The sequence below is a fragment of the Undibacterium sp. Jales W-56 genome, from assembly GCF_025548535.1.
Lineage (GTDB): Bacteria > Pseudomonadota > Gammaproteobacteria > Burkholderiales > Burkholderiaceae_D > Undibacterium.
The window spans coordinates 55878-517250 of sequence record NZ_JAJLQW010000001.1 but is presented as its reverse complement, the minus strand read 5'-3'; the positions used below and the strand labels follow the sequence as shown (position 1 = coordinate 517250).

Here is a 461373-nt window from a genome sequence, read left to right as displayed (position 1 = left end):
CGTAGTCCTCGCGAAAGGATTGCACCTTGTGCTCGCTGCCAGCGCCTCGGGATAGCGGACTTATGCTGCCACATTGCGCATACCGGTAAGAGGGCGTAAAAAGGTTTCTGTTCGACTCGCACTTGAAATGGCGTCTCTGTCACAAAACGGTGGTGCCAAACGTCTGGATAGACATGAACGACACAACAAACACATTCAACCGTCTCCGCCCTCGCTTGCAGGGTATTGCCTACCGCATGCTGGGCTCCTCGGCCGAGGCCGAAGAAGTCGTCCAGGATGCGTGGCTGCGCTGGCACGAAGCCGACCCCGCGAGCCTCGATAGTACCGAGGCATGGCTGGTTTCCATCACCACGCGGCTCGCCATCGACAGATTGCGGACGGCCAAGGTCCAGCGTGCGCACTATGTCGGCACATGGCTGCCAGAGCCCCTGCTCTCCGATTCTCCAGCCTCGCCGGAGCAGATGCTGGAGCGGGCCGACGACGTCTCGGTTGCCTTCCTCATGCTGCTGGAGCGTCTGGCTCCGGAGGCCCGTGCGGCCTATTTGCTGCACGAAGTGTTCGACGCCGACTATGGCGAAGTGGCCGAGGCACTCGGCAAGACCGAAGTCGCGTGCCGGCAGTTGGTTCATCGCGCCAAAGGTCAATTGAAAGACGAGCGCCCGCGCTATACCATCGCCCACGAAACCCAGTTGCGGCTGCTGCAGGGGTTCGCTGATGCCGCCGTGCGCGGCGAGTTCGCCGCGTTCAAAACCATGCTCGCTGACGACGCGCAGCTAATCAGCGATGGCGGCGGCAAGGTGCCCAGCTTTAGGGTGCCGCTGGTGGGCGGGCAGCGCATCGCACAGTTATATCTCGCCACCCGCCTTCGCTACCCCAACCTGATGCGCTTCGAAGTGGTTATGCTCAACGGTCAGTGGGGCCTGCTGCGCTTCATTAATGGCGCCCTGGAGTCGGCGCAGACACTCGAAACAAATGGGGAGCGCATCGTGCGCATTCACGTGCAGCGCAACCCGGACAAGCTCGCCCGCATTACCAAAGCGTTGGGACGTCTTGAATCTGTGTATCCCAACCATGACTCAAAGGTAAAACCATGAACAAACCCTGCCTCCACTGGACCGACATCTCTCCCAAGACCTAAGCAGATTTCACTCCGCGCTGTCACAAGCCATCATCGTCAAACGTCTTGTGTTGTATGGATGGTTGCAGGGTGTCGCCGTCTTTAATTCTCTCCACGTAATGAAGGACTCAATATGAAAATCGTAATCATCGGAGGCAGCGGCCTCATCGGCAAGAAACTTGCGGCCTTGCTTCAGCAAGCCGGGCATGAGGTAGCTGCGACATCGCCGTCGTCGGGTGTCAACGCGGTGACCGGAGAAGGACTCCCCCAGGTGCTGGCCGGCGCTGATGTCGTGGTTGACGTGACGAACTCGCCGTCATTCGAAGACGAGGCAGTGATGAGTTTCTTCAAGGCGTCGACGCAGAACCTGCTCGCCGCCGAACTAGCCGCGGGCGTGCGCCATCATGTGGCGCTGTCGGTGGTGGGGTCAGAGCGCGTGCCCGAAAGCGGCTACTTCCGTGCCAAGGTGGCTCAGGAGTCAATCATCAAGGGCTCCACGGTGCCGTACACGATTGTCCGGGCCACTCAATTCTTCGAGTTCCTGACATCCATTGCCTATGCCAGCACTCAGAGCCAGACGGTGCGTGCGTCGTCGGCGCGGTTGCAGCCGGTTGCGGCTGACGACGTCGCTGCCGCGCTGGCGAAGGTTGCCACCGAGGCACCGCTGAACGATACCTGCGAAGTCGCAGGGCCCCAGTCATTTCGTCTCAACGAACTGCTGCGACGCACGTTGCAAGCCAGCCAGGATCCGCGAGAAGTCGTCAAGGATGACGAGGCGCTGTATTTTGGAACACGCCTCGATGACGAGTCCTTGACGCCAGGCGCCCATGCACGGATCGGCACGACCTCGCTGGAAAGCTGGCTGGCAAACACGAAGATACCCTCAGAACTATGAGGCAATCAAAAAGTTAGTCCCCATTGTCAGAAAATCTTACATTACCTTTGAATAGCAGAATTTGAAACAACATAATTTCATGTAACTCATTGTTTAATAATGTTTAATTTTCCACTTCACTGTTTGGTGCGTTAATTGCTTGTTTTCTTGTGCGAACAAATTCAAGTGGTCAGATTGATTTATGCGCAGAATGCTAAATCCCAATTTGTTCAGATTTGCTTTTTTTCGAAGGGAATGTTGTTTGTCGATGGAGTGGAAAATGAAAAAGATATTTCTCGCCATAATACTTGCCTTTAGTGCATTGCTTCCTCTAATGGCAAATGCTTCTTTTATTGTCTATGTTGGTTATGCAGACAGCCTGCGTCCCAGCCCATTTTTTCCAAACCCTTATGGTGGTGCCGATATCTTCCAAGGCAACTTGGGAAGCCTCGATACTGGTGCCGTGCGTATTCAAAATACCGGCGCAACCAATTTGTCGCTGCAAGGACTGACGGTCACTTTAAACGCTGGAGCATACGTTTATAATCTATGGACTTTCGGTTCGGGATTGACTCTCCTGCCAGGTCAAAATGCCGTATTCGCCTCTACAGCCAACTACAATTTTGATACCAGTGACCTCGGCGTATTGGGTGCATTTGCCCCTAATAACGACAATTGCAGTGTTGGGCCGACTTCATTAACACCGCTTTGCATTTTGAATGCACCTGTTGTCAAATTTACTGTGGACGGTGTCATGACGAGTCTTGTTGACACGGGCCATGTGCTTGATACGGGGGGCTACGATTTTGTTAATTCAAATCCTTGTCCGGTCCCAGGCGACCGGCCGGGAGCGTGTAACGAGTCCCTACAATGGAGACTGATCGGTACCACTGGCATTCAAAATCCAGGTGGAAATGTTCCAGAACCTGCAACCTTGGCGCTGCTCGGTTTAGGTTTGGTTTTCCTTGCCTGGAAGCGAAAATATCTAGCCTGAACCTTGTTACATAATCTCTTCAATCAATCCTGCTTCGGCAGGATTTTCTTTTTCAAGTCCACGGAATTGACGTTACTCTTTCTGGGTCTGGCACTCTTCCGATGCTAGGTACCATGTAACGGCAACACTTGATATTGACCGTTCCATTTATTGCCGGGCTCATTCATTAATTTTTCATCATGCGTAACATCGTTAGTTTATTGTTGCTGGCTTTTTCAGCGTCCTGTTGTGCGGTGACATAGCAAATCATTACCCTTAATGCGAGGACTATGGCATGTCCGTGCTGTCCTATCATGCTCAAAAAATCCCTCAAAAAGCAAAATTCAGCCATGGCAAAACTAATTTTAAAAAAAACCATTATTATCAGTTACGGTCCAGAAGAAACAGAACCGCCAAATTTAATCGGAGTAGCAAGCAAGACAGACTACTCCTCAAACGCAGGGAAATAACTGGTATGAACCACATGATTCTGCAATCTGTGATTACCTGTCCGCATTGCGGATCCCAGTATTCTGAAACGATGCTGACTGATGCATGTCAGTTTTTTTATGAATGCGCAAACTGCAAAACCGTACTACGTCCTAAGCCAGGCGATTGCTGCGTTTACTGCTCGTATGGGTCAGTGAAGTGTCCGCCGGTTCAAGCGCAGGGAACATGCTGTGGATAATCTGACACTGTGTTCGATTGCGTTCGCGCTAAAGAAATCGGCTGAAAGCAGCGGCAGCCAATATCATCCGCCAAAAACAAATTGATCCAATTGGGTAAGCGATAGCTGATTTGTGTGCGGCAGCATTCAGGGGGGTGCGCGAAATTTGATCAGAATCAGGTCGATCGCTTTAGCGCTGATGAACTGGGCGTCGACAACTTATGAGCGTCATGATTCTCCAGAGAGCACACATCCGTGAAGCGCATTAAGTCAGCGGCATATTGATACTAAAAGTAGTTCCCTCGTTCGGAACACTGCGTACGGTGATCTCGCCATTGAGCAAAGTGGTCACGATATTGTAGTTAATACTTAAACCCAAACCGCTCCCGCCTTGACCGAGCTTGGTGGTAAAAAATGGATCGAATATGCGCGATAAATACTTATTTTCGATACCTTGTCCGTCATCGTTAAACTGAAAAAGTAATCGCCCACCTGGCATTTGTGTAGCGGAAAGCGACATATGTCCGCCCTTTCGATCGTCAAATGCATGGACCAGCGCATTACTAATAAAATTAGTCACGACCTGACCAAATGGTCCTGGATAACTATCCAGGATAATCCCGTTCGGAACGTCGATGGACACCGTATGTCCGGAAACTCTGATTTGGCTCATCATGGTTGCAACGATTTCCTGGCATACCTGTCGCAAGTCAAATACGCGCCGGTGCGCTGTGGTGCGGTCTACCGCGACTTGTTTGAAGCTATGGACCAGATTCGCCGAACTTTCCAGACCGCGGATGATCATTTCGGATGCTTCTTTGGTCTCCGCAACAAAGGCCAACAGCTCCGAACGACGGATGCCCTGCGTCCCGACCTGGCGTTCGAATTCCTCTGACTTGGCAAGCATCGTGCTGGCAAACATCAGGCTATTTCCGATGGGTGTGTTGAGTTCATGGGCGACACCGGCAACGAGCGATCCCAGGGCTGCCATTTTTTCCTGAGACACCAGTTGCTTCTGCGTCTCCTGCAATTGTCGATAGGCGTTGGCATTGTCTAATGCGATGGCACCGTAAGCACACAGCGTCCTGAAAATCAGTAATTCCCGCTCGCCATAAGCATTGGCATGCGGAGACTGCACAGTCATCGTCCCAAGTACGCGATCGCCAATTGCAAGAGGTGCAAAAAGCAGGCTTAACACAGGAAGCGTACCGGGCACCTGGCTCGGGCTGTCCACCGCGGTGGAACGATTGATCACAATTTCACAGCGCTCCCGCACGCAACGGGCGGTGTGGGCGGTAGGACTAGAAAGAGATATTTTGCGTTGGGGAAGTATTTTCCCTGCCTCAGCCCGAAATGCGGAAGTCAAGCCCTGGCCATCGGGATCCACCAGATAGATGATGAAAGATGTCGCGTCGAGCAAGCCATGAACATGTCGATCGAGTATTTGAAATATCGCGGATTCATTTAACTGGGTAGTGATCTCCTGGCCGATCGCACTCAAATGCTCTAAGGTCGTACTGGTCTGGTGTAAAGCTTTCGATCGTTGCACCTCGGAAGCCGCAAGTTGACGGTGATACTCACCTTCGGCTCTGGCACGCTCGGTGCTGTACATTACCTGCAGCGCGATGGAGCGGCTGGTGGCTTCTTTACTGTGGGTTTTTTCGCGGGCAGCGATGGCCTGTAGCGACATCGCATATGCTTGGTTAAAATCGCCTAGATTGGCATATTCCCTGCCGATGGCCTCGAGCATTTCTCCCGGCACCGTATAGCCATCAATGGTCTTTGCTATAGCAAGCGCTTGCAGCAAGAAAGCCAGTGTCGTGTTGGCTGGAGTCTGCTCCTGCGAGTGCACCTCGGGATGCAGTGAGTGAATGTCAGCCAGCACTCTCAACGCCTCGATCTGGCGCAAGGTATCTCCCCGTTGCTGTGCTAAGTTAAGTGCAGCATGCGCCGCATCCAGCGCCTCGCTCTTGCGCGCCATGTACAGCAGGGCATGCGCTTGCCCGCGCAGAGAATCAATTTGAAAATTGGCTTGTTTTGCTGCGTAGTCCTGTCTTTCCAGTTGCTGAAAGGTCTCGATGGCCAATAAAAAATCTGCAGAATCTAACGCCAGGTCGCCATAATATTTCAGCGCTATCGCAAAATCCCGCGAATTTTTGAGAAGACCTAAGCGATCAAGTGCCTCCTCCAATAGTTCACGCGCGACCTTCAATTGTCCTAGCCTACGTAAAGTTTCTGCTGTTTGGGTGAGACACAAACAGAGGCAAGTCGTCCAACATGTCTGGCGCGCTAAATTGAGCGCACGATGCATCCAGTCAAGCGCAACATGAAGATCATTGAGGCTGGTAAAACAGTCTCCGATATTGGTTGCAGCAGTAATCGCACGTTCAATTTGACCGGTCAGTATTGCCATCTCAAACATCTGCATGAAATGCGTTGCGGCCTGCCCATAGTCATTGGACTGATAGGCGACGACACCTTGGAAATCCGCAATCCAGACGGTAACCGATGCATCCTCACTGACCAGTTGCTCATTGCTCAACTGGGATTGTCCGTCCGAAAAAATAGAAGGCGCTTTTCTTAAAGCGGCTGCGCGGGCCAGGGCAACTTTGGCAATATGAACCCTGATCGCGTCACTGGCTTGATCTGCACTCTTGATCATGTTTTCCAATTCGGTCTCGCGGGAGGCTGCGTTTCCTCTGTCACCGAAAATCGACGCCAACAGCATATGCGCGTCAGCACGGCTAAGTGCATCTTGCGACGCATCTACATCATTCAAGACGCCTCGCGCTAATTCTTCTGCCGCATCCAAATCTGCGTCCAGCCATTTTGCTTCGCCATAGACCAGTTGCAGTCGCGCACGCATGGCAAGTAATTGCGGCTCCGGCTGTCTGGATGCGACCAGCAGCATCTGAGCCTCGTCGGAGAGTTCCAGTGCCCGGGCGGTATCTCTTTGCCGCAGAGCCCAACAAAGAGAAACTAAGATAGTTAAATGCGTGCCATCTCTCACTGGAGGCAATTCTGCCTCCAGTTGATTGACTTCGTCATCGCGCACAAACATCTTCATCTTTATCAATTCCTATACATCCGATCGATACCGCCTATCTATCGCAGACCATGCGCAATCCATTCGCAACTACCAGATGATAAGCTTAAGAATGGTGATTGCAAACTGTATGTTGGCCAGGACCTGTTAACAAGTAAATCGGGAGTGATTTAAATATTAACAAGCGCAGTATTGAAGGAGGATTATTCCTCACGCATGTATAGCACAAGGACCAGGGAAAAAGAATATGCAATTGATTTTACTGACGTGGGTCTGTTGCCACCATCTACGGTCGTAGTAAAGCTAGCATTTTTGACGGCATCAGTTGGCGGCAAAACCTCAAGTCATGTTCAATATTGCATCAGGATGTTTTGACGGCGATACATCCATACTCAGATTGAATAGGAGCGATGGTAATCATTTTTGCGCGAATCGGAATCCGATACCATTAGGACTTACGCAAAGGCCAAAACCTCTCACCACAGAGACCCCCGAGACACAGAGAAAAGGCAAGAGAGGGACTGGATACAAGGTGTTTGATATTAAAGGTAACTTCTGAAAACCTCATACTCGAACGCATCGCGTCGTTACAAAGCCTCGCAATACCGACGTATTGCTGCGTTTTGCGCCTAGCGCTGCATCTCGATTAAACGGTTTTTAGAAATTCCCTAAAATGAACCCGCAAGCTGGGTGCGCCTGTTGGCACGAAATGCCGCTGAAAGCCGCATCCAGCCTGCGGGTTCAATGTACGTTGTTGTTAGCAGCTTATCGTTTGGTGTAAGTCCTAACCTTTTACAATATTATTATTTCGCTAAATTATTTAACCTGAATAACTCAGGCAGCTACCGACTCAAGCGCTATGCACCCGCCGATGCATGCGGCGCAGGCCCAGCCAAACGCCTGCAGCGACGAACGGCACCAATAGTCCCACCACGGCATCGGTATTCAGCACCAGGCCAAATACTTTGGCGGCTTTGCCTGTGTAGCTGAACAAGCCAATCACGTAATACGAAATCGCTGCGACCGAAAGCCCTTCTACCGCTTGCTGCAAATGCAGTTGCTGGGCCGCGCGCGCGTTCATTGATTGCAATATCTGGCGGTTCTGCGCTTCTTGCACGATGCCGACCCGGGTACGCAGCAAGTCATTCGAATTCGCAATCCTTTGTGCCAAGGCTTCCTGACGGCTCGCCATCGCATCGCAGGTATTCATCGCCGGCGTCAGCCGTCTATCCATGAATTCCTCTACCGTGGGTATGCCTTCTATCCTGATTTCACGTAATTCTTCGATGCGTGCATGCACCAGTCGCACATAGGCCTTGGATGCAGAAAACCGGTAATTATTATCGAGCGATAATTTTTCGATTCGCGCTGCCAGCCGCGTGATCTGATCGAGCAAAGCCCGCTCGGACACCCCCGACTGCTCAGATAATTCAGCGCTGGCAGCCGCGTCGGTTTCGATCATCGCAGCAGCGAGTGCCACCAGTTCATTTTCGATCGCATTCAAGGCAGGCGCAGCTCGCTGCGCATACGGCAGACCCAGCAGCGCCATCATCCGGTAGGTTTCAATCTCCAGTACGCGCTGCACCAGACGCCCTGCCTGCAACGCACGCATACCGACATCGCGAATCACGAAGCGGCTGAAACCATCTGCCTGTATCACAAAGTCGGTCCATAACTCACCGCCCTGCATTACATGACTGCCCGCCAGTACATTGCCTTCAAATACACGCTGCAGACCTTGCGCAAACGCTTCTGTCCTGCCGCCGCTATCATCCAGGACCACATGCGCTGCAACAATGATTTTCCCTTTCAGGCTGAGCAACCATTCTTCGGGCAACTGCAATACCGGCATGGACGAAAAAGCCTCAGCCACTGGCAACGTCCGCTCCCGCCGTTCGGCAAACGTATAAGTCGCAAACTCGGTATGGCATTCCCATTTCAGGCGAAAGTGACCGAAGTCATAGTAAAAATATTTGGACTCAAGCATCGGTGGCGTGACGCCGAAGTGCGCACATAATGCGGCCAGCGTCGCATGCTGCTCGACCGCGATCGAGCCCGGCATCACTTCATCGCTATTACGATATACCGCAAAATGCGAAACCAGCTCGGGTGCTTCCAGTTTCAGAAACGGCCGGGAATGAATCTCTGCCGCCAGGGGAACGCGCAGGGCGTGATTAAGACTCGAGTAGATGATTGTCATAAGGCTAGTCCGTCGATGAGAAATCAGTTCGCAGTCGTTGATTCATTTTTACACTGAAAGCACCGCATCGTCTCTAAGAACAAATACCGAGACGCACGCTTTAGTAAAGTGCTTGCGCCTCAGTGCGGACGGCTCGCAGCAGCAGGTCCGCCCCTGGTGACAGTAGATGATCTTGCTGGCGAATAATCCCAAAAGCATCCATTTTGCAGGGCAATTCAATAGGCAAGATACTCAGCACATTCAGGGATGCGTAGTAACGGGCTACTTCAATTGGCATCACATGCAAGGAATCCGTCTGTTGCAACAGCGCAGTAATCAATAATAACGCCGTGGTATCGACCACATTCACAGGCGGCTCCAGACCGGCGCGGCGAAACATCATATCGAAACGGTGACGCAATACGCTGCCCTGCAAAGGCAAGATCCATGGATGGGCAGCGATATCCTGCAATTGCAGGTCGGGATTCTCCAGCAAAGGATGGCCGACACGGGCGACCGCACAGGCAGGTTCCTCGGTTAACTCCTCGTACACCAGGTTTGCACTATTTTCTTTTTCAAGAATGCGCCCTATCATGAAGTCCAGTGTACCGTGCTGCAATCTGTCCATCAGGATATTACTTTGATCCATGTGCACGCCGATTCTTAACAAAGGCGCTTGCTGCTTGATACGGGCAATCGCGCGCGGCAACAGCGACATCGCCGGTGTCATGATCACACCGACCTCGACCTGACCGACCAGTCCCGATTTGAGGGCCACAATATCATCATGCGCCAGCGATAGGCTGGTCAATGCCATACGCGCATGACGAATCATGGTTTCGCCATAAATGGTCGGTTCCATGCCGCGCGGCAAACGTTCAAACAAGCGCACATCCAGCATTTCTTCCAGATCCTTGAGCTGCTTCGAGGCCGCAGGCTGCGTCATATGTAAGGCATCGGAGGCTCGGTGAATATTACGATGATCGTCCAGAGCGATCAGCAATAGCAGTTGCCGCGTCTTTAGACGGGCGCGCAAAAACCAATTGGGATTAAGAGTATCCATACATGAACAATATCGTTTTTCATATCAAAGTTGCCTTGATATTGATTTTATCGATATTTCATCGTCCCCGTACACTTTGATTTTTATTTGCTGGGAATGGATATACGAAGAGAAGGCGCATGTTGGATTGATCTGCTGAGTACGTTTGGCATTTATGGTTGAACCCGCATCCCAATGATTCTTTGCACCAGGCAAAAAACAAACAACAAGGCACCGATCACAATCTTGGTCCACCAGGAACTCAGGCTGCCATCAAAAGCAATCAAGGTTTGTATGGTTCCCAACACCAGCACCCCAGAAAGTGCCCCGGCAATATACCCGATACCGCCGCTCAGTAAAGTACCGCCAATCACGACCGCCGCAATCGCATCAAGCTCAGCACCCTGCGCATGCAAGGCATAGCCCGACAGCATATAAAAAGAAAACAACACCCCCGCCAATGCCGCGCAAAATCCGCTCGCTGCATAAATCATGAGCTTGGCACGCCCTACCGGCAATCCCATCATCAAGGCGGATTGTTCATTGCCGCCTATCGCGTATACCGTGCGGCCAAATGCGGTGAAATGCGCAATGAAAATCGCCAGCGATAACACCGTCAAAGCGATCGCTACGCCCGGCGAAACAAAGGCATCAAACACCGGCAACTGCGTATGCGACATCGCTGCAAAGAACGGATTGTCGATGGTGATTGAATTAATGCTGATCAGGTAGCACAAACCGCGCGCCAGGAACATGCCCGCCAGCGTAACGATAAACGCCTGTAATTTAAAGTAATGAATCATGGCGCCCATCAACGCACCAAATGCAGTACCAAATACCAGTACACAGACAATCACCATGGAAGCTGGCCAATGCCACACCTGGAGTAGCCATGCCGCTAACATCGTCGTCAAGGCCATGACCGAACCGACCGATAAATCGATGCCGCCGGCAAGTATGACGAAACCCATGCCCACCGCGATCACCAGCAAATAGGCATTGTCAATCAAGAGATTGCACAACACTTGCAAAGACAGGAATCCGGGATAGGCAACTCCGCCCAGCGCCAGCATGAGAATCAACAATACTACCGTGACCAACGAGGTAAAGTAAGGTGCCTTCACCAAGCTGGATAAAGAAGAACTTGATTTCATGATGCGCTTTTTACGGTAGTTGATCGCTGCGAAAATATTTTCTGCGATAACTGTTTAAACTCGGGACTTTGAGACAGGCAAACCAAAAATACGACCAGCGATTTCACCACCATATTGACTTCAGGCGGTACGCCGAGGGAATAAATCGTATAAGTCAGCGTCTGGATAATCATTGCGCCGATGACGCTGCCAGGCAGGCTGAACTTACCGCCGGCCAAGGAGGTACCCCCTAAAGTCACGGCCAGAATCGCATCGAGTTCCAACAGCAATCCCGCATTATTGGCATCGGCACTTTTAATATTGGCGCTGATCATCAAACCGGCAATTCCAGCGCAGGCACTGCAAAATACATAAGCGAAAAAAATCAATGCCGTGGTCTTGATGCCAACCAGCCTGGCCGCGACCGGATTGATCCCTACCGTCTGGATAAACAAGCCCAGTGCGGTTTTACGCATTAACAGCAAAGTCACCAGCAAGACGCCGAATACCATAAATAAAGAAAATGGCAACCCTAGCAGGTAGCCGCTCCCAAAGAAAAAGAACGGCGGGTAATACACCGTCACGATCTGCCCGTCAGTGAGCAACTGTGCCAGGCCGCGACCTGCCACCATCAGTATCAAGGTCGCCACAATCGGCTGCAAGCCAAGTACAGCGACCAGCAAACCGTTCCAGGCACCGCATAAGATCGCTGCGCCGATCGCTGCCGCCAGCGCCCATGCCATAGGGATGCGACTCACATAGGCGGGCACACCATGTTGCATGATCATCGTGCCGCCGATCAGCATTGCCGCCACCGTGCCTGACAGCGCGACCACCGCACCAACCGAGATGTCGATACCTCGGGTAGCAATCACCAGCGTCATCCCGATTGCCGTCAGCATCAAAGGTGCTGCGCGATTCATGATATCGATCAGGCTGCCGTACAAATGTCCATTTTGTATCTCAAGACGAAAAAATCCCGGAATAAACAGGAAATCAATCAGCAGCAAAGCCAATAAAGCGGACAGAGGCCGGCATAAAGAATGATGCAAAACTGAACGCCACACTGAGGGAGCAGACAAGCTATGGATATTGCTCGCCTGGGCATCGATTGAATTAGACCAGCTGGTCATGCCACCTCCCCTGCAATTACTTGCAATACCGAGCTGTCATCAAGTTCTCCGCGGCGATACTCGCCGCAAGTCTTGCGGTCCCGCATGACCACAATGCGGTCACTGCAACGCAATACCTCAGGCAACTCAGATGAAATAAATAAAATCGACATGCCCTTGCGGCATAAAGCAGCCACATAATCCATGATTTCTTGTTTGGCGCGCACATCGATGCCGCGAGTAGGCTCATCCAGAATCAAGAGTTTAGGTGCGGTCGCCAACCAGCGTCCGAGCAAGACTTTTTGTTGATTGCCGCCGGATAAGGAGCCGATCGGCGTTTCTATGCTGTCGGTTTTAATCCCCAGCGATTGCACGTAATCACGTGCCAATGCTTGTTGCTGTTTGAAGGGAATCGCCCGCCACAAACCGGCACGCGCCTGCAAGGCCAGCAGGATATTTTCGCGTATCGACAAACTCAGAATCGCCCCCTCCTGTTTGCGATCCTCAGAACAAAATGCGATGCCTGCGGCGATCGCATCGCGCGGTGAATTCAAGACGATGTCTTGCTGGTCGATTCTGATGCTACCGTGATCGGCTTTGTCTGCACCAAACAGCAAGCGGGCCAGTTCGGTACGCCCCGATCCCAACAAGCCGCATAAACCGAGCAATTCTGCCTGATAAATATCGATATCGACAGGCAGCAATGCGCCTTTGCGGGCCAGCCCTCTGGCATGCAAATAAGGGCGCTGACCGGGCGCTACGGCATCGGCTGGACGGCTGATTGTCGACCCGCTATCGGCAGGGATCGCGTCGGCATGAATGTCCGGGGTTATACCTACCATTTTATTCACCAGATCAAAGCGCGACAACGCGTTACTGGCATATTCACCTTCACGCACGCCATTGCGCATGACCGTAATGCGATCAGAAATGGCATAAGTCTGATCGAGAAAATGCGTGACAAACAAAATCGCCATGCCCTGTTCGCGTAACTTGCGCAATACGCTGAAGAGCAGTTGTACTTCATTTTCATCAAGGCTGGAAGTCGGCTCATCGAGTATTAATACTCTGGCCGAGATATTCAAAGCACGTGAGATCGCGACCATTTGCCGTATCGCTAAGGGATAATGGGAAAGCGCCGCGCTCACATCGATATCGATATTTAATTGCGCCAGCAAAGTCGCTGCCTGCCGCTGCATGGACTGCCAGTCGATCATGCCGCGCCGCTTCGGATAGCGTCCGATAAAAATATTTTCCGCGACCGACAAGTTAGTACACAGGTTCACTTCCTGATACACGGTGCTGATTCCTAAACCTTGCGCCTCCAGTGTTGATGCCGGTTGTATCGCTACGCCGTCGAGCAGCATGCTGCCTTGATCCGGCGCGTATACACCTGTGAGCACTTTGATCAGGGTCGATTTACCGGCGCCATTCTGCCCCATCAATGTATGCACCTCGCCGGGATACAGGCGCAAACCCGCATCACTCAAGGCTTTGACGCCAGGGAATTGTTTATGAATACCGCTAAGCTCCAGCACCGGGGCTGCACCGCCCACAGACATGGTCCTTCCTGCCCCCGTGGCATGCGCAATTGTTGTCATTGGATAGAGTCTAAGAATTTATCTGAACCGTGCCGCAGGCTTGATCAAGCAGAGTTGAACAACCTGATTCAACCAGCGGCAACATTGACGGATAGAGGACCGAGCGATACATTTAGTATTTACGGTTCGGGAATTCTTTCGCGGCGACTTCGGCGGGAAACACGCCCTCTTCCGTGACGATGCGCTTAGGTACCGTTTTACCGGCCACCACATCGCGCGCCACTTGCATCAACTGCTTGCCGAGTAAGGGATTGCATTCCACCGTCACATTCAATTTGCCGGCGATCATCGCTTCGAAAGCGCCTTTGACACCGTCAATCGACACTACGATGATATCCACGCCTGGCTTCAATCCAGCCTCTTCTATCGCCTGTATCGCGCCTATCGCCATGTCGTCGTTATGCGCATACAGGACATTGATATTCTTACCCTGCGACTTCAAAAAAGCTTCCATGACTTCTTTGCCTTTGGCACGGGTAAAGTCACCGGTTTGGGAGCGTATGATTTTCAGTTTTGGATTGGCGGCAATCGCTTGTTCGAAGCCGAGCTTGCGATCAATCGCCGGCGCCGAACCTACCGTACCCTGCAACTCGACAATATTGACGCTCGCATTCGGCGTCTTTCTGGCGCGCTCCAGCAGCCAGCGTCCAGCGCGACGACCTTCTTCGACAAAATCGGAACCGATAAAAGTGGCATACAAAGAGGCGTCGGTCACATTCACGGCGCGGTCGGTCAGGATGACCGGAATTTTGGCCGCCCTGGCTTCGCGTAAAACAGTTTCCCAACCGGACTCGACTACTGGCGAGAAAGCGATGACATCGACTTTTTGCGCGATGAAAGAGCGGATTGCCTTGACTTGATTTTCTTGCTTTTGCTGGGCATCGGCAAACTTCAAGGTGACGCCATCTGATTTCGCAGCCTCTTTAATTGATAGCGTATTCGCGGTGCGCCATTCGCTTTCGGCACCGACTTGCGAGAAGCCCATGACCAGTGCCGGTGCAGCGAAAACCTGACTGCTCAATACGAAGCTTGCTACGAGCGCGCTTCCGAGAAGTGTTCTGCGTGTGACATTCATTTCTGTCTCCAATTTTTTTCGATCCGGCGGAGGTGCGCGGATCTGATTTTATGGAGTCATGGTAGAAGAAAGCGTCATAGCGATCCAATCACATTTTTTCAGTATTCGATATCGTTTTTCGTATCTGAACTGAAAGAGTCACCGTCGCTCCATCACTTATTTGAGCAAACGTAATCCATACAAGGCGCCCGCAATAGAGCCAGGCTGGGCGACGAATTTCACGTTGAGCTTGCCGCCAGATGCCTTGACCAAATCCTCTGGCAAGTCGAAGTCCTGGCTGTAGATCTCGGACGCCGCATGAGCCTCCAGCCGTATGCTGCGGATCAGGCGGCCGTTGATGATCAAATCAAAATGCCTGCCTGCATCCAGCGTAGAAAAATACAGGCGCAAGGTCTTGGCCTGTAATTGCGCATCGCTTAATTCATAACTAAACCAGCCAGTTGCATGCCGCCAATGCCATCCCTGATTGATACCGGCATCGGCACCGTCGCCTTTGAAAAAATGATCGGACTCCGGCTGCTGCTCGCCGGGTGCCAGCTGGTCGATGGTTTGCGCATCCAGCGCCAGTCTCTCAGCCCCGGACTGAGCCATGCCTTGTTGAATCCGGCCTAAATTCGCCGGCGTACTATAAGGCCAATAAATCGTATACCGCGCATCGTGCAAACGGAAAAACGGGATCAGCCTGAGCGCAGCAGCGCCCTGCCCGCGGATCAAACCCGGTGCAGTAAATGTCAGCGGCTGACCGGCTACCGGTTTGAATTTTTTAATGAAATTCAGACTATCACTGACCAGCATTGGCGCCGCCTCCAGCGGGCATACCTGGCCTTGCGCAATATGTCCCATGCGGGAATCATCTGCCATAAAATTCAAGCTTTCATTTGCAAAAACTTGCGTTTTGGCCGCCAGCACAATGGGACCATGCAATACCGCATAATAGTTTTTCATCCCCGGCATGGCTTCGAGACGGATAGTCATCGGCAAACCGATATCGATACGGTCACCTGCCCGCCAATGCCGCGACAGGCTCACATAGTCACCCGGACGGGCAAGGACTTTGATTTTGTGATTATTGATACGTATCTTCAATGCTCCGGCAACTACCCATTGCGGATAACGGATTTTTAAAGTGAAGGCCTGATCCGTATGGATGGTGATGGCACTGCTGGCCTGATCGGGAAAATTCGTACTCTGGCTTAATCGTACTTGCTTGTCGCGCCAGTACAGTGTCGATGGAATAAACAGGTTTACGTACAGTACATCGTCATAATGGGCATAAATGAATTCGCCATACTTGGCATGACTCTCAATTCCGGAGCCGACGCAGCACCACATGGCTTGATCGACTTGGGAATAGACGCGGTAATGATTCGGTCGCATCGGCGTGAAGTAGACCAAGCCGCCGCTCTCCGGGCGTTGCGAAGACAGGATATGGTTGTACAGCGCACGTTCGTAATAATCGCTGTATTTGACCTTGGTATCGCTTAAAAATAGCAGTTCTGTGAGCTTCAGCATATTGTAGGTATTACAGGTCTCTGGACCTTCTACCTCATTAATCATCGATGAAAAATCCCGGTCGTCATGAAAGTGTTCTTTCACGCTATTGCCGCCGATCGCGACCGTGCGATGATCGTGTACCGTTTGCCAGAAAAATTCTGCCGCCTGATGCCAGCTTGCTTGCCCGCTCAATTCTGCGATTCTTTGAAAACCGATGACTTTCGGGATTTGGGCATTCGCATGCAAGCCAGTCAGTTGGTCGCGTTGTGCCAGCAACGGATCGAGAATTGCCTGATGCGAAAATCTTTTCGCCAGTTCCAGATATCGATGATCGCCGGTCATTTGCGCCACATCGGCCAACACTTCGTTCATGCCGCCGTGCTCGCTTTTCAGCATCAGTTGCATTTGCTCCGGGCTGAGATTAGCGGTCAGGTTGAGCGCCCAGTCAGACAGGGCCAGCAACATGCCGCGCGCCTCCTGGTTGCCAGCATAGCGATACGCATCACGCAAACCGGCAAATAGTTTATGCAGGTTGTACCAGGGAACCCATTTACCATTGACAGAAAAATTATCGGCCTGGAGTTGTCCCTGACGGATGGCTTGCCATGCAGCTTTACCGTCCGGAATACCGCCGAGGTAGCCGTCAGCATTCTTCTGCTGGCATTTTTTTAATTCAGCGACAAAGTAATTCAGCCGTTCACTCACCTGAGCATCGCCGGTGGACGCCGCCATCAATGCGAGCGCCGACAAGTAATGGCCGCCCATGTGGCCGTCCAGTCCAGACGACTCCCAGTTGCCATAGCTCTCTTGTTTGGCGGGTAAACCGGCTTCACGCTGAAAAGGCGCCAGCAACCTATCCGGATCCAATGCCATTAAATAACGCAGATCGGTATTTTGCGCCTCCAGAAACGGGCCCGCAGTCAGACGCACATCGCTTAATGGAAATAAAGTCGCGGCTGCCTGATGTGCCAGGCTGACAGACTGAGCGGCGGCCTGGGTAATAAGAGAGCATCCCAAGTGCAGCACCAGACCAGCGATGACTTTTTTCATATCGCTATTTTTTTGCTGGCAGCAGCGTACTTTGATAGCGATCCAGATCCTTGGGGTCCAGCATCGGCCAATTATCTTGATCCCATTGGATTTCGAGAATTTTTAATTTCTGCAAATAATTGTCGGCAGTCTCATAAGCATGCAAGACCAGATAGTCTTTGCCATTCATGCTGTACGCACTGTTGTGACCTACCCCTTGCCAGGAGGCATTGCCTGCCAATACCAGACTACCGCCGCCTTGCAGCATGTCTTTACCTGATCGATCCAGATAGGGACCCGTCACATTAGCAGAGCGTCCTACCACCAGATGATAAGTGCTATTCGCGCCCTGGCAGCACAAACCCCATGAGGTAAACAAATAGTAGTAATGACCCTTCTTAAAAATGAAAGGCGCCTCGATTTCTGCCGGCCCCGCTGATTCGTCAGGTGTAAATGCGGGACGGGCGCGTTGCGCGATCGATCGCCACTCCTGGGGCTGCGCTAATTTCGTCCAGTTCTCATTTAGCCTGACCAATTTGATACCGCTCCAGAATGAGCCGAAAGACATCCAGGCAACGCCCTTCTCGTCGGTAATGATATTGGGATCGATCGCATTCCATAAATCCCGTCCCGGAATCGATTGCAATACCAGCCCCTGATCCTCCCAGCGATAATCAGGGGACCGCGGATTCAGCGTCTTGTTTGTGGTGACACCAATCCCCGACGCCAGCTTGCCAAAACCGGATACCGAATAGAACAAATAATACTTACCATCATGAAATTGCACATCCGGCGCCCAGATGTGGTCGTTGAAGGTCGGAGCAACGCCGCGCGCCCAGCCAGGTTCGCCGGCAAACACCCGGCCTTCTGCTTGCCAGTCCTTCATGTTGAGCGAGCTATAAAAAGTAATCCCCGGCCCGGTGCTGAACAGGTAATAGGTATTACCCTCTTTTGCCATGGCAGGATCATGGACGCTGACTTGCGTCGCTTGCACACAGATGCACGACAATAATCCCAGTAAGCTCATAGTTAAATGAATAAACCGATTTTTTAACAGACTCATGGCAATTCCGATGGAGAGGTGATTATTGCAGAGACAAGCCAATACAGCATGATCTAATTCAAGCGAAATGGGGGAAGAAGCCCCGCTTCTTCCCATGACGACTTATCTTATCAATTCCCGGTACGCGCACCCCAGATCGATACGCCATCGGCTGATTGTGCGGTAAAGGTCACCACAAAATTATTTGCATTGGTATTCCATTGGCGCGACAGCACACCGTTGAAAATACCGCCGTTATCCAGCGTGATTTGTATCAGCTTACCGGTTTTATATTTCCAGCTCCCGGTCGCTGCACCGGAAATACTGCCGTCCGCATTGAGTTTGATGTTTTGCGATGGCTTGATCGCGACAGAAATGTCCTTACCGTGATTGATCATTTTATAGCTGCCCTCCGCCTCCTTGCTGCTGACATCTGCAGTAATAACAGCAGTGCTTTTACTTAAAGGCGCATAACGGAATGGAGACACCACTAACCAAGCATCTTCGTTAATAAACATCTCGTGCACACGAACCTCATGCGCTTCACCCATATTTGGGAAACGGGTATGGAAGATGAGGAAATATTGATTCGTCGCCGCTTCGTAATAGGCAGAATTATGGCCGGCGGATACGTAACCCAATGGCGTTCCAGTCTCGCCTGGGGCCAATGCGAACTGATGATTACCCATCAGTTTCTGACCGTAAGGCGCAATACTTGCATCGTCAAACAAGGGGAGATTCGGGTTCGCTTTGACCGATGCCATGTCATTGCCCTTGGCATCCAGGTAAGGCCCATCAGGATTGGCTGAACGGGCAACCCGCATGTTGTAAGCGCCATTCGCATCGAGCCCGCCAAACGAGGTGAACAAGTAGTAGTAATGCGACTGCGGGCTGTACATCACATAGGCGCCCTCTATCCTCGCATGATTACCGCCCATCAAGTGTTTGCCATAGCCCTGATTCGGTTTCGGCATACCGGTAGTCTTGTCCATTGCTAGTATAAAAATCCCGCCGGAATACGAACCGTAGATCATCCACAGATTGCCATCCTTGTCGCGAAAAACGTTCGGATCGACGGTATTCGGATGTACTTTTGCATCATAGATAGTTACACCGTCTTCGCTGACCGCGCCCCACATGCCAGATTTCAAAAATATCTGTTTGTTGACATAAGGTCCTTCTATCTTGTCCGCAACGGCCACGCCCAGCGCCGAGCGCGGTGAATCGCCCTTGCAGGAGTTGTAGTAAAAATAGAATTTGCCGTCATCCAGCTGAATCACGTCGGGGGCCCATAGATCGACCACCTGCGACCAGCTAAACGTATCGGCGAGCGCCTTGGTGACATCGTTGAACAGGCTGTTACCGGGATTCACGCCATCGGCGAATTTGCTCCAGTTCATCAGGTCAGTCGATTTGGCTGCTGCCAGGTGGGAGCCAAAGACATAATAAGTGCCGCCGACCTTGACGATGGAAGGATCATGTACTGAGACATTGTTAAAGCTGATCGATGTTTGGGTAGTTGTTCCTGCAGTGCTGCTTGCGGTACCAGCGCCGGGTACAGTCGTGCCCGTTGTTGCCGTGCTGCCGGAACCGGCGACACTTGCGCTACCGCCGCCACCGCAGCCTGCCAGGCAGGCTGCAAACGTGAAGGCTGCCGCAACTGCGATCGCTCGCAGTATTTGTGTAGGTATCATGATATGTTCTCGCTAAAGAATAGGATGCATCGTGGTTTGCAACGGATTTATTCCGCCGCTACCACCACCACGGATTTCGCCGGGACTTTCACTGACACTTTGCCGCCGCTCGCGAGCGCATTGAATGCGACCGGCGTTACCGCTTGCGGATCGGCAAACGTATTGTGCGCATCCATCGCATTCGCGGTTAATACACGGCCTTTCAAGCCAGCGACTTTCTCACCTGCGACATCGATCGTGATATCGACCGCTTGATTCGGATCGGTATTGACCAGAGACAGGTACAGTTTGCCATCGAGCGCGCGTGCAGCAGAGGCACTGATGCTAGGAATGCTGGTCGCGCCCAGGCTGTATTTGCGGTTGTTTTTAATCGTCAAAGGCAGTGAAGTCGCATTCTGAAACGGCACATACATTTCAAATGCATGATAGGTCGGCGTCAGCAGCATCTTGTCCTTCTCGGTCAGGATCATGGCTTGCAGCACATTGACCATCTGGGCGATGTTCGTCATGCGGACGCGCTCTGCATGCGCATGAAAAATATTGAAATTCAATGCCGCAACCAGCGCATCGCGCAAGCTGTTTTGCTGGTATAGGAAGCCGGGATTGGTACCCGGTTCGACGTCATACCAGGTGCCCCATTCATCGACGTTAAACGCGATCTTTTTCTTGGGATCATTCTTGTCCATCTTGGCGACATTGTTCTTGATCAGGCTATCCATACGCAAAGTATTTTTCAACGTCGAGATCCACTGCTCCTCCGGAAAACCGAGCGCCAGCCCCTTCTTCTCCCATACGCCCGTCGGCACGGTGTAATAGTGGAAGCTGATGCCGTCAAAGCGCATATTCCATTGTTCATGGATGTGCTTGGTCAGGTGATCGGTCCAGGTCGTGTCGTCGTCATGGCCGCCGCTCGCGATGAATTGCGGCATGTAATCCTTCGGCGCTTTCAGGAAGCTCGCATACTGATTGTAAAGACTGGTGTAATGCTGCACCGTCATGTTGCCGCCGCAGCCCCAGGCTTCGTTACCGATACCGAAGAAAGCTACTTTGAACGGTTTATCACGGCCGTTTTTACGGCGCAGTTCCGCTAAAGAGGATTTACCGTCGCCCGTCAGATATTCCACCCACTCGGCCATCTCCTGCGGTGTACCGGATCCCAGATTGCCATTCACATAGGCATCCGCACCGAGCAAATCGACCAGATCAAAAAACTCATGAGTACCGACTGCATTGTTCTCTTCAACGTTGCCCCAATTCGTATTCATTTTGACCGGACGCTTATCGCGCGCACCGATGCCGTCTCGCCAATGGTATTCATCCGCGAAGCAACCGCCCGGCCAGCGCACCAGCGGAACATGCATATTCTTGAGCGCGCCGATCACGTCGTTGCGCCAGCCCTTGGTATTCGGGATGGGGGATTCGGGTCCGACCCACATACCCTCATATACGCCGGTACCCAGGTGTTCGGCAAACTGGCCGTAAATATTTTTGTTGATGACTGGTCCGGCTTTCTTGGCGTCGATCGTGATACTGACTTCGTTTGCAGCGTAGGCGCCAGGTGCTGCGTTCATTAATGTGGCGGCAGTGACTGCCAACAGACTGCTGGCGAAAATAGACTTCTTCAACATGATCATGCTTGTCTCCTGAAATGTTTTTTTGATTTTGGTTTGAATTAAATTTTGTTGTTCATCGGAATACCGCGACAAAGCCGCCATGCGCTTTGATCGTGATCTTTACCGGCTGTCGCGTCGTGATATCGGACCGAGCGAAAGTCCGTTCGCTTGCGCCATCAGTCATCAATGAGCCTTGCTTGTTGCCGATAAAAGATAAATCCAGTTGCAGTGGCTTATCCGTCTCTTCCGCATTGATACCCGCGACATACCATGCATCGCTGGATTGCCGGGCGATCACGACATATTTGCCCGGGAAGCCATCGATAAATTTACTGTCGTCCCAACTGCGGGGTAAGTTTTGCAGGAATTGTTTGACATATTCAGGTACGGTCGCCATGCCTTCCGGGATTTCGGCGAAATGCTGGATGCCGGATAAGAACAGGACAGACTCGGCTAACTCAAAACCGTTCTTAGTAGCGCGCCTGATATTCGGTATGTCGCCAAACACCATCGGGGTGAAATCCATGGGATCAAACAGATTGCGGGCAAACGGCAGCATCGCTGCGTGGGTGACCACCGCATCCTGATCCTGTTGGGTAAAGGTAGTAAACTCCAGCCCCTTGACCGCCTCCATGCTCATCAGGTTCGGATAAGTACGCGCCCAGCCCCTGGGCAAAGTCGCTCCATGGAAATTCACCAATAAGCCGCTGTCGGCTGCATCTTTTAAAATTGCCAGGTAATACTCGATCATCGATCTGCCGTCACCGGCAAAAAAATCGACCTTAATCCCTTTAACTCCCATTTGCTGTAAACGCGTGAACTCTTTTTTGCGCTGCTCATGCGTCAGCAATTGACCTTTGGGACTGTATTGCGTGGTATTCCATGCGCCTGATGAGTTGTACCAGAGCAGAATGCCGACGTTTTTCCTGGCGGCATAGTCGACCAGTTCCCTGACCTTGTCGACACCGATTTTCCGGTCCCAGTCGGCATCGATCAGCGTGTAGCGCCAATGCATATCCGCGGCATAATCGATGAATTTTTTCTGTACCTCATAGATGGTGCTGTCGTCTTTCAGCAAAGCCCAGCTCCATGAGGCGTGGCCGGGCTGTACCAGTTCTGGATTGAAGGCGATAGCAGGTGCGGCGAGATCGTTGCCAAGATTTGAATTCATCACAGAGTTCAAGGATCCAAGACCGATGATGCGCCACGGAGAAGTTAATACGCCGTCAGTTTCCGCCATCAGCGAGCCGCCGGTAAATACTTCGGCCGTCATGGGATTACCGATTTTGTAGACACCACCAGTCGAGTCGGCTTGCAGGCGCGAAGCCTGGTAACTACCGTCCATATTCGCCTCAGATAACACAACCCAGGTGTCGCCAGTTTTGAACAAGGCAGGAAAAACCCAACCTGCCTGCGACGGCGATGCCGTACCAACGGCTATCCCCATTTGATAGAGCTCTTCATACGAAGGATTGGTGTTACTCCAGCCAGTTTGCGCAACTGCAATCGGCTGCAACCAGGCTTGAGTATTCGCCGCAAAGGCGAAACTACTCGATTCCTGAATCAATTTCTTATGCGGAATCGCGCTATCCGCAACGATGTAGCGAAAGGCGACACCGTCATTCGACACGCGAAAGACAACATCCATTTTTTGTTGACTGGCGTTGACGACGGTATAGCTCTGCTCGTTGGCAAGATAACGATTATGGCGCCGCTTACCGACCGCCATCGAATAAGACTCCTCGATTTTTCTGACCTCGGAGGTCGCGACCAGGCTCAGTTGATTGCGCAGATCTACCTTGTCCAGTTCCAGTCCCAGCTCCGATTGCAAGATGACTGGCCGGGTATGGCGATAAACAGCATAAGTCAGATGATGTTGTTGATTGACGCGGAGCTGAACCTGAATCTGATGATCCGGGCTGAATAAGTCTTGCGCAGTAGCAGCACAGATAACGCCGGAAAATAGCGTCAGGACTATTGCGAGATTGCAGGTAAATTTCATCATCGCCTTCCTATTTTGAGGTGAGACTGCCCCGCCGTTTCTCAAAAACAGCGATGCGTTGCATGAAGAGGTGACTATTACATCGTTGGAAGAAGTGAGCAGTTCATCTGGCTATCGATCGCTGGTCACAGGTCGTCACACCCAGCCTGCATCGACGATAAATTCCTGCGCGGTGCACATCGCACCGTCATCGGCTGCCAGAAACAACACCATGGAGGCAATATGTGCAGGCATCAATTTATCCGGCAGGCACTGACTCTTTTTGATCTCCGCTTCAGCCGCCTCATCGACCCAGAGATCGATCTGGCGCTGCGTCATGACCCAACCGGGCGTTACCGTATTCACCCGTATGCCATGTGCGCCGACCTCGCGTGCGAGGCCGCGTGTCAGACCGACGACGGCGGCCTTGGCGGTTGCATATACGGGATAGCCCGCGCCTTTGATATGCCATGAAATCGAGCTGATATTGATGATAGAACCACTGCCTTTGCGCTTCATGCCCGGCAATACGGACTGGCAGGTAAAGAACATAGGACGCTGATTGATCGCAATACGCTCATTCCAATAATCCAGGGTGACTTCGTCGGTCTGATGGCGCTGGTCGTTGGCGGCATTGTTGACCAGCACATCAAAATCGCCGATCTCGGCGGCCAGTCCGCTCATGACTTTTTGCAAGGCGGGAATATCGGTAATATCGCAATATCTGAACAATGGCGCACGCAGGCCCGCTGCGGCCAGCCGATCACACAATGCCTGGCTCGCTTCACGCGCGATATCGACGAATGCAACGATGGCGCCTTGCGCCACAAACGCCGCGACCAGCTCTTCGCCAATGCCGCTGCCACCACCTGTAATAAATACCCGCTTATCTTGCAAGCTGCCGTATCTGGCTAATTGATTCATCATGTCTCCTACTTTTTTACTTGCTTATAGTGTACTAAGGTTTGCTGGCTGACGATTACTCTTTGCCCAATGTGCCATCGCGACGACGCCAGATTCCCAGCGGGTTAAGATCGCGCAGAGCGTCTGGCAATAAGGCTTGCGGCAGGTTCTGATACGACACCGGACGCAAGAAGCGATTGATCGCACCCGTGCCCACGGAGGTACTGCGGCCATCCGAAGTGGAAGGGAAAGGCCCGCCGTGCACCATCGCAGTGGCAACCTCAACGCCGGTCGGAAAACCGTTAGCGAGTATGCGACCGACGCGACGTTCCAGCACCGGCAGTAGTCGCGCTGCCATCGGTAGATCGGCATCGTCTAATTGCAAGGTCGCGGTTAACTGCCCTTCCAATTTTTCGGTAATTTCCAGCATCTGATTGAGATCACGGCATGCTACCAACAAGGATGCCGGGCCAAAAATTTCATCATGTAATGCGGCTTGCGCCAGAAACGCCGCACCGCTGGTGAGAAACAAGGCTGGGCCGCCTTTACCTTCTTCCTTCACCGCATTGGCAACCGGCGTCAGCGATGTCACCTCAGTCTGCGCAGCCAGACGCTGGACGCCTGACTGATAGCTGGAAGCGATGCCGGGCGTCAGCATGGTCGCGCAAGCAGCACCGGAGAGCGCTTGTGCAGCATGCTGAGCAAAACGCTCAAAATCTGCGCCTGCTAATGCCAGCACCAGGCCGGGATTGGTACAGAATTGCCCTGCCCCCAAAGTCAGCGAGGCGGCAAATCCCTGCGCAATCTCGGTGGTACGATTGGCCAAAGCCTGCGGTAATAAATACACCGGATTGATACTACTCATCTCGGCATACACAGGAATAGGCTGGGCACGCGCAGCAGCGACTGCCATCAAGGCCATGCCGCCCGAACGCGAGCCGGTAAAGCCCACCGCCTGAATAGCCGGATGACGCACCAGCTCCTGGCCGATACCATTGCCGGTACCCGTCAACAAGGAAAATACGCCTGCCGGCAATTCACATACCTGAATGGCACGTACGATCGCTCGCGCCATCAGTTCAGAGGTACCCGGATGTGCCGAATGCGCCTTCAGCACCACCGGGCAACCCGCCGCCAAGGCCGATGCCGTATCGCCGCCCGCGACCGAAAACGCCAGCGGAAAATTACTCGCCGCAAATACCGCGACCGGCCCCAAACCTATCATGCGCATGCGCAGATCCGGCCTTGGCGGTTGCCGCTCCGGCAGGGCGCTGTCTATACGGACGTCGCGCCAGGAGCCTTCGCGCAATAAATCGGCAAAGAGTTTTAACTGTCCGGCGGTTCGACCGCGCTCGCCTTCCAAACGAGCTCGCGGCAAACCGCTTTCAGCCATCGCCCGGACTATCAGCTCGTCGCCCAAAGCCATAATCTGCTGCGCAATTGTTTCCAGAAACACGGCACGCTGCTCATCCGTGGTCGAACGGAACGGATCAAACGCTGCTTGCGCCAGCCGGCAGGCCGTATCAATCTGTTGTGCATCGACCATATAAAACGCCGGCGCCATCGACTCCCTTTTGCTGGGATCGAATGCCAGAAATGCGCTGCCGTTTCCCTGCACATTATTGCCGCCGATGGAGGCTAGTCCGGTGATACTCATAATGAGGTTACTTTCGCGAAGCTGGTATTGGCGATCTCTAATTTGTTGCGCAGTGCCGGTCCGAAGCTCGGCGATGCGACTTCGAATGTCTCACCGGCTTTGACACTGATCCCGTCGGCAAAACTCAGCGTGGCGGTGCCAAAGAAATGGATATGGACATCGCCAGGACGATTGAATAGTGGATATTTGAAATGGTGGTATTCGAGATTGGCAATCGTATGCGACATATTCTGCTCGCCGCTGACGAAGGCTTTTTCCCAACGCAGGCGTCCTTCGGCATCGTAAATACGGGATGTGCCGACTACATGCGCAGGCAGCTCTCCCACCAGCAAGGCGGGGCCGACGCCACACATACGCAGCTTGGAATGTGCCAGATACAGATAATTCTGACGCTCGGTAATATGGTCCGAAAATTCATTGCCAATCGCAAAGCCAAGGCGATACGGCTGACCGTCATCACCGATCACATACAGACCGGCGATCTCCGGCTCCTCGCCGCCATCGAGGGCAAAATCAGGCATGCGCAAAGGCTGCTCGCTGGCGCTGACGACAGAGCCGTCCCCTTTATAAAACCATTCCGGCTGCACACCCGGCTGACCGGCGGCTGGTTTGCCGCCTTCGACACCGAGGCGGAACATTTTCATGCTATCGCTGAGAGTATCGACATCGCCGCCGATTTTTTTATGCATGGCATCGCGAGTATCGGCACTACCCAGATGCGTCAGGCCGGTTCCCGTTACGTAGCAATGCGCCGCATCGGCATGATCCAGCGGCGCCAGCAAGCGGCCGCCTTTGGCAACCGCTTCATAGGTATCGCTGACAGAACCGATTGCTGCGGTAGCCAATTTTTCCAAACTGATTTTCTGGCGAATTGCGGCTTGCGCCAGAGCATAGGTGGATTGATAGCCATCCAGCACGCGTATGCTTGTCTGCTCCAGCGCACCGACACAGCGCTGTCCGGCATCATTGATAAATTGTATGAGTAGCATAATGTCTCCGATCTTTTTTTAGTGTGAATGTCTTGGCACAGCCGAGCCGCGGCTACCCAGCAAGAAATCAAAATCGCACCCCTGATCCGCTTGCAAGACATGATCGATATACAGTTGCTGATAGCCGCTCTTCATACTCGGCTCTTGCGTCTCTGTACGCGTTGCCAGACGTTGCGTGATTTCTGCGTCGCTGAGGTCGAGATTCAGGCGACCGTTGTGGCAGTCGAGCGTGATCAGATCGCCGTCCCTGACGATACCGAGCGGACCGCCGGCCATCGCTTCCGGCGCAACATGCAACACCACCGTGCCGTAGGCGGTACCGCTCATGCGGGCATCGGAGATACGTACCATGTCCTTGACGCCTTGCGCCAGCAATTTTGGCGGCAAACCCATATTGCCTACCTCGGCCATACCCGGATAACCTTTGGGGCCGCAATTTTTCATGACCAGAATCGAATTCGCATCGACATCCAGATCAGGATCGACAATACGTTGTTTGTAATGATCGAAATTCTCGAACACGACTGCCCTGCCGGTATGCTGCATCAGATGCGGCGAAGCGGCCGATGGCTTCAGCACGGCGCCGCGTGGCGCCAGATTGCCGCGCAAAATGCAGATACCGCCATCCGGGATCAAAGGATTGTCGAGCTGGCGGATGACTTCATCGTCATACACTGGCGCCTCCTGGCAATTCACCCATAGCGACTTGCCATTGACCGTCAAGGCATCTTTATTCGGCAATAAATTGCCTTCACCCAGACGCCGTACCACGCCCGGCAAGCCGCCGGCATAATAAAATTCTTCCATCAAAAAGCGACCGGAGGGCATCAGATCGACGATCGTCGGTGTGCCGCGCCCTATCGTCGTCCAATCCTCCAGCTCCAGCGGCACACCGATACGTCCGGCAATCGCTTTTAAATGGATCACGGCATTGGTCGAGCCGCCGATCGCTGCATTGACCTTGATGGCGTTTTCAAACGCTGCCCGTGTCAATACCTTGGACAGGCGCAGATCTTCCCACACCATTTCAACGATGCGGATGCCGGACATGTGCGCCAATACATAGCGACGCGAATCGACCGCCGGAATCGCAGCATTGTGCGGCAACGAGGTGCCGAGCGCTTCTGCCATGCACGCCATGGTAGAGGCCGTACCCATGGTATTGCAGGTGCCGGCAGAGCGCGACATACCGGCTTCCGCAGACATGAATTGATGCATGGTGATATCGCCTGCCTTGACCGCCTCGTGCAATTGCCAGACCGCTGTGCCCGAACCGATGTTCTTGCCATCGAGCTTACCGTTTAACATCGGTCCGCCACTGACGACGATGGTCGGGATATCGCAGCTCGCTGCCCCCATCAGCAAGGCCGGCGTGGTCTTGTCGCAGCCGACCAGCAAGACAACGGCATCCATAGGATTGCCGCGTATCGATTCTTCCACGTCCATGCTGGCCAGATTACGGGTCAGCATGGCGGTCGGACGCAAATTCGATTCGCCATTCGAGAAAACCGGGAACTCCACCGGGAAGCCGCCAGCCTCCAGGATGCCGCGCTTTACATGCTCGGCCAATTGACGGAAATGCGCATTGCAGGGGGTCAGTTCAGACCAGGTATTGCAGATGCCGATGATAGGCTTACCCTGGAATTCGTGATCGGGAATACCCTGATTCTTCATCCAGCTACGATACATAAAACCGTTTTTATCTTGAGTGCCGAACCATTCAGCAGAGCGAAGGGCGACTTTCTTTTTTGTCTCGGACATGCATTCCTCCTTGTTTTTTTGTATTGTCCGGCCGTGCTTAGTCGTGCCGTACAGGGATGGAGGAATACTAAAGATTTCAGCGATGCCTTTCCAATCACTTTTTAATCAAGATTGATATTGGATTGGATATCACACTCTTCAAACAAAAAAAGCTTGCACTATGTATGCAAGCTAAACGGAAATTGATTACCGATTAAATACGCAGGACGATCAACTCAGCGCCATAAAACGCTGCTCCGGCAAACCTCGCACCGTATCAAGACGGCTATAAAAAACACCGCCGGCGTGCGGCTGTTTCCTCAGCTCCGGTCCGGATAGCCCGGTACGGGCACTGGTGATATACAGCGAAGCATGATCAGGGTCACCGAAAGTCAGGCAACTAGGCTGCGCCACCGGTAACGAGATCACCCGGTCAATCGATCCGTCAGGCGTATAACGGACTATCCGCCAGCCGCCCCATTGCGCGTTCCACAGATAACCATCCGCATCGATGGCTGAGCCGTCAGGCTCGCCGGGATCCTTGCTCAGATCAGCAAACAGGCGATCATTGGTGATCGGCCCGGAACCCGCATCGTAGCTGCAACAACGTATCGACTTACTCAAGGAATCACAGTAATACAAGGTGCCGCCATCTGGACTAAAGCAAATACTATTGGCGATGGCGATGTGCGGCAATTCCAGCCGCTGTAGCGTCAGGTCGGCATTCAGGCGATAAAAACTGGCGATAGGAGCACGATCTTGCGTTTCATTTAAAGTCCCGAAGACAAACCGTCCTTGCCGGTCACAACGACCATCATTGACACGAGTGGTCGGCATATCGGCTTCAATTTGACAGATAGGCGCAATGCTGCCGCTAGAAAAATTAAAATACGCAAGTTGCGATGCGAGTCCCAGTAGCAGGCGGTCGTTATCATCGGTCAACGCAAATGAGGCGAGTCGCTCCGGCATAGGCCAACTGACGATCTTACCGCTCACTGGCTGATAAGCCCATAGGCTCTCGCCGAGTATGTCCGTCCATAGCAAGCGTTGCAGGCGATCGCACCACAAGATGCATTCGCCCAAAGCATTTTTTGCGTCTATCTTTAATTCCATCTTAAATTTTTTTCGTGAATGAGATTATCGTTAAACGAAAAGCAGGCAATGATGCGCCAGACAAAGATTATCCTGTCTGTACAGAAAAACGGTACACAGATTGACTGCTATATTCGTCGCCCGGCCGCAATATCGTGGAAGGAAAATGAGGTCGATTCGGCGCATCGGGATAGTGTTGCGGCTCTATGCAAAACCCACTGTAAAGTCCATAATTCCAGCCCTTACCTGTCATAGTGCCGTCCAGGAAATTCCCGCTATAAAGTTGCAGTCCCGGTTCTTGCGTCCACAGTTCCAGCACTCTGCCCGAAAGCGGCTCATGCACCTTGACTGCCAGGCTCATTATTTTATGCTCAGATTTATTCAGCACATAGTTATGGTCATATCCGCCGCCTAGTTTTAACTGCGCATGCTCTGCATTGAGTCGCTCGCCTATCCTACGGGGCGCACGAAAATCAAACGGCGTTCCGGCGACCGCATCCAGACTTCCCAGAGGGATCAGACCGGCGTCCACCGGCGTATACCGGTCAGCATTGATTATCAACTCGTGATCGAGAATAGTCCCTTGACCCGCCAGATTGAAATACGCATGATGCGTCAAATTGACCGGCGTTGCCCGATCAGTGGTAGCGCGATAGCGGATGCTGAATTCATTCGCATTGTTCAGCTCATAGATCACGCTGACTTGCAGATTGCCAGGATAGCCCTGTTCGCCATCGCGACTGAGATAAGTCAGGCATACACCGACTGCCTGCTCAGTCTTATACGGGGATGCAGTCCATAGTACTTTATAAAATCCTGCGGGACCGCCATGCAGGTGATGCTGTCCATTATTGATCGGTAATTGATAAATCTTGCCATCCAACTCAAAACATCCGTGAGCAATCCGGTTGCCATAGCGTCCGATCAATGCGCCAAAGAATGCAGCGTCACCGCAATACGGCTCCAGACGATCAAACCCCAAAGTCACATCAGCCAGCTTGCCTTCTTTGTCCGGCGTATAGATCTCGGTAATGATGCCGCCGAAATCCGTCAGCTTGATCGCCATCCCCTGGGTATTGGTGAGGGTATACAAAGCCGCCTGACGGCCATCGGGCAAGAGTCCGAATAATGCGTTTGTCACGGCAAGTTTGGGCGAGTATTTGTCCGCTACTGCTGATTGATTCATATGATTGTCAGATGATATTCATCGCGTCCGATGGCAATGCTGTGCTTAGTCAATCAGCGATGGTCTGCCAAAGACTGGCATACCGTCCGCATCCCAGCGCAAGGGTTTAACGAAGGTATGACGGTCGGGATTCCAGAGCGGATCGCCGATGATTTCAGTATAAATCCGGGCGTGATACACCAGCATGACGCTATCCTCACCGTCACCTTGGGTAAAACTATTGTGACCCGGTCCATAGATGCCGTGTTCATAGCAAGTCTGCAGAACAGGTTTTTCTGACTTGTGCCACGAGGCAGGATCGAGCAGGTCAGCATTTTCATCGGCCCACAATAAACCCATTGCGTAATTTTCATCTGTCGCGCTGGCCGAATAACTGATGAAAATTTTTCCATTCCGCTTGAGCACCGATGGTCCTTCATTGACCCAGAATCCGCGGATTTCCCAATCAAACTCCGGCTTGCTCAGCATGGCAGGCTTGGCCGCCAATTGCCATGGGCTAGTCATCGGTGCGATATACAGATTCGAATTACCTTCAATTGCATTATCTTTTTGCGCCCATAAGTAATACAGCACACCGTTGTGGGTAAACGTGGTGGCATCCAGGCAGAACGTATCGATTCCTGTATCGACCTGCCCCATGAATTCCCACTCACCTTCCAGCGGATTGGCATTCGTATTGCGAATTGCGTACATCCGGTGCTGAAACAATTTGTGTTTAATTTCACGACTTGGTGCTGCTGCAAAATAGACATACCAGGCCGAATGATTAAAATGCAGCTCGGGCGCCCATATCAATTCGCTATAGGCGCCAGTATCTGGCTTATGCCAGACATCGACGGTTTGCGCCGTCGCCAGAGCATGAATACTTGATGCGCGGCGCAATTCTATCCGGTCGTATTGCGGCACCGATGCCGTGAAATAGTAATAGCCGTCAGTATGCTTATAGATGTAGGGATCAGCACGTTGTGTGATCAGTGGCTGCAATTTTTCTGACACGGTATTCTCCGGAAATTTGAATTGTTCGCGCGTGTTCATGCGGCTACATAACCCTTGGTCCGCATCTCCGCTTTGACTTCCGTGTAATAGTCATCGCTGATACGGTACTTAAACATCAGCATTCCCATGATGAAATGAAACACCCCTGGAATGATCGATAGCATCAGCGCGATACCGCCGAGAGCGAATTGCGTTTGCTGGTGATTTGGCTGGTAATCAAAATAACTCAACAAGACGCCGACCAAGCCTCCAGCTATGGCCATACCGGCTTTCTGGCAAACAGATATTCCGCCGAAGGCAAAGCCGGATACGCGTTTGCCGGTTTTCACCTGGCCGTAATCAATGGTCTCGGCAATCGCCGACCAGAATACCGGCGCATGCAAATCCACCACAAACGACAGAAGGAAATACAGTGCAAAACCCAATGCCGTATCACCGGGTTTCACCAAGAAATAGATCAGGGCACTGATCAGCGCAACGCCGATCTGGGTGTAACGAAATAATTTTACTTTGCAAAAAAATTTGGTTATCCAGGTCGATGCAATCATCGAGAGAATCGCCGCGATGACGCCGGTCGTCAAAAAAGCCGCGACCTGTTCCGTATCGCCGCCGAGATAATATTTGGCATAATAAATAGCCACTGAGCCACGTACGACATAACCGATGGTGCCGGTCACGCAGACACCGCACAGGATTAACCACTGATCATTACGCAATAGAATTTTTAGCTGTTCAGAGAGAGATTGCTTCTCCACGACATGCACTACACGCTCTGTCGTCGTGAAATAGCAGAACAAAAACAAGGCAACACCCATGATCGCCATCACGGCCATCGCGGCTTGATAGCCGACCGCGGGATTGCCGTTACCCCAGCGTTGCGACAGCAGCGGCACGATAATCGTGACCATAAAGGCGCCTATCTTGGCGAAGAACAAGCGATATCCATTTGCCGACAAACGCTCCTTAGGATCGTTGGTCAAGGCACTCACCAGAGAAATGTAGGGAATGCCGACACCGGCTGTCATCACCGTCATCAGGATATAGGTCGAATAAGCCCATACCAGTTTGGCGCTGTATTGCCACTCTGGCGTGGTAAACACAAAGAATACGCTGACGCCGTAAGGTACCGCCAGCCACAACAAATACGGACAATAGCGTCCTTGCCGGCTGGTAAGCCGATCCGTCATTTGTCCCATCGCCAGATCGGCAATTGCACCGACTACTTTGACCAGTACAAACAACAAGGCCAGATCGGTCGTTTTTAATCCGTAGATATCCGTATAAAAAAAAGTAATGATCAACATCATCGATGAGATCACGACATTCAATGCCATGTCTCCGGCACCGAAGCCGACTTTTTCTACTACGGATAATTGTTGAGTCTCCATTATTTTTTCCACTTAAGATTTCATTACTCAGTTGTGCAGACAATTGCCAACACACCGATCACTTGGACAAGATACTATCGACAACTCATCAACAGAAAAATACCTGAATAAATAAACCTGTCAATATCGATCATGACAAACAGGCGACTTCACATCGACTGGCGATGAGAACAAATCAGGGCGCTATGAAAAACAACCATAGTGCCCCAATCGAAACTCATCTATCCTGTGTAAAACTTAGTTTTTCCATCGCAGCGATACACCGACGACGCGATCATAGCGGCGCAAATCGCGAGGATTGGTTTCTATACCGTGATAATCGTGATAAGCCCGATCCAGGATATTCTCTACGTCCATCGTCACGCTAAGTTTTTCGTTGATCTTGTACGACAAGGATCCATCCAATGTTTTAATCGGTGCCACCATCAAATCAAAACCCAGACCGCGATAGTTGAAAGCGTCGACAAACTTGTCGCGCCAGCTATACGCCAGGCGAGCGGATAAGCCGTTCTTTTCATATAAGCCAACCAGGTTATAAGACATTTTCGACATCCCCACAAACGGATTGCTCACACCGTTGGCATCCGTCAGATCGCCCTGCATATAAGTGACGTTAGCCTGCATGCCAAAGCCGCTCATCCAGCCCGGTAATTTATCGTAGAACTGCTGATAAGACAGCTCAGCACCTTTCAACTGTCCATTGGCGACATTACGCGGGCGATACACGTCATACACGATACCGTTATAGGTTTCTTTCGATGAGGTGGTCAAAATATAATTTTTGAAATCATGACGGAAAACTGTCGCAGTCAATGAACCGGTCGGCGCGAAATACCATTCCAGAGCCGCATCGAAATTATGACCCTCAATCGGCTTCAAATCAGGATTGCCGCCATTGCCAACCGCCATCACTGTAGTGCTTGGTACGTTATACGAAACGCCCGGATTAAATTGACCAAAGTCTGGGCGTTGTATCGATTTACCGGCGGTGAAGCGACCGATCAGATCCGATTTCAGATGCGCCTTCAAAGTAAAGTTAGGCAAGACATCGGTCGATGTTGGCTCGCTGATGACTGGTTTGATAATGCCGTTAGTCTGAGAATTACCATGCAGTGATGAGCTAGTTCTGACGACACGCATACCGAGCGTGCCCTCAAACGGTATCGCTGCCAGATCGAAACCGTACTTTGCCTTGCCGTACACGGCGTAAGTATTTTCTTCGTTATTGAAGTAAGACAAAGGATCATCGGCTGTCGCAGCGCCTGTCCCGTTGACCAGCTTACGTACTGCCGTCAGATTATCGAGCAAATAACCGGCACATGGTGTAACCCAACGCTTCAGACCATAGTCGCCGGCCATCGGTGTGGATAAACAAGCCAGGCCGGGAACGGAGTTCGCCATGATACCGGCTGGCGCGGGAATATAGCCATTCAATTCATGCACATAAGAAGCGACACGCTTCGCAATGCGCACACCGGTACTCAGCTCTTTAAAGAAACCCTTATTCTCCGGGAAGTAATTGGCATCCGCACGCCAGTCGGTTGAACGGCCTTCGGAATGACTGTGATTGTCGAACAAAGTCGCTACACGGTAATTGCCCGCGTTCTCCATGTCATAGCCAGGATAGTAAAACTGCGCACCACCGTTGACATAGGTATTACCGATCACGCTGGGGGGCGAGGCAATGAAATCCATAATCGGGAAATCCTGCTTCCAGTTGCTGATAGTGCGCGCCAACTCAGTCGTAATCTGCAATTGCGGCGTCGCATCCCAGCGCGCCCCCACTGCGCCCTGGGTACCAATCGAATAGTCGCGCGGCGCTTGAGTCGACGACAGGCTGAACGGGTAAGAATTAGGGGAACTGATTGATGCCGCCTGATTCGTGCCGGGGATCAAGCTGACCGAAGTATTCTTATTCCAGCCCAAATTGGCAACGAAAAACTGTCTTTGCGCATCATGGCGAATTTCCGTCGATATCCCTTCGGCATACAATTCAAACTCAGAATTCGGACGCCATTGGGCCGCAAAATTACCGGCGAGACGTTTGCGATCACCGGAGTACAACACGTGACCGAGATCATTAGGACCGGATACGCCATTGGCTTGCTGCGCAGGAGGAGAATTCCAGGTCACCTCATCATGGTAGTGACCGTCTTGATAGGACAGGCCGACCAGGGCGCCGATTTCGCCATACGACGTCTTCCAGCGGTTGGATACCATGCCGCTCAGGTTAGGGTCGTTGGTTTTGGACTTGTCGCGATTCTCAACACGGGCGGTGACATTCGATGAAAAATCCTTGAAGTCAAAAGGACGGCTGGTGCGCACATCGATCACGCCGGCGGTACCGCCCTCAACCATTTCAGAACCCTGGGATTTATACGCATCAACGCGCTGCAGCATAGCTGTCGGAATATCCGCCAGATACAAACTGCGCCCTGACGAGGTATACATTTCGCGACCGTTCAACAGAGTCACCAGACCCGGCAGGCCGCGAATGATGACAGAATTTGCCTCACCGAATTCGCGACGGATTTGCACCCCAGGGACACGCCCCAGAATCTCTGCGACGTTTTTGTCCGGGAATTTACCGGCCTCTTCTGCGACGATGGAATCCAGCACTTCGTCAGACTTCATCTTGATCGCCTGCGCGCTTTGTGCCGCTTTACGCACGCCCGTCACCGTAACGACGGTAGGATTGCCGTCGGCTGGCGCTACTTCTTGCGCCCACACCGATGCACCGGTTAAAATCCCGGCACCAGTCAAAGCGGCAACAGTGAGCTTTAAAGCGAATGGATGGCGAGTCTTGGACGCGACTTGACCAGATATTGTCGATTTCATATGTCTCCAATGTATTTTTAGTTATGTGCATTCAGGTAAGGCATTTGAGTTACATGCTCTGAGAATCATCTTAAAGTCTGCACAAAAATCTCTCCAATCAATTTTTCGGCAATCTCGATATCGATTTAGATATCAACACGCCCTGATTTAATTATTTAAAAAGTAACTTTCACCAATAAATCGGTCTTTTTTACCTATTTATTTCCTGCAAGACACAGAAAATGCGATCTGAAATCAGCCGACCAATATCAATTTCGTGGCGTAGATACGACACGTGATATCGAAAAATCGTGATTGCTCGATGATTGCTTGAGGACGAGTTAGTCGAAGCGGGGGAAACGTGTAGTCGCGTAGTTATTCAGATTCAAACAGAGGGGAGCGAGTTTGATGCCTGAATAGCGATTTTTCAGGATTACGCAAAAAATACCTACAGAGCTATAGAGTATTTAGCGCAAGAGAAACGTGGGTTTGCGAGGCTTTGTAACAACGCGATGTGCTCGAGTAGGGGGTTTTTGGAAGTTACCTCAAATGAACCCGCAAGCGGGGTGGGCCTGCTGGCACGAAATACCTCTGAAAACCGCATCCAGCCTACGGGTTCAATCTGAATTGTGGCGAACATCTTATCGTTGTGCGTAAGCCTTAAATAAAATGAGAGATGAGGCCTGGCAAAACCGCATGCGCACGGACCGCCGCTGACAACATCGGCCCCAAGAAAAACAGCCGTAACTAAACGGCTGTTTTTAATAAAATTGCGACGGCAGAATTACGTGTGGTAACCGGGTTTAGTTACTAAGCGTCTTTCGCATCGTAATAACTTTGTACCCCATCAACCCAAGATTGATCTGCCATATCCGGCCAATTATTTGAATCAAAACCAGGCGCACTTTCAAATCGTTCTTTGCTCACATTCAGTCGGAATTGTTTATTCAGCGTATCCAGTTGTAGTGCACTCCACGGAACCGCAAGTAATTTTTCACCGATGCTGAATACACCGCCAAAGGAAAGAACCGCATAAGCGATTTTGCCGGAGCGCATGTCGAGCATAATCTCTTTGATATCGCCCAAATGTTCATCGGCCAAATTATGAACATGATCGCCAATCAAGGTGTCGGCGCCCATCAGTTCTGGACCTGGACCTTTTTTGCCGTTCTCTTTATAGATGCCGTAGGTATCGCGTTCAACATAAGTCATTTCGAATTCCTTTCATTAACAATCGGAATTCATCTTCGCTTGTCAATCGATGGGCGTCCGTTCGGTATCACACCAAAGGCGACACTATTGGCGTTTAATTCAGCGGCACTTTATTTTCTGCCAGAGAATGTTTTAAAAACTTTCGTTTTTATAGTGACGACAGTTTCAACACCGCGTTCGCCATGCATATCGGTATCCACCATACCTCGCTGAAGATCACTGTAGGCCTGTTTCATCTTCTGTTTGGGAGCAATAGGCTGGGCATCGGTTACCTCATCCCGTTCGTGCGGGAGGTGTAAGGTCGGTCTTTTGATTTTTGATTTCATCGCTGTCTTGCGCTGTCTTGCGCTGTCTTGATTACTTGCTGAGAAGGTCCGCATGATGGATATCGCGAATTGCCTGATGTAATCCTTTTTTTCGACAATAGCCAATCAATGACCGTAAATATGGTGCTGGTATATTTCCCGACCGCCAGCGCCGGTAGTCCAACATGACATTTTTTGGGCAAAAAAATTTCAGATTCTTTATTTTCAAAATAACCCGATTACATTTGCATCAAGCATATCAATAACCTGGATGTAAGCAAGATAACGACTAGTGCGTCGTCGCTCTGTACGTTATCAAACATAAAGATAAAAAATTCGCCAGGTTAACCCTGAGCCGCGGCGAAGAGGGCGCGATTAGGCAAACTCACCGTAATAGGAACAAAACCCCATTTAATAAATCAGGATTTCCGCAAAAACCAAAACCTCTCAGCACCGAAATACGCAGACACGGCAAGAGAGGAAAGGCAGCATGGCGTTTGATATTCAAATGAACCCGCAAGCTGGATGCGCCTGTTGGCACGAAATGTCTCGGAAAGCCGCATACAGCCTGCGGTTTCGATGTACATTGCGGTAAGCAGCTTGTCGTTTTGCGTCAGTCTTATAAATGCAACTGCATGCCCGCGCCATGCGATCAAAAATCGCATCGCAAACGCCGTTTTTCAATTTCGGTTAATCTCTCGCACACGTACGTTTTGCTGACCAAATTGGAATACCTAGGGGATATTTTTGCATACTCAATTGACACGCCGCCTGGCATTATTGACTCAAGAAGAGCATCGTCCGCTATTAAGCCAGGGCTTGCGCGGGATAGAGCGGGAAACTCTGCGCATTGATCCCACAGGCAAACTGGCAGCTAGCGCGCACCCGATCGCCCTTGGTTCTACGCTGACCCATGCACAAATCACGACTGACTATGCTGAAGCTCTGCTGGAATTCATCACGCCTACCGATAACGATATCGCTACCACCTTAGAAAAACTAAATACCATACACCGCGTCGCGTATAGCGCGCTGGGTAGCGAAATGCTGTGGAGCCAATCGATGCCCAGCATTTTGCCGGCTGAGGCGGACATTCAAATCGCCTGGTATGGCAAGTCGCACATCGGTATGCTGAAGCATGTATATCGTCGCGGCCTGGCCTTGCGCTACGGCAAAGCCATGCAATGTATCGCTGGTATTCACTACAATTATTCGCTGCCTGAGAAGCTATGGTCTTTGTTAAAACGAGAAGAGGATGTGTCCGGTACCGAGCAGGATTTTCAGTCCGAAAGCTATATTGCATTGATTCGCAATTTCCGCCGTTATAGCTGGCTGCTCATGTATTTGTTTGGTGCTTCACCGGCCTTGTCGCGTTGCTTCTTGCAAGGCCGCGACCATCAACTCGAACGCTTATCCGAAGACACGCTGTATCTTCCGTATGCAACCAGCTTGCGCATGAGCGATCTGGGCTACCAGAACGATGCGCAATCCGGTTTGCGTCCGCAAGAAAACAGTCTGGAAAACTATGTCAAAACGCTGTCGGATGCAGTCAGCAAACCCTATCCGCCGTATGCCAGATTTGGCATCAAGAATAGCGAAGGCGAATGGATACAACTCAGCACCAATATCCTGCAAATAGAAAATGAGTATTACTCGACGATCCGCCCTAAACGCGTGATCCGTAGCGGCGAGCGTCCGATACAAGCCCTGTGCGGTCGAGGTGTGCAATACATCGAAGTACGTTGCATGGACGTCGATCCTTTTGAACCGATCGGTATCAATCTGGAGACCTCGCGTTTCCTCGATGTGTTCCTGCTGTTTTGCGCCTTAGATGCCAGCCCTGCCATTTCGGCGGAGGAAAGCCGGGAACAAGCCGCGAACTTTGCGCTCACCGTCAAAGAAGGCCGGCGTCCCGGCTTATCCTTGCTGCGACAAGGCGAGGCCATTCATTTGCAGGAATGGGGGCAAGCCTTGCTCGCCAAAATGCAAGCGGTTGCGGAGTTACTGGATCAGGAGCACGGCACCGATAGCCACGCCCGCAGTATGCAAGCGCAATTACAAAAACTACAGGATGCAACGTTGACGCCATCGGCGCGCGTCTTGCAGGCGATGGGCGATCACGGTGATTCTTTCCATCGGTTTGGCCTGCATCAGAGCGAACAGCATGCCGCCTACTTTAAAGCGAATCCGCCGAATGCCGGGGAAAGCCGCTATTTCAAGGAACTGGCAGATAGCTCGCTGGCAGAAACGGCAAAACTGGAGCAAGAACAAACCGGGAACTTCGACGATTATGTCGCTGCGTATCTGGCAAGCAGTCTGTGCAAATCCCTGCCTTGAAATCAAATTCATCTGGCTGCGTAATGACTGCGAAACCCGTTGCAACAACATCTGAACGCCGCTCCGGCAACGGTAAACTGCACCCGCGCAACCGTCATCAAGGCCGCTATGACTTCGCAAAACTGACGTCTGCCGAGCCATCGCTGCTGGCATTTATTGAAGAACATAGTAACGGTGAAACCAGTATTGATTTCGCCAATCCGCAGGCTGTCAGAGCATTGAATCGCGCCTTGCTGAAACACGCTTACAACATAGCCGCATGGGATATTCCGCCGGATAATCTATGCCCGCCGATACCTGGTCGCGCCGATTATCTGCATTATCTCGCCGATCTTCTGGCCGGCAGCAACGGCGGCAAAATCCCCACAGGCAGCGCCGTACAAGTGCTGGATATCGGGGTTGGCGCTAATTGCATTTATCCCCTGATCGGTCATGCAGAATATCAATGGCAATTTGTCGGGACGGATATCAGTTCTGCTTCACTCACCCATGCGCAAAGCATACTCGATGCCAATCCAGGCTTGACTGCCGCGATACACCTACGGCAGCAAACATCGAAGAATGCGATTTTTAAAGAAGTAGTTGCAGACCATGAATGGTACGACCTGACCATGTGCAACCCACCGTTTCACAGTTCGGCCAAAGAAGCCGCTGAAGGCACGCAACGCAAGTGGCGCAACCTGGGGAAAGAAGACGATGGCCGGAACAGCACCCTGAACTTCGGCGGGCAAGATGCCGAGCTTTGGTGTCCCGGCGGTGAAGCGGCTTTTATACAGCGCATGATCAAAGAGAGTAAACAGATGCCGACCCGCTGCTTCTGGTTTACCACGCTGGTATCAAAATCAGCAAACCTGCCCAGCCTGCATGCCGCACTCAAACAGGCCGGCGTGCACGACAGCAAAACGATCTCCATGAATCAGGGACAAAAGCAAAGTCGTTTTCTGGCCTGGACATTTCTGAATCCCGCACAACAAAACGCATGGCACAAATTGCGCTGGTCTAGGGCGGCTATCTAGCAGATCTGGCAGATAAACCTAGCCGCCAGCCCCGCTTAAGCTCGTCTATGCGTTTTCAAATAAGCTGCGAAATACCAGTGGCGAATTCGGTATCAGAAATAAGGCGCAGCAATGCCTTCCATCTCAAAAGTCCGCTGCACACAAGGACGCTCTGCCAGCAGATTGAGGAATCTGCCCAGATGTTCACGCTTGCGCGCAGGCTTATGCATGTTGCGTGTCCAGCGACACAGCATGAACAGATAGGGATCGAGTAACGTGAATTGCTCGCCCAATAAATAAGCACCGCCGGATTGCGCCAGGCTGTTCTCCAATAAATCGATCATCTCGGCGACACGGGCTTCCGCATTGGCTTTTACCTGGGCGATCGCGGCCTCCTCCTGCGCGAGACGATGCGGATAAAAATACGTAATCAGCTCTGCCTGCAGGGTATTCGTCAGGTACATCAGCCACCGATATAATTGCGCGCGCTGCGGCGTTCCCAAAGCTGGCACCAGCTTGCCACCGGAATACTTATCCGCCAGATGCAGGCAGATCGCCGCCGTTTCGGTCAACACCAGGCCATCGTCCAGCAATGTAGGAATCTTGCCGGTCGGATTGAGCTTCATATAGGCCGCTTGTTGATGCTCTTTCTTCTCGGTATCGAGCAATACCAGCTCGTATGGAATGCCCATTTCCTCGAGAATCATATGCGGCGCCAGATTGGCATTGCCTGGATAGTAGTAAAGTTGAATCATGATTTTTGCTTTCTTTGAGTAGTTTTCAATGACAACAGTTGTCTGGCCGATAGATAAGATAGAGAAATCAGCCGGACATCGCTATACCGCTGAGTGAACCGAACACGCTTAAGGGTAAAATACTGGACTGGTCCGCAATTTTACCTTGCGGACATCATCTTGATTTCTGTTTTACCTGGAATACTGTAAATGCTACGCCTGACTGACATACAACTCCCTCTTGATCATCCCGAATCCGCTATCAAAACGGCGATTTTGCAGCGACTTGGCATTTCTGAAGACGATCTGATCAGTTTTATTATTTTCCGGCGCAGCTACGATGCGCGCAAAAAGACCGCCATCGTTTTAATTTACACCATCGATGTAACAACAAAGCAAGGCGATCAACTGCTGGCAAGTCTGAAGAACAAACCGCATATCGCTCTGACCCCGGATACCAGCTACCGCTTCGTTACCCAGGTTGACGCCGCGCCTGTACTGCGCCCTGTCATCATCGGCTTCGGCCCTTGCGGCCTGTTTGTCGCTTTGATTCTGGCGCAAATGGGATTTCGCCCTATCGTGCTGGAGCGCGGCAAAGAAGTACGTGAACGCACCAAAGACACCTGGGGCCTGTGGCGCAAACGCGAGTTGCAGCCAGAATCGAATGTGCAATTCGGCGAAGGCGGAGCGGGTACATTTTCCGATGGCAAATTATGGAGTCAGGTCAAGGATCCGAAACACTACGGTCGTAAAGTGCTCGCGGAATTCGTCAAGGCTGGCGCGCCGGAAGAAATTATGTATGTCAGCAAACCGCATATCGGGACTTTCCGCCTGGTCAAAATGATCGAGGAAATGCGTTCGAATATCGAAGCGCTCGGAGGTGAGATCCGCTTCCAGCAAAAGGTCACCGATATCGATATTGAAGACGGACAAGTCAAAGGCGTGCAGTTAGCGGATGGCTCGTATCTGGCTACCCGGCATGTGGTACTTGCCGTCGGCCATAGCGCGCGCGATACTTTCCAGATGGTGCATCAGCGCGGTATTTATGTCGAGGCGAAGCCATTCTCGGTTGGCTTCCGCATTGAGCATCCGCAATCGATTATTGACAAGGCGCGATTCGGGCCGAATGCCGGCAATAAAATTCTCGGCGCCGCTGATTACAAGTTAGTCCATCATGCAAGCAATGGACGTTCTGTGTATAGCTTCTGTATGTGCCCGGGCGGCACCGTGGTCGCCGCCGCCTCGGAACCCGGTCGTGTCGTTACCAATGGCATGAGCCAATATTCACGCAATGAACGCAACGCCAATAGCGCGATCGTGGTCGGCATCACACCGGCCGACTATCCTGAGCACCCATTGGCCGGCATTGATTTCCAGCGTAAATTGGAATCCTTGGCCTATCAATTGGGCGGTGAGAATTACAATGCGCCAGGTCAGCTGGTTGGTGATTTTTTAGCGAAAAAAACATCGACCGAATTAGGTACGGTCATCCCGTCGTACAAACCGGGGATTACGCTGGTGGATCTGGCGGAAGCCTTGCCTGCTTTCGCGATTGATGCGATTCGTGAAGCCTTGCCTGAGTTCGACAAGCAGATCAAAGGTTTCGCGATGAACGACGCCGTGATGACCGGTGTTGAAACCAGAACGTCATCACCGATTCGCATCAAACGCGACGATCATAGCCTGCAGAGTCTGAATACAAAAGGACTGTACCCGGCCGGCGAAGGCGCCGGTTATGCCGGGGGTATTTTATCTGCCGCGATTGACGGCATTCGGGTAGCAGAAGCACTTGCAATGGATATGCAACAGCAAGCCAAGTAATTTGATGCCATCTGTAAGATGACATCTATGGCGCCGGCTTAAGCGATCAACTCTTCCATACCCTGGCTCAATTGGGCGATTGGCGGCATATCGTTGAGTATCGCATTTGCTGAAATACCCAACTTTTTTGCGATATCTTCAGGGAAAGTTGCCTGCAACTCTTCGGCAGAATAATTATTTTCCAGCGAACGCGAGCGCCATGCGGCGAGATGAATCACGGCAGCCATAGGGTCAAACAAGGTTGCCGCTAACGGCTCCGGGAATGCCAGTATGACCGAGGAAAAATTATCCGGGAAACGCCAGCGTTTCGCCAACTCGGCTCCCACATCAGAAAAATTGTAGCCCAGAGAAGCGCGTTCAACATCCAGACGGCGCGAATCATAAGGACTCGCAATTTTATCAACTTGCAACATGTTTTCTGGCATGCCGGCATGCATTACAAGCTGGCCGATGGCGTGCATCATGCCGACGGTAAATGCAAAATCGGAATTATTGCGCAAGTGCTTCGCCAACCATTTGGCAATGATTGCCGTATGCAAACTGTAGCGCCAGAATTTTTTCAAATCCACGCCGGGCATCGCCTTAAAACTAGCGGTCAATCCGCTACTGACGACCAGAGTACGTACGGTCATAAATCCCAGCATCAGCACGGCATCTTCGACCGTGCCAACGCTACGGGAGGAGTGGTAATAAGAGGAATTCGCCAATCTCAACAACTTGGCGCTAAGTACCTGATCTGCGGAGAGTTTCTTTGCAATTTCATCGATTGACACGTCTTCATTGTTAAAACTGTCGATGACTTCCTGAACCACTTTAGGAATGATTGGCAGGGCATTTTGTTGCTGAAAAAGCGCATCGAAATTCATATTGCATCTCCTTTAAAGACAGCATGTAACAGTATGGACACTGTTACCGCCCTTAATTGGTTCGATATGCACGAAGAAGACCGTAACAAGCTTTCAAAGTCAATGAGTGATGAAGCTTGTTTGCACTCACTATTGAAAATCATACTCTGATACCTTGACCAAATAAAACAATTTTTTCCGGCATCCCACAGACAGCATGTTCTTTAGGATTGACGCAAAAACTCCAATCGCTCACCACAAAGACACGCAGACACAGAGAACAGGCAGGGGAAGGAACAGACTTCATCGGGTGTCGATACTCAAATGAACCCGCAAGCTGGATGCGCCTGTTGGCACGAAATGCTTCTGAAAGCCGCATCCAGCCTGCGGGTTCAATATACGTTGCGGTAAGCAGCTGATCGTTTTGCGCAAGTCCTATTATTCATGGCGCAAAGAAATTTAGCCTTAAAGCGTTTTTTGCCAATAAGCGACATCCACCCAACCATCTTTTTTAAACCCGATTTGCGAAAAATGGGCGACCTTGGAAAATCCTAATTTTTCGTGCAAAGCCACACTGGCGGCGTTCGGCAAAGCAATTCCACCGATCAAAGTATGCACACCCAACTTGCGCAACTGCTCGAATAAGCTCTCGTACAATAGCGTTCCCGCACCTTGTCCCAGCGCGTCATTCGACAGATAGACCGAGCACTCGACCGAAAATCGATACGCAGAGCGCGGCTTCCACTTACTGGCATAGGCATAACCGATCAGCATGCCGTCTCTTTCCAGCACTAACCATGGATAGTCATTGCTCACCTCCGAAATACGGCGCGTCATTTCAGTCACGCTGACTTCTTCCTCCTCAAAAGAAATCGTGGTATTCACTACGTAATAGTTATATATCCGGCAGATAGCTTCTGCATCGGCGAGATCAACCATGCGCAAACCAGGCAGCATAACAACTCCAGACAATAAAAAAGGTGCCGCTACTGTGGTTCAGGAGCGGCACCTTGAGAATCAATTTACCTCTAAAAATTCAACGGCAGGATCGCTGGATTATTCGTCTTTCGCGCCGTCAATACCGAGTTCCTGAATCTTTCTGGTAATCGTATTGCGGCCTATGCCCAACCGAATCGCTGCATCATTTTTCCTGCCGTGCGTATGCTTCAATGCGGCCTTGATGACGATAGACTCAAAACTCCTGCCCAGCTTATCGATGACTTCGGATTGTCCCTGGGCCAGCATGGCAGTAGCCTCTGCTTCCAATAAACTCATCCAGCTCTCGGCTTTATGTTGACTCTGCACATCGCTGATACTGCCGTTGGCAAAGCCGGTGCTATTACTCGTTGCCGCATGTCCCGTATTCACCTCGGCATGGCGGGACTGCATATCGCTGGCTTGATAAGGTGAACTCAGTGCAACAAGCTGACTGGCGGCAGGAACCAAATCCTGCGGCAGATCAGGGATCTCTACCGTTTGCCCCGGCGCCATGACAGTGATCCAGTTACACAGATTTTCCAATTGGCGCACATTGCCTGGAAACTCCAATCCCGACAAGAATTGTAAGGCAGGTTCTGACATGCGTTTGACTTCTACGCCCAATTGTTTGGCGCTTTGGGCCAGGAAAAATTTGGTCAGCAACGGAATATCTTCGCGACGTTCACGCAAACTAGGCAAACGCAGGCGGATCACATTCAGGCGATGATATAAGTCTTCGCGGAACAAGCCGTCTTTAACACGCGACTCCAGATTTTGATGCGTTGCTGCAATCACGCGCACATTCGCCTTCATAGGCTGATGTCCGCCTACCCGATAAAAATGTCCATCAGACAGCACCCGCAATAATCGCGTCTGCAAGTCAAAAGGCATATCGCCGATCTCATCGAGAAATAAAGTGCCGCCTTCAGCTTGCTCAAAACGCCCGCGCCGGGTCGCCTGCGCACCGGTAAATGCGCCGCGCTCGTGGCCGAATAATTCCGACTCCAGCAAATCTTTCGGAATAGCGGCGGTATTCAAGGCGATGAAAGGTTGTGCCGATCTGGGACTATGTTTATGTAAAGCACGCGCTACCAGTTCCTTACCGCTACCGGATTCACCCGTGATCAAGACGGTCACATGCGATTGCGATAAGCGCCCGATGGCACGAAATACATCCTGCATCGCCGGTGCTTGTCCTAAAATTTCCGGAGTCTCAGAAACGTTCTGCTCGACATTCGATTCGCGCAGGCTTTCATCGAGTGCGCGACGGATCAACTCAACCGCTTTATCTAAATCGAAAGGCTTCGCTAAATATTCAAACGCGCCGCCCTGAAATGCCGCTACTGCCGATTCCAGATCCGAAAAAGCGGTCATGATAATCACCGGCAATCCGGGATATTTTGCTTTAACGACTTGCAACAGTTCAAGGCCAGATGCGCCATGCATGCGGATGTCGGACACCAATACTTGCGGCGTATCGCTTTGCAACGCCGTCATCGCATCACGGGCATTCGTGAAGCTCTTGCTTGCGAGATTCTCACGCGCCAGCGCCTTCTCCAGCACCCAGCGAATGGAATCATCATCGTCAACTATCCAGATTGGTTTCATATAATCGTTTTACATCCTGCGTAAGAAAAATAAGCACATTAGATCGGGACACTTGTGATGTACCGGCTGCCAGTTCCCTGCTTTAAGGTAGTGGAATTAAAATGCGGAAATCCGTGCATCCCGGTCGACTTTCGCATTCAATTACCCCCATATGTTGCTCGATGAAGGTTTGCGCCAAAGTCAGTCCTAATCCGCTGCCGCCATCTCGCCCTGACACCAGAGGATAAAAAATGCGGTTGCGAATTTCGGCTGGGATACCTGGTCCGTTATCGATGATATGCAAATCTAATGCCAGCCTGTAGCGCACCTTGGCTAAAGTGATCTGACGTACTACGCGCGACTTGAAAGTCAGTTCAGCATCGCCTTGTTTAATCCGTTCACTCAAGGCCTGCGCTGCGTTATGTGCAATGTTTAATACGGTTTGAATCAACTGCTCTTTGTCGCCGCGAAATTCCGGTATCGATAAATCGTAATCGCGCCTGATGCTCAAACCCTGCGGGAATTCCGCAAAAATCAAGCTGCGCACGCGTTCGCACACTTCGTGAATATTCACATCGCCCACGATGTGCGGCAAACGATGCGGGGCTAACAAGCGATCAACCAATGTTTGCAGGCGGTCAGCCTCTTTGATGATGACCTGGGTATATTCGCGTAATTCTTTTAACTGGCGCTCCGGCAATTCCAGCTCCAGCAATTGCGCGGCGCCGCGTATGCCGCCAAGAGGATTCTTGATCTCATGGGCCAGATTGCGGATCAATTCTTTGTTCGCCTTGCTCTGATCGAGCATACGCTCCTCCCGGTCGAGCTTGAGCTGCTGCACGTTCTCGCGTAATTCGATCAGGACCGGGGTTGCCGGATTTTCCAGGGCCGTCACGATGCTATGCACATGCAAGGGGTCGCGGCCAGCGCGTTCCAGGGTGAGGTCCTGGCGCTTGTCGGCAAACTGATGTGCGACCGCCTGATCGAATACGGCTAATAATTCTTCGCCGTTCAGAAAAAGATCGGTCAATCTGAGTTGGGACAACGATTTTGCCGAGCTGTCCAGCATGTTTTCTGCAGCGGCATTCGCATACAAGATACAGCTATCCGCATCCAATACAATCACCGCAGATGTCAGCAAATCAAGTCCAGCAAACGAGGTCATAGAAGTAATCAAAATGATCCATAAAAAAAGGCCGCCTAGTGCGACCTTGTTACGCAAGCATCATGCCTGAAATGTCTATTTCTCAGATATTGAACATTTATTTCAAATTACTGAGTTCTCGTTTCAGTGCCTCGATGTTTTTTTCGGTGCGACTAATATCATCTTTCATCATTATGGTGCGTTCTTGATATTTGGCGTAGTTCTTTTCATCGCCGCGTCGTTCCGGTTCGCCGTTGTTATAGTCTTTTTTCAGATTCGCTAATTTTTGCTCCTCTGTTTTTAATTCATCCTGCAAAATCTGACGGCGGTCCGAATCGCGCGCTTTTTGCGTACCCTCATCTACTTTCGGGAAATCGCCAGGTGCCGAGGCCGGTTTGGCCGCCGTTTTTTTAGGGAGTGCGGGTGCCGGTATGACGGTAATGCCGGGCAGCTCGACGCGCTTACAGCCTTTGGTCTCGCCGGTATTTTTATATTCCTTTTTACCGTTCTCATCAACACATAGATAGACGTCGCCATCAGCAAATGCCAACGACGCCGTGGAGGCGAACGAACCGAGCGTCGCAGCAGAGAAAATTACAGCACGTAAAAGTTGATTCATTTTGTCAAGGTTTGGTCACTAACAACTTTAGTGTATTCCAAGCAGGCGCACAGCACAATTGCGGCGTTCGGTTAACGGGACATTCCGTGTGACAATCAGTAACAAACCAGGGGAAACCTCCGCTTTCGCGCATATTAAACAAAAAGACGAAAAAAAACGGGGTAATTACCCCGTTTTCGGTTTCTATCATTTCCTGAGAAATTACAGGGAGTAGTACATATCGAATTCTGCAGGATGTGTCGTCATGCGCATACGTTGTACATCTTGCATTTTCAGTTCGATGTAAGCATCGATCATGCTGTCGCTGAACACCCCGCCGCGGGTCAGGAATTCGCGATCCTTGTCCAGCGCTTCCAGGGCTTGCTCCAGGGAATGGCAGACTGTTGGGATCAATGCATCTTCTTCTGGCGGCAAGTGGTACAGATCTTTGGAAGCCGCTTCGCCAGGGTGAATCTTGTTCTGAACACCGTCCAGGCCAGCCATCATCAATGCGGAAAAGCACAGGTAGGGATTCGCCAGAGGGTCCGGGAAACGCGCTTCAACGCGACGGCCTTTTGGATTCGCCACATAAGGAATACGGATCGAGGCAGAACGGTTTTTAGCAGAATATGCCAGCTTGACCGGCGCTTCGTAACCTGGGACCAGACGCTTGTATGAGTTGGTACCTGGGTTAGTGATCGCATTCAAGGCGCGTGCATGCTTGATGATGCCGCCGATGTAGTACAGCGCGAATTCGGACAGACCGGCATAGCCGTCGCCTGCGAACAGGTTTTTGCCGTCTTTCCAGATCGACTGATGCACGTGCATGCCGGAGCCATTGTCGCCGACAATAGGCTTAGGCATGAAAGTCGCTGTCTTGCCGTAGGTATGCGCCACGTTCCAGACCACGTATTTCAGGTTCTGGGTCCAGTCGGCACGCTCGACCAGGGTGGAGAACTTGGTGCCGATTTCGTTCTGGCCGGCACCGGCGACTTCATGGTGGTGCACTTCGACCGGGATGCCCAGGGATTCCAGGATCAGGCACATTTCAGAACGCATGTCCTGGAAGCTGTCGACCGGCGGAACCGGGAAATAGCCGCCTTTGACTGTCGGACGGTGACCGGTGTTGCCGCCTTCGAGTTTTTCGCCTGTAGTCCATGATGCTTCTTCGGAATCGATCTTGACGAAGCAGCCGGACATATCGATTTTCCAGCGTACGCTGTCGAAAATGAAGAATTCCGGTTCTGGACCGAAGTAAGCTGTGTCGCCGATGCCGGAAGATTTCAGGTAAGCTTCTGCGCGCTTGGCGATAGAACGTGGGTCACGATCATAACCTTTGCCATCGGCTGGCTCGATCACGTCACATTGCATGAACAATGTGGTTTCTTCCATGAATGGATCGATGTTGGCGGTATTTGGATCAGGCATCAACAACATATCGGATGCTTCGATCCCTTTCCAGCCGGCGATAGACGAGCCGTCAAATGCGTGGCCAGATTCGAATTTATCCATACCGAACTGGGAAACTGGAACAGTCACGTGCTGTTCTTTGCCTCGGGTATCAGCAAAGCGGAAATCAACGAACTTAACTTCGTTGTCTTTCGCCATTTTCAAGACTTCTGCGGCTGTCATTGCCATGTGAAACTCCTCAAATAGAGCTAAAAATAAATTCGTAAGATGCTGAGCGGTCTGCTAATCAACCCAGCTCTGCAGCGGTGATCCAAGCTGATAATTTATCCTGACTGCATTTAAATAACGGCCAGGGTAAAAATCCGCCTAACTATAGTACACCAAGCTATTAGCAAAACTCACCGAGGATAATAGCAGAATCCATGCCATCTTCTGAGCAATCGTAAGGTTCGCAACAAAAGCGCTAAACCCCTGTTTTCTAGCCACTTTTCCGATGCCTTCGTCAAACCTGCTCAAAATCGTTTGCTACATATTTGCACCATTTAATTGCAAAATACAAATGCCGCACTTATTTAATGCACTTTAATGAAATTTAAAAAATATTGCTTTATTTTGGTGCGCATCGCTTTGCAGTTGATAGCTCGCAAGTTATAAGGATATGATTAAAAGATAATTATTGAGTGGGATTGCATGACTATGCTTACCGGTATGGGGCATAATTATTCCAACCACACTCAGCCAATAAAGTCCACTATGACAACCGAACTCATTGCCATCGCCCGTCAACGCGCTCAGGAATCAGGGCTTCCTTATGCCGGCGCCGTGACGCCGGAAGAAGCGTTTTCACTGTTGCAAAATGATGCCGGAGTGGTGCTGGTGGATGTGCGCACCAATGCGGAACGCGATTGGGTAGGTCGAGTGGCATTGCCGGAAGCGCAGCACAAAGCGGTGCAATGGAACCTCTATCCGGGCGGCGCACCTAACCCCGGCTTTTTATCTGAACTGCAAGCGGCAGCACCGGACACCGCAACGATCTTGTTGTTTTTGTGCCGTTCAGGGGTGCGCTCAAGGCATGCGGCCAAACTGGCTACAGAAAACGGCTATTCGGCTTGTTTTGATATCTTGGAGGGCTTTGAAGGCGATAGAGATGCGGCAGGTCATCGCAAATCGACCGGCGGCTGGTGTCAAAAAAACCTGCCGTGGATTGGCGCATAATTTCACCCGCTTATTTTTCAGATTGCAGCAAGCCCGTGGCAATCTCATTCGTATCCTTTAAGGTCTGCAGCACGATATTCGAGCGTATGTCCAGAACACCCGTGGTCTTGTACAAACGCTCCAGTACAAAGGACGAGTAATGTTTCAGATTGCGCGCCTTCACTCTGAGCAGATAATTGGCGTCGCCGGTAATAATGTAAGAGCCCACCACTTCCGGCCAGCTTTGCAGCGCCGCTGAAAAATTCTCATGCCACTGCTCGACATCGCGCCGCATCGTCACCTGCACAAACGCATCGACTTCCAGGCCCAAAGCCGTCGCATCGAGTACCGCACTATAGCGGCTGATGATGCCTGCCTCTTCCAGCATCCGGACCCGCCGCAAGCATGACGAGGGCGATAAAAATACCCTGTCTGCCAGATCCTGGTTGCTGATGCGCCCTTCGCTTTGCAGGAAGTGCAAAATCTTCATATCGGTTGCATCTAATTGCATTTCGCACATCCCATCGAATATTGAATAATTATTCGCAGTTTATTCTACAAAATCTCGATTATCCATAGCAATTTGCAAGAACTCATCGACATTTTCAGCATAAAATTATCTCTACAAATCGACTGAAGGAGACCGCTTATGCCCGCCGCTATCCCACGCATCTGGGACATTACACCCACCATGCAGCACGGCATGCCGGTCTGGCCCGGCGACACAGCCTATGCATCCGACACCACCTGGCAGATTGCCGACGGCTGCCCGGTCAAGGTCAGCAAAATCAGCATGTCCACGCATACCGGCGCGCATTGCGATGCGCCCTCGCATTACGATCCCTCCGGTTTAGCTATTGATCAGGTCGATCTGACTACGTACATCGGCGCCTGTCGGGTGATCCATTGCATAGGCAGGACGACGGTCGAGCCTGAGCATATTGCAGCGCAATTGGCGGGGACGCCGCCACGGGTTTTGCTCCGCACTTATTTCAAGGCGCCACAGGATCGGTGGGACGATCATTTCCCGCACATTGCACCTGCCACGATTGCCTTATTGGCGACGCATGGCGTGCGGCTGGTCGGCATCGACAGCCCTTCGCTGGATCCGCAGACATCCAAGACCATGGACTGTCATTGGGCAGTGCGACAGCACCAGATGGCGATACTCGAAGGTATCGTGCTCGATGACATCAGCGCAGGAGATTACGAATTAATCGCCCTGCCGCTCAAACTCGCCGGACTCGATGCCAGCCCGGTACGCGCCGTTCTCCGTTCACTTACTTTCTGAGTTGTTCACCATGACTACAATTGACCGCCAACACTGCCTGAAGCTCGATGCGCAAGATGCGCTGGCTGGGCTAAGACAAGAATTCGATTTGCCAGACGGCGTGATTTACCTCGATGGCAATTCGCTCGGCGCCATGCCGAAATCCTCAGCAAGCCGCGCCCAGCAAGTGATACGCCAGGAATGGGGAAACGACCTGATCAAGAGCTGGAATACGGCTGGCTGGTTTGAGCTGCCTTCGCGACTCGGCAATTTGCTCGCCCCGCTGATCGGTGCGAGACAAAACGAAGTCGTCGTCACCGACTCGACCTCGATTAATTTATTCAAGGCGATTGCCGCAGCCTTACAGATTCAGGCGAGCAATCCCGCCAACGCGGAACGCCACATCATCGTCACTGAGCGCAGCAATTTCCCGACAGATATCTACATCGCCGAAGGGCTGACGCGCTGGCTGGATCGCGGCTATCAATTGCGGCTGGTCGATACGCCGGAAGAGCTGCACAAAGCGATCGACAAGCACACTGCCCTGGTCATGCTGACCCATGTCAATTATCGTAGCGGCTATCTGCATGACATGACTGCGGTCACGGCGCACGCACATGCGCAAGGCGCATTAATGCTGTGGGATCTGGCACATTCTGCCGGCGCAGTACCGGTGCAATTGAATGAGGCAAAAGCCGATTTCGCCGTCGGCTGCACCTATAAATATCTGAACGGCGGTCCGGGATCGCCGGCCTTTATCTGGGTGCCGACCCGTCATCAGGAAGCCTTCTCCCACCCGCTCTCTGGTTGGTGGGGGCATGCCAAGCCGTTTGAAATGCAAACCAGCTTTAGCGCTACGCCAGGCATACGGCGCGCGCTCTGCGGCACCCAGCCTATCGTCTCGCTGGCGATGGTGGAATCGGGGCTGGAAATTTTTGGCAAAACCACGATGACGGCACTACGCGCCAAATCACTGGCGCTGACGGATTTATTCATTCATCTGGTCGAAAGCCGCTGTGCATCGCATCCCCTGAAATTAGTCACGCCGCGCGAGCACGCGCAACGCGGCAGCCAGGTCAGTTTTAGCCATCCGCATGGTTACGCCGTGATGCAGGCATTGATTGCACGCGGCATCATCGGCGACTATCGCGAACCCGCCATCATGCGCTTTGGCTTCACGCCTTTGTACACGCGCTTTAGCGATGTCTGGGATGCGGCAGAAGGTTTGCGCGACATCCTGGACCACAAAATTTACTCGCTGCAAGGCGAACGCAATGAAGTCACCTGAAGCACCGCACGAATACGAAACAACACCCGCCAGGCAATCACTCAGCAACCATTGAAGCGACCATCATGAGCACTCAAGACAAACCCAATAACAACAGCGACAGCAAAGCAACCTGCCCTATGTCCTGGCATGGCGCAAAGATGGATTTCAGTAGCGACATGAGCTACGGCGACTATCTCGGCCTGAATCAAATCCTCAATGCCCAGCATCCGCGTTCGCCGAATCACAATGAAATGCTGTTCATCATTCAGCATCAAACCAGCGAGCTCTGGATTAAATTGATGCTGCATGAACTGCATGCGGTGCGCGCGCTATTGCGCGCCGGCGATTTGCCGCCCGCCTTCAAAATGCTGTCGCGCGTGGCGCGCATCATGGACCAACTGGTGCATGCCTGGGATGTGCTGGCCACTATGACGCCCAGCGAATACACCGCCGTTCGCCCCTATCTCGGCAATTCGTCGGGCTTCCAGTCGCATCAGTATCGCGAGCTGGAATTTTTGCTCGGAAATAAAAATGCCCAGATGCTGAGCGTTCACGAAAGTAATCCCGATGCGCATGCCGCGCTCAGCGCGGCCCTGCATGCGCCATCGATTTATGATGAAGCAATCATGCTGATGGCGCGTCAGGGATTTACGATCGATGCAGCGCGCCTGAATCAGGACTGGACGCAAGGCGTTATCGCGAATGAGTCGGTCAAAGCCGCCTGGTTGCAGGTGTACCAGACCCCTGAGCAGCATTGGGTCCTGTACGAACTGGCGGAGAAGCTGGTCGATATGGAAACCGCCTTCCGCATCTGGCGCTTCCGCCACGTCACGACGGTGGAGCGCATCATCGGCTTTAAGGCCGGTACCGGCGGCACGGCGGGCGTCAGCTATCTGCGTAAAATGCTGGATGTGGTGTTATTCCCGGAACTGTTTTCTCTGCGTACGGCTTTATAAAGTGCTCAAGGAACGTTGAAGCATCCGTTGCAATGTAAAAAAATTGATACTCCCATGCAGTATTAATTCAACACCCCTATAAAACATGCGGAATAGTGCATGTTTTATAAAAATATTGGGGAGTATGTTAGTTTCCATATAAATAGGTGTGACATAGCTGCGAATATCTTCCATGCCAGCTATCTCCATTAAGAAAATTAATGAACTAAAAGACAACTAATTGCGCACATTCATCAAGATTTGATTTATTATTTGCCAACATACTTAATTTTGAATTCTTGCAAAACCAAAGTGACTTGACCCCCAGCAATTTCCCCCACAAGATCACGGATAAACAGGCTCTAATTAGTAGAAACAAGCAGCTCAATATCGATTCCTACCGCACCGCTATTTTGATGTAGCGGTCAGTGTTAGCAGGTGATGCCATGGCGACGCGCGATAGACAGCAAGAACCGGCCACACACAATGGGATGGTCAACGGCAGTCCATCGACTGTCATCGCAACCAACGGCGCCAACCCTGGCAATACAGACGCCGCAATCGCTCTGGCCCCTTTGCCCCCCCGCAGTTGGTTCGGCCTGCGCGAACAACTCATGATGCTGGTCATGGGCGTCGCTATCCTGTGCATGCTGGCCGCCGTTGCGACCTTCTTCTTTGTCAGTCAGCGCTCGATGGAAATCGCCATCGAATCTCATCTGGCCTCAGTTGCGCGACTGCATGCGCAAAGAATCGACGAGTTCAATCATTTTCTGCGGGCTGAATTACAGCTCATGAGCAACCGTACCCAACTCAGCAAATCCGTCAGCGCTTACATCGATCATCGCAGCGATGGCGCATTGGAACAGGCCAATGAACTGCTCAACGACGCCAAACGCAGCGCATCTTTCATCGACAATGTCCTGATCTATGGGATAGACGGCAAACTGATCACCTCGGTATCGGCGATCAGTCAGGAGTCGCAACAACTCGATGTCAGCACCCGGGATAGCTTGCTCACCAATCCGCTGATTACCGCCAGCATCGTCGGTGCCGATGGACGCAGGCTGATCCGCGCGGGCGGGCCGCTGATGGATGGGCGACGCGTGATCGGCATCCTGGTGATACTGACCAGTATGGAGCCGTTACGTGCGATCTCCGGCAGCAGCGCCGGCTGGGTTTCGGAAGAACTCATCATCACCGAGATCGATGCCAATGGCGCGCCGCGTCCCATCACGCCGCTGCGTTTTGCGATGCTGGAAGACGTGCCCGTTGTCAAATTGACCCGCATCCATGAGGCACGCTCGGGCACCTCCGAAGAACGTCACCTGCTGAGCGGCAAAGATTACCGCGGCACCCCGGTACTCGCCTATACCCACAATCTGGCGCAGCCGAACTGGACCATCATCGTCAAGATCGATCAGGAAGATGCCTACAAACCCTTGCGCGACCAGCGCAATCTCTGGCTGGCATTGATGCTGACTGTGTTTGTGGTGACCGCCGCGATTGCCGTCTGGCTCTCCAGTCATTTCACACTGCCTATCCTGCACATGGCCGAAGTCGCAGTGATGATTGCCAGCGGCGACCTGAAGCGTCGCATGCAACATGCGTCACGCGACGAGCTGGGTATGCTGTCCTACTCGGTCAATCGCATGGCGGACAAGCTGCTGGATGTCAGTTCCGAACTTGAGGTACAACTGCGTCTACAGCAAGACCGTGCAGAGCGCCTGAACGAACAACTGATACACGCCAATAATGAATTGCACTGGCTCTCACGTACCGATGCACTGACCCGCCTGTTCAATCGCCGCACCCTCGATGAAACCCTGGAAAGCGAATGGCTGCGCGCCACCCGCAGCAAACATTCGCTGGCGGCGATCATGATCGATATCGATTTTTTCAAACTGATCAATGATATTTCGGGGCATGCCAGCGGTGATGAATGTCTGCGTCGCGTCGGCGCATTGCTGAAAGAAACCGCGCAACGTAGCGGCGATTTTATTGCACGTTATGGCGGCGAAGAATTTGTCGTGCTGGTGGTCGATGCAGATCTGCCACACGCCATGGCATTCGCCGAACGCATCAAGACGCGCTTAGCCGAAGAAGCGATCCATCACCCCGCCTCGGAAATCGGTCCCTACGTGACGGTCAGCATGGGCATCGCCGCCCTGCATCCGAGCAAAGAAACCTCGCCGCAAGTCTTGCTGTCTCTCGCAGATCAAGCCTTATACCTGGCCAAATCGCGGGGCCGCAATCGAATCGAAACGCTGAGCGGTCATTAAAAAAGGGCGCGCACGCCCTTTTTTGCCTTAGCTCTTACTCTTAGGATTTACGCAAAACGACAAGCTGCTTACCACAACGCCCGATTGAACCCGCAGGCTGGCTGCGGCTTTCAGAGGCATTTCGTGCCAACAGGCTCATCCAGCCTGCGGGTTCGTTTTGAATATCATCATTCCGTGGCGCTGTTTACTCTTGCTTTCCTCTGCGTCTCTGTGTCTCGACAACAAGAGGTTTGTTTTTTTGCACAAGTTTTGACTCTACTTAAAACGCCGCAATGCCTGTCTGCGCACGTCCCAGGATCAAGGCATGAATATCATGCGTACCTTCATAGGTATTCACGACTTCCAGATTCACCAGATGACGCGCTACGCCGTATTCGTCCGAGATCCCGTTACCGCCCAACATATCGCGCGCCATGCGGGCGATATCGAGTGATTTACCGCAGGAATTACGCTTCATGATCGACGTAATTTCTACCGATGCGGTGCCCTCGTCCTTCATGCGCCCCAGGCGCAGGCAGCCTTGCAAGGCCATCGTAATTTCGGTCTGCATATCTGCGAGTTTTTTCTGGATCAGTTGATTCGCGGCCAGGGGACGGCCAAACTGCATACGGTCCATGGTGTACTGACGTGCCGTATGCCAGCAGAATTCTGCCGCACCGAGCGCGCCCCAGGCGATCCCGTAGCGTGCCGAGTTCAGGCAAGTGAAAGGGCCTTTCAGGCCTTCAACTTTGGGCAGCATATTTTCTTCCGGCACGAAGACTTCATCCATCACGATTTCACCCGTAATCGATGCGCGCAACCCGACCTTGCCATGAATAGCCGGTGCCGATAAACCTTTCCAGGCTTTTTCCAAAATGAAGCCGCGAATGCGCCCATCGTCGGTTTTCGCCCAGACCACAAACACATCGGCAATCGGGCTATTGGTAATCCACATTTTCGCGCCGCTTAATGAATAACCGCCTGGCACGGTTCTGGCGCGCGTCTCCATACTGCCGGGATCCGAGCCATGATTCGGCTCGGTCAGGCCAAAGCAACCGATCCACTCGCCGCTGGCCAGTTTCGGCAAATATTTTTGTTTTTGCGCCTCGCTACCGAACTCATTGATCGGCACCATCACCAGGGAACTCTGTACGCTCATCATCGAGCGATAACCGGAATCGACACGCTCAACTTCGCGCGCGATCAAGCCGTAAGAAACATAATTAAGACCGGCGCCACCGTATTCCGCCGGGATCGTCGGACCCAGCAAACCCAGCGCACCCATTTCAGGAAAAATCGACGCATCCGTTTTTTCATGGCGAAAAGCCTCTAATACCCGCGGCGCCAGTTTCTCTTCGCAATACACGCGCGCCGCTTCCTGCACCATGCGCTCTTCATCGCTCAACTGCGATGACAACAATAAAGGATCGTCCCACTGAAATGATGCTTTCGCCATTTGTCTCTCTCTTTTAATTGATATAAAAATGCTCGCTGTGTATTCTAAACCTTCTGCTTTGCAGGCGATCTAATTCCTGTGCGGATTGGTCGCGCATCACAGCCGATTCGTTAATTTAATTCGTCGATAATTTGATGCCAAACCCAATCAGCGTCACCCCGGCGACTTTATGCGCGACTCGGCCTATCCAGGCATTTTTCTTCAAACGCGTCGTGATGAGATTCACCAGCAACACGACGGAAAAACAAAACAACACCGTCAAGCAGCTCACCGTCACGCCCATTGCCAATAAAGTCCAGGCACCATGATGCTCAGCAGGATTAATAAACAAAGGGAAGAACGCCATATAAAACACGATCGCTTTGGGATTCATCAGGGTAATCAAAAACAAACGACGAAAATCCTGCGTACCGCCATTCGCCTCGAGTCCCGACGAAGAATTCGATTCAAGCGCTTTCACTCGCAATAAAGTCACGCCGATATAGATCAGGTAAGCCGCGCCCAGATATTGAATCGCCTTAAACACCAGCGGATTCGCCTGCAACAGCGCCGCCACCCCAATACCCGCCAGCGTCATATGCACCCAGTCACCGGCAACCACGCCGAGCGTACTGGCAAAGCCAGCCCGCCGGCCATGCTTGCCGGTCGCCGCAACGATCCCCAATAATCCGGGACCAGGTATCGCCAGGAACAATAGAACAGTGAATACAAAGGTGGGGTAATTGACGATGCCGAACATGACGCACTCCTGCGGATGAATACTTTTAGAGCAGAAAGACTAGCACAAAATGGACAATGCGATTTCAGAAGAAGTACAGGCAATTCCGGGCCAAGGGAATGCAATAGGCTATTGGTCCCTCCGACAAGAATCGAACTTGTATCCCACGCTTAGGAGGCATGTGCACTATCCATTGTGCTACGGAGAGACTCTATTCGAGCACCAGTACCGCCGTGCTCTTTGGAAGAGAGCAGCATCTTACCTGAGCGTAGCACAACAAGCAATTCGCAGCTTTTACGATAGATGACGCCGGCTCAAGTACAATACTGCCTTTATTCATCCAATTTCAGCAGATTTCGGTTGCTTTAAGCCTGATTTAACAGTTTATCGCCGATTAACCGACTCTCCCAGCTTTAGTTAAACACACCCTCGTTCACCAGGTATTTATGGCAGTCATTTCACTCAGCAATGCCCAGTTGGCATTCGGTCACGTCGCCCTGCTCGATCACGCAGAATTTTCTATCGAGGCCGCCGAGCGCGTCGGCTTGATTGGCCGCAATGGTACCGGCAAATCCTCGCTCCTTAAAATCATCGCCGGCACATCGAAGCTGGATGACGGCTTGCTGGTGATGCAACAAGGCATCAAAATTGCCTATGTCGAGCAGGAACCGCAATTCTCGCCGGATATCAGCGTATTTGATGCGGTTGCCTCCGGCATGGGCGAAATGGCAGCCTTGCTGGCAGAGTATGAAGCGCTGACCGGTCAGTTCGGCGGCGATGATGATGAAGCGTTGATGGAGCGCATGCATGACATTCAGGTCAAGCTCGATGCGGCTGATGCCTGGAGCCTGACTAACAAGGTTGAGACTACGCTGGATAAGCTGAACCTGAGCAAAGACGCCATCATGAGCACGCTGTCCGGCGGCATGAAAAAACGCGTGGCATTGGCCTGCGCCCTGGTCAGCGCACCGGACGTGCTGTTGCTTGATGAACCGACCAATCATCTGGATTTTTCTTCGATCAAATGGCTGGAAGGCCTGTTGCGCGACTTTAAAGGCAGCGTGCTGTTCATCACGCATGATCGTAGCTTCCTGGATAACGTGGCGACGCGCATCATTGAACTGGACCGCGGCAAGATTACCTCTTACCCGGGCAACTTCACGACCTACCAGACACGCAAAGAAGAACAACTCGAGAACGAGGAAGTGGAGAACGCCAAGTTCGACAAGTTCCTCGCACAAGAAGAAATCTGGATACGCAAAGGCGTCAAAGCCCGCCGGGTACGTGATGAAGGCCGCGTCAAGCGGCTAGAGAATCTGCGCCTGCAACGCAGTGCCCGCCGTGATCAGCAAGGTCAGGTCAAGCTTGATGTGACGACAGGCGAACGCTCAGGCAAGATCGTCGCGGAACTGGAAAACATCTGCAAGTCCTTTGGCGAAAAAGTCATCGTACGCGACTTCTCCAGCATCATTATGCGCGGCGACAAGATCGGCCTGATCGGCCAGAACGGTGCCGGCAAAACGACTTTACTGAAACTGATCCTGGGGCAAGACGACCCCGATAGCGGCACGATCAAACAAGGCAGCAAGTTGCAGATCGCCTACTTCGACCAAATGCGCGCGCAGTTAAACGACGAGATGAGTCTGGCCGATACGATTGCGCCAGGCAGTGATTTTGTCGAGATCAACGGCCAGCGCAAACACGTAATGTCGTATCTCGGCGACTTCCTGTTCGCACCGGAACGTGCGCGCTCTCCCGTCAAATCCCTGTCCGGCGGTGAGCGCAACCGCCTGCTGCTGGCCCGCTTGTTCGCCAAGCCGGCCAACGTCCTGGTACTCGATGAACCAACCAATGACCTGGATATCGATACGCTCGAATTGCTGGAAGAATTATTGGAAGATTACGACGGCACCGTATTCCTGGTCAGCCATGACAGAACCTTCCTCGACAATGTCGTCACGCAAGTAATCGTGGCCGAAGGCGACGGTCAGTGGGGCGAATTTATCGGCGGCTATTCGGATTGGGAACGTTATCGCAACTCGACTCCGCTGATCAAGACGAGCAGCAAACCAGAGACAAAATCCGACGCTAAAACCGATGCTAAAGCCAGCGCCTCTGCACCAGCCGCCAAGCAAAAGAAACTCAGCTATAAAGAGCAACGTGAGCTGGATGAATTGCCGAATCTGATCGCCGCAATGGAGGCGGAGCAAAAAGCCATTACCGAAAAACTCAACGACGTCCATCTCTACAAGAATGGCCCGGATGAAGCGAACAAGCTCAACGCACGCTATGCAGAACTCGACGAGTTATTAATCGAAGCGCTGGATAAATGGGAAAAAATCGCAGGCTGATCAAGGGCGATGCATAAAAAAACGGGGCAATCATCTGCCCCGTTTTTTATTGTACAAGCCATCAATTAACTGACCGCTTTACGAAAATCCTTTAAGCGAAATCCCATCACAAACAAGGCAGAGAAGTAGGTCAGCATGCAAGTGGCAATAACGGCTCCCAAGATGGCAATACGCGTAATCTTATGTGGCTTCAAGCCTATCCAATCAACTTGTGCGGACAAGAAAAACGCCACGATTCCCATCAAAATCAAAGCCAGCAGCAATTTGGCCACGAACTTCATCCAGCCAGGTTCCGGCGTGTAAATACCGCGCTTCCTGAGACCCGCATACAAAAAAGCAGCATTGATGCAAGCGCCCAATCCGACCGATAAGGCGAGGCCGACATGTCCCATTCCCATGACGCGCAAAAACAAAAGATTCATCAGTTGGGTGCACATCAGCACGCCAAGCGCGATTTTTACCGGTGTTCGTATATCTTGTTTCGCATAAAAGCCCGGTGCGAGGATTTTCACCAGAATCAACCCCATCAAACCCACGCCATACGCAGTGACCGCCTGCGATGTCATATGCACCGCCTCAGCACTGAATTTACCATTGTGAAATAAAGTCGCCGTCAATGCATCGGGCAAAGTCCCTAAAGCCACTGCGGCTGGCATCGCCAACAAACATGTCAAACGCAAACCCCAATCCAGGAGCGATGAATATTCTCTGGTATCAGCGTCAAAATTCGCCTTGGATAAACTCGGCAATAAAATCGTCCCTAACGCCACACCGAGTAAGGCACTCGGAAATTCCATCAAGCGGTCGGCCGATGCTAACCACGAGATGCTGCCGTCAGGCAAATACGACGCCCAGGTGGAATTGATCAGGATGCTGATTTGCGTGGCGGATACCGCCAAAACAGCCGGCCCCATTTGACGCAAAGCTCGTTTCACACCCGGATCGCGTAAAGCAAAAAACGGATTCATCCGGAAGCGCGGCAATACGCCTAATCGGACCAAGGCCGGCACCTGGATTGCCACCTGCAAAATACCTCCGACAAACACGGCAATCGCCAATGCGTAAATAGGTTGCGCAAGATGCGGCGCCAAAAAAATCGATGCGGCGATAGAAGAAAAATTCAATAAAACCGGAGTAAATGCCGGGATTTTAAATTCACGCCAGGTATTCAAAATCCCGCTGGATAGAGCGACCAGAGACATGAAACCAATGTAAGGAAACATGATCCGCGTCATCACAACTGTCGTTTCAAATTTAGCCGGATTTTGCGCAAAACCTGATGAGAACAGATACACCAGTACCGGTGCGCCGATCACGCCTAGTATGCAAGTAGCCAGTAATGTCCATGCCAACACAGTCGCGACATGATCGATCAATTCCTTAGTGACCACATCGCCTTTTTGATTTTTATATTCAGCCAGGATAGGAACGAATGCCTGAGAGAATGCGCCTTCGGCGAACAAGCGACGAAAAAAATTCGGAATACGAAAAGCGGCGTTATACGCATCGGTCAGTGCCGTCGCGCCAAAGTAATTGTTGATCAACACATCGCGGACAAGCCCGGTAATGCGCGACAACATCGTCATGCCACTGATCGTGGCGAGCGTTTTGAGTAGGTTCATGGAGCGGCATTATAACGTTAGCAAGCATGCCGGAGTAGATCGACAATCCCCAGTTTACAAAGAGCAGATCGTCCGTCATATAAAGCAGGCTTGCGCCCAGCTAAAACGAGAGATCGACTCCAAGGGGAATAAAACATTTGCCGCTAAATCTTTATCTGCTATAATTGCGAGCTTCGCAAATGGGCAAGACTGCGAAAAGGAGAGATGGATGAGTGGTTTAAGTCACACGCCTGGAAAGCGTGCGTAGGTTCATAGCCTACCGGGGGTTCGAATCCCCCTTTCTCCGCCAGAATAAGATAAGCCCTTGATTTTTCAAGGGCTTTTTTATTTGGCTTTTCTCTCAGGGGTCACAGAATGGGGTTCCATTTCATTATGGAGAAGCATTTTGAAACTACCTTCCAATCTTGCCAAATCACGTCACGGCGTTTTTTACTTTCGCCTCTTTGGGCCAGCGATTCAGGGCGTTCGGAAAGAAAGCCGTATCTCGCTTCAAACCAAAAATCCCACTATCGCCAAGGAAAAATCCCGGCTTATTTCCGCTATCATGGTCAAAAACAAAATAGCTGATTTTATGGACGACGAACAAGACATTCTCAAACGAATCCACACGCTCACACAGAAAGAGCTGGAAACAATAGCGTTAAAGACATATGAATTGAATTTCAGACCACGTAGCTCAGTACCTACTTTAGCGAGGATAACTTTACGCTGATGTGGATGGGATTTGTTTGGGTCTACTTTTTTGGATACAAGCAGAAGCCCTTCTTTCTGTGCCCCTGCTACACCAACCACGATAGGCGACCAATGTTTTCGGAGACGGCACGGTGAGAAATATTCTTTGGGAAAAACTGTTCGGCTACGTCCATTGCAGTAAAAAATCGCAAAGTGAAGTAAGGTTTGCCGCGCACTTTTGGTTCAAAAATGCGAACACGATTTTTTGACAAAATAGCTTTAAATAATAGTTCCCATGAATTTAGGAGGAGAATCACAAAGCATTCACTTCGATATTCGAACCGAGGTTTGTTGTAGATTTCAATTGCGCCGATCTTTCTGTTACTTTGGTCTCTACCATCACTCGGCCAAAGAAGCCACGCCACAAAGATTCCAACCCGCACTGCTCGTGGTCTCGTTAAAGTACCCTTTTCCATCACGTTTACAAAATAAAAATGGCGACAATTGGACTGGTCGAACTTCTTTCGCCATTGCAACCGCCTCACGTAATTCAATTGTCGTTGAAAAATCAGATGGTTGTGGCACTGGTGTGGTGCTACGCAGACTCATTTCCACGATTTAAAATTTAATCGGTCCAAGTGTCCAGCTGTCCAAACATATTTGCATTCTTCACGGGTGCAAATATGTTTAATTTATTGCAAATATATAAATATTGACTCTGTACATGAGTCTTAATTAAGACTAAAATTGGTCTTTATTCATTTGCAGCAGAGGTCTGATCATGAAATTTTCCACCCAGGTAAAGCCCATCAGTTACCTCAAGAGTCACGCTGCCGAAGTTATCAAAGACATCACGGAAAATCGTGAGCCGATGTTGATCACACAAAACGGCGAAGCCAAGCTGGTCGTAATCGACGTGAAGAGTTTTGAAGAACAAGAAGAAACGCTCGCACTGCTAAAAATTCTGGCACTCGGCAATCGTGAAATTGAGCAAGGCAAATTCCGCAGTGCAGAGGATGTGTTTGCCGAACTGGACAAGGCTGATCTCTGATGGATTTCAGAGTCGTCATTCTTGATGCGGCAGAGCAGGACCTGAAAGAGCTCAGAACCTATATTCTCAAAAACTTTTCGTTGGAAACTTGGCGCACTACTTATGGCAAGATAAAAGAAGCGATCCGCAACCTGCAAAATTTTCCGCAAGCGGGTGCAATTCCAGAAGAAATTGAAAAACTCAACCTAACGCAATACCGACAAGTCTTATCTGGAATGAATCGGGTCATTTACGAAGTGAGGCAGGATGTTATTTATATTCATATTGTTGTCGATGCCAGGCGCGATATGAATGCACTGCTGACACGGCGATTGTTGCGAATCTCTTAAAAACGAAAGAGCCTCAGACAATCAACATTGTCATTTTTACCCATACGGATGCAGAGAAACATCTGTAATCAAAAAATCAGAACGACAGGTAATTATTTTTGATGTCGCAAACGCCGCAATAAGGCGTCGGCACTACCGCTGAGCGGTACGTCATGCTGACGTAGCAACTGGATGTGGAGCACCAGATTTTCGAGTACCAATTTAGCGGAGACTGCCAGCAAGGTCAGATGGCGATCCTGCTCGCTGAAATTCTCGAGGCTCTGCGCCATGTCGCATAAATGATCGGCAACGAGGGAGCGCAAAACATTTTCCTCGATAGGGAGGTCGGCAAAGTCGATCGGATCCTCTTTTTCGACTTCGAGGATTAATTCTTGTAACTGCTCAGGCGTAATCGACATGACGGCATCCTCGCTGTGGCATTCTTTCATTATAGTTAGGACTAACGCAAAGACCAAAAACCTCTCACCATAGAGGCATAGAGAAATGGCAGGAGAGGAACTGGCTACACGGCCTTTTTAAATAAAAATGCACCCGCAAGCTGGATGCGCCTGTTGGCACGAAATGGCTCTGAAAGCCGCATCCAGCCTGCGGTTTCAATGTAGGTAACTTCTAAAAACCCCATACTCGAGCGCATCGCGTCGTTACAAAGCCTCGCAATACCGACGTATTGCTGCGTTTTGTGCCTAGCGTTGCACCTCGATTAAAGGGTTTTTAGAAGTTCCCTGTACATGGTGTTAAGCGGTTTGGCGCTTTGCGTAGGTCCAAATAGCGTGATGTTTGCCAGGACTGTAACAGTCCGCCGATAGGCCCTGGACATATCCTGGCAATCAGTGAAACGGCGTTTCGAGATTAAGCTGACTGTTGCGCAGGCCGGCTCTTATGAAACACCAAAGGGCTATACGCCACACTCGATGGCGGCGCCGATTGCAGGATGTTTTTTTCATCTTGCCGACCACGTGCATCTCGCATGGTTTGCAATCGAATCTGAGTGTCAACTTCTCATTGCCGTTCATTAAAGTCATCGGCTCGGCCTTGACCTGGCCTTGCACGCCCTGCACTCCTTTGGCTTGTTTCGGGCAGAGGTTAAATGAGAAGCGCAGGCAATGCTTGGTAATCATCAAAGAAACTTCACCGGCCTCCTCATGCGATTCGTACGCCGCATCAATTAACTTTACGCCGTGCTTTTCGTAGAAGGCCCTTGCCTTGTGGTTGTAGACGTTGGCCAGATACGAAAGTGAGGCGTCCGGATACGGGACTGGCGGCTCTATCGGGGCTTTACGTAACGGTCGCTGCCAGCTCGCCAGGCGGGAAAGCTCATGCCGAGCAACCGCATCGCGACGCAAGGCGTTGATGACGGAGCTTGGCACAAACCAGGCTTGGCGCAATTGCAGCTCAATCGCTTCGGCATAAAACATGGTGTTGCCCAGCTTGCCGAGATTGTCGCGCAAGGCCGCTTCTGCTTTATCTGCCTGCTGCGCTGGCTCTAATTTCAGTTCGACGTGCGCTGCACTGCTGACGCCGTCGGCATCGAACAACTCCAAGCTGAGGCCGTGCTCATGATCTTTTAAAGTCATCCACAGGCCAAGTTTGCGATCGGCTGTTTTTTTGTTTAAGGCGGATTCCCAGTGATGATCGCGATTGCGATTAATCGCCACGCCTGCTTTTAAACCGACCAGATCGGCCATCGGCTCATTTGGATAGATGCGCCATACATCGCCGATCTTTTCAACCGTATTTGCCTGTATGCCGGCGACTTCGCGCTTGTGCATATAGTTCAAGCCATCGCCGTTGGCGAGCGCATCGGCAGTTTCGATATCGAACCAGGTCGGCCCCAGTTGCGAGACATAGCCCAGATGCAGGCCAACATATTTGGGCGAATCAAACGCAGCGATGTCATCGAGTCTGCCATTCGCAAAATAATCGGTATGGCCGCGATGAAAAGTCTTATCGACATTCGGTGTAAAAGCGATCTGGCTATGCCCGCTGGAAGCACGCGAGAACTCGGTGCGACGGCTCATGATCTCGTCTAACAGCAAGCGGTAATGCGCGGTGATATTTTTGACATAGCCCATGTCCTTATAGCGCCCCTCGATTTTGAGCGAGCGTATCCCCGCGTCAATCAGGGCTTCGAGGTTGCTGCTTTGGTCGTTGTCCTTCATCGACAGCAAATGCTTGTCGTAAGCGACTACCCTGCCCTCACCGTCGGTCAACGTATAAGGCAAGCGGCAGGCTTGCGAGCAATCGCCGCGATTCGCGCTGCGTCCGTTGTGCGCATGCGAGATATAACATTGTCCGGAGTAAGCGACGCATAAGGCGCCATGAACGAAGTATTCAAGTGGCGTATCGACTTCTGCCTTGATCGCCTTGATCTGCTCTATCGTCAATTCGCGCGCCAACACTAATTGGGAGAAGCCGGAATCGCCGAGGAATCTGGCTTTGGCGACGCTGCGGATATCGCACTGCGTACTCGCGTGCAACTGAATCGGCGGCAAATCCAGTTCCAGCATCGCCATATCCTGCACGATCAGGGCATCAACCCCGATGTCGTACAGTTGATGAATTAATTGGCGTGCAGGCTCTAACTCCGAATCATGCAAAATCGTATTCATCGTCACAAAAATGCGTGCATGAAAACGATGGGCAAACTCAACTAACTGGGCGATCTCGCCAATGTCGTTACTGGCATTGTGGCGCGCGCCAAAAGACGGGCCGCCAATATACACTGCATCTGCGCCATGCAAGATCGCCTCGCGCCCAATCTCACTATTTTTGGCAGGGGCAAGAAGTTCCAATTGATGCGCGAGAAGTGTCATAGAAATGATTCGGTAGAGGTGAGGCGAAATTATAGCGAAATCGCTCGGTGATGTGTGCTGCAAGACGCATTATGAGATACGTCATCGCATTCAGAATGCAGGCACGGCAATCTCTCCCGCAATCCACCATATAACGCAACTTAGCATATTTCCTTAAGTCCGTTATCAAAATCATCTTTTAACTTATCAATTTATCTTTTTCTCTTATATATCAGTCACTTAGTTGAAAAATTAATTGAAACAAATCGTGAGATTGGATTGACACAAAGCGATGAATGGCTAAAGTGACGTCTAGGGCAAACTTATTGAAAAATAAGGACGCAAAACTTCCGGCCTAAGGTCTGTCACAGATCATGGTAGCGGGGTCGCCAATAAAGTGATCTGTGCAGCGCTGCCTCAGCGATCAATGCGATTCATTTATTGTCAGCGTATGCCCTTTGTTTAAATACTTAACAAAGGGATCAAAATGAAACACTCCACAAATGGCATTTCAGCCGCGCGCAAGATCTTAGCGCTGGCCGTCATCGTTGGACTCGGAGGACTTGCTGCCTATGCCGGAGTCAACCTGAGTAGCGATGACAAGACGCCCGTCGCCAGCGCAAACAAACCGCCATCGGCAGCCAAGCCAGTCACTGCTACCGCAACGACTGCATGGGGTAGCAGTCCCCTGCAATTAGTGCAGGCAAATGGCACCGCCCTGGCGGCTGCGTTACCGCTAGCAGTCAATGCTGTACCAGCGGTCAACACCGTCGCCGCCAATATCGAGATGCCGGACGACTTCGTGCCATCCAGCGCCGAAGGATCGACCGACCGCGCACCGTTTGCACGGATTAACCTGGATGAACTATCATCCGGTCAACGCGCAATTACTTTGCTGGCCAGCCATCTCGATGCCGTTGCGAACTGGTACGGCATGAGCTCCGACAGTTTGAAACAATTGCTGTTATCCGACAGCACCGTGCACGTCGATCGCAAAGGCCGCTTGCTGCATATCGATAGCGGCGTGACCGCAGCGGGCGATGTCATGCATGCGGCGACAGCGAGCGTCACGACCAAAACGACGATCGCTACGCCATTCCCTTTAGACCAAACCTTCAAGCTGCATACCAAGAGCAATTCCACCCGTCTCTTGTATCTGAACTTTACCGGTTTTGGAAAAAATCCTGCGTTTGATCTGGATAAAGCACCCGCCACATTCAGCGATGCCGAGCGACTCCTGATACAAAAAGTCTGGTTACGCGTGGCAGAAGACTATGCGCCTTTCGATGTCGATATCACGACTGAAGCGCCCACCGTGGTAACAGGCAAGGTCGGCGTCATGATCCTGATTACACCGCAGACAAATACCGCAGGCGGTTACGCCTACCTCAACGCGTTCAACACATACAATCCCAATTCATCGCCTGCTTTTTGTTTCCCGAATAATCTCGCCAATAGCGAAAAACCGATTGCCGAATGCATCTCGCATGAGCTAGGACATACCCTGGGCTTGCTGCATCAGGGCAGCAGCAGCACCGAATACTACACAGGTCAAGGTGACGGCGAGACAGGCTGGGCACCGATCATGGGCGTCGGCTATTACAAGAACCTGACCCAATGGGCCAAAGGCGAATACACCGGTGCCAATAACAAGCTAGACACCTATGCGATCATGCTCAGACAAGGCCTCAGGCCACGTAGCGATGATCACGGCGGCACCATTGCATCGGCGGATGCGATGACCAGCACGATTGCCAATGGCTTCAACAATGTCCATGCCACCGGCATTATCGAAGTGCCAGGCGATATTGATATGCTCAGTTTCAACGCCGGTGCCGGTCCGGTTATTTTAAAAGCTGTGCCAGCAGCTTTGGGAGGCAACCTCGATATTTCCCTGCAGTTGCTGGATGCTACCGGCAAAGTCATCGCCACATCGAACGATGCTGCAACACTGGGGACCGCCCTGACCGCGACCCTCACCGCATCAGGCACCTATTACCTGAGTGTGACTGGCGCAGGCAAAGGCTCCCCTTTACAAACCGGCTATAGCAATTACGGCAGTCTCGGCCAGTACAGTATCAGCGGCACCACGCCGATCACTACTGCGGCACCCGTAGCTAAACGGTAAAAACTCCCGGAGCATCACACTTGCGCCCAGCTAAATGCGCGACTGAATGCGCAACTGAATGAGCGCCTGAACATCCGGATCAAAGTACTTTTTCCATCACGCCAGGTCCCGCCGACCTGGCGTTTTTTTCTTGGACAGATAGATTCGTGGCGGACTCCCATACCGCCCGGACTTCATGATGAAGGCTGCTCATTTACACTACAATGTCCGTGTTTGAATAGCACGGAGTCGCTGCATGTCCACATCGGTTTTATCCTCATCGGCTTGGCGAGGGCGTTGCACGCGCCTGATCTCGCTCTGCTTGATGAGCGCGTTGAGCTTATCTGCTTTACCTGCGTTCAGCCAAACCACCCTGCCTGCCTCCGTAGAAACCGCGCTGAATAAAGCCGGCATCCCCGGCACGGCCATCAGCGTCATGGTAGTGCCGGTGGAAGGCAACATGCCAACGCTCGCCATCGCAGCGACCACTCCGATGAATCCGGCCTCGACCATGAAGCTGCTCACCACCTTGATCGCGCTGGAAGAACTCGGTCCGACCTTCCGCTGGAAAACCCAATTCCTGAGCGAGAGTCCGCGCCGCAAAGATAGCCTGAATGACGACCTGTACCTGCGCGGCGGCGGCGCACCGGATATCAGTTGGGACAAACTCAGCCTGATGCTGCGCGGCTTGCGGACCCAGGGCATACGCAAGATCAACGGCGACATCGTACTCGACCGGACATATTTTTCGCCGACCCGTCCTGATCTCGATACCCTGCCATTCGATGACGCGCCTTACGCCTACTACAACGTCATCCCCGATGCACTGATGGTGAACAGCAATATCCTGACTTTCGATATCGACACCACCGGCGGCGGCATCAAGGTCCAGACCACCCCGCCAACCGCCGGACTTCAGATCAGAAACGATTTAAGTTTCGACGACAGGTCCTGCGCCGAATGGGACAGCAAATCGCATGTGCCCGCAATCGAGACCAACAGCAAGCGCCAGACCACGATCACGTTGAGCGGGCATGTGCCGCGGCGTTGCAAACTGTCGATGTCGCTGAATATCCTCGACCGCAATCTTTACATCGAACATCTGATACGGCAACTATGGCAAGAAATGGATGGCGTCTGGAACGGCAATGTCAAAGAAGGCAAAACACCCGCCAGCGCCAGCGTCCTGTTCGAACGTCAATCGGATACGCTGGCCGACATCATCAAGCCGATCAATAAACGTTCCGACAATTCGATGGCGCGCAGCGTGTATCTCAGCCTCGGCGCAGAATTTAGCGATGCAAAAAATTACCTGGGCAGCGCGCAGGCCGCCGACGCCCGTATCCGCCTATGGCTCACGCGGCGCGGCATCAATCCCGATAACTTGGTGCTGGAAAACGGCTCAGGACTGTCGCGCAATGAGCGCATCAGCGCGCTGCAAATGGCGCAGCTATTAAAAATCGGCGCGACCAGCAACTGGTATGCCGAATTCGCCGCCAGCATGCCGATCGCCGCAATCGACGGCACCATGCGCAAGCGACTCAGGGACACGCCTTTAGAAGGCCGCGCCAGAATTAAAACTGGCACGCTGAAAGATGCCACCGCCATCGCCGGCTACGTGCGCGATGTGCAGAATAGAACCTGGATCGTGGTCGCCATGGTCAATCACAATGACGCCGGCAAAGCCAGACCCGCATTCGATGAACTCATCTATTGGGTCGCCACCGGGCAAAACAATAGCGGGATTACGGCGACACCCTGAAATGGATTCATCAACAGATTCATCACCGGCATAGTATCGGCCAGCGCACAGAGCGCTGGTTGATTCAGGGGGAATGCAGTAGCATCCTAGCTTTGGTAAATTACGGCAGTCCAAGGCATGACTTCTCAATCGCAGCACCGCATCACATCCCGCATCAGCAAAGCAAAACAATTCCTGGCAATAAGCTGCCTGAGCCTGCTCAGCGCCTGTGGCAATCAGAGTATTGCACCGACGGTCAGTTCAGCTGCTAACACCACAAGGCCGACCACACCGGCAACCACGGTAGCGTCAGCGACAAAAGCGCCATCGACACCAGATATAAAAATCGCCTCTCAACCCGCGCCATCGGTAACGTCGGCACCGGCAGCGCCGCGGGAATTCCGCGCCGCCTGGGTCGCGACCATAGGCAATGTCGATTGGCCAAGTCAAAAAAATCTCAGCGTCGCCCAACAGCAAGCCGAAATCATCCGCATCCTCAACACCGCACAGGATATGCATCTCAATGCGATCGTGCTGCAAGTCCGTCCGAGTGCCGATGCGATCTATCCATCGGAGCTAGAGCCATGGTCAGACTATCTGAGCGGCGAGCAAGGCAAGGCGCCATCGCCTTTTTATGACCCGCTGCGCTACTGGATAGACCAGGCCCATCAGCGTGGGCTGGAGCTGCATGCCTGGTTCAATCCGTATCGTGCCAGGAGCAACGCGAACAAATCACGACTCGCCAGCAAGCATATTTCACGCACCCATCCTGAGCTGGTCAAAGCCTACGGCGACATGCTATGGATAGATCCCGGCGAACCCGCAGCGATGCAACACACGCTGGCAGTGATCCAGGATGTGGTGCGGCGCTACGACATTGACGGCGTGCATATCGACGACTATTTTTATCCTTACCCGGTCAAGAATGCCGCTAAAACGGAAGTCGATTTTCCCGATCAAAATTCCTGGCGCAACTACCTCAGCAACGGCGGCAAGCTCGCCAAAGCAGACTGGCGGCGGCACAACGTCAATCAGTTGGTCGAGCAGATACACAATAGCATCCATCAAGACAAACCCTGGCTGCGCTTCGGCATCAGCCCCTTTGGCATAGGCAAGCGCGGCCAGCTACCGCCAGGCATCAGCGGCTTCAGCCAATACGACAAACTGTACGCCGATGTCGAACTATGGCTGGAGCGCGGCTGGCTCGACTATCTGGCACCGCAACTCTACTGGCCGCTGAACCAGAGCCAGCAATCATTCACCACCCTGCTGAAATACTGGCAACAACAAAACACCCAACACCGCCACATCTGGCCAGGCCTTTATACGAACCGCATTGATCAAGGTGACAAACCCTGGCCAGCCGAAGAAATCATCCGCCAGATCGACGCAACCAGGCAGAGCGCAGGCGATGCCAGAGCTGCCGGTCACCTGCATTTCAGCATCACCGCCCTGCTAAAAAACCGCAACGACATCCGTAGCCAATTACGTCAGCATGCATACACCAGCGCCGCACTGATCCCGGCCATGCCCTGGGCGCATTCCACTGCGCCCGGCGCACCGCAATTACGGATGATCGATGAGAAACAAGTGCAAGTCATTGCGAACCCGGCAGACAACGCGCACCAGATCGCCATCTGGCGACGCTTTGGCGCGACATGGACATTTTCTGTGCAAGCGATAACGCAGAACACCATCTCGCTGGCATTGGAAGGCCAATCAGGGCATGCCGATCAGCTTGTGGTGAGTCTGGTGAACCGGTTTGGTGTTGAGGGAGAGCGGGTTGCTTCTGTGATGCGTTAGCTGGCGGATTGCAGTGCTTGAGTTTTTTTAGGGAAGTTGCCCTGTCGGACTTCGCTTCGCTCTGCACCAGCCTGTTTACACTTGCTGTTGCTGATGCGCAGCGAACTTGGCGGCACACCACAAGCCAATAGGAACCGCAAGCAAACCTGGCCATGCATACCAGGCGAACATGAAGCCCAGCTTGACTGAGGACGATAGATCAGCAGTGAAATAATAATTCAGCTCGTCAATCACACGGTAAGCCAGCCACGGGGTTGAGCAGGCCAAAACGAGAGGCAGCGATGCATGTCTTAGTTCACGAAACAGAACCCAGCCTATGGCAACCGCGAGCAATATCGCCGGAATATGAATCAGAAGCGTGGTGTGGACGAGAAAGGCAAATGCCGGATGCCCCCGGAGTAATTCGAGAAGTAAACCAGAAATGGGAATGGCTGCCAGAATACCCATAAGCACAATGCTGAGCCAGGCGAGCGGGATGCCAACCAGGAATGCGATCACGATGCTGCGTCGATTGTTTATAGGCATGCGCTCTAACATAATGTAATCTCCGGTTTGCAAAAATAACCGCCTGAATTAAAAAGGCTATCAAGGTTAGTTTCTATTATAACAATGAAATTGACAAAATTGATATATTTTTTCAAGAACTGTTTTCCCATAAAGTAGAAATAAAAATCCAAACCTCAACCCGCACTATCCATGCGCATTTCAGGAACATTCTGCTTTGTGAGGTGCATAAATACAGCGCTCTTCTACTTTGCAGGACCTATGCAAAACCGAAAACTGTTTACCGCACTCATATTGAACCCGCAGGCTGGATGCGGCTTTCAGAGGCATTTCATGCCAGCAGGCGAAGCCGGATTGCGGGATCGTTTTTACTATCACCATTCCACGAAGCTGTTGACTCTTGCCTTTCCTCTGTGTCTCCGTGTCTCTGTGGTGAGAGGTTTTGTTTTTTGCGTAAGTCCTATTTTGAAATTCTCAATAAAAATAACCTGTATCCAATCATCATCAGCTTCACTCAATGCGCATCCACATCGAGGTAGCGCCAATTGGTGAACTCCACCGGATGCCGCTTGTAGTTCCGTAACCACGGCTGCCAGATGTCTGCCGACAGTGGATGAATCCGCACTACCCACGGCGCATAGCCATGTACCAGTTGCGCCATGTCGCGATAGATTTTTTGCTTCTGCGGCGACTCTGGCATCGACAGCGACTGTTCATACAACCGATTGAAGGCAGGCAGGTCGAAGCGCGCGTAATTGGCGCGACCGCGATTGGCACCGTACAGCAATTGATAGAAGTTCGATCCATCTGGGAAGTCGGCGATCCAGTTGGCTTCGGTCATCTGTACTTTGCCGAGTCGCGCGGCCTTGATGATCTCGGTATGCTTGTCGCTGACGAAGTTGATTCTGATGCCGATGGCTTCCAGATTTCTGCGCCAGTTTTCATCGCGCAGACGACCGGTGGTCGATGCCAGATTATGCATGGTCAATGACAGCGGCTGGCCGTCTGGCAAGCGCCGATACCCATCGACACCGCGTTGATAGCCGAACTTGTCGAGCAAGGCGTTCGCGAGCCGGATGTCATGCCTGACCGGGCTCTGATACTGCGCATCGTAGCCCAGCACGTTCGGCGGCAGCGGCGATTGCGCCGGCAATGCCAGGCCTTGCTCTGACACCGCGATGTCTTCTTTGCTGTTGTAGCTCAGCGCGATGGCACGTCGCAAGGCGATCTTCTGCGGCGTGTAGCCGCCGATCACCGGGTCTTCCATATTCATCCACATGTAGTAGGTTTGCAGCGGTGAAAACAAGCAGAGTTGTATGCCGCGTTTAACCAGTTCCGGCTTGAGTTGCAGTTGGTTCAGCACCATGTCGGCCAGGGGCGGCGGAACTTGTTCCAGGTAATCGAACTCTTTATTCAAAAAACCGAGTACCCGCGACTGATGTTCTTCGACAATCTTGATCTCGATACGATCGACCCGCGGCAAGCGCCGGCCTTGCAGGTTTTTTATAATTTGCACGTCTTCCGGGGCGGTAGACGATGCAGAAAAAACGACGCGGCGATAAGCCGGATTGGCGAGGAGTTCGATGCGATAACTGCGCTGCCATTGCCCTATCCGGAACGGCCCGGTGCCAACCGGATGATTGCCGATCTGGTTGCCATAGGCCTCTACCACTTCGCGCGCCACGGCGGCAGTGGCGGGCGTGGCCAGCTGAAACAGCAATTGATGGTCCGGCGCAGTGAGCCGTATCCTGAGCGTGTAGCGGTCGATCACTTGCAGGCCGTCGATCTCGCTATCGATATTGAATTTGGATGCGCTATCTTTGCTGCGCAAGAGTTTGTCATCGCCCAACAGTTTGTGTTCAAACAAAAATAGCCAGGGCGACTTGATCGCAGGGTCGTACAGGCGCTTGATGCTGTACACATAGTCCTGTGCGATCAGTTCACGCGGTTGTCCCTTGAATGCCGGATCGTCGGCAAAATAAATGCCGGGTTGCAGGCGCAGCAGATAGCTTTTGCCATCGTCGCTGATCTCGGGCATGGCTGCCAGTGTGTTCGGCTTGAGCTTAAGCGGCCTGGCGAGATAGTCGTAAGCCAGCATCGCGTCGAAGATATTCTCATTGATGCTGAGCGATTGCAGGTCGGAGGCGGCTGCCGGATCGAGCGCCGCCTCGGGATTGGTCAGCAAAACGTGCAGGGTTTTGAGCGACTGCGTTTGCGCAGGAAGCGCTGCAGCGGTCGTGACTGCGGCGATCGTTGAGACAACACCGGGAGCGGTGATGACAAATAAAGCCGATAAAATCAGCGCGGAGCGAGATTGAAGCCAACCCGAAAAGCGAGATTGCATGAAGATATCCGGATGAAGAGAGTGCGCCAGCTCGCAGAGCTGAGTGCAGCTCCGCGACTGTAAGATATCCTCAGTCTAAACGCTCTGACTGCTCACGGCAATTTTCACCGTTCCGGCTTGATTCAGATTCCTGCGAAAGCATCGGGATAAAACCCAGTCGCCTATAAAAATTTCCAGAACCTCTTTGCATTCTCTCCTGGCCTCAGCTCTCTGTATCGAGAAGTTTTAGCTTGTTTTTTGCTTGCCAAACCAGGTCAGGCCAAACAAATGCGCCGGATCGAGCATGTTCTGGATATTTCCCGCCACTTGCTGTGCAGCCTCGGACGTATAGCGATGATAGTAAGCCTGGTTATACGGACCGACGCCATGCTCGGCACTGAAGCTACCGTGATAATCGCGCACGACCATGTCGTAAATAGCGTCACGCAATTCGCTGACGACCGCGGCGTCATAAGCTGCATCCGCGGTGTGCGGCCATACCAGATTGAAATGACTGCCGCCATCCGCCCAATGGCCAAAATCCATCACCTGCAAATGCGGATAACGGGTCTCCACCAGGCTGATCGCACGTTGACGGAAAGCGACCAGCGATGAGCGCGGCATCGAGATATCGAACGCGATGATCCTGCCTTCGCTACGTAGCGACTCGCTGATCGCATGGCGGATACGCCATAGATCCTGGCCGCGACCGACCAGCGCATTCGTAATGAGCTCACCGAAATGCGCTTCCAGTAGTTGGTTCAGCAATGCCTCTAAATGCAATCCTGACTTTTGCGGCGACATGGTGCTGTCGAGTTCGATCAGGATGCAGTACTCCGGTAGCTGGTCAGGCGCAAACGGATTCGTCATGGCGGGAACATGGCGCAATACCGCTGCCATCGCCTGACCCGAGATGCCTTCAAAGGCGCTCAGGAACTCACCGCAATCTTGTTCGAAAATCTGCAACAGCGCCAATACCGCGGCCTGATCGCGCGGCACCACCAGCGCGGTGGCGGTTTGCTGCGGCAGGCGATGCACTTGCAATACGGCGCGGGTGATGATGCCGTAGGCACCGCTGGTGCCGACCAGTAATTGCTTGAGATCGGGACCGGTATTATTTTTTCGCAAGGCAGTGCGCAGATCCAGAATCGTACCGGGCGGATGCAGCAATACCGCTTCCAGACCGAGCAGATTGGCGCGCACATCGCCATATTTGATCAGCCGCGCTCCGCCGGTATTGGCAGCGATCATGCCACCGATACTCGGGTTGGCCCCGAGATCGACCGGAAAGCACAGGCCGTGCGCCTCCAGCGCCTGGTTCAAATCATGCAGCGTCACGCCGGCATCGACTTCGACGGATCGATTGACGACGTCGATCTCGATGCGGCGATTCAGGCGCTCGGTACTCAGCACGAGAAAGTGACCGCTGGCATCCGGCGTACTGGCGGCGACCAGGCCGGTATTCGCGCCTTGCACCACGAGCTTGATCTGTTGGCTGGCGCAATAGTGCGCGAGTTGCGCGACCTGCTCCGTGTCGGCGGGACGCACCACGGCCAGGGCCGATCCGGCGCCGTAACGTGCGCCGGTGAGATAGCGCGCGCAGTCAGCCGCATCGCTGATGACGGCGGCCGCGCCCAGCAGATTTTTTAATTCTGCCAGCACAGCAGCCGCATTGAGCGTCGGGTGCAGATCGTCAGGCATTGGCGGTCATCTTAAAAATTCCCTGGGCATTGCCAGTATCAAAACTCAGATCGAGTCGCTGCACGCCGTTGCCATCGGTCATCTGGTCGCGTGTGATGAATTCATAAAACGATCCTGGCACTTCACGCGTCATGATGCTGCCGCTCTCAGTACGGAATTCACGCACCACCGTTGCCGCTTTAAAGGCCGTCTGACGCACCCGGCCAGAACCCGAGACCTCGACCTGCGGCTTGACCGGGCGTCCGAGTTGACGCTGCTCCTCGGCGGTCTGGAACACATCAGTCACCCGGTCGGTCGCATGATTAAATACATTGCCTTCGGTCGCGATCCAGGCCATCTCGGCGGATTCGTTTTTCAGGATATCGTAATCGCGCAAGCTGGGGATGCCATGCTGACGATCAAAACAATTGACCAATACCGGCAGCAGCTCGGTCGCCTGTTGCAGGTTGAGATTGCCATCGCGGTCGAGTTCATTCAGCATGCTCACCGCCGCCGGCGTCAGCGGATCCACCGAGTCGCCCAGTACCCTTGTCACCGCTTCCTGAAATTCGCGGCTGAAGCGCTCCGGATGCAATTCGCTGACAAAAAATTGCGAGATATTGTCAGGATCGTCGATGTGCGCATACGAACGTCCGGTCATGCTCAAACGATCGAGCGGATATTTGCCCTGCAAGCGATATCCTAGCGGCTTCAGGATGCGGATCAAGGCCGCTTCGCCGGGCGGCAGGTCGCCGATACCAAACCAGCGCACGGTACGCAATGCGCCGTGATCGAGAGTCACTTTGCCGCCGCGTGCAATCACCTCATCGGTATAGGCCTTGCCGCTGGGGACGCGTTGTAAAATTCCGTCGAACAGCAGCATGTTCAGCGCCTGCGCCAATTCGGCGCGACTGATACGCCCCTCCTCCCATACACTGAATTTAGGCGATATATGCAATAAATTCATTAACTCATGTGCTTTAAGCTCACCGGCACAAGCTGAAATCAGGGAGTGGATATTGGTTTTCATAGCAAATTTACTCGTTTAGATACGCTTATTCTGACTCAAGCCCGCTTCAGCGACAAACGAGTTAAAATCACAAGTTAGTGAGGAAATGGAATAATGCGAAAAAAAATCCCCAGCTTGCACGCCCTGATGATCTTTGAAGCCGCGGCCCGCCTGCAAAGCTTTACCCGCGCCGCCGATGAACTGGCGTTGACCCAAAGCGCCGTCTGCAAACAGATCGCCGGCCTCGAAGAATGGCTGGGCCTGGCCTTGTTTGCGCGCGTCAAACAACGCATCATCCCGACTCCGGCGGGACGCAGTTATGCCGGGAAAATTCGCGCCCACCTGGGACGGATAGAACGCGACACGCTGGAGCTGATGGGCACTCAGGACGGCTCTGGCGTCTTAGAACTCGCCGTGGTTCCGACCTTTGCCACGCAATGGCTGATCCCCAGGCTGGCGGAGTTTCACGCCTTGCGTCCCGATATCACGATCAATCTGAGTACCCGCACCGATGCCTTCCTGTTTGCCGAGTCGCCGTTTCACGCAGCGATTCATTCGGGCGCCGCGCCGTGGCCCGGCACGAAAGGGGATTTCTTGATCGGCGAAGACGATACCACGCCGGTATGCAGCCCTGCGCTGCTGGCAAACTACCAGCGCACATCACGTAAGCCGACGATTGCCGATATCAGCAAGATGCCGCTGCTGCACCTGATGACGCGGCTGGATGACTGGCGGCGCTGGTTTGATCTGCATGATTGCAGCAATGATGTGTCTGCCGTCAAAGGCGCCCGCTACGAATTGTTCACGATGCTGATCAGTGCTGCGGCTGCGGGTCTGGGTGTGGCGCTGATTCCGCGCTTTATGGTGCAGGCCGAACTCGATGCAGGCACGCTGACGATACCCCTCCAGTTAAGCCTGCCGCGCTCTGCTGCGTATTACCTGGTCTATCCCGAAGAGAATGCGGCGCTCGGCCCTTTGCTCGCGTTTAAAACCTGGCTGCTCGATAACACGCAAGCCAAGCCAGGATAGAAAACGGTCTTGCTGGACGGAGAAGCGTCGTGACGATGGCATTTACCTTTTAAGCTTGGCATTTGGCAAGCATTCTGTAGTATTCTGCATATCAGAAATCATCCTATCGTATTGCGCTGACCAACCGGGACCTCCGTTACGATTCATGAATCCAAAACCAAGCGAGCATGGTATTCAATCAGCACTGCCGCTGCGCGCAGTCATTGCCCTCACGGTAGTCATCGGGATCGCCCTGGCGTCTGCGCTGGTGTATCTGGAAGAAGCGACGCGGATCCGGGAAGAACACACCGCAAACGTCCAGGTAGAGCTCGAACGACTGACCACACTGACCGCATTAGCATTGCGCGAATCGCTCTGGCAGTTTGTGCCGCAACAAGCCGATTCGATTATCGAAGCTGCCTTCGTCAATCCTGAAGTCACCAGCATTAAAGTCATAGAAGACGGCGGCAAGCCATTTGCCTCAAAAACGCGCAACGACTTCCGCGATGAAAAAACGCTCATCATGAAACAAGATATCGTGCGGGACGGCGTCAGACTCGGACAATTAACGATCAGCATGACGACTGCCGGCTATCGGCAAAAACTGCGGACGGTGACGATACGTTATGGACGCGCCGGCATTCTCATCATCATCGGGTCATTGCTGTTTATCCTGTTTGTCATGCATAGACGCTTTGTCCGCCCTATGGATCGACTGGTCGAGGCATCGCAGAACCTGGCCCAGGGTAAATTGGAAATACCGATTAAAGCCATACGCCATGATGAGCTCGGCATCCTGGCGCAGAGTCTGGAAGAAACCCGTAAATCCTTGCTCGACCTGTTCAGCAAAGTGGAACAGCGCAACGCCGAACTCAAGGATGTCAACGAGCATCTGGAACAAAGGGTAGAAGAGCGCACCCGGTCGCTGGAAGAAACCTTGCAGACGCTGAATCGTGCTCAGCACGACATGATACAAACCGAAAAGCTCGCGTCCCTGGGGCGCGTGGTCGCCGGTGTCGCACACGAACTCAATACGCCGATCGGCAATGCCCTGCTGGTGGCCTCCACCATCAATGGCGACCTGAGAGAATTACGCGCTGAAGTCGACTCCGGCAATATCCGCCGCAGCACACTGTCCAAGGTATTGAATCATTCTCAGGCGGGATTTGATATCTTCTTTAGCAATCTCGAACGCGCCGCCCGCATCGTCGGCGATTTCAAGCAAGTGGCGGTAGATCAGACCAGCGAGCAACGCAGAAAATTTGATTTAGGCAATGTCAGCGGCGAAATTCTCACCATGCTCAATCCGGCAATCCGCAAAACCGGCTGCACCGTCAATTTGCAGGCAGAGCCCGATCTGCTTTGCGATAGCTACCCTGGGCCGTACGGTCAGGTACTGAATAACCTGATCATGAATGCGATACTGCACGCATTCGACAATCGCGCCGATGGTGTGATTCAGGTGGTCGTTAAACGACTCAATGCAGATTATGTGCAACTGATAGTCAGTGACAATGGATCGGGCATGGAGGAGGACGTCAGAAAACAAATCTTCGATCCTTTTTTCACGACAAAAATGGGCAACGGTGGAACCGGGCTGGGCATGAATATTGTCCACGGCATCGTCGTCAGAATCCTGGGCGGTACGATCGCTGTCTCCAGCACGGTCAACCAGGGTACGCAAATTCTGGTGACCATCCCTACCGTATCGCCAGCAATGAAAGTTTAGGGTCTGTCAAGCTTGAAACCACTCTTGACGATGATCGCCGCCATAATGCCGGAGCCGGCATTATAACCAAGATCGACTCATACAAGACGCTCGCCACCCATCCTGTAAATCCGCTCGATTAAACCTGAGAATTTGCATTTCGTCGCAAGCAGTTGGCGCTCATCAGACGATATGACTACAGTACAGGAACTCCTAAGAACCCTTTAATCGAGATGCAGCGCCAGGCGCAAAGTATGGGGTTTTCAGAAGTTACCTACCGTCACATCAACCGCCCCTGAAAGGAAATCGTATGAAACTTGCAGAAAATATGGATGGCGTGGTTATCGCCTCTATCGCTCTGGTCATGATCAGCAGTCTGTTACACCAATTACTCGCATAATCAAGGCTACCTGATGATGAGCTTTTTACTCTGGATACTTTTATTTATCGTGTGCTGGCCACTGGCCTTGCTGGCGCTGCTGCTGTACCCGCTGGTCTGGCTGCTTTGTTTGCCATTCAGATTGCTCGGCATCGCAGTCGAAGGCGTCTTTGAATTGTTGCGTGCCATTGTCATGTTGCCAGCACGATTATTTGGCGGACGGCCATAAGGTATTATGGTCGTCTGACACATCGAGTGTCCTAGCCTGCCGTATTAAATATCTCGTTCAATTCATCGAACTTGTCGGCGGCCTCGTCCATCGACAGACCTAAAAAGCCGCAGGCCAGCGCACCGCCTTTTTCCCACTCCACCGACAACTCTTGTCCGTGATATTTCTGAATTCCGTATTCAGACATCAGGGCCAGCGCAATCAGAGAACGCACGATTTCCGGCGTTGCTGTGTCTTCGAGCACGGCATAATCGTGATGCAGCAAAATGCCCGTTGAGACATGTTCGGGCAAACCCCAGGTACGCGCCATCAGCGAACCAATGGCGGCATGATTGCAGGCATGTTTTTCGTCTTCTATATCGGTAAATCGCTGGACAAATTCATTATTCGCCAATGCCAGAGTGGTCGAATAATCGGGAAAACGCTCCAGCATCAAGGGGATGCCGATATCGCAAAACAAGCCAAAAGTATGCGCCAGATCAATCGGACATACACGGATACGGCTTGCCAGATACACCATCGCCTGCGCCCGCTTGCTGGAAAAATCCCAGAACTTGACCAGAGAGTGGCCCTGCACCACGACGGCCTGACGCGCGATGATGCCGGTCATCAGCAAACCGCACTGTCCAAGCCCCAGCAAATCCACGGCATGATCCACCGATGTCGCTTTCAAGCGCAAGCCGAAAAAAGACGAATTCGTTAATTTCATCAGGGAACCCGCCAGTGCGACATCGTTGGCAATAATTTTTGCCAGGCGCCGGGGGCTGGGATCCGGGCAGGCCATTTCTTGCTGTACATCGGCGAGCAGGCTGGGTCGCGGCGGAATACGTATGGTCTTTAGCAAAGCATCGACAGACTGTTCCGTGGTTTTACCCGGCGCAATGGATGTGTTCATTGAATTCTTCAAATTTATCACGCAATCCTCTATTCTAAGGCGCAATCATTTCCTTCATGCATTATTTGAGGTAATTACGCACGCCAAAGCCGATTTCACCTGAACGAGTGTATTTTTTCTTGTCACTCAAATCAAATCTCAGTGACAATTTGCACACATTGTATATATTTTGGATTGGCGCAAAATCAAGAAAATAGCTCTTCTATACCCTTTACGGTACTGCGGTTATTTTTTGTGCAAGTCTTAATATGCTTATCATCACTTAAAGATCCTATGCACATCAGCGTAATACTAGCGACTTTCGCAAAAATTCTTGTGTTACCGCCATTCAGTCTGTTTTTAATCTATCTGATCGGCATGCTGCTCAGTCAATGGCGTCCGCGTTTGGGGCAGATTTTGCGTATCAGCGCGGTATTTTTATTATTCTTTATCAGTACCGGATTCGGCTCCTGGCTGCTGGTGCGGCCATTGGAGTCGCTGGAGGCGGCGCTCTCATCGGGCAAAAATACACAGGCGGATGCCATTGTTATTTTGACCGCCGGCAGGGTAGCGCATAGCCCCGAGTATAACGGCCAGGATATTCCTGATCACATCGCACTGGCGCGTATCAGATACGGTGCGCACCTGTATCACGCTACTGGCTTGCCGATTCTGGTGACAGGGGGACTGGGTCAGGACAGCGGCAATACGGAAACACTCGCCGCCGGTATGCAGCGTGCGCTGGAACAGGATTTTTTGATCCCTGTGCAATGGGCGGAAAACCATGCGAGAAACACCGAAGAAAATGCCCGCTACTCGGCGGCAATCTTAAAGCCAGCAGGCGTAAAGCGGATCCTGCTCGTCACCGATGCGATGCATATGCGAAGAGCGCGCATCGCGTTTGAGCGAAGCGGCTTACAAGTGGTGCCGGCACCGACCATGTTTCTGGCGGATTCCGAAGGTGAATCCTGGAACCTGTTCGCTACAGCGGAAAATATGCGCCGCTCGCACTATGCTTTATATGAATGGCTGGGCTTACTCAGATATCGCATCGAGTCCTTACTCAGTTAAACAAATTCATCGAACCGATTAAATCATCCATCTTCATGATCTGGCAGTCACCATAGTCAACTCTTATGCGTAGCAAAATCCGTTCTTACCTTCGCTATGTGATTGCACTGGTCGTCTTGACGATGCTGGTGGGCGGCGCCGTCATTTATTATCTGCAAAAGTCGGGAGTAACGCCGCGCGCGCTGTCCCCCTATGTTGAGCGCAGGACCTCTGATCACAATCCTCTCATCATCAAAACCGGGGAGTGGGTAGGCAAGGCCTTGATGCTGTTAGATCGCGGTGCCAGCAAGCCGCATCAGAACAGCCCGACCATCATCGGCGCCCAGACAAGCCCACGGGATCAACGCCATGCTGCGCGGCATGAGGCAGATCGATCTGTAGATAACCGTAGCGATATTCTGGTGACATCCAGCGCGCAATTAGTCGCTGCGCTGAGCAAGGCCAATGCCGGCGACCTGATTACGATCATGCCCGGCACCTACCATGTGGTCGGGACACCTTTGATCGCCAATCGTCCAGGCACGGCGGGCAACCGCATCACGGTGCGGGCAATACAAGCTGGCACGGTATTTTTGGAATTTAATCTGGGGGAAGGATTTCAAGTCTCGGCACCTTATTGGACGTTTGAAAACCTGTCTATCCGCGGTGTCTGCCAGCACCATGAAAACTGCGAACATGCGTTTCATGTGACTGGCGGCGCCAACCATTTTACCGCCTCGAACAATACGATACGGGACTTCAACGCGCATTTTAAAATCAACGGCAGCGACGGCCGCATGCCGGATTTTGGCCTGATTGAGGGAAATACCCTGAGCAATACCAGCGCCAGAAAAACCAGCGCACCGGTGACCTTGATTGACCTGGTTGCAGCCAGCAACTGGGTGATACGGCGCAATCTGATTACCGACTTTATCAAGGATCAGGGCGACAGGATCAGCTATGGCGCGTTTGCCAAAGGTGCCGGCTCGGGGAATAAGTTTGAACAAAATATCGTCTTGTGCGAACACCTGTTACGAGGCGCTGCCGGACAACGTGTCGGCTTATCGCTCGGCGGCGGCGGCACGGGAAAAGACTATTGCCGCGACCGCAGGTGCATCACCGAACAAGATAAAAGTATCGTCCAGGCGAATCTGATTGCCTCATGCTCTGACGATGGGATTTATCTGAATCGCGCTGCAGCCAGTGTGATTTTGCACAATACCGTGATCGATACCGCCGGAGTGACGATACGGTTCCCCGAGAGCAGCGCAGACGTAGAAGGCAATCTGGTCGATGGGCCGATCCGTAGCCGGGACGACGGCTTGTTACGCAGCAAGGACAATAGGGAAACCCCGATTGCGCTGCTGTATCTCGGTTACCATCCGCTGCGCAGCCTGTTTCTGCAAGCCGAGGCAGCCAATTTCATGTCCAAAGATAAGCTGCCGCATCGCTCTGTCACTCTGGCAGATCTGCCGGACTTATGCGACAGTACACGCCCGCCAACACCGAGTTATGGCGCCTTTGAAGATTTCTCGACCTGCCTGCTGGCCAGACCAGGAACCACGCAGAGCGCCCCCCCAATTCCGTATAAATAACCACCGAAGCACAGAGAAAAAGCAAGAGAATAACTGGCGCGATGGCGTTTGATATTAAAATGAACCCGCAAGCTGGGTGCGTCTGTTGGCACGAAATGCCTCTGAAAGCCGCATCCGGCTTGCGGGTTCCTTTCTGCCGAAAGATCGCTCCCTATTTCAACGGAATCGCAATCGCCTTATCTATGGGAACCGCTGTCACGCTATTCTTTGGCGAGCCATCCACCAAACGATCGGAGTAAGTTAAATACACCAGCGCATTGCGCTTACTGTCCACCACCCTGACGATGCGTAATTTTTTGAACAGGACGGAGAGCCGTTCGCTGAACACTTCTTCCTGTTGCGCTAAGGGTTTGGGAAAACTGATAGGCCCGACCTGACGACAGGCGATCGATGCTTCCGCCTTGTCCTCCGCCAGACCGAATGCCCCTTTGATGCCGCCGGTCTTGGCGCGCGACACATAGCAGGTCACGCCATCTACCTTGGGGTCGTCATAGGCTTCGACCACGATCTTGTGATCCGGGCCGATCAGGATGAACGCCGTATCGACACTGCCGATCACTTCAGCATGCGCGACACTTGCCAGCAGCATTGCCGAACCTAGAGGTAATAAAAACCGCGCACATAGATTTTTCATCATCATGATATTCCCTTATATAAAATAGAAATTCCAGCCTCAGATGCAGCAAAGGCTCTTGCATTACAAGAGCCTTCTTCAATTTAAAACCAGATTATTTTCTGCGGTCGGGATGCAGTCGCGAATGACGCATCCCGTACAAAAAATAAATCGCTACCGCAATCGTCATCCAGATACAAAATACCCAGTACGTCGTTGGCGGCAAATCTTTGACGATGTACAGACAAGCCAGAATACTTAAACCGGGCAACAGGTAAGGACCGAGCGGCACCCGAAATCCGTTGCTGTCCGCGCCGATGCCTTTACTACGCATCACCGGCACCGCGACCGAAACCACCATGAAGGCGACCAGGGTTCCCATGCTGACCATGTCCCATAAGAAGGTGGCATCGACCAGTCCGGCCACAATACCGACGACCAGACAGACGATGACGGTATTGCTGACTGGCGTTTGGGTACGTGCACTGACTTTTTGGAAGGAGGGTGAAATCAAGCCATCTTTGCTGATCGCATACAGAATACGGGTCTGGCCGTAGATCGTCACCAGAGTCACGCTGAATACCGAGATCACCGCCCCCGCCGACAAGATCAGTGCCGGCCACGCCTTACCGGTGACGTTTTGCAAAATCACGGATAAACCCGCCTCCTGGCCTTCAAACATGCTAGCAGGCTGCGCCCCCAAGGCCGCCACTGCGACCAGTAAATAAAATACCGTCACGATCACCAGCGCGGCCAGGATCGCCAGCGGTACATTGCGCTTAGGGTTCTTCACTTCTTCGCCCGCCGTCGCGACGGTATCGAGACCGATGAACGAAAAGAACACGGTGCCGGCTGCCGCAGTCACGCCCGCCATGCCCGCCAGTCCCTTGCTGTTGTCCTGATTAAAGAAAGGCGTGAAATGTTCAGGATTAAAACCGGAGAAAGCGATAAACGCGAAGAAGCTCAGGATCACCAGTTTAATCATCACCATGATGGCGTTGACCGTCGCCGATTCTTTGGTACCGCGCAATAGCAGGAAGCCGCACACAATTACCAGGATAATCGGCGGCAGATTGATTTGCCCCGAATGAATCTCGACGCCTTTGGCGCCCGCCACGATCATCGGTGAACGCAGCATCTCGGGAATTTGCCAGCCGACCGCATTGCTCAGGAAGTTATTCAGGTAAGCCGACCAGCCGACCGCCGTGGCGCTGGCCGCCAGTCCGTATTCGAGCAGCAGGCATGCCGCCACGATATATGCAGCAAACTCACCGACAGTCGCATACGCATACGAATACGATGAACCCGATGCCGGAATCCGCGATGACAGTTCGGCGTAGCACAATGCCGTCAAACCCGCCGTCACAGCCGCCAGGATGAAAGACAGGATCACCGATGGTCCGGCCTTAGGCACCGCTTCCACCATTGTGAAAAAAATCCCGGTGCCGATGGTGGCGCCGACGCCGATCATGGTGAGCGAAAACAATCCCAGCGAACGATGCAAGCCGTTGCTGTTACGTTCCTCGCCTTCCTTGCTGCTGTCAACTGGCTTGGTGCGTATCAGTTGCTGCCCAAATGTTTGCTGTCTCAAAAGAATGTCCTTTTTTTTATAAATAAGGGATGTCCGGCAAAACCGCTGATCGCGGCCATGTTCTGCTACCTGGCCAGGATTATTGTGCCGCAGGTACTTTGACCATTTCGCCGCCCTTCATCACGAACTCCACCTTGGTCAAGGTGGTGACATCGCGCAAAGGATCGCCGAAAACCGCAATGATATCCGCAAACTTTCCGGCTTTTATACTGCCTATGGTTTTTTTCCATCCCAATAAATCGGCGGCATTGATGGTCGCAGCCTGGATGGCCTGCATCGGCGTCATGCCGTATTTGACCATGTAAAAGAATTGTCTGGCATTGTCGCCGTGCGGATACACGCCGGCATCGCTGCCGAAAGCCATTTTGTCGCCGTATTCAAACGCCTTGCGGAAATTATCGCGCTGTAACTGGCCGATCTCTTTTTCCTTGGCGAGCGATTCTGGCAGGAACCCGGCTTTTTCACCTTCACCGAGAATATAGTCATCGTTATAAATATCCATCACCAGCCAGGTGCCCTTCTCTTTGGCCAGGCGCATGCCTTCTGCGTCGATCAGACTGGCGTGTTCGATGGAATCGACACCGGCACGCAAAGCATCGTTAATGCCGCTGGCGCCGTGGGCATGCGCGGCGACTTTACGACCCAGCTTATGCGCTTCGGACACAATCGCCTGCATTTCTTCCAGCGTATATTGCTGCGCCCCGGCGGCATCGCCTTTGGACAACACACCGCCGGTGGCACAGATTTTGATCAGGTCGGCACCGAATTTCGCCATTTCGCGGACTTTGGCACGGGCCGCCCAGGGACCGTCGGCCACACCTTTGCCGACATCGTTGTAGTCGGCCGGCAATAAATTATTATCGCAATGACCACCCATGATACCGATGGCATAAGCCGAGACCAGCATGCGCGGACCGACGATGTCGCCGTCATTGATCGCGTCGCGCAAAGCCACGTCGCCATACCCATCGGCACCGACATTACGGACTGCGGTAAAGCCCGCATTCAGGGTATCGCGCGCAGCGCGCACACCGTACAAGGCGGCGCGGATATTCGAGGTGCCCATACCGGCATAACCATGCTCATGCGGATTGCTCGTCAGATGCGTGTGCGCATCGATCAAGCCCGGCAACACAGTGGCGTTGGACAAATCCACGATCTGCGCACCGGCAGGAATTGCCGTGCTCTTGATGGATCCAACCGCAATAATATGTTCGCCCTTGACGATGATGACCTGATCGCTCAGTACCTGTGCCGTTTCTACATCGATTAATCTGCCGGCCTTGATTGCCACCGTCTTCGTTGATTTTTCATCAACCGCGGCATTCGCTGCTTGCAGCGTGGTGAATGCAAGACTGGCGGCGAGAAGTGAGAGTAATGAGATTGATGGACGACGCTTGTGCATAAAAACCCTTGTGGCTAATCAAAAGAAATCGTAAGTAGTTCAGTACAAGCCGTTTTTTCTACCATCGCTTTGTGACCTGAAGATGAACTTATGCCACGCATTCTAGCTGCGCTGAAAAAAGCTGTCCGTTGTATTTTGTTTCAAGCGCTGCGGAATTGCATAAATTGACTGTTTTGCCGCTCATACTGTTGGTTTATCCGCGTTATTGCACCCACCCGGCTTACCGCCCCACGGACTTATCTGACTTTATGTGGCGCAATCCGTGTGCGATAGTCGCGCCCTATGATATTTCCATGTATCCCCCCGCCACAAAATATTGGGCCTTCCCTCCTTATTTGCAACGCAGCCTTGTCGGCGAATTGAAATTTGATTATTAAATTTGATTTTTAAGCGTGACAGAGCCACAGCCCTGAAGGGAACTTCTAAAAACCCTTTAATCGAGATGCAGCGCTAGGCACAAACGCAGCAATACGTCGGTATTGCGAGGCTTTGTAACTACGCGATGCGCTCGAGTATGAGGTTTTTAGAAGTTACCTGAATTGAACGCGCAAGATGGATGCGGCTTCCCGAGGCATTTGATGCCGGAAGGCGCATCCGCCGTGCGGATTGATTTTTAAATAGGCGTTTAAAAGTGACCATCCCTCTCGCCGGCACGCGAGAAAGAATACCCGCAATATCCATGCGCCTTTCCAGCCATTATCGGCCTGAAAGGCTTGATTTTATTGAATGCCTGTTTTTTCCTTTTTCCACTCCCCGACTTCAAAACACGCAAACTCGCCGCAAACCTCAATACAACTTTATAATCAGGCTCTCGGATTTTTCAGGAGCTGGCATGAGTATATCGATGATTATTTTCTTTAAGGCCTTGATCGTCGTGCCGATTACTTTGCTGCCTATCCTGAATCCGATTGCGATTGCGCCAATTTTTTTGTCGATGACAGGCCCGGTTGAATCAAGTGTAGCCGGGCGTCTGGCTAAGCGGATTGCGCTGAATTGCTTTTTCCTGTTGATGGGGGCGATTTTTATTGGCTCTTATGTACTCGACTTTTTTGGTATTTCCTTGCCGATCGTCCGGGTCGCTGGCGGTATCGTAGTAGCGATGGCGGGCTGGAAATTGCTGAACGATCAGGGCCAGGACAAATTACGGACTTCCGTCGCGCAATCGCATGGCGGCACCTGGAGCAAAGATGAATTACGCCGCCGCAGTTTTTATCCTTTTAGTTTTCCATTGACGGTGGGGCCCGGCACGATCGCTGCATCGGTGACGCTCGGCACGCAGATGCCGCATAAGCCGGTCGACTGGCTGATCACCAGCATTGCCTCGGCCTTAGGCGTCTTGTTGACGACCCTGGTGATCTATCTGTGCTACCGCTTTGCCCGCAATATGGAGCGCTTCTTAGGCGATGTCGGTGCAACGGTATTAATGCGATTGTCCGCCTTTATTTTGCTGTGTATCGGGATTGAAATTGGCTGGACCGGCCTTTCGGAATTAGTCGAAGGTTTAAAATTCCATTAAGTCATCCGGCCTTATGGATTGCAACATATAAACAGTAAATAAGCAGCAGATAAGCAGCTGACATCCGGCAAATAAAAAAGCGTCATTCAGGTAAATTGAATGACGCTTTTTTTATAAGGAAGATGTCAATCAGGCTTCTGTGGCCTCTTGTATTGGCGCTTCCATTAACATCAGGGCATGCTCAACCTGGGATGATTCATCGCCGATTTTACTTTGCCAGGCCCGCACAAAATAAGTTTTCTCTTTTTCGCTCGGCGCAACATACCAGATCACCATCAGCGTACCTTTATGGTCGTGAATTTTCGCCAGTTTGGTGATGCAGTCGACGTTGTTATCGGCATCCGCCAAACCTATCGCATAGCCATAGACACGGTATAGCCGATCCAGGCGATCCGGTTCAGTTTCACTATGGGTTGCAGAAATTTTTGGATGATCGAGGTACATCGTGCACACTCCGGCGGAATTGGTCAGGTGGAAAAAATCTGCTCATCAGGTCGCAACAGATGATCCTTGCTGCGGCGCACATTAAGTTAGATTGCTTTACTTATTCTATCCGATAGCCTTGCTCAGTACCGCGTTAATGAAGGTTTTTTTGCTGGATGCTGTGGTTTATCGCAACATGAAAAAAAATCGCCTAGCGGATACGGCTGCGTTTTTCCCATTTGCATTCCTGGGTATGCAGGATATTGTTGTGCTGATCGACCGTTTCCAGATAGACGTCGAATCCCCACAGCCGTGCGACATGCTTCAGGACTTCTTCTGTCTGCTTATTCAGCGGCCGGCGTAAATATTCGTTATGCCGCAGAGTCAGCGCCCTGTCCCCTTGCATATCGACCGACCAGATCTGGATATTCGGCTCACGATTACCGAGATTGTACTGGCCGGCCAATTGTTGGCGCAGATATTGATAGCCGCTTTCATCGTGGATCGCCGAGATACTCAGCTTGTCCTGCTGATCGTCATCCAGCACGGAAAAAAAGTGAAACTCGCGTATCAATCGCGGCGACAGGTATTGCGCAATAAAGCTCTCATCCTTGAAATTGCGCATAGCGAAGTTCAAGGTTTGCAGCCAGTCGCTACCCGCGATATCGGGGAACCATTTCCTGTCTTCATCATCGGGAGCTTCGCAGATCCGGCGGATATCGCGCATCATCGCGAATCCTAAAGCATAGGGATTGATCCCGTTAAAATAGCGGCTGGTGACCGGCGGCTGATACACCACGTTGGTATGACTCTGCAAAAATTCCATCATGAATCCGTCGCCGACAATTCCCTCATCAAATAGCTGATGCAAAATCGTGTAATGCCAGAAAGTAGCCCAGCCTTCGTTCATGACCTGGGTTTGTCGCTGCGGATAGAAATACTGGGAAATTTTCCGCGTAATGCGGACGATTTCTCTCTGCCATGGCTCTAACAAAGGCGAATATTTTTCGATGAAATACAGTAAATTTTCTTGCGGCTCATGGGGGAAGCGCAGAATCTCCTGATCCTCTACGGTTTCATCCCGGCGCGGCAAGGTACGCCATAAGTCATTGACTTGCGATTGTAAATAACGCTCGCGATCTTCCTGTTTTTCACGTTCTTCCGAGAGCGATAATTTAGCGGGACGCTTGTATCGGTCAACGCCATAATTTTGCAAGGCATGGCAGGAATCGAGTAATAATTCGACGGCCTCAATTCCATAGCGCCGCTCGCAATCGGTCACATAATTGCGCGCAAACACCATGTAATCAATGATGGCATCAGCATCGGTCCAGGTACGGAATAAATAATTTCCTTTAAAAAAAGAATTATGTCCGTAAGCCGCATGGGCGATCACCAGCGCTTGCATGGTCAGACTATTTTCTTCCATCAGGTAGGCAATGCAAGGATTGGAATTGATCACAATTTCATAGGCCAATCCCATCTGGCCGCGCCGGTAGCTTTTTTCAGTGGATAAAAAATGCTTACCGAATGACCAATGGTGGTACGAGACCGGCATCCCTACGGACGCATAGGCATCCATCATCTGTTCAGCGGTGATGACTTCCAATTGATTCGGGTAGGTATCCAGGCCGAAATTCTGCGCAACGCGACGAATCTCCTCATGCGCCTGCTCGATCAGCTCAAAGGTCCACTCGGATTGCTCCGGCAATCTGTTCGGATTTTTGGAAGTTGCAATCGGGCTGTTCATCTCGATACTCACTTCGCTTGTTTTTTAAACAGTTCACGGAACACAGGATAGATTTCTGCCGGCGTGCGGATTTTTTGCATCGCAAAGTGCGAGTGATGCTCGGGTACCTGGGTATATTCTTGCCACAGATTTTGCGGTTCGCCTTCAGTAATCTCGACGTAAGCATAGTATTGAACCAGCGGCATAATCGTATTAATCAGCAACTGGCGGCAAGTGACCGAATCATTGTCCCAGTTATCGCCGTCCGATGCCTGCGCTACGTAAGCGTTCCAGTCACCGCTGGGATAGCGCTCCTGTATGATCTGCGTGAGCAAATTCAATGCCGATGACACGATGGTGCCGCCCGATTCCCGCGAATGAAAAAATTCGTTTTCATCGACCTCAGATGCAGCGGTGTGATGACGAATGAAAATCACGTCGATCTTGTCATAGGCTCTGGTCAGGAATAAATACAAGAGAATGAAAAAGCGTTTGGCGATTTCTTTCTTTTGTTCATCCATAGAACCGGACACGTCAAGCAGGCAAAACATGACCGCCTGAGCCGAAGGTTTCGGTACCTTGATACGGTTGCTATAGCGCAGGTCAAACGGATCGATAAACGGGATCGCCAGCAGCCGGGTACGTAAATGATGGATCTCATGCTTGAGCATCGCGATGCGTTCGTCATGGGAGTCCGGATTCGAGTCGGATGCCGTGTGCAACAGCTCAGCCATCTCCAGCTCAGCCTGCTTCAAACGCCGCGCGGATTTGCCGCCGACCGCAATCCGTCGTCCCAGAGCGCCGCGCAAGGAGCGTAATACATGCAGGCTAGAGGTGGTGCCGGATGTTTTGTAACCCGCTCGCTGGCTTTTAAAATCGGTGGTCGAAGCGAGTTGTGTTTTAACCAAATTAGGTAATTCCAGGTCTTCAAAAAAATAATTCATGAATTCTTCGCGACTCAACTGAAAAATGAAATCGTCCTCACTCAGCTCATCGCTATTGCCGGCCTGCCCTTTGCCTGCTCCGGCACCTCCTTTGGGGCGCGCAACCTGATCGCCTTTCAGATATTCTTTATTACCCGGCTGCACGGTTTCCCAGATACCTCCCCGGTCGTGGCCAAACGTCGGCTCATTGACATCTTTGACAGGGATGCGGATACTCTCACCGCTCTCAAAATCGGTGATGGATCGCCCCTTGATTGCTCTGGCTACCGCCTCTTTAATCTGGCCTTTATAGCGTCGCAAAAATCGTTCACGATTTGGAGCTGATTTGTTCTTACCCTGAACACGTCGATCAATCAGATGAACCAAAGCGCTCTCCTGCAATATAAGTATCAACAAGCACTAATTACGCTGCGATGAGCTGGCATTGGATTATCCACGCCTTCATTCTTTGTCGGCCATCAGGAGGATTTCCTGACACGCAAATACCATTCGCACAGCAGGCGCACTTGTTTCGCGGTATAGCCTTTGGCAACCATGCGCGAAACAAATTCCTGATGCTTATTCGCGTCATCTGCACTTGCTTTGGCATTAAACGAAATCACAGGCAATAATTCCTCCGTATTAGAGAACATTTTTTTCTCAATCACCGTACGCAGTTTTTCATAGCTGGTCCATGCCGGATTTTTTCCGGCATTTTGTGCCCTGGCCCGCAAAACGAAATTGACGATCTCATTTCTGAAATCTTTAGGATTCGAGATGCCTGCGGGTTTTTCTATTTTCTCCAACTCATTATTCAGCGCATCGCGATCAAAGCTTTCTCCTGTATCGGGATCGCGGAACTCCTGGTCCTGTATCCAGAAATCGGCGAAGGTGACATAACGGTCAAAAATATTTTGACCGTATTCGGAATAACTTTCCAGATACGCCGTTTGAATTTCTTTACCGATAAATTCTGCATAGCGTTGCGCCAGATATTCTTTGATATACGAGAAATATTTTTGCTCGGTTTCTGGCGCAAATTGCTCACGCTCGATTTGCTGCTCAAGTACATACAATAGATGCACCGGATTCGCCGCCACTTCAGTGGTATCGAAGTTAAATACTTTGGATAAAATCTTGAACGCAAAACGTGTGGACAAACCATTCATGCCTTCATCCACACCGGCATAATCGATGTATTCCTGACGCGATTTTGCTTTGGGATCGGTGTCTTTCAGATTCTCGCCGTCATACACCAGCATCTTGCTGTAGATACTCGAATTTTCCGGTTCCTTGAGACGGGACAGAACCGAAAACTGCGCCATCATTTTTAGCGTACCGGGGGCACAGGGAGCCTGATCCAGAGACGAGGTCCGCACCAGTTTTTCATAAATTTTGATCTCATCGCTGACCCGCAGGCAATACGGTACTTTGACGATATAAATCCGGTCCAGAAAGGCTTCGTTATTTTTATTATTTTTAAAGGCTTTCCATTCCGATTCATTCGAGTGCGCCAGAATAATCCCTTCAAACGGAATTGCGCCAAAACCTTCGGTGCCTTTGAAATTACCTTCTTGTGTCGCGGTCAACAATGGATGCAGGACTTTGATTGGCGCCTTGAACATCTCAACGAATTCCATCAAGCCCTGATTTGCCAGGCACAGGCCGCCTGAGTAACTATAGGCATCGGGATCGTCCTGCGCATAGTCTTCCAGCTTACGGATATCGACTTTACCCACCAGCGAAGAAATATCCTGGTTGTTTTCATCACCCGGTTCGGTTTTAGAAATTGCGATCTGTTTCAATACCGATGGATAGCGTCTGACGATGCGGAACTGATTGATGTCGCCATTAAACTCATGCAGTCTTTTTACCGCCCAGGGGCTCGGAATATTGCGTAAGTAGCGTCGTGGGATACCAAAATCCTCTTCGAGGATAGTACCGTCTTCGTCTTCGTTAAATAGTCCGAGCGGCGACTCATTGATCGGCGATCCCTTGATGCAATAGAAAGGAATTTTCTCCATCAGGTATTTCAATTTCTCTGCAATCGACGATTTACCGCCGCCGACCGGTCCTAATAAATACAGGATTTGTTTGCGCTCTTCCAGGCCTTGCGCCCCATGCCTGAAGTAAGAAACAACTTGTTCTATGACTTCTTCCATGCCATAAAACTCACGGAATGCCGGATAGATTTTGATGACTTTATTCGAAAAAATCCGGGAACGCCGGGAGTCGTGACGGGTATCGATCAGCTCAGGTTCACCGATTGCAGCTAACATGCGTTCGGCAGCAGAAGCATAAGCGAGAGGTTCTTTTTTGCACAACTCCAAGAACTCTTGCATCGAATACTCTTCTTCTCGAGTCCGTTCATAACGCGCTGTATAGTTGTCAAAGATTTTCATCTTGATCTCCTTTGAAAGCGATTAACCGACCAACCGACCCGAAAGCACGACAAGAATAGAGTGAACGGCCACGTTGAATCTTGCTCTGCTGCACCTGACAACTTTAGTGTAGGTGAAATTGAAGAGAATGTTGAGAATTTCCGGTTTTATTTGTATCGAAAAAAGACATTGACCCGCAGAGATAAATGAATGATCTTTCCGGAAAGATAAATTCAGGCTAGAGTTTTGTCCGCTTCTGAAAAATTTGTATCCTCATAAAAAGAAGATATTTTTGGAAGCTGTTTTTTCTTCATGAGATGCGTTCAAGTTCCTTGACATCAAACCGGATTTTTGTGCGTCGCCAATAATGAAAAAAGCCGCCAGCGTATGAACTGGCGGCTTTCTGTTTTTGAGCAAGGATTACATCGCTTTACACTGACGTAATTCACACTTCGCAAGAAATGTCTTCCCGCTTTCACACAGCATACGATAGACCTCTACCGGTCCGCTTGAGGTAATGAGGCCGGCACCTTTGCCGCCCGCACAACCATATTCTTTTGCAATTCTTTCTACCGAAGTCGAAGATACGCCAGTAACGAATTCGATGGTCTGGACTTTATATGAGCCTGTTTCTGTTGTCTGGCTGACCGCTGGCGCTAATGCTGCAACTGGAGCTGGCTTACCAGAGCTTGCGCCGGTAATGGAGGCGCAGCCAGTCATTACGGCAAGAATGACGCAACAGGTAAAGGTCTTGAGGAAAGCGTTCATTTTTTAGCTGAATTAGAGAAAAAAACATTGTAGATTATCTGCGGACAAGATGATCTAAATAATGCGTTTTACTCTAATTTTGTGGTGTTTCTGTCAAAATCGAAACTGATTCATGAAAAACATTGAAGTGATGAATTATCTGTTTCGCGTTCAAAAATAATGCTCTTCGGAAATAAATTTAAATTCTCATCAACTGATCCCGCCTGACGCAGAGTCTGCTGGCAAATAAATCAGGTCATCGCAAAAACGGTATTTGTTTCCAGCAACTGGTTCATGGAAGCTATTTCCAAAGGCCGGTAATATAAATAGCCTTGAAAATAGTCGCACCCGATATCTTTGAGGAAAGTTTCTTGCGCCAGATTCTCAACCCCCTCAGCCACTGTCTTGCAGGACAAAATAGTGGCCAGCGAGACGATCGCTTTAATGATCATTTCACTCTTCTGGTTATGACCGATCTGGGCAACAAATGAGCGATCGATTTTGACGCTGCGCGCCGGGAAATGGCTGAGCTTGGATAAGGACGAATAACCCGTCCCAAAGTCGTCAATCGCGATCCCAAAACCGCGCTCTTTGAGTTGGTTCAGATAAGTGATGGCCTGCCCTTCGTTCGCAATCAGCCCAGTCTCCGTAATTTCAAATTCGAGGTATTCAGGCGCCACCCCATGTTGTGCGCAAATGCCGTCTATCAGCACCAGCAGATCATTGCGCGCCATATCGGATGCCGACAGATTCACCGCAACGACCGGACTGAAACCGAATTGATCCAGCCAGCTGCGAATTTGTGCACAGGCATTGTCGAGAACAAAATTGCTGATGTCGCGGATCAGGCCGGTGCGCTCCGCGATCTCAATGAACTCGACCGGACTTACATTGCCCAAGCTTGCCGAGCGCCAGCGCAGCAATGCCTCGACGCCTGCCAAGGTACCGTCCCGGGTCACTTTGGGCTGATATACGAGCCGGAATTCTTTTTGTTTGAGGCCGCTAACGATCCCCATTTCGATTTCCACGCTACGCCGTATTTCGGCCTCGTCCTCTTCATCGAATAAGGTCGCGCCGGGATCGCTGGAACGCCTTGCGGTGTCGAGCGCGACTTCACTGCGACGTATCAGGTCATCGGGCTCGCTCTCACCTGGCCGCACCAGGGCAATCCCTGCTGAAAACTGGATCAACAAGTTTTCGCCATCGATATCGATTTCTTTAGGCAAAGCATGGCGTACATGCTCGACCATTTTAATGATCTCGCCCGGAGTAGTGAATTGATCAACGACAAACGAGAAAACAATGCTGCGCAAGCGTGCGCAAAAACTATTTTGCGGCAAAGCCGCTGTCAATTCTTCGGCAAAACGACGCAACAATATATCGCCGATGTAGATGCCGAGTTTTTGGTTCGCATGGCGAATGCTATTCAGACGAAACGACACCAGGGCAGTTACCTTACCCTGATCTGTTTTTGCCAGGACGTCCTTGAGATGCTTACGCAGCATGTCGCGATCAGGCAAGCGAGTCAGCTTATCGTGATTGCTCAAATAGCTTTCGCGCTCCTGACTCAGTTCCAAGGCATTGTGAATCGAATACAGATTCGAGACATCGCGTAAAGCCACGATGTAATGTTCATTCTTGGTTTGCGCGATGTTTTCCATGGCGACCAGTTTGCCATCACGGGTACGATAGGCAGACATGCGGAGGTTTGCACCGTCTTCCGGATTGCCTCCTTTAAGACGAATGCTGTTATCCAGCGACAGCCAGTCAAATAATGCCGCTTCGCCAACGCTGGATGAGGCATCGTGTTGCATCGCGCGGCCTAACAGAGTATTTGCGAGATTATTCGCTTGCAGGATGATCCCGTGCGGGTCGGTTAACAATAAGGCGCTACCGGCATTTTGAAAGATCTCATAATACTGATCGCGACTGATTTCGAGCTCCGTCGTTGCTTTGCGCTGACGTAATGCGGACGCATCGAATACCTGCAAAACCCGGAACACGGCAAGCGGTATGCCGATATTAAAAAACAAAAACAACAATGTCGGGACATAGATATGGCTGTCCTGCAAACCGATATGTATGCCAGGGAAGTTGGAGATAGACTGAGTGCGTAACAGGAAAAAGAAAGGCAGCGTGTTAAATGCCATCAGGATCACCGCCAGTCTGCTAGTGAAGAACAATCTGGCAAGGAGCGGTGTGGTATAAATAAAGATAAACGCGAACCCGGTGATCTCAGGCTGATCTATAAAGCCAATCATAAAAAACGCGGCGGCATAAACGGTCGCGATCAGGATGCCCGCACTGAGACGCAGATGATGTGCAGAATAATACAAAGCCAAACTCAAAATCGCATAGAACAAGCCCACAATCGATAAGACGTAATAAGTCCCGACAGCAACCGCATTGCGCGAACTATCAATGGCGACAATTGTCTGAAGCAACAATCCCGACATCAAGACCATGCGCAAGGCGCTTATCTTCCAGGCGGCATCGTCAGACGGGTCGAATGCGCTTTCGCTAAGAGAAAACCAGCGAAACATCATGAATAAAGTTGTTTGCTTGTTGAGTGCAAGGCATGCCTGTTGATTTAATTTCCACAAAGAAACCATTATTATTCCACAGAATAGGGCAATCTCTATCGTCAACTTGACCCGATACTAGTTAGAGATTGGTGTCTGTCGCATATATGACCCAGAATTTGGTCAGAATGTTCAGGTCTAAGGTTGAATATTTGAGGTTATTACTTGACACTAGACGACTGGTCTAATATTATATGCTAATGGAAAAGATAGACCATCATCAAGATACCCGTGAACGCATCCTTGCAACAGGCGAGAGCTTGATACTTGGGCGCGGCTTCAGCGCGATTGGCTTGAATGAGATTTTGACCAAGGCCGAAGTCCCCAAAGGGTCGTTCTATCATTATTTCCAATCGAAAGAAGGTTTCGGCGTGGCCATGCTGGAGCGCTACTTCGATGCCTACCACCTGCGCACCCGACAACTATTCACCAACGAACAACTGAGTATCAGCGAGCGTTTGTTCGCCTATTTCAGCCATTGGCGCGAGGTGGCGGCCAGTAGCCAGTGTCAGAATATGTGCCTGGCGGTGAAGCTGGCCGCCGAAGTTGCCGACTTGTCCGAGCCCATGCGCGTTGCGCTGAGCCGGGGCATGGCCGGCATTACCGCCCAGATCGCCGCTGCCCTGCGCACCGCTCAGCAAAATGGCAGCTTGGCCAGCGACCTTGATCCCAATCAATTGGCTGAATCCTTATACAGCATGTGGGTAGGCGCCTCCCTGCTGACTAAGGTCAGTCACAGCATGACTGCTCTGGATCTGGCATATAAACAGACCGAACAGATGTTGAAACAACCAGGCTGAAACACTTTGCAAGACGGGCAAGCAATTGCCCTTTTTTTGAATCACGGACTAGACGACTGGTCTAATTTTTAAAAGGATGAACATGCTTAAGCACTTACTCTCGCCACTCCGTACCGGCAATATCCATTTGACCAATCGCGTTGTCATGGCGCCGCTGACACGCTCACGCGCAGGGCAGCCCGGTGATGTGCCGCGTGCACTGAATGTCGAATACTATGCACAGCGCGCAACTGCGGGCCTGATCGTCACCGAAGCCAGCCAGATTTCGCGCCAGGGTCAGGGTTATGCCTGGACGCCGGGCATCTACACCGATGCACAGGAAGCCGGCTGGAAACAAGTCGTCGACGCAGTCCATGAAAAAGGCGGCCGCATCGCGCTGCAACTCTGGCACGTCGGCCGTATCTCTCATTCGCTCCTGCAAGAAAATGGCGCAGCCCCGGTAGCACCATCGGCCATCATCGCAGCCAACAGCCAATGTTTCGTCGTGCAAAAAGACGGCACGCCGGCCAATGTCCCGACTGAAACACCACGCGCACTGGAGCTGGAAGAAATCCCCGGCATCGTCGCGCAATACCGCCACGCCGCCATCCGTGCAAAAAACGCCGGCTTCGATCTGGTCGAAGTCCACGCCGCCAATGGTTATCTGTTGCAGCAATTCATGTCCACTAACAGCAATGTGCGTACCGATATCTATGGCGGCTCACTCGAAAACCGTGCACGCCTGACGCTGGAAGCCGTCGATGCTGCGATTGCCGGACTCGGCGCTGACCGGGTCGGCGTCCGCATCTCGCCGAACTTCGTCGCGCATGGCATTGCCGACACTGAAGCCGAAGCCATGGCACTGTATCTGGCCAGCGCATTTAACCAACGCGGCATCGCGTATCTGCACATCGCCGAACCGGATTGGGCCGGCGGCCCGGTCTTGACCGACGAATTCCGCACACAATTACGCGCGGCTTTCAAAGGCACTTTGATTTGCTGCGGCGGCTATACCGCCGATGAAGCAGAAGCACTGATCGCCAGCGGCCTGGCGGATGCTGTTGCCTTTGGTCGCCCCTACATCGCCAACCCGGATCTGGTGGCCCGCTTCGCCGCAGGTGCAAGCCTCAACCAAGGCGATCGCACCACTTATTACGGCGGTGAAGAAAAAGGCTATACCGATTATCCAACACTGCAAGAGTCAAAAATCGCTGCATAATTGTCACGGACTGATTTGCTTTTAGTACGCTAGAGCGTGTTGACATATCATTTTAGCCATTCAAAAGAAGCAACAATAGCGAAGAATGAGGCGAAGCGAGAAGCCAACTTGTCATAGCGTGTTGCGATTCGTCTGAATTGTTTGATTCTCGCAAAAAAACGTTCGATTACATTACGGTTGCGATACTGAAAAGCATCAATTTCTCTTGGCTCTTTCCGGTTCGATTTTGACGGGATCACAACCTTCGCATTTCTCTCTTGAATGCGCGCAATCAAAGCATTTGCATCATAAGCTTTGTCTGCCAGTACTGCTCCTGGCTGTAGGTCTTTGAGTAATGCCTCTGCTTGCGTCACATCATGACAATGACCTCCAGTAAGCAGGAATCGGGTTGCCTGCCCCAAGCCTTCCACGCATACATGAATTTTAGTAGTCAATCCCCCGCGAGAACGGCCAAGAGCTTGCTCTCCTTTTTTTTTGCAGCACCCGCTGCATGTTGGTGTGCTCTCACCACCGTACTGTCGAGGTACACTTCTTCAAAATCAGATTCTTCTCGCAACACAGAAAAAATACTTTGCCAGCTATCTCGCTCAGACCAGCGTGCAAAGCGTGTATAGACCGTGTTCCAGTAGCCAAACTCCACCGGTAAATCTCGCCATGGACTACCTGTGCGGGCTATCCACAACACTGCTTCTATAAACAGTCTGTCATTTCCACCTGACCGGCCTCCGCCTCCTGTTCGTCCTGGCAACAGCCTCTCTATTCTTGCCCATTGATCTTCTCGCAACAACATTCTCGACATCCTTGATTCGCCCAAATTCAAGAATGTAAACACATTTTCGGAAAAGTTAACAGCCCTCATGCAAAATAGATATGTCAACACGCCCTAGAAAATCTGATGGCAGAAGGCGTTTTACGTCTTCTGCCATTTTTGTTATCTGCAATATACTCCTATTGAGTATTTTTAAATCACGCCGAAAAATATGCGGGATAAGCGCTATTTAAAGCAATACTCCCCCTATTCATCTCAAAATGACGATCGACTTATAAGCTGAGTCTAATCGTCTCAAGCTCCCTGCCCGCTGGTGGGAAAGGAGTCGGGCATGAGGGCGATTGCAATAACAACGCGCCCGATAAAAACTTTACATACTCAAAATATCAATAGGACTTACGCAAAACGGCAAGCTACTTACCACTATTCGTATGGAACACGCAGGCTGAATGCGGTTTTCAGAGACATTTCGTGCCAACAGGCTTACCCAGATTGCGGATTCATTTTTATACTCACATTCGATGGAGTCGGCTCCTCTTGCTTTTTCTCCGTGTCTCTGTGGTGAGAGGTTTTGGGTTTTGGGTAAGTCCTAATCAATTAGCCAGTCTGCCCCTACCGCGCATAGAAAACACAGCCATTTATCTTATCTATGGACAGTGTGAGCCTGGCTGTGGCGGTTGCGATGCTTGCGTAGCTCCCAGCGCGCTGATAATCGGACATTTGGCCTGCGCGGAGCTTGTTTCGCACTGATGGATCAGATGCGACAGCATGTGCTCCATCTTGTGCAGGTCGTTGAGCTTGGTCCGCACCTGCTCCAGCCTCTCGCTGGCGATATCGCGGATAGCCGCCCTGTCGTCGCTATCCTCCAATAGCAACAGATGCGCAATTTCATCGAGAGAAAACCCCAGCTCCTGCGCCCGCTTGATAAAACGGATGCGATCTGCCAAGACCACCGGATAAGTGCGGAATCCCGTATCGGTATGTGGGACAGGCAACAAAGCGCGGCGCTGGTAATAACGTATGGTCTCGACACCGACATTCGCGGCACGCGCCAGTTGCCCTATGGTGTAAGCGGTCTGCACATTATTTTTCATCTAGTCCTTGACTCCGTTCCTGGGTACAGCGTCTATGATAAATTGAAATAGCCATGGGAGAACTTACGATGCATCCAACTAATCCACAAAATCAGCAGCAACACGAGCATAGCGCCGGATCTTGCTGCGGATCGACGCCACAGGCCAGCCCCGTTGCAGCAACCGCTGAAGAGAAAGTGTATATCGATCCGGTCTGCGGCATGCAAGTGACAAAAAATCCCGACAAGATGGCGCGCTATCAGGGTGTCGCTTATTATTTTTGCAGCAGTTCCTGCCTTGCCAAATTCAACGCGGCACCTGGGAACTACGTTAAAGCGAAAAAACTCATCACACCCAAAGTCGTGATAGCAGCCGCAGCAACGACTGAAGCGGCAATGACCGTGGAATCAACCAATTCATGCTGTGGCGGCGGATCGCCCAAGGAAGGCAAGCAAGTCGATCCGGTCTGCGGTATGACGGTCGATGAGAATAGTCCGCATCAATTCAATCTTGATGGACAAACCTATTATTTTTGCTGCGCCGCTTGTCTGGAAAAGTTTCGCAATAATCCGCAGAGCTGGCTCAACCCGGCATTGCGGCCTGTGCCGAAACCGGTAGCCAAAGATGCGATGTATACCTGCCCCATGCATCTGGAAATTCAGCAAGTCGGGCCAGGCACCTGCCCTAAATGCGGCATGGCATTAGAACCGATGGAAGCCAGCGCCGAAGAAGATACCGGCGAACTCGATGACATGACGCGCCGCTTTAAGTTCAGCGTGGCGCTCAGCCTGCCTTTGCTCATGTTGAGTATGGGCGATATGTTACCCAGCCTGCGCCTGCACGATCGTCTCGGCATGAGCTTATTCAACTGGCTGCAATTCGCGCTGGCCACACCGGTCGTGCTGTGGGCTGGCATGCCGTTCTTTGAGCGCGCGCTAGCCTCGTTTAAAACACGTCATTTGAATATGTTCAGCCTGATCGGCGTCGGTACTGCGACGGCGTATGTATTCAGCCTGGTGGCACTGCTGTTGCCAGCCAGCTTGCCGCCGGCCTTCCTGATGGATGGCATGGCACCGCTGTATTTTGAGGCGGCGACTGTCATCATTACCCTGGTGCTGCTGGGGCAAGTGCTTGAATTGCGCGCCCGTTCGCGTACCAATGCAGCACTGAAATCCTTGCTGGCCTTGACCCCCGCAACTGCAATACGAATTGATGCTTCTGGTAAGGAAAGTGAGATTGAGCTCGACCAGGTCCAGCTCAAGGATCATTTGCGCGTCAAACCCGGCGCACATATTCCGGTGGATGGCGTGATTATCGATGGCCGCTCGAATGTCGATGAATCGATGATCACCGGTGAGGCTTTACCCGTGGTCAAACAAGTCAACGATCACGTCAGCGCCGGTACGATTAACCAGCAAGGCAGCTTTAGCATGCGTGCCGAGCGCATCGGTCGCGACACCTTGTTGTCGAAAATTATCCAGCTTGTCAACGAGGCCGGACGCTCCCGCGCACCGATACAGAGCCTGGCGGATCAGGTCTCGGGATGGTTTGTCCCGGGCGTGATTGCGGTTGCGGTATTGGCGTTCATCGTCTGGGCGCTGGTCGGCCCGACTCCGGCTCTGGCAAATGCCCTGATGGCCGGCGTCTCAGTACTGATCATTGCCTGTCCGTGCGCCCTGGGACTGGCGACACCGATATCGGTCACAGTCGGCATAGGACGCGGCGCGACGGAAGGCATCCTGATCAAAGACGCCCAGGCATTAGAGCAATTAGAAAAAGTCGATACGCTGCTGATCGATAAAACCGGCACGCTGACCGAAGGCAAACCCGCCTTACAGCAAATCGTCTGCGCAAATGCTTACACCGAACAACAGATCATGGAAATCGCCAGCGCGATTGAACAATCGAGTGAACATCCGCTGGCGCGCGCCATTTTGACGTATGCCGAACAGCACCGGATCGCAGCGACATCGGTGACCGACTTTACCTCGGTGACAGGCAAGGGCGTGAGTGCCAACGCCAATGGTAAAGCCGTCTTATTCGGCAACCGGCAACTGATGCAAGATCACCGGATTCAGACGACAGAGCTGGACCAGCGCTGCGCCGAATTGCAGGCCCTGGGTCATACCGTCATGTTCCTGGCGATTGATCAACAGCTTGCCGGACTGATCAGCGTTGCCGACAGTATCAAAACCACCAGTCTGCAAGCCATCCAGGAATTACAAAACTCAGGATTGCGGGTAATCGTACTCAGCGGCGATAACATCATTACCGCCAAAGCCGTTGCGGCCCAGCTCGGCTTGAATGAGGTGCATGCCGATGTACTGCCGGCCGATAAATACCGCTTTGTCCAGCAACTGCAAGCGCAGGGTCGTATCGTCGCGATGGCCGGTGACGGCATCAACGACGCACCCGCTTTGGCGCAAGCCGACGTGGGTATCGCGATGGGTAACGGTACCGATATCGCGATGAATAGCGCGCAAGTGATTCTGGTCAAAGGCGATTTACGCGGCATCGTCAAGGCACGCATCCTGAGTCAAAACACGATGAAAAATATCCGGCAAAATTTGTTTTTTGCGTTTGCGTACAACTTCATCGGCGTGCCGGTAGCGGCGGGCGTGTTATATCCCTGGTTCGGGATTGTATTAAGTCCGATGATAGGCAGCGCCGCGATGAGTCTGAGTTCAGTCTCGGTCATTGCAAATGCCTTACGCCTGCGTCGTGCCAGACTCTAGGGTCTGTCAATACCCGGAGTGGGGCAGATAGAAAATGCTGGAAGCGGTTAGAATACCGCTCCGGCACGCATCACTCTCATCCACCTATCCATGTCTATCATCCGTATTCCCGCGCCAGCTTGCGCCCTGCATTCATTCATTGCAACGCTGACCGCCTGCTCCGCGCTATCGCTCGCCTCCTTAGCACCGGCTGCGGAAACTGCACATCCGTCCAGAGCAAAATCGCCGGCACCTAAATCGGTCACCGTGTATGTCGCAGGCGACATCGCCGACTGCCGCAAGAAGCCCTACACCGAAAGCATGGCCGAGAAAACCGCTGAGCTGATTGAAGCGGGTCTGGCAAATGATCCTAAAGCAGTTGCCTTGACACTGGGCGACAATACCTACCCGATCGGCAAACCCGAAGAATTCAGCCAATGCTATGACCCGACCTGGGGCCGGTTTAAAGCGCGCACCCTGCCCTCACCCGGCAACCATGATTACGGCATGCCATCGGCGCATGGCTATTACAATTATTTTGGCGACCTGGCAGGCCCTGAGAGACGGGGTTACTACAGCAGAAAAGTCGGTCACTGGCAGGTACTCTCTTTGAACAGCAATATCGACGGTGCGCAGATGCAGGCGCAACTGCAATGGCTGAAAGAAGAACTCAGCAATAATCCCAGTCGCTGCACGCTGGCGTTTTGGCACCATCCGGTTTTCAGCACCGGCGGACACGGCAGCAATAACATCATGCAAGCCGCCTGGAAATTATTGGTCGATGCCAAAGCCGACATCGTATTGGCATCGCACGACCATGACTACGAGCGTTTTGTGCCGCTCGATGAGCACGGCAATATCGATCAAAAAAATGGCCTGCGCAGCTTTGTGGTAGGCACTGGCGGCGCCAGACTGACGCCGATGTTTTTCCCTAAAATCATCACCGAAATTCGTGATAACGCGACCTATGGCGTATTGAAACTCAGCTTGCATGAGAAAAGCTATGACTGGGAATTTTTACCGGTTGCCGGGCAGACTTTTACTGACAAGGGCAGCGCTACTTGTCATTAAGGGCGAAGCGCTTTTAGCTATGTGCAAACGTATAAGTTTAATCAAGTCAAACTCGATCCCCCTTCTCCTGCTCGCGGGAGAGGGGGCCTGCCGGCAAAATTTTCACGACATATCGCCGCGCTGATAGTCCCTATGTAAAAATAAGATCGGTATCCGCAAATAAATTAACTATACTCAATTACGGCTCAAAGCTTTCCCACCATCCAGGTCGCCCGCCAAGCGGCTACAGGAGTCGTAATGCACATAGAAGAACCGCTCAAACTCGATTTTAAGGACGTGCTGATCCGTCCTAAACGATCCACTCTCACCTCGCGTTCCCAGGTCGAATTGCAACGTGAATTCGTGTTTCATCATTCCCGCCAAACCTATCACGGCATTCCGATTATCGCGGCCAATATGGACTCAACCGGCACGCTGGAGATGGCGCACGCATTGGGTCAGCATGAATTATCCGTGGCCCTGCACAAGCATTATGATGAAGGCGCACTGGTAAATTATTTCACCGGCCTGCAAAAAAAATCGACGGCGTTTTATTCGATGGGCATCACGCAAGCCGATTTCGAAAAATTTTCCGCCGTCATGGCACGCGCGCAAAATGCGATTGAATATGTGTGCATCGATGTCGCCAATGGTTACACCGAAGGTTTTATCAATTTCGTCAAAAAAGTGCGTACTGCCTACCCGCATCTGACCATCATGGCAGGCAATGTGGTGACCGGCGACATCACCGAGGAGTTGATTTTAGCCGGTGCCGATATTGTAAAAGTCGGCATAGGACCAGGCTCAGTGTGTACCACACGCAAGATGACCGGAGTCGGCTATCCGCAACTCTCGGCCGTGATCGAATGCGCTGATGCGGCGCATGGACTCGGCGGACAAATTTGTGCGGACGGCGGTTGCGTGGTGCCCGGCGATTTAGCCAAGGCCTTTGGCGCCGGTGCCGACTTCATTATGCTGGGCGGCATGCTGGCAGGTCATGATGAATGCGCCGGCGATCTGATCGAGCGGGATGGCAGACAATACAAGCGTTTCTACGGCATGAGCAGTAAGGCCGCGATGGAAAAATATGCGGGCGGCGTCGCTAAATACCGCGCATCGGAAGGCAAAGAAGTCTTGATCCCGTATCGCGGTCCGGTCGAAGCGAGCTTGCTCGACATCCTGGGCGGCGTGCGGTCTGCGTGTACCTATGTCGGTGCGCACAAACTCAAGGAGCTCACCAAACGGACGACTTTCATCCGCGTGACGCAGCAGCTCAACGAAGTATTCGGAAAATCTTAATTGAGCTGAGATCGACATAAAATTTGCGCCAGTAGCAGCGCAAATTTTATGCGGGCTGCGCAGCTTGCAGCGCTAATTGCCGCAATACATGCGCTGCCGCCATCAAGCCAAATGAGGCTGTCACCACAATCGATGAACCGAACCCGGCGCAATTTAAACCGCTGATACCGGTAGCACCGCTATTGTTACTATCTCCGGCCACCTCGCATACTTCAGCAGTCTCCGGCATGCTCAACGCCTCCATCGAGAATACCGCATCGATACCGAATTTACTTTTTGCGCCGCGCGGGAAGCCGTGATTCTGGCGCAGACGTTTGCGTACCAGAGCCAGCAGAGGTTCTTGCTCGGTGCGCGACAAATCACGGATCTCAATCTTGCCCGGATCAGTTTGTCCACCCGCCGCGCCAATCGTAATCAACTTGATCGCATGTTCTCGACAATACGCGATCAAGGCAGTTTTTGCCTTCACATTATCAATGGCGTCGATCACATAATCAAACCGTTGGCGACCCAGCATCTGGTCGAGATTATCCGGCGCAATAAAGTCCTCGACTTCGGTGACTTGGCAAAACGGATTGATTTGCGCGATGCGCTCAGACAAAGCCGTTACCTTGGCTTTGCCGATGGTGTCGCTAGTCGCCTGAATCTGTCGGTTGATATTCGATTCGGCAACATTATCGAGATCAATCATCGTGATATGCCCAATCGCGCTGCGCGCCAGCGCTTCCACCACCCAGGAGCCGACTCCGCCGACGCCGATCACGCAAACGTTGGCGGCTTTAAAACGCTCCAGAGCCGCAGCGCCATATAAGCGCGCAATACCGCCGAAACGACGCTCAAAATCGATGTCTAATTCATCTTGCATAAGGTTTTACTCAGCATTTCTCGCTATTCATTTGGCGCTATTTTACAAGACCGGCCTCTCCGGCTGCCGATTGCCTGATATGGGTCAAGCAGCATTGCGATAAATCATCGATAATTTTAATTATTCAGGACTTATGCAAAAAACAAAAAATACGCGCAGAGATACAAAGCGACAGTAGTTTTTTTATTTTGCGTCCATCCTATTATTCTGAACCAGCGTTCAGTCACACTTCAGCCAAAGACCTTGAGGCATCATGACTACCTTATTCGACAGCGCACCAGGATTTGATCAGCCGATCGCCGTACTGAAGCATTGCCATGATCGCATTCGCAAACAGCTCGCCACCTTGGAAAAATTGCTGGCACATCTGCCGGTACACGGCGCAGACCAGGAAGCGCAACAGGCGGCGCAAGCGCTACTGAAGTATTTCACTCAGGCGGCGCCATTGCATCATGAAGATGAAGAGATGGATTTACTCCCGACTTTGGAAACGACCGCCAAGGCAGAAGATGCCGAGCTGCTGAACAAGCTGCTACCGGAAATTCTGAAGCAGCATCTGCAGATGACAGCGCAATGGACTCATCTGGAAAAACAATTAAAGCAGATTCAGGATGGTAGTTCTGCCCAACTCTCGCAACACGACGTCCGGCAATTCAGCGAAATATATCAACAGCATATGCAAACCGAAGAAACCCATATCGCCCCGATGGCGAAGCGGCTTTTCAGTGAGGCGCAGATGCAGAAACTAGGCGCTGCCATGCAAGCGCGCCGCGGCATTCCACCTTCCAGCCACTAAAGAAAATTAAAGAAATTTACTATGTCATTAGCCAATTTACGCAAAGATTATCTACAGGCGAGTTTGTCAGAATCCGACGTTGCCAGCGATCCCGTCCAGCAATTTGCGATCTGGTTTCAGCAGGCGATCAAAGCCGATGTGACGGAGCCCAATGCCATGAGTCTGGCAACGGTGAGCCCCGAGGGGCGCCCCAGCTCAAGGATAGTCTTGATCAAGGAGTTCGATCAGCGCGGATTTTGCTGGTTCACCAATTATGCGAGTAGCAAAGGACATGACCTGGAGAGCAATCCGTATGCTGCCTTGCTATTTCATTGGCTTGCGCTGGAGCGCCAGGTGAGGATAGAAGGTCGCGTAGAAAAGATGACGGAGCAGGAGAACGATCGTTATTTCAATAGCCGTCCACTGGGCAGTCGCCAGAGCGCGATCGCCTCGCAGCAAAGCGAAGTCATTGCAAATCGCCATTTATTGGAAACACGCTTATCCGAAGTAGTCGCAAAATACGGTGATCAACCGCTGCGACCGGCACATTGGGGCGGCTATCGTTTGATTCCTGAGCGGCTGGAATTCTGGCAGGGGCGCAGTTCACGCCTGCATGATCGTATCGTGTACACCAGGCAGGCAGACGGCACATGGTTAATTAGCCGCTTACAGCCTTAAATCTGAGCGCCATATTCAGGGCGTGGTTTTTGTCAGATGCGTGCTGGATCTTCATGATCGAACACCGTCTAAGCAGGCTGACCGGTCGAGAACAACTGCCTTACCTGAGCGACCTTCGGCGCCACGACCAGGGTGCAATAGCGCTGCCGGCTATTCATCTTGAAGTAATTGTGATGATAATCTTCCGCCGGATAAAACACCGGAGCCATTTCCAGCGCTGTCACAAGCGGTTTTTCCGATTTGGCAGCGAGTTCCGCCATGACCGTAGTAGCACAAGTCATTTGTTGTTCGGTCTGGCAAAAAATCACAGAACGATATTGCGTACCGACATCGCCACCCTGACGATTCAGCGTGGTCGGATCATGGATCGCAAAGAAAATTTCAACCAGCGCCTTATAACTCACCACGGCATTGTCAAAAATCAGACGCACCACCTCCGCATGTCCGGTACTGCCTTCACAAATCTGCTCGTAGCTGGGATTATCGACCTGCCCGCCTGAGTAACCCGGTTCTACACTTTTGATTCCACGGATTTGCTGAAATACTGCTTCGGTACACCAGAAGCAGCCGCCGCCAAATGTGGCAATTTCTAAAGCCATCGTATTTCTCCCTGTTTCGTCAGCAATCTGATCTGCCTGATTGACTGTATTTCGTCTGACATATCCGCAATGTCTGCGGCGGAATGGATTATCAAATCAAACAAAAATGTGATCAATCAACAAACAAAGAGTCGCATACCAGGTGGCTTAGTGTATTATTTTTTAATACTTTTTGACATTTTAGGATGGCTAATGCTGAAAGCAACTATTTTGATCGACGCCCTGAAGCGCGAATTGAAGGCGAGAAACATCACCTATGCCGATCTGGCGGTGCGGATCGGCATGTCCGAGGCCAGTGTCAAGCGCATGTTTTCACAAAAGAATTTCACGCTACAGCGACTGGATGAAATTCTGAATGCCACCGAGATCAGCCTGCGCGACCTGGCGCTGGCATCGAACGAAGACACCCTGATTTCCGAGCTGACTTTCGATCAGGAAAAAGAAATCATCAGCGACCCGAAAAAATTCATCGTTGCAGTCTCGGTACTGAATCTGCTGACGGTCGAGCAAATCATCCGCATCTACGACATCAGCGAAATCGAAGTCGTCAAACATTTGTTGCGACTGGATAAAATTGGTTTCCTGGAATTGTTGCCCAACAACCGGGTGAAACTGCTGGTGTCACGGACTTTCCGCTGGATACCGAACGGCCCTATCCAGAGCAGCTTCCGCGACCAGGCGTATGCCGAATATCTGGAATCGAATTTTGACGGCGAACATGAAATCATGCGCCTGGTGAACGTGATGCTGTCCCGACAATCGGTCGCGGCGCTGATTACCCGTCTCAAACAAGTCGCCCGCGAATTTTCCGAGCAGCATCAGGAAGATGCAAAACTGCCGTTTGAAGAAAAACACAGAATCAGCTTCATGCTGGCCGCCCGTCCCTGGCTACCCAAACAATTTAAATCGCTGGTGCGCAAAGACTATATCGAGCAGCATGAACAGAAAAAAAGCAAAAAAAAGTGACCCCGCCAGCTTCACTTTTAGCTGCACCACATTAAGAAATCCTAGCCCGCAAGCTTGCCGGCAAACAGTTTGCGCGCCTTGGCGACTTTCGGCGCTACCACGATAGAGCAGTAACCCTGATCCGGATGCTGCCGGAAATAATTCTGGTGATAGTCCTCGGCGATATAAAAGATCGGCGCCTGCGTCAGTTCGGTCACGATAGGACCGTCCCACACCAAGGCCATCGCCTTGATCACTTCCCTGGCAATCGTTTTTTGCTGCTCGTCATGGAAATAAATCACCGAGCGATATTGTGTGCCGGTGTCATTGCCCTGGCGGTTCAGGGTAGTCGGATCGTGGATCGTGAAAAAAATCTCCAGCAATTCGCGGTAACCGATGATCGTCGGATCAAAACTCAGCCTGACCACTTCTGCATGTCCGGTGCGTCCGGTGCAGATTTGCTCATAAGTAGGGTTAGGCACGCTGCCGCCGCTGTAACCGGACTCCACCTTCAGCACGCCGCGAATTTGTTGAAACACCGCCTCAGTACACCAGAAACAGCCTCCGCCCAACGTTGCAGTTTGTAATTGCGTCATATTGCCCCCCTGATTTGCCTGACGTCCGACTGTAGAGCAGCGATGATCCACCCTGATTAGTCGAACTTTAACGTATTTTCTTACAAATTCCAGATCGCCGTACTGGCCAGGCTGATTTATCCTGCCGCCATATTGCAGGGCAAGGATGAAACCAGATAATGAAGGGAGTATAGGTAAAAACAAGCTTGCTACCGCAATCTTTATGGCGATATATAAATTTACTCCACCCCAGTATATTTAATCCGTCAAAATTTCGCGAACAAGCGCAATCGCCGTTTTAGCGCCACGTCAAGAAACCAGGGGACGCTGGCAATATCACTCGATATCATGCCACATTAACTTCCCGACAATACTCAATCCCCTTGCAAGCAGGTAAAATGCCGCATGCAAAATTTTACTAACGAACTACCCAAAGCAATTGAGCAGAGTAACGAGGATGACGACGCACTACAGTCGTTTTTTCGTCCGGGCATCAGCCCTGACGATGTTGCACCTATCTTTCCTTTAAAACGTGCGCAGCCGCTGTTGCAGGCCTTCACCGCGCTATTCCACGGCGGCTTCAATAATGTCATGCTCCGCCTGCTGGTCTTGCGCGAACTGGCCGCCGATGTCGATACGCCGTCCCTGACCCGCGCCGATATCAATGCCAAGCTCGGCTACATTGATCCGGATCGGCTGGAAACTATCCTGACGCGTTTGCGCTCGAATAATTTGCTGGCATGGGATGCCGCCCAATCTGTGTATCGCATCACGCCGACCGCAAGGAATGTGCTGGCGGCGCTATCCTCCTTGTTGCAAGCCGAACATCAGGCCGAGCAGCAAGGTGACGAAGCCGAGATGAGCTACATGCTGACCCAGGTCGCGGGCGCACAAGCGGTCGGCGGCGTGTCGGTTGAACAGTTGCATCATCTGCTCGGCCGCCTGATTGAACTGACCGAAGAATTTTCCGATGCGATTGCGTCCGGCTCCGAATTCCAGCTGCGCACCGCCCAGCAAAAATGGCACACCGCTTGCGACTGGGTAGAAAAAGGTTCGCAGATCATTCACGCCATCACCAACGACAGCCGCGCCGATTCCGCGACGCACCGAGCGGCGCAAGCCATCGGCCGTGCCCAGAGTGCGCTGCTGAATATGCAAGGCATGTTCTCACGCGCGCTGAACCAGATCGAACGCCAGCGCGTGCATCTCGGGCAATCGGGCTTATCCACCACCGATATCAAGACCTGGCTGCTGCAATACGCCGATCTGGCGTCGCTGGCCGATGATGCGCTCGCATATCCGATGACGCCGCTGTTTATCACGCCGTCAGAAATGATCGACGTGGCAGAGAGCGAACTACTCAGCAATCGTCAGTCCGCCGTCGCGAATATTTTGCCAACCGGCGAAAACGCACCGGAGATCGCAAATGAAGACAGTGACGCCTTGCTGGAACTCGATCACTGGCTGGACCGCTTGACGAATATCGAACACCTGCAGGCCGACAAACCGATGCCGCTGCAGGATTTGTTGCTACCCTCGAGTTTCGCCATCGCCTCGTACCGCGCCTCCTTGCTGCCCCTGCTGGGCGACGTCAACGAATCCGCCTTGCAAGGCGCAACCGCCGCACTGGCGCGGCTGCCGCTTGAATTCAACTCGAAAGACAAAATGCAACGCGTGTCTGACCCGCACGTCTGCGCTATCTCGGTCGCCACCCTCACCGCATTGAGTAAAAAAGCATGACAGAAGACGCACAATTCCTGATCGCCCGCCTGCTCGCGCATCAAACCCTGCGCCGCGAAGACAAGCTCGTCAAACGCGCACTCTCCGACGAATTATTTCGCGCCGATGTCGATGCCCGACTGAAAGCCTGCGGCATGAAATTCATCGACAACGTGTATGCCGATCACGTCACGCTGGCACTGACCCGCGACAGCGAATCCAAAGTATTCGGTACCAGAGAGACCTGGCAGAACAATAATTTCAGCCTGGCGCGCGATGGCGTGGCACTGCTGGTCGTGTTGTGGTCGCTGATCATTTTGCCGAAACGCGAACGGCAAGAAGCGCACCAGCTGGCCGAAGAAAATCAGAACGATATGTTCGGTAAAGACAAACCTATGCCACGCGCCGAAGACACTTCGATCGGCATTTCTTACCGCGCCTTGCTCGCCGATTTTGGCGAGAAGCTGGGCAAAAAAACCCGTATGGACATGAATCTGGGCCAGCTTGTGCGTTACGGTTTTGTCGAGCGTAAAGCCGACCTGATCGTCGAAGGCCCCTTGCTCGACCTGATGATGGATACCGACACATTGAAAGACCGCATCATCAACGGCGCGCTGTCCGATATCTTCAAAATTCCCGTGCGGACACAGGCTATCATCGCGCCAGCAAGCACAGAACCTGAGGAACCGGTCGTCGACGCTGAAAGCGACACGGATAGCGACGCCAGAAGCCAAAACACCGTCGATAATAATCACCCCGCAGAAGAAGAATAAGCCACATGTTCCATATCAAATCACTAGAGCTGGTCCATTGGGACTACTGGCAACGTATCAAGAACATCCCGCTGGATGCCAAGATCATCACGATTGCGGGTCAAAACGGCTCGGGTAAAACCACGTTACTGGACGCCTTGCGCACCCTGTTCGGACTCGAATGCTCGATGGGGCGTTCGTACAAGCATTATGCGCGCCACTCCGGCCAGCAAACCGCCTGGATCCGCGCCGTGGTCGACAACAGCGCCGTCGGGCCGCAAATTTCGAACCGGCCTTTCCGCATGTCCGGCCTGTACGAAGATGAAGTCACCTTGTTTTGCCAGATCCAGAAAAACGGCGGCGACTGGAAACGTCAATACCTGATGCGCAGCGGTAAAGTCGAGATCGAAGATATCCAGGAAGCGAACGACTGGCTAGGCGTAGAAACCTACCGCAAACGCTTATCCCATGCGGGTTTATCGACTGCGATGGGTAAAGTACTGGCGCTGGAGCAAGGCGAGACCGACAAGCTGTGCGAATACGCACCGCGTCAATTACTGGACCTGGTCTTCCAGGTATTCGGCGACAAGGAAGTGCTCGATGCCTACGACGATGCCAAGCGTCATCAGCGCGATACTGAAACCGAATTACAGCGCTTCGAGACCGAACTCGAAGGCGCGAAAACCAATCTCGAAGGTCTGCGCCTGCGCGTCGCGAACTACCATCAATGGGAAAGCCTGAACAAGGAAAAGCGCGATTTGCAGGAAGAGATTTTACCGACCTTGCAATATCACGAAGCGCTGCAACACGCGTCCGCCACCAGCCAGAGTCTGCGTAACGGCAAGCGCCAATTAAAGATCCAGGAAGACGGTCTGTCCGAGCGGCGCGGCAATCTCGCCATGCAAGCGCAAAGCCATAGCGAAGCGCAGCAGCACGAGGCGGCATTGGAAGCGGAAGAATCGCAACTGCGCGAGAAACTGCAGCACATCAACGCCAAACTCAAGCCGCAAGAAAGTTTGCTCGAACAAAAAGCGCGCCTGCAAAAACTCGCCGCCGAAGCCGATGCCGATGTTGCCAATGTCGCTGACGATTTAGAGAAGAAAGAAGCTGAGCTTTCGCGCCACAAACAAGAGCGCGACACACTGTCCAGCCGCATCGCCGCTGAACTGGAAACCATCGCCGCATTGCAAGGCAAGGCCGCCCTGCCCGACCCGGAGAACGTGCGCAATATGCGCCGCGCCCTGAACGACGCGGGTATTGCGCACAGCATGCTGCCGGAGATCGTCGAAGTCAGCGATCCCAAATGGCAAGGCGCCGTCGAAGGTGTCCTGCGCGGTTATACCTCGGTGATTTTGCTGGATAAAGCCAGCGACGCCAGCGCCGCCTATCGGGTCGGTGAGAAGCAGCGCTATGGCCATTTCATCGTGCCGGACCGCATCCATGCACCGACCGTCAAAGATAAGAGTCTGCTGTCGGTAGTGAATTTTACTGCCGCTGCACCAGCTTGGCTGATCGAGCAATTGCAGCGCATCGAAATGGTCGACTCTGTTGAGGTAGGACTCAGCTTTAACAAATTGTCATCGAAGTCGCAAGAATGGATCACCCCCGATGCCTATCATGGCGAACGCCGCGGTGGCCGCTCGCTGTTTGTCGAAGCATCGCGCTATCGCTTCGGCAGCGCAGGCCGCACCCAAAGGCTGGAGGCGCTGCAACGCTCTTTACCGCGCCTGCAATCGCAAGAAGATCAGCTCACCATCACCATCAGCAAACTCGCCGGTGAAATCAGCGCCTTCAAAGCACGTCTGGCCGGTGTCGATGCGGCAAAAGAACTCAGCGCCCGCCATGCCGAATTTGAAGAAGCCAGCCGCCACATCCAGCCGCTCAGGCAGCAAAGAATCGAAGTCGGCAGCCGTCTCGGTGAGATTTCGCCTTTGCTTAAATCGGCCACCGAACAACGCACCGTCGCCCATCTGAAATGGGAACAGGCCAAAGCTGCGATTGCAGATGCAGAATCGCAATTACGCAGCGCGGAAAAACGTCTGGCGGAAGAGCGCAAAGACCATTTCGACACACTCACCGGCATGCGCCAGACCTGGCATCAATTACCGGTCAACTGGAAGCGCGCCAGGCACAGACAAGCGCTGGTCGCCGAACATGAAAATGTGCACCAGATCGAACTGCGCCTGCGCAGCCTGGGCAACAATCTGGCGCGCGAAGATTGGGAAACCGACTCAACCGTGGTCGATCAGTTCGTACGCCTGAACGCCTTGCTGCAAGGACGCCAGGCCGAGACCGACGAGCGCCGCTACCAGAATAACCGCGCTTCAGAAGCGACCGTCAATGCCCGCGCCGCCTACATGGACCGGCTGCGCTTCACGATCAAGACCTATAGCAAGAACATCAGGCAGCTCGGCGAACTGGCAGGCATCGAAGTCCACACCGATCCGGTCAAACTCGAGAACGACGACATCCAGTTATCGCAAGCGGGTCTGCACGTACGCTTCAAGTTCGACGGCAAGGGTCCGATCGGCATGAACGACGGCGAAGCCTCGGGCGGCCAGCAGGTCATGAAATCGCTGATCCTGCTGATCGGCTTGCTGAAATCCGAAGACGGTTCCGGCGGTTTCGTCTTCATCGACGAACCGTTTGCGCATCTGGATATCCGGAACATTCAGTTGGTTGGCGAGTTCCTGAAAAACACCGACGCGCAATACCTGATGACCACGCCGCTGACGCACAACACCGACGTCTACGATCCCTCGGAACTGACGCTGATTACCAGCAAGAAAAAGAAAGACACCGAATGGGCGCAGCCGATCTTTGTATTGCAGCGGCGGGTTGAGAAGGTGAAAGATCTGAGGGCTTGACGGACTAGGGTCGTGTTGGCTAAGTCACCTGTTGCCAACACGATTCATAGGGCAATTCAAAGATACTAACAATTCAGTTTAAATAATTTCTCTGCCATGACATCTTCCGGCAACGCAATTTGGAATACCTCCTGCAGCGTCCGGATGTAGTCATCGGCATCGGCTATCTGATGCGAACGTTTCACTCCATGTTCGGTAATAATCAATGCATCATTCGATAGCGATGTTCGGCCCGCCTTGGTCGCCATCGAGCAAATCGATTTCTTCGTAAAATGCGATGACTCAGAAGTTTGCTGATGGGTGCACATCTCTGCAAAATCGCCAATCTCATGTCCGGCCAAGGTGAATTGATATTGAGCTTGCCAATCCTGCATGGTGGATTTTCGCTCCAGCACATAAACAGCATCATCCGCGGTCGACACTCTATAAGTCACGCCTAATTCTTCCGTACCCTCCGCATTCAATCTCAAGGGTGTCCTGAAACAATCGCCGAAACCTACATCGGCAATCCATAGCGCCTCTTCACAACCCACCGAGAGCAGCAGATGATCAAATGGGAGTCCATAATCTGTGCCGTTGTATACGCGAGCGGACAGCAAACGGCATCCGAACCCCAGGCTTGTTAGTAAAAGGAAAAACGCATAATTCAATTCGTAACAAAAACCGCCGCGCCGCTTCGTGATCAATTTGCGAAACACGTCATCGGCATGCAGCGAGATTTTTTTTCCTAAGGCAATATCGAGATTTTCAAACGGAATGGTATGCAAATGCGCTAGATGCAAGGCGAAAAATAATTCTTTACTTGCCGTTCTTCCAAGACCTTGATCCAGAATATGGTTACTGCATCCCAGTCTTTGCAGATAGGCGCGTACTTGCGCTTCAGTCAGCATACAAGCCTATCGAGAATGTCTGAATGGCGGCACTGTTGGCCGGCAATTCAAAATGATCCTGGCAGCTCACATAAAGCATGTCTTTATCTACGGCGTGCGCCAGTTGATAGGTATTTCCCTGATTCTTTGAACTGCCAAAAACAATGCATGTAGTCAATTTGAAGTGCCTTATTTGTACATAAAAAAGAGGGCTTGCACTTGCACTATACCCATTTTGACCGGGGCGATAAAGAAATCCATATCGTTTTTTCAACGTACTGAATTCGGCTTGCCTTTTTAATAGTTTCAATGAGTTATAAATAAGGAAGTGTTGACCCCACACGTGTTTGAGAGAAAATTTTGCCAGATATGCGCTATGAACACCTCCCGGACAGGCGATTGCAAAAGAAGCTGCAAGGATAGTGCCTGCACTGATAGAATAAAGCGGTTTTCATCGCAATCTACCAACATGAATGTCCCCAATATTACTGTCAATATCCCGGTAGAACAACTCTGCATAGGCTTATACATCCATCTGGATATCCCCTGGCTGGATCATTCGTTTGCGCGTAATAGTTTTAAGATCAGCAATCAGGAGCAATTGCTGGCGCTCAAAAAATTGGGATTGAAAACCATACGGGTCAGCCCTTCCAAATCCGACTGCCGGCCTTTGCCGCCACCTAAAAATCCGGAAACACCTGCTCCGGCAGATGATTCTGGCGCAACAGAACCTATCTCGGCAGAAGAACAAGCGCGTATCGATGCTAAAAAAGCCCGTATCGACAGACTGGTAGCAGAACGCGCGGCGATTGCCGAATGCGAAAAACAATTCCTGAAAGCGGCCGGCGCGCTGAAAAATATCACGCGCAATCTGTTTTCGCGCCCGCAAGAGGTGTTCCGCGACGCCGATCAGCTGGTCGATCAAATGCTCGATTCGCTGCTGCGCGACAAAGATATCGCGATACATCTGATGAACGACAAGATAGGCGGCGAAGATGTTTATTACCATTCACTGAATGTCTCGGTGCTAGCGATGATGCTGGCCAAGGAGATGGGCTTGCCTCCAGCCGACATCAAACAACTCGGAATGGGTTGCCTGTTTCACGATATCGGTAAAGTCGAGATCCCGGACCGGGTGGTCAACAAGACCGAAGCCTTGACCCGTGCCGAGCAAAACCTGCTGCAGCAACATTGCCAGTACGGTGAACCGATTGCCAACAAAATTGGCCTGCCAAAAGCCGCGCTGGATATTTTGCTACAGCATCACGAGCATGTCGACGGTAGCGGCTATCCGAAACAACTCAAAGGCGAGCAAATTTCGCCGCTGGCGCGCATCGCCGCCATTGTCAACGCCTATGACAACCACTGTAACCGCCCCAATCCGGTCGATTCGCTGAGCCCTTACGAGGCGCTGTCATATATGTTTGCGCAGCAGCGCAAACTATTCGACCTGGGTCCGCTGAATTTGTTTATTCGCTGCCTTGGCATCTATCCGCCAGGTACCATCGTGCGTCTGTCGGACGGTACTTTGGGAATGGTGGTGTCGGTGAATTCAGGCCAGCCGCTACGTCCCGGGGTCTTGATTTATGATCCGAATATCCCCAAGACCGAGGCGATCATTCTGGACCTGAGCAGCGAACCGGAACTCGACATCAGCGAGAGCCTGAAGCCGAAACAGCTTGCTCCTGAAGTGTATGAATACCTGAGTCCGCGCAAGCGCATGTCTTACTTTATTGACGCACCGAAGAACAACGCCAGAAAATCCGTTTAGGATGATTTGCCTGCGGATTGCGATCAGATCGGGGTCGGTTGACCGCAATCCACAGCGTGGCCCAGGACATCCTGCACCATTCTGATCAACATCACTTGATGTGTATTTTCGCACCGCCCAAGATACCGTCTTTGGCTGAATAAATAATCGGGCAATTGACGACGATACTGGTCGGCGTGAGTTTGACTTCCTGTTGCTCAACCGCAGCCAGAACCTCTTCTTCCGAGCGCAGGGTGCGCGCTGCTGCACCGCCCTGCCAGGTCACCATGTAGACCACCCACAAAGGCGTATACGCCTCGCTGGCATTTTGGTAGCCGAGCCTGTGCGGCGCGGACGGAAACACGCTGCCTTGCTTGAAGTTGCTAAATTTATACACGCGATCCACCGCGGACGGTTGACCTGGAACCGGCGCGCGCAACACATGCGCCAGACGCGACACATAATTGGTGCCGGCTTTCTGCGCCATGGCCTGATCCGACATATCGGTCGAGATGTAGTGCACTAGTTGACCTTCGTACCAGCCTGCGTGTAAAGGCAACTCCACCGTCGCGACGGAAGTGTCGCTGAGCTTGTCGAGTTCTTTTGCAGTGGTGTCAGTTGCCCATACGTCGACGCTGGCACTGAGCAATAACATCGCAGAGCAGGTGATCGCCCACACCTGCACTTGGATCGATCTGAATTTGACGGCAAACGACATGGAAGTCTCCTGAGAGTAAATCGATGAATGATGTATGGATAAAAATTGGGTTTGAGTACAAGGTAACTTCTAAATACCCTTTAAGAATTTCTACCAACGCCATACTCGAGCGCAGCGCGTCGTTACAAGGCCTCGCAATACCGACGTATTGCACCATCGTGCGCCTGGCGCTGCATCTCGCTTAAGAGCTTTAGAAGCTTCTCCTTTAGCAGCACGCAGGTTTTATGCGCCTGTCAGCCTTATTTTGCCCTGCAAGGCGCGTGTAAGCTGCGGTCTCATTTATTGAAAATTTAAGGCACGCTACAATCGGCTTAACACCAGTTAGTCGAATAAGATAGCGATACCTTACAGGTCTTTTAAAGACAGAATCACTCAATCTTCCCAGATCACGCAGTTTCTGCCGCTGCGCTTGGCCTGGTACAGCGCTTTATCGGCACGCTCCAGCAGTTTGCCTAAGCGTTCATCGTCGGCGCGATTGGTCGATACGCCTATGCTGACCGTCAATGTGAACAGTTCACCCGCCGGGCCGTCGAAAACCAGCTCTTGCACCCGTTCGCGTATGCGCTCGGCGGCGATCAATGCATCCTCGCGGGTAGCCTGTTGCAACATGATGCAAAACTCTTCGCCTCCTATGCGTCCAAATAAATCGGATTCACGCAGCTCCTGTCCTACCGTTTGCGCAAATCTGACCAGGACTTTGTCGCCGCCCAAATGACCATACCGGTCATTGATCGCCTTGAAGAAATCCAGATCCAGCATCAGCAATGTAATGCTGGTGTCGTAGCGCTGGCTGCTTTTGAATAATTGCTCTGCGTTTTCCAGAAAAGCGCGCCGGTTCTGGATACAGGTCAGCGTGTCTATCGTTGCCAGACGCTGCAGTTCACGTTCCAGCATTTTGCGCTGGGTTACATCGCGGTAGATCCCTTCAACGCCGGCAAATATTCCGGCGTCGTCATAGATGGCCTGACTGCTGATCGAGATATCGATGACCCGCCCATCCTTGCGCACCATCTGTCCGCCAAAATCGGTGACCTTACCTTCGCGCGCAATGGTCTGCTTAAGGGCATCGCGATCGGCGACATTAGGATAATACGATTCGGCAGTTTTACCGACGATCTCCTCCGGTTCATAGCCGAGCACGGTACGCACGCCGGGGCCGACCATCAGCACCACACCTTTGGCATCGGTGCGGTAATACACGTCTTGCATATTGTCGAACAGACGCCGGAAATTTTGCTCGCTGATACGGAGTTGTTCCGAGATTTCGTTTTGCGCCGTCATATCCATGCCGACTAATAAAATAGCGCTTTTACCATCGAATTCGATGGTCAGACTGGCGACCAGCAGCATGCGTAAATTATGTTTGACGCTACGCAAACGAAATTGCTGCGGTGCATTAGACCATTCGCGGCCCTGACGGTTCAGACGATTATTCGAACGCGTAATGTCAAGCGGATGGACAAAATCGCTGACCGGACGACCTATCAATGCGCTAGTGTCCTCGACCTCCAACAAAATCGCAGCGGCGTTGTTGGCATAAGCAATCTGGTTATCAATCAAGATCGCCAACGACACTGGCATAATGTCAATCAGGTAACGCGAAAATGCATCTGTAAACATGCCAACCTCTGGTCGTTATTCTGATTCTGCTTAGAGGACAAATTTGATGCTGAACTTATTGCGGAGTCCATTATCTATATTGCTGCTTCCTAAAAAATCACTTGGGCAACATAAAATAAATTCTACCCGAATACGGTCAACAACTTGTGTTGAATTTGTGCAGTGTAAAAAATTCATAGGTACCGTCTGAGGCATCGCAGGACAAATCACCAAAATTGCCCATAATTTGGTATCGTGTTGCTCTCTGGATATCCTCCACACACCCCCAAGATTGACCTCCGTATCAGTCACATCATGAGTGTGACTGACGGCGATTTGGATTATTAAAAAACCCTGGGATTTTTATGCGAATTTTGTTGTTTACTCTACTAACCGCCATGTCACTTACTACTTCCGCAGAACGCCTCACCATAGACCGCATTTACGATAATGCCAATTTATCCGGCAGTGCGCCGCGCAACCTGCAAGTCTCGCCCGATGGCAGTCGCGTGACTTTTTTGCGCGGTCGCGAGCAGGATCAGTTCCAGTTGGATCTGTGGGAGTTCAATGTCAAAGATCAAAGCATGCGCCGTCTGGTCGATAGCAAAATTCTGCAAGCCGAAGAAAATATTTCGGATCAGGAAAAAGCCCGGCGCGAGCGCGAACGGATCGCCAATCTGCGCGGCATCGTCGACTACAGCTGGTCACCCGACGGCAAGCAACTGCTGGTGCCTCTGGCCGGCGAGCTGTATCTGATCGACATGGCCAATACCGCGAAGGCGCGCAAGATCGCATCCGGCCAGGTGATGTCGGCTCAAATCTCGCCCAAGGGGCGTTATGTCTCGTATGTACGCGACCAGAATTTATTCGTAGTTGAACTCAGTAGCGGCACTGAGCGTCAACTGACTAAAGATGGCGGCGGCACGATACATAATGCCGAAGCGGAATTTGTCGCTCAGGAAGAAATGGCGCAGACCAGCGGCTATTGGTGGGCGCCCGATGATTCCAGCATTGCGTTTAAACGTTTTGATGAAAGTCCGGTACCAGTCGCCCGTCGCTTTGAGATTTATGCGAATCGCACCGAAGTCGTCGAGCAACGCTACCCATATGCCGGTGCATCGAATGTGCTGGTTGGCCTGGCCCTGGTAAACCCGGATAATGGCAATGTCAAAACGATCGATCTCGGTAAAGAAAAAGATATTTACCTGGTCAGGGCCGATTGGAGCGCAGATGCCGGCACCCTGGTGTTTCAACGCCAAAGCCGCAATCAAAAACGACTCGACCTGGTCGCGGTCGATACGCAAAGCCTGGCGCAACGGACCTTGATCACAGAAACAGCGGATACCTGGGTCAGCATTCTGGGCAAGCCTTACTTCCTGAAACAAGCGCCGCAATTCTTGTGGATGTCCGAGCGTAGCGGTCGCAAGCATCTGTATCTGTACGACCTGCAAGGCACATTGATCCGCTCCGTGAGTCAGGGCGAATGGGGTATCGACGGCCTGCTCGCGGTCGATGAACAGTCGCAGACCGTATATGTCGCGTCCAATCGCGATGCGGTATCCGACAAGCAAGTGTATGCGCTCAAACTCGATGGCAGTAGCGCCGATCAGCCGCAACGGGTGACCGGGGACGATGGCTGGCACGAAGTCCATTTCTCTGACAAGGCAGAGATTTTTATCGATACCTGGTCCGACGACAATACGCCGCCGCAAGTCAGTTTGCGCAAACCCGATGGCGCTCTGATTGCCTGGATAGAACATAACGAACTCGATGCCAAACATCCGTATGCGCGCTATCGCGATGCGCATGTGCCGACCGAGTACGGCAGCTTGAAGGCGGAAGACGGTCAGACCTTGTACTACTCGATCAAGAAACCGCTGAATTTCGACGCCGCCAAGCGCTATCCGGTATTCCTGCAGGTGTATGGTGGTCCGGGCGCGCAAACCGTGCAAAGACACTGGGGCAGCCTGTTCGAACAATTCATGGCGCAACAAGGGTATATCGTCTTCAAGCTCGACAACCGCGGCTCGGCCCGCCGTGAACGCCAATTCACGAATACGATCTACAACACTCTGGGCAAACATGAAGTCGCGGATCAACTGGCCGGGATTCATTGGCTGAGCCAGCAAAGCTTCGTCGATGCCAGACGTATCGGCGTCTTCGGCTGGAGTTACGGCGGCTTCATGAGCCTGCGTTTATTGTCCGCCGCCTCCGACAAAATCGCGGCGGGCGTGTCGGTAGCGCCGGTCACCGATTGGGCGCTGTACGACACCCACTATGTTGAACAATTTATCAATCAGCCCAAAGACAATCCCGAAGGTTATCGCCAGAGCGGCGTGTTCGCGCACCTCGATGGCTTGAAATCGCCGCTGCTGTTGATGCACGGCATGGCCGATGACAATGTCTTGTTCACGAACACCACCAAACTGATCGATGATCTGACTACCCGCGGGGTCTTATTTGACCTGATGACTTATCCCGGCGGTAAGCACGGGATTGCTGGAGCGGCCAAACAGAAGCATGTATTCCATACGATAGAAGCCTTCTTTGCCAAGCATCTGAATCATCCCGTCGCCGGCAAACCTTAACAACTCAGCTGATCAATGCGCCGCGGCGAATTTCGATTATCTGTGGCGCATGATGAGAGTGCTCTGCGACTTGGCCCACAATATACTTGGTCCGTATTTTCTGCTTCACCCTTTCCGTCCTGTTTAACCAACTTCTCTTGGAGCGCCATGACCTATCCTTTTACGCCATCAAAATCCGCTGCGGCAATGCGTCGCCGCCTGTTATCAAGTCTTCTCATTAGCTGCATCGCCAGCAGTGCCGCATACTCTTTTTCTGCCGTCGCAGCTAATGCCTCTGTGAATGCGCCTGCGGCGGCACCGAAATTGGTCGTGGTGCTGGTGGTCGATGGCTTGCCGCAAGAACAGGTACAACGCTATCGCGATCAATTTGCTCAAGGCGGCTTCCGCCGCCTGCTGGATCAGGGTGCATGGTTTAGCGACGCGCATCAGGCGCATGGCGTCACGGTCACGGCGGTCGGTCATGCCGCGGTGTTGACTGGCGCTTATCCGTATCAACACGGTATCATCGGCAACGACTGGATCGATCGCAGCACGATGACATCAATGTACTGCACTCAGGACACCGCGCATACTTACCTCAATGAAAGCACCAAGCCGAGCGACGGCACCTCACCGGCGAATTTGCGGGTCAGCACGGTGGGCGATGAACTCCGCTATAGCAACGGCGGCCAGTCGAAAGTCGTCACCGTATCAGGCAAAGACCGCGGCGCGATCCTGCTGGCAGGCAAGTCAGGTACGGCGTACATGTACATGAATAAATCAGGTCATTTCGCCAGCAGCACTTACTACATGCAAGACTACCCGGCCTGGTATAAGAACTTTAATGCAGGCAAACCGGAGGACAAGTTTTACGGTAAAAAATGGGAATTGCTATTGCCTGAAACAGCCTACCAGAACGATGCGCCCGACGGCTCGCCTGGCATGGGCAAGCTCGACAATCAGGCCGGTTTTCCGTTCGTGTACGACAGCAAATCCGGCCAACCCGACGCAGAATATTACGGCAGAATTTTCACCGGGCCTTTCCTTGATGAACTGACTCTGGATTTCGCCCGGGCAGCGATTGATGGCGAACAACTCGGCCGCAACCCTGCCGGCGTGACCGATGTGATCGGTGTCAGCTTATCCAGTCACGATTACATCAATCATAGTTTTGGTCCTGAGAGCCGCATGTCGCATGACCATCTGCAACGCCTGGATCGCCTGCTGGCAAAGTTTTTTGACGATCTGGAAAAACGCATTGGCCTGGATAAAACGCTGGTCGTACTGACCGCCGATCATGGGTTTCCGAATGTGCCGGAATTTTCGCAAACCCGCAAAATCGATGCACAGCGCCTGAATACCAAAAAACTGATGGACGATGTCAATGCACACTTAGCGCAAAAATTCGGCGTCGCCAATCTGGCAGCCAAATGGTCGTCTCCCGCCGTCATGCTGAACTATCCGGCGATTGAACAAAAGGGCTTGAAACGCGATGAAGTTGAAAATAGCGTCGCCCGTTTCCTGTCCACTTATCCTGGCATCGCGCGCACTTATACCCGTACGCAATTCGAATCAGGTACGCTTCCCGATACCCGCCAGGGCAAGTTGATGCAGCGCGGCTGGAACCAGCAATTGTCCGGCGATATCATGGTAGTGAGCAAGCCTTTCTGGTATTTCGGCAGCGGCACCACAGGAACTTCACACGGTTCACCGTATGCGTATGACACCAATGTGCCGCTGATCGTGATGGGTAAAAACTGGATCAGGCCAGGTGCTTACGGACAATATGCAGAAGTGGTGGACATCGCGCCAACGCTGGCGCATCTGCTGCACGTACGCCCACCCAGCGCGAGTGAAGGACGGGTGTTGATGGAGATCATCAAAGCGGATTCAGTGCGCTGATTGCGCTCCTGATACGCGAATACGATTACCTCGTTGTATGTCCTTTTGTAACAAAAAAGCGCCTCCGGAAGCGATTTAGCATCAGTTTGTAAGTCCTCTTTAACAAATGGCGAATCTGGCTAAAATGATCATGTAGCCTATAGTTTGCTTAGATACGAATATTTGCAAACGCCCTCACCCCGACCTTCTTCCGCATGCGGGAGAAGGTGCATGAAATAACCTGGCATTGCGGCATGCATTGAATGGCGTTTATCAGTAATGAATCAAAAATTACTCCGGGTATTTATGTAGAAGCAAACCATACGCCACATAATCCCCTCTCCCGCATGTGGAAGAGGGTTAGGGTGAGGGTCTCGGCGAACTGAGATATCCAAGGACACTCACACTATGGCAAACCCATTCCCGTTTGCCAGAATCACTACAACACCTTCCTGCCGACGAAGGCGTGTCCACAAGTAAGGAGTCAATATGATGCGACGTTCACTGATCACTGCGCTTTTTTGCGCGATGACTATCCCCAATGCCTTCGCAGGCGAAGCCAGAACCGAGTTGATTCACCCTGAAAAATTCACCGACATCCGTAATGTCAACGAGAGCGCAGAAGATGCGCAGGCCAGGGTCGGCAAGGAATTCAGTTTTTATTTTTCAGACCTGGCAAAAAAACTGCCCAACGGTTACACCCTGGAAGTCCAGATAACGGACATCGACCTGGCAGGCAGCATACGCTATAACTTTGCCCGGACCATGCGAGATATACGGGTGCTGAAAGACATCGACTGGCCTAAAATGTCGCTGTCCTACACGCTGAAAAATCCGCAACAGGAAGTAATCGCTTCCGGCAAGGAAGAACTCCGGGATATGTATTATTTATCGAAAGCAAATTTAAGCACCAGCTCGTACAAATATGAAGAACAAATGCTCAAGGATTGGTTCAGGCATATGCAGCACAGTAAAGTATTCCCCTCCAGGGAACAATCGTAATTGTTGCTGGCAGGCGTGTATACGCCACTAAATTAAAAGCCGTTCAGAAAACCTGAACGGCTTTTTTATGCTGCTATGGAACCAACTCCATACGGCTAGACAGCGCGACGCCCACGTCCCAATGCAAACGCGCCTAAACGTAGCATGCGGCGATAAATAAAACGCAGCAAGGTCAAGGTCAGCAAGGCTTCCACAAAGGTCGTCACAAACGCAAACAAGGTATTCCAACGCGCATCACGCGCCTTGAACTTGGCAAACATGCGATCCCTCGCGATTTCTATGCTGTCATAGAAAGTCGGCACCACCAGCAAGGTCAGCAAAGTCGAGGTGATCGTGCCGCCGATGATCGCGACTGCCAGAGGGCGATAGAATTCACCGCCCTCACCCAGCCCGATCGCGACCGGCATCATGCCGGCGATCAGGGCAAACGTGGTCATCAGGATAGGGCGCAGCCGCATGCGGCCTGCATACATCAGGGACTCTTCCCGCTCAAAGCCTTCGGCCTCACGCTTGCGGGCACAGTCGAGCAACAGAATCGCATTTTTGGCGACCAGTCCCATCAGCATGATCACACCGATGAAGCTCATCAGGTTCAGCGTGCCGCGCGTCAGCAGCAACGCTAACACCACGCCGATCAGGCTCAGGGGCAAGGACAGCATCACCGCAATCGGTGCGGTGAAAGAGCCGAATTGCATCACCAGAATCAGGTACATCAAGCCGATCCCCATGATGAGCGCGATCCCCATTTCCGTGAACAATTCTTTCTGGTCACGCGCGGCGCCGCCGAGTTCAATCCCGTAACCGTTAGGGAAGTCAATTGCCTTCGCAATCTTCATGGCATCCGCAGTGACTTCACCCGGCGAACGTCCCTGCGCGTTGGCAGACACGGCAATCATGCGCTTACCGTCGGAGTGCTGAATTTGCGATGGACCTTTGCCCATGGTGATCTTCGCGATCTGGTCCAGCGGTACCATCTTGTCCGTACCGCTCACCGCAATCGGCAAATGCTCGATATTCTCGGCATTGACCCTGTCCTCAGGCTGCAGGCGCACCGCAACGTCGCGCGCTTCGCCGGTAGGATCAACCCAGTCGCCGACCTCGACGCCAGCAAATGCGACCCGCAGGGATTGCGCCGCATCCCCGACCGAAATACCCAGCGAATTGGCCAGGCCACGATCGAGTTCAATCTGCAATTCATCAATCGGATCCTGCTCGGACAAACCGACATCAACTGCCCCCGGCACGCTGCGCAACTTTTCCATAAACGCGGTGGTAATCGCCATCAACTTGCGCGAATCAGGGCCAGAGAATTGAATCTGCACCGGCTTGCGTGCGCCGTTATTCAGATCGTCCAGCACCACGTATTCGGCACCGATCACACCTGCCACTTTTTTCCGCAACTCCACCGCAATTTGCTCCGCCGAGCGCTTGCGTTTGGTGCTCTTGCCGAGATCGACGTATACCCGGCCGCCGCTCGCATTGACGTTGCTGTTGGTGGCTTCGGTCTCGGGCAAGGTTCGCGCAATTTCTGCGGCTTTTTCTACCTTGAGCCGCGCATAATCCAGGCTGGAACTCGATGGCGTGCGGATATCAATAATGATGGTGCCATAATCAGAGGCCGGCAAGAAACTGGAGCCGCCGTACACGACATGCAAAGTCAGCGCGCCGACCAGGCTGAGCACGGCAATGATCGCCATCCAGATCCGGTGATGCAGCGCCCAGGCGATGACTTTACCGTAGCGATCGGCCTGATGATCGAACCAGTAATTGAATCTGGAAAGCAACAGACTGATGCCGGTCTTCTTCTCTAAATGATGTCCAACCGGGTCGCCCCAATAAGCGGACAACATCGGGTCGAGCGTGAAGGAGATAAACAAGCTGACCAGCACCGAACTGGCAACAGTCAAGGCAAACGGACGGAACCATTCACCCGCGCCGCCCGGCATAAACGCCACCGGAATAAATACCGCAATAATCGAGAAGGTGGTGGCGGCAACTGCCAGGCCGATTTCCCTGGTACCGTTGCTGGCTGCGGTGCGGCGATCCGAGCCCATTTCCATATGCCGCACAATGTTTTCGCGCACCACGATGGCATCATCGATCAGCACACCGATCGCCAGCGACAGGCCGAGCAAGGTCATGAAGTTCAAGGTGAAGCCGCACAGCCATACCGCGATAAACGCAGCGATCACCGAGGTCGGCAAGCTCAGCGCCGTAATCAGGGTCGAGCGCCATGAATTGAGGAATACATACACTACAAAAATCGTCAACACGGCGCCGAACATCAGTGAATCAATCACGTTGTTCAGGCTGTTCTCGGCATCCTTGCCGCCGTCTTGCGTGATTTCGAGCTTAGTCCCGTCTGGCAGCGTTTTATTGATCTCATCGACCAGGCTGCGAATCTTGTTGGCAACCGATACCGTACTCGCATCACGGGAACGGGTGACTGAAATACCGACGTTAGGATTGCCGTTACGGATGCTAAAGCTATTCAGCTCGGCGAAACCATCGGCGATCTTGGCGACCTGTGCCAGACGGATGACTTCGGTACCGCGGCGCTTGATCACGATCTGCTCGAATTCGGCAGGCGATTCAATCCGCCCGACCAGGCGAATACTTTGCTGATCCAGGATGCCGCGCACCTTGCCGACAGGTGCGGTGGTATTTTGACTGCGCAAAGCAGTCACTACTTCGGTCACCGAGACATTGTATTCGCGCAGTTTTTGCGCGTTCAATAAGACGCTCAATTCGCGCCGCAAAGAGCCATTCACGCTGACTACCGCAACTCCATCGACTGCGCGGAATTTATCGGACAATTCGTCTTCGGCCTTGCGCGAGATTTCCGCATGCGACATGGTTCTGGACGACAGCGCCAGTTGCATGATCGGTTGCGCAGCAGGATCGATGCGCTGCAAAATCGGCTCACGCATTTCAGCCGGCAATTTATAGCGCACCGAGGCAATCGAATTACGGATCTCGTCCGAGGCTTCGATCATGTTCTTCTTAAAATTGAAGATGATCACGATGCTGGCATTGCCTTCGCTGGCGGTCGCCCGGATCTGGTAGACCCCGGTAATACTTTGCAGGGATTTTTCAACGCGATTGATAATCTCGCGCTCTACCGTATCGGGCGATGCCCCCGGATACGGGATATTGATCACCATCACGGGCTGCTCGACATCCGGAATCTGGTTGACGCGCAGTTTTTTGAGCGCCAGCAAACCCAGGCACATCATCGCAATGATGATGACGACCGTCGCAATCGGGCGTTTAATACTAAAGTCAGATAGGAACATGATTATTTTCCCGCTGCTGAAGTCGTTGCTGAAGTGACGACTGGTTTGCTGGCAGACGCGCTCACGACAGCCGCTTTCGCCGCACCGGCCGAGGCGACCAGACTGACTTTCTGGCCGTCCTTCAAAGTCGATACCGGATTGCGTACCACCCTATCGCCATCCATTAGACCGGCACTGACCACGAAATCGCCACGCCGCGGATCGCGCTCGCCCAAGACGATGCTGATTTTTTTCAAGAGGCCGTCCTTGACGCGCCATGCATAGGCCTTATCGCCGTCACGTACCAGGGCGCTGCTCTTGATCATCAGGTTTTGTGTGCTGCCTGCTTCAATCCGGCCTTCCGCATACAGACCGGACACGCGTGGCTGATTGCTGTCCACGAAATCGACTAATACTTCAACCTGACGCGTAGTCGCATTTGCCGCCGGATCGACGCGGCGCACCTTGCCAATAAAATCCTGCTCGCCATAGCCGTTCACACGGAAACTGACTGGCATGCCCGTCCTGACATCCTTGACGCGATCGGCCGAGACCAGACCTTGCAGGCGCATACTATTCGGGTCGATCACTTTGACCAGCTCTTTACCTATCTGCGCGGTATCGCCTGCGGACACTTTGCGCTCGCTGATGATGCCGTCGAACGGGGCGCGCACTTCGGTGCGCTGCAGGGTCTGGCGGGCTTGCGCAGAACGCGCTTTGGCGGCGACCAGATCGCTTTGGGAATTATTCCGGCGAATCTCGGCATCCTCTAATTGCTGGGTCGAAGCCATCCCGGAGGCGCGCAAAGTTTTTAAACGCTGGAATTGACGCTCGGCCTGGTCAAACGATTGCGCAGCGGCGCGCACGGCTTCCTCAGCCGAAGTCAGGCTATCGCGAATCGAGGTATCGTCCAGGCGCACCAGCAAATCGCCGCGCTTGACGACATCGCCGTTTTCTTTCAGGACTTGCAAAACGACAGAAGAAATTTCAGCGCGTAAATCGGCACGACGCTCCGGCTGCACCGAACCGGTAATCACCGGTCCCGATGCCAGAGAATTACTCTGCACCGTAATCAAATCCTCGGCGGTAATCTGCAAAGTCACTTCTTCTGAAGCACTCGCCTTGCTGCCGGCGGAGGCACTGTCTTTATCGGTCTTAGCGCCTTTGCTACAGGCAACAAGTGTGGTTGCAATGGCGATGACAAGTAAAGTACGACGCAACATAGACTATCTCCGGATATATTGAAAGAGGACAAAGCATTTGATCAATCATTTTGTAACGAGTTCTTACAATCTTCACGCGCCAGAGTATCGCCAGCTTGCTGCATGATGTCAATCGGATAATGTGAGTGAGATCCAGGCCGACTTGCTTTCACTCAGTAATCCCGCTGAATAAAAAAATCACGCTGTGCTGGAGAAGATTGAATCTGCTCAGCACCACGGCGACGGCATCATTTTTCAACCGCCTTTCAGGATTTACTTGAAGTTTGCGTGCAACTCCAGTAGTCTGCGCCCTCTTTCTGGTTTTACCGTGCAATTGACCGCTTGTCGTGTCTTGACGGGTCGAGGCTTTATCCATGCTTTATCTATGACAGTCATTATCGCCACCGATGTATTTGGAAATACTCCGGCGCTCGCCAGCCTGGTCCGCAGTTTGGGGCATGAATGTCTGATCGTCTCACCTTACGATGACGACGATAATGCGCGTAGCAACTACCGTTCTGAACAAATCGCGTATCAAGCCTTTATCGCTCAGGGTGGTCTGGCACGCTATATAGACACACTCGATCGTGCAATACGGGAACATGCGGAAAAACCTAGCCGCGAGCCTTGCATCGCGATCGGCTTCAGCGCTGGTGCCAGCGCACTCTGGATGCTGGCGGCGACCGAGACGGCGCACCGGATCCATCAGATGATCTTGTTCTATGGCTCGCGTATCCGCGACTACACGCATCTGCGGCCTGTATGCCCGGCCCGGCTGATCTTTGCGGCGCGTGAAGCGGCCTTCGATCCGTTCCAACTGGTGCAACAACTGCGCCGACAAGCGCAATCTGCCGAACTGGTCACCAACACCGCGCATGGATTTATGAATCCTTACTCAGGCGGCTTTTGCGTCAAGACCCAGGCCAGATTTTTGAAAGAACTCGCCCTACTGCTACAGCAGGCACATCATTGTGCGCTGGCTGCCTGAACTCGCGGTCAAGGCTTATTTTTCAGCGCCAGCCAGCGCCGATACGTCAGCAAGGCCACATGCGCATCATCTGCCGCATAGCGAATCTGCCGCTCGCTCAGTGGTGCCAGCGACCAATTCGAGGTCGAGGTCTTTTTGGATTTTTGCAAAGCCATCCCCAAAAACCGCGCCGCAGCGCCTTTTGCGCCCATATCGCTGCCCTTGCGTTCGCGCATGGCGCGCGCCAGATCCAGAATATTCGCAGGATGAATCGCCAGGCGGGTACGCAGGCGACTCTGGTCGTCGCCCAAACCAAAACCGACTTTGAGTATGTGCTGCGCCTCTAAGGCTGCTTTGGCAGTTGCCAGATACACAGGATCCATCACCGGAAAAAGAAACACCTGATCGTCGGTTGCCAGCTGGATCAAATGCGGCCCGCCCGAGCTCTGACCTTTCACAAAAGTCGGGCGCGATTCGGTATCGAAACCGAGCACATCGGCTGCCAGCAAGGCCTGTTGCGCCCGTTCAGCCGCTGCCTCATTGGTGACGATGTGAATGCGTGCCGCACTCACGCCCTGGTAAGCAGGCAAGGCCGCTACCAGCGTTGCGGGCACGGCCTCATCCAGTTCTGCATGGGCGGATTCTTGCTGGTCGGTAAATGTTGAGCTCATGCGTCCTATGATACAGGGCATATTGGCGACATAAGAGCGAATTTTTTGTGGCATTTAAAAAGCAAAAGGCCACATATAGTGGCCTTTTCATTTGGTGCATCTTTCAGCTTGTTAGCGTCCAAAGCACATATCCCAATCTGATAGTGCTTGAATAATAGCCTGATCTTATTGTAGAGTCAATTTGTTATAACAACAAAGGGACTGACATGCTCGGCAAAATGGCTTATCGATTGGCACTAGATTTAGGATCAACTTCTTTGGGTTGGGCAATGATCAGGCTGAATAATGAGACCCCGCCTTCTCCGATAGCTGTTATCAAAGCGGGCGTTCGTATTTTCTCAGATGGCCGCAGCCCCAAAGATGGATCATCGCTTGCAGTTACTCGCCGCGAGGCACGTGCCATGCGTCGTCGTCGCGATCGTTTATTGAAACGAAAAGCACGAATGACCAAATCACTCATTGAACATGGATTCTTTCCAACTGACGAACAATCACGTAAAGAATTAGAAACACTCAACCCTTATACACTGCGAGCCAAGGGCTTGGATGAAATGCTAAGACCAGAAGAATTTGCTCGCGCACTCTTTCATATCAATCAGCGACGTGGCTTTAAAAGTAATCGTAAGACCGATAAAAAAGATAATGACAGCGGATCTCTAAAAACTGCAATTAATAAATTGCGGTCAACGCTTATTGAAGAAAACTGTCGCACAGTAGGTGAATGGCTACATAAACGAGACAGCTTAGGCAAAACTGTGCGTGCCCGCTTACGTGAAAATAAAGTCACAAGGGATGACGGAAAAACTCGCATCGATAAAAGCTACGATCTATATATCGACAGAGCTATGATTGAGACTGAATTTGAAGCATTATGGCAAAAACAAACCATATTCAACCCGACACTTTTTAACGAAACAGCTAAAGTAGATTTGAAAGATGCGTTGTTATTTCAGCGTCCACTCAAACCTGTCAAACCTGGTCGCTGCACGCTGCTGCCAGACGAGATGCGCGCGCCACTCGCACTACCAAGTACACAGCGCTTCCGTATCTATCAAGAAGTAAATAACCTTAGAATATTGCGTGCAGGTCTCAAAGAAGAATCTTTAACTATTCAGCAACGAGACGTGATTGTGGCGGCTCTAGAAGAGAACAGCAAACGTTCATTCACCCAAATAACGAAATTGCTTGGCTTAGGCTCCATTATATTTAATATTGAAGATGCGAAACGCCAGGAACTTAAAGGCAATACTACAAGCGCGATTCTCAGCAAATCTGATCACTTTGGAAAAGTATGGTTTTCTCTCGACGAAAACAAACAAGACGCTATAGTGCATCAATTGGTGACGGAAGAAAATCTCGCAAAATTAATGCGCTGGCTTGTTGCTGAAACGGGTATAGACGAAGAACGTGCGGAAGTCATTGCCAACGTTGGTTTACCAGAGGGATATGGAAGTCTTAGTATACAAGCGCTGAACCGCATACTTCCAGAGTTAAGAAAAAACGTTATAACTTACGACAAAGCGGTATTGGCAGCAGGCTTCGCACACCATAGCAATATTAGTGCATCAGCCACAGGTGAGATTTTATTAGAGCTTCCTTATTACGGGCAGCCGCTACAACGCCATGTAGGATTCGGTACAGGCAATCCAAATGATACTGATGAAAAACGTTATGGACGTATAGCAAACCCAACTGTTCATATAGGACTGAACCAGGTCAGATTAGTCGTTAATGCACTAATTAAACGCTATGGGCACCCTAATGAAATTATCGTGGAAGTCGCACGCGATCTTAAGCAAAGTAGAGATCAGCGGGACGACGCCAACAAACGTCAAGCAGAAAATCAAAAACGTAATGCACGCTTGCGTACCGACGTCGCGAAAATTTTACAGATCAACGAAGAACAAGTAAAAGGTGCTGATTTACAAAAAATGCTTCTGTGGGAAGAGCTCAGTTTTGATCCAGCAGATCGTCGCTGTCCATACTCAGGCGTTCAAATCAGCGCTCACATGTTGCTCAGCAACGAAGTTGAAATTGAGCATATATTGCCATTCTCTATCACGCTAGATGACAGTCTCAACAATAAGACTGTGGCACTTCGCCAGGCTAACCGAGTTAAAGGCAACAATACTCCTTGGGATGCGTTTGGCAAACAAGAGATAGCAGGATTTTCTTATGCCGACATACTCGCCCGAGCAGAACAAATGCCTAAAGCGAAGCGATATCGCTTTGCAGAGGATGGTTATCAACGATGGCTAAAGGATGATGCGGGATTTTTGGCTAGGGCACTTAATGATACACGCTATCTCAGCAAAATAGCACGTGAATATGTTCAATTGATTTGCCCAAATACACGTGTTATACCTGGACAAATGACTGCCATGTTGCGTGCAAAATTTGGTTTGAATAATGTACTTGGGCTCAATGGCGAAAAAAATCGTAACGACCATCGACATCACGCAGTTGATGCTTGTGTTATCGGGGTTACAGATCAAAGTTTAATGCAACGGTTTGCGCAAGCAAGTGCCAGTGCAAGAGAAAAACAACTCAATCGGCTTGTCGAGAATATGCCTTTACCTTGGGATACTTATCGCGAACATGTTGAACGTGCGATACAACGAATTTGGGTGAGCCACAAACCGGATCATAGCCACGAGGGCGCGATGCATAATGATACTGCTTACAGTTTACTCGGCAATGGCAAAGTTCGAGTACATAAGATAGTTGATGGCAAACGCACTCGCATTGAAGATAAGCTCAAGGTCATTGAATTTACTGATATCAAGGTAAGTGATCGGCACGGAGTAAAACCTAATGGAGAACCTAAGCCTTACAAAGGATATAAAGGAGATAGTAACTATTGCATTGAGATAATTCGCAATGAAAAAGGTAAATGGGAAGGAGAGGTTGTATCAACATTTGACGCTTACCAACTTGTACGTAATTCAGGAATTAAGCGACTGCGTGATTTGACTCAAAGTCTTTCCGGAAAACCGTTGGTAATGCGATTAATGATAGATGACTTTGTTAGGTTAGAAATAGATGGCGTTCAACAATCGGCTAGAGTTGTAACCATTAGTACCAATGGGCAAATTTTTATGGCTGGTATTAATGAGGCTAATGTTGATGCTAGAAACAGGAGCAAAGAAGAGGCTTTTGGTTACATATCTAAGTATGCAGGCTCACTACAAAAAGCAAAAGGAAGAATGGTGAAAATATCTCCACTAGGTGAGCTTCGTGATCCCGGTTTTAAGGTATAAATACCATGATAGGCCGCATAGTAGAAATAGCTGATGACCGCCGACATTTATTTCTATCACGCGGCTTTATGGTGGTGCAGGATACTGAAGGCCAACGTAAAGAGCTAGGACAAGTGCCATTGGATGATATCGCTGCGGTCATTGCAAATGCACATGGCTTGAGTTATACCAATAATTTACTGATCGCCTTAGCGGAACGCTGCGCACCTTTTGTGCTGTGTGCAGCGAACCATAATGCCGCTGGTATGCTATTACCAATCGAAGGTAACTTCCAGCAAGCCAAACGTTTTGACGCACAACTTGCTGCATCTCAACCCACTATCAAACGATTATGGGCAGATATCGTTAAATCAAAACTACAGCAACAAGCAACAGCCTTAGAAGCGGCCAACGTTGCCAGCATCCCTTTATCGTCCTTGGTGCGCAAAGTGCGTTCGGGCGACCCAGACAATTTTGAAGCGCAAGGAGCACGTCGTTATTGGAGCCTTTTATTTGGTGACGACTTTAGGCGTGACCAGCAATCTACTGGTTTGAATTCCATGCTCAACTATGGCTACACCGTCTTGCGTGCGACAACAGCGCGTGCTGTTGTCGCTGCGGGTCTGCATCCGACGATGGGACTACATCATAGTAATCAAGGTAACGCAATGCGCCTAGTCGATGATTTGATGGAACCCTTTCGCCCAATGATTGATCTCAAAGTTTGGCAGTTGCATAAGCAAGGCGAGAGTTCTATCACACCGGAAAGTAAGCGCGCATTAGTTCGCACCATGTATGACGATATGCAAACTAATGTCGGTGTCACACCTGTTATTGTCTGCACACAAAAACTTGCAATATCGTTGGCTCAAATATTTATCGGTGAAAAAGATAAGCTGGATTTGCCTTTACCTGGCCTGCCCCTCAATTTGGCCTCAGCTCTGCAAGACGAGTAATGCGCCATGCTTACCGGATATCGCATCATGTGGATTGTGGTGATGTTTGATTTACCTGTGATAGAAAAATCTGAGCGTAAAGCAGCAAGCGAATTTCGCAACTCCTTACTCGACATGGGGTTTGAAATGTCGCAATTTTCTGTGTACATGCGCTTTTGTACCAGCCAAACTCAAGTAGATACGTATTGCAAACGGGTAGAGCAAAACTTACCTAGCGGCGGCAAAGTGAATATCCTACAATTTACGGACAAACAATACGAACGTATCATCACTTTTCGTGGAAAAGCGAAACAAGCCCCTAATAAATCCCCAGATCAATTCGACTTATTTTGATAAAAAAACGCATTTCCCCCGCCTCAAAAAAGCATAAACCCCTGAATAATCAGGGGCTTATGGTGTTACGAGTTTAGCAGATTGGGATATGTGCTCTGACCGGAACTGTTACCGCCTGTTGATATTGACGGATTGCAGTTTAGCAGATTGGGATATGTGCTCTGACCGGAACCTTTACTACCTGCCACAAAAACACGTATATAGTTTAGCAGATTGGGATATGTGCTCTGACCGGAACTGCAGGAAGTTGAATTGCCACGCACGATTAAGTTTAGCAGATTGGGATATGTGCTCTGACCGGAACTGTTCCAACATAGCTAAGTATTTCGAATTAAGTTTAGCAGATTGGGATATGTGCTCTGACCGGAACTTAACTGGTTCTATTGAACTTGGGGTGAATAGTTTAGCAGATTGGGATATGTGCTCTGACCGGAACGTAACCGCCGCCGTGAGGCGATCGAGGACGAGTTTAGCAGATTGGGATATGTGCTCTGACCGGAACTGAGGTCACGATCTTCCGTGGCTAGCATCAAGTTTAGCAGATTGGGATATGTGCTCTGACCGGAACATGTTTCCCTCTTTCGTGCATGCAGATGGAAGTTTAGCAGATTGGGATATGTGCTCTGACCGGAACGCAAATATTCGATACGTTGCATGGTAATGGAGTTTAGCAGATTGGGATATGTGCTCTGACCGGAACGGCGCAGATAAGGTAGTGGTTGGTACTGCAAGTTTAGCAGATTGGGATATGTGCTCTGACCGGAACGGATTCCGCCACGTGGAATTCCGCGACGAGAGTTTAGCAGATTGGGATATGTGCTCTGACCGGAACTCCTATCCATTGCTCTGCCGACGCGATCTGAGTTTAGCAGATTGGGATATGTGCTCTGACCGGAACTCTTCAACGATGCGGTCTAAGTCGCTGTAAGTTTAGCAGATTGGGATATGTGCTCTGACCGGAACGATAATTGATTTCATGATAATTCTCCTTTAAGTTTAGCAGATTGGGATATGTGCTCTGACCGGAACCTTTCGGGTGATAAAGGAAAAACAGAAATGAGTTTAGCAGATTGGGATATGTGCTCTGACCGGAACAGGATTGTGATATTTGATTATTTGTATCAAAGTTTAGCAGATTGGGATATGTGCTCTGACCGGAACTCGAAGGTTACTTGATCTTCTTCGCCGAGCAGTTTAGCAGATTGGGATATGTGCTCTGACCGGAACCATGCAACGCAGGTCATGTTTACGATGCGGAGTTTAGCAGATTGGGATATGTGCTCTGACCGGAACCATTAGATTGAAATATCGCCTGGATAACTTAGTTTAGCAGATTGGGATATGTGCTCTGACCGGAACCAATATATCGATACTGTGGGTATTGTGCAAAGTTTAGCAGATTGGGATATGTGCTCTGACCGGAACGGCGCCATCGACTGAGACAGTCCCTTTGAAAGTTTAGCAGATTGGGATATGTGCTCTGACCGGAACGGTCATGCCGAAGGTATCAATCTCCGTTCTAGTTTAGCAGATTGGGATATGTGCTCTGACCGGAACGTGAGCACGACGTTAGCAGCAGCGACAATAAGTTTAGCAGATTGGGATATGTGCTCTGACCGGAACCAATCGCGGCCACTGTCTACACAGAGGTACGGTTTAGCAGATTGGGATATGTGCTCTGACCGGAACAATGAGATCGATACATCGTTGACGGAATTGAGTTTAGCAGATTGGGATATGTGCTCTGACCGGAACTGCGACTGCATTTGCTGTATTGCTGACTTGAGTTTAGCAGATTGGGATATGTGCTCTGACCGGAACCAGCTTGGTGCGGACCTGAACACCAAGACAAGTTTAGCAGATTGGGATATGTGCTCTGACCGGAACCTGGTGACACCCTTGTTACTGCATAGCCGAAGTTTAGCAGATTGGGATATGTGCTCTGACCGGAACCCGCCAGCAGCAATCGCGCGCGCACCCTGTAGTTTAGCAGATTGGGATATGTGCTCTGACCGGAACTAGTCATTAGCAACCGAAAACATGTCGCGCAGTTTAGCAGATTGGGATATGTGCTCTGACCGGAACTATCGCTGGAGAAACTGCCTGATCGTTGAGAGTTTAGCAGATTGGGATATGTGCTCTGACCGGAACTTGGTGGGTTCTTTTGTACTGCGTAATTCAAGTTTAGCAGATTGGGATATGTGCTCTGACCGGAACGAGAATCGTGAAGCCTCACTCAAGCGATGAAGTTTAGCAGATTGGGATATGTGCTCTGACCGGAACTCGTCCACCACTTGCTTTATAACCGTGTGGAGTTTAGCAGATTGGGATATGTGCTCTGACCGGAACGGATTCAAGGAACTACTCTTAATCTGGGATAGTTTAGCAGATTGGGATATGTGCTCTGACCGGAACCTGCCCGCGATAAAGCCAATCGGTACAATGAGTTTAGCAGATTGGGATATGTGCTCTGACCGGAACCCTGCTGACTTTGTTGTTGCTGTAGTTTTTAGTTTAGCAGATTGGGATATGTGCTCTGACCGGAACTTTGACGAAGAAGCGCAGCAAGGAGAGAGTAGTTTAGCAGATTGGGATATGTGCTCTGACCGGAACTTGTCCGGCAAGCTGTAGGTGCGACCCCATAGTTTAGCAGATTGGGATATGTGCTCTGACCGGAACTCGATTTGTACAATGCGGCACGCGATTCAAAGTTTAGCAGATTGGGATATGTGCTCTGACCGGAACTGGGAGGTAGATGTGATTAAACAGCTTGATAGTTTAGCAGATTGGGATATGTGCTCTGACCGGAACATCGCCGCGATGCCGCCGCCCACGATCAGAAGTTTAGCAGATTGGGATATGTGCTCTGACCGGAACCAATGGGAATGTTTTCTCATAAACTCATTGAAGTTTAGCAGATTGGGATATGTGCTCTGACCGGAACTCTTCAGGCGAACGATAATTGGTGGAATAAAGTTTAGCAGATTGGGATATGTGCTCTGACCGGAACTACGTGGTGATCGTCCAAATATGAATAAAGAGTTTAGCAGATTGGGATATGTGCTCTGACCGGAACGAGGGGGTAGCATGGAAGAAGTAAAAGCAAAGTTTAGCAGATTGGGATATGTGCTCTGACCGGAACGTCATCGCTCAAACTCCGCCAAGACACTCTAGTTTAGCAGATTGGGATATGTGCTCTGACCGGAACGCATGCATGAAGCCATAGATCATGAGTTAAAGTTTAGCAGATTGGGATATGTGCTCTGACCGGAACCGATCGGCTTGCCGCTTGTTCTGACTGGATAGTTTAGCAGATTGGGATATGTGCTCTGACCGGAACTGAGGTCACGATCTTCCGTGGCGAGCATCAAGTTTAGCAGATTGGGATATGTGCTCTGACCGGAACCGACGCAGCATCGACACGGCAAAGAGCAAAAGTTTAGCAGATTGGGATATGTGCTCTGACCGGAACCTGAACCATCCGAGAACGGCGAACAAAAGAAGTTTAGCAGATTGGGATATGTGCTCTGACCGGAACTTCCGCTAAGATAATAACCATTATCATAATAATTTCGCCATTTGAGTTTCCGCCCCCTATCGCCTATACTCGCACCCGCGTGACACAATCACCGCCCGTTGTCGGCAGCACCACATCGCTGCCCATGACCAGCAAGACCTTGCTGTACTGACTGACCATTTTTTAACTCAACTTTTTTGCGGCACGTCATCATTCGCCTTATCGGGACACATGATCACCACCGCGCGGAGCCATAAGCATGACCGCTTTTGTATTTAACGAAATCAATTTTGACGACCACGAACAAGTCGTCTTTGCCTCAGAAGCCAAATCCGGCCTCAAAGCCATCATCGCCGTCCACAACACGAAACTCGGCCCGGCAATGGGTGGATGCCGCATGTGGAACTACGCCAGCGAAGCCGAAGCGGTACGCGACGTACTGCGCCTGTCGCGCGGCATGACCTATAAGAACGCCGTAGCCGGCCTGCCTATCGGCGGCGGCAAGAGCGTCATCATCGGCAACCCGAAAACCGGCAAAACACCGGCCCTGTTTGAAGCCCTGGGAGAAGCCCTGGAGCGCCTCGGCGGCCGTTATGTCACCGCAGAAGATGTCGGCACCAGCCCAGCCGACATGGCCAATGTCGCCAGCAAAACCAAATTCGTCGCCGGTCTCGGTGACCGTGGCGATCCGTCGCCGTACACCGCACTCGGCTGCTTCGTCGGCGCGCAGGCGGCGGTGAAGCACCAGCTCAAACGCGACAGCTTTGACGGCCTGACAGTCGCGCTGCAAGGTCTCGGTCATGTAGGCTACGACTACGCCCGCCGCCTGCATGAAGCCGGCGCTAAACTCGTGGTCGCGGACATCGATCAGGCCGCACTCAAACACGCGCAAGAAGAGTTCGGAGCGAGCGTCGTCGGTATCGATGCGATCTACGATGTGCAAGCCGACATCTACGCCCCCTGCGCGCTCGGCGCAACCCTGAACCCGGACACCCTATCGCGCCTGAAAGCCAGGATCGTCGCCGGTGCCGCCAACAACCAGCTAGCCACTGCCGACATCGGCGAAGCCTGCCGCCAAAAGGGCATCCTGTACGCACCGGATTTCGTCATCAACGCCGGCGGCATCATCAAAGTCTGCTACGAATATCTGAACACGCCGGAAGACGGCATGGACGCGCATGTACGTCGTATCGGCGACACCCTGGCAGAAGTATTTGCCCGTGCCGATGCAGAGGGCTTGCCAACCAGCGTTGTGGCGGACCGGATCGCCGAGGCGAAATTTAAGAGTTAGTAACGAGCATCGTTCGCCGCGAATTTGGACGAATGTAAGTCAGTGAAAACGAAAGTTTTGAAAAGCCATTTGTATTGATCGCAAGTGGCTTTTTTCGTTATGGCGCTGACTCGGTTTGATTCAGGTACTGGAGCACTCTCATTTGCCGTTCGCCTGACTGATCAAGTCCTCCACCAGCTCGGGCAAATATCCGGACGAGTCATAATTCGACAAGACAATAACGGTGTAAGCGCTATCTAAGTACATCGCCATGTTACCCGCAACGCCTCGCAAACTACCAGAGTGTCCGACCACTTTCCCTAAAGCGCTACTCCAGACCTGAAACCCAAGGCCATAAGGGCGACCGCCGGGATTTTGTCCATTGCTGTAGTCAGTCCAATGTAATTGAAGCGTATCATTTTTAATCAATTTCCCAGCAAGTAGTGCGGAGGTGAACCGCCACAAATCATGTACCGTCGAATAGCCTGCGCCAAAGGGAGTACCTCGGAGAGGAATATAAAAATTGTTTTCTTTTGAAAAATCCGGTGCCTTGGGTGTAGACATATAGCCTGTCGCGATATTGTCCACGGGCTCGTCCCTAAAATAGCTATCGGAATTCAGCATACCAAGAGGCTTATAGATATGCTCGCGAATATAGCTAAAGAAGTTTTCTCCAGAAACCTTCTCGATCACCAGCCCCAATAAAAAAGTCCCCGTATTACTGTAATTAAAATTACTATCTGGTTCGAATTTCAGTTTATCGCCCTGTAACAAAGACTTGTAATCTGACAGCTCCCGCAGGAAGATTAATTTAATGTAGGGCGCGTACACAATATGCTCTGAAAGCATATCGCCAAAGCCGGAGCGGTGCGATAACAACTGACGTATCGTGACTTTGTCAAGAATATCCTTCGGATACCAACTTGCATCCACATAGCGACTCAATTTATCGTCGTAAGAAAGCTTGCCTGCTTCCATCAATTGCGCGATAGCGACCGCCGTGAACATCTTCCCGATCGACGCAATATTAAATTTAGTCTCAATATTATTGGCGGCATGATAGCGTTTGCTTGCCTGGCCGCACACACCCTCGGTGACTAGCTGATCTCCTTTGGTAATTAATATTGCACCAGAAAATTTATCCTGCTCACACTTCTCTCGCAGCAGCAAATTAATTTTTTCTGCCAGCAGCACTTCCGATTGTGTCAGTTTATTTTGCGACTGCGGTGATTCGACCGGACTCGTCGTTTGCGCCAAGGATTGAGAAACCTCGCTGAAAAGTAAAGCGAGTCCGAAAAAAAGAACGATGCATTTTTTTATCTGCATGTACCTACCTCATTTTTCATTAATTAAATTTAATCCAGACTGGTTATTGTTGTCGTTCGCTTTCTACTTCAAATCATCACGCAATAATCGCACATCTCGCGTTCTGCAATACCACACGATATCCATCAGCATCAACAAAAGTTCTTCCCTTAAGATCCCAATAAGGATTGAATGCGGCGACTTGTTGAAATCCTGCTGTCAGCATTCTCGCGCAGCTCGTTATCCATTCGTGATTATCCGGCAGATAAAATACGATCAGATCTTCCGCTGTCGGCTGCGCGCGCACCGGCTGTGTTTTGCAATGGGTGAATTCAAAGTGATACTGCATTCCAGCGCGACCGAGCATGACGCCATCGAATCCCTGATGATCCTCAAACGCACCGATGACACTTAGCTGCAATCCTTGGCAATACATGGTTTTGGCAAATTGTAGGTCGCTGACCGGGCGGGCGATTCTGAGATGAGCTTGCATGTTCAGTTCCTTAAAAATATCAGAGGTCAATCCGACTTTTGTCTAAAAGTAGTCCGCCTCAATACCATAAGGCCATTATTTCATTGCGATGACCAGCAGCGTCCACACTTAAGCGGCCGCAATGCGTTCACAGAATTGATCGGCAATTTGACACGATTCAACTATGCCATCTACTCACTAGCAAACGCATTTCGGAGTAAATTGAATTTACAAAAAGCGCCGACTAATTTCAAGACTGCAATTGCAAGGTTTTGACAGTCCGCGACTCGCCCCTCTCACCGGCACCCGATCCGCTGCTCTTGCTTTCTCTGCGGGTCGTGACTAAACGTTCGCCGACTTGCGCATAGATTTGGTCATCATCGTTCGTCGATTCAAAGCTGATCACTACAAAAGCGCGACCGGATACGCTTTCATGCTGGCGACTGGCCAGCGGTGTGCCGTCGGCGGCGACCCAGATATCGAGTTTGCCTTCATATTTTTTGACGTATTTACGGTCTTTTTCGCTGATCTTGTCGATCGACAGATCAAAGCTCAACAGACGGGCTGGCTTGCCGTTGAAGGTATCGACTTTTTCGCTTTTGAAATTCGCTTTCTCGACTGCGCGCGACAAGCTGCCTGCGGCATAGATCAGCGGACGCAGCTCGCTGGAATTGATTTCCTTCAATGCAGACAGGGTCGGTGTCTTTACTTTGGGATCTTTTTCTTTGGCAAGTTCTTCGGTATCGAGTTTGGCCAGCAATTCTTTACTGTAATGAATGTGCAAGCCGCGTTGGCCTTCTTCGATGAAGACATTGGCGACGCCGTTTTTTTCTTCTGCATCTTTACCTTCGCCCTGTTTGCTCCAGGTCTTGGCCTCCAATACTGCCTTGACGGCGGCGGGGCCTTGCAATCTGGCGAGTGCCGCTTTCAGGTCGCTTAAGCCATCGGCATGTGCCAGCGTGGAGCTGGCGCACAGCGTAGTCCACAGGATAGCGAGGGACGATATTTTTGATATACGGTTGACAGCCATTTCTACCTCAATTCATTACACGGTTATTGACACGATCCAGTTGAATACTCATTGCACTCTCATTGATGGCAAAGCATTCATCGGACATTGATCGATATCACAAGTTCAACTTGTGATCCGATCATGCCGCAAAACGACAGTCCTGAATTCACCAGGCCCTGGCAGGCAAAATCATCAATTGACGAAAAAACACAGATATTTCCACCTGGCTGTTTCAATGTAACAAGTTCTCTCGTAGAATTGTTAGCGTAGAAAGATAAATTAGCAATACTAACCATGCTATCTGCTTTCTCTTTAAATGGACGTTGCAGGTTTTCCCTTTGCGTCTTTACCATTACCAATCGATCAGGAGAACAAATGAGCATGGTTTTTTGTCGCGGCTGCGGAAAAGAAATACACGAGACAGCGCTTAGCTGCCCCTATTGCGGCGCTCAACAAGGAACGCCACCAAACCAAAGCACGACAGACAAACGCATATTGCCTGCTGCCTTACTGTGCTTCTTTCTGGGTTTTCTGGGCATACACCGGTTCTATGTAGGAAAAATCGGGACCGGCATTCTGCAAATACTCACTCTCGGCGGTTTCGGGATTTGGGTATTAATTGATTTCGTTATCATCGTTACCGGCAGTTTTACCGATAGCGAAGGCAATAAAATCAATCTCTGGACCTGATATCAAAGATGCTGACGATTTCTGCAAAAAGCGCCAGCAAAAATAGTGCAGTCCACACATTCAGACATCTAATTTAAGGAAGAAAAAATGAGCATGGTATTTTGTCGAGCTTGCGGTAAAGAAATCCACGAAACCGCTGTCACCTGCCCGCACTGCGGTGCAGCGCAAGCAAAAACCGCAGCGGCCTCCGCCTCATCCACCTTGGCCGACGACACCGGCAATGCGTTTGACTGGTACGTCATGGCGCTAAAAAAATACGCGATCTTCGATGGCCGCTCGCGCCGCAAGGAATACTGGTTCTATTTGCTGTTCACTTTTTTGATTTCCATTGGGCTTGCCATCGTGGACAATATTACAGGCACATCCAGTTTTGGCAGTAGCACCGGACTGCTCGGCGGTTTGTATGCGTTGGGAACCTTGATTCCGGGATTGGCGGTAACTGGAAGACGATTGCACGATACCGGACGCAGTGCGCGGTGGATGCTGATTGCCCTGCTCCCTGTGGTCGGCTGGATCATCCTTATTGTGTTCCTGGCGTCCGACAGCCATCCCGCAGAAAACCAGTATGGTTCCTGTCCAAAAACGATGTAAAACCGATGTAACTACAGCAATATAAGCTTCACACAGCAATTGAGTTAAGAGGTGGCACCCAGATCGGCTGCTGCCTCTTCTATTTTGCGGGGTTTGATGACGCCGCCTCTACGCAAGCAAATTCGCCTCTCGGACCTAAAACCCGCTAAAATCTAAGGTTGTGCAAACTTTACTCTGCGTCGTCCAACGCCATCATCAAGAGCGGAACACCAACATGCTGACATTTCAACAAATCATCCTCACACTGCAAGAATACTGGGACGCCCAGGGTTGCGCCTTGCTGCAGCCTTATGACATGGAAGTCGGCGCTGGCACCTCGCATACCGGCACCTTCTTGCGGGCGATCGGACCGGAGCCCTGGCGCGCTGCGTATGTGCAACCGTCCCGCCGCCCTAAGGATGGTCGTTATGGCGAAAACCCTAACCGTCTGCAACACTATTACCAATACCAGGTCGTATTAAAGCCCGCGCCGGAAAACATTCTCGACCTCTACCTCGGCTCGCTGAAGGCACTGGGCCTGGACTTGCGGCAAAACGATATCCGCTTCGTCGAAGACGACTGGGAAAACCCGACCCTGGGCGCCTGGGGACTAGGCTGGGAAGTCTGGCTGAACGGCATGGAAGTCACGCAATTCACGTACTTCCAGCAAGTCGGCGGCCTCGATTGCAAACCGATCCTGGGTGAAATCACTTACGGTATCGAACGTCTGGCAATGTATTTGCAAGGTGTGGAAAACGTCTACGACCTGGTCTGGACCGAACGTGAAGAAAACGGCAAGACCGTGCGCCTGTCGTATGGCGATGTATTCCATCAAAACGAAGTCGAGCAATCGACCTTCAATTTTGAATATTCGAACACCGATTTCCTGTTCTCGCTGTTCACAAATTACGAAGCCGAAGCCAAGCGTCTGCTGGACATAACGGAAAAATCGCTGGCTTTGCCTGCCTATGAAATGATCCTGAAAGCCGCACACACCTTCAATCTGCTGGATGCACGCGGGGCGATCTCGGTGACTGAGCGCGCTGCATACATCGGCCGGATTCGGAATCTGTCGCGTGCAGTTGCGGCGGCATATTACGCCTCGCGCGAGAAACTGGGTTTTCCTATGTGTGCGGCTGATGACAGACATAAACCGGCGCCGATAGCAGCGCTGGTGGACTAAGTAACGAAATAGGTAGGGTGCGCCGTGCGCGCCACCGTTGATGGGCTCCATACATTGGTGCACACGGCACACCCTGCTGAGACATAAAGCCGGCTTAGATCAATAAAGAATCCATTGAGATAAAAATGAATCAAACACTATTAGTAGAACTATTCACGGAAGAATTACCGCCCAAGGCACTAGCCAAATTGGGTGCCAGTTTTGCGCAAAGTATTTTTGACACTCTAAAAAAACTAGACTTTGTAGATTCAGAGGGAATGTTAACTTGGTACGCAAGCCCGCGACGCCTTGCCGCTGTAATTACCCATGTCCGTCCTATTTCCTTGGAAAAGGAAGAAACGATCAAAATTATGCCGGTTTCCATTGGCCTTGATCAGGATGGCAAACCAACTACTGCATTGCTTAAAAAACTCCAGGGCTTAGGTATTCCGGAGGAAAAAATTGAAGAATTTGAACACCGTGACGATGGCAAGAGTAAGACCTTGTTTTACAGCCGAACTGTAAGCGGCGGACAACTCGGCATTGTTTTCCCAGGTGCGCTCGAAGTTGCAATCAACAACTTGCCAATTCCTAAAGTCATGAGCTATCAACGACCGGATGGCGAGACTGTGCATTTTGTGCGCCCTGTACACCGCATCATTGCACTACACGGTGCCGAGATTATCAATCTGTCGCTGTTAGGCTTAAATAGCAATCGCACGACACTGGGTCATCGCTTTTTATCCGAAGGTGAGATCAGCATTGCACACGCCGATGACTACGCAGCCAAGCTAGTAAGCCAAGGCAAAGTCATTGCCAACGTCACCGAACGCAAAGAAAAAATCCGCGCCGCTCTGTTAGCGAAAGCAGGCGACGATCAGGTGTTGATGCCCGAATCCCTGCTCGATGAAGTCACCGCCCTGGTCGAATGGCCGGTCGTGTACGAATGCAAGTTTGAAGATGAATTCCTGACAGTGCCGCAAGAATGCCTGATCCTGACGATGCAGACCAATCAAAAATACTTTGCCCTGACCGATGCCAATGGCAAGCTGCGCTCCCGCTTTTTGATCGTCTCGAATCTGGAAACCGCTACGCCTGAGCATATCATTCAGGGCAATGAGCGCGTGGTACGTCCTCGTCTGTCCGATGCGAAATTCTTCTTTGAGCAAGACAAGAAAAAAACCTTGGAAGCACGCCTGCCGATGCTGGCGAATGTCGTATATCACAATAAGCTCGGCAGTCAGGCGGAACGCACCCAACGCGTCCAATCACTGGCGGGAAAAATAGCGCAGGCTTTGGGTACCGATGTCGCGTTAGCAGAACGCGGCGCCTTATTGGCGAAAGCCGATTTGCTGACCGATATGGTCGGTGAATTCCCTGAGTTACAAGGCATCATGGGCACGTATTATGCGTTGCATGATGGCGAACATGCGGATGTCGCCGCCGCCGCGTCTGAGCATTACCAACCGCGTTTCGCTGGCGATGCTTTGCCCGCGACAACAACGGGGACAGCCGTAGCCCTGGCCGATAAACTGGAAACACTGGTCGGCATCTGGGGCATAGGCTTGCAGCCAACCGGCGACCGCGATCCGTTTGCACTGCGTCGCCATGCCTTGGGCGTGCTGCGCATGCTAGTAGAAAAACGCCTGCCGCTATCGCTCAAACATTTACTGGCCGATACGCTGACTCAATTTGCTGGCAATAGCAACTTTAAAGACCCGAGTGCAGATGTCTTGAGCTTCATGTATGAGCGCCTGCGTGGTCAGTTACGCGATAAAGGTTTTGCCCAGAATGAAGTCGAAGCCGTAGTCGCACAAAATCCTGACATGCTGGACACCATCGTGGAGCGTCTGCAAGCGGTACAGGCGTTTGCTGCCATGCCGGAATCGGCTTCGCTGGCCGCCGCCAATAAGCGCATCACGAATATCCTGAAAAAATCGGAAGGCACGCCAGGCGCCGTGCAGGTCAGCTTGTTGCAGGAAGCGGCGGAACAGGCTTTGTACCATGCGATGACCAAGGTCAAGCCGGAAGTCGATGCTGCATTCGGCCGAGGTGATTTCACTGCAGCGCTGAAAACCCTGGCCGCGTTGCGCGCGGAGGTCGATCACTTCTTCAACGACGTGATGGTGAATGCCGATGATCTGGCTTTGCGCAATAATCGCCTGGCCTTGCTGAATGAATTGCATGGCATGTTAAATCAGGTGGCGGATATTTCCAAACTGGCTGCATGATGATTGCGGTAGCTACTAACTATTGCAGTCGCTGCTGACGGACTCCCTCACCCCAACACCTCTCTCCCGCCAGCGAGAGGGGGGGTAAAACCAGAAAAGGAATACACATGGAAAAAACGAATAAGCTGATCATCCTTGATCGCGATGGCGTTATCAATCATGATTCCGATACTTTCATCAAATCGCCGGATGAATGGCATCCTATTCCCGGTTCGCTGCAAGCGATTGCCAAGCTGAATCAGGCAGGTTATCTGGTGGTAGTCGCCACCAATCAATCCGGGGTAGGACGCAAGCTGTTTGATACTTCGACGCTGAATGCGATTCATCAAAAAATGCATCACGCCGCCCAGCAGGTCGGCGCGGAAATCGATGCGGTGTTCTTTTGCCCGCATATTGCGGATGACAATTGCGACTGCCGCAAACCCAAGTCAGGCATGTTGCGCGAGATTGCCCAGCGCTACGATATCAGCCTGAAAGGTGTGCATAACGTCGGTGATTCGCTACGCGATTTGCAGGCGGGATTTGTGGAAGGATGCGTGCCGCATCTGGTGTTATCCGGTAAGGGTAAAAAAACCTTTGACAAAGGCGGCTTGCCGCCCGGCACACAAATTTATCCTGATCTGGCGTCGATGGTGGATATCCTTTTAAAGAATGCGCCGGCTGAATTTTTTGTGGCAGTTTAATCCCATTTAAGAGACGGTAGCTAATCCTTAGCTATCTTGTTGGAGATACGATGCTTCGTTTTACCTATTTTTTACGTTCGGTTTTGTTTGTCAGCTTGATGGCTGTGGCGACGGTTGTCTGGGCGATGGCATGCCTGTTATTTGCACCGCTGCCTTACAACAAACGCTATTACTGGACGGCGCGCTGGAATGTATTTGTGATCTGGCTCGCCAAGGTCGTGTGCGGTATACGCTATCAAATTAAAGGCATGGAGAATCTCCCCGATCAGCCGGTGATTTTATTATCCAAGCATCAGTCGGCGTGGGAGACGATTTTTTACATGACTTGCATGCCGCGTCCTTTGGTCTATGTATTTAAAAAAGAGATTACGTATATTCCCTTTTTCGGCTGGGGTATTTCCCTGATGCGCATGATTCCGATCGACCGCAGCAAAGGCAAGGATGCATTCGCTCAAGTGGTTGAGCACGGACGTCGCAGGCTTGCCGACGGACAATGGGTTATTATGTTCCCTGAAGGTACGCGAATCCGGGTTGGCGAAAAAGGCAACTACAAACTGGGCGGCACTCGCCTGGCGACAGAAACCAATACCGCAGTAGTACCGATTGCGATGAATTCCGGCGAATGCTGGGGCAAAAATTCTTTCATCAAAACACCGGGACTGATTACCGTCTCGATCGGCAAACCGATTGCACCGGACGGTTTGAGTTCGGCGGAATTGATGCAAAAAGTGGAAGCCTGGGTAGAAGGCGAAATGCGCGTTATCTCGCCGCAGGTTTATCAAAAAAATTGATCAAGACTCTCTTGATCAATCAGGAGAGTTGAAGCATTGAAATCATGTTTTTCATTATTGGCGAAACCTTTGCAGTTTTTACTGCAACTGGATTTGTTTTCCGACCATCGCGTTGACGATCCAGAATCGCCGCTCTCCACTGACTCACCTTACACCGCACCCCGCTTTAAAAAGACACCGCCACCGAACGTGGTGGTGCCGCTGCCTCCGCCGCCAAGCAAGTCCCCGAATAAACGTCAGATACGCCTGCCTGAGCAATGGCTGGAATACACGCTGTTGCGTTCCAAGCGCCGCACGATCGGCTTCCTGATCAATGAAGATGGCTTGCGGATTACCGCGCCGCGCTGGGTCACGATTGCCGATATCGAGCAGGCGATCCAAGAGAAGCGGCGCTGGATCGTCACCAAACTCAATGAACGGCGCGAACGCGATGCGCGTCAGTTGCAGCCGCAGATGCAATGGGTAGACGGCGCCAAATTACCCTATCTTGGCAAGCAACTGACTTTGCGCATTCTGGCGACCCAGGCGATGGGAATTGAGCTCGATAATGCCAGCGACGAACTCAGGATCAGTCTGCCAGCGGATGCCGGCGAGCAGCAATTGAAAGACCGTGTGCAAGCCTGGATGCAACAAGAGGCGCGCCGGGTATTTTTAGAACGCTTGCCGGTCTATGCAGAAAAGCTCGATGTCAGTTATCACTCGATGTCCCTGTCAGCAGCGGCGACGCGCTGGGGCTCCTGTACCTCGCAAGGCAAGATCCGGCTAAACTGGCGGCTGATCCATTTTTCACCGACCTTGATTGACTACGTAATTGCGCATGAGCTTGCGCATCTGCGCGAGATGAATCATGGTCCGCAATTCTGGGCAACCGTGCAGTCGGTATTCCCGGAATTCGAGCAAGCGAAACACGCTTTGCGTCATCATGCGCTCCACGATATTCCCGTTTTTTAGGGAGTATCTACATTAAATGACTTGATCCGCAATACCCATAAAGTCAATCGTTCCATACACCATCATACTTACCCCTAGTATATTCAATCATCAGACAAGGAAAACATCATGCGTATTTTGCACACCATGCTGCGCGTTGGCAATTTGCAGACTTCCATCGACTTTTACACCAGGATTCTGGGCATGACGCTGCTGCGCCAATCCGACAATCCTGAATACCAATATACCCTGGCGTTTTTAGGTTATGGCAGCAATCCTGAACACGCCGAACTGGAATTAACCTATAACTATGGGGTAGATAAATACGATTTGGGCAGTGCCTACGGCCACATCGCGATTGCGGTACCGGATGCCTATCAGGCTTGCGCCGACGTCAAGGCGAATGGCGGCAATGTCACGCGCGAAGCAGGCCCGGTCAAAGGCGGCAAAACAGTGATCGCATTTGTGCAAGATCCCGATGGCTATAAGATCGAATTGATAGAGCGTAAAACTGCTGAGCAGGCGACCAGCCTGTAGTTACCGGTGCATCCTGATCGCTACGCTGCAGATATTTGAGCAACAAAAAAGGAGCCGTCTGGCTCCTTTTTTACATCTCTCGCCATGTCAAATTTAAAGTAACGAGGTCGCAACTGTCATCTATCTTCCTGACCTATTCAATTTGGCTGGCACGCTAGTCAGGATTACTGATCCGAGGTTTTTTCCGCCGGCTGCTCCGCGTTCTTATTCATGATTTTTACCAGACCAACCAAGCCCGCAATCAACACAAGGCTTAAAACGCCGATAATTCCATCCAGCATGAGGACTCCGATCAGGGGAAATTTTCATAGATGAATAATTCGTCGATAAATTATATGAAAATTTCCCGATGGAAATAATTGAATTGTGTCAAACCTTGTTAAATCTTTTTACGCTTTCAGTTAACCCGATTTCAGACATGGCCGTGCCGGCGGAAGTAGGCAATCAGGCCGCTGGTCGAGGTATCGAGCTGCGCGTCGTAGGCTTGATCGCCTTTGATCGCAGGCAGTAAGCGGTTCGCCAATTGCTTGCCAAGCTCGACACCCCATTGGTCGAATGAATTAATACCCCAGATCACACCCTGCACAAATACCTTGTGTTCATACAGCGCTAACAGCATGCCTAACTGGAACGGGTCGAGATTCGGCATCAGGATGGTGGTGGATGGCTGATTACCGGCAAATACTTTATGCGGTAGCAAGGCAGCGATTTTCGTTTCGCCCAATCCCGCTGCGGACAATTCGGCACGCGCCTGCTGTTCGGTTTTGCCAAATGCCAGTGCCGCGCTTTGGGCGAGGCAATTCGCCAGCAAAGGCGCCTGATGTCCGGGCAAAGGATAATCGCTGGAGGCCGCCACCACGAAGTCGCAAGGGATCAGCCAGCCGCCCTGATGCAATAACTGGAAAAAAGCATGCTGGCCATTGACGCCGATTTCACCCCAAACGATAGGATTGGCGCGGCAGGTCAGCGGTTCGCCATCGCGCCCTACCGTCTTGCCATTGGATTCCATTTCGAGTTGCTGCAAAAAAGCCGGCAAGTGGCGGATCGATTCGTTGTACGGCAAGATCGCCGTGGTTTCCGCGCCAAGAAAATTGGTGTTCCAGATCGAAATCAATGCCAGCAGTACCGGCAAATTATGTTCCAGCGGCGCACTGCGGAAATGGCGGTCCATCGTCTCGGCACCTTCGAGCAGACGCTCAAAACCGTTCATGCCGATCGCCAGCGCCACCGACAAACCGACTGCCGACCACAAGGAATAGCGCCCGCCGACCCAATCCCAGATTTGCAAAATATTCGCATCGGGAATGCCGAATTCATGCGCTTTATCCGGGCTCGATGTCACCGCAATAAAATGCTTGGCAACGGCCCACTCCTCCATCGCCGCCGCCATCAGCCAGGTCCTTGCGGTATGCGCATTGATGCTGGTTTCCTGCGTTGTAAAGGTTTTGGAGGCGACGATGAACAAGGTCGTGCGCGGATCGAGTTGTTCCAGCAAAGGCGCGAGATGAGCACTGTCCAGATTCGAGACATAATAAAAAGTCAGGCCGGGATGCTGCAGCGCCGACAGTGCGCGGGTTGCCAATTTAGGGCCGAGGTCGGAACCGCCGATGCCGATGTTCACCACGTTCTGAATCGCATCGCCTTTAAAGCCGCGCCACAAGCCGCTACGCACACGCTCGACGATGTCGCGCATCTGTTTGCGCACGCCACGCACCAGCGGCATGACGTCGTTGCCGGCCGATGGAAAAGGGGTAAAAGCCGTATGGCGCAGCGCCGTATGCAAGACCGCACGGTCTTCACTGAAATTGATTTTTTCTCCCGCAAACATGCGATCACGCCAATCCTCGACCTTGGCGAGCCGGGCCAGGCTAACCAGGCTTTGCAGGGCCTCGGCATCAATTCTTTGCTTGGAATAATCCACCAGCAAACCATCAAGCTCCGCCGAAAAATGCTGGAAGCGCGCTGGATCGGCTGCAAATAAATCGCGCAGATGCAGCGTATCAAGTCTGGTCTTGTGTTCTAGCAGAGTCTGCCATTCTGCGGTGCGGGTGATATCCATAGCTGCCTTAAGCAAGAATAATGAAAGTAAAACAGATGTGTTGAATTTACCGAATTGAGGCTGAATTTATTAGCGGATTTATTACAAGATTGATGGCTTTATCAATGTATGCATTTAACCTCGATTACGCCTGCGACGCTGCGCTATGTTTAGCCTGCGCTGCCAGCATGCGTGCCAGAGTCACGTACTGCTCTAAAGGAATCGTCTCCGGACGCATTTGCGGATTCACGCCAGCCTCAATCAATTGCTGCTCGGTAAACATGCCGGCAACGCAATTGCGCACCACTTTACGGCGCTGAGAAAATGCCTTGGTTACCACCTGCTCCAGCATTTTGACATGGCATTCCAGGGGCGCTGCTTTGGGGATCATGCGCACGATCGCGGAATCTACTTTAGGCGGCGGATCAAATGCGGTCGGTGGCACCACGAATAATAAATCCATGTGATAGCGCCATTGCAGCATCACCGATAAACGCCCATAGGCTTTGCTGCCAGGTTCAGCGACCATGCGCTCGACGACTTCTTTTTGTAGCATGAAATGCTGATCTTCGACCAGCGGCGCGATCTCGGCCAGATGGAATAACAAAGGGCTGGAAATGTTATACGGGAGATTGCCGACCACACGCAGCTTTTTACCGGCAGCCACCGGAATCGTCGAAAAATCAAATTGCAAGGCATCGCCCTCATGCACGATGAGTTTGGCGGGATCGAAGTTTTTTTTGAGTCGTGCCACCAGATCGCGATCGAGTTCGACGACATGCAACTGGCTCAAGCCTTCGAGCAATAATCGGGTCATTGCCGCCAGACCCGGACCAATCTCGACCATGGTCTGATCAGGCTGGGGCTTGATGGCGCTGGTGATGTCGCTGAGAACCAGTTGATCCGTCAAAAAGTTCTGGCCGAAGCGCTTACGAGGTATGTGTTTCATGTTGTATCGATAGGTTGAATGCCACGATTGTAAAACATACGTGAACTATTGCATGGGCAATCAGCGCAGAATCCGCAGCGGCGCTTGCAAATTGTGTTTTTCAGGAATACAGATATCGGAGAAATTTACGCAGCGCTGGTCTGCGCCATCTTGGCAGCCACGCGAATCGCCACCAGCATACTGCCGACTTCGGCACGCCCCACACCCAGCGCCGCCAGATCGAGTGCAGTGCCATGATCGACTGAGGTTCTGATCAGCGGCAAACCCAGGGTGATATTCACGCCCATCCCGAAACTCGCGTGCTTCAGTACAGGCAAACCCTGATCGTGGTACATGGCCAGCACGCAATCGGCATCTTGCAGATATTTTTGCTGGAACAAGGTGTCTGCCGGATAAGGGCCTTGCACATCCATGCCCAGGCTCTGCGCATGCTGGATAACCGGGCTGATCACGTCGATTTCTTCACGCCCCAGATAACCGTTTTCACCGGCATGCGGATTCAGGCCCGTGACCAGTATCCTTGGTCGCGGCAAGCCGAATTTATCGCGTAAATCGTGATCAATGATCTGGACGGTCGCCAGCAGATGATCGAAATTGATCGCGGCGGCGACGTCCTTCAACGGCAGATGGGTGGTCGCCAATGCCACCCGCAAGGCTTGCGGCAAATGGGCCGACGCCTCGCATGCCAGCATCATGACGACCTGGGCCGTATTGGTTTTTTCGGCGAAATATTCTGTATGTCCGCTGAACGGGACGCCTGCATCATTGATGGTACTTTTTTGCAAAGGTGCGGTCACGATGGCGTCGCACCAGCCTTGCTGTACACTCTCGATAGCAACATCAAGGGTGTGCAAAACCGCGCGGCCATTGCGTGCATCCAGTTGACCTGCGACGACATGCGCAGTCAGCGGGCAATCGATCACGGTGATCTGGTCGGTGCCGCAGCCCGGCAAGCCGCTGTGGCGCAAGGCTTCCAGCGAAACGCCCATCAGCTTGATGACAGGATCGATCTCACCCGCCAGCATCGCCAGATAGGCCGCGTCACCTATCAGGACCGGGCGGATTTCATTCCGCAATTGCCATGCAGCGCGGAGCGAAATCTCCGGGCCTATGCCGGCGGGTTCCCCCACCGTGATGGCAATTCTCTTACTCAATTATCGTCCAGGCGAAATTCGACGTAAGCGCGATCGCGCAATTGACGCAACCAGTCCTGCAAGGCTTCATCGGCTTTGCGATCGCGCACTGCCTGACGGGCCACCAGACGTTGACGCTCTTTGGAGACGTCGTCGGTCTTACGTTCTGTGACCTGGATCAGATGCAGGCCAAATGAGGATTCAACCGGATCACTGACTTCATTGATCGCGAGTTTATTCATCGCCTGCTCAAATTCCGGCACGGTATCACCAGGATAGATCCAGCCTAAGTCACCGCCTTTAGATGCAGTGGCGTCATTCGAAAACAATTTCGCCAATTCTTCAAATGTCGCGGCCTTATTGTCGAGACGCTGCTTTAACTCCACCAGCTTACGGCGCGCTTCTGCGGCAGTCACGATCTGGCTGGGCTTGATCAGGATGTGGCGCACATGGGTTTGCTGAACTACGGTGCCGTCGGCTTTGGTTTTCGCGATATCGCGTTTGCCAGTCAGCTTCAGGATGTGAAAACCATTCGGGCTGCGCACGATTTCAGACACTTCACCGACTTTGATTTTATTGAGGGAATCGATAAACAATTGCGGCAGGCGGTCTTGTTCACGCCAGCCGATCTCACCGCCTTTGATGCCTTCGCTGGCATCGGAATAAGTCACCGCGAGCTTGGCAAAGTCTTCGCCGGCGCGCAGTTTTTTCATGACTTCTTCGGCGCGCAAACGACGCTGATTGATTTGCTCGGCCGATGCGTTTTCCGGGATCAGGACCAGGATATGCGACAAATTCAATTCTTGCGGCACTTTACCCGGTGCGGCTTCTACTGCCAGATAGTTATCGACTTCCGACTCGGAGACCTGGATTTTGCTATCGACTTCGCGTTCGCGGATGCGCTGCATCATGATGTCGTCGCGGACTTCCTCGCGGAAACGCGCATACGATGTGCCTTCACGCTCGACCTGATTGCGGAATTCCTGGATCGACATTTTGTTTTGTTCAGCCAGACGCACCATGGCGCGATCCAGCATGATGTCGTCGACACGCATGCCATTCTCTCTGGCCAACTGCAATTGAGCACGGTCGACAATCATGCGTTCCAGCAATTGTTTTTGCAGATCGGCCCGGTTTGGCAATGCCGTACCCTGTGCCGCCAGCCTCTTTTCCACCGAGCGCAAGCGCTCGTTCAGTTCCTGGCTGGTGATCACGTCTTCATTAACGACGACCACGATCTTATTCACCAATTGCCCTTTTTCATTCGGGTTATTGGCTTGATTCACCGGCAAAATCGGGGCGATCGGCGAAATCGCCGGGGCAACTTTTTGCGCCCATACCGGTGCCGCAGTAAACATGGTGGCTGAAACAGCCAGAACAGAGAGAAGAGTGCGTTGTGTCATGTGCAAGTTGTGTCGCATAGTGATCCAAATCCATATTAAAACTGGCGGGAAGTCGCGGGTGTTCTGCGCTGCCTGCCAATACTTACTGCTGCATAGTTTGAGCAAAAGCTGAAATATACGCTAATTTATCGGCTGATAACCTGAAATATTCTTTTTTAGGACGTCTATCGGGTTCGATCCCAGCCTGGCCAGTCCGTTCAATTCCAACTGAATAAAAAACGCTGTGGTGCTCGCCAGCGTCGTCGTAGAAAAACGCTGGCCGACCATGCGGAACGACCAGCAATTGCAAGGATCTTTGTATTCAAAACCCGCCAGGCCATCGACCAGCTTCTTATCCTGCAGGGAATAATTGCTTCTGCCAACCACGAACCAGCGATTCCCGATAGGTAACTGGGTAGAAAAATCGAGTTGCTCCAGACTGTCGCGCTGATAGCGGTATTCAAGATTCAATACCGTTTGTTGCGCCGGCTGCCAGCGTATACCGTAATTCGAGCGCACCGAATGTTTGTCCGTTTGACTGATCTGCAATGCCATGTCGGCACTGATCTTATCGGAAATTTTGCCTGAAGCCGCCAATAATAAATCCGAGCGGCTCGGACTGATACTACTGGTACTGTCGAGTACGACTCTCTGGGTATTGAAGTAAAAACGCTGACCGATCGCGACTTTAAAACGCTCCTCGCCGTTTCCTTCGATAAAACGTGAAATCAATGCCGCCGTGATTTGGTTCGAATCGCCGATACGATCTTGCCCGGTAAACCGGTTTTCGCTAAAAATCTGGGCGAAATTGAAATCGGCTACCGCGCTGTCAAAATTCGGGAACTGACTTTGATCGCGATAGGGTGTCTTGACGTAGAACAGGCGCGGCTCCAGCGTCTGCGTCACCGGCTTGCCCAGCAGACTAGATTGGCGCTCGAACACCAGGCCGCTGTCGATGGAAAACGTCGGCACAGTGCGATGGAAATCCGTATCCTGGCCTGCGCCAGGATTGGTCAAGTGATAATTCGCCGCATTGAATGTCAGTTTGGGAACGATGAAGAAACCCGGCTGCACGATAGGATATGACATCTGCGAATTAATCACGGCGCGATCACCGCGCACCAGCGTCGGATGCCAGAAGCGCGTGATGATCGTGTCAACCGACCAGTCAAATCCTTTTACGTCATGTTGTTCTGCGTGCAGATTCAACTGCGGCAAACGGTCGTAAGGTCGTGTAATCGGCGCCGTTAAATCCTGTAAAACCTGATAGTTCGATGCGCGCAAAGCAGCGTAACCGAGCCAGCCCGAGTAGGTCAGGCTGACGTCGCGCAACAACAGTCGCTGGGCCGTCTTGGTAATCGAGCTGGAAAAGTCGCTGGCATAATTATCGTCGGACGCGGTGTTCACATTCCAGGCAAAGTCGAGTTGCGGCAACAGTTTTTGTTGATGTATCGATGTCAAGGCATAGCGATTGGTATCAGTCTGACGGTCATCCGCCAGTCCTTCTATCGTGGTCGTGCCGGAGAAATTATCATCGAGGTAGCGCACCTCGGCGCCGAGCTGCAGGCCGCGCCGGGTGATCATTTTTGGATACAGCGTCAGGTCCCGGTTGGGAGCGATATTGAAATAATAAGGCAAGGTCAGCTCAGGGCCGCCCTTAGACGAGCCGCCCCAGACCGGCGGCAATAAACCGGAGTGACGCGCACCGGACAAAGGAAAAGTCAGCGATGGCGTTGCCAGAATAGGGATGCCCTTGAAGTACACTATCGTCTTGCCGGCGACCCCTCTGTCCAGTCCTGTATCCAGCTTCAGCGTATCCGACTGCAGATACCAGTCGGGATCATCGCTGCTGCATGTGCTGTAGGTGCCATTAATCACCGTTGACTGCTCTTCACTCTCAAACTCGATGCGCTCGGCTTTGCCCTGCGCATTATTTTTGACTAATTTGTATTTCGGCTTCAAAACAAAACCGATACCGGAATCAAGCTGCAGGCGCATTGCTTCGCCGGTGTAGTTATTTCCGGCCTTTTGCATACGCACCTTGCCGGTCGCTTTGACTTCATCGTCGAGATTGGTGTAAGTCGCCTTATCCGCATTCAGCTTAGTATCGCCTTTAGTGACTTCGACATCATCATCAAAATCGACAAAGCGTTCCGGGCGTCCCGATATTTTTTCGGCACGCAGGACGGTTGGTTGCTCTTTGTCGCCTTTGATCACCACTTCGGCTGGCTTACCGCTGCTGGCAGCGGTTGGCGCGGGCAAGACTGGCGGCGTTTGTGCGAATGCCTGGACCGGGAACAATGCCGACACAGCAATCGCGGAGATAGTAGGAAACAAATGCTGTGGGTGAGATAATACGGGTTTCCGGCGCATGTAATATGAATTCTAAGGAGCTTGTTTGGCGTTTATACGGGCGAAAATAGCAATCGGAACGCAATTCAGATTGCCGGTTCTGTACCGCTACATAGCGGCAGTTAGCTGCGGTTCTGGCGTTCCACCCGAAATCAATCGCCTATTATAGGGGATATGGGCGAAATGACCGAAACCTCCGTACATTGAGCCGCCAGGATCGGCTGCCTGGCAGAAGTCAACTGAGCCAAAGCAATCCATATTCAATCATTATCTAAAATTTATTCAATTCCATCATGTCCACGAGCTCTGAAAACCAACGTATGTCCGCGATTCACGCCTGGCTAGCCAGCATCAGCAGTCCCAGCCTGAGAGTCGACAGCCTGCGCCCGGCGTCTGAAGATGCCAGTTTCCGCCGTTATTTCCGTATTGATGGCCAGAATGGCAAAACTTACATCGTCATGGATGCGCCGCAGCCGGCAGAGGATGTGCGTCCTTTTATCCGGATTGCCGAACTATTGGCAAAAATTAATTTGTCGGTGCCGGACATCCTGGCCCAGGATGTCGAACAAGGTTTGTTATTGCTGACCGACCTTGGCAGCACGACTTATTTCAATGCACTGAACCACGATACGGCGCATAAGCTGTATATGGATGCTATCGACAGCCTGATTCTGCTGCAAACCCAAAGCCAGCCTGAAGTATTGCCCGAATACGACCGGGAATTCCTGCTGCGCGAGCTGATGATTTTCCCTGAATGGTATATCGCCAAACATCTGGGCGTGACCTTGAGCGCTGCGCAAACCGAGAGCCTGAACAAGGTATTTGAGGCCTTGCTCGCCAATATCATGGCGCAGCCGCAAGTCTACGTCCACCGCGACTACCACTCGCGCAACCTGATGGTGCTGGATAAAGGCAACCCCGGCATTCTGGATTTTCAGGGCGCTTTATACGGGCCGCTGACTTACGATCTGGTGTCGCTGTTGCGCGATGCCTACGTCCAATGGGATGAAGAAATGGTGCTCGACTGGGCGATACGCTACTGGGAAAAAGCCCGTCGTGCCGGTTTGCCGGTAAATACCGATGTCGATAGCTTCTACCGGGATTTTGAATTCATGGGGCTGCAACGCCACCTGAAAGTATTAGGCATCTTCGCCCGCCTGTCGCACCGCGACGGCAAGGACCATTATCTGGCCGACATGCCGCTGGTGATGGAGTATGTACGCAAAACCGCGAATCGTTACCATGTGCTGATTCCTCTATTGCGCCTGCTGGATGAAATACAGGAAACCGCACCGACATTCGGCTACACATTTTAAAACCGCGTTGGCTTTTCCCAATACCGTCGTCACCACAATAGATCACAAGCCCATGAAAGCCATGTTATTAGCAGCAGGTCGCGGCGAGCGCATGCGACCGCTGACCGACACCTGTCCTAAACCTTTGCTCAAAGTGCGCGGTCGTCCGCTGATCGTCTGGCATATTTTGAATCTGGTGAAAGCAGGCATCACCGAGATCGTCATCAACCACGCGCATCTGGGCCACATGATTGTTGAGGCCATCGGCGACGGCAGCAAGTTCGGTGCGCAGGTCAGGTATTCAGCAGAAGCCCGCGCCCTGGAAACTGCCGGCGGCATCGCGCAAGCCCTGCACTTGCTCGGTGACCAGCCGTTTCTGGTGGTTTCATCCGATATCTATGTCCCGCATTTCAATTTCGAAGAATGCAAAAATACGCTCGAAGACAATGATATGTGGGGCAATCCGCATCCCCTGGACCAACGCGATGTCGCCTGGCTGTACATGGTAAAAAACCCCAGCTTCCACCCTGAAGGCGATTTTGCGATGAACCTGATGGGCTTGTCGAACGACAGTAGCGATGGCTCGTCGAGATACACCTTCGCTAATATCGGCGTGTACCGGCCTGAAATTTTTGCCGATATCAGACCGGGCAGCTATGCCAAGCTCGGCCCGCTGCTACGCGAGATCGCAGACCGGGGCCAACTGGGCGGCGAACTGTATCGCGGCGACTGGCACAATCTTGGCACGCCGGAACAGCTGGCCGCGCTGAATACGCCGCTCCATGCCTCCGGCAATGCATCGACGAATTGATGAAGATCAGAATGAAGCTCACACGATGAACATCGTCTCCTATCAAGCGCGTCGCCGCCATTTGCTGGCGCAGATGCAAGCACAAGGCGGCGGTATCGCCATTATCCCGACTGCGCACGAGATGACGCGCAATAGCGATAATTTTTTTCCGTTCAGGCATGACAGCTACTTTTATTATCTGTCCGGCTTCACTGAACCGGAAGCAGTGATCGTGCTGATCGCTAACGGCAGCGAACAGCGCAGCATCTTGTTCTGCCGCGAAAAAAACATGGAGCGAGAAATCTGGGATGGCTTTCGCTTCGGACCTGCGGCTGCGCGCGAACATTTTGGCTTCGATGCAAGTTTCGCGATCGATGCACTCGACGGCGAACTGCCGATTCTGTTGGGCGATGCCCCCAACCTGTTCTACAGCAGCGGCTGCGATCCGCAGTTCGATACACGCTTGCACGGCTGGATGGACGCAGTACGCGCCAAGTCCCGCAGCGGCATCAGCGCCCCCACAACCACCATCGATGTGCGCGAACTGCTGAACGAGATGCGCGTGCGTAAAGATGCGTCCGAAATCGAACTGATGCAAAAGGCAGCGAGCATCTCGGGCGCGGCACATACGCGCGCGATGCAGATGGCACAGCCAGGTCGTTATGAATATGAACTTGAAGCTGAGTTGCTGCATGAATTTCGCCGGCAAGGTTCACAAGCGCCCGCCTATGGCTCTATCGTCGCCACCGGCGCGAATGCCTGCATCCTGCATTACAGCAGCAATAACGCGCAGATCAAGGATGGCGATCTGATCCTGATCGATGCGGGATGCGAATTCGATAGCTATGCATCCGACATCACGCGCACTTTTCCAGCGAACGGACGATTCAGCGAAGCGCAAAAAATCCTGTACCAGATCGTCCTGGCATCACAACAGGCAGCGCTGGATTGCGCGCATCCCGGCTCTCGCTACATGGACGGCCACCACGCCGCAGTGCGGGTGCTGACACAAGGCATGCTGGACACGGGATTGCTCGACCGGAACAAGGTCGGTCATGTCGATGACGCGATAGCCAGCGCGGCGTTCCGCCAGTTTTACATGCATGGTACCGGGCACTGGCTGGGCCTCGATGTGCATGATGCAGGCGCTTATCGCGAAACAGAAAAAATCGGCGATGAAAAACCGTATCGCCAATTAGAGGCAGGCATGGTAATCACGATCGAACCTGGCATCTACGTGCGTCCGGCAGCCGGCGTGCCGGAACAATTCTGGAACATCGGCATCCGTATCGAAGACGATATCCTGATCACGCAAGACGGCCATCTGAATCTGAGTCGCGATACGCCGAAAACCATCGCTGAAATTGAAAGCGTGATGAAGCGATGAGCGCAATTGATTTTCCTCTCGCGATCTGCGGTGCCGGCCCGGTTGCCCAAACACTGGCGCTACTGCTCTGCCAGCAAGGCGTCGCACCCGGGAGCATCGTCTTGTTCGATGCCAAAACCAGCGCTCAAGCCGAACAGGATGCCCGCTCGATTGCCTTGTCTTACGGCAGCCGGCAAATTCTGCACAGCGCCAACGCATGGCCAATTAAGGCTACCAGCATCCGGCAAATCCATGTATCGCGCCGCGGGCATTTTGGCCGCAGCCTGATTGACAGCGGCGACTACCATATCCCTGCGCTCGGTTATGTTGCACGTTACGGCGACATCATCGCGCCATTGCAGCAGGCCATCAAACACAGCGGCATTCGCATCAAGCGCCCGGCAACGGTGACAGCATTGGACGAATTCGACGAGAAGGTCGCGTTGAGCTTACAAGATGGCAGCAAAATCACTGCCGGCATCGTGGTACAAGCCGAAGGCGGCAACTTTGCGGATCAGACGCAAAAGGTACGCAGCCACGATTACCGGCAAACCGCGATCCTCTCCCGCATCACAGTCAGCCAGGCTATTGCACAGCGAGCCTACGAGCGCTTTACAGAGCAAGGGCCGCTGGCTTTATTGCCGCAGGAAGACGGCTACGCCCTGGTATGGTGTGTCAGCCCGGCGATGGCGGAGCAATTGTTGACGCTGGATGACACGTCGTTTAAGCAGGCTTTGCAAGTCGCGTTTGGCGAGCGCCTGGGCCGCATCCTGACCACCTCGCCCCGCCATGCCTACCCGCTGGGTCTGAATGCGCAAGCTCATGCGACACGCCGCACCGTGACTATCGGCAATGCCGCGCAGACCCTGCATCCGGTCGCTGGTCAAGGATTGAATCTGGGATTGCGCGATGCCAAAATTCTGGCGACGATTTTGCCAAACTGCCTGACTCCTTCGCTGCGGCAAGACCTGTCCAATGATCATATCAGCGCGCAATTGCAGCTTTTCCTGCAACAACGGCAAACCGACCGCCAGGCCACAATACGGCTGACCGACACAATGGCAAGAATCTTTGCCAGCGCTCCGGATGGCGCACTGACGCAATCGGCACTGGGTCTGGGCTTAGGCTTGCTGGATATCGTCAAGCCTGCGAAAAAAATCCTGGCGGAGCAGATGATATTTGGCTGGCGCAGTTAAACAAAAATAACGACCGCAAAAATAACGACCGGTGTTCCCAATTGCAACAATCACTTGGCTTAAAGAAGCGTAAGCAGGGTATTTTCTGCTAGGATAATAATCAATCATGGTTGAATAGTGATGTTGTCCACGCTCTCGACACATTGATGATGTCATCATCGACTGAGCCAAAGCTCAGTGAATCAAGCCCTAGTCAAGATTGCCTGGACCTGAAAAGTTTGCACTGGATTCAAGTAAAGCTAACCCGACTTGATCTTTATTGTTTTGACTGAGGTAAGCCATGTCCGCAAGACGCATCTCGATTTCCGATATTGTCATAGGCCAGCCATTGCAGTGGGACGTGTATGGCGGCGATGGCACCTTACTGCTGCGTAAGGGATTCATAGTTTCCAATACCCATCAGGTGTCGGAACTGATTGAACGCGGTTTATTTGCTGACCTGAACCAGGCAGACAGCGCAACACGCGACAAACGGCAAGCAGAAAAACAGGTGGAACAACCGTCCGTAGTAAGGATGATTAACAATGTCCGCACCGAGCTGCGCCGCATTTCCTACAATATCAGCAGCGAACCCAATGCGCGCGAACAGTTTCTGGCGCTTGCCAGGCATGTCGGCAGCGCCGTTTCTATGGATCAGGAAGTTGCGCTGGGCTGCATCCTGCTGAATCAGGACGATACGTATGCCAGCCGACACTGCGTTGACACTGCCGTCGTCGCCATCCTGGTTGCACGTGCCTTAAAAAAAGATCCGGAAGAAATCGTTCAGTTGACCGCTGCCGCATTGACCATGAATATCAGCATGCTCAGGCAGCAGGAGAAATTACAAGCCAAGAGCGACAACCTGACGGCTGAAGAACAAGAAATGATCCAGCAGCACCCTGAAACCAGCGTCAAACAGTTACGCAGTGCCGGCATCAACGATGAGGATTGGCTGTCCTGGATTATGCATCATCATGAGAACGAAGATGGCAGCGGTTATCCGGCAAAAAAATCCGGTGCGGATATTCCCTTCAATGCCAAGATTATTTCCCTGGCAGATCGCTATTGCGCCCGGGTTTGCGCCCGTAGCTACCGCAAATCCTTATTGCCAAATGCCGCCCTACGCGACTTTCTGGTTGAGGGCAAGGGCAAGATTGACACCATGCTGGTGGCCACATTAATACATGAGCTGGGAGCCTACCCGATCGGCACATTCGTGCGCCTGGAAAATGGCGAAATCGGTGTCGTTACCGGAAAAGGCATCACCACCACCACACCGTATGTGCATGCCCTGATAGGACCGCGCGGCGCCCCGCTCGCGGTAGCGGGCCGACGAGATACCCAGCGCAGTCTGCAGTCGATCAGGGAAGTACTGCATCGCGAGCAGGTGCCGGTCCGATTCACTATGCGCCATATTTGGGGCGATATTGCCAGCCTGTAAACGCGCTGATATTTCTATAATACGACAGATAAATTTACCTATTATTCCTGCTGTATCGTCTGACACCGTTGCCGCCATATGACATCATGACGAGCGTTCAACATGATGGCGATATCCACTATCAGTCACGACAACAGAGTCACACAAAATCAAACCGAAGATGCAATAGCGGCGACACGGATCTTTGCGACAGTCTGATCTATGTTTTTAGCGCGGACAGAAATGTAGCGCAACAACTGGCTAAGCAATCGGTAAGCTACTCACCGGCTTAATCTCTTCCATGCAAATCATGGAACGTAAAGAAGCCACGCCTGGCACCTGCATCAACCGGTCCGTCAAAAACTGCGAGAGACTCTTTAGATCGGGGGCCACAACCTTCAGGATATAGTCAAAGTCGCCGGTAATCGTGTGGCATTCAATAATGTCGGGAAACGCCATGATGTTGCGCTCGACCTCACGGACATTACGAAATTGTTCCCGGTCGAGCGATAAGTTCACAAAAGCCGTCACGCCAAGACCAATCGCCTCGGCCGACACCTGCGCCACATAGCCACGGATGACCTTCTTTTCTTCTAGTGTACGAACCCGGCGCAAGGTTTGCGGCGGCGACAGATGGATGTGTTCCGCCAACTGCAAATTACTCATGCGACCGTCGTCCTGCAAATGTTTCAATATGCTGCGATCATAGTTATCCATAACGTCCTCATAAATTTAATAATTTTATGATTTAATTAAAATTAGAAATTTAAATCATTAAATTAACTTAATTAGAAATTATATTTCATAATATTTGTTTTATATATTCTATTTAGAAATCTAATTTCCGGCCAATTCGCTACAATTTATAACAGGACATGCAATGATTCAGGCGCAGAAATCGCCACGAATCTGTTCTGGCAGCATCCCAAAAAATCAACGGAGAACATCATGGTGACCTTCATCGGCACACAGGAAATGCAAACCCACCTGAAAAAAGTCAGTGTAGAAACAGCGATTGCACGCTTATCTGACATGATCAAGGAAGATTATTTACGCTGGAGTCAATTCGACAAATGCGCACGCGTGGCCAGCCACTCGGATGTTGGCGTGATCGAATTAATGCCTATCTCTGACGGCACTCAATATTCATTCAAATACGTCAATGGACATCCTAAAAATACCCAGGAAGGCTTGCTGACAGTCACAGCATTCGGCGTATTGGCGGATGTGGATACAGGATATCCCAAGCTTTTGTCGGAATTAACCTTGACTACCGCCATCCGTACTGCCGCCACCTCGGTGCTGGCGGCGAAATACATGGCGCGCCCGGACAGCCGCAGCATGGCCCTGATCGGCAATGGTGCGCAGAGTGAATTCCAGGCAATCGCCTTCCATTGCCTACTCGGCATACAAGAATTGCGCGTGTATGATGTCGATCCGGCAGCCACGGATAAATTGATCAGGAACCTGCGCGCTTATCCAAATTTGCGTATTATTCGCGCTGGATCAACGGCAGAGGCCGTCCAAGGTGCCGACATCGTCACAACCGTCACTGCGGACAAGACCAATGCCTTGATTTTATTGCCTGAAATGATAGGCGACGGCATGCATATCAACGGTGTCGGTGGCGACTGCCCGGGCAAGACCGAATTACATGCAGATATCCTGAAACATGCCCATGTCGTCGTCGAATATGAGCCTCAAAGTCGTATCGAAGGCGAACTGCAACAAATGCCGGCAGATTTTGCTGTCACAGAATTGTGGCAAGTCCTGGCAGGCCGTGCAGCAGGACGTCATAGCGAAAAACAAGTCACCGTCTTCGATTCGGTTGGCTTTGCATTAGAAGACTTTTCTGCCATGCGTTATCTGGAAAAATACGTCATGCAAAAGAGCTCTCCGATCTTGGACCTGATACCGGAATTACTGAATCCTAAAGATTTGTTTGGCATGGCAGTGGATCAATCATCGACGGCCGCGTCAAGCACGATGACAACAAAAACAGCTGTACCGATAAACGCTTAAATTTTAACGAATAACCGAATGAAAACCATTTCCTTAATTGGAGCTCCAACCGACGTTGGAGCAAGTGTCAAAGGTGCGGGCATGGGTCCCGACGCATTGCGCGTCGCTGGTTTAGTAGAAGCGCTGGAAGCCAGGCAATTGCGCGTCGTTGACCGCGGCAATTTGCATGGTCCCGCCAATCCCTGGCAACAGCCGGTAAATGGTTTGCGTCATTTGAAAGAAGCGATTGACTGGAATCAGGCGGTATTTGATGCGGTCGATCAGGCGCTCAACGATGGTCACATGCCGATGATGCTGGGCGGCGATCATTGTTTAGCCATCGGCTCGATCAGCGCGATTGCCAAGCATTGCAAAAAGAATGGCAAGAAGCTGCGCGTCTTGTGGTTCGATGCGCACGCCGACAGTAACTTATCGACAATTAGCCCGACCGGCAATATCCACGGCATGCCGGTCGCCTGCCTGATGGGTCATGGTCCTGAGCAACTGATTCATTATGCCGGCCATTCACCGGCAATGTCGCCCGACCAGATTCGCATGATAGGCATACGCAGCGTCGATGCCGGCGAGAAAAAATTCATCCATGAAATGGGTATGCAAGTATTCGACATGCGTTATATCGATGAACATGGCATGCGCAGCGTCATGAATAGCGCGCTCGAAGGCCTGGATGAAAACACCCATCTGCACGTGAGTTTCGACATGGATTGTCTGGATCCGGATATCGCGCCAGGCGTAGGGACTGCGGTATTGGGCGGCCCGACTTATCGCGAGGCACAATTGTGCATGGAAATGATCGCCGATAGCGGCCGCCTGGCTTCACTCGATCTGGTAGAACTGAACCCGGCTCTCGATATACGCAACCAGACTGCGGTATTAGCCGTTGACCTGATCGAGAGTCTATTTGGCAAATCCACCTTGGTCAGAATGTGATGTCCTAGCTGACAAAAATCCCTGCAAGTTGTCATCAATAAGCAGAGTTAGCCGCATGTTCCTGCATGCGGCTTATTTTTTAGGATTTACACAAAAACCAAAACCTCTCACTACCAAGGCACCGAGACACAGAGGAAGAACCAGAGTAAGCAACTCCATGGAATGCCGATATGAAACGAACCCGCAAGCTGGATGCGCCTGCCGGCACGAAATGGCCCGGAAAGCCGCATGCAGCCTGCGGGCTCAATGCCAGATCGCGGCAAGCGTTTTTTTGCGTAAGTCCTATTCTTATTACTCCCTGCTTGTTTCCGCCTTAGGTTTTAACAGTCGGCACACGGATCACAAGAAATTTCAGACGCTTACAAATTAAGCCACAAATCACCCGCATATTTCGTTTCATCGCTGGAAGTAAAGTTGTTTTGGCGTTATGCTAAGGCATGACCGCCGATACTTTACGCACTCCCCTGCCACATGCCAATCCTGTCCCTAAGGGGCGTATTGGGCGCTTCGTATTTGAGAGTGAGATCGGGCAAGGCTCAGTCGGTATCGTGTACCTGTTTCGCGATCCTCTCATCGGTCGCAAAGTTGCGATCAAGATCCTGAACCCGCAATTACCGTCGAATCAGCGCCAATTATTTGAGAAACACTTCATCCAGGAAGCACGCGCTGCCGGTCGCCTGAATCATCCGAATATTGTGACGGTATATGACGCCGACAAAGAGGGAGATTTGCTCTACATCGTCATGGAATATCTGGAAGGCAAAGAGCTGCGCGATTTAATGACCGGCGGTCATCAATTCAGCTACAAGCAAATTGCCGACATGATTGCCCGTACCGCGAATGCGCTCGATTATGCCCATGAACACGGCGTCATCCATCGCGACATTAAACCAGCCAACATTTTTATTACAGGCAGCGCGACACCTAAAGTGCTGGATTTCGGGATTGCCAGCGCTTCCCGCCAATTGTCGGATGGAGATGCCACGCTGGGTCACGACCATCTTTCTGAACAACGCCTGCTAGGCACCCCGAATTACATGTCGCCAGAACAGACCCGCGGAGAATCGGTTGATGCCCGCACGGACATCTTCTCTCTTGGCGTCGTACTGTACCAGCTACTTTGCGGCGAACTGCCGTTCAAGGGCGACAGTATCAAGCAGATTTTGCATGCAATTGCCCATGATCCGGCGATCCCGCCACAAGAAATACGTACCGATGTGCCCTTGCGCCTGGCACGCATTGCAGCCAAGGCGCTGGCAAAAAAACCGGCTGATCGCTATGCCCGCGCATCGGATATGGCGAATGATTTGAATCGCTTTTTATCCAAGGAAAGAGCGGACCGCATCATTGCGAAAATCCAGCAGCCCGGGGCAGAAAAAGAACTCGCGGCGGCAAATTCGACAGGTGATCGCCGCAGGAAAAATGAGCAGAAAAAGCTAGGCATCAATCATGCGCTGATTGCCGTTGGTCTAACGATAGCAATCGCGGTGGGTGCATGGTCCTGGATGCGCCCGGCACCTCAAATCGTCGCGACTGGCGTCACACCAGTTGAGACAAGTACCACGCCGCTGCCAGCTCCGGCAGCAGCAGAAAACTCTGTCGTCGCGGCTAGCAGCTCGGTCAAAGAAGATTCAGAAGAAATTATCAACTTGCCGCTTACATCCGTTACTGCACCGGAAAAAAAGGCCAAGACCGATGCAGTAGCAGCGAAGCCTCAGCAAAAAACCAAGACATCAGCGACTGCTACCGCACCATCCGCCCCTCTGGTAGTTGGTGCCGTGCAAATCGCCGTTTCGCCCTGGGGTGAGGTGTATGTCGACGGCGAGGCCAAAGGAGTAGCGCCACCGCTGACCAGGTTAAATCTAGCCGTTGGCAGGCATAAAATTGAATTCCGCAATGGCGACGATAGCTATTCCGTCAATATTGAAGTCAGCGCAGATAAGGAGAATAAAGTTGGCCACAGATTTTAAGCAATCGTCACCGCATGCATCGCCGCCGAATAGACAGGAAATTCGTTGGGCCAATACGCCGACCGGCCAGCGTAAAACCTCCCTGAGTGCAATGGCAAGCACCATAGGATTGATAGTAATCCTGGCCGGCTGTGCCGCACCGGAAACGCAGGTTGGCCTATCCGATTTATCCGCCCGGCCAGGTGAAAAAGCTTTGCTGTCCGGCATACGTTCATATGAAGATGCCCAATATACAGAGGCAGAAAAATCCTTGACCCTGGCGCTCAGTTCCGGCTTCACCGTCAAGAAAGACGCCGCACTCGCACATAAATATCTTGCCTTCATTTTCTGTACCAGCGCCCGGATCGAGGCATGCAAGCAGGCATTCCGCTCGGCGCGGATGGCGGACCCGAGTTTCGAATTAAATAAAAGTGAAGTCGGCCACCCGCAATGGGGACCGGTATATAAGCAAGTGATGGCGGAATAAAATCGAGCCCGATTCATTCTCAGCCGATCTGTCACAGATACTGCTTGGACAATCATGATCCGACGCCTGCTGAAATGGATGGTGATTGCCAGCCTCATCTTGCTATGCGTCTCGCTCTGGCGCATGCACGCCTTACCGCCGACAAGCGAACTCTCTGCGTCATTGCTTGAAGAACCGGTTCAAATACCGCTGAAACAAGCCGCATTTTCCGTAGAATCAAATGGCATCACTTACCAGGTTCAGCCGCTATACCAGTATGAATTAACCGGCTTGGTAGTCAGCAAACATGATGCCAATACCTGGTGGGATTACTTGCATCGCGAATGGAATGACAAGCTGAACATCGTTGACCTCTGCGTAGTCTGGGGCAATAACGTACGCAGCGGGTCGTATGCGGATATCGATTTTTCCAGCGGCCAGTTCACCTGCAATTTCAGTACCGACTCCAATGCCGCTTTTGCAGCTTTCGATCAGACTGCAATCTCGAATAATCATTTGCTGACCGATAGTCCGCAACTTGCAAAGATCATGCGCAGCGTACAAGTTGGCGACCAGATCCACTTTCGCGGTCAGCTCGCAGAATACTCGCACAACCATGGTTTTGCATTCAAGCGCGGCACCAGCATCACCCGTACAGATACCGGTAACGGTGCTTGTGAAACTGTTTATATTGAGAGTTTCGACATCATCAAAACCGGCGGCAAACCCTGGCGCAATCTGAGCTGGCTGGCGGGGATCATGCTGCTCATGGGTGTCCTTGCCTGGTTTATGCAACCGGTCAGGTTTAATGACTGAGCGGCCATGCGAATCTGCGTTTTAATTTCTAACTACTGATGAAATATCGGTGGCGTAAATAGAAAAACCACTCAAGCCTGAGTGGTTTTTAGCGCGATCTGAAGCTAGTGCTTATGCTAGTGTTTATTCAACCGCTTTCACCATATCTTCAATCACTTTTTTCGCGTCGCCGAACACCATCATGGTTTTATCCATGTAGAACAATTCATTGTCCAGACCCGCATAGCCGGAGGCCATGGAACGCTTGTTGACGATCACCGTTTTCGCTTTGTAGGCTTCCAGAATCGGCATGCCGGCAATCGGTGATTTAGGATCTTTCGCCGCAGGATTCACCACATCATTCGCACCCAGCACCAGTACCACGTCAGCCTGACCGAATTCGCTGTTGATGTCCTCCATCTCGAATACCTGGTCATACGGCACTTCGGCTTCTGCCAGCAGCACGTTCATGTGACCAGGCATGCGGCCTGCCACTGGGTGAATCGCGTATTTGACGGTGATGCCTTTGTGGGTCAATTTCTCGGTCAGTTCTTTCAGCGCATGCTGGGCGCGTGCCACTGCCAGACCGTAACCAGGAACGATGATGACCGTCTCGGCATTCCCCAGCAAGAAAGCGACATCATCGGCAGAACCTGACTTCACATTGCGTTGCGCCTGCCCACCTGCGGCGGCTTCCGTCGGGGTACCGCCGAAACCGCCGAGTAAGACGTTGAAGAAAGAACGGTTCATCGCCTTGCACATGATGTAAGACAAGATGGCGCCAGATGAACCTACCAGCGAACCGGCAATAATCAGCATCGAGTTATTCAGTGAAAAGCCGATACCCGCTGCGGCCCAGCCGGAATAACTGTTCAGCATCGACACCACCACCGGCATGTCCGCGCCACCGATAGGGATGATGATCAAGACGCCTAGGATAAAAGCAATCGCTGTCATCAAGACGAACGGCAGCCAGGCAGGTGCGTTACCCGGTGCGAAGCAAAAAATCAAACCCAGACCAAGCATCATAATCGCCAGTATCAGGTTCAGGAAATGTTGTCCCTGAAAGCTGACCGGCGCGCCCTGGAACAGGCGGAATTTGTACTTGCCCGATAATTTACCGAAAGCGATCACCGAACCGGAGAAAGTAATCGCGCCGACAAAAGTACCGATAAACAATTCCAGGCGATTACCGAAAGGGATCGCCGCATCGCGCGTCGTGATATTGAAAATCCATGGCTCGGCAACCACGGATACCGCGATACAGACTGCCGCCAGGCCGATCAATGAGTGCATCGCAGCGACCAGCTCAGGCATCTTGGTCATCTCAACGCGCTTCGCCAGGGTCGCGCCGATACCGCCGCCGACGACCACGCCGAGTAGTACCAAGCCATAACCGAGGCTGGAACCAAAGGCTTCATTTTTCAGCTTGACGATCAGGGCGATCGTCGTCACTACCGCAATCGCCATGCCTATCATGCCAAAGGTATTGCCGCGTCGCGCCGTCGACGGATGCGACAAACCTTTAAGCGCCTGAATAAAACACACTGAGGCGATCAGGTACAACATCGTGACCAGATTCATACTCATTATTTGGGCTCCTTAGCAGCGTTAGCATTGGCTTTGGGTTCTTTTTTCTTGAACATCTCCAGCATGCGCTGAGTGACCAGGAATCCGCCGAAAACATTGACCGCCGCCAGTGCGACAGCCGCCGTACCCATGACTTGCGCCAGCAGGCCTTCGGTCAGGCCGGCAGCCAGCATCGCGCCCACGATAATGATGGCGGAAATGGCATTGGTCACCGCCATCAAAGGCGTATGCAATGCAGGGGTAACCGTCCAGACCACGTGGTAACCGACATAAATCGCCAGTACAAAAATGATCAGGTTGGTGAGGGTGTGACTAACTTCCATGATGTCCTCTCTCTTCTTTATTTGGGTGAGACATGCAAAGTAAACCGTCGGGATTAATATTCTTTGAGGCTGGTCATTTGATTCTTGCCATCGACGAAGACGACTTTCGGCTTAAAGTTGCTGGCCTCTTCATCGCTCATCGGGGCATAGGTGCAGATGATCATCAAATCGCCGAGCTGTACCCGACGCGCTGCTGCGCCGTTCAACGAGATTTCGCCGCTGCCACGCTTGCCTTTGATGACATAAGTGGAGAAGCGTTCGCCGTTGTTAACGTTATAAAGCTCAATCTGTTCGTGCTCCTTGATATCGGCAGCGTCGAGCAGATTTTCATCGATGCCACACGAACCTTCGTAGTGGAGATCGCACTGGGTCACAGATGCGCGATGAATTTTGGCGCGGAGCATATTTCTTTGCATGGTCGTTCTTCTTTCAATTACATTTACTAAAAATCCTGGCTAAAATTTTTTAGCCTTATTACGGGTGATGAGCTTATTTTCTTAAGACTTCGCCGCCTGCGCACATCAGTGTTGCAGCGACGATTTCATCTTCTTTATTGATCGCCAGAGCCGCATCTTTATCGATGATCAGTTTTAAGAAATCCAGCACGTTGCGGGCGTACAAAGCAGACGCGTCGGCAGCCACCAGCGTGGCCAGGTTCGGTTCGCCGATAATATGTACGCCGTATCTGGTGACCGTTTTGTTCAGCTCGGACAACGGGCAATTACCACCCTGCTCGACCGCCATATCGACAATCACAGAACCCGGCTTCATCGCCTTGACGGTGTCTTCGGAAATCAACACCGGGGCCTTGCGACCGGGGATCAGCGCAGTCGTGATGATGATATCGGCTTGCTTGGCGCGCTCATGCACCAAGGCTGCCTGACGCTCCATCCATGCGGCCGGCATCGGACGCGCATAGCCGCCGACGCCCTTGGCGATTTCACGTTCTTCATCGGTCTCGTAAGGGACATCGATAAATTTTGCGCCCAGCGATTCGACTTGCTCTTTAACCGGCGGACGGACGTCCGATGCTTCAATCACTGCACCCAGACGTTTAGCGGTCGCAATCGCTTGCAGACCGGCGACGCCGACGCCCATAATCAGGACGCGTGCGGCTTTGACCGTACCCGCCGCCGTCATCAACATCGGCATGAAACGCTGATAGGTATTCGCCGCCAGCATCACCGCTTTATAACCGGCGATATTCGCTTGCGATGAGAGCACGTCCAGCGACTGCGCGCGGGTAATGCGTGGAGCGGCTTCCAGTGCGAATGCAGAAATGCCGTGTGCGGCCATGGCTGCAATATTCTCTGAATCAAACGGGTTGAGCATGCCGACCAGAACTGTACCGGATTTGATCAGTGCTCGTTCGTCTGCACTCGGCGCCCTGACCTTTAACAGCAGTTCTGCGCCGAAGGCATCCGCTGCAGTGCCGATTTGCGCACCGGCGGCCTGATACGCCTCATCCGTAATACTCGCCGCGATACCGGCGCCGGATTGCACGATGACCTGGTGCTTGGCAGTCACATACTTCTTGATGGTCTCTGGGGTCGCCGCGACACGCGTCTCGCCCGGCCGTGACTCGGCGGGGATGCCGATTCTCATAGGTTTGCTCCTTGGTTGCTTGTTTTAAATTGGTAGCACGGGTCAGGACCCGACCCTGCACAGATCCTCTTGTCAGCCCTGCCTGGATTCTTACCCGAATCTTACATTTGATATTCGACAACGATATTACACGCAAAATGTTTTTTAGCACAACCGTTCTATTTTTTGCATTTTTATACAAAATACCGTATTCAATCCCGCCACCTGCGCACCAATAGCGAGCAAATTGCGTTCGCTACACTAGCATGAAAACCCGCTTGAAATAAGGCTTTATCCAAGAATGCGCCAAATTTAATGCCTCTTTTATCATCAAAAATGCCGGTGCCAATCCGCGATGAAAGACGCCCATAGATAAAATTTGCATTAGCTAATTCGGCCTCAGATTTGCTGCTTTGCCACACAATATTTGATGGCAAAGTAAAATACCGGACTTATTGAAAGAAGCTATGTCAAGAATTTGGAAACCCTCGGTCACGGTTGCCGCGATTATTGCGCGCGATGAGCGATTTTTAATGATAGAAGAAGAGACTGAAGACGGCGTGCGCATCAACCAGCCGGCCGGCCATCTTGATCCCGACGAAACCCTGCAGCAAGCAGTGATCCGCGAAACGCTGGAAGAAACCGCGCACGACTTCACGCCGACAGGATTGATCGGCACCTATCTGTCGCGCTATGTGTCGCCCAAAACGGGGGAACAAGTCACCTATTTGCGCTTTGCATTTGCCGGGGAGTTGGGCGCAGCGCATCAGCGCGCCCTCGATCACGGCATCCTGCGTACGGTTTGGATGAGCCAGGCAGAATTGCTGGCATCGCAAGCGCGCCATCGCAGCCCTCTGGTCATGCAATGTGTGAACGACTATCTGGCGGGCCAACGCGCACCGCTGTCCCTGCTCTACACGCATCCGTCTGCATTAAGCGCAACCAGGCACGACCACGAATAAGAAAGAGAAGCACTGTATGACAAAGAAACGCGTAGTAATAGGCATGTCAGGCGGCGTCGACTCCTCCGTCTCAGCATGGCTGCTCAAAGAACAGGGCTATGAAGTCATCGGCCTGTTCATGAAGAACTGGGAAGATGACGACGACTCCGAATATTGTTCGACCCGCGAAGACTGGATCGATGCCGTCAGCGTGGCGGATGTAGTCGGCGTCGATATCGAAGCGGTGAATTTCGCAGCGGAATACAAAGACCGCGTGTTTGCCGAATTTCTGCGCGAATACCAGGCCGGCCGCACGCCGAATCCCGACGTGCTGTGCAATGCAGAGATCAAATTCAAAGCCTTCCTGGATCATGCGATGAAGCTCGGGGCCGACTACATCGCCACCGGTCACTACGCCCGCGTGCGCGAGGTCAACGGCGAATTCCAATTGCTCAAAGCACTCGACGCCAGCAAAGATCAAAGCTATTTTCTGCATCGCCTGAATCAGGCGCAACTCTGCAAGACCTTGTTCCCTCTCGGTGAAATTCAAAAAACCGAGGTACGTAACATCGCCGAACAACTGCAACTGCCGAATGCCAAGAAAAAAGATTCGACCGGCATCTGCTTTATCGGCGAGCGCCCTTTCCGTGAATTCTTAAATCGTTACCTGTCTTATCAACCCGGCGACATGAAAACACCGGAAGGCGAGATCGTCGGCCAACATGTCGGCCTGAGTTTTTACACACTGGGTCAGCGCAAAGGCATCGGCATCGGCGGCATCAAATCGCATCAAAATGCCGATGGCAGCAGCGATGCCTGGTATGTGGCGAAGAAAGACATTGTCAACAATACGCTGTATGTGGTGCAAGGGCATGATCACCCCTGGCTGCTGTCTTCGGCACTGGAAGCCGGGCAAAATAGCTGGATCGCCGGACATGCGCCCAGCCAAATGCAGCTCTCGGCCAAAACCCGCTATCGCCAGGCAGATATCGCCTGCACCTTACAAACCCAAGACGACCGCTTCGCATTGAATTTCGATGTGGCGCAATGGGCGGTGACGCCGGGCCAATCGGCGGTCTTGTATGACGGCGAGGTGTGTCTGGGCGGTGGGATTATCAGCAGTGCGACGGCAAGTTAAGTAAGAAAAATAGACGGCTTAAATCCGCATTCAGTCAAACAGATTTATGAATAGGTCTTACGCAAAAACCAAAAAATTCTCACCGCCGAGACACAGAGAAAAAGCAAGGGAAACTGGCTCCATGAAATGTGAGCATAAAAACGAACCCGCAAGCTGGGTGCGCCTGCTGGCATGAAATGCCTCTGAAAGCCGCATCTAGCATGCGGTTTCAATCTGAATTATGGTAAGCAGTTTGTCGTTTTGCGCAAGTCATAATAAAAACACATAGCTCAAAGATGGCGATCTCGCTGGCGGGCTTATTCGTGGTGCAACACCTGGCTGCCAACTCCGGCATCAAAATTTCCGTAACTTTCCTGCAACTTATCTGCAACAACCGGCCTCGCTGTTCCTGGCTCACATCCTTTTAACACAAAAAAATCCCGCATACCTCTCGGCAGCGGGATCAATCGAATTCCAATTCAAACAAACTACAACCATCACTCTTTATTACCGGTTTGATCAATATAAGCCAAAAGTTAGTTTCGATATGTTCGCTAACCAACAGAGCTCAAAAGATTATCAGCGCATGCTACGCATTGTCTGTATGACCGGATTTGATGAGTGAGAGTTCACGCTCACATTCTCCGGTGATCTGCCAACACCATCTGTAGTGAATAAATTCCGTTGCGGCGTCGGCTGTAGTTTGACTCTTCCACGGAAATCTTTGCTTCCACTGTATTTTTAAATTGAGGGATTTATCATGAAATTTTCGATTCTGTTGCTGGCACTTATTGGCTCAGTAGCGTTGTCTGCCTGCGATCGTCCAACTCAACCGGTTGTTGTGCAAACTCCGGTTGCCGTTCCTGTTCCTGTACCGGTTCCTGGTCCTGCTGGTGCTACCGGTGCTACCGGCGCCTCTGGCGCGACAGGTGCGCCGGCATCCGCCGGGGCTGCCGGTCCTGCGGGAACTCCTGGCGCACAAGGTATGCCTGGCTATGATGGCGCCAAAGGCGAGCCAGGTACTCCGGGCAAAACAGGCGACACAGTCATTGTTGTACCTAAGTAAGCCCGTGGCCGGAAAGTGATATTTCCGGTTCATGGTGCAAGCAGGGATCCTCTAAGTAGGATTCCTGCTTTTAATGGTAAGCACAATATTTTAAAAACAGGAAAAAGAAACCTATGAGCATGATCATCAACCTTATTATTTATCTGGTTGTCTTCGGTCTGATTTGGTGGCTGGTAGGCATGTTGCCCTTGCCCTCTCCGGTAGCGCAGATCGTCCGGGTACTCTTCATCATTCTGTTGATCGCCATTATTTTGTCGGCATTCGGGATAGTCCCGGGCATTCATCTGCCACGCTTCTACACTTAGCCGGCGCTTGACCCTGGAGAGCGTGCATGCCGGCCAGATGCGGGCAAGACGCGCGCACTTTTTGTTAGGTAGAACTTAGGCAAAACAGAAAACTGCTTACGTCATTGATATCCCACCCGCAGTCTGGATGCGGCTTTCAGAGGCATTTCGTGCCAACAGGCGCACCCGGCTTGCGGGTTGGTTTTTATACTCGCACTTATTCCGATACGGCTAAGCTACCGGACACTGCTTCGAAAGCATCGCCGTATGTCGGACTAGCTGGATTCGCCTACGTCGTTGTACACTCCGATTGGCCCATCAACGGAGAACACCATGCATGTTGCGCGTTACCTGACCCTGATCATTGCCAGCTTTGTGTTTTTGTTGTCGATGTTCATAGGATTTCTGTTCCACGCGGGCTGGTGGCTGGTGGCACTCTCCGGTGGTTTGACGGCGCTTGGTGTTGCTGACCTGCTGCAAACCAAACGCTCTATCTTGCGCAACTATCCCATCATCGCGCATTTCCGGTTTTTCTTTGAATCGATCCGCCCCGAGATACGCCAGTATTTTTTAGAAGAAGATACCGCCGCCAATCCTTTCTCGCGCAATCAGCGTTCGATTGTGTATCAACGCGCCAAGCAGGAATTGGATAAGCGTCCGTTCGGCACCCAGCTTGATTTGTACCAATCCGGTTATGAGTGGATCAACCACTCGATCACGCCGAGCAAGGTAGATAAGCACGATTTCCGCATCACCATCGGTGCCGGGCGCGCCCAGCCTTATTCTGCCAGCGTGTTTAATATCTCGGCGATGAGTTTTGGCGCCTTATCGGCGAATGCGATCCGCGCCCTGAACCAGGGTGCGCAAAAAGGCCGCTTCATGCACGACACCGGCGAAGGCAGTATCAGCCGTTATCACCAACCTGAAAATGGCGATGAACCCGGCGGCGATCTGGTATGGGAAATCGGTTCCGGCTATTTCGGCTGCCGCACTACCGATGGCAATTTTTCGGAAGAACGCTTTGTCGCCAGCGCTACGCTGCCGCAAGTCAAAATGATCGAGCTGAAATTATCGCAAGGGGCCAAACCCGGTCACGGCGGCTTGCTGCCCGGCGCCAAAGTCACGATAGAAATCGCCGCCGCACGCGGTGTCCCGGCGGGTGTGGATTGCGTCTCACCGGCCTCGCATTCGGCATTTTCCACACCGATAGAGATGCTGCAATTCATTGATAAATTACGCCGTCTGTCCGGCGGCAAACCGACCGGATTTAAATTTGCGGTGGGTCATCCCTGGGAATTTTTCGGGATAGTCAAAGCCATGCTGGCTACCGGCATCACGCCTGATTTTATCGTGGTCGACGGTGCCGAAGGCGGTACCGGTGCGGCGCCGGTCGAGTTCACCGACCATGTCGGGGTGCCTTTGCAGGAAGCCTTGTTACTGGTGCATAACGCGTTGGTCGGCACCAATTTGCGCGATAAGGTGAAAATCGGCGCTTCCGGCAAGATCATCACCGCATTCGATATCGCCCGCACTCTGGCGCTCGGTGCCGACTGGTGCAATTCGGCACGCGGCTTCATGTTTGCGCTGGGCTGCATTCAATCGCAAAGCTGTCATACCGGCAAATGCCCGACCGGCGTGGCAACCCAGGACCCGCTGCGCCAGCGTGCGCTGTTTATACCGGACAAAGCGGAGCGGGTTGCGCATTTTCATCAAAATACCTTGAAGGCGCTAGCCGAACTGATCGCGGCAACCGGCTTAAAGCACCCGGAAGAACTCAAACCTTATCATCTGGTACGGCGGGTATCGGGCAACCAGGTCAAGCTGGTATCCAGCCTGCTGCCGTATCTGGATCCGGGTGCGCTGCTGGATGCCGGTCAGCTCAACCAGCTGCCCGAAGTATTCGCGACCTACTGGCCGCTGGCGCAAGCGGCCTCGTTCCATCCGATCAAATAAATATACTCCCCCTGTTTTTATACAAAACATCCTTTATCCGGCATATTTTTATTGCGAATTTAAAATATACTGGATAGGGGTATATACAAAATATCGATCTTGCATCAAGTAGCGTAAGATTGGAATTTCTCATCGTTTTACTAACAAAATTGAGCAATAAGAGGGTATTTCAAAATAAAACCCGATAGAAACCCGATATTCTTTGCCATTACCCAATTTCATTCGATTTTGATGAAACAAAATGCAAGAATCCATGCTGCATAAAATTTCAGCAACTTTTTGAAGCATTTTATTTCTTTACAATTTAGTACGATGAAATTATATTTACATTTTATTTGCCAGTTAATCCTCTTCACTCCCTTTAGATAACCGCCGATTATGAATCGATTCGATAACCAAGCGCTGGGTGGTACGGTTAATACCCGCATCGGCAAGGTGTACATGCACTTGTCCAAGGCGCACAGAAAAACTGCTGATTACGTGTTATCGAATGTATTCCGCTCAGCAACGATGTCGATCGATGAGTTGGCGAATGCGGTTGGCATCTCGGTCGCTACCGCCAATCGTTTTGCCCGTGCGTTGGGCTTTGAAGGCTACCCGCAGTTTCGTGCTGAATTGGTGTGCGGCTTTGAAGCGATGCTGGCACCGATTGATAACTTGCGCAGCGAAGTGCAACGTCCGGCAACCAGCACCGAGATCATCGCCGGTTCGCTCAACGAAGATCTCAACAATCTGGAAGCCACGCGCCGCTCTCTGGTGCCTGAGGTCTGCAATCAGGCCGTCAAGATGATTTTGAATGCCGAGCGCATTTATATCGTCGGCTACGGTGCGAGCGCCTTCCTCGGCGGATTGATGGCGCATGGACTCGATCCGTTTTGCCAGACCATACAATCGACGATAGGCTCCGGCGGACCGTCGCATGTGGCTCGTCAGTTATTCAAATATACCGAACGCGATCTGGTGATCGGCATTACCTTCCCGCGCTATGCCGAGGATGTGATCACGCTGCTGCAACAGGTACGCGAAAAAGGCGTACCGATTCTAGCCTTGACCGATGCTCCAAGTTCGCCGCTGGCTTCGATTGCCAATCTGACTTTGTACGCCCAGACGCGCCGCCAGTTGTCGCCTAATTCTGAAGGTGCGGCGCTGTGCCTGATTGAAGCAATTTGCAGCGCCGTCGCCCATCAGGCCAAATCGCCGGTGCATGCGGCGTCTGAGATGACCAAGTTCATGCTGCCATGGATGTATCAGGAGCCGAGTTCAGGTTCACGCAAATCATCGGCAATCGAAGAGTCCTCCACAAAATCTGCCTCAGATCACATCGCCTGACCTGGCTTGATGCCTGGCATCCCGTGTAGCAATGCCAGCGCATGACGGAGTAATCGTAATGGTGAATTGACTCAGCGATTACCGCTAGAATCCACTGGCACAAACATGTACCAGCACCTACACTTGCTTTGTTTTTATTCAAACAACAAGGTAAAACCATCATGCTTGCACAGAAACTGCCAAAAATTATTGCGTTCATCGTCATCCTGTTGCTCCTGTTTGCGCTCTCGCCTTTCGCCACGATCCCGGCGGGTTATCGCGGCGTGTTGACGACCTTCGGCAAACCCTCGGAAGAGGTCTATAGCGAAGGCATCCACTTGGTCTGGCCTATCGCTCAGACCATGCATAAAGTCTCCGTCGCCATTCAAAAAGGCGAAGGCGACGGCGATGCGGCGTCCAAAGATTTACAAACTGTGCACACCAAGATCGCGATCAACTATCACATCCGTCCCGATGCGGTCGTATCGGTGTATCGCGACCTGGGCAATGAAGCCGGCGAACGCATCATTATCCCCAGCGTGCAAGAAGCGGTGAAAGCCGTCACCGCACGCTTTACCGCAGAAGAACTGATCTCACGCCGCTCTCAAGTGCGCGATGAAATCGTGCTCGCCTTGCGTGAACGGATGGCGCGCCACGGCCTGGTAGTCGATGAATTCTCTATCGTGAATTTTAATTTCAGCAAAACTTTTAACGAAGCGATCGAGGCGAAAACCACGGCGGATCAATTAAAGATGAAAGCGGAACGCGACTTGCAGCGTATTGACGTTGAAGCCAAACAAAAAATCTCGCGTGCCCGCGCTGAAGCGGAAGCCCTGGCTTTGCAGCGCCAGCAAGTCACGCCAGAATTACTGCGCCTGCGTGAAACGGAGAACCAGGCAAAAGCGATTGAGAAATGGGATGGCCGCTTACCGACTACAACCGGCGGTGCAATCCCCTTCTTAAATGTGGGCAATCGTGGCGATGGTAAGTAAAGAAGCACGCAACATTATCGTCAACATCAAAAAAAATGGCAGCCCGATGGACTGCCATTGCTAATATTCATCCAAGCGGTTTGCGGAAAAGCTACTCCGCGGCGATAACCTGCGATGCGGCATTGATAACGGCAGCGATACGGCCGATATCCCGTAATTGGGTCGTGCTCAAACCTTCTTTACGCAGTGTTTCAAAATGCGCTTTCACGCAAAAATGACATTTGCCGACGATCGATGCGGCCAGGGCAAAGATTTCAAAACTGCGTTTATCGACACCGCCGTTGGTGGCATACGCATTCATGCGAAGTTGCGGCGCCTGGGTTTTCAGATCGGCGTCATCCGCCATTTCTACAAACGGATACCACGCATTGTTCATTCCCATCAAGGACGCGGCGGTCAGTGCGCCATTGATTTCTTGCTCGGTAAGCGCCCCGCTCGCTTTGATGGCGTCGATCATTGGCTTGCTTTTTGCCGCAAATGCTGCCGCCAATGCGGCACCAACCGCGACACCAGGTTCCAGGCTGGAGCGGGCGATCGTGCCGTCGATGTTCAGGCGAATGTCTTTCGCATAATCAGGAATAAGATCTTTAATTGAATTTAAAAATTCCATAGTATTTTCCTATTATTCAGTGATTTTAAAACCCGCCGCAGCGGGTTTCAGTTATTTGCGCGGACACAATAATGTCCTCGACAAATTTACAGTGTAGCGCCGCCAACTGTGCGATTGCATGGGCACAATTCATCGGTTTGCAGACCATCCAGAATGCGCAGGATTTCGGTCGGGTTACGGCCGACATTCAGGTTGTTCACAGAAACGTGCTGAATGACATTGTCTGGATCAACGATGAAAGTCGCGCGCAATGCAACGCCAGCGCTGACATCGCGGACGCCCAGCATATCGACCAGAGAGCCGGTGGAATCGCCGAATGCGTGGTGATTCAGTTTATCCAGGTCCTTGTGCTCACGGCGCCAGGCCAATTTGCAGAATTCATTGTCGGTAGAGCCGCCCAGCAAAACCGCATCGCGTTCAGCGAAATCTTTGGTCAATTTAGCGAATTCAACGATCTCAGTCGGGCAGACGAAGGTGAAATCTTTCGGATAAAAGTAAATGATTTTCCATTTGCCTGGGAAAGACGCTTCCGTGATCGTTTCAAAAGCGGATACGCCGTTTTCTTCATGATGGTTAAAACCTGGCTTAGCTGCCGGTACGCTGAATGCATCGAGTTTTTGACCTACAGTTTTCATTAATTTCTCCTGGATGATGGTGTAAAGAGTGGCCAAAATAGTACTAACTTAGCCACATTGGAACGAAGCATATCACTATGAATTTTAAATATCCAATAGATTTTAGCTAAAAACTAATTAGCCAAAACATATCCATCAGGGCAATGCGCTTCTGACTAGCCGCATCATGCAGCATATCCAATACAAAGGCATGACATTGATTGTGAAGAGTACATCGCTTTCCTCTCACATTCTGCTCAGTCACCGCTATAATCCTCCCACTTATTTAATGGAATCATTTATCGTGTCCGATCGCCTCGCCGTATTGCCTCAATATTTAATGCCGAAAAAAGCGCTGACTGAATTCGGCAGCCTGATTGCGGATGCCAAAGCCGGCGATCTGACGACCAAACTGATACGCTGGTTTGTCGGCAAATATCAAGTCGATATGAACGAAGCCGCCAATCCCGATATCGCCAGCTATGCCAGCTTCAATGAATTTTTCACCCGCGCTCTGCGCGCGGATGCACGCCCATTGGCAAATGCCGATCTGGTATGTCCGGTGGACGGGGCGATTAGCCAGTTCGGGCCAATTGCGCAGGGACAGATTTTTCAAGCCAAGGGACATGATTACTCAGCCACGGCGCTAGTCGGCGGTGATAAAGAGTTGGCAGCACATTTTAATAAAGGCAGCTTTGCCACGATCTATCTGAGTCCGCGCGATTACCACCGGATTCACATGCCTTGCGATGGCCGCCTGACCAGAATGATGTATATTCCCGGCGATCTGTTCTCAGTCAACCCCGTCACGGCTCGCGGCGTCCCCGGTTTATTTGCCCGTAACGAGCGCGTCGTATGCGTCTTTGAATCGGCGCACGGTCCATTTGTACTGACGCTGGTGGGTGCGACGATAGTCGGCAGCATGGCGACGGTATGGCACGGCATCGTGAATCCGCCTCGCACCAGACAAGTCCGCGAATGGCGCTATACAGATCAAAACATCGTCCTCAAAAAGGGCGAGGAAATGGGCCGTTTCTTATTAGGCTCCACCGTAGTTCTGCTATTCCCGGAAAACACGGCGGACTTCAACCCGGCATGGCAACCTGCGGGCCCGGTCCGCATGGGCGAGATGATGGGCAACACGCCCAGGGCCTTTAAATAAAAATCGCGGACTGTCTTCATAGTCCGCGATCTCGCGACTACCGGCATTAATTACAATGCAGTGGCTTTGCCGGTGCTAACCGCTTCCTGCAAGATGCCGCGGATGGCTGGTTCTGCGGCGCCTGCCACATTCTCTTGCTGCTTGCCCAAAGCGTCCATCCTCTTGCCGCGCTGGTCCATTTGCTTACCCATTTCATCCATCTTTTTACCGAGCGCATCCATTTTTTTGGCAGTCTCGCTCTGGAATACGGTGGCGGCCATCTTGATCCCTAATGCGCCCATGCTGACGCCGTCTGCCCCCATTTCCAGTCCTAATTGACTCATCTGGCGACTGGTTTGATCCAACTCCTTAAGCGCTTCATTCGCCTTGGCTAACAGCGCCGCATCCTGAACCAGATAGGTTTTACCATTTTGTTTAAACCATAAAAAATCGGCATTGCGCCCCGACTTCAGCTTATCCACACTGCGGATCTCGGATGCAGCGCAATAAAAAATAGAATCAGCACCAGCTGCAGTGCGTACCAAGGCATACGTGAGATCGCTTTTACGGTTTTCAATCTGGACATTCTTTGATAACAGTTCTTTATTAATACTGATGTTGATCGAGCCAGTTGATGATGCATCGCCTGATCCCGCCCAGCATGCCAGCGGTGTGGATAACAGGCCCAGGCTAAATGCTGTGATACGCAGCAATTGACGACGCATAAGATTCTCCGTTAATGGATTGATGTCGCCTGAATCTTCTGCATCAGGCCATGCAGAAAGCATACTGCGCGATAAAAATTCTCAACATCGTTTTCCGACAAAGTGTCAAAACAACAGCATAGAACGACAAATCCAATGATGACCGGTGCGCTCACTTGGGCTGAAAACTATTTCAAAAACAGCTTAATTGCCGGATGCCCGCCTGATCGTATTGGCATTGTCAAAACTCATCGCAAAAAAAGCTTGCAAAGCTGAAGATTTTGCCCAATAATCTAAATAAGAATTGTTCTCATTAATATTTAAGAGGTAGATATGGCGAATTTCATCTCTGAATTTTCTAGCAAAGAAAAAACTGCAGTCAGCGACGCGGCGCTGACTTCCATCAATGTCGCGGCCAGAACTGCTCTCGACGGCAAACAGATACCGCGCTTGAAAAGCCGGGAACTGATGCGCGAAATGCGCGAAGTAGAGATCGATCACGAAGGAAAAATTTATCGCTTGCGCGTTACGCAACTGAACAAATTGATCCTCACTGCGTAAGTCGCCACCTCGCAAGGTTTGAGGATAGTTAGTCTTTGTATTTGATTCAACAATGTAGCCAGCAAAGCGGAATGCATGCGAAGCGAGCCCGACACCCGATCAGGAGAGTTTGATGCTCAGCACGAATCCGGATTTTTTTGAGACGCCAGCCAAAGCGGATCAACCAGAGTTACTTGTTTCAGCGGTCTTGCATCTGATGTCCCATTACACCGTCAGCACAGGCCAGAATAAAGATCATGGCGCTTGTTTAAAACTCGCTTCGGTGATTGAGCGACATCTGAAGATTTTGGCAGAGTTGCCTGAACTGGGACCCGTGCTCAAAGCGACATGTCAGCAATTGTCGGAGCAATGGGCGATGCTGGTGGAGCACAGCTTATCCAGACAAGGGCGCTTGAGTATGTTTGAACGCTTGGTCGCCGGTAGCCGTTAATGATTTAGAGGAATAATATGATTGTCTGTGTTTGCAACAATGTCTCAGAGAAAAAACTGCGTCATGCAGTCGCATCGGGTCTGAACACGATGGCAGATTTGCGCACGCATCTTGAGGTCGGCACTTGCTGCGGCAAATGCGCTGGCTGCGCACGCCGCATTTTGCGCGAATGCCAGACCACTAACCAGATTCCTCATCACGCCAATGCAATGGCCTCTGTCACCCCGATTATTTTTCAGCGCCCGCCTATTACGCCAGCCTTCCAAGACGATGCACTGGCGGCATAAGCGAGCCATGATGTTCAACCCCGATTACCCGACGTTTTCGCCTCGCCCTGCAACCCGCTTACTGCCTATCCTGGCCATCGTGCTGGCGCATGTGGTCTTGCTGTATGCGCTGAAAAATGGTTTGCTGGTAAAGGCCGTACAAGTTCTTCCTAAAGAAATCATGGTCAGCATGGTGCCGATTTCCCAGCCGCCACCTGCTGCCAAACCAAGCGTCGCCCTACCTGCGCTTAACAATGCACCTACCGTGCTGGTACCGATGCCAGAGCTTGCCGTAGCGACCGTCAATACCGCCAACGTACAAACCGCCAGCACGCCTGCTGAGCCACAACAGTTAGCGGCGCCCGCTGACAATGCTGCGCCGGCAACGCCAGTCGGCAAGGTCAACGCACCCAAACTGATTACGGGTATCGAATATATTCAGGCACCACAGGCCGACTATCCGCCACTGTCCAGACGCATGGGTGAAGAAGGCAAAGTTACCTTGCGTGTGCTGGTCAACGAAAAAGGCCGGGCCGAAAAAGTAGAAATCCAACAATCATCTGGCTCCAATCGGCTTGATGAGGCCGCCCGGATTGCCATCTTGCGCGCCCTTTTTAAACCGCACATTGAAGATGGCAAACCTTTGATGATGCTGGCGACAGCCACTATCAGTTTTTCGCTAAACAGCTAATTCCACGCTGCCTTCCTATCTTCTGAGTGGCTGAAGCACCTGATTAGGCGGCGCTCAGGCGATTGCTTTCGCTTTTCATTTCCATTCTGATCCCAGCACATCTATACTAAGGATTCATTTCCCAACATATCCGAGGTTTCCATGAAAGGTGACGCAAAAGTAATCAAGTTACTCAATGCGCAGCTCACCAATGAGCTTAGTGCGATCAATCAATACTTCCTGCATGCGCGCATGTACAAGCACTGGGGCTTTGAAAAAATCGCCAAGAAGGAATATCAGGAATCCATCGGCGAAATGAAGCACGCCGACAAATTAATCGACCGCATCCTGATGCTGGGCGGCCTGCCTAACCTGCAAGCACTGCACAAACTGATGATCGGCGAAGACGCGCCGGAGATGCTGCATTGCGATTTGAAACTCGAAAATGCGGCGCAAAAAACCGTCAAGGAAGGTATCGCAAGCTGTGAAGCTGCTGGCGACTATGTGTCACGCGATTTATTTCAATCGATACTCGACGACACCGAAGAACACATCGACTGGCTGGAAACCCAGCTGGAGCTGATAGAAAAAATCGGTTTGCAAAACTACCTGCAAGCGCAAATGCTGGACAACGAATAAACGCGACACAGATACTAAATAAAAAAGGGATGAGAGCTTGCGGCTTTCATCCCTTTTTGCGTTTAGCGACTACAGCCCATCGTGGCTATTGAGGCACGCTATCTTTAAACGACGGGCGCTCGGACAACTTATCGAGCAGCTTGGCTAAATTAGGATAATCGCCACGCCAGTCAATTTCCGGGAAGCGGAAAGACAGCCAATCCAGGGTACAGGCGACACTGACATCGGCCAGCGTCAAATGGGTGCCTGAGCAAAAAGCCGACTCACCCAGGCCACTGGACATGGTTTTCAAGCCCTCGGTGACTTTGCTCATCTGACGCGCAATCCAGGCCGCACTTTGCAGCGCTTCAGGACGCTGATTTTTCTCCAGGCGAATCAGGATCGCCGCATCGGCAACGCCATCCGCCAGGGCTTCCCAGCATTTGACTTCGGCACGTTCGCGGCCATTGACCGGAATCAACTTACCGACTGGAGTCAGGGTATCCAGATACTCGACAATCACACGAGAATCGAACATGGCGCCGCCATCTTCCATCAGCAGGCAAGGCACTTTGCCCAAAGGATTCGATTGCTGGATAGTCGTATCTGGCACCCAGACATCTTCTAACACTAAACTGTAATCAAGCTTCTTTTCCGCCATAACTACACGGACTTTTCTTACATAAGGACTTGCGAGGGAACCGATCAGTTTCATAGGCACTTTGTGAATTTATTCGTCCGGATTATAACATCGTCACCTGCCAAACCCATTTTCAGTCTGGCCCCAGAACAGGTGTAAGCGAGACCGGCTAATGGTAAAATCGCATATTCCACGCAAAAAATAGAATAAATCGACCTGAAATACGCAGTTTTGCCACCCGAATCGCTTTTTTCCGATTATATCGGGAAGCTGCACACTATGTTGTATTTTGCGCAATTTTACTATTTATTTTTTGCTCACTATTTCTCATTTACCATTGTCCGCACATCATGACACTCTCCACTCTTTCAGCATTGTCCCCGCTAGATGGCCGCTACGCCAGCAAAGTCAATGCGCTGCGCTCTACTTTGTCCGAAGCCGGTTTTATGCACCACCGGGTTAAAGTCGAAGTGTCCTGGTTGCAAGCCCTGTCGCAAGCAGGTTTCGCAGAAATCAAGCCTTTTTCGGCAGCGGCAAATGCACTGCTTGGCAAGATCGTCAGCGATTTTTCCGAAGCAGATGCGGCACGCATCAAGTCGATTGAGGCGATTACTAATCATGACGTCAAAGCGGTGGAGTACTGGTTGAAAGAATCCGTCGGCCTGCCCTTGCCGGATAGTTATGCTCACCTGCCGGCACGCCAGTTGACAATCGATGCGGCGATCACCGAAGAATTAAAATCGGCGGCGGAATTTATCCATTTCGCCTGCACTTCAGAAGACATCAACAATACCTCGCACGGCATGATGCTGAAAAATGCACGTGATGGCGTGATGCTGCCAGCACTGCAAAGCGTGATCGCCCGCCTGACTGAACTGGCCCACAGCAATGCCGACGTGCCGATGCTGTCGCGCACCCATGGTCAGTCTGCCAGTCCGACGACTTTGGGCAAAGAAATGGCGAACGTGGTCGCCCGTCTGCAACGGGCGGCGCAACGCATCGGCCAGGTAGAAATCCTCGGCAAGATGAATGGCGCTGTCGGCAACTACAATGCGCATCTGTCCGCCTACCCTGAGCATGACTGGGAAAGCTTTTCCAAAGCCGTCATCGAGCAACGCCTGGGCCTGACCTACAATCCCTACACGATCCAGATCGAACCACATGACTACATGGCGGAAATGTTCGATGCCTTCGCCCGTGCCAACACGATTTTGCTGGATCTGAACCGCGATATCTGGGGCTATATCTCGGTCGGTTATTTCAAACAAAAAACCAAGGCGGGCGAAATCGGTTCCTCTACCATGCCGCACAAAGTCAATCCTATCGACTTCGAGAACTCCGAAGGCAATCTGGGTCTGGCCAATGCCCTGCTCAAGCATTTATCCGAAAAATTGCCGGTCTCGCGCTGGCAGCGCGATCTGACGGACTCTACCGTCTTGCGCAACATCGGCGTCGCACTCGGCTACACCCTGCTGGCTTACGATAGCTGCCTGCGCGGCCTGAATAAGCTGGAAACCAATCCTGAGCGTCTGGCGGCCGATCTCGATGCCACCTGGGAAGTGCTGGCCGAACCGGTGCAAACCGTGATGCGCCGCTATGGCGTAGAAAATCCGTATGAACAGTTAAAAGAGCTGACACGCGGCAAAGGCATTTCAAAAGCAGCCCTGCGCGAGTTCGTCGCCGGTCTGGCGATTCCGCAAGATGCGAAAGACTTACTGCTAGCGATGACACCGGCGAATTACATCGGGATTGCGGCGAAATTGGCGAAAGCGATTTAAGGAAAATCGGACCACCCTGCAGGAATTCCCTGAAATTAAAGAGCGCCTACTTATTCGTCGTCCCGGCGAAGGCAGGGATCCGGCGCCTTGCTCAGTGCGCCACCGGATTTCAGCCTTGGGCGGGCAGACAAGGGGCTTGCGTTTAGCGTCTGGCATGGGGCATCACGCTGATTCGTAAGATTTTTTCGCACGATCACGTCTCGATCGCGTCTACAGGGAAGACGAAAAATTTCTCTGGAAAAGTTCAAGTAAGCACACTATGCTAAAACCTTGTTTTGGACGGTCTCTGCAAACTTGAACTTTTTTTGCTATATTAGTTCTAATACGAACTAATTAATTTGAAATCAGCATTTAATTTAATTAATTTCTTAATCGGGACTTGCGCAAGATTGTTCCGGCAAGACGCACCGGCAAAGACCGTAACAAACCGCACGGCAAGCAGATGCCGCTGCCTGAGCGGCTTTTCGCAAGTCCAGCAATAACTTATTTGACAGGAATTATGATGCCCACACCACAGCGCTATCCCCTCACGAGCATTGTGTTTCATTGGCTGATTGCGCTTTTGATTGTTGCCGCTTTTACCCTGGGTACCATCATGACGGATATGAAAATCAGCCCGACCAAGCTGCAATATTATTCCTGGCATAAATGGCTGGGCGTGACAGTGCTGGGTCTGGTTGCCTTGCGCCTGCTAAGCCGATTACTGAGTCAAGCCCCTGCGTATCCGGACAGCATGCCCAGGTGGCAAAAAAAAGCCGCAGCCCTGACTCACGGCGCACTGTATTTACTGATGTTTGCAGTGCCGCTGTCAGGCTATTTCTATACCTCCGCCGCAGGTTATCCGGTGGTGTATCTGGGCCTGGTGCAACTGCCCACCATCATCGGACCCAGCCCCGAATTAAAACCGGTATTAAAAGAACTGCATGAGCTGTTAACCAATGTACTTTTGGCGCTGGTGATTCTGCACGTAGTCGCCGCGCTGAAACATCATTTCATCGACAAAGACGGTCTGCTGCAACGCATGCTGCCTGGCCGATAGATCCACCCGATCACCCCGCCTATTCACTTAAAGGAACATCATGTTCACATCACTATCGATCACCCGACGCAAAGCAGCAATCGCCTCAGGCATCGCGGCGCTGGTCGCTGCCGTCGCCATCCCGGCCTACGCAGCGCTGGTCAAACTCGACAATGCAAAAAGCGCCGTCACGATTATCTTCAAGCAAATGAACGTGCCGGTCGATGCCAAGTTCAAAAAATTCAGCGCCAACATCGACTACGACTCAGCCAAACCGGAAGCATCCAAAGCCAGCGTGGAAATCGATCTCGCCAGCTTCGATCTGGGCGATCCTCAATACAATCAGGAAGTGCTGAAAAAAGAATGGTTCAACACCGCACAATTTCCCAAGGCAAGCTTCGTCTCCACCGCGATGAAGCAAGGCGCCGCCAGTAAATTGGAGGTCAGCGGCAAACTCACGATCAAGGGACGCGTTCTCGATGTGAGCTTCCCGCTGACCGTGAAGAAAGAAGGAAACGGCCAGGTGTTTGATGGCAGTCTCCCGATTAAACGCCTGGCCTTCAATATCGGCGAAGGCGAATGGAAAGACACCGGCATGGTAGCCGATGAAGTAGTAATTAAGTTTCACGTTGTAACGCAATAAACCCATTGATCCATCTATCCACCTCCAAACCAACAAGGACTCCCCACATGAAATTACGTCAAATTATCGCTGTTGCCTTACTCCTTGGCGCAGCGCCCGTATTCGCACAAAACTACACGATTGATCCTAGCCACACCTACCCAAGTTTCGAGGCGGATCACTTCGGCGGCCTGTCCGTATGGCGCGGTAAGTTCGATAGAAACAGCGGCAAAATCACGCTGGACCGTGCGGCCAAAACCGGCACCATGGACATCACGATCGACACGGCCTCGATCAATTTCGGCCATGAAAAAATGAATGAGCACGCGAGGTCCAAAGAGTTGTTCAACGTCGCTCAATTCCCGACTGCGACGTACAAAGGCACATCGATCAAATTCAATGGCGATACACCGGTGTCGGTGCAAGGTGAGTTCACTATGCTGGGCGTAACCAAGCCTTTGACTTTGACGATCAACAAATTCAAATGCATTCAGCATCCAATGCTGAAAAAAGAAGTCTGCGGCGCTGATGCAACGGCAGAATTCAAACGCACTGACTTCGGCATGAGTTACGGTATCGCGTACGGCTTCGCACCGGAAGTCAAACTGTCCATCCAGGTTGAAGCGATCAAGGCTGACTAATCTCAGCGCGGTAGCAACACAGCAGGTAAATTGGCCGGGCCACGCTCGGCCAATCAACACTCTTCTCGACGGTATTTATGGGCAAACGTTATCTGCGCAGCATACGATTACTGGCTGAATGCATGCAGGCGTTTGAACACGCCTCGGCATTGAATGTGCGCCAATTCGGGCTGACGCATTCCCAATTCGATATCGTGGCGACACTCGGCAACACGGCCGGCATGAGCTGCAAAGAGCTCGGTGAAAAAACCCTGATCACCAAGGGTACGCTGACCGGCGTGCTCGATCGTCTCGAACAAAAAGGCCTGATCCAGCGCGACCGCAATGGCGAAGATCGCCGTCAGCTTTTTATTAAATTAAGTCCCGCAGGAGAAGCGCTATTTGATGAAGTTTTCCCTCAGGTTGTGGCCAGCGGAGAAAAACGCTTTACCGACTATAGCGAACAAGACTTTATCGCTTTGGAAAAAACATTGCTGAAATTAAAAACCAGCCTGAACCGGCGTATCGGCAACAAGTAAACCCAGACCATTCTTCAGAGAAGTCCATGTCAGCGCGGCACAAGTTGCAGGCGACTTCAATCAACATAACGACGACAGCAAACTTGACCGCAGCCTGAATCATCAGTCCGCTGTTGCGCAAGCCAGAATATTTTTGCCGAAATAGATATTCCTTATCAGTATATTTTAAAACACGCCATAAACATTCGGATACAAGGCGATTTTTACAAAAATTCAGGGGAGTATATTGTTTTTGTAGCCTTTACCACATCCTTGATTACCTCTGTGCACAGCCCATCGCCCACAGCGCCAGGCAGTGCACGGATGCCGGTTACAGCGCCTCTCCGACGATAGGCCCTTTACCGCTGAAACGATCCAAAGCCAGATAAATTACCGGCGTGATGAACAAAGTAATCGCCTGCGAGAAGATCAGTCCGCCGACCACCGCGAGACCCAAAGGCTGACGTAATTCGGCACCGGCACCCAGACCAAAAGCGATCGGCAAGGCGCCGACCAGGGCCGCCAGCGTGGTCATCATGATAGGGCGGAAACGCTGGATACATGCCTCGCGAATCGCTTCCGGCGGCGTCATGCCGTGATGGCGTTGTGCATCGAGTGCGAAGTCAATCATCATGATGGCGTTCTTCTTCACGATACCAATCAGCAGCAGGATACCGATCGTCGCGATCAAGGTCAGGTCCTCGCCAAATAGTTGCAGCATCAACAAAGCGCCGACCGCAGCCGAAGGCAAGCCAGCCAGAATCGTCAGCGGATGGATATAGCTCTCATATAAAACCCCGAGCAAGACATAGATCACCAGCAAGGCGGCGACGATCAACACCACCTGGCCCGATTGCGAATTCTTGAACACCGCCGCATCGCCGCCATACGAGGTGATGATCGATGCCGGCAATTTAATCTCATCGCGGTATTGCTCAATCTTTTTAGTCGCATCACCGAGCGCCGCTCCCGGCGACAGGTTGAACGACACGGTCACCGCCTGCAACTGCCCTACGTGATTGATCGACGTCGGCCCGACTGTGCGTTTGATCGTCGCAAAACTCGACAAAGGCACCAGCGCGCCGGTATTGCTGCGCACATAAATCGCGTTGATCGCGCTCTCGTCTTTCTTCGCGTCGGGCGCCAATTCCATGATCACCTGATAGCTGTCCACGTTGGTGTACATGGTCGATACCTGGCGCTCACCGAATGCGCTGTACAAGCTGGAACGCACGCTGTCCATCGGCACGCCCAGCGCATTCGCTCGGTCCCTGTCGATGCTCAGCGACGCTTGCAAACCCTTGAGCTGAGAATCGGTGGTAACGTCTTTAAAGGCTGGATCATTCCGCAGCTTATCCTGCAATTTCAGCGACCAGTCGCTCAACTCGCTCGCCTCCACGCTTTGCAAGATGTATTGATACTGACTCTTGCTCGGACGGCCGCCCAGCTGCAGGTTTTGGGTAGGCCGCAGGAACACAGAAATACCGGCCACTTCACTAAGTTTTTTACGCAAACCATCGACTACTTGCTTCATCGGCTTGCGCTGGTCGCGCGGCTTCAGGTTGATAAACATACGACCGGTATTTTGCGAACCGCCGCCGCCGTTGAACGAAGTCGCCGTCAAGACGTTCGGATCATCGCGAATGATCTTGGCGGCCTTATCCTGCAAAATCACCATGGCTGGAAATGAGGTGTCTTCGGCTGCTTCCGTCGATACGCTGATTTGCCCGATATCCTCTTCAGGAAAAAATCCTTTCGGGATCACGGTAAACATATACGCTGTGGCAATGAAGGTCGCTAACGCCACCAGCAATACCGCGCCGCGATGACGCAGCGCCAGATCCAGGCCGCGTGTGTAAGCATGTAAGGATGCATTAAAACTACGCTCAAACACATGCAGCAAGCCTGCAATGGCACGCGGAGGCGGTTTCATGTCATGTTCGCTTTTCAGGAAGCGACTTGCCAGCATCGGCACCAGGGTCAGCGAAACGAAAGCCGATGCCACAATCGCCAGCGAGACAATCACGGCGAATTCATGGAACAACTGCCCGATCACGCCCGGCATGAAGAAGATGGGAATGAATACCGCAATCAGGGAAGTCGAGATCGAGATAATCGTAAAGCCGACTTCACGCGAACCCTGCAAGGCCGCTTTAAACGGCGGCTCGCCCGCCTCGACATGGCGCATGATATTTTCCAGCATCACGATCGCATCATCGACCACCAGGCCAACTGCCAGCGTCAGGCCCAGCAGTGAAATATTATCGAGCGTATAGCCAAAACCCCACAGCAAGCTGATGGCACCGATCAGAGAGACCGGCAATGACAAAGTCGGAATAATCGTCGCGACCATGTGCCGCAAGAACAAGAAAATCACGATCACGACTAAAAATATCGTCAGCAATAAAGTTAAATTGACATCATGCAAGGCATCCCGGATCGAGACCGAGCGATCATTGACCTGACTGATTTTGACGGAGGCGGGCAATTGCGCCTGATACGCCGGTAACGCCGCTTTAATCGCATCTACCACCTTGACCGTATTCGCATCGGTCTGACGCTGGATCGCCAAAGTGATCGAGCTGTCGCCGTTGAAATTCGCGGAAGATTTCACTGTTTCAAAGCTGTCTTCGATCTTGGCGACATCGCGCAGACGCACCACCTGGCCGCCTTTGTTGCTGACGATCAGACCGGCAAATTCTGCGGCGCTTTGCAATTGACGATTCGCCAGCAGGGTCAGGGTCTGCTTATCGCCTTCCAGCGTACCGACCGGCGTATTCGCATTCGAGGCGCGGATGCTTGCCGCTAATTCGTCGAGCGAAATATTGCGGGCTGCCAGTGCCTCCGGCATCACGCGCACCCGCACCGCATAACGTTTGATGCCGAAAATATTCACCTGCGCCACCCCATCCAGGGTGGACAGGCTAGGCGAAATCAGATGCTCGGCATAACTCGTCAATTCGGACAAGCTCAGCGATGGCGAAGTCAACGCCAGGAACAGAATCGGCGCATCAGCCGGATTCACTTTACGGTACGACGGCGGCGAAGTCATGTCTTGCGGCAGCGAACGCTGTGCGCGCAACAAGGCCGCCTGCACATCGACCGCAGCGGCATCGATTTTGCGATTCTGATCGAATTCCAGTGTCAGCGAAGTCGAGCCCAGCGTATTGCTGGAACTGATCACGGACAAGCCTGGGATAGTCGCGAATTGTTTTTCCAGCGGCAACGCGACCGAGGTCGCCATGGTCTCAGGACTGGCGCCGGGCAAATTGGCATTCACGCTGATGACGGGCGTATCGTAACTGGGCAGTGCCGCAATCGGGATATAGCGATAGGCCAGGACGCCCGCCACGATGATCGACAGATTCAGCAATACCGTCATCACCGGACGGCGAATAAACAGTTCCGACAGATTCATGATGCGCTCGCTGCTGAGGCTGCGACTGTGGCGGGGTTAGGCTGAGATGCTGGCTTATTGGCAGCACCGGCCAGGCCAGGTGCGCTATCGGATTTTTTATCGGCGCTTTTACTGTCCACATTACGCTCGCGAATCACACTGCCGGGACGCAGATTCTGCTTGCCATCGACGATCACTTTCGCCCCGGCCTCAATCCCTTGGACGACCGCTTCAGCGCCTGCTGCATTCAATAATGTCACGGGACGCAATGCGGCTTTGCCGTCGGCATCGACGATGTAGACGATGCTGCCTTTGGGACTGACCACCATCGCTTCCATAGGGATGACGATGGCATCCTTCAGGGTACGCACGCTCAGATCCACATTTGCATAGGCGCCCGGCCACAATTTCAAGCCCTTGTTATCGAACACCGCTTTGGCCTTGACTGTGCCGGACGCCGCATCCACCACATTGTCGACAAATTGCATGCGGCCTTTGAACTGTTCGGGACGATCCGGCAATTGCGCCGCTACTGCATTACCGCTCTGCTGCATGCTCTCCAGGGCATCTTGTAAATTACGCTGAGGCAGCGGGAAACTGATGGCAATCGGATCCATCTGGGTGATCGTGACCAAAGGCGTGGCCGTGGTATTCGCCTGCACCAGCGAACCGGGATAGACGCTGATCACGCCGGTACGCCCGGCAGCCGGCGCGACGATGCGGTTATAACTGAGTGCGACCCTGGCTGCATTGATAGCAGCGCGGTCGGAGGCAATCACTGCGGCCTGTGCATCGACCTGGGTCTGGCTGGCGTCCAGCACACTTTGCGCGACGAATTTTTTATCGAACAAATCTTTGCTGCGCGCCAACTGGCGTTGCAGGTCAGTCAGCGAGGCCTGATCCTTATCCAGTTGCGCCTGCGCCTTGGCCAGATTGACTTCATCGGGGCGGCTGTCGAGTGTAAATAACAATTCACCGGCGCGTACAAACTGGCCTTCCTTGATATACACCCTGGCGACTGTGCTGGTAATTTGTGAGCGGATATCGACCGTATTGAGCGCAGTAACGATGCCATTGGCGCTTAAGCGAACCGGATAGTCGCGCCGTTGTGCCAGCGCTGTGGTCACGCTGATCGGGCGATTCTCAGCACCTGTGGTCCTGGCTGTCTTGTCAGCGGCATCGGTCTTACCGCTACGCCATGTGTAATAGCCGCCTGCAGCGACTGCCGCAATACCTAATCCGATAACCGCCGTTCTTAATTTACTCATGCTTGTTTGCCTAGAGGGTAGTGCCGATGATTGCCTGATCGAAGGTCAACATCCGGCACAAATTCGGTCAATGCCGTAGATTTCAGAAAGCGTCATGCTATCAAAGAAAAAGCCAGCATATAGGCTGGCTTTGACTTTTAATACTTTTCGTTACATGCAACCCGGTTCAGTACACCTGAGCGGGAAATTTGGACCCGAGATCCTCAGACCACCGCGCCGTCCGTATCGTCTTTTTCTTTGACAGGCTTGATCAGGTCTTCACGCTTGACGCCTAACCACATGGCGATTGCCGCCGCGACGAAGACGGAAGAGTAAATACCGAAGCAGATACCGATGGTCAGGGCAATCGCGAAATAGTGCAGCGTCGGACCGCCGATAAACAGCATCGACAACACCATCATCTGGGTACAGCCGTGGGTGATCACCGTACGTGAAATGGTGCTGGTAATCGCATTGTCGATGACTTCGGTCACCGACATCTTGCGCTGCTTGCGGAAGTTTTCGCGGATACGATCGAAAATAACCACCGATTCATTGACCGAATAACCGAGCACCGCCAGCACCGCCGCCAATACCGACAAGTTAAATTCCCACTGGAAGAAAGCGAAGAAACCCAGAATGATGACCACGTCATGCAAGTTCGCGATAATCGCAGCCACCGCAAATTTCCATTCAAAACGAATCGCCAGATAAATCACCACACCGGCAATCACCATCAATAATGCCATCAAGCCATCGTGCGCCAGTTCGTCGCCGACCTGGGCACCGACCAGCTCGGTACGCTGCAGCTTAACTTCCGGATCCTGCGTTTTAAGCGCCTGCAATACCTTGTCGGTCTGTTGCGTGAAGTTGCCGTCTTTCGGCAAAGGCAAGCGGATCACCACATCCTGCGCCTTGCCGAAAGTCTGTACCGGCGTATCGGTATAGCCCAGGCTATCGACGGTGTTACGAATCGCATCGACATTCGCCGGCTTTGGGTAAGTCACTTCCATGACCGTACCGCCGGTAAATTCAACCGAGAAATGCAAACCCTTGTGCAACAGGAAAAACACCGCTGCCACAAATGTCAATGCGGAGATGACATTGAAGATCAGCGCATTGCGCATGAACGGTATGTCTTTTTTAATACGGAATAATTCCATGATGAATCCTTATATTCTTATCGCTGCTGAGTCGCTGAGTCGTTAACTATTCGGCCGGTTTCCAGATCTGACCGATCGCAATCGAATTCAGTTTCTTCTTACGTCCGTACCAGAGATTGACGACGCCGCGCGACACAAATACCGCGGAGAACATCGAGGTCACGATACCCAGGCAATGCACAATCGCAAACGCTTTAATCGGACCGGAGCCGAACATCAGCAAGGCCAGACCGACGATCAGGGTGGTGACGTTGGAATCCAGAATCGTCGCCCATGCACGGTCAAAACCCGTGGCAATCGCGGCTTGCGGCGTACTGCCGCCCCGTAGTTCTTCGCGGATACGTTCATTGATCAGGACGTTGGCATCAATCGCCATACCCAGCGCCAGCGCAATCGCTGCCATCCCCGGCAATGTCAGCGTCGCTTGCAACAAGGACAGAATAGCCACCAGCAACAGCAAGTTAACCGACAAGGCCAGGACGCTGAATACGCCAAACAGCATGTAATAAACCGCCATGAAAATGCCGATAGCGATAAAGCCGTACAGCGTCGAGTTCAAGCCCTTCTTGATGTTCTCTACCCCCAACTGCGGACCGACGGTACTCTCTTCAATGATATCCATCGGTGCCGCCAGCGAACCAGCGCGCAGCAACAAGGCCAGGTCAGCGGAAGCTGATGCCGAACCCATGCCCGTGATATTGAAGCGCGAACTTAATTCCTCCTGAATCGTGGCGACGGTCAACAGCTCGCCCTTGCCTTTTTCAAACAAGACGATCGCCATTTTCTTGCCGATCTTGCCACGCGTGCCTTCGCGCATCTTGCGGCCGCCGTCGCCGGTCAGGTCGATGCTGACTACCGGTTGCTGATGCTGGTCGAAACTCGCCGACGCACCGGAAATATAGTCGCCGGTAATCACCGGGTCCTTGTACAAAATTGCCGGGCCGCCGCGACCGACTTTAAACATTTCAGAACCGAAAGGCACCGCGGTATTGTCATCGACGACACCGATCACGCTTTCATCCACCAGACGCACTTCCAGCGTGGCCTGACGACCGATGATTTCCTTGGCGCGGGCGACATCCTGCACACCTGGCAATTCAACCACGATACGGTCTGCGCCCTGCTGCTGGATGATAGGTTCGGCCACACCGAGTTCATTGACACGCTTGGCCAGGGCCGTGATGTTTTGCTTCACGCCTTCGGTCATGGCGGCTTTCAGCGCTTCCGGCTTCAGGCTGACTTGCAGATTGAATTCGGTATTGTCCGCATTCTTGGTATCGACCAGATTCACATCCGACATCTGGTTGCCGAGGATATTTTTTGCCTTGGCAACGGTCTCAGCATCGCGGAATTTAACGTTGATCAGATCACCGTCACGGGAAAGACCGGCATGGCGCACTTCCTTGTCGCGCAATATGGTACGCACCGAGGATTGCAGGCCTTGCAGACGTTTGTTCAACACGGCTTTGGTATCGACCTGCATCAGGAAATGCACGCCGCCGCGCAAATCGAGACCGAGATACATAGGGAAAGCATGCAAGCTTTGCAGCCATTTCGGGGTATTGGGCGAGAGATTAAACGCCACGCCGTAAATCACTTCGGCTAAATCCGGGTTCAGCGCTTTTTCGATGACAGACTTGGCTTTGAACTGCGCGTCGGTATCCTTGAAACGCGCCCGCACGGTGCCGACCACGCCATTATTTTCATAGGTCAGGCTGGTCGATTCGATGGCTTCTTTTTTCAAGATTTGATCGACGCGATCCACCATGCTGCTGTCGATCTTGACCGTAGAGCGGGTGCTGCTGATTTGCAAAGCCGGCGATTCGCCAAAGAAATTCGGTGCGGTGTACAGCGCACCGAAGATCAGGGCGATGACAATGAGAAGATACTTCCAGAGAGGATAGCGATTCATATCGGTTCAGAATAAGAGTAAAGCTGGGCTGAATGAGCAACGCAGCCTACATTGCAGGCTGCGCCGGATCAGAGGATCAGATCGCTTTGATGGTGCCCTTAGGCAGCAACATGGTAACGGCCACTTTTTGCACCACGATTTCAGTGCCATTCGCGACTTCGAGCGTGACGTAGGCATCGGTCACCTTGGTGACCTTGCCCAGGACGCCGCCGGCGGTAACGACTTCATCGTTTTTCGCCAGGGCTTCCATCATGGATTTTTGTTCTTTTTGACGCTTCATCTGAGGCCGTATCATCAGAAAATACAATACGACGAACATCAAAATGATGGGTAAAAAACTCATCAGATCACTACCGCCACCGAAAGGGCCTGATTGCGCATAAGCATTGGAAATAAACACGTTGAATTCCTTAAATTTTAATAATTATCTGCAGGGCAAGAACAAATCGACATCAGGTCACCAGATGGTGACAAAAACACCAATTAAAAGGGTCTGCCGATGGTCGCAAAGCGCCACATTCTAGCATTGGAGTGCGCGATTGCTGCGTTTTAGTATGGCGATACTATTCCGTCAATCCAGTTTTGCGCGGTGTACCGGCATTTTTTGTGGAAATCCTGCACAAATCCAACGGTCGGCAACTATTTCTATGGCAGCATCATCCGGGAATGCTAATGCTGGCGGGGTACGGGCGAACAATTAAGTTATGCTAGCGGCAATGTTAACGAAAAAATATGAATGAAAGACCGCATGCGATTTTTAAAACCGGCAATTTTGCGTTGTCATTTAAATTACTTAATAAATTGTTGCTTAATGAGTTTAAGCAGTTTGCTTATCTTGACGAATGCATTGGCGGCGGCTCAAACCACGCCGCCCGCCTCGGCTGCCAGCGAGGGCGACGCCAGTCCGGTGCGTCAGCCGCCCTCGTCCGCCGCCCAGAAACTGTACTCTTCAGCCAAGGCCGATTTATTGCAAATCCGCATGTTGCTGAAAAATGCGCGCAGCCAGTCGTCCGTCGGCTCCGGCTTTCTGATCGGCACCAGCAATCTGGTCCTCACCAATTACCATGTCGTGTCGCAAATGGCGCTCGACCCCGATGTCTATGCCGGTGAATATATCGACACCGAAGGCAAACGCGGCCCGGTCGAATTATTGGCGGTCGATGTGCTGCATGATCTGGCGGTGGTCAGGATCAATCGCAACGGCAGCGGTTTTTTCACGATTCCCGACACGCTGGCGCCGCTGACTCAAGGGCAGTACCTGTACTCCCTGGGCAATCCCCTGGACCTGGGCTTTGCGATCTCTGAAGGTTCGTACAACGGCGTCATTACCCGCAGTTTTTATGATCAGCTGATGTTTACCGGCCCGATCAATTCCGGCATGAGCGGCGGTCCCAGCGTCAATGTCGACGGTGCGGTCGCCGGCGTGAATGTCTCTAAGCGGCTGGACGGCGAGCTAGTCAGTTTTTTGGTGCCGATTAAATACGGGCAAGAGTTATTGAAAAAAGTCGCGCAGCAAAGCAAGCCGCCCAAGGATTTTAATCCATTGATCGGCGAGCAATTGCTGGAACATCAGCGCGGCATGATAGAGCGCCTGCTCGATGCGCCGTTCACACAAAAGAACCTGGGGCCGTATCAGGTCCCGGTGCGCGAATCAGATCAGGTGCGCTGCTGGGGACATTCGAATGTCAAAGACGAAGTCGGTTTTACGGTTGACAGCATCAATTGCAAAATGGAATCGGCGATCTTTATCTCCGACTCGCAACAGACCGGGCATGTCTCCATGGGACACCAGTACCTGACCACCAAGACGCTGGATACCTTGCGTTTTTCAGTGCTGGCGAGCCGTATGTTCAAAGCCAACAATATGGGCTATCGCAAAGACAGCCAGCAGACCGGCGCCTCCTGTACCGAACAGTTTGTGACGACCAAAACCCTGCCATTGCGCGCGGTGCTCTGCATTCGCGCCTATCGCAAGTTTGTCGGCTTATATAGCTTCAGCTTATTCACTGCCAGCACCGATGAAGCCAAAGCCAGTTTACAGAGCCGGCTGGATGTGACCGGCGTCTCTTATGAAAACGGGATGAAGACCAGCCGCAGCTTCCTCGATGCGATGTCGCGCGGGAGCAAAAAATGAGCGCGCCCTATTTCATCGAAGTGCTGGCGCGCAATGGCGACGTGATCCAGCGCCACCAGGTTACGGCACTGCCCATCCGCATCGGACGCGCTTACGATAATGAGGTAATCCTTGACGATGCGCATATCGCCGCACACCATCTCATCATCGAACTCGATAGCGACGGCCACTTGATCGCACGCGACACCGGCAGCCTGAATGGCATTATTTACGCAGGCAAAAGACAATCGACGCTGGCATTGCATGGCAACACCGTGATCCGCATCGGGCATACCAGCATGCGGCTGCGCGATGCCGGTTTCGCGGTCGCGGCGGAAGTGCCTGACCGCACCAGCCACACCTGGGAAGGTTTTATCCCGGGCATGATAGGCGCGTTCCTGATCGCCTTGTTCGCGATTTATTCCACCTGGCAAACTGATACCAAACCGCTGCAAGCGGTTAGCTATGTTCAGGCGATCGCCTACACGCTGGGCGGCGGCCTGATATGGAGCGGTCTCTGGGCAATCGCCAACCGTCTGTTCGCGCAGCATCCGCGCTTTGGCCGTCACCTGTTTATTTTCGGCGCAGGGATAGCGACGTTGACACTGCTCGAATTGGGCTCCGGCGTGATCGCCTATGCATTTTCACTCGACTGGCTGAGTCGCTACATTGTCCATCTATATGTGATCGCGTCTTGCACCATGCTGTTTTTTCATTTACTCACCATCAAACCGCATCACCCGAAACGCTTCGCAGGCGTGTCGGTATTTCTGATGCTGCTGAGTTCCAGCCTCATCTTGATGAGCAATGAACAAAAGCTGGGCAGACTTACCAGCGAAGCGTTTATGAGCGTACTATTGCCGCCGGCAATACGCATCAGCCCCGATCACAGCACCGACGAATTCATGCAAAACGTCAGCGCCATGAAAGCCAGGCTGGATATTGAGCGCACTAAAAAAGTCAAGGATGATGGTAGTGATTCTGAGGATGATTGAATCTAAAGAACGTCATTCTGATTACTCATAACTCATTAATATGGCTCGCAAAAAATTGTCAGCTTTTTTACTTCAGAAATCAAAATGATTATTTATTTTTTGCATTACATATTTGTATTCGCTTGAAATTGGCTGCGAATTTAAGATTGACAGCAATCAGTCACGGTTGGAACATTTGAATCGCCACGGCCCGCGCGACTTTTCGCTTAGGCTCGGTTGAATAGTTGGTTAGACAGACTAATACATGCGGTTCTTGTATAGCTTGAGATTGTGCTCCTTTGCCACCGCAACAAATCGCTCGTACACCTTGTTGTAGTCGTCGAGAGACCTCATTTGTGACCACTGAGAAAGAAGTTTCTCCTTCTCCTCCTTTTCGATATAAGGGGTAACGATGAGCAAATGTTGTTTGAAGTCAGTGATAGCGTTTAGGACGATTACCTCGCCAGATATTTGGACTAGGCCGTAAAAGATGTACAGAGGAATAATGAATTGAATAAAGAAGTAAGCAACCTTCTTCATCAAAGTCACCGGTTTCTTCTTTTCCGTTTCTTCGTCTGGCACTCCAAGAAGACTCTTCTTTATTCTTCCTGCTATCTCGAACCAAAGCACAGCAAAGACAACAAGAATCGCCGTGAGAACGAAGAAAGAGTAGTTAACTGGCTCCAATGTTGCTGCTCGAATATAACGAGCGTTTACAAAATCAATAAGTACACTGAACGTTGAGGTCGCCAGCCAATCTCCGAACGCTGGAGCAAATGCCCAAATAACGGACGCAAGGACAGACCCTATGGCACCGTAGAATATTGTAAAGGCTTTCGGGTTAGTATCGATTTTCTTAAACATGATTAGGGCTGAGTTAGAGAGATGCTAAAAGTGTTTTAATTTTCATTTTGCAAAATTTACCAAAACAAAAAAAGTAGGTCGTCGGTTTCTTTTCTCCGGAAATCCATATGAAGCATAGCCCAAATCGCTTATACCTAGAAACAAAAGATGTAAGCGAATTAACAAAAAGGACGTAGGGATTAACTTGAATTCTATCAATGAAATTTACAAGATTGAAATAACTTACGAGCGTGCGCTTTCGGATTCAACTGAACGACACACCATGCTGATGAAATCTGACCAAGCGCAACTTACTCAACACGGTTTATCTGAAAACCTTTTTTCTTCAAGAGATCGAGAATACTGTTTTTACCTATCATGTGCCCGGCACCGACCACCACGAAGACCGGCTGGCCGCCATTCATCAGCTTGATGATTTTTTCACTCATACCTGCGTTGCGGTCGTCGAGTAAGCGTTTCATCAATTTGGCGGTGGCGGCGTCTTTGTTGTTCAAGTCGGCCAGGATTTTTTCCAATGCCGGGGCATCGCCGGATTTCCAGGCGGCGACCAGGTTGTCGGATTCTTTGACGGCATCGCCGTTCTGAATACTTGTCAGGGTGGAGGCCAGCATTTCATCGCCTTCCTTGTCGCTGAAGTCCGTCAAGACCTTCAACTGGAATGCCAGGGTTTCCAGTTCCTTGATTTTTTTATTCTCGGCTTTGGCGCGGTTCAGAAAATACACATCAATACCGGCTTGCGGCTGATAGCCCTGGCTCATCATGGCGCCGACCACCAGGCCGGTGCTGACCAGTGCCGGTTTCAGCATTTGCAATTGCTTGATCGCAGGGCCTGCGACTTTATTCAGCTCGGACCAGGTCTCGGCGGAAATGTGCTTGTCCAATTGATCCGGTGCTTTATAAATCACCAGCGGCATCAGCTTGGCAATCGCTTTCTGGTCTGTGGCATCGACCTCGACTGCCAGCACTCTGGATTTGGCATATGCATCCTCTACCGCCGGTGTCAGCGGGTAAAAGTCCGGCTTGGCGAGATGGATCGAGCCCAGCAAATATGCGGTTTTTTGACCGGCCTTGATTTCCCACATCAGGCCTTTTGCAGGCTTGAGCTCGGCGTCCGCAAACGCGGCCTGATTCAAGGCCAGCAGCAGAAACGCACTGACCAGTCCGGCCAGGGTCCGACGTAATTTATTGGTTTGATTGCAGAACATGATTACACTCCTCTTGCACGGTCAGCATGGAATTGCGCGACAAACTCCGGGAAACGCTCATCATCCAGCGACTGGCGAATACCTTTCATCAACTCAAGGTAGTAATGCAGATTGTGGATGGTATTCAGGCGTGCGCCGAGGATTTCGCCGGTGCGGTGCAGATGATGCAGGTAAGCGCGGGAGAAGTTTTTGCAGGCATAGCAGGCGCAGGTTTCATCCAGCGGTGCCTTGTCTTCCTTGTAGCGCGCATTCTTGATCTTGATGTCGCCGTAGCGGGTGAAAATCCAGCCATTGCGCGCATTACGGGTCGGCATCACGCAGTCGAACATGTCGATGCCATTCGCCACGCCGGCCACCAGATCTTCCGGCGTACCGACGCCCATCAGGTAATGCGGTTTGTTCTCCGGCAAACGAGGACCGACGTGCGCCAGCACGCGCAGCATATCTTCTTTCGGCTCACCGACCGACAGGCCGCCGATCGCGATTCCGTGGAAATTCAATTCGTTCAAACCGGCCAGCGATTCATCGCGCAGATGCTCGAACATGCCGCCCTGCACGATGCCGAATAAGGCATTCGGATTGCCGCCCTGATCAAATTCGTTCTTGGAACGTTGCGCCCAGCGCAGCGACATGCGCATGGATTTGGCAGCTTCTTCTATCGTCGCCGGACGTCCGTCGATTTCATACGGCGTGCATTCATCGAATTGCATGACGATGTCGGAATTCAGCGCGCGCTGGATTTGCATGGAGATTTCCGGTGACAGGAACAGACGCTCGCCGCTGATCGGCGATGCAAACTTGACGCCCTCTTCGGTGATCTTGCGCATCGCGCCGAGCGAAAACACCTGGAAGCCGCCGGAGTCCGTCAAGATCGGCTTGTTCCAGCCCATGAAATCATGCAGGCCGCCAAATTTGTTAACCACATCCAGACCGGGACGCAACCACAGATGGAACGTATTGCCGAGGATGATGTGGGCATCGATTTCTTTGAGTTCCAGCGGCGACATCGCCTTGACCGAACCGTAGGTGCCGACCGGCATGAAGATCGGCGTCTCAATCACGCCGTGATTGACGGTGACGCGACCGCGACGGGCTGCGGTGGTTTTGTCTTTTTTAATTAATTGAAATTCAAGCATAGGATTTACCGGCCTAAAAAGAAAAATGCATTGTAGGGTGCGCCGTGCGCACCGGAAGCTTGGGTGGACCATTGGTGCACATGGCGCACCCTGCTGATTATCGATCCCAGAGGGAGTTTCATTTACTCTTTCTGGTCAGAGGTATTGGTCAGCAACATCGCATCGCCATAACTGAAAAACCGGTAGCGATGAGCGATGGCATGCGCATAGGCAGCGCGGATGCGATCATAGCCTGCAAATGCGGATACCAGCATCAGCAGGGTGGATTTTGGCAAGTGGAAATTGGTGATCAGCCTGTCCACGGTCTTGAACACATAGCCCGGCGTGATAAACAAGCGGGTGTCGTCGCTGCCGGCTTGCAGGCTGCCTGATTGCGAACCGGATTCCAGCGCACGCATGCTGGTGGTGCCGACGGCGACTACCGATTTGCCTGCCGCCTTGGTGGCGCGCACTGCATCCACGGTGGCTTGCGGGATGGTGTACCACTCGCTGTGCATGGCGTGATCGGCCAGGTTCTCGGTACGCACCGGCTGAAAAGTCCCGGCGCCGACATGCAAGGTCACATACGCGAACTGTATGCCTTTTTCCTGACAGCGATCGAGCAAGGCCTGATCAAAATGCAGACCCGCAGTCGGCGCAGCAACCGCGCCCGGCACCCGCGAATACACGGTTTGATAGCGCTGCTCATCGAAGTCGTCGGCTTCATGATTGATATACGGCGGCAGCGGCAGGCGACCGTATTGTTCAATCAGTTCAAACACATCGCCGGGAAAATGCAGGGTAAAAAATTCACCGGCACGCTCGCCGACCACCACATCGAAGGCATCCGCCAGCCGGATTTTTGCGCCGGCCTGCGGCGACTTGGAAGCGCGCAATTGCACATGCACGATATGCGCACCGGCCGTATTGCTGATCACGCGTTCAACCAGCATTTCGACCTTGCCGCCGGTTTCTTTGACGCCGTGAAAACGCGCCTTAAGTACCCGGGTGTCGTTAAACACCAGCAAGTCGCCGGCCGACAATTGCTCGACGATGTCGGCAAAATGCCGGTCCGCTAGCCGGTCGCCATCGACATGCAATAAACGCGATGCCGAACGATCAGGCAAGGCGGTTTGCGCGATCAGTTCTTCGGGCAAGTCAAAATCAAAATCACTCAGGGTCAGGGTAGGCATGCGATGCAATAAGTAAAAACAATATGGTAAAGAGAACCTCTAAAAAACCTTTAATCGAGATGCAACGCTAGGCACAAAACGCAGCAATACGTCGGTATTGCGAGGCTTTGTAACGACGCGATGCGCTCGAGTATGGGGTTTTTAGAAGTTACCTAAAACGTCTGCGCAGTATTTATGAGGTCTAACAAGGCTTTTTGGCTTGGAACCCGCATGAATAGTGTGGGTTCCATTTAAAAAAATTACTAAAAGCGACAACAATCTGACGCATCGATGAAACTTCGCGCTAGACACTGTATAAAAAAACAGTAGAATGACGTCATTCCATTGCATGATGCAATCTGTAGCAGCCGCTAGCAGCAATGCGTAACTCCCTGCGCCAATGGTAAACCGGTCAGACGAATAGAAAACCCAGCATTCTACCTTATGCCTGCTCCCTCTCCATCCAGTCCACGCACACCAGCTAAGGCAAGCAAGACGCGCGGGCAATCAGCCGCCGTACCCAAAGCGCCGGCGCATAAGCTGGCCGACAAGTTTGCCAGACTCGGCTTACGGTCTGATATGGATTTTGTGCTGCATCTGCCGATGCGCTACGAGGACGAGACCGAGATCACCAGCATGCACGATGCGAGCTTTCGCGGCGGCAGCATGGTGCAAATCGAAGGCGTGGTAACCGAATGCGATATCCAGTACCGGCCACGGCGTCAGCTGGTCGTGACGATTGCCGATGAGACGGCGCAAGTGGTGTTGCGCTTCCTGAATTTTTACGGCAGTCAGACCAAGCAGATGGCGGTCGGCATGCGGGTGCGGGCGCGCGGCGAATTGCGTCACGGCTTCTTCGGCGCCGAGATGGTGCATCCTTCGTACAAAATGGTCAACGCAGGCGCACCGCTGCCAACCGCTTTGACGCCGGTCTATCCTGCCGGTGAAGGCATCTCGCAAACCATGCTGCGCAAAGCGATCGCGACCGCGCTAACCAAAGTCGATTGGCAAGATACGCTGTCCCCCGCGCTGCTGGCAGAATTGCAGCTGGCTGGCTTCGAGGCCTCGGTACGGCTGCTGCATAATCCTCCGCCCGATGCCGATCAGCATAGTTTGATTGAGCATGAACACCCGGCCTGGCAGCGCATGAAGTTTGACGAACTGCTGGCACAGCAACTCTCACTGAAGCGGGCGCAGGCGACCCGCCGTGCCAAAGGCGCGACTGCCTTGCCGGTGGTCGGCGAACTCTGCAATGCGTTTTTAATGACACTGCCGTTCACCCTGACCGGCGCACAAGAGCGCGTGCTGGCAGAAATTCGCAGCGATCTGAAGCAGAGTTTCCCTATGCAACGACTGTTGCAAGGCGATGTCGGCAGCGGCAAAACCATCGTTGCGGCGCTGGCGGCGGCACAGGCGATCGATAGCGGTTACCAGGCGGCCTTGATGGCGCCGACCGAGATTCTGGCGGACCAGCATTTTCGTAAGATCGCTGCCTGGCTGGAACCGCTAGGCGTTAAAACAGCATGGCTGACCGGCAGCCTGAAGAAAAAAGACAAAGCGCAAGCGCAGGCCCTGATCGCCTCCGGCGAAGCGCAACTGGTGATCGGCACCCATGCCTTGATACAGGACGCGGTGCAGTTTTTCAATCTGGGACTGGTGATCGTCGATGAGCAGCATCGCTTCGGCGTCGCGCAGCGCCTGACTTTGCGGAACAAGGCGCAAGCCGGGAAAATCCCGCATCAATTGATGATGTCCGCCACACCGATCCCGCGCACCCTGGCGATGACTTATTACGCCGACCTGGAAGTCTCGATAATTGACGAATTGCCGCCGGGACGCACGCCAATTGTGACGCGCGTAGTCGACCAGAACCGGCGCGACCAAGTCATAGAGCGGGTCCACGCAGCAGCGCAAGATGGCAAGCAAGTATATTGGGTATGCCCGCTGATCGAGGAATCGGAAACCCTGCAATTGCAGACCGCGACCGAGACTCATGCAATGCTGAGTGCAGCCTTGCCCGATCTGCGGGTAGGCTTGGTGCACGGTCGCTTGAAGCAGGCAGAAAAGCAGGCGGTAATGGACGCGTTTACTAAAAACGAGATCCAGGTATTGGTCGCCACCACCGTGATCGAAGTCGGCGTCGACGTACCGAATGCCAGCCTGATGGTGATTGAACATGCCGAACGTTTCGGGCTGTCGCAGCTTCATCAGTTGCGTGGCCGGGTCGGTCGCGGTGCGGCCGCCAGCGTGTGCTTGCTGCTGTATCAGGGACCATTGGGCGGCACCGCAAAACAGCGCCTGATGACCATGCGCGAAAGCACCGATGGCTTTGAAATCGCCCGCAAAGACCTGGAGCTGCGCGGCCCCGGCGAGTTTTTAGGCGCACGACAATCAGGCGAAGCGCTGCTGCGTTTTGCGAACCTGGAAACCGATCAGTGGCTGGTCGAAAAAGCACGGAATCTGGCGGTCGATTTACTGAAACATGACGTAGCGACGGTCGATGCGCATCTGCAGCGCTGGATGGGAAATAAGGAAGAATTTTTACGGGTTTGATTTGCTTATTCAAACCCAACACATCACACCCCTCTCCCGCGCGCGGGAGAGGGGTGAAAAGCAAGTACTCAACAACAAATATCTTATAAACACAAACACACAAAAATCTGCCCATGAACACCATCATCAACGCCGACCTGCACCATCCCCAGCATGCACAGGATCTGCTCATGCTGCTTAACGCTTATGCATCCGACCGCATGGGCGGCAGCGATCCGCTGTCGGCATTTGCCCGCGCCAACCTGATTCCGGAATTACAAAAACGCAGCAACGTGCATGCGGTGCTCGCCTATGTCGATGGGCAGGCGGCGGGTTTCAGTATTTGCTTTGAAGGCTTTTCGACTTTTGCATGCCAGCCTTTATTGAACATCCATGATCTCGGCGTACTCGATGAGTTTCGCGGTCTGGGATTGTCCAAACTGATCCTGAACCACATCGAACAGCTGGCCCGTGAACATGGGTGTTGCAAAATGACCCTCGAAGTCCTCGAAGGCAATCATCTGGCCAAGGGAATCTATCAGAGCCTGGGCTTTGCGGGTTACGAATTAGACCCGGCAATGGGCGGCGCGATCATGATGCAAAAAAAATTAGCGGCGTCAGCCAATTCAGACGACAAACTAAAATAGAATAGTCGTACTTTTTTATTTCGACTTCACTTCTAAAGGGTAAAACATGACGATCGATTTCAAAGGCCGGGTGGCCATCGTGACGGGTGCGGGTGGCGGTTTGGGTCGTGAACACGCATTGGCATTAGCCAAACGCGGCGCCAAAGTGGTGGTCAATGATCTCGGCGGTGCGCGTGACGGTTCCGGCGGTTCATCTGCCGCGGCCCTGGCGGTGGTCGAAGAAATCCGGCAAGCCGGTGGCGAAGCGATTGCCAATGGCGCCTCGGTCACGGATTTCGTCGCGGTGCAGGCGATGGTCAAGCAAGCCGTCGATACCTGGGGCCGGATCGATATACTGGTCAACAATGCCGGCATTTTGCGCGACAAGAGCTTTGCCAAGATGGAACTCGACGATTTTAAACTCGTGCTCGATGTGCACCTGATGGGTGCCGTCCATTGCTGTAAAGCGGTCTGGCCATTCATGATTGAGCAAAAATACGGTCGTATCGTGATGACGACTTCGTCCTCCGGTTTGTACGGTAATTTCGGTCAATCCAATTACGGCGCAGCCAAGCTGGCACTGGTCGGCTTGATGCAAACCCTGGCATTGGAAGGCGCGAAGTACGATATCCGCGTCAACAGCCTGGCTCCCACCGCAGCGACCCGCATGACAGAAAGCCTGTTCCCGGAAGCGATGCTGCAAGCTCTGCAAGCATCCGATGTCGTGCCGGCCATGCTGGTGCTGGCGGCTGAAAACGCACCGACCCGCACCATTTTATGCGCCGGTGCCGGCAGCTTTGAGGCTGCGCATATCACGCTGACCCAGGGTGCATGGATAGGTCGCGGCGACGATGCGCCAGAGCGCCTGGCGGCACAACTGGCCGACATCAAAAAGCGCGACGGCGAAATCGTACCGGAAAGCGGCATGGCCCAGGGTCATGCCGAATTGACGCGCGCGATGAGTCAGATGTCAGACTGAACGGGAGCGCGATCTCTTATGCATGTCAGTGCCCATGCAAGCTCATGGGTACTGACTACCATCATTGCGGTAAGAACAGATATCAGAATTCGTCTACAAAATTGCACTATATTTTGCTTTTCAGACAAGTCAACGAAATTAATACTCCTATGCAGTATTGCTATATTCATGCCTTATCCCGCATATAATATCGCGTGATTTAAAAATACTCCCCCTATTTCTGCCATTTTAGACGAAACCTGGTCACGCACTTGCTGACGTTGGTAAAAGTCTGTGCCACACTAGCAACATGACACTCACAGAATTAAAATACATCGTCGCAGTCGCTCGCCAAAAGCACTTTGGTCACGCCGCCGAAGCCTGTTTTGTCGCGCAGCCGACCTTGTCTGTCGCCATCAAAAAACTCGAAGAAGAATTGGGCGTCACGATTTTTGAACGCGGCGGCACCGAGGTCTCGACCACGCCTTTGGGTGCCCAGATTGTCGCGCAGGCCGAGCGTGTACTCGAACAAACAGCCGCCATCAAAGAAATCGCCAAACAGAATAAAGACCCTCTGGCAGGCCCCTTCCGCCTCGGCGTGATTTATACGATAGGTCCGTATTTGCTGCCGACCCTGGTCAAGACCATGATCAGGCAAGTACCGCAAATGCCGCTGGTCTTGCAAGAAAATTTCACCGTCAAATTGATGGAACTGTTGCGCCAGGGCGAACTCGATGCGGCGATCATGGCCTTGCCTTTACCCGATCAGGGCATGATGGTGCAAGCCTTGTATGACGAACCTTTTGTGGTTGCCACCCCGCGCGATCACGTCTGGGCCGACCGCACCGAAATCTCGACCGAAGAACTGAAGTCCGAAACCATGCTCCTGCTTGGCAATGGTCATTGCTTCCGCGACCAGGTTCTGGAAGTCTGTCCAGAAATGGCGCGCTTCTCCACCGCAGGCGACGGCATCGCCCGCAGCTTCGAAGGCTCGTCATTAGAGACCATCCGTCACATGGTGGCCTCCGGCATCGGCATCACCGTGTTGCCGATGGCATCGGTGCCCGATCTGGATACCAAGGATGGCATGTTGCGTTACCTGCCGTTCAGCGCACCCGCACCGAACCGTCGGGTAGTCATCGCCTGGCGCAAGAGCTTTACCCGCCAGGCCGCGATTGAAGCGATCCGCCAGGCAGTACTCGCTTGCGATTTGCCCGGCGTATCGATGCTGGACGAAGCCGCCAGCGCGCAATAAGCCCAGCATTACAGCCTTTTAGACCCGGATCAACTGGCTTCTTCAAGCGCTGAATCCTTGTGTCGAATTAATGCAGATCCGCCTTTTAACCTTTACTCTCAACCCTCAAATATCGATGGCCTGGTTAATTTTATTCATCGCTGGCTTGCTCGAAGTCGTCTGGGCAATCGGACTTAAATACACCGATAATTTTTCTCGCCTGTGGCCATCGCTGGGCACGATTGCAGCGATGGCAGCCAGCGTCTGGTTACTGTCTATCGCCATGAAAACCCTGCCGGTCGGCACTGCCTACGCGGTCTGGACTGGCATCGGCGCGGTGGGCACCGTGGTCCTTGGCATCATCTTGTTCGGCGATCCGGCTACTGCGACCCGCTTGCTGTGCATGGGCCTGATCATCGCGGGCATCGCCGGATTGAAATTCTTGTAGTAAGCGGGGCTGCGATGTCATCCACTGTATTGATAACGGCATTGACAACGGCGCGCCTGGATTTGCACACGCTGGCGCCCCAGGATGCCGCTATCCTGCAAGACTTTCTGCTGGCCAATCGTACTCACCTTGCACCTTGGGAACCCGCCAGGGAAGAAAGCTTTTTCAGCATAGAACAATGCCAGCAAAGACTGACCGGTAACTGGCTCAGCATGGAATCGGGGCAAGCGCTCTACCTCGCGATTTTCAAACAGAATGAAGCCAGGATGATCGGCGCCTGCAACTTCAACAACATCGTGCGCGGCATCTTCCAGGCCGGCCATCTCGGCTACGCAATCGCAGCAGAACACGAAGGTCAGGGTTATATGCAGGAAGCCTTGCAAGCAGCGATCCGGCATATGTTCGAGCAACAAGGGCTGCACCGCATCATGGCGAATCATCTGCCTGAAAATACCCGCAGCGCCGCAGTCTTGCAGCGGCTGGGATTTGAGCGCGAAGGCCTGGCGAAATCGTACCTGAAGATCAACGGCGTGTGGCGTGACCATGTATTGAATTCCCTGGTAAATCCAAGGAATTAGCCAGCCTTGCGTAGCGATCGATTGCGCACCATGCTTTAAGAATGCCCGCACATTACCCGTCAAACACGATACAAGTACACCCTGCCGTAATGGATTTTTTCTGGATTCGCGTTAGAATTTTTAGAGAGCCGACTCCAGAGAAATGTAAAAAATAGTTAATTACCTTATATATTTTTACAACTCTATAGTGCATCATACTGCTTTGCCAAAATCGGCCTGCTGGATTTTGAGCGAACAGATCATTGTGTAACACTCACTAATTTGACATCCAACCTAGATGAAATCTTTTAAATTAATCGCTTTAACGATCGCCGCCTCATCCGTCCTTGCCGCATGCGGCGGCGGAGGTTCATCCGCTATTCCCGATACATCGGGATCAGCGGTTTTACCGCCATCCAGCTCGGTAGCGAATTTTTGCCAATCACCACGTACAGGAACCGATCCTTATAACAATAATCTGCCCTATCCAGACAGGCAGGGAAGCTTAAGCAACGAAAAGACCTGGTTACGCTCATGGATAGATGAAACCTATCTATGGTATGCAGAAGTCCCGACAACACTGAATCCTGCAAGTTACAACACCGCGATTGATTATTTCAACGTCTTGAAAACCACTGCGATTACCCCGTCCGGCACGCCCAAGGATCAATTCCATTTTACTTATCCAACCGCTGACTGGAATGCCATATTGCAGGCAGGCGTTGAATTCGGTTACGGTATCCATTGGTCGCGCAGCACTCGTAATGTCACGCCACGCAACTGGATCGTGACAACGCTGGAGCCGGATTCTGCTGCCGCCAAGGCGGGCTTGATGCGTGGCGATAAATTGATTAGCGTTGATGATGCTGACTTCCTCAATGGCACGGACAGCACTACGATTGCCATCCTCAATGGGGGATTATTCCCATCCAAGGATGGCGAAATACACAAATTCGTCATCAGCCGCAATGGCAGCAATCTGACTTTCACTATCGCGGCAGGGAATGTCTTCACGACTCCGGTGCAAAATGTGAAGACCATCGACACGCCCACCGGCAAAGTCGGTTATCTGACTTTTAACGACCATAATGTGGTCTCGGAATTGCAATTAGTGAATGCGATTACCCAATTGAAAGCAGCGAATATCAGCGATCTGGTCCTGGATCTGCGTTATAACGGCGGCGGGCTGCTGGCGATTGCCAGCGAACTGTCCTACATGATTGCAGGTCCGGCGGCAACCAGTGGAAAAACTTTTGATCAACTGATACGCAACGACAAGACTCCACCAGAACCGGCAACACCGTTTTACTCGACCGCAGTGGGTTACGACTCTAAGGCCGGTATCGGTGGTAAAGCCTTGCCTTACCTCGGTTTAAAACGCGTCACTATACTGACGAGTGCGAATACTTGCTCCGCGAGTGAGGCTATTATCAATGGTCTGCAAGGGATTGATTTAGAAGTCAACCTGATCGGTGCTCAAACCTGCGGCAAACCTTACGGTTACAACCCGACGCCCAATTGTGGCACGACCTACTTTGCGATTCAATTTAAAGGCATCAATAATAAGGGGTATGGCGATTATGCAGACGGTATCCCGGCAACGTGCAAGGTGGCGGATGATTTTTCCCATGCGTTAGGTGATCCCGCAGAAGCTCAACTGGCGGCGGCACTGAGCTACCGGAATACCAAAACCTGCCCGGCATCCAGCACCGGTTTGCAATTGAGATCCGAAGCGATGTCCAGCGCCATGCAATTGGTTCGCCCAATGGTGAAAGAAATCGCTATCTACAGCAAACCACGATGAAAAATTTGCGTATCTGCCTATTATTTTCGGTGGCAAGCATCAGTGCATGTCAGGCTTTCACCCCTCAGCCTGACGTGCCTGCACGTTTGCTGGCAATGAATACCGGGGTCAAGCAGGAATTGCAAAAGGAAGTTGCAGGCATGCTAGGTCTGCCATCGGTCTCGCTGGCAGATAATACGCTGCTTGACAGCAGTCAGTTTGCCTTTGTGAGAACACCGAGATATGACGAATCAGGCCAGTTATTGCAAGGCCGGGTGATAGAGCCGCCAGCCCATCTGTTCAAACTGGTTATCAGGGGCAAAGATTGCTGGCTGCTGTATAAAGCTACTTCACAGCATCCTGCCAAAGAAAGTCGATTAAGTCTGGCAGCATGCAAGCCTGAATAGAGCAGGATTAGCGATCAAAGTAACACCATACCGGGAGCTGATGCTCCCGGTATTTTTTTACGAGAAAGCAGAATCTATTTCAAATGCATTGCACTTTACCGTTATCACAACGCTATACTCTGGCGCTTCTGACTATTTTTACTGATGTCAAATCCTTACATGCTTAAGCACTGAATACCTTGCTAAGCGTCTATTGAAAGTACCGTCCATCATGTCACTCCGTCGCGGTTTAGCGCTTTGTTATGCGCTGTTTCTAATTGTCTCTGCGAATTGTTCGCTTGCGCAAAGCGAGCCGAAATCCCTCCCCTTAACTGCGGAGGTCAGCACCTTGCCACCCCGGCCAAAGATTGCGCTGGTGCTGTCCGGTGGCGGTGCGCGTGGCTTTGCGCATATCGGTGTGCTGCGCGCCTTGCGTGCACAAAGAGTGCCGGTGGATATCGTGGTTGGCACCAGCATGGGGGCCGTGGTGGGAGGCGCGTATGCCGCCGGGCGCTCGGTCAGCGAGTTGGAACAAATCGTCCGCAATACCGCATGGGACCGCGTATTAGCCGATCGCCCTGCACGCTACGATCTGGATTTCCGCCGCAAGGAAGAAGATCTGCTGCTGCCCTCGCGGATTGAACTCGCGGTCACCAAAAACGGCTTGTCCTTGCCGCCTGCCGCGGCCGGTAATGCGGCATTGGAACATGCGCTGACCCGCCTGCTGCCGCAAGGGATGCGCGATCGACCTATCAATCAGCTCGGTCTGCCTTTTCGCTCGGTCGCTTCCGATCTGCTGACAGGTGAATTGGTAGAAATGCGCGACACGCCCTTGTTCCTGAGTATGCGCGCCTCGCTGGCAGTGCCTGGGGTGTTTGCTCCGGTGCGTTTGAATCAGCGCCTGGTCGTGGATGGCGGCCTGGTAAGCAATTTGCCGGTAGAACTGGCGCGCGCGATGGGGGCCGATGTGGTGATCGCGGTGAATGTCGGAACGCCTTTGGCGAAAGAAAACGAAATCAGCAGTGCCTTCGGCGTTGCGCAGCAAATGCTGCAGATCCTGACTGAGCAAAATGTGCAACGCTCGATTAAGGAGTTATCCGGCAAAGATATTTTGATCGCACCTGACTTATCGGGCATCAGCTTCCTGGATTTCGGCTTGCATGAACGGGCGATTAATGCGGGAGAAATTGCCGCCCTCAAAATGACGGACCAACTGAAAAATCTCAGTGTCAGCGCCGAACAATATGCGGCGCTCGACCAGCATAGACTGGAAGCCAGCAACGATGAACGCGGCACGAACAAAGCATTGCCAATCGCGAAAATCGAAGTCCAGGGCAATCAATACATCAACCCCAAGGCTTTGATTGCCCAATCAGGATTGCAGACCGGCCAGGCTCTGACATCCGATCAGATTCGTCAGGCAACGACGCGTTTATACGGGCGCGGCGATATCGATAATATAGAAACCGAAATCACGGATAGCGACGGCCAGAGAAATGTCGTGATCAAGCCGAGCGAATCCAAATCGAGTCGTAACCGCCTGCGTTTTGGCCTGGAGTTAGCCAGCGATTTTTCGGATGACAATCACTTTGCGCTGAGCATGATGCATGTGGCCTCGTCGCTGAATAGCTATGGCGCCGAGTTGCGTAGCATGGCGAAACTTGGCAGTCAGCGGCAAATCGGCACGCAATTATGGCAGCCGCTGGGCACCAGTTCGCCGTGGTATCTGGCCCCTTCAGCCGAATTCGGCGGAACTGCCGTCGATCTGTTCCAGCAAGGTAAAAAAGTGTTCCGCGTCAGTGCGCATAACAGCAGCGGCACGGTCGTGCTGGGACGTCAATTCGATAACTGGGGCGATCTGCAATTCGGCGTCAGCCGCCGTTTCGGCAAATACAGCGTGATCCTGCCGGAAGACGCGGCAGCGCCGGGCGTCCGCTATTACGATACCACGCAGTTCGTACAATTCCGCCTGGACACCCTGGATTCGCTGGCTTTCCCGGTACGCGGCAATCTGGTGACCGCGTTGTGGGAACGCTCGCCCAGCAAAGGCGTGGGCGAACCTTCATTGGCACGCTCCTCGCTTACCGGACTGTCGGCTTTTCAAGCAGGCGATTGGGCCGGTCACATTTACGGCGAATGGTCGCGCTCGCAACGCGGCCTGGCACCGAGCAGCCTTGGCGGTTTCTTACGTTTATCGGGCACCACGGCGGATTCGCTGGATGGCAATTCCGTGTTGTTGGGACGGGTCGTCGTGGCACGTCGCGTGGGCGATATGCCGACCACCGTCGGCGGTGCGATTCGCCTGGGATTTTCAGCGGAATTAGGTGGCGCCTTCGGGACAAATCAGGCGTTACGGTTCGGCAATTTAAAACAGGCAGGTAGCGCCTTCATCTCGATGGACACGCGCTTTGGTCCCTTGTACTTTGGTGCCGGCGCGACCCGCAGCGGCAATTCGACTGCGTATCTTTTCCTGGGGCCAGTCTGGTAGCGCGACTTTTTCCATTGGAACCGGAATCCTGCCCTCGCTTATTTTAATTAAGACTTACGCAAAAACCAAAACCTCTCACCACAGAGACGCGGAGACACAAAGAAAAGGCAAGAGAGGAACCGGCTTCATGGCGTTTCAGTATTAAAATGCCTCTGCAAGCTGGGTGGGCCTGTTGGCACGAAATACCTCTGCAAGCCGCACCCAGATTGCGGTTTCAATTTGAATTATGGTGAGCAGCTTGTCGTTTTGCCTCAAGTCTATTGGCATTTTATTTTTTTGATGAAGCGGTGGCATGAACACGGCCTGCCGCACTGCTCTCCTGACGACGCAGCGCCGTAAAAGCCGAGAACTCCCAAGAGCGGAATCCCAGCAGGAGCGTAAAACCATCGCGTTCCTCTGCCTGCAGCCGGCGATCATCCTGATGCAGGCGCGCCAGCTCGGCGACCAGTTGCTGGATTTTTTGCACGACTTCCTGCGCGCTGCCGGAAGATAAGCGCGCCGGTACGCACAGCACGGTTTCGCCGTGACCGTCAAATCGTCCATCGAAAAAATCACTGACGACATGCTCGCGAAAATACGCCTGCACCGGCCCGTCAGGACGCCAGTGAAAGGCGCTGGATACATTCAGCCGATAGCGATTATGCGGACGTAATTCAATCAACTCCAGGCGATCCAGGGCGACCAACTGCAAAACGCATTCGGCTTCGGACAAATGATAGGTCTCGACAATTTGCTCCAACGTCCAATGTCCGAGGCAGCAAATCGCGACCAGCAGCAACTTGGGATCGGCCATCAAAGAACGCTCTTGCGCCAGGCTCAGATTATCCGAATGCGGCGTCACATCGGCGGCCTGCCGCAAGACATCTTCCATCGCAATACCGGCAGCTTTGCAGATCAAGGCCAGGCGCGACAGCGCCATATCCTTTTGCGCAAACATGCGCTTCATGCTGGATTCGCTCATCCCTATGCGTTCCGCCAGCACTTTATAGGTTACCCCGGCAGCGCGTAACTCCATACGCAGGACTTGCAAGACTAATTCAGGTGAGCTCATGGTTTACCTATTTCAGTTCAAATTTGATAAATAGTACCGCATATTAGTACCAAAAACTCCGAATCCTAAGTCTTCGAACAATTTACTGGTACGTCAACATAATCTTTGCAACACTGCGCCCCGAGGTCGAGCACTACTCAATACAGCGACGACCGTGGTTTATTTTTCAGGAGCGACAAACCCTATCGCGCTCCGCAATTCACTTTTATTGAGGCTCTTATGTTCAAAACAAAATCATTCCTGATGGCGGCAATCGCTACTTTATTCACCGGTGCGATAGCCGGTAGCGCCATGGCCGCCGATAATCTGCCAACCCAGGCCCAGACGTATGCCGGCATCAATTTTGCCGCACAAGCCAAATATGACCTGAGCTGCCTGGGCACCACCAGTTGCGATACCAAAGCAAAATCCAGCGGCAAAATTTACGCCGGCTACCTGGCGGCGCCGACTTTATTTGAAGGCGTCAATGTCTCGCAAGGCGCTGAGTTGATGTACTACAAAGTCGGCAGTGCCGTTGCGACCTATCCGGCGAGCTTGTCAAACTCCAGTTCTGAGACGCTGTTACGCAGCACCGATGGCTTAGCCGCATCGTATGTCTTGCAGGCTAACTTCAACGACTTCTCCTTGAACGGCCGCGCTGGTATCGCCTATACCCGCAACAAGGTGACATCTTCGCTAGCTGGCAACTCGACAACCGACAAAGCGTTTATCGTCCCGGTATTCGGTTTAGGCATACGTTATGCCGTCGCAAAAAACATTAGCTTGAACGCCGATTACGATCGCCTGCCAAACAAATTCGGTAGCGATAAAGGTGTCATCAATATGCTGTCACTGGGCGTCGGCTACAAGTTTTAAGCGCGCCGCTGATGTTTGAACACTGTGCCGGCATCTTCTTTACTCCCATTGAGGATGCCGGTTCAGTTTAGTTATTGCAGTCATCGCGCGCACTGATGTCGTTGCACTAATGACCGCGATTGATGGAGGTGTCTGATGCAGACCATGACAAAATTCTCGCTGTATTCACTGATTGCCAGTGTCGCGATCCTGGCTTTCGCTGCCGGTTTATTCGCAGCAAAATTCGACAATCATGCTCAAGCCGTTAAACGCAAAATCCAGGCCTCGTTTGATGCCACGGATAGTCTTAAAGATAAACCGGGCGAAAGCAAAGCGATCAGGCGCTACCGGATTTTGACTTGAATCAGATCCGCTTAAACCCTGATGTAAACCTGATTCATGCCCGACTAAAATAAGCGCTTATTGGTAGTCGCATCAAACCAATGCATGGTATCTGCCGCAAACCCTGCACTGGTGCGTTGGCCGGTTTGCACAGACGTACCGGCCGGCGTGCGTATCACCACAGACTGGCCGCCGCATTGCCCGTGTACCAGCAAATCGGCACCCAGACTTTCTACCAGCTCCACCTCCAATGGCAATCCCGGCATACCGATGAACAGATGTTCAGGCCGCACGCCAAGGATCAATTCCCTGCCCGCAATACGCCCGGCTTCAGCCTGCACTACCGGCAAATTACATGTCGTCGAACCCCATTGCATTTGACGTCCATCTTCACTGACTTTGCCTTTAAGTAAATTCATCGGCGGTGAGCCGATAAAACTCGCGACAAAGGTCGTTGCAGGCTGGCTATACACTTCCGCTGGCGTACCGATCTGCTCTGCCACGCCCGCATTCATCACGATCATGCGCTGCCCCAAGGTCATGGCCTCCACCTGGTCATGCGTCACATATAAACTGGTCGTGCCCAGAGTCCTGTGCAGTTTTTGAATTTCCAAACGCATTTGCACCCGCAACTTGGCATCCAGATTCGATAAGGGTTCATCGAACAAAAATACCGCAGGCTCACGCACAATCGCGCGCCCCATCGCGACTCGCTGGCGCTGACCGCCGGACAATTGACGCGGCGTCCTCTGCAACAATTCGCCTAATTCAAGAATTTTTGCCGCTTTTTGTACCCGCAACTCGATATCGTCCTTAGAGAATCCCCGTATCTTCAAGCCATAGGCCATATTCTGGTACACCGTCATATGCGGATATAAGGCATAGTTCTGGAATACCATCGCGATGTCGCGGTCTTTCGGCTCCAGCCCGTTGACGACCCGGTCACCGATGATGACATCGCCTTCTGAAATCTCTTCCAGCCCCGCCACCATGCGCAGCAGAGTCGATTTGCCGCACCCCGACGGGCCGACCATGACGATAAATTCACCATGCGCGATATCTATCGAGATGCCGTGAATGACCGCCACCGACTTATCGCCTTTGCCATAGGTTTTTTTAACGTTTTTTAAGTGAACTTGTGCCATATCTCTTTATTTTTTGAATGCGAATCGCTTGTTTATTTTTCGGAATCGACCAAGCCTTTGACAAACCATTTTTGCATGATCACTATGATCAGGCCAGGCGGCAACATTGCCAGCAATAAGGTCGCCATCACCAGGTTCCATTCCACTGCCGAGTCGCCGCCGGCGATCATGCGCTTGATACCAATGCCGATCGGATACATAGACTGTTCGGTCGAAACGAGCAGCGGCCACAGATACTGATTCCAGCCGTAGATGAACATGATGACGAACAAGGCAATCAGATTCGTGCTCGACAAAGGCCACAACACATCTTTGAAAAAACGCAGCGGCCCCGCACCATCAATCCGTGCGGCTTCGGCCAGTTCCTCGGGTACCGTCAAGAAAAATTGCCGGAATAAAAAAGTCGCCGTCGCCGAAGCGATTAAAGGAATCGTCAAACCCGCATACGAATTCAGCATCGACAAATCAGACACGACTTTATAGGTCGGCGAGATACGCACCTCGACCGGCAGCATCAGGGTCACGAAGATCATCCAGAAGAATAATGTACGTCCCGGAAAGCGAAAATACACCAACGCAAACGCCGACAACATCGAGATCGAGATCTTGCCGAATGCAATCATCAGCGCAGACACCAGGCTCACCCACATCATCCTGGCTACCGGACTGGTCGCCACATTTCCGGACGCGCCCGAATTCAATACCGTCGATAAATTGTGGAATAACTGATCGCCCGGAATCAGCGACATCGGCGCAAGCGCCGCCTGTTCCGCAGTCTGGCTGCTCGCGACCAGCGCGACATAGATAGGAAAAGCGACGAAAGCCACGCCGAGTATCAATACCAGATGGCTGAAGAAATCTAATACGGGACGGCGCTCTATCATGAGTACTGGACTTTCTTTTCAACATACTTGAACTGCACAATGGTTAACACGATCACGATGCTCATCAAAATCACTGACTGCGCGGCAGCGCTACCCAGATCGCCTCCTTTGAAGCCGTCGTTGAATACCCGGTACACCAGGATCTCGGTATCCTTCCCCGGTCCGCCCTGCGTGGTCGCTTCAACAATCGCGAAAGTATCAAAAAATGCATACACAATGTTCACGACCAATAAAAAAAATGAGGTCGGCGATAGCAACGGAAATACGATCGTAGCGAAACGTTTGACCGGCCCGGCACCATCAATCGCCGCCGCTTCAATCAAGGATTTGGGAATCGACTGCAAGCCCGCCAGAAAAAACAGGAAGTTATAGCTAATCTGTTTCCATACCGCGGCCAGCACGACCAGGATCATCGCGTGCTGGCCATTGAGCAGACTATCCCACTCAATGCCGAAGCGGCGCAAGGCATGGGCGAGTATCCCTAAAGTCGGATTCAGCAAAAACATCCAGAGCACACCAACAACGACCGGAGAAACCGCATACGGCCAGATCAGGAAGGTTTTATAGATCGCAGCGCCCTTCACTACCCTATCGGCAAATACCGCAAGCACCAGCGAAATACCCAGGCCCAAAGTCGCGACCAGAAGCGAAAATAAGGCCGTCGTTTTAAACGACGCAAGATAACTCGGGTCGGCAAACAACACCTTGAAATTATCGAACCAGACAAATTGCGTGGACATGCCGAAGGCGTCTTGCAGCAACACAGACTGGTACAAGGCCTGCACTGCCGGCCAGAAAAAAAACAAAATCGTAATAATGATCTGCGGCGCGACCAGCATGTAAGGCAGCCAGGCGGAGCGAAATCGAGCGCGTTTTTCCACGTTCAACCTATTCATGAAAAATGGATCAGCACCACCAAGTCATCAGGGTGCTGGTCGGGGAAAAAAACTAATTCTGGTGGGAAATCTGCGTTTTTTATTTGTTCGCTTTTTCAAAGCGCTCTAATAACTCATTGCCGCGTGCAACGGCAGTATCGAGTGCTTCCTTGGCAGATTTCTTGCCTGCCCAGACTGACTCCAGCTCCTCATCCATAATCGTGCGTATCTGGACAAAACTCCCCAGACGAATGCCGCGCGATTTATCGGTAGTCTTGACGATCATTTGCTGGACCGCGACATTCGGACCCGGCGTCTTGTCATAAAAACCCGATTTTTTAGTCAGCTCGTAGGCCGCATTCGTGATCGGCAGATAGCCTGTTTCCTGATGCCATTTCGCCTGGACTTCCGGCTGCGATAAGAATTTATAAAACTTGGCGATGCCCTTGTACTCCTCATTCTTTTTACCGTTCATGGTCCACAAGGAGGCACCGCCGATAATCGTATTTTGCGGCGCACCGGCGACGTCGGAGTAATACGGCAAAGGCGCGACCGCGAATTTGAATTTGGCGTTTTTGCTGACACTGCCGTAAGCCGAACTCGATGAAGTCAGCATGCCGCATTCGCCTGAATAGAACTTCGCTTCCGGCTCATTCTTGCGACCGGCGTAAGTGAAGTAACCTTGTTTCGCCCAGTTCGCCATATTCTCGATATGCTTGACATGCAAAGGACTATTAAACTTCAGACGCGCATCCAGGCCGCCGAAGCCATTGGCTTTGGAGGCAAACTCGACGTTGTGCCAGGCCGAGAAGCTTTCCAGGTGCACCCAGGTTTGCCAGCCGGTCGTGAAGCCGCATTTTTCGCCATTCGCTTTCAAGCGTGCGGCGGCGGCCACGACTTCCTGCCAGGTGGACGGCGCCTTGTCCGGATTCATGCCTGCCTTGGCGAACATATCCTTGTTGTAATAAAACACCGTGGTCGAGCTATTAAATGGGAAAGACACCATTTCACCCTTCGGTGAGGTGTAATAACCGGCCACCGCGGGGATATACACCGAGGCATCGAATTGTTCCCCCGCGAGTTTCATGACTTCGGAGACTGGCTTAATCGCGCCTTTGGAATACATCATGGTTGCAGTGCCGACTTCAAATACTTGCAATATATGCGGCGCATTCCCTGCCCGAAACGCGGCAATGGCGGCTGCCATGGCTTCGTCATAACTGCCTTTGTAGACGGCGACTACCTTATAGTCGGACTGACTCTTGTTAAACTGCTCCGCGAGTCCGGTGACGCGCTCACCCAATACCCCGGTCATCGAGTGCCACCAACTGATTTCGGTGACCGCATGTGCGGAACCGCACAGTGAAGTTGTAGCGAGGAGTGCCAAAATGACGGCATTCGATTTGAATTTCATGGTTGTCTCACTTTGTGATTGTTCTGAACCGGCTTACTGAGTTTGACGATAGCTTTGATCGCTGCCATTTTACCGCTGGATTATGACGACTGCGCTACCATAGCATTGTCGCTGTTGCCATGTATAGATAGCATTTATAATTTCATTTTTTAGCGATGTTGCCTTCGCCAACCGGCGATCTGTCTCCTGGCAACGACACTGATAACGATAAAAATCGAAACGCATGATATCTCAACGAGTTCAACTGTATTTTCAACTGGTCCGCCTTGATAAACCCATCGGAATTTTACTGCTGTTGTGGCCTACGTTCGCCGCGCTCTGGATTGCGTCAGACGGCAAGCCGGATTGGCGCTTGATTTTGATTTTTAGCGCGGGAACTGTCTTGATGCGTTCGGCAGGCTGCGCGATCAATGACTACGCTGACCGCGATTTCGACAAGCACGTCAAGCGCACCGCAGAGCGTCCCGTCACCAGCGGCAAAATTGCCAGTTGGGAGGCGATCATGGTGGCAACCCTGCTGGCTCTCATCTCGTTTGCCTTGATACTGCCTTTGAATACACTGACTAAGCAACTCTCGGTGTTGGCAGTGTTGATCGCGGGCAGTTACCCTTATTTCAAGCGTTTTTTTGCGATCCCGCAGGCGTATCTTGGGATTGCCTTCGGCTTTGGGATTCCGATGGCGTTTGCCGCGATTCAAAATACGGTGCCGCCGCTAGCCTGGATCTTGTTGATCGCGAATATTTTTTGGGCCGTCGCTTATGACACGGAATACGCGATGGTCGATAGAGACGATGATCTCAAGATCGGCATCCGTACCTCAGCCATTACCTTCGGCAGATATGACGTGTTGGCTGTAATGTTGTGCTATGCCGTCAGTTTTTCCCTGATCCTGATGGTCGGATGGCAGCAGGGGTTACGCTATTACTTCGTCGCCGGACTGGTTGTCGCCTGTATTTGTGCAATCTATCACTACCGTTTAATCCGCAACCGGGAGCGCCTGGCTTGTTTTAAGGCGTTTCGGCACAATAACTGGCTAGGCGCGGCGATTTTTGCTGGTATCGCACTAGACTATGCACTAAAGTAGTTGGCAGGCGTCTGTTATATCGCATGGCTATGGCTTGCGCATGCTTTGAACTTATGCAGGCCTGGATGTAAAGCAATTTCCCACGCTGTCTTTAGCAGATGTTCCAATTAACTCTTGAAAGGAAACACCATGAGCTCAGCAGAACAACATAAAGAAAAATTGATGCATGATTTAAATCTGGTAATCCGCGATGCAGAAGAATTATTGAAAAATTCTGAACAGCAAGCCGGTGAAGGATATAAATCCGCTAAAGCCAAATTCGAGCACACGCTGAAAAATACCAAAGCCGAGATCGCGCGCCTGGAAGAAGCGGTGCTTACCAAGGCAAAAGATGCCGCGCATGTGACCGATGTGTATGTCAAAGAAAATCCCTGGCAGTCTGCCGGCATCGCTGCTGGCGTTGGCCTGCTGGTCGGCTTGCTTATCGGTCGTAAATAGACGATGGCGATCGTTGATTCCGTCGCCCGTTTAGCCGCTACGCTGATCGGCATACTGCACACCCGGCTGGAATTAATGTCGGTAGAGGTAGAGGAAGAACTCACGCGTTTTTCCGCTTACTTATTGTGGTCGCTGGTCGCCTTGTTTTGCGCCGGTGTCGCGGTCTTGCTATTGATACTCTTACTGATCGCCGCATTCTGGGACAGCTATCGCATGGTCGTGCTGCTGTCTTTGCTGGCGGTATTTTCCGGCGCGGCGATTGGCCTGGGCTGGTGGTTGCGGCACAACATGCTGACTAAACCCCGATTGCTGGCCAACACTCTGGCTGAGTTACGCAAAGACGCGTCGGCATTGCGTGGTAGCAGCCATACCGACGAATCACTCTGAAATCATGTCTACACTAAGACGGCAACTCGCAGAACGTCGCAAGCAGCTTTTGTCACAGACACAGGCTCAGCGCGACGTCATTGCTGAACATGGCCGACAGCTAAAGCAATCGATGCAATTTGCCGACCTGGGCTTGCAGGTCGCCAGGCAGGTCAAAAAACAACCGGCAATCGGCATCGGCTTTGCCATCGCCACCATCATCATTAAACCAGGTCGTATGTGGCGATTGCTTAAAACAGGACTGGTCGCCTGGAATCTCTGGCAAAACCTTGCTCCCGTATTGAAAAACGCTGCCGCTCCCAAGCGGGATTAATACCAGCTCAGTTAAGTCTGGGCACCGAACTCATCTCCCAGCTCTTTGCCGCGTGCGGCGGCGGCCTTGACCGCTTGTATGATCGCCGCCTTGACGCCGTGATCTTCCATGCTGGTCAGCGCTGCATAGGTAGTGCCGCCTTTGGAAGTCACTCTGTCGCGCAGCACCGCGACCGGTTCAGCCGATTGCAGTGCGAGCCGGGTCGCACCGTCAAAAGTCGCCAGCGCCAATTGCATCGCCTGCGCTGCCGGCAAACCGAGCTCAAGCGCAGCTTGCTGCATCGCTTCGATAAAATAAAAGACATAGGCCGGACCGCTGCCGGAGACCGCGGTCACTGCATCGATTAAAGATTCGTCTTCCAGCCACACGGTCGATCCCACCGCTTGCATAATGTGATCGGCTGCGGATCTTTGTTCAGGCGATACGCCCGAGGTCGCATACAAACCTGTAACGCCTTTGCCGATCAAGGCGGGCGTATTCGGCATGCTGCGGACAATTTTGTTATAACCGTTTAACCAGCGCGCGATATCTACTGACCGGATACCTGCTGCAATCGACAATACCAACTGCCCGGATAGATAAGGCGCGAGCGCTGCTGCGACCTGCCTGAGTTGTTGCGGCTTCACCGCCAAAATGATGATGTCGGCTTGTTCGATGCTGGCGTCAAGCTGTAATGCACCGGCGACACCAAATTGCCGGACTAATTTGTCCAGCGATTCCTGATGAGGATCCACTACATGCAGATATTCTGGCGCAGTCACATCCGGCAATAAACCACCGATCAAGGCAGTGGCCATATTGCCACCGCCGATAAACGCTATTTTCAATTTACTTTGCATATGCTCTTTTTCCAAAAATCGCCGATCCTATGCGGACCATCGTACTGCCTTCGGCAATCGCCGCGTGCATGTCGGCACTCATGCCCATCGATAATGTGTCTAGCACCACGCCCAGAGGGCGCAAGCCGGTTTGCAGCTGTTCTTGCAATTCGCGCAACTGACGAAATGGCAAACGCTGCTGCGCTTCGTCATCACTGGCCTCAGGCACGGCCATCAGACCGCGCAGACGCAAACCGGGTAGTTGCGCAATCTGCATTGCCAGCGCGAATGCGTCGTCCGGCATGACGCCGCTTTTGCTGGTCTCTCCGCTGATATTCACTTGCAGGCAGATATTCAGCGCAGGCTTGCCTGCAGGCCGTTGTTCTGACAGGCGATTGGCGATTTTATCTCGATCGACTGAGTGCACCCAGTCAAAATTCTCAGCGATTTGTCGGGTTTTATTGCTTTGTATCGGCCCGATGAAATGCCATTCAAGCAATAAATCAGGTGCAAGCATGTGCACTAACTGCATTTTTTCCAAGGCTTCCTGCAGATAATTCTCGCCGAATGCCTGTTGCCCGGTAGCAGCGGCTTCGATCACCGCCTGCGCCTCAAAGGTCTTGGAGACCGCCAAAAGTTGAATCTGCCGCGGATCACGACCGCAAGCCAATGCAGCAGCGCCTAAATCAGCACGCACGGCTTGCAAGTTGCTGGATATTAAGGACATAATCGAGATACTTGATTCTGCAACCTGGCTGGGACTCGATTCAAATGAAAAGTCTCGCCAATCTTGCGTAAGTTGTAGGTTGATCAGTGCGATTGCATCAGAGTTCTGTGCTCGCCACCGCAAATCATTTCATCACCGGAATTATAAATGGACATTTCAGAACTCCTCGCGTTCTCCGTCAAGAACAACGCATCCGACTTACACCTGTCATCCGGCTTGCCGCCTATGATACGTGTGCATGGCGATGTGCGACGCATTAATTTGCCACCCCTTGAACATAAAGATGTGCATGGCCTGATCTACGACATTATGAATGACTCGCAGCGCAAGGCGTATGAAGAGACGCTGGAATGCGATTTCTCCTTTTCTATCCCAGGTCTGGCACGTTTCCGTGTAAATGCCTTTAACCAGGAACGCGGTGCCGCCGCCGTGATGCGGACAATTCCGTCCAAAATCCTTAGCCTGGAACAATTGAATACCCCGCGCATTTTTGCTGAGCTCTCGCTCAAACCACGAGGCCTGGTGCTGGTTACCGGACCAACCGGTTCAGGCAAATCAACGACGCTTGCGGCGATGGTCAATCACGTCAATGAAAATGAGTACGGCCACATCCTGACAGTCGAAGATCCTATCGAATTTGTCCACGAATCCAAGAAATGCCTGATCAATCAGCGCGAAGTCGGGCCACATACCATGTCGTTCAACAACGCGCTGCGTTCGGCCTTGCGGGAAGATCCCGACGTCATCCTGGTGGGTGAGTTGCGCGATCTGGAAACCATCCGCCTCGCCCTGACTGCCGCCGAAACCGGCCACTTGGTATTTGGTACCCTGCATACCTCATCCGCCGCAAAAACCATCGATCGTATCGTCGACGTATTCCCGGCAGAAGAAAAAGAAATGGTGCGTTCGATGTTGTCCGAATCGCTGCAGGCCGTGATTTCGCAAACCCTGTTGAAAACCAAGGACGGCACAGGCAGGGTCGCAGCGCATGAAATCATGCTGGGCACACCGGCGATTCGCAATCTGATTCGCGAAGCTAAAATCGCCCAGATGTATTCCTCAATCCAGACCGGCAGCAATATGGGAATGCAGACTCTGGATCAAAACCTGACCGATCTGGTCAAGCGCAATGTCATCTCGGTCGGCACTGCGCGGGCAGCGGCAAAAACGCCGGACAATTTCCCAGGCTAATGTGCGGCAGAAAACTTTCTCTACCGATTCAGTTTGAATGAAGGATGTACCAAGATGGAACGCGATCAGGCTACCAAATTTATGCACGACTTACTGCGCTTGATGCTCAGCAAGAATGGCTCAGATTTATTTATCACCGCAGAATTTCCTCCGGCGTTCAAAATCGATGGCAAGGTGACGCCCGTATCGAACCAGCCCTTGACATCGGCGCACACCATCGATCTGGCGCGCGCCATCATGAACGATAAGCAAGCGGCAGCTTTTGAATCGACTAAGGAATGTAACTTTGCGATCAATCCGGCCGGCATGGGGCGTTTTCGCGTTTCCGCATTCATGCAGCAGGGCCGGGTCGGAATGGTATTACGTACCATCACCACCGCAATTCCCACCATGGAAGAGCTTGGCCTGCCGGTGCACCTGAAAGATGTCGCCATGACCAAGCGCGGCCTGGTCATCATGGTCGGTGCAACCGGCTCGGGCAAATCCACTTCCCTGGCGGCAATGCTGGGTTACCGCAATGCGAATAGCTACGGCCACATCATTACGATTGAAGACCCGATTGAATATGTGCATCCGCATGGCAATTGCATCATTACCCAGCGTGAGATCGGCATCGATACCGACGACTGGGGCGCTGCGCTGAAGAACTCCTTGCGCCAGGCGCCGGATGTGATCCAGATCGGTGAGATCCGCGACCGCGAGACCATGGATTTTGCGATTGCCTTTGCAGAAACCGGCCATCTGTGCCTGGCTACCCTGCACGCGAATAGTGCGAATCAGGCGCTGGACCGTATCATCAACTTCTTCCCGGAAGAACGTCGTGCGCAATTGCTGATGGATTTATCGCTGAACTTAAAGGCGGTTATTTCACAACGCCTGATCCCGCTGCGCGGTAAAAAAGGCCGTTGTGCGGCGATTGAAATCATGCTGAACTCGCCTTTGGTGTCCGACCTGATTTTCAAAGGCGATGTCCACGAAATCAAGGAGATCATGAAAAAATCCCGTGAAATCGGGATGCAGACCTTCGACCAGGCGCTGTTTGATTTGCATGAAGCCGACTTGATTACGTATGAAGACGCTTTACGCAATGCCGACTCCGTCAATGAATTGCGTCTGGCGATTATGCTGAAAGGTAAAGACGCCAAAAACCGTGACCTCAGCGCAGGCACATCTCACCTGGGAATTGTATGAACATACTCGACTTCAATGCAGACAACCTGCAAGGCCAGCCGGTTGACCTGAAACAGTATCAGGGCAAAGTGCTGTTAATCGTGAATACCGCAAGCAATTGCGGTTTCACGCCGCAGTACAAAGGGCTGGAAGCGGTGTACCAGCAGTTTCGGGATCAAGGTGTCGAAGTGCTGGGCTTCCCATGCAACCAGTTCGGCCATCAAGAGCCGGGTAGCGCAGATGAAATCGGCGCCTTTTGCGAAAAAAATTACGGCGTGACTTTCCCGCTGTTCGCCAAAATTGATGTGAACGGCAAAGACGCGCATCCGCTGTATCAATACCTGAAATCCAAAGCGCCCGGCCTGTTGGGCAGCGAAGCGATCAAATGGAATTTCACCAAATTCCTGGTAAAAAAAGACGGCACCGTCTTCAATCGTTATGCGCCGCTGACGGCACCGGCGGAACTGATCGCCGACATCGAAAAACTGTTAGCCGAATAAGCGTCCATCAACAGAAATAACAGCCCAAAAATCTCTCCGCACAGAGTCGCAGAAACGCGAAGTAAATTTAAAACAACTCTTCGCTTTTTCTCTGTGACTCCGTGTTGAGATTAGGCTCTTTTTTCTGCGCTATCCGTAGTGGCTGAGTAGCCAGATCCGGCGAAAATAGCGCGCTGCTATTGGTCCTGACCCGGACTCTGCAAACCAGCATCGATCAACTCTATCCAATGGCGCACTGGCGTATCCGTGCCCGACTGCAGATGCGTGAGGCATCCGATGTTTGCCGACAGTATCATCTCCGCACCGGTCGCCGCCAGATTCTGCAATTTATTGTCCCGCAACTGGTACGATAATGCTGGCTGCAATACCGAATAAGTCCCGGCAGAGCCGCAGCATAAATGACTGTCTGCACAGAGTTGTACATCGACGCCGATTTGACATAATAGTCCCTCTACCTTGCCGCGAATTTGCTGACCATGTTGCAAGGTACAGGGTGGATGCCAGGCGATTCTTTTCGCTATTTTCCCTGTTATTTTTTTGACGAGTTCAGTCTCAAAGTCAGGCAAAATTTCACTCAGATCGCGGGTCATGCCGGAGATGCGGCGGGCTTTTTCGGCATACGCGCTGTCGTGTGCCAGCAGATGGCCATAGTCTTTGACTGTGACGCCACAGCCTGATGCAGTCATGACGATGGCTTCGGCCCCCTCTTCCACATAGGGCCACCAGGCATCGATATTACGCCGCATATCGTCGAGGCCGCCGTCCTGGTCATTCAGATGAAAGCGGATCGCGCCACAGCAAGCGGCTTTCGGCGCGACGATCAATTGCACGCCCAGCGCATCGAGTACGCGGGCTGTCGCGGCGTTGATGTTGGGCGACATCGCCGGTTGCACGCAACCATCGAGCAACAACATCTTGCGCGCATGCTGGGTCTGCGGCCAAAGGCCTGCCGGCTGCGCCACCGGTACCTTGTTTTGCAAGGCCTTAGGTAGTATGGGACGCATCGCTTGCCCGAGCTTCATCGCCGGATTAAAAATCGATGAACGCGGCAATACCTGCTTGAGCGCGGAGCGCATCAGGCGCTGACCTAATGGCCGCGCTACCTGATCTTCCACCACCTGGCGGCCGATGTCGAGCAGGCGTCCGTATTGCACACCGGATGGGCAGGTTGATTCACAATTGCGGCAGGTCAGGCAGCGATCCAGATGCTGCTGGGTTTTTACGGTTGCCTGCTTGCCCTCTAATACTTGCTTAATCAGGTAAATTCGTCCGCGCGGACCATCCAGTTCATCGCCGAGCAACTGATAAGTGGGGCAAGTCGCCGTGCAAAAGCCGCAATGTACACATTTGCGCAAAATCTCTTCTGCCTCCTGGCCTTCACGGGTGTCCTTGATGAAATCAGCGAGATTGGTTTGCATAGAATAGGTTTGAAAAATTACAAATCGGGGTACATGCGTTCAGGGTTAAAAATACCTGAAGGATCGAATGCATTTTTTAAATGACGATGAATTCTGGCGACTGCCGGTGCCAGCGCTGTAAACACGCCGATACGTTTATCGCCGCCCCGGAACAAGCTCGCATGACCGCCGGCCTGAGCGGCCGCAGCGCGAATCTGTTGCGGATGCTCGTCACTGAATAACCAGCGCTGCGCCCCGCCCCACTCGATCAGCGATTTGCCGCTCAAGGCCAGCGGCCTGGCGCTTGACGGCAAGGACAAACGCCATAAGCCGTGCTCTTCATCCTGCGCAAAAAATTCGTGTTTTTGCTCGCGCAATGCAGACCAGTAATGGGTCGCATCATGGACTTCTTCGCCGCCCAATTTCTGTTTCGCCGCACGCACCGCGGCATCCGCACCGGACAGACGCAGCATCAGGCGGCCGACATGCCAGGCACTGGCCGAAATCGGCAAGGCCTGACCGCCCCACTGATTCAGTCTGGTCAAGGCATCGGCTTCTGACAAGGCAAAAACCAGGGTCGTTTCAGCAAAAGGTTTAGGCAAGACCTTGATCGAGATATCGGTGATTAAGCCTAGGCTACCCAGCGATCCGGCCAGCAAACGCGACACATCGTAGCCCGCGACGTTTTTCATGACCTGGCCGCCGAACGATAACAACTCGCCGCGCCCGTCCATCAAATTCGCCCCCAGCACAAAATCCCTGACCGCGCCTACCGCAGCACGGCGTGGCCCTGACAAACCCGCCGCCACCATGCCGCCAAACGTCGCGGTCGCGCCAAAATGCGGCGGCTCAAATGCCAGCATCTGCTGTTGTTCAGCGAGTGCTGCCTCGATCTCGGCCAGCGGCGTGCCGCAACGCGCGGTGATCACCAGCTCCGTCGGTTCATACGCGACGATGCCGGTATACGCACGGGTATCCAGCAGATCGCCGCGCAGTGTTTGTCCATACCAGTTTTTGCTGGCACCACCCTGGATGCATAACGGCGTCTGATCCGCCGATGCCGCCAAGATGCGATCGCGAAACTCTTGCAGGATATTGTCCATATCAGGATTCATTCATTTTCCGGTGATCGTACAGTCTCTACTTCGCATCATATTTAAAACTGAATCCGCAATATCGGTGCGGGTTTTCAGTCATTTTCAGGCCAGAAGGCGCATGAAATATGCGCCTTTATATATGGCACTCCTAAAAGCGCGGTAAATCAGGAAACTTCAATTGTCCGCGCTTGACATGCATACGGCCATACTCGGCGCAGCGGTGCAAGGTGGGGATCGCCTTATCCGGATTCAATAAAAATGCCGTGTCGAAGGCACGCTTCACGGCACGGAAGGCATCGAGTTCGGCGCTCGAAAACTGCACGCACATCGAGTTAATTTTTTCTATGCCGACACCATGTTCGCCGGTAATCGTACCGCCCACTTCGACGCATAATTCCAGAATCTCGGCACCGAATAATTCCGCCTGATGGAATTCGCCTTCCTTATTCGCATCGAACAAAATCAAAGGATGCAAATTGCCGTCGCCGGCATGAAACACGTTGGCACAACGCAAGCCGTACTTTTGCTCCATCGCGGCAATTCCGAGCAAGACCTGAGCCAAATTTTTGCGGGGAATGGTGCCGTCCATGCAGTAATAATCGGGCGATATGCGTCCCGCAGCAGGAAACGCATTTTTGCGTCCGGACCAGAATCTCAGCCGCTCCGCCTCGCTGGTCGAAACCGCGATCGCGGTGGCGCCGGCCCGTTCCAGCACCGCGCTCATGCGCTGGATTTCTTCTTCGACTTCTTCATCGGTGCCATCGGACTCGCATAACAGAATCGCTTCCGCATCTACGTCATAGCCGGCTTTGACGAAAGGTTCGACCATGCGCGACGAAGTCTTGTCCATCATCTCTAATCCGGCCGGGATGATCCCGGCCGCGATCACATTCGCCACGGCATTGCCGCCTTTGACCACATCGTCGAAGGACGCCATGATGACGCGCGCAGCCTGCGGCTTGGGGACGAGCTTGACGGTGACTTCCGTGACCACCCCCAACATGCCTTCCGAGCCGATGAAGACCGCCAGCAAATCAAGGCCGGGCGCATCGAGCGCTTCGCCGCCCAGCTCGATGATCTCGCCGTCTATCGTGACTGCCCGCACACGCAGGACATTATGCACAGTCAGCCCGTATTTCAGACAATGCACGCCGCCGGAATTTTCTGCGACGTTGCCGCCGATGGTGCAGGCGATTTGGGAAGAGGGATCGGGAGCATAGTACAAACCAAGCCCGGCGACGGCGTCCGAGATCGCCAGGTTACGCACCCCCGGTTGCACGATCGCGGTACGTGAATAGGCATCGAGTTTGAGAGTTTTATTCAGCCGGGCCGTCGATAAAACGACGCCGTCAATCATCGGCATGGCACCGCCGGACAAGCCGGTACCCGCGCCGCGCGGCACGATCGGCACCTGAAGCTGGCGGCAAATATGCATCACCGCAATCACCTGCTGCTCGTCTTCCGGCAAGGTGACCACCATAGGCAACTGGCGATAGGCCGCCAGGCCATCGCACTCATAGGGGCGGGTGTCCTCTTCCTGGAACAAGACGCTGCGTTCAGGCAGTACCGCGCGTAAAGCGGCGACCACATCACGCTGCCTTTGCAGATGCGCCGACGCTGCCAGATGCGGCTGCACTGGTGGTACTGGGGGCGACTGCTTATCCTGTTGCAGGCTTGCCGTGTCTATCGTCTGTTCCATCGCAAATTCCCATAGTGTGCGTTGCTCTTCAAGATCAATGAGATCAGCTTTGATTAGTGTAATCAAAGCAATCCGGTTTGTGATGAATTGTTGCGCAACAATGCACTGAATTTATTTCAGGCGTAAAAAAAGGACGCCGTAGCGTCCTTTGTTGTCTTATACCTGCGCTTTATGCTGAGAACGAAGATCCGCAACCACAAGTCGTTGTTGCATTCGGATTCTTGATTACAAACTGCGCACCTTCCAGATCGTCTTTATAATCGATCTCGGCACCGACCAGATATTGGTAGCTCATCGAATCGATCAGCAACTGCACGCCGTTCTTGGTCATGGCAGTATCGTCTTCATTCACGATCTCATCGAAGGTAAAACCGTACTGAAAACCCGAGCATCCGCCCCCCTGGACAAAGACGCGCAGTTTCAAATCGGGATTACCCTCTTCTTCAATCAATTGCGCCACTTTGGCGGCCGCACTTTCAGTAAAAATAATCGGTGCTGGCATTTCGGCTACGGCATTCATTTCGTGCTCCTACTGTTCTGACAAGGCTTCATTATAGACCTATATCGATCTACGTGTTTTGACGCGGCTAAGTCTTAAGCTACTCTTAGCTATGCGATGAGGCGAGTTTCAAGACCGGCTCTGCGGCTTGCTCATGGGTCAATTTACCTGACACCAGTGCACCGTTCATCATTTCCAGCGCTTTGTAGTGCACATCGCCCGAGATACGCGCTTTCGGCTGCAATTCCAGCAATTCGGTTGAAAACACCGGGCCATTGATTTCCCCATTCACGACCACATGCCCGGCGCGCACTTCGCCGTCGATTTTCGCTTGCTCGGAAATGACCAGCATGCTGGACTGATCCACGTCTGCGATGACATTGCCTTTCACATGGCCGTCGATGCGCAAGCCGCCTTTGAAGTGCAGATTGCCCTCAATGCTGCTGGATACGCCGATCAGGCTATCGATTGTATTTTTAACTTTACGACTAAACATGGAAAAACCCCTTACAGATTAATCGATTGCTGGGCGCGTAACTGGCCTTTGTCCATGACTTTGGCCTGTAGCGATTTTACCGTTGCGCCTTCCGGTAAAGTGATCACACCTTCGAGGCGTTGATAGTATCTGAATGACAACTTCAACTTACCCGCCTCGCCCGTCCTGGGGTCAGGGAACTGCATCATAACAGGTTTGCCGCCCTGCGCCAGCGTCAGGGATAATTGCAGGTCGCCGGCAAAATCGCGTCCGCCCTTGCCGCCCTGCATTACCAGAACACGGTAACGCATCTGATTCGGCGCAACCATTTCCGCCTTCACCCTTTGCAAGGTAATGCCTTCAGGCCCGGTGGCCGATGGCATCAGGCTCTCAAAAAATGCCAGGTCATCTTTCAGTTTCAGGTTTTCAGAAGTCAGGTTCTTGACTTGATCGGCCAATTGCTTTTGCGTCGATTTCTCGATATTTTGCTGGCTATCCGAGGTATTCACCTGGGCGGCGAGTTTATCACGTTCGATTTTCAGTTCATCGAGCTGCTTGTGCAAGGCCTCGACTTCTTCCGGTTTAATCTTAGGGCCGAATGCAAAATTGCGGCCCAAATCATAGGTCCACAAGGCGACCGCGCCTGCCAGACCAATAATCACCGCGACGATTGCCAGCTTGACGGGCCAGGGCTGATCCTGGCGTATCGTCATTTTCGAGGCGACCAGACGTCGCTGCCCTAAGCGTCGGCCCATTAAGGCATTACCGCAACATGTTTCAGGCCGCTGGTTTCATCGAGTCCGAACATGATATTCATACATTGCACGGCCTGGCCAGCAGCCCCTTTGACCAGATTGTCCTGCACCACCAGCACTACCACGGTTTTACCGTTATTCGGCCGGTGCAAAGCCAGGCGCAACATGTTGGAGCCTCTGGTGGAGCGGGTTTCCGGATGGCTGCCAAACGGCATTACATCGATAAATGCCTCATCTTTATACGCATCCTCAAACAGCGCTTGCAAAGCGTCGTTACTGATGTCCCTGGTCAAACGTCCGTACAGCGTCGAATGCATGCCACGTATCATCGGTACCAGATGCGGCGTGAACAGCAAATCGATCCGGTCGCTGCTCATGGCCTGCAATTGCTCTATGGTTTCCGGTATATGGCGATGCCCGGAGACGCTATAGGCTTTAAAGCTATCGCTGGCTTCCGAGAACAGCAAACTCATCTCGGCCTTGCGACCGGCGCCCGAGACCCCCGATTTGCAATCAGCGATCAGATTGCCGGCATCAATCACACCGGCTTTTAATAGGGGATAAAAACCGAGTTGCATGGTCGTTGGATAACAACCAGGATTGCCGATCACGCGCGCATTTTTGATCCTGGCGCGATTTAATTCGGGCAAGCCATACACGGCTTCTTTCAGGATCTCGGGACAGCTATGCGGCATGCCATACCATTTCTCAAACTGGCTGACATCTTGCAAACGAAAATCAGCGGCCAGATCGATGACCTTGACGCCGGCAGCCAGCAAGGCCGGTGCTTGCGCCATGGCGACACCGTGTGGGGTAGCGAAGAACACCACGTCGCATTCCGTCAATTTTGCCTTGTCCGGGGAAGAAAACGCCAGATCAACATGGCCGCGCAAGGATGGATACATCTCGGCAACCGGCAAACCATCTTCTTTACGCGAGGTAATCGCTGTCAATTGCGCAGCAGGATGGGCGGACAATAAACGCAGCAGTTCAACACCCGTGTAGCCGGTGCCGCCGACTATGCCTATTTTGATCATCGTATATTCCTAGACAAAAATTTTGTTCGTATTCTAGCAGCAGAAAGAGTCCGCAATTGTAAATAGGACGCCAAAATGGAAAAAAGCCGCCAGGCTATTAACCTGACGGCTTTTTGAAACAGAGTCCGCGAGATTAACGCTTGGAGAACTGTTTTGCGCGACGTGCTTTGCGCAGACCGACTTTTTTACGTTCAACTTCGCGGGCATCGCGAGTAACGAAACCGGCTTTTGACAGCTCTGGCTTCAATGTTGCTTCGTAGTCGATCAAGGCACGGGTGATACCGTGACGAACCGCACCGGCTTGGCCGGATTCGCCGCCGCCGTGGACGTTAACCATGATATCGAAAGTTTCGAGGTGGTTAGTCAATTCCAAAGGCTGACGAATAACCATCAAGCCAGTTTCACGAGAGAAATACTCATTGGCTGGTTTGCCGTTCACAACGATCTTGCCGCTGCCGGATTTCAGGAATACGCGAGCAACTGCGCTCTTGCGACGGCCAGTTCCGTAGTTGTAATTACCGATCATGGCGAGTCCTTAGATGTCGAGTACTTGAGGTTGCTGCGCAGTGTGCGGATGAGTTGCCTCAGCGTACACTTTCAGCTTCTTGATCATCGCGTAGCCGAGTGGGCCTTTAGGCAACATGCCTTTAACTGCCTTCTCGAGTGCACGGCCTGGAAAACGCGCTTGCATTTTCTGGAAATTAGTTTCGTAGATACCGCCTGGGTAGCCGGTGTGACGGTAGTAAGTCTTGTTCAGAGCTTTAGTACCGGTAACACGCAGTTTACCTGCATTGATTACGACGATGAAATCGCCCGTGTCAACGTGAGGAGTAAATTCAGGTTTGTGCTTGCCGCGCAAACGGAGTGCCACTTCGCTGGCAACACGTCCGAGTACTTTGTCCGTCGCGTCAATCACGAACCAGTCGCGCTGCACTTCATGTGCTTTTGCGGAAAAGGTTTTCATGATGAATCCTAGTAAGAGTTAAAAACGCCCTGTAATCTTGGTTGCTCTGGTGGTTCTGCCGTCCCTGCCTGGCAGACTCTCCCTTGTAACTTCTCTCTTGGGCTAATAGAGAGTCGGAAATTATAGTATTTTCAAAGACTTAGTGCAAGCATTGTTTAAAATGTGAGCACCTGAACGACGTAAAATACGGCGAAAAGGCAAAAAAAAGCCCGAAGTCTGAGCTTCGGGCTGAATCCACCTAGGAGGCGGAGGAGACAATTGCCTGGTGAGCTACAACAATTTTGCAAACACTTTGTAACTAACCGATGAGTCAATAATAGGACAATAATTTGTGCAGTGCAAGGTAAAAAGATCAGAATATTTTCATATTTTTACAATTTAATGAAAATTTGCTCACGAATCATCCAGATTTACAACATTTCCGCTTCTCTATCAAAGTCTCAACTCCGATTAATCCTTATCCGTCACGGCTTCCACTAAAATTGTGTCCCTATGCCATTTGCCATGCTGCGTTACAATTGGCCACGCAGATAGATTCATTATTTTTTTAGTTAGGCGAGATCAATCATGGAAGCAACAGTACGTTGGACAGGCTTGTCAGGCATGTCATTTCTGGCAGAAACAGGTTCCGGTCATGCGGTCTTGATGGACGGCGCGCCCGATGGCGGCGGCCGCAACCTGGCGCCGCGCCCGATGGAAATGGTATTACTCGGCACGGGCGGCTGCACTGCTTACGACGTGGTACTGATTTTGCGTAAAAGCAAGCAGGATATCCGGGGCTGCGAAGTCAAACTGCAAGCCGAGCGCGCCGAGACGGAACCTAAGATTTTCACCAAAATCAATTTCCACTTCATCGTCCGCGGCCGCAATCTGAAACCGAATCTGGTCGAACGTGCGATTAAACTCTCGCATGAAAAGTATTGCTCGGCTTCGATCATGCTCGAAAAAACCGCCGCGATGACGCATACCTATGAAATTGTTGAAGACCTGGATCTGCCATCCGAGCATCAGGCAACTGAATAAAGCGGCATAGACAAACGAAAAAGCGTCGCCAGGACATGGCTACGCTTTTTTTATTCTGCGTTGAGCTGGTCATGCTTCCCAAAGATATGGGTATAGGGCGGATAGAACGAGCAATACATGACCACCGTCAGCGCCAATGAGACCGGCATCATGATGATCACGACGGCAATGGCCTTGCCGACGATCACGGCCACCATCAAACTCAAGATCATAGGCAATAACACGCCGAGCCCAAGCCAGGCCAGGCCATACACGGCAAACGCCTTACCCGCGCCGCGCACTGCAAAAAAGCTATAAAACACCGCCTTGCCAACGCCCATGTTTTGCCAGGCGACCAAAGGTGCGGCGAACCAGAACGCCATCAGGGCCGGCAAATACACGACCGCGGAACACAGCATGCCCCAGAACATCGCGGCAGCCGGCATGCTCTTCGGGTCTTGCGGGTTAATCGGTTTTTGGCTGGTCAGAAAATCCCAAAATGCGCCGCCATCCACCAGCGCCGATGCCCCGATCGCCACTATCGCTGCGATCAGATAAAGCAAGCCCAGCATCAATAAACGGGGTAAGGCGGGCGAGCGGAAGCCTGTCAGCAAGACGTTCGGATGGACCCGCTGACCGGCCTCGATCTGGCGGCACGCCTGCATGAAGCTCATCGAAAACGTCGGCACTAAAATCAAAGGCAGGAACTGGCCGAGAACCGGAATCAAACCTATGCCCATGGTCAGGAACATGTACGCAAAAAACAGCGCCAGCATCTCTACCGGTTGCTTGCGAAACAGTTGAAAACCTTCTTTAACCCATGACCAGCCGATATCGGAATTCAGTTTCATCATCATGCCGCCGGTAAGGACGGTGCATTGTACGACTCGCGCAAACGCAAAATCCGCTCAAAATGACCGGGATCATGCGGCGTCAGCATCTCTGCATCGCGCGGCAAATAAAAATCGTACAGCCGCGACAACCAGAAGCGCAGCGCTGCCGCACGCAACATAGGCTGCCATGCAGTGCGCTCCCCTTCGCTGAACGGCCGCACCGCATGATAAGCCGCCAGCAAGGCCGTCACTCTCGCCTCATCCAATGCGCCTGTAGCAACTTCAATACACCAATCGTTGACCGTCACCGCGACATCGAAAATCCAGGTATCGCAACCGGCAAAATAAAAATCGAAAAACCCCGTCAACCTATCGCCGTCAAACATCACATTATTGCGAAACAAGTCGGCATGCACAGGACCGTTCGGCAAACCGCGATAAATCGCCGTACTGGCAAAGGTTTCCTGATAATGCATTTCAGCACGCAACAAATGTTGATTCGCGTCGGATAAAAACGGCAGCACTACCGGCGTCGTCGCATTCCACCAGTCGAGGCCGCGTAAATTCGGCTGGCGCAGTTCAAAATCTTGCGCCGCCAAATGCATGCGCGCCAGCATCGTCCCGACCTCGGCGCAATGCGAGGGCGCCGGCGACATTTGCGAACTGCCTTCCAACTTACTCACGATCGCCGCCGGTTTGCCGTGCAAGGCCACCACCAGTTCCCCCTGATCGTTGGCTATCGGAGCTGGCACCAGCACGCCGCGATCTGCCAGGTGACGCATCAATTTCAGGTAAAACGGCAATTGCGCAAAGCTCAGGTTTTCGAAAATCGTCAGGACGAATTCGCCGGATTCTGTCGTGATAAAAAAATTGCTGTTTTCAATCCCGGACGCAATCCCTTTGATTGCCAATGCCTGACCAAGAGGGAATTGCCTCATCCATGGACGAAGATCATCCAGACTTACCGATGTAAATACTGCCATTTTGCGTAGGGTGATTAGCTGATATGAATTATTTTTTTACCGGCTTGCTGGCCGAGGTGCTGGCAGCCGAACTGGCCGCAGCGCCCGCTACCGTTGCCGCCGGGCGCGCCGGCGCGGGCGGTAAAGTAGGGACAGGCTCGACTTCCTTGCTTTCTTTTTTACCGCCGAATTGCAGCACCGACCATTGCGCACCGCGGTTGGCATCGCCCTGAACCGTGCCCTTCGGCGCGTTGCCGATTTCCTGATTGGGCTTCACTATATAATTACTCTTGCCCGCTTTGACCTGGACTTCAGTAACTTTGCCGCCGACCCGTTTTTCTGTGGTTTGATTTTGCTTTTCTGGTTTCGCAATCTTGACGCCCGTTTCTGATACTTCTTCAATTTTCTCCAGCTTCTGTGGCGAGGCATCGGGTTTGGAAGCCGTCTGCGCGATGGCAGAAAAAGGCAGCAAAGCAGCGCTCATGCATAGCAGAGCGGCAGTAGACGTGAGGGGCAGGTTTTTCATGATAATCACTTTAAGCGTGTATTCATTGAGTATGAAGCGTGCCGCCATTGTAACAAAGCAGCGTGCGCGCTCCCAGTAATATCCCCGGGGATGCTCCAGGGATCGTCGAAACAACGAAGTTTCCGCACCAATCCAGACTACAAATACAACAAGCGCTGCCGTTCTTCATCGGAAGGCTCAATATCGCGCGCTTCATAAAACGCGAAGATGGCATCGACAATATTCGCCGGTTCATCGATCAACTGCACCAGGTTCAAGTCGCCATGCTCGATCATCCCATTGCCTGCCAGTTGCGTATTCATCCACTCCAGCAGGCCGCGCCAAAAGCTGCTGCCGACCAGAATCACGGGAATATGCCTGGTCGTGCCGGTCTGCACCAGGGTCAACACCTCAGTCACTTCATCCAGCGTGCCGAAACCGCCGGGAAACACCACATACGCATCGGCATATTTCACAAACGCCACCTTGCGCGCAAAAAAATGCCGGAAGGTCAGCGAAATGTTTTGCCAGGGATTGTTTTTCTGCTCATGCGGCAATTCAATATTCAAGCCTACCGAGGCTGAAGTGCCTTCATAGGCGCCTTTGTTGGCAGCTTCCATAATTCCCGGTCCGCCGCCTGAAATCACCGCAAAACCCGCATCCGACAAGCGTCTGGCCACATCCACGCACTTCAGATAATCAGGGTGCTCGGCGGCGGTTCTGGCAGAACCGAAAATCGTCACGGCGGGACCGACGCCGGACAGCCGTTCGGTAGACTCGATAAACTCTGCCATAATCGTGAACATATGCCAAGATTCGCGCGCCTTGAGCGCAGTGGCTTTATCGCCGGCAAGCATCTGGCGTAATTTCAATATCCTTTTTCCGCGGTCACTCATTACCGTTATCCTTATGCAAAAAACCTTGTTATTAGTCGATGGGTCCAGCTACCTCTACCGCGCTTTCCACGCCATGCCCGATCTGCGCAATGCGCAAGGCGAACCGACCGGCGCCATCTACGGCATGATCAATATGTTACGCCGATTACGCTACGATTATCCGGCCGCGTATATGGCCTGCGTGTTTGACGCCAAGGGCAAAACTTTCCGCGACGATCTGTATGCCGACTACAAAGCCCAGCGCGCGCCCATGCCGGATGACTTGCGCCTACAAATCGAACCTATCCACGAAGCCGTGCACGCCATGGGCTGGCCGATCCTGATGGTCGAAGGCGTAGAAGCCGACGATGTGATCGGTACGCTCGCGGTCGAAGCGACATCGCGCGGACTGAATACCATCGTCTCGACCGGCGACAAGGATCTGGCGCAACTGGTCAATGCCAATGTCACCCTGATTAACACCATGAGCAATGAGAAGCTCGACGAAGCCGGCGTCCTCGCCAAGTTCGGCGTACCGCCGAACCGTATCATCGACTACCTGACCCTGATCGGCGACACCGTCGACAACGTCCCCGGCGTGGCCAAATGCGGCCCGAAAACTGCCGTCAAGTGGCTGGCCGAATTCGACAGCCTCGATGGCGTGATCGCCAATGCCGACAAGATCAAGGGCGTGGTCGGCGACAACCTGCGCCAGGCATTGGACTGGCTGCCGCAAGGCCGCGTCTTGATCACCGTCAAAACCGATTGCGATTTATCGGCACACCACATCTCGATCGACCAGTCGCTGATCGCCAGAGAAGAGAGCAAAGAAGCCATGCTGGCGTTCTTCACACGCTATGGTTTTAAGAGCTGGTTACGCGAATTGTCCGGCGATCCGACTGCGGGCGCGACACCGCTTAAACCTGCGGCGAACACCGGCAATTCCATGAATGCCCAGGCTGGCTTGTTCGGCGACGAGGATAACTCTGCCGCATCAACATCAAAGGCATCGCCCGCCATTTCTGCAGCACCCGCAGTGACGCATTACGACACTATTTTGACGGAAGCCGCACTCGATCAGTGGCTGACGAAAATCAATCAGGCCGCACTGACTTCCATCGACACGGAAACCACCTCGCTGGAGCCGATGAATGCGCAAATGGTCGGTATCTCGCTGAGCTGCGAACCTGGATCAGCCGCGTATATTCCGCTGGCGCACAGCTACCCCGGTGCGCCGGAACAACTGAGTCGCGAGTTTGTCCTGGCCAAGCTCAAACCCTGGCTGGAAGATGCCGGCAAACCCAAGGTCGGCCAGAATCTCAAATACGACAGCCATATTTTCGCCAATCACGGCGTGGCTTTGCGCGGCATAGAGCACGACACGCTGCTGCAATCGTATGTGTTTGAATCGCATAAATCGCATGACATGGACAGCCTCGCGCTGCGCCATCTCGGCAAAAAAACCATCAGCTTTGAAGAAGTCTGCGGCAAAGGCGCATCGCAAATCTGTTTCGACCAGGTCGATCTGGAACGCGCCACCCAATACGCGGCAGAAGATGCCGATATCACGCTGCAATTGCATCTGTCCATGTGGCCCGAAGTGGAGCGCGATGCCAAGCTGCTGCGGGTCTATCGCGACATCGAATTGCCGACCTCGGTCGTGCTGCAAAAAATCGAGCGTAACGGTGTGCGTATCGACCCGGACAAACTCAATGCCCAATCGCACGAGATCGGCCTGCGCTTGCTGGAGCTAGAACAAAAAGCCTACGAACTGGCAGAGCAACCGTTCAACCTGAATTCACCGAAACAACTCGGTGAAATTTTCTTCGGCAAACTCGGCCTGCCGGTCGTCAAGAAAACGCCGTCCGGCGCACCATCGACCGACGAAGAGGTCTTGCAAAAACTCGCCGAAGATTATCCGCTGCCCAAGGTCCTGCTCGAATATCGCGGCCTCGCCAAACTCAAATCGACCTACACCGACAAGCTGCCCAAGATGGTCAACGCCAACACCGGGCGCGTGCACACCAACTACGCGCAGGCAGTCGCGGTCACCGGCCGTCTGGCATCGAACGACCCCAACCTGCAAAACATCCCGGTGCGCACCGCCGAAGGCCGCCGTATCCGCGAAGCCTTCGTCGCACCGGCAGGCAGCCACATCGTCTCCGCCGATTATTCGCAAATCGAACTGCGCATCATGGCGCACATTTCCGGCGATGCCAGCTTGCTGAAAGCCTTTGCCGATGGCGAAGACGTGCACCGCGCCACCGCCTCCGAAATCTTCGGCGTCACGCTGGCGGAAGTCAACAGCGAACAACGCCGCTACGCCAAGGTCATCAATTTCGGCCTGATCTACGGCATGAGCGCGTTTGGTTTAGCGGGCAATTTGGGCATAGAACGCAGCGCCGCCCAAAGCTACATCGACAAATACTTCCAGCGCTACCCCGGCGTCGCCCAATACATGGCCGACACCCGCACCCAGGCCAAAGCCCAGGGCTATGTAGAAACCGTGTTCGGCCGCCGCCTCTGGCTGGCAGAAATCAATAGCCCCAACGGCCCGCGCCGCCAGGGCGCAGAACGCGCAGCGATCAACGCGCCGATGCAAGGCACCGCCGCCGACCTGATCAAACTCGCCATGATCGCCGTACAGAACTGGCTAGAGACCGACCAACTCCAATCCAAAATGATCATGCAAGTCCATGATGAACTGGTGCTCGAAGTGCCGGACGCGGAACTGGAATTGATCAAACGCAAATTGCCGGAATTGATGGCGGGTGTGGCGGCTTTACATGTGCCGTTATTAGCTGAAGTCGGCGTGGGGAATAATTGGGAAGAGGCGCATTAGTTGGATTGAATTTCAAAACCAATACCGCAGTGCTGGTGCGCCTGCTGGCGGCATTTCGTGCCACGAGGCACATGGGGATTGCGGGTTTGGGTTTTAACCACATAATTGCTCCACGATTAAAACTGTGTGAATTTGTAGTGTTCGCCATGCGCACCGATGATGCTAACAAGAGTGAAGCGGTGCGCATTAGTGCATGCGTTTTGTAGGTGCGAATAGCGTCAGCGTATTCGCACGCATGATTCGATTTTAGAGCAACATGAGTTGTATGTGAAACATGGAATATATATGCACAAACTTTGCTTGGTTTGTTCAACGATTCCATACGTGCGAATACGCTGACGCTATTCGTACCTACGCGGGCTATGGGTACGCCAACGCCAAAACGCATAGTGGCCGCAAATGACGTATGGTTTGTGCAAGCGGCTTAAGGCGATTTATCAGCGATCGCTATTGCCTCACATTTAATACATAAAAGCCGTCGGGGCAGGCGCAAAAACGCGGAAATTTGAGGAGATTAGACATGTGGTTGCGACTACTACAGTTACTTGCAGTATTTATATTTTATGCATCAACAAATTTGCAAGCCAGCGAATTGATGGCGGTCCCCAAAATTGAGCCTTGTGTGCGCGAGTGCAACTCAATAACAATATCAAAAATGAAAAATTTAGTCGCAAGTGTAAGGAAACCAACAACCCCATTAGAGATATTGGCCAACGTCAAATTCGCGTTCGATCATCATCTGATGTTGGATGAAAATTTTTTGACGGAGTCGAATCTTATACACATGTTCGGTGGCGGCGACGTCAAATTGAATCGCTCTTCCGATGGCGTATCCGGTGAAGTATTCAATTTCGGAAAAATGTTTAAGAGCACGATCAGCGGTAGCGCAGAATTCCCAGGATTTTCTTTGGCGTTCAATAGAACACTAAAGAACGTTACCAGTATCGAAACTCGTTTTTTCATGCACATCAGCGTTGATAGTGAATATACGTTTGAAGAGGTTGAGCGAGTTCTTGGAAAAGGATGGAAAGAGACGCCACGATTGATTTTTTTTGAGACAAGAATACCCCCACCTACAAATCCGCATGGCAACGCTCATATTGAATACGATGTACACGACGGTCGAATTGACGGGAATATTGAAATATTTTTTGGACCAAATGGAATGATGGAAGTCGCCGACTTCAAGGAAAAAATAAATAATGACTGTGCAAATTAATCAAAATAAATTTTCCCCCGCTTTCAACGCCTTTTAATGCAGAATTCGCTTGATCTTCAAGACAGTATCTACGGACTGAACTCTATCCAATAGAGCGTTTAATTCATCACTCAATTCAATTTCAAACTCCAAAATGACAACAGACACAGACATCCAATTAAGCGGCCCATTCAAAGCCATCGACGCCAGTGGCAGCAGCCACAACATCAAAGCGATCCGGATTTTTGATGAAGGCTACGGCATCATCGATGTCTACATCGACTTTGCTGCGCCGATAGAGAATGGCCTGTACAACGATAAAGTGCTGCTCAGTCAGATCATGACAAGGTTGCGTGAACTCGGCTATGTCGGTCCGGACTTTGGACATAGCGATCTGGGCCTGCAAGAAAGAAAAATGATCGTGCTGGAAGCGCCGGAAGAGTTTTGCGTATTCGCGGCGCGCCACGGCTGGAAAAATCTTGCGGAAGAGTTTGACGACGAAGAGTGAAGGTAAGCGTAGGCAATGTTGTCCGGCTTGATTACCCCCCTTTTTATCCGATTTGTTACGATTCGTAATCGCTGCTTGCCATGCCCGAATGCTTCAACGATAATCAGAAAATAAAAGGTAATGGCTGGTCTTTCATGCAATCAGATTCCGTCAGATGTCCTCCGCACTACGCACTATTACCCAGAAGTTTGGCAAATGATGCCAAATCAATTTTATCTATATTTTCAGGAGAGAATTTTATGAGCGCTTTTAAACGACTGGTGTCCGCCACGATGATCGTGACAACAACGCTGGTTGGCATGCCAATCGCCGCCCACGCAGAGATCGTGCCGACGGATGAAAGCATGTCCACCACAGTTTCTGCCGCGAACCGCGAACGGGTGACAAATTTTTTCAATCGCGCGGATGTCCGTAACGCCATGCAACAACAAGGCGTCAACGGCGATGCGGCCCTGGAACGCGTGAATGCCATGTCGGATGCCGAGGTAGCCCAACTCGCCGGCCGCATCGATAAAGCACCTGCTGGTGGAGAAATTTTAGGCATTATCTTCACGGTGTTTATCATTTTGCTGGTGACCGATATTCTGGGTTTGACTAAGGTGTTTCCATTTACCCGTTCGGTAAGATGATACGACGCGTCTTTCGACAAATCTCCCCCGCGATTGCGGGGGTTTTTGTTTTAGCTGTGTTGACATTGGCGGGATGTGCGACGCCGCAGATGCTCGACCTAGCCGGGCATTGGCCCGCTGATCTTCCTGCACAAACGGAGATGAAAGACGTACCGTTTTTCCCCCAGGAAGAATTCGAGTGCGGCCCCGCCGCCCTGGCGATGGTGCTGCAGGCGGCTGGCGTCCAGGTTACGCCCGACGCCTTGGTAGGGCAGGTCTATTTGCCGGGACGCAAAGGCTCATTGCAGCTTGAGATGCTGGTTGCCAGCCGCCGCAATGGCGTGCCGGGGTATGTGATCAGCCCCACCATAGAAGCGCTGTTGCGCGAGGTGGCGGCGGGGCATCCGGTATTAGTTTTCCAGAATCTGTCGCTGCCGGTTTATCCGGTATGGCATTACGCCGTTGTCATCGGATTTGACCGCGCCCGTAATCAACTCATCTTGCATTCGGGCCGCACTGCACGGGCGGAAATGTCCTTGTTCACCTTTGAGCGCACCTGGGCACGCGGCGACTACTGGGCGATGGTGGCGCTGGCGCCGGATCGCCTGCCCGCCACGGCAGAGGCGGAGCGCTTCGCTGCATCTATTGCGGCATTGGAACGCAGCAATCCGCTGGCAGCGCAAACCGCGTATGCCACGGCGTTAAAAAAATGGCCGGACCATCGCACTTTATTAATCGGCGCGGGCAATACGGCGTATGCCTTAAAACTGCTGCCGCTAGCCGCCGACGCTTATCGGGCGACGCTGCAGATGCATCCTGACTTTGCCGATGCCTGGAACAATCTGGCACAAACTTTACTGGATCTGGGACAGCGTCAAGAAGCTGCTACGGCGATTGCGCACGCGGTTGCGCTGGGCGGTGTTCGATTGCCGCAATATCTTAGTTTGCAGCGTAAGATCGACGGAGAATAACGTTCTCGTGCGTCATGGGTATGGCTGACCTGATCGCCCTGCAAATTCAATTCATCGAAAAATACGACGTCTGTTAGGCCTATTATGAAAACTATCAAGCAACTTCTCATTTTGTTGATCACCTTATTGCCGGCTGCCTTGAACCACGCAGCCGATAAAGAAGTCGGCGTCTTGCTCAGATCGGGTGAATGGAGACAAGGGGTCGGGAGTTATGGAGTGCCGAAACGATTTGAACAGTTGTTGCCGTCCAAATGGCCTAAAGATCAGTGGTATAGCTTGATGATCAATGGGAATACCTTACAGATTCAGGCGTCGTCAGCTAAAGAAAAGAATCTCGATTGGCTGAAAGAAATTATCCGTCAAATCCCCGACAAGAACGGTGTTTCAGAAGCTGACGCTGCAGAGCAGCAGAAGCAAGAAACCGACAGCATCATGTATCTGCGCGTACCCGGCTCCAATATCAAGGAAGGCAAGCATCCTTTGTATATGTTTAAAAACGGCAGTAATATCTTAAACCCCGAACTCGATTATCAATACCGTTTAAGCCTGAATGGCGTGCCGTTTGGCATGCGGGTACAAAATGGCCTCAAAGGAAAAAATGGTGCGCCCTACGGCGAAGGTGCGACGTATTTTATTGAATACGACGGTAAGCAATTTGAATATGCTCTTGGTTATTTCGGCTGGGCCTCGCGCGTGGTAGGAATCAGCGATATCGATGGCGACGGCTTCCCCGACTTCATTATCGAAATCGACGGATCGAATAGCGGCGGCGCGATGATTTTGCTGTCATCCACGGCAAAACCTGGAAAAAATGCGCCTACTGCATCGCTGCACTCATGGGGCTGTTAAGTATCTTGACCCCGGCACTGCCATGCAAGATTCAATCCGACGACGTCATCAGATACGCTGCCATCACCTCGGCGATCCAGTTCATCAATCGTTGCGTGCGTTTGGGCAGATGTCGCCGGTTTGCATATAACAAAGAGACCGGCATCGCTTGTGCCGTGTAAGCAGGCAAAATTTCAACCAAGCGTCCTGCCGCAATCAGCTCGCGTTGCATGCCGATCACCGGTACCTGGATAATGCCAAAACCCGCCAGACATGCGGCTTGATAGGCGTCGCTGTTATTGACCGTGATACTGCCGCTCATCTTCTGGGTTTTGTTTTGTCCATTCTCGACGTATTCAAATCCCACCGGCTTGCCGCCAAAGTTGGACGTGTAATGAATCAGGCGATGCTGACGCAAATCTTCCAGCGACTGCGGCGTACCAAAACGCGCCAGATAATCGGGACTGGCGCAATTGATCTGTCGCAACTCGCCCAACTGCCTGGCGATCAGCGCGCTCTCGCCCAGACTGCTGAGCGCGCCGATGCGCATCACGCAATCAAAGCCCTCCCTGACCAGATCGACGCGGCGGTCGGTACTGCTGATTTCAATCTCCAGCTTCGGCAAACCTTGCAAAAATTCCGGTAAGCGTGGAATCAGAATATAGCGCGCCACACCAATCGGCAGGTCGATGCGCAAGCGTCCGCTGATCTCGCCCTCGCCTTGCTGGAACATGGCCTGCAACTCATCCATGTCGGCCAGCATGTCTTTGCTGCGCTCGTAGAACAGGACGCCGTCCTGCGTCATCTGGACTGTGCGCGTGGTGCGATTCAGCAAGCGGGTGCCGAGCAGGCTTTCGAGCTGCTTGATCGCTATGGAGATGCTGGCCTTGGGCAAACCCAGGCTGTCCGCTGCCTGGGTAAAACTGGCGAGTTCAGCAACCCGTACGTAGATTTGCATGGCTTCCAGACGATTCACGGCAATCCTCCTCGTTTTTTATTGTTCGTACAAAACGAACAGTGCAATCATTTTAACTGTCTTTATGTCGCCTTATCGAAGTTATACACTGCCTCCATCCCAAACAGCTTGGGCAATACACATTAACCAGGAGTAGCAAAAATGACGCAAAAAATCGCTCTTATTACCGGTGGCAGTCGTGGCTTGGGCAAGAACGCGGCGCTGCAACTCGCGCAACAAGGTGTCGATATCATCCTGACCTACCAAAGCAAGGCAGCCGATGCCTTGGCGGTCGTGGCAGATATTGAAGCGCTGGGTCGCAAGGCGATCGCTTTACAACTCGATGTGGGCCAGGCCGCCAGCTTCCCCGAGTTCAGCAATCAAGTGCATGCTGCTTTGAACCAGACCTGGCAACGTCAGCATTTTGATTTTTTGGTGAACAATGCGGGCATCGGCATTCATGCGACGTTCGCCGAGACGACCGAGGCGCAGTTCGATCAATTGGTGAATATTCAGTTCAAGGGGGTGTTTTTCCTGACCCAGGCTTTGCTGCCTCTGATCGCAGACCATGGCCGCATCTTGAATGTCTCGACCGGGCTGACCCGCTTCGCCCTGCCCGGTTATGCGGCCTACGCGTCGATGAAAGGGGCGATCGAAATCCTGACCAAATATCTGGCGAAAGAACTGGGGGCGCGCGGCATCGCGGTGAACGTGATCGCACCGGGCGCGATTGAGACCGACTTCGGCGACGGGGCGGTCAGGGACAACAATCAGTTGAATCAATTTATCGCCGGCCAGACCGCGCTGGGTCGCGTCGGCTTGCCGGATGATATCGGCGGCGTGATCGCGTCTTTGTTGTCGGACGGCAGCGGCTGGATCAATGCACAGCGGGTGGAGGCATCGGGCGGTATGTTTTTGTAAGTCGATAACTCAACTACTCAATCAACTACTCAAATAAATAGGACTTACGGAAAAACCAGAATCTCTCACCACCGAGACACAGAGAAAAGCAAGAGGAAAGGCTCTATGGCGCGTTGATATGAAAACGAATCCGCAAGCCGGGTGCGCCTGTTGGCACGAAACGCCCCTGAAAGCCGCATCCAGCCTGCGAGTTCCATGCGAATAGAGGTAAGCGGTTTGCGTGAGTCCCAATAAAAAGTCAGGCAATCCTTGCCTGACTTTTTATTTATCTGCTGGCGTTGATACGACTCAATATTTGACCAGACTGCGGTAAGTCAATTTCGTTGATCCTTCTGCCGGCACGCTAATCTTCCAGACAGCGGTATTGCTGGCGCCTTTGGTGTGCGGATGACTTTCGCTCAGGACTTGCCAGTCGCCCGGCATCGGCTCTTGTACGGTGACGACGACGGCTTCTTTTTTGGCATTTTTCAACACGAGTTCATAGGCACTTTCAAACACATAATTGTATTTGCCACTGCCCGCAATCTTCTTGAAATCGGTTTGCTTTTTATCGGCAGTGACGTCAAAGGCGTCACCGAGTTTCAAGCGCACTTTTTCATTTTTTGGCGTGTGATCGACGCTGTCTTCTCCGATGAATTGCGCATTGCCCGCATTATCTTTTTTGTACACACGGATTATGCCTTTTGGCAAAGGCATGCCGAGATGGGCGCTTTCTCTATTATCAAATTCGACGAAGACACCGACTTTGATTTTTTGTCCTAAATCGCCATAGCTGCTTTGGTAGTAATAATCATTGCCGCTCAATAGCAATTCCTTCCGTACCGGCACGCCGGACGCCGACAACAGGGCGACTTGTTTGGTCTGGTTCTCGGCAATCGTGGTCGGGCGGCCGAGCGTGTACAAGTGATATTCAAATAGCGATTCTTCCGCCATATCATTTCTTGCCTTGGCAGGCGGTGCGGCGGCCATTGCCATGGCACGCACCTGGCCTTCGAACTTTGGCTTGACTTGATTGACGTCGCCCGCGACCAGTTGCAGTTTAGCGTTGCGATAGGTCGCGCCGCTCGTATTGGTCAGGGTAACCCAGCCCGAGATATCGAGCTTGTCATCGGTGGGATTAAGCTCAACCACATAGTCAGCGCGCCATGCCAGACCGGCAGTGAGATAACTGAGTTCCACGTCCTGCTGTTGTGCACCGGCATTATCCAGACTCATCACCAGGGTAGGACGATCGCGCAGATTCGCCGGCACGTCGCCGTAGATAATGCGGCCAGGAATGCCGGTCTCTATGCGGTCGCCGATTTTCATCACGACGCCGCCATTGGCCGACAAGACTTGCGCCGCCTCGGTGGTTTCTTGTCCGGTCGCGGTGTTGGTGCGGATGACATGCACATTCCGCCCTACATATTTTTCCAGTAATTTTTGCGGCGTGAGCAGGTCAAAATCAAAATTCTGCTCCAATACCGAGAGACTGCCCGGCGCTGTCACGCTGCGCAGCAAGGCCGTCTCCGGTCGCATTCTGGCGCTGACATCGCGGAATGCCAATGCCGATGCGCCGTGCTTCAACTGCAATTTGCGCTGGTCTTTCACCAGCGCCAGATTCTCGTTATAAATCGTCACCGCGACTTCTTGTTGATCGTTCAGGGTGCTGCGCTGCTCGTCGTTCGGCACCGCTTGCGCATAGGCGCCTCCAGCGAGGGAAAGCAGTAATAAGCTGGCTGAGATAGGTCGACGCATGAATAGCCTCTCTTTTAGTGACGGGTGTGAGGTAGATGGACGCAATGACTTTATGTCAAGAGCGAAAAGGATGCAAGGAATTAGAGCGATGGCAAGAAACAAAGTTCAGGTCGCCTGAACTTTGTGCTGAGATAAATGTATGGGACTTACGCAAAAACCAAAACCACTCACCACCGATGCACGGAGACACAAACACACAGAGAAAAGCAAGAGGAACTGGCGGCGTGTAAATATGAAAGCCAATCCGCAAGCCGGGTGCGCCTGTTGGCACAAAATGGCTCTGAAAGCCGCATCCAGCCTGCGGGCTCCATGTGAACCGTGGTAAGCAGCTTAGCGCTTTGCGTAAGTCCTGATGGAGTTACTTGAGACGAAAATCAACTTGCGCAGGCCGTCCCGGCAAATTCAGACTCGCCTGTGCTGCGGGACTTTGGCTGATGACCTTGCCGCGCCGTATCACGAAGCGACGGGCGGCGCGCAGACGGATGGCTTCGATGGTATTGCCCGCATCCAGAATCACGAGATCGGCATTGCCTCCGGTTTTTATCCCATAGTTCTCCAGGCCGAGGATTTGCGCCGGCATCTCGGTCACCGCGGCGTAGCATTGCTGCATGGCCTGCTGTCCCGTCATTTGCGCTACGTGCAGCCCCATGTGGGCGACTTCCAGCATGTCGCCCGAACCCAGGCTGTACCAGGGATCCATGCTGCAATCCTGACCGAACGCCACCGTGATGCCGGCTGCCAGCATCTCTGGCACGCGGGTCATGCCGCGTCGCTTCGGATAGCTGTCGTGACGAGCTTGCAGCGTGATATTGATGAGCGGGTTGGCAATCGCCGCCACGCCGGCCTCACGGATCAGCGGTAATAGTTTGCTGACGTAATAATTGTCCATCGAATGCATGGAGGTCAGGTGTGAACCGGTGACTCGGCCCTGCATGCCCAGACGCTGGGTGTGATACGCGAGCGTCTCGATGTGGCGCGACAATGGGTCGTCGGATTCGTCGCAATGCATATCGACGCGACAGGCTTTTTCTGCGGCGAATTCACACAGCAACTTGACCGACTCGGCCCCCTCAGCCATGGTGCGTTCAAAATGAGGAATGCCGCCCACCACATCGACGCCCATCGCCATCGCCCGCTTCAGGTTATCGAAAGCGGTAGCGCTGCGCAAGATACCGTCTTGCGGGAAGGCGACCAATTGCAGGTCAATATACGGCGCCACGCGTTTTTTGACTTCCAGTAAGGCCTCCACTGCCAGTAGGCGATCGTCGCAAATATCGACGTGCGAACGGATCGCCAGCAATCCGCGGCCCACCGCCCAATCGCAATACTGCATGGCGCGTTCGACCAAAGCCTCTTGCGTCAGCAGTGGTTTGAGTTCGCCCCACAGCGCAATCCCTTCCAGCAAAGTACCCGATTGATTGACGCGCGGCAGTCCGTAGCTGAGTGTTGCATCCATGTGAAAATGCGCATCCACAAAAGGCGGGGAAACCAGGTCGCCAGCAGCATCGATTTCCTGGCCGGCTTGCACAGGCAGTGCGTGATCGAGTGCGACGATACGTCCCGCTTCTATCGCGATGTCGATATTGCTGCGACCATCTGGCAAAGTCGCATGTCGTATGATCAGATCCATGAGCGTCCCTGAGGTTGTGGATGAGGATAATTATGCATGAAGTTTGCGCGCTATATCCGGTAACTACGCTGCATGATGTTCCTATTTTCAGTTAAGGAAAAATACGATCCGTCATCCCTGCGTCATTGGGAATCCGGTGCCTTCCCAATTTGATTGGTACGTATTGGTACATATATAGGGCTTACGCAAAAACCAAAACCTCTCACCACAGAGACACGGAGACACAGAGAAAAGGCAAGAGGAAAGGCTTCATGGGGTGCTGATATTAAAACGACCCCGCAATCCTGATGCGCCTGTAGGCACCAAATGTCTCTGAAAGCCGCATCCAGCCCGCTGGTTCAATGTCCATGGTGGTAAGCAGCTTGTCGTCTTGCGTAAGTCTGGATAGAAAAAGAGCAGAACGCAGAACATGCCGCGGACTGCTCTAGTTTTACAGATAAGACGGGTGATCGATCTAAGTTGCAGCGCGCTTGACTTACTTCTCCGGATACATCACCACTTGTACATAGTTATTCAGATTGAAGTAAAGTTTCGCCGCTTCTTTGATATCGTAGACCGTGATGTCATTGAGCCTTGCTTCGTAATTCAATATCTCGGCCATGTCGGTACCGTACAAGACCGCGTCCTGAAGATTGCCCAGCCAATACCCATTGGTACGCATTTGGGCCTGACGTTCCTTGAGCCAGTTCTGCTTTACTTTGCTCAGATCGGATGGCAGCGGACCCTGTATTTTCATTTTTTCGATTTCCGCAGACATGGCGGCGATGACCTTATCTACATTATCCGGACCGCAGGGCAGCATGATACCGATACGATAGTTTTGATAAGGCGTGCGACCGAGTCCGCCGCTCATATTTCCGCCATAAATCAAGGCTAATTTTTCCCGCAAAATATCGGTGATGCGCAGATTCATGACATCGATCATGGCATGGAACCGTAAATTTTCCTCAGTCGAATAATGAGCGTTACCAGTGAAATTCATAGACACTCTGGCTTTTTGCTCGGTACCGGCTTTAACCTCTGTCTTGACGATTCCCGCTACCGCACGCACGCCCAGATCCTTGTAGGTAACGGCAATATCAGGCGTCGGTAAATTGGCGAGGTAGGCCGTAATCAGCGGCTTGATTTGATCGATTTCAAAACTACCAACGATGATGAAGGTCAGGCCTTTCGCGCTGCTAAAACGTTCGCTAAAAATCGCCATCGATCTATCCAGATCAATCTTAGTAAAATCCTCCGGCTTGGTTGTCAGTACCAGGCGCGGATGCTGATTGAATAAGGTCGAGATCAGTGCATCGTTGAATATCGATTCAGGACTGGCCATGGTATTTTTTGTCGCGTCCTGCGCTTTACTGATGTATGCCTTGAATAACTCCTCATCTTTGCGAGGGCTGGTCATTCTCAGATATAACAATTGGAACAGGGTTTCAACATCAGCGCTGCCTGCGGTGCCGCTAAAACCCTCCGTGTAGAAGCCGCTATTGGTCTGCAAATTGGCGAATTTGCCCGCCAGAATTTTCGGGATATCGGTAGGCGAGAAAGTTTTCAACCCCATATTCCAGACGATGGCATTGGCGTAGCGGGCGTTGAAATTATCTTTATCCTCATACAGCGATTGCCCGCCAAAGCGCGTCGCCCCCATCACAAGCTGATCGTTTTTAAAATCGGTGGACTTGAGAATGACTTTGACGCCGTTTGACAACTCCAGTTCAGACAGATCTAACTTTTTATTATATTTTTCTGCGACGATGCTGCCGGCCTTTGCAGGACGTTCCATCAGATTGGCTGCCAGTTTTTTTTCTGCGCTCATGACGACAGGCGTTTTTTGCGCAGCATCGACCAGTTGCAGTAGCGCCGTATCGGAAGGTGCGGGCACGTCTGTCTTGTCCGAGCCCATGTACACCACCAGTTTTTGCGCCTCGCCAGGTATCGACTGGCGTGCGTAATTATTTACTTCGGCCAGGCTGATTCCCGGCAGCAGTTCATTGGCGTAGGCGAATTCATTGACGATACCGGGGATCGTCTCCTGTATCAGGAAGTGACGAATATATTCAGCTGCATAAGTCGCAGAATTAGTTTTATCGCGCTCGTTATAGGCATTTTCCAGATTGCGCAGCTGCATTTTTTTGACGCGCTCCAACTCCTCGTTGCTAAAGCCGAATTGGCGCGCTTTTTCATTCTCTTGCACTACCGCACGGATCGCCGGCTCGACTCCACCCCGTCCCAGCATGGCATACGAGGAATACGATTCATAGCCTGGTGCTAATAACCCGACTGAACTTGACGCACCCAAAAACGGCGGATTCGCTTGCTGTGTCAACTCTTGCATGCGCTGTGCCAGCATGTTGGCTACCAGTCTTTTAATCATGCTCTGACGATAATCGGCGATGCTCGTGTTGGGAGTCGCGGCGCGAACCGGATAGCGGATCAGCACGACGTTATTGGTCGCCTCTTTGTCGGTGATGACCAGCCCCCTGGATGCTGAACGATCCGGGATTTTGGCGTAATTGCGCGGACGTTCTTTTGCCGGGTTTTTCAGCTGAGAAAAATGTGCGTCTATCATTTTCTCCGCCTGCGCCGGATCGATATCGCCAATCACCACGACCGCCATCAAATCAGGACGGTACCAATCGGCGTAAAAACGTTTAATCGCATCGTAGTTGAAATTCTTAATAACGGCTTCTTTGCCTATCGGCAAACGCTCGGCATATCTCGATCCGTTAAACACTTCCGGCAGCAGCACCTTGTTCATCCTGTCGCTGGCACCTTTACCGAGCCGCGCTTCTTCCAGGATGATGTCGCGCTCCTTATCGATATCGGTGTCGTTCATTTGCACACCTTGGGCCCAGTCTTGCAATACCAGGAATCCCGTCTCCAGATTTTCTTTCTTGTCAGTGGGAATCGGCAGGATATAAACGGTCTCGTCAAAACTGGTATAAGCGTTCAAGTCGGCGCCGAACTTCACGCCGATAGACTGCAAATACGAAATCAGTTCATGCTTTTTAAAATGACGTGAGCCATTAAACGCCATGTGTTCAGTGAAGTGGGCCAGACCTTGCTGATCATCGTCTTCGAGAATAGAGCCGGCTTTGACGACCAGTCTCAGTTCAACATGCTGCTCGGGTTTGGCGTTTTTCTGGATGTAGTAGGTCAGCCCGTTGGCCAGCTTGCCCAGCTTGACTTGCGGTCCTACCGGAAGAGGATCCGACAAGTTGATCGCCGCCTGTGCGGACAAGCTGAGTGCAAGCAGAAGCGCAGCGGAAAAGGCGCGCTGCATCAATTTAATTATCATCGTCTACTCAAATCAAGGAAAGAGTGCAAATAATACAATAACAATGCCCTCGTGATTGAATGTGTTGTAGACGATGGCTAGAATTCGGGTCGACTCATAATGAAACCGGACGGTGTCGGTATTGCGAAACTTTGTAACGACGCGATGCGCTCGAGTATGAGGTTTTAGAAGTCCCCCCATATTGAACCCGCAGGCCGGATGCGGCTTTCAGAGGCATTTCGTGCCAGCAGGCGCAGTCAGATTGCGGGTTCGTTTTTAATATCACCATTCCATGGGTGCTGTTTAATCTTGTCTTTCCTCTGTATTTCCGTGTCTGCGTATCTCGGCGGTGAGAGGTTTTGTTTTTGCGTAAATCTTAATTAGGCAACCGGTTTCGCCCTTTCCAGCATCGCCAACAACAAGACATTGCAACCTGCCTCGAGGTGCTGCGGCTTCGCATCTTCGATCTCGTTATGACTGATCCCATCTTTGCAAGGAACGAAGATCATGCCCGCAGGTGCCAGGCGTGCCGCATAGATGGCATCATGGCCTGCGCCGGATACCACATCCATCGTCGAATAACCGAGCCTGGCAGTCGCGCTGCGCACCGCATCGACGCAATCCGGATGGAAAGGGCAAGGCGGGTAGTAGGATACGCGTTCAATGCTGATTTTCAAGCCGCTATCGCTCGCCGTTTTATCGACAAAAGCCAGGATCTCTTGATGCATGGTATTGAGCAAAGCGTCATTCACATTCCGTAAATCGATGCTGAATTTCACTTCACCCGGAATCACGTTGCGGCTATTCGGGAAGACCTGCACCATACCGACCGTACCGCGTCCATACGGCGGGTAACGGTTACCGATATTGACGACTTCCTGCATGATTCTGGTGGCGATTTGCAAAGCGTCTTTGCGCAGATGCATGGGCGTCGGACCGGCATGCGCTTCCATCCCGGTGACGATGCAGTCATACCAGGATAAGCCCATGACGGCGGGCACCACGCCGATGACTTTATCGGCGTCTTCCAGCACCGGGCCTTGTTCGATGTGCGTTTCAAAATACGCGCCGATAGGATGGTCGCCCGGCGTTTGGGTGCCGAGATAGCCGATACGTTCGAGTTCGTCTCTGACCGTTTTTCCCTCGACATCTTTGGCCGCATACGCATGTTCCAGCGTGAATGCGCCGCAGAACACGCCGGAGCCCATCATCACGGGAACGAAACGCGAACCTTCCTCGTTGGTCCAGAATGCAACTTCGATCGGCGCTTCGGTTTTGATCTGGTGATCGTTCAATGTGCGCACCACTTCGAGTGCGGCCAGCACCCCGTAATTGCCATCGAACTTGCCGCCGGTTGGCTGGGTATCGATGTGACTGCCGGAGACGACCGGCGGCAACGTATTGTTGCTACCGTCACGACGCATGAACACATTACCGATCTTGTCGACCGTGACGGACATGCCGGCCTGCCTGGCCCAGCCGGTGACCAGATCGCGACCCTGCTTGTCGAGGTCGGTCAGGGCCAGGCGTTTGACCCCGCCTTTGACTGTTGCGCCGATTTGCGCCAACTCCATCAGTGATTGCCACAGGCGATCGCCGTTAATTCTTAAGTCATCGGTATTCATGCTGGTTCCTTTTCTGTACCACTGAGTAGAGCCTGGTTTTAAAGTCTGATGCGCTGCATCATCGATCTGCCTCACCGATCTGCATTAACGCGGCACGACCACTGCTGCGGCCTGCTGTGCCATGCGACCCAAGGCGTCAAACATCGGCGAAAACGCTGGCCTGTCCACATGCTGGCCGGCACCCTCTACCGCGCGCAGTTCGCCTTGTTTAAACACCAGCTTGCCAGCGCTGAGCGTGTGGCTGGGAATGCCGCGCACCGTGCGTCCTTCAAATACATTAAAACCGCCTTTGGCAAATTGCGTCCTGGCCGAAATCGTCCGCGTTCCTTGCGGATCCCAGACCACGATGTCGGCGTCAGCGCCGACGGCAACGCTGCCTTTACGCGGATAGATATTGAAAATCTGCGCGGCATTGGTCGAGGTGACTTTGACGAATTCCGACGGCGTCAGCTTTCCGCTGTTCACACCGGCATCCCAGATCACCGCCATGCGATCCTCTACTCCGCCGCAGCCGTTCGGGATCTTGGTGAAGTCGTTCTTGCCCGCTGCTTTCTGGCTGTCGCAAAAGGTGCAATGATCGGTCGCAGTGGTATGGAGGTTGCCGCCTTGCAGGCCTTGCCATAAGGCGGCCTGATGTTCTTTGGAGCGAAACGGCGGGCTCATCACATGACCCGCTGCGATATCAAAATCGGGATGACGGTAAACGCTGTCGTCTATCGTCAAATGTCCCGCCAGCACCTCGCCAAATACGCGCTGACCTTTGCTGCGGGCGCGGGTAATCGCTTCCAGCGATTCTATGCAGGAGACGTGCACGATGTAGATCGGGGTATTCAAGACATTCGCAATCGCGATGGCCCGATTCGCGGCCTCGCCTTCGACCATCGGCGGCCGTGACAGCGGGTGCGCCTCCGGGCCCGTGATGCCTTTCTTCAGCAACTCTTGCTGCAGCAGAAAAACCAGCTCGCCGTTCTCTGCATGCACAGTCGGCATCGCACCTAATTCCAGGGCCCGCTTAAAACTTTTTACCAGCACTTCATCATCCGCCATGATGGCGTTTTTATAGGCCATAAAATGCTTGAAGCTATTTACCCCGTGATCGCGTACCAGTGTCCCCATATCGGCATGCACACTGTCATCCCACCAGGTCACTGCCACGTGAAAGCTGTAATCCCCGGCCGATTTTTTTGCCCAGCCGCGCCAGGTGTGATAGGCATCCATCAAGGGCTGCTGCGGATTCGGGATCACGAAATCAATGATCGTGGTGGTGCCGCCAGCCAGCCCGGCTGCGGTGCCGGTAAAGAAGTCATCGGCCGTCACCGTGCCCATGAAAGGCAGGTTCATATGCGTGTGCGGATCGATCCCGCCCGGCATCACATACTGCCCGCCAGCCTCCACGATCTCGGCACCTGCGGGGGCTTGCAGATGCTCGCCGAGCGCGACGATCTTGCCATCGGCACACAAGACATCTGCCCTGAATGCACGGTCTGCGTTAACGACGGTACCGCCGCGTATCAATATGCTCATACTTGTCTCCTGAGAATTCGGCAATCACTTAACGATGGTGCAATGACGCTGCTTTATTGCGGCTGCGGTACGGCCAGAACCTGATCCGGTTTGCCCTTCATCATCACCAGATACAGCACACCCGATAACACCAGGCCGACAAACCAGGCATAGGTATAGATGGATTTAAATACCTCGGACGTATCCGGAAAAGCAGCGGGGAAAGCGGCGTTTAAAAAGCCCGGGATGTTCGGCGCGACACCGATCACGAAGGCCGCGATCGCCGCCATGTTCCAGCCATTGCCGTAGGAATATTTGCCATTCTGCTGATACAGCTGATCGACATCGAGCGTGGTTTTACGGATGAAGTAATAATCGATAATCAGGATGCCGGCGATCGGCCCCAGCAATGCGGAATAACCGATCAGCCAGGTAAAAATATAGCCTTGGGTCGATTCCAGTATCTTCCACGGCATCATCGCAATCGCGATAAACGCCGTGATGTAACCGCCGGTTTTATAGCTGATGAGTTTCGGGCTGAGTGCCGAAAAATCGTAGGCAGGTCCTACCAGATTCGCGGCCAGATTCACGCTGACGGTATCGATCAGCAAAATCAGCAAGGCGATCAGCACCGCCACGCCCGTCATGCGGCTCGCCAGATCGACCGGATCCCAGATCGCCTTGCCATACAGCACCACGGTTGCCGAGGTCACGATCACCGCCAGCATCGCCAGCAAACCCATAGGCACAGGCAAGCCCACACTTTGTCCCAGCACCTGATCGCGCTGCGATTTGGCGAAGCGCGTGAAGTCGGGAATATTCAATGCGAGCGTCGCCCAGAAACCGATCATCGCCGTCAATGAAGGCCAGAAAGTGGCCCAGAACTGTCCGGCTTTTTTACCGCCTTCAACAAACTGGGACGGCTGATCGAGGATAGGGCCAAAGCCGCCGGCCTTGTTATACACCCAGCCCAGCAAGACAAAGCAGATCACGATTTTTAAAGGCGCGGTATAGGTTTCCAATTTGCGGATCGCATCCATGCCGTGGAAGATGTACCAGAACTGAATCGCCCAAAAACCCAGGAAACAGGCAAACTGTGCGCCATTGATGCCGAGACCGGCAATCTTGTCGCCACCGAGAGGATGCCCGAGCAACACCCCTGCCAGCGTATAGATCATCATGCCGCCGAACCAGGTCTGGATACCGTACCAGCCACACGCGACAATCGCCCGCATCAAGGCAGGCAAACGGGCGCCTTTGGTGCCGAAGGAACTACGCGCCAATACCGCATAGGGAATGCCGTACTTGGTACCGGCATGGCCGATCAGCAGCATCGGCACCAGCACGATTGCATTCGCGAGAAAGACTGTGATAACCGCTTGCGACGCAGACATGCCGCTCTCGATCAGACTTGCCGCCAGAGTGTAGGCGGGAATGCACATCACCATGCCTACCCATAAGGCTGCAAAATGATACCAGCGCCAGGTGCGCTGCGCCTCGCTGGTCGGCGCCAGGTCTTCGTTCCAGAGTTCGCTACTTGCCGCTGATTTGTTCACGTTTGCCTCTCCTTCGGTGGTTAAGCCGTGCTATCTGTGAATACAAAAGGATTGCGCCTTGGACAGGGCGCAATCCGTTATTGTCATTGATATTTTTATGCTTTGATCAGATTTTCTGCTCGTGGATTACGCGGATCCTGGGTCCAGTTCATATACGGTTTGCCGGTTTCTTCTGTCACCATCGTAATACAGTTTTCAACCGGGCACGTGATTTGACAGAGGTTGCAGCCAACGCATTCTTCTTTGATCACTTCATATTTACGCTGGCCATTTGCCGCAATCAACTGGGCTATCGATTGATGCGAGGTGTCCTCGCAAGCGATATAGCAGCGACCGCACTGAATGCAATTGTCCTGGTTGATCCGGGCTATGGACTTGAAGTTCATATTCAGGTATTTCCAGTCGGTCGTATTGGCAACCGCCTTGCCTCGAAAATCCTCAATCGTGGCATAGCCTTTTTCATCCATCCAGCGCGACAGGCCATCCTTCATGTCTTCGACGATACGAAAGCCATGCAGCATCGCTGCCGTACACACCTGCACCGAACCCGCGCCGAGCGCAATGAATTCGGCGGCGTCGCGCCAGTTGCCGATACCGCCGATACCGGAGATCGGCAAACCCTGCGTCGCAGGATCGCGGGCGATTTCTGCCACCATATTTAATGCAATCGGCTTCACCGCCGAGCCGCAATAACCACCGTGCGTGCTCTTACCGCCGACGATAGGGCGCGCCACCATATGATCAAGATCAATCGAGGTAATCGAATTGATGGTATTGATCAGCGATACCGCATCGGCCCCGCCATTGTGCGCGGCGCGTGCCGGCAGGCGTACATCGGTAATATTCGGAGTGAGCTTGACGATCACCGGCAAGGAGCAATATTGCTTGCACCAGCGCGTGACCATTTCTACATAGTCCGGCACTTGCCCCACTGCCGCACCCATACCGCGTTCCGGCATACCGTGCGGGCAGCCGAAATTCAATTCAATCGCATCCGCCCCGGTCGCTTCGACCAGCGGCAACACGGCTTTCCAGATCGCTTCTTCGCAGGGATACATCATAGAGACGATCATGGCGCGATCGGGCCAGTCTTTTTTTACCTGAGTGATTTCACGCAGGTTGATGTCCAGGCTGCGGTCGGTAATCAGTTCAATATTATTAAAGCCGATGACTTCTCGGTTCTTGCCGAAGTGAGCGGAATAGCGCGATGACACATTGACGGGTGCCGGGTCCTCGCCCAAGGTTTTCCAGACCACGCCGCCCCAACCCGCCTCAAAGGCGCGGATCACGTTATAGGCTTTGTCCGTGGGCGGTGCGGAGGCGAGCCAGAATGGATTCGGCGCCTTGATACCGGCGAAATGGATGCTGAGATCGGCCATTATGCAGCCTCCTTCCTGGTAGATGATCTGGGGAATGCGCCGGATAACAAATCTTGATGAATCGCGGCCGCAGCCAGCTTGCCGTGCTGGACCGCCTGCACCGTCAAATCCTGTCCGGGTGCGACGCAATCGCCACCCGCATATACGCCAGCAACAGCGGTGCGAAACCGATCATCGACATCAATTTTGTCGCCTGTTTTTTGCAATTCATGTGCCAGCGTATCGCTGAGGGAGGCCGCATCCAAAGACTGGCCGATGGCTTTAAAAATCGCATCCGCCGCAAGCTCAAACATCTCGCCTGTACCAAGCAGGCGCTTACCGTCCATGCGTGTTTTTTCGAAGCGCATGCCACGCACCTTGCCCGTCTCATCCAGCAACACCTGTTGCGGCTGCGCCCAGGTTTTCAACCTGACCTGATGTGCTTTGGCGATCTCTTGTTCATGGCCGGTCGCTGACATCGCTTCCGTGCCGCGACGATACACCACGGTGACATCGTCCGCGCCGAGCTTGGCCATCTGCACCGCCATATCGATGGCGGTATTCCCCGCGCCGATCACCAGACAGCGTGACGCCAGCGGCAACTGGCTCAGGTCGTCGGTCTGGCGCAATTCGGCAATGTAATCGACTGCGGCCAGCAAGCCGGGCGCGTCTTCTCCCGTCAGGCCCAGTTGACGGCTGGCGCCAAGACCGATACCCAGAAACACGGCATCATATTTGTCGCGTAAATCGCTGAGCTGCAGATTGCCGCCCAGTGTTTGTCCATACTGCATCGTGATGCCGCCGATTTCTAGTAAGAACTGCACTTCACGCTGCGCAAAATCCCCGGTCAGCTTGTATTTGGCAATCCCGTATTCATTCAGGCCGCCCGGTTTGGCGCGCGCTTCAAAAATCACGACATCGTTGCCCAGCATCGCCAGCCGGTGCGCACAGGCTAAACCCGCCGGCCCAGCGCCAACTACGGCAATCGTGCGACCGGTGGCGGCAGCGCGCTGAAATGGATGAGACTGAAAATCCATATGATCAATCGCATGACGCTGCAACAGGCCGATCTTGACCGGCTGCGCCTCGGCATCATGATTGCGCACGCAGGCTTGCTCGCACAGGATTTCGGTTGGGCAAACCCGGGCGCAACTGCCGCCCAGAATATTCTCTTGCAGTATCGTTTTGGCAGCGCCATTGATATTCTCGTTCGCGATATTGCGGATGAAGCTGGCGACATCGATATCGGATGGACAGATACGGGTACAAGGGGCATCGTAACAATACAGGCAACGCTGGCTTTCTATCAGTGCCTGACGCTGGCTCAAGGCGGGAGCCAGGTCGGTAAAGCGCGCTGCCAGCGCTTCATGAGGGGCTTCTGGATGAGCGAGATGCGCGAGCTGCGACAATGGCGAAAATTGTGTCAGAGGAGAGGGAGATTCAATCATCATGCATTCCTACTTATTATCTTGACTGGGAAAACAGCGGAGGTTCTTATTCCGCTATCCGTGGCTATTTTTGCGTATATCTGTGACGACCAACAACACTGCGGGCAGCAATTACGTATTACCTGAAACAGCTAGCAAACCTCGTGCCAATATTTACCACTTGGTAAAAACAAAAATTACCACTTTTATGCTGCTATTTGGCACATTTCTGATTTGCACTGCACCATTCCTGCACATTACTTCATTTGCGGGAAGGCGAATTCTGCACCGGCACTGCCATGAGCTTTTGCAGAATCAGGCCAACGCTGCATGACCGCCTTGCTACGGGTATAAAAACGTACCCCCTCAGGACCGTAGACATGATGATCGCCAAACAGGCTGCGCTTCCAGCCGCCAAAACTGTGAAATGCCATCGGCACAGGCAAAGGCACATTGACACCAACCATACCGACTTGTATCTGCCGCACAAACTCACGCGCTACACCGCCATCGCGGGTAAAAATCGCGACGCCGTTACCGTATTCATGCTTGTTGATCAGTTCAACTGCGCTCGCGATGTCCGGCACCCGCATCACGCACAGTACCGGGCCAAAAATCTCCTCCTGGTAAATCGTCATCTCCGGTGTCACGCGATCAAATAAAGTGCCGCCTACAAAAAAACCGTTTTCACGCCCGGCTACCTTGTGTCCGCGCCCGTCCACCACCAGGTGAGCGCCCTGCTCGACGCCCTGGCCTATCAGTTTTTCTATACGTTGCTTGGCTGCCAGGCTGACAACCGGTCCCATTTCTGCTCCGGCGGCCATGCCGTCATTGATTTTCAATGCCCGCGTTCTTTCCGCCAGAGCGGCGACCAGTTGATCGGCTGCGCCGCCAACGGCAACCGCCACCGAAATCGCCATGCAACGCTCGCCCGCTGAACCATACGCGGCGCCGATCAAGGCATCGACCGCCATGTCCATCTCGGCATCCGGCATCACGACCATATGATTTTTTGCACCGCCCAATGCCTGCACGCGCTTGCCGTTGGCACTGCCACGGGTATAAATATATTCGGCAATCGGAGTAGAGCCGACGAAGCTGATTGCCTGCACCTGCGGATGATCGAGCAAAGCATCGACCGCCGTCTTATCGCCTTGTACGACATTGAACACACCATCCGGCAAGCCTGCCTGCTTCAACAGTTCGGCATGCAGAATCGACGGCGAAGGATCGCGCTCCGACGGCTTCAGCACAAAGGTATTGCCGCAAGCAAGGGCAACCGGAAACATCCACATCGGTACCATCGCCGGGAAATTGAACGGCGTAATCCCCACGACCACGCCAAGTGGCTGGCGGAACGAGCAGGCATCGATGCCACGCGCAATCTGGTCGCTGAACTCCCCTTTTAAAAGCTGCGGAATACCGCAGGCGAATTCCACCACTTCGATGCCGCGGGCGACTTCGCCCTGCGCATCGGCAAAGGTTTTACCATGCTCCCGCGTCAGCATTTCGGCGAAGCGGTCGGCGTTTTCCTGCAGCAAATGCAGATATTTGAACAGCACGCGCGCACGCGTCAGTGGCGGGGTATTGGCCCATGACGGGAATGCCTTGGCAGCGGCGGCGACCGCCCGATCAACTTCCTCCGCCGATGCCAGCGCAACGCGGGCGATCGGCACGCCCAGCGCCGGGTTGTACACGTCGGCATAGCGTCCACTCGTTGTATCCTGCTTCTCGCCCGCGATGAAGTGGGGAATGGTCTCTCGATTCATCAATGAACTCATAATGGGATTCTCATTTCATTTTTCACTTGGTTAGAACGGACGCAAAACGGCAAGCGGTTAGCGTCATGTACATTGAACCCGCAAGCTGGGTGCGGCTTTCCGAGGCATTTAGCGCCAACAGGCCCACCCGGCTTGCGGCTTCGTTTTAATATCCACATGCCATGAAACCAGTTTCTCTTGCCTTTCTCCGTGTCTCGGTGGTGCGTGGTTTTGGCTGTTGCGGTAGTCCTATTAATTCCTTGTCCAGATATGCATTGGTGTAGAGGGGCTTAATCGAGATTTTTTAAAATCTGCGCCAGCTTGCCGAACAGTTCGTCGATATGCGATTTTTCTAAAACCAGCGGCGGCGACAAGGCGATGATGTCGCCGGTAACACGGATCAGGATGCCGTCGGCAAATGCGCGTTTGAATGCATCGAATGCCCTGGCTCCCGGTTTGCCCGGTATCGGCGCCAGCTCAATCCCTGCGATCAAGCCCAGATTGCGCAGGTCGATTACATGCGGCAAGCCTTTGAGGGAATGCACCGCATCGGCCCAATATTCGGTCAGGCCACGCGCATGTTCAAGCACTTTTTGCTCCTCAAAAATATCCAGGCTTGCCAGGGCAGCGGCACAGGCCAGTGGATGACCGGAATAGGTATAGCCGTGGAATAACTCAATGCCGGCGGGCCCTTGCATGAAGGCGTCGTAGATATGCTGCTTGGAAAACACCGCACCCATAGGCACAACGCCATTCGTCAAGCCCTTGGCCATGGTGACCAGATCCGGCTCGACATCAAAATAATCAAAGGCGAACGGCGTCGCCAGGCGGCCAAAACCCGTGATGACTTCATCAAAAATCAACAAGATGCCATGCTTGGTGCAAAGCTCGCGCAGGCGCTTCAGGTAACCTTTGGGCGGCACCAGGACGCCGCTGGAACCCGCCAGCGGCTCCACGATGACGGCAGCAATCGTCGATGCGTCATGCAGAGCAACCAGCCGTTCCAGCTCATCCGCGAGATGTGCGCCGTATTCCGGCTCGCCGCGGGTGAAGGCGTTTTTTTCCAGGTTATGGGTATGCGGCAAATGATCCACGCCCGGCAATAAACTGCCGAAAGTCTTGCGGTTATTAGCGATGCCGCCGACAGACATGCCGCCAAAACCGACGCCGTGATAACCACGCTCGCGACCGATCAGGCGGGTACGCGTTCCATCACCGCGCGCACGGTGGTAGGCCAATGCCATTTTGAGCGCAGTATCGACTGCCTCGGAGCCTGAGTTGGTATAAAAAACCTGTCCAAAACGATGATTGGTATAACTCATCAAGCGTTCGGCCAACTCAAACGCTGACGGATGTCCCATCTGGAAGGTCGGCGCAAAATCCAGTTGCGCCACCATGTCCTGCACTGCCTTGACCAGCCTGGGCTGCGCATGTCCCAGCGGTACGCACCACAGACCAGCCGTGCCGTCGAGGATGCGATTGCCATCGACATCGCGATAATGCATACCCTGGGCAGAGACCAGCAGACGCGGCGTGCTTTTGAAATCGCGGTTGGCAGTGAAAGGCATCCAGAACGGGTGCATGTTTTCGGGGCGGGATTCATACATGGGAGGCTCCTGTTATTGGAAAAACTATTTACCATCCGGTAAAACTATGGTGCAATAGTAGGCAGCAGCATAAAGACAAGAACATCGATGGCGACATATACAGATGCACAAAAAACCAGCAACCGTATTGGTCGGTCAAACGCTACAGTTCAAGAAATAAGGTGAATGCGGCAAATGAAGGAGCGGCCATGCCCGGCGTCGCTCGCAAGCCGGTCGAATAACTTCGCGTCAGGTGGAGATGTACATGCAACAGTTAGCAGAGAGCGGCCAGAGTGTTGCCACATTGCCTGGCGATGGCAACGCAATATCCTGGCCGATGTTGCGACTCGATCGCAGCAGGCGCGGCAACCTGGTCGAGCAGATCGTGTCGGCCATCACGGCACTGGTCAACACTAGCGAATTACGTACCGGCACCAAGATGCCTTCCGTGCGGCAGTTCGCCAAATCGAACGGCATCAGTACTTTTACTGTCGTCGAGTCCTACGATCGCTTGCTGACGACGGGCCTGCTGTCCTCACGTCGCGGCTCGGGTTATTTTGTGGCGCGTTGCGAAAGCCCTTGCGCCCGTCCGGCATTGACCCAACACGCATTACCAGTCAGCATCGATGCGCTGAGTCCTGATTTATATACCGGCGTATCGGATGCACTGCCTGCCGGCTCCGGCTGGCTGCCGCCGGAGTGGTATGGCGAATCGACCATCCTGGATGCGGTGCGGCATGCGATGCGTATCCCGACCTGCCGCATGCGCGGCTATGGCAATCCTTTGGGATTCCCGAGTTTGCGCCAGCATCTGGCGAGCAGTCTGGGCGATGAATTGTTTGCAGTTGAACCCGATCAGATCGTACTGACGCACGGTGCGACTCATGGTTTCGATCTGATCCTGCGCACCCTGAGCAAACCCGGTGACTGTATCTTTGTGGAAGATCCGGGTTACAGCAATCTGCTGTCGCTGATCCGTCATCATGGCTGCATTGCGATCGGCATACCGCGCGGCGAGCACGGCCTGGATTTTGACGCATTACAGGAGAAAGCGACCATCCATCAGCCCAAGCTGATGTTCGTCAATACCGTCTTGCAAAATCCCCTCGGCACCTCCCTCAGCCACGCGCAGGCACATCGCCTGCTGGGCCTGGCGGAGCGCTTCGACTTCTGGGTCGTCGAAGACGATATTTACCGTGAACTGAGCGTGCGCGGCGATCCCTCTCTGGCGGCAATGGATGGATTGCGGCGGGTGATACGGGTCGGCAGTTTTTCTAAAACGCTGTCGCCGGCTTTGCGGGTCGGTTCGATTGCTGCATCCGCCTCCTTGATTAGTGAATTGGTGCGGATCAAGATGCTGACCGGACTCACCACCTCGGAAATCAATGAGCGTGCGGTGCTGCATGCGATTACTGCCCGGCCTTACCGGCGCATGCTGGAGCATCTGATCCAGCAGCTCGCTACCGCAAGGGAGCGCAGCATGCTGAGTTTGCAGCAAGCAGGCATGACGCCGTTGGCGAAACCGCGAGGCGGCATGTTTATCAGTGCCGGCTGGCAAACACCGTCCACTCCGGGCTTCAACGCCCAGCTGATTGCAGATCAGGCTTTAAAGGCAGGCATCTTGCTGTCTCCCGGCGAGTTCTTCTCCATCACACCTGCCGATACAGTCTGGTTCCGCTTCAATGTCGCTTACTCCCACGCCGAACAACTAAGCACCTTCTTAAATACCTGCCATGACCTTATTGGACATTGAAAAAAATCTTCCGGCGAAAGAAAAACCGGCGAAACCGGCAAGCATTAATCGCCGCCTGCAAAATCGCGATAAATTGGAAACCGAGATTCTGGAGCAGGCGGTACGCCTGTTTGCCGAGTGCGGCTACGAAGGCACATCGATTGCCACGATTGCGGAACAAGTCGGCCTATCCAAACAAAACCTGCTGTACTACTTTCCCAGCAAACAGGCGCTGTATCAGCGCGTGCTGGACGACGTGCTGAATGCCTGGCTGGAGCGTATGAATAGCCTGGCTGACGACAGTCGCGAGCCGGAAGAATTATTGCGCGACTATATCGTCGCCAAGCTGCGCTTTTCGCGCGAACGGCCCTGGGGTTCACGCGTGTATGCGATGGAGGTGATCGGCGGCGCCAAAGTGTATGGCGCGGATATCCGCAAAAAAGTCGTGCCTTTGTTGCGTAAGGACATAGAGATTTTCGAAAAATGGATTACCGAAGGCAAGATCGCCGCGGTCAATCCTACCCATCTGCTGTTCGCGATCTGGGCCATGACGCAGTCGTATGCCGACTTCGCAACCCAAATGAGCCTGGTCATGAATCGCAAGCAGTTAAACAAAAAAGATTTTGACGATGCCGAAAAACTGATCGTCGATATGGTGCTGGCAGGGCTTGCGCTCAAGCCAGCTTGATCGCAACAAAAAAATAAAACAATATTGTCAATTCTCTAAAAGTCACCTTTTTCTGTAATTCATGCGTCATAATTCATATAGAGAAAGGATGAAATTTTATGGCAACAATGAAGCAAGTCGCTGAGAAAGCGCGCGTCTCCACCACCACGGTTTCTCACGTCATCAACAATACCCGCGTGGTCAGCGAAGATGCTCGTGAACGCGTACTGTCCGTGATCCAGGAATTGCGCTATATCCCCAGTGCGGTTGCACGCAGCCTGAAGAACGATAAGACGCACACCCTGGGCATGATGATCCCGAATAATTCGAATCCGTATTTCGCCGAAGTGATACAGGGCATCGAGGATGAGAGCTTCAGACTCGGCTATAACATCATCCTGTGCAATTCTTACGATGATCCCAAGAAGCAAGCGGCCTATACCCGCGTGCTGATGGAAAAACGGATCGATGGTTTGATCCTGGTGTCGTCCGGCATTGATCTGGAACTCACGCAATTGCTGGCCGACGAAGCCATTCCCAAGGTATTGGTCGACAGGGAAGTCCCTGGTGTCGCCGCTGATTTTATTGAAGCGGACCATGAACAAGGCGGTTACCTGGCGACCAGATACTTGCTCGATCTCGGGCATCGGCGCATCGCCTGCGTAGCAGGACCCAAAACTTTGCTGCCAAGTAGCGACCGGGTCTCTGGCTATCTGCGCGCACTGAAAGAAGCCGGCATCGACTTCAATATCGATTACCTCGCGCATAGCGACTTTACCAGCCAGGGCGGATTCAGCGCGTTCCAGCAATTATTGGCTTTACCTACCCGCCCTACGGCAATTTTCGCGAGCAACGATCTGATGGCGATCGGCGGTTTGTGCGCAGCCCAGCAGGCAGGCATGCGGATTCCGGAAGAATTGTCGGTGATCGGCTACGACGATATCGCCCTGGCTTCGTTCAGTACGCCGCCGTTGACCACCATTGCGCAACCCAAACACGAGATTGGCGTGCTGACCGCACGCGTGCTGGTGAACCGGATAATCAATGCAGAATTACCGCTGAGACGCGAGATGCTGGAGACCAAACTGACCGTACGTCAATCGACCGGGCCAGTACCCGCCTAGATCAATAGCAGCCTTGGCAACAATTCCATCAACAAGCGATTAAGCACTTGCAGCAAAATTAAGGCGACCATCGGTGAGAAGTCGATACCCCCCAGTGGCGGAAGTAATTTGCGTATCGGCGACAGGATAGGTTCATTTAAGGTCCGGATAAACGGGGCAAATGGTGCATGCGGATTAACCCAGCTAAAGACCGCTTCCAGCACCAATAATGCCATCAAACCGTAAAGTATCCATTGCAGCATTTTGAACAATGCCAGCAGCGCCAGCACCGGCAAAGATACTTGGGACACCACCAAAAAATCAGCCAGCGTCGATATCAAAGCAACGAAAAAGGCGGCAATCAAACTCGCCCAGTCGTAACCGGCAAACCCGGGAATGATGCGTCTGATCGGATGTACCAGCCAATCAGTTAATTGAAAGATAGACTGCGCCAGCCCCATCGGCGGCCGGACACGCTGCACCTGCATCCAGAAACGCAGCAAGAGAAAGCCGGCAAACAGGCCGGCAATCGTATCGATGACAAAGGTAAATATTCCATGCAACACAACACTACCCCTAAAAAAAACCCACTGAGTGAAAATCACGCAGTGGGTATTGTGCCTGAATAAGATCAGGCGTCCAAGCTATCTGAATTAAGCTGGACGTGTGCCTGTCGGGAAAGGCCAAGCTGCTGTTGGACTTACCACGGTTTTGGCATCTGGTGTAGCAGGCTTAACAGCTGCTTTCGCCGCTGGCTTAGCTGCTGCTTTTTTCGCCGCAGGTTTTGCGGCAGGCTTGGCCGCTGGCTTAGCTGCTACTTTTTTTACAGCAGGTTTCGCTGCTGGCTTGGCTGCTGCTTTTTTCACCGCTGGTTTAGCTGCTGGCTTGGCTGCCGCTTTTTTCGCCGCAGGTTTTGCCGCTGGCTTAGCTACTGCTTTTTTAGCCGCTGGTTTTGCCACTGCTTTTTTCGCTGCAGGTTTCGCCGCTGGCTTAGCTACTGCTTTTTTAGCCACTGGTTTTGCTGCTGCTTTTTTCGCTGCAGGTTTTGCCGCTGGCTTAGCTACTGCTTTTTTAGCCACTGGTTTTGCTGCTGCTTTTTTCGCTGCAGGTTTTGCCGCTGGCTTAGCTACTGCTTTTTTAGCTACTGGTTTTGCTGCCGCTTTTTTCGCTGCAGGTTTTGCCGCTGGCTTAGCTACTGCTTTTTTAGCCGCTGGTTTTGCTGCCGCTTTTTTCGCTGCAGGTTTCGCCGCTGGCTTGGCTACTGCTTTTTTAGCCGCTGGTTTTGCTGCCGCTTTTTTCACTGCAGGTTTCGCCGCTGGCTTGGCTGCTGCTTTCGCTACAGTTTTTTTTGCAGCGGCTTTCTTTGCCTCTGGTGGTTTTGGTGCTGTTGCCATTTTGTTTCTCCTTCATTTGATGGAAAAAATTGATCAATTAAATCCGCTCAATGACGCCTTGAAGCGAGCGGATTATTCATGGGCGCAAACAAACTGTTGGTTGCGCTAATGAATTTGGCACCGGCTAAACTGCTGCATCTCCTCTTCTGATGCAGCACTTTAGCCATATGGCAGTTTGACTTCGAGCCGATCAACGCATGCCCTGCGTCGGATACGGCATCATCCAGAGTCAATCAGCCAAAAAAAACGCCCGCATTAAATAATGCCGGCGTCGGTATCTTGTGTGTCGAGAGTTTTTCCAAAACCGAAAGCCGCAACACTTGCGTGGTGTCGCGGCATAAACAGAGTAGATCGATTCGGTCTATGACTGTCCATTCAGTTTGGTGAGGCCTCTCGCGTTTTTCACATCATGTGAATTTGAGTCGACATCCAGATGTATCTGAATGCTGCGGCGTTTTATTCCCAATTCAGGGCACCGCCAGTTTGATACTCAATCACACGGGTTTCAAAAAAGTTGCGTTCTTTTTTCAGGTCGATCATTTCGCTCATCCACGGAAAAGGATTTTCTTCCTGCGGGAACAAAGTATCAAGTCCGATTTGTTGCGCGCGGCGATTTGCGATAAATCGTAAATAACCTTTGAACATCGGCGCATTCAAACCAAGCACTCCACGCGGCATTGTATCCTCTGCGTAGCGATATTCCAACTCCACCGCACGCAAAAACAACGATTTAATTTCATCTCTAAATGTCGCGGTCCACAAATGCGGATTTTCCATCTTGATTGTGTTGATCAAATCGATTCCGAAATTGCAGTGCATCGATTCATCGCGCAAGATGTATTGATACTGTTCAGCGGCGCCCATCATTTTATTTTGCCGGCCCAATGCCAGAATTTGTGTGAAGCCGACATAGAAAAACAGACCTTCCATCAGACATGCAAACACGATCAATGACTTCAATAATGTCTGATCCGTTTCCATCGTGCCGGTCTTAAACTCGGGATCCGTCAGCGCGTTGATAAACGGAATCAGGAATTGATCTTTGTCGCGGATCGATTCAATTTCATTGTAGGCATTGAAGATTTCCGCTTCATCCAGTCCCAAAGACTCAACGATGTATTGATAAGCATGAGTGTGAATTGCCTCTTCAAATGCCTGGCGCAACAGGTACTGGCGGCATTCCGGCGCAGTAATGTGGCGATAGGTGCCGAGTACGATATTGTTGGCTGCCAGTGAATCGGCCGTCACGAAGAAACCCAGATTGCGTTTGACCAAGCGACGCTCGTCTTCGGTCAGGCCGTTGGGACTTTTCCATAATTCAATATCGCGCTGCATGTTGATCTCTTGCGGCATCCAGTGGTTCGCGCAACCGGCCAGATATTTATCCCAGGCCCATTTGTATTTGAACGGCACCAACTGGTTGACGTCGGTCTGGCCGTTGATGATGCGCTTGTCGGCGGCATTCACTCGGCGGGCGATATCTTCCGGGGCTGCCGCAACCGGTTTTGCGACCACGGCTGGATTCAGCGCAATCTCTTGCGTGCGCAAACTCAGACCGGCTTGCACATGATCCGGTGGTTGAACCGATTTTGGCGATCCGGCTGGCGCAGCTGGTGCTGGCGCGACTTCATCATCCCAAGAAAGCATTTGCTTATTCCTTACTTATTAAATAGATCGTTCTGTGCGAGTAGGGGAAGAGTCCGGTGTAGCACCCGGCTTTTCCCGCTCTGTTTTTAGTCATCCGCTCACTGCCAAACCCGCTGGCAGGCTTACTGACAAGCTTCGCATTCTTCGAAACCGGCATCGCCAGGACGCAGGTAGCATGCGGCGCCGTCCGCCTCCGGCGTTGCGGTCGCTGGCGTTTCCGGACCGGCTGAATAGCCGCCGTTACCGCCGTCTACCGCTACCGCATTCAGCGCACCGGTTTTGCTGGTGGACTTCTCTGTGTGCGTCGCACCTATCGTGCGCAGGTAGTAAGTGGTTTTCAAGCCACGCAACCAGGCCAGTTTGTAAGTCTCATCGAGCTTTTTACCGGAAGCACCCGCCATGTAAATGTTCAGTGACTGCGCCTGATCTATCCATTTCTGACGACGGGAGGCCGCTTCGACCAGCCAGGATGGGCTGATTTCAAATGCAGTCGCATACAGTTCACGCAGATCTTCCGGGATGCGGTCGATCTTGGCCAGGCTACCGTCGAAGTATTTGAGATCAGAGATCATGACTTCATCCCACAAACCGCGCGCCTTCAGATCACGTACCAGATGTTCGTTGATTTCAGTGAATTCGCCCGACAGATTCGATTTCACGTACAGATTTTGGTAAGTCGGTTCGATGCAGGCAGCCACACCGATAATATTAGAGATCGTTGCCGTAGGCGCAATCGCGACGCAATTCGAATTGCGCATACCGTATTGCTTGATTCGGTCACGGATCACTGTCCAATCCATGGTTTCGGAGAAGTCGGCTTCCAGATAACCGCCGCGCTCTTCGGCCAATAACTTCAGCGAGTCTTGCGGCAGGATGCCGCGATCCCACAAAGAACCGCGATAAGAACTATAACGGCCGCGCTCTTCGGCCAATTCTGTCGAGGCCAGGTAAGCGTAATAACAGACCGCTTCCATCGAGGTATCGGCAAACTGGACCGCGTCCATCGATGCATAAGGTATGCGCATCATGTGCAGGCAATCCTGGAAACCCATGATGCCGAGACCGACCGGGCGATGACGCAGATTCGAGTCGCGTGCTTTCTTGACTGCATAATAGTTGATGTCGATCACGTTATCCAGCATGCGCATCGCTGTACGGATAGTTTTTTGTAACTTGATGTGATCCAGCTTGCCGTCTTTCATGTGCGCCGGCATGTTGACCGAACCCAGATTGCAAACCGCGATCTCGCTGTCGTTGGTATTGAGCGTGATCTCTGTGCACAAATTCGACGAGTGAACGACGCCGACATGTTGCTGCGGTGAACGGATATTGCAAGGATCTTTAAAGGTAATCCAAGGATGACCGGTTTCAAACAGCATAGATAACATCTTGCGCCACAGGTCGAGCGCCGGGATTTTTTTCGACAATTCGAGCTCGCCGCTGGCGGCTTTTGCTTCGTATGCTGTGTAAGCCTGCTCAAATGCTTTACCGAATTTGTCATGCAGATCGGGCACATCGGATGGCGAGAACAACGTCCAGTCGCCCTTTTCCATGACGCGCTTCATGAACAGGTCGGGAATCCAGTTGGCGGTATTCATGTCGTGGGTACGGCGGCGGTCGTCGCCGGTGTTCTTGCGCAGATCGAGGAACTCTTCGATGTCCATGTGCCAGGTTTCGAGATAAGCGCAGACTGCACCTTTACGCTTACCGCCTTGATTCACCGCGACCGCTGTGTCGTTGACGACTTTCAGGAACGGCACCACGCCCTGGGATTTACCGTTAGTGCCTTTGATATGCGCACCGAGCGAGCGCACCGGCGTCCAGTCATTACCCAGACCGCCGGCGTATTTCGCCAGCAAGGCATTTTCCTTGATCGCTTCATAAATGCCGTCGAGATCATCGGCCACGGTAGTCAGGTAGCAGGACGACAGTTGTGACCGCTGGGTACCGGAATTGAACAAAGTCGGTGTCGAACTCATGAAGTCAAAGCTGGACAGCAAGTTGTAGAACTCGATGGCGCGGGCTTCGCGGTCAATCTCGCTAATCGCCAGACCCATCGCGACCCGCATATAAAACGCTTGCGGCATTTCAATACGGGTACCGCGCACATGCAGGAAGTAGCGGTCGTACAGGGTTTGCAAGCCGATGTAACCGAATTGCAGATCACGGTCGGCAACCAGCGCATTGGCGAGCTTTTTCAAATCGAACTGGCCGAGCTTGGCATCCAGCAAGTCGGCCTCGATGCCCTTCTTGATAAATTTAGGGAAGTAATCGACATATTCTGCGGCCGCATCTTGCTGCGCGACTTCCTTACCGAACACTTCTTTGCGGACTGTATGCAATAAGAGGCGTGCCGTAACCTGGCTGTAGGCCGGTTCTTTTTCCATCAAGGCACGGGCGGCCAGGATCGCCGACTTATGCAACTCTTCAACCGGCACGCCGTCGTACAGGTTTTTCAAGGTTTCGGACAGAATCGCTTCCGGATCGGCCAGTTTATCCAGGCCGACGCAAGCCGCCGTGATCAGGTTGCGGACTTGGGCAATATCGAGCACCACACGCTGACCATCAACGACGACGTGGATTTGTTGCGTAACGATAGCGGCATTCGAGGACTGTTGCGATTCCGATTGCAGGCGGCGCTCTTCCTGACGCTTGGCGCGGTACAAAACATAGGCGCGGGCCACATCATGCTCGCCGGAACGCATCAATGCCAGCTCCACCTGATCCTGGATATCTTCTATATGAAACGTACCGCCCGTTGGCTGCCTGCGCACCAGAGCAGCTACCACACTGGAGGTCAATTGCTCGACCAGCTCACGGATACGGGCCGATGCCGCACCCTGGCCACCGTTCACTGCCAGGAAAGCCTTAGTCACCGCGATCGCAATTTTGGAGGGCTCAAAACCAACCACGGCACCGTTACGCCGGATGATGCGGTACTCACCGTAGGCCGCAGTTGGTGCAACTGGCGCATGGTGAGCTGATTGTGACTGCAGAGCAGACAGATCAGCAGTGCTTGGTGTCGATGTTTCTAGAGAAGAGTGCATTTGGCCTCCGGGGTCAGCATGGGTTGAGACTTGATTGATTAGCTTGGTCGACTACATTGATCGATTAACTTGACTAATTACTTACTCGATTTCCAGTGAGCGTAGCGCTGCCGGAAATCTTTTTCACTTGTTGCGCACTGCATAGTTCAGATCGGAAGTCTGAGCCAAGTCCCTGTTTTTTAAATCGTTTACCTGATTAAAACGAGACCAGATTCAAAAACAGAACATGGCGAAAAACCGGAATCAAACCACTACATGTAGTGCACAAGATTTGATTTGCACTAATTCTAGTGCCGCGCCGACAGATACGCAATCGCTTTTTTTATTGAAAAGAGACTATTTTTTATTTTTCTTGCCGGCTTTGTTGATTGACAAAATCAAAGCATGAAAGGAAAGCTGGGTAGCGCATGAGTGGGTACTAACATGGACGCCTGTTGGGCAGCCTGAGTGAGCAATTTTTTATATTGTTTCCAGTCAAAATGCGGACCGGGATCGGTCTTGCGACCGGGTGCGATATCTTGATGTCCGACGATGTGCTGTATCGGGTAACGCTGAATCAATGCCAAGGTCAATCGGTATAAGGCTTGATATTGCGCCTTCTCAAAAGCCTGTTGATCGGTACCTTCCAATTCGATACCGACCGAAAAATCATTGCACGCTGATCGCCCCTGAAATGAAGAGACGCCGGCATGCCAGGCACGCAACCCGGCTGGCACAAATTGCAACAGCTGCCCATCGCGCCGTATTAAAAAGTGAGTGGAGACACGCACCCCCTGCAAAGAGATGAAGTCGGGATGAGCAGCAAAGTCTAGTTGATTCAGAAATAAATCAGCAATTGCGGAGCCGCCGAACTGCCCTGCCGGCAAGCTGATGTTATGAATGACCAGCAGCGAAATCCCGGTGCCGTCGGGACGCCGGTCATAATTCGGCGAAGGCCTTTGCACGGCCTGAAGACAGTTGCCGCCGGCATCGATGGTGTAGGCAGCAGGTACAGTGCTTGAGGCTGGCTTATTCCGGCTCATGAATCTTGAGTTTTTGTATCTGATAGCGCAACTGGCGGAAGCTGACGCCCAACAATTCCGCGGCTTGCGTACGGTTATTCCGGGTTTTAATCAGGGCGCGGCGTATCACTTCTTTTTCTATGCGCTCCAGATAATCGGGCAAAGAACAGGGCAGTTCCGGTTCAGTAAAAATCGATATATCCGTATTGAATTCCGGCGAGCCCAAAGCCGCATCTGCCTTAACCGCCTCCGGCAACGGAGAATGCCTCACTTGCTCTGAAGAGAAGCCGGCATGCAAGGATGCCAGCGGCATTGCCGCGCTAACGGGCTCCAGATCAGGGCCGGGAGCAAAATTAGAACCCGCTGCGCTGACCGATTTATTGGCCGGACGCAGCGCCAGGTCACTGACTTCGATACATCCGTCATTAGCGAAAGCCAGCGCACGCTCAAGGATATTTTCCAATTCACGTACATTACCGGGGAAGTCATACCCGGCCAGCGCCTGCAGCGCGTCGTCCGACAATAAGGTAGTGCAGCGGTCGGGATTGGTCTGCGCCGATGCGGTCAGCCGGAGCAAAATTCCCTGAGACAATTCACCGATATCGGTCAAACGTTCGCGCAGGGGCGGCAGATGCAGCTCGATCACATTCAGGCGGTAATATAAATCCTGACGGAATTTTCCTGAGGTGACGCAATTCGCCAGGTTCTGGTGGGTCGCGCTGATGATACGGACATCGACCGGTTCTTCGGTAGTGGCGCCGACCTTGCGCACCCGGCGTTCCTGTATCGCCCTTAACAACTTGACCTGCATCGCCAATGGCAGATCCGCCACCTCATCGAGCATCAGGGTGCCGCCGCTGGCAGCCTGGAAAAATCCGTCACGATCATCATTGGCACCGGTAAATGCGCCTTTACGATAACCAAAAAACTCGGCTTCCATCAAAGCCTCGGGAATCGCACCGCAGTTGACCGCGATAAAGGCTTTTTCGGCACGTGCACTGTTAATGTGGATTTCACGGGCGGCAAGTTCTTTACCGCTGCCCGATTCGCCGGTAATGATCACCGGCGCCATACTGCGCGCCAGGCGGCTGATCTGAGCCCGCACATGGCGTATGCCTTCGGACTGCCCGATCAATGAGGAGGCCGTGATTTTTTCTATGTGCGCCGCTTCTACATTTTGCTTGCTCTGTGCTTCGCTGGTTTGCAAGGCCGAGCGAACCAGCTTGCGCAGTTGATCCAGCGCTACCGGTTTAGAGACATAATCAAAGGCACCGGCCTTCAAGGCCACCACGGCATTGTCGGCACTGCCAAACGCGGTGATCACGGCGATCGGTGTGTTTTTATAATGCAGCCCGACTTCGTGCACCAGTTCCATGCCGGAACCGTCCGGTAAACGCATGTCCGTCAGCACCAGCGAATAGGTTGTTTTTGCCAAGAATTGGCGCGCCACCCCTAAGGTTTCTGCGCTATCGACATCCAGCCCCATCTTGATAAGCGTAATTTCCAGCAGTTCACGTAAATGCGCCTCATCATCCACCACCAGAATGCGCGGACTGCTTGGCAGGTCTTTAGTGTTCATGGGCAGATGACTCAGTCAAAGAAAAATTAATCACAAAACGGCCTCTCGATTCACCGAACATCGTGGTCGGATCATCCGTATGGTATTCGTAATCGAGTAAAGCATGATTATTCAAACATAATTCACGCGCCATGTACAAACCCAGCCCGGTTCCCTTGCTCGAGGTGGTATAAAAAGGCTCGAATAAATGCGAACGCACTTCGGCGCCGATTCCCGGCCCATCGTCTTGTATGTGCAATTCCAGCCTGTGCATGGTGCTGGTCTGGGCAAATAGCTTGATGCTGCCGGCTGCGCCGCTGGCATAGCGTGTTGCATTCGATAAAAGATTGACGATGACCTCGCGTAAATGGCCGACATCGAATACCACGGGAAAAGTAATGGTACCGTCCACATAGATCAGATCACGACTGAGTCCGCGCGTTTCGACAAAATCCTGGACAATTTCCATGACCATCGGCAATAAAGAAAATGGCTTGGTATCGGCTTGCGCCTTACGTGACAGTTTTAAAATATCCTCGATTAACTGGTTCAGGCGTGCCACGTTATCATCGACAATTTTCAACAACCTCTGGGTTTGCGACGGATTGCTGATGTCTTCATTCAACAAGGATGCGGCGTAAGAAATCGAGGACAGGGGATTTCTGACTTCATGCGCAATACTCGCAGTCAGTCGTCCCATTGAGGCCAGCTTCAATTGCTGTGCCTGATTCTCGATGTCGGATACATCTTGCATAAAAATAATCGTGTAAGACGCCTGATCTTGTCCAGAACCATCGATATCCGTGCTGTCCACATCCATAAAGCGCAATTTAAGATGGCTCATAAAATCAGAGCGCAGATTATTTTCAGGCAAATTGCTGTCGAAGGTGGCATCGCCGGCATGGCGGATAGAAATAAACGAAATATTCTCTTCCATCGCCCACGGCATGACCCCGGTATTCATCATCGTGGTGTTCAGAGTGGCGCCCTTCCTGGTCGACAGCACTTCGGCAATCGGTATTAATGCCGGGATATCCCTCAGGCGCTTGTAACTGGTCTCTTTCATGAGATACGCACCCAACATGCGCTCGGCGGCAGGATTCATCTCAACCAGATGTTCGGTCTGATCGACCACCAGAATGCCATCGCCCATATCCGCAATCACCAGGCGGTTAATCGCCTGCTGAATCGCCAGTGCCTGACCGCGTTCTGTCGCCAGGTTTTCTTGCTGAATCAGGTTTTTTGCCAGCCGGTTAACCAGATACACCACGGCAAAATAGGCGGCGCCATATAAGCCGGCCTGGGAACTCAGGCTGACATCTTCTTGCTGCAAAATCCTGTAGATGCTTTCCATTAGCAAAAACAGCGTGACGAACGCGGCAAAGGACAAGCCCCATAATAAAGGCGCCAGGATGCCGACGCCCGCCAGCGGGAACAGATAGAGAATCGCCAAGCCGCTTTTGTTGCCGCCCGATGCCAGATACATGATGGAAATCACGATGATATCGAGTGCAATCTGCGCTGCCAGTTGCCACCTGAAATGCTTGCGATGACGGAATTTCAGGACGATGAAGGCGATGGCGATAATCAGGTAAGCGACACAGGCTTCACTGAGCAATAACTGTTCGCTGAGCCAGGAATCTTTGCCATTGCGCAAATTCAGATAGGCCAGCAAGACAATCGCTACCACCAGACGCGACACATTCAAGGTTTGCAAAGAGCGCCAAAAAGTCGCGCTCGGCACAGTAGCCTGGCTATTCATGATGGCAGTTTGTTATGCGCAGTCACCGCGTAGCGGGCAAGCTGGAATACATAGCGCCGCGGATGACTATGCATGTTGATCCGCATGCGCCGGACTGCAATATACGCGCTGCTCACGATACACCGCCTCAGATGCCGGGACATGAAGCTGGCAAACTTCGCAGCACACCATGGTCTCGGGTTGTTGTGCCGGCGCCTGACCGGCATTGCCGGGATCAGATGAACGTTCGTCCGAACCGGCGGTGGGCTGTTGCGGCTGGCTTTTTTTACGAATTGCCAAGACGACGAGCAAGGCTAACAGCAGCCACATCAATAATTTCACGACAGGCTCCTGTGCAACAACACTTCAAGGACAAAACGGCTGCCGACATAGGCCAGCAATAAAGTAATAAATCCGCTCAGGGTAAAACTCAAGACGGTCTTGCCTCGCCAGCCGCGCCATTGACGGCCGATCAGCAAAACCCCGAACAAGGCCCAGGAGAACAGTGACAAGATGGTCTTATGATCCCATTTGAAAGCAATCCCCAGTACCTGCTCAGAAAATACCACGCCGGACAACACGGTCAGGCTCAGCAAGACGAAACCGATGGCGATCAGGCGAAACAAGATTTTTTCCATGGTCAGCAAGGCTGGCAGGCGCTCGATGGCCGCGCTCAACCATGCAGGCAGCGCTTGATGGGCTGGCTTATGCAAATGCGCATCCTGTAAAATCATCACCACCGCATGAAACGCAGCAATCGTCAAGGTGCTGTAGGCCAGCAAGGCGATCCCTACATGCCAGGGAAACATGGCGGTCTTACCTGCCAGGGTCACCAAGCTGCCGGGGAAAAACACCGGCAAAATTGCCATCAATGCGGCATTCGGCAGCAGCAATACCTTCAGGCCGTCGAGCGGCAAATTGCGGTTTTCCAGCCAATACACCAGCACCGACACCCACAAGGCGGCCGACAGCATCACCGCAAAACCAACCCGCACGGCATCCGGCGTCACTATCGTCAAGCACAAAGCCGCCGCATGTACCAGCCATGCGGTGCAGGTAACACCAGACTCAAGCAAGCGGCGCTGATTGGGGACGAAGCTACCAAGCACATAGATGGCGGCTGCGAGGAAAGAAAGATAAGTTTGCATGGCTTAAGTTTACACCATGTCGGCGCATCTGTAGCCCGGGATTTGTTTCTGCAAAGACCGATGATGGCAAGGCCGGCGGCCGCCGCTATCCCAGCTGGAATGGATGATCGTCAATTCAGGATGGGCGTGCCGTTAACTGGTATTTTTTAATTTTGTCGTACAAGGTTTTTTTCGGAATGCCGAGTTGTTCCGCGGCCAGCGCGACATTACCGTCGTGGTTTTGCAAGGCCCGCTGAATCAGGCTGGCTTCATAGTCATCGACGCGCTTCGGCAAACTCTCCGTATCGGGTCTGGAGCGATCGGACACTGTGGTGCCGGAGCAGGCTGATTGCAAATGCGGATCGGCGACACCGAGCACCCATTTATCGGCGAAATTGCGCAGCTCACGCACATTGCCCGGCCAATCGCGCTGCTGCCACTCGGCCATCTGGGCCGGGGTCCAGGCGGTTGCGGGCATTTGATAACGCTGCGCTGCGGCGTCAATGAAATGCTTCAACAGCAAAGGAATATCCTCGCGCCTTTGCCTGAGCGTCGGCAAATCAATGCTGACCACGCTGATGCGGTAATACAAATCCTCGCGGAATTTGCCCTCTTCGCTCAACTGCAATAAATCCGCCTTGCTGGCAGCGATCACGCGGCAGTCGAGCGTAATCTGGGTATTGCCGCCGAGGCGTTCCAGGCGACGCTCTTGCAGCACGCGCAATAGTTTGACTTGCAGCGCCAGCGGCATGCTCTCGATTTCATCGAGGAACACCGTGCCGCCCTGTGCATATTCGAGCTTGCCGATGCGACGTTTTTGCGCACTGGTAAAGGCGCCCGCCTCATGTCCGAAAATCTCGCTCTCGAACATCGCCTCCGGCAAGGCGCCGCAATTGATCGCGACGAATTCGCCGCTGCGTCCGCTGGCCAGATGCAGTTGGCGCGCCACGACTTCCTTGCCGCAACCGGTCGCACCATTGATCAGGACATCGACTGGACTGGGGCCGATCGCCTGGATGAATTTACGGACTTGCTCGATGGCTGGCGTCTGACCGAGCAGATCCGGCACCGATTTTTGGCTGGCGAGTTGTTGTTTAAGATGGCGATTATCGATCACCAGTCTACGTTTTTCCTGGGCCCGCAGACAGGTTTCCAGCAAGCGTTCTGACGCAAAAGGTTTTTCGATAAAGTCGTAAGCTCCCACCCGCATGGCATCGACCGCCATGCTGACGTCGCCATGCCCGGTAATCAGTATTACGGGCAAATCAGGATCCAGCGCGAGCACTTGCGCCAGCAGCTCCAACCCGGATTGTCCCGGCAGGCGCACATCGCTGACGACGATACCGGCAAAGCCTTTATGCAATGCCGCCTGCGCAGCCTCGGCGCTGGCATATGCATACACCCGGAAGCCACCCAGTTCCAGCGTCTGAGCAGTTGCCAGCCGGACCGCCTGCTCATCCTCAATCAATAATGCTTCCAACGCGTTCTCCTGATAACGACGATCCGACCACCTACGGTGACACCGCCTTAAATTCATATACTCCCCAATTAAACCGAGCAAATATCATTAATCCGGCAATATTTGAGAGCGGCTTTAAAAAATACTGGTATGGAGTATATTATTTTTGCCGTTGCGATTGCCGGTAAATTTGATTCCGCTTATAGAACGAGTGTATCCGGCTTATCGGTGCTGCGGGGAATGCTGACCACGAATTCAGCGCCGCCGCCAGGACGATTCGAGGCGCTCAGGCTGCCGTTCATGGCCTGCACAATCGACGATGAAATCGCCAGACCGAGCCCCAAGCCCTGGTCCGACGGCTTGGTCGTAAAAAACGGCTCGAACAAATGCCCGATCACATGCTCGGGCAAACCGGTGCCGGCATCGATGATGCGAATTCTGACGTACTGCGCGTCAGCTTCCAGCTCGACGCTGACTTGTCGCGCGCTGTCACTGGCCTGCATTTGCACGGTCGCATCCAGTGCATTGCGCATCAGGTTGATCAGCACTTGCTCTATCCTGACCGCATCGCCCAGCACCAGCATCCCCGCCTGATCCGACAAAACCAGCTGCACGCCATGCCGGTCAAATTCACTTTGCACCAGCAATGCGGCAGCCCGCAATGACTGCGCCATATCGACCACGGCGACCGCTTCAGGACTTTTTCTGGCAAAGCCTTTTAACTGCGCGATGATGCTGCCCATTCTGGCACTGGCAGCGCCGATATGCGAGAGATTGTCGCCGGCTTGCCGCAGATTGCCGCGCGCCAGATAGGTCACCGCATTGTCGGCAAAAGCACGGATCGCAGTCAGCGGCTGATTCAGCTCATGCGTCATGCCCGCCGCCATCTGCCCGAGCATCGCTAGCTTACCGGTCTGCACCATCTCGTCCTGGGTCGAACGCAGCAAGTTTTCCGCGTCTTTGAGCTTGCTGTATTGAGCGGCCAATTGTTGATTGGCGAGAGTCAGCTCGCGGGTTCGCTGCGCGATCCGCAACTCCAGCTCATCGGCCGCACTTTGCAAGGCTTGTCTTGCCAGGAGACCTTCGCGCAAACGCTGGCGGCGCTGGTACACGACCGCTGCCGCGGTTGCGCTCAAGACCAATAACAGCAAGGCGACCAGAGCGGCTTTAATCCCCGCCAGCCGGATTTTCGCCTCCAGCGGAAATAACATTAACTGCCATGACAGCCGCCCCACCGGTCGCGCGACATAAGTGCCAAAATCGAGCCGTTCGGATTTGTCCAGCGCGCTGACCGGCACTATCGGTTTGCCGCCATATTGCAAAGTCGTCCCCAGCGACTGCTGCACCGCCGGATCAAGTGGGCGCAAGCTCCGGTATTGCCAGTCGGGCCGGTTGCTCAGAAACACCACGCCGTACTGATCCGATAAAGCAATCGGCTCCTCGCTGCTTCGCCAGGCTTGCTCGAATTCGGTCAGGCTGATTTTGACGGCGATGACGCCGATCGGCGATCCTGGCGTTTCACCGGTCGTTGACGCCTCTTTGGAAAACGGCCGCACACCCGCCGGATACACCGCTTGCGCTATGAAATAGCCAGGAATATTCGTGGTATTCCCAATCGCATAAAAGCGCCCGGCCTGCCCCGTCATCGCCTGCCGGAAATAAGGGCGGAAACTGAAATTCTGTCCCATATAGGTTTGCGGACTGTCCCAGTTGCTGGCGGCAATCGTCTTACCCTGCGCATCCATCAGGTAGATCGCCGCAACCTTGGCTTGCCGCTGCAAGTCGCGCAGCACCAGATTCAATGCCGTAACCAGTGGCGCGTCATCCGGTTGCGCCAATAACTGCGCGGCCAGCGGCAGGTAGGCGACCGAGTAAGGCAGGGTTTCATATTTTTCGAGTGCCGATTCAAGATCGAGCGAGATCAGCTTGAGCTGGCGGTCGCCGCTCTGCTGCAATTCTTCTCTGGCGAATGTAGCGGCGAACCAATAGGCAGAACAGACCAGCACGGCAGCCAATGCAAACAGCGCCGCGACCAGCGCAATGGTCGCAGTTGCCGGGCGGGTGAAGGAAAATCGCGCAGGTCTCATCTTTCAGTCAGCAAAAATAGTCATCCTGCAAAGCCAGGACGAAACCCGCCTGGGTTTAATCCACCGCAGCCATTTTCAATTCATCGGTGTGATGCCGTTGCTGCTCTTCCATCACCAATTGCCCCAATTCACGTTTCAACGCATTGAATTCAGCCGACGAGGGGTCGCGCAAACGCGGCAACTCGACGATCAGATCACGCTTCACCGTGCCCGGGCGATACGTCATCACGATAATGCGATCGGCCAGATAAATCGCTTCTTCAATACTGTGGGTGACGAAGATAATCGTCTTCTTCAGCTCGGACCAGATCCGCAATAACTCATCCTGCAAGTTGCGCCGGGTCAAGGCATCGAGTGCGCCGAAAGGCTCGTCCATCAACATGATAGGCGAATCCAGCGCCAGCACGCGGGCAATCGCAACCCGTTGCCGCATGCCGCCGGACAAATCTTTCGGGAAGCGGCTCTTGAAATCGCTTAAGCCCAGCATGCCGAGCAGGTCAGCGACTTTTTTCTGTATCTCGGCCTTGCTGCTGCCTTTGATTTCCAGGCCGAAGGCGATGTTTTGCTCGACCGTCATCCAGGGGAACAAGGCATATTCCTGGAATACCATGCCGCGATCCGGCCCCGGTGCGGCGACTAGCTTGCCATCCGTCGTGATGGCGCCGGAACTCGGCAACGAGAAACCGGCGACGGCATTGAGCAAGGTCGATTTGCCGCAGCCCGATGGACCGAGCAGGCAGACGAACTGGCCTTCCGGAATCTCCAGATTGATATCCTTTAAAGCAACGACCTCGCGGTCGCCGGTTTTAAAAATCTTGTTGACGGCGTTAACCTTGATTTGCGCTTGCTGTGTCATATCAATTCTCCAGACCGCGGTGCCAGCGCAGTAAATGATTATTCAGTTTGTTCATCGCCAGATCAATCGCCAGACCCAGCATACCGATGCTGATCATGCCGGCGATAATTTTGTCCGACCAGAAATACTCGCGCGCTTCCAGAATACGGAAGCCCAGACCGTTATTTACCGCGATCATTTCCGACACGATCACCACGATAAAAGCGGTCCCGATACCGATACGCACGCCCGACAAAATATACGGCACAGCGGCTGGCAGCATCACCCGCACAAACAACGTGGTTTGATTCGCGCCGAGATTGCGCGCAGCGCGGATGTATATGCCGTCGACATGCCGCACACCGGCGATGGTATTCATCAACACCGGGAAGAAAGCGCCAATCGCAATCAGAAAAATGGCCGGCGGATTACCCAGGCCGAACCACAGGATAGACAAGGGGATATACGCAATCGGCGGAATCGGGCGCAACACCTGCATCAGCGGATTCATCCAGGCATATGCACGCTGACTGGCGCCCATCGCCAGACCCAGCGGCAAGGCCAGGCCCGCACCGACCACAAAACCGACCAGCACGCGATACATACTGCCTATCGTGTCGCGTATCAGCTCACCGGAAAATAACCAGCCTAAACGCGTCATGCCGGCCGGATCAAAAGCCTCCATCGGCGACGCATATTCACACCATTTCCTGACCACGGCCCAAGGTGCAGGCAAGACCTGGGGATTCACCCAGCCCATCGCGGTGACGGTATGCCAGATTGCAATCAATACCGCAGGCACAACCAGTCCCGCGCCAATTTCACGCCATTTCAGCTTCATCGTATGTCCTCTGAGAATATCTCCGCTGGCAATGACAACGCGAAGTCGCTCGCGCCAGCGGGTAGTATGGGTTGCCTTGAGTTTGCTAACTTAACTGTTTACTTGATGTTCAGGCTTTTCTTTGCCTGATCGAGTAAGTCAGTCTTGACCCAGTCTTTGGCGACGGGCGGTTTGGCCATCTTGCCGACACCGTATTTTTGCATCAGATCGGTCGTGATCTGTATGTGTTCAGCACTCACATCGTAAGAGTAAGGCGAGTTGCCGATGGCGGCGATAAAGTCGTCCTTGGTGATTTGTCCTTTGAAGATGGTTTCGCGGACATATTTTTCAGCCAGATCCTTGTTATCGATAAAGGTCTTGGTGGCCTCGACAAAACAGCGCATGAATTTTTCTGCCAGAGGACGATTCTCTTTATAGAATTTTTCTGTCATGACCATGGTGCGCACCGGCTCGCCGATAGGCGTGTCATACGGTTTCAGCAATTCTGTACCGAAACCCTTGTTAATCGCCTGGGCGGAATACGGCTCGGACTGCATGATGGCGTCGATATTTTTACCCAGCAGCGCCTGATTCAAATCAGGGAAGCCGAGGTAAATAATCTGCACGTCTTTACCCGGTTGATCCGAATAGCTTAAACCGTTTTGCGAGAGTTCTGCCGCCAGCAAAATATCCTGGATACCGCCGCGGGTCACGCCAACTTTTTTACCTTTTAATTCTTTAATCGATTTGATCCCGAGATCGGTGCGCGTTACCAGCCGGGCGCCGCCTTTGGCAAAACCGGCAACGATGAAGATAGGTGCGCCACTGGCACGGGCAGAAATCACGGCTTCAGACGATACTGCGGCGACGTCGAGTTCACCGGCAATCACGGCTTGCATCGCATCGAGGCCTTTAGGGAAAACCTTTTCATCGACCTTGATGCCGCATTTAGGGGCGATTTCTTTGATATAGGACACGGCGCCATAATGCGCAAATTTGAGATTGCCGAGACGTACCGCATCCTCGGCATGAGCAGTACCGGCGAGCGCACTTAAAGACGCCAGAATAATGGACGCGAGCAGGGAATTTTTCAGGGATTTGTTTACGACAGGTTTCAACATTGTGGTCTCCGGTGTTTTTTGATTTGTTCCATGTGTATAGCAGACTCTGTGCCAACTTACTTGATTTTGCAAGTGCTTGATTTTTAATGGCTAAATAATTGTTCGCGGTTTATTCATTCCGAGAAATCAGACATTGCCGGAGCCTGATGCCCTGCCGGTTGCGGGTTTCCGCACATATTGGGAACTCATCGCAAGAATTTGCCGTCCTTGCCTATCATGGTCAATTCAACAAATCCGCTGCCGCTGTGATCCTTCTCGCTATAGCCTAGCATCACTCCGCCGATATCATAACGGCGCATCGACTCCAGAGCACGGATCAAACCCTCTCGTGTCAAAGTGCGACCGGCGCGACGCAAACCTTCTACCATGACTTTGGCGGCGACAAATCCCTCCATCGCGGCATACGAGGGACTCACGCCTTGGGCAATGGCGATGCTTTTAAATTCCTGCCCCAATACGGTCGAGACCATGTGCGGCGCCGGCATAATTTGCGAGACCATCACGCCGAGACCGGTTTTCCCCAGGGAGTCAACAAAGGATTGCGAGGCATTGTTCGACAAGGTCATGATTTGCAAGGTTGGATTCTGTTCCCGCATTTCTTTAATCAATGCCACGGTGGTGACGCCGGAGCCGATGATGATGACCGCCTTGGCGGTACTCGCTGTCAGCGTCTTGACGGCAGCAGCGATATCCGGCTTAGCTCGATCGAAAGTCACGATTGCTGCCGGTGTTAAATGATGCTGGATCATGGCTTGATTGAAGCCGGCCAAGCCATCGCGCCCAAAGCTATCGTCGACATGCAGCAAGGCGATATCTTTCAAGCCAATCGTATTGAATTGCTCTACGCCGCGCCTTACTTCATCCTGGTATTTGGCACGCACATTAAATACATAGCGATTGACCGGCGCGTGGAACAGGGAAGCGCCGGTGCTTGGCGCAATCAAGGGGACTTTGGTTTCAGTCAATACCGGCAATAAGGCTTCGGTATGCGGCGTACCGCGCGACTGGAACAGCGCAAACACATGTTCTTTTTTAATCAGGATAGCGGCATTAGCGGCGGCAGTGGCAGGATCGAATTTGTCATCGAGGATTTTGACTTCAATCTTGCGACCGTTCACGCCGCCATTGGTATTGATATGTTCAAAATAAGCCTTTGCCCCTGCATTCATTTCCTTCACCGGCCCGGCGATCTGGCCGCTCAGCCCTACCGTTTGTCCGAGCAGGATGGTGTTGTCGGTGACGCCATCCTCGGCCAGCGCATGGCTAGTCATGACACTGAGTGGAAGCATAAGACTGAGGCAGGCGCAGAGCCTCAGCGCCAGGCGGCGTGAGCGGGTGTTCAACATGTGGTCTCCGTATTTTTATAGTTTGTTACTGTGCTTTGGATACTAAGCAGAAAGCGTTCCTATTTTGCCCCACAGTACAAGTCCCTGTTTTAACATGAGTATTTGTCCTGGGACATCGGTATTACTACTAATGTTGGCGGATTTCCAGCCAGTCACAGGCAAGTTTTCCGATAATCTGGACAACGCCAATTGCCGCACTTAACTTAATCAGGGTCGGCAAAGAGACGATCGGTTAAAATGCCATGCTATAACGTTGCCTGCTGCAAGCCTCTGCAGTCTTGTTTTTCACTTAATAATGTAGATTCCATCCATGCTTGATAATTTGACCCAACGCCTTGCCAAAGTGGTGAAAACCATGCGTGGCGAGGCGCGTTTGACAGAATCCAATACTGCCGAGATGTTGCGCGAAGTGCGCATGGCCTTGCTGGAAGCCGACGTTGCCCTGCCAGCCGTGCGTGAACTGATCGCCCGCGTCAAAGAAAAAGCGCTGGGCGAAGAAGTCATCAGCTCACTGACGCCAGGTCAGGCGCTGGTCGGCGTCGTGCAAAAAGAACTGGCCAGCCTGATGGGTGCCGATCTCGGGCCGGAAGCCTCGCAACTGAGTTTTGCCACGCAGCCGCCGGCGATCATCCTGATGGCAGGCTTGCAGGGTGCCGGTAAAACCACGACCGTCGGCAAGCTCGCCAAATATCTGCGCGAACAGAAAAAGAAAAAAGTCCTGACCGTCTCTGCCGACGTGTATCGTCCCGCCGCGATCGGGCAGTTGCAGACGGTCACAGCGCAGGTCGGGGCGGATTTTTTCCCGTCCCTGCCGACCGATAAGCCGGTCGATATCGCGCTGGCGGCGCTCGATTACGCGAAAAAGCATCATCACGATATCTTGATCATCGATACCGCTGGCCGTCTCGGTATTGATGAAGCGATGATGCAGGAGATCACGGCATTGCATGCGGCCGTCAAGCCGATCGAGACCTTGTTCGTGGTCGATGCGATGCTCGGTCAGGACGCCGTCAATACCGCCAAAGCTTTTAACGATGCCTTGCCTTTGACCGGCGTGGTATTGACCAAACTTGATGGCGATGCGCGCGGCGGTGCAGCTTTGTCAGTTCGCCATATCACTGGCAAACCGATTAAATTTGCCGGTGTCGCCGAAAAACTCGACGGCCTGGAAGCCTTTGATCCGGTTCGCATGGCCAATCGTATCCTGGGTATGGGCGATATCCTGGCGCTGGTCGAGTCCGCTCAAAAAGGCATGGACGTCGCTGCAGCGCAAGATCTTGCACACAAGATCAAAGGCGGCGGCAAGTTCGACATGAACGACTTCAAGCTGCAACTGACGCAAATGAAAAAAATGGGCGGCTTGTCGAATCTGATGGACAAACTTCCGGCGCAAATGCAGCAAGCCGCTAGCGGCGCGAATATGGATCAGGCCGAAAAAAGCGTGCGCCGCATGGAAGGCATGATCAACTCGATGACGCCGCTAGAACGCGCCAAACCCGATTTAATCAAAGCATCCCGCAAGCGCCGCATTGCGGCTGGCGCCGGTGTGCAGATTCAGGAAGTCAATCGCATGCTGAATCAATTTGAGCAAATGCAAAGCATGATGAAGAAGCTGCAAGGCGGCGGCATGATGAAGATGCTGCGCAGCATGAAGGGGATGATGCCGGGTAAACGCTAAGCCGCAGCGCGAAAAACATCTGCCGGATCGACCTGAATACGTTAAAAATCAAGCCTGATCCGGTTTTTTTTCGCTATGCAGCGCTCTCCTCTGCACATTACGATACATTTTCCGCAAAAAGCCGCAAAAAACACTTGCATCCCTCTGCAAAGCGCACCACTATTAGCGATGCGTGATATGGCGCATTTTCCAAGATATTTGTGAAGGAGCCTCAATATGGCAACAGCAGCAAAAAAAGCACCGGCTAAAGCAGCTCCAGCAGCTAAAAAGCCAGCAGCAAAAGCAGCAGCTCCAAAAGCCGCTGCACCAAAGAAAGCTGCTCCGGCAGCAAAAGCAGCAGCACCTGCACGTAAGCCAAATGCAGCGTTCATGAAGCCAATGACGATTTCTCCAGTGTTGGCAGCAGTAATCGGTGCAGCACCAATTCCACGTACTGAAGTCACCAAAAAAGTATGGGAATACATCAAGAAGCATCAGCTGCAAGACGAAGCAAACAAGCGCAACATCAACGCGGATGACAAATTGAAAGCCGTTTTTGGCGGTAAAAAACAAGTCTCCATGTTTGAAATGACGAAGCTGATTTCCGGTCATCTGTCTTAAGCTGACCGTAGTCGTTTTGGGAGACTTATTGGGATCATGTAAGTAGTTGGTGGCTCCCAATCCCAAACAAAAACGCCCGCATCGCGCGGGCTTTTTTGTATTTTTAATACACGTAAGTCATTGATTTGTAAGCGAATTTATAAATTAGAAACAGGTCAAAAACAGCTAAAAATGACGTATTTTGGCAATAATCAGCGCGGAATTTGGCAACGGCGTATTATTATGATTCCATAAATAGCGCACGGAACTGCAATGGCACGCGAAGCAGCCCCTCCAAAAGGTATATAAAAAATCCACCGTAAAAATGTGGACAGCGGTTCGACGTTCTACCGTGTTCGCCTTAATCGCAACAAAGAAAAATTCAACGTCGATAAATTATTCGACACCTTGGAACTTGCCATCGCATTTTTAGCGGAGTGTAAAACACCCGAAGGTCGAAAGCGCGTGATGGATGGTCTCGATAACGTGACGCAATCCATTCAAATCAAACAGATCATCGCCAAAGCAGCGGTCAAAGCTGATCCCAATTTCAAAGAACAGTTAAGCCTGCGCTGGAATGGGTCATGGAACGACAAGCAGTTACGACACACAAAGAAAGTGGCATCATCAATGACGCCAATTTATGGGCAACCGAAACAATGGGAAACGCACGCTATCCGCTCGAATTATTTCAGCGCGTGATCACTGTGAGCCTTGAAACTATGAAAATCGTCAAATCACTTCCCAAACTAGAATTAGCCTAAAAACCATGACAATGCAAATAACCAAAACGCATTTTGAGCAGCTTTTGGCAGACCACGAAAACAAAGTGGTCGCTTTATCTGGAAAATGGGGCACGGGAAAAAGTCATCTATGGCGGGAAGTCAAAGCGAATTCGTCAGACGAAAAAATTAAGAACGCACTTTACGTTTCACTTTTTGGTCTTACAAGCATGGATCAAATCAAATTTAAGATCGTCCAAAGCTCAATACCAAAGGCCGGTGAAAGTTCGACTATCTGGGAAACGACAAAGAGGGGTTGGGGGGCGGCTTCCAAGGTTCTCGAAAGCCTTCATAAGGGTTTTTCCGCGCTGAATGAAATCGCTCTAATCGCTGTCCCAGCCATTCTGAAAAATCGCATTATTGTTTTGGACGATATCGAACGCAAGCATAAAAATTTAGGTGTCGATGAGATTATGGGCTTTATCGATGAATTTACTCAGCAACATGGTGCGCGCATTATTCTTATCCTCAATAACGATCAACTAGCTGACCGCGAGTTATGGAATACATTGCGCGAGAAAGTGATAGATCATGAAATCCTGCTCGAAACCTCCCCATCAGAAGCCTTTGAAATTGCCTCTGGCATTGCACCCTCACCTTACGCTGACCGTATCAAAAAGAGTGTCGAAACATGCGGCATTACCAATATCCGAATAATCAGCAAAATCATTAAAGCCGTAGACAAAATACTTGGAAGATCAGACCTTTCTGACGATGTTCTACATCGAGTCATTCCTTCTACGGTGCTTCTATCAGCGGTTCATTACAAGGGAATTGAAGATGCGCCAGATTTTGATTTCATTCTCAAAATAGGCAACCCAGACGATTATAGCGATTGGGAAAAAAAGAACGAAGAACTTGACGATGCTGGTAAGCATAGAGCGAAATGGAGAATTAAACTTCGAGAATTAGGAATTAACTCCTGTGATGAATACGAGCAAATAGTAGTTGAGTTTCTAAGATCAGGTCTCTTTGATGTGGCTGACGTAACAAAAGTCATTGATAAATACATGTCCGAAGCGGATTACATGAGGACAATTCAACTAGCTCGACAGCTTCAAGACCATATTATTTGGCATCACACCATTGATGAGTCCGAATTAGTATTGGAAGCAGCATCTCTTGTAGAAAGAGCACATTCACTGGATGCTTACAACGTCACCCAATTGCACGAATCAATATCGAAGCTTACGGATGGAGTGCCGGTAGCAGATGCTATGATTGATGCATGGGTTACGGCATTCAAAACAAAAAAATATGACAACATCGACTTTGATAATTTTTACCATCGTCCCATCCATCCAAAAATAAAAGCGGAATTTGAATTAACGAGAGCAACATCCCAAGCTAAGGCTACGATATTCGAAGCTTGTTCCCACATAGTAATGAACAGCGGATGGGGAGATAAGCAAGTCAAAATTTTGGAAGCCGCATCAGTTAAAGATTTTGAGGACACAATCAAAACTCTTGAAGTTGAAGACCTCAGACTGTTTATGAGCAAATTTATAGAAATGCGCTTACAGTCCCAAGCCTACGAATCACACTTTGGTTTGGCGATAAAACATTTTATTGAAGCATGTCGAAACATATCAAACGATTCGAATTTCAAAAGACTCGGCGAACTCATCACCATTTTATTTGAAGATGCAAGACTTGGTTCAGAACTGAGTCGCCCTGACAATTCTATTGAAAAAAATGACTAGCAATTCAAAATTTTGGCAATAATTTTAAATTTCATCCTTACAAAACACTATTTTCATAGGAGAAAATATTTAAGCGACGCCCGCATCGCGCGGGCGTTTTTGTTTGTGGCACATCCATTTTCGATGGCGCTTATAGATCGGTCAAGGATTCATGCGCAGATGCAGATTGTTCGCTTCAGTAATTGCCGCAACTAACGACCCGGTTTGAGCGAGCTTCTCTTTGGATAAGCGTCGCGCCGCCAGCGGGATTCGGCGCGATCACGCAATATGATCCAAGTGCGCTTGTGACCTTGGTGATCAAGCTGCCATCTGCTGTCGTAAAAGTCTTGTAGGTGACCTCACCGGGTACTGCAGCCGCCGCAATTTTATCGCCCAGCCGCGCGATCGGCGGTATTGCGGACTTGACCGCAAAGGGTAATGCACGCTGCTGCGATTGCAGGTCTTTGCTGATCTGGCGCGTATCCAGGTTCAGTCCAGGCTCGACTGTGATGGTCGGCGTGCTTGCTACGATATCGGATTCTGCGGGTGCCGCAATAATCGCATTATCCACTTGCATTGACGGTCGTCTCGATGCTGGCGGTGATTTTGTTTGCGGGGTTGCTAAAGCTGTTGTGGTCACTGGCTTAGCTTGCGGCAACTCAACTGGACGAATCAACTCAACGATTAATGCGGGCAGTGTGGGCAAAGCGGATAAAGGTGCTGTATGCGGTTGCCGTCTGAGCGTATTTGACCAGACCAAAATAAAGACGGTATGGGCGGCCAGGATGAACACTAACCATGGCCAGCGCACGGCTTGTTTGTAGCTCAATCCGACTGTCTCATGGTTTGGATTTCATCGCTGAATTTCATCCTTTAAATTCCCAGTTCTTCCAGTTGGCGAGCACCGCATTCGGATATTCGGGCCGGCCACGACTACCGTTATAGCGTCCCAGCGCCAGGTACAGATTACCGGCTTCCATATCGATATACATGCGCAAAATCGCACAGCCGTAACGCAGATTCGACTGCATCTGAAATAACTTTTGCGCATCGCTGTCGCCGATCACCCGCGACCAGAATGGCATGACCTGCATATAGCCGCGCGCGCCCACCACCGAGGTCGCATATTTACGAAAGCCCGATTCGACCTGGATCAGACCTAGGACCATCGCCGGTTCCAGGCCGGCGCGCTTGGATTCATACCAGACGGATTTGAGAAATTCCTGACGTGTCTGAGGATCGGGCAGGCGTCGCTTCAAACGATCGGACATTTCGCCCAACCAATGCAGATAACTGATGCGCGCATTGATATCGTCGAAGCTGGGAATCGGCGGACGGGCATCGGTCACCGCTTTCGATAAAGCGAGGCGAACCGAGTCCGCCATCGCCTCTTCTTTCTGATTACCCGCCTGCGCAAATCCTGCATGCAGCAGGACGCCGCATATCACGACACGCAACAACAACCCGCACACGGTCACTACATCATTATTTTTTAGAGGAGTATCCATAAAAAACCTACTCAACGCGCACAAAACACCGGACCTTGAAAATATACTTCATACCAGTATTTTATTTACCTCTTAACTTGGTCAAGACAAATTCCAGCATCTCAGCGGCTGGCATTTCAATCGCCTCAGCATCGCGGCGGCCTTTGTATTCAAGCTTGCCGTCTTTTAAACCGCGGTCACCGATCACTACGCGATGCGGTACGCCGATCAGTTCCCAATCGGCAAACATCGCACCAGGGCGTTCGCCGCGATCATCGAGCATCACGTCAACACCAGCATCCAGCAGCGCCTGATACAGCTTTTCTGTTTCAGCTTTGACTGCTTCGCTTTTTTCCATTCCCATCGGGCAGATCACGACTTCAAACGGTGCCAGCGCGATAGGCCAGATAATGCCTTTGTCGTCGAAATTCTGCTCAATCGCCGCCCCCAGAATACGCGTGACGCCGATACCGTAACAACCCATTTGCAGGAATTGCGGTTTGCCGTTCTCATCGAGGAAAGTCGCTTTCATATCCTCGGAATAGCGTGTTCCCAATTGGAAGACGTGACCGACTTCAATCCCGCGCTGGATCGCCAGCACGCCCTTACCGTCTGGTGATGGATCGCCCGTTACCACATTGCGTAAATCGGCAACCAGCGGTTCGGCGATGTCGCGTAGCCAGTTAGCGCCGGTGAAATGGAAGTCCTCTTCGTTCGCGCCGCAGACAAAATCGCCCATCATCGCAACCGTGCGGTCAGCAACGACCTTGACCGGCAACTTGGTATTGATAGGACCGAGGTAGCCGGGCTTAGTTCCGAAATGCTCGACGATCTCCTCTTCGGTAGCGAAACGGTAGTTTGCCAGACCCGGGACTTTGCTGGCTTTGATCTCATTCAATTCGTGATCGCCGCGCAGTAACAACAACCAGACTTGTTTGCTGATTTTGTCTTTTTCTTCAGTCTCAACGGTAAGGACGATGGATTTCACCGTGCTCTGCAAAGGAATCGACAACAATGCTGCAACGTCTTCACACTTGGCCTTGCCCGGTGTTGGCGTCTTGGTCAATGCCTGGGTCGCAGTTTGGCGCTGAGCGAACAGCGGCATCGCTTCCGCCGCTTCCATATTGGCGGCGAAATCGGAGCTTGGGCAATACACCAGCGCATCTTCGCCGGTCTCAGCAATCACATGGAATTCATGCGAACCGGAACCGCCAATGGCGCCATTGTCGGCTGCCACCGCACGGAAATCCAGGCCGAAGCGGTTAAAAATCCGGACGTAAGCGTCATACATTACCTGGTAGGATTTTTTCAGGCCATCGACGTCGCGGTCGAAAGAATAGGCATCCTTCATCGTAAATTCGCGCCCGCGCATCAGGCCAAAACGCGGACGGCGTTCGTCGCGGAACTTGGTCTGGATATGGTAGAAGTTGATCGGCAACTGGCGATACGATCTGATTTCCTGACGCGCCACATCGGTAATCGCTTCTTCCGAGGTTGGCTGGATAATGAAATCGCGACCATGCCGGTCCTTAACACGCATCAGTTCAGGACCGTATTGCTGCCAGCGCCCGGTCTCTTGCCACAATTCGGCAGGCTGTACCACCGGCATCAGCATCTCTACCGCACCGGCACGATTCATCTCTTCGCGTACGATCGCTTCCACTTTACGAATCACCCGTAAACCCATAGGCATGTAGTTGTAGATACCGGAACCGAGGCGTTTAATCATGCCTGCCCGCATCATCAGTTTGTGGCTGACAATTTCAGCATCGGCAGGAGCTTCTTTTAAAGTAGAAATAAAAAATCGTGTAGCGCGCATGACAATGATTCTTTTCAAAAATTGAGGGTTATAATCGACTCAATTTTAAAGGATTAGCTGGCTAATGCGCCCACTGTTTAGCAATTTGATGATGGAAAACCGCTTGATATGCCCGAAATCAACCGGAGATCGGCATAAATAAGGATATTGCGCATAAAAAATGCGCAAATTGATCGGTGATTATCGCTGTTATCCATGAATTCCTGATGACAGCATCACGTCAAATTGCTGAAATAGACGCTTGGCCGCAGAAAGTTTTGAGGTAGGGTCATGCTCGATCGTGAAGGCTTCCGGCCTAACGTAGGCATTATATTGCTTAACGCCAACAATGAAGTATGGTGGGGCAAACGTGTACGCGAACACTCCTGGCAATTCCCGCAGGGTGGGATTAAGTATGGCGAATCCCCTGAGCAAGCGATGTTTCGCGAGCTTGAGGAAGAAACCGGCTTATTGCCTGAACACGTTAAAGTCATCGGTCGCACCCGCGACTGGCTGCGCTATGAAGTTCCCGATCATTTTATCAAACGCGAAATTCGCGGGCATTACCGCGGACAAAAACAAATCTGGTTTTTGTTGCGCATGCTAGGACGCGATTGCGACGTCAACCTGCGTGCCAGCAACCATCCTGAATTTGATGCATGGCGTTGGCATGAGTATTGGGTACCTTTGGACGTCGTGATTGAATTCAAGCGCGGCGTATATCAACTGGCCTTGCAGGAATTGTCTCGCTTTGTGCACAGGACTGAGCATACCGGCTCAGGTCGTCAGGGTAATCGCCAGATAAGGCAGCAGCCTCAGGCAACGAAAGAGTCCAGGGCAGATAGCTCAGATGGTTCTGCTGGTTCTGTTGCGCCTGAAACTGCCAGAACCTCCGACACAGGTGCAGTGCCGCCTGTCGAAAATCCCGAATAACCGTAGCGTTTTTTGCAGAATTTCCTACTATGTTAAAAAAATCCCTTACAGGTTTTGGTTTACTACTGGCATCCGGCTTGCTGCTGCCATTACATGCGCAAACTACGGATGATGAAGCGGAAAAAGAATGGGCAGAAGTTGCATTGCATTTGCCCGGCGCACCCGATGCCAGCAATCTGGTCTCTTTCTATGCAAGCGGTAGTCAGTCTTTTGCGATTGATGTCAAATCACTCTCAATTACCGGCGATGGCATTATCCGTTATAGCCTGGTCGCAGTCAGCAGCAGCGGCGCTAAAAACGTAAGCTATGAGGGAATCCGCTGCTCTACCTATGAGAAAAAATTGTATGCGTTCGGCCGACCAGACGGCAGCTGGTCACGCTCACGCCGCAATCAATGGGATCACATCTCGGCGCTGAACGTCAACAAGCAACATAGCACGCTGTTTAATGACTATTTTTGCGACGGCAATTCCATCGCAGGAAAAGCGTCAGTGATCATTGACAGGATCAAAAGGCACCAAGTCATCAAGCCGTATTGATCGGACGGCTGTCCACCTGGATCAACAGCAATATGGGCGTTGCTCAAATAGTGCGCATTAGAGCAACACCATATTGTCTCTGTGAATCAATTCCGGCTCCTCGACAAAACCGAGAATTGCAGCGATCTCAGATGAAGGATGGCGTTTAATGCGTCTGGCTTCGGCACTGGCATAATTGCTGAGTCCTCTTGCAATTGCCTGCCCTGCTTCGTTATAGCAAGTCACGACGGCACCTCGGCCAAATTCACCGCGTACATCGAGTACGCCGATAGGCAGCAGCGATTTACCCTCGGCTGTGAGTTTTTGCACGGCCCCGGCATCCAACACGATTTGCCCTGCGGTCTGCAACTGATCGGCCATCCATTGTTTACGCGCCGCCAATGGCGCCATTTGCGAAATCAGCTGCGTGCCGATCGCCTCGCCACTGGCAAGACGCACCAGCACATTATCTTCACGCCCCCAGGCAATCACGGTATGCGTGCCAGAACTGGCGCCGCGCTTTGCCGCCAAAATTTTGGTCAGCATGCCGCCGCTACCCAGACTCGATCCGGCGCCGCCCGCCATGGCCTCCAGAGCGGGATCACCTGCTCGTGCTTCATGCACGAATTGCGCATCCGGGTGTTTGCGCGGATCGGCCGTATACAAGCCCTTTTGATCCGTCAAAATAATCAGCGCATCGGCTTCAATTAAATTAGCGACCAAGGCGCCCAAAGTATCGTTATCACCAAACTTAATCTCATCGGTAACGACGGTATCGTTTTCGTTAATCACGGGAACAATACCAAAACTGAGCAGCGTAAATAAGGTTGATCGTGCATTCAGATAACGTTCACGATCAGCCAGATCAGCATGCGTTAACAGGATTTGCGCAGTACCCAGTGCATGCGCACGGAAACTTGTTTCATAAATCTGCGCCAGTCCCATTTGTCCTACCGCGGCACAAGCCTGCAATTCATGTATGCCGGTTGGCCGCTTATCAAACCCCAGACGCTGCCGCCCCTCAGCAATGGCGCCGGAACTGACTAACACCACTTCTTTACCCAGTTTGCGCAGCTCGGCAATTTGACCAGCCCATTTTTCAATGGCGACGCGATCCAATCCTTTGCCGTCATTGGTAACAAGTGAAGAACCTACTTTGATGATGAGTCGTTTGGCGTTTTGAATAACTGAATGCATGAGATGATCGTGGAGGCGCAAAACTTTATTGAGAGACGAGAGGTCACGGATACTCAAAATTATACTTTATATGGATAGAAATCATAAAAACTAAATTTCATTCCGAAAAATGAGATTAAATCCAATTAATCAAGTATTTTTACGCCTGCGTATTTTTATTACCGGATCAAGGGAATAAACCGAAAAATTCCAATTTGCCGTTACTGTTTTTTCGAACGCATCTATGAAAAGAGCCTGACAAGCAGGCTCTTTTTAAACATTCTGTCATTCCAGGACTTTAAACCGCGGATCGTCTGGATCAATCGACAGGATTCCCTGCGCCTCTTCCGTCATCTGCGTTTCTTGCGAACGCTGTTCTTGCAAACGTTTCTCAGCGAGATAGGCATAGATTTCCGTGACCAGATCGTCGCAACCTTCACGATTTAATGCGGAAATTTCGAATACCGGGCCCTTCCAGGCAAAACGCTTAACGAAATCTTTTACTTTTTTCTTGCGCTCTTCTTCTGTCAATACATCGAGTTTATTGAGCACCAGCCAACGCGGCTTCTCATACAAAGCTTCATCGTATTTACGCAATTCTTTGATCAGCGCTTTAGCGTCTTTCACCGGATCAACGTCATCATCAAAAGGGGCCAGATCGACGATATGCAACAGCAAGCCCGTACGTTGTAAGTGCTTAAGAAATTGCACCCCCAGGCCAACGCCATCCGCAGCGCCTTCGATCAAACCTGGAATGTCGGCGATCACGAAACTCTTTTCATGACTGACGCGCACCATACCCAAATTCGGGTGCAAGGTGGTAAAAGGATAATCGGCAATTTTCGGACGAGCATTCGATACGGCAGTGATAAATGTCGATTTACCGGCATTCGGCAAACCCAGCAAACCTACGTCGGCCAACACTTTCAACTCGAGACGCAATTCGCGCCGCTCGCCCTCTTTACCGTCGCTACGCTGACGCGGAGCGCGATTGGTTGAGGATTTGAAATGGATATTGCCCCAACCGCCCTCGCCGCCTTTGACTAATACGACTTGCTGACCATGTTCAGTCAGATCGGCAATCACCTCATCGGTATTGCGATCAGCAATCAAGGTACCTACTGGCATGCGCAAGAAAATATCATCGGCACCTTTGCCGTAACAATCGGCACCGCGGCCATTTTCACCGTTTTTGGCTTTATGCAGCTTGGAAAATCGATAATCAACCAAGGTATTGATGTTGCGATCCGCGACGGCAATAATACTGCCGCCCTTGCCGCCGTCACCGCCATCTGGGCCACCGAATGGTCTGAATTTTTCACGGCAGAATGAGGCGATACCGTTGCCGCCATCACCTGCAATTACTTCAATCCGTGCTTCGTCGATAAATTTCATTTGTATCACCTATAAATTCAGTGCGTTCGAGTAGGAACAATATGCACCGCGACCCCCAGTTCCCGTGCAAAGGAAGAGCAGGATCTGCAATCTTGCCTGAAGATTGCCAAAACAAAAAAGAGCTTGTATAAATCGCCGGAAAACGCAAAGACCAACTTATACAGGACCTCTTGAAACTAAAAAGGCTCTACCAACGGCAGAGCCTTTTTAGTCAGGCTTGCGCCTTATTCTACTAGCTGTAAGGCGTGGATTACGCCGCTACAACAATCGCGTATTGATGCTTGGCAGCACCCTTGATTGCGAATTGTACTTTGCCGTTAATCAGCGCGAACAAAGTATGGTCTTTACCCATACCGACGTTTTCACCTGGGTGAACACGTGTGCCGCGTTGACGAACGATGATACCGCCGGCATTGATAGCCTGGCCGCCGTAAACTTTAACGCCTAAGCGTTTTGACTCTGAGTCACGGCCGTTGCGCGTGGTGCCGCCGCCTTTTTTGTGTGCCATTTATTAGCTCCTTGGATTGTCAGTTAAATCAACCGGCTTAGCCGTTGATAGAAACGATTTGCAGTTCTGTGTAATTTTGGCGATGGCCTTGACGCTTTTGGTAATGCTTACGACGACGCATTTTGAAAATGCGCACTTTGTCGTGGCGACCTTGCGAAATTACCGTAGCCAGCACCGTAGCACCTGCGACCAAAGGAGCACCAAATTTAATGGTGTCACCTGCGCCCAAAGCGAGCACTTGATCAATGGTGATTTCGGAGCCAATGTCTGCAGGTATCTGTTCTACTTTAAGTTTTTCACCAGCGACAACTTTATATTGTTTGCCACCGGTTTTTATGACCGCGTACATGTGAAACCTCATCAAATGATATTAATAATCGAATTTTTCTCGACCCAAATAATGCAATGAAATCGGGAAAACCTCCAATTATACATAGACTTAGCGAGTCGGTCAAAACATTCCTTAAATTTTTGAGTCAACTACTTTGACGCTACTCATTTCCCTTTTTGCTAGATTCGCAAAATTACCATGCGGCATTATTTTCCCAAGCATTCTTTGAAGCTTGAGTAAGGCAGCGCGAAATGGCAAGGGCATCGTATAATCCATGCTTCCCAAGCAATCACGCATTTTTAGCAGGTACCGCTTTGTCTGCCACAACATCCACACAAAATACCATTACAGAATCTATCGCCGGCGATATGGCGTCAGTGAATCAGGTAATACGGAGCAAACTTCACTCTGACGTTCCTTTAGTCAATCAGATAGCTGAATACATTATCAGTGCCGGCGGCAAAAGAATCCGGCCTGTATTGGTGCTATTGATGGCGAATGCCTATCAATACAAAGGCGTTCATCACCATGAATTGGCGGCAATCATAGAATTTATCCATACCGCGACCTTGCTGCACGATGATGTGGTGGATGAATCATCTATGCGTCGCGGCAGAAAAACTGCCAATGCGCTGTTCGGCAATGCCGCCTCGGTTCTTGTCGGTGATTTCTTATATTCACGCGCTTTTCAGATGATGGTCTCTATCAATCGCATGGAAATCATGGAAATTTTAGCCGATGCAACCAATGTGATTGCCGAAGGCGAGGTACTGCAATTATTGAATATGCATGATCCGGATGTCACGGAAGAACGGTATTTACAAGTCATACGCTCAAAAACCGCAAAACTGTTTGAGGCTGCCGCACAAGTGGGCGCCTTGATTTCCGGTGCCGACGCGGGTCAGATAGAAGCAGCGGCGGAATACGGTCGTTCGCTTGGCACAGCGTTCCAACTGATAGACGACGTGCTGGATTATTCAGGCAATGCAGAAGAAATCGGAAAAAATGTCGGCGATGACCTGCGCGAAGGAAAACCTACGCTGCCGCTGATTTATTTGATGAAAAACGGGAGCGAGCAAGAAAAAAACCTGGTTAAGAATTGTATAGAGCAAGGCGATGAAACCCAGTTTGATGCCATTTTACAGGCAATCACAAAATCGGGCGCCCTTGACTACACTCGATCCGAGGCGATGAAAGCATCCGAACGCGCAGCGGCCTCAATACAAGAACTGACGGCTAGTCCATTTAAAGATGCTTTGCTGACTTTATGCAAATTTTCCGTTGATAGAAATCATTGATCGTTACTCAATGGATCTTTAAAAAATCCAGGCGATACGCCTTACTCAAAACGAGTATCGATCAATTCCCAATAAGAATTATCTGCATTAAATTGCCTCCCAATGTCAGTTGATCGTCCATATAGCTGCCCCAAACCATTCCCCCATTCCGTATCGATAAGCGATCCGGGCTAAAAACGTGGGTAATTCCACACGAAAAATTCATTTATCCTATTGAACAATTAGTCGAAAAACAAGAAGGCCTTTATACTAAGGGACGTTTCTTGGATGGAAATGATATTGCGTGCTACCAACCTAAGCGCTCGTTAAAATGTTCGTCGTTTCAACATCGGTAAATTGTTGCGCATCTGTTGTCGAGCGATTCAAACACTTCCCTTTACAAAAGAAGTGCTTGGTTGCATTATCTTAAGGCAACGATAGCCTTGACGAACTTTACGATAAAGAATTTATGTCAGCCGTACTACCAAACATATCACCATCGACGTCAGGACTTGCCAGAGCTCTTATGCAAGGCAATGTATTGCCAGCAGCGCAGATTGACGGCATTCTAAAAAAATCTCAAGTAGACAAAACTGCGTTCATAGACAGCTTGATACAAAGCGGTGCAATGAACCCGCGCGATCTCGCCTCGTTCTGCTCGGATACATTCGGTTATCCATTAGTCGATTTATCTGTATTTAACGAGAGCAGCCTGCCTGAAAAAATCGTTGATACCAAGCTGATGCAGACACAAAGGATCGTGGCTCTTGCAAAACGTGGAAATAAAATAGCCCTCGCCGTATCCGACCCCACCAATACATCTGCACAAGACCAAATCAAGTTTCAAACCGGTCTTGGAATCGAGCTGGTCGTAGTTCAGCATGATGCGCTGCTAAAGTTACTGGAAAAACTTGGTAAAACTTCAGAGCAAAGCCTGACTGACTTATCCGGCGACGATTACGACATCGAATTTAATGAAGAAGATATTTCCACTGCGTCTGCCGATGCGCAAGCCGCCGAAGTGGATGACGCACCGGTTGTTAAATTTCTACAAAAAATGCTGATAGATGCCATCAACATGGGTGCATCGGACTTACACTTTGAACCGTTTGAAAAATTCTATCGTATCCGTTTCCGGGTAGATGGCGAATTACGTGATATTGCACAGCCGCCGTTAGCAATCAAAGATAAATTGGTGTCCCGTGTCAAAGTGATTTCCAAACTAGATATTTCTGAAAAACGGGTACCGCAAGACGGACGCATGAAACTGGTGCTGTCTGCAACAAAAGCGATTGATTTCCGCGTCAGCACACTGCCAACACTGTTTGGCGAAAAAATCGTCATGCGTATCCTTGATGGGTCGCAGGCTCAAATGGGGATTGATGCGCTCGGATATGATCCGGATCAGAAAGAAATTCTGATGAATGCGATTCAACGTCCTTATGGCATGGTGCTGGTTACTGGTCCAACCGGTTCGGGCAAGACCGTTTCGCTGTACACATGCCTGAATGTGATCAATAAACCCGGGATTAATATTTCAACAGCTGAAGATCCGGCTGAAATTAATTTACCTGGAGTGAACCAGGTCAACATTAATGACAAGGCAGGTCTGACGTTTCCGGTTGCGCTGAAATCCTTTCTTCGTCAAGATCCTGACGTTATCATGGTGGGTGAGATTCGCGATCTGGAAACGGCAGATATCGCCATTAAAGCGGCTCAAACCGGCCATATGGTTTTCTCTACTTTGCATACCAATGATGCGCCGTCTACGCTAACGCGTCTGATGAATATGGGAGTAGCACCGTTTAACATTGCCTCGTCAGTTATTCTGATCACCGCTCAAAGGCTTGCGCGCCGCCTTTGCACCTGTAAAAAAACCGTCGATATTCTTGATGAAGTATTACTTCAGGCAGGCTTTAAGGACGAAGAGTTAGATGGCACCTGGAAACCCTATCAACCCGTCGGCTGCGAACGCTGCAGCGGTAGCGGCTATAAAGGACGGGTGGGTATCTATCAGATTATGCCCATTACCGAAGCGATCGAGCGGATCATCCTGGCAAGTGGGACCTCTCTCGAAATCGAAAAACAATCGGAAAAAGAAGGTGTCAGAACCTTGCGGCAATCCGGTCTGCAAAAAGTAAAACAAGGACTTACCAGTTTGGAAGAGGTTCTTGGATGCACCAACGAATAACAGGATACCAGTATGGCGACAACTCCAAAAGCAACGCTCAAAACTACTCAGGTTAAAGAACAAGTCTATGCCTGGGAAGGTAAAGATAAATATGGGAAGACCGTGCGTGGCGAATTACGTGCCGGAGGCGAGGCGATTGTCAATGCGACCCTTAGGCGTCAGGGCGTCCTAGTTACTAAATTAAAGAAAAAAACTTACGCCTCCGGTAAAAAAATTACCGACAAGGATATTACCTTATTCACTCGACAGCTAGCAACGATGATGAAAGCTGGCGTTCCATTGCTCCAGTCTTTTGACATCGTATCAAAAGGAAACGCAAATCCTTCGGTATCGAAACTGTTGCAGGATATACGCGGAGATGTCGAGACCGGTACGAGCTTGAATCAAGCTTTCCGTAAATTCCCCCTGTATTTTGACCCTTTGTTCTGCAATCTTGTAGGTGCGGGTGAACAAGCTGGTATTTTGGAGGACTTACTGACCAGACTTGCCTTGTATAAAGAAAAAACGCTGGCAATCAAGGCGAAAATTAAATCTGCCTTGACCTATCCCATTGCAATTCTATCCATTGCCTTCATTGTTACCGCAGTGATTATGATTTGGGTTGTGCCCGCCTTTAAGGAAGTTTTCACCAGTTTCGGCGCAGATCTCCCTGCTCCAACTCTTTTTGTGATGGCAATATCTGATTTTTTTGTTAAATACTGGTACCTCATTTTTGGCGGACTATTCGGCAGTATTTATTTTTTCTTCCAGACATGGAAGCGCTCATTAAAGATGCAAAGATATATGGATCGCCTACTCTTGCAATTACCCATCTTTGGCGATGTGATCAGGAAAGCGACTATCGCGCGCTGGACGCGCACATTGGCCACGATGTTTGCGGCGGGCGTGCCCCTGGTTGAATCTCTGGATTCAGTTGGCGGCGCTGCGGGCAACGCCGTATACCTCGATGCAACCATTAAGATCCAAACTGAAGTCAGTACCGGTACCAGCCTGACAGTCGCAATGCAAAACTCGAACGTCTTCCCCAATATGGTGACCCAAATGGTATCGATTGGCGAAGAGTCGGGCGCACTCGATCAAATGCTTGGAAAAGTAGCGGACTTCTACGAAGATGAGGTGGATGAAGCAGTCGCCTCTCTTTCTAGTTTGATGGAGCCTATGATTATGGTAATTTTAGGTGTACTGATTGGTGGTTTGGTCGTAGCTATGTATCTTCCAATTTTCAAACTTGGATCGGTTGTTTAATGTCAGATATCTTTTTCTTCGCCCCCCCGGCATTCTGGCCGAGCGTGGTTTTAATCGGCATCTTAGGGTTGCTGGTCGGCAGCTTCCTAAACGTAGTGATTCATCGCGTTCCTAAAATGATGCAAAGGGAATCGGATAACTACGTGGCCGTTGAAAGTGGCCAGGAGTTGCCGCATGCAGATCGATATAACCTGATTTTACCGCGCTCGGCATGCCCTCATTGTGGGCATCAGATTACCGCAATGGAAAACATTCCCGTTATCAGCTATTTTGCAATTGGCGGCAAATGCACGCAATGTAAAGCGCCGATATCGATACGTTATCCCTTAGTCGAATTGCTGACCGGTGCGCTCTCCGCATACCTGATTTGGCATTTCGGCAGTGGTTTCGCGGGTTTAGGCGCAGTCGTATTCGTCTGGTTTTTGATCGCGATGACCTTTATCGATGCCGACACACAACTACTGCCTGACGATTTGACCTTGCCTTTGTTATGGCTGGGCTTACTGATCAACCTCAACGGTATTTTTACTTCGTTACATGATGCAGTGATCGGCGCGATAGCTGGCTATCTCGCATTATGGTCGATCTACTGGCTGTTCAAGCTCGCTACCGGCAAAGAAGGTATGGGCTATGGCGATTTTAAATTGCTGGCAGCTCTCGGCGCATGGATGGGCTGGACCATGCTACCAGTCATCATCTTGATATCCTCCGTGGTTGGTGCGATTGTCGGAATCAGCATGATCGTGTTTGCAAAAATGGGGAAAAACAATCCGATTCCATTTGGCCCTTACCTCGCGGCAGCGGGTTTGATCGCTCTTGTCTGGGGTAAAACCTTATCCCAACAGTATCTGGGCATGCTTGGCTGATGGAGTTGCGGTCGTCATTCAGTTTAGGATTGACAGGTGGCATCGGCAGTGGCAAAACGACCATCGCCAATATGTTTGGTGAGCTCGGTGCCAGCCTGATTGACACCGACCTCATCGCACACCAATTGACTATACCGAATGGCATTGCCATCAACGCGGTTCGTCAGCAATTTGGTAACGAATTTATCCAGCCCGATGGTGCAATGGATAGAGCAAAAATGCGGGAGCTGGTATTTGCAGAGCCTTCGGCAAAAGCCAAACTTGAACAGATCCTGCATCCCCTAATCAGGCAAGAGACGAAAAAAGCCGCAGGACAAGCTGTTGGCAGCTACCTAATTTTCATCGTTCCGCTATTAGTTGAGTCGGGCAACTGGAAGGAAAAAGTCAGCCGGATTCTGGTTGTAGATTGTCCTGAACAGGTACAAATCCAGCGTGTAATGGCAAGAAACGGTTTATCCCAAGACCAGGTGCTGGCCATCATGCGCAATCAGGCCAGTCGTCAGCAAAGATTGGCGGCAGCGGACGATGTCATCGTCAATCAAGGCGATCTGCAAGCGATTCGTGAGCAAGTCGCAGGCTTGCATCATCAATATTGCCAGTTAGCGCAGGCATCGGTAAAAAATCACCCGTAATAAGCACGCAATGTTTGTAATTTTGCCCGGCATGGTTCAGAATCACGTGATACTTACGGGTTGGCACCAATTTTGACAGGGATATTATTTTGATCGTTTACGAATACCCTTTTAACGAGCGTATTCGCACGTTATTGCGGCTGGAAGACCTGTACGAAAAATTCACTTTTTTCCTGCATCAGTCTGATCCTCTGCAGCATCACGTTGCCCTTTCCACCATTTTTGAAATGCTGGAAGTCGCTGGTCGCGCCGACCTCAAATCGGATCTTCTGCAAGAGCTTGAACGACAAAAACATACCCTGATCAGCTTTAAATCCAATCCCAATGTCCAGGCCGACATGCTGGATCAAATTCTCGATGAAGTAGATCGTGCCAGTAGCGCCCTGATGGCATCAACCGGCAAAACCGGCCAAAACATCCGTGATAATGAATGGTTGATGAGCATACGTGGCCGCACCATCATTCCCGGCGGGGCATGTGAATTTGATCTGCCTAGTTATCACGCCTGGCAAAAGAATCCTGCTGAAAAGCGCTTCGCTGATATCGCCAACTGGTTTGCACCGATTGCCCCGTTATTTGATGCGATCAACATCGTTCTGCGTCTGTTAAGAGAGTCCGGTGTCACGACTAAAGTCATTGCCCAGGCGGGCAGTTATCAGCAAATGTTGCAAGGTAAGATTTATCAACTGCTGCGCGTCAGCGTGATGCGGGAGATGGGTGCGATTCCGGAAATCTCTGCGAATAAATATATGCTGTGGATACGCTTCATGTCGCAAGACGGCGACATGAAACCGAAAGCCTTTGAGAGCGAAATTCCGTTCGACCTGACACTTTGTAATTTTTAACGTAGCAGAGACTTATGAGCACAGTTGTAGATTGCCCGACTTGCGGCAAAAAAGTAGCCTGGACCAGCGACAATGCCTTTCGCCCGTTTTGCTCTGAACGCTGCAAAAAAATTGACCTGGGTGCCTGGGCGGAAGAAAAATACACCATCCCGGCCGTCAACCTGCCGGAAGATCCTGACGAAGATTTATCTCAGTCCAGTCTGCAATAAATCTATCAGTGCCCGGTAATTGCGACCCAGTTAGCGCTTGGGTATCCCATACCTCCTGAGTTTGGCGGCGATCATCGAATGCGAGGTATCCAGTCGCGCCGCGAGTTTGCGGCTCGATGGATACTGCAAATACAGCTTCTCTAACAAGCTGGACTCAAACGCCTGTACCGTCAATTCCCAGCTCTCGGCCGCATCGATATTCACTTCATCGGCAGTGATACTGCCCTCAGCCCAATCCAGATCCGCCGCGCCCAGCACCCGTTGATCCGACATCGTAATCGCCCTGAAGACCACGTTCTGCAACTGACGTACATTACCAGGCCAACGGTTCGCCACCAGCGCCGCACACGCCGCAGAATTCAAGCGGCACACAGGCTTTTGCGCCTGCGTGCAAGCGCGCTCGATGAAATGTCTGGCCAGCGGCAAGATATCGTCAGGACGCTCGCGCAAGGCAGGCATTTCCAGATGCAGGACATTCAGGCGATAAAATAAATCTTCGCGGAACAGACCCTCTTGCACCATCTTGTGCAGATTGCGGTGGGTTGCGCTGATAATCCGGACATTGACTTTCACCTCTTTGTCACCACCAATCCGCCGGAATTTACCGTCGTTCAAGAAGCGCAATAGCTTGGCCTGTAAATACAGCGACATCTCGCCGATTTCATCCAGAAACACCGTGCCGCCGTCCGCCATCTCTATCAATCCCGGTTTGCCACCGCGCTGCGCGCCAGTGAAAGCGCCGGACATATAGCCGAACAATTCGCTCTCCGCCAGACTCTCGGGCAAAGCCGCGCAATTCAATTCGAGAAATGGTGCATTACAGCGTGCGCTGACGCCGTGACAGGCTTGCGCCAACAGCTCTTTACCGGTTCCGGTTTCACCGGTGATCAGCAAAGGCGCATCGACTACCGCGACCTTGGCGGCCTTGGCCTTGAGCGCCCTGATTTGTTCGGACTCGCCGATGATGAAATGAAAACCGCTGCCCTCGGAATGTTGCAGCGCATGCAGTCGCCCGCCTATACGACGCGGCGCATGCAGGGTCAGGACCGCACCTACGGTCTGGCCGGTGCGCGCGATATCATGCGTGATCGGTTCGGAGACAGGTGTGACATCCATCCAGAACGGCTCGCCGTTCAAGATGACTTCGCGGCTGGGGACATGAAAAGAATGTGAGATCAATTCTTCCTGAACCGAGCTATCTTCCAGCAAATCGACCAGGCTCTTTTGACAAAGCATCTCTTCCGTCATACCGGATACCGCTGCTGCGGCCGCATTCGCCACCACGACCTGGCCGTTGGCATCGATCGCCAATACCGGATCTTCCATGACCGCCAGCATGGTGTCGAGGTTCAGGCGACGGCGTTTGCCGGGCAAAATATCCAGGATATTGATTTTGCCTACGCCACGCACCTGATCGCAATCCTGCTGCAAAGACGGCAACATGAATTCCAGCAGCTCAGGGCTATCGATATAGATATTCGGCGGGTCGACTTCGACACCGACTACATTCAAGCCACGCAGGGCGAACACCGCCAGTATTTCATGCGCAATACCTACTCTGTCTTTAAACTGGATATTGATGCGCATCGGTCTTGCTTAAAAAATAGTGAATGATCAAGCTTAAGGGTGTTGCGGTCAGAGAGGTTCGGGGATATAGCCGCGTGGCCGTGCATTATGGCTGCGAAAACTGGTGGTTGAGGCCAATCCGCGCAGACGACCGAGATCAAATTGCTCTAGCTGCTGAAACACAGCGCGATTGACCGTCATTTTGACTTGCATCATCAACAGGTCAACACTATGCTGGTTCGAGCTACGTGGCCGGGACGGGCGCTCAGGTTCGCTACTGCGCTCGTTGTCAGCATCCATGGTCGCTAGGCCTTTGGCTGCATCCGCCTCTGCTTGTGCAGCTTTGGCAACCGCTTTTTCTTCGGCCAGACAGAAGCAACGATAAATATCCGCCAGCGTGATGATGCCGTTACAGGAGCGGCAATGCCAGGCATCTTTTTCTTTCGCATCACGCGCCACCAAACCGTCCTTGCTGAGTGTCGACAAGATGGAGCGCACCAGGCGCGGCGTTTTACCGGTTGCCTGCGCCAGCGAAGCAACGGTCGCGGTGCGCGGCATCACCATGACAATTTGCGCCAGCAATTCGATGGCGGTGTAAAAGCGCATGTTCAGCGTTGGATCGGAAAATATCTCGGTGGTCGAGACCAATTGTTCGCGTTCGATCAAATTCATGCTTGCAACTCCTTGGCTACAATAATCGGACGATTCGCGCTGCCATATCTATCCATGAACAGGCCCTCGGTAGAAATCGCCGGACGCTTGTTTGACACCACGTCCGCGATAAAACGGCCGGAGCCGCACGCCATGGTCCAGCCCAGAGTGCCATGTCCCGTATTCAGATAAAGATTGCGGAAAGGCGTAGGTCCGACGATAGGTGTGCCGTCCGGTGTCATAGGGCGTAAGCCGGTCCAGAACTCCGCCTTCGCAATATCGCCGCCGCCCGGGAACAGATCGGTGACTGAGTGCACCAGCGTGGCACGCCGGTCCTCGCGCAAAGTCAGGTCGTAGCCGGTAATTTCAGCAGTGCCGCCTACCCGGATACGATCGCCCAGACGCGTAATCGCGACCTTGTAAGTCTCATCCATGACGGTGGATTCCGGTGCCTTCCGGGCATCGGTAATCGGCACGGTGATCGAATAGCCTTTGATCGGATACACAGGAATCCTGATCCCTAATTCGCGCAACATCACCGATGAGTAGCTGCCCAGAGCCAGCACATACGCATCGGCTTGTACGGTACCGGTCGAGGTTTTGACTCCGGTAATGCGGTCACCTTCATGCATTACCTGTTCAATACTCACACCATACTTGAATTGCACCCCAAGCTCTTCAGCGAGCTTCGAGAGATTCTGGGTAAATTTAAAACAATCGCCGGTTTCGTCACCGGGCAGGCGCAAGGCCCCGACGAATTTATCCTGCACATTTTTTAAAGCGGGCTCGACTTTCAGGCATGCCGCCTTATCCAGCACTTCGTATGGCACGCCGTAGCGATCCAGGATATCGGTATCGAATTTAGAGCCTTCGAGTTGCGCCTGATTGCGGAACAATTGCAAAGTCCCCTGCGTGCGCTCGTCGTAATGGATGCCGGTATCGGCGCGCAACTGTTGCAGGGTATCGCGGCTGTATTCTGCCATGCGCAACATGCGGCTTTTATTGATCTCGTAACGCTTGGTGGTGCAATTCAACAGCATCTGCGTGACCCAGCGCCACATATGCGGATCGAGGCTGGGACGAATCGCCAGCGGGCTGTGTTTCATCATCAGCCATTTGATGGCTTTGAGCGGCACGCCCGGTCCGGCCCAGGGAGCAGAATAACCGGGCGACACTTCACCCGCATTCGCGTAGCTGGTCTCCAATGCGGCAGCGGGTTGACGCTCAATCACCGTTACCTCGTGTCCTGCTTTTGCCAGGTAATACGCGGATGCGGTACCGATGACGCCGGCACCCAGTATGACTACTTTCATTGTGCTTCTCCCTTATTCCCTACGTGGCTGGAATGGCTGATTGGATGCTGCTCTGATTCGGACTCGAGATAATGACGGTGATAACGTTGACCGAGGCTGGTCAAGATTTCATAGCCTATGGTTTGAGCGAGCCGGGCGACGGTATCGATGGTATTGGTCGCGGATAGCAGATCGACCGGCGCTCCCGGATAAAGCTGCGCCGGATCGACATCGCTCACATCCAGCGTCACGGTGTCCATCGAGACATTGCCGACCATCGGCGCCGCCTGACCGGCGATATACGCAAGGCCGCGGTTGCTCAGACTGCGCAGCCAGCCGTCCGCATAGCCGACCGCCACGGTCGCAATAGTGCGCGCAGCCGGTGCCCGATAAGTCAGGCTGTAACCCACGCCGGCACCGGCATCAATGCTGCGGATCTGGATGATTTTTGCTTGTAAATACGCAACCGCCTGCATCGGATTCGCTTGACCGGCAACCGGCGCCACGCCATACAAAGCAGCACCGGGACGCGCCATATCAAAATGAAAATCAGGTCCCAAAAAGATGCCGGAAGAATTCGCCAGCGTCGCGCCGCAAGCCGGCAATTGCGCCCGCAATGCCTTGAAGGTCTGCAACTGCTGCCGGTTCATCGGATCTTGCTGGTCCTCGGCGCAGGCCAGATGACTCATCAAATGCGTAACCTGGATGCCCTGGGTGAGGGATGGATCTGCCAGCCAGGCCTGGACTTCCTGTCCCGACATGCCCATGCGCGACATGCCGGTATCGAGCTGGACGATCGCAGGCAAAGTCGTCTGCTGGGCTGCAGCCAGTGCCCGCCAGCCAGCAATTTGTTCCAGACTGTTTAACACCGGGGTGCAGTTAAATTCGAGAAATTCGGCTTCATAACCGACCGGTGAGCCATGCATGACATACAAAGCACTCTCAGCCGACAAGTGGGGACGCAGCGCAATCGCCTCATCCAGATGCGCGACAAAAAAATCGCGGCAGCCTTCCAGTTCCAGCGCCTGAGCGACCTTGACCGCACCCAGTCCATAGGCATCGGCCTTGACCGCAGCTCCGCAACGCGCCTTGCCCAGCTTGCTTTGTAGAAAACGATAGTTATGACGTAAAGCTGAAAGATTAATCGTCAGGATAGCGCCCGCACGTCCCGCTGCCTCTGAGTTTCCCGTCATATCCCGCATTTACGCATCTCCGTAGTGACAATCGCCATTGCATTTCCAGATAAAGAATGAATAGCGCGCTGGTCGTTCGTGTTGTCTGTAGAAGCCACACACCAACGTGCGCCCTTTTCTCTTGTTAGCTGGAAACGACATTAGGATTCTTATTAGCAATCGCCGTGCCACAAAATTTTATTGAAACAATTCAACTACTTAGAAAATATTCGTCGGTGACCGACTAAATCATGTGTATTGATTTCGATACACACGAATGGAATTCGATGAAAATCTAGAGTTTAACATCTAGTATGTCCGGCAAACTGGACACTGTATTGATAATGATACAGTGTATTAATTCTAGTACACGCATGATGAGTGTGCCAGTCAGCAGGCAAAAAACCTAAGGAATGCATGATTTCAGCAATACGTACCAGCCGCAATACCTGCGATTGCACACTGTAGCGGAATGGATACAGAATAAATCAGAAATTAGGGAGGAAATCAGCGAGAAAGCGCCGATCAGAGACAATCTGAAATAAGAGTCGACTCAAATCAGAATCGCTTCAACACACCTTCAGGCACTGATTTCAGCCCGTCTGACATCCAGCCATTCGAGCAAAGGTATGGTCGCCGGCAATAATGGGGACACAGCCACACTCCCCTGCCAGGCGAAGGCTTGGCCTTCCAGACTTTGCGGCTGACCTGACCATGCATGGCTGATGTAGAAGTGCAGGCGCACATGGGCATGCGGATATACATGTTCGACGCCGCACCAGGGTTCGGCAGATTCGATCTGCACGCCCAACTCCTCGACAAATTCCCGTTTCAAGGCGTCCAGGATACTTTCGCCCGCCTCGACTTTACCGCCGGGGAATTCCCAGTAACCTTCATACGGCTTACCCGCCGGGCGCTGGCCCAGCAGGACATCGCCGTTCGGCCTCATCAAAATACCGACGGCAACATCAATGGGGGCTGGTTTCATAGATTATGAGTAATTAAGGGGGAGTATTTTTGAAACACCAGATAAAGTCTGCGGATCAAGGCATATAAATCCACATACACCTACCTAGTATATTTAAGCAAGCCTGCCAGCGTAATCACGGGCAAATTGCCAGGCCACCCGGCCTGAGCGCGAGCCGCGCTGCAAGGCCCAGCGCAAGGCATCGCCGCGCGCCGCTGCAATCTGCCCGGCGTCGCAACCCATGCTGCCCAGCCAGTGCGCGACAATATCCAGATAGTCGTCTTGCTTGAACGGATAAAACGATACCCACAGGCCGAAACGTTCAGACAGAGAGATTTTTTCTTCCACCGTTTCACCGGGATGCAGGTCGCCGTCATCGGCATGCGTATAACTGGCGTTGTCCGACATTTTTTCCGGCAGCAGATGGCGCCGGTTCGAGGTCGCATAGATCAGCACATTGTCGGATTGGGTAGCGATACTGCCGTCCAGCGCCACCTTCAGCGCCTTGTAGCCGCTCTCGCCTTCTTCAAACGACAAGTCGTCACAAAAAATAATGAAGCGCTCAGGACGTTCCGCCACCAGATCAACGATGTCCGGCAAGTCTGCCAGATCCGCTTTATCGACCTCGATCAGGCGCAAACCCTGGTCGGCAAATTGGTTCAGGCAAGCCTTGATCAGCGAGGATTTGCCGGTGCCACGCGCGCCCGTCAACAGCACATTATTGGCGGGTTTTCCCTGCACGAACTGCAAGGTATTCTGCTCAATCTGCTGCTTCTGGATCGCGATATTGTGCAAATCGTCGAGCGCAATAGGCGATGCATGACGCACCACTTGCAGGTACGCGACATTGCCGCGTTTACGCCAGCGGAACGCCGTACCGAGCGCAAAATCCGCTGCCGGCGCGGAGGCCGGCAGCAGTTTTTCCAGCCGGGTCAAGAGCTGCTCGGCACGGACTAAAAACTGATCGAGTTGCGTCATGCCCGTATCCTGATCAAGAGCGGTAATCGGCGTTGATCGACACGTAATCATGCGACAGATCGCAGGTCCATACCGTGGCCTCGGCCTCGCCACGGGCGAGTTTGACGCGGATCGTGATCTCGCTTTGCTGCATCACGCGCTGCCCATCTTCTTCGCGATAATCCGGATTGCGACCGCCATTTTTGACGACCCACACATCGTCCAGATACAGATTCAATTTACTGACATCCAGATCACCGACGCCCGCATAACCGATCACCGCCAGGATACGGCCCAGATTCGGATCGGAGGCGAAGAACGCCGTTTTGACCAAGGGCGAATGCGCAATCGAGTACGCGATCTTGCGGCACTCTTCGACATCGCGACCCTCTTCGACTGCAATCGTCATGAACTTGGTCGCGCCCTCGCCGTCACGGATGATCATGTGCGCGAGCTTTTGCGACAAATCGGTCACGGCTTTGGCCAATACCCGGTATTCCGGTGTATCGATCTCATTGATCTCGACCTCCGAGGCGCCCGTCGCGATCAGCATAAAAGAATCATTAGTCGAGGTATCGCCATCAATCGTGATGCAATTAAAGGATTTATCCGCGGCCTGCTTGACCAGATGATCGAGCACCGGTTGCGCGACTTTGGCATCCAGCGCCAGATAGCCGAGCATGGTCGCCATATTCGGCTTGATCATGCCTGCCCCCTTGCTGATGCCGGTCATCGTCACGGTCCGGCCATTGATGCTCACGGTGGCCGATGCGGCTTTAGGCTGCGTGTCGGTCGTCATGATCGCCTCGGCCGCGGCATACCAATTGTCGGTCTGCAAATTCGCAATCACCTGCGGCAAACCCGCGACCAGACGGTCGACCGGCAAGGGTTCCAGAATTACACCGGTGGAGAATGGCAAAATCTGCGACGCCTCGCATTGCAGCAACTCGGCCAGGGCCGCGCAAGTCGCATTCGCCGCTGCCAGCCCCGCGTCGCCGGTACCCGCGTTCGCATTGCCGGTATTGATCAGCAGTGCCCGGATCGGGCCGGCTGACATATGCAAACCTTCCAGATGCGCTTTACTGACCTGCACCGGAGCAGCGCAAAAACGATTGGTCGTGAACACGCCAGCAACCGTCGCGGTCGGCGCCAGCAGCAGCACCAGCAGGTCTTTACGATTCGGTTTTTTCATACCGGCCTCGGCAAAACCAAGCTGGATACCGGCCACAGGAAGCAAGTCGGCGGCGACGGGAAGAGGAGAATTAACGGCCATGATCGATCCTAGCGATGAAGTCAATCCAATATTGTAGGGTATTTTTTATCGGACCAAGCGACTAAAGCTCACGCCGGACGCGAATCCAATTGGGACTCATCGGGAGCAATTACGATCCCAAGCGCTGCGCCACCATTTCCAAGTGATGGTCCGTACTACCAAACTGCAATTCAATCGCCATCAATCGTTTGAAGTAATGGCTGACATCGAGTTCATCGGTCACGCCCATGCCGCCGTGTAGCTGCACCGCCTGTTGCCCGACGAAGCGGCAGGCCTGGCCGATCACGACTTTGGCGGACGACAGGGCAACAGCCCGTGCGCTGGGGTCGCGCTCTTCCAGGCTGACAGCGGCGAGATAGCTCATCGAGCGCGCTTGCTCTATGTGCAGCACCATGTCGGCCATCTTGTGTTGCAGCGCCTGGAATTTGCCGATGACGACACCGAATTGCTTGCGGTTTTTTGCGTAGGCGATGGTGGCGGCCAGCAGCTTATCGAGCGCGCCGACCGCCTCGGCGCAGACCGCGGCGATACCGAGGTCGAGGATTTGATTCAGTGCCGCTTCGGCATCCGACTGCGCATCGAGCAGGCTGCCTGCGGGCACGTCAAGCTGAGCCAGATGGAGTTCGGCGGCGCCGATGCCGTCGACTGTGGTGTAAGGCAAGATGCGCAAACCCGCGGTAGATTTCGGTAGCGCAAATACGGCCAGGCGCTGATCCGGCATGCGGGCGGTAATCAGCAGGACATCGGCAGATGCACCATGCTGGACGACGCTTTTATGTCCGTTCAATATATAGCCGCCAGCCGTCGGCGTGGCGCTGGTCGCGATATTCAGGCGCTCAAACCGGCTAGTTGCTTCGTCATGTGCGAATGCCGCAATCGCAGTGCCGCCGATCAGCCCCGGTAAAAATCGGGCGCGTTGTTCTGCATTGCCTAGCAAGCAAAGCGTCCTGGTCGCCAGCACCGCGCTGGCAAGATACGGCTCAATCACCAGGCCTTCGCCGATCGCCTCCATGACCAGCATGCTGTCCATCGCCGTGCCGCCCAGACCGCCATCGTCCTCCGGCACCAGCAAGGCCAGCAGGCCGAGATCGGCAAATCCTTGCCAGACCGGTTTGCTATAGCCGACTGGCGTCTTTTGCGCTTGCCGGCGTTGTTCAAAACTGGCTTCCTTGCCGATAAAGCGACGCGTGGCGTCTTGCAACATGGTTTGTTCTTCGGTAAAAGTGAAGTCCATTTTCTACTCCTGCTCATTTTGCAAATATTGTTTCACTGCTAAAACGCCTCTATAAACCGAGAATCATTTGCGCAATGATGTTCTTCTGAATCTCATTCGATCCGCCATAAATCGACAGCTTGCGCATGTTCAGGTAATTGGCGGCGAGTGAAGTCGCATACGCCGGTCCGGCGTGCTCGCCCTGATAGCCCGCCGCCATCGCATCGCGGCGCAACGGCAGGGCATACAGGCCGACTGCCTGGGTCATGAGTTCGGTAATCGCCTGCTGGATTTCGGTGCCTTTGATTTTTAAAATCGAGGCTTCCGGACCCGGCGTTTTACGCTGCTCTTCGGCGGAGAGTACGCGCAGATTGGTGATCTCCAGCGCGGTCAGGTCGACTTGGATCTGGGCGATGCGCAGCGCGAACTGGGGATCCTGAATCAGCGCTTTGCCATGCTTGGTTTCCTGGCTGGCGATCCGTTTCAGGCGCGCGAGCTCGCGTTTGGCGATGCCGATGCCTGCGATATTGGTGCGCTCATGGCCGAGCAGGAATTTGGCGTAGGTCCAGCCGGCGTTTTCTTCGCCGACCAGATTCTCGACCGGTACCCGCACATTGTCGAACCAGACTTCATTGACCTCATGCGCGCCGTCCATGGTGATGATGGGGCGCACGGTGATGCCGGGAGTCTTCATGTCGATCAACAGAAAGGAGATGCCGCGCTGCGGCTTGGCCTCACGGTCGGTGCGCACCAGGCAAAAGATCCAGTCGGCGTATTGCGCTTGCGTGGTCCAGGTCTTTTGGCCGTTGACCAGGTAGTGGTCGCCGTCACGTTGCGCCGCGGTTTGGACTGACGCCAGATCGGAGCCGGAACCGGGTTCTGAATAGCCCTGACACCACCATTCTTCCGCGGATAAAATTTTCGGCAAGAAGCGCTGCTGCTGCGCTGGCGAGCCGAATGCCATGATGACGGGCGCCACCATTTTGACGCCGAAAGGAATAATTCTCGGCGCACCTGCAGCGGCGACTTCCTCTTCAAAAATATACTTTTGCACCGCCGACCAGCCGGTGCCGCCGAACTCCCTGGCCCACGACGATCCGCCCCAGCCTTGCGCATGCAAGGCCTGTTGCCAGCGCACGTAATCGTCGCGCTCAAGGATTAGGCCGTTGACGACTTTGTGCTGGATATCGGCAGGCAAGGCGCGCGCAATGAAGGTTCTCACTTCTTGCCGGAATGCCTGATCTTGTGCGCTGAAATTCAGATTCATGCTGCTCTCTCAAGATAAAAATGTGTCTACGGAATACATATACTCTACCCCTGTATTTTTTTAAACCGCAATAAATATATGCGGAATAAGCCTGTTTTTATAACAAATATGGGGAGTATATGAATTGAAATTAATTCTCCGTCTGCTGCAAGGACAAATGCAATTGCGCCCGGCGCTTCAGCCAGGGACTGGGGCGATAGCGCGGATCGCCGCTGTGCTGCAGCAGGCGTTCCAAAATATGCAGCACGGTCGACGCGCCCAACTGATCGCCCCAGGCCAGCGGTCCTTGCGGATATCCGAGTCCGAGTTTGACGGCGCGGTCGATATCGACAGGTGCAGCGATATGCTGCTGGGCGATGTCGCAGGCGATATTGATGATGTGGGCGACGACTCTTTGTGCGACCAGGCCATAGCTATCGCGAATCACGCTGACCGCAGCGCCATCTGCGCTGAATAAGCCGCATGCCATGGCACGATACGCGTCGCTGGTGGCTGGCGTGCTCATCAGCACCCGGCGCGTGGTGAAATTGAATAAAACATCCATCGCAATAGTGCGCTGCGCATCCAGCGCTTCATGGATGCAGCAGGTACTCGCATCATCGCCGAGCGGCGTGACAATGCATAAAGCCTTGGCACTGGGTTGCTCGCCTTGTTCGAATACCACACCCGCCTGTGCCGCCAGACTGGCGATCAATGTGCGCAATGCCGCGTTGCGCTCGGGCTGTGCGCGACTGAGCCAGACTGCATCCGGCAATTGCGTTGCTTGTTGCGATGGCGACTGAACCAGTTTTTTGCCTGCATTATCGTAGCGATAAAAACCCTGTCCGACTTTTCTGCCCACCACACCGGCAGTCAGCATCTGGCGCGTCAGGCCTTGCGGACGGAAGCGCGGCTCTTCGTAATACTGCTGATAAATCGACTCCATCACGGGATGCGAGACATCGAGTCCGGTCAGGTCCATCAACTCGCAAGGCCCCAATTTAAACCCGGCGCAATCGCGCAAAATCTGATCGAGGTTGGCGATGTCGGTGATGTTCTCTGCCAGGATGCGCAAACCCTCGGTGCCATAGCCGCGCCCGGCGTGATTGACGATGAAGCCCGGCGTGTCTTTGGCACGTACCGTCGCATGCCCCCAATGCGTACCGAGTGCGATCAGAAAATCGACGATCTCCGTAGCGGTCAGCAAGCCGCCGATGGCTTCGACAATTTTCATTAAAGGCACGGGATTGAAGAAGTGGAATCCGGCCACCCGTTGCGGCACCTGCAAGCCTGCGGCAATCGCCGTGACGGCTAGCGAAGATGTGTTGGTCGCGAGTATCGCCGTCGGGCTGACGATGGATTCGAGTTGCTGGAACAGGGATTTTTTTGCTGTGAGATCTTCGACAATCGCCTCAATCACCAGGTGAACCTCAGCCAGGTCTTTAAGGTCGCTAGCAATCGTCAAGCGCGCTGCAGCGGCATCAGCGGCGCTCTGGGTCAGGCGACCTTTTTCAACCAGTTGAGCGAAGGTGGATAACAGCTCATGGCGTGCCGCCTGGGCCGCGCCGACACGGCTGTCCATCAAACGCACCCGGGTGCCGGCGAGTGCGGCGATCTGGGCAATACCGCGCCCCATCACGCCGCAACCGATCACGCCCAACAGTAAATCGGGCGAATCAAAGGCGGGGCGCAGTGCGGCGGCCTGGGTCAATTTGCTCTCGTTCATGGTCAATCCTGTACCTTGGTTTTAGCGTCCGGCGTTGCACTTATTTGCGCGCTTACCGGTCGCGGTGCGATCCTGCTTTGATAAGACTTGCTTGGTATTTTGCATGATTACTGCTAAGCTTAGTTCTGCAATGCAGAATTATGTTCCGCAATATTTATTTACTGTATTTCTTCCATAACGCCATGTCAAGAATCATCAAAAAATCCCTGCCTCCTGCGCTTGCAAGCGATGCCATCGACGCGCCGCCCGGCAATGCCAAACAAGACCGGCATTTCGTCACGGCGCTGGCGCGCGGCCTGGACTTGCTGGCCTGCTTTCGTTCCGGCGATAAAGCGCTGGGTAACCAGGAATTGGCGGAGCGCTGTCAATTACCCAAATCCACGGTGTCGCGCCTGACCTATACGCTGACCAAAACCGGTCATCTCGACTATGTCGAGTCGCTGGGTAAATACCGTCTGGGTTCCGCCACGCTGGCGCTCGGCAGTGCAATGCTGGCGCGGCTCGATGTGCGTCAATTGGCGCGGCCCCTGATGCAGGAACTCGCGGATTTTTCACAAGGCATGGTATCGCTGGGCATGCGCGACCGGCTCAGCATGATTTATGTCGAAAATTGCCGCAGCCAGACTGCGCTGACCTTGAGCCTCGATGTGGGTTCGCGCATTCCACTTGCGAGTACCGCGATGGGACGGGCGATTCTGGCCGAGATGCGCACCGATGAAAGAAGCCAGCTGCTGAACCAGATACAGCAAGCGGATCAAGCCAACTGGGACAGCGTCGCCAAAGAGATCCGGCAATCGATCAGCGAATATCAAAAGCTGGGCTGCTGCACCTCATTCGGCAGTTGGCAAAAAGATGTGAATGCGATCGCGGTCGCGTTCTACCCGGGCAATGGCATGCCGCCGGTATCGATCAATTGCGGCGGCCCGGCCTTCACCTTGTCCTCGGCGTTTTTATTGGAACAAGTGCGTCCGCGCTTGCTCGATCTGGCGCAGCGCCTGCGGATCTCGTTGGGGGCTTGAATCGAAGACGGCGATCAGGATGGTGTAAATACCTGCACCCTATCGCGTCCCAATTCCTTTGCGCGGTACATCGCAATGTCGGCATTGCGCGACAGTTCGATGTCATCCTGCGCATGTTGCGGATACAGCGCAACACCGATGCTGCAGGAGATGCTCAGTACATGTCCGCCGGCGACTTCACAGGGCTCGCACAGAGTTTGGCGGATTTTTTCGGCGACCAGCAGCGCATCCTGTTCATGCTCAATCAGGGGCAAGAGAATCACGAATTCATCGCCGCCCATACGCGCCACGGTGTCGGATTCGCGGACACAGTGCAGCATTTTTTCAGCCACTGCCCGCAGCAATAAATCGCCGACATGGTGACCAAGCTGATCGTTGATGGGTTTGAATTTATCCAGATCGAGATACATCAGCGCCAGTACATGCTTATCGCGCCTGGCGGCGGTGATGGCGTGCTTCAGGCGGTCGCGGAACATCGCGCGATTCGGCAAACCCGACAATTCATCATACTGCGCCAGGTAACGGAAGCGCGCTTCACTCTCGCGCAATTCCCTGGTCATCTCCCGTGCCAGATTCAGGGCGCGTTCTCGCCCGGACACCAATTGCCAGGTCAGCAGGCCGAATAAAATACTCAAGGCAATGCCGGTTATTGCGATCAGACCCGACTTATCTTTGCCGAGGCGTTCTTCAAATCCCGGCAATGCGGTAATCACCACCGACCAGGAACGCCCGCCATTCGCCAGATATTCGGTCACCTCGATAGCGTTATCGCGACGGGAAAAAACCTTGAGCGCAGCGGGTAATTCCGGCTTTGCGGCAGCCATGTTCAGCGATTCGTACATCAAATTGCCGGCCGAAGTTTCTACCCCATCGTAAATACGAATCGCCGTTGCGCGCGGCGTTTCGCCATACAAACTGGCCATCAAATCATCCATACGAAAAGGCGCGAACACCCAGCCCAGCAAGTTGCTGCGGCGCGCCTCCGGATGGTCCGGCACCCTTCCTTCTTTATACACCGGCAGATAAACGTAAAAGCCTTTTTGCGAGCTTGCCTTAGCATCCTGAGCCAGGTTCAGCAGGCCGGTAATCGCCAAAGTACCGGCATCGCGGGCGCGCTCCATCGCGGCTTTATGGGCAGGATCAGACAGCGCATCAAAGCCGAGCAAGCTGCGATTACGTTCCAGCGATGGCTCAATTTGCACAAAAGGGGCAATCCATGCCTGGGTTGAACGCGTAGTAGCCGCTAGCGGATAAAGCTGATAATCGGGGATGCCTTGCTGACGCATGGCGACGACATGCTGCTCCAGCTTGCCTGACTCGATTGACAGGGCAATCCCCAGCCCCTCCATGCCGGCATAATCGGCACCGAGTTGCAGGGAGTTGACATAGTTCGCGAAATCCTTGCGCTTAAGCGTATCGGACATGCCGAATACGGCCTGAGCGCCACGCAGCACCTGCTCGCTGGCGGCTAACCGTTGCTCAATACGGCTGGCGATATCGCGGGCCGTAAAATCGAGAGAGGTTCGGGTATCGAGGGCGGCATTGTTTTTTTCGTGATGCCAAAGCAAATAGGTTGCACCTAGCGAAACGCATAAAATCACAACGACGCTGAGGCCGCGGCTGAGACGAGTCACCATGGCAGATTGAGGTTAACCAGCGCATTTGCCAACTCTGGCTTGAAATATTTTTCAAAAATAGCCAGTACAGTGCCATCGTCACGCATGTCTTTAATCAGGGCATGCCACTTTTCCTGCTCGGCGGTGCTCAGCGATTTTTTCGACATGATCAGGCCGTGTGGAATCGGCGGGTCGTCGGTCTCTATGATGCTGGTGAGATCGCGAACCGGCATGACCTCGATCTGCGAATAATCGAATGGTTCGATGATCATGCCATGAATGCGTTTATTCGCCAGCACTTGATACAAAGGCTCCAATCCGGAGGCATAAGTCACACGCTGTGCCGCATGCAATTTATCGAGCAGGCGATTGGCGCTGGGACCATACCTGAATGAGCGTATGACCCCTAGCTGCAAGGCAGGATTATTTTCAAAATCAGCCAATTGCCTGACCTGCGCATCTTTACGCACCAGCAGATAATATTTATTCGAGAAATACCAGGCAAACGCAGCATAGCGATCACGCTCATCATTGCGAATGCCGGACAAGCTAAAGTCCAGCGCACCCGATTCAATCAACTGCCAGATGCGGGCGCGCGACATCACACTCACGGTGATTTTGCAGCCGCTGCGCCGTATCAGTTCATCGGACATATCTTTATCGATACCGGCACCGGTCCGCGAGGAATACAGCAGACCGTGCTCATGCAGAGCCAGCGTCAGAGGACGGGGACAATCGAAGGCCATGGCGACAGGCGCGCACAATGCGGACAACAAAGCGGCGAGCCACAGCGATGGCAGCAGTTTTGGAACGAATGGTATTTTCACATGCAAACTTAAAGAGACTGCAAAGCCTGAACAGTGTTTATTCAAGTAAAAAACCCGGCGGAACTTATTGTATAACAGGCGTAAAAAAAGGCGGAAATTTCCGCCTTTCTTGTGCGCCCGATGAGCGCTGAATCAGCTTAACCGGATCAGGCTAATTTGCCGTGACACTGTTTGAATTTTTTACCGCTACCGCAAGGGCAAGGGTCGTTGCGACCTACCGAGAATGCATACTCGCCCTGGGCCTGATCAGGATTCAGCTTGCCGTGGCATTGCTTGAATTTTTTGCCGCTACCGCATGGACAAGGATCATTGCGCCCGACTTTGAGGATGTATTGGGTCTGAGCGGATTCCGGATTGGCAGTCGGCGCCAGCATTTCTTCCGGTGAGGCATTGGCATCGAAATCGGCGTGCTGGTAATGCACGTTCTCAACTTGCGACTGCGTCAATTGCTGTTCGGCGGCTTCGATCTCTTCGCGCGACTGGATGCGTACGGTGACGATGGTGCGCACCACTTCGTTCTTGATCAGATCCAGCATCTGGCCGAATAATTCAAACGCTTCGCGCTTGTATTCCTGCTTAGGATTTTTCTGTGCATAGCCGCGCAGATGGATGCCCTGGCGCAGGTGATCCAGCGCTGCCAGATGTTCACGCCAGTGGGAATCGATACTTTGCAACATGATGCTGCGCTCGAATCCGGCAAATGTTTCCTTGCCGACCAAAGCGACTTTCGCTTCATAGGCTTGATCGGCCGCTTTTTGTACGCGCTCCAGAATGTCTTCATCATTCAGATTCGGTTCCGTTTCGAGCATGCTCGTCAGAGGAATATCCAGAGCCCATTCATTTGCCAGCACCGCTTGCAAAGCCGGGATATCCCATTGCTCTTCGACGGATTCGGCAGGTACATGGGTACGCACCACATCGTAGAACATGCCGGCACGCAGGGACGAAATCAACTCCGACATATCCTGCGCTTCCAGCAATTCATTCCTTTGCTGGTAGATGACTTTACGCTGATCGTTGGCGACGTCATCGTATTCCAGCAATTGCTTACGCACGTCGAAGTTGCGCGCCTCGACCTTGCGTTGCGCCGATTCGATAGAACGCGACACGATGCCTGCTTCGATCGGTTCGCCTTCCGGCATTTTCAGTCGGTCCATGATCGCGCGCACCCGATCGCCCGCGAAGATGCGCAACAGCGGATCATCCAGCGACAGGTAAAAACGCGATGACCCCGGATCGCCCTGACGACCGGAACGGCCGCGCAACTGGTTATCGACGCGCCGCGATTCATGACGCTCGGTACCGACGATATGCAGGCCGCCGGCATTCACGACATGCTCATGCAAGGACTGCCATTCATCCCGCAGTTGCTGTGATTTTTGTTGCTTCACGTCTTCAGACAAACTGTCATCCGCTTCAATCAGCTGGACTTGTTTGGCGACGTTGCCGCCCAACACGATATCGGTACCGCGACCCGCCATATTGGTGGCAATCGTGATTCCTTTCGGACGGCCTGCCTGTGCAATGATCTCGGCTTCACGCGCATGCTGCTTGGCGTTCAGGACGTTGTGCGGCAGATTCGCCTTGCTCAGGATACCGGACAGTAATTCGGAATTCTCAATCGAGGTGGTACCGACCAGCACTGGCTGTCCGCGTTCGTAGCAATCCTGAATATCCTTCAGCATCGCGCCGTATTTTTCTTCGGCGGATTTGTAGACCTGATCCTGGCGATCTTTACGCTGGGATGGACGATTCGGTGGAATCACCACGGTTTCCAGACCGTAGATTTCCTGGAATTCATACGCTTCTGTATCGGCAGTACCGGTCATACCGGACAGACGGTTATACATACGGAAGTAGTTCTGGAAGGTGATCGATGCCAGCGTCTGATTTTCGTTTTGAATCTTGACGCCTTCTTTGGCTTCGACGGCTTGATGCAAGCCGTCCGACCAGCGGCGACCGGTCATCATGCGGCCGGTGAATTCATCGACGATCACGATTTCATTGTCTTGCACCACGTAATGCTGATCGCGGAAATACAGCGCATGCGCGCGCAACGCGGCATACAGATGATGAATCAGCGTGATGTTTGCAGCGTCGTACAGGGAGGCGCCTTCCGGCAGCAAACCCATTTGCGTCAGGATCCGTTCTGCATGGTCGTGACCGGCTTCGGTCAGCAAGACCTGATGCGATTTTTCATCCTTGGTGTAGTCGCCGGGGACTTCGACGGTGCTCTTGCCGTCCGGCGTTTCTTCACCAATCTGCAAAGTCAACAACTTCGGCACTTCATTGATTTTGTAATACAGCTCGGTATGATTCTCGGCCTGGCCGGAGATGATCAGCGGCGTACGGGCTTCATCGATCAGGATGGAATCGACCTCATCGACCACGGCAAAGTTCAGGCCACGCTGCACGCGGTCCTTGGCTTCGTACACCATGTTGTCGCGCAGGTAGTCGAAGCCGAATTCGTTGTTGGTACCGTAAGTAATGTCAGACGCATAAGCGACTTGTTTCGCATCATGCTCAAGCTGGGACAGATTGACGCCGGTACTCAGGCCCAGCCAGCCGTACAGTTTGCCCATCCACTCGGCATCGCGCTGCGCCAGGTAATCATTGACGGTCACCACGTGCACGCCCTTGCCGGATAAAGCATTCAGGTAAGTCGGCAGGGTCGCCATCAGGGTTTTGCCTTCACCCGTGCCCATCTCGGCGATTTTGCCGTAATGCAGAACCATGCCGCCTATCATCTGCACGTCAAAATGACGCATTTTCAGGACGCGTTTACTGGCTTCGCGGCAGACTGCAAAGGCTTCCGGCAAGATCGCATCGAGAGTTTCGCCATTGGCGACGCGGGTCTTGAACTCCGCAGTCTTGGCCTGTAAGGCCTCATCCGACAAGGCTTCCAGCTTGGGTTCCAGTGCGTTGATCTCAAGCACGGTTTTTTGGTACTGCTTCAAGAGCCGTTGATTACGGCTACCGAATATTTTGGTCAGGAATGACATGCTATGAATGGATGAATGAATTCTGGAAAAAAATTGCTGCTTGATCAAAAAAAAATCAAAACCTTGATTTCGCAACAACAATAGGCTAACGACAGGTAAACGTCGGATTTTAACATGGCAACGCCTGTGACTAGCAATTGCTCAATGACAAAGTGACATATGTGGAAGGATTTGGAGGCAAATTTACCAAAAACAAGTTTATTTTTGGCTGATTGCGTCCATGCCGGCCTGATTGGCGCCCGCATTTAAGAATTTGCCCGGGTTTTGTGGCACGCCTTTTACATGGACTTCGAAGTGCAGGTGCGAACCGGTGGAGCGTCCGGTGGAGCCGATGTCGGCAATATGCTGGCCGCGTTTCACAATATCGCCGACCTTCACATAGACTTTGGAAGTATGCGCATAACGGGTCATGATTTCGCCGCCATGATCAATTTCTATCATATTGCCAAATTGCGGATGAAATTCTGCGGCAATCACCACGCCACCGGCAGCGGCAACTATCGTGGTGCCCGTCGGCGCCGGGAAATCGATGCCTTCGTGAAATGCACTGCGGCCAGAGAACGGATCCAGCCGCCAGCCGAAAGTCGAGGCGTTGTAGCTGGCATTGACCGGGGTAATGGTCGGCAACAATTTTGACTGTACTTTAAAACCCATCAATTTCGTCTCCACCACATTCATGTAGTCGGAGCGATGCTCGACGTCTTTTGCGATCGCATCGAGCGCCGCCTGGAATTCGCTCATATTCAGTTCCCGCGGCGGGACTGAAGAGGTTTCGGCGCCGCCACGCCCTGGCAATTCGCGGAAATTAAATTCCTCCGGCTTGACCCCGGCCAGGCCCTGCACCCGCTCGCCCAAGGCGTCCAGGCGTATCAGTTGCGCCTGCATTTCACCGAGCTTGACTGCCATGGCGGCGATATTTTCTTTGACATAACGATCCTTGGCGCCAGGATCGTTGGCCACTGCGACAGGGACAAAGCCGCGTAAAAATGGGATGTCACCACTGGCCAACCGCAAGGTCAGCGCGGCCATGACGGCGGAACATAGCATGGTCAACATTAAAAAACCGAGGATGCCAAAAATCAGGTGATTAGAACTGAGGGTAATAGACTTCGCTTTGGTGAAGCGCGAATGCATGACGATAATTTGCATCAATTCACTCCTGAAAAAACGACGGCATCATAGCGCAATGAACAGATACCGAGAGCGAACAAAGCGGACAGTTTATGGTATGGTTCCATCCATGCAAGCATCTTCACCACCTCCCTATCGAATCAACATCAAACGCGGACGCAAATTGCCGGAAACCAGCGGCGCCGCCGATTTCTTACGTAGCAATGAACAAATTTCGCCTCTCTTACCTACCATCAGGCGCAATGCCAAATTGCAAAAAGACTGCGGGAACCTGTTACCCGCGATGTTTGACGCTTGCGATGTATTGCAATTGGAAGAAGGTCAGTTGACCCTATCTGCACCCAACGCCGCCCTGGCCACCAAACTCAAACAACAGTGTCCAAAATTGCAAGATGGTTTACTGCAGCGGGGATGGCAGATTAACGCAATCCGTATCAAAGTACAAGTCAGGCGAAAAGTCGAGCCCAAACCCTACGTCAAGCAATGCAGCTTGTCCGAGCGCGCCGTCAAGGCCTTTGATAAGCTGGAAAGTGCCTTAGAAAATACCCCGCAAAATGCCGATCTGAGGGCAGCTTTGCATAAGCTGGTGAAACGGCATCAATCCGGAAAATAAATAGAAAACAGGGGAGTATTTTTAAAGTACCGCAACATTCATGCGGGAAAAACACTATTTTTATCCATACTCCGCCGGAGTAGTTAAATTTGACGGAAACTTTCAAGATAGCAAGTTAAGGTGTTCGCTGCTTGTGGCATTGCACCACAAACGCGAATTCCATCAGATTCAACCACCATCCTAGCTCTGGCTTGGTACCTCAGGAAGACAAGGCCCATTCGCGCTGCTCTTGCAGCCCGTAAGAATCCGGCGCATTCTCAATCGCATCGAAACTCACGATTTCATACGCATCAGGCTGCGCCAGCAAGGCGCGCAATAACTGGTTGTTCAAGCCATGACCTGATTTGTGAGCGGTATAACTGGCCAGCAAAGGATGGCCGATCAGGTACAAGTCGCCGATGGCATCCAGAATCTTGTGGCGCACGAATTCGTCATCAAAACGCAAACCATCGTCGTTCAGGATACGGAACTCGTCCATCACAATGACGTTTTCCATCGAGCCGCCGCGCGCCAGACCGATGCCGCGCAACATTTCCACATCCTGCATGAAGCCGAAGGTGCGCGCTCTGGCGACATCCTTGATATACGACACCTTGGCGAAATCCACTTCAGCAGTCTGCGCCGTGCCATCGATAGCGGGATGATTGAATTCGATGAAAAAATTCAGTTTAAAGCCATTGAAAGGTTCCAGTCGCGCCCATTTCTCGGACTGGCCTGAGCCTTCGCGAATTTCGACCGGCTTTAAAACGCGGATGAATTTTTTGGCAGCTTCTTGTTCCTGCATGCCCGCTTGCTGCAATAAATACACGAACGACGATGCCGAGCCATCCATGATGGGAATTTCTTCTGCGCTGATATCGATATACAAATTATCAATACCGAGCCCGGCGCACGCCGACAGCAGATGTTCCACCGTAGACACTTTGGCGCCATTCACATTCAAGGTCGATGCCATGCGCGTATCGCCGACATTCAGCGCCTTGGCCGGAAATACCACTGGCGGCACCAGGTCGGTGCGCGTGAATATGATGCCGGTGTCAATCGCTGCAGGACGCAGCACCAGATCTACCCGGGTGCCCGAGTGCAGGCCGACGCCGACGGTTTTGACGAATTGCTTGATGGTTCTTTGTTTTAACATTCCGTCATTATAACGTTTGCTCAAATTCTGCGGTGAGCGCGGTTTTCTTTGGGATAGACAGAAAGAGCCTTAACAGGCTTATGGCTTATCTTTTATGGCAATTGAACTATTCAGCTCGCTGCCGGAAATAGTAAAACCTCTCGCCGGCAGACGCCGGGGCACGGAAAAGAGTCGAAGAATTTCTTAAATTCTTCCTCGCATCTCTGTGCCTCTGAGCTTCTGTGTTGAGAGGTTTCATTTTTTGTACTTTTCAAAATAGCTGCATAGCTATCTGATACTCAAAATAGTCAGGCCAGATTAATGCGTATTAAGCTAATTGCGCCAACAAAGTTTCTGCGTTCGACACTTCAAACTTGCCGCCTTCTTCAACATTCAATTGCTTGACCACGCCATCGACCGCCAACAAAGAATAACGCTGGGAGCGCACGCCCATGCCGAATTTGCTAAAGTCCGCATCGAGACCCAAGGCCTTGCTGAAATCGGCATTGCCGTCAGCCATCATGCGTACTGTGCCGGTAGCTTTTTGATCACGGCCCCATGCACCCATCACAAACGCATCATTGACCGAGATGCACCAGATTTCATCCACACCCTTGGCTTTTAAATCGGCTGCGTGCTGCACATAACCTGGAACATGTTTCGCGGAACAAGTGGGTGTATAAGCGCCTGGCAAGCCAAAGATCGCAATCGTTTTACCTTTGACCAGATCTTCGACCTTGAAAGTATTCGGCCCTAAAGAACAGCCTTCCGATTCGACTTCGATAAATTCTGCGAGACTGCCTGCTGGTAATTTGTCACCGATCTTGATGCTCATGTTGTACTCCTGATTTGTATGGATAGATTCACGATATTCCCTGTGAGCAGCAGTCAAAATAAACTTGACGCGCTCATGCTGAGGCCGGGACGCCAGTATGCCTGAGTCTGCTATTTCGTGCAGGAAGCAAAACGCCAGCGATCAGGCTGGCGTTTTATGTCAACTTTGATGCGATTGTGCTTACAACGAAAAAACCTTAGTCAGCTTGCTTGCGCAAGAAAGCCGGAATGTCATACGTCTCCATGCCATTCTTTTCCAGTGCACGCACTGTGTCCGATGCAGATTCGCGACGCCATACTGCCGGCTTGCTCAAGCCATCAAATGCCGGCGCTGCCATCCCGGAAGCCATTGCCGCCGATGATGCCATCACAGGCGACGCCATCATCGGTTCATTGTGCGTGCCGGTGCGCAGCATTGGGGTTTGTACCAACTGGATATTTTTCTTGGCACGCCCCAAGCCAGTCGCGACCACAGTCACACGGATATCGTCGCCCATGGTGTCGTCGTAAGCGATACCCTGAGCGATCGATGCATCCGGTGCGGCGAACGCGCGGACGGCTGCCATGACTTCCTTGATCTCTTTACCCTTGAGACCACGGCTGGCAGTCACATTGACCAGCACACCGCGCGCGCCGGACAAATCGATACCGTCCAGCAGCGGTGAGGCCACCGCTTGTTCGGCAGCGATACGCGCACGATCAACGCCGGATGCCGTAGCGGTACCCATCATCGCCTTGCCCTGCTCGCCCATAATCGTTTTCACATCATTGAAATCGACGTTGATATGGCCAGGCACATTGATGATTTCGGCGATACCGGCAACCGCATTGTTGAGCACGTCGTCGGCATGTTGCAGCCATTCGATCATGCTGTCGTCTTCATAGATCTCTTCGAGTTTTTCATTCAGGATGATGATCAGTGAATCGACATGCTGCGACAAAGCTTCCAGACCTTCGTCGGCGATGTCCATGCATTTTTTGCCTTCGTATGAGAATGGCTTGGAAACCACGGCCACGGTCAATGCGCCCAATTCTTTGGCTATTTGCGCGACCACCGGTGCAGCACCAGTGCCGGTGCCGCCGCCCATGCCGGCTGCGATGAACACCATGTGCGAACCGCGCAAAGCGTCTTCAATACGGGCGCGCGACTCTTCCGCCAGCTGACGACCGATTTCCGGTTTCATACCCGCACCCAGACCGGTTTCCCCGATCTGAATAACGTTATGTGCTCTGGACTGCAACAAAGCTTGTGCATCAGTATTGGCAGCGATGAATTCAACTCCTGCCACGCCTTTATTAATCATGTGCTGCACAGCATTGCCGCCTGCACCGCCTACGCCCACGACCTTGATTACGGTGCCTTGGGTAGCGTTATCAACCATATCGAACTCCATCATGACTCCTTTAGGTAGGCAGTTTTCAGTCGCTAATCATCACTGTTATTGCATAGGTGTGACGACTAGCGACTAATAACTGCGGATAAGAACATTATAAAATAACCACTACTATTTCCACTACAGTTTTCACTACGATGACTACTTAAAAATTCCCCAGAAACCATTCCTTCATGCGCTGCCACACCGCTTTCGCAGAACCCTCTTGTCGTGTGACGATATGACCGCGCATATACTGCTTCTTCGCTTCCAACAACAAGCCCAACACAGTGGCATAACGCGGACTGCGCACCACGTCGGCCAGTTGACCCGAATACACCGGCATGCCTAAACGCGTCGGCTTCAAAAAGATATCTTCAGCCATCTCAACCATGCCCGGCATGATCGCGGAACCGCCGGTTAACACGATGCCGGACGACAGCACATCTTCGTATCCCGATTCGCGTACCACCTGATGCACCAGTGCGAACAGTTCTTCCACACGCGGCTCAATCACGGCAGCCAAAGCCTGGCGGGATAAAGAGCGCGGACCGCGGTCGCCGAGGCCTGGCACCTCCAGTGTGTCCGATGGATCTGCTAATACTTGCTTGGCTACGCCAAAGCGAGTTTTGATTTCTTCGGCTTCGGATGTCGGGGTGCGCAATGCCATCGCAATGTCATTGGTGATCTGGTCACCGGCAATCGGGATTACTGCAGTGTGGCGAATCGCCCCTTCGCTGAATACCGCAACGTCGGTGGTGCCGCCGCCGATGTCGATCAGCACCACGCCGAGTTCTTTTTCATCCTTGGTCAATACAGCTTCAGCGGATGCCATCGGCTGCAAAATCAGGTCGGATACTTCGAGGCCGCAACGACGCACACATTTGACGATGTTCTGCACTGCCGATACGGCGCCGGTCACGATATGCACTTTGACTTCCAGGCGAATCCCGCTCATGCCTATCGGCTCGCGCACATCGTCCTGGCTATCGACGATAAATTCTTGCGGCAAGGTATGCAGCAACTGCTGATCGGTCGGAATATTCACCGCCTTGGCGGTCTCGATCACGCGCGAGACATCGGCAGCGGTAACTTCTTTATCCTTGATCGCCACCATGCCGCTGGAATTAAAGCTGCGGATATGACTACCTGCAATACCGGTATACACATGACGAATTTTGCAATCGGCCATCAACTCAGCCTCCTCCAGAGCACGCTGAATCGATTCGACGGTGGCCTCAATATTCACGACCACGCCCTTTTTCAGTCCTTTAGAGTCATGCTGCCCCAGGCCGATCACTTCATGACGACCATCGGGCATGACCTCGGCAACCACCGCAACAATTTTGGAGGTGCCAATATCGAGGCCGACTATCAGGTTTTTTGCATCTTTTGTCATGTACTTACTTTCGTTTAACCTTAAGTTTGGGATTAATTCCAAAGGCATTGTGGCTGGACTTCAGCGCAAGGCCATTCGGATAACGCATATCCACACTTTCAATACTGTCCTGCAAACTTGCCACTAACTGCGGGTACACCGTCAACAGGCGATCGACCCGGATCTTCAGCGTCTGATCATCCTGCAACCGGCCCAACTCCACCTTCATGCCGTTATTCAATTTCAAGCTCCATGCATAACGACTCGAATACTGCACAGCCTCGGGTGCCAGACTGATATGGGCAAACCACTGTTTAAAATCCAGATAGCGCGCCAGCACTTCCTTCTCGCTGCCTTCGGGTCCGGCAAATTCCATCAACTCGGCATCTTCTTCTGCCTCGGCCAGATTGGCGGTGAACACGTCACCCTTGACTGACATCAACCTGCCGTCCTCACCCCAGGTACCGAGCGCCTGATGCTCCTCCAAAGTCACGATCAGTTTGTTCGGCCATTCTCTCTGCACACTGGCTTTACGTACCCAGGGTACCGATTCAAATGCGGTACGCACATTGTCCAGATTCGTCGTAAAAAAATTACCGCGCATCTTCGGCAAGGCTGCATCACGAATCGTCAAGGCATTGACATGCCGCAAAGCGGCTTGCTCTATGCCTTCAACCTTGATGACTTTCAAGGTGAACATCGGACGCTGCACCACCCACCAGATACCCGACATCAGCAATGCAAGCACAAAAATACCGAACAAGGCATTCGCTGTTGCATTCATTGAGCGGATGTCTTGCCACATCTTTACTTACTATCCTCTTTATTACCCTCTTTGCTGCCCTTGGACATCTTCAAGCGTGCCGAGCGTAAAATCGCCAGACACAAGTCTTCATAACTCATCCCGACTGCACGCGCCGCCATCGGTACCAGTGAATGGCCTGTCATGCCGGGAGAGGTATTAATCTCAATCAAAAACGGCTCATTGTCCGACTTGCGCAATAGCACATCGACCCGCGCCCAACCTTCGCAATTCACCGCGCGATACGCCTCAACACACATCGCTTGTATCCTGGCTGTCAAACCTGCATCCAAAGGAGCGGGACATAAATATTGCGTATCGTCGGTGAAGTATTTGTTTTGGTAATCGTAGTTACCATCGGGCGCAACGATCTCAATCACCGGCAAGGCATACGCCTGCTTGCCCGTGCCCAGAATCGCTACCGTCAATTCACGGCCCGAAATAAATTCTTCCGCCAATACTTCATCATCGAATTGCGCGGCCAAGGCATAGGCTTCCTGCATATCGGAATAGCCATTGACCTTGGTAATCCCTATCGTTGATCCTTCATGCGGCGGCTTCAAAATCAAAGGCAAGCTCAGGCGATCCGGTACCAGACGCAATTCGGTTTCTGCATTCAGTACTTCATAGGCCGGGGTCGTCAACTGATGGTTCTGCCAAATCTTTTTAGTAAAAATTTTATCCATCGCAATCGCCGATGCCATGACGCCGCTGCCAGTGTAGGGAATGCCTAATTGTTCCAGCACGCCTTGCAAGCTGCCGTCTTCACCGAAGCGGCCGTGCAGCGCGATAAAGACGCGATCAAACTGTTGCCCGGCCAATTCAGCCAGACTGCGCTCACCGGTATCAAAGCCGTGCGCATCAACCCCTTTACTTTGCAGTGCTGCCAGCACGCCCGTGCCCGACATGATGGAGACTTCGCGCTCGGCAGAACGCCCGCCAAACAGCACGCCAACTTTACCTAATTCTTTTACGTTCTCAATCTCACTCATGACGGCATCTCTGTTGATGTTTAGTGTTGGTATTCTGCGTTGACATTCACTACTAATACAAAATAACTATGGCTTATTGATCGCCTGCATTCGCCAGTTTTGCCGGTACTGCGCTGATCGAGCCTGCGCCCATCACGATCAGCACATCGCCGTCTTTCAATACGTGCAGAATATTGTCCGGCATATCCTGCATATCTTCGACAAATACCGGCTCGACTTTGCCGGTCACACGCAGGGCCCTTGCCATGGCACGGCCGTCGGCAGCGACAATCGGCGCTTCGCCAGCAGCATACACTTCAGCCAGCACCACCGCATCGGCAGTCGAAATGACTTTGACGAAATCTTCAAACAAATCACGGGTGCGGGTATAGCGATGCGGCTGAAAGGCCAGCACTACGCGGCGTCCGGGATACGCGCCACGCGCCGCAGCCAAGGTTGCGGCCATCTCTACCGGGTGATGACCATAGTCATCGACCAGGGCAAAGCTGCCAGCGGATTTGCCATCGACTTCAGGCAAATTGATTTCGCCATAACGCGTGAAACGACGGCCGACTCCATGAAACTCGCTCAAGGCTTTTTGAGTGGCTTCATCTGCCACGCCGACTTCACGCGCAACCGCGATCGCGGCGCAGGCATTCTGTACATTGTGCATGCCGGGCTGGTTCAGGCTGACCTGCATTGCTTCGTAACCGTCCTGAATTACCGTGAACTGCATCACGCCGCCGACCGCCTGCGCATCCACCGCACGGATATCGGCTTCTTCATGAAAACCGTAAGTCACGATAGGCTTGGAAATAAACGGCATGATTTCACGCACATGTACGTCGTCGAGGCACAGCACAGCGACGCCGTAAAAGGGCAAGCGCTGCGTGAATTCAATAAACGCCTGCTTCAATTTACCGAAATCATGCTCATAGGTTTCCATATGATCGGCATCGATATTGGTAATCACTTCAATCACGGGCAATAAATTCAGGAACGATGCATCGGACTCATCGGCTTCCGCCACGATGAAATCACCGCTGCCGAGTCTGGCGTTGGCACCGGCACTGTTGAGACGACCGCCGATCACATACGTAGGATCGAGACCGCCTTCCGCCAAAATACTGGCGACCAGACTGGTGGTCGTTGTCTTGCCGTGCGTACCGGCAATCGCGATCCCGCTTTTCAAGCGCATCAATTCCGCCAGCATCACCGCGCGAGGCACGACAGGCACATGCTTTTCGCGGGCGGCGATGACTTCCGGATTATCTGCCTTGACCGCAGTCGAGGTCACGATCGCGTCGGCGCTGGCGATATTCCCTGCCGCATGACCCAGCATGACCTTGGCACCCAGACTGGCTAATCGTTGCGAAGCCGCGTTCACCCCAAGGTCGGAACCGGAAATCGTATACCCCAGATTGAGCAATACTTCGGCGATGCCGCTCATACCTGAGCCGCCGATGCCGACGAAATGGATGTGTTTAACTTTATGTTTCATAGCTCGATCTCATCTGACTTGCTCACCTGATTTGCTTACCTGATTGGCACACACCAACTGTTCTAACACTTGCGCAATGGTTTCATTGGCTTGCCGCTGCCCCAAGCCGTAGGCGGTCTCTGCCATTGCCAGGCATTGTTCTCTTGTGATGCTTTGCAAGCTTGCCGCCAGGGCTGTTGCACTTAATTCGCTTTGCGGCAAATAAACCGCCGCCTTCTGGTCGGCCATCCATTGCGCATTGTCTTTCTGATGCGAGGTACTCGAAGCGACGAAAGGCACCAGAATACTGGCCACACCGGCAGCGGTAAGTTCAGATACAGTAATTGCACCGGCACGGCAAATCACCAGATCTGCCTCGGCATAACGACGCGGCATGTCGTCAATAAAATCCAGCACCTCGGCTTTAACGTTCTCAGCGGCATAACGTGCACGCAAGGCGTCAATATGTTTTTTTCCGGACTGATGCGTGACTTGCGGCCTGTCCTGCTCCGGAATCAGCGCCAAAGCCGCTGGCACAGTGTCGTTCAAGGCCTGTGCGCCAAGACTGCCGCCGACAATCAATATCTTTAAAGCCCCGCTTCTATTAGCATAGCGTTGTGCCGGTGCCGCCAGCGCGCATATTTCCTTGCGAATCGGATTGCCGGTAACCTGCATTTTTTTGTCTTGCGCGAAGCCGCTGGAAGGCAGGCCAAACAACACGCGCTTGGCAATCGGGCGCAGCAATTTGTTCGATAACAGCATGGCAGCATCCGCATTCATCAGCGCCACAGGCTTGCCGCGCAAGGCAGCCATCACACCGCCCGGCACCGTTACATAACCGCCCATGCCCAAGACGACGTCCGGTTGACGCTTGCCTAAAATTCGCATGCAGTGAAAAAAGCTGGCAAGCAGTCTAAACGCGCCTGTCAGGCTATGCCGCACACCTTTGCCCCGCATACCGGAAAAAGCGATGGTATCCATCGTGACGCCATGCTGAGGCACAATCTGATTTTCCATTCCGGTCGCAGTGCCGAGCCAGGACACTTGCCAGCCACGTGCCTGCATGGTTTCGGCAATTGCCAGGCCGGGGAAAATATGACCGCCGGTTCCTGCCGCCATGATCAGTAATTTCTTTGCGCTCATATCCGCCCCCCGCGCATCAGGATACGGTTTTCATAATCGATTCTGAGCAAAATCGCCAATCCCACACAATTGATCAAGACGCCGGAACCGCCGTAACTCATCAACGGCAAAGTCAGCCCTTTGGTTGGCAGCAAGCCCAGGTTCACGCCCATATTGATGAAGGCCTGGACACCGATCCAGATACCGATGCCTTTTGCGGTTAAACCCGCAAAGGTCAGATCCAGCGCAATCGCCTGACGACCAATTTCAAAGGCGCGTTTTAATATCCAGTAAAATAACAGGATCACCGCGAGTACGCCGACAAAACCGAGTTCTTCACCAATCACCGCTAATAAAAAGTCGGTATGCGCTTCCGGCAGGTAATGCAATTTCTCCACGCTCGCGCCAAGACCAACACCGAATAATTCGCCGCGGCCAAAGGCGATCAATGAATGCGAGAGTTGATATGCCTTGCCTAAAGCGTTCTCTTCCTGCCATGGATTCAGATAGGCAAAAATACGCTCGCGCCGCCATGGCGACAACAGAATAACCAGGCTGAAAATACCAACCAGTGTTGCAGCGATTCCACCGAACCAGATACCGTTGACGCCGCCTAAAAACAAAATGCCCATGGCGATGCAGACAATCACACCAAATGCGCCGAGATCGGGTTCCAGCAACAGCAATAGACCAACAACTCCGACCGCTGCGGCCATCGGTAAAAAACCCTTGGTCAATTTGTGCATGTATTCCTGTTTGCGCACGGTGTAATCGGCGGCATACAGGACCACAAACAATTTCATCAACTCGGATGGCTGCAGATTGAATACTTTAAAAGATAACCAGCGCTTCGCGCCGTTGACGCCTTTGCCAAGTCCAGGGACCAATACGGCAACCAACAGAATCAAGGTCGCCACGAATAAATAAGGCGCGATTTTTTGCCAGGTCGAGATACGAATCCTGAATACGAACAAACCCGCGATCAGAGAGACCATCACAAACATGGTCTGACGCATCAGGAAATGGGTATTTTTATAGTTCGCATATTTAGGCGAATCCGGCAAAGAGATTGATGCCGAATACACCATGACCATACCGAACAACATCAGAATCAAGGTGACCCAGACCAGCGGCTGGTCGTATTCCATCATCTTCGAGCGTTTCGCCAAATGCGACGCGGCAGCTGGCTCTGCCGAAAACGGCAGCCACTTACTGAATGACAGAATGGCTTGTTTCATCAGAACACCTCGCCGCTGGAAAGACCGATTTCTTTCACCGCATCGACAAATACCTGGGCACGATGTCCGTAGTTGCGGAACATATCCAGGCTTGCGCAGGCAGGCGACAATAAGACGACATCGCCTTCAATTGCCAGCCCTGCGGCCGCTTGCACCGCGGATTCCAGGGTCGCATGATCGGTGACCGCGACCCGACTCTGTTGAATGGCCTGACGAATCTCATCGGCGTCTTTACCGATCAGCAAAACCGCTTTGGCGAACTGGGCGATCTCAGCGTTCAGAGGAGAAAAATCCTGCCCCTTGCCATCGCCGCCGGCAATCAGAATGATGCGCTTACTGAAATCAGTACCCGCGCTGAGTTCATGCCCCAATCCCTTGAGCGCAGCGACGGTCGCGCCCACATTGGTGCCCTTGCTATCATCGACATATGTCACTCCGGCAACCGTCGCCACCACTTCGACGCGGTGCGGCTCGCCTTGATATTCACGAACGCCGTGCAGTAAGGGCGCAAACGGCAAACCAATCGCCCGACACAAAGCTAACGCCGCAAGGACATTGCAGGCATTGTGCTGACCGCGAATCTTCAAAGCATCGACCGGCATTAAACGCGAGATGGTAAATGGAATTTCTTCGATTTCTTTTTTCTTGCGACGACCAGTGACTGGCGCATCGTCACTGGCCACTGCCGCCGCCAGCCAGGTCATACCGTGCTCATTCAGCAAACCCAGGTCGTTTGCATGTTCAGGGGCTGAGATGCCAAAACTGATGAAGCCGGCATCTGGCCGCGCCATCGCCATCACCAAGGCATCATCGCGGTTCAACACCTGCACTGCCTGCGTACCGAAAATACGGGCTTTATCCGCGCAATACGCCGCCAGATCGCCATGCCAGTCCAGATGATCCTGAGTGATATTCAATACCGTTGCAACATCCGGCTCCAAACTAAACGTCGTATGCAGTTGGAAACTCGATAATTCGAGCACCCAGACCTGCGGCAAATCGCCGCACTCCAGCCCCTCATGCGACAACTCTTCACGCTCTAATTCTTCGCGCAATACATCGAGCACCGCAGGACTGATATTGCCCGCGACTTTGGTCGAAAGCCCGGCACGCTGACATAACAAGCCGACCAGACTGGTCACTGTGGTTTTGCCGTTGGTACCGGTGATCGCAATGATTTTCGGTGTGTAATTACGTTCGGCTTTTAAGTCCGCCAGGGCTTGGGCGAATAATTCAATCTCACCCCACAGCGGAATATTTTTTTGCTTCGCTTCTGGCAGCAGTACAGACAATTCGCGCAACGGCGACAATCCCGGGCTGACTGCAAGCGCGTCAATTCCATCGAGCAAAGCCGGCGTAAATTCGCCGCTGACAAATTCAATATCGGACGATATCGCATTGAGCATGTCAAGACGATCAGGCTTGGCACGGGTATCGGCGATGCGCAAGCGTGCACCACAACGCAATAACCATTGCGCCATGGCCAGACCGCTTTCGCCCAGACCTAATACCAATACGTGTTTGCCAGAAAAATCCATGATGCTCTTTTAAATTGTGTCGTCTATGATGCTTCGTCTTGAATAGAATTAACGCAGTTTGAGGGAAGACAAACCGACCAATACCAGCATCATCGAAATAATCCAGAAGCGCACGACAACTTGCGTTTCTTTCCAGCCTTTTTGCTCAAAATGATGATGCAGCGGTGCCATCAAAAATAGACGGCGACCAACGCCATAACGCTTCTTCGTGAATTTGAAATAACCGACTTGCAAAATAATCGACACGGTTTCCACCACAAAAATACCGCCCATGATGAACAAAACGATTTCTTGCCGGACGATCACCGCCACTGTGCCGAGTGCCCCACCCAGAGCCAGGGCGCCGACATCGCCCATAAAAACTTGTGCCGGATGCGCGTTGAACCATAAGAAAGCCAGCCCGGCACCCGCCATCGCGCCGCAGAAAATCAATAGCTCGCCGGCACCGGGGATGTGCGGTATCAACAGGTATTTTGCATAGCCGGCATTACCGGTCAGATACGCAAATAATCCCAGTGCCGACCCCACCATAATCGTCGGCATGATCGCCAGACCATCGAGTCCATCGGTAAAATTAACCGCATTGCTGGTACCGACAATCACGCAATAAGTCAGAGCGATAAAACCCCAGACGCCCAGCGGATAGCTGATCGATTTAAAGAAAGGTACGATCAAGTCGGCTTTCGGCGGCAAGTCCATGCTGAAGCCGGACTGCACCCAGGCGACAAATAATTCAAGCACCTTGGTATTCGACGGCGCGGAAACCGTGAACGCGAGATAAAAAGCAGCGATGATACCGATCACCGATTGCCAGAAATACTTCTCCCGCGAACGCATGCCCTCCGGATCTTTGTAGACCACTTTACGATAGTCATCGGCCCAGCCAATTGCGCCAAAACCCAGGGTGACGATCAAGACGATCCAGATAAAACGATTACTCAGGTCTGCCCACAATAAAGTCGAGATGCCGATAGAAATCAGAATCAGCACACCGCCCATGGTCGGGGTGCCGGATTTGATCAGATGTGTCTGCGGACCATCGGTGCGTACCGCCTGACCAACTTTCAAGTGCGTCAGCATACGGATCACTGCGGGACCGGCAAAAATACCGATAGAGATCGCGGTCATGGTCGCAAACACCGCACGGAAAGTGATAAAACCAAAGACCCGCAATAAACCGAGGTCCTGTTTAAAAAATTGTGCTAACCAAAGCAACATATTAATGATTTCCTATTGTTTGTTGTTTAGTCAGATGGGCAACCACACGTTCCATTTTCATGAAGCGGGAACCCTTGATCAGGATGACGCTATTGCCGTCAATCGACGCATCGAGAGCGACGCACAGTTCCGCGACATCGGTAAAATGACGCGCTCCACTGCCATACGCCTGTGTCGTGTGTTGCGCCAACTCGCCCAAGGTCAGCAATTGGGCGATGCCATGCTCCTGGGCGTAGCGTCCTATTTCCTGGTGAAAGGCGAGGCCCTCGTCACCGACCTCACCCATGTCGCCGAGCACCAGGACGCCCGCTGTTCCGGCAGGTGCCAGTACATCGATTGCGGCACGTACCGAATCCGGATTGGCGTTATAGGTGTCATCAATGATGCGGGCGCCGTTATGCGCCTGCTTGCTTTGCAGACGTCCATTCACGGGACTGAATGCTTGCAGGCCTGCGGCAATTATTTCGTTCGATACCCCAATACTGTGGCAGCAAGCCGCCGCGGCCAAAGCATTGCGCACATTGTGCACACCGGCAGCGGCAAGCCTGATGCTGACTTGTTTGCCTGCGATACGCATCTGCAATTCGCTGCCAAAATTTTGTACTTGATAAGTCGCGCTGACATCGGCGTCTGCACTCAGGCCGAAAGTGACGATCTTGCGCTGTCCCGTTTCATTGGCATAAGTACGCCACAAATCCGAGTAGATATCATCGGCAGGAAATACCGCAATGCCATTGGCGGGCAGTTGACGCAATACCGTTCCATTTTCTTCAGCAACGGCTTGCACGGTTTGCATGAATTCCTGATGCTCACGCTGGGCATTGTTCACCATCGCGACTGTTGCCTGCGCCACCGATGCCAGCACCGCGATTTCACCGGGATGATTCATGCCCAGTTCAAATACCGCCGCGCGATGGGTATCATTCAAACGCAATACGGTCAAAGGCACACCGATCTCATTGTTCAGATTGCCGCTGGTGGCGAGACTATGCTCAGCACCGACATGGGCATTCAGAATCGAGGCGATCATTTCTTTGACCGTGGTCTTGCCGTTACTGCCGGTGACCGCGATAACCGGCAAAGTAAATTGCTGTCGCCAGTAACGCGCGATGTCCTGCAATGCGGCCAGCGTATTCGGCACCACCAATGCCGGCACATCCAAGTTCGCTGGCTTTTTTTCAACCACTACCGCCACTGCACCTTTAGCAATCACATCGGCCAAAAAATCATGCGCATCAAAATGCTCGCCGCGCAAGGCGACGAACACATCGCCGGGCATCACTTTGCGGCTGTCGGTAGTCAAACCGCTGACCGCAATATTGCCAGCGCCAATCATGTCGTTATCGGTCTGCGCATGACTCAGTGCTGCGTACAATTGCTGAAGGGTCGCTTGCATCAGCTGCTCCTCTTCATATTGCCGCTGGTGGCGATAGTTGCCAGCGCCAGTGCTGCGTGTTCTTCATCGGAGAATGGCCACTTCTTGCCATGAATGTCCTGATAGTTTTCATGGCCTTTGCCTGCCAGCAGTACCACATCATTGTTGCCGGCATGTTTGATCGCATACAGGATCGCCGAAGCGCGATCTTCTATCGCCTGCGGCGTACCGCTCATACCTTTGAGTATCTGGGCAATGATGTCGGCGGGGTTTTCCGTGCGCGGATTATCGCTGGTGACCACGACGTGCTGTGCTTGCTCGGCAATCCTGCCCATCTGCGGACGCTTGCCCGGATCGCGATCACCGCCGCAACCAAACACACACCATAATTCGCCATGGCGCTCTTGCGCGACTTGCTGCAAAGTCTGGACAGTTTTTTCTAAAGCATCCGGGGTGTGGGCATAGTCGATCACTACCATCACATGACCGGCCGTGCCTAATTGCTGCATACGACCGGGAACCGAGGTCAGTTTTTCGATGACGCCGACGGCTTTGCTCCAGGCCACGCCGGTGGCCAATAGCACGCTCAATACACCCAGCACATTGCTGACATTGAAGCGGCCTATCATCTGCGTTTTGACTTGCCCGGAACCAAACGGCGAATCGACATGGAAACTGGTCCCGGCATGATGGGTGCGGATATTGCTCGCATAAATCACTTCAACCGCGTCATGTTCTTTTTGCTCCAGGCTGTAGCCAAGCACGCGGGTTTCCACTTGTTTTTTTGAACGACTTGCGTTCAGATGCTGCACCAATTCAACGCCGTAGGCATCATCGAGATTGAGCACCGCGACACCCAAATCAGGCCAGTCGAATAATTGTGTTTTGGCGGCGGCATAAGTCGCCATATCGCCGTGATAATCGAGGTGATCGCGGGTCAGATTGGTCAGCAAGGCAACGTCAACATGCAGGCCATTCAAGCGCCCCTGGTGCAAGCCTATCGAAGATGCCTCAATCGCCAATGCCTTCGCTCCGGCATCGCGCAGATCGGCAAGCCGGCGTTGCAACTGTATCGCGTCGGGCGTAGTGAAGCCGGTTTCGACCAGGTTCGTCAGTGTCCCGTCCTTGTAATTACCGACACCCAAGGTGCCGATCACCGCACTGGTTTTTCCTGTCAGCGACAAGGCTTTTGCCAGCCATTGCGAGCAAGAAGTTTTACCATTGGTGCCCGTCACCGCGACGGTTAACATGGCGCGATCAGGCTCTGCATACCAGGCATTCGCAATCGATCCGAGTTTGCCCTGCAACCCGGCAACGGCGAGATGCGGTAGGCGGATACCTGCGTCCCAGGTGAAATTATCCGCTTCGTAGACTACGGCGACCGCGCCGTTATCGACCGCGTTCTGGATGTGGCGACGACCGTCGCCGCTGACGCCATTACTGCCGCTAATCGGGAAAGCGAAAAACACATCGCCTTTGACAATCGCTCGCGAATCCGAACTCAGATGCGAGCGCGGCGTTACGGCCGGCAACTGTCTCAGCCATTTTAAAATTTCTGTCATTGGTTCTTTATGCCGTGTCATCACATACTCTCCTGCACACTGTTGTCAGGAATAATGCTGGTGACACTGGAATCTGGTGGAACGTTCATAGAACGCAAAATGTTGGCGGTAATCGTCGCAAACACGGGCGCAGCAACAGTGCCGCCGTAGTAACCGCCGCTGGTCGGCTCATCGATCATCACCGCGACGATCACCCGCGGATTCGAGACCGGTGCAAAGCCGACGAAATCACCCACGTATTTATTAACATAGCGACCGCCCTCCAGTTTGTGCGCGGTACCGGTCTTGCCGGCGACACGGTAACCGGCAATACGGGCTTGCGTGGCGGTGCCGCCCGGCTCAGTCACAGTCTCCATCATCATGCGCAATTGCCGGGCGGTTTTTTCAGAGATCACACGGTGACCCAGCGGCTGATCCGACGACTTCTGAAACGTCAAAGGAATGATGTCGCCGTTACGGGCGAAAATCATGTAGGCACGCGCCATCTGTATCAGCGACACGGAAACGCCGTGACCGTAACTCATGGTGGCCTGCTCAATCGGACGCCAGGTTTTGTAGTTGCGCAAACGTCCGGCAACCGCACCGGGGAAACCGAATTTAGGTTGCTGACCGAAACCGACGGTGGTGAACATTTCCCACATTTCTTGCGGCGGCATCTGCAATGCCATTTTTACCGTGCCGATATTCGATGATTTTTGTATGACTTGGGCGACGGTCAGGACGCCCTGCTTATGCGCGTCATGGATAGTCGCGGTACCAATCGTCATGCTGCCGGGCGCCGTCTGGATCGGCGTATCCGGGGTAACGCGTCCAGTCTCCAGAGCCAGTGCGACGGTGAATGGTTTCATCGTCGAACCAGGTTCAAAGGTGTCGGTCATGACACGATTACGCAATTGCGCACCGGTCAATACCGAGCGGTCATTCGGGTTATACGAAGGCAGATTAACCAGCGCCAATACCTCGCCGGTTTTAACATCCAAGACAACCGCACCGCCGGCCTTGGCCTTGTGTTTTTCCAGCGCCTCTTTCAAATGCGTATACGCAATGTACTGCACCTTGCTATCGATCGAGAGGGCTAAATCTTTGCCGTCATGCGGTTCGCGGATCGATTCGATATCTTCGACAATCCGGCCCAGGCGATCTTTAATGACGCGGCGATTGCCGGTCTTGCCCGCGAGGTTTTTTTCCGAGGCCAGCTCAATGCCTTCCTGGCCGATGTCCTCTACATTCGTAAAGCCGACCACGTGGGCCATGACCTCACCCTCCGGGTAGAAGCGCTTGTATTCTTTGCGCGTCTCGATGCCGTTGATGCCGAGCGCCACGATTTTTTCAGCGACTTCGGCTTCGACCTGACGTTTCAGGTAGACGAACTGGCGATCAGAATCGAGCTTCTTACGTAATTCAGCTTCCGGCATATCGAGTAAGGCAGCGAGCTGACGCAGCTTGTCTTTCGGCGCTTCCAAAACATCGTCGGGGATCGCCCAGACCGCTTTGACCGGCACCGAAGATGCGAGTACCTGGCCATTTCTATCAGTGATGCGGCCCCGGGTAGCCGGCAACTCCAGGGTACGGGCATAGCGGTTCGCACCTTGTTTTTGTAAAAATTCGGTGCTCATGCCCTGCAACCATAAGGCACGTGCAATCAGCGCCAGGAATGCAGCAAACAAGAAGAACAACACCAGACGCGAGCGCCACACCGGCAACTTCACTGCCAGCAAGGGACTCGATGAAAACGGTACGCCTTTAGCAGCGGCGGTACGAGACATGGTAGAAGCGCGGCTCAATTGGCACCTGCCGCAGTCAGGTATTGGGTGCGTTCCGGCGTGACCGGCACCATATTCAGTTCTTTACTGGCATTTGCTTCGATACGCGAATGCTTGCCGAAGGTCGATTGATCGAGCTTGAGCTGGGTCCACTGTAATTCGTATTGACGGCTTTGCGCCTGGGCGCGCTCTAACTCGATGAACAAACGGCGGGCCTGATACTGGGCATTAATCAGCGACAAGGCGCATAGCATCAGGATCACGCCGAGTAAAAAATTCAGCCGCGTACTCATTGCGCCACTCCTGGTAAACGTTCTGCCACGCGCAAGATCGCCGAGCGCGCTCTTGGATTTGCCGCAATTTCCGCATCCGACGGTTTGATCTTGGCGATCAGACGCATCTCGGGCTGCGGTAAATCGACCGAACGAATCGGCAAACGGCGATGCGGCTGGGCCAGGGTCACTTTCGATGCGAAGAATTGCTTGACGATTCTGTCTTCGAGCGAATGAAAACTGATGACCGACATCCGCCCATAAGGCGCCAGGCGCTCATACGCGCCAGCCAGACCTATCTCGAGATCTTCCAGTTCCTTATTGATGAAAATCCGTATAGCCTGAAAGGTGCGAGTTGCCGGGTCTTTGCCCTTCTCGCGAGTTTTGACGGTGTTTGCGACGATCTCGGCAAGTTGTCGAGTACTTGAAATGGGCTCGATCGCCCGGCGAGCAACAATCGCCTTTGCAATCTGAAAAGCAAACCGTTCTTCCCCATAATTTTTTATAACCTCCCTGATTTTTTGTTCATCTTCGGTCGCCAGCCATTCTGCTGCCGAAATACCGCGCGTAGTGTCCATGCGCATATCCAGCGGACCATCTGCCCTGAAACTAAAGCCGCGTGCAGCATCGTCAACCTGGGGCGAAGAGATTCCCAGATCCATCAAAATAGCATCGACACTTGCGATGCCCAAATCCGCCAAGGCATCCGCCATCGTGGCAAAACTGTCGTGCACGATAACGAAGCGGGGATCCTGAATTTGCTGGGCATTGGCGATCGCCTGGGTATCTTTATCAAAAGCGATCAGGCGGCCGGCAGCATTAAGACGCTCTAAGATTTTGCGGCTATGCCCGCCGCGACCGAAAGTGCCATCCACGACGATGCCGGCAGCGCGATCGCCGCTCAGGTCAAGCGCATCGACGGCCTCATTCAGCAGCACCGTCTGGTGCGTGAACTCTTGCGCTGGACTCGCTATCATGTGCCGCTCAGAAAGAAAAATTGCTGAGCGCTTCGGGCGCACCGCTGGCGATGGCTTTCGCCTCATTTTCGGCCAGGCGTGCCGCATCCCAGATTTCGAAATGCGTGCCCATGCCAAGCAGCATCACATCGCGCTGCATACTGACGGCGTTGCGCAATTCCGGCGCCACCAGAATACGGCCGGCGCCATCCATCTCGACATCGGAGGCATTGCCGAGGAAGATACGCTTCCAATCACGTGCCTGAATCGGCCAAGCAGCGATTTTTTCGCGGTGCGCTTCCCAGGTAGGACGAGGAAATAACAGCAGACAGCCATCTGGATGGCGGGTCAGGGTAATACGTCCCTCGCATTGCAGGCTCAGGGCGTCGCGATGCCGGGAAGGCACAGTCATTCTGCCTTTTGCATCGAGATTAAGTGAGGACGCCCCTTGGAACACGCTATGCCTTTACCCTGAACTTGAGAATTATTTTTTCGTAGAAATAAAAATATTCACCACAAAAATACACTTTTTCACACTATTGCCCACTTTAGAGGATCAGTTAAGTCCGGTCAAGCGAATTCAAGAGCGAAAATGTGAAATTCTTTAATGAAGTCAAGGACTTAGCGCACACTCCTCAAGCAGATGAAAGAAGAATATTCCAATAAATTAGATACTTACGGTGCATACTGAAAGTAGCTCCTCACATATACCCATGTGTTTCATCAAAAAACATTTTTGCAGAAAATAGATCTCCATCAATGCCCAGGCCGACGATGTAAGTCCCCACTGACAATTTAATGGTCAGTATCAGAGTCCAAAAGAGAATTTGCAGAGCGGGTCTGTCACCCAAGAGAGGGGTCGATTTGCACGCATAGTGCAGCGAGCAAAACAGGCGGGGGAATGGAAATACGGACAACTATCGGTGCTTATTAAACTTCCTCAGCATATTGCCGCTGCAGCAGAAGTAAGAATTCACTCTCAGGAATGGCTTTGCTGAAATAGAAGCCCTGGTATTCATCGCAGTGATTGGCTTTCAGGGTGTCCAGTTGCAACTCGGTCTCGACCCCCTCTGCGATCACTTTCAGGCTCAAGGTATGCGCCATTGCGACAATCGCCAGCACAATCGCGGTATCATTCGGATCGCTAGGAATATCTTTGATAAACGAACGGTCGACTTTGACGCTGTCGACAGGAAAGCGCTTCAGGTACGCGAGCGATGAATATCCGGTACCAAAATCGTCGATCGACAAGGTGAAGCCCGCCTCTTTCAAGCCATCCATCAATATAATCGCCTGATCGCGATTGTGCATCACCATACTTTCAGTGATTTCAAATTCTATCCAGCCAGGATCAACCCGCCAGAAATCGACCACGCTTTTTACCTCTTCCAGCAAATGCACGTCATTAAACTGCGCGCCAGATAAATTGATAGATACCCGTCCAAAAGACTTATCGACGGCACGAAATGCCAGGACATCGCGACAAGCGATATCCAGTACCAGCATACCCAGGCGGGCAATCAAGCCAGCCTCTTCTGCCAGCAGGATAAAATCGCCCGGGAAAAGTATGCCGCGCTCGGGATGATTCCAGCGCACCAAGGCCTCCGCACCAACGATCTTGCCGGAGGCGACATTCACTTTGGGCTGGTAGTACACCACGAACTCGCGGCGCTCCAGCGCTCGTCTCAGTCTGGCTTCAAATGCCAGACGCTCGACCGTATGCACATTCATTTCCGACGCATAGAACTGGTAATTGTCCTTGCCCTTGTTCTTGGCGCGATACATCGCAATATCTGCGTTTTTCAACAAAGTTTGCGGATCACGGCCATCATCCGGGAAAGTGGCAATCCCTATACTCGCGCTCAATTGACATTCCTGACCGCGCAGATCAAAGGGATAAGACGCTTCAAATAACAGCTTGTCGGCGATATCACCGAGATCCTTGGGATCATTGAACTGGTCGACCAGCAGAATAAATTCATCACCGCCAACCCGGGCAATAATGTCCGACTCGCGCAGACACTGCTTGAAACGTTGCGCAATATTGCGCAGTACGGTATCGCCTTCATCATGCCCGAAGGTGTCGTTGATATTTTTAAAGCGATCCAGGTCCAGGAAAAAAACCGCCAGACGGCTGCGGTCGCGTTCAGCATGCGCGAGCGATTTGCTCAGGTGCTGGCTATACAAAAAACGATTCGGCAATCCGGTCAACTCATCGTAATGTGCCAGTTTCAGTATCTTGTCTTCAGAGCGGCGGCCTTCAATCGCGATACTCGCAATGTCCGTTGTGATGCCGATCAATTTCAACTGATGATCATTCAGTTCCTCGGCAGAATGGGAAAACAAGGTAAAACTGCCTAGCAACTGGCCTTTTTTACCCATGATGGGCCAGGCACCGCAAGCAGGAAATTCCATCAAGGTTTCCAGCGCATTGACGAACTGCATCGATGCCGCTGTTTGTAGTCCATCTATCCATACCGGCGAGGCATTTAAGATGGCTTCACACCAGACGCCATTGCCATACGTGACAGGCATGCCATCCAATTGCGGCTTCAGGACATCCGGAAAATTCTTGCCCACCGACATGCTCAAACTATGCTGTTCATTCCCCAGCAATTGGATGCCGCAGCGCCAGTTTGGTGACAATTTTTCAGCGAACTGACAAATTGATTCCAGGATAATCAGCATGTCTTCGCTAGTGGCAATCAACTGCAATAATTGATTTTGCCCTTCCAGTAGCAACTCGACCGCTTTTCTGGCGCTGACATCCCGCATCACGCAGAAAATCAGGCTTTCATCGCCGATCTCAACCCTGCTCATGGTGACTTCGCTGTACAGCAAAACGCCTTTACGTGTGATGATCCAGTCAAAATGCTGGACCTCGCCAGTAAATGCTGTATCAACCAGGGTCTCGATCAGGCGATCTCTCTGCAGGCCTGGCAGATGCCGAACTGGCTGTTTTTCAGGAGAAAAACGACCGGCCCGTTTGCCCAGCAACTCGGCGCGGTCAGTGATGCCAAACATCTCCAGCGCAGCCGCATTGCAATCGACATACTTGTATTCGCGATTAATCAGCAATATCGTATCCTCGGCGTCCTGGAACAACATCCGGTAGCGGTTCTCGCTGGCACGCAAATCTTCGGCAGATCCACGCAGGCGACGAATTTTTCCTATTAGTAAAATAATGAAGACCAGGATGCAGGAAATCGTGAGCAAGGCGAATATGAGTTTTTGCCTGGCACGCTCGCGCCAGTCTGCCAGTATTGTGTCGATCGCCCTGGCATACACCAGAGCGATGGGAAAATCCGCGGTCTTACGATAGGTATAAATTAATTGCGCATCACCGCCGACCAGCGGTCCGTCCTGCAGGCTGCCTTCAATGGCACTCGAGCGGAGTGTATTGGCCAGCAAGGATTTGGAGATATCCTGATTCAGGTACAAAGGGTCGTTGGGGGCACGTAGATACAAATTACCCTGTTGATTGTGCAGGGAAATGATGGCGCCGCCATCTTTCGCCAAACGCTCGTAGAACTCCCGCAAATAGCCAAGGCCGATATAGGCTTGCAGAATACCGACATGTTCACCATGCTGATTGAAAATATTCTTTGCTACCGGCAATACCCAGCGATTGGAATTCGGCAATTGCATGGGCTTGCCGGTCACGAACTCCTTGTTTGCCGGATGCTCCAGCAAGTCCTTGACATATGCCACGCTGCGCATGTCTTGCGGTTCAGCAGGGTATTGGAACGAGGTGCCCCATAATATTCCATTGGCATCGATGATAGAGAGCGACTGCAAAAACGGCGAGTCCTGTCTTTCGTTGATCAGGACTTTGCGCACCTCAGCCTCATCGTGCGGTGCCGGATCCATCCCACTTTGAATCTCTTCTGCCGCCGCATTGATAGCGCGGCTGGCATCGTGCAAGATACGACTTGCATGCTCCTCCAGAATCCGCACGGTTAAATAACCATTCTCTTGTGCAGCGACCAACGTTAATTGGCGGTCCTGAATGATCGACCACCAGGTCTGCGCCATGATCGCGACCACGATCAAACTGACAATGACTAAAAAAGCCAGCGTCGGCAAATCATGCCATTGACGATTACCTGCTTTTCTCTCCATGCGCTACCTTAAGGTTGCCTATGTAATTGAAATAAATTAACCGCGGCTATCCGGATATATGAAATCGCATCCGTGACTTGGTTCAATGATCAACACCTTATCAGTGTAACACTGGAATTTTATCAATAGTGCGCCATCGCTATCGAATTGCCAAGCGATCTGATGGTTGTTTTCTGAGGTACATGCATCGCCCAAAAGCCATGCCGTCATTTGGAAAGATATGGATAAAAATGAAGCAGGCCGGTAGGCCGGATTCTGTTACGGCACTCTGCATTGCTGCTTCGTGCTATGACAATCATTCCTCTAGGCGACGGATTGCTCCGCCGCTCAAGCTTTCTACCCGCACGCTCCGCGAGCCGCCTCAACGCGTGCCTATTTGAAATTGCTCCGGGTGGAGGTTACCGCGTTTCACCGTAACTAAATACGCTCGTCTCTGTGGCCCTATTCCTCGTCTTATACCTTGCGGATTTCGACGTACGGCCGTTAGCCGTCACCCTGCTCTATGGAGTCCGGACCTTCCTCCCGCTTTGGCTCACACCAAAGCCAGCGATTGTCTGGCCTGCTTCGCTCGCTATTGTACCAGCATGGCGCAGCGCAACATCGAAATACCCCGATCCGGCACCGATATCCGATCAGTTTCTCAAGCAAAACCCGCACGGCACCGGCGCTTTCTGCTAGCGTATGGTTTTTTCCGAACTGGTCTTATTGTCATGATTAAATCGCGTTCCGGCGGTCAGTTGGTGGTAGATGCATTAGCCGTGCATGGTGTTGATACGATTTTTGGCGTACCGGGCGAAAGCTATTTGCCCGTGCTTGATGCGCTGCACGATAGTCCGATCCGTTTCATCATCAATCGTCAGGAAGGCGGCGCAGCGTTTATGGCAGACGCCTACGGCAAGATGACCGGCCAGCCCGGCATCTGCTTTGTGACCCGCGGTCCCGGTGCAACCAATGCCTCAATCGGCGTTCATACGGCGTACCAGGATTCGACACCGATGATTTTATTCGTCGGACAGGTCGGCAATGACTTCGTCGAGCGCGAAGCCTTTCAGGAGATCGACTATCGTCGCATGTTCGGTCCGATGGCGAAATGGGTCGCGCAAATTGATCGCGCCGATCGCATCCCCGAATACATTGCCCGCGCCTTTCAGGTCGCCACCAGCGGACGTCCGGGCCCGGTGGTATTGGCGCTGCCGGAAGACTGCCTGTCCGCCGTCGCCGCAGTCGCCGACACCCGCCATTACACGCCGGTACAGGCATCCGCCTCCAAGAGCCAGCTAGCCCGATTGCGCCATCTGTTAGCCGAGGCAAAGCGCCCTGTCGTGCTGCTCGGCGGCAGCGGCTGGAACCAGCAAGCCTGCGATAACATCGCTCGCTTCGCAATCAGCAATCATCTGCCGGTTGCCTGCGCGTTCCGCTTCCAGGACCTGATGGACAACGCGCATCCGCATTACATTGGCGATGTCGGCATCGGCATCAATCCCAAGCTCGCAAAACGCGTGCAGGAGGCCGATCTGGTAATCGCAATCGGTCCGCGCCTCGGCGAAATGACCACCGGCGGCTATACTATTTTAGAAGCGCCGCTCCCGCGTCAAACACTAATCCACATCCACAGCGATGCGCTGGAACTAGGTCGCGTGTATCAAGCCGATCTGATGATCAACAGCGGCATGCAAGAGATCGCCGAATGCCTGGCCGAGATGACGGCGCTCGATGCCGGCGCCTGGCAGCATACGGTCGCCGAAGCGCGTGCCGAACTGCTGGCATGGCAACAGGAACCGGCGATTTTCAAGAACGAACAGGCGCCGCTGAATCTCTGGCAAGTCGTGCAAGACATCATGCAAGCGGCACCCGCCGATACCATCATCACCAACGGTGCCGGCAATTATGCGACCTGGGCGCACCGCTACTTCCGCTACGGCGGCTGGCGCACGCAACTGGCCCCGACTTCGGGCGCCATGGGCTACAGCATACCGTCCGGCGTTGCCGCCAAAATCATCGCGCCAGAACGCACCATAATAACGTTTGCCGGTGACGGCGAATACCTGATGAACGGCCAGGAACTCGCCACTGCCGTGCAATATCACGCGGGGGTGATCATCATCGTGTTCAACAACGGGATGTTCGGCACCATACGCATGCACCAGGAAAAAACCTTCCCGGCACGCGTGTCCGGTACCGAATTGCACAACCCGGATTTCGCCGCCCTGGCACGCGCCTACGGCGCCAGCGGTGAGGTCGTCAGCAGCACCGCCGAGTTCGCGCCCGCCCTGCAACGCGCACTCGCACATACCCGCAACCATCGCTTGCCCGCTCTGATCGAATTACGCTACGACGGCAATCTGATCACGCCCGGCATGAGTCTGGCGCAAATGCGTAAAGCCGCTCTGGATGCGCAATCGGCACTAGCCAAAGCGAGTTAAAAAAAGATGATCATCGATGCAGTGAAGAAAAGTCATGTGCCGGTCGAGTATGTCGTGTTCGCCGACGAGGGCCACGGTTTCAGCAAAAAGAAAAATCAGGCAGAAGCGAATGCGAAGATATTCCAGTTCCAGGATAAGTATCTGATGCCGGTTGGGTCTGCTATGCGGAAGTAAGGATCCAGACCTCTGAAATCCAAGCCAGGAGTCCTGGACTGTCTTAAAGAGCCGCTGTAGAGAATTTTTCTACGCGGCTTTTGGCACATCAGGAAAACTGCGAAAAATCCGGTTTGCGCTTTTGAAAAAAAGCCGCGAACGCTTCTTTGGCTTCTGGTGCTGTCAGCATGCTGCGGAAGTATTTGTTTTCTTCGCCCATCTTGGTGACGATGGCTTCGTTTTGATTGCTCTTCATCAAACGTTTGGTGGCGCGGATCGATGCTGCCGGCAAGGCGACTAATTTTGCTGCTTGTTTTTGTGCATACGGCAGCAATTCTTCTAAAGGCAATACCTTGTTGACGAAGCCTATTTCGTAGGCTTCCTGGGCGCTGAATGCTTCGCCCAGCATCAGCTTTTCTGCGGCGCGCTGATAGCCGACGATTTGCTGGAAAATCAGGCTGGATGCGAATTCCGGACACAGGCCCAATTGCGTGAATGGCATAGACAGCCTTGCATTGTCGGCCAGATACACCATGTCGCAATGCATGAGCAGGGTAGTGCCGATGCCGACTGCGGCGCCGGAGACGGCGGCAATCACCGGTTTACTGCTGTGGCTCAGGGCTTGCATGAATTGATAGACCGATGGCACGCCTGCATGCTCGACAGTGGCGTTCTTCATGAAATCTTCGAGATCGTTACCGGCGGTGAAAATCTCTGGCCGGCCTGTGAACAGAATTGCGCGCACCGCAGTGTCGTCTTCTGCAGCCCTGATCGCATCGGCCATCGCCTGGTACATCGCCGCGGTGATCGCGTTTTTCTTTTCCGGGCGGTTGAAGGCTATCGTCAAAACGCCATTCTCTATGTGGGTCAAAATGTCCATGTGATCTCCTGAGTTTTGATTGAATTTGTAGTAAACAGATTATGCTGGAATTTAATGAATCAAGCCGATTATCCATTTTTAGCATAATTGATCAATAAAAAACCGTACAGAAAATTTCATGTACGGTTTTTTTGTCGTGATCGTAATTTGGAAATGCTGAGGCAGCGCAGCGAGCGGCTCAAGGTTCAGTTGAGAAGCGCAGCCGTACGAAAGTACGGTGAGCATCGCCGACTGAAGATTGAGTCGCGCAGTAGCTGAATCAGTAGTTTCATTTACATGCGTTCGAAAATGCCGGCGGCCCCCATGCCGGTACCGACGCACATCGTCACCATGCCGTACTTCAGGTTGTTACGGTGCAAGGCATGGATCGTAGTGGCAGAACGGATCGCGCCGGTTGCGCCCAGCGGGTGACCCAGAGCGATCGCGCCGCCCATAGGATTGACCTTGGCCGGATCGAGACCGAGGTCTTGCACCACTGCCAGAGATTGCGCTGCAAACGCTTCATTCAATTCAAACCAGTCGATCTGGTCTTGTGTAATGCCTGCCGCACGGCATGCTGCCGGGATCGCTTCTTTCGGGCCGATGCCCATGATTTCCGGCGGGACGCCGCGTACTGCGAAAGATGCAAAACGTGCCAGCGGCGTCAGGTTGAATTGCTTCAAAATCTTTTCGCTGACCAGGATCAATGCACCGGCGCCGTCGGACGTTTGCGAGCTGTTGCCAGCGGTCACGCTACCTTTGTTGGCAAATACCGGTTTCAGACGTGCCAGACCTTCTAGTGAGGTATCCGGGCGAGCGCCTTCGTCACGGCTGACGGTGCGGGTTTTCAATTCGATTTCGCCGGTCAACAGATTCGGTACGCGGTCGATGATGTCAACCGAGGTGGTTTCTGCATCGAAGTAGCCGGCGTTTTGCGCAGCGATCGCACGTTGATGCGATTGCAGGGCAAATGCATCTTGCGCTTCGCGCGAGACTTTCCATTGCTGTGCGACCTTCTCTGCGGTCAGGCCCATGCCGTAGGCCATGCCGACGTTTTCGTCTTTCAGGATCGCCATGTTCATGGATGGATTGTTACCCATCATAGGCACCATCGACATCGATTCAACGCCGCCTGCGATCATTACGTCGGCTTGACCAACGCGGATACGATCTGCCGCCATCGCCACCGCCGTGATACCGGATGCGCAATAGCGATTGATGGTGACGCCGCCAATGGTGTTTGGCAAACCTGCCAGCAACACGCCCATGCGAGCCAGGTTCAGGCCTTGCGGACCTTCCGGGAAAGAGCAACCGATGATCGCGTCTTCTGCCAGTTTTGGATCGAGATTCGGCACCTGGGCAAACGCAGATTGCAATACGCGCACCAGCAAATCGTCCGGGCGCGTGTTACGGAACATGCCGCGACCAGATTTGCCGATCGGGGTACGTGTGGCTGAGACGATGTAAGCGTCTTGAAGTTGTTTAGTCATTTTGTCTACCTCAATTAGTTTGACCTCACGCACTAAAAGCTTTAAAACCTCTCAACACAGAGACACAGAGACACGGAGAACCCCAGGAGGAAACCAAAACTGATTAATACCGGGATGCTGTGCTTTCTCTGTGCTACCTCTGTGTCTCTGTGTCTCAGTGGTGAAGTGTTTTCGGTTCGTTCTTGCGTTACACGTAAATCCGTTAGTTACGTACTGGCTTGCCGGTTTGCATCATGCCCATAATCCGCTCTTGCGTTTTTGGATGATTCAACAATTCCATAAACGCTTTGCGTTCCAGGTCGAGCAGCCATTGTTCGCTGACCAGGCTGCCGTTGTCGATGTCGCCGCCGCTGACCACTTCGGCAATCATCTTGCCGAGCTTGTAGTCGTGTGCAGAGATGAAACCGCCATCACGCATATTGATCAACTGCGCAGCGATCGACGCGATGCCGTGGCGACCGGTGACCGGCACCAGTTTGCGCATCGGTGCGCGGTAGCCGGCGTCGAACATGGCGCGGGCTTCGACTTTCGCTACGTGCAGCAATTCGTAGGCATTGAATACGATCACGTCGTCTTGCGACAGGTAACCCATTTTCTGCGCTTCCAATGCGGACTTGGATACGGCGGCTGTGGCTGCATTGGTGAAGTAGTTCTTCAGGAACTGCAACAGGTCAGTGCCTTTGGCATCGGCGGCGGCACGGACTGCAGCTTCTTTCAAACCGCCGCCGCCAGGCACCAGGCCCACGCCGACTTCCACCAGGCCGATATACGATTCGATCGAGGCCACGCGTTTGGCTGCGTGCATCATCAGTTCGCAACCACCACCGAGTGCCAGGCCGGCAACCGCGGCGACCACTGGCACATTCGCGTATTTCAAACCTTGATGCGCTTGTTGCAGACGCGAGATCGCCGGCTCGATCGCCTTGACGCCGCCTGACATAAACAATGGCAGCATCGCTTGTAAATCGGCACCCGCGGAGAAGGCGCCGCCTTCGGCTGCATCGGCATTCCAGATCACCAGGCCTTTGTAATTCTTCTCGGCTTCGGCAATCGCTTTTTCCATGCCTTCGATCACGCCAGGGCCAATCACGTGCATCTTAGTCTTCATGGACAGGATCAGTACGTCATCGTTCTGATGCCAGATGCGGACCGAGTCGTCTTCGAAGAAAGTGGTACCGGCAGTGGCGCCGGTCGGCGCGCCTGCGCCCAATACCGGAGCGCGGAAAGCCTGACGGTCATATACCGCTAACGTGGAGCGAGGCACATAGCTGCTGCTCGCTGCCGACCAGGAACCTTCTGCTGTATGGATGCCCTTATTTTCTGCTACCTGGCCATCAAATACCCAGGCTGGCAACGGTGCGTTGCATAGCGCCTTGCCCGCGTCGATATCTTCTTTGACCCAGCCGGCAACTTCTTGCCAGCCGGATGCTTGCCAAGTTTCGAAAGGACCGACGTTCCAGCCGAAGCCCCAGCGCATCGCGAAATCGATGTCGCGCGCATTGTCGGCAATGGTGGCGCCATGCACCGCGATATAGTGGAAAGCATCGCGGAAAATCGCCCACAGGAACTGTGCCTGTACATTGGTCGATTCACGCAAGGTCTTCATTTTCTTGACCGGATCTTTTTCTTTCAGCATGCGGGCGACGACCTCATCGGCTTTCGCGCCGCCGGTCACGTATGCTGCTGTTGCAAAATCCAGGCGCTGAATATCTTTGCCGACTTTTTTGTAGAAACCTGCTCCGGATTTCTGACCGAGTGCGCCGGCGGCGACCAGTTTCGCCAACACTTCCGGTGTTTTGTAGACCGCGAAGAATGGATCGTCGGACAAATTGTCTTGCATCGTTTTGATGACATGGCCCATGGTATCCAGACCCACTACGTCCGCCGTGCGGAAGGTGCCGGAAGATGCGCGGCCGAGTTTTTTACCGGTCAGGTCATCGACCACATCGACGGTCAGACCGAATTTTTCCGCTTCGTAAATCGTCGCCAGCATGCCGAAAATACCAACCCGGTTGGCGATGAAGTTGGGTGTATCTTTAGCGCGCACCACACCTTTGCCGAGCGTCGTGGTCAGGAAACCTTCGAGCTGGTCGATGATTTCTGCACGGGTCGAGACAGTAGGAATCAATTCGACCAGATGCATGTAACGCGGCGGATTGAAGAAATGCACGCCGCAGAAACGGGCTTTCAGTTCAGCCTCAAAACCTTCAGACAAGGCAGTGATCGACAGGCCGGAGGTGTTCGATGCGAAAATCGCATTCGGTGCGATGTAAGGAGAGACCTTCTTGTACAGGTCGTGCTTCCAGTCCATGCGTTCTGCAATCGCTTCAATGATCAGATCGCAACCCTTGAGCAATTCCAGATTGTCTTCGTAATTCGCGACTTCGATCAGGGCGGCGTCGTCTTTATTGCCGAGCGGCGCAGGGTTGAGTTTTTTCAGGTTCTCGATGGCGCGTAAAACGATGCCGTTTTTCGGGCCTTCCTTGGCTGGCAGATCAAACAATACGACAGGTACTTTTGCGTTGATGCAGTGCGCAGCGATTTGTGCACCCATCACGCCGGCACCGAGAACGGCGACTTTTTTAACGATGAAATTGGTCATGGTTTTTCCTTGTTTTAACACTCCGATTTCGTAGGGTGCGCTCTGCGCACCGCTTGAAATTCAGAGCAAAGGTGCGCACGGCGCACCCTACGATTACTCAGATGTACAGATGTATTTCATTAAAACAAATCAGCTTCCAGCGACAGCAGATTCGCCGAGCCTGAGCGAGCTTGACGGATCAGCATCGCTGTTTCCGGATACAGGCGAGCGAAGTAGAAGCGTACCGTCGCCAGTTTTGCTTTGTAGAAGGTGTCGCCGGAATCCTGTTTTTCCAGCGCGATTTTTGCCATCTGTGCGAAGAAGTAGCTGTACACCAGGTGACCTACCACGCGCAGATACGGTACGGCAGCGGCGCCGACTTCGTCTGGATTCTGGAAGGCTTTCATGCCGATTTCCATGGTCAGTTTGGTGACCTTGTCGCCCAGTTCAGCCAGCGGCGTAACGAATTCGCTCAAGGCTTCATTGGTGCCGTTCGCCTCAACAAACGCCTGTACTTTGGCGCCGAACTTACGCAGCTTCGCACCGTTGTCGCCGAGGATCTTGCGACCCAGCAAATCGAGGGACTGTACAGTGTTGGTGCCTTCGTAAATCATGTTGATGCGTGAATCACGCACGTATTGCTCCATGCCCCATTCAGAGATGAAGCCGTGACCGCCGTAGACCTGCATACATTCGGATGTCGCTGTCCAGGCATTGTCGGTGATGAAGGCTTTGATGACCGGCGTCAGCAAGGCGACTTCGTCGGCGCATTCTTTACGCACTTCTTCGTCCGGGTGATTCAGTTCTTTATCCAATTGCAGCGCAACGTAGGAGCAGAATGCACGGGCGCCTTCGGCATAGGCTTTGGCCGTGAACAGCATACGGCGTACGTCGGCATGCACGATGATTGGATCGGCTGGCTTGTCCGGTGCTTTCGGGCCGGACAGGCTACGCATCTGGATGCGGTCTTTTGCATACACCAGTGCGTTCTGGTAAGCGATCTCTGTCAGACCCAGGCCTTGCATACCGACGCCCAGACGTGCCGCGTTCATGAACACGAACATCGCATTCAGGCCTTTGTTCGGCCCGCCGATCAGCCAGCCGGTCGCATCGTCCATATTCATCTGGCAAGTCGAGTTGCCGTGGATGCCCATTTTTTCTTCGATCGCGCCGCAGAAGATAGGATTGCGCGCACCTAAAGTGCCATCGGCGTTTGGCAGGAATTTCGGTACGATGAACAGGGAGATGCCTTTCGAGCCTTCCGGGGCGCCTGGCAAACGCGCCAGTACCAGATGGACGATATTGTTGGACATATCGTGCTCGCCGGCGGAGATGAAAATCTTCGCGCCGGAAATTTTGTAGGAGCCGTCAGCTTGCGGCTCTGCCTTGGAACGCAGCATGCCGAGATCGGTACCGCAATGCGGCTCAGTCAGGCACATCGTGCCGGTCCAGTCGCCGGAGATCAGTTTTGGCAGATACAGTTCTTTTTGTTCTTGCGTACCGTGCTCATGAATGCACTCGTAAGCGCCATGCGATAGACCGGGGTACATGGTCCATGCCTGGTTCGCCGAATTCAGCATTTCGTAGAAAGAATTGTTCAGCACCAGCGGCAAGCCCTGGCCGCCGAATTCCGGATCGCAGGACAATGCCGGCCAGCCCGCTTCTACGTATTGTTTATAGGCTTCTTTAAAGCCTTTTGGTGTGGTGACTGCGTGTGTCGTTTTGTCGTGATGACAGCCTTCGCGGTCGCCCGAATGATTCAACGGGAACAGCACTTGCGAGGTAAATTTACCGCCCTCTTCCAGCACCTGATTGATGATATCGGCATCGATTTCTTCGTATTTTGGCAAATGCTTTAATTCGCCTTCTACGGCTAACAGTTCATGCAGAACGAACTGCATATCACGCAAGGGAGCGACGTATTGACCCATGATTTTCTCCTGAAGGCTAAAAATAAAACAAAATTAAGACGGTTGTGTAACAAATTCTTTGCTGCTTTTTGCACCCGGCTCAGAAAGGCTGCTCATCCGGTCTGTAGCTGATTAAGCAGTCGCGGACTCCGGCGCGTAACATCCGATCAATCGTTCAAATCCCGCTTCCGCACGTTCTACACTGCCCGGCTTGCGCAAGAAACGCGCATCGTGGTGTAACGCCAGAATCAGGCCATACATTTCATACACGATCTGCTCGGGATCGACATCGTGCCGCAAATGACCCAACTGAATGGCCTGGGTTGCGGCACGGCGCAATGCGCCCTGCCATGCATGCACCATACCGACCAGCTCATCGCGGATCGGCCCCTGGCGGTCGTCGTATTCCGCCGCGCCGCTGATGTAGATGCAACCAGAAGCGATTTCAACGGTAACGCGCTTGACCCACAAGGCAAACATCGATTGCAGACGCGGCAGGCCGCGTTCTTCTTTCATGCTCGGATAAAACACTTCTTGCTCGAAATGGTGGTGATACAGCTTCAGCACTTCGATCTGCAAATCTTCACGCGAACCAAAATGAGCGAACACGCCGGACTTGCTCATGTTCATTTTGTCGGCCAGCAAACCGATGGTTAAACCCTCGATACCATCCCGGCTGGCAGCATCCAGCGCTACATCCAGAATGGCGGCGCGGGTTAGTTCGCCTTTACGCATGAATTTCGATGTCATATTCATAATACATTTAATCGTGTTGAAATGATTCATGTTTGCACAGATTTGATGCAAACATGTGAATTAATCGAACGCTCGTACTATTAAGCACAGCGCACTAAAAGTCAAACCAGAAAGCGCCTTTAGAGGAGAGTATCTACTTAGAGGCATGCCTGTTTGAATCGTTTTGAACCTTTTTTTGAAACACCTGCTACCGCCTTGTCACAGTTAACCTCGACTAAAATCCAGTAAGCGCCGGTCACGCTTGGTCGGACGACCGTTCAGCGCGGCACTGGGCTCCCTGAAATATTTTTTATCCTGCGCCAACTGCGCACGGCGTTCCGTGCTGGCGGCGGTTTCCTGATACATGGTTTGTGCCACGCTGGCAGAGCCGCGCACATCCGCCAACCGTATGACTTGAATGACCCAGATTTGCTCGGCATGATGTATTTCAAGCAGGTCGCCGGGCTTGATATGGTGTGCAGGTTTGACCCGCTGCTCGTTCTGCAGAACCCGACCTAATTCAACCGCATTCGTGGCGAGGGTACGTGTCTTGAAAAATCGGGCGGCCCAAAGCCACTTATCGATACGGATGGTGTCGGTCATTTGTCTCTGACGGCTATGTGCTGCGGCACTATAGGCCTTGTTTTTAAAACGTTCATTCTATTTTCTTGCAATGTATTTCAGCCCCATGACAAACACAAGACATTTATAGGCAGTGAAGCCTGGTTCGCACAAGCAAAGTGCAATTGCTGCGGCGCGCATAGACAAATACTTGTACGGTCGTACAATCAGTGTACCAAGCAATTGCTTTCTACCTTATCGTGCCATGAGCTCATTAGATGACTTAAGCGGACGAAAGCGCGCGATTCTGATCGCCGCCGAGAAGTGTTTTGCAGAACAAAGCTATCAGGGCGTGTCGATACGCGATATCGCCCATGAGGCCGGGGTGCCGGTAGCGCTGGTAGGTTACTACTTCGGCGCCAAAAATGAGCTCTACCATGCGATCTACGAGCACCATAGCGGCTATATCGCAGAACGGCTGTCGGAACTAAGACGGGCACGCCTGCACACTGACCCGACCACCGCCCTGAACGCCATCATCGCTGCGTTTATCAGTCCGGTACTGAAACTCAATGAACAAGATCACGGGGTGAATTTTTCACGGATTGTGATGCGCGGCGTGATCGACCGGCATGAAGCGAGCGACCGGATTACCCGGGAATTCTACGACCCCATGGCACGCGAATTCATCGAAGCGCTGAGCGGCGCGCTTCCGGCCGCGCCTAAAGCCACCGTGTTCTGGTGCTACCAATTCGCCTTGGGCGCATTGCTGCATCATGTGGTCGATACACGCATGGAGCGCTTATCAGACGGCTTGTGCCCGGCGCGTAATGCCAAGATTGCGACGCCGCACTTGCTGCGCTTTATCACGGCGGGCATCCTGGCGGCAGCGCAATCTGCTCAGGATTAGCAGACGCGCTTGCAACTAAAGCCAAGCGCTTGAAATTGAGTCAAAAACAAAACATCTCACCACAGAGACACCGAGACACAGAGGAAAAGCAAGAGGAATACTGTCCATTTTGGACTCCATTTTTTCTGACTTTATTTTCTGTGTCTCTTTAGTGCAAGCTTGTATATGAAGTATTGGCTATTTGCGTAAACCCCACCGAGTTGAGCCGCCACCATTTGCCAATCAGACATCACCAACTACACCCAAGCCGGCACCGACGATCCATCCCTCTAGCGCATCAAAAGCAGGCAAACCGTAATTCGCATCGCGCCGCTGCCAGCCCCATGCCGCCAGTACGGCGCACAGCAGCGCATCCAGCAAATCGCCGCTGCCGTCGTCGAGTAGTTGCTGACGGAACCCGGCGCAATCAACGCGGATGCGCCAGGGCGTAGCGCCGAGCTCCAGTGCGGCGATGATCTGCCGCCTTGCTTCAAGTCGTTCCGGTGTTTGTTTGCGCCGGTCGTCGCTCTTGTAAGACGCCTGAGTGATGCTACGCGCCAGCATGCCCGGATAAGCTTCCAGTGCAATTCTGGAATCGGGTCGTACGCTGCCGTGCATACCTGGCAAGACCAGGCCGCTACGTAACAAACGCGGTGCGCCTGCATGCAGCATATAGGCCACTGGCGGATTCACCCATTTCATTGAAGGCGAGGAGCGTGCCGGAATATCGGTAGCGCGATGCGCAAACTTATTGCCGCTAGGCCTGGCATCACAAAACGCCTTAAACAAACACCGCATCCCGGCACGCGAGATATTTTCAAGCTGCTGCACCAGCGCCGCCCAATCCTGCGGCCAGCCCAGATGTTCTACCAGTTCCCGCGGCAATGAAAATGGCAGGTCAAAACCGGCCAGCCAGGGACCGGGGCGCATCAGCCAGGCATCAAATGCGGCAAAATCGCGGAGCGCTGTCAGCGATTGCAGAACAAGCGTCTGCTCATGCAAAACTGCACCGGCAATCGTAATCGCTTTGCGCTTGCCCGGTGCCGAAGTGAAATCCACCCCATACAATCTCATGAGGTGTAGCTGCCAAAAGTCGCTACCCGCATCAGGAAGCGATAGATCAGGTAAGCCGTGCCGTACCATGCGCGCTTGTACCAAGGCTGGTTCGCATAGTCGGCCGCGTCCACGGACACGCCGTCAGCAATCCCCTGTTCCAGGTGGGCGATCAATTGTTCTGCAAACTCCTGGTCGCGGATGACGATATTCGCCTCGTGATTCAAGAACAGGCTCAATCCATCGAAATTACTCGAGCCTACCGTGACCCAGTCATGGTCGATGACGGCGACTTTTGCATGCAATTGGGTTTTGCGATACTCCACAATTTTGACGCCGTGCTTGAGTAATTTAGGATAAAACGAATGCGTCACGGCGTCCTGCAATTTGAATTGACCGACGCCGATCAGCAGCGTGACATCCACGCCGCGACTGGCGGCCGAGATCAGCGCATTACGCAATTTCCGACCGGGAGCGAAATAGGGATTCGCAAGGATCGCGCGTTTTCTGGCCAGGCCGAGCGCCTGCAAATACGCGCGCTGGATGGTTGCGCGATTGCGTAAATTGTCGCGCACCACATAGCTCGCCAACACTGCCTGATGCGAATGCGAAGACATATCTTCGCGCAACTGGCGCAATAATTGAAAACGCGATTTCAAATTCAAATGACCGTGCCGCAACCATTGCGCGCGCACCTCAACGTCGATATGCAAGACCAGAGGGCCGAGCAGGTGCACGGCAAAATCCCAGCGCGGAAATGCCAGCACCTGGCCGGAGCCGTCGTCTGCCGTCAAGTCATCAATGATATTGAGTCCGCCTATCAGCGCGCAACGTTGATCGACAACACAAATTTTTCTATGGGTACGTGCCAGCCCGCGTTTAAACCAGGGATTAAAAATACGGCATTCGACGCCTTGCCGGATGAAGTGTGCAGCGAGTAGTTCGGCTTGCTTGCCGCCACTACCTAACCAGTCGATAATCACCCGGACAGACGCGCCCCGCTGTGCGGCACGGATCAGCGCCTGCTGCACTGCGACTGCAGTTACATCGTCTGCGAAAATATAAGTCTCGAGGTAAATCTCTTTGACCGCCGCATCAATTTCTGCGATCAAGGCAGAAAAATATTCATCGCCGCAGAATAATAATCTGAGCTGATTGCCGGCCACGAACTGCAATTTACGCATGATCGGATATGCATGGCGCCGCATAGTGCAAGGTCGCCAGAATAGGTACATGGTCGGATAACTTATTCCAGGGCGCACCGGTTAACACTTGCGCCTGCTCGACAGCGAAGCCCCTGACATACACGCGATCCAGGCTCAACCATGGCAAGCCGGCAGGAAAAGTCCGGCCAGTCTTGATGATTTTTTTTTGCAAAGGATGCTGGCTACCCGGCAATTGATGCAAGCCGTCATCGAAAACTTCCCTGACGCCCAGGCTCTCATACAGACTCGTACTCAGATGATTGCGCCAGTCATTAAAATCACCGGCAATAATCAAAGGCGCATCCGGCGGCAGGCTGCTCTGTATTTCATGGATCAAGGCCTGCACCTGACGCCGGCGGCTGGCCGCAAACAGTCCCAGATGGATCACAAAGCAGTGGATATCGGCAGCGGGCGCCTGGATCACCGAGTGCAGAATGCCGCGCTGCTCATACGCATGATCGGATACATCATGATTGGTCGAAGCGGCAATCGCGAAGCGACTTAGCAAGGCATTGCCGTGATGACCGTGTTCATAGACGGCGTTCATTCCGTAGCTCGAATGATGCGAATCACCGGCCAAAAAATCATGCTGCGCCTGGCCCGGCCAATGCGCATGACGCACTGCATGATGATCGTGCTGGCCTTGCACCTCCTGCAAGAAAATCAGATCGGCATCTAATAAATCAATCGCTTCTTTGATTGCATGAATACGGGCGCGCCGTCCAAATGCGCTCACCCCTTTATGAATATTGTAAGTGGCAATGCGCAGTTTCATCGCGGTTCCCGTTATTGGTGGGCGAAAGCCAGCATGGCAGGCAATTGCAAAATCGCCTCGGCATTCGATGCTGAAAAACAGCAGTCGGCAGCTTCGCGATAAGGCAACCACTGATACCGCAAATGTTCGCGCGGCGCGAGCTGGACAGGGATATTCCGCGGCACACACAAGCCGAATACATGTTCGGTGTTTTGCGTAACACCTGGCGCGTAGCGATGACGCCAGACCGGATAAATTTCGTAGATATTCGAGAGCTGCCAGTCGCTCAACGTGTATGCATTCGCATCGATGCCGGTCTCCTCCAGCACTTCACGTGCGGCGGTCGCGGATAAGGGTTCATCCAGACTATCCTGGGAGCCGGTGACCGATTGCCAAAACCCCGGCCGGTCGGCGCGCTCGATCAACAGCACTTCCAAGTCTGTCGTATAAATGACCACCAATACGGAAACAGGAATTTTAAATTCACTCATTACTTTTTTTTCTGCCTTTGTCGATCTCTTATGATACGCGTAAATGCAGATGAACAACGGGTAGCGACAGCAAAAGCATGGAGAGAATCTAAGCAAAACGGAAAACTGCCTACCTCAACTGCTATCGAACCCGCAGGCTGGATGCGGCTTTCGGAGGCATTTCGTGCCAGCAGGCGCAGCCGGATTGCGGGTTCGTTTTAATATCCCCAATCCGTGAGTTGTTTACTCTGGCCTTTGCTCTGTGTCTCCGTGTCTCGGTGGTGCGAGGTTTTGTTTTTTGCGTAAGTCCTAATGAATTAGTGTTTGCTGCCCGCCTTGGTAAGAACCGGCGGCGGCAACTCTTTGGCCTGCAATTGCTGGACTTGGGCGACCAGCTTATTATGCGCATCCAAAAATGCCGCAACGATCAATTTTGCCTCATTGGTATTGCTCCAGCCGGCCCCCAGACCACCGCCCGCCGCACCAAAGCTAAAACCGCCCAAACCCAGATCGGTGGTCTTGGCGGCACCGGTCGATGCCGCAAGTTGTTCGGTGGTCTCGTTGTCGGTCAATAATAAAGCAACCTGTGCCTCTTTAAAGCTGACCTTCTCGGCCAGACCCGTGAAGTTACGCAAAAAGGGAATCATTGCCATGATGGCTTCTACCGTGCCGCCTGCATGATTCTCAGAAAAAGTCAGGCTAGGCGTCAAGGTATATTGGGCTTCGTAGCCTTTGCCTTTCGACACTGTGGAATTTTTGCGGATGATGCCCTGATCTTGCAGCTCCTGCTCTTTGATAACCGCCTTCAAGCCCGCCGAACGATCCACTACGCGGAAGCAACCGCTTTGTTGCGCCAGCAAGCGTATCAGCGGCACCGGTGAAGCCGGGAGATTGTATTGGGTCTGTACAGTGTAACCGTTGGGATTTTCAGCCAGCGCCATGGTGGCTACCGGCGCATCGCATTTCACCAGGCTTTTACTGGCCGCTGTCGCACCGGCGGGACCAGCGGCGCCGGTCACGACGCTGCTGCCTTCACCGAGTTCGGTTTTTTTCTCGCCGCAAGCGCTCAACAGCAAGCCTGCAGCGATGAATGAAAATACTACTTTTTTCTTGTTAGTCAGTGCGTTGAAAGGCATAGGGAATATCTCACATTTCGTTAAAAATAATTGCCATAATTTACACGAATATGCGTGTGATGACACGACAAATAGGTAAGCGCCGTAACAATTCAGCATGTCGTACCAAGGTTTTCAAATGAAGGCCGAAAAAAAACGCGGAGTATTAATTCCGCGTTTTTTCTGAAGCAAGCTAAATTCAGGCTTTGATTACCGGCTCAACCGCACGCAAACGAATATGCAGTTCTTTCAATTGCTTTTCATCGACCGCAGATGGGGCGTGGGTCAACAAGCATTGTGCTCGTTGTGTTTTCGGGAAAGCGATCACGTCGCGAATCGATTCGGCGCCGGTCATCATGGTCACGATACGATCCAGGCCAAACGCCAGGCCGCCATGCGGCGGCGCGCCGTATTGCAAGGCATCCAGCAGGAAGCCGAATTTCAATTGCGCTTCGGCATCGTCGATCTTCAAAGCGCGGAATACTTTGCTTTGCACATCAGCACGGTGAATCCGCACAGAACCGCCGCCCAGTTCCCAGCCGTTCAGCACCATATCGTAGGCTTTGGCGATACATTTGCCCGGATCGGTTTCCATCAAATCTTCGTGGCCGTCTTTTGGCGCAGTGAAAGGATGATGGGTCGCGGTCCAGCGATCGTTTTCTTCGTCGTGTTCAAACATCGGGAAGTCGATGACCCATAACGGTTTCCAGACGTCGTCGAACAGGCCATTCGATTTACCGAATTCGCTGTGACCGATCTTGACGCGCAAGGCGCCGATCGCATCGTTGACGACTTTGGCTTTATCCGCACCGAAGAAAATCAGGTCGCCGTCCTGCGCGCCGGTTTTTTCCAGAATCGCTGCCAGGGCTGCGTCGTGGATATTCTTGACGATCGGCGATTGCAGACCGTCACGGCCTTGCGCCTTGTCGTTAACCTTGATGTAGGCCAGTCCTTTGGCGCCGTAGATCGCGACGAACTGGGTGTAGGCATCGATCTCGGAGCGCGGCATGTTGGCACCGCCCGGTACCCGCAGACCGACCACGCGGCCGTTATGCATGTTCGCTGCGCCGGAGAATACCTTGAAGTCCACGTCCTTCATGACGTCGGTCAATTCAGTGAATTGCAGCTTGACGCGCATGTCCGGCTTGTCGGAACCGTACAGGCCCATGGCTTCGGCAAAATCCATCACCGGGAAAGGATTTGGCAAGTCGATATCCAGGGTGTTCTTGAACACCAGACGTATCATGCCTTCGAACATGTCGCGGATTTCCTGTTCGTTCATGAACGAGGTTTCGCAGTCGATCTGGGTGAATTCCGGCTGGCGGTCGGCGCGCAGGTCTTCGTCGCGGAAGCATTTGGTGATCTGGTAATAGCGGTCGAAGTTAGCCACCATCAGCAATTGTTTGAACAACTGCGGCGACTGCGGCAAGGCGAAGAAATTGCCTGCATTGACACGCGACGGCACCAGGTAATCGCGCGCGCCTTCCGGCGTGGACTTGGTCAGCATCGGCGTTTCGATATCGATGAAGCCGTTGGCGTCGAGGAATTTACGCACTTCCATCGCCACCTTGTAACGCAGGCGCAGATTGTTTTGCATTTGCGGCCGGCGCAGATCCAGTACGCGGTGGGTCAGGCGGGTGGTTTCAGACAGGTTGTCGTCATCGAGCTGGAATGGCGGCGTGACCGATGGATTCAGCACTTCGACTTGATGCGCCAGCACTTCGATCTTGCCTGATTTTAGGTTGGCGTTGCCCGTACCGTCAGGGCGATTACGCACCAGGCCGGTGATGCGCAGGCAGAATTCGTTACGCACAGATTCAGCCGCTTTAAACACATCGGCGCGATCCGGATCGCAGACAACCTGCACCAGGCCTTCGCGGTCGCGCAAGTCGATGAAGATCACGCCGCCGTGATCGCGCCGACGATGCACCCAGCCGCACAGGCTGACGGTTTGGCCGAGTAATTCCTCAGTAGTGAGGCCGCAGTAGTGGGTACGCATGGACATAATTTCTTACCTGTCTAAATTCAAAATAAAATTAATGGAGAAAAGTACTGCCTGTTTTATTCATTCGCAAATGCCCGGATAGACAGATGCAGTAGCTGGCATCGCAGTATCCGGTTTACAGTACTACTGTGTTTTTTCCGTCACCGTTGCTTCCGGTGCGACCACGCCCATGGAAACGATATATTTCAGCGCGGCATCCACGCTCATATCCAGTTCGATTGCATCGGCTTTCGGCACCATCAGGAAAAATCCCGAGGTCGGATTCGGTGTGGTCGGCACGTAGATGCTGACATAGTCGCCATTCAGATGCTGCACCACATCTCCGCCAGGCACGCCGGTCAAAAAACCGATCGTCCATGAACCCTGACGCGGGTATTGCACCAATACCGCTTTTCGAAATGCATTGCCCGACGAGGAAAATAAAGTATCGGAGACTTGCTTGACGCTGGAGTAAATCGAATTCACGATAGGAATGCGATTCAGCAAGGCTTCCCAGATTTTCACTACATAATTGCCGATGAAGTTTTGCGTCAGCAATCCTGTGAAAAAAATAATCAACAGGGTCAGTATCGTGCCCAGACCCGGGATTTTAAAACCGAACACGGCTTCCGGACGCCACTGCACTGGCAACAGCAGCAATGACTGGTCCATCGTACTGATGATCGCATGCAAGACCCACAGGGTAATCGCGAGCGGCACCAGGATCAGCAAGCCGGTAATAAAGTATTTACGCATGGGTTTCTGCAGTCTGATAAATAAAATCGGTGACGGGATCGTCAGTTCATGGGCGCTTTAGCGCTTATTGTTCCTACTTAAGGCGTCGTTGCTGCGGCCGGTGTCGCCACCGTGGCATCGCTGGCCGGAGTCGACGTGGCTTCACCAGCCGAAGACGAAGACGCAGACCCGGCTGAGTCGGAGGATGCCGCATCGGCAGAAGCGGCGGCAGGCGCAGAAGCACCGCCCGAACCGCCCCGGAAATCCGTCACATACCAGCCTGAACCCTTCAGCTGGAACCCCGCCGCCGTCACTTGTTTCTTCAAACTCGATTTGCCACAAGATGGACAATCGCTCAGAGGGGCGTCAGACATCTTTTGCAATACATCTTTGGCAAAACCGCACTCTTCACAGCAGTAGGCATAGATAGGCATCTTTGATTATCCAGAAAAACTTGTAAAACCCTGAATTATAAAGCTTTTCCGTTACATTTTGCGGACAAAGCCAGGTCTTGCCTAAACCGTCGCCGTTTTATGCGTCAGTTGCGGCAACAAAGAACCAAAGATCATGCCCGTCATGCTCATCAGCACGCCAACCAGTTGCGGCGGCCACAAGCCTTCCGGACTCGCTATTTCCAGGGCGATCCATGCGCTCAGGCCCAGGAAGATCGATGCCAGCGCGCCCTGACTGGTGGCACGCTTCCAGTACAGGCCGAAGGCCAGAGGCACAAACGCCGCCACCAGCGTGATTTTGTAGGCGTTTTCTACCATTTTATAAATACTCGATCCTGTATTCATGGCAAACATGGTCACGATCGCCGTGAACACCAGGACCACCGCCCGCATCATCAGCAGGAATTGCTTGTCGCTTTGCTTGGGTAGCATGGCTTTCAGGATATTTTCTGAAAACGTCACCGAAGGCGCCAGCAGGGTGGCACTGGCGCAGCTCTTGATGGCAGACAGCAAAGCGCCGAAAAACATGACCTGCGCCAGCATCGGCACCTTGGTCATGATCAGGGTCGGCAGGATCAGTTGCGAATCTTTATCGATCAGGCCGGCCACCATTTTCGGATCGATCAGGGTTGCCGAATACGCCAGGAACATGGGAATAAAGGCAAAGCAAAAGTACAATACGCCGCCCAGAACCGAGGCATTACCGGCAATTTTTTCGTTTTTAGAAGAGGCCACGCGCTGAAATACGTCTTGCTGAGGAATCGAGCCCAGCATCATGGTGATCCAGGCGGCAAAGAACCATAGCGCGTCTCTAGCGGTCGGCGCGGGCCAGAACTCCAGCTTACCGGCATTCGACGCATGCTCAATCACTGCACCGGCGCCGCCCACCATGCCCGAGACTTCCCAGCCTATGTACAGCATACCGATAACGATGATGATCATCTGCAGGAAATCGGTAATCGCCACCGACCACATGCCGCCCATCAAGGTATAGATCAAGACGCTGCCGGCACCGATCATCATGCCCAGATCCATAGAGATCGCACCGCCGGAGACCACATTAAATACCAGCCCCAGCGCCTTGATCTGGGCGGCGACCCAGCCCAGATAAGAGACCACGATACACAGCGTGACCATGACCTCGACGGCCCGACCGAATTTGTTGCGGTAATAATCGCCGATGGTCAGCAAGTTCATCCGGTATAGCGGACGGGCGAAGAACAGGCCCACAAAGATCAGGCACAGGGAAGAGCCGAAGGGATCCGCGATTACGCCCTTCAGGCCCTCTTTCACAAAGGTCGAAGAAATACCGAGTACCGTTTCCGATCCAAACCAGGTCGCAAACACGGTGGCCGTCACCACATACATAGGCAAAGAGCGACCGGCAACCGCATAGTCTTTGGAGTTATTCACATAACGCGCCGCATACAGACCGATGCCGACCGAGATAACCCAATACAGGATGACGAACCAGAGTAGTGTATTCATGAATTTGCTAATGCGATTGAAACAATAAAAAACCCGCAATGACTTACTGCGGGCATTATAGCGGCATCTTAATCGGGGATAGCGCCGGATATGCGACTTTTAGAAGCTTCGTTCCTGCTTTATCGGGGCGATTCCGTCCGTTCAATATATACAGGCCCTAGGGGGCAGCTTTATCGGCACCGGTCACCGGCTCCTCGACAACGACCTGATTCCTGCCGCCTTCCTTGGCCAGATACATCGCGGTATCGGTTCTCGAAAATAGCTCCAGAACCGATTCCCCGGGAATATATTGAGTAACGCCTATCGATACCGAGACCCGTCTTTGCGACACATTATCCCAATGATGGGACTCAATCTGTGAGCGTATCCTTTCGCAGGTATTGAGCGCCGGCAGCAAGGAAGTCGCCGGGAACACCAGCAAAAACTCTTCGCCGCCGTAACGCCCGAACACGTCACCGGCACGAATATGTTCCTGAGCCAGGCGGGAGAAGGTCCGCAAAACCTCATCTCCCCCCAGATGGCCAAGTTCATCGTTGACTTTTTTAAAGTGATCGATATCCAGCACCGCCAGGCATAAAGGCGTGCCGTTTTCATCGGCCAGTTGTTTTTGCTGCTCCAGCGCCGCCACGGTATAGCGCCGGTTAAAGCAGCCAAGCAAATTGTCTCTCTGCGCATCTTCCTGGATATTCTTGATTTTTTTGCTGGCGCGATGCAAAACCCTATGCAGGAACTGGACTTTGCCGGTTTGCGAGATGAAAGCCGGCAGCGCCAATGCCAGCGTCACCAAGTGCATGAACTCGAGTTTTAACAAGGCAGGATTATGCCAGTTGCGATAATGCACCCAAATGATGAAAGCGAAAGCAAGCAAAATCAGGCCGGCAACGATCAGTGCCGAGCGACGCGAAATACGATACATGCCGTACGCAATCGCGATGAATGTAAATGGTATAAATAAAATATGCGAGGCGGGATCAAGGTAGCAAATGACCAGCATGCTGGCAATCGCGCACGACACGATGGGCAATTTCAGGCGTTTCTCTGCAAACTGCAAGTGCCACTTCGCCTGGAAGGCGACAAAAAAAAGCGCGAGGAAAAATCCGATCAAGCCAAGCAGGACCAGCACCGTAGACCTCTGCACCATGCCAAGCTGCCAGAACACCAGTATGCCAAGCAAGTAAAGTCCTATCAAGCCGGCAGCACGCAGCCATTTTTGCGCCATGAGCCACTTTGGAAGCGTTTTTGCCGGATCGTTCTGACGACGTGATTTTCTCTGCGCTACGGGCAAAGTATCGTCAAAGTCCATCAACGTATCGGTCAATGGAAAGACATCCGTATCCGGCATGAGATTTTTTTTACGTCCGAATGGCATGAAAGGAATGGGTAAGTACCAGGAAGTCCTTGCAATCCTAACACGTTAACCAATCGCTCTAAGGCATCACCCTGGTTCTTCCAGCAAAAATTCATGGTTCATAAGGCTGGATAAAGCATGGGACTCGCTTTACCAAGGAAATTCCATTTGGACTTACGTAAAACAGGAAGCTGCTTACCACCATGTACATGAACCCGCAAGCTGGATGAGGCTTTCAGAGCCATTTCGTGCCAACAGGCGCGCCAGGCTTGCGGCTTCGTTTTTGTACTCACATGTCATGGAGCCGGTTTCTCTTGCCCAATTGGCGGGGGACGAGCAGGAAATCAGGATGAGCGCCTGCGCCAGATCTGCCAACGCTCTTTTCCCGCAAAAACGGGCATCGAGTCACGCACCTCATGATCTTCAATCAATTCAAAATGGCTCATCATTAAATGCTGCCAGTCCTGACGACGAATGCTGAATGGCGGACCTTTCGGTGATGCATCCGGCGCATCATCGAAAAAAAAGAAGCCGGCAAGCAAAGCGCCGGCCGGCAGCAATTCAGCCCAGCGCGCGACGATGTCATTACGTAATGTAGGCGGCAAGGCACAAAAAAAAGCGCGCTCATAAATGAGGCCAAGAGGACTGGCCGGAATGAAGCGGAAAAAATCCGCTTCCAGCACATGGCCGCCCCATTCACCCAGCGCGGCCCGCGCACTCTGCACGGCAGCGGGAGAAAAATCGATGGCGGTCACATCCCATCCGGCCCGGGCCAGCAAAGCCACCTCATACGCATTGCCGCAGCCCGGAATCAAGGTCGTCAGCGGCGCAGGTGCTTGCCGGACAAATTCTTTGAAAGCTTGCGGCACGCCGCCTTTATCCCAGGGCGTGAACGCTTGTTCGAAACGCTCGTCCCAGAACTGCGTGCTGGCCGGATCTTTGTTAGTGAAATCCGGCATAGTTACAGATACAAAAAGTACAGGGTTAATTGGGTCAATAAGGCACCGGCAATCATGCCGCCACCGAAGTAAATAATTGTCCGCAACAATTTATTCGTGCTGCGCTGCTCCGCCAGCAGGGCCGCCAGCATCGCGCTGTTCTCAGCCGGAGCGGCGGCCCTGCTGAGCGCCTGATGCGCGAGCCGGGGCAGTTGCGGAAAAATATGGCTATAGCGCGGTGCTTCGGCCTTCAGTTTATCCAGCAAACCGCGCCAGCCGACCTGATCGCTCATCCAGCGTTCCAGATACGGTTTCGCGGTTTTCCAGAGATCGAGCTCAGGGTCGAGCTGTCGTCCCAGACCTTCGATATTCAACAAGGTTTTTTGCAACAGGACCAGTTGCGGCTGCACCTCGACATTGAAGCGGCGCGAGGTCTGGAATAATCGCAATAAGACCTGACCGAAGGAAATATCTTTTAAAGGACGGTCGAAAATCGGCTCGCAGCAAGCCCGTACCGCCGATTCCAACTCGTCGATCCGCGTGTCTTTCGGCGCCCATCCGGATTCGATATGCGCCTCTGCCACACGCTTATAATCGCGCCGGAAAAACGCCAAAAAATTTTGCGACAAATAGTCTTTATCAAAATCATTCAGCGTGCCGACAATGCCAAAATCGAGTGCGATATACCGGCCAAAAGTTGCAGGCGCCGTCGACACCAGGATATTCCCCGGATGCATATCGGCATGGAAAAATCCATCGCGAAATACCTGGGTGAAAAAAATCGTCACGCCGTCAGACGCCAGCTTTGCCATATCGACCCCGGCTTCTTGCAATTTGTCGATTTGCGAAATCGGAATCCCCTGCATACGTTCCATCACGATCACTGACGAAGAGCAATAATCCCAGTACATTTCCGGCACCAGTAACAAATCAGAGTCGGCAAAATTGCGCCGCAACTGACTGCCGTTGGCGGCCTCGCGCATCAGGTCGAGTTCATCATGTAAATATTTATCGAACTCGGCCACCACTTCACGCGGCTTCAGGCGCTTGCCATCAACCCATAAAGTCTCCAGCCAGCCGGCGGCAATCTGCATCAGTGCGACGTCTTTATCGATCGCCTCTTTCATTCCGGGACGCAGAACTTTGACGGCGACCTCGCGACCATCTTTCAGGGTCGCAAAATGCACCTGGGCAATCGATGCCGAAGCAACCGGAATACGTTCAAAACTGGCGAACAACTGATCCGGCGGCGCGCCGAGCGACCTTGTAATCTGGGCAACCGCCAGATCAGGATCAAACGACGGCACTCTATCCTGTAGCTTGGCCAGCTCGTCGGCAATATCCGGCGGCATCAGATCGCGGCGGGTCGACAAGACCTGGCCGAATTTCACAAAAATCGGTCCTAAATCTTCCAATGCCTTGCGCAGGCGCTCGCCGCGCGGTGCTGACAGATCGCGCCAGAACAGCAAGGCTTCCAGCAATTTGGCGGTACGCGGCACTGACAGGCCGGAGATCGCGATCTCATCGATACCATAGCGCACCGCAACACGGATGATTTTTGAGAGACGCAAAAATTTCAACAACATCAACGCGACCTTTCGAGTTTTTCCAAGCGCTTGATGAGACGTTCTGCATCATCACGTAATTTATTAATTTCTGATCCCATCGCATTCACGGCGGCGGGACGTACCAGCATGGGATTTTCTTCGAGAAAATATTCCGCCAGATTTTCTTGTATTTTTTGATGCGATTCCTTGACGGCCTGCATCAGGCTATTCGCGCCGGCCACCATGCGCACGGCCGCTACATCACCGAAAAGCCTGCTCAGATCTTCTTCTGCTTCCCAGCGCAGATTCTGGCTCAAATACGAAATCGTATTCGCGAAATCCGCATCGCCTTCAATCTTCACGTAAGAAAATGCCCGTTCACGATTTTGTGCGATCAATGGCAAATCACTGAGCTGGACGCGGATAGTGACATGACTGCGGTCTTTAGCGGACGTGATATCGCCGGAGTCATTGGCCGTTGTCTGCGCTGTAGCGGCTTCAACCATGCCATCCGCACTCACTTTGAGGCGAATAGCGAAGGCCTGCAAATCGATGCAGGCGACCTTGCCCGCGTGCGGCAGCAACTTATTTTTAGCCCAGTTTTCCTGGGCCAATAAATGGTTGATAAAAAGAACGATGGGAAGAATAGGTGTCATGGTCATATAAAAAAACCGCCCATAGTGGAATGGGCGGTTTTCAGTTTAACATTTTATCTCAGACACCATGCCTGAGATTAATCCAGGACATCAAACTTGCTGAATACCTGCCAATACCCAACCGCCCTGGCCATTCACTGGCTTGGACAAGTTCCAGACTTCATTAAAGGCTTCTGCCGGGGCATTCGCGGCTTCTTTGATCATGCCGCTGAAGCGGACGCTGGCCAGGTGCTCATTACCAACCGTTTCCAAACCGAGTAACTCGGCATCAATCGACACCACATCGGTCACGTTGGCGCTGGCGCCGCGCTCCTGAATTTGCAGCTTGATTTCGGCATACATTTCGGGGGAGGTGAATTCACGGATGTCGTTGATGTCCGCTTTATCCCATGCTGCCTGCAAACGGATGAAGTAGGTTTTTGAATTGCGTAAAAATGCAGGTACATCGAAATCAGCCGGTACGCCCCAAGGTGCGGCCGGAGCAGCCGGGGCAGCATTGAAGGATGACGAAGGCGTTGGTTCTATGCGTGAACCGATTTCCGGCGTCGCCGACGGCACACCGGCATACGACGGCTGAGAAAATGCCGACGGTACTGCGCCATTACTACCGGCATTACGACGGAACAAGCGGATGATGAACATCACCGCCAATGCCAGTAAAGCAATCGTCAGGATAGAGCCTAAGGCGCCGCCCAATGCACCACCCAGACCGAAGTGGGAGAACATCGCGCCCAGCAAAGCACCGCCGATCAGGCCGCCGACTATGCCCTTCCAGGGACTGGCTGGCTTAGGCGGCGTTACTGCGGGCGGCACCGCTGCCGGTGCCGCCGGTTTCGCCTGATTGAAATTACTGTTTGGGCTATTCGCCGGAGGTGCCGCCTGACGGGACACATTATTCGATTGACGTCCGATTGAGCCGCCGCCGCCCAGACGCTTGGCATCTGCGTCAGAAACCGTCATGGCCAGCGCACCGGCAACCAGCATGAAGGACACAATGGCTTTATTAAAAATCTTGTTCATACCTGCAACTCCTAGAGTTTGATTCCGGTGTGGAGAGCGGCCACACCTGCCGTTAAATTGAAATACTCGACGCGGTCCAGACCTGCCTCCTGCATCATGCCTTTCAGCGTTTCCTGATCGGGATGCATGCGTATCGATTCCGCCAGATAACGATAACTGTCCGCATCATTCGCAATCTTCTGTCCCAGCCATGGCAATACTTTGAACGAGTACAGGTCGTAAGGCCTTTGCATGATTTCCGGTACTTTGGAAAATTCCAGCACCAGCAACTTGCCGCCGGGTTTTAAAACACGCTGCATTTCTGCCAGCGCCTGATCCTTGTGCGTCATATTGCGCAAACCGAACGCTACACTGACACGGTCAAAATAATTGTCAGGAAACGGCAATTTTTCTGCATCGCACAGTAAGGTGGGGGTAATCAAGCCTTTATTCAAGAGGCGATCACGCCCGACCCGCAACATCGACTCATTGATATCGGTATGCCAGACTTCGCCGGTCTTGCCGGCTTGCTTGACGAACTCTTTCGCCAGATCGCCTGTGCCGCCCGCGATGTCCAGCACTTTAAAACCGGGACGTACGCCAGCCTGAACGATAGTGAATATCTTCCATACCCTATGCAAACCGGCCGACATCAGGTCATTCATGACGTCGTATTTGGCCGCAACCGAGTGAAATACTTCCGCTACTTTATGAACTTTTTGATCTTCTTCTACGGTGGTATAACCGAAATGGGTGGTATTGCTCATAGTAATCACCTTTTTTGTTCCGCTTTTTTGTGCGGATTCGCTGCTAAATTTTTCGCTGCATCGGATTGTAGCCTAAGTCGGCCCAAAAACCTGTGCGCCAGACGGCAAGCTCAAGGTGTTTCTGTGCTGGCAACACGCATGAATTCGGCCAGTTCCTGTTGCCAGCGCGGTACATTTTTAACATTCGACACCAGCCAGACCTGTTCGTGGCATTGGAAAGCGCAATCGCTGACCTCGATGCGCAGCAGATCGGTATCCGTCAGCGCAAAATCGGGCAGATACGCCAAAGCGCGGCCCGATTTCACCATCGCCAGAAGTAATTGCAAATCATCCATCCAATAGCGTATCTTGCGCGGCAATTGATCGTCGCGCCAGCCGTCGGAGCGGCTACCGCGCCGCTCGCCGCAAAACAGCGAGCGCGACGGACTGACGAAATCGTGGGTCAATATCTGCGCAGAATTTGCCTGCAGCACTGGCTGTGATACTGACCGTGGCGAGAGCTTGTGCGCACGCTTTGCTAACGGTCCCGTCTGCAAACTCAGCGCCAGCGGATGATTTTTCCCCGCCACCAGTTGCAGGCGGACGCTACCCAACGATGTCGCACGCCAATCCGGTGACCAATGCGCGCCGCGCCCCTCGATCACTTCGCCGGTCACGATCGCATGGTTCACTTCGCCGCGCAACAAGGCTGCCAGGGCGTCGTCCTCGAACATGGTCTGCATGCTCAGGCTGCCATCAGGATATGCCTGCATGGCCTGCGCCAGCATCGGCGCATGACGCCATAACAAAATCGCCGGGGCTGCCACCCGGCAATCGATCACGGCCCGGACGCCCATCATATCGGCTTTCGCCTGATCAGCCAGCGTCAGCATCGTCTGGGAAAAATCCAGCATGCGCTGGCCGCTGGCATTCAACACCAATTGCCTGGCAGAACGATCGAATAGCACTGTATCCAGATCGCCCTCAAGCCGGCGCAGCGCCTTGGACACTGCAGACGGCGTCAGGTGCAGCTCCTGCGCCGCAGTTCCCAGGGAAGGATGGCGCGCCACGCAGGCAAAAATACGTAGATCGAGCAGATTCATAATTTCCAATTAGGACATAAAAAATGAAAATAAGTTGCTTTACCAGACATTTTAATCTGTTTACCATCATCGCATCCTTCCTTTTATGAGCCCATCATGTCCTTTCCTCTCGATACGCTTCACCGGCAATGGATTTATCGCCAGCACCCTACCGGCCTGGTAGGCGCCGAGCATTACGTATTGCAAGAACAGCGACTCGATACGACCCTGGACCGGGACGAAGTGCTGCTTGCCGCACGCTATATCAGCGTCGATCCGTATATGCGCATCAACCAGTCCGCCAAACCTACTTACAATCCGGAGCCGCATCCGCTGAACACCGTGCAGACGGCAGGCGCGGTCGCTCAGGTGATCGCCTCGAATACGGCGGGATTACGCATCGGCGACTGGGTATTCGGCATGACCGGCTGGCAAACCCATGCCCGCGTGCACGTCAGCGCCCTGACTAAAATCGATCCGGCGATCGCGCCGGTCAGCACCGCGCTTGGGGTGCTCGGCATGCCCGGCCGTACTGCCTGGTTCGGCCTGACCGAAGCTGGCAAGCCGCATGCAGGTGAAATCGTGGTGGTATCCGGTGCGGCCGGCGCGGTTGGCTCGCTGGTGGTGCAATTCGCCAAACGTCATGGAGCACGCGTGCTGGGCATCGCGGGCGGTGCAGCCAAATGCGCATGGCTGACCGAGGTGCTGGGGGCAGACTGGGCCATCGATTACAAAGCCTTCGACCATGCCGACAGCTTAAGCGCCGCAATACAAAATCTGACCGGCGGCGTTGATGTGTATTTCGATAATGTCGGCGGCATGGCGACAGATGCAGTGATGCCGTTGATTAAGCGGCGCGCCCGCATCGTCATTTGCGGACAAATCAGCCAGTATAGCGGCGGACTCGATGTGCCTGAGATGGGCCCGCGTCTGCTGCATCACATGCTGTATCAAAGAGCCACCATACAAGGGATTCTGGCACGCGATTACTTGCATCGCATGGATGAAATGCTGCATATCGTTGCGCCCTGGGTCAAGGCGGGTGAACTGGTCTTTGAAGAAACCGTGATCGAGGGTTTTGCCCAGTTGCCCAAAGCGCTGAACTCGCTGTTCACCGGCGAACATCGCGGTAAATTAATCGTCAAAATCTGAATGGACGCCAAACATGTTACGCACACTAAAAACGAGCTTCGCAACTTTTCTCATCGCATTACTGGCCGGACTCGGTTTGCTCGGCTTGAGTTCCGCCAGCCTGGCGCAATCCAGCGCCACAGCGCCAAAGAGTGCCACTTATGGCCTGCATGGCATGCTGTTGTTCGGTAATAGCGAAGGCCTGTATGCGTCGCATCTGCCGATGTTTCATGCACCGCATGATTATCAGGTGGTACTGCAAGTGCGCCTGGCCAACCGGCAACTCGAGACACAGATCAAAAAAGATCTGGAAAAGAAATTGCGTTTATGGACGATAGAGCCGGAACAGTTTGATATCGCACAACTGGCGCCGGGAGCCAACCCTGCCCTGCATCAATTCAAAGCGAATATCGTGCTCGGCCATTTTGAGCAGGGTGGTAAAACCAGGTATAAGAATGTGCTAATGGTCGTCGAGCAAGCGCTGCTTTTTCGCCAGCTATCGCCTGCGCTGCATCAAAGCGAGGTAGCAACTTATCGGCAAATCGGGTCCGGCCGGCAGCGCTTTTTATTGAAAGAAATCGACAGTCGTCCCGACTATGACCATGTCATTGCGATCAGTACCGCAGCGCATGCATCAACGCAAAACCTGCTGATCAAAAAATCCGGCATCGATCAACCGGACCGCACTGAATTGCAATCGGCTTTACAAAAAATTGCCGGATCAGGCGCCCGCTTAAAGGCCAACATTTATTTCGATCACGCCGACCTGGAGTGAAGCCAGCACCGCACGATCAGTGATGGTGGCCGCAAGCACCGGCGGCTTTACCCGGCATCGGTGCGTCGCGCCCGCTGTCGCCGGGGAATCCGGCAGCCTGTAAACGTTCGATATAGTCTTGCCATAGCGATGACTGGTTCTCGCCCAGCCAGTACAGATAGTCCCAGCTAAAAATGCCGCTATTGTGCTCATCTGAAAAATGCGGCTGGACCGCGTAATTCCCGACCGGCTCCAATGCGGTGACAGTCACGTCGCGCTTACCGGTCTGCAAGGTTTCTTGTCCGGCGCCATGACCGCGCACTTCCGCCGAAGGCGAGTACACGCGCAACATTTCGAACGGCAAAGAAAATTCTTTACCGTCGTCAAAACTAATCTCCAGCAAGCGCGATTGGGTACGCACATTCAATGCCGTTGGCATCGGTGCAGGAGCGGTTTGTTTGGTACCGGTCATAGTCGTTCCGTAAAAATGGTAGGCGTTTTAATTGACTGCGCTGCGCTGAAAAAATCATGGCAACCCAGTCCGGCAAATACAAACCCGATGCGGGCCAGTTTAGCGCAAACGGGCGATCAGCGCGGCGCGCAATTGTGGCAACAAAGCGCGGCGCGCGCTGGTATCAGCCCACTCCGGTCTGGCTGGCGCCCAGATCGGGCTGGGGAAATGGGCATCGTCCCGATAACGCGGGATAATATGCCAGTGCAGATGCGGCACGACATTGCCAAAACTAGCCACATTGACTTTATCCGGCTGCATTACTTCACGCAATACCAGCTCTACTTTCCAGACTACCGCCATCAGGGTATCTCGGTCTTGTTCGGACAGATCGGTCATTTCTTTGACATGCCGATTCCAGACCACGCGACAAAATCCGGGGTACTGAACATCATCCACCAGAATCAGCCGCCAATCTCCGGTTTGCGCAATGACTTCGCCGCGCCCCGGATCGCATAATTCACATGCGGCAACGCGCTCGCTTATATGTGCCGTCATTACACCAGGACCCGTTCAATACCGCCGTTATTCGCACGCGCCACATATTCCGGCAACCAGTTATCACCCAGTACATGCTTGGCCATTTCGATCACGATGTAATCGGCGGTGGTATTGCTATCGTCGTCATAACGCGTCAGGCCTTGCAGACAGGCCGGGCATGAGGTCAGAATCTTGACGTCGCCGCTGAAACCGTCGGCACGCAATTTATCGGCGCCTTTGAGCATTTCCTCTTCTTTGCGGAAGCGGATTTGCGTAGCAATATCCGGACGCGATACCGCCAGCGTACCGGCTTCGCCGCAGCAGCGATCGTTCTTCTCGATCTTGACGTTATCGACCGTGGTGATCAATGCGTTCACGGTTTTCAAAGGATCCTGCAATTTCATCGGCGTGTGGCAAGGATCGTGATACATATAACGGGTACCGCTGACGCCTTCGAGCTTCATGCCTTTTTCCAGCAGGTATTCATGAATGTCGATGATGCGGCAACCCGGGAAAATTTTATCGAACTGGTAAGTCGCCAACTGATCGTAGCAAGTCCCGCATGACACCACCACGGTTTTGATATCCAGATAATTCAGCGTATTCGCCATGCGATGGAAGAGCACGCGATTATCGGTGATCATTTTCTCGGCCTTATCGTATTGCCCGGCGCTGCGCTGCGGATAACCGCAACACAGATAACCCGGCGGCAGCACCGTCTGCACGCCGACATTCCATAGCATGGCCTGGGTCGCCAGACCGACTTGCGAGAACAGCCGCTCGGAGCCGCAACCCGGGAAATAAAACACCGCTTCGGTATCTGCCGTGGTGGTCTTGGGGTCGCGGATAATCGGTACGATCTTGTCGTCTTCGATATCCAGCAAGGCACGCGCGGTTTTCTTCGGCAGATTGCCCGGCATTTTTTTATTGATGAAGTGAATCACCTGCTCTTTGATGGCAGGTTTTCCGAGCGAGGCTGGCGGCGCTTTGGTTTGTTTTTTCGCGAGTTTTTGCAACACCGTATTACCCAGACGCTGTGCCGCCACACCCCAGCCGAAAATCACCTGGCGCGCTGCCTTGATCGTCGCCGGATCTTTGGCATTCAGGAAAAACATCGCCGAGGCAGTGCCGGGATTGAACGATTTTTTATCCATCTTGCGCAGCAGGTTGCGCATATTCATCGAAACATCGCCGAAATCGATATCGACCGGACACGGCGTCAGGCATTTATGGCAAACCGTGCAATGGTCGGCGACATCTTCAAACTCTTCCCAATGCTTGATCGAGATGCCGCGGCGGGTTTGTTCCTCGTACAAAAAGGCTTCCACCAGCAACGAAGTCGCGAGGATCTTGTTGCGCGGCGAGTACAGCAGATTGGCGCGCGGCACATGGGTCGCGCAGACCGGCTTGCATTTGCCGCAGCGCAGGCAGTCCTTGACGCTATTTGCAATCGCACCGATATCGCTTTGCTGCATGATCAGCGATTCATGCCCCATCAGGCCGAACGACGGCGTATAAGCATTGCGCAAATCGGCGGCGAATTCGGGCAGGTTCAGCAGCTTGCCTTTGTTGAAGCGGCCTTCGGGATCGATGCGCAATTTGTAGTCGCGGAAATCCTTGATCTCGTCTTCAGTCAAGAATTCGAGCTTGGTAATGCCGATGCCGTGCTCGCCCGAGATCACGCCGTTCAGCGAACGCGCCAGCACCATGATGCGGGCGACTGCATGATGCGCGACTTGCAGCATCTCGTAGTCATCGGAATTGACCGGCAAATTGGTATGCACATTGCCATCGCCTGCATGCATATGCAACGCGACGAAGACCCGGCTGCGCAAGACTTTTTTATGAATCGCAGTGCATTCGTCGAGTATCAGCTTAAACGCGCTGCCATTAAAAATCTGCCGCAGATGCGCCCGCAATTCCTGCTTCCAGGACACCCGTATGGTTCTATCCTGAACGATGCTAAACACGCTGGCATCCGGCTGTTGCAGCAGACGCTCATCAAATACAAAGGCGAGTTTATCCAACTCCAGGGCGACCAGCTCATCCCGCGCCTCGCGCAAGGGCTTATCGAGTTGCGTCAGCAAATAGGTCCAGCGCGCATGCGTCGCGTCGAGCAGGCTTTGCGCCTGCAGTACGCGATCTTCCAGCAATTCATCGGCAGAAATATCGTCGCCGTCCGCATCTTCGCTCTTGCCCAGCGGCAGATTGCCTCTGGCAAAAAACGCCTGCAACTGCTCCAGCATCGCGAGCTTGTTCTGGATCGACAATTCGATATTGATACGCTCGATACCGTCGGTGTATTCGCCCATGCGATCGAGCGGGATCACCACGTCTTCATTGATCTTGAAGGCATTGGTATGCTTGGAGATCGCGGCAGTCTTAGCGCGATCCAGCCAGAATTTTTTGCGCGCTTCTGGACTGACTGCAACAAAGCCTTCGCCGACGCGGGTGTTGGCCAGACGGATTACTTCCGACGCGGCTTGCGCCACCGCATTTTCATCATCGCCGACGATGTCGCCGAACAAGGCCATCTTCGGCAAGACGCCGCGCTTGGATTTGGTGGCATAGCCGACGGCGCGCAGATAGCGCTCATCGAGATGCTCCAGACCCGCTAAAATCGCGCCGCCTTTTTTGGTCTCGCCATCGAGATAATCCTTGATCTCAACAATGCTCGGTATCGCATCGCGCGCCTGGCCGAAAAATTCCAGGCAAACGGTACGCGTGAATTTCGGCATCTTGTGCAGGATCCAACGCGCCGAAGTAATCAGGCCGTCGCAGCCTTCTTTTTGCACGCCGGGCAAACCTGCCAGGAACTTGTCTGTGACGTCTTTGCCCAGGCCTTCCTTGCGGAAAGTGCGGCCGGGAATATCGAGATTTTCGGTCTTGAACGGTATCTTCTCGCCGGGATGCGTCCACTCCAGTTTGAACTTGGCAAGCGCGGCATCGTGAATCTTGCCGAGATTGTGTTCGAGGCGCGTGACTTCCAGCCAGTCGCCGTTCGGATCGACCATGCGCCACGACGCCAGATTATCGAGCGCGGTGCCCCACAACACGGCTTTCTTGCCGCCGGCATTCATCGCGACATTGCCGCCTATGCAGGATGCTTCGGCCGAGGTCGGATCAACCGCAAACACAAAGCCGGCTTTGTCCGCCGCATCGGAGACGCGCTTGGTGACGACGCCGGCTCCGGAATAAATGGTCGCGTATTCCCTATCGACGCCGGGCAACATGGTCATTTCGACTGCGCCCAATTGTTCGAGCTTTTCGGTATTGATGACCGCGGACAAAGGCGTCAGCGGAATCGCGCCGCCGGTATAGCCGGTGCCGCCGCCGCGTGGAATAATCGTCAAGCCCAGGGTGATGCAGCATTTGACCAGGCCGGCCATTTCATCTTCGGTATCCGGCGTCAGCACCACGAACGGATATTCGACCCGCCAGTCGGTCGCATCGGTCACATGCGATACGCGCGACAGGCCGTCGAACTTGATATTGTCCTTGGCCGTGTGCTTGACCAGCAGTTTGTTTGCGCGCTTGCGCAGGTCGTAGGTATCGCGGAATTCTTTGGCGAATTGGGCCACGGCCTTACGCGCCGCCTGCACCAGGATTTCAACGCTGCTGCTGCGCTCGCCATCGTCATCGCTGACGGTATTCAAACGCCGTTTCTCCACTTCAGCCAGACGGTGATTCAGGGCGTCGATCAAGTCCTGGCGGCGCTTGGGGTTGTCCAGCATGTCGTCTTGCAGATAAGGATTGCGGCGCACCACCCAGATGTCGCCCAGCACTTCGTACAACATGCGTGCAGAGCGTCCGGTCTGGCGCTTGCCGCGCAATTTATCGAGCAAATCCCAGGCCTCTTCACCGAGCAGGCGGATCACGATTTCACGGTCGGAGAACGAGGTGTAGTTATACGGAATTTCGCGCACGCGGGTAGGTGTCGCGCCGGGCGCGGCATCTGCGAGTAGAGCCTGAATTTGTGCTGGGGCGTTCATCAGTGGGTTCTTTGAAACTCATAGGTGACGACAGAAGTAGCACTGCTGTGCCGCGCGCTGCTCGTCAGATTTTAAAATGCCAGGAAATTGCTATCGGGTTGACAGCCATTCTAGCCTATTGCGACGCACCACGCGGCAACAGCCTTACGCTTACTACGCCTAATCAACGATGCAAATAAGGAAAATTACGGCTTTAACCTAAGAATATTTGGCTGAGAGTTATCAGGGAAAATAATGAAATAAGGGGAGTATCATCAAAACCCATGCCTTAACCGCATATGTTGATTACGATGTTGAAATATACATCCACCAGTATATAAATCAGGCAGGCGCATTGGGTTTAAACTGGTATTGAAATTGGTATTAACCCTGAAAAAATGCAGAAACCGTGGAATACCAGCAGGTAGTGGTCAGCTAGCCCAGCATTGCCGCCAGTCCATGCCAAAAACCGTCCGGCACACGCAGTAGCAACCAGGACATGCACAGATAGCGCAGGCATTTGCCGATCGCCATATACGCAACACTGGGCCAGAACGGCAGTTTCAGCCAGCCCGCCAGGGTGCAGATAGGATCGCCGATAACCGGCAGCCAGCCCAGCAACATGGTTTTAGCCCCGAAGTGGCTGAGCCAGCGAAACCAGGTCGTCCCGCGTTCGACGGCAAAGGCTTTTTTGGCGTAATACCCCATCCAGTAATCAACCACGCCGCCGAGCGTGTTGCCGATGGTCGCCACGACGATCACCGGCCAAAACAGGTCGGGATTTGCCTTGATCACCGCAAATACGGCAGGTTCAGAACCCAGCGGCAGCAAAGTCGCCGAAATAAAGCTGATCAAAAATACCGAACTCAAACCTACTTCTGGCAAGGCCAATACGCCCAATAACCAATGCACACCTGCTTCTATCATGCTGTCCCAATGTTGTTGTGATGCCCGTCAATATGGCATCCATTATAATGACAGGCCGCTGTAAAACGCGTTCGACCATGATTTACCCTCGTTCTGCGAACTTTCTGCGCGCTTTTTTCCACCGTTTGAACCACATTCAACTTCCATGACGACCGATTATCTGAAAAAAATCCTGACCGCCCGCGTCTATGACGTGGCCTTTGAAACACCGCTGGAATTTGCCTCCAGCCTGTCAGATCGCATGGATAACCGAATTTATTTCAAACGCGAAGATATGCAAAGCGTGTTCAGCTTCAAGCTGCGCGGCGCTTACAACAAGATGGCGCATCTGACAGCGGCGCAACTCAAGCGCGGCGTGATTTGCGCGTCGGCCGGCAATCATGCGCAAGGCGTCGCCATGTCGGCATCCAAGCTGAACTGTAAGGCGGTGATCGTGATGCCGACCACCACGCCGCCGGTAAAGATTGATGCGGTGCGGGCCTTCGGCGGCGACAATGTCCAGATCGTCTTGCACGGCGAATCGTACAGCGACGCTTACGAACATGCCGCCTTGCTTGAGAAAAAACAAAAGCTGACCTTTGTTCACCCTTTTGACGATCCCGATGTCATCGCAGGGCAAGGCACCGTCGGCATGGAAATCCTGCGTCAGCATGCGCAACCCATCCATGCGATCTTTGTCGCGATCGGCGGCGGCGGCCTGATCTCCGGCGTCGCAGCCTATGTCAAAGCGGTACGGCCAGACATCAAAGTCATCGGGGTGCAATCGATGGACTCCGACGCCATGGCGCGCAGCATCAAGGCCGGACGCCGCGTGACGCTGACCGATGTCGGCTTGTTCTCCGACGGTACTGCCGTGAAGCTGGTCGGCGAAGAAACCTTCCGCATCACCAAGGAGCTCGTCGATGAGATCATCCTGGTCGATACCGATGCCATCTGCGCCGCGATCAAGGATGTGTTCCAGGATACCCGCAGCATTCTGGAACCGGCCGGCGCGTTAGCCGTCGCCGGCTGCAAAGCCTATATCGAACGGGCCGCCGCGAATAAAAAACCGCTGAAGAACGAAACCCTGGTGACGATTGCCTGCGGAGCGAACATGAACTTCGACCGGCTGCGCTTTGTCGCCGAACGCGCCGAAGTCGGTGAAGCACGCGAAGCGGTGTTCGCCGTCACGATCCCGGAAGAACGCGGCAGTTTCCGCCGTTTTTGCGAACTGGTCGGGCCGCGCAATGTGACTGAATTCAACTACCGCATCAGCGATCAGAAAACGGCGCATATTTTCGTCGGCGTCCAGGTCACGAACCGCGATGATTCCGGAAAAATCGCCAGGAACTTCATCAAGCATGGCTTCCCTACCCTGGATCTGACGCATGATGAATTGGCTAAATTGCACATCCGCCATCTGGTCGGCGGCAAGAGCGAGCTGGCTGAGAATGAGTTGCTGTACCGCTTCGAGTTCCCCGAGCGCCCGGGTGCGCTGATGCGTTTCCTGAACAGCATGGCGCCGAACTGGAATATCAGCCTGTTCCACTACCGCAATCACGGTGCCGATTATGGGCGAACTTTAGTTGGTTTACAGGTTCCAAGGAAAGAGATGAAGGCATTCAAGGAATTCCTGAACTCGCTCGGCTATCGTTACTGGGACGAAAGCAGCAATCCCGCCTATCAATTATTTCTGGGCTAAGCAGGCGAACCTATCATCTTCCTGCATCCCAACAACCCGAGAGATGATCGGTTGACAAAATCGCAGGCCGGACTACTTTTTATTTGAAGCATCATGACAGAACCAAAACAGACGCCAGATTCACCGGAACACTCGCTACTCGGCAAGCCTGCCACCTACCAATCCGACTACGATGCAAGCTTGCTGTTTCCGATTGCCCGGGCGGGCAAGCGTGAGGAAATCGGCATTCGCGGCACCTTGCCGTTTTTTGGCATGGATATCTGGAACGCGTATGAAGTCTCCTGGCTGAATTTGCGCGGCAAACCGCAAGTCGCAATTGCGACCATCCAGGTGCCGGCCGATTCGCCGCATATCGTCGAATCCAAATCCTTCAAGCTGTATCTGAATTCCTTCAATCAAACCAGGCTGGCCGGCACCGATGCGCTGATCAGCCTGTTGCAAGCCGATTTATCGGCCGGCTTCGGCGCGCCGGTGCAGGTCTCGCTGACGACCCCGGACCAGTTTGGACAACTGCGCATGCAGGAGCTCGATGGCATTCTGCTGGACCGGCTCGATATCGAAGTCACCAGTTACACCCCGAATCCGTATGTATTAAAAGCCGACCTGCAAGCGGCGCCGGTAGAGGAGACGCTGCTCTCGCATCTGCTCAAATCGAATTGCCTGGTGACCGGCCAACCCGACTGGGGCAGTGTGCAAATCCGCTACGTCGGGCCTGCCATCGATCAGGAAAGTCTGCTGCAATACCTGATCGGTTTTCGCAATCACAATGAGTTTCACGAGCAATGCGTGGAGCGGATTTTTACCGACATCATGCAGCATTGCAAACCGCAAAAACTCTCGGTGTATGCGCGCTACACCCGGCGCGGCGGACTCGATATCAATCCCTGGCGCAGCAATTTCAGTACCGCTCAAAAACCCTCGAATGCCAGAAATGCACGTCAGTAATCCTGGTTCCATTGTCTCTTTATTTATTTTTACTATGTTGAAATCCTTTTTTAAAATTTACCTGACACCCCTTTTTATTGCCGGCAGCCTGTTGGGCGCGAGTGCCCAAGCCGCGGCACAACAGGTCCAGGAAACTTCGTGGTGGCAACAAACCAAATCCGATGCGCTCGCCAAGGGCAACAAATTCATCGATGACGGCCAGTTGTCGCTGATGCTATCCGGCTATGCGCATCATGGTCGCGGCACCTATACCGCTGAGCGTATTGCCGAACTGAACGAGAAAGCCTGGGGTCTGGGCTTTTCCAAAAATCTGCGCGATAGCAAGGATAATGAAGAGATGTTGTACGGGATGGTGATTTCCGATTCCCATTTCAAACCACAGTGGATGGCAGGTTATGTGTATCAGTGGATGCGCCCCCTGAGCAGCAATGTCGAAGCCGGTCTGGGCTATACCGCGCTGCTGATCAGCCGCACCGATTATTTCTCCAACGTGCCGTTTCCAGCGGTATTGCCTGTGGCTTCGATAGGCACAAAAAGCAGTAAATTGATGGCGACCTACGTGCCACGCTTCTCCAGAAACAAGGGAAATGGCGACGTATTGCTGGTATTCGTCCGATTTGATCTGAATTAGTTGTGACCACGTGCTGCATGGGGTACAGTATGCAAACCATTATTCTATCGTCAAGATTTGATTGTTGTGACTGCCATAGCCAAGCTTAACCTTTCACCAGAAACCAGCGTCGATCAACGCGATTGGCATGCAGAGTTGTTACAGCACAATCCTGATGCCATCTACGTATTTGTCGACGATGTTCTGATGTATACGAACCCGGCTGGGATGAACTTGCTGGCAGCCACTGCGACCAGCCAATTGCTGGGACAAAAAGTGGAAAAATTTTTGTCCGTTCCTGATGCTGCCGACCAGCAGACGCCGATATTAGATCAGCTGCTGGCACAACAAGGCGCGCCGACGCCCTATCGTTGTCACTGCCGCCAAATTGACGGCACATACCGGCAGGTTGAAGTTCGCGCCACCCGTTTTACGCATGAGAATAAACAGACCACCCAACTAACGCTCAGAGAGCGCAACGCAAGCACGCCAGCCGCAGCCGACCATGCGACCCAGACGATCACCGCACCGCATTACGTAACCCGCCAAAAATCCAGCCGCGTCCACGAAGCATTGCATCACGAGAAGGAAATTCTCGAAATGATCGCACTGGACAAACCGCTCTCCCACATTCTCGAAGATGTCTGCGATCGCATGGAACGCCTGCTCGACAATGAGGGCATGTGCGCGATCATGTTGTACGACGCGCACAATCAACGCCTGAGTTTGGGTGCCGCCCCCTCACTGCCGTACAGTTTCTATTCTGCCCTGGAGAGCGTGCCGGTGGGCCTGGAATACGGCTCCAGTTCCGCGGCGATTCATTACAACCGCATCATTCTGGTACCCGATATTGCCGAAAGTCCACTATGGTTAAAAGACCGGGCGCTGGCCTTGCAACATGGTCTGCATTCGTGCTGGTCGGTGCCGATCACCACGGCGTTTAATACGGTACTGGGCACAGTCGATGTGTACCACCAATCCACGCGCAGTCCTAGCGAGGATGAGCAAGCGCTGATCAAAGACGCGACCGACCTGATCGCGCTGGCGATTGATAAAAAGAACATGGAACAGAGTCTGGAAGAGAGCGAGGAGCGTTATCGCTCTGTCGTGACCAACCTGACTGAAGGCATCATGGTGGTGGCGCCGAATGGTCAAATCCTGACCTGCAATCCAAGTGCGATGCGCATCTTAAAAATTTCGGACGACGATGCAAAGAATGCCGGACGCCGTCATCGCTATTTCAAACGCATCATCAATGAAGATGGCAGCGAACAAAAGATAGGAGAAGATCCGGTCTCCCGAGTGTTCCGCACCAATGTCCCGATTTTGAATTTATCTGTCGGCCTGGAGTTGCGCGATCATTCCATCGCCTGGCTGCTAGTGAATGTCCTGCCGATCAGTCAGGTCAGCAATAACGCCACTACCGCGGTATTGATCTCATTTACCGATACCACCGAAGTCAGGGAAACCCAGCGTCAGTTGCAGTATATTGCGGCTCACGATGCCCTGACCGGCCTGCCGAACCGGCATCAACTGAACAACCGCCTGCAACACGCCCTGTTTAACGCGCATCATAGCCAGCATAAGGTCGCCGTACTGTTCCTTGATCTCGATCGCTTTAAAAACGTCAATGACACCGCCGGTCATGCGGCAGGCGACACCTTGCTCAAGGACGTCGCGACGCGTCTGAATTCATGCATACGCACAACCGATATGCTGGCGCGTCTGGGCGGCGATGAGTTTGTGATCGTGGCAGAAGCATTCGATAATGCTCTGCATCTGAAGGAGCTGGCCGAACGCGTACTGGCAAGGATGCGCGAACCCTTCCTGATCGACAGCAATGAATACCATCTCGGCACCTCGATCGGCATCAGCATTTTTCCGCATGATGCAGAAGACGCGCCGACCTTGCTGCGTTGCGCCGATTCGGCGATGTATCACGCCAAAGAATCCGGCCGCAATAATTACCAGTTCTTTACGACGGAACTCAATGTCCGCGCGCAGCATCGCTATACCTTGGAAAAAAACCTGCGCCGCGCATTGGCAGAAAAAGAATTCCTGGTCTATTACCAGCCGAAAATCAGCCTGAACACCTCCAGGATCGTCGGCGCCGAAGCCCTGATTCGCTGGCAAATGCCAGAGATGGGCCTGATCCCGCCGAACGACTTCATCCCGATTTCAGAAGAAATTGGCCTGATCCTGCCTATCGGCCGCTGGGTGCTGGAACAAGCCTGCCGACAAACCAAATTGTGGCGCGATAACCTGGTACCGGATCTGGTCATCAGCGTGAATATTTCACCCAAGCAGTTCCAGGATCCGGGACTGATCAGATTTATCCAGCAAGTCCTGGATGACACCGGATTGCCAGCCAATGCGCTGCAACTCGAAATCACCGAAGGCTTGTTAATGGGTGAAATCGATGTGCTGCGCCCGGTCTTCAATGCGATTAAAAAATTAGGCGTCAGTATTTCGCTCGATGATTTTGGCACCGGGTTCTCGTCGCTGTCTTATTTGCAGCGCTTCCCTATCGATAACCTCAAAATTGATCGCTCGTTTATCCGCGACATCCCGCAGAATCAAGATTCCGTGATCTTGACGCGGGCGATTATCGCGATGGCCAATGCGCTCGGCATGAGCGTCACCGCCGAAGGAGTGGAAAAAGCCGATCAGATGTTTTTCCTGACCGATTCGGGTTGCCAGGAAATGCAGGGTTACTATTTCAGCAAACCCCTGCCGAAAGACGAGTTCGAGAAATTACTGCAAACTCACGCCATTTAAATATGGGGGGCCACAACTACCCGTTTTCAGCAAACCGCCTATGCTAGAGACCCATCTGACATCACGTAAATTGCCGCAAAAATAAGCAAAAAGTGCGTCAAAAATACGTCAGAATTATGAGGTTTTTGCGTATTTATTGCGTTTTGAGCAAATAATTTATCGTTTCTATTCCTCTGCCCGGACAGGTTTACGCAGACGGGGAAAAGAAGCCTATAATTTGTCTGCCTTGCGCCCCGCGCCTGGCATTATCCCGCTGTAACACCGATCTTGTGTCATGACAAATATTGCAAAAATACTGCCTCTTGCTAACGTCCTTCTGGATCTTGAAGTTTCCAGTAAAAAAAGAGCCTTCGAACAAGCTGGCTTGTTATTTGAAAACAACTGCAGCATTGCCCGTTCTACCGTCTCTGATAACCTGTTTGCACGCGAACGTTTAGGTTCGACCGGCCTGGGTCATAGCGTCGCGATCCCGCATGGCCGCATCAAAGGTCTGAAAGCACCGATTGCCGCCTTCGTGCGCCTGGCAGAACCGATTCCTTTCGAATCCCCTGACGGTGAACCGGTCAGCATTCTGATTTTTCTTTTGATGCCCGACAATGTCACGCAACAGCACCTGGAAATTCTCTCGGAAATCGCTGAGATGCTATCGAATGAAAGCTTCCGCGATGCGCTGAATACAGAACCCAGCGCCGAAGCGATTTATAAGAAAATCGTTACCTGGCAACCCAATCCCCAATCGGTATCCTGATGAGGCGCATGCTAAGCGGTAGCCGCCGTTCTGCGTGGACCAAGGCTGTTCAGCGCACTTCAGGCATCGCTTCATTCTTTATCATTTTTAATATCACCCATCAGATTGGGTAAGCCGCCATGCCATTACTGACCGAACTGACGATACAAAAAATCTTCGATGACAATCGTGATGCAATGCAGTTGGGATGGTTTGCCGGTTTCTCGGGCGGCGACAAACAAATTACCGGCGATGCGACTTCGTCCGCCGACCAGGTCGGCCACCTGAACTTTATCCACCCCGGGCGCATCCAGGTTTTGGGGCATCAGGAACTCGCTTACTATAATCGCTTATCGACGGTATCGCGTGGCAATCTGATCAAGGAACTGATTGCCGGCGCGCCGCCTGCGCTGATCGTGGCACAGGGATTGGAGACGCCGCAAGCGATTCTGAGCGCCTGCGATGATCATAATATTCCCTTGTTTTCTACCCCGCTGCCATCGGCCCAAGTCATCGATTTTTTGCGGGTGTATCTGTCTAAAAAACTGGCGCAGCGCACCACCATGCATGGCGTGTTTATGGATGTGCTTGGCGTCGGCGTGCTGATTACCGGTGAGTCGGGTTTAGGTAAAAGTGAATTAGGCTTGGAGCTGATTTCACGTAGTCATGGCCTGGTCGCCGATGATGCGGTTGAGTTCTCGCGCATTGCACCGAATATGATCGAGGGCCGTTGCCCGGATTTGCTGCAAAATTTGCTGGAAGTGCGCGGCCTCGGCTTGCTCGACATTAAGGCGATTTTTGGCGAAACCGCGGTACGTCGCAAAATGCGCCTGAAACTGATTGTGCATCTGGTCAGGCGCAGCACACTGGAAGAACATTACGAGCGTCTGCCGATCGATTCGCATACCCAGGAAGTATTGGGACTGCCGATCCGTAAAGTCATCATCCCGGTCGCGGCAGGCCGGAATATCGCGGTGCTGTTAGAAGCGGCGGTACGCAATACCATCCTGCAATTACGCGGCATCAATACGCTGGAGGAATTCATGGAACGTCAACGTCGTGCCATGAACGAGGATTCTGAATAAATGGCACAATAAGCTTTCGTGCCTTCCTATTTAGACGCCCTGCTCCCAACATCATGCACATATTACTGATCTCTGGCATTTCCGGCTCTGGCAAGTCAGTGGCGCTGAATGTCGTCGAAGATGCAGGCTTCTACTGCGTCGACAACTTGCCGCCCAGCCTGTTGCCGGAACTGGTCAAAACCCTGATCAGCGAAGACATTCAATCGGCGGCGATGGCGATTGATTCTCGCAGCGCCCATCTGCTGACCAATTTGCCGGATACCGTGCAAACCCTGCGCGCCGAGGGCCATGAAGTCAAAATCCTGTTTTTAACAGCAAGCACCGAATCCCTGGTCGCACGCTTTTCAGAAACCCGCCGCAGTCATCCTTTATCGCATCGCCTGCAAAAAAACCAGCCCATGGGCGATCGCCTCAGTTTGACCGAATGCATACAGGAAGAACGTGAAATTCTGGCGACCATCCAGTTCCTCGCCCATGTGATTGACACTTCGAATCTGAGCGCCAACAAATTGCGCGAATGGATCAAACATATCATCCAGATCCAGCACTCGCCGCTGACCCTGATGTTCGAATCCTTCGCGTTCAAAATCGGCGTCCCGCTGGATGCGGATTTTGTGTTCGACGTCAGGATGCTGCCGAATCCCTACTACGATCTGCAACTCCGTCTGTTGACAGGCCAGGATCAGCCGGTGATCCATTTCCTTGATGAACAAGCGATGGTGCAGGAGTTGTATCGCGATATCCGGCAATTCATCGAAAAATGGCTGCCGAGTTTCAAACACGATAATCGCAGCTACCTGACGGTTGCCATCGGCTGCACCGGCGGCCAGCATCGCTCCGTATTCATGGTGGAAAAACTGGCCGCGTATTTCAAGGACAAAGAACAGGTCCTGGTCAGGCACCGCCGCCTGAGCTAAACGATACTCTATCTCAGTACTTTTTAAATTCACAATAAAACAGCGCGACCAAGCCCGTTTTATTTTAAAAAAATGGGGAGTATCTGCAATTCCCGGGATGCAGGCCGCAGCAAGCGTGATGTCGGGAGGCTTGATGGTCCGCCCAATTATTTGGCAATCTCGATCCGGTTACGACCGTTTTCTTTCGCCCGGTACAAAGCCATATCGCTACGGGATAAGGCCGCGTCGGCACTTGCATCGTCCACGCTCATGGCAGCAATGCCGATGCTGACGGTAAGGGCAATCACTTGATCCCCGACTAGCAATGGCGTATTAGCAATCTGTTGCTGCACGCGTTTGGCAAAAGCGCTCGCCTCAGTAATCGTCGCATCAGACAAAATGACGGCAAATTCTTCGCCGCCGACGCGCCCGACCATATCGTTATCACGCAGTTGTTGAGAGAGAATTGCCGCGAAGTGTTTCAGCACCAGATCGCCGGTTGCATGGCCATAACTGTCGTTGACCAGCTTGAAGTGATCGAGGTCGCACATCAAGATGGCAGTACGTGTGCTGGCAATACGTTTAACCCGCGCCAGCTCTTCCTCCATGCGCCCCACAAAATGCCGGCGATTCGGCAGTTGCGTTAAAAAGTCGATCGTGGCGAATTCTTTCAACTCGATTTCGATCCGCTTGCGCTCAGTAACATCGCTGATAAAACCATGCCACAACGTACTGCCATCAGGCAAGCGACGCGGTTGCGCACTGCCATAACACCAACGCAAGCCCTGACGCGGCAACAGCACGCGATACTCTAGCTGCCAGGGCGTCAGATGCGCCGCTGATATTTCCAGGGAATTGCGGTAATTCGTAAAATCTTCCGGATGGATACGTTGATTCAGCAAGGAAATGTCGCGCGCAAGCTGGTCCGGCATGAGTTCATAAATCTGTTGAACACCTTCGCTAACGTAAGAAAAAAACGCCTCGCCGCTTGCCAATAAACGATATTGATACACCAGCCCTGGAATTTCATTGGTCAATGAGGTGATCAGATCAACGCTCTGCTGCAAACGATCGGAGATCGCCCGGATTGCACTGATGTCGGTAGTCGTCCCTATCATCCGCAAAGGCTTGCCCTGCGCATCGCGACTCACTACTTTACCGCGACTGGAGATCCATTTATAACTACCGTCCTTACAACGAATGCGGTGATCGACTTCATAGCTGTCGGTTTTTTGATCAAAATGGTTTTGTATCGTAGCACGCACAAAATCCACATCGTCAGGATGCAAACGGAGGTAACTGTCTTCTATTTTGCGGGATAAATAATCGGTCCCGGCATAGCCGAGTATGGCTTTCCAGCCAGATGAATATTCTATTTCATTCTTGCTGACATCCCGATCCCAAATACCCGTGGCACTACCTTCAATCGCCAGCGCCATGCGCTCCCGGCTCGCCTCGCTTTCGCGCAATTTGCTTTCGATTATTTTTAGCCGGGCATCATTATGCTCATGCGCAATCGCAATTGCCGCCAGATGGATGCGTTCATCAATAAAGCCTGGTTGATCGCCATCTTGATATTGCCCCTGGACGTAATCAGGACTTTTACTATAGAGGATAAAGATGCCCGACAAACTGCTATCAGCAGAACGGATAGCGGCGATCAATCTGGGATAGATGCCATGCACGACAGCAGGATCATGGAAGCTATGCCGGATTCGCTCTGCCGGCGTATTTTTGACAGTCTGACTATCGATGCGCTGGATATCTATCCACAATTGCGGGTCTATTTTGAGAGCCTCAACGGAGGCCAGATAGTCTGCAGGCAAGGTTGGCGCGGCACCGACTTTTACGCTGCCGCTGTCATGATCAACTAAATAGATGGCACAGGAAACCAAGGGCAGCCCGCGCTCACATTCACGGGCAATACCAGCCAGCGTCTCGGCTAATGGCGCACCGTGCGCGATGCCGGCAATAGCGGATGAACACGCAACATGCGACCAAACTGCGAACCGCGTTTGCGTAGCAGGCATGGACTGACTCTCTAATGGAATCTGATCTGGCATCATATTGGCTGGCAAGTCGTGTTCGGCGCTCGGCATAATGATTAAACATCAGCAATCAGAATATCAGGGTATCACAAGCTAAAACAACTCTGTATATCGATACAATAAAGATCCCCGGCGCGACGGCTCAAATCGTCGCACCCAGGATGGGCGATCGGATGATCCGGCGGTTTATACCATGACTACCCGGCGCATTTTTTGCGCTACATAGGCCAGACTGAGCGCCGTCATGCCAGCGCAGACGAGTAAAGCCGTGGCGATGGTCGCGATGCTGACCGTCTCACCTTTTAATACCTGATTCATCATTTGGTTTTGTGCCAATACCGGCACCCATTGGAACCAGGTCGGTTCGCGTCCGGGGAAAATGATAGGCATCAAGGTCATCATCGGTACAAACATGCTGATCATCTGGTTGCGGACCTGCGCTTCTTTATACCCTTTGCAATCCAACGCGACTGCGATCTGGATCGCGGCAAGACTGGCGGCCAGCGGCAATAACACCCAGAGGAACCCCAACGCATCATGCATCCCGAATTGGAATTCGGCACGCAAGGTCTCATTGCGTATCAGCCATTGCGAAGGAAAAAAACTGAAAATGGTCAATACCACCACACCCATACTGACCGCGGCAACCGCGCCCCACTTACCCACTGCCAGTTGCCAGCCTGAGATGGGATTCATCATCAAAGGCTCCAGCGAACCGCGCTCGCGTTCACCTGCGGTGGTATCGATCGCGGCATACATGCCGCCCAGGACGATCGCCATCAATACCATCATCGGCAGCATGGTCGTGACGGTCGCCTTGCGTTCATCGGGGCTTTGCAGGTGACGCTCTTTGACTTCAATCAATTGCAGAATTTCCGGTGAGACGCCGCGCATCATCAGGCTGAGCCCCGCATTCTCCTGCACATAACCCTCAAGTATGCGCTTCAATGGACGCAGCCCGAATTCCGCCTGGCGATTCGAGGTGTCGTAAGCGATTGCTAGAGTCACCTTTTCACCGGCAGATAATTTTTCCTGAAAATGTTCCGGCACCAACAGCACCGGCTGATCAATTTCCTTGTTCCTGGATTTGGCTTCGTAATCATCGGGCGCCGGCTTGATCTGATATCCCTGGCGCAAGATAAAATTTTCCAGGCCAGGCGCGTTTTTGATTCCGGCTACCAGCACGCTACGCTTCTCTTCCTGCGATTCTACCTGCGACAGCACTATGGAAAAAATAAACAGAATCAGGGGTACGCCAAGCAATGAACCAAATAAGGCGACCAGCAAAGTACGCCGGTCACGCAAGGCATCCTTGATCTCTTTACGGAAAATCGCAAACATGGCGTTCATCAGTTGCTCCTCTTGATGGCTGTCGCTGGATTCAGGAACGCCAGCTTGACAAAGGCGTCTTCAAAATTCGGTTCGGTCGCCTGTTGCAGCAACTGTTCTACCGTGCCGCTGGCGACATTGCGCCCCTGTGCGACGATCACCACCTGATCACACAGGCGCTCTACTTCCTGCATGATATGGGTAGAAAATATGATGCATTTTCCACCGCCCTCAGGCGATCTGAGCCAACGCAAGAATTCGCGCAGGGCGCGGGTGGCAACCACATCGAGTCCATTGGTCGGCTCGTCGAGAATAATATTCTTGGGATCGTGAATTAAAGCGCGTGCCAGCGCTGTCTTCATACGTTCGCCCTGACTGAACCCCTCGGTACGTCGATCCAGCAATTCCTGCATCCCCAGCCAATGCGCGAGCTGGTTCGTGCGTTGTTCAATCAAGCCGCGCTCCATGCCGTGCAGGCTACCGTAATACTGGATATTTTCGCGTGCAGTCAGGCGCGGATACAGGCCGCGGGCATCCGATAGCACACCCATATTCGATTGCGTTCCCTGCTGACCCGCTTTGACCTGCATGCCATCGACCGTAATCTCACCGCGATCTGCCGCCAGCAACGATGCAATCATGCGCAGACTGGTCGTCTTACCGGCGCCATTGGCGCCGAGCAAGCCGGTAATCGCGCCATCCTCTGCGCGAAAACTCACGCCATCCACCGCCTTCACAGATTCTTGGCGGCGCTGGCCGAAATTCAGATTCAGTTTGAATACCGGCTTGCCCTGACGCACAAAAGCCTTATGTAAATCCTGCACGACGATCATGGCCTGGCTCCCGTTTCAGAGGTACCGGGGACAGCAGGCGCACCCGATGCATTGGTCACAGGCCGGGCTTTTGGCAATTGCCAGGCCAGCGGTCGCGGTATCTGGCGTACGCAACTGGCATCGACTTTGAGCGCGCCGGCATCGTCTTTCGCATTCAGGTAGTGATACACCACATCGCGCACGCAGCCCTGGGTCAGCAAGCCATGTCCGGCATTCTGAATACTCAGGTGACGCGCATTCGCTCCCAGGGCTTTGGCGACGCTGTCACCGTGCCGGGTCGGCGTCACCGGATCAATGCCGCCGCTCAGCAACAGCACTGGCGCCGGACTCACAGGGATCGTATAAAAGCCCGCTGGAATGGCCGCCTTCGGCCACGCGCTGCATACGGCGCCATACATCTGCTCCATCATTTTTTCGAACTCATCATTGGCCGGCTGGCTTGGCGGACGGCTAAACGCCTCGCCGCACCAGACTGAAAAATGCATGCCGTAGGCAATCCCGGTCGGTGACGGCAAACCGAATGATCCGCTCAAGGTGACCAGCGGTGCGTAATTAGCTTGCTCCGCCTGGGTCAGAGCGTACGGCAAGGCAGCCAGGCTGGCGGGGGTATACAGCGTCTTGTGTACCATGCCCAACAAAACATCATGCGTGATGGTGGCGGAAACGGATGAGCCCAGACGCGGATGGGTAAAAGAAGTTTTTTGCGGCAGGCTGGCCAATAATTTTTTCCAGCGCTGCGCCAAGTCGGGATAGGCCCGGTTGCATGAGCTGTCCTTAGCGCAATCGGTAAATAATCCATCCAGCGCTTTTTGCGCATCCTCAGCAGGAAAACGCATGTCCGGCGGCACCACGCCATCGATCACCATGCGCTTCACCGACTGCGGATACTGGCGCAAAAACTCCAGTCCGGCACGGGTACCATACGAGGCGCCAACCAGATTGATCTTGCCGTAACCCTGCATCAAGCGCACCGCTTCTAAATCCTGTACTGCAATACTGGTGCTGAAATAACGCAGGTCGCCATACGGCAAAGCCTGTAAAGTTTTCATGCAAGCCAGGGTCAGCGCCAGCGATTGATCCCTATCTGGAAGTGCCTCGTTGTTTTCCAACTCCGGGCATTGCAAAGCGGCGCTGCGCCCCGTTCCGCGCTGATCGACGAATACCAGGTCACGACGGCGATTTAAGCGCCCCAATACGATTTGTCCCCAGGCGGCGACATTGATCGCACTCTGCCCCGGACCGCCAGCCAATACGAATACGGCGTCAGATAATTTATTTTTGTCTTGCGACGGCACCACCACAAAATGCACATCGATTTTTTTACCGTCCGGCTGTGCCGGGTCGAGCGGACGTTGTATCTGTCCGCACTGTAGCTCTTGTGGAAAATCCGGAATACGGCATGGTCTGGTCGCGGCCTGTGCGAGCACCGGCAGGCTCAATGTCAACGCCAGCCCCAGGCGATGCAGCCGGACCGCAGTGGTTGTGGAAAACAAGTTCATCTCCAATCCATCTCCTTTATTCAGTATTCAGTCAATTTTATAAGTAGGACTTACGCAAAACCGCGAACTGCTTATCTCAACTCATAGGTAAATTTTAAAAACCCCATATTGAACCCGCAGGCTGGTTGCGGCTTCCAGAGGCATTTCGTGCCAGCAGGCGCAGCCAGCTTGCGGATACGTTTTCAATATCAACATACCAAAGGGTTATTGACTCTTGCCTGTCCTCTGTGTCTCGGTGTTGAGTGGTTTTGGTTTTTGCGTAAGTCCCATATAAAGCAATCAAAACGAGAGCGACCAACAGCGGCGCCCGATTACATCGCCAACAGATATTTTTTCACCGGCGCGGGCAATGCGGCCTGCGCTACCTGCGCCAGATCCAGCCAGATCCAGCGCTGTTCGCCAACCTGAGAACTCCGTTGCGACACATTCAATTGCAGCACTGTTGCATGCAATTTGAAATGCGTAAATCCATGTGAAAATCCGGGCAATTGCCGCATCGCCGTGACCTCACCAAACTGCGCTGCGTATCTTTTGGCCGCCAGACTTTGTTCAGGTAGATCATGCGCCTCGTCGGCTGACTCATCGGGATTGCGTTCTTGCATGCCATCGAGTTCAGGCAGAGACAGCAAGCCGCCCCAGATGCCGCTGTCAGGGCGCTGCTCCAGCAAGACCTGATTCTGATGACGCAATACCAGCATCAGCGTCTGTTTTTCTTTTTGCTGCTTTTTTGGTTTGCGTGTCGGCAGTTCGGCGGTACGCTGTTCTGCATGAGCGACGCAGCGCTGCTGCATAGGGCAGCGTGGGCAAGACGGGCTGCTGCGGGTACATAGAGTAGCGCCCATATCCATCAATCCCTGGGTATAGGATTCGATCCCGGTTTCAGGCAACAGCGCCTGCGCCCGTAACCACATGTCATCTTCGATTTTTTTTGTGCCGGGATAACCGGCGATACCAAATACCCGGGCCAATACGCGCTTGACATTGCCGTCCAGGATCGCCGCACGGCTACCGTATGAGAATGCGGCAATTGCCGCTGCCGTAGAACGCCCTATCCCCGGCAACTGCTGCAATAGCTGAGGATCGGCAGGGAATTTTCCTGCGTAATTCACCACGACTTGTTTTGCACATTGATGCAAATTGCGCGCCCGGGTGTAATACCCCAGACCGCTCCAGTGCGCCATCACCTCTTCCGATGGCGCATCGGCCAATGCAAATACGGTCGGGAAGCTGGCCAGAAAACGCTGATAGTATGGAATGACCGCAGCTACCTGGGTCTGCTGCAACATGATTTCAGAGAGCCAGACGCGATAAGCGTCGGTGGTATTTTGCCAGGGCAGTTCATGACGCCCATATTGTTTTTGCCATTGAATTAAATCCGCAGAAAAACTCGGATCGGCATATACGGATTCGACCTGGGAACTATCGGTACGATCCGCGCTGCGGACTTTGGTGGAGCTTGATTTCATTAAACATGATCAAAAAAGAATGGATCCAAGTATAAAGGTAATTTTGCCAATCTGATAGCAGGATCGCCGGCACCTGCTGACAATCGCAGGTAAAAATAGATTCAATCGCGCTATACCTCGTCATGTTTTTTCGCCATCGAAAAATGCCGTCAAACCCAGCTCCGGCCAACCATCAAACCAGCGCAAAAAATGTGCAACTTAACTTGCCAAGAACACAGAAGCCTAGGATAATCGCGTCCTCTGTTCATCCATGAATAAAGATGACGAAAGCCCGCTTTCACCAGCGGGCTTTTTTCATCTTTGATTCAGGGGCGCTCGCTGATCAGCTTTCCAGCTCCCTACGCATATTAATTTGTTGCTGTACTAGATTTCGTTACATGAAAAATAATTCGACCGACTCCACTGGCTTACCTCTGCAAAAAAGCGCATCAACGCTTACCCTGGGCAGCAAAAACCGCCCGGGTAAAGAACCGGCTCTTCCCAGGATTGAAGCAAAAATAATTGCCGTACAGCCTGCCCAGGCCGTAGTGCATGAGCAGATCATGGCCGCTGTCATGACCGACGCGCTACCTGTTGCCTCCGCTCAGGTGACAGTGATGACCAAGCGCCGCTCCAGGCTAGCCGCGGTCATGGCTGCCGCCCCGGAAACCATAGAGGGAACGGATCAGATAGCGGCGGAGACATTGCCAGACTTGCCTGCGGAAGATAGTGCAGTTGCCGTCGCTGAACCGGCAGCCGTGTCATCTGCCATATCATCCGCCATACCGGCTGCCTCCGCTGATTTAGCGACGCAGGAAATCAGCGCAGCAAGCTCACCGCTTGCATTGGATATCGACTTTACCGACTACACCGTTGGCAGCGCCAGCAATAGCGCGGCGGCGGTTGTCGTAGTCAAAAAATCGAGTTCACGCCTGCGCAAAAAATTGACCGCAGCAGCAGACGCCACACCTGCCGCGCCTGCTGCTGCCAGCGTGGCAGCAAGCATGGAAGTAAGGGTCGAAGTAAATCCCAACGTGGCCCCATCCTCAGCACCGGCCGAGCTCAGCACCGTCAGCAAACGTGCGCCGCGCATCTGGAAACAAGCAGCACCGATAGTCGAAGTCAATGTGGCGACTGTCGACACCTCGGCCTACGTCCTGCCTGCCGTCAAGGAAGCCGCCAAGCGCGGACGCAAGCCGAGTGAATTCCAATTCGAGAACGATGAAATCCGTGCGCTCAATGCGGTGGAATCCGCAGAACTGAAATCGGTCGCCAGAGCCAAAGCCAGAAAAGCCTCGGCTGGCACTACCGCCACCACCTCGTCCGAGCAACTCGAGCAATACCGTAAAAAACTGACCAAGCTGATACAGATAGGCAAAGATCGCGGCTATCTGACCCATGCAGAAATCAACGATCATTTACCGGAAAACGTGGCCGATCCGGAAATGGTACAAGGCATCATCAGCACGCTCAACGATATCGGTGTCGCCGTCTATGATCAGGCGCCGGATGCCACGCTGCTGCTGTTGACCGACAGCGTCGTCACCGCCGTCAGCGATGATGAGGCCGAAGCCACAGCCGCTGCGGCACTGTCCACCGTGGATGCCGATTTCGGCCGCACCACCGACCCGGTGCGTATGTATATGCGCGAAATGGGCGGGGTCGAATTATTGACGCGCAGCGGCGAAATCGACATCGCCAAGCGTATTGAAGATGGCTTGAAAGATATGCTGCAAGCGATCTCGGCCAGTCCAAGTACCATTGCAGAAATTCTGGCAATTGCCGACAAGATCGCTAAAGATGAGATCAAGATTGATGACATCATCGACGGCCTGGTCGATCCGGACGCCAAGGAAGACAGCAGCCTGGCCAGCATCGCCAATGTTCAGGAGGACAGTGATGAACCCGATGAAGAGGACGAAGACGATGCCGTCAGCGCGGATGCGGTCAGCGAAGAACAATTGCTGCAATTGAAGAATGCCGCGCTGCTTAAATTTGCCGTCATCGCTCGCCAGTTTGAAAAAATGCGCGCACTGGAATCCAAGGAAGGCTATCAGTCATCGAATTATGTACAAGCGCAGCAGCGCATTTCACAAGAGTTATTAGGCATACGCTTCACCGTCAAAACTACAGAAAAATTATGCGATACCTTACGCAGGCAAATGGCTGAATTGCGTCAGGTCGAGAAAAAAATGCAGGATTTGCTGATCAATAAATGCGGCATGCCACGTCCGCATTTCATCGCAAAATTTCCCGGCAACGAAACCAATACCACATGGCTGAATAACGAAGTCGAGAGCAATCAGCCGCACAGCGCCGCCTTGCAGCGCCACATCCATGCAGCGAATGAGTTGCAACAGAAACTCATCGCGCTGGAACAAAAAATCGCAATGCCGCTCAGCGATTTGCGCAAGACCAATAAGCAAATGGTCGCCGGCGAAAAACGCGCAGCAGACGCCAAGCGTGCCATGACTGAAGCGAATTTGCGCCTGGTGATTTCTATCGCGAAGAAATATGTGAACCGCGGACTGCAATTCCTCGACCTGATCCAGGAAGGGAATATCGGCTTACTCAAAGCCGTCGATAAATTTGAATATCGCCGCGGATATAAATTTTCCACCTATGCCACCTGGTGGATACGCCAGGCGATTTCGCGAGCGATTGCCGATCAGGCCAGAACCATTCGCGTTCCGGTGCATATGATAGAAACCATCAATAAAATGAACCGCATCAAACGCCAGCTGATGCAGGAAAGCGGCGTCGAACCCGATCCGGCACTCATTGCAAAGAAGATGGAAATATCGGAAAGCAAGATCCGCGAAATCATGAAGATCGCCAAGGAACCGGTATCGATGGATACGCCTATCGGCGATGACGGCGACTCGCAGCTCGGCGATTTCATCGAGGACAATCACACCTTGTCCCCGATGGCGGCAGCGATGCAAGCCTCCGTCCAGGAAAAGTTGAAAGAAGTGCTGGACTCACTCAGCCCGCGCGAAGCCAAGGTGCTGCGCATGCGCTTCGGCCTGGAAATGGTCAGCGACTACACCCTGGAAGAAGTCGGCAAACAGTTTGAAGTCACGCGTGAACGGATACGCCAGATTGAAGCCAAGGCGATGAAAAAATTGCGCCATCCATCGCGCTCGGATCAACTGAAGAGCTTACTGGAAAGTCACTAGGCAGAAAAAAAGCTTGTCAGCGCATCCGTGCTGACAAGCTTTTCTGTGCGGGTTGTGATTTTATCTGACAGGAGATGTTAGATCATATGTGTATGCAATCACCTCAAAGCTGCCGGTCGCGCTTCACAATAGTGGGCATTCAAAGACTAAGCTGGCGGGTGCTTTGCGTCCGCATTTTGCATTGAGGTAAAACGCGTCTCATACGTCGCCACAAACGCAACTATTACGCTTACGACGGTAAAAACCATGACGTCTTCCGAATAAGTCCACTGACGCTGGTTTGCTAACCCGGTACGCCAAAATATTAGACCTCCCGCTACGATACTTGCGAGGACGGGGTGGTCAAGTTTTAGCACCGTCAGAACGAACAAAATTGGAAAGCCAACCAGCACAAGGTAAAAGGCAGTTACCGCCGCTGTGAGAGATACAATAGCAAGCAAAGCAAATGCAGTACGGGATATATCGTTACCTACGCCGCTCGTTACTTCCGCCATCAGTGTGTAGGCAGCTACAAGTAATGGAGCCACCCAGAATGCTCGAAGTAATCCACGGACTGTCCTCTTAAACGCTAGTTTCCACATATCTGCTTAATTAATGAAAAGAGCGATAGCAAGTTGCCCCTAAGCTGCGGTCACCTGCAAATGCAGCAAGAAAGAACTCGTGCCTACGAACTAAGAAAGCCGCATAAAAAACGTAATACGACCACGCAGTCCCAAAAAACCAAAGAGGAGCAATGAGCCCGTGCAGCGCCTCCCCCCACATCTTGCCACGCTAAAATTAATGAAGCAACACCAACTAGAACTTATGACTGAATGCCAGCAATTGGCCGACAGAAGTCACCTATAAAGCTTCAAGATTTGACTAAATCTGACAGCCGCTAACACATAAATTCTGATTTACTTCAGCTTCCCAACCCTGACCTATGATCTGGCACCTATTTCTAGGCCGCCTTTAATGCGCTCAGTTCCGCTGACAGCGCATTTTTCAAGTTCGCTTCCAGCTCGTTCAATTTGCTCTTCTGCGCATCCATTTCAGCTTGAATGCTCTCGAAGGAATTGATTTTTTCTTCCAGGCTATCCGTTGCCACATGAATCCGCTGTATCGATTGCATGCGGTTTTTCAACTGGCCTTTATGCTCACGGATTTGGGCTTCCAGAGGCGCCATCACGACTTTCTGCCATGCCTCGACATCGCGATTGGCCTGCAAAAAACTTTGCTTCACGCGCGCAGCGATGGAGTCGAAGAACTTCTGCATGACAACCACGCGCGGTTTGGTGAGCAAGGTGGTGGCGCTGAATTGCTTCTGAAATACCGCCTCTACCGCATTGACTTCCTGTATGTATTTTTGCAGGGAAAACGGCATCGGCGCAGTCAAGGCCAGACCGTGTTCTGTAGAAAATTTACGGTACATGATGGTCATCATTTCCGAAATTTCATCGGTCTTTTTGTTGGAGGCCTGCAGATTAAATTTGATATTGCTGAAGAATTGTTTGACTGCGTCTTTCAGGCCGGAAGAAAAATTACTGTTCTCCATGGCATCGCGCGCCTTGCGAATTTCTTCGCGCAAAATATCCATCCCCAGGCTGGTATACACCTCGGTTGAGAGGCGGGTGAAGACGGCGCGCGTTCCCTGCATCTTGAGCAGGCTGGCGTCGAACTCTTTTTTCTCTGCATCGATGCGGCGCATCATGTGTTCGATCACATTCACGTTCTTGCCGCGCAGGCTCTTCAGCTCCATCGTCTGCTCGACCAGGCTGCGGCTGCGTGCAGAGAGAACCGCTTGCTGTCCGCCTGTGATTTCGTTGATATCGGCAGACATGTGAGAACGGATAATCTCTTGCTTGGACGGGATTAATTCTTTGGACAGCGCATATTCCAGGCTTGGCAAACGGCTCTTGGCCAGCAGCGGCGCATCCTTGTTGATTTTCGCAACCAGGCCCTTTTGTGCGGAGACCGGAAAAATTTGTTTTGCATCGATAGTCAGATTATGCGCAACCGTTGCTATCTGATGCTTGATCTGATTTTCTATCTCTTCCGGTGTGCGCAACTCGTCCCACATGCTGTCGATCTTATTCAGCACCACCATACGGCCAGGGCCGCCGCCGATATGATTGCGCCAGACATCAATATCGCTCTTGGTGACGCCGGTATCGGCAGCCAGGATAAACAAGACTGCATGCGCGTTCGGAATCAGGTTCAAGGTCAATTCAGGTTCGGTACCGATCGCGTTCAGGCCCGGGGTGTCGACGATGATCAAACCTTCTTTGAGCAAAGGATGCGGGAAATTCACAATCGCATGTCGCCACTGAGAAATTTCTACCAGCCCGTCCTCATCAATTTCCAATGGCGCGTCCGGATCGTTTTCATCAAACAAGCCGTAGGACTTGGCTTCTTCTATCGATACTTTCTTGGTCAGGCTGACTTGCTTGAATGCTTCCAGCATGCCGTCGCCAGAGTTGATATTCAGTGGAAATACGGTCCAGACATGGTGCTGGCCTTTGTAGTCGCTGGTCGATTGCGCTTCTTTGCGGGTTTCGATAGGCAGCAGGCGTATGCAAGGCGGAATTGTTTCGTCGTATAACAACTCAGTCGGACACATGGTGGTGCGACCAGCCGAGGACGGCAAAATACGCTGGCCGTAATCGGCGAAGAAAATGGCGTTAATTAGCTCCGACTTGCCGCGTGAAAATTCTGCGACGAAAGCGATGGACAACTTGTCATCGACCAGTCTTTCCAATAAACGCGAGATACGCTGATCGCTGGCGGCATCGGCCATATCCGATCCATTTATCCACGCGCGATATTGCTCGAGCGCGTTCACGACACCTTTGCGCCAATCGCTGTATTCCTGGAATTTTTGAACCAGATTACTCATGTTGCCCTCAAATAATATTTTTAGTATCCGGAGAATCTAGCATTTTGGCCTATTTTTGACAATTTATGCAGTAAAAAGTGCTGCGCTGGCCTTGTTTGATCTGTCTTATTGTTGTTCCGCACAGCCGACATTGCTCTCCTGCACGATCATATACGAAATAAGTCTGTTGAAAATAACCTGTTTGCCCGTCAACCCCGATGAAATCGCGCAAACTGCTACCGCCTTGTTCGATGGCGGCTTGCAAGGTAAGGCGAATTTCTTCGGCCAGCAGCCGGTACCTCGCCAGGCTGATGCGATGCGCCGAGACTTTCGGGTTGATTTTGGCGCGAAACAGGCTTTCTGACGCGTAGATATTACCGACCCCGACCACGATATCGCCTGCCAGCAAGACTTGTTTGATCGCCGCTTTACGCTGACGCGTCTGCTTGTACAGCAATTCCGCGTTAAATAATTCTTCCAGCGGCTCTACACCGAGACCACGCAATAGCAAATGCTGATTCACGTCGCCGTCCGCAGCGTCATGCCAGAGTACCGCGCCAAAGCGGCGTGGATCCGTCATGCGCAGAGCCTGAGTGCCGACCACGATATCGATATGGTCATGTTTTTGCGCGGGCGTGCTGGCGGGGATGATGCGTAAATGTCCCGACATGCCGAGATGGATCAAGACCGTGCCATGCCGAAATTCGAGCAAAAGATATTTGCCGCGTCGCCCGGCTGCCAGAATGCGCTGGCCTGTGAGTAATTCAGCCAGATTATCAGGGAAAGGCCAACGCAAACCCGCGCGGCGCAGAACTACTTGCGTGACTTGCTGTCCGATCAGATGGGGTGCGACGCCGCGCCGGGTAACTTCGACTTCGGGGAGTTCTGGCATAGATTCAATTGTGATTATGTTAGAGATCGGAGATTACAATTTGACACAGAGTACCGGCATCGATCGCCCCACGCAGACACGGCTTCAGCGTAAAATCAACCATCATCAGTCAAACTTGGATATTGTTTTGAAAACTGTTTTGCACATTCATCGCAGCACGCTTGTATCGCCTTGCAACACCGGCACACCCTCGCCTGCCTCGTCTATTGTAACGGCTCTGCGTGCATTTGCTCCGCTGCTGGCGTTCACCATCCTGCTATCGGCGTGCAGCAGCATGTCTCCCTCGAAATCGGGCATCTCGGAAGACGCACATCAGGCAATCGGGGCGACCGATGCGGCGCAAGCTGCGCTGGCTGCGGAACATGCGATTGGCGGTGCTCAGATCAGCAAACGCGGCGAGGAGCATTTGCCCGCCGTCGCGCTGACCGATGAGTTGCTGTATAAAATCTTGACTTCCGAAATCGCTTTTCAGCGCGGCAACTGGCAAGCCGCTTATGTGACGATACTCAGCGTCGCCCAGCAAACCCGCGATCCCCGTCTGGCACGACGCGCATCTGAAATGGCGCTGGCCGCCAAGCAGCCGGGCGAATCGCTGACCGCAATCCGCCTGTGGCGCGAACTCGCCCCCAACTCAAATGAAGCTACCCAGTATTATCTCGGCTTCATGGTGATGAATAATAATCTGGCCGAAATCCATTCGGTCTTTGCCGAGAAATTACGCAACGCCGAACCGAAACAATATGCCTTGCTGATGTTGCAAGCGCAGCGCTTATTGGCCCGCGCCCGCGACAAGAACGCCGCTTTCGACACGCTGGAAGAAATCGTTGCCCCCTACAAAACCACCGCGGAAGCCCACCTCGCCCTTGCACAAGGCGCCTACGCCAGGGGCGACAACAAGCGCGCCGTCGCCGAGGCCGAGCTGGTGCTGCAAGCCAAACCCGACTCGCAACTGGCAGTACTCACCATTGCGCAGGCCTCCAAACAAAGCGATGCGATGAAAGCCATGGCGGCATTTTTGCAAAAAAATCCGAAAGCGCGCGATGTGCGCCTGGCCTATGGCAGCATCCTGATCGACCAGCATCAAATGGATAAGGCGACGCAAGAATTCGAGCAATTGCTGCGCGATAAACCGGACGACATCAACGTGCTGTACACGCTTGGCATATTGAGCATGGAGAGCAAAAAGAAACCCGGCAATAATCAGCTGGCCGAACAATATCTGAGCCGCTACCTGACAGAACTCGAAGCCAATCCTGCCGAAGAACGCGATCCGACGCCTGCGCTGCTGAATCTGGCGCAACTCGCTGTCGAGCGCAACGATTATCCTGCTGCGCAAGCATGGCTGGCCAAAGTGGAATCCTACGACGGCCGTAATGCTGCCTATTTCAATACGCAAATCCGGCGCGCGCAGTTGCTGGCGAAAGAAGGCAGGTTGGCTGAAGCCAGGCAGTTCTTACATGACTACAAAGCAGCCAACGATACCGAGCAAGCCCAGCTAGCCCAGGCGGAAGCACAATTGCTGCGCGAGGCAAAACAAACCGATGAGGCGAATCGCGTCATGGAAGCCGCATTGCAGCGCTTTCCGGATAATACCGACCTGTTATACGACTATGCAATGCTGGCAGAATCGCAGAAAAGAAACGAGGCGATGGAAACCGCCCTGCGCCGCGTCATCGCTTTGGCTCCGAATAGCCAGCATGCCTACAATGCGCTCGGCTATTCATTGGCAGACCGGAATATCCGCCTGGACGAAGCGCTGAGCCTGATCGAAAAAGCAGCGAGCCTGGCCCCCGACGATGCGTTTATTCTCGATAGTCTGGGCTGGGTCAAATTCCGCCTGGCGCGCTTCGATGATGCGGAAAAAGATCTGCGGCGCGCTTATGAATTACGCCAGGATGCAGAGATCGCGATCCATTTAGGCGAAGTGCTATGGACGCAGGGCCACAAGGAAGATGCAAAAAAATTCTGGCGCGAAGCCAGAGCCAAAGATCCTGACAGCGCAACTTTAAAAACCACGCTGCAACGTTTAAACGCCAAACCGTAATCGTGGAGACCGCATACAACCTGTATCAGCCTAAAATTGCCGCTACAGATCGTATGCAAGCAACATCGCAACGAGATACTCCACCCAGCATAGAAAAAATTGATCAAATGCACCAAGCCAGCAATGCGGGATCGCCGCATTTAATCAGATACTCCCCTGTTTTTTTACTTTTACTGTGCCTATGGCTGAGCGGCTGCGCCAGCCCGCCACACCGGGCAGCGGGCAGCGCATCCGAGCGCAGCTACCACAGCAACATCCAGATCAGCGGGCGCATCCTGGTGCGTTACCAGCAAAACGGCAAGCCACAAAGTTTGCCGGGCAGCTTTGAATGGCAGCAAACGCCGGACAGCCTCACCATCGCCTTGCTGTCCCAGTTAGGACAAACCATCGCCACCATCAACCAGACGGCGTCCGGTGCGAGCTTGCAACAAGCCGGCCAGGAAACGCGTTATGCCAGCGACCTCGATAGCCTGCTGACCGAAAGCCTGGGCTGGTCGCTGCCGGTCAGCGGCCTGCGCGACTGGCTGCAAGCATATAGCCGCAACCCGCAAGGACAACGCACCGCCCTGGCTGCACAAGACAATATTGAAATCGACACCGATGGCTGGCATCTGCGCTACGCGACCTGGGAAGCCGGCGCCGACTCACCCCGCCCGAAACGCATAGACCTGCAACGCAGCACCGTTCAGGCAGGAGAATTGTCCTTGCGCATCGCCATTGACCAATGGACACCGCAATGATCGGCACGCTACATCAATGCCCGGCTCCGGCGAAACTGAACCTGTTCTTGCACGTCACCGGTCGTCGTGCGGACGGCTATCACCTGCTGCAAACCGCGTTTCAACTACTCGATCATGGCGATTCCCTGGATTTCGAGGTGCGCAACGATGCCCGGATAGTGCGTGCCAACGACATCCCAGGCGTACCTGCCGAGAGCGACCTGATCGTCCGTGCAGCCCGGCTATTGCAAGCCAACACCGGAATCAGTCTGGGCGCGAACATCACCCTGCATAAAAAACTCCCTATGGGCGGCGGACTGGGCGGCGGCTCCTCCGATGCAGCAACCACTCTAATAGCGCTCAATCACCTGTGGCAATGCGGACTGAGCCGCGCAGAATTGATGGTACTCGGCCTGCAATTGGGTGCCGACGTACCGTTTTTCCTATTTGGTCAGAATGCCTTCGCCGAGGGCATAGGCGAACAATTGCAGGCTATCGATACGCCCGCGAACTGGTTCGTGGTGATTGAGCCGGGCGTACAAGTCCCGACGCCTGCAATTTTTTCCACAAAAGAGTTGACACGAGACACAAAACCCATCAGAATAGCGGACTTTTCCAGCCATTCAAAAATGGAGTGGAAAAACGATCTGCAAGCAGTAGCTTGTGCTTTGTTTCCAGAAGTTGATGCAGCCATACAGTGGCTGAAAACTTTCGGCGACGCCAGGATGACCGGATCGGGCGCTTGTGTATTTTGTGCATTTTCTGATGAGGCGAAAGCCGCTCAAGTGCTGGCACAGGTACCTGACAAGTGGCAAGCCTGGAAAGCCAAAGCAATCCGTCAACATCCGATGACGCACTTGCTGCAGAGTTAAAAAATTTGGTTTGATGTTGAAATCCCGCTAAAATAGCGGCTCGGAATTCAGCATCAGATAAACGGTTGTGTAGGGGATTCGCCAAGCTGGTTAAGGCACTGGATTTTGATTCCAGCATACGAAGGTTCGAATCCTTCATCCCCTGCCATTAAATATAAAGCCGCCGCATAAAATCTGCGGCGGCTTTTTTCAATTTTACCAGCGGCGTTTTTTGCTAAAACACTAAGCAAAGTTCGAGTAAAGACGTCTGACCCTCAATTAAGCCGATAGGTCCTGCCATGGCAAGTGCGCGCGTAAATGACAACATGATGGTTTTCACAGGCAACGCCAATCCTGCGTTGGCTGCGGGGGTTGCCAGGCAATTAGGGATTCCGCTCGGCAAGGCCGATGTGTCCAAATTCTCTGATGGCGAAGTCATGGTCGAGATCAATGAAAACGTCCGCGGTAAAGACGTGTTCGTATTGCAATCGACTTGCGCACCGACCAATGACAATCTGATGGAAATCATGTTGATGGTCGATGCCCTGAAGCGCGCGTCCGCCGGCCGCATCACCGCCGCCATCCCGTATTTCGGCTATGCCCGCCAGGATCGTCGTCCGCGCTCTGCCCGCGTGGCGATCTCGGCCAAGGTAGTCGCCAACATGCTGGAAGAAGCCGGTGTTGATCGCGTATTGATCATGGACTTGCACGCCGATCAGATCCAGGGTTTCTTTGACATCCCGGTTGATAATATCTACGCTTCGCCGATTTTGCTGGGTGATCTGGTCGCCAAGAATTACGAAGATTTGTTAGTGGTGTCGCCTGACGTCGGCGGCGTGGTTCGCGCCCGCGCTTTGGCAAAACGCCTGGGCTGCGATCTGGCGATTATCGATAAGCGTCGTCCAAAAGCCAACGTTTCCGAAGTCATGAACATCATCGGTGAAGTCGAAGGCCGCAATTGCGTGATCATGGATGACATGGTCGATACTGCGGGCACCCTGACCAAGGCTGCTGAGGTTTTGAAAGAACGCGGCGCGAAAAAAGTATTGGCCTATTGCACGCATCCGGTATTGTCCGGCCCGGCAATTGCGCGTATTTCCAGCTCGCCATTGGATGAGCTGGTGGTAACGGATACGATACCCTTATCGGAAGCAGCAAGAGCCTGCTCCAAGATACGCCAATTGTCCTGCGATAGTTTGCTGGCCGAAACCTTCCGCCGCATTACCAAGGGCGAATCCGTCATTTCGCTGTTCACTGATTAATTTTTTCTGCGCAGTATTTATTTGCAAAAATAAATCACTGCGTTTTTCCGTATCTCTGGTCGCGGAGATACAAAACCGCAAGTTGACTCTTGCATTTTTTGGAGTAACACCATGAAAGTAATCGCATTTGCACGCAAAGAACAGGGGACCGGAGCGAGCCGCCGCCTGCGCAATGCTGGCCAAACACCTGGCATCATCTACGGCGGCACAGAAGCCCCTGTATCTATCACTCTGGACCACAATGCGCTGTACCACGCATTGAAGAAAGAAGTGTTCCATTCCTCGATTCTGGATCTGGAAGTTGATGGCAAAGTAGAAAAAGTCTTGTTGCGCGACTTCCAAGTCCACGCCTACAAACAATTGGTATTGCACGCTGACTTCCAACGTGTTGATCCTAACAAAAAGATCCACGTTAAAGTGCCTCTGCATTTCATCAATGCTGAAGTATCTCCAGCAGTGAAATTGAACGCAGCCGTAATCAGCCACGTTGCCGTTGAGCTGGATATCTCTTGCTTGCCAGCAGACTTGCCGGAATTCGTAGAAGTTGACCTGTCCAAATTGGAAGCCGGTCAATCTATCCACGTTTCCAGCCTGGTATTGCCAAAAGGCGTATCCGCAGTGGTGCACGGTGACGACGCAACGGTCGCTATCGCTGTTATTCCAGCCGGCGCAACAGCCGCCGAAGCAGAAGCCAAGTAATTAATTTCTGCTGTGCGATAAAAAAACCGCCTGCGTGGCGGTTTTTTTACGTCGGTTGAATTCAATTCAGTCTAAATAGTTCATATAAATTCATCTTTATAGGAATTACGCAAAACAGCAAACTACTTACCGCCTTCCACATTGAACCTGCAGGCTGGATGCGGCTTTCAGCGACATTTCGTGCCAACGGGCGCACTCGGCTTGCGGGTTCGGTTTATATCCAAACATTGCGGGGGCTTTCCTCTTGTTTTTCTCTGTGTCTCGGTGGTGAGAGGTTTTGGTTTTTGTGTAAGTCCTACTTTAAAAATTAATTCGTATAAATCGAATCATGGCTGTGACGATAAAGTTAAAATCAAACTATCCAGTCAGTTTTTCAAATTACGATAATGAATAGAGAAGGCATGTATGCGAATTGATATGACGTCTGCCAAGAACACCCGCCTGTCTTCACAAACCTACCTGCCAAAAACCGTATTCATCGCGCTGACCGTGATTGGCCTGGCGACGCAAACATTGGTCCTGCCTGCCGTTTCTGCAGCCACTACGGCAGCGATCGACCCCATCGTCAAATATGATATCGGCTACGACATAGTCAGCCCTGTGCATGCACAGCATGGCATGGTCGCCAGCGAACAGGGATTGGCGACACAAGTAGGCATAGACATACTCAAGCGCGGCGGCAATGCCATCGACGCTGGCGTTGCGGTAGGTTTCGCACTGGCCGTTGTACTGCCAAACGCCGGCAATATCGGCGGCGGCGGCTTTATGCTGATCCACGATGCCAAATCTGGCAAAGACATTGCGCTCGATTTTCGCGAAATGGCACCGCTGCGGGCAACACGCGACATGTATCTCGATCACGCGAACCAGGTCATACCGGGCAAATCTTTATATTCGCACCTGGCAGTCGGCATACCGGGCACGGTTGCAGGCTTAAGCCAGGCATTGAGCAAATACGGCACGATGAAATTATCCGCAGTCATTGCGCCCGCGATTCGCCTGGCAGAACAAGGTTTCGAAGTCACGCCGCATTTAGCCAGCATACTGGAGGCGGAGCGCAATCATCTGGGCGCATGGGAATCGAGTAAAGCGATTTTTTTTAAAAACGGCCGGCCATTGGTAGCAGGAGAGAAGCTCGTGCAAAAAGATTTGGCTGCTTCTCTGAAACTGATTGCGCAAGATGGTCCGCAGGCTTTTTATCAAGGCAGTATCGCGAAAAAAATCGTCGCCGAAATGGCCAGGCATCAAGGCGTGATCAGCGCTGACGATCTGAAAAATTACAAGGTGGTCGAACGCGAACCGGTCAAAGGTCATTATCGCGGCTATCAGGTCATGTCGATGCCGCCGCCCAGTTCAGGTGGCGTCCACATCATACAAATGCTGAATTTGCTCGAACACTTCCCTATCAAGGAACAAGGCAGCAATAGTGCGCAGAATTTGCATCTGATGGCGGAAGTGATGAAGCTCGCGTATGCAGACCGGTCGGAATATCTCGGCGATCCTGGTTTTTTTAAAGTCCCGTTGAAAGCATTGACTTCCACTACCTATGCCGACGAGCTGGTGAAAAAAATCAATCCCGATCACGTCCTGTCTTCCAATCAGATCAAACCGGGTAAATTAGAGCCCTACGAAAGTGATCAGACGACGCATTTTGCCGTCGCCGATCAGTATGGAAATGTGGTCGCCACAACTTACACGCTGAATCTGAATTTTGGCAGCGGCATCGTTGCCGCAGGTACCGGCATCACCCTGAATAATGAAATGGATGATTTCTCGGTCAAAGCCGGCACACCGAATGCGTTTGGCCTGATAGGTGGCGATGCCAATGCCGTCAGTTCTTATAAGCGGCCTTTAAGCTCGATGTCTCCCACCATCATTTTAAAAGACGGAAAACCGTTTATGACGACCGGCAGTCCCGGAGGCAGCCGGATTATTACGACCACCCTGCAAACGATACTCAATGTGATCGATCATGGGATGAACGTGGCGCAGGCCAGCATCACGCCACGCATTCATCATCAATGGATGCCCGACCGGTTACGCGTTGAGCGGGGTATCAGCCCGGATACCCTGCGTCTACTTGAGCTGAAAGGCCATTCGTTAACAATTTCCCCGACAATGGGGCGAACGCAGACCATACAAATTGGTCCAGATGGTTTCGACGGTTATTCTGATCCGCGCAATCCCGACGGCAAAACCATAGGCTACTAGGGCCTGTTAACATGTAAATCGGGAGTGCGAATGTGTCTAAACGGGTACAGGGCTAGGCAAGGGTTTCAACTAAGCGCGCCGTAGTGCGAGCACTATAAGCGATTTGCAACAACGCCATGTACCCGTTTAGGCCATTCCCGCAGGGTTCACTCCCAAACGCACGATGGACTGTGTTGCCCCTCTTGCTGAGGCACCAGCCTCAGCGGCGATGTGCGCCTTGCCATCCTGCGTTTGGGAGTGAACGCATCTCCCGATTTACATGTTAACAGGCCCTAAGACCAAGTGCAGCGCAATGATTTGCTGCAACACAGGCACGTTTTTGGATTGATTGCCAGCGAAAAAGGACGCTCAAGGCGTCCTTTTTTATCGTACCCGGCTATGAATACCGGACTTTAAGCTTACACGGATGCAGGATCTGGTAGATGTTTTATGGCATCGTGCTGATGATCTTGAATTTTGTCTTTGTGTTTGATGACTTGCCTATCCAACTTGTCGATGAGGAGGTCGATTGCGGCGTAGAGATCATGGGCCAGACTTTCTACGTGGATATCTTTACCGCTGATGTGCAGATTGATGTCTGCTTTGTGCCGTTTTTCCTTTTCCCGGAGCTTGTCTACCGTCAGGATGACGGCGATATCAATGACTTGATCGAAGTGTCGCCTGATGCGTTCAAGCTTGTTTTGTACATGTTCACGTATTGCAGGAGTTACTTCGAGGTGATGTCCACTGATGGTGAGATTCATACTACGCTCCTATGGTGATGTTACTTGCTATAAATTTCTTCAGCATTTGCTCTGATGCATCGAGCTAAATTATATATAGCAATACAAAACGTAATTTCAAGGCTTAGTTACAAGACTAAATTACAGATCTTAATTACAAGGATTTACGCAGGCTTACTGGAGGAATTTTTAGGGCTTCACGGTATTTGGCGACTGTACGTCGCGCAATCACCATGCCCTGTTCGCCCAGCATGTCTGCAATTTTGCTATCAGAGAGTGGGCTTTTCTGGTCTTCTGCTCCTATCAACTGCTTGATGAGTGCACGTATCGCGGTGGAAGAAGCTTCCCCCCCCGTTTCCGTCGCGACATGGCTACCGAAGAAATATTTCAACTCAAACATACCATGCGGGGTAAGCATGTATTTCTGGGTCGTTACACGGGAAATAGTACTCTCGTGTAAACCTAGTGTATCAGCAATTTCGCGCAACACAAGAGGCCGCATGGCAACTGCACCGTGCGTGAAAAAATTACGTTGTCTTTCAACTATCGCTTGTGCAACGCGCAAAATGGTATCGAAGCGTTGCCGCATATTTTTGATCAGCCAGCGCGCTTCCTGCAATTGCGAACCCATGGTGCCGTCACCCCGATTTTGCTTCATGATGTTGGCATACATGCTATTCACGCGAAGCTTCGGCATGACATCCTGGTTCAGCAAAACCTGCCAGCCATTGGCCGACTTTCTGACGATCACATCGGGTACGACATAATCCGATGAGGCGGAAGTAAAATCTGCGCCAGGCTTGGGGTTGCATTGTCGAATCACTACCTGCGCCTCACGCAAATCCTCATCGTCGCAATTGAGGATTTTTTTGAGTTTATTAAAATCTCTTTGCGCAAATAAAGTGATGTGCTCTTCAACAATTTTCAGTGCTAGCCGGCGCGTCACAAATGGGATTTTTGGCAATCGTTTGATTTGCAGTGCCAGGCATTCCGAAGGCGTGCGGGCACCGACGCCAGCCGGGTCAAAACTTTGCAACATGGCCAGCGCAAAAGATAATTCCTCTGGCTCTACGCACAATTCGAGCGGCAAACTCGCATGGATTTCATCCATCGTTTCCATCAGATAACCGGCAGGATCCAGCGCATCAATCATCAGTTCGATTAAGGCACGGTCGCGCGGTTCCCGGATATTCAGGCGCATCTGTTCCAGCAAATGATCGCGCAAACTAATTTGTGCCGCTTCTAGTTGCGGGCGACCGTCATCTTCGTCCGAGGATTTACTGCCTTGCGGCACGTCATCAAAACTCCACTCTTCTTCATTGGCGCTGGTGCTGTCCGCGGCGGCGGCGACCTCGGTATTGTCGCCACTATCGGCCACCGGAGCGGCGCTCTCCGCACCGACTTCCTGCACTGCGAATTCGGATTCGGAATTATTGGCGGTGGTACTGATCGCACCGTCGGCCAGCAAGCGCACCGCATTATCCATGGGATCGTCAACCCGTTCCAGCATGGGATTGTCGGTCAACAGGTTTTCCAGCTCTTGATGCAATTCCAAAGTGGATAACTGCAAAAGACGAATTGATTGCTGCAATTGCGGCGTTAAAGCCAGGTGTTGTGAAGTACGTAGTTGCAGGCTTTGTTTCATCATCATCTCGCTTCCCGCTACATGCGGAAATGCTCTCCCAGATAAACCCGGCGTACGGATTCATTCGTGATGATGTCTTCAGGTTTACCGCTCGCCAATACCGCGCCCTGATTGATGATGTAAGCATGATCGCAAATACCCAAAGTCTCACGCACATTATGATCGGTGATCAGGACACCGATCCCGCGTTCCTTGAGAAAGCGCACAATGCGTTGAATCTCAATCACCGCAATCGGATCGACACCGGCAAACGGCTCATCGAGCAGCACGAAGCGCGGATTCGTCGCCAGTGCCCGGGCAATTTCGACCCGACGGCGTTCACCGCCGGACAACGATAGCGCCTGACTCTCGCGTATGCCCTCAATCTGCAAATCGGCCAGCAAGGTGTCCAGGCGTTTCTCAATTTCTATCGTGCCCAGAAATTTGCCGTGCGCATCTTTTTGCAGCTCAAGCACTGCGCGAATATTGTCTTCGACCGTGAGCTTGCGAAATACCGATGCCTCTTGCGGTAGATACGATAACCCGAGCACGGCGCGCTGATGAATCGGCAGACGGGAAATATCCACGCCATCGACATTGATCTCGCCTGCATCTGAAGGAACAAGTCCAACGATCATGTAAAACGAGGTGGTCTTGCCGGCACCATTGGGACCGAGCAGACCAACGACATCGCCACTTTTTACTTCCAGCGAAACGTCGCGCACCACCTGACGCGCACCGTAACGTTTTTGCAAACCTTTGATCAACAATGTGCTCATATTATTCTTTGGCTTGCTTGTCGGCTTTAGGTTCTAAAATCAAAGTGACGCGACCGCCGCCCGGAACCTGTTTTCCGGAAGTACTGTTGGTCGCTACGAAAACGTCATTAATGCTGTCGTATGAAAGATATTCGCCTTCCTGTTCCTGTGTGACGTTCTTGCCGTCAAGGTAGCGAATCTTTGCCTTGGAGATGAACTTCACCAGTTCCGATTTATCGTCGTACTCGACTCTGTCGGCATAACCGTCCACCCATAAATCAGGGCCGCCGTCACGTTTCTGACGGAACGATACGCGTCCGCCGGCGTTCGCATACAACACCGAAGTCTGGTGTCCATCGGCAGCCTCTGAAACGACCGCACGGTCAGCCCTCACCAGCAAAGTGCCTCGTACCAGGATGACTTCACCGAGCAGGGTTGAGGTATTTTTCTTGCCATCTGAAGTCAAATGTTCGGCACTGATTTCGGTCTTCTTTAAACTATCGGCCTTCTCGGCAAACGCTGCGGAAGACATCGCCAAAACGCTGATCGCCAAGATGCAGCATCTGCTTAGCCGGGTATTTTTTGGATATTGAAAGCTCATTATTCGCTCTCCCTCTTAATTAGTGGATGTCCGCTTTGAATTCGGACGATCTATGCTCATACGCACTTTGCTTAGCAACTGCACTTCCTGCGTCGCATTATTCGCAATCATGCCTATCGCATGTGTTTCTGATCTGCCTGAGTACAGCGTTACCGCCTTGTCGGTTTTCATGATACTTACGTCGGGTAACAGCAGCAGATAATCGGTTTGCAGACGCATGAATTTTGCCGTCGTCGTATCTGGCCGCTCCATGTTCACATTGCCATACAAATGAATTTCGTCGCTCTCTTTGGGCACCAGGCTCGGTGTTTGTCCCTGAGCGTTTTTTTGTTCAACAATTGCCTTATCCGCCCTGATCGTTACCGGCGTTTTTTCTTCGTCAAAACTATTGATGCGAGGTTGTTGAATTTCAAAATTATCGTAACGCGGATGATGGGTTAAGCGTTCACCTGCCACATGAAAATTGGCTTGCCCATTATTCGATAATTTAATGAAATTAAATTTCTCTACATAATAATCCGGCTCGCTTCTTGCGGAAGAGCGTGCATTGCCATCGTCATCGTTGCGACGCAGCACTTCCAATACCCAAAAGCTGCCGAGCGCGATAATCGCCAGCACGGCAACCGCCAGCCAGATACGAAACCGGTCTAATGAAAATGCATATTTCATGTCAGATAAGTCGCCAGTGCCAATTCGTATTTATCCTGGGCGCGTAAAATAAAATCGCAAATTTCGCGAGCCGCACCGGCGCCGCCAGCAGCCTGCGTCACATAGTGCACCCGGGTTCTGACTACCGCATGTCCATTCGGCACACTGGCGGCAAAGCCGACACGTGTCAGCACCGGTAAATCAATCACGTCATCCCCGATAAAACCGCAGTGCTCCGGCAGCACATTCAATTCAGCGAGCAATTCCAGGAACGCCGTCTTTTTGTCATGGATGCCCTGTTTTACGTGGGTGATGCCCAGATCGGCGGCGCGCCTGGCCACAATCGCGGATTGCCGCGCACTGATGATGGCGGTCTGGATGCCGGCCTGCTGCAATAATTTGATGCCCTGCCCGTCAAGCACGTTAAAGGTCTTCATGACTTCGCCATCCGGACCGAAATGCAAACTGCCATCGGTCAAAATACCATCGACGTCAAAAATCATCAGCTTCACTTTAGAAGCTTTAGCGATCGCATTTTCTTTGGAATTCAGTGCCAGACTCATCAAATCACCTTGGCGCGCGTCAGATCGTGGATATGCAAGGCGCCGACCAATTTACCGGTCTCATCGGCGACCAGCAACTGGTTGATCCGGTGTGTCTCCATGACTTCGACTGCCTCGACCGCCAGTTGTTCAGCACGAATGCTGCGCGGATTTTTATGCATGACATCGGCAATGCTGATTTTTGAAAAATCCTGCACGCTTTCCATCAGACGACGTAAATCACCATCGGTAAACACGCCAACAATGCGCTGGTCCTGATCGACTACTGCCGTCATCGCCATCCCTTTTTTGGTGATTTCCAATAAAGCCGTCGTCAATTTGGTGTCGGGAGCGACTTGCGGTATCGCATCGCCGGTACGCATCACATCGCGTACATGGGTCAGCAAGCGACGGCCTAAAGCACCGCCGGGATGCGACCGGGCAAAGTCTTCTTCACGGAATCCGCGGGCATCCAGCACCGCGACCGCCAAGGCGTCTCCCAGCGCCAATGTGACGGTCGTGCTGGCAGTCGGCGCCAAATTCAATGGGCAAGCTTCTTTCGCTACCCAGACATTCAGATGCACATCCGCCAGATCGGCCAGGCTGGAAGCAGGATTGCCGGTCATCGTGATCAGCTTCACGCCGAGCCGCTTGATGATAGGCAAAATCGACATCAGTTCAGCCGCTTCGCCGGAATAAGAGATGCCGATAAACACGTCTTGCGGTGTGATCATGCCCAGGTCGCCATGCGCCGCTTCGGCAGGATGGACGAACAAGGCTGGCGTACCCGTAGAAGCGAAGGTGGCCGCAATCTTGCGCGCGATATGACCGGATTTACCGATGCCGGAAACCACCACGCGCCCGTGACAATGCAATAGCAATTGCGTCGCCTGGGCGAATGCCGCGCCATGATCATCAGACAGTCTGGCCTGCATCGCCTGAATCGCATCTGCTTCAATTTGCAGGGTTTCACAGGCCAGTTGCAAGGCTCGGCTGGTTGCCGCTTCTGATGCGGCCGGAGAGGAAATAAGCTTAGAGGTACTCATCCCCAAAGTATAAACGAAATTGACCAAGCAAAAACTCTGCCAGTTAATTGGAACCAGATAAAGTTGCCGCCAGGTGAATATTGTTCGTTTTTTTGAACAACTAAGCAATAATAGTCACCATGAATGCACTGGATATCACTCTTCTTCTCTTAGCCGCCTCGGTACTCGGCGTTGTGGCTTTTCGCATGTTGCAATTGCCGCCCATGCTGGGCTATCTGGTGGTCGGCGGCCTGATCGGCCCATTCGGGCTTGGCCTGGCGCAAAACAGCAAAACCACGCATGAGCTGGCCGAATTCGGCGTTGTATTTTTGATGTTTTCCATCGGTTTAGAATTTTCTTTGTCGAAATTGATGTCGATGCGCAATACCGTATTCGGCCTCGGTTTAGCGCAGGTCTTGATGACGATCGCCGCCAGTTTGGGTTTCGGCCTCGCCGCCAGCTATTGGCTGCCGCAATATTTCCATATCGGCTGGGAAGCCGCGTTTGCGCTGGGTGGCGCGCTCGCCATGTCATCGACCGCCATCGTGTCGAAAATGCTGACCGAAAAACTGGAACTCGAGAGTCCGCACGGCCGCAAAATCATCAGCGTCTTGTTATTCCAGGATCTGGCTGTTGTCCCGTTGCTGATTCTGGTTCCGGCTCTGGCGTCCAAATCGGGGGAGTTAATGGAAACGCTGGCATGGGCCAGCGGCAAAGCCATACTGATTCTGTTCTTGCTGCTGTTTCTCGGACAAAAATTAATTCGCGGCTGGTTCAGCATGGTGGTGAAGCGCCGCTCGCAAGAATTATTCATGCTGAATCTGTTATTGATTACGCTCGGTGCCGCCTGGCTGACCGAGCGTGCCGGGCTATCGATGGCACTCGGCGCCTTCGTTGCCGGCATGCTGATCTCTGAGACTGAATACAAACATCAGGTTGAAGAGGACATCAAACCCTTCCGTGACGTCTTGCTTGGCTTGTTTTTTATTACCATCGGCATGCTGCTGAACATGCGCCTGGTGTCCGAACATCCGGTTCTGGTCTTGATGTTGCTGATCGGCCCGGTGTTCCTCAAGTTCGTGCTGATCGCCGGTCTCGCCAAATTATTCGGCAGCACCACCAGCGTCGCGCTCAGAACCGGCTTAGGGCTGGCGCAAGCCGGTGAATTCGGTTTCGTCTTATTGAATCAGGCTGGTGGCCTGCAGATGATCGATCCCTTGCTGGTGCAATTGATCCTGGCATCAATGGTGCTGTCGATGCTGGCGTCACCGTTTATCCTGGCCAAGTCCGATGCGATCGTGATGAAACTATCCGCCAATGAATGGATGATGCAGTCACTGGCGTTGACGCAAATCGCGTCACGGACTATGAGCATCCAAAAGCATGTGATCATTGCCGGCTTCGGCCGTAGCGGCCAAAGCCTGGCGCGCTTATTGGCGGAAGAAAAATTCGATTACCATGCGCTCGATCTGGATCCGGACCGGATCCGCGAAGCGCAGGCGGCAGGCGCCAATGTCTCGTATGGCGATGCAGGGCGCCGCGAGAGTCTGGTAGCCGCCGGCGTCAAGCGGGCAGCCGCTCTGGTGGTGACTTATACCGATACCCAGTCAGCCTTAAAAATCCTGTATCTGGTGCAGGAACTCAACCCCAGCCTGCCCGTCATCGTACGTAGCCATGACGATACCGACCTGAATAAACTGCGCGAAGCAGGCGCTACCGAAGTCGTGCCGGAGATCATGGAAGGCAGCCTGATGCTGGCCTCGCACGCATTGGTTCAGCTCGGAGTACCGCTACGCCGCGTGGTGCACCGGGTGCAGGCCGCCAGGGATGAGCGCTATGAATCCTTGCGCGGCTTCTTCCACGGTGCCAGCGACATGGTTGACGGCCCGGAAAATATGCAAATTCGCTTGCATACGGTATTCCTGACCGAACGTGCCAAAGCGATTGGCAAAACCCTCAACGAATTAGATCTCGCTAAGCTCGAAGTCGATGTGACTGCGGTCCGGCGTGGCAAAAGCCGTCTCGACCAGACCAGAGAAATCATCTTGCAAGCCGCCGATGTGATTGTCGTGCGAGGTACCGCAGAAGCAGTCGCAAGAGCCGAGCTGCGGCTGTTAAAATAGCGGGTTATATTTTTTATCCCATCGATTGGTGCATGCGATTGCGTCAATCTGTTGCATGAATCGACTCTATCTCTTCAAGGACAAGCTGTGATGTTCAATCCATCCGACTACATTAAAGAACATATCCGCACCGTGGAAAACTGGCCGCAGCAAGGCGTTATGTTCCGCGACATCACGCCTTTGCTGCAAAACCCCAAGGTATTCCGGGTACTGATCGACATGTTCGTGCATCGCTATATGGATGCCAAACTCGATATCGTCGCCGGCCTCGATGCGCGCGGCTTCATCATTGGCTCGGTAGTCGCTTATGAATTGAATCTCGGTTTTGTGCCTATCCGTAAAAAAGGCAAGCTGCCGTTTCACACGGTCTCCGAGCAATATGAACTCGAGTACGGCAGCGCCACCGTAGAACTCCATTCCGATGCCTGCAAAACGGGCGACCGCGTGGTACTGATCGACGACCTGATCGCCACCGGCGGCACCATGATGGCCGGCAAAAAACTGCTGGAACGTTTAGGCGCTACCGTCGTCGAGGGTGCCGTGATTGTGGACTTGCCCGAATTAGGCGGATCAAAACTGATTAAAGACAGTGGCTTGCCGGTGTATACGGTCTGCGATTTTGCCGGTCATTAAACTTCATCCTTAAACGCAATCGCAGCCATCGGCAAGATATCATCAGGCGAATAAAAAGGAGCAAATCCGACTCGGGATTTGCTCCTTTTTTATGTCGCCTCCCCGGTTTGTCTGACGTGAGCGGGTATGCGCGGATGAATAATCCGGAACCACAAGGGCGGGCAAAATGCCAGAACCACCATCGCGCCATACCCGCCCGGCAGCTGTGGCGCCTCGGCAAAATGCCGCAGCTCCTGATAGCGCCGGGATGCATACGCATGATGGTCGGAATGCCGCGCCAGGTTCATCAAAAACCAGTTCATCAGGCGGTAACTCGAATTCCACGAATGCTCGGGCCGGACGCGTTCATAGCCGTTGCCGGCAGCTTGTCTGGTCAGGCCGTAATGCTCGACATAATTGATCGCTTCCAGCTCGCAAAAAGCGACCGCCGATTGCCCGATAAAAAACACCAGGCCCGCCCAACCAAAGAATGCGAAGGCAGCACTGGCAAATAAAACCGAGATCGCCGACCACAACAACACCTCGTTGCGCCACCAGCCCAGCCCGCGCTTGTTCAGCCGTTTTGCCTCCAGCAGCCAGGCATTGCGGGTGTTATGCCATACCGCTTGCGGAATAAATTCATACACCGTCTGCCCCAGCTTCGCAGACGAGGCATCGAGCGGCGTCGATACATTCACATGATGTCCATACACATGCTCAATCTTGAAACCGCCGTAGCAGACGGATGACAACAAGATGCCGCCCGCCCATTGTTCCAGCCGGGTCGGTTTGTGTATCAACTCATGCGCCACGGTAATCGCCAGCGTGCCCGACACTGCCCCGACAGATAAAATCCAGCCCGCCTGACCTACCCAGTTAAAATTCACCGCCGTAAACACATGCAGCCCCCACCACAGCGACAAGAACTGCACCGGCAAAGCCGCTAATGCAAGCCAGCGATACAAGGGAATCGTCCGCACATCCTCAGCGGGTTGCGAAGTATCTTTACCCACCAGATAATCCAGCGCAGTCAAAATCCCGTACATCACGAAGACCGGCCAGAACGCGAACAAATTCGGGCTTTGACTTGCCTGACCGAAACGAAATGCATCAAATAATGATAAAGGAATCGTCAGGATCAACACAAAGCGCAAAGGCCACAGCCAGCGCGCTACAAAACTTGAGCGAGACGAGTTCGGTGCAGGCTTGGCGTTGGACATCGACACACCTTTGCAAGTCAACATTGGAGAAATCACTGATACCAATATAGCATCAAAATCATGATTTACCGTATTCATAATGAACCGTCAAAAAACGCAAAGTGCCGAATCTGGCGCTGCTTTTGCGCTATAATCGCGGCAATCCGAGGAGCGTTGCGACGAAATCTTGCTATTTCGCCAGGCTTGGATGATCAACACCGCAACTGCGCTCACGTTACTTTTTTCATTTAGAAAGGAGGGCGTGATGAACGCCACCACCATGACAACCGCAGCCACCGCATCCGTTTCAAACTCCGCAACAAAATCCACCCAAGACTTTTTCGTCGCCGATATCAGCCTCGCTGGCTGGGGCCGTAAAGAAATCCAGATTGCCGAAACAGAAATGCCGGGGCTGATGGCGATTCGTGAAGAGTTCGCCGCCAGCCAACCGCTAAAAGGCGCGCGCATCACAGGCTCGCTGCACATGACGATCCAGACTGCGGTACTGATCGAAACCCTGAATGCCCTCGGCGCGCAGGTACGCTGGGCCTCCTGCAACATCTATTCGACGCAGGATCACGCAGCGGCGGCAATCGCGGCGGGCGGCACGCCGGTATTCGCCTTCAAAGGCGAAAACCTGGATGAATACTGGGATTTCACGCACCGTATTTTTGAATGGACGGATGGCGGCTATTCCAACATGATTCTGGATGACGGCGGCGATGCGACTTTGTTGCTGCACCTGGGCACGCGGGCAGAGAAAGATATTTCTGTGCTGGCAAACCCAGGTTCAGAAGAAGAAATCTGCCTGTTCAACGCGATCAAATCTCACCTTAAAACTGACCCGACCTGGTACTCCAAACGTCTGGCGGCGATCAAAGGCGTAACCGAAGAAACGACGACAGGCGTGCATCGTTTGTACCAGATGCACAAAGAAGGCAAACTCGCCTTCCCCGCGATCAATGTCAATGACTCCGTCACCAAATCCAAGTTCGACAATCTGTACGGCTGCCGTGAATCTTTAGTCGACGGCATCAAGCGTGCAACTGACGTCATGATCGCCGGAAAAGTGGCCGTCATCGCGGGCTATGGCGATGTCGGCAAAGGTTCGGCACAGGCGATGCGTGCCTTGTCCGCGCAAGTCTGGGTCACAGAAATCGATCCTATCTGCGCCCTGCAGGCAGCAATGGAAGGCTATCGCGTGGTGACCATGGAATACGCGGCAGAACATGGCGATATTTTCGTGACCACCACAGGCAACTACCACGTCATCAGCCATGCCCACATGCTGAAGATGAAAGACCAGGCGATTGTCTGCAACATCGGTCACTTCGACAATGAAATCGACGTCGCCGCCTTGAAGCAATACACCTGGGAAAACATCAAGCCGCAAGTCGATCACGTGATCTTCCCCGACGGCAAACGCATCATCCTGCTGGCGGAAGGTCGCCTGGTCAATCTCGGCTGCGGCACCGGTCACCCATCGTATGTCATGAGTTCCTCATTTGCGAATCAAACCATCGCGCAAATCGAATTGTTCATCAACAATGACAAATACCCGGTCGGAGTCTACACACTGCCAAAACATCTGGACGAAAAAGTCGCCCGCCTGCAATTGAAAAAACTCAATGCGCAGTTAAGTGAACTGACCGACGAACAAGCCGCCTATATCGGCGTCAGCAAGAACGGTCCTTACAAGCCGGAGCAATATCGTTATTAATTAGCAGATTTGGTAGGATGCGAAAGCCCCTCTCCCGCTGGCGGGAGAGGGCAATTGATAGCACTATTTTTGCCCTTCAACTTGTCACACTGGAGAACCCATGCGCCTGCTTGCCACCTGGATCATCAACGGCCTCGCCTTACTCGCCCTGCCCTATCTTATGCATTCTGTGTCTATCGACAGCTTCGCAACCGCCTTGATCGTCGCACTGGTATTGGGTTTTGTGAACACCATCATCCGCCCTATCCTGGTCGTGCTGACGCTGCCGGTCACGGTGCTTTCGATGGGACTCTTCATCTTCATCATCAATGGCCTGATGTTCTGGGCTGTCGCCAATATGGTCAACGGTTTCCATGTCGCCGGATTCTGGGCTGCCGTCAGCGGTGCCTTGTTATATAGCGTGATTTCCTGGACGCTCTCAACTTTACTTCTGCAAAAATAATGTCTTCCCATAATTTCAGCATAGAATTTTTCCCGCCAAAAACGCCGGAAGGCGCAGAGAAATTGCGTGTCACACGCGCCAAGCTCGCCGAACTGCAACCCAAGTATTTTTCAGTCACCTTCGGCGCTGGCGGCACCACACAGCAAGGCACGCTCGATACCGTCGTCGACATCCGCAAGGAAGGCTATGCGGCAGCGCCACACCTGTCCTGCGTCGGCGGCACGCGCGACTCCATCCGCGACATTCTGAAACAATATCAGGCGCACGACATCCATCGCCTGGTCGCATTGCGCGGCGACCTGCCGAGCGGCTACGGTGCGGCGGGCGAATTCCGCTATGCGAATGAACTGGTCGAATTTATCCGCGCAGAAACCGGCGACTGGTTCCATATCGAAGTCGCCGCCTACCCGGAAATGCACCCGCAAGCGCGCTCGCCGCAAGACGACCTGCAAAACTTCGTGCGCAAGATGAACGCCGGTGCCAACGCCGCGATCACCCAATATTTTTACAACGCCGATGCCTACTTCCAGTTCGTAGAGTTAGCGCAAAAAGCCGGCGTCGCGGCACCGATCGTGGCTGGCATCATGCCGATCACCAACAGCAGCCAGTTGATCCGCTTCTCAGAAATGTGCGGCGCAGAAATCCCACGCTGGGTACGATTAAAACTAGCCAGTTTCGGCGACGACAGCGCCTCAATCAAAGCCTTCGGTCTCGACGTCGTCACGCAATTATGCGAACGCCTGCTGGCAGGCGGCGCACCAGGCTTGCATTTTTATTCGCTGAATCAAGCCGCAGCGACGACGGCGATCTGGCAGCGTCTGGTGTAGTGGTTTGAGCTGATCTAAAAAATAGAGTCCGCAATACCAGTGCGGTTGTTAGCATGAAAATGCGCCAAGAGCCGCACCGGTATTGCGAACTCTATTTCGATATTTCATCCCAATCGGATGCAATCCTTATAACTAGTTCTGACTAAAATCAACGATAAAGATTTAAAACCCCATCCTCAATCCTCATGAACATTTCCGAGCATTTTCACTCTTAAAGACGCATGCAATATACGGATCAGGTTTGGAAATTCCCTTTAAATTTTTTCAGTCAACACCCTATCCATCGCCACATCATGCGTATCGGCAGCGAACTCTGCATGCGCCAGCGAATAGGCGATGCCCACCGCTTTAGGTCGCGGCGCAATGGCCAGCGTCCTGTCGTAGAAGCCGCCGCCATAGCCGAGCCGGTAATTGTCGGAATTAAATCCCACGCAGGGAATCAGCAGGGCCTCTGGTTGCATCCATTGCGAACGTTGCGCCGGAACCGGGATGCCGTAATCGTCCTGCCCCATTGCGTCACCGGGAACCCAGCGCAAAAATTGTAGCGCCTGGTCTTTGCCGGGCACCAGCGGCAAGGCCAGTTGTACCTTCATCTGATGCAGTTGCGCATAGCAGTCGCGCAGGTCGGGTTCAGCCTGGATTGGCCAGAATACACCCAGGCTTTTGATCTGTTGCTGCCGGCACCAGGCGATGACTTGCTGGCCTATTTGCCGATCCCAAATCGCCCTGTCCTCTACGGCACTGGCGCGCCGCGCATCCAGCAATTGCTTGCGCAATCGGCTACGGCTGATCTGCGCGGCAGAATTGGCGGTGTTTTGTGCGCTCAGGCTTGTTTGCTGGGTGGGCTGTGTCATACTGTCAAAAACATCAAGATGGAAGCGGTAGAAAATGTGGTCAATCAAGAAAATCGCCGGTCGTAGCAGTCAATCCGGACCAGCGCCTGGACGAAAATACGCGCTACCGCTCAGCCTTTGCATGTTAGCAGTTTTATCCTTGCAGGCTAGCGTGGCGGCGGCAAAAAGCAACAAGAGTTTTGTCAATGATGACGATCACTTCATGGCCTTGCGCGATGCCGCGATGCATGACGATGCGGCCCAAGCCGAACTGCATGCAGCGGCACTGAAAAACTTCGACATCCCCTCTTATGTCGATTATTACCGGCTGAAAACCCGGTTCCGTACCGCTTCCGCAAGTGAATTCCAGGCTTTTTTAACGCAATATGAAGGCAGCGCGATCGCCGACCGCCTGCGCAACGACTGGCTGTTGCTGCTAGGCCAGCGCGGCGACTGGGAGACGTTTGACATCCAATATCCGCAATTCGTCGTGGCCGACGATACCCAGCTCAAATGCTATGCATTGCTGTCAAAAGCCGTCAAGCAACAAAAAGTCGCCGACGCCGCACGTGCCTTGCTGACCGCCCCGCGCGATTACGGTGCCGGCTGTTATTCGCTGGTGACTTACCTGTCTGAGAGCGGCCAATTCAGTGAAGCCGACTTGTGGGCGCAAATGCGCATCGCTGCCGAAAACGGCGCACTGCCATTGGCACAAAGGCTGGCGAAGCTGCTCGACATTACCGAAAAGCGGATCGTGCAGGCGATCGATAAGCCAACAACTTTACTGAAAAAACCGCCGGAATCCGGCAAAGTCTCTCACGAGTTATACCTGCTTGCATTGGGCCGCCTGGCAAAAACCGACCCCGACGAGGCCGCCGATACCTTGTCGCGGTATAGCGGCAAATTCAGCGATGCCGAGCGAGCGCAGGGATGGGCGCATATCGCTTTGCAAACCGCCCTCAAATTGCAACCTGAAGCGCTCGGTTACTGGCAGCGGGCCGAAGGCGCGAACTTGTCTCTGGAAGGCTACCAGTGGCGCGTCAGAACCGCCTTGCGTGAAGGCGAGTGGAAGCTGGTTAAAAGCGCCATCGCGGCGATGCCGGCGAGCCTGAAAAACGAGCCGGTCTGGATCTACTGGTATGCCCGTGCGCTGAAGAATGAGGGCAGGAACGAAGAAGCCCAGGCCATGTTTGCCGGCATCGCGGATCAATTGCATTTTTATGGTCAGCTCGCACTCGAAGAACGCGGTCAGAAAATCGGCGTGCCTTTGACCGTCAAGCCGGTGACTGCCGAAGAATTAGCACCGATGGAAAAGAATCTCGGTCTGCGAAGAGCATTGCGGTTTTATGCAATGAATCTGCGCTTTGAAGGCACCCGCGAATGGAATTGGGAGCTGCGCAAAATGAATGAGCGCCAGCACATCGCCGCCGCCGAATTGGCACGGCAAAATAATCTGCTCGATCGCATGGTCAATACCTCGGATCGCACCAAGGCGGAGATGGATTTCAGCCAGCGCTATCCGACGCCGTTTAACGACAGCATGTATAAAACGACGCAGGCGCTGGGGCTCGATATGGCCTGGGTGTACGGTTTGATCCGTCAGGAATCGCGCTTTATCATGAGTGCCAAATCGCATGTCGGTGCGTCCGGACTGATGCAAATCATGCCGGCTACCGCACGCTATGTGGCGAAGAAAATCGGTCTCGGCAGTTTCGTGCCGGACCAGGTCAATGACATCGACACCAATATCGCACTCGGCACCAATTACCTGAATATGGTGCTGACTGATCTGGGCGGTTCGCAGGCGTTGGCATCGGCGGCCTACAATGCGGGGCCTGGCCGGCCGCGGGCCTGGCGTGCCACGCTGACACACCCGGTCGAAGGCGCGATTTTTGCCGAGACCATCCCGTTTTCCGAAACCCGCGGCTACGTCAAAAACGTGTTGTCGAACGCGACTTACTATGCGGCCTTATTTGAAAAAAAACCACAGTCGCTGAAAGCACGTTTAGGTACCGTGACCCCCAAAGGCATGTCAGCGACGGATTCCGATTTACCTTAATTATTTTAAAATTTTTATGCAAGACACCGAATTAGAGACCGCGCTCGCTGCGCTACTCACTGACAATAAAAAACCTCGTCTGCAGCTCGTGATCGGCAATAAAAACTACTCTTCCTGGTCCATGCGCCCATGGGTCGTGATGAAGGCATTCGGGATTCCGTTTGAAGAAATTCTCATCCTGCTAGGCAAACCAGGTACAACCGCTCAAATCTTGGAATATTCTCCGGCTGGCCGCGTTCCGGTATTGCTGGCGAATGAGGTGACGGTCTGGGATTCTTTGGCAATTTGTGAATTTTTAGCGGAGCAATTTCCTCTGCTAAATTTGTGGCCGGAGAACATTGCCGCACGCGCGATGGCACGCAGCGTTTGCGCTGAAATGCATTCCGGCTTTGCGGCCCTGCGTTTCGATATGCCAATGAATATCCGTGCCAAATTACCCGGTAAAGGCCGTACCATAGGCTCGCAGGCAGATATCGGCCGCATCTGCGAAATCTGGGAAGATTGCCTGTCCGGTTACGGTGCGCATCAATTTTTATTCGGCGATTTTTCGATTGCCGACGCGTATTTCGCGCCTGTCGTCATGCGTTTTCGTACCTATGGCGTATCGCTGGCACCGGCGCTGCAAGCCTATGTCGAGCGCGTCACGGCGCATCCGGCCGTCGCCGAATGGATACGCGATGCCGAAGTCGAAACGCATGATATGCCTGGCCATGATGCGCGCCCGGCATTCTGATCCACACTCCGCATAAGCAAGGCCATGAAGACTTATATCGTCGGTGGTGCCGTACGGGATCGCTTGCTTGGCCTGCCGGTGCAAGACCGCGATTATGTGGTGGTCGGCGCCACCCCGGAGACCATGCTGGCGCTCGGTTACACACCGGTCGGCAAAGATTTTCCGGTATTCCTGCATCCGAAAACCCATGAAGAATATGCGCTTGCCAGGACCGAGCGCAAGACAGCGCCCGGCTATAAAGGCTTTGTATTCCATACCGATGCCGGGGTCACATTGGAGCAGGACCTGGTTCGTCGCGATCTGACCGTCAACGCCATGGCGCAAGATGAAGACGGCAATGTGATCGATCCGTTTGGCGGTCAGGCCGACTTACGGCAAAAAGTTTTTCGCCATGTGTCGGCCGCCTTCGCCGAGGATCCGGTCCGCATCTTGCGCGTCGCGCGTTTTGCTGCGCGTTTTTCGGTAGAGCCGCATGCGTTCACGGTCGCTGCACAAACCAATCAGTTGATGCGAGACATGGTGAATGCCGGCGAAGTCGATGCCCTGGTAGCGGAACGCGTCTGGCAGGAACTGGCGCGCGGACTGATGGAAGCACGCCCCTCCCGCATGTTTGAGGTGCTGCGTGATTGCGGCGCGCTGGCGCGCCTGCTGCCGGAATTAAATGCCTTGTGGGGCGTGCCGCAGCCTGCCAGGCATCATCCCGAAATCGATACCGGCGTGCACGTCATGATGGTGGTCGATTATGCGGCACAGCAAGGCTATTCGCTGGCGGTACGGTTTGCCGCATTGATGCATGATCTGGGTAAAGGAGCGACCCCGCCTGCCGCCTGGCCTAGTCATCATGGACACGAGCAGTTGGGTGTCGATCTGGTAGAAGCGCTCTGCCAGCGTTTAAAAATACCGAATGACTGTCGCGATCTGGCTATCATGACGGCACGCGACCACGGCAATATCGGACGCGCATTTGAACTGCGGCCAGACACCATCGTCGCGCTGCTGGAACGTAGCGATGCCTTTCGCAAACCGCAACGGTTTTTAGAATTGCTGCAAGCCGCGCAGTCGGATTGTTTTGGCCGTGCGAATTTACCTGATGTAAGTTTCCCGCAAGCCGATTATCTGGCCCAGGCATTGAAAGCGGCGCAGCAAGTGCCGGCGGGCGAGATTGCGCAAGGTTTCCCAGGTCAGCCGCAACAAATTGCAGCGGCAATCCATCAAGCCCGGGTAGCGGCAGTACGGGCGTACAAACTTGCATTCAAGTAAGCATTTTCAGGACTATTGCGATCCAGTTTTCAGGCAAAATCAACTAAAAACCGGCTGAAAACAACATAGCTCCTACAGGTTTTCTGGAATAATCCTGAGTGTTCGCCTACAATGAAGCGAGAAATTGTGCATCGCACAATTTGCTTTACCGGAAGGATTGCCATGAACGCATCAGACCTATTGCCCCATGACAAAGATGGTCAGGCTACCGAGCCCAAGTCGGCAGCCAAGCACTCTGTGTTCGTCAAGGAATTATCGGAAAAAGACCGGCGCCGCATTTTGCGCCACTTTCTGGCCCTCAAGGAGAGCGACCGGCTGCTGCGTTTTGGCACCTATTTACCCGATGAGATGATCACTAAATATGTGGAGGGTATCGACTTTTCACGCGATAAAGTATTTGGCGTCATGAGCGCACATTTCCGACTGGTGGGCGTGGGTCATCTGGCGTTCGCGCCGCGGCAACCCGAAGATGACATTACGGACAAAGAGAAAATTGCTGAATTCGGCGTCTCGGTTTCAGAATCAGCGCGCGGCAAAGGTGTCGGCTTTAAACTATTCGAGCGTGGCGCCATCCATTGCCGCAATGCGGATGTCGATACACTCTACATGCATTGCCTGTCGTCGAATCAGACCATGATCCATATCGCAAAAAAAGCGGGCATGGAAATCCATAGAGAATATGGTGAAGCGGATGCCTACCTCAAATTATTACCCGCCGATGCAGTCAGCGTCCTGAAAGAAGCCATGCAAGAGCAAGTTGCGGCCCTGGATTACACCATCAAGGCGAATACCCGCGCCGCGGTTAAATGGCTGGGCAATTTGTCCGGCACAAAAGACGAGTAAGGACCTCTTATCGTAGATGCGCTCTGCTTGAATTAATCCCTGAAGCACGCGGGCAAACTCCGGTGGCGCTCACCTGTCACAAAAATTAATTCACAGCAATCCCACCAAATCACAAAACCAGAAGGGCCTACGATGCTATTCATCGTTATAAAATACTGTGTTATCATTTCGCCAACAACAATATAAAAACCGGCCTATCCATACTACCAGGGACATATTTTCATCATGAACCAGACGTCTGCAGCAAAAACGCCCAACAACGATAGCCGTCAGTTCATCCTCGAAATGCTGGGGTTTTCCGATGCCGAAAAAACGATGCTGGCATCCACCTTCCGGCTCACGGGACGCAGAAGTTTTTGCTACGCCGAGCCTAGTCTGGAAGAAGATCGGCCCGACATTTATCTGGTGAATACCGATAATGCAGAGGCATTGCAAGAACTGGAAAAACGCTCGCCAAATATCCATGCGCCAGCCGTGTTAATCGGCCGCGATCCGGCTGTCGCTGTGGAATGGCCCTTGATACAAAAACCGATACACTGGATGCGCCTGTTCGGTCAGCTCGATGACTTGATGCACGCCGCACTGCAAGAGCGCAGCCGCCGCCAGCAAGGCGGTGAGCAGCATTGGGACGGTCAGACGTATCGCCGCACCATCGATAAAAAACAGCTGCCAGAAGCTTTATACATTCCCAAAAAGGCTGCCGAATCCGTGTTGGTGGTCGATGACAGCGCCACCGTTCGCGCGTTTATGCGCATCAAATTAGCGCCCTTCCACTTTGACGTCGATTACGCTGAAAACGGCGAACAGGCGATTGCCATGACCGAGGTCAAGAAATACACCTGCGTATTTTTAGACATCCTGATGCCGGGAATCGATGGCTACAAAGTCTGCAAACATATCAAATCCAACGCGGGCACCAAAAATACCGCGGTGGTCATGTTAAGCAGCAAATCGTCTGCCTTCGACAAATTCCGCGGTAGCTGGGCGGGCTGCGATGCGTATATTGGCAAACCGGTCGACGAAAACGAATTGCTCTCAACCATCGCCCGCTTTTTGCCTAGTGCACGTGAGACCTCCGCCGGACATATATCGCTGGCCCAGTCAACGATCTAGCAATCCATCAGGCGCTCAACACCGGCAATGCGGTCGTATCCTTAATCTGCTGCAAGGCAAAGCTCGATTTCACGTCGAGCACCGCCGGGTGCCGCAGTAAGGTTTCCATCATGAAGCGCGAGAAGTGGTCCATATTCTCGACATGCACCCGCAACAGATAATCCATTTCGCCCGTCATCGCGTAGCAGGCAACGATTTCCGGCCACTGTTCCACCGATGCCGCGAAATCATTGCGCGGTGAACGCGACGCGCCTTTTCCGGGAGCGTCGTTATGTTTCTCCAGCCGCACATTCACATAGGCCAGCAAACCCAGGCCGATTTTGGCAGGCTCCAGCAGGGCAACGTATTTGCGGATCACGCCGCTCTCCTCCAGGCGCTTGATCCGCCGCAGGCAGGGTGATGGCGATAAATTTACGCGCTCTGCCACCTCCTGATTGGTCAGGCGCCCATCGGCCTGCAAAATCGCCAGGATCTTGCGATCAATCTTATCCAAAGAAATTGCCGTCATAGTCTGCCAATAATTAATATTAATTAGCAATATTATTGCCTAAATACAGTAATCCTTGGGTTATTTTGCAATTTAATGGCGTGAATCACGAACTATACTGAGAACATAATCTATGTCAAAAATAGTTGACCTTGATTGCCGCCATCCGGCGCACTGGCACGATGTTGCTACCGTAGCGCAGATGCTATGACGATTACTTCAGGAGACAAGCATGACTTTCCAAACTTGGGACAACCCTATGGGTACCGATGGTTTTGAGTTTATCGAATACGCCGCACCCGATCCAAAAGCGCTGGGCGACTTGTTCGTGACTATGGGTTTTACCGCGATTGCCAAGCATCGTACCAAGGATGTGACTTTATATCGTCAAGGCGGCGTGAATTTCATCATCAATGCCGAGCCCGATTCTTTCGCCCAAAAATTTGCCCGCAAACATGGCCCATCCGTATGTGCTTTTGCGTTCCGCGTCAAAGATGCGAATGCCGCTTACAAACGTGCGCTCGACCTCGGCGCATGGGGCTTCGATAACAAAACCGGCCCGATGGAATTGAATATTCCGGCAATCAAAGGCATCGGTGATGCGTTGATTTATTTCGTCGATCGCTGGCATGGCAAAGATGGCGCGCAAGACGGTGCCATTGGCAATATCAGTATTTACGACGCCGACTTCGTGGCCATTCCCGGAGTCGATTCCAATCCGGTTGGCAGCGGCCTGACTTACATCGATCATCTGACCCACAATGTGCACCGCGGTCGCATGAAGGAGTGGGCCGATTTCTATGAGACCTTGTTCAACTTCCGCGAAATCCGTTACTTCGATATCGCCGGTAAGCACACCGGCCTGAAATCCAAAGCCATGACTTCACCTTGCGGCAAGATTCGCATTCCTATCAATGAATCGTCGGATGATAAATCCCAGATCGCAGAGTATCTGGATCTGTACCACGGCGAAGGCGTGCAGCACATCGCGATGGGCACGGACAATGTGTATAAAACCGTCGGCGATATGAAAAAGGACGGCGTGGTGTTCCAGGATACGATCGACACTTACTACGATCTGGTCGATCGCCGCTTGCCGGGTCACGGTGAAAATCTCGAAGAATTGCGCAAGCTGCGGATTTTGCTGGATGGCAAGAGCACCGAGACATCGCGCGAATTGTTATTGCAGATTTTTACCACGACCGTGATTGGCCCTATCTTCTTTGAAATCATTCAACGCAAAGGCGACCAGGGTTTTGGTGAAGGGAATTTCCGCGCCCTGTTTGAATCGATCGAACTTGATCAGATTCGTCGTGGCGTTCTTAAAGACGATAAAGCACCGGCCTGATCCAGCGACTCGTTAAGAGAATACAAGGTCAACCGGACCGACGACTCTGGATGTCGCCCGCTGACCTTTTTTGCATGATGAAGGAGACCCATATCATGACTACCGCCACTGTTTCCAATGAAGACTTTCTGGCCACAGTTGCCGAAAAATCCGATGGTGCTGCCTTACGCGGCGATTACAAACTGGCTGATGCACAATATGTTGTGCATCAAAATTGGGATACCTACACCGAAGAAGAGCACGAGCTCTGGCGCAAGCTGTACCAACGCCAGGAAGCCTTGTTGCCGGGTCGTGCCTGCCAGGAGTTTATCGAAGCGCTGCATAAGATGGATGCCGCGCATGGCATCCCTGATTTTGAGCAGACCTCCGCAGAATTATTCAAAGCCACCGGCTGGCGCATCGTTGCCGTACCGGGCCTGATACCCGAATTCACTTTTTTTGAACACCTGGCGAATCGCCGTTTTCCGGTCACGGTCTGGCTGCGCACACCGGAAGAATTCAACTATATCGTTGAGCCTGACGTATTCCATGATTACTTCGGTCATGTACCGATGTTATTCAATCCGGTGTTTGCCGACTACATGCAGTTGTATGGCAAAGGCGGCTTGAAAGCCATGGATTTAGGCGGTCTCGATTATCTGGCACGGCTGTATTGGTACACGGTCGAATTCGGCCTGATCAACACACCGGAAGGTCTGCGCATCTACGGCGCGGGCATTTTGTCATCCGGCGGCGAAGTCGAATATTGCCTGAAACCAGGCACCGGTTCGCGCCACCTTCATCTCGACGTACAACGCTGCCTGCGCACCTTGTACAAAATCGATTCGTATCAGGAAAGCTATTTTGTGATCAACAGCTTCCAGGAATTATTCGATGGAACGGCACCGGATTTTGCGCCGTACTATGAGAAGCTGAAGCAATTGGACGCGCTGCCGGCGAATAGTTTATTGCCTGGAGAAGTTGAACTTATAGGCTAAAACAAACCATCCGATTAAAAGCATACCGCTCAAAAAGCAGTATGCTTTTTTTCATGCGAAACACATGTCATTCCGTGTGGGATCAAGCCGTAATCTCTTACGAACCAGGCTCCAGAATATCCACTGCCAGCCTGTGCGCTAAAAAATTGACCAGTGCTGCAACACGCGGTGCAATGGCCTCTTGTTTGTAAAATACAGCCCAAACCGGTTGCGCCCATGGCAATGTCTGTGCCTCTAAAACCGGCACTAAACGACCGGCGGCAACATCATTCTGCGTCAAGAACTCGGCGAGGCAGACGATACCTGCCCCGGCTATTCCCAAGTGGCGTAAAGTTTCCCCGCTCGATGCAGTGATCATCGGCGTCACCGTCAACCCGGCGCCACCTGCCTGTGGCAATGGCCAGATGTTCAGTGATGCCGGCGCAGAAAAACCGAGTAATCGATGAGCTGAAAGCTGGTCTATGTTATTCGGGATACCTTGACTAGCCAGATAAGCCGGTGACGCCAATACTCTTAAACGGCTCTCCCCGAGCTTTCTGGCATGAAGTGTGGAATCAGCCAGCGGGCCGATACGAATCGCCAGATCGGCGCGCTCTTCAATCAGATCAATCACCGTTTCACCGCTAGTCAGCTCCAGTCGCACCAAGGGATACGCATCAAGAAAATCCGCGACCAAAGGCGCAATCAGATGATTCAATGCGGGCGTCGCTGCATTCACACGAATCAGGCCGGAAGGCTGAGCCAGGCGGGCGCTTAATTGTTGTTCCGTATCTTCCAAGTCCGACAGAATTTTTCTGGCACGGATCAACAGCCATGCTCCCTCCTCCGTCAAATCCAGACGGCGCGTTGTGCGAGTCATCAGGGTCATGCCAAGCTGCGACTCCAGGCGTGAAATCGTTCTGCTGACACCCGATGGGGTTTGCCCTAGCCGGTCGGCAGCGGCTGAAAACGATCCTGTATCTATGACTGCGACAAAACCAATCAGCGACTCCACAGTTAGCATTAGTGACTCCTAGTCAAAAATGTATTGTAGCGCCGATGGTTTTTCTTTGTTGGCGTAAAGCGCAAACTGCGACGCATCCGGGAACTTTAAGCGGTCCCGTCTTTTATCTTCACAGGAGAATTACATGCCTCTCGCACTTTGGGCGCTGACTCTCAGCGCTTTTGCTATCGGAACGACCGAATTTGTGATTGTCGGCCTGATCCCCACTATCGCCAACAGCCTGGTGGTCTCGGTTCCCTCCGCAGGTTTACTGGTGAGTCTGTATGCGCTCGGCGTAGCGATTGGTGCGCCGGTCTTGACCGCATTGACCGGTCGCGTACCGCGCAAACAATTGTTATTGGGTTTGATGGCCTTATTCACTGTCGGGAATGTAGTCGCATGGATGGCACCGAGTTATGAGGCATTGATGGCGGCGCGGGTACTGACCGGGTTAGCGCACGGCGTATTTTTCTCGATTGGATCGACCATTGCTACCAGCCTGGTACCAAAAGAAAAAGCCGCCAGCGCCATTGCCCTGATGTTTTCCGGTCTCACCGTCGCTTTGGTAACCGGTGTGCCACTAGGCACTTTCATCGGTCAGCACTTTGGCTGGCAGGCGACCTTTTTGGCGGTATCACTGCTGGGAGTGATTGCGTTTATCGGCAGTTTGATTCTGGTACCGAACAATATCGCTAACAGCAAACCGGCATCCTTGCTGACCCAGTTAGCCGTGCTGAAAAAGCCGCGCCTGTTATTGGTCTATGCCATGACTGCGCTCGGTTACGGCGGATCGTTTATTGCCTTCACTTACCTTGCACCAATATTGCAGGAAATATCCGGCTTCTCCGCTGGCAGCGTCAGCCTGGTGATGTTGGTGTATGGTGTATCGGTCGCATTCGGCAATATCTGGGGCGGCAAGCTGGCGGATAAAAAAGGCCCCATCCGTGCGCTGCAAATCGTCTTCCTCTTGCTGGCGCTCGTGTTGTTTGCACTCACTTTTACCGCGTCTCACATCTGGTTAGCTCTGACCACCGTATTGGTATGGGGGGCAGTCGCTTTCGGCAATGTGCCGGGTCTGCAGGTCTATGTAGTACAACGGGCTGAACGCGATACGCCGCAGGCAGTGGATGTCGCATCCGGCCTGAATATAGCGGCATTCAATGTTGGTATTGCCGGTGGCGCCTGGGGCGGCGGACTGATCGTCGCCCACATCGGTTTAATGGCGACGCCGTGGATTGGTGCGGTAGTTGTGCTCGGCGCACTTGCCTTAACTAGCTTGGCTGGTAGATTGGATCGCTTAGAACATTGCGATCGCCCCCAAAAATCGACGAGGACAGTAACGGCCTAATGCTCAGGTATATTGCGTAACAGACTTGAACAGAACAACAATATTCTCAACGATACGGCATCGATTAATGCCGATAATCCGGCAACATCAATACACGCTTGGTATACCCGGCGGCCTGGTTTTAAAGCGCTTATGCGCCCAAAAATATTCTGCCGGCGCTTTCAGTATTTCCGTTTCGATATACGCATTCATGAAGCGCGTGGCGGCGACCATGTCGTCGCCCGGGTAATTCTCCCAAGGCTGGTGGAAGCTGACTTTCCAGCCCTGGTAATTCGGCAGCATGGTGGCGATCACCGGGATCACTTTGGCGTTCGTGGTGGCAGCGATTCTGGCGACTGCCGTCAAGGTAGCGGCGGGTACGCCGAAGAAGGGGATGAACTCGGCATCTTTGGCACCGAAATCCATGTCCGGCAGCATGAAGAACGGCAGGCCGTCACGCATCGCGCGGATGATGGGCTTGACGCCTTCGGCACGTGAGAATAACTTCACCGGACGAAAACGCGAGCGACCTTTGCGTAAAGCCTGATCAAACACTTTGCTGCGTTGCTCGGTATAGATCGAACACAAAGACGATTCCAGCATCACCGCAACACCGGCGACATCGAGGCTGACGAAGTGCGGACATAGTAGAATCGTCGGCCCCTCCTGAATACTCGCCAGGGGTACGGCGGGATCGATCCGGATCAATTTCTTCAAGCGTTTTTCTGAACCCCACCACAGGATGCCGCGCTCCAGCACGCTGCGGGTATACGCCTGAAAATGCTGGCGCGCGAGCTGGACGCGTTGTGCTTCGCTGAGCTGCGGCAAGCACAGGCGCAAATTCGTCAGCGTGATGTGACGGCGCGATTTGATGACGCGAAACAGCAGGCTGCCAACGGCATCGCCAAAGCGTCCCAGCACCGGCAAAGGCAACCAGTGCAAGACCCACATAAAGCCCAGAACGAATCTCATGTGCGGTCCTTCGGTGAATCGGCAGATGCCACCGGCGCGGCGACGCCATGCGGAATTTTGTAGCGGTTATAACTCCAGAAATATTGCGCCGGTTTGCGTGCAATGAGTTTTTCCATCGCGCGGTTAATCGCTTCCGCCTGTTGCGTCGCATCGTCGCCCCATACTTCGTCAAAAGCGACGAAGCGCACGATATATCCACGGCCATACGGCAAACGCTCGGCATACGTCAGGATCAAAGGCGCAGCCGTCATGGCATGCAACTTGGCTGAGAGCGTCATGGTATAAGCCGGTTTGCCAAAAAATCCGGCCCAGACACCTTCGCCTTCTTGCGGCACCTGATCGGGTAAAAGGCCAATCGCCTCACCCTTTTTCAAGGCTTTAGCCATGCTCCTGACGCCGGATAAATTCGCCGGTGCAAGGATCAGGTTGTCACGCGCTCTGGCCCCTTCTATCAAGGGCTTCAAGGCCGCTTTGCGCGGTGGACGATACAGCGCAGTCAAGCGGGTCTTGGCGGCAATCGCCTGGGCAATAATTTCAAAACAGCCCAAATGAGGCGTCAACAGAATCACGCCTTTTTTAGCATCGAGCGCTGCCTGCACCAGTTCCCAATTTTCTATCGTTGCGGTGCGCAATACCCGTTCCGGTTTGGCACACCAGATAAAGGGTAATTCCATGATGTTTTTGCCAGCCTCGCGTACCGCTGAAGCAGTGTCGGCGGCGAAGCCAGCGCGACCGATATTCTCTTGCAAGCGGCGGCGATAAGAACCCGATGCCAGATAGACAAGCCAACCCAGGCTTGCGCCGATGGCATGCAAGACAGGTAATGAAAAAATCGACAGGAAGCGAAATAAGGCAACGAGCATGATGCATCTCAACTCTGAGAGGGAAATTAAGTCCAGAAAATTAGTGGGATTCGACACGAGCTCAAGAAGAAGCGTAAAATATCACACAATGAGTAAAGGCTATTGCAAAATTAAGCTGGCCAGGCGCGCCGACGAAGGCAGTACGCACTGCACGGCAAGCCGGTGCAACAACACCAGATTAAATTTGCAATAGCTTTTATGCAGGAACCGCCGAGTTAACAGACAACTTGCGAGGCGGTATATAAATTCCGCTAAAGCGTCGCAGGTTCTCTTTCCGACTGCGGCATGTTTAATACGGTCAATTTTTACAAGGAGCCTGCGATGGCTAATGATTTTCTCTTCACCTCCGAATCGGTCTCTGAAGGACATCCCGACAAAGTCGCCGATCAAATTTCCGACGCCATTCTGGATGCCATTCTCGAACAGGATCCGCGTTCCCGCGTGGCGGCCGAAACCCTGACCAATACCGGTCTGGTGGTATTGGCAGGTGAAATCACCACCAATGCCCACGTCGACTATATCCAGGTTGCGCGCGACACCATCAAGCGCATCGGCTACGACAATACCGAGTACGGCATCGACTACAAAGGTTGCGCGGTGCTGGTGGCGTATGACAAACAATCCAACGATATCGCGCAAGGCGTCGATCATGCATCGGACGATCACCTGAATACCGGTGCCGGCGATCAGGGCCTGATGTTCGGTTATGCCTGCGACGAAACGCCGGAGCTGATGCCGGCGCCGATCTACTATGCGCACCGCCTGGTAGAGCGTCAGGCGCAATTGCGCAAGGACGGTCGCCTGCCTTTCCTGCGGCCCGATGCCAAGAGCCAGGTCACCATGCGTTATGTCGACGGCAAGCCGCACAGCATCGATACCGTGGTGCTGTCGACCCAGCACAGCCCGGAACAAAGCGATGGCCAGCATATGAAGCCCAGCTTCATCGAAGCCGTGATTGAAGAAATCATCAAACCGGTATTGCCAAAAGACTGGCTGAAAGATACCAAGTACCTGATCAATCCAACCGGCCGCTTCGTGATCGGCGGTCCGCAAGGCGATTGCGGCTTGACCGGCCGCAAGATCATTGTCGATACCTACGGCGGCGCTTGCCCGCATGGCGGCGGCGCTTTCTCCGGCAAGGACCCTACCAAAGTCGATCGTTCGGCAGCCTATGCGGCGCGTTATGTGGCGAAAAATATCGTCGCCGCCGGCCTGGCAAAACAATGCCAGATCCAGGTCGCGTATGCGATTGGCGTAGCGCGTCCGATGAACGTGACGGTGTACACCGAAGGTACAGGCGTGATCCCGGATGAACAAATCGCCGCCCTGGTGAATGACTATTTTGACTTGCGTCCAAAAGGCATCATCCAGATGCTGGATCTGCTGCGTCCGATTTATTCCAAGACCGCAGCGTATGGTCACTTCGGTCGTGAAGAGCCTGAATTCACCTGGGAACGCACTGACAAAGCCGTGTTGTTACGCAAGGCCGCAGGACTCTAAGCTATCGGGAATGTCTAACAACCCCGTACTCGAACGCATCGCGTCCTTACAAAGCCTCGCCGTACCGACCGGCGAACTCTGCCTGGCGCTGCATCTCGATTAAAGGGTTTTTAGAAGTTCCCTGTTTGTTTAAATCTATGTTTGAATAATATTTATACCTGCCTGAATATGGACTGAAGCATGCAATGCCGGGCCCCGTTGTTGTGTAGTGTGATACCTGTCAAATCCGCGCGCCTTGCATGTTTTGGTCTTGCCGTAATCATGTCGGTCTCGGGCTGGTCGCACCAGGCGCTCGCGGCCACCTCTGCAATATCCGCCCAGGCAGCCAAACCCATCACCGACTGGTGCACACCGCTGGTCGCACGTTTGCCAAAAATCTCCGGTACCGATTGCCGCAATAGCCAAGTGCAACCGGCTGGCGCCTTATCCGCCAATGGCTTCCCGATACTGGTACGCGATATCGCCGCCGATCCGCGCCGCAAGCAGGCGTTGAAAGTGCTGCTGCTCGGCGGCATCCACGGCGACGAACAAACCGCATCCGCGATTGTGTTCAAGTGGATCGAGGTCATGCAAAAACCAGCAACGCAGGAATTCCAATGGAAGATCGCCCCCATCGTCAATCCCGATGGTTTGCTGGCCGCCAAACCGATGCGCGTGAATGCCCGCGGTGTCGATCTGAACCGCAATTTTCCGACGCCGAACTGGCAACAGGATGCGCCGCGCTATTGGGCCAACACCACGCGCAGCGATCCGCGTCGTTTTCCCGGCAAGGCACCGGTTTCCGAACCCGAAAGCCGCTGGGTATACGACACCATAGAACAATTCAAACCCGACGTGATCATCTCGGTACATGCGCCATTCGGCGTACTTGACTTCGACGGCCCCGTCACGCCGCCGCGCCGTTTCGGCCGGCTGATCTACAACCGTGTCGGCGTGTACCCGGGATCACTCGGCAACTACAGCGGCCTGCATAAAGATATTCCGGTTGTCACCATCGAATTACCGAATGCCACCGTGCTGCCGCCCGACGCCGAAGTGCAACGCATCTGGCAAGACATGCTGGGCTGGATCAGACGCAATGTGTCTGCGCAAGCCAAATTGGCGCAGCGTTGATTCATACTGCAAATCAGGATATGTGAAAAATACGACTATGTCGGCTCCGCCCACATGCGTAGCAAGTTGTGATAATTGCCGGTCAGTTGCAGCACCGCCTGTGTATCTGCGCCGCTTGCGCCAAGTTGCTGAATACTGGTATGAGACTAAATAGCAAAACACGCTGAGCATCCTCCCTGACCATACTCTGCCCCCAGAAAAACGAGGCCAGCCGTGCGCCGGACCACCGAGACGCAGCGAAAAGCAAAAGGATAGGTTTCATGGGATGCTGATATATTAAAACGAAGCCGCAAGCTGGATGCGCCTGTTGGCGCGAAATGCCTCTGCAAGCCGCATCCAGCCTGCGGGTTCAATGTCAACTGCGGCAAGCAGCTTGTCGTTTTGCGCAAATTCTATATTGCCAGTCAACTTACCTGCACGTATCAGCGAATCTGCTGGCAAATCCACGCTAAATTCTGTCTTTTGCCTAAACGCAAAACTTAGTTTCGATCCTGGCCTTAAATCACGACGCATGATCGGCGAGGTCCGATTTAGAATCATGCTGCAATCTCCTACCCCGATGCAGGCGAACTGCAAACCTATGTCAGCAATGAACTTAATTATGCTGCGGCAGGTCAATCTGCAGTTCGGGATGAATGCCCATGGACACTGACGCACCTCATAAAAAAACCTGCGCAAGGCACCGCGCTCGACAATAAGGACAAGAATGAAACGCCAAACACATACCCAAATGCTAGCCGCCTTGCTATTGCTGAGTGCCATCGGCAATGCCGTCGCACAAACTGCCACCACCGCGGCCGACCCGCAGCAATGGCTGGAAGACGTGACCGGTGAAAAAGCCCTGGATTGGGTCAAGGCACGCAACCAGATCACCCGCAGCAAGCTCGATACCGATCCGGCCTTTTTAAAATTGCGTAGCGACCTGCAAGTCGTGCTCGACTCCAAAGACCGGATTCCCGGCATCCGCAAGATGGGCAATTACTATTACAACTTCTGGATGGATGCCGAGCATCCGCGCGGCCTGTGGCGCAAAACCACGCTCGATGAATACCGCAAGGCGCAACCCAAATGGGAACCGGTACTCGATGTCGACGCCCTGGCAAAAACAGAAAACGAAAATTGGGTATTCAAAAATAGTATCTGCCGCCACCCTGTCTACGACCGCTGCCTGATCGAACTGTCGCGCGGCGGTGCCGATGCCGTGGTCATGCGTGAATTTGACCTGACCACCCAAAGCTTCGTCAAAGACGGTTTCAGCCTGCCGGAAGCCAAGATGAACCTCGACTGGCGCGACCGGGACACGCTGTTTGTCGCCACCGATTTTGGCGCCGGCACGCTGACCGATTCCGGCTATGCGCGCATCGTCAAGGAATGGAAGCGTGGCACACCGCTGAGTGCAGCAAAAGTCCTGCTCGAAGGCGAAAAAACTGATATGGCGATCTCTGCGCACAGCAGCGACCATGACGGCATTCATCATGAACTGGTCGGGCGTCAAATCACGTTTTATTCTTCAGAACAATTTCTGAAAGAAGGCGACAAACTGACTAAACTCGATGTGCCCAGCCATTCCAGCGTCAGTTTTTTTGGTAAGCAATTCGTCGTCACGCCGCGTGAGGCATGGACCACCGGCGGCAAGACCTATGCGCCGGGCAGCATGTTAGCGATGGATTTTGATGCATATAAAAAAGGCGAACGCAATTTCACGGTCCTGTTTGAACCCAGCGACAGCACCTCGTTGACCGGCGCGGCTTACACCAAACATTATGTGCTGGTGCAATCGCTGAACAATGTCAAGAGCAATCTGCATGAATGGAAACTGGACAACGGCAAATGGATCTCGCGCCAGGTCGCCTTGCCGACCATGGGCGCGGTTGGGGTGAGTGCTGTGGATGCCGATAATTCGGATGACTACCTGCTGAGTTATTCAGATTATCTGACTCCCAGCGTCTACATTCTGGCGCATGCGGGCAACGATCGGCGTGAGTCGCTTAAATCCGCGCCGGGCTTCTTTGACGCCTCACCGTATGAGACTACACAGCAGTTTGCGACCTCCAGAGACGGCACCAAAGTCCCCTACTTTCTGGTGAAACGCAAAGACGTCAAATACGATGGCAATAACCCCACGCTGTTGTATGGCTACGGCGGTTTTGAAATTTCCCTGACGCCGTCCTACTCGGGCGGCATCGGCAAATCCTGGCTGGAAAAAGGCGGCGTGTATGTGGTGGCGAATATCCGTGGCGGCGGCGAATTCGGCCCGCGCTGGCATCAGGCGGCGCTCAAGGAAAATCGCCAGCGTGCCTATGATGATTTTGCCGCAGTCGCTGCTGATCTGATCGCCAGCAAAATCACCAGCCCGCAGCACCTGGGCGCAATGGGCGGCAGCAATGGCGGCTTGTTGGCTGGCGTGGCGCTGACCCAGCATCCGGAATTGTTCAACGCGGTAGTCAGCCAAGTACCGCTGCTGGACATGCAGCGCTATAACAAATTACTGGCAGGTGCATCCTGGATGGGTGAATATGGCAATCCAGACATCGCAGCGGAATGGGATTACATCTCGCGCTATTCGCCGTATCAAAACGTCAAGGCCGGCGTCAAATACCCGAACGTCCTGTTCATCACCTCGACCCGCGACGACCGTGTACATCCGGGTCACGCGCGCAAGATGGCAGCGAAAATGCTGAGCCAGGATCACCAGAATGTCTGGTACTACGAGAATATCGAAGGCGGTCACGGCGGCGCCGCGAATAATGCGCAAAGGGCGGATATGTCGGCCATCACGTATTCGTTTTTGTGGAATATGCTGAAACGCGATAATGCCGATGTGGTGATCGCACGTTAAGCGCTGCGCCTGCTTGACACATCCGCTGGTCAGTCTGCCCTCCTCCGCAAGCGGGAGGGATTGTCAGCGGGGATTGGGCAAGCTTAAAAACGAAACCGCACTGTTTGTGCGGCTTACAGAGGCATTTCGTGCCAACAGGCGCATCCAGATTGCGGCTTCGTTTTAAGCCAATCCCTCTTGCCTTTTCTGTGCGTCTGCGTGTCTCGGTGGCGAGGGGTTGGGGGTTTGGTTTTTTGCGTCAGTCCTGATAAATCAAATGCTGTATCATCACTGGCTCCGATCACGGCTGATCCTGGCGACCAAGAGTAGTACCGTGATATCAAAACACCATAGCAATTACCGAAGTCATAAGACACCGACATGAGTTTGTACCAGCTGCTTGCCCAATTTATCCGCAATCACAAACGCCATTACCTTGCCGCTGCCGCGATGCTGTTCTCGGTAGCAGTGTTAACTGTATTAATCCCGCGTAAAGTCGGTGCAGTGATCGATGCCATGGTCGCCCATCATCTGGATCAGCGCGGACTGGCAATCCAGCTAGCTGAGCTGGTCTTGATGGGGGTTGCGATTTACTTTTTGCGCGTCGGCTGGCGCATGCAGTTATTTGCCGCCTCCTACCAGCTCGGGGTGCAATTACGCACTCGTTTATATCAACGCCTGAGCTTGCAAGGCGCACCGTTTTTTCAGCAGCAACGTACCGGCGACCTGATGGCGCTGGGCACCAATGATGCCGATGCGATTGAGCTGGCGTCGGGTGAAGCCATGCTGGCAGGATTTGACGGCAGCATGACTTTCGTACTGGTGATCGGCATGATGCTATTGGGGGTCGACTGGCGACTCGCGCTGGTTGCCTTGTTGCCCTTCCCGTTTATGGGATGGGCGTTTAAAACGATTACCCATCATGTGCACGATGCATCGCGCGACTCACTCGATCGCTTTAGCAAGCTCAATGAGCAGGTGCAAGAGACCCTGGCAGGGGTGCGGACTTTACGCGCGCTGGGGCTGGAGCAGCGCAGCGCGGCGCAATTCGCCGAACTCGCCGAGCGCGCTGCCGACGCCAGCCTGAGCGCCCAGCGCTGGGAAGCTGCCTACGAACCCGCGGTAGGAATTGCCTTGACCTCCGCCGGCGCTTTGACATTGTGCATGGGCGGCTATCTGGTCTGGCATGGGGAGATGACGATCGGTACGCTGACCAGCTTCACCATGTATCTCGGTCAATTGATCTGGCCCATGTTTGCCGCCGGCTGGGTATTGTCCTTGCTGGAACGAGGCAAAGCCGCCTGGAACCGCCTGCAGCCGGTGTTGGCGCAGGAACTGAGTATCCAGGATCACGGCCAGATCACCGCGTTGCCGCATGGCAGTTTGCAGTTCGGGCAAGTCAGTTTCTCTTACCCCGGGCAACAGGCGCTTGCACTGGACCAGGTATCGTTCACTTTAGATGAAGGTAAAACTCTGGGCATCGTCGGACACACGGGATCGGGCAAATCCACCATCATCCGCCTTCTGTTACGTCAATACGATACGACTCAGGGGAGTTTGCTATGGGGCAAAGAAGCGGTATCGAACTACCGCTTGCATAGCCTGCGTTCTGCGATCAATTGGGTCGCGCAAGAACCATTTTTATTTTCGGCATCGATTGCCAATAACATCGCGCTC

Annotated in this window: 387 protein-coding genes, 3 tRNA genes, 1 other RNA gene, 1 pseudogene, 1 CRISPR repeat array and 2 riboswitches (1 of these 395 cut by a window edge); of the genes and pseudogenes, 166 read left to right on the top strand and 226 right to left on the bottom strand. The window is 52.7% G+C overall.

Features of this window, described 5'->3' with window-relative positions; genetic code table 11:
• The first annotated feature begins 173 nt into the window (after positions 1 to 173).
• The 5 genes from LPB67_RS02275 (at position 174) to LPB67_RS02255 (ending at position 3652) form a co-directional block, all read left to right on the top strand.
• The gene (locus tag LPB67_RS02275; RefSeq protein WP_262835442.1) at positions 174 to 1094 is read left to right on the top strand and encodes an RNA polymerase sigma-70 factor; all 921 of its coding nucleotides are present in this window, start codon (positions 174 to 176) and stop codon (positions 1092 to 1094) included.
• A gap of 156 nt (positions 1095 to 1250) precedes the next feature.
• Positions 1251 to 2012, top strand: coding sequence for an SDR family oxidoreductase (locus LPB67_RS02270; protein WP_262835441.1), 762 nt, complete (start codon positions 1251 to 1253; stop codon positions 2010 to 2012).
• A 259-nt stretch (positions 2013 to 2271) separates the two neighbouring features.
• Positions 2272 to 2985 carry a lamin tail domain-containing protein gene (locus LPB67_RS02265; protein WP_262835440.1) on the top strand — a complete coding sequence of 238 codons (714 nt, stop codon included), beginning with the start codon at positions 2272 to 2274 and terminating at the stop codon, positions 2983 to 2985.
• Positions 2986 to 3278: 293 nt separating this feature from the next.
• Positions 3279 to 3434, top strand: coding sequence for a hypothetical protein (locus tag LPB67_RS02260; RefSeq protein ID WP_262836179.1), 156 nt, complete (start codon positions 3279 to 3281; stop codon positions 3432 to 3434).
• Between the two features lie 5 nt (positions 3435 to 3439).
• A complete protein-coding gene (locus tag LPB67_RS02255; RefSeq protein WP_262836141.1) occupies positions 3440 to 3652 on the top strand; it encodes a GDCCVxC domain-containing (seleno)protein in 213 nt (70 codons plus the stop codon).
• Positions 3653 to 3896: 244 nt separating this feature from the next.
• On the opposite strand, the gene LPB67_RS02250 is transcribed toward LPB67_RS02255, so the two are convergent.
• The 23 genes from LPB67_RS02250 to LPB67_RS02140 form a co-directional block, all read right to left on the bottom strand.
• A complete protein-coding gene (locus LPB67_RS02250; protein WP_262835439.1) occupies positions 3897 to 6698 on the bottom strand; it encodes an ATP-binding protein in 2802 nt (933 codons plus the stop codon).
• An 829-nt stretch (positions 6699 to 7527) separates the two neighbouring features.
• Positions 7528 to 8877 carry a DUF3422 family protein gene (locus tag LPB67_RS02245; RefSeq protein ID WP_262835438.1) on the bottom strand — a complete coding sequence of 450 codons (1350 nt, stop codon included), beginning with the start codon at positions 8875 to 8877 and terminating at the stop codon, positions 7528 to 7530.
• Positions 8878 to 8977: 100 nt separating this feature from the next.
• Positions 8978 to 9919, bottom strand: coding sequence for a LysR family transcriptional regulator (locus LPB67_RS02240; RefSeq protein ID WP_262835437.1), 942 nt, complete (start codon positions 9917 to 9919; stop codon positions 8978 to 8980).
• Between the two features lie 152 nt (positions 9920 to 10071).
• On the bottom strand, positions 10072 to 11052 hold the full coding sequence (gene yjfF / locus LPB67_RS02235) for a galactofuranose ABC transporter, permease protein YjfF (protein WP_262835436.1): 981 nt from the start codon (positions 11050 to 11052) through the stop codon (positions 10072 to 10074).
• The gene (locus tag LPB67_RS02230; protein WP_262835435.1) at positions 11049 to 12164 is read right to left on the bottom strand and encodes an ABC transporter permease; all 1116 of its coding nucleotides are present in this window, start codon (positions 12162 to 12164) and stop codon (positions 11049 to 11051) included. The genes yjfF and LPB67_RS02230 overlap by 4 nt, the downstream gene beginning before the upstream one ends.
• Entirely contained in the window at positions 12161 to 13744 is a 1584-nt protein-coding gene (locus LPB67_RS02225; protein WP_410482690.1) for a sugar ABC transporter ATP-binding protein, read from the bottom strand. The genes LPB67_RS02230 and LPB67_RS02225 overlap by 4 nt, the downstream gene beginning before the upstream one ends.
• 112 nt (positions 13745 to 13856) lie before the next feature.
• The gene (locus LPB67_RS02220) at positions 13857 to 14819 is read right to left on the bottom strand and encodes an ABC transporter substrate-binding protein (protein WP_262835434.1); all 963 of its coding nucleotides are present in this window, start codon (positions 14817 to 14819) and stop codon (positions 13857 to 13859) included.
• A 156-nt stretch (positions 14820 to 14975) separates the two neighbouring features.
• Positions 14976 to 17363 carry a glycoside hydrolase family 127 protein gene (locus tag LPB67_RS02215; protein WP_262835433.1) on the bottom strand — a complete coding sequence of 796 codons (2388 nt, stop codon included), beginning with the start codon at positions 17361 to 17363 and terminating at the stop codon, positions 14976 to 14978.
• A gap of 4 nt (positions 17364 to 17367) precedes the next feature.
• Positions 17368 to 18405, bottom strand: a complete 1038-nt coding sequence (locus LPB67_RS02210) for an arabinan endo-1,5-alpha-L-arabinosidase (protein ID WP_316685058.1) — start codon at positions 18403 to 18405, stop codon at positions 17368 to 17370.
• A 110-nt stretch (positions 18406 to 18515) separates the two neighbouring features.
• The gene (locus tag LPB67_RS02205) at positions 18516 to 20078 is read right to left on the bottom strand and encodes a glycoside hydrolase family 43 protein (protein WP_262835432.1); all 1563 of its coding nucleotides are present in this window, start codon (positions 20076 to 20078) and stop codon (positions 18516 to 18518) included.
• Positions 20079 to 20125: 47 nt separating this feature from the next.
• Positions 20126 to 21712, bottom strand: coding sequence for an alpha-N-arabinofuranosidase (locus LPB67_RS02200; protein ID WP_262835431.1), 1587 nt, complete (start codon positions 21710 to 21712; stop codon positions 20126 to 20128).
• Positions 21713 to 21764: 52 nt separating this feature from the next.
• On the bottom strand, positions 21765 to 23693 hold the full coding sequence (locus LPB67_RS02195) for a glycoside hydrolase family 97 protein (protein ID WP_262835430.1): 1929 nt from the start codon (positions 23691 to 23693) through the stop codon (positions 21765 to 21767).
• 135 nt (positions 23694 to 23828) lie between these two features.
• Positions 23829 to 24596: an SDR family NAD(P)-dependent oxidoreductase gene (locus LPB67_RS02190; protein ID WP_262835429.1), complete on the bottom strand. Its 768-nt coding sequence runs from the start codon at positions 24594 to 24596 to the stop codon at positions 23829 to 23831.
• 55 nt (positions 24597 to 24651) lie between these two features.
• The gene (locus LPB67_RS02185; RefSeq protein ID WP_262835428.1) at positions 24652 to 26232 is read right to left on the bottom strand and encodes an aldehyde dehydrogenase (NADP(+)); all 1581 of its coding nucleotides are present in this window, start codon (positions 26230 to 26232) and stop codon (positions 24652 to 24654) included.
• Positions 26229 to 27221, bottom strand: a complete 993-nt coding sequence (araD1, locus tag LPB67_RS02180; protein WP_262835427.1) for an AraD1 family protein — start codon at positions 27219 to 27221, stop codon at positions 26229 to 26231. The genes LPB67_RS02185 and araD1 overlap by 4 nt, the downstream gene beginning before the upstream one ends.
• 18 nt (positions 27222 to 27239) lie before the next feature.
• Positions 27240 to 28982 carry an IlvD/Edd family dehydratase gene (locus LPB67_RS02175; protein ID WP_262835426.1) on the bottom strand — a complete coding sequence of 581 codons (1743 nt, stop codon included), beginning with the start codon at positions 28980 to 28982 and terminating at the stop codon, positions 27240 to 27242.
• A 210-nt stretch (positions 28983 to 29192) separates the two neighbouring features.
• Positions 29193 to 30074, bottom strand: coding sequence for an SMP-30/gluconolactonase/LRE family protein (locus LPB67_RS02170; RefSeq protein WP_262835425.1), 882 nt, complete (start codon positions 30072 to 30074; stop codon positions 29193 to 29195).
• A gap of 67 nt (positions 30075 to 30141) precedes the next feature.
• A complete protein-coding gene (locus tag LPB67_RS02165; protein WP_262835424.1) occupies positions 30142 to 31239 on the bottom strand; it encodes an aldose epimerase family protein in 1098 nt (365 codons plus the stop codon).
• Positions 31240 to 31284: 45 nt separating this feature from the next.
• Positions 31285 to 32235: a glycoside hydrolase family 43 protein gene (locus LPB67_RS02160; protein ID WP_262835423.1), complete on the bottom strand. Its 951-nt coding sequence runs from the start codon at positions 32233 to 32235 to the stop codon at positions 31285 to 31287.
• A 35-nt stretch (positions 32236 to 32270) separates the two neighbouring features.
• On the bottom strand, positions 32271 to 33623 hold the full coding sequence (locus LPB67_RS02155) for an MFS transporter (protein WP_262835422.1): 1353 nt from the start codon (positions 33621 to 33623) through the stop codon (positions 32271 to 32273).
• A gap of 237 nt (positions 33624 to 33860) precedes the next feature.
• On the bottom strand, positions 33861 to 36461 hold the full coding sequence (locus tag LPB67_RS02150) for a TonB-dependent receptor (RefSeq protein ID WP_262835421.1): 2601 nt from the start codon (positions 36459 to 36461) through the stop codon (positions 33861 to 33863).
• 789 nt (positions 36462 to 37250) lie between these two features.
• Complete coding sequence (locus LPB67_RS02145) at positions 37251 to 37652, bottom strand: PRC-barrel domain-containing protein (protein ID WP_262835420.1); 402 nt, start codon at positions 37650 to 37652, stop codon at positions 37251 to 37253.
• Positions 37653 to 37762: 110 nt separating this feature from the next.
• Positions 37763 to 38083, bottom strand: coding sequence for a hypothetical protein (locus tag LPB67_RS02140; protein ID WP_262835419.1), 321 nt, complete (start codon positions 38081 to 38083; stop codon positions 37763 to 37765).
• 621 nt (positions 38084 to 38704) lie between these two features.
• Here LPB67_RS02140 and gshA point away from each other — a divergent pair.
• Together gshA and rlmF are read left to right on the top strand one after the other, a co-directional pair.
• A complete protein-coding gene (gene gshA / locus LPB67_RS02135) occupies positions 38705 to 40294 on the top strand; it encodes a glutamate--cysteine ligase (RefSeq protein WP_262835418.1) in 1590 nt (529 codons plus the stop codon).
• A gap of 23 nt (positions 40295 to 40317) precedes the next feature.
• The gene (rlmF, locus tag LPB67_RS02130; protein ID WP_262835417.1) at positions 40318 to 41310 is read left to right on the top strand and encodes a 23S rRNA (adenine(1618)-N(6))-methyltransferase RlmF; all 993 of its coding nucleotides are present in this window, start codon (positions 40318 to 40320) and stop codon (positions 41308 to 41310) included.
• Positions 41311 to 41402: 92 nt separating this feature from the next.
• Here rlmF and LPB67_RS02125 read toward each other — a convergent pair whose 3' ends face one another.
• Positions 41403 to 42044, bottom strand: coding sequence for a glutathione S-transferase family protein (locus LPB67_RS02125; RefSeq protein WP_262835416.1), 642 nt, complete (start codon positions 42042 to 42044; stop codon positions 41403 to 41405).
• Positions 42045 to 42233: 189 nt separating this feature from the next.
• On the opposite strand from LPB67_RS02125, the gene LPB67_RS02120 reads away from it, so the two are divergent.
• Positions 42234 to 43844: an NAD(P)/FAD-dependent oxidoreductase gene (locus LPB67_RS02120; RefSeq protein ID WP_262835415.1), complete on the top strand. Its 1611-nt coding sequence runs from the start codon at positions 42234 to 42236 to the stop codon at positions 43842 to 43844.
• 38 nt (positions 43845 to 43882) lie between these two features.
• Here LPB67_RS02120 and LPB67_RS02115 read toward each other — a convergent pair whose 3' ends face one another.
• The 6 genes from LPB67_RS02115 to glnA form a co-directional block, all read right to left on the bottom strand.
• Positions 43883 to 44710: an HDOD domain-containing protein gene (locus tag LPB67_RS02115; RefSeq protein WP_262835414.1), complete on the bottom strand. Its 828-nt coding sequence runs from the start codon at positions 44708 to 44710 to the stop codon at positions 43883 to 43885.
• Between the two features lie 444 nt (positions 44711 to 45154).
• Entirely contained in the window at positions 45155 to 45646 is a 492-nt protein-coding gene (locus LPB67_RS02110) for an arsinothricin resistance N-acetyltransferase ArsN1 family B (RefSeq protein WP_262835413.1), read from the bottom strand.
• 99 nt (positions 45647 to 45745) lie between these two features.
• Entirely contained in the window at positions 45746 to 47275 is a 1530-nt protein-coding gene (gene ntrC, locus LPB67_RS02105; RefSeq protein WP_262835412.1) for a nitrogen regulation protein NR(I), read from the bottom strand.
• An 82-nt stretch (positions 47276 to 47357) separates the two neighbouring features.
• The gene (glnL, locus tag LPB67_RS02100) at positions 47358 to 48419 is read right to left on the bottom strand and encodes a nitrogen regulation protein NR(II) (protein ID WP_262835411.1); all 1062 of its coding nucleotides are present in this window, start codon (positions 48417 to 48419) and stop codon (positions 47358 to 47360) included.
• A 97-nt stretch (positions 48420 to 48516) separates the two neighbouring features.
• Positions 48517 to 49017 (bottom strand): DUF4124 domain-containing protein, encoded by a 501-nt coding sequence (locus LPB67_RS02095; protein ID WP_262835410.1) that lies wholly within the window; start codon positions 49015 to 49017, stop codon positions 48517 to 48519.
• 201 nt (positions 49018 to 49218) lie between these two features.
• On the bottom strand, positions 49219 to 50634 hold the full coding sequence (glnA, locus tag LPB67_RS02090; protein WP_262835409.1) for a type I glutamate--ammonia ligase: 1416 nt from the start codon (positions 50632 to 50634) through the stop codon (positions 49219 to 49221).
• A 525-nt stretch (positions 50635 to 51159) separates the two neighbouring features.
• Here glnA and LPB67_RS02085 point away from each other — a divergent pair.
• On the top strand, positions 51160 to 51621 hold the full coding sequence (locus tag LPB67_RS02085; RefSeq protein WP_262835408.1) for a rhodanese-like domain-containing protein: 462 nt from the start codon (positions 51160 to 51162) through the stop codon (positions 51619 to 51621).
• 10 nt (positions 51622 to 51631) lie between these two features.
• Here LPB67_RS02085 and LPB67_RS02080 read toward each other — a convergent pair whose 3' ends face one another.
• The gene (locus LPB67_RS02080) at positions 51632 to 52111 is read right to left on the bottom strand and encodes an Lrp/AsnC family transcriptional regulator (protein WP_262835407.1); all 480 of its coding nucleotides are present in this window, start codon (positions 52109 to 52111) and stop codon (positions 51632 to 51634) included.
• A gap of 138 nt (positions 52112 to 52249) precedes the next feature.
• On the opposite strand from LPB67_RS02080, the gene kynB reads away from it, so the two are divergent.
• The 4 genes from kynB (at position 52250) to LPB67_RS02060 (ending at position 57354) form a co-directional block, all read left to right on the top strand.
• A complete protein-coding gene (gene kynB, locus LPB67_RS02075; RefSeq protein WP_262835406.1) occupies positions 52250 to 52891 on the top strand; it encodes an arylformamidase in 642 nt (213 codons plus the stop codon).
• Positions 52892 to 52901: 10 nt separating this feature from the next.
• Positions 52902 to 54158, top strand: coding sequence for a kynureninase (kynU, locus tag LPB67_RS02070; RefSeq protein ID WP_262835405.1), 1257 nt, complete (start codon positions 52902 to 52904; stop codon positions 54156 to 54158).
• A 65-nt stretch (positions 54159 to 54223) separates the two neighbouring features.
• Positions 54224 to 55096 carry a tryptophan 2,3-dioxygenase gene (kynA, locus tag LPB67_RS02065; RefSeq protein ID WP_262835404.1) on the top strand — a complete coding sequence of 291 codons (873 nt, stop codon included), beginning with the start codon at positions 54224 to 54226 and terminating at the stop codon, positions 55094 to 55096.
• Positions 55097 to 55521: 425 nt separating this feature from the next.
• A complete protein-coding gene (locus LPB67_RS02060) occupies positions 55522 to 57354 on the top strand; it encodes a diguanylate cyclase (RefSeq protein WP_262835403.1) in 1833 nt (610 codons plus the stop codon).
• A gap of 259 nt (positions 57355 to 57613) precedes the next feature.
• On the opposite strand, the gene LPB67_RS02055 is transcribed toward LPB67_RS02060, so the two are convergent.
• The 3 genes from LPB67_RS02055 to LPB67_RS02045 form a co-directional block, all read right to left on the bottom strand.
• On the bottom strand, positions 57614 to 58789 hold the full coding sequence (locus tag LPB67_RS02055; RefSeq protein WP_262835402.1) for an acyl-CoA dehydrogenase: 1176 nt from the start codon (positions 58787 to 58789) through the stop codon (positions 57614 to 57616).
• Positions 58790 to 58904: 115 nt separating this feature from the next.
• Positions 58905 to 59528 carry a LysE family translocator gene (locus tag LPB67_RS02050; RefSeq protein ID WP_262835401.1) on the bottom strand — a complete coding sequence of 208 codons (624 nt, stop codon included), beginning with the start codon at positions 59526 to 59528 and terminating at the stop codon, positions 58905 to 58907.
• 112 nt (positions 59529 to 59640) lie between these two features.
• Positions 59641 to 59715: transfer RNA gene (locus LPB67_RS02045), tRNA-Arg, on the bottom strand.
• A 238-nt stretch (positions 59716 to 59953) separates the two neighbouring features.
• Here LPB67_RS02045 and LPB67_RS02040 point away from each other — a divergent pair.
• On the top strand, positions 59954 to 61858 hold the full coding sequence (locus LPB67_RS02040; RefSeq protein ID WP_262835400.1) for an ATP-binding cassette domain-containing protein: 1905 nt from the start codon (positions 59954 to 59956) through the stop codon (positions 61856 to 61858).
• 65 nt (positions 61859 to 61923) lie between these two features.
• Here the strand turns inward: LPB67_RS02040 and murJ are convergent, their stop codons facing one another.
• On the bottom strand, positions 61924 to 63480 hold the full coding sequence (murJ, locus tag LPB67_RS02035) for a murein biosynthesis integral membrane protein MurJ (RefSeq protein ID WP_262835399.1): 1557 nt from the start codon (positions 63478 to 63480) through the stop codon (positions 61924 to 61926).
• 198 nt (positions 63481 to 63678) lie between these two features.
• Between murJ and LPB67_RS02030 the strand changes: the two genes are divergently transcribed.
• Positions 63679 to 63769, top strand: a tRNA-Ser gene (locus tag LPB67_RS02030).
• 96 nt (positions 63770 to 63865) lie between these two features.
• Positions 63866 to 64192, top strand: coding sequence for a hypothetical protein (locus tag LPB67_RS02025; protein WP_262835398.1), 327 nt, complete (start codon positions 63866 to 63868; stop codon positions 64190 to 64192).
• A 67-nt stretch (positions 64193 to 64259) separates the two neighbouring features.
• Here the strand turns inward: LPB67_RS02025 and LPB67_RS19155 are convergent, their stop codons facing one another.
• Together LPB67_RS19155 and LPB67_RS02020 are read right to left on the bottom strand one after the other, a co-directional pair.
• Positions 64260 to 64628 carry a DUF3644 domain-containing protein gene (locus LPB67_RS19155; RefSeq protein ID WP_410482689.1) on the bottom strand — a complete coding sequence of 123 codons (369 nt, stop codon included), beginning with the start codon at positions 64626 to 64628 and terminating at the stop codon, positions 64260 to 64262.
• Positions 64552 to 64767 (bottom strand): hypothetical protein, encoded by a 216-nt coding sequence (locus tag LPB67_RS02020; RefSeq protein WP_262835397.1) that lies wholly within the window; start codon positions 64765 to 64767, stop codon positions 64552 to 64554. The genes LPB67_RS19155 and LPB67_RS02020 overlap by 77 nt, the downstream gene beginning before the upstream one ends.
• 166 nt (positions 64768 to 64933) lie before the next feature.
• Between LPB67_RS02020 and LPB67_RS02015 the strand changes: the two genes are divergently transcribed.
• Together LPB67_RS02015 and LPB67_RS02010 are read left to right on the top strand one after the other, a co-directional pair.
• The gene (locus LPB67_RS02015; protein ID WP_262835396.1) at positions 64934 to 65203 is read left to right on the top strand and encodes a type II toxin-antitoxin system Phd/YefM family antitoxin; all 270 of its coding nucleotides are present in this window, start codon (positions 64934 to 64936) and stop codon (positions 65201 to 65203) included.
• Positions 65203 to 65532, top strand: coding sequence for a type II toxin-antitoxin system RelE/ParE family toxin (locus LPB67_RS02010; RefSeq protein ID WP_262835395.1), 330 nt, complete (start codon positions 65203 to 65205; stop codon positions 65530 to 65532). The genes LPB67_RS02015 and LPB67_RS02010 overlap by 1 nt, the downstream gene beginning before the upstream one ends.
• 92 nt (positions 65533 to 65624) lie before the next feature.
• On the opposite strand, the gene LPB67_RS02005 is transcribed toward LPB67_RS02010, so the two are convergent.
• Positions 65625 to 65930: a hypothetical protein gene (locus LPB67_RS02005; protein ID WP_262835394.1), complete on the bottom strand. Its 306-nt coding sequence runs from the start codon at positions 65928 to 65930 to the stop codon at positions 65625 to 65627.
• A 429-nt stretch (positions 65931 to 66359) separates the two neighbouring features.
• A complete protein-coding gene (locus LPB67_RS02000; RefSeq protein WP_316685056.1) occupies positions 66360 to 68345 on the bottom strand; it encodes a U32 family peptidase in 1986 nt (661 codons plus the stop codon).
• Positions 68346 to 68630: 285 nt separating this feature from the next.
• A riboswitch (cyclic di-GMP riboswitch) is annotated at positions 68631 to 68718 on the top strand.
• 93 nt (positions 68719 to 68811) lie between these two features.
• Here LPB67_RS02000 and LPB67_RS01995 point away from each other — a divergent pair.
• The 3 genes from LPB67_RS01995 to LPB67_RS01985 all read left to right on the top strand — a co-directional run bounded on the left by LPB67_RS01995 (position 68812) and on the right by LPB67_RS01985 (position 73975).
• On the top strand, positions 68812 to 70452 hold the full coding sequence (locus LPB67_RS01995; protein ID WP_262835393.1) for a hypothetical protein: 1641 nt from the start codon (positions 68812 to 68814) through the stop codon (positions 70450 to 70452).
• A gap of 235 nt (positions 70453 to 70687) precedes the next feature.
• Complete coding sequence (gene dacB / locus LPB67_RS01990; RefSeq protein WP_262835392.1) at positions 70688 to 72193, top strand: D-alanyl-D-alanine carboxypeptidase/D-alanyl-D-alanine-endopeptidase; 1506 nt, start codon at positions 70688 to 70690, stop codon at positions 72191 to 72193.
• 117 nt (positions 72194 to 72310) lie between these two features.
• The gene (locus tag LPB67_RS01985) at positions 72311 to 73975 is read left to right on the top strand and encodes a glycoside hydrolase family 10 protein (RefSeq protein WP_262835391.1); all 1665 of its coding nucleotides are present in this window, start codon (positions 72311 to 72313) and stop codon (positions 73973 to 73975) included.
• Positions 73976 to 74050: 75 nt separating this feature from the next.
• On the opposite strand, the gene LPB67_RS01980 is transcribed toward LPB67_RS01985, so the two are convergent.
• The 4 genes from LPB67_RS01980 to LPB67_RS01965 all read right to left on the bottom strand — a co-directional run bounded on the left by LPB67_RS01980 (position 74051) and on the right by LPB67_RS01965 (position 79512).
• Positions 74051 to 74512 (bottom strand): hypothetical protein, encoded by a 462-nt coding sequence (locus LPB67_RS01980; RefSeq protein WP_262835390.1) that lies wholly within the window; start codon positions 74510 to 74512, stop codon positions 74051 to 74053.
• A gap of 481 nt (positions 74513 to 74993) precedes the next feature.
• Positions 74994 to 76823, bottom strand: coding sequence for an ABC transporter substrate-binding protein (locus LPB67_RS01975; protein WP_262835389.1), 1830 nt, complete (start codon positions 76821 to 76823; stop codon positions 74994 to 74996).
• Positions 76824 to 77048: 225 nt separating this feature from the next.
• Positions 77049 to 78503: an FAD-binding oxidoreductase gene (locus LPB67_RS01970; protein WP_262835388.1), complete on the bottom strand. Its 1455-nt coding sequence runs from the start codon at positions 78501 to 78503 to the stop codon at positions 77049 to 77051.
• The gene (locus tag LPB67_RS01965) at positions 78496 to 79512 is read right to left on the bottom strand and encodes a DUF1338 domain-containing protein (protein ID WP_262835387.1); all 1017 of its coding nucleotides are present in this window, start codon (positions 79510 to 79512) and stop codon (positions 78496 to 78498) included. The genes LPB67_RS01970 and LPB67_RS01965 overlap by 8 nt, the downstream gene beginning before the upstream one ends.
• Before the next feature lie 93 nt (positions 79513 to 79605).
• Between LPB67_RS01965 and LPB67_RS01960 the strand changes: the two genes are divergently transcribed.
• The 3 genes from LPB67_RS01960 (at position 79606) to LPB67_RS01950 (ending at position 82815) form a co-directional block, all read left to right on the top strand.
• Positions 79606 to 80520 carry a LysR substrate-binding domain-containing protein gene (locus LPB67_RS01960; protein WP_262835386.1) on the top strand — a complete coding sequence of 305 codons (915 nt, stop codon included), beginning with the start codon at positions 79606 to 79608 and terminating at the stop codon, positions 80518 to 80520.
• Positions 80521 to 80665: 145 nt separating this feature from the next.
• On the top strand, positions 80666 to 82228 hold the full coding sequence (locus tag LPB67_RS01955) for an ATP-binding protein (RefSeq protein WP_262835385.1): 1563 nt from the start codon (positions 80666 to 80668) through the stop codon (positions 82226 to 82228).
• Between the two features lie 395 nt (positions 82229 to 82623).
• Positions 82624 to 82815 (top strand): hypothetical protein, encoded by a 192-nt coding sequence (locus LPB67_RS01950; RefSeq protein ID WP_316685053.1) that lies wholly within the window; start codon positions 82624 to 82626, stop codon positions 82813 to 82815.
• A gap of 31 nt (positions 82816 to 82846) precedes the next feature.
• On the opposite strand, the gene LPB67_RS01945 is transcribed toward LPB67_RS01950, so the two are convergent.
• Entirely contained in the window at positions 82847 to 83710 is an 864-nt protein-coding gene (locus LPB67_RS01945; protein ID WP_262835383.1) for an HDOD domain-containing protein, read from the bottom strand.
• A gap of 273 nt (positions 83711 to 83983) precedes the next feature.
• Here LPB67_RS01945 and LPB67_RS01940 point away from each other — a divergent pair, with 273 nt between their 5' ends.
• Both LPB67_RS01940 and LPB67_RS01935 read left to right on the top strand, forming a co-directional pair.
• Positions 83984 to 84760: a YdcF family protein gene (locus LPB67_RS01940; RefSeq protein WP_262835382.1), complete on the top strand. Its 777-nt coding sequence runs from the start codon at positions 83984 to 83986 to the stop codon at positions 84758 to 84760.
• 65 nt (positions 84761 to 84825) lie between these two features.
• A complete protein-coding gene (locus LPB67_RS01935) occupies positions 84826 to 86334 on the top strand; it encodes a right-handed parallel beta-helix repeat-containing protein (RefSeq protein ID WP_262835381.1) in 1509 nt (502 codons plus the stop codon).
• A gap of 151 nt (positions 86335 to 86485) precedes the next feature.
• Here LPB67_RS01935 and LPB67_RS01930 read toward each other — a convergent pair whose 3' ends face one another.
• The 4 genes from LPB67_RS01930 to LPB67_RS01915 form a co-directional block, all read right to left on the bottom strand.
• A complete protein-coding gene (locus LPB67_RS01930) occupies positions 86486 to 86968 on the bottom strand; it encodes a CreA family protein (RefSeq protein WP_410482709.1) in 483 nt (160 codons plus the stop codon).
• A gap of 94 nt (positions 86969 to 87062) precedes the next feature.
• A complete protein-coding gene (locus tag LPB67_RS01925; protein WP_262835380.1) occupies positions 87063 to 88538 on the bottom strand; it encodes an APC family permease in 1476 nt (491 codons plus the stop codon).
• A gap of 79 nt (positions 88539 to 88617) precedes the next feature.
• Complete coding sequence (locus tag LPB67_RS01920; RefSeq protein ID WP_262835379.1) at positions 88618 to 89943, bottom strand: metal-dependent hydrolase family protein; 1326 nt, start codon at positions 89941 to 89943, stop codon at positions 88618 to 88620.
• Positions 89944 to 90438: 495 nt separating this feature from the next.
• A complete protein-coding gene (locus LPB67_RS01915) occupies positions 90439 to 90624 on the bottom strand; it encodes a hypothetical protein (RefSeq protein ID WP_262835378.1) in 186 nt (61 codons plus the stop codon).
• A gap of 151 nt (positions 90625 to 90775) precedes the next feature.
• Between LPB67_RS01915 and LPB67_RS01910 the strand changes: the two genes are divergently transcribed.
• The gene (locus LPB67_RS01910) at positions 90776 to 91459 is read left to right on the top strand and encodes a MarC family protein (protein ID WP_262835377.1); all 684 of its coding nucleotides are present in this window, start codon (positions 90776 to 90778) and stop codon (positions 91457 to 91459) included.
• Between the two features lie 129 nt (positions 91460 to 91588).
• Here LPB67_RS01910 and LPB67_RS01905 read toward each other — a convergent pair whose 3' ends face one another.
• The 6 genes from LPB67_RS01905 to LPB67_RS01880 form a co-directional block, all read right to left on the bottom strand.
• A complete protein-coding gene (locus tag LPB67_RS01905; RefSeq protein ID WP_262835376.1) occupies positions 91589 to 91903 on the bottom strand; it encodes a hypothetical protein in 315 nt (104 codons plus the stop codon).
• A 190-nt stretch (positions 91904 to 92093) separates the two neighbouring features.
• Positions 92094 to 93632 carry a SpoVR family protein gene (locus LPB67_RS01900; RefSeq protein WP_262835375.1) on the bottom strand — a complete coding sequence of 513 codons (1539 nt, stop codon included), beginning with the start codon at positions 93630 to 93632 and terminating at the stop codon, positions 92094 to 92096.
• A gap of 8 nt (positions 93633 to 93640) precedes the next feature.
• Positions 93641 to 94921, bottom strand: coding sequence for a YeaH/YhbH family protein (locus tag LPB67_RS01895; RefSeq protein ID WP_262835374.1), 1281 nt, complete (start codon positions 94919 to 94921; stop codon positions 93641 to 93643).
• A gap of 92 nt (positions 94922 to 95013) precedes the next feature.
• Positions 95014 to 96936: a PrkA family serine protein kinase gene (locus LPB67_RS01890; protein WP_262835373.1), complete on the bottom strand. Its 1923-nt coding sequence runs from the start codon at positions 96934 to 96936 to the stop codon at positions 95014 to 95016.
• Positions 96937 to 97335: 399 nt separating this feature from the next.
• Positions 97336 to 97683 carry a hypothetical protein gene (locus LPB67_RS01885; protein ID WP_262835372.1) on the bottom strand — a complete coding sequence of 116 codons (348 nt, stop codon included), beginning with the start codon at positions 97681 to 97683 and terminating at the stop codon, positions 97336 to 97338.
• A gap of 230 nt (positions 97684 to 97913) precedes the next feature.
• A complete protein-coding gene (locus LPB67_RS01880; protein WP_262835371.1) occupies positions 97914 to 100274 on the bottom strand; it encodes a putative bifunctional diguanylate cyclase/phosphodiesterase in 2361 nt (786 codons plus the stop codon).
• A 170-nt stretch (positions 100275 to 100444) separates the two neighbouring features.
• Between LPB67_RS01880 and LPB67_RS01875 the strand changes: the two genes are divergently transcribed.
• Positions 100445 to 101044: a TetR/AcrR family transcriptional regulator gene (locus LPB67_RS01875; RefSeq protein WP_262835370.1), complete on the top strand. Its 600-nt coding sequence runs from the start codon at positions 100445 to 100447 to the stop codon at positions 101042 to 101044.
• Between the two features lie 82 nt (positions 101045 to 101126).
• On the top strand, positions 101127 to 102242 hold the full coding sequence (locus LPB67_RS01870) for an alkene reductase (protein WP_316685050.1): 1116 nt from the start codon (positions 101127 to 101129) through the stop codon (positions 102240 to 102242).
• Positions 102243 to 102289: 47 nt separating this feature from the next.
• On the opposite strand, the gene LPB67_RS01865 is transcribed toward LPB67_RS01870, so the two are convergent.
• Together LPB67_RS01865 and LPB67_RS01860 are read right to left on the bottom strand one after the other, a co-directional pair.
• A protein-coding gene (locus LPB67_RS01865; protein ID WP_410482708.1) for an IS5 family transposase occupies positions 102290 to 103041 on the bottom strand; the annotation gives its coding sequence in 2 pieces (ribosomal slippage) (positions 102290 to 102720 and positions 102720 to 103041; 753 coding nt in all).
• Positions 103042 to 103658: 617 nt separating this feature from the next.
• On the bottom strand, positions 103659 to 104105 hold the full coding sequence (locus LPB67_RS01860) for a MerR family transcriptional regulator (protein WP_262835368.1): 447 nt from the start codon (positions 104103 to 104105) through the stop codon (positions 103659 to 103661).
• A 68-nt stretch (positions 104106 to 104173) separates the two neighbouring features.
• On the opposite strand from LPB67_RS01860, the gene LPB67_RS01855 reads away from it, so the two are divergent.
• From LPB67_RS01855 to LPB67_RS01845, 3 genes are all read left to right on the top strand, one after another.
• Complete coding sequence (locus LPB67_RS01855; RefSeq protein WP_262835367.1) at positions 104174 to 106819, top strand: heavy metal translocating P-type ATPase; 2646 nt, start codon at positions 104174 to 104176, stop codon at positions 106817 to 106819.
• 90 nt (positions 106820 to 106909) lie between these two features.
• Positions 106910 to 107869 (top strand): metallophosphoesterase family protein, encoded by a 960-nt coding sequence (locus LPB67_RS01850; protein WP_262835366.1) that lies wholly within the window; start codon positions 106910 to 106912, stop codon positions 107867 to 107869.
• Between the two features lie 237 nt (positions 107870 to 108106).
• The gene (locus tag LPB67_RS01845) at positions 108107 to 109147 is read left to right on the top strand and encodes a GMP reductase (protein ID WP_262835365.1); all 1041 of its coding nucleotides are present in this window, start codon (positions 108107 to 108109) and stop codon (positions 109145 to 109147) included.
• A gap of 46 nt (positions 109148 to 109193) precedes the next feature.
• On the opposite strand, the gene tcdA is transcribed toward LPB67_RS01845, so the two are convergent.
• Positions 109194 to 110012 (bottom strand): tRNA cyclic N6-threonylcarbamoyladenosine(37) synthase TcdA, encoded by an 819-nt coding sequence (gene tcdA, locus LPB67_RS01840; protein WP_262835364.1) that lies wholly within the window; start codon positions 110010 to 110012, stop codon positions 109194 to 109196.
• A 253-nt stretch (positions 110013 to 110265) separates the two neighbouring features.
• Between tcdA and LPB67_RS01835 the strand changes: the two genes are divergently transcribed.
• Together LPB67_RS01835 and pdxH are read left to right on the top strand one after the other, a co-directional pair.
• Complete coding sequence (locus LPB67_RS01835; RefSeq protein WP_262835363.1) at positions 110266 to 110808, top strand: hemerythrin domain-containing protein; 543 nt, start codon at positions 110266 to 110268, stop codon at positions 110806 to 110808.
• Positions 110809 to 110829: 21 nt separating this feature from the next.
• On the top strand, positions 110830 to 111465 hold the full coding sequence (gene pdxH / locus LPB67_RS01830) for a pyridoxamine 5'-phosphate oxidase (protein ID WP_262835362.1): 636 nt from the start codon (positions 110830 to 110832) through the stop codon (positions 111463 to 111465).
• Positions 111466 to 111533: 68 nt separating this feature from the next.
• Here the strand turns inward: pdxH and msrA (LPB67_RS01825) are convergent, their stop codons facing one another.
• Positions 111534 to 112064, bottom strand: coding sequence for a peptide-methionine (S)-S-oxide reductase MsrA (msrA, locus tag LPB67_RS01825; RefSeq protein ID WP_262835360.1), 531 nt, complete (start codon positions 112062 to 112064; stop codon positions 111534 to 111536).
• A 192-nt stretch (positions 112065 to 112256) separates the two neighbouring features.
• Here msrA (LPB67_RS01825) and LPB67_RS01820 point away from each other — a divergent pair, with 192 nt between their 5' ends.
• Complete coding sequence (locus LPB67_RS01820) at positions 112257 to 113030, top strand: helix-turn-helix domain-containing protein (protein WP_262835359.1); 774 nt, start codon at positions 112257 to 112259, stop codon at positions 113028 to 113030.
• Between the two features lie 41 nt (positions 113031 to 113071).
• Here LPB67_RS01820 and msrA (LPB67_RS01815) read toward each other — a convergent pair whose 3' ends face one another.
• The gene (gene msrA, locus LPB67_RS01815) at positions 113072 to 113605 is read right to left on the bottom strand and encodes a peptide-methionine (S)-S-oxide reductase MsrA (protein WP_262835358.1); all 534 of its coding nucleotides are present in this window, start codon (positions 113603 to 113605) and stop codon (positions 113072 to 113074) included.
• 384 nt (positions 113606 to 113989) lie between these two features.
• On the opposite strand from msrA (LPB67_RS01815), the gene LPB67_RS01810 reads away from it, so the two are divergent.
• The 3 genes from LPB67_RS01810 to LPB67_RS01800 are packed head-to-tail and all read left to right on the top strand — an operon-like array spanning position 113990 to position 118922.
• On the top strand, positions 113990 to 115324 hold the full coding sequence (locus tag LPB67_RS01810; protein WP_262835357.1) for a hypothetical protein: 1335 nt from the start codon (positions 113990 to 113992) through the stop codon (positions 115322 to 115324).
• Positions 115321 to 116076: a hypothetical protein gene (locus tag LPB67_RS01805; protein WP_262835356.1), complete on the top strand. Its 756-nt coding sequence runs from the start codon at positions 115321 to 115323 to the stop codon at positions 116074 to 116076. The genes LPB67_RS01810 and LPB67_RS01805 overlap by 4 nt, the downstream gene beginning before the upstream one ends.
• Before the next feature lie 5 nt (positions 116077 to 116081).
• Complete coding sequence (locus LPB67_RS01800) at positions 116082 to 118922, top strand: ATP-binding protein (protein WP_262835355.1); 2841 nt, start codon at positions 116082 to 116084, stop codon at positions 118920 to 118922.
• Positions 118923 to 118987: 65 nt separating this feature from the next.
• Here LPB67_RS01800 and LPB67_RS01795 read toward each other — a convergent pair whose 3' ends face one another.
• Positions 118988 to 119812 carry an arylamine N-acetyltransferase family protein gene (locus LPB67_RS01795; protein WP_262835354.1) on the bottom strand — a complete coding sequence of 275 codons (825 nt, stop codon included), beginning with the start codon at positions 119810 to 119812 and terminating at the stop codon, positions 118988 to 118990.
• Positions 119813 to 120260: 448 nt separating this feature from the next.
• On the opposite strand from LPB67_RS01795, the gene LPB67_RS01790 reads away from it, so the two are divergent.
• The gene (locus LPB67_RS01790; protein ID WP_262835353.1) at positions 120261 to 121562 is read left to right on the top strand and encodes an HD-GYP domain-containing protein; all 1302 of its coding nucleotides are present in this window, start codon (positions 120261 to 120263) and stop codon (positions 121560 to 121562) included.
• A 91-nt stretch (positions 121563 to 121653) separates the two neighbouring features.
• On the opposite strand, the gene LPB67_RS01785 is transcribed toward LPB67_RS01790, so the two are convergent.
• Entirely contained in the window at positions 121654 to 122259 is a 606-nt protein-coding gene (locus LPB67_RS01785) for a hypothetical protein (RefSeq protein ID WP_262835352.1), read from the bottom strand.
• Positions 122260 to 122631: 372 nt separating this feature from the next.
• Positions 122632 to 123879, bottom strand: a complete 1248-nt coding sequence (locus LPB67_RS01780) for a sensor domain-containing diguanylate cyclase (protein ID WP_262835351.1) — start codon at positions 123877 to 123879, stop codon at positions 122632 to 122634.
• Between the two features lie 377 nt (positions 123880 to 124256).
• On the opposite strand from LPB67_RS01780, the gene LPB67_RS01775 reads away from it, so the two are divergent.
• The 3 genes from LPB67_RS01775 (at position 124257) to LPB67_RS01765 (ending at position 129308) form a co-directional block, all read left to right on the top strand.
• A complete protein-coding gene (locus tag LPB67_RS01775; RefSeq protein ID WP_262835350.1) occupies positions 124257 to 126446 on the top strand; it encodes an alpha/beta fold hydrolase in 2190 nt (729 codons plus the stop codon).
• Between the two features lie 147 nt (positions 126447 to 126593).
• Positions 126594 to 128327, top strand: coding sequence for an alkaline phosphatase family protein (locus tag LPB67_RS01770; RefSeq protein WP_262835349.1), 1734 nt, complete (start codon positions 126594 to 126596; stop codon positions 128325 to 128327).
• A 468-nt stretch (positions 128328 to 128795) separates the two neighbouring features.
• Positions 128796 to 129308, top strand: a complete 513-nt coding sequence (locus tag LPB67_RS01765) for a DUF3016 domain-containing protein (protein ID WP_262835348.1) — start codon at positions 128796 to 128798, stop codon at positions 129306 to 129308.
• Positions 129309 to 129403: 95 nt separating this feature from the next.
• On the opposite strand, the gene LPB67_RS01760 is transcribed toward LPB67_RS01765, so the two are convergent.
• The 3 genes from LPB67_RS01760 to LPB67_RS01750 form a co-directional block, all read right to left on the bottom strand.
• Positions 129404 to 132604, bottom strand: coding sequence for an efflux RND transporter permease subunit (locus LPB67_RS01760; RefSeq protein WP_262835347.1), 3201 nt, complete (start codon positions 132602 to 132604; stop codon positions 129404 to 129406).
• Between the two features lie 2 nt (positions 132605 to 132606).
• Positions 132607 to 133806 carry an efflux RND transporter periplasmic adaptor subunit gene (locus LPB67_RS01755; protein WP_262835346.1) on the bottom strand — a complete coding sequence of 400 codons (1200 nt, stop codon included), beginning with the start codon at positions 133804 to 133806 and terminating at the stop codon, positions 132607 to 132609.
• Between the two features lie 148 nt (positions 133807 to 133954).
• Positions 133955 to 134161: a hypothetical protein gene (locus tag LPB67_RS01750; RefSeq protein WP_262835345.1), complete on the bottom strand. Its 207-nt coding sequence runs from the start codon at positions 134159 to 134161 to the stop codon at positions 133955 to 133957.
• 9 nt (positions 134162 to 134170) lie between these two features.
• Between LPB67_RS01750 and LPB67_RS01745 the strand changes: the two genes are divergently transcribed.
• Positions 134171 to 134773: a dienelactone hydrolase family protein gene (locus tag LPB67_RS01745; RefSeq protein WP_262835344.1), complete on the top strand. Its 603-nt coding sequence runs from the start codon at positions 134171 to 134173 to the stop codon at positions 134771 to 134773.
• A gap of 8 nt (positions 134774 to 134781) precedes the next feature.
• On the opposite strand, the gene LPB67_RS01740 is transcribed toward LPB67_RS01745, so the two are convergent.
• The gene (locus LPB67_RS01740) at positions 134782 to 135423 is read right to left on the bottom strand and encodes a 3'-5' exonuclease (RefSeq protein ID WP_262835343.1); all 642 of its coding nucleotides are present in this window, start codon (positions 135421 to 135423) and stop codon (positions 134782 to 134784) included.
• 206 nt (positions 135424 to 135629) lie between these two features.
• Between LPB67_RS01740 and cas9 the strand changes: the two genes are divergently transcribed.
• The 4 genes from cas9 (at position 135630) to LPB67_RS01720 (ending at position 144759) form a co-directional block, all read left to right on the top strand.
• Entirely contained in the window at positions 135630 to 138683 is a 3054-nt protein-coding gene (gene cas9, locus LPB67_RS01735; RefSeq protein WP_262835342.1) for a type II CRISPR RNA-guided endonuclease Cas9, read from the top strand.
• 5 nt (positions 138684 to 138688) lie between these two features.
• Positions 138689 to 139618 (top strand): type II CRISPR-associated endonuclease Cas1, encoded by a 930-nt coding sequence (gene cas1 / locus LPB67_RS01730; protein ID WP_262835341.1) that lies wholly within the window; start codon positions 138689 to 138691, stop codon positions 139616 to 139618.
• Between the two features lie 6 nt (positions 139619 to 139624).
• Complete coding sequence (gene cas2, locus LPB67_RS01725; RefSeq protein ID WP_262835340.1) at positions 139625 to 139951, top strand: CRISPR-associated endonuclease Cas2; 327 nt, start codon at positions 139625 to 139627, stop codon at positions 139949 to 139951.
• A 70-nt stretch (positions 139952 to 140021) separates the two neighbouring features.
• Positions 140022 to 143489: direct repeats of the CRISPR family, unit length 36 nt; unit sequence AGTTTAGCAGATTGGGATATGTGCTCTGACCGGAAC.
• A 238-nt stretch (positions 143490 to 143727) separates the two neighbouring features.
• Positions 143728 to 144759, top strand: coding sequence for a Leu/Phe/Val dehydrogenase (locus tag LPB67_RS01720; protein WP_262835339.1), 1032 nt, complete (start codon positions 143728 to 143730; stop codon positions 144757 to 144759).
• A 138-nt stretch (positions 144760 to 144897) separates the two neighbouring features.
• Here the strand turns inward: LPB67_RS01720 and LPB67_RS01715 are convergent, their stop codons facing one another.
• The 3 genes from LPB67_RS01715 to LPB67_RS01705 form a co-directional block, all read right to left on the bottom strand.
• The gene (locus tag LPB67_RS01715) at positions 144898 to 146064 is read right to left on the bottom strand and encodes a serine hydrolase domain-containing protein (protein ID WP_262835338.1); all 1167 of its coding nucleotides are present in this window, start codon (positions 146062 to 146064) and stop codon (positions 144898 to 144900) included.
• Positions 146065 to 146140: 76 nt separating this feature from the next.
• Positions 146141 to 146566: a VOC family protein gene (locus LPB67_RS01710; protein ID WP_262835337.1), complete on the bottom strand. Its 426-nt coding sequence runs from the start codon at positions 146564 to 146566 to the stop codon at positions 146141 to 146143.
• A gap of 199 nt (positions 146567 to 146765) precedes the next feature.
• Positions 146766 to 147545: a hypothetical protein gene (locus LPB67_RS01705; protein ID WP_262835336.1), complete on the bottom strand. Its 780-nt coding sequence runs from the start codon at positions 147543 to 147545 to the stop codon at positions 146766 to 146768.
• A 357-nt stretch (positions 147546 to 147902) separates the two neighbouring features.
• On the opposite strand from LPB67_RS01705, the gene LPB67_RS01700 reads away from it, so the two are divergent.
• From LPB67_RS01700 to gloA, 8 genes are all read left to right on the top strand, one after another.
• Positions 147903 to 148217: a TM2 domain-containing protein gene (locus tag LPB67_RS01700; protein ID WP_262835335.1), complete on the top strand. Its 315-nt coding sequence runs from the start codon at positions 147903 to 147905 to the stop codon at positions 148215 to 148217.
• An 87-nt stretch (positions 148218 to 148304) separates the two neighbouring features.
• Positions 148305 to 148808 (top strand): DUF805 domain-containing protein, encoded by a 504-nt coding sequence (locus LPB67_RS01695; protein WP_262835334.1) that lies wholly within the window; start codon positions 148305 to 148307, stop codon positions 148806 to 148808.
• 214 nt (positions 148809 to 149022) lie between these two features.
• Positions 149023 to 149970: a glycine--tRNA ligase subunit alpha gene (gene glyQ / locus LPB67_RS01690; protein WP_262835333.1), complete on the top strand. Its 948-nt coding sequence runs from the start codon at positions 149023 to 149025 to the stop codon at positions 149968 to 149970.
• Between the two features lie 125 nt (positions 149971 to 150095).
• Positions 150096 to 152180 carry a glycine--tRNA ligase subunit beta gene (glyS, locus tag LPB67_RS01685; RefSeq protein WP_262835332.1) on the top strand — a complete coding sequence of 695 codons (2085 nt, stop codon included), beginning with the start codon at positions 150096 to 150098 and terminating at the stop codon, positions 152178 to 152180.
• Positions 152181 to 152287: 107 nt separating this feature from the next.
• Positions 152288 to 152863 (top strand): D-glycero-beta-D-manno-heptose 1,7-bisphosphate 7-phosphatase, encoded by a 576-nt coding sequence (gene gmhB, locus LPB67_RS01680; RefSeq protein ID WP_262835331.1) that lies wholly within the window; start codon positions 152288 to 152290, stop codon positions 152861 to 152863.
• Positions 152864 to 152913: 50 nt separating this feature from the next.
• Positions 152914 to 153654 (top strand): lysophospholipid acyltransferase family protein, encoded by a 741-nt coding sequence (locus tag LPB67_RS01675; RefSeq protein ID WP_262835330.1) that lies wholly within the window; start codon positions 152914 to 152916, stop codon positions 153652 to 153654.
• A 36-nt stretch (positions 153655 to 153690) separates the two neighbouring features.
• Positions 153691 to 154605 carry a M48 family metallopeptidase gene (locus LPB67_RS01670; RefSeq protein WP_410482688.1) on the top strand — a complete coding sequence of 305 codons (915 nt, stop codon included), beginning with the start codon at positions 153691 to 153693 and terminating at the stop codon, positions 154603 to 154605.
• 108 nt (positions 154606 to 154713) lie between these two features.
• On the top strand, positions 154714 to 155121 hold the full coding sequence (gene gloA / locus LPB67_RS01665; protein ID WP_262835329.1) for a lactoylglutathione lyase: 408 nt from the start codon (positions 154714 to 154716) through the stop codon (positions 155119 to 155121).
• A gap of 412 nt (positions 155122 to 155533) precedes the next feature.
• On the opposite strand, the gene pgi is transcribed toward gloA, so the two are convergent.
• From pgi to LPB67_RS01640, 5 genes are all read right to left on the bottom strand, one after another.
• Positions 155534 to 157180, bottom strand: coding sequence for a glucose-6-phosphate isomerase (gene pgi, locus LPB67_RS01660; protein WP_262835328.1), 1647 nt, complete (start codon positions 157178 to 157180; stop codon positions 155534 to 155536).
• Between the two features lie 124 nt (positions 157181 to 157304).
• Entirely contained in the window at positions 157305 to 158108 is an 804-nt protein-coding gene (gene rsmA / locus LPB67_RS01655; RefSeq protein WP_262835327.1) for a 16S rRNA (adenine(1518)-N(6)/adenine(1519)-N(6))-dimethyltransferase RsmA, read from the bottom strand.
• A gap of 125 nt (positions 158109 to 158233) precedes the next feature.
• On the bottom strand, positions 158234 to 159262 hold the full coding sequence (gene pdxA / locus LPB67_RS01650; protein WP_262835326.1) for a 4-hydroxythreonine-4-phosphate dehydrogenase PdxA: 1029 nt from the start codon (positions 159260 to 159262) through the stop codon (positions 158234 to 158236).
• Positions 159259 to 160644, bottom strand: coding sequence for a peptidylprolyl isomerase (locus LPB67_RS01645; protein ID WP_262835325.1), 1386 nt, complete (start codon positions 160642 to 160644; stop codon positions 159259 to 159261). Before LPB67_RS01645 ends, pdxA begins: the two co-directional genes overlap by 4 nt.
• A gap of 120 nt (positions 160645 to 160764) precedes the next feature.
• On the bottom strand, positions 160765 to 162960 hold the full coding sequence (locus LPB67_RS01640; protein ID WP_316685049.1) for an LPS-assembly protein LptD: 2196 nt from the start codon (positions 162958 to 162960) through the stop codon (positions 160765 to 160767).
• Between the two features lie 308 nt (positions 162961 to 163268).
• Between LPB67_RS01640 and LPB67_RS01635 the strand changes: the two genes are divergently transcribed.
• The 5 genes from LPB67_RS01635 to LPB67_RS01615 all read left to right on the top strand — a co-directional run bounded on the left by LPB67_RS01635 (position 163269) and on the right by LPB67_RS01615 (position 169042).
• Entirely contained in the window at positions 163269 to 164291 is a 1023-nt protein-coding gene (locus tag LPB67_RS01635; RefSeq protein ID WP_262835323.1) for an aminoglycoside phosphotransferase family protein, read from the top strand.
• Positions 164292 to 164343: 52 nt separating this feature from the next.
• Positions 164344 to 165081, top strand: a complete 738-nt coding sequence (gene murU / locus LPB67_RS01630; RefSeq protein WP_262835322.1) for an N-acetylmuramate alpha-1-phosphate uridylyltransferase MurU — start codon at positions 164344 to 164346, stop codon at positions 165079 to 165081.
• A 25-nt stretch (positions 165082 to 165106) separates the two neighbouring features.
• Positions 165107 to 166447, top strand: coding sequence for an aminopeptidase P N-terminal domain-containing protein (locus tag LPB67_RS01625; protein ID WP_262835321.1), 1341 nt, complete (start codon positions 165107 to 165109; stop codon positions 166445 to 166447).
• The gene (locus LPB67_RS01620; protein ID WP_262835320.1) at positions 166444 to 167622 is read left to right on the top strand and encodes an FAD-dependent monooxygenase; all 1179 of its coding nucleotides are present in this window, start codon (positions 166444 to 166446) and stop codon (positions 167620 to 167622) included. Before LPB67_RS01625 ends, LPB67_RS01620 begins: the two co-directional genes overlap by 4 nt.
• Before the next feature lie 280 nt (positions 167623 to 167902).
• Entirely contained in the window at positions 167903 to 169042 is a 1140-nt protein-coding gene (locus tag LPB67_RS01615; protein ID WP_262835319.1) for an HD-GYP domain-containing protein, read from the top strand.
• 240 nt (positions 169043 to 169282) lie between these two features.
• Here the strand turns inward: LPB67_RS01615 and LPB67_RS01610 are convergent, their stop codons facing one another.
• Positions 169283 to 169738, bottom strand: coding sequence for an Lrp/AsnC family transcriptional regulator (locus tag LPB67_RS01610; protein WP_262835318.1), 456 nt, complete (start codon positions 169736 to 169738; stop codon positions 169283 to 169285).
• 231 nt (positions 169739 to 169969) lie between these two features.
• Between LPB67_RS01610 and LPB67_RS01605 the strand changes: the two genes are divergently transcribed.
• The 5 genes from LPB67_RS01605 to LPB67_RS01585 all read left to right on the top strand — a co-directional run bounded on the left by LPB67_RS01605 (position 169970) and on the right by LPB67_RS01585 (position 175204).
• On the top strand, positions 169970 to 171043 hold the full coding sequence (locus tag LPB67_RS01605) for an ornithine cyclodeaminase (protein WP_262835317.1): 1074 nt from the start codon (positions 169970 to 169972) through the stop codon (positions 171041 to 171043).
• Positions 171044 to 171061: 18 nt separating this feature from the next.
• A complete protein-coding gene (gene rocF, locus LPB67_RS01600; RefSeq protein WP_262835316.1) occupies positions 171062 to 171973 on the top strand; it encodes an arginase in 912 nt (303 codons plus the stop codon).
• A 437-nt stretch (positions 171974 to 172410) separates the two neighbouring features.
• Complete coding sequence (locus LPB67_RS01595; RefSeq protein WP_262835314.1) at positions 172411 to 173943, top strand: serine/threonine protein kinase; 1533 nt, start codon at positions 172411 to 172413, stop codon at positions 173941 to 173943.
• Complete coding sequence (locus LPB67_RS01590; protein ID WP_262835313.1) at positions 173927 to 174409, top strand: TssQ family T6SS-associated lipoprotein; 483 nt, start codon at positions 173927 to 173929, stop codon at positions 174407 to 174409. Before LPB67_RS01595 ends, LPB67_RS01590 begins: the two co-directional genes overlap by 17 nt.
• Before the next feature lie 54 nt (positions 174410 to 174463).
• A complete protein-coding gene (locus LPB67_RS01585) occupies positions 174464 to 175204 on the top strand; it encodes a hypothetical protein (RefSeq protein WP_262835312.1) in 741 nt (246 codons plus the stop codon).
• Between the two features lie 123 nt (positions 175205 to 175327).
• On the opposite strand, the gene LPB67_RS01580 is transcribed toward LPB67_RS01585, so the two are convergent.
• The 4 genes from LPB67_RS01580 to LPB67_RS01565 all read right to left on the bottom strand — a co-directional run bounded on the left by LPB67_RS01580 (position 175328) and on the right by LPB67_RS01565 (position 178701).
• Complete coding sequence (locus LPB67_RS01580; protein WP_262835311.1) at positions 175328 to 176773, bottom strand: NAD(P)(+) transhydrogenase (Re/Si-specific) subunit beta; 1446 nt, start codon at positions 176771 to 176773, stop codon at positions 175328 to 175330.
• Positions 176773 to 177096, bottom strand: coding sequence for an NAD(P) transhydrogenase subunit alpha (locus tag LPB67_RS01575; protein WP_262835310.1), 324 nt, complete (start codon positions 177094 to 177096; stop codon positions 176773 to 176775). The genes LPB67_RS01580 and LPB67_RS01575 overlap by 1 nt, the downstream gene beginning before the upstream one ends.
• A gap of 53 nt (positions 177097 to 177149) precedes the next feature.
• Positions 177150 to 177512, bottom strand: coding sequence for an aspartate 1-decarboxylase (panD, locus tag LPB67_RS01570; RefSeq protein ID WP_262835309.1), 363 nt, complete (start codon positions 177510 to 177512; stop codon positions 177150 to 177152).
• A gap of 73 nt (positions 177513 to 177585) precedes the next feature.
• Positions 177586 to 178701 (bottom strand): Re/Si-specific NAD(P)(+) transhydrogenase subunit alpha, encoded by a 1116-nt coding sequence (locus tag LPB67_RS01565; protein WP_262835308.1) that lies wholly within the window; start codon positions 178699 to 178701, stop codon positions 177586 to 177588.
• 446 nt (positions 178702 to 179147) lie between these two features.
• Between LPB67_RS01565 and LPB67_RS01560 the strand changes: the two genes are divergently transcribed.
• The 7 genes from LPB67_RS01560 to LPB67_RS01530 all read left to right on the top strand — a co-directional run bounded on the left by LPB67_RS01560 (position 179148) and on the right by LPB67_RS01530 (position 186341).
• Positions 179148 to 179642, top strand: a complete 495-nt coding sequence (locus tag LPB67_RS01560; protein WP_262835307.1) for an NUDIX hydrolase — start codon at positions 179148 to 179150, stop codon at positions 179640 to 179642.
• Between the two features lie 16 nt (positions 179643 to 179658).
• Positions 179659 to 180759: a tRNA 2-thiouridine(34) synthase MnmA gene (gene mnmA / locus LPB67_RS01555; protein ID WP_262835306.1), complete on the top strand. Its 1101-nt coding sequence runs from the start codon at positions 179659 to 179661 to the stop codon at positions 180757 to 180759.
• Between the two features lie 739 nt (positions 180760 to 181498).
• Positions 181499 to 181804, top strand: a complete 306-nt coding sequence (locus LPB67_RS01550) for a collagen-like protein (protein WP_262835305.1) — start codon at positions 181499 to 181501, stop codon at positions 181802 to 181804.
• 113 nt (positions 181805 to 181917) lie between these two features.
• Positions 181918 to 182109 (top strand): Thivi_2564 family membrane protein, encoded by a 192-nt coding sequence (locus LPB67_RS01545; RefSeq protein ID WP_262835304.1) that lies wholly within the window; start codon positions 181918 to 181920, stop codon positions 182107 to 182109.
• Between the two features lie 312 nt (positions 182110 to 182421).
• On the top strand, positions 182422 to 184041 hold the full coding sequence (locus LPB67_RS01540; protein WP_410482687.1) for an FMN-binding glutamate synthase family protein: 1620 nt from the start codon (positions 182422 to 182424) through the stop codon (positions 184039 to 184041).
• Between the two features lie 378 nt (positions 184042 to 184419).
• A complete protein-coding gene (locus LPB67_RS01535; RefSeq protein WP_262835303.1) occupies positions 184420 to 185370 on the top strand; it encodes a MurR/RpiR family transcriptional regulator in 951 nt (316 codons plus the stop codon).
• Between the two features lie 161 nt (positions 185371 to 185531).
• Complete coding sequence (locus LPB67_RS01530) at positions 185532 to 186341, top strand: prohibitin family protein (RefSeq protein WP_262835302.1); 810 nt, start codon at positions 185532 to 185534, stop codon at positions 186339 to 186341.
• 91 nt (positions 186342 to 186432) lie between these two features.
• Here the strand turns inward: LPB67_RS01530 and LPB67_RS01525 are convergent, their stop codons facing one another.
• The gene (locus LPB67_RS01525) at positions 186433 to 186951 is read right to left on the bottom strand and encodes a carboxymuconolactone decarboxylase family protein (protein ID WP_262835301.1); all 519 of its coding nucleotides are present in this window, start codon (positions 186949 to 186951) and stop codon (positions 186433 to 186435) included.
• A gap of 86 nt (positions 186952 to 187037) precedes the next feature.
• Complete coding sequence (locus LPB67_RS01520; protein WP_262835300.1) at positions 187038 to 187586, bottom strand: peroxiredoxin; 549 nt, start codon at positions 187584 to 187586, stop codon at positions 187038 to 187040.
• A gap of 283 nt (positions 187587 to 187869) precedes the next feature.
• Between LPB67_RS01520 and asd the strand changes: the two genes are divergently transcribed.
• Complete coding sequence (asd, locus tag LPB67_RS01515) at positions 187870 to 188727, top strand: archaetidylserine decarboxylase (RefSeq protein WP_262835299.1); 858 nt, start codon at positions 187870 to 187872, stop codon at positions 188725 to 188727.
• A gap of 50 nt (positions 188728 to 188777) precedes the next feature.
• On the opposite strand, the gene LPB67_RS01510 is transcribed toward asd, so the two are convergent.
• Positions 188778 to 189431 (bottom strand): hypothetical protein, encoded by a 654-nt coding sequence (locus LPB67_RS01510; protein ID WP_262835298.1) that lies wholly within the window; start codon positions 189429 to 189431, stop codon positions 188778 to 188780.
• Positions 189432 to 189743: 312 nt separating this feature from the next.
• Between LPB67_RS01510 and hemP the strand changes: the two genes are divergently transcribed.
• From hemP to bfr, 5 genes are all read left to right on the top strand, one after another.
• Positions 189744 to 189971 (top strand): hemin uptake protein HemP, encoded by a 228-nt coding sequence (gene hemP / locus LPB67_RS01505; RefSeq protein ID WP_262835297.1) that lies wholly within the window; start codon positions 189744 to 189746, stop codon positions 189969 to 189971.
• Between the two features lie 112 nt (positions 189972 to 190083).
• Positions 190084 to 190401 (top strand): hypothetical protein, encoded by a 318-nt coding sequence (locus tag LPB67_RS01500; protein ID WP_262835296.1) that lies wholly within the window; start codon positions 190084 to 190086, stop codon positions 190399 to 190401.
• Between the two features lie 17 nt (positions 190402 to 190418).
• Complete coding sequence (locus LPB67_RS01495) at positions 190419 to 190688, top strand: bacterioferritin-associated ferredoxin (protein WP_262835295.1); 270 nt, start codon at positions 190419 to 190421, stop codon at positions 190686 to 190688.
• A 7-nt stretch (positions 190689 to 190695) separates the two neighbouring features.
• Positions 190696 to 191358 carry an energy transducer TonB gene (locus LPB67_RS01490; RefSeq protein WP_262835294.1) on the top strand — a complete coding sequence of 221 codons (663 nt, stop codon included), beginning with the start codon at positions 190696 to 190698 and terminating at the stop codon, positions 191356 to 191358.
• Positions 191359 to 191499: 141 nt separating this feature from the next.
• A complete protein-coding gene (gene bfr, locus LPB67_RS01485) occupies positions 191500 to 191976 on the top strand; it encodes a bacterioferritin (RefSeq protein ID WP_262835293.1) in 477 nt (158 codons plus the stop codon).
• Positions 191977 to 192061: 85 nt separating this feature from the next.
• Here bfr and LPB67_RS01480 read toward each other — a convergent pair whose 3' ends face one another.
• Positions 192062 to 192670: a glutathione S-transferase N-terminal domain-containing protein gene (locus LPB67_RS01480; RefSeq protein WP_262835292.1), complete on the bottom strand. Its 609-nt coding sequence runs from the start codon at positions 192668 to 192670 to the stop codon at positions 192062 to 192064.
• Between the two features lie 275 nt (positions 192671 to 192945).
• On the opposite strand from LPB67_RS01480, the gene purB reads away from it, so the two are divergent.
• The 5 genes from purB to LPB67_RS01455 all read left to right on the top strand — a co-directional run bounded on the left by purB (position 192946) and on the right by LPB67_RS01455 (position 197172).
• The gene (purB, locus tag LPB67_RS01475; protein WP_262835291.1) at positions 192946 to 194373 is read left to right on the top strand and encodes an adenylosuccinate lyase; all 1428 of its coding nucleotides are present in this window, start codon (positions 192946 to 192948) and stop codon (positions 194371 to 194373) included.
• A gap of 502 nt (positions 194374 to 194875) precedes the next feature.
• Positions 194876 to 195412, top strand: a complete 537-nt coding sequence (locus LPB67_RS01470) for a cytochrome b (RefSeq protein ID WP_262835290.1) — start codon at positions 194876 to 194878, stop codon at positions 195410 to 195412.
• A gap of 40 nt (positions 195413 to 195452) precedes the next feature.
• A complete protein-coding gene (locus LPB67_RS01465) occupies positions 195453 to 196034 on the top strand; it encodes a YceI family protein (protein ID WP_262835289.1) in 582 nt (193 codons plus the stop codon).
• A 47-nt stretch (positions 196035 to 196081) separates the two neighbouring features.
• Positions 196082 to 196654, top strand: a complete 573-nt coding sequence (locus LPB67_RS01460; RefSeq protein ID WP_262835288.1) for a YceI family protein — start codon at positions 196082 to 196084, stop codon at positions 196652 to 196654.
• A 77-nt stretch (positions 196655 to 196731) separates the two neighbouring features.
• Positions 196732 to 197172: a MarR family winged helix-turn-helix transcriptional regulator gene (locus LPB67_RS01455; RefSeq protein WP_262835287.1), complete on the top strand. Its 441-nt coding sequence runs from the start codon at positions 196732 to 196734 to the stop codon at positions 197170 to 197172.
• Positions 197173 to 197482: 310 nt separating this feature from the next.
• Here the strand turns inward: LPB67_RS01455 and LPB67_RS01450 are convergent, their stop codons facing one another.
• From LPB67_RS01450 to yajC, 5 genes are all read right to left on the bottom strand, one after another.
• Positions 197483 to 200569, bottom strand: coding sequence for an efflux RND transporter permease subunit (locus LPB67_RS01450; protein WP_262835286.1), 3087 nt, complete (start codon positions 200567 to 200569; stop codon positions 197483 to 197485).
• Entirely contained in the window at positions 200566 to 201816 is a 1251-nt protein-coding gene (locus LPB67_RS01445; protein WP_262835285.1) for an efflux RND transporter periplasmic adaptor subunit, read from the bottom strand. Before LPB67_RS01445 ends, LPB67_RS01450 begins: the two co-directional genes overlap by 4 nt.
• Before the next feature lie 203 nt (positions 201817 to 202019).
• Positions 202020 to 202958 carry a protein translocase subunit SecF gene (gene secF, locus LPB67_RS01440; RefSeq protein ID WP_262835284.1) on the bottom strand — a complete coding sequence of 313 codons (939 nt, stop codon included), beginning with the start codon at positions 202956 to 202958 and terminating at the stop codon, positions 202020 to 202022.
• A gap of 46 nt (positions 202959 to 203004) precedes the next feature.
• Positions 203005 to 204870, bottom strand: a complete 1866-nt coding sequence (secD, locus tag LPB67_RS01435) for a protein translocase subunit SecD (RefSeq protein ID WP_262835283.1) — start codon at positions 204868 to 204870, stop codon at positions 203005 to 203007.
• A 76-nt stretch (positions 204871 to 204946) separates the two neighbouring features.
• Complete coding sequence (gene yajC / locus LPB67_RS01430) at positions 204947 to 205270, bottom strand: preprotein translocase subunit YajC (protein ID WP_262835282.1); 324 nt, start codon at positions 205268 to 205270, stop codon at positions 204947 to 204949.
• A 435-nt stretch (positions 205271 to 205705) separates the two neighbouring features.
• On the opposite strand from yajC, the gene LPB67_RS01425 reads away from it, so the two are divergent.
• Together LPB67_RS01425 and LPB67_RS01420 are read left to right on the top strand one after the other, a co-directional pair.
• Positions 205706 to 207004, top strand: a complete 1299-nt coding sequence (locus tag LPB67_RS01425; RefSeq protein WP_262835281.1) for a serine protease — start codon at positions 205706 to 205708, stop codon at positions 207002 to 207004.
• On the top strand, positions 207001 to 207978 hold the full coding sequence (locus LPB67_RS01420; RefSeq protein WP_262835280.1) for an FHA domain-containing protein: 978 nt from the start codon (positions 207001 to 207003) through the stop codon (positions 207976 to 207978). Before LPB67_RS01425 ends, LPB67_RS01420 begins: the two co-directional genes overlap by 4 nt.
• A gap of 237 nt (positions 207979 to 208215) precedes the next feature.
• Here LPB67_RS01420 and LPB67_RS01415 read toward each other — a convergent pair whose 3' ends face one another.
• From LPB67_RS01415 to queA, 4 genes are all read right to left on the bottom strand, one after another.
• On the bottom strand, positions 208216 to 208821 hold the full coding sequence (locus LPB67_RS01415; RefSeq protein WP_262835279.1) for a hypothetical protein: 606 nt from the start codon (positions 208819 to 208821) through the stop codon (positions 208216 to 208218).
• A 290-nt stretch (positions 208822 to 209111) separates the two neighbouring features.
• Positions 209112 to 210026: a TraB/GumN family protein gene (locus LPB67_RS01410; RefSeq protein ID WP_262835278.1), complete on the bottom strand. Its 915-nt coding sequence runs from the start codon at positions 210024 to 210026 to the stop codon at positions 209112 to 209114.
• Between the two features lie 2 nt (positions 210027 to 210028).
• Positions 210029 to 211162, bottom strand: a complete 1134-nt coding sequence (gene tgt, locus LPB67_RS01405) for a tRNA guanosine(34) transglycosylase Tgt (RefSeq protein ID WP_262835277.1) — start codon at positions 211160 to 211162, stop codon at positions 210029 to 210031.
• Between the two features lie 122 nt (positions 211163 to 211284).
• Positions 211285 to 212334, bottom strand: coding sequence for a tRNA preQ1(34) S-adenosylmethionine ribosyltransferase-isomerase QueA (gene queA, locus LPB67_RS01400; protein WP_262835276.1), 1050 nt, complete (start codon positions 212332 to 212334; stop codon positions 211285 to 211287).
• Between the two features lie 423 nt (positions 212335 to 212757).
• Between queA and recG the strand changes: the two genes are divergently transcribed.
• The 9 genes from recG (at position 212758) to LPB67_RS01355 (ending at position 223325) form a co-directional block, all read left to right on the top strand.
• Entirely contained in the window at positions 212758 to 214866 is a 2109-nt protein-coding gene (gene recG / locus LPB67_RS01395) for an ATP-dependent DNA helicase RecG (protein WP_262835275.1), read from the top strand.
• A gap of 113 nt (positions 214867 to 214979) precedes the next feature.
• Entirely contained in the window at positions 214980 to 215492 is a 513-nt protein-coding gene (locus LPB67_RS01390; protein ID WP_262835274.1) for a GNAT family N-acetyltransferase, read from the top strand.
• A gap of 46 nt (positions 215493 to 215538) precedes the next feature.
• Positions 215539 to 216450 (top strand): SDR family NAD(P)-dependent oxidoreductase, encoded by a 912-nt coding sequence (locus LPB67_RS01385; RefSeq protein ID WP_262835273.1) that lies wholly within the window; start codon positions 215539 to 215541, stop codon positions 216448 to 216450.
• Positions 216451 to 216739: 289 nt separating this feature from the next.
• Complete coding sequence (locus LPB67_RS01380; RefSeq protein WP_262835272.1) at positions 216740 to 217684, top strand: hydrogen peroxide-inducible genes activator; 945 nt, start codon at positions 216740 to 216742, stop codon at positions 217682 to 217684.
• 115 nt (positions 217685 to 217799) lie between these two features.
• Complete coding sequence (gene sugE, locus LPB67_RS01375; RefSeq protein WP_262835271.1) at positions 217800 to 218111, top strand: quaternary ammonium compound efflux SMR transporter SugE; 312 nt, start codon at positions 217800 to 217802, stop codon at positions 218109 to 218111.
• A 14-nt stretch (positions 218112 to 218125) separates the two neighbouring features.
• A complete protein-coding gene (locus tag LPB67_RS01370) occupies positions 218126 to 218689 on the top strand; it encodes a GNAT family N-acetyltransferase (protein ID WP_262835270.1) in 564 nt (187 codons plus the stop codon).
• 277 nt (positions 218690 to 218966) lie between these two features.
• Complete coding sequence (locus LPB67_RS01365; protein ID WP_262835269.1) at positions 218967 to 220472, top strand: S41 family peptidase; 1506 nt, start codon at positions 218967 to 218969, stop codon at positions 220470 to 220472.
• Complete coding sequence (locus LPB67_RS01360) at positions 220469 to 220858, top strand: hypothetical protein (RefSeq protein WP_262835268.1); 390 nt, start codon at positions 220469 to 220471, stop codon at positions 220856 to 220858. The genes LPB67_RS01365 and LPB67_RS01360 overlap by 4 nt, the downstream gene beginning before the upstream one ends.
• A 211-nt stretch (positions 220859 to 221069) precedes the next feature.
• Positions 221070 to 223325, top strand: coding sequence for a patatin-like phospholipase family protein (locus tag LPB67_RS01355; protein ID WP_262835267.1), 2256 nt, complete (start codon positions 221070 to 221072; stop codon positions 223323 to 223325).
• Between the two features lie 268 nt (positions 223326 to 223593).
• Here LPB67_RS01355 and LPB67_RS01350 read toward each other — a convergent pair whose 3' ends face one another.
• Complete coding sequence (locus tag LPB67_RS01350) at positions 223594 to 224376, bottom strand: helix-turn-helix domain-containing protein (RefSeq protein WP_262835266.1); 783 nt, start codon at positions 224374 to 224376, stop codon at positions 223594 to 223596.
• 219 nt (positions 224377 to 224595) lie between these two features.
• On the opposite strand from LPB67_RS01350, the gene LPB67_RS01345 reads away from it, so the two are divergent.
• Together LPB67_RS01345 and LPB67_RS01340 are read left to right on the top strand one after the other, a co-directional pair.
• Complete coding sequence (locus tag LPB67_RS01345) at positions 224596 to 225231, top strand: outer membrane protein (protein WP_262835265.1); 636 nt, start codon at positions 224596 to 224598, stop codon at positions 225229 to 225231.
• Positions 225232 to 225366: 135 nt separating this feature from the next.
• Entirely contained in the window at positions 225367 to 225573 is a 207-nt protein-coding gene (locus LPB67_RS01340) for a hypothetical protein (RefSeq protein WP_262835264.1), read from the top strand.
• 44 nt (positions 225574 to 225617) lie between these two features.
• On the opposite strand, the gene LPB67_RS01335 is transcribed toward LPB67_RS01340, so the two are convergent.
• From LPB67_RS01335 to ugpB, 4 genes are all read right to left on the bottom strand, one after another.
• Positions 225618 to 226697: a sn-glycerol-3-phosphate import ATP-binding protein UgpC gene (locus LPB67_RS01335; protein ID WP_262835263.1), complete on the bottom strand. Its 1080-nt coding sequence runs from the start codon at positions 226695 to 226697 to the stop codon at positions 225618 to 225620.
• 32 nt (positions 226698 to 226729) lie between these two features.
• Complete coding sequence (gene ugpE / locus LPB67_RS01330) at positions 226730 to 227581, bottom strand: sn-glycerol-3-phosphate ABC transporter permease UgpE (protein WP_262835262.1); 852 nt, start codon at positions 227579 to 227581, stop codon at positions 226730 to 226732.
• Positions 227578 to 228462: a sn-glycerol-3-phosphate ABC transporter permease UgpA gene (ugpA, locus tag LPB67_RS01325; protein ID WP_262836134.1), complete on the bottom strand. Its 885-nt coding sequence runs from the start codon at positions 228460 to 228462 to the stop codon at positions 227578 to 227580. The genes ugpE and ugpA overlap by 4 nt, the downstream gene beginning before the upstream one ends.
• Before the next feature lie 94 nt (positions 228463 to 228556).
• Positions 228557 to 229870, bottom strand: coding sequence for a sn-glycerol-3-phosphate ABC transporter substrate-binding protein UgpB (ugpB, locus tag LPB67_RS01320; RefSeq protein ID WP_262835261.1), 1314 nt, complete (start codon positions 229868 to 229870; stop codon positions 228557 to 228559).
• A 223-nt stretch (positions 229871 to 230093) separates the two neighbouring features.
• Here ugpB and ubiA point away from each other — a divergent pair, with 223 nt between their 5' ends.
• The 4 genes from ubiA to LPB67_RS01300 all read left to right on the top strand — a co-directional run bounded on the left by ubiA (position 230094) and on the right by LPB67_RS01300 (position 232092).
• Entirely contained in the window at positions 230094 to 230954 is an 861-nt protein-coding gene (ubiA, locus tag LPB67_RS01315) for a 4-hydroxybenzoate octaprenyltransferase (protein ID WP_262835260.1), read from the top strand.
• A gap of 129 nt (positions 230955 to 231083) precedes the next feature.
• Positions 231084 to 231392, top strand: a complete 309-nt coding sequence (locus LPB67_RS01310) for a YqjD family protein (RefSeq protein ID WP_262835259.1) — start codon at positions 231084 to 231086, stop codon at positions 231390 to 231392.
• Positions 231393 to 231395: 3 nt separating this feature from the next.
• Entirely contained in the window at positions 231396 to 231779 is a 384-nt protein-coding gene (locus LPB67_RS01305; protein ID WP_262835258.1) for a phage holin family protein, read from the top strand.
• A 4-nt stretch (positions 231780 to 231783) separates the two neighbouring features.
• Complete coding sequence (locus tag LPB67_RS01300) at positions 231784 to 232092, top strand: YqjK-like family protein (protein WP_262835257.1); 309 nt, start codon at positions 231784 to 231786, stop codon at positions 232090 to 232092.
• Between the two features lie 11 nt (positions 232093 to 232103).
• Here the strand turns inward: LPB67_RS01300 and proC are convergent, their stop codons facing one another.
• Positions 232104 to 232931, bottom strand: coding sequence for a pyrroline-5-carboxylate reductase (gene proC / locus LPB67_RS01295; RefSeq protein ID WP_262835256.1), 828 nt, complete (start codon positions 232929 to 232931; stop codon positions 232104 to 232106).
• A complete protein-coding gene (locus LPB67_RS01290) occupies positions 232921 to 233637 on the bottom strand; it encodes a YggS family pyridoxal phosphate-dependent enzyme (RefSeq protein ID WP_262835255.1) in 717 nt (238 codons plus the stop codon). Before LPB67_RS01290 ends, proC begins: the two co-directional genes overlap by 11 nt.
• Positions 233638 to 233784: 147 nt before the next feature.
• Here LPB67_RS01290 and LPB67_RS01285 point away from each other — a divergent pair, with 147 nt between their 5' ends.
• From LPB67_RS01285 to LPB67_RS01275, 3 genes are read left to right on the top strand one after another with little or no spacing between them, the layout of a single operon-like run.
• On the top strand, positions 233785 to 234828 hold the full coding sequence (locus LPB67_RS01285; protein WP_262835254.1) for a type IV pilus twitching motility protein PilT: 1044 nt from the start codon (positions 233785 to 233787) through the stop codon (positions 234826 to 234828).
• Positions 234829 to 234882: 54 nt separating this feature from the next.
• Positions 234883 to 236019, top strand: a complete 1137-nt coding sequence (locus tag LPB67_RS01280) for a PilT/PilU family type 4a pilus ATPase (protein ID WP_262835253.1) — start codon at positions 234883 to 234885, stop codon at positions 236017 to 236019.
• Positions 236016 to 236498 carry a glutathione peroxidase gene (locus LPB67_RS01275; RefSeq protein ID WP_262835252.1) on the top strand — a complete coding sequence of 161 codons (483 nt, stop codon included), beginning with the start codon at positions 236016 to 236018 and terminating at the stop codon, positions 236496 to 236498. The genes LPB67_RS01280 and LPB67_RS01275 overlap by 4 nt, the downstream gene beginning before the upstream one ends.
• Before the next feature lie 176 nt (positions 236499 to 236674).
• Here the strand turns inward: LPB67_RS01275 and glcF are convergent, their stop codons facing one another.
• The 9 genes from glcF to rplM all read right to left on the bottom strand — a co-directional run bounded on the left by glcF (position 236675) and on the right by rplM (position 244421).
• Positions 236675 to 237916, bottom strand: a complete 1242-nt coding sequence (glcF, locus tag LPB67_RS01270; RefSeq protein WP_262835251.1) for a glycolate oxidase subunit GlcF — start codon at positions 237914 to 237916, stop codon at positions 236675 to 236677.
• A gap of 17 nt (positions 237917 to 237933) precedes the next feature.
• On the bottom strand, positions 237934 to 239010 hold the full coding sequence (gene glcE, locus LPB67_RS01265; protein ID WP_410482686.1) for a glycolate oxidase subunit GlcE: 1077 nt from the start codon (positions 239008 to 239010) through the stop codon (positions 237934 to 237936).
• A gap of 130 nt (positions 239011 to 239140) precedes the next feature.
• A complete protein-coding gene (locus LPB67_RS01260; protein WP_410482707.1) occupies positions 239141 to 240691 on the bottom strand; it encodes an FAD-linked oxidase C-terminal domain-containing protein in 1551 nt (516 codons plus the stop codon).
• 169 nt (positions 240692 to 240860) lie between these two features.
• Positions 240861 to 241211, bottom strand: coding sequence for an iron-sulfur cluster insertion protein ErpA (gene erpA / locus LPB67_RS01255; RefSeq protein ID WP_262835249.1), 351 nt, complete (start codon positions 241209 to 241211; stop codon positions 240861 to 240863).
• A gap of 85 nt (positions 241212 to 241296) precedes the next feature.
• Positions 241297 to 241686 (bottom strand): polymer-forming cytoskeletal protein, encoded by a 390-nt coding sequence (locus LPB67_RS01250; protein WP_262835248.1) that lies wholly within the window; start codon positions 241684 to 241686, stop codon positions 241297 to 241299.
• A gap of 11 nt (positions 241687 to 241697) precedes the next feature.
• Positions 241698 to 242420, bottom strand: a complete 723-nt coding sequence (locus LPB67_RS01245) for a DUF6776 family protein (RefSeq protein WP_262835247.1) — start codon at positions 242418 to 242420, stop codon at positions 241698 to 241700.
• Positions 242420 to 243457, bottom strand: coding sequence for an N-acetyl-gamma-glutamyl-phosphate reductase (gene argC / locus LPB67_RS01240; protein WP_262835246.1), 1038 nt, complete (start codon positions 243455 to 243457; stop codon positions 242420 to 242422). Before argC ends, LPB67_RS01245 begins: the two co-directional genes overlap by 1 nt.
• 133 nt (positions 243458 to 243590) lie before the next feature.
• Positions 243591 to 243983, bottom strand: coding sequence for a 30S ribosomal protein S9 (rpsI, locus tag LPB67_RS01235; RefSeq protein WP_188566679.1), 393 nt, complete (start codon positions 243981 to 243983; stop codon positions 243591 to 243593).
• Between the two features lie 9 nt (positions 243984 to 243992).
• On the bottom strand, positions 243993 to 244421 hold the full coding sequence (rplM, locus tag LPB67_RS01230; RefSeq protein WP_262835245.1) for a 50S ribosomal protein L13: 429 nt from the start codon (positions 244419 to 244421) through the stop codon (positions 243993 to 243995).
• Between the two features lie 567 nt (positions 244422 to 244988).
• On the opposite strand from rplM, the gene LPB67_RS01225 reads away from it, so the two are divergent.
• A complete protein-coding gene (locus LPB67_RS01225; protein ID WP_262835244.1) occupies positions 244989 to 245444 on the top strand; it encodes an OsmC family protein in 456 nt (151 codons plus the stop codon).
• A 50-nt stretch (positions 245445 to 245494) separates the two neighbouring features.
• Here the strand turns inward: LPB67_RS01225 and LPB67_RS01220 are convergent, their stop codons facing one another.
• From LPB67_RS01220 to LPB67_RS01205, 4 genes are all read right to left on the bottom strand, one after another.
• The gene (locus tag LPB67_RS01220; RefSeq protein ID WP_262835243.1) at positions 245495 to 246277 is read right to left on the bottom strand and encodes a BPSS1780 family membrane protein; all 783 of its coding nucleotides are present in this window, start codon (positions 246275 to 246277) and stop codon (positions 245495 to 245497) included.
• Positions 246277 to 247239 carry a homoserine kinase gene (locus LPB67_RS01215; protein WP_262835242.1) on the bottom strand — a complete coding sequence of 321 codons (963 nt, stop codon included), beginning with the start codon at positions 247237 to 247239 and terminating at the stop codon, positions 246277 to 246279. Before LPB67_RS01215 ends, LPB67_RS01220 begins: the two co-directional genes overlap by 1 nt.
• A 28-nt stretch (positions 247240 to 247267) precedes the next feature.
• A complete protein-coding gene (locus tag LPB67_RS01210; RefSeq protein ID WP_262835241.1) occupies positions 247268 to 247744 on the bottom strand; it encodes a hypothetical protein in 477 nt (158 codons plus the stop codon).
• A gap of 137 nt (positions 247745 to 247881) precedes the next feature.
• The gene (locus tag LPB67_RS01205; RefSeq protein WP_262835240.1) at positions 247882 to 248619 is read right to left on the bottom strand and encodes a TIGR00730 family Rossman fold protein; all 738 of its coding nucleotides are present in this window, start codon (positions 248617 to 248619) and stop codon (positions 247882 to 247884) included.
• A gap of 13 nt (positions 248620 to 248632) precedes the next feature.
• Here LPB67_RS01205 and polA point away from each other — a divergent pair, with 13 nt between their 5' ends.
• From polA to LPB67_RS01175, 6 genes are all read left to right on the top strand, one after another.
• On the top strand, positions 248633 to 251440 hold the full coding sequence (gene polA / locus LPB67_RS01200) for a DNA polymerase I (protein WP_262835239.1): 2808 nt from the start codon (positions 248633 to 248635) through the stop codon (positions 251438 to 251440).
• Between the two features lie 520 nt (positions 251441 to 251960).
• Positions 251961 to 252659 carry a hypothetical protein gene (locus tag LPB67_RS01195; protein WP_262835238.1) on the top strand — a complete coding sequence of 233 codons (699 nt, stop codon included), beginning with the start codon at positions 251961 to 251963 and terminating at the stop codon, positions 252657 to 252659.
• A 133-nt stretch (positions 252660 to 252792) separates the two neighbouring features.
• Entirely contained in the window at positions 252793 to 253146 is a 354-nt protein-coding gene (locus tag LPB67_RS01190; RefSeq protein WP_262835237.1) for a hypothetical protein, read from the top strand.
• Between the two features lie 239 nt (positions 253147 to 253385).
• Positions 253386 to 253775, top strand: coding sequence for a PA2779 family protein (locus LPB67_RS01185; RefSeq protein ID WP_262835236.1), 390 nt, complete (start codon positions 253386 to 253388; stop codon positions 253773 to 253775).
• Positions 253772 to 254725 (top strand): PA2778 family cysteine peptidase, encoded by a 954-nt coding sequence (locus LPB67_RS01180; RefSeq protein ID WP_262835235.1) that lies wholly within the window; start codon positions 253772 to 253774, stop codon positions 254723 to 254725. The genes LPB67_RS01185 and LPB67_RS01180 overlap by 4 nt, the downstream gene beginning before the upstream one ends.
• Before the next feature lie 84 nt (positions 254726 to 254809).
• Complete coding sequence (locus LPB67_RS01175) at positions 254810 to 255574, top strand: integrin alpha (RefSeq protein WP_262835234.1); 765 nt, start codon at positions 254810 to 254812, stop codon at positions 255572 to 255574.
• A gap of 31 nt (positions 255575 to 255605) precedes the next feature.
• Here the strand turns inward: LPB67_RS01175 and LPB67_RS01170 are convergent, their stop codons facing one another.
• On the bottom strand, positions 255606 to 256511 hold the full coding sequence (locus LPB67_RS01170) for a LysR family transcriptional regulator (protein WP_262836131.1): 906 nt from the start codon (positions 256509 to 256511) through the stop codon (positions 255606 to 255608).
• A 159-nt stretch (positions 256512 to 256670) separates the two neighbouring features.
• Between LPB67_RS01170 and LPB67_RS01165 the strand changes: the two genes are divergently transcribed.
• On the top strand, positions 256671 to 257429 hold the full coding sequence (locus tag LPB67_RS01165) for an SDR family NAD(P)-dependent oxidoreductase (RefSeq protein ID WP_262835233.1): 759 nt from the start codon (positions 256671 to 256673) through the stop codon (positions 257427 to 257429).
• 288 nt (positions 257430 to 257717) lie between these two features.
• On the opposite strand, the gene LPB67_RS01160 is transcribed toward LPB67_RS01165, so the two are convergent.
• From LPB67_RS01160 to LPB67_RS01115, 10 genes are all read right to left on the bottom strand, one after another.
• Positions 257718 to 259166 (bottom strand): DUF4139 domain-containing protein, encoded by a 1449-nt coding sequence (locus tag LPB67_RS01160; protein ID WP_262835232.1) that lies wholly within the window; start codon positions 259164 to 259166, stop codon positions 257718 to 257720.
• Positions 259167 to 259524: 358 nt separating this feature from the next.
• Positions 259525 to 260796: an amidohydrolase family protein gene (locus LPB67_RS01155; protein WP_262835231.1), complete on the bottom strand. Its 1272-nt coding sequence runs from the start codon at positions 260794 to 260796 to the stop codon at positions 259525 to 259527.
• 475 nt (positions 260797 to 261271) lie between these two features.
• Positions 261272 to 264088 carry a M16 family metallopeptidase gene (locus tag LPB67_RS01150; protein ID WP_262835230.1) on the bottom strand — a complete coding sequence of 939 codons (2817 nt, stop codon included), beginning with the start codon at positions 264086 to 264088 and terminating at the stop codon, positions 261272 to 261274.
• Positions 264089 to 264447: 359 nt separating this feature from the next.
• Entirely contained in the window at positions 264448 to 265692 is a 1245-nt protein-coding gene (locus LPB67_RS01145; RefSeq protein WP_262835229.1) for a Zn-dependent hydrolase, read from the bottom strand.
• A gap of 84 nt (positions 265693 to 265776) precedes the next feature.
• Positions 265777 to 267216 (bottom strand): dihydropyrimidinase, encoded by a 1440-nt coding sequence (gene hydA / locus LPB67_RS01140; RefSeq protein ID WP_262835228.1) that lies wholly within the window; start codon positions 267214 to 267216, stop codon positions 265777 to 265779.
• A gap of 53 nt (positions 267217 to 267269) precedes the next feature.
• Positions 267270 to 268751: an NCS1 family nucleobase:cation symporter-1 gene (locus LPB67_RS01135; RefSeq protein ID WP_262835227.1), complete on the bottom strand. Its 1482-nt coding sequence runs from the start codon at positions 268749 to 268751 to the stop codon at positions 267270 to 267272.
• Positions 268752 to 268846: 95 nt separating this feature from the next.
• On the bottom strand, positions 268847 to 270130 hold the full coding sequence (gene preA, locus LPB67_RS01130; protein WP_262835226.1) for an NAD-dependent dihydropyrimidine dehydrogenase subunit PreA: 1284 nt from the start codon (positions 270128 to 270130) through the stop codon (positions 268847 to 268849).
• Positions 270130 to 271557, bottom strand: coding sequence for an NAD(P)-dependent oxidoreductase (locus LPB67_RS01125; RefSeq protein ID WP_262835225.1), 1428 nt, complete (start codon positions 271555 to 271557; stop codon positions 270130 to 270132). Before LPB67_RS01125 ends, preA begins: the two co-directional genes overlap by 1 nt.
• 236 nt (positions 271558 to 271793) lie before the next feature.
• Positions 271794 to 273305, bottom strand: a complete 1512-nt coding sequence (locus tag LPB67_RS01120) for a CoA-acylating methylmalonate-semialdehyde dehydrogenase (RefSeq protein ID WP_410482706.1) — start codon at positions 273303 to 273305, stop codon at positions 271794 to 271796.
• Positions 273306 to 273586: 281 nt separating this feature from the next.
• A complete protein-coding gene (locus tag LPB67_RS01115; protein ID WP_262835223.1) occupies positions 273587 to 274903 on the bottom strand; it encodes an aspartate aminotransferase family protein in 1317 nt (438 codons plus the stop codon).
• A 244-nt stretch (positions 274904 to 275147) separates the two neighbouring features.
• Between LPB67_RS01115 and LPB67_RS01110 the strand changes: the two genes are divergently transcribed.
• From LPB67_RS01110 to LPB67_RS01100, 3 genes are all read left to right on the top strand, one after another.
• Positions 275148 to 276635 (top strand): PLP-dependent aminotransferase family protein, encoded by a 1488-nt coding sequence (locus tag LPB67_RS01110; RefSeq protein WP_262835222.1) that lies wholly within the window; start codon positions 275148 to 275150, stop codon positions 276633 to 276635.
• Positions 276616 to 277302 carry a TetR/AcrR family transcriptional regulator gene (locus tag LPB67_RS01105; RefSeq protein ID WP_262835221.1) on the top strand — a complete coding sequence of 229 codons (687 nt, stop codon included), beginning with the start codon at positions 276616 to 276618 and terminating at the stop codon, positions 277300 to 277302. Before LPB67_RS01110 ends, LPB67_RS01105 begins: the two co-directional genes overlap by 20 nt.
• Before the next feature lie 98 nt (positions 277303 to 277400).
• Positions 277401 to 278405, top strand: coding sequence for a LacI family DNA-binding transcriptional regulator (locus LPB67_RS01100; protein WP_262835220.1), 1005 nt, complete (start codon positions 277401 to 277403; stop codon positions 278403 to 278405).
• Here the strand turns inward: LPB67_RS01100 and LPB67_RS01095 are convergent.
• The 15 genes from LPB67_RS01095 to LPB67_RS01025 form a co-directional block, all read right to left on the bottom strand.
• Entirely contained in the window at positions 278402 to 278950 is a 549-nt protein-coding gene (locus LPB67_RS01095) for a YggT family protein (protein WP_262835219.1), read from the bottom strand. The two genes, LPB67_RS01100 and LPB67_RS01095, sit on opposite strands and share 4 nt — an antisense overlap.
• Before the next feature lie 87 nt (positions 278951 to 279037).
• Positions 279038 to 279778, bottom strand: coding sequence for a histone (locus tag LPB67_RS01090; protein ID WP_262835218.1), 741 nt, complete (start codon positions 279776 to 279778; stop codon positions 279038 to 279040).
• A 456-nt stretch (positions 279779 to 280234) separates the two neighbouring features.
• A complete protein-coding gene (locus tag LPB67_RS01085) occupies positions 280235 to 281425 on the bottom strand; it encodes a ribonucleotide-diphosphate reductase subunit beta (protein ID WP_262835217.1) in 1191 nt (396 codons plus the stop codon).
• 122 nt (positions 281426 to 281547) lie between these two features.
• Complete coding sequence (locus LPB67_RS01080) at positions 281548 to 284472, bottom strand: ribonucleoside-diphosphate reductase subunit alpha (RefSeq protein WP_262835216.1); 2925 nt, start codon at positions 284470 to 284472, stop codon at positions 281548 to 281550.
• A 377-nt stretch (positions 284473 to 284849) separates the two neighbouring features.
• The gene (gene ampD / locus LPB67_RS01075; protein WP_262835215.1) at positions 284850 to 285494 is read right to left on the bottom strand and encodes a 1,6-anhydro-N-acetylmuramyl-L-alanine amidase AmpD; all 645 of its coding nucleotides are present in this window, start codon (positions 285492 to 285494) and stop codon (positions 284850 to 284852) included.
• On the bottom strand, positions 285481 to 287052 hold the full coding sequence (locus LPB67_RS01070; RefSeq protein ID WP_262835214.1) for a sigma-54-dependent transcriptional regulator: 1572 nt from the start codon (positions 287050 to 287052) through the stop codon (positions 285481 to 285483). The genes ampD and LPB67_RS01070 overlap by 14 nt, the downstream gene beginning before the upstream one ends.
• A complete protein-coding gene (locus tag LPB67_RS01065; RefSeq protein ID WP_262835213.1) occupies positions 287042 to 288793 on the bottom strand; it encodes a two-component system sensor histidine kinase NtrB in 1752 nt (583 codons plus the stop codon). Before LPB67_RS01065 ends, LPB67_RS01070 begins: the two co-directional genes overlap by 11 nt.
• 66 nt (positions 288794 to 288859) lie before the next feature.
• On the bottom strand, positions 288860 to 289114 hold the full coding sequence (locus LPB67_RS01060) for a PP0621 family protein (protein ID WP_262835212.1): 255 nt from the start codon (positions 289112 to 289114) through the stop codon (positions 288860 to 288862).
• On the bottom strand, positions 289111 to 289920 hold the full coding sequence (locus LPB67_RS01055) for an inner membrane protein YpjD (RefSeq protein WP_262835211.1): 810 nt from the start codon (positions 289918 to 289920) through the stop codon (positions 289111 to 289113). Before LPB67_RS01055 ends, LPB67_RS01060 begins: the two co-directional genes overlap by 4 nt.
• Before the next feature lie 115 nt (positions 289921 to 290035).
• Complete coding sequence (locus LPB67_RS01050; protein ID WP_410482685.1) at positions 290036 to 291436, bottom strand: sigma-54-dependent transcriptional regulator; 1401 nt, start codon at positions 291434 to 291436, stop codon at positions 290036 to 290038.
• A 122-nt stretch (positions 291437 to 291558) separates the two neighbouring features.
• Positions 291559 to 293445 (bottom strand): ATP-binding protein, encoded by a 1887-nt coding sequence (locus LPB67_RS01045; protein WP_262835209.1) that lies wholly within the window; start codon positions 293443 to 293445, stop codon positions 291559 to 291561.
• Between the two features lie 55 nt (positions 293446 to 293500).
• Positions 293501 to 294301 carry an ABC transporter ATP-binding protein gene (locus LPB67_RS01040; protein WP_262835208.1) on the bottom strand — a complete coding sequence of 267 codons (801 nt, stop codon included), beginning with the start codon at positions 294299 to 294301 and terminating at the stop codon, positions 293501 to 293503.
• A 1-nt stretch (position 294302) separates the two neighbouring features.
• The gene (locus LPB67_RS01035; RefSeq protein WP_262835207.1) at positions 294303 to 295121 is read right to left on the bottom strand and encodes an ABC transporter permease; all 819 of its coding nucleotides are present in this window, start codon (positions 295119 to 295121) and stop codon (positions 294303 to 294305) included.
• A gap of 98 nt (positions 295122 to 295219) precedes the next feature.
• Positions 295220 to 296221 (bottom strand): ABC transporter substrate-binding protein, encoded by a 1002-nt coding sequence (locus LPB67_RS01030; RefSeq protein ID WP_262835206.1) that lies wholly within the window; start codon positions 296219 to 296221, stop codon positions 295220 to 295222.
• 185 nt (positions 296222 to 296406) lie between these two features.
• Positions 296407 to 297567 (bottom strand): ABC transporter substrate-binding protein, encoded by a 1161-nt coding sequence (locus LPB67_RS01025; protein ID WP_262835205.1) that lies wholly within the window; start codon positions 297565 to 297567, stop codon positions 296407 to 296409.
• Positions 297568 to 297877: 310 nt separating this feature from the next.
• On the opposite strand from LPB67_RS01025, the gene ffh reads away from it, so the two are divergent.
• From ffh to LPB67_RS01005, 4 genes are all read left to right on the top strand, one after another.
• Positions 297878 to 299245 (top strand): signal recognition particle protein, encoded by a 1368-nt coding sequence (ffh, locus tag LPB67_RS01020; protein ID WP_262835204.1) that lies wholly within the window; start codon positions 297878 to 297880, stop codon positions 299243 to 299245.
• A gap of 216 nt (positions 299246 to 299461) precedes the next feature.
• Complete coding sequence (locus LPB67_RS01015; RefSeq protein ID WP_262835203.1) at positions 299462 to 299845, top strand: SWIB/MDM2 domain-containing protein; 384 nt, start codon at positions 299462 to 299464, stop codon at positions 299843 to 299845.
• A gap of 563 nt (positions 299846 to 300408) precedes the next feature.
• Entirely contained in the window at positions 300409 to 300588 is a 180-nt protein-coding gene (locus LPB67_RS19150; protein ID WP_410482684.1) for a hypothetical protein, read from the top strand.
• A 5-nt stretch (positions 300589 to 300593) separates the two neighbouring features.
• Complete coding sequence (locus tag LPB67_RS01005) at positions 300594 to 302309, top strand: NTPase KAP (RefSeq protein WP_262835201.1); 1716 nt, start codon at positions 300594 to 300596, stop codon at positions 302307 to 302309.
• A gap of 175 nt (positions 302310 to 302484) precedes the next feature.
• Here the strand turns inward: LPB67_RS01005 and LPB67_RS01000 are convergent, their stop codons facing one another.
• The 3 genes from LPB67_RS01000 to LPB67_RS00990 all read right to left on the bottom strand — a co-directional run bounded on the left by LPB67_RS01000 (position 302485) and on the right by LPB67_RS00990 (position 305594).
• Positions 302485 to 303117, bottom strand: a complete 633-nt coding sequence (locus tag LPB67_RS01000) for a hypothetical protein (RefSeq protein ID WP_262835200.1) — start codon at positions 303115 to 303117, stop codon at positions 302485 to 302487.
• 37 nt (positions 303118 to 303154) lie between these two features.
• Entirely contained in the window at positions 303155 to 303673 is a 519-nt protein-coding gene (locus LPB67_RS00995) for a lytic transglycosylase domain-containing protein (protein ID WP_410482705.1), read from the bottom strand.
• Between the two features lie 184 nt (positions 303674 to 303857).
• Positions 303858 to 305594: a proline--tRNA ligase gene (locus tag LPB67_RS00990; protein ID WP_262835198.1), complete on the bottom strand. Its 1737-nt coding sequence runs from the start codon at positions 305592 to 305594 to the stop codon at positions 303858 to 303860.
• 270 nt (positions 305595 to 305864) lie between these two features.
• On the opposite strand from LPB67_RS00990, the gene LPB67_RS00985 reads away from it, so the two are divergent.
• On the top strand, positions 305865 to 306506 hold the full coding sequence (locus LPB67_RS00985; RefSeq protein WP_262835197.1) for an RNA pyrophosphohydrolase: 642 nt from the start codon (positions 305865 to 305867) through the stop codon (positions 306504 to 306506).
• A gap of 29 nt (positions 306507 to 306535) precedes the next feature.
• The gene (locus tag LPB67_RS00980) at positions 306536 to 307045 is read left to right on the top strand and encodes a CNP1-like family protein (protein ID WP_262835196.1); all 510 of its coding nucleotides are present in this window, start codon (positions 306536 to 306538) and stop codon (positions 307043 to 307045) included.
• Between the two features lie 57 nt (positions 307046 to 307102).
• Here the strand turns inward: LPB67_RS00980 and proB are convergent, their stop codons facing one another.
• From proB to rplU, 4 genes are all read right to left on the bottom strand, one after another.
• Positions 307103 to 308221, bottom strand: coding sequence for a glutamate 5-kinase (gene proB / locus LPB67_RS00975; RefSeq protein ID WP_262835195.1), 1119 nt, complete (start codon positions 308219 to 308221; stop codon positions 307103 to 307105).
• Positions 308222 to 308485: 264 nt separating this feature from the next.
• Entirely contained in the window at positions 308486 to 309595 is a 1110-nt protein-coding gene (cgtA, locus tag LPB67_RS00970) for an Obg family GTPase CgtA (RefSeq protein ID WP_262835194.1), read from the bottom strand.
• Between the two features lie 250 nt (positions 309596 to 309845).
• The gene (rpmA, locus tag LPB67_RS00965; RefSeq protein WP_262835193.1) at positions 309846 to 310103 is read right to left on the bottom strand and encodes a 50S ribosomal protein L27; all 258 of its coding nucleotides are present in this window, start codon (positions 310101 to 310103) and stop codon (positions 309846 to 309848) included.
• 37 nt (positions 310104 to 310140) lie between these two features.
• Positions 310141 to 310452, bottom strand: coding sequence for a 50S ribosomal protein L21 (gene rplU, locus LPB67_RS00960; protein WP_262835192.1), 312 nt, complete (start codon positions 310450 to 310452; stop codon positions 310141 to 310143).
• A 350-nt stretch (positions 310453 to 310802) separates the two neighbouring features.
• Here rplU and ispB point away from each other — a divergent pair, with 350 nt between their 5' ends.
• From ispB to LPB67_RS00925, 7 genes are all read left to right on the top strand, one after another.
• A complete protein-coding gene (ispB, locus tag LPB67_RS00955) occupies positions 310803 to 311732 on the top strand; it encodes an octaprenyl diphosphate synthase (protein WP_410482704.1) in 930 nt (309 codons plus the stop codon).
• Between the two features lie 448 nt (positions 311733 to 312180).
• Positions 312181 to 313902, top strand: a complete 1722-nt coding sequence (gene pilB, locus LPB67_RS00950; protein WP_262835190.1) for a type IV-A pilus assembly ATPase PilB — start codon at positions 312181 to 312183, stop codon at positions 313900 to 313902.
• A 12-nt stretch (positions 313903 to 313914) separates the two neighbouring features.
• Complete coding sequence (locus LPB67_RS00945) at positions 313915 to 315147, top strand: type II secretion system F family protein (protein ID WP_262835189.1); 1233 nt, start codon at positions 313915 to 313917, stop codon at positions 315145 to 315147.
• Positions 315147 to 316013 carry a prepilin peptidase gene (locus LPB67_RS00940; RefSeq protein ID WP_262835188.1) on the top strand — a complete coding sequence of 289 codons (867 nt, stop codon included), beginning with the start codon at positions 315147 to 315149 and terminating at the stop codon, positions 316011 to 316013. Before LPB67_RS00945 ends, LPB67_RS00940 begins: the two co-directional genes overlap by 1 nt.
• Complete coding sequence (gene coaE / locus LPB67_RS00935) at positions 316013 to 316645, top strand: dephospho-CoA kinase (protein ID WP_262835187.1); 633 nt, start codon at positions 316013 to 316015, stop codon at positions 316643 to 316645. Before LPB67_RS00940 ends, coaE begins: the two co-directional genes overlap by 1 nt.
• A gap of 89 nt (positions 316646 to 316734) precedes the next feature.
• Positions 316735 to 317490 carry a cell division protein ZapD gene (gene zapD, locus LPB67_RS00930; protein WP_262835186.1) on the top strand — a complete coding sequence of 252 codons (756 nt, stop codon included), beginning with the start codon at positions 316735 to 316737 and terminating at the stop codon, positions 317488 to 317490.
• A 14-nt stretch (positions 317491 to 317504) separates the two neighbouring features.
• A complete protein-coding gene (locus tag LPB67_RS00925) occupies positions 317505 to 317699 on the top strand; it encodes a DNA gyrase inhibitor YacG (RefSeq protein ID WP_262835185.1) in 195 nt (64 codons plus the stop codon).
• Between the two features lie 30 nt (positions 317700 to 317729).
• Here LPB67_RS00925 and LPB67_RS00920 read toward each other — a convergent pair whose 3' ends face one another.
• The 10 genes from LPB67_RS00920 to LPB67_RS00875 form a co-directional block, all read right to left on the bottom strand.
• Positions 317730 to 319286, bottom strand: coding sequence for a sigma 54-interacting transcriptional regulator (locus tag LPB67_RS00920; protein WP_262835184.1), 1557 nt, complete (start codon positions 319284 to 319286; stop codon positions 317730 to 317732).
• 48 nt (positions 319287 to 319334) lie between these two features.
• Complete coding sequence (locus LPB67_RS00915; protein ID WP_262835183.1) at positions 319335 to 319937, bottom strand: Rrf2 family transcriptional regulator; 603 nt, start codon at positions 319935 to 319937, stop codon at positions 319335 to 319337.
• Complete coding sequence (locus LPB67_RS00910; protein ID WP_262835182.1) at positions 319934 to 321229, bottom strand: D-amino acid dehydrogenase; 1296 nt, start codon at positions 321227 to 321229, stop codon at positions 319934 to 319936. The genes LPB67_RS00915 and LPB67_RS00910 overlap by 4 nt, the downstream gene beginning before the upstream one ends.
• Positions 321226 to 322410, bottom strand: coding sequence for an alanine racemase (alr, locus tag LPB67_RS00905; RefSeq protein WP_262835181.1), 1185 nt, complete (start codon positions 322408 to 322410; stop codon positions 321226 to 321228). The genes LPB67_RS00910 and alr overlap by 4 nt, the downstream gene beginning before the upstream one ends.
• A 550-nt stretch (positions 322411 to 322960) precedes the next feature.
• Positions 322961 to 323368: an NUDIX domain-containing protein gene (locus tag LPB67_RS00900; RefSeq protein WP_262835180.1), complete on the bottom strand. Its 408-nt coding sequence runs from the start codon at positions 323366 to 323368 to the stop codon at positions 322961 to 322963.
• Positions 323369 to 323461: 93 nt separating this feature from the next.
• Positions 323462 to 324325 carry an ATP-binding protein gene (locus tag LPB67_RS00895; protein ID WP_262835179.1) on the bottom strand — a complete coding sequence of 288 codons (864 nt, stop codon included), beginning with the start codon at positions 324323 to 324325 and terminating at the stop codon, positions 323462 to 323464.
• A gap of 13 nt (positions 324326 to 324338) precedes the next feature.
• Positions 324339 to 325577 carry a bifunctional glutamate N-acetyltransferase/amino-acid acetyltransferase ArgJ gene (gene argJ / locus LPB67_RS00890; RefSeq protein ID WP_262835177.1) on the bottom strand — a complete coding sequence of 413 codons (1239 nt, stop codon included), beginning with the start codon at positions 325575 to 325577 and terminating at the stop codon, positions 324339 to 324341.
• A gap of 109 nt (positions 325578 to 325686) precedes the next feature.
• Positions 325687 to 326811, bottom strand: coding sequence for an acyl-CoA dehydrogenase family protein (locus LPB67_RS00885; protein WP_262835176.1), 1125 nt, complete (start codon positions 326809 to 326811; stop codon positions 325687 to 325689).
• 49 nt (positions 326812 to 326860) lie between these two features.
• Positions 326861 to 328057: an acyl-CoA dehydrogenase family protein gene (locus LPB67_RS00880; RefSeq protein WP_262835174.1), complete on the bottom strand. Its 1197-nt coding sequence runs from the start codon at positions 328055 to 328057 to the stop codon at positions 326861 to 326863.
• Positions 328058 to 328187: 130 nt separating this feature from the next.
• A complete protein-coding gene (locus LPB67_RS00875; protein WP_262835172.1) occupies positions 328188 to 329762 on the bottom strand; it encodes a 3-hydroxyacyl-CoA dehydrogenase in 1575 nt (524 codons plus the stop codon).
• 182 nt (positions 329763 to 329944) lie between these two features.
• Between LPB67_RS00875 and LPB67_RS00870 the strand changes: the two genes are divergently transcribed.
• Complete coding sequence (locus tag LPB67_RS00870) at positions 329945 to 330781, top strand: IclR family transcriptional regulator (RefSeq protein ID WP_262835171.1); 837 nt, start codon at positions 329945 to 329947, stop codon at positions 330779 to 330781.
• A 14-nt stretch (positions 330782 to 330795) separates the two neighbouring features.
• Here the strand turns inward: LPB67_RS00870 and LPB67_RS00865 are convergent, their stop codons facing one another.
• The 4 genes from LPB67_RS00865 to LPB67_RS00850 form a co-directional block, all read right to left on the bottom strand.
• Complete coding sequence (locus tag LPB67_RS00865) at positions 330796 to 332418, bottom strand: CHASE domain-containing protein (RefSeq protein ID WP_262835170.1); 1623 nt, start codon at positions 332416 to 332418, stop codon at positions 330796 to 330798.
• Positions 332412 to 333143, bottom strand: coding sequence for a substrate-binding periplasmic protein (locus LPB67_RS00860; protein ID WP_262836130.1), 732 nt, complete (start codon positions 333141 to 333143; stop codon positions 332412 to 332414). The genes LPB67_RS00865 and LPB67_RS00860 overlap by 7 nt, the downstream gene beginning before the upstream one ends.
• Before the next feature lie 227 nt (positions 333144 to 333370).
• Positions 333371 to 336226, bottom strand: a complete 2856-nt coding sequence (gene secA / locus LPB67_RS00855; protein ID WP_262835168.1) for a preprotein translocase subunit SecA — start codon at positions 336224 to 336226, stop codon at positions 333371 to 333373.
• Between the two features lie 198 nt (positions 336227 to 336424).
• The gene (locus tag LPB67_RS00850) at positions 336425 to 337375 is read right to left on the bottom strand and encodes a M23 family metallopeptidase (RefSeq protein ID WP_262835167.1); all 951 of its coding nucleotides are present in this window, start codon (positions 337373 to 337375) and stop codon (positions 336425 to 336427) included.
• A 91-nt stretch (positions 337376 to 337466) separates the two neighbouring features.
• On the opposite strand from LPB67_RS00850, the gene LPB67_RS00845 reads away from it, so the two are divergent.
• Positions 337467 to 337970 (top strand): DciA family protein, encoded by a 504-nt coding sequence (locus LPB67_RS00845; RefSeq protein WP_262835165.1) that lies wholly within the window; start codon positions 337467 to 337469, stop codon positions 337968 to 337970.
• 199 nt (positions 337971 to 338169) lie between these two features.
• Here the strand turns inward: LPB67_RS00845 and lpxC are convergent, their stop codons facing one another.
• The 19 genes from lpxC to rnpB all read right to left on the bottom strand — a co-directional run bounded on the left by lpxC (position 338170) and on the right by rnpB (position 361657).
• Positions 338170 to 339108 (bottom strand): UDP-3-O-acyl-N-acetylglucosamine deacetylase, encoded by a 939-nt coding sequence (gene lpxC, locus LPB67_RS00840; RefSeq protein WP_262835164.1) that lies wholly within the window; start codon positions 339106 to 339108, stop codon positions 338170 to 338172.
• Between the two features lie 307 nt (positions 339109 to 339415).
• On the bottom strand, positions 339416 to 339922 hold the full coding sequence (locus tag LPB67_RS00835) for a peroxiredoxin (protein ID WP_262835163.1): 507 nt from the start codon (positions 339920 to 339922) through the stop codon (positions 339416 to 339418).
• Between the two features lie 196 nt (positions 339923 to 340118).
• Positions 340119 to 341315: a cell division protein FtsZ gene (gene ftsZ, locus LPB67_RS00830; protein ID WP_262835161.1), complete on the bottom strand. Its 1197-nt coding sequence runs from the start codon at positions 341313 to 341315 to the stop codon at positions 340119 to 340121.
• A 145-nt stretch (positions 341316 to 341460) separates the two neighbouring features.
• Positions 341461 to 342693 (bottom strand): cell division protein FtsA, encoded by a 1233-nt coding sequence (gene ftsA / locus LPB67_RS00825; RefSeq protein ID WP_262835160.1) that lies wholly within the window; start codon positions 342691 to 342693, stop codon positions 341461 to 341463.
• 4 nt (positions 342694 to 342697) lie between these two features.
• Positions 342698 to 343477, bottom strand: coding sequence for a cell division protein FtsQ/DivIB (locus LPB67_RS00820; protein WP_262835159.1), 780 nt, complete (start codon positions 343475 to 343477; stop codon positions 342698 to 342700).
• Positions 343478 to 343479: 2 nt separating this feature from the next.
• Positions 343480 to 344466, bottom strand: coding sequence for a D-alanine--D-alanine ligase (locus tag LPB67_RS00815; protein WP_262835156.1), 987 nt, complete (start codon positions 344464 to 344466; stop codon positions 343480 to 343482).
• A gap of 73 nt (positions 344467 to 344539) precedes the next feature.
• Positions 344540 to 345946, bottom strand: a complete 1407-nt coding sequence (gene murC / locus LPB67_RS00810; RefSeq protein ID WP_262835154.1) for a UDP-N-acetylmuramate--L-alanine ligase — start codon at positions 345944 to 345946, stop codon at positions 344540 to 344542.
• A 9-nt stretch (positions 345947 to 345955) separates the two neighbouring features.
• Complete coding sequence (murG, locus tag LPB67_RS00805; protein WP_262835151.1) at positions 345956 to 347068, bottom strand: undecaprenyldiphospho-muramoylpentapeptide beta-N-acetylglucosaminyltransferase; 1113 nt, start codon at positions 347066 to 347068, stop codon at positions 345956 to 345958.
• Complete coding sequence (gene ftsW / locus LPB67_RS00800; RefSeq protein ID WP_262836129.1) at positions 347065 to 348198, bottom strand: putative lipid II flippase FtsW; 1134 nt, start codon at positions 348196 to 348198, stop codon at positions 347065 to 347067. Before ftsW ends, murG begins: the two co-directional genes overlap by 4 nt.
• An 86-nt stretch (positions 348199 to 348284) precedes the next feature.
• Positions 348285 to 349823, bottom strand: coding sequence for a UDP-N-acetylmuramoyl-L-alanine--D-glutamate ligase (gene murD / locus LPB67_RS00795; protein WP_262835150.1), 1539 nt, complete (start codon positions 349821 to 349823; stop codon positions 348285 to 348287).
• Positions 349824 to 349871: 48 nt separating this feature from the next.
• Positions 349872 to 351041, bottom strand: coding sequence for a phospho-N-acetylmuramoyl-pentapeptide-transferase (mraY, locus tag LPB67_RS00790; protein ID WP_262835148.1), 1170 nt, complete (start codon positions 351039 to 351041; stop codon positions 349872 to 349874).
• Between the two features lies 1 nt (position 351042).
• On the bottom strand, positions 351043 to 352437 hold the full coding sequence (locus tag LPB67_RS00785) for a UDP-N-acetylmuramoyl-tripeptide--D-alanyl-D-alanine ligase (RefSeq protein WP_262835146.1): 1395 nt from the start codon (positions 352435 to 352437) through the stop codon (positions 351043 to 351045).
• Positions 352437 to 353978 (bottom strand): UDP-N-acetylmuramoyl-L-alanyl-D-glutamate--2,6-diaminopimelate ligase, encoded by a 1542-nt coding sequence (locus LPB67_RS00780; protein ID WP_262835145.1) that lies wholly within the window; start codon positions 353976 to 353978, stop codon positions 352437 to 352439. Before LPB67_RS00780 ends, LPB67_RS00785 begins: the two co-directional genes overlap by 1 nt.
• 20 nt (positions 353979 to 353998) lie before the next feature.
• Entirely contained in the window at positions 353999 to 355744 is a 1746-nt protein-coding gene (locus LPB67_RS00775; protein ID WP_262835143.1) for a peptidoglycan D,D-transpeptidase FtsI family protein, read from the bottom strand.
• A gap of 14 nt (positions 355745 to 355758) precedes the next feature.
• Positions 355759 to 356034 (bottom strand): cell division protein FtsL, encoded by a 276-nt coding sequence (ftsL, locus tag LPB67_RS00770; protein WP_262835142.1) that lies wholly within the window; start codon positions 356032 to 356034, stop codon positions 355759 to 355761.
• Positions 356031 to 356990, bottom strand: a complete 960-nt coding sequence (gene rsmH / locus LPB67_RS00765) for a 16S rRNA (cytosine(1402)-N(4))-methyltransferase RsmH (protein WP_262835140.1) — start codon at positions 356988 to 356990, stop codon at positions 356031 to 356033. The genes ftsL and rsmH overlap by 4 nt, the downstream gene beginning before the upstream one ends.
• 7 nt (positions 356991 to 356997) lie before the next feature.
• A complete protein-coding gene (gene mraZ, locus LPB67_RS00760; protein WP_262835139.1) occupies positions 356998 to 357426 on the bottom strand; it encodes a division/cell wall cluster transcriptional repressor MraZ in 429 nt (142 codons plus the stop codon).
• Positions 357427 to 357899: 473 nt separating this feature from the next.
• Complete coding sequence (locus LPB67_RS00755) at positions 357900 to 361091, bottom strand: EAL domain-containing protein (protein WP_262835138.1); 3192 nt, start codon at positions 361089 to 361091, stop codon at positions 357900 to 357902.
• A gap of 228 nt (positions 361092 to 361319) precedes the next feature.
• Positions 361320 to 361657: RNase P RNA component class A (gene rnpB / locus LPB67_RS00750), an RNA gene on the bottom strand.
• A 144-nt stretch (positions 361658 to 361801) separates the two neighbouring features.
• Between rnpB and LPB67_RS00745 the strand changes: the two genes are divergently transcribed.
• The gene (locus LPB67_RS00745; RefSeq protein WP_262835137.1) at positions 361802 to 363514 is read left to right on the top strand and encodes a thiamine pyrophosphate-binding protein; all 1713 of its coding nucleotides are present in this window, start codon (positions 361802 to 361804) and stop codon (positions 363512 to 363514) included.
• Positions 363515 to 363520: 6 nt separating this feature from the next.
• Complete coding sequence (locus LPB67_RS00740) at positions 363521 to 363688, top strand: prolyl oligopeptidase family serine peptidase (protein ID WP_262835136.1); 168 nt, start codon at positions 363521 to 363523, stop codon at positions 363686 to 363688.
• An 88-nt stretch (positions 363689 to 363776) separates the two neighbouring features.
• Here the strand turns inward: LPB67_RS00740 and LPB67_RS00735 are convergent, their stop codons facing one another.
• The 6 genes from LPB67_RS00735 to LPB67_RS00710 all read right to left on the bottom strand — a co-directional run bounded on the left by LPB67_RS00735 (position 363777) and on the right by LPB67_RS00710 (position 371845).
• A complete protein-coding gene (locus LPB67_RS00735; protein ID WP_262835135.1) occupies positions 363777 to 364547 on the bottom strand; it encodes an enoyl-CoA hydratase in 771 nt (256 codons plus the stop codon).
• A 272-nt stretch (positions 364548 to 364819) separates the two neighbouring features.
• A complete protein-coding gene (locus tag LPB67_RS00730; RefSeq protein ID WP_262835134.1) occupies positions 364820 to 366016 on the bottom strand; it encodes an acetyl-CoA C-acyltransferase in 1197 nt (398 codons plus the stop codon).
• A gap of 202 nt (positions 366017 to 366218) precedes the next feature.
• The gene (locus LPB67_RS00725) at positions 366219 to 368618 is read right to left on the bottom strand and encodes a 3-hydroxyacyl-CoA dehydrogenase NAD-binding domain-containing protein (RefSeq protein ID WP_262835133.1); all 2400 of its coding nucleotides are present in this window, start codon (positions 368616 to 368618) and stop codon (positions 366219 to 366221) included.
• A 119-nt stretch (positions 368619 to 368737) separates the two neighbouring features.
• The gene (locus tag LPB67_RS00720; protein WP_262835132.1) at positions 368738 to 370528 is read right to left on the bottom strand and encodes an acyl-CoA dehydrogenase C-terminal domain-containing protein; all 1791 of its coding nucleotides are present in this window, start codon (positions 370526 to 370528) and stop codon (positions 368738 to 368740) included.
• A gap of 111 nt (positions 370529 to 370639) precedes the next feature.
• The gene (locus tag LPB67_RS00715; protein ID WP_262836128.1) at positions 370640 to 371242 is read right to left on the bottom strand and encodes a TetR/AcrR family transcriptional regulator; all 603 of its coding nucleotides are present in this window, start codon (positions 371240 to 371242) and stop codon (positions 370640 to 370642) included.
• A gap of 225 nt (positions 371243 to 371467) precedes the next feature.
• Positions 371468 to 371845, bottom strand: a complete 378-nt coding sequence (locus LPB67_RS00710) for an RNA-binding S4 domain-containing protein (RefSeq protein WP_262835131.1) — start codon at positions 371843 to 371845, stop codon at positions 371468 to 371470.
• A 223-nt stretch (positions 371846 to 372068) separates the two neighbouring features.
• Here LPB67_RS00710 and LPB67_RS00705 point away from each other — a divergent pair, with 223 nt between their 5' ends.
• Entirely contained in the window at positions 372069 to 372713 is a 645-nt protein-coding gene (locus LPB67_RS00705) for a TetR/AcrR family transcriptional regulator (RefSeq protein ID WP_262835130.1), read from the top strand.
• Positions 372714 to 372935: 222 nt separating this feature from the next.
• On the opposite strand, the gene LPB67_RS00700 is transcribed toward LPB67_RS00705, so the two are convergent.
• From LPB67_RS00700 to LPB67_RS00625, 16 genes are all read right to left on the bottom strand, one after another.
• Complete coding sequence (locus tag LPB67_RS00700) at positions 372936 to 373766, bottom strand: DUF429 domain-containing protein (protein ID WP_262835128.1); 831 nt, start codon at positions 373764 to 373766, stop codon at positions 372936 to 372938.
• Positions 373763 to 374929, bottom strand: a complete 1167-nt coding sequence (locus LPB67_RS00695) for a phospholipase D-like domain-containing protein (protein WP_262835127.1) — start codon at positions 374927 to 374929, stop codon at positions 373763 to 373765. Before LPB67_RS00695 ends, LPB67_RS00700 begins: the two co-directional genes overlap by 4 nt.
• Positions 374922 to 375725 (bottom strand): endonuclease/exonuclease/phosphatase family protein, encoded by an 804-nt coding sequence (locus LPB67_RS00690; RefSeq protein ID WP_262835126.1) that lies wholly within the window; start codon positions 375723 to 375725, stop codon positions 374922 to 374924. Before LPB67_RS00690 ends, LPB67_RS00695 begins: the two co-directional genes overlap by 8 nt.
• 11 nt (positions 375726 to 375736) lie before the next feature.
• The gene (gene nudB / locus LPB67_RS00685) at positions 375737 to 376195 is read right to left on the bottom strand and encodes a dihydroneopterin triphosphate diphosphatase (protein WP_262835125.1); all 459 of its coding nucleotides are present in this window, start codon (positions 376193 to 376195) and stop codon (positions 375737 to 375739) included.
• Between the two features lie 296 nt (positions 376196 to 376491).
• Positions 376492 to 377310 carry a CsgG/HfaB family protein gene (locus LPB67_RS00680; protein WP_262835124.1) on the bottom strand — a complete coding sequence of 273 codons (819 nt, stop codon included), beginning with the start codon at positions 377308 to 377310 and terminating at the stop codon, positions 376492 to 376494.
• Positions 377311 to 377488: 178 nt separating this feature from the next.
• Positions 377489 to 379294, bottom strand: coding sequence for an aspartate--tRNA ligase (gene aspS, locus LPB67_RS00675; RefSeq protein WP_262835123.1), 1806 nt, complete (start codon positions 379292 to 379294; stop codon positions 377489 to 377491).
• 123 nt (positions 379295 to 379417) lie between these two features.
• A complete protein-coding gene (locus LPB67_RS00670) occupies positions 379418 to 380029 on the bottom strand; it encodes a DUF502 domain-containing protein (RefSeq protein WP_262835122.1) in 612 nt (203 codons plus the stop codon).
• A 77-nt stretch (positions 380030 to 380106) separates the two neighbouring features.
• Positions 380107 to 380442, bottom strand: a complete 336-nt coding sequence (locus tag LPB67_RS00665) for an FmdB family zinc ribbon protein (RefSeq protein WP_262835121.1) — start codon at positions 380440 to 380442, stop codon at positions 380107 to 380109.
• Between the two features lie 81 nt (positions 380443 to 380523).
• The gene (locus LPB67_RS00660; RefSeq protein ID WP_262835120.1) at positions 380524 to 381948 is read right to left on the bottom strand and encodes a sodium:solute symporter family protein; all 1425 of its coding nucleotides are present in this window, start codon (positions 381946 to 381948) and stop codon (positions 380524 to 380526) included.
• A gap of 157 nt (positions 381949 to 382105) precedes the next feature.
• The gene (locus tag LPB67_RS00655; protein ID WP_262835119.1) at positions 382106 to 383317 is read right to left on the bottom strand and encodes a sensor domain-containing diguanylate cyclase; all 1212 of its coding nucleotides are present in this window, start codon (positions 383315 to 383317) and stop codon (positions 382106 to 382108) included.
• Between the two features lie 323 nt (positions 383318 to 383640).
• Entirely contained in the window at positions 383641 to 384255 is a 615-nt protein-coding gene (locus LPB67_RS00650) for a TPMT family class I SAM-dependent methyltransferase (protein WP_262835118.1), read from the bottom strand.
• A gap of 2 nt (positions 384256 to 384257) precedes the next feature.
• The gene (ubiB, locus tag LPB67_RS00645) at positions 384258 to 385820 is read right to left on the bottom strand and encodes a ubiquinone biosynthesis regulatory protein kinase UbiB (protein ID WP_262835117.1); all 1563 of its coding nucleotides are present in this window, start codon (positions 385818 to 385820) and stop codon (positions 384258 to 384260) included.
• Positions 385820 to 386437, bottom strand: coding sequence for an SCP2 domain-containing protein (locus LPB67_RS00640; protein ID WP_262835116.1), 618 nt, complete (start codon positions 386435 to 386437; stop codon positions 385820 to 385822). Before LPB67_RS00640 ends, ubiB begins: the two co-directional genes overlap by 1 nt.
• Before the next feature lie 90 nt (positions 386438 to 386527).
• Complete coding sequence (locus LPB67_RS00635; RefSeq protein WP_262835115.1) at positions 386528 to 387457, bottom strand: Tim44 domain-containing protein; 930 nt, start codon at positions 387455 to 387457, stop codon at positions 386528 to 386530.
• Between the two features lie 11 nt (positions 387458 to 387468).
• Entirely contained in the window at positions 387469 to 388203 is a 735-nt protein-coding gene (gene ubiE / locus LPB67_RS00630; protein WP_262835113.1) for a bifunctional demethylmenaquinone methyltransferase/2-methoxy-6-polyprenyl-1,4-benzoquinol methylase UbiE, read from the bottom strand.
• 110 nt (positions 388204 to 388313) lie between these two features.
• The gene (locus LPB67_RS00625; RefSeq protein ID WP_262835112.1) at positions 388314 to 389285 is read right to left on the bottom strand and encodes a LysR family transcriptional regulator; all 972 of its coding nucleotides are present in this window, start codon (positions 389283 to 389285) and stop codon (positions 388314 to 388316) included.
• A gap of 96 nt (positions 389286 to 389381) precedes the next feature.
• On the opposite strand from LPB67_RS00625, the gene LPB67_RS00620 reads away from it, so the two are divergent.
• A complete protein-coding gene (locus tag LPB67_RS00620) occupies positions 389382 to 390416 on the top strand; it encodes an NADP-dependent oxidoreductase (protein WP_262835111.1) in 1035 nt (344 codons plus the stop codon).
• A gap of 13 nt (positions 390417 to 390429) precedes the next feature.
• Positions 390430 to 391170 carry a hypothetical protein gene (locus LPB67_RS00615; protein WP_262835110.1) on the top strand — a complete coding sequence of 247 codons (741 nt, stop codon included), beginning with the start codon at positions 390430 to 390432 and terminating at the stop codon, positions 391168 to 391170.
• A gap of 16 nt (positions 391171 to 391186) precedes the next feature.
• Here the strand turns inward: LPB67_RS00615 and LPB67_RS00610 are convergent, their stop codons facing one another.
• The 4 genes from LPB67_RS00610 to LPB67_RS00595 form a co-directional block, all read right to left on the bottom strand.
• Complete coding sequence (locus LPB67_RS00610; RefSeq protein WP_262835109.1) at positions 391187 to 391621, bottom strand: DUF971 domain-containing protein; 435 nt, start codon at positions 391619 to 391621, stop codon at positions 391187 to 391189.
• Between the two features lie 99 nt (positions 391622 to 391720).
• Positions 391721 to 392158 carry an HIT family protein gene (locus tag LPB67_RS00605; protein WP_262835108.1) on the bottom strand — a complete coding sequence of 146 codons (438 nt, stop codon included), beginning with the start codon at positions 392156 to 392158 and terminating at the stop codon, positions 391721 to 391723.
• Complete coding sequence (locus LPB67_RS00600; RefSeq protein WP_262835107.1) at positions 392158 to 396132, bottom strand: DUF3683 domain-containing protein; 3975 nt, start codon at positions 396130 to 396132, stop codon at positions 392158 to 392160. The genes LPB67_RS00605 and LPB67_RS00600 overlap by 1 nt, the downstream gene beginning before the upstream one ends.
• A 414-nt stretch (positions 396133 to 396546) precedes the next feature.
• On the bottom strand, positions 396547 to 397038 hold the full coding sequence (locus LPB67_RS00595; protein ID WP_262835106.1) for a YqaA family protein: 492 nt from the start codon (positions 397036 to 397038) through the stop codon (positions 396547 to 396549).
• A 145-nt stretch (positions 397039 to 397183) separates the two neighbouring features.
• Between LPB67_RS00595 and ilvA the strand changes: the two genes are divergently transcribed.
• The 7 genes from ilvA (at position 397184) to rapZ (ending at position 405781) form a co-directional block, all read left to right on the top strand.
• Positions 397184 to 398719 carry a threonine ammonia-lyase, biosynthetic gene (ilvA, locus tag LPB67_RS00590; protein WP_262835105.1) on the top strand — a complete coding sequence of 512 codons (1536 nt, stop codon included), beginning with the start codon at positions 397184 to 397186 and terminating at the stop codon, positions 398717 to 398719.
• A gap of 93 nt (positions 398720 to 398812) precedes the next feature.
• Positions 398813 to 399664, top strand: coding sequence for an NADPH-dependent 7-cyano-7-deazaguanine reductase QueF (gene queF, locus LPB67_RS00585; protein WP_262835104.1), 852 nt, complete (start codon positions 398813 to 398815; stop codon positions 399662 to 399664).
• Positions 399665 to 399698: 34 nt separating this feature from the next.
• A complete protein-coding gene (locus LPB67_RS00580; RefSeq protein ID WP_262835103.1) occupies positions 399699 to 400295 on the top strand; it encodes a hypothetical protein in 597 nt (198 codons plus the stop codon).
• A gap of 66 nt (positions 400296 to 400361) precedes the next feature.
• Entirely contained in the window at positions 400362 to 403052 is a 2691-nt protein-coding gene (locus LPB67_RS00575) for an EAL domain-containing protein (protein ID WP_262835102.1), read from the top strand.
• A 274-nt stretch (positions 403053 to 403326) separates the two neighbouring features.
• Positions 403327 to 403800: a PTS sugar transporter subunit IIA gene (locus tag LPB67_RS00570; protein ID WP_262835101.1), complete on the top strand. Its 474-nt coding sequence runs from the start codon at positions 403327 to 403329 to the stop codon at positions 403798 to 403800.
• 119 nt (positions 403801 to 403919) lie between these two features.
• Positions 403920 to 404864, top strand: a complete 945-nt coding sequence (gene hprK, locus LPB67_RS00565) for an HPr(Ser) kinase/phosphatase (RefSeq protein WP_262835100.1) — start codon at positions 403920 to 403922, stop codon at positions 404862 to 404864.
• A 53-nt stretch (positions 404865 to 404917) separates the two neighbouring features.
• Positions 404918 to 405781, top strand: coding sequence for an RNase adapter RapZ (gene rapZ, locus LPB67_RS00560; protein ID WP_262835099.1), 864 nt, complete (start codon positions 404918 to 404920; stop codon positions 405779 to 405781).
• Between the two features lie 146 nt (positions 405782 to 405927).
• Here the strand turns inward: rapZ and LPB67_RS00555 are convergent, their stop codons facing one another.
• The 5 genes from LPB67_RS00555 to mutY all read right to left on the bottom strand — a co-directional run bounded on the left by LPB67_RS00555 (position 405928) and on the right by mutY (position 412935).
• The gene (locus tag LPB67_RS00555; protein ID WP_262835098.1) at positions 405928 to 407790 is read right to left on the bottom strand and encodes a sensor domain-containing diguanylate cyclase; all 1863 of its coding nucleotides are present in this window, start codon (positions 407788 to 407790) and stop codon (positions 405928 to 405930) included.
• 204 nt (positions 407791 to 407994) lie between these two features.
• Entirely contained in the window at positions 407995 to 409158 is a 1164-nt protein-coding gene (locus LPB67_RS00550) for an ABC transporter permease (protein WP_262835097.1), read from the bottom strand.
• Positions 409158 to 409970, bottom strand: coding sequence for an ATP-binding cassette domain-containing protein (locus tag LPB67_RS00545; protein WP_262835096.1), 813 nt, complete (start codon positions 409968 to 409970; stop codon positions 409158 to 409160). The genes LPB67_RS00550 and LPB67_RS00545 overlap by 1 nt, the downstream gene beginning before the upstream one ends.
• Positions 409967 to 411469 carry an alpha/beta hydrolase gene (locus LPB67_RS00540; protein WP_262835095.1) on the bottom strand — a complete coding sequence of 501 codons (1503 nt, stop codon included), beginning with the start codon at positions 411467 to 411469 and terminating at the stop codon, positions 409967 to 409969. Before LPB67_RS00540 ends, LPB67_RS00545 begins: the two co-directional genes overlap by 4 nt.
• A gap of 311 nt (positions 411470 to 411780) precedes the next feature.
• Positions 411781 to 412935: an A/G-specific adenine glycosylase gene (gene mutY, locus LPB67_RS00535; protein WP_262835094.1), complete on the bottom strand. Its 1155-nt coding sequence runs from the start codon at positions 412933 to 412935 to the stop codon at positions 411781 to 411783.
• A gap of 377 nt (positions 412936 to 413312) precedes the next feature.
• Between mutY and rpoD the strand changes: the two genes are divergently transcribed.
• Complete coding sequence (rpoD, locus tag LPB67_RS00530; RefSeq protein ID WP_316685035.1) at positions 413313 to 416093, top strand: RNA polymerase sigma factor RpoD; 2781 nt, start codon at positions 413313 to 413315, stop codon at positions 416091 to 416093.
• Positions 416094 to 417033: 940 nt separating this feature from the next.
• On the opposite strand, the gene LPB67_RS00525 is transcribed toward rpoD, so the two are convergent.
• On the bottom strand, positions 417034 to 418968 hold the full coding sequence (locus LPB67_RS00525; protein WP_262835093.1) for a dynamin family protein: 1935 nt from the start codon (positions 418966 to 418968) through the stop codon (positions 417034 to 417036).
• A 49-nt stretch (positions 418969 to 419017) separates the two neighbouring features.
• Entirely contained in the window at positions 419018 to 419839 is an 822-nt protein-coding gene (gene mutM, locus LPB67_RS00520) for a bifunctional DNA-formamidopyrimidine glycosylase/DNA-(apurinic or apyrimidinic site) lyase (protein WP_262835092.1), read from the bottom strand.
• Positions 419840 to 419966: 127 nt separating this feature from the next.
• On the opposite strand from mutM, the gene LPB67_RS00515 reads away from it, so the two are divergent.
• From LPB67_RS00515 to ggt, 7 genes are all read left to right on the top strand, one after another.
• Positions 419967 to 421883: a tetratricopeptide repeat protein gene (locus LPB67_RS00515; protein WP_316685034.1), complete on the top strand. Its 1917-nt coding sequence runs from the start codon at positions 419967 to 419969 to the stop codon at positions 421881 to 421883.
• A 107-nt stretch (positions 421884 to 421990) separates the two neighbouring features.
• Entirely contained in the window at positions 421991 to 422623 is a 633-nt protein-coding gene (lolB, locus tag LPB67_RS00510; protein WP_262835091.1) for a lipoprotein insertase outer membrane protein LolB, read from the top strand.
• Positions 422620 to 423474, top strand: coding sequence for a 4-(cytidine 5'-diphospho)-2-C-methyl-D-erythritol kinase (gene ispE / locus LPB67_RS00505; RefSeq protein ID WP_262835090.1), 855 nt, complete (start codon positions 422620 to 422622; stop codon positions 423472 to 423474). The genes lolB and ispE overlap by 4 nt, the downstream gene beginning before the upstream one ends.
• Before the next feature lie 71 nt (positions 423475 to 423545).
• Positions 423546 to 423622 (top strand) — tRNA-Gln (locus LPB67_RS00500).
• Between the two features lie 130 nt (positions 423623 to 423752).
• A complete protein-coding gene (locus LPB67_RS00495; RefSeq protein ID WP_262835089.1) occupies positions 423753 to 424715 on the top strand; it encodes a ribose-phosphate pyrophosphokinase in 963 nt (320 codons plus the stop codon).
• A gap of 111 nt (positions 424716 to 424826) precedes the next feature.
• Positions 424827 to 425414: a 50S ribosomal protein L25/general stress protein Ctc gene (locus tag LPB67_RS00490; RefSeq protein ID WP_262835088.1), complete on the top strand. Its 588-nt coding sequence runs from the start codon at positions 424827 to 424829 to the stop codon at positions 425412 to 425414.
• A 405-nt stretch (positions 425415 to 425819) separates the two neighbouring features.
• Positions 425820 to 427625 carry a gamma-glutamyltransferase gene (gene ggt, locus LPB67_RS00485; protein ID WP_262835087.1) on the top strand — a complete coding sequence of 602 codons (1806 nt, stop codon included), beginning with the start codon at positions 425820 to 425822 and terminating at the stop codon, positions 427623 to 427625.
• A gap of 398 nt (positions 427626 to 428023) precedes the next feature.
• Here ggt and hpf read toward each other — a convergent pair whose 3' ends face one another.
• From hpf to LPB67_RS00450, 7 genes are all read right to left on the bottom strand, one after another.
• Complete coding sequence (gene hpf / locus LPB67_RS00480; protein ID WP_262835086.1) at positions 428024 to 428368, bottom strand: ribosome hibernation-promoting factor, HPF/YfiA family; 345 nt, start codon at positions 428366 to 428368, stop codon at positions 428024 to 428026.
• Between the two features lie 133 nt (positions 428369 to 428501).
• Entirely contained in the window at positions 428502 to 429992 is a 1491-nt protein-coding gene (locus LPB67_RS00475) for an RNA polymerase factor sigma-54 (protein ID WP_262835085.1), read from the bottom strand.
• 17 nt (positions 429993 to 430009) lie between these two features.
• Positions 430010 to 430750, bottom strand: a complete 741-nt coding sequence (gene lptB / locus LPB67_RS00470) for an LPS export ABC transporter ATP-binding protein (protein ID WP_262835084.1) — start codon at positions 430748 to 430750, stop codon at positions 430010 to 430012.
• A gap of 1 nt (position 430751) precedes the next feature.
• Complete coding sequence (gene lptA / locus LPB67_RS00465) at positions 430752 to 431282, bottom strand: lipopolysaccharide transport periplasmic protein LptA (RefSeq protein ID WP_262835083.1); 531 nt, start codon at positions 431280 to 431282, stop codon at positions 430752 to 430754.
• 63 nt (positions 431283 to 431345) lie between these two features.
• Entirely contained in the window at positions 431346 to 431999 is a 654-nt protein-coding gene (lptC, locus tag LPB67_RS00460) for an LPS export ABC transporter periplasmic protein LptC (RefSeq protein ID WP_262835082.1), read from the bottom strand.
• Entirely contained in the window at positions 431996 to 432541 is a 546-nt protein-coding gene (locus tag LPB67_RS00455; protein ID WP_262835081.1) for a KdsC family phosphatase, read from the bottom strand. The genes lptC and LPB67_RS00455 overlap by 4 nt, the downstream gene beginning before the upstream one ends.
• A complete protein-coding gene (locus LPB67_RS00450; RefSeq protein WP_262835079.1) occupies positions 432541 to 433566 on the bottom strand; it encodes an SIS domain-containing protein in 1026 nt (341 codons plus the stop codon). The genes LPB67_RS00455 and LPB67_RS00450 overlap by 1 nt, the downstream gene beginning before the upstream one ends.
• A gap of 119 nt (positions 433567 to 433685) precedes the next feature.
• Between LPB67_RS00450 and LPB67_RS00445 the strand changes: the two genes are divergently transcribed.
• Together LPB67_RS00445 and LPB67_RS00440 are read left to right on the top strand one after the other, a co-directional pair.
• On the top strand, positions 433686 to 435668 hold the full coding sequence (locus tag LPB67_RS00445; RefSeq protein ID WP_262835078.1) for a monovalent cation:proton antiporter family protein: 1983 nt from the start codon (positions 433686 to 433688) through the stop codon (positions 435666 to 435668).
• Positions 435669 to 435758: 90 nt separating this feature from the next.
• A complete protein-coding gene (locus LPB67_RS00440; RefSeq protein ID WP_262835077.1) occupies positions 435759 to 436301 on the top strand; it encodes an adenine phosphoribosyltransferase in 543 nt (180 codons plus the stop codon).
• An 89-nt stretch (positions 436302 to 436390) separates the two neighbouring features.
• Here LPB67_RS00440 and LPB67_RS00435 read toward each other — a convergent pair whose 3' ends face one another.
• Positions 436391 to 437500 (bottom strand): alkane 1-monooxygenase, encoded by a 1110-nt coding sequence (locus tag LPB67_RS00435; RefSeq protein WP_262835076.1) that lies wholly within the window; start codon positions 437498 to 437500, stop codon positions 436391 to 436393.
• A 139-nt stretch (positions 437501 to 437639) separates the two neighbouring features.
• A riboswitch (S-adenosyl-L-homocysteine riboswitch) is annotated at positions 437640 to 437718 on the top strand.
• A gap of 26 nt (positions 437719 to 437744) precedes the next feature.
• Between LPB67_RS00435 and ahcY the strand changes: the two genes are divergently transcribed.
• The 3 genes from ahcY (at position 437745) to metF (ending at position 440468) form a co-directional block, all read left to right on the top strand.
• The gene (ahcY, locus tag LPB67_RS00430) at positions 437745 to 439199 is read left to right on the top strand and encodes an adenosylhomocysteinase (RefSeq protein WP_410482683.1); all 1455 of its coding nucleotides are present in this window, start codon (positions 437745 to 437747) and stop codon (positions 439197 to 439199) included.
• Between the two features lie 100 nt (positions 439200 to 439299).
• The gene (locus tag LPB67_RS00425) at positions 439300 to 439641 is read left to right on the top strand and encodes a phage holin family protein (RefSeq protein WP_262835075.1); all 342 of its coding nucleotides are present in this window, start codon (positions 439300 to 439302) and stop codon (positions 439639 to 439641) included.
• Entirely contained in the window at positions 439641 to 440468 is an 828-nt protein-coding gene (gene metF / locus LPB67_RS00420) for a methylenetetrahydrofolate reductase [NAD(P)H] (RefSeq protein WP_262835073.1), read from the top strand. Before LPB67_RS00425 ends, metF begins: the two co-directional genes overlap by 1 nt.
• A gap of 254 nt (positions 440469 to 440722) precedes the next feature.
• On the opposite strand, the gene LPB67_RS00415 is transcribed toward metF, so the two are convergent.
• The gene (locus LPB67_RS00415) at positions 440723 to 441322 is read right to left on the bottom strand and encodes a 5-formyltetrahydrofolate cyclo-ligase (RefSeq protein ID WP_262835072.1); all 600 of its coding nucleotides are present in this window, start codon (positions 441320 to 441322) and stop codon (positions 440723 to 440725) included.
• A 121-nt stretch (positions 441323 to 441443) separates the two neighbouring features.
• Between LPB67_RS00415 and LPB67_RS00410 the strand changes: the two genes are divergently transcribed.
• The 5 genes from LPB67_RS00410 to LPB67_RS00390 all read left to right on the top strand — a co-directional run bounded on the left by LPB67_RS00410 (position 441444) and on the right by LPB67_RS00390 (position 447309).
• A complete protein-coding gene (locus LPB67_RS00410) occupies positions 441444 to 443360 on the top strand; it encodes a lytic transglycosylase domain-containing protein (protein WP_262835071.1) in 1917 nt (638 codons plus the stop codon).
• Between the two features lie 16 nt (positions 443361 to 443376).
• Entirely contained in the window at positions 443377 to 444093 is a 717-nt protein-coding gene (locus tag LPB67_RS00405; protein ID WP_262835070.1) for a glutathione S-transferase family protein, read from the top strand.
• 24 nt (positions 444094 to 444117) lie between these two features.
• Positions 444118 to 445353 carry a multifunctional CCA addition/repair protein gene (locus tag LPB67_RS00400; RefSeq protein ID WP_262835069.1) on the top strand — a complete coding sequence of 412 codons (1236 nt, stop codon included), beginning with the start codon at positions 444118 to 444120 and terminating at the stop codon, positions 445351 to 445353.
• A 162-nt stretch (positions 445354 to 445515) separates the two neighbouring features.
• Positions 445516 to 446196, top strand: a complete 681-nt coding sequence (locus LPB67_RS00395) for a GNAT family N-acetyltransferase (protein WP_262835068.1) — start codon at positions 445516 to 445518, stop codon at positions 446194 to 446196.
• Between the two features lie 225 nt (positions 446197 to 446421).
• The gene (locus LPB67_RS00390) at positions 446422 to 447309 is read left to right on the top strand and encodes a response regulator (protein ID WP_262835067.1); all 888 of its coding nucleotides are present in this window, start codon (positions 446422 to 446424) and stop codon (positions 447307 to 447309) included.
• A gap of 7 nt (positions 447310 to 447316) precedes the next feature.
• On the opposite strand, the gene LPB67_RS00385 is transcribed toward LPB67_RS00390, so the two are convergent.
• Complete coding sequence (locus LPB67_RS00385; protein WP_262835066.1) at positions 447317 to 447817, bottom strand: Lrp/AsnC family transcriptional regulator; 501 nt, start codon at positions 447815 to 447817, stop codon at positions 447317 to 447319.
• Positions 447818 to 448028: 211 nt separating this feature from the next.
• Here LPB67_RS00385 and hppD point away from each other — a divergent pair, with 211 nt between their 5' ends.
• Both hppD and phhA read left to right on the top strand, forming a co-directional pair.
• Positions 448029 to 449144, top strand: coding sequence for a 4-hydroxyphenylpyruvate dioxygenase (hppD, locus tag LPB67_RS00380; protein ID WP_262835065.1), 1116 nt, complete (start codon positions 448029 to 448031; stop codon positions 449142 to 449144).
• A 95-nt stretch (positions 449145 to 449239) separates the two neighbouring features.
• Positions 449240 to 450121, top strand: coding sequence for a phenylalanine 4-monooxygenase (gene phhA, locus LPB67_RS00375; RefSeq protein ID WP_262835064.1), 882 nt, complete (start codon positions 449240 to 449242; stop codon positions 450119 to 450121).
• 97 nt (positions 450122 to 450218) lie between these two features.
• On the opposite strand, the gene LPB67_RS00370 is transcribed toward phhA, so the two are convergent.
• Positions 450219 to 451124 (bottom strand): LysR substrate-binding domain-containing protein, encoded by a 906-nt coding sequence (locus tag LPB67_RS00370; RefSeq protein ID WP_262835063.1) that lies wholly within the window; start codon positions 451122 to 451124, stop codon positions 450219 to 450221.
• A 124-nt stretch (positions 451125 to 451248) separates the two neighbouring features.
• On the opposite strand from LPB67_RS00370, the gene LPB67_RS00365 reads away from it, so the two are divergent.
• Complete coding sequence (locus LPB67_RS00365) at positions 451249 to 452451, top strand: MFS transporter (RefSeq protein WP_262835062.1); 1203 nt, start codon at positions 451249 to 451251, stop codon at positions 452449 to 452451.
• Between the two features lie 87 nt (positions 452452 to 452538).
• On the opposite strand, the gene LPB67_RS00360 is transcribed toward LPB67_RS00365, so the two are convergent.
• A complete protein-coding gene (locus LPB67_RS00360) occupies positions 452539 to 453402 on the bottom strand; it encodes a lipid A biosynthesis acyltransferase (RefSeq protein WP_262835061.1) in 864 nt (287 codons plus the stop codon).
• A complete protein-coding gene (locus LPB67_RS00355; protein ID WP_262835059.1) occupies positions 453399 to 454265 on the bottom strand; it encodes a lysophospholipid acyltransferase family protein in 867 nt (288 codons plus the stop codon). The genes LPB67_RS00360 and LPB67_RS00355 overlap by 4 nt, the downstream gene beginning before the upstream one ends.
• A 321-nt stretch (positions 454266 to 454586) precedes the next feature.
• On the opposite strand from LPB67_RS00355, the gene metK reads away from it, so the two are divergent.
• Positions 454587 to 455765, top strand: a complete 1179-nt coding sequence (gene metK / locus LPB67_RS00350; RefSeq protein WP_262835058.1) for a methionine adenosyltransferase — start codon at positions 454587 to 454589, stop codon at positions 455763 to 455765.
• 261 nt (positions 455766 to 456026) lie between these two features.
• Positions 456027 to 456878 carry a M14 family zinc carboxypeptidase gene (locus LPB67_RS00345; protein ID WP_262835057.1) on the top strand — a complete coding sequence of 284 codons (852 nt, stop codon included), beginning with the start codon at positions 456027 to 456029 and terminating at the stop codon, positions 456876 to 456878.
• Between the two features lie 35 nt (positions 456879 to 456913).
• Here the strand turns inward: LPB67_RS00345 and LPB67_RS00340 are convergent.
• Positions 456914 to 457098 (bottom strand): annotated as a pseudogene (locus LPB67_RS00340) (PKHD-type hydroxylase); the annotation flags it as partial.
• 56 nt (positions 457099 to 457154) lie between these two features.
• Positions 457155 to 457418: a hypothetical protein gene (locus LPB67_RS00335; RefSeq protein ID WP_262835056.1), complete on the bottom strand. Its 264-nt coding sequence runs from the start codon at positions 457416 to 457418 to the stop codon at positions 457155 to 457157.
• A gap of 166 nt (positions 457419 to 457584) precedes the next feature.
• Here LPB67_RS00335 and LPB67_RS00330 point away from each other — a divergent pair, with 166 nt between their 5' ends.
• Together LPB67_RS00330 and LPB67_RS00325 are read left to right on the top strand one after the other, a co-directional pair.
• Positions 457585 to 459717: a prolyl oligopeptidase family serine peptidase gene (locus LPB67_RS00330; protein ID WP_262835055.1), complete on the top strand. Its 2133-nt coding sequence runs from the start codon at positions 457585 to 457587 to the stop codon at positions 459715 to 459717.
• 360 nt (positions 459718 to 460077) lie between these two features.
• A protein-coding gene (locus tag LPB67_RS00325; protein ID WP_262835054.1) for an ABC transporter ATP-binding protein crosses the window boundary here: on the top strand, positions 460078 to 461373 show its 5' portion. The gene runs 456 nt beyond the window's last position; only the first 1296 of its 1752 coding nucleotides appear in the window; its start codon is at positions 460078 to 460080; the stop codon falls past the right edge of the window.

Excerpts from the sequence above, each read along its gene's own strand:
- murD (WP_262835150.1), bottom strand. The coding sequence starts at position 349,823 with ATGGATTTTTCTGGCAAACACGTATTGGTATTAGGTCTGGGCGAAAGC.
- LPB67_RS02005 (WP_262835394.1), bottom strand. The coding sequence starts at position 65,930 with ATGTCGATTACGCCTGAGCAGTTACAAGAATTAATCCTCGAAGTCGAA.
- LPB67_RS02175 (WP_262835426.1), bottom strand. The coding sequence starts at position 28,982 with ATGTCCGAGACAAAAAAGAAAGTCGCCCTTCGCTCTGCTGAATGGTTC.
- LPB67_RS01310 (WP_262835259.1), top strand. The coding sequence starts at position 231,084 with ATGAGCTCAGCAGAACAACATAAAGAAAAATTGATGCATGATTTAAAT.
- LPB67_RS00680 (WP_262835124.1), bottom strand. The coding sequence starts at position 377,310 with ATGCCTTTCAACGCACTGACTAACAAGAAAAAAGTAGTATTTTCATTC.
- LPB67_RS01500 (WP_262835296.1), top strand. The coding sequence starts at position 190,084 with ATGCTCAGCACGAATCCGGATTTTTTTGAGACGCCAGCCAAAGCGGAT.
- LPB67_RS01085 (WP_262835217.1), bottom strand. The coding sequence starts at position 281,425 with ATGCTTTCTTGGGATGATGAAGTCGCGCCAGCACCAGCTGCGCCAGCC.
- LPB67_RS00720 (WP_262835132.1), bottom strand. The coding sequence starts at position 370,528 with ATGGGTCAATACGTCGCTCCCTTGCGTGATATGCAGTTCGTTCTGCAT.
- LPB67_RS01915 (WP_262835378.1), bottom strand. The coding sequence starts at position 90,624 with ATGGATATTGCGGGTATTCTTTCTCGCGTGCCGGCGAGAGGGATGGTC.
- LPB67_RS00980 (WP_262835196.1), top strand. The coding sequence starts at position 306,536 with ATGTTAAAAAAATCCCTTACAGGTTTTGGTTTACTACTGGCATCCGGC.
- LPB67_RS01765 (WP_262835348.1), top strand. The coding sequence starts at position 128,796 with ATGATGCGACGTTCACTGATCACTGCGCTTTTTTGCGCGATGACTATC.
- LPB67_RS02120 (WP_262835415.1), top strand. The coding sequence starts at position 42,234 with ATGCTACGCCTGACTGACATACAACTCCCTCTTGATCATCCCGAATCC.
- LPB67_RS02215 (WP_262835433.1), bottom strand. The coding sequence starts at position 17,363 with ATGAAAAAAGTCATCGCTGGTCTGGTGCTGCACTTGGGATGCTCTCTT.
- LPB67_RS02095 (WP_262835410.1), bottom strand. The coding sequence starts at position 49,017 with ATGAATCAACTTTTACGTGCTGTAATTTTCTCTGCTGCGACGCTCGGT.
- LPB67_RS00615 (WP_262835110.1), top strand. The coding sequence starts at position 390,430 with ATGTTACGCACACTAAAAACGAGCTTCGCAACTTTTCTCATCGCATTA.
- metF (WP_262835073.1), top strand. The coding sequence starts at position 439,641 with ATGTCTTCCCATAATTTCAGCATAGAATTTTTCCCGCCAAAAACGCCG.
- LPB67_RS00345 (WP_262835057.1), top strand. The coding sequence starts at position 456,027 with ATGTCGGTCTCGGGCTGGTCGCACCAGGCGCTCGCGGCCACCTCTGCA.
- LPB67_RS00745 (WP_262835137.1), top strand. The coding sequence starts at position 361,802 with ATGATTAAATCGCGTTCCGGCGGTCAGTTGGTGGTAGATGCATTAGCC.
- murC (WP_262835154.1), bottom strand. The coding sequence starts at position 345,946 with ATGAAACATAAAGTTAAACACATCCATTTCGTCGGCATCGGCGGCTCA.
- LPB67_RS01720 (WP_262835339.1), top strand. The coding sequence starts at position 143,728 with ATGACCGCTTTTGTATTTAACGAAATCAATTTTGACGACCACGAACAA.
- LPB67_RS01850 (WP_262835366.1), top strand. The coding sequence starts at position 106,910 with ATGTCTATCATCCGTATTCCCGCGCCAGCTTGCGCCCTGCATTCATTC.
- LPB67_RS00365 (WP_262835062.1), top strand. The coding sequence starts at position 451,249 with ATGCCTCTCGCACTTTGGGCGCTGACTCTCAGCGCTTTTGCTATCGGA.
- LPB67_RS01370 (WP_262835270.1), top strand. The coding sequence starts at position 218,126 with ATGTCATCCACTGTATTGATAACGGCATTGACAACGGCGCGCCTGGAT.
- LPB67_RS00820 (WP_262835159.1), bottom strand. The coding sequence starts at position 343,477 with ATGTGGCAAGACATCCGCTCAATGAATGCAACAGCGAATGCCTTGTTC.
- LPB67_RS02040 (WP_262835400.1), top strand. The coding sequence starts at position 59,954 with ATGGCAGTCATTTCACTCAGCAATGCCCAGTTGGCATTCGGTCACGTC.
- LPB67_RS00455 (WP_262835081.1), bottom strand. The coding sequence starts at position 432,541 with ATGAGTCTGGCACTGAATTCCAAAGAAAATGCGATCGCTAAAGCTTCT.
- LPB67_RS01180 (WP_262835235.1), top strand. The coding sequence starts at position 253,772 with ATGATACGACGCGTCTTTCGACAAATCTCCCCCGCGATTGCGGGGGTT.
- yjfF (WP_262835436.1), bottom strand. The coding sequence starts at position 11,052 with ATGAAATCAAGTTCTTCTTTATCCAGCTTGGTGAAGGCACCTTACTTT.
- LPB67_RS01055 (WP_262835211.1), bottom strand. The coding sequence starts at position 289,920 with ATGCAAACTTATCTTTCTTTCCTCGCAGCCGCCATCTATGTGCTTGGT.
- LPB67_RS00845 (WP_262835165.1), top strand. The coding sequence starts at position 337,467 with ATGCAAGCATCTTCACCACCTCCCTATCGAATCAACATCAAACGCGGA.
- LPB67_RS00405 (WP_262835070.1), top strand. The coding sequence starts at position 443,377 with ATGCAAGACACCGAATTAGAGACCGCGCTCGCTGCGCTACTCACTGAC.
- LPB67_RS02170 (WP_262835425.1), bottom strand. The coding sequence starts at position 30,074 with ATGGAATTAAAGATAGACGCAAAAAATGCTTTGGGCGAATGCATCTTG.
- LPB67_RS01910 (WP_262835377.1), top strand. The coding sequence starts at position 90,776 with ATGAGTATATCGATGATTATTTTCTTTAAGGCCTTGATCGTCGTGCCG.
- LPB67_RS01065 (WP_262835213.1), bottom strand. The coding sequence starts at position 288,793 with ATGAATAGCCAGGCTACTGTGCCGAGCGCGACTTTTTGGCGCTCTTTG.
- LPB67_RS01150 (WP_262835230.1), bottom strand. The coding sequence starts at position 264,088 with ATGATAATTAAATTGATGCAGCGCGCCTTTTCCGCTGCGCTTCTGCTT.
- LPB67_RS01170 (WP_262836131.1), bottom strand. The coding sequence starts at position 256,511 with ATGCAAATCTACGTACGGGTTGCTGAACTCGCCAGTTTTACCCAGGCA.
- ftsW (WP_262836129.1), bottom strand. The coding sequence starts at position 348,198 with ATGATGGAATACGACCAGCCGCTGGTCTGGGTCACCTTGATTCTGATG.
- LPB67_RS02200 (WP_262835431.1), bottom strand. The coding sequence starts at position 21,712 with ATGATCATGTTGAAGAAGTCTATTTTCGCCAGCAGTCTGTTGGCAGTC.
- LPB67_RS00865 (WP_262835170.1), bottom strand. The coding sequence starts at position 332,418 with ATGGTGACTCGTCTCAGCCGCGGCCTCAGCGTCGTTGTGATTTTATGC.
- LPB67_RS00650 (WP_262835118.1), bottom strand. The coding sequence starts at position 384,255 with ATGCCGGATTTCACTAACAAAGATCCGGCCAGCACGCAGTTCTGGGAC.
- ftsL (WP_262835142.1), bottom strand. The coding sequence starts at position 356,034 with ATGAGTACGCGGCTGAATTTTTTACTCGGCGTGATCCTGATGCTATGC.
- msrA (WP_262835358.1), bottom strand. The coding sequence starts at position 113,605 with ATGACGCAATTACAAACTGCAACGTTGGGCGGAGGCTGTTTCTGGTGT.
- LPB67_RS01040 (WP_262835208.1), bottom strand. The coding sequence starts at position 294,301 with ATGACACAGCAAGCGCAAATCAAGGTTAACGCCGTCAACAAGATTTTT.
- LPB67_RS00425 (WP_262835075.1), top strand. The coding sequence starts at position 439,300 with ATGCGCCTGCTTGCCACCTGGATCATCAACGGCCTCGCCTTACTCGCC.
- LPB67_RS01210 (WP_262835241.1), bottom strand. The coding sequence starts at position 247,744 with ATGAAAAACCTGCCCCTCACGTCTACTGCCGCTCTGCTATGCATGAGC.
- LPB67_RS02255 (WP_262836141.1), top strand. The coding sequence starts at position 3,440 with ATGAACCACATGATTCTGCAATCTGTGATTACCTGTCCGCATTGCGGA.
- LPB67_RS00710 (WP_262835131.1), bottom strand. The coding sequence starts at position 371,845 with ATGACCGACACCATCCGTATCGATAAGTGGCTTTGGGCCGCCCGATTT.
- LPB67_RS01350 (WP_262835266.1), bottom strand. The coding sequence starts at position 224,376 with ATGAGCTCACCTGAATTAGTCTTGCAAGTCCTGCGTATGGAGTTACGC.
- LPB67_RS01225 (WP_262835244.1), top strand. The coding sequence starts at position 244,989 with ATGGAAGCAACAGTACGTTGGACAGGCTTGTCAGGCATGTCATTTCTG.
- ugpE (WP_262835262.1), bottom strand. The coding sequence starts at position 227,581 with ATGATAGAGCGCCGTCCCGTATTAGATTTCTTCAGCCATCTGGTATTG.
- LPB67_RS02260 (WP_262836179.1), top strand. The coding sequence starts at position 3,279 with ATGCTCAAAAAATCCCTCAAAAAGCAAAATTCAGCCATGGCAAAACTA.
- LPB67_RS01120 (WP_410482706.1), bottom strand. The coding sequence starts at position 273,305 with ATGAATCGAGAGACCATTCCCCACTTCATCGCGGGCGAGAAGCAGGAT.
- LPB67_RS01565 (WP_262835308.1), bottom strand. The coding sequence starts at position 178,701 with ATGAGAATCGGCATCCCCGCCGAGTCACGGCCGGGCGAGACGCGTGTC.
- lolB (WP_262835091.1), top strand. The coding sequence starts at position 421,991 with ATGCACCAAGCCAGCAATGCGGGATCGCCGCATTTAATCAGATACTCC.
- alr (WP_262835181.1), bottom strand. The coding sequence starts at position 322,410 with ATGCGGGATATGACGGGAAACTCAGAGGCAGCGGGACGTGCGGGCGCT.
- rocF (WP_262835316.1), top strand. The coding sequence starts at position 171,062 with ATGAAAACCATTTCCTTAATTGGAGCTCCAACCGACGTTGGAGCAAGT.
- LPB67_RS02205 (WP_262835432.1), bottom strand. The coding sequence starts at position 20,078 with ATGATACCTACACAAATACTGCGAGCGATCGCAGTTGCGGCAGCCTTC.
- LPB67_RS00920 (WP_262835184.1), bottom strand. The coding sequence starts at position 319,286 with ATGCGCATCAATATCCAGTTTAAAGACAGAGTAGGTATTGCGCATGAA.
- LPB67_RS02080 (WP_262835407.1), bottom strand. The coding sequence starts at position 52,111 with ATGCAATTAGATGCAACCGATATGAAGATTTTGCACTTCCTGCAAAGC.
- LPB67_RS01625 (WP_262835321.1), top strand. The coding sequence starts at position 165,107 with ATGAACATCGTCTCCTATCAAGCGCGTCGCCGCCATTTGCTGGCGCAG.
- LPB67_RS01755 (WP_262835346.1), bottom strand. The coding sequence starts at position 133,806 with ATGTTGCGTCGTACTTTACTTGTCATCGCCATTGCAACCACACTTGTT.
- ftsZ (WP_262835161.1), bottom strand. The coding sequence starts at position 341,315 with ATGGAGTTCGATATGGTTGATAACGCTACCCAAGGCACCGTAATCAAG.
- LPB67_RS00580 (WP_262835103.1), top strand. The coding sequence starts at position 399,699 with ATGTTGAAATCCTTTTTTAAAATTTACCTGACACCCCTTTTTATTGCC.
- cgtA (WP_262835194.1), bottom strand. The coding sequence starts at position 309,595 with ATGAAATTTATCGACGAAGCACGGATTGAAGTAATTGCAGGTGATGGC.
- LPB67_RS01805 (WP_262835356.1), top strand. The coding sequence starts at position 115,321 with ATGACAGAAGACGCACAATTCCTGATCGCCCGCCTGCTCGCGCATCAA.
- LPB67_RS00475 (WP_262835085.1), bottom strand. The coding sequence starts at position 429,992 with ATGAAACAAAGCCTGCAACTACGTACTTCACAACACCTGGCTTTAACG.
- LPB67_RS01635 (WP_262835323.1), top strand. The coding sequence starts at position 163,269 with ATGTCCACGAGCTCTGAAAACCAACGTATGTCCGCGATTCACGCCTGG.
- LPB67_RS02190 (WP_262835429.1), bottom strand. The coding sequence starts at position 24,596 with ATGAATCAATTAGCCAGATACGGCAGCTTGCAAGATAAGCGGGTATTT.
- rapZ (WP_262835099.1), top strand. The coding sequence starts at position 404,918 with ATGCACATATTACTGATCTCTGGCATTTCCGGCTCTGGCAAGTCAGTG.
- LPB67_RS01560 (WP_262835307.1), top strand. The coding sequence starts at position 179,148 with ATGTCAAGAATTTGGAAACCCTCGGTCACGGTTGCCGCGATTATTGCG.
- LPB67_RS02050 (WP_262835401.1), bottom strand. The coding sequence starts at position 59,528 with ATGTTCGGCATCGTCAATTACCCCACCTTTGTATTCACTGTTCTATTG.
- LPB67_RS00730 (WP_262835134.1), bottom strand. The coding sequence starts at position 366,016 with ATGACTAAACAACTTCAAGACGCTTACATCGTCTCAGCCACACGTACC.
- LPB67_RS00715 (WP_262836128.1), bottom strand. The coding sequence starts at position 371,242 with ATGCGTAAAGGCGAACTAACCCGCGCCGCCATTCTGGATGTAGCGCTG.
- hprK (WP_262835100.1), top strand. The coding sequence starts at position 403,920 with ATGCCATTACTGACCGAACTGACGATACAAAAAATCTTCGATGACAAT.
- LPB67_RS01275 (WP_262835252.1), top strand. The coding sequence starts at position 236,016 with ATGAACATACTCGACTTCAATGCAGACAACCTGCAAGGCCAGCCGGTT.
- LPB67_RS01385 (WP_262835273.1), top strand. The coding sequence starts at position 215,539 with ATGACGATCGATTTCAAAGGCCGGGTGGCCATCGTGACGGGTGCGGGT.
- LPB67_RS00755 (WP_262835138.1), bottom strand. The coding sequence starts at position 361,091 with ATGGAGAGAAAAGCAGGTAATCGTCAATGGCATGATTTGCCGACGCTG.
- LPB67_RS00600 (WP_262835107.1), bottom strand. The coding sequence starts at position 396,132 with ATGAACGCCCCAGCACAAATTCAGGCTCTACTCGCAGATGCCGCGCCC.
- cas2 (WP_262835340.1), top strand. The coding sequence starts at position 139,625 with ATGCTTACCGGATATCGCATCATGTGGATTGTGGTGATGTTTGATTTA.
- LPB67_RS01025 (WP_262835205.1), bottom strand. The coding sequence starts at position 297,567 with ATGTTGAACACCCGCTCACGCCGCCTGGCGCTGAGGCTCTGCGCCTGC.
- LPB67_RS01160 (WP_262835232.1), bottom strand. The coding sequence starts at position 259,166 with ATGCGTCGACCTATCTCAGCCAGCTTATTACTGCTTTCCCTCGCTGGA.
- LPB67_RS00690 (WP_262835126.1), bottom strand. The coding sequence starts at position 375,725 with ATGAAACTGCGCATTGCCACTTACAATATTCATAAAGGGGTGAGCGCA.
- phhA (WP_262835064.1), top strand. The coding sequence starts at position 449,240 with ATGACTACCGCCACTGTTTCCAATGAAGACTTTCTGGCCACAGTTGCC.
- LPB67_RS00665 (WP_262835121.1), bottom strand. The coding sequence starts at position 380,442 with ATGCCTATCTATGCCTACTGCTGTGAAGAGTGCGGTTTTGCCAAAGAT.
- LPB67_RS02225 (WP_410482690.1), bottom strand. The coding sequence starts at position 13,744 with ATGACAACAATTGCGCATGCCACGGGGGCAGGAAGGACCATGTCTGTG.
- LPB67_RS01550 (WP_262835305.1), top strand. The coding sequence starts at position 181,499 with ATGAAATTTTCGATTCTGTTGCTGGCACTTATTGGCTCAGTAGCGTTG.
- LPB67_RS01875 (WP_262835370.1), top strand. The coding sequence starts at position 100,445 with ATGGAAAAGATAGACCATCATCAAGATACCCGTGAACGCATCCTTGCA.
- ampD (WP_262835215.1), bottom strand. The coding sequence starts at position 285,494 with ATGAGCCGGAATAAGCCAGCCTCAAGCACTGTACCTGCTGCCTACACC.
- LPB67_RS00780 (WP_262835145.1), bottom strand. The coding sequence starts at position 353,978 with ATGACAGAAATTTTAAAATGGCTGAGACAGTTGCCGGCCGTAACGCCG.
- ahcY (WP_410482683.1), top strand. The coding sequence starts at position 437,745 with ATGAACGCCACCACCATGACAACCGCAGCCACCGCATCCGTTTCAAAC.
- preA (WP_262835226.1), bottom strand. The coding sequence starts at position 270,130 with ATGGCCGATCTCAGCATCCATTTCGCCGGTATCAAGGCGCCGAATCCA.
- LPB67_RS02185 (WP_262835428.1), bottom strand. The coding sequence starts at position 26,232 with ATGAGTATCACCGGACTAGCCTCCATCGGCGGCAATAATGTGCAGGGA.
- LPB67_RS01540 (WP_410482687.1), top strand. The coding sequence starts at position 182,422 with ATGCATGTTGCGCGTTACCTGACCCTGATCATTGCCAGCTTTGTGTTT.
- LPB67_RS00850 (WP_262835167.1), bottom strand. The coding sequence starts at position 337,375 with ATGCAAATTATCGTCATGCATTCGCGCTTCACCAAAGCGAAGTCTATT.
- LPB67_RS01300 (WP_262835257.1), top strand. The coding sequence starts at position 231,784 with ATGTCTACACTAAGACGGCAACTCGCAGAACGTCGCAAGCAGCTTTTG.
- LPB67_RS01205 (WP_262835240.1), bottom strand. The coding sequence starts at position 248,619 with ATGAGTGACCGCGGAAAAAGGATATTGAAATTACGCCAGATGCTTGCC.
- LPB67_RS02165 (WP_262835424.1), bottom strand. The coding sequence starts at position 31,239 with ATGAATCAATCAGCAGTAGCGGACAAATACTCGCCCAAACTTGCCGTG.
- ubiE (WP_262835113.1), bottom strand. The coding sequence starts at position 388,203 with ATGAGCAATACCACCCATTTCGGTTATACCACCGTAGAAGAAGATCAA.
- LPB67_RS01785 (WP_262835352.1), bottom strand. The coding sequence starts at position 122,259 with ATGTCGTTTGCCGTCAAATTCAGATCGATCCAAGTGCAGGTGTGGGCG.
- LPB67_RS00740 (WP_262835136.1), top strand. The coding sequence starts at position 363,521 with ATGATCATCGATGCAGTGAAGAAAAGTCATGTGCCGGTCGAGTATGTC.
- ugpB (WP_262835261.1), bottom strand. The coding sequence starts at position 229,870 with ATGAAATTCAAATCGAATGCCGTCATTTTGGCACTCCTCGCTACAACT.
- proC (WP_262835256.1), bottom strand. The coding sequence starts at position 232,931 with ATGCAAAGTAAATTGAAAATAGCGTTTATCGGCGGTGGCAATATGGCC.
- LPB67_RS01280 (WP_262835253.1), top strand. The coding sequence starts at position 234,883 with ATGGAACGCGATCAGGCTACCAAATTTATGCACGACTTACTGCGCTTG.
- LPB67_RS00940 (WP_262835188.1), top strand. The coding sequence starts at position 315,147 with ATGTCAGATATCTTTTTCTTCGCCCCCCCGGCATTCTGGCCGAGCGTG.
- LPB67_RS00860 (WP_262836130.1), bottom strand. The coding sequence starts at position 333,143 with ATGGCCTTCGATTGTCCCCGTCCTCTGACGCTGGCTCTGCATGAGCAC.
- LPB67_RS00390 (WP_262835067.1), top strand. The coding sequence starts at position 446,422 with ATGAACCAGACGTCTGCAGCAAAAACGCCCAACAACGATAGCCGTCAG.
- LPB67_RS00985 (WP_262835197.1), top strand. The coding sequence starts at position 305,865 with ATGCTCGATCGTGAAGGCTTCCGGCCTAACGTAGGCATTATATTGCTT.
- LPB67_RS02000 (WP_316685056.1), bottom strand. The coding sequence starts at position 68,345 with ATGACACTTCTCGCGCATCAATTGGAACTTCTTGCCCCTGCCAAAAAT.
- LPB67_RS01795 (WP_262835354.1), bottom strand. The coding sequence starts at position 119,812 with ATGCTGACTGAAGCGCAAGTACGCGCCTATCTGCAAAGACTGGGATGC.
- LPB67_RS01900 (WP_262835375.1), bottom strand. The coding sequence starts at position 93,632 with ATGAACAGCCCGATTGCAACTTCCAAAAATCCGAACAGATTGCCGGAG.
- LPB67_RS01820 (WP_262835359.1), top strand. The coding sequence starts at position 112,257 with ATGCTGAAAGCAACTATTTTGATCGACGCCCTGAAGCGCGAATTGAAG.
- LPB67_RS01355 (WP_262835267.1), top strand. The coding sequence starts at position 221,070 with ATGTCACTCCGTCGCGGTTTAGCGCTTTGTTATGCGCTGTTTCTAATT.
- pdxH (WP_262835362.1), top strand. The coding sequence starts at position 110,830 with ATGTCATTAGCCAATTTACGCAAAGATTATCTACAGGCGAGTTTGTCA.
- LPB67_RS01380 (WP_262835272.1), top strand. The coding sequence starts at position 216,740 with ATGACACTCACAGAATTAAAATACATCGTCGCAGTCGCTCGCCAAAAG.
- LPB67_RS01260 (WP_410482707.1), bottom strand. The coding sequence starts at position 240,691 with ATGGAACAGACGATAGACACGGCAAGCCTGCAACAGGATAAGCAGTCG.
- glcE (WP_410482686.1), bottom strand. The coding sequence starts at position 239,010 with ATGAATCCTGATATGGACAATATCCTGCAAGAGTTTCGCGATCGCATC.
- LPB67_RS01050 (WP_410482685.1), bottom strand. The coding sequence starts at position 291,436 with ATGAATTTAAGGCGGTGTCACCGTAGGTGGTCGGATCGTCGTTATCAG.
- LPB67_RS01455 (WP_262835287.1), top strand. The coding sequence starts at position 196,732 with ATGGGCAAACGTTATCTGCGCAGCATACGATTACTGGCTGAATGCATG.
- LPB67_RS01245 (WP_262835247.1), bottom strand. The coding sequence starts at position 242,420 with ATGGGCCGACGCTTAGGGCAGCGACGTCTGGTCGCCTCGAAAATGACG.
- LPB67_RS02115 (WP_262835414.1), bottom strand. The coding sequence starts at position 44,710 with ATGAATTTCGATGCGCTTTTTCAGCAACAAAATGCCCTGCCAATCATT.
- LPB67_RS01615 (WP_262835319.1), top strand. The coding sequence starts at position 167,903 with ATGTCCGCAAGACGCATCTCGATTTCCGATATTGTCATAGGCCAGCCA.
- queF (WP_262835104.1), top strand. The coding sequence starts at position 398,813 with ATGACAGAACCAAAACAGACGCCAGATTCACCGGAACACTCGCTACTC.
- LPB67_RS01855 (WP_262835367.1), top strand. The coding sequence starts at position 104,174 with ATGCATCCAACTAATCCACAAAATCAGCAGCAACACGAGCATAGCGCC.
- LPB67_RS01115 (WP_262835223.1), bottom strand. The coding sequence starts at position 274,903 with ATGTATGAATCCCGCCCCGAAAACATGCACCCGTTCTGGATGCCTTTC.
- LPB67_RS00385 (WP_262835066.1), bottom strand. The coding sequence starts at position 447,817 with ATGACGGCAATTTCTTTGGATAAGATTGATCGCAAGATCCTGGCGATT.
- msrA (WP_262835360.1), bottom strand. The coding sequence starts at position 112,064 with ATGGCTTTAGAAATTGCCACATTTGGCGGCGGCTGCTTCTGGTGTACC.
- hydA (WP_262835228.1), bottom strand. The coding sequence starts at position 267,216 with ATGAGCATATTGATACGCGGCGGTACCGTCGTTAACGCAGACCGTGCA.
- cas1 (WP_262835341.1), top strand. The coding sequence starts at position 138,689 with ATGATAGGCCGCATAGTAGAAATAGCTGATGACCGCCGACATTTATTT.
- LPB67_RS00435 (WP_262835076.1), bottom strand. The coding sequence starts at position 437,500 with ATGTCCAACGCCAAGCCTGCACCGAACTCGTCTCGCTCAAGTTTTGTA.
- LPB67_RS00735 (WP_262835135.1), bottom strand. The coding sequence starts at position 364,547 with ATGGACATTTTGACCCACATAGAGAATGGCGTTTTGACGATAGCCTTC.
- LPB67_RS02145 (WP_262835420.1), bottom strand. The coding sequence starts at position 37,652 with ATGACTTATGTTGAACGCGATACCTACGGCATCTATAAAGAGAACGGC.
- LPB67_RS01770 (WP_262835349.1), top strand. The coding sequence starts at position 126,594 with ATGACCTATCCTTTTACGCCATCAAAATCCGCTGCGGCAATGCGTCGC.
- LPB67_RS00540 (WP_262835095.1), bottom strand. The coding sequence starts at position 411,469 with ATGAACTTGTTTTCCACAACCACTGCGGTCCGGCTGCATCGCCTGGGG.
- LPB67_RS00835 (WP_262835163.1), bottom strand. The coding sequence starts at position 339,922 with ATGAGCATCAAGATCGGTGACAAATTACCAGCAGGCAGTCTCGCAGAA.
- araD1 (WP_262835427.1), bottom strand. The coding sequence starts at position 27,221 with ATGCTACTCATACAATTTATCAATGATGCCGGACAGCGCTGTGTCGGT.
- hppD (WP_262835065.1), top strand. The coding sequence starts at position 448,029 with ATGACTTTCCAAACTTGGGACAACCCTATGGGTACCGATGGTTTTGAG.
- ilvA (WP_262835105.1), top strand. The coding sequence starts at position 397,184 with ATGACGACCGATTATCTGAAAAAAATCCTGACCGCCCGCGTCTATGAC.
- LPB67_RS01860 (WP_262835368.1), bottom strand. The coding sequence starts at position 104,105 with ATGAAAAATAATGTGCAGACCGCTTACACCATAGGGCAACTGGCGCGT.
- LPB67_RS01975 (WP_262835389.1), bottom strand. The coding sequence starts at position 76,823 with ATGCAATCTCGCTTTTCGGGTTGGCTTCAATCTCGCTCCGCGCTGATT.
- LPB67_RS00925 (WP_262835185.1), top strand. The coding sequence starts at position 317,505 with ATGAGCACAGTTGTAGATTGCCCGACTTGCGGCAAAAAAGTAGCCTGG.
- LPB67_RS02110 (WP_262835413.1), bottom strand. The coding sequence starts at position 45,646 with ATGCTGCCTGGTTTGCGCATGGTTGATCTCGCCGATGCAGAAGCTATC.
- metK (WP_262835058.1), top strand. The coding sequence starts at position 454,587 with ATGGCTAATGATTTTCTCTTCACCTCCGAATCGGTCTCTGAAGGACAT.
- LPB67_RS00610 (WP_262835109.1), bottom strand. The coding sequence starts at position 391,621 with ATGACCGGTACCAAACAAACCGCTCCTGCACCGATGCCAACGGCATTG.
- LPB67_RS01715 (WP_262835338.1), bottom strand. The coding sequence starts at position 146,064 with ATGCAGATAAAAAAATGCATCGTTCTTTTTTTCGGACTCGCTTTACTT.
- LPB67_RS01675 (WP_262835330.1), top strand. The coding sequence starts at position 152,914 with ATGCTTCGTTTTACCTATTTTTTACGTTCGGTTTTGTTTGTCAGCTTG.
- LPB67_RS01605 (WP_262835317.1), top strand. The coding sequence starts at position 169,970 with ATGGTGACCTTCATCGGCACACAGGAAATGCAAACCCACCTGAAAAAA.
- LPB67_RS01700 (WP_262835335.1), top strand. The coding sequence starts at position 147,903 with ATGAGCATGGTTTTTTGTCGCGGCTGCGGAAAAGAAATACACGAGACA.
- LPB67_RS01185 (WP_262835236.1), top strand. The coding sequence starts at position 253,386 with ATGAGCGCTTTTAAACGACTGGTGTCCGCCACGATGATCGTGACAACA.
- coaE (WP_262835187.1), top strand. The coding sequence starts at position 316,013 with ATGGAGTTGCGGTCGTCATTCAGTTTAGGATTGACAGGTGGCATCGGC.
- ggt (WP_262835087.1), top strand. The coding sequence starts at position 425,820 with ATGCGAATTGATATGACGTCTGCCAAGAACACCCGCCTGTCTTCACAA.
- gloA (WP_262835329.1), top strand. The coding sequence starts at position 154,714 with ATGCGTATTTTGCACACCATGCTGCGCGTTGGCAATTTGCAGACTTCC.
- LPB67_RS00570 (WP_262835101.1), top strand. The coding sequence starts at position 403,327 with ATGACAAATATTGCAAAAATACTGCCTCTTGCTAACGTCCTTCTGGAT.
- LPB67_RS02230 (WP_262835435.1), bottom strand. The coding sequence starts at position 12,164 with ATGACCAGCTGGTCTAATTCAATCGATGCCCAGGCGAGCAATATCCAT.
- lptC (WP_262835082.1), bottom strand. The coding sequence starts at position 431,999 with ATGAAATATGCATTTTCATTAGACCGGTTTCGTATCTGGCTGGCGGTT.
- LPB67_RS00330 (WP_262835055.1), top strand. The coding sequence starts at position 457,585 with ATGAAACGCCAAACACATACCCAAATGCTAGCCGCCTTGCTATTGCTG.
- LPB67_RS01045 (WP_262835209.1), bottom strand. The coding sequence starts at position 293,445 with ATGAGACCTGCGCGATTTTCCTTCACCCGCCCGGCAACTGCGACCATT.
- LPB67_RS01220 (WP_262835243.1), bottom strand. The coding sequence starts at position 246,277 with ATGATGAAACTGAATTCCGATATCGGCTGGTCATGGGTTAAAGAAGGT.
- LPB67_RS01305 (WP_262835258.1), top strand. The coding sequence starts at position 231,396 with ATGGCGATCGTTGATTCCGTCGCCCGTTTAGCCGCTACGCTGATCGGC.
- ffh (WP_262835204.1), top strand. The coding sequence starts at position 297,878 with ATGCTTGATAATTTGACCCAACGCCTTGCCAAAGTGGTGAAAACCATG.
- panD (WP_262835309.1), bottom strand. The coding sequence starts at position 177,512 with ATGCAAAGAAATATGCTCCGCGCCAAAATTCATCGCGCATCTGTGACC.
- mnmA (WP_262835306.1), top strand. The coding sequence starts at position 179,659 with ATGACAAAGAAACGCGTAGTAATAGGCATGTCAGGCGGCGTCGACTCC.
- LPB67_RS01980 (WP_262835390.1), bottom strand. The coding sequence starts at position 74,512 with ATGTTAGAGCGCATGCCTATAAACAATCGACGCAGCATCGTGATCGCA.
- mraY (WP_262835148.1), bottom strand. The coding sequence starts at position 351,041 with ATGTTGCTTTGGTTAGCACAATTTTTTAAACAGGACCTCGGTTTATTG.
- gmhB (WP_262835331.1), top strand. The coding sequence starts at position 152,288 with ATGGAAAAAACGAATAAGCTGATCATCCTTGATCGCGATGGCGTTATC.
- LPB67_RS02015 (WP_262835396.1), top strand. The coding sequence starts at position 64,934 with ATGAAATTTTCCACCCAGGTAAAGCCCATCAGTTACCTCAAGAGTCAC.
- LPB67_RS01015 (WP_262835203.1), top strand. The coding sequence starts at position 299,462 with ATGGCAACAGCAGCAAAAAAAGCACCGGCTAAAGCAGCTCCAGCAGCT.
- rpsI (WP_188566679.1), bottom strand. The coding sequence starts at position 243,983 with ATGATCGGTAATTACAACTACGGAACTGGCCGTCGCAAGAGCGCAGTT.
- LPB67_RS01390 (WP_262835274.1), top strand. The coding sequence starts at position 214,980 with ATGAACACCATCATCAACGCCGACCTGCACCATCCCCAGCATGCACAG.
- murU (WP_262835322.1), top strand. The coding sequence starts at position 164,344 with ATGAAAGCCATGTTATTAGCAGCAGGTCGCGGCGAGCGCATGCGACCG.
- ntrC (WP_262835412.1), bottom strand. The coding sequence starts at position 47,275 with ATGAAACCAATCTGGATAGTTGACGATGATGATTCCATTCGCTGGGTG.
- LPB67_RS00895 (WP_262835179.1), bottom strand. The coding sequence starts at position 324,325 with ATGACGCAACTCGATCAGTTTTTAGTCCGTGCCGAGCAGCTCTTGACC.
- LPB67_RS01905 (WP_262835376.1), bottom strand. The coding sequence starts at position 91,903 with ATGTACCTCGATCATCCAAAAATTTCTGCAACCCATAGTGAAACTGAA.
- LPB67_RS00550 (WP_262835097.1), bottom strand. The coding sequence starts at position 409,158 with ATGAACGCCATGTTTGCGATTTTCCGTAAAGAGATCAAGGATGCCTTG.
- LPB67_RS00695 (WP_262835127.1), bottom strand. The coding sequence starts at position 374,929 with ATGCGTAAATTGCAGTTCGTGGCCGGCAATCAGCTCAGATTATTATTC.
- glyS (WP_262835332.1), top strand. The coding sequence starts at position 150,096 with ATGAATCAAACACTATTAGTAGAACTATTCACGGAAGAATTACCGCCC.
- ispB (WP_410482704.1), top strand. The coding sequence starts at position 310,803 with ATGGCGTCAGTGAATCAGGTAATACGGAGCAAACTTCACTCTGACGTT.
- LPB67_RS01530 (WP_262835302.1), top strand. The coding sequence starts at position 185,532 with ATGCTTGCACAGAAACTGCCAAAAATTATTGCGTTCATCGTCATCCTG.
- aspS (WP_262835123.1), bottom strand. The coding sequence starts at position 379,294 with ATGTCCATGCGTACCCACTACTGCGGCCTCACTACTGAGGAATTACTC.
- LPB67_RS01145 (WP_262835229.1), bottom strand. The coding sequence starts at position 265,692 with ATGAATACCGATGACTTAAGAATTAACGGCGATCGCCTGTGGCAATCA.
- LPB67_RS01525 (WP_262835301.1), bottom strand. The coding sequence starts at position 186,951 with ATGGAATTTTTAAATTCAATTAAAGATCTTATTCCTGATTATGCGAAA.
- LPB67_RS00900 (WP_262835180.1), bottom strand. The coding sequence starts at position 323,368 with ATGAAACCAGCCCCCATTGATGTTGCCGTCGGTATTTTGATGAGGCCG.
- LPB67_RS01365 (WP_262835269.1), top strand. The coding sequence starts at position 218,967 with ATGAAATCTTTTAAATTAATCGCTTTAACGATCGCCGCCTCATCCGTC.
- ubiA (WP_262835260.1), top strand. The coding sequence starts at position 230,094 with ATGATATCTCAACGAGTTCAACTGTATTTTCAACTGGTCCGCCTTGAT.
- LPB67_RS01490 (WP_262835294.1), top strand. The coding sequence starts at position 190,696 with ATGATGTTCAACCCCGATTACCCGACGTTTTCGCCTCGCCCTGCAACC.
- LPB67_RS01575 (WP_262835310.1), bottom strand. The coding sequence starts at position 177,096 with ATGGAAGTTAGTCACACCCTCACCAACCTGATCATTTTTGTACTGGCG.
- rpmA (WP_262835193.1), bottom strand. The coding sequence starts at position 310,103 with ATGGCACACAAAAAAGGCGGCGGCACCACGCGCAACGGCCGTGACTCA.
- LPB67_RS01420 (WP_262835280.1), top strand. The coding sequence starts at position 207,001 with ATGAGCGCGCCCTATTTCATCGAAGTGCTGGCGCGCAATGGCGACGTG.
- LPB67_RS00625 (WP_262835112.1), bottom strand. The coding sequence starts at position 389,285 with ATGAATCTGCTCGATCTACGTATTTTTGCCTGCGTGGCGCGCCATCCT.
- LPB67_RS00945 (WP_262835189.1), top strand. The coding sequence starts at position 313,915 with ATGGCGACAACTCCAAAAGCAACGCTCAAAACTACTCAGGTTAAAGAA.
- ubiB (WP_262835117.1), bottom strand. The coding sequence starts at position 385,820 with ATGTTGTTGAAATTTTTGCGTCTCTCAAAAATCATCCGTGTTGCGGTG.
- LPB67_RS01780 (WP_262835351.1), bottom strand. The coding sequence starts at position 123,879 with ATGTTTACAGATGCATTTTCGCGTTACCTGATTGACATTATGCCAGTG.
- LPB67_RS01175 (WP_262835234.1), top strand. The coding sequence starts at position 254,810 with ATGAAAACTATCAAGCAACTTCTCATTTTGTTGATCACCTTATTGCCG.
- lpxC (WP_262835164.1), bottom strand. The coding sequence starts at position 339,108 with ATGTTAAAACAAAGAACCATCAAGCAATTCGTCAAAACCGTCGGCGTC.
- proB (WP_262835195.1), bottom strand. The coding sequence starts at position 308,221 with ATGCATTCAGTTATTCAAAACGCCAAACGACTCATCATCAAAGTAGGT.
- glyQ (WP_262835333.1), top strand. The coding sequence starts at position 149,023 with ATGCTGACATTTCAACAAATCATCCTCACACTGCAAGAATACTGGGAC.
- murG (WP_262835151.1), bottom strand. The coding sequence starts at position 347,068 with ATGAGCGCAAAGAAATTACTGATCATGGCGGCAGGAACCGGCGGTCAT.
- LPB67_RS01610 (WP_262835318.1), bottom strand. The coding sequence starts at position 169,738 with ATGGATAACTATGATCGCAGCATATTGAAACATTTGCAGGACGACGGT.
- LPB67_RS02220 (WP_262835434.1), bottom strand. The coding sequence starts at position 14,819 with ATGAATGTCACACGCAGAACACTTCTCGGAAGCGCGCTCGTAGCAAGC.
- LPB67_RS01100 (WP_262835220.1), top strand. The coding sequence starts at position 277,401 with ATGGCAACAATGAAGCAAGTCGCTGAGAAAGCGCGCGTCTCCACCACC.
- LPB67_RS00605 (WP_262835108.1), bottom strand. The coding sequence starts at position 392,158 with ATGACGGCACATATAAGCGAGCGCGTTGCCGCATGTGAATTATGCGAT.
- LPB67_RS00360 (WP_262835061.1), bottom strand. The coding sequence starts at position 453,402 with ATGAGATTCGTTCTGGGCTTTATGTGGGTCTTGCACTGGTTGCCTTTG.
- glcF (WP_262835251.1), bottom strand. The coding sequence starts at position 237,916 with ATGCAAACCAATCTCGCTGATTTCATCAAGGACACCCGTGAAGGCCAG.
- LPB67_RS01410 (WP_262835278.1), bottom strand. The coding sequence starts at position 210,026 with ATGTTCTGCAATCAAACCAATAAATTACGTCGGACCCTGGCCGGACTG.
- LPB67_RS00415 (WP_262835072.1), bottom strand. The coding sequence starts at position 441,322 with ATGACACAGCCCACCCAGCAAACAAGCCTGAGCGCACAAAACACCGCC.
- LPB67_RS00620 (WP_262835111.1), top strand. The coding sequence starts at position 389,382 with ATGTCCTTTCCTCTCGATACGCTTCACCGGCAATGGATTTATCGCCAG.
- argC (WP_262835246.1), bottom strand. The coding sequence starts at position 243,457 with ATGATCAAAATAGGCATAGTCGGCGGCACCGGCTACACGGGTGTTGAA.
- LPB67_RS00445 (WP_262835078.1), top strand. The coding sequence starts at position 433,686 with ATGAATGCACTGGATATCACTCTTCTTCTCTTAGCCGCCTCGGTACTC.
- LPB67_RS00880 (WP_262835174.1), bottom strand. The coding sequence starts at position 328,057 with ATGAATCTGAATTTCAGCGCACAAGATCAGGCATTCCGGCAAGAAGTG.
- hemP (WP_262835297.1), top strand. The coding sequence starts at position 189,744 with ATGGCGAATTTCATCTCTGAATTTTCTAGCAAAGAAAAAACTGCAGTC.
- LPB67_RS01760 (WP_262835347.1), bottom strand. The coding sequence starts at position 132,604 with ATGTTCCTATCTGACTTTAGTATTAAACGCCCGATTGCGACGGTCGTC.
- LPB67_RS01945 (WP_262835383.1), bottom strand. The coding sequence starts at position 83,710 with ATGAACACATCCATTGCGCCGGGTAAAACCACGGAACAGTCTGTCGAT.
- rplM (WP_262835245.1), bottom strand. The coding sequence starts at position 244,421 with ATGAAAACCTTTTCCGCAAAAGCACATGAAGTGCAGCGCGACTGGTTC.
- LPB67_RS01195 (WP_262835238.1), top strand. The coding sequence starts at position 251,961 with ATGTGGTTGCGACTACTACAGTTACTTGCAGTATTTATATTTTATGCA.
- LPB67_RS01510 (WP_262835298.1), bottom strand. The coding sequence starts at position 189,431 with ATGCGTCGTCAATTGCTGCGTATCACAGCATTTAGCCTGGGCCTGTTA.
- LPB67_RS02275 (WP_262835442.1), top strand. The coding sequence starts at position 174 with ATGAACGACACAACAAACACATTCAACCGTCTCCGCCCTCGCTTGCAG.
- LPB67_RS01495 (WP_262835295.1), top strand. The coding sequence starts at position 190,419 with ATGATTGTCTGTGTTTGCAACAATGTCTCAGAGAAAAAACTGCGTCAT.
- LPB67_RS00875 (WP_262835172.1), bottom strand. The coding sequence starts at position 329,762 with ATGAACGAGAGCAAATTGACCCAGGCCGCCGCACTGCGCCCCGCCTTT.
- LPB67_RS00640 (WP_262835116.1), bottom strand. The coding sequence starts at position 386,437 with ATGACACCTATTCTTCCCATCGTTCTTTTTATCAACCATTTATTGGCC.
- LPB67_RS01930 (WP_410482709.1), bottom strand. The coding sequence starts at position 86,968 with ATGAAAAATCTATGTGCGCGGTTTTTATTACCTCTAGGTTCGGCAATG.
- queA (WP_262835276.1), bottom strand. The coding sequence starts at position 212,334 with ATGCCTACCCTGACCCTGAGTGATTTTGATTTTGACTTGCCCGAAGAA.
- LPB67_RS01005 (WP_262835201.1), top strand. The coding sequence starts at position 300,594 with ATGACAATGCAAATAACCAAAACGCATTTTGAGCAGCTTTTGGCAGAC.
- LPB67_RS00495 (WP_262835089.1), top strand. The coding sequence starts at position 423,753 with ATGGCAAGTGCGCGCGTAAATGACAACATGATGGTTTTCACAGGCAAC.
- LPB67_RS01835 (WP_262835363.1), top strand. The coding sequence starts at position 110,266 with ATGACTACCTTATTCGACAGCGCACCAGGATTTGATCAGCCGATCGCC.
- nudB (WP_262835125.1), bottom strand. The coding sequence starts at position 376,195 with ATGAGTGAATTTAAAATTCCTGTTTCCGTATTGGTGGTCATTTATACG.
- kynA (WP_262835404.1), top strand. The coding sequence starts at position 54,224 with ATGAGCACTCAAGACAAACCCAATAACAACAGCGACAGCAAAGCAACC.
- secA (WP_262835168.1), bottom strand. The coding sequence starts at position 336,226 with ATGTCATTCCTGACCAAAATATTCGGTAGCCGTAATCAACGGCTCTTG.
- LPB67_RS19155 (WP_410482689.1), bottom strand. The coding sequence starts at position 64,628 with ATGGAAAAGGGTACTTTAACGAGACCACGAGCAGTGCGGGTTGGAATC.
- LPB67_RS00545 (WP_262835096.1), bottom strand. The coding sequence starts at position 409,970 with ATGATCGTCGTGCAGGATTTACATAAGGCTTTTGTGCGTCAGGGCAAG.
- LPB67_RS01470 (WP_262835290.1), top strand. The coding sequence starts at position 194,876 with ATGCCCACACCACAGCGCTATCCCCTCACGAGCATTGTGTTTCATTGG.
- LPB67_RS01415 (WP_262835279.1), bottom strand. The coding sequence starts at position 208,821 with ATGTTTAAGAAAATCGATACTAACCCGAAAGCCTTTACAATATTCTAC.
- LPB67_RS01620 (WP_262835320.1), top strand. The coding sequence starts at position 166,444 with ATGAGCGCAATTGATTTTCCTCTCGCGATCTGCGGTGCCGGCCCGGTT.
- LPB67_RS02085 (WP_262835408.1), top strand. The coding sequence starts at position 51,160 with ATGACAACCGAACTCATTGCCATCGCCCGTCAACGCGCTCAGGAATCA.
- rsmA (WP_262835327.1), bottom strand. The coding sequence starts at position 158,108 with ATGAAACACATACCTCGTAAGCGCTTCGGCCAGAACTTTTTGACGGAT.
- LPB67_RS01250 (WP_262835248.1), bottom strand. The coding sequence starts at position 241,686 with ATGTTTAGTCGTAAAGTTAAAAATACAATCGATAGCCTGATCGGCGTA.
- LPB67_RS00670 (WP_262835122.1), bottom strand. The coding sequence starts at position 380,029 with ATGCGTAAATACTTTATTACCGGCTTGCTGATCCTGGTGCCGCTCGCG.
- LPB67_RS01695 (WP_262835334.1), top strand. The coding sequence starts at position 148,305 with ATGAGCATGGTATTTTGTCGAGCTTGCGGTAAAGAAATCCACGAAACC.
- LPB67_RS01450 (WP_262835286.1), bottom strand. The coding sequence starts at position 200,569 with ATGAATCTGTCGGAACTGTTTATTCGCCGTCCGGTGATGACGGTATTG.
- LPB67_RS02055 (WP_262835402.1), bottom strand. The coding sequence starts at position 58,789 with ATGGCGAAAGCATCATTTCAGTGGGACGATCCTTTATTGTTGTCATCG.
- rlmF (WP_262835417.1), top strand. The coding sequence starts at position 40,318 with ATGACTGCGAAACCCGTTGCAACAACATCTGAACGCCGCTCCGGCAAC.
- mutY (WP_262835094.1), bottom strand. The coding sequence starts at position 412,935 with ATGAAATCAAGCTCCACCAAAGTCCGCAGCGCGGATCGTACCGATAGT.
- LPB67_RS00775 (WP_262835143.1), bottom strand. The coding sequence starts at position 355,744 with ATGTCTCGTACCGCCGCTGCTAAAGGCGTACCGTTTTCATCGAGTCCC.
- LPB67_RS00440 (WP_262835077.1), top strand. The coding sequence starts at position 435,759 with ATGTTCAATCCATCCGACTACATTAAAGAACATATCCGCACCGTGGAA.
- LPB67_RS01360 (WP_262835268.1), top strand. The coding sequence starts at position 220,469 with ATGAAAAATTTGCGTATCTGCCTATTATTTTCGGTGGCAAGCATCAGT.
- tcdA (WP_262835364.1), bottom strand. The coding sequence starts at position 110,012 with ATGCAAGATGAATTAGACATCGATTTTGAGCGTCGTTTCGGCGGTATT.
- LPB67_RS01950 (WP_316685053.1), top strand. The coding sequence starts at position 82,624 with ATGAGCTTTTTACTCTGGATACTTTTATTTATCGTGTGCTGGCCACTG.
- LPB67_RS00490 (WP_262835088.1), top strand. The coding sequence starts at position 424,827 with ATGAAAGTAATCGCATTTGCACGCAAAGAACAGGGGACCGGAGCGAGC.
- LPB67_RS00995 (WP_410482705.1), bottom strand. The coding sequence starts at position 303,673 with ATGGCGGACTCGGTTCGCCTCGCTTTATCGAAAGCGGTGACCGATGCC.
- LPB67_RS00910 (WP_262835182.1), bottom strand. The coding sequence starts at position 321,229 with ATGAAAGTAGTCATACTGGGTGCCGGCGTCATCGGTACCGCATCCGCG.
- LPB67_RS00450 (WP_262835079.1), bottom strand. The coding sequence starts at position 433,566 with ATGAGTACCTCTAAGCTTATTTCCTCTCCGGCCGCATCAGAAGCGGCA.
- LPB67_RS01165 (WP_262835233.1), top strand. The coding sequence starts at position 256,671 with ATGACGCAAAAAATCGCTCTTATTACCGGTGGCAGTCGTGGCTTGGGC.
- LPB67_RS00700 (WP_262835128.1), bottom strand. The coding sequence starts at position 373,766 with ATGAGATTGTATGGGGTGGATTTCACTTCGGCACCGGGCAAGCGCAAA.
- LPB67_RS00655 (WP_262835119.1), bottom strand. The coding sequence starts at position 383,317 with ATGCCATTCGGACGTAAAAAAAATCTCATGCCGGATACGGATGTCTTT.
- LPB67_RS02250 (WP_262835439.1), bottom strand. The coding sequence starts at position 6,698 with ATGAAGATGTTTGTGCGCGATGACGAAGTCAATCAACTGGAGGCAGAA.
- LPB67_RS00410 (WP_262835071.1), top strand. The coding sequence starts at position 441,444 with ATGTTAGCAGTTTTATCCTTGCAGGCTAGCGTGGCGGCGGCAAAAAGC.
- LPB67_RS01480 (WP_262835292.1), bottom strand. The coding sequence starts at position 192,670 with ATGAAACTGATCGGTTCCCTCGCAAGTCCTTATGTAAGAAAAGTCCGT.
- LPB67_RS01080 (WP_262835216.1), bottom strand. The coding sequence starts at position 284,472 with ATGCACTCTTCTCTAGAAACATCGACACCAAGCACTGCTGATCTGTCT.
- LPB67_RS01790 (WP_262835353.1), top strand. The coding sequence starts at position 120,261 with ATGAATGTCCCCAATATTACTGTCAATATCCCGGTAGAACAACTCTGC.
- LPB67_RS01880 (WP_262835371.1), bottom strand. The coding sequence starts at position 100,274 with ATGGTTTCTTTGTGGAAATTAAATCAACAGGCATGCCTTGCACTCAAC.
- LPB67_RS00725 (WP_262835133.1), bottom strand. The coding sequence starts at position 368,618 with ATGACCAATTTCATCGTTAAAAAAGTCGCCGTTCTCGGTGCCGGCGTG.
- LPB67_RS01995 (WP_262835393.1), top strand. The coding sequence starts at position 68,812 with ATGAAACACTCCACAAATGGCATTTCAGCCGCGCGCAAGATCTTAGCG.
- ispE (WP_262835090.1), top strand. The coding sequence starts at position 422,620 with ATGATCGGCACGCTACATCAATGCCCGGCTCCGGCGAAACTGAACCTG.
- LPB67_RS02195 (WP_262835430.1), bottom strand. The coding sequence starts at position 23,693 with ATGAAATTTACCTGCAATCTCGCAATAGTCCTGACGCTATTTTCCGGC.
- LPB67_RS01465 (WP_262835289.1), top strand. The coding sequence starts at position 195,453 with ATGTTCACATCACTATCGATCACCCGACGCAAAGCAGCAATCGCCTCA.
- LPB67_RS01775 (WP_262835350.1), top strand. The coding sequence starts at position 124,257 with ATGTCACTTACTACTTCCGCAGAACGCCTCACCATAGACCGCATTTAC.
- tgt (WP_262835277.1), bottom strand. The coding sequence starts at position 211,162 with ATGCTTGAATTTCAATTAATTAAAAAAGACAAAACCACCGCAGCCCGT.
- LPB67_RS19150 (WP_410482684.1), top strand. The coding sequence starts at position 300,409 with ATGGAACGACAAGCAGTTACGACACACAAAGAAAGTGGCATCATCAAT.
- lptB (WP_262835084.1), bottom strand. The coding sequence starts at position 430,750 with ATGAGCACATTGTTGATCAAAGGTTTGCAAAAACGTTACGGTGCGCGT.
- LPB67_RS02210 (WP_316685058.1), bottom strand. The coding sequence starts at position 18,405 with ATGAGTCTGTTAAAAAATCGGTTTATTCATTTAACTATGAGCTTACTG.
- LPB67_RS01070 (WP_262835214.1), bottom strand. The coding sequence starts at position 287,052 with ATGAACACTAAAGACCTGCCAAGCAGTCCGCGCATTCTGGTGGTGGAT.
- LPB67_RS00355 (WP_262835059.1), bottom strand. The coding sequence starts at position 454,265 with ATGCTCGTTGCCTTATTTCGCTTCCTGTCGATTTTTTCATTACCTGTC.
- LPB67_RS01090 (WP_262835218.1), bottom strand. The coding sequence starts at position 279,778 with ATGGCAACAGCACCAAAACCACCAGAGGCAAAGAAAGCCGCTGCAAAA.
- sugE (WP_262835271.1), top strand. The coding sequence starts at position 217,800 with ATGGCCTGGTTAATTTTATTCATCGCTGGCTTGCTCGAAGTCGTCTGG.
- LPB67_RS01335 (WP_262835263.1), bottom strand. The coding sequence starts at position 226,697 with ATGGCACAAGTTCACTTAAAAAACGTTAAAAAAACCTATGGCAAAGGC.
- LPB67_RS01125 (WP_262835225.1), bottom strand. The coding sequence starts at position 271,557 with ATGATTGAATCTCCCTCTCCTCTGACACAATTTTCGCCATTGTCGCAG.
- LPB67_RS00525 (WP_262835093.1), bottom strand. The coding sequence starts at position 418,968 with ATGAGTAATCTGGTTCAAAAATTCCAGGAATACAGCGATTGGCGCAAA.
- rplU (WP_262835192.1), bottom strand. The coding sequence starts at position 310,452 with ATGTACGCGGTCATAAAAACCGGTGGCAAACAATATAAAGTTGTCGCT.
- LPB67_RS01460 (WP_262835288.1), top strand. The coding sequence starts at position 196,082 with ATGAAATTACGTCAAATTATCGCTGTTGCCTTACTCCTTGGCGCAGCG.
- LPB67_RS01845 (WP_262835365.1), top strand. The coding sequence starts at position 108,107 with ATGCACATAGAAGAACCGCTCAAACTCGATTTTAAGGACGTGCTGATC.
- LPB67_RS01970 (WP_262835388.1), bottom strand. The coding sequence starts at position 78,503 with ATGCCTGACGATCTGCACCCGACGCTCAATGCGGCTGCTGTGCTGGCA.
- LPB67_RS01985 (WP_262835391.1), top strand. The coding sequence starts at position 72,311 with ATGACTTCTCAATCGCAGCACCGCATCACATCCCGCATCAGCAAAGCA.
- LPB67_RS01340 (WP_262835264.1), top strand. The coding sequence starts at position 225,367 with ATGCAGACCATGACAAAATTCTCGCTGTATTCACTGATTGCCAGTGTC.
- LPB67_RS01445 (WP_262835285.1), bottom strand. The coding sequence starts at position 201,816 with ATGAGTAAATTAAGAACGGCGGTTATCGGATTAGGTATTGCGGCAGTC.
- bfr (WP_262835293.1), top strand. The coding sequence starts at position 191,500 with ATGAAAGGTGACGCAAAAGTAATCAAGTTACTCAATGCGCAGCTCACC.
- LPB67_RS01035 (WP_262835207.1), bottom strand. The coding sequence starts at position 295,121 with ATGAAGCTGAAATGGCGTGAAATTGGCGCGGGACTGGTTGTGCCTGCG.
- LPB67_RS01595 (WP_262835314.1), top strand. The coding sequence starts at position 172,411 with ATGACCGCCGATACTTTACGCACTCCCCTGCCACATGCCAATCCTGTC.
- LPB67_RS01935 (WP_262835381.1), top strand. The coding sequence starts at position 84,826 with ATGCGTAGCAAAATCCGTTCTTACCTTCGCTATGTGATTGCACTGGTC.
- LPB67_RS01810 (WP_262835357.1), top strand. The coding sequence starts at position 113,990 with ATGCAAAATTTTACTAACGAACTACCCAAAGCAATTGAGCAGAGTAAC.
- LPB67_RS01105 (WP_262835221.1), top strand. The coding sequence starts at position 276,616 with ATGACCTTATTGGACATTGAAAAAAATCTTCCGGCGAAAGAAAAACCG.
- LPB67_RS00555 (WP_262835098.1), bottom strand. The coding sequence starts at position 407,790 with ATGCCTGCTACGCAAACGCGGTTCGCAGTTTGGTCGCATGTTGCGTGT.
- mutM (WP_262835092.1), bottom strand. The coding sequence starts at position 419,839 with ATGCCAGAACTCCCCGAAGTCGAAGTTACCCGGCGCGGCGTCGCACCC.
- purB (WP_262835291.1), top strand. The coding sequence starts at position 192,946 with ATGACACTCTCCACTCTTTCAGCATTGTCCCCGCTAGATGGCCGCTAC.
- LPB67_RS01545 (WP_262835304.1), top strand. The coding sequence starts at position 181,918 with ATGAGCATGATCATCAACCTTATTATTTATCTGGTTGTCTTCGGTCTG.
- LPB67_RS01190 (WP_262835237.1), top strand. The coding sequence starts at position 252,793 with ATGACAACAGACACAGACATCCAATTAAGCGGCCCATTCAAAGCCATC.
- glnA (WP_262835409.1), bottom strand. The coding sequence starts at position 50,634 with ATGGCAATGACAGCCGCAGAAGTCTTGAAAATGGCGAAAGACAACGAA.
- LPB67_RS01750 (WP_262835345.1), bottom strand. The coding sequence starts at position 134,161 with ATGGATAAAGCCTCGACCCGTCAAGACACGACAAGCGGTCAATTGCAC.
- LPB67_RS00870 (WP_262835171.1), top strand. The coding sequence starts at position 329,945 with ATGTCAAGAATCATCAAAAAATCCCTGCCTCCTGCGCTTGCAAGCGAT.
- LPB67_RS02270 (WP_262835441.1), top strand. The coding sequence starts at position 1,251 with ATGAAAATCGTAATCATCGGAGGCAGCGGCCTCATCGGCAAGAAACTT.
- LPB67_RS02240 (WP_262835437.1), bottom strand. The coding sequence starts at position 9,919 with ATGGATACTCTTAATCCCAATTGGTTTTTGCGCGCCCGTCTAAAGACG.
- LPB67_RS01215 (WP_262835242.1), bottom strand. The coding sequence starts at position 247,239 with ATGGCAGTATTTACATCGGTAAGTCTGGATGATCTTCGTCCATGGATG.
- LPB67_RS00635 (WP_262835115.1), bottom strand. The coding sequence starts at position 387,457 with ATGAACAAGATTTTTAATAAAGCCATTGTGTCCTTCATGCTGGTTGCC.
- LPB67_RS01155 (WP_262835231.1), bottom strand. The coding sequence starts at position 260,796 with ATGGATCTGATCATACGACATGCGACTTTGCCAGATGGTCGCAGCAAT.
- LPB67_RS01800 (WP_262835355.1), top strand. The coding sequence starts at position 116,082 with ATGTTCCATATCAAATCACTAGAGCTGGTCCATTGGGACTACTGGCAA.
- LPB67_RS01955 (WP_262835385.1), top strand. The coding sequence starts at position 80,666 with ATGAATCCAAAACCAAGCGAGCATGGTATTCAATCAGCACTGCCGCTG.
- LPB67_RS02060 (WP_262835403.1), top strand. The coding sequence starts at position 55,522 with ATGGCGACGCGCGATAGACAGCAAGAACCGGCCACACACAATGGGATG.
- LPB67_RS01965 (WP_262835387.1), bottom strand. The coding sequence starts at position 79,512 with ATGAAAACCAATATCCACTCCCTGATTTCAGCTTGTGCCGGTGAGCTT.
- recG (WP_262835275.1), top strand. The coding sequence starts at position 212,758 with ATGCCTGCTCCCTCTCCATCCAGTCCACGCACACCAGCTAAGGCAAGC.
- LPB67_RS00815 (WP_262835156.1), bottom strand. The coding sequence starts at position 344,466 with ATGAGTGAGATTGAGAACGTAAAAGAATTAGGTAAAGTTGGCGTGCTG.
- LPB67_RS01870 (WP_316685050.1), top strand. The coding sequence starts at position 101,127 with ATGCTTAAGCACTTACTCTCGCCACTCCGTACCGGCAATATCCATTTG.
- hpf (WP_262835086.1), bottom strand. The coding sequence starts at position 428,368 with ATGAATCTCACCATCAGTGGACATCACCTCGAAGTAACTCCTGCAATA.
- LPB67_RS01940 (WP_262835382.1), top strand. The coding sequence starts at position 83,984 with ATGCACATCAGCGTAATACTAGCGACTTTCGCAAAAATTCTTGTGTTA.
- LPB67_RS01345 (WP_262835265.1), top strand. The coding sequence starts at position 224,596 with ATGTTCAAAACAAAATCATTCCTGATGGCGGCAATCGCTACTTTATTC.
- LPB67_RS01585 (WP_262835312.1), top strand. The coding sequence starts at position 174,464 with ATGATCCGACGCCTGCTGAAATGGATGGTGATTGCCAGCCTCATCTTG.
- LPB67_RS00370 (WP_262835063.1), bottom strand. The coding sequence starts at position 451,124 with ATGCTAACTGTGGAGTCGCTGATTGGTTTTGTCGCAGTCATAGATACA.
- LPB67_RS02125 (WP_262835416.1), bottom strand. The coding sequence starts at position 42,044 with ATGATTCAACTTTACTACTATCCAGGCAATGCCAATCTGGCGCCGCAT.
- pgi (WP_262835328.1), bottom strand. The coding sequence starts at position 157,180 with ATGGATATCACCCGCACCGCAGAATGGCAGACTCTGCTAGAACACAAG.
- LPB67_RS01580 (WP_262835311.1), bottom strand. The coding sequence starts at position 176,773 with ATGAGTATGAATCTGGTCACGATGTTGTACCTGATCGCCTCAGTGTGT.
- LPB67_RS01920 (WP_262835379.1), bottom strand. The coding sequence starts at position 89,943 with ATGCACAAGCGTCGTCCATCAATCTCATTACTCTCACTTCTCGCCGCC.
- secF (WP_262835284.1), bottom strand. The coding sequence starts at position 202,958 with ATGGAATTATTCCGTATTAAAAAAGACATACCGTTCATGCGCAATGCG.
- erpA (WP_262835249.1), bottom strand. The coding sequence starts at position 241,211 with ATGAATGCCGTAGCCGAAATGCCAGCACCGATTATTTTTACTGAAAGT.
- murJ (WP_262835399.1), bottom strand. The coding sequence starts at position 63,480 with ATGAACCTACTCAAAACGCTCGCCACGATCAGTGGCATGACGATGTTG.
- LPB67_RS00915 (WP_262835183.1), bottom strand. The coding sequence starts at position 319,937 with ATGAATTTGATCGAACGCGAACAATTGGTCTCGACCACCGAGATATTT.
- LPB67_RS00335 (WP_262835056.1), bottom strand. The coding sequence starts at position 457,418 with ATGATTCTAAATCGGACCTCGCCGATCATGCGTCGTGATTTAAGGCCA.
- LPB67_RS01520 (WP_262835300.1), bottom strand. The coding sequence starts at position 187,586 with ATGAAAACTGTAGGTCAAAAACTCGATGCATTCAGCGTACCGGCAGCT.
- polA (WP_262835239.1), top strand. The coding sequence starts at position 248,633 with ATGCAAAAAACCTTGTTATTAGTCGATGGGTCCAGCTACCTCTACCGC.
- LPB67_RS00595 (WP_262835106.1), bottom strand. The coding sequence starts at position 397,038 with ATGATAGAAGCAGGTGTGCATTGGTTATTGGGCGTATTGGCCTTGCCA.
- rsmH (WP_262835140.1), bottom strand. The coding sequence starts at position 356,990 with ATGATAGCGAGTCCAGCGCAAGAGTTCACGCACCAGACGGTGCTGCTG.
- glnL (WP_262835411.1), bottom strand. The coding sequence starts at position 48,419 with ATGACCTCGTTTGCTGGACTTGATTTGCTGACATCTGCGGTGATTGTA.
- dacB (WP_262835392.1), top strand. The coding sequence starts at position 70,688 with ATGTCCACATCGGTTTTATCCTCATCGGCTTGGCGAGGGCGTTGCACG.
- LPB67_RS01030 (WP_262835206.1), bottom strand. The coding sequence starts at position 296,221 with ATGTTGAAACCTGTCGTAAACAAATCCCTGAAAAATTCCCTGCTCGCG.
- LPB67_RS00660 (WP_262835120.1), bottom strand. The coding sequence starts at position 381,948 with ATGAATACACTACTCTGGTTCGTCATCCTGTATTGGGTTATCTCGGTC.
- LPB67_RS00395 (WP_262835068.1), top strand. The coding sequence starts at position 445,516 with ATGAACGCATCAGACCTATTGCCCCATGACAAAGATGGTCAGGCTACC.
- LPB67_RS00400 (WP_262835069.1), top strand. The coding sequence starts at position 444,118 with ATGAAGACTTATATCGTCGGTGGTGCCGTACGGGATCGCTTGCTTGGC.
- LPB67_RS01290 (WP_262835255.1), bottom strand. The coding sequence starts at position 233,637 with ATGTCCTTAATATCCAGCAACTTGCAAGCCGTGCGTGCTGATTTAGGC.
- LPB67_RS01110 (WP_262835222.1), top strand. The coding sequence starts at position 275,148 with ATGCAACAGTTAGCAGAGAGCGGCCAGAGTGTTGCCACATTGCCTGGC.
- kynB (WP_262835406.1), top strand. The coding sequence starts at position 52,250 with ATGCCCGCCGCTATCCCACGCATCTGGGACATTACACCCACCATGCAG.
- LPB67_RS01885 (WP_262835372.1), bottom strand. The coding sequence starts at position 97,683 with ATGAACGCTTTCCTCAAGACCTTTACCTGTTGCGTCATTCTTGCCGTA.
- LPB67_RS01535 (WP_262835303.1), top strand. The coding sequence starts at position 184,420 with ATGAATCGATTCGATAACCAAGCGCTGGGTGGTACGGTTAATACCCGC.
- LPB67_RS02155 (WP_262835422.1), bottom strand. The coding sequence starts at position 33,623 with ATGGAGACTCAACAATTATCCGTAGTAGAAAAAGTCGGCTTCGGTGCC.
- LPB67_RS01740 (WP_262835343.1), bottom strand. The coding sequence starts at position 135,423 with ATGAGCTCAACATTTACCGACCAGCAAGAATCCGCCCATGCAGAACTG.
- LPB67_RS01645 (WP_262835325.1), bottom strand. The coding sequence starts at position 160,644 with ATGACACAACGCACTCTTCTCTCTGTTCTGGCTGTTTCAGCCACCATG.
- cas9 (WP_262835342.1), top strand. The coding sequence starts at position 135,630 with ATGCTCGGCAAAATGGCTTATCGATTGGCACTAGATTTAGGATCAACT.
- LPB67_RS01745 (WP_262835344.1), top strand. The coding sequence starts at position 134,171 with ATGACAGTCATTATCGCCACCGATGTATTTGGAAATACTCCGGCGCTC.
- LPB67_RS01960 (WP_262835386.1), top strand. The coding sequence starts at position 79,606 with ATGCGAAAAAAAATCCCCAGCTTGCACGCCCTGATGATCTTTGAAGCC.
- LPB67_RS01705 (WP_262835336.1), bottom strand. The coding sequence starts at position 147,545 with ATGGCTGTCAACCGTATATCAAAAATATCGTCCCTCGCTATCCTGTGG.
- LPB67_RS00990 (WP_262835198.1), bottom strand. The coding sequence starts at position 305,594 with ATGCGCGCTACACGATTTTTTATTTCTACTTTAAAAGAAGCTCCTGCC.
- kynU (WP_262835405.1), top strand. The coding sequence starts at position 52,902 with ATGACTACAATTGACCGCCAACACTGCCTGAAGCTCGATGCGCAAGAT.
- argJ (WP_262835177.1), bottom strand. The coding sequence starts at position 325,577 with ATGGCCGTTAATTCTCCTCTTCCCGTCGCCGCCGACTTGCTTCCTGTG.
- LPB67_RS00885 (WP_262835176.1), bottom strand. The coding sequence starts at position 326,811 with ATGGACTTCACTTTTACCGAAGAACAAACCATGTTGCAAGACGCCACG.
- secD (WP_262835283.1), bottom strand. The coding sequence starts at position 204,870 with ATGAATCGCTATCCTCTCTGGAAGTATCTTCTCATTGTCATCGCCCTG.
- LPB67_RS02265 (WP_262835440.1), top strand. The coding sequence starts at position 2,272 with ATGAAAAAGATATTTCTCGCCATAATACTTGCCTTTAGTGCATTGCTT.
- LPB67_RS01890 (WP_262835373.1), bottom strand. The coding sequence starts at position 96,936 with ATGAAAATCTTTGACAACTATACAGCGCGTTATGAACGGACTCGAGAA.
- rpoD (WP_316685035.1), top strand. The coding sequence starts at position 413,313 with ATGAAAAATAATTCGACCGACTCCACTGGCTTACCTCTGCAAAAAAGC.
- ftsA (WP_262835160.1), bottom strand. The coding sequence starts at position 342,693 with ATGACAAAAGATGCAAAAAACCTGATAGTCGGCCTCGATATTGGCACC.
- LPB67_RS01285 (WP_262835254.1), top strand. The coding sequence starts at position 233,785 with ATGGACATTTCAGAACTCCTCGCGTTCTCCGTCAAGAACAACGCATCC.
- LPB67_RS02010 (WP_262835395.1), top strand. The coding sequence starts at position 65,203 with ATGGATTTCAGAGTCGTCATTCTTGATGCGGCAGAGCAGGACCTGAAA.
- pilB (WP_262835190.1), top strand. The coding sequence starts at position 312,181 with ATGTCAGCCGTACTACCAAACATATCACCATCGACGTCAGGACTTGCC.
- LPB67_RS02150 (WP_262835421.1), bottom strand. The coding sequence starts at position 36,461 with ATGAAATCGACAATATCTGGTCAAGTCGCGTCCAAGACTCGCCATCCA.
- LPB67_RS00785 (WP_262835146.1), bottom strand. The coding sequence starts at position 352,437 with ATGCAAGCGACCCTTCAGCAATTGTACGCAGCACTGAGTCATGCGCAG.
- LPB67_RS00705 (WP_262835130.1), top strand. The coding sequence starts at position 372,069 with ATGAGCTCATTAGATGACTTAAGCGGACGAAAGCGCGCGATTCTGATC.
- LPB67_RS02245 (WP_262835438.1), bottom strand. The coding sequence starts at position 8,877 with ATGACAATCATCTACTCGAGTCTTAATCACGCCCTGCGCGTTCCCCTG.